The organism is Xanthobacter sp. 91 (assembly GCF_000702385.1).
GTDB lineage: Bacteria > Pseudomonadota > Alphaproteobacteria > Rhizobiales > Xanthobacteraceae > Xanthobacter > Xanthobacter aminoxidans.
This window is the reverse complement of the sequence record NZ_JNIB01000001.1, coordinates 671,157-1,118,056: the sequence shown is the minus strand read 5'-3', so window position 1 is coordinate 1,118,056 and position 446,900 is coordinate 671,157. Positions and strand designations below refer to the sequence as shown.

Sequence of the window (446,900 nt, the reverse complement as noted above, 5' to 3'; positions counted from 1 at the left end):
GCAGATGAAGGGCAAGGCGCGGATGATCCCTGCTGAGCCCGTGGCGGCGGTGGTGGCGCGCGGCGAAGCCGAGCTGGGCTTCCAGCAGATCAGCGAGCTTCTGCCCGTGGCGGGCGTGGACGTGGTCGGCCCCATTCCCGAGAGCGTGCAGAAGATCACGATCTTCTCTGCCGGCATCTCCTCGAAGGCCGGATCGCCCAAGGCCGGCGCGGAGCTCATTGCCTTCCTCGCCTCCCCGCAGGCCGCTCCCGTCATCAGCAAGACGGGCCTTGATCCCATCGCCCATCCGGCCGCGAAATAACGGCCCCCGCCGCAGGTTTCGCGGCGAATGCGAGAGCGGGACGGGCGCCTTTGGCGTCCGTCCGGCCTGCTGGCTTCGGCTCTTACCGGAAGCCGTAAAGCTCTGCGGGGTTTTCGATCAGGATGAGGTCGCGGATGCGATCGCTGCCGGCCCAGACCGCAAGCAGATCGAAAAGCTCCGCATCGTCCGGCTTGTGCGTCTCGGTGACATGAGGCCAGTCACTGCCCCACACGAGCCGCTCGGGCACCTGCGCCACATAGGCCCGGGCGATCCGGGTGGCATCGCCATAGGGCGGTCCCTGCATAGTGTTGAGATAGGCGCCCGCGAGCTTCACCCACGCCCGCCCCTTGCGCACGAGGTCGAGGATCACGGCAAACGCCGGGTGATCCGGGCCGCGGTCCGGCGGCAGCCGTCCCATATGGTCGAACACGATCGGGCAGGGCAGCCGGGCGAGCAGCGCCGCCGCCTCGACGATCTGATCCCCTGACAGGTGGAGTTGGACGTGCCAGCCGAGGTCGGCGATCCGCATCGCCAACGGTTCGATCATGTCGATTGTGACGACCGCATCGGCGGGCTTCCAGAGGCTGAAGCGAAGCCCGCGAATGCCGCCGGCGTCGAGCCGTTCCAGCTCGCTGTCGGTGACAGAGGGATGGACCACGCCGATGCCACGGGCGTTGCCATCGAGGCGCCTGATGGCATCAAGCAGACAGGCATGGTCGGTCCCGTGGGACTTCGCCTGCACGAAGACCGCGCGTGTGGTGCCGATCCGCATTTGGAGCTGCTGATAATCCTCGATGGCCATGCCGGCCGGTGCGTCGGCCACCACGCCGGTCCCGGACGGGGAAAAGCGGGGGGCGACGATATGGCAATGGGCATCGCAGGCGCCCGCCGGGGCGGCCGTGGACGGCCGCGCGGTTCCGGCGGAATGCGGCACGCCCGTCACGGGAGCAGCAGCAGCGCGGCACCGTAGATGATGCCCGCGAGGAAGAACGTCACCACCGTGAAGCCGAGCACCCGCTGAATGCCGATGCCGGCCATCGCCACGACGGGCAGGGCCCAGAACGGCTGCATCATGTTGGACACCTGCTCGCCCATGGCGACAGACATGGTCACCGCCGGAATGGAGGCGTGAAGTTCAACCGCCGCCGGTATGGCGAAAGGTCCCTGCACGGCCCAGTGTCCGCCGCCGCTGGGGACGAGAAACGTGATGAACAGCGAGGCGATGTAGGTCCAGAACGGCAAGGTGTGGGCGGTCGACACCACGACGAAGAACTTCGAGATCATCGCGGCAAGCCCGGTGGCGTCGATCATGCCCATGATGCCGCCATAGATGGGATACTGCAGGATCATCGATCCGGTCTGCTTCGCCGCGTTCTTCATGGCGTCGGAATAAGCAACCGGGGTGCCGTGGAGGGCGACACCCAGGATCAGGAAGATGAGGATGACGGTATTGACGTCAAACTTGGCGCCCTTCGTCGTCCAGGACACGCCGAGATAGGCCACGCCGAGCAGAACCAGGAAGAGGCTGACCATCCGCGAGCGGTTGGCCTTGTCGGCAAAGGTGCCGGCCGATTTCGCCGAAGCGGGCGCCGCCTGCTCGTCGGGCCCGGGAACGAAAGCGACGATCTCATCCTCGCGGGGCTTGAGAAGAATGAAGGCGATGGGCACCAGGATGACCACCAGAACGGTCGGGACCAGATTGAAGGTCGTGAAGACGGTGTCACCGAACGGAAGCAACTTGCCCGTGAGCTTTTCGACGATATTCAGGGCGTTGCCATGCGTGGCCTGCGACAGAGCGATGGAGCTCGACGGGCCGCTGGCCCAGATGACCCATCCCGAATAGGCGGCCGCGACAAGCCATCCGAAATCGAGATGGATGCGCTTGGCAACCTCCCGCGCCAGGATCGCGCCGACGACCAGGCCAAATCCCCAGTTGAGCCAGGATGCCGCGGCCGCGACCAGGAATGTCAGGACGACGGCCTGATTGGGCGTGGAAACCGTCGCCACCAGCGTCTTGAGGCCGCGCTGGACGACGGGGGCGTGCGCGACGGCATGGCCCGTCACGAGGATCATGACCATCTGGAACGCGAAGCCGACAATGCCGAAGACGCCCGTGTACCAGGACGTCACCACCGTTACGAGGTCGCCTTTCGGGGCGAATAGCAGCGCCGCCCCCGCCACCGCGAACGTCAGGCCGATGGCGATGACGAAGGGATCGGGGAGGAGGCGCTCGAACAGATAGACCGATCCGGCCACAAAGCTTCGGCGAGGGCGCGGGGGAGCGGCGGCGTCTTGGGTGGTCATACGTTTCTTCCCTGGTTTCTCGAATTCTTGGAGGGCACACACGCAGTCGGCGACGCCGCTGTCGAGCGGTCAGCGCCCCGTCACGGCCGACGCAGCGCGCGGGTCTTCTCACCGGGCGGAGACGTATGTCCCGCCTTCTATTCCGCCTGTCTCAGCCCTGGTCTCCATGTGAGCTGGCTTCGGCGTAGACCCCCTTGGCGATCTTGTAGGCGCGGTTGGCCGCCGGCACGCCGGCATAGACCGCCACATGCATCAGGGCCTCGGACACATCTTCGGCGCTGGCCCCGGTATTGCGCGTCGCCCGGACGTGCATCTCCAGTTCCTCGTCGTGGCCGAGGGCGGCGAGCAGCGCGATGGTGATGATCGAGCGCTCGCGCCGGCTTAGGCCGGGACGCGACCATACGGACCCCCAGGCCCCTTCGGTGATGAAGGTCTGGAACGCCTCGTCCAGCGGGGTGGCGCGGGCCGTTGCCGCTTCCACATGGGCGTCCCCGAGCACCGCGCGACGGGTCGCCATGCCTGTGGTCCAACGTTGCGATCGGCCGGCGGGGGATGACATGGCGCCTCTTGCGGGTGAGTGGGCGGAAACCAGGATGCGCCATGCCTCTGCATGGCTTCGGAGCGGCGTGCCGCAACGGTCGCTGCGGTACACCCTAGGTCACGCTCTCATGTTCATTTCGATATGGAAAATGATAGTTTCGTATCCTCCCATGCGTTTTTGATATGTAACGCGCCATGATCGACGGCCGAATCAAGCTTCGCCACATTTCCTGCTTCCTTGAGGTGGCGGCCCGCGCCGGCTTCGGGCGTGCGGCCGAGGCGCTGAACCTCACGCAGCCGGCCGTCTCGCGGGCAATCGCGGAGCTGGAGGACATCCTCGGCGCGGCGCTGTTCGATCGCGGCCGCAGCGGGGCCTCGCTCACGGCCGAGGGCCGGGCCTTCCGGATCCACGCCGGCGCGGCCTTCGTGGAGCTCAACCGCGGCATCGACACCCTGCGTCATCCCCAGTCCGGCATGGTGGCCACCCTCAGCGTCGGCGCCCTGCCCACGGTGGCGGCGCGCATCATGCCCCGCGCGGTGCAACGGGCGAGGGCGGCGGGCCTTGCCGGTGCCATCGCCATCGAAGCCGGCCCCAACGGATGGCTGCTGGAGGAACTCAAGCAGGGGCGGCTGGACCTGGTGGTCGGCCGCCTTGCCGGCCCTACGGTGATGATGGGGCTGGCGTTCGAGCACCTCTATTCGGAGCCCATCGTCTTCGTCGCCCGGCCGCACCACCCGGCGCAAACCGGCCATCCGGTGGCTCTCGCCGAGATCATCCGCCACCCCCTCATCCTGCCGGGGACGGGTTCCATCATCCGCCCGGAGATCGATCGCCTGTTTCTGCTGGAAGGCATCAGGACCCCGGCCGAACGGATCGAGACCACCGACCCGAGCTTTTCACGCGCCCACGTTCTGGCCAGCGATGCTGTCTGGGTCATCTCCCAAGGCGTGGTGGCGAGCGATCTGGAAGACGGCACCCTCGTGCGGCTGCCTCTGTCCACCTCCATTTCCGGCGGTCCGGTCGGCCTCACGACCCGGGCCGGGCATGGACCCACGCCGGAGGTGGAGCTGTTCTTCAATGCCGTGCGGGAGGTCGCCCGGGCGCTGTGACGCGGCGTCGGGTCGCTATGCGCGTCCTGCCGGCGTCTTTGTGCGGGCGTGCGAGAGTTCGTTCCTGATCACCGCGTAGAGCGCGCTGGCGGCAGGGGAAAGCGTCTCGTTCTTCCGTTTCACCAAGGCGATCAGACGGAACACGACCGGCTCGACCAGCGGCACCTCCACGAGGCCGGCCGCCAGCGTCTTGGTCATGGCGGCCGGAAGGATCGCCGCGCCGACATTCTCCCGGGCCAGCGCGATGGCGCTGGGCGTGCTCTCCACCACGAACCGGCCACGGGTGTTCAGACCGGCCTTGGCCAACTGGGCTTCGACGCTGCGACGATTGCCGCTCGCGCCGCCGAGCGTGATGAGGTCGATGCCCTTCAGATCCGACCAGGCCATGCCCTTTGCCTTGGCCACGGGATGTGACCGGCTGCACACGAGCACGAACGGGTCGCGCATCAGCATGTCTTCGGTCAGGTCCGGGTGAGGATCCTGCTGAATGTGAATGCCGAAATCCGCATGCCCCTGCAGCACCGCCTCGGTGACGAGAGCCCCCGAACGCTCCAGCACCTGGACGCGATTGTCCGGGTGCGCGCGGGCATAGGTGCGCAGCGCCGACGGCAGGTGTCGAAAGGCAACGGACTGCAGGGTCGCCACGGTGACATCCCCCACCCCGAGCCGGGACGAGGTGCGCAGCCGGTCAAGACCATCGACGAGATCATCGATGATGCGGCGCGCCATGGGCAGGAACTCCTTTCCCATGGGACTCAAGGTGGTCGAGCGCGTCGTCCGGTCCAGCAGCCGCAATCCGACAAAAGCCTCGAGGCGCTGGATACGGCGGGTGAGCGCGGTCTGGGTGATGAAGAGATGCTCTGCGGCGCGATGGAAGCTCCCGAGCTCGGCGACATGCACGAAAGCCTGAACGCCGTCGATGGGGATTTTCATGCAAAAAACTCATGAAAAATTGCGATTAATGCATTTTACGCGGCATCGACCGACCCGCAAGATCGGCCGCATCCGGAACGCCCAGCGGCACGGGGAGGACGAGGGCCGTGTTGATGCGAAGCAAGCTGTTTGTCCCCGCCTCCCGCCCCGAACTGTTCGAGAAGGCATTCGCGTCAGAGGCCGACGCCGTGGCGTTCGACATCGAGGATGCGGTGGCCCAGGACCAGAAACCGCAGGCCCGCGCCAATCTCGCCGCTTTCCTTCAACGCCGGCCGGCCACGGCCAAGACCATCGTGATGCGGGTCAATGCCTTTGGCACCGAGGCGTTCGACGCGGACATGGCGGTTCTGGGCGGTCTCCACGTCGACGTGGTCAACCTGCCCATGGCGGAGGAGGCGGGCGCCGTGGGTGAGGCCATCGCCCGGATCGCAGGTTGCCGGTCACGCGCCGCGCCGGACCGCAGCCTGAAGATCCTGCTCAACATCGAGACGCCCAGGGGGCTGCGCAAGGCGGCCGAACTCGCCGCGGCGCATCCGTGGGTGATAGGCTTGCAGGTCGGCTACGCGGATCTGCTCGAACCCTGCGGCATCCCACGTCGTGACGGGGCTGCGCTCGCGCATGTGCGGCTCGCGGTCCGGCTTGCCGCGGCGGAAGCCGGCATCGCCGCCTATGATGGCGCCTTCGCCGCCGTCAGCGACCGCGACGGCTACCGTACCGAATGCATCGCCGCCAGGCATCACGGCTTTTCCGGCAAGAGCTGCATCCATCCCAGCCAGATCGCCACGGCCAACGAAATCTTCGCGCCGGACGCCGACGAGATCGCCTGGGCGCGAAAGGTGGTTGCCGCCGCCTCCGATGCCGAGGCGCGCGGCATCGGCGCCTATCTGGTCGACGGTCACATGATCGACAAGCCCTTCGTCGAGCGCGCCCGCGCGGTCATGCGCATGGCGGACAGTCGCATGGCGGACAGTGATCCGCTCGAAAGGACCCTATGAGCACGCTTCGGACCCTCGACTATCAGCCAGAGGCACGCGGAACGCTGGACGGCATTCGTGTCCTCGACATGTCGCGCCTGTTTGCGGGAAACGTGCTGACGCAGATTCTGGGCGACTTCGGCGCCGAGGTCATCAAGATCGAGCCGCCCGAAGGCGACACGTTGCGGGCCTGGAAGGCGGAAGGGATCGAGACGCACTGGAAGATCTACGGGCGCAACAAGAAGAGCCTGGCGCTTTGCCTGCGCGACCCGCGCGCCATCGAGATCATCCGCAAGCTGGTGCCGTCGGCGCAGATCTTCGTGGAGAGCTTTCGCCCCGGCGTGCTGGAGCAGATGGGACTGTCGCCGCTTGAGCTGCACGCGATCAATCCCGCGCTGGTCATCATCCGCATCTCGGGATGGGGACAGGACGGACCCTACGCGCAGCGGCCGGGCTTCGGCACCGTTATCGAAGGCCTGTCCGGCTTTGCCGCCATCAACGGCTTTGCCGATCGCGAGCCGGTCCTGCCGCCCATGTATCTCGCCGACGGCGTTGCCGGGATCTATGGCGCCTCCGCCGCAATGATCGCCCTGCGTGAGGTGGAGATGAAGGCCGGCCGGGGCCAGGTGATCGACCTGCCGCTGTTGGACCCTTTGTTCGCCATCCTCGGCCCGCAGGCGGCAAACTACCGCCTGACGGGCAAGGTGAAGCCGCGCACCGGCAGCCGATCGACGAATTCCGCGCCCCGCAACGCCTATCGGTGCAGCGACGGGGGCTATGTCAGCCTGTCCGGCTCCACCCAGAAGATGACCGAGCGGCTGTTCCGGGCCATCGGGCGTCCTGAACTCGTCGGCGATCCCCGCTTTCGCACCAATGCAGACAGGCTGCAGCATGCCGATGAGCTGGACCGCATCATCGGGGCCTTCATCGGGGCCCGCACGCAGGCGGAAAACGTCGCCTTCTTCGAGCAGGCCGAGGTCACCATCGGGCCGATCTACGACACGCCGCAGATCATGGCTGATCCCCACGTCACCGAACGCGAACTGCTTACCGACTATCCCGACGCCGAGATGGGCCTCCTGCCAATGCACCATGTGGTGCCGCGGCTCGACCAGACGCCCGGGTCGATCCGGCTGGCGGCGCCCCAGCTGGGACAGCACAATCGCGAGCTGCTTGATGAGATCGGGATGAGCCCCGGAGAGTATCAGGATCTGAAAAAAGCGGGTGTCATCTGCGGCGGGGCGGCGTGACCGCCGTCCGCGCCGAGGCCGTCTGGACCGCCGTCGCCGGCGGCGGCTGAGGGCACCGGCGCGACACGCGGACGGCGGGGCTGGCCTCTGCGTGCGCGAACCTCTAGCCTTGGAGGCAATAACAAGGTGAGAACGCGTTGGAAACGCCCGAACTGCCCGCTTTGCGGTCCTATCACTCCTGGATCGCCAACGAGACACTGGAGGACTATTCGCTGCGCTACACGGCGCGGTCCTTCCGTCGCTGGTCGCCCTTCGTCATCGCCAACACCGCGCTCGGCGGCATCTCCTTTCTGGCGCTGGAGACCATCGGCGGCTCGATCACGCTGAACTACGGCTTCACCAATGCGAGCCTCGCCATCCTCGCGGTGTCCGTGTTCATCTTCGTCACCAGCCTGCCCATCGCCTATTACTCCAGCAAATACGGCATCGACCTCGATCTGCTCACTCGCGGGGCGGGGTTCGGCTATATCGGCTCGACGGTCACGTCGCTGATCTATGCGAGCTTCACCTTCATCTTCTTCGCCCTGGAAGGCGCCATCATGGCGCAGGCCTTGAAGCTCTACTTCGACCTGCCGCTGGTGCTCGGCTATATCCTGTCGTCCGTCGTCATCATCCCCGTCACGCTCATGGGCATCACCATGATCTCGCGGCTGCAGATGGTGACGCAGCCGCTCTGGCTCGCGATGATGGTGCTGCCCTTCGTGATGATCTGGCTGAAGGCACCGGACGAGGTCGCGGCGTGGACCCGCTTCGTCGGCCGCGACACCGGATCATCCGGGTTCGATGCGCTGGCCTTCGGCGCGGCGGTGAGCGTCATGTGCTCGCTGGTGGTGCAGATCGGCGAGCAGGCGGACTATCTGCGCTTCCTGCCCGAGAAGAAGGCGTCGAACCGGCTCGCCTGGTGGGGCGCAGTGGTGATGGCGGGGCCGGGCTGGATCGTCATTGGCGGGCTGAAGATCCTCGCCGGCGGCCTGCTCGCGGTGCTCGTCCTCGGCGCCGGCCTGCCGCACCAGACGGCGCTCGAGCCCATCTACATGTACCTCGTCGCCTACCAGCACGTCTTCGACAACCCGGCGCTGGCCCTGTTCTGCGCCACGCTGTTCGTGCTGGTGTCGCAGGTGAAGATCAACGTGACCAACGCCTATGCCGGCTCGCTGGCGTGGTCGAACTTCTTCTCCCGCGTCACCCACTACCATCCCGGGCGGGTGGTGTGGCTGGTGTTCAACATCCTCATCTCGCTGCTGCTGATGCTGCTCGGCATCTTCGAGACGCTGGACGTGGTGCTGGCGGTCTATTCCAACATCGCCATGGCCTGGGTCGGCGCCATCATCGCCGATCTTCTGGTGCTCAAGCCGCTGAAGGTCAGCCCCGGCTTCATCGAGTTCAAGCGCGCCCACCTGCACCATTTCAACCCGGTGGGTTGCGGCGGCATGGCGGCGGGCTCTCTCGTCTCCCTCCTCGCCTTCACCGGGGTCTTCGGTCCGGCCGTCGAGGCCTATGCGGCGCCGCTCTCCTTCCTCGTCGCCTTCCTCACCGCCATCGCGATCGGCTTCGCCACGCGCGGGCGCTACTACCTCGCCCGGCCACCCGTCGACGCCTCGCTGGCGCAGGGCACCGGACCCGTCCTGCGCTGCGAGATTTGCGATCACGGCTATGAGCGGGACGACATGGCCTATTGCAGCTTCTACGAGCGCCCCATCTGCTCGCTCTGCTGCAGCCTCGACGCGCACTGCCACGATGCCTGCAAGAAGTCGCATCAGGATCTCGAAAGCTCGCGCTCGCGCTATTTCGGCGAGGGGTTCCGGCGGCGCATCGCGCCGCACATGCCGCAGCGCCTCCTCAAGGTCGGCGGCGTGCTCGTCGCCCTCACGGTGGTCACCGCGGCGCTGTTCCTGCTCACCTACCGGCTGATCGATCCGGGGGCGGAGACGCCCCATCTGGACAATGGCGGGCTGCTGCTGCGCGTGTTCCTCGCCATGCTGCCGCTGCTCGCCATCAGCGCGTGGTGGATCGTGCTCGCCAACGAGAGCCGGGAACTCGCCGAGCGCAACCTCGTCGGCTCGCTGGAGAAGCTGAACGAGACGCGGGAGGAGCTGACGCGCAGCGAGCGTCTCGCCGCCATCGGCCAGTTGACCGCGACGGTGAGCCACGAGCTGCGCAACCCGCTGGGAACGCTCACGACCTCAGTGGCGGTGCTGCAGCGGGCGGGCACCCTCGCCGGCGAGCGCGAGCGGGGGGAACTGGACCGCATCCAGCGAAACGTGCGGCGCTGCGTGCGCATCATCGAGGATCTGCTGGAGTTTTCCCGCCGGCCAGACGTCAGCATGGTGCCGCTGGCGCTTGATGCCTGGATCACCGAGCAGGCTTCGGATCTGCGTGCCCTGTCCAGTGTCGAGCTGGCGCTGGACCTCGACTGCGACCGGATCATCGAGGCGGACGGCGAGCGGCTGCGGCAGGTGCTCGTCAATCTGGTGCAGAACGCCATGCAGGCGGTGCTGGAGCGGCCCGCCGGGTCGCCGCCGGGCCGGGTCGCCATCGTCACCGCGGCGGAGGGCGAGCGGGTGCGCATCACCGTCACCGACAATGGCGTGGGCATGGATGATGAGGTGCGCCGGCGCCTGTTCGAGCCGCTGTTCAGCACCAAGCCGTTCGGGCTTGGCCTCGGGCTCGCGCTGGTCAAGCGCATCACCGAGCGCCACGGCGGCAGCGTCTCCATCAGCTCCGAGCCGGGCCGGGGCACGCGCGTCGACATCACGCTGCCGGCTGCCGGGGAGCATGCCGATGCCGCGTAGGGCGGAACGACGCGTCCTGATCGTGGACGACGACCAGGACTTCGCCGGCAGCCTTGCCGCGCTGCTGGAGATGGAAGGCTATGTGATAGCAGTCGCCCATGACGGCGCCGGTGCCAGAGCGCGGGTGGAAGCCATGGCGGCGGAGGCGCCGGGCGTCGCGCTGGTGGACATTCGCCTCGGACGGGAGGACGGCGTGGCCCTCGCCACGGAACTCGGCCGCATCCGGCCGGACCTTCTGGTGGTGATGGTGACGGCCTATGCCTCCGTGCCCACTGCCATCCGGGCGTTGCAGGCCGGCGCCTATGACTATGTCTGCAAGCCGTTTGATCCCGACGATCTTCTCGCCACCCTCGGCCGCTGCTTCGATCGCCACGCGCTGGCCCACGAGCGGGCGCAGGCGGAGGAACTGCTGCGCCGCAGCCGGCGGCTGGAGGCCATCGGCCGGCTCTCGGCGGGCATCGCCCACGATTTCAACAACCTCCTCGCGGTGGTCGGCGGTAATCTCAAGCTGCTTCAGGAGGAGGTGCTGCGCGATCCGCCGGGCGATCGCGCGGTGATGCGCGAGCTGGTGGCGGATGCGCTCAGCGCGGTGGAGGAAGGCATCGCCGCCAGCCGCCAGTTGCTCGCCGTGGGCCGGGCGCAGCCGCTGCTGCCGCGCCTGGTGGACCTCGACCATGTGCTCGACCAGGTGATCCACCAGGCGAACGCCGCGCTGGGTGCCGGCATCGCACTGGATCGGCTGGTTGCGCGTGAGCCGTGTGCCGCCATTGTTGACGCGCGCCAGCTGGAGGCGAGCCTGCTCAACCTGATGCTCAACGCGCGCGATGCCCTCGACGGGCGCGGCACCATCCGCCTCGGCGCCGAACTGCGTGACCTTGCCCCCGGCGCGCCCGTGCTTCTGGATGACATGCCGCCCGGCGCCTACGTGGCGCTGGTGGTGGAGGATGCCGGCTGCGGCATGGCGCCGGACGTGGTGGAGCGGGCGTTCCATCCCTTCTTCTCCACCAAGCCGGCGGAGAGCGGCAGCGGCCTCGGCCTCGCGACGGTCTACGGCTTCGCGCGGCAGTCCGGCGGCAACCTGATCATCGAGAGCGAGCCGGGCGCGGGCACCCGCGTCACGCTGCTGCTGCCGGCCGCCCCGCGCGATGATTGAGACGACGCCTCAGTGGGGCGCCGGCGGGGTGAAGACATAGCCTTCCCCGCGCACGGTCTTGATGATCTCCCCGCCGCCACCATCCTCCAGTTTGCGCCGGAGCTTGCCGACCAGCACGTCGATGCTACGGTCGAATGGCGCCCATTGCCGGTTGGCCACGAGGTCCAGCATCTGGTCGCGGGTGAGCACCCGGCCCGGCCGCTCGGCGAGGGCGGCGAGCAGGCGGAATTCGTGGCTGGTCAGCGCCACGCGGGTGCCGTCCTGCCGGGTCAGCTCGCGGCGGTCGAGGTCGAGCCGAAAGACGCCGAACGCCAGATGATGGCCGGCGGACACGGCCGGGGCAGGGGAGAGGGGCGTGGTGCGGATGGCGCCATTGGCGCGTCGCAACAGCGCCCGCACACGTGCAAGCAGCTCGCGCGGCTCGAACGGCTTGGTCACGTAATCGTCCGCGCCGAGTTCCAGGCACACGATCTTGTCCACGGTCTCGCACTTGGCCGAGAGAACGAGCAGCGGCATGTCCCAGCCGGCGCGCACCGCGCGGGCGAGGGAGAGCCCGTCTTCGCCGCGGGGAAAGGTGAGGTCGAGGATGATGAGGTCGAAGCGCGTCGCCGCCAGCGCGTCGCGCATGGCGCTGCCGTCCAGCGCGAAATCGGCGCAGAAACCTTCCCGCGCCAGGAATTTGGTGACGAATCCGCACATCCGGCGGTCGTCGTCCACCATCAGGATTTTCGGACTGCGCGCAGCCTCGTTCATCATCCCGCCGTGCACCCTCGCGCTGAGCTTCTGCTTCGTCCCAAGATTGCTTCGCCTCGCGATCATAGCGCGACCGGCAGGCGATGCGCGCCCGAGCCACGGCCGCTTACAAAATTTTACATGCGCGGCCCGCGAAGCGCCTAAGCCGCTTACATGGGCTTCCTAGCTTTCCTGGGCAGGGTGCGGGCGTGGCGGCTTCAAGGCTGCCCGTAGAGCGGCGCGAAAGCCGCGGCACCCTCCAAGGAGGAAGCCCCATGGCAAAGACCGTCTTCAAGATCGACCTCAACAAGAAGCCCGAGCAGCAGACCATCAAGACGCACAATCGCTGGCATCCGGACCTGCCCATGGTCGAGATGTTCAAGCCGGGCGACGAGTTCCGGGTCGAATGCTACGACTGGACCGGCGGGCAGATCGGCAACAACGACAGCGCCAACGACGTGCGCGACGTGGACCTCACCAAGGTGCACTATCTGAGCGGTCCGTTCGGCGTGGAAGGCGCCGAGCCGGGCGACCTGATGGTGGTGGACATCCTCGACATCGGCCCCATCGAAGGCTCCGAATGGGGCTTCAACGGCCTGTTCGACAAGCAGAACGGTGGCGGCTTCCTCACCGAGCACTATCCCGAGGCGGTGAAGTCCTGCTGGGACTTCCACGGCATCTACACCACCTCCCGCCACGTGCCGCGGGTGCGCTATCCCGGCCTCATCCATCCCGGCCTGATCGGCTGCCTGCCCGACCACAAGCTGATGGCCGAGGCGAACCGCCGCGAGGCCGCCCTCGTCGCCACCGATCCGCAGCGGGTGCCGCCGCTTGCGGCGCTGCCCTATGCCGACACCGCCCTGATGGGCCAGATGACCGGAGCGATGCGCGACAAGGCGGCGGCGGAAGGCTGGCGCACCGTGCCGCCGCGCGAGCACGGTGGCAATTGCGACATCAAGAACCTGTCGCGTGGCTCGCGTTGCTACTTCCCGGTCTATGTGAAGGGCGGCGGCCTCTCCATGGGCGACATCCACTTCTCCCAGGGCGACGGCGAGATCACCTTCTGCGGCGCCATCGAGATGGCCGGGTGGATCGACATCGGCGTGGGCCTCATCAAGGGCGGCATGGCCAAATACGGGGTCATCAACCCCATCTTCAAGCCGAGCCCCATCGACCCGCACTTCGACGACTACCTCATCTTCGAAGGCATCTCGGTGGATGAGCACACCGGCGAGCAATACTATCTCGATGCCCATGTCGCTTATCGCCGGGCCTGCCTCAACGCCATCGAATACCTGAAGAAGTTCGGCTATTCCGGCGAGCAGGCCTACACCATCCTCGGCACCGCGCCGGTGGAGGGGCGCATCGCCGGCATCGTGGACATCCCGAACGTGTGCGCGACGGTGGCGATCCCCACCAAGATCTTCGACTTCGACATCAACCCGAACTCCACCGGGCCCACCCGGCAGGTCTCGGGCGTCGACGTCGCCCGCGCGAGCTGAAGTCCAGGCACCTTCGGAACAACCCCTGTCGCTCCGGCCGAGCCATCGGCCGGGGCTGAGGAGATCCATCATGCTGCTTGGACTTGGCCTGCTCTATGTGGGCGCCGTGCTCGTGCTCAACGGCCTCTGGCTGCTGGGCAAGATCGAGGACCGCGAGATCATCGTGGTGAACGTGGTGTCGGGCGTGGTGACGCTCGCCATCTCGCTGTTCTGGGCCTTCAACCCGGCAGCGGATGCGGCCTCCATCAAGGGCGCCGCGCTGACGCTCTTGTTCACCGCCACCTATTTCTGGGTGGCCTACAACCGCGTGACCAAGGTGGACGGGCGGGGGCTCGGCTGGTTCAGCCTGTTCGTGGCCATCACCGTGGCGCCGGTGGCGATCCAGTCGCTGCGTGGGGCGGACAGCCCCATCGGGCTCTGGATGGGGTGGAACTGGGTGGGCTGGGGCCTGCTCTGGTTCTGCTACTTCCTGCTGCTGACCATGAAGCAGCCGATCCTGAAGTTCACCGGCGCCTTCACCGTACTCATCGGCATTCTCACCGGCTGGGTGCCCGGCCTCTCGCTGCTGCAGGGCTGGCTCAACCCCTGACACTCCATCCGGGCGGCCGGTGGGCCGCCCGTTTTCCCCCGGGAGACAGACGATGCCCCTCTATACCTACTCCTGCGAGGCCTGCGGCCCCTTCGACGACTGGGGCTCCATGAGCGCGGCCGAACAGCCCGCCTGCTGCCCCAATTGCAGCGGCGAGGCGCCGCGCGAGATGGCGATGCCCCGCCTCAGCACCATGAACGGCAAGCTGCGCCGGGCCATCGACCGCTCTGAGAAGACCTCCGCCGAGCCCAAGGTGGTCAAGCGCGAGCATCTGGCCGGCTGCGGCTGCTCGCTCTGCGCCACCCGCAAGAAGCAGCCCGCTCCCATCGAGCGGCGCTGGTCTCTCGGCCACTGAGCCGCTCCGCCCCGCCGGCCCGGTCGGCGGGGCTTTTCGTCCGCCTTGCAAAGACGCCCGTGCCTGGAGGATGGTGGGCGCGGGAGAGCTGGCAGGGGGCTCCGGCGGAATGGCGCGGGTGACATTGGCGGATGTGGCGCGGGCGGCGGGCGTCGACATGTCGACGGCCTCACGCGTCCTCAGGGGGGAGGCGAGCCAGCGGGTGCGCGAAGAGACGCGCGTCCGCATCCTGAAGATCGCCGAGGAGATGCAGTACCTCGCCAATCCGCTGGCGCGTGGGCTCAGGACCCAGCGCACGGATACGCTCGGCATCGTGGTGCCCCAGCTCGACAACCCGGTCTTCGCCTCGGCCATCCGCGGGGCCGAGCTGGAGGCGGCCGAGCGCGGCTATTCGCTGCTCATCTCCCATCGCGAGCCGGGGGAGACGGCCACCACGATCGCCAAGATTTCCCGCACCAACCGCGTGGACGGCCTTCTGGTCGCGAGCCTCGACGATGACGAGGTGCTGCGCACGGATCTCGCCGCCGCGCGGGTGCCCTTCGTGCTCATGAACCGCATCCTGCCCGGCGCGCCGCTCTCCGTGGTGCTGGACAGCCGCGCCGCCGCGCGCAAGGGCGTGGAGCATCTCACCGCGCTGGGGCACCGCCGCATCGCCCACCTCGCCGGTCGCGAGGGCGGCTTCAATGCCCGCGAGCGCCTGCAGGGCTATCGCGACGGGCTCGCGGCAGCCGGCATCGCCTTCGATGAAGCGCTCGTAGGCGTGGCGGGCTACACGGCCGAAGGCGGCACGCAGGCCATGCGGGCGCTGCTGCCGCAACACCCCACAGCGGTACTGGCGGCGACGCTTGTTTCCGCCGCCGGCGCCATGGCGACGCTGCACGAAGCGGGCCTGCGCATTCCCGAGGATATCTCCGTCATCGGCCTGCACGACGCGCCGGTGGCGCGCATGCTCTATCCCGCCCTCACCAGCGTGGCCATGCCCACCGAGGAGATGGGCCGCGTCGCCGCCGACTTGCTCATCCGGGCGCTCGGCGGGGAAGACCCGACCCCGGTCGCGCCGCTGCCGCCCGGCACCCTCGTGGTCCGCGGCTCCACCGGTCCCGCCCCCATCTGAATATCCCCGCTTGACGCCTCCGGCTTTCTCTGACAGCTTTGAACAAACGATTGTTCAAGATCGAAAACGACGATGGGAGGACGTCAGCATGGGAGCCCGCAAGGGATCGCATCGCCGTGCCTCTCGCGCAAAGAGGTGCCTATGACCGGTCCGGCCGCAGTCCAAACCAACATCAACGAAGCCGCGCGATCCGAAGCGTCCGCCGATGCGGCGCTGGTGGACGCCTTCGCCGCGCTGGTCGGCCGCGACAACGTGCTGACCGGCGACGAAGACCGGCGCGCCTATGCCCATGACCGCCTGCCCTTCGCCAATTTCCGCGCCCGCACCGGCAAGCTCGCCGGCGTCATGCCGAGGCTCGCGGTGCGGCCGGGCTCGGCGCACGAGGTGGCCGCCATCGTGCGCCACGCCCGGCAGAACGGCATCCAGCTCATCCCGTTCGGGAACGGCTCCGGCGTGCTGGGCGGTGCCATCCCGCTCGCCCGCGAGGTGATGGTGGACCTGCGCCGGCTGGACAAGATCATCTCGGTCGATCCGCAGAACGCCATGGTCACCGTCGAGGCCGGCATGAACGGCGCGGAGTTCGAGGCGGCGCTGAATGCCGAGGGCTTCACCTGCGGCCATCTTCCCCAGTCCATCGAGATTTCGACGGTGGGCGGCTGGGTCGCCTGCCGGGGCGGCGGTCAGGCCTCCAGCCGCTATGGCAAGATCGAGGACATCGTGCTCGGCCTCAAGGCCGTGCTGCCGGACGGCCGCCTGCTGGAGGTGCGCCCGCTCGCCCGCCGTTCGGTGGGGCCGTCCATCCGCGACCTGATGGTGGGCGGGGAGGGTGCGTTCGGCATCATCACCGAGGTCACGCTGCGCATCTGGAAGAAGCCCGAGATAGAGCGCGGCGTGGTGCTGGCCTTCCCCTCGCTGGAAGCGGCATGGGAAACCGCCCGACAGATCATGCAGGCCGAACTGCGCCCGACCATCGCCCGCCTCTACGACGCGGCGGAGAGCGCGGAGCGCACGCAGGGGCTGGAGGCATTCGCCACGCGGCCCATCCTCGGCATCTTCGCCTTCTCCGGTACCGAGCCGATGGTGAGCGCGGAACAGGAGATGAGCCTCGCCATCGCCATGGGGCAGGGCGCGGTGATCGCGTCGGAGGGGCCGTACCACCACTGGAAAGAAAACCGCTACGTCGCCTATTCGCAGAAATGGCAAGCGGCGGGCTATTACAATGACACCATCGAGGTGACGGGCAACTGGTCCGCGCTTCCCGGCATGTATGCCGCCATGGAAGCGGCGGTGCGGGCCATCTACCCGAACATCCATTTCGGCGCGCACTGGTCGCACATCTATCCCGAGGGCGCCTGCCAGTACATGACCATCCGCCTGCCGCCCATGCCGGAAGCCGAAGCGCTGCCGCTCCATGCGCGCCTGTGGGAGACCATCCAGTCCCTGACGCTGGACCATGGCGGCTCCATCGCCCACCATCACGGCGTCGGCGTGTTCCGCAACCCGTGGCTGGCGCGGGAGCTGGGCGTCGGCCTCGACATCCTGCAGGCCATCAAGGACACGCTGGATCCGGGCAACCTCATGAACCCCGGCAAGCTGGGCCTGCGCCCGGCCGCCGGAGCGGTGGACGTGCGCCGTGGCGGCTGATCTCCTCATCGGTATCGATCTCGGCGCGGGGGCGCTGAAGACCAGCGTGATCCGCATCGACGGCACGCTGGCGGGCGAGGCGTCCGCGCCCATCGCCACCTCCGCGCCCTATCCCGGCTGGAGCGAGCAGGACCCGCATGACTGGTGGCGCGCGGTGTGCGAGACCGTGCCGCGCGCACTCGCTGCCGCCGGTGCGCGGCCGCAGGATGTGCTCGGCATCTCCTTCTCCGCCGGCGCCCATACCCAGGTGCTGGAAGATACGGACGGCGCGGTGATCCGCCCCGCCATCCTGTGGAACGACCAGCGTTCCGGCCCCGAGACGGCGGACCTGCGCCGGCAATGGGATGCGCGCATCCTGGAGATCGGCGCCAACCGCGCCAATCCCACCTGGACCCTGCCGCAGATGCTGTGGCTGCGCCGGCACGAGCCGCAAGCCTTCGCACGCGTGCGCCGGCTCTACGTGGCCAAGGACTGGCTGCGCTCGCGCCTCACCGGCACCTGGGAGACGGATACCATCGACGCCGTCGGCACGCTGATGGCGGATGCCACAACCGGCGGCTGGTCGCCCGAATTGTGCGCCATGATCGGCTGGCCCTTGGAGACGCTGCCGCCCATCGTGGCGCCGAAGACCGTGGTGGGCACCGTGACGGCGGAAGCCGCGCGGCAGACCGGCCTTGCCGAGGGCACGCCCGTGGTGTGCGGCACCTCCGACACCGCCGCCGAGACCTATGGCGCGGGCATGACCGGCGAGGGGCTCGGCGTGGTGAAGCTCGCCACGGCGGCGACGGTGAGCGTGCTCTCGCGCAATCCCCGGCCGGACTTCACCGTCATCAACTACCCCCACATCATGCCGGACCACTGGTATGTGATCGCGGCGACCAATTCTTGCGCCTCTGCTCACAAATGGCTGCGCGACACCTTCTTCAAGCGCGGGGGCGAGGATGGGGGCGCGGTGTTCACCGAAATGGACCGCCTTGCCGCCGCTGTGCGGCCGGGGGCGGAGGGCCTGTTCTTCCATCCCTATCTCAACGGCGAGCGCAGCCCCCATTGGGATCCGCTGCTGCGCGCGGATTTCGTGGGCATCGGCTTCAACCACGGGCCGGGCCACTTCGTGCGGGCGCTGTATGAAGGTATCGCCTATTCGCTGAAGGACTGCCTCGTCGCCCTGCGCGCCAAGGGGCTCGACTTCTCCACCGCGCGCCTCACCGGCGGCGGGGCGAAGAGCGCCTTGTGGCGGCAGATCGTGGCCGATGTGCTGGATGTGAAGGTGGAGCTGCCGGCGGTGGCGGAAGCCTCCTTCGGTGCGGCGCTGCTGGCTGGCGTGGGCGTCGGCGCGTATGCCGACGAAGCGGATGCGGCGCGTCGCGTCGCCATCGTCTCCACTGCCACGCCCGATCCCGAGCGCGCGGCGCTCTATGCGCGGGGACACGGGCTCTATTGCGAGACCCAGGCGGCGCTCGCCCCGATTAACCATCGCATTCACGCCTTCGTCGAGGACGAGCGGGCCAACGCCACGGCCCGCCGGGATGAGGTCACCCATGGCTGAAGTCAGGCTCAACACCGTCCGCAAGGCCTATGGTGGCCAGGTGGCCGTGCATGGGGTGGACCTCCACATCCGCGACGGCGAGTTCGTGGTCTTCCTTGGCCCTTCCGGCTGCGGCAAGTCCACGACGCTGCGGATGATCGCGGGGCTGGAGGAGATCACCACCGGCACCATCGAGATCGGCGGGCGCGACGTGACCCGCCTTGAGCCCAAGGACCGGAACATCGCCATGGTGTTCCAGAACTATGCGCTCTACCCGCACAAGACCATCTACGAGAACCTCGCCTTCGGCCTGCGCATGCGCAAGATGGACAAGGCGGAGATCGACCGGCGGGTGAAGTCCGCCTCCGCCATGCTGGGGCTCGACCCTTATCTGGAGCGCAAGCCCAAGCAGCTGTCCGGCGGGCAGATGCAGCGCGTGGCGCTGGGCCGGGCGCTGGTACGCGACCCCGACGTGTTCCTGCTCGACGAGCCGCTCTCCAATCTCGATGCGAAACTGCGCGTGCGGATGCGGGAGGAGATCGCCCGCCTGCATCAGGAGGTGGGCACCTCCATGGTCTACGTCACCCACGACCAGGTGGAGGCGATGACGCTCGCCAACCGCATCCTCATCATGCGCGACGGCCACGTGCAGCAGGTGGGCGCGCCGCTGGAAGTCTATGACCGGCCGGCCAATTTGTTCGTCGCGGGGTTCATCGGCTCGCCCGAAATGAACCTCATCGAGGGGCATCTGGAGCGCGGCGCGCTCAAGGCCGGCGGCCTCTCCATCGAGCTGCCGCCGGGCATCGCCGCCGCAGAGGGGACGCCGCTGGTTCTGGGCGTCCGCCCCGAGCACATCGGCGTCGGCGATGGGCCGGGTGCGCACACCTTCCAGGTGGCGGTGATCGAGCAGCTCGGCGCGCAGACGCTCTGCATCGGCGAGGTCGCGGGCGTGCGCCTGCGCGTGCTCATGGACCGCACCGACGCCGTGCGCAACGGCACGACCCTGCCCATCCAGTTCCGGCCCGGCCGGCTGCATGTCTTCTCCAAGGAAACCGGAGCGCGGATCAACCGCGCCGACGCGGACGTGGGGCGGCGCCCCGCCGCCTGAATTTGCCGAGTGAAAACAAGAACGCAGAACAAGACGATCGGGAGAACGCCATGGACGAGATCAAGAAGGACGGGCTGTCACGCCGGACCCTATTGAAGGGTGCCGGAGCACTGAGCGTTGGAGCCCTCGGTGCCGGCATCGCCGCGGGTGGGCTCGCGGCCCCCGCCGTGGTGCGCGCGCAGGGCACCAAGACCATCCGCTTCCTCAATGCCGAGACCTCCATCGACAGCATCCGCGCGCTGAAGGTGGCGGCGGCCGAATACGAGAAGCAGTTCGGCACCAAGGTGGTGGTGGATTCCGTGCCGCTGGACGGCATCTTCACCAAGGTGACCACATCGCTGCGCGGCGGCACGCCCTACGACATCGCCACCTTCGCCTTCGTCGGCCACGTGCTGATCCTCGCCTCCGAGGGGCAGCTGATGCCGCTCAACGAGCTGACGGACAAGTACAAGTGGGGGCCAAATATCCTGTTCCCGGTGGACGGAAAGGTCTACTGGTATCCATACGACTACAATCTCGCGTGGATCTATTACCGCAAGGATCTCTACGAGAAGAACAAGCTTGATGTGCCGAAGACGTGGGACGGCTTCCTGAAAAACAGTCAGGCGCTCAACGGCGACGGCACGTCCGGCTCCCTGTTCCCCATCGGCTCTAACGGCGCCACCAACTGGCTCTCCCCCGGCTTCATGTGGGCCGAGGGCGTGCAGCTGTTCGACGACAAGTGGAACATCATCTTCGACAATGCGGACATGGCGCCGCGCGCGAGCCGCTATCTCGATTTCTTCGGCGATCTCTACAAGACCATGCCGTCCGGCACCAGCCAGGCGAGCTTCGGCGAGGTCTTGTCGAACTTCACTTCGGGCAAAGTGGCGCACACCGCCTATGCGGGCCGCATCATCGAGACCATCGAGCGCAACAATCCCGCGCTCGCCGACAAGTACGGCATCATGCCCTACATGGATTCCGCCGGTAAGCACCAGGCGGTGAACCATGGCTATGACGGCTGGGTGGTGCTGAAGACGCCCCAGTCCGACGAGGCCATGAAGTTCATGAAGTGGTTCACGGAGAACCAGTACATCAACTTCCTGCACACCGCCCCGCTGCACTTCCAGCCGCCGCGCCTCGATGTCTATGACGATGCGCGCTGGCGGGCCCATCCGCTCATCGAGAAGCACAATGCGGCGGTGGAGATGATGAAGTCGTTCCTCACCGACAAGAACATGATCCTCACCTCCATCGACACCCAGGGCCCGTCGCCGAGCCTGAAGCCCGGCAAGATCTTCGAGGCCTTCGTGTTCCCGGAGATGCTCCAGAACAAGGTGCTGAAGGGCATGTCCTCCGCCGAGTGCGTGAAGACCGCGGCCGACCGCATGCGGCAGGTCATCGCTTCGTGAGCGGTCATCGCCACATGATTGCGTCCTGAGGGTTTCGTCCGAAGACGCAAGGCCGGCAGGCTCTGCCCTGATCTTGGCCTGCCGGCCATTCCTTCCTCATCGCTCCGGCCCTCAGGCCGGGCGTTTCCGTGCTGGCCCTGAAGGGTCACAAGCCGCTCCAGCGAGGCGCCGCAGGTGAGCTCCAAAGCGACGATTTATTCCTTTCTCATCCTGGGCCTCGCCGTGACCGCGCTGCTCATCGTGGCGCCGGTGGTCTATGCGGTGTCGCTGAGCTTCTACCAGATGGATTCCTTCGTCGGCGCCCCCAAATGGGCCGGGCTCGACAATTACACGCGCATGCTGTCGCAGTGGGTGTTCTGGCGCGCGCTCATCAACGGTTTCATCTATTCGTTCGGCACCATCATCTTCCAGGTGGTGCTGGGCATCGGCTTCGCGCTGGTGCTCAACCAGGTCTTCCCCGGCCGCAATATCGTGCGCGGCCTCTCCATCCTGCCCTATCTGCTGCCGACCGTGGTGGTGGTGCTGACCTTCAAATGGATGGTGGACGGCTCCATCGGCGTCCTCACCACCATGATGTCCGCCGTCGGCCTGCCGCAGGTGCAGTGGTTCGAGAGCCCGGGCGCGGCCATGGCGTCGGTGATCCTGGTGAGCGTGTGGATGTGGACGCCCTTCGTCACCACCACCTTCCTTGCCGCGCTGCAGACGGTGCCGTCCTCGCTCTACGAGGCGGCGAAGGTGGACGGCACGAACGCCGTGCAGCGCTTCTTCCACATCACCCTGCCCATGCTGAAGCCGATCCTGACCGTGATCGTGCTGCTGCGCGCGGTGTGGATGTTCAACAAGTTCGACGTCATCTGGCTGCTCACACAGGGCGGCCCTGTGGGCGCTACGGAGCACCTCGCCATCCTCTCCTATCGCCAGGCCTTCGGGCAGTTCGACATCGGCGGCGGCGCGGCGGTGGCGACCATCTCCTTCGCCATCCTGTCGCTGGTGGTGTTCATCTATTTCCGCCTGTTCCCGCTCGACACGGAGTGATGCCGGAATGTCTCGCTCCTCCCCCCGCTCGCTCGCCGGCCGCGTGGCGCTCTATGTCGCCGCGACGCTCATCGCGGTCTATTCGGCCTTCCCCATCTACTGGATGGTGGTGTCCTCCACCCGCGCGCCGCAGGCGCTGATCAATTCCACGTCGCTGCTGCCGGGTCCGTTCACCTGGGAATACTATACCAACCTTCTGGAGCTGACGGATTATCCCACCCAGTTCCTGAACTCGCTGATCGTCGCGGCGGTGACGGTGGCGGTGACCATGGTGTTCTCGATCATGATCGCCTATGCGGTCACGCGTCACCGCATCCGCGGCAAGGGGCTCATCGTGGGGGCGATGCTCTACGCCTACATGTTCCCGCCGCTGCTCATCGCCATTCCCATGTTCTCCATCTTCGCCAAGCTGGGGTTGGGCGACACGCTGGCGAGCGTCATCGTCTCCCACCTCACCCTCACGCTGCCGCTCGGCGTGTGGTTCCTGTGGGGCTTCTTCAAGAGCATGCCGTTCGAGCTGGAGGAGGCCGCCATGGTGGATGGCTGCACGCGGCTCGGCGCCTTCCTGCGCGTGGTGCTGCCGCTGTCGCTGCCGGGGCTCATCACGGTGGCCATCTTCTCCTTCCTCCTGTCGTGGACGGACTACACCTATGCGCTGATCATGATCGGCTCCGATGCCAACAAGACCGTGCCGGTGGGGCTGGCCTCCATGGTCGGTTCGTTCGATCTGCGCTGGGGGGAGATCATGGCCGGCTCCACCCTCATCGCTTTGCCGCTGTTCGGCGCCTTCGCCTTGCTGAGCCAATACTTCATTCAGGGGCTCGGCGCGGGCGCGGTGAAGGGCTGATCGGAGACCAAGATGGATCTGGGATTGAAAGGGCGGGTCGCCCTTGTCACCGGCGCGGCGCGCGGCATCGGCCGGGCGGAGGCGTTGGGGCTCGCCGCCGAGGGCGCGCGCATCGTCATCAACGACATCGACGCGGAGGGCGCCGCCCACTGCGCCAAGGAGCTGCGGCAGGCTGGGTACGAGGCGGCGGCAGCGCCGGGCGACGTGGCCGACGAGGCGGGCGCGGCTGGCGTCGTGAGTGCTGCTGCGGACGCCTTCGGGCGCCTCGACATTCTCGTGAACAATGCCGGGGCGGGTGGGCGCCATCTCGGGCGGCGTGTGGCGGAGATGGAGATCGACGACTTCGACATCATCGTCTCCACCCACCTGCGCAGCACCTTCCTGTGCAGCAAGCACGCCATTCCACTGATGCGCGCAAATGGCTTCGGCCGCATCGTCAACACCTCGTCCATGAACGTCACCGGCGGCGGCCGGCCAGGCGTCGCGAATTATTCGGCGGCCAAGGCCGGCGTGCTCGGCTTCACCCGCACGGTGGCGAAGGAGGTGGGGGCGGACGGCATCACCGTGAACGCCATCGCGCCCGGCTATGTGGCCACCGATTTCATCGCCACCTTCTCGCCGGAGAAGCGGGCGGTGATCACCGGACAGAATCCCGTCGGCCGCTTCTGCCAGCCGGAGGAGGTGGGGGCGCTCGTCGCCTTCCTCTGCTCCACGCAGGCGGCTTTCATCAACGGCGCCTTGATCTGCATGGATGGCGGCAAGCGCGATTTCCACTGGGGTGACGCATGAGCGTGCGCGCGTTCGGGTCTCCGGCCCGCTACATCCAGGGCCCCGAGGCACTTGGTGAGCTGGGCGCGCTCGTGCGCCTGCACGGCCGCCGGCCCTTCGTGGTGGCCGACGCCATCGTGATGGATCTGCTCGGGGCGCGCCTGAAGGCTGAGCTGGCGGAGGCCGAGGCGGTCACCTTCGCCACCTTCGGCGGGGAATGCACGGCGGCGGAGATGGACAAGCTGGCCGCGGCGGCGCGGGCGGCGGGCGCTGACGTGGTGATCGGTGTCGGCGGCGGCAAGGCCATCGACACCGCCAAGGGCGTGCGCATCGCGCTGCGCACGCCGCTCGTGATCGTGCCGACCATCGCCTCCAACGACAGCCCCACCTCCCGCCTCGTGGTGGTCTACACCGCCGAGCACGTGCTGAGCGAAGTGCGGCTGATGGATGCCAACCCCGATGCGGTGCTGGTGGATACATCCGTCATCGTCCAGGCGCCGGCGCGCTTCTTCGTGGCGGGCATCGGCGATGCGCTGTCCAAGAAGTTTGAAGTAGAGCAGTGCGCCGCCGCCGGCGGGCTGAATTTCTTCAAGGGTCGCCCCACCACGCTCGCCGTCACTATCGCCGATGCCTGCTACCGTGCCATCCGCGCGGATGGCGAGGCGGCGGTGGCCGCCGTCGCCCGCAAGACGGCGGACGAGGCGGTGGAGCGCGTGGTGGAGGCGACCATCCTCCTCTCCGGCCTCGCCTTCGAAAGCGGGGGCCTGTCCATCGCCCATTCTCTCACGCGCGGCTTCTCCACGGTGCCGGAGGTGGCGCGGGCGCTGCATGGCGAACAGGTGGCCCTCGGGCTTCTGGTGCAATTGCTGGCGGAAGGCCGGGACGCCGATTTCATGGCGGACATGCTGGCCTTCTACGCCCGCCTCGGCCTGCCGCGCGCGCTGGAGGATTTCGGCGTCGAGACCGAGGCCGTGGTGGACGGCATCGTTTCCGTGTCCTGGGAGACAGCGCCCTATATTCGCAACTTCGTGCAGCCGCTGTCCAAGGAGGGGCTCGCAGATGCCTTCCGCACGCTCGCGGGCTTGAGGCGCGCGAAATGAACTGATGGGATAGCATCGCCGTTATGGTGGGGGCACCACCACCGACGGAGGCATGATGAACGACGCCAGCCAAGATGCTCGCCAAGAGATTCAGCGCGAGGAGGGGCCGGGCGGAGGCCGTTATGTCATTCGCCTCGGCGGGGGTGCGGAAGCGGAACTGAGCTACCAGCGCCGCGGCGACGGCCCGTTCGTCGTCACCCATACGGGCGTGCCGCCGGCCTTCGAAGGGCGCGGCATCGCTGCGCGTCTGGTGGATGCCCTCATCGCCGATGCCCGCGCGGAGGGCTTCAAGATCACCCCGCTGTGTTCATACGTTGCCACGCAGTTCCGCCGCCATCCCGAGTGGCAGGATCTGCGGGCGTAGGTGGCTCGACCGGAGGCTGCCGGCGATCGTGCGATCGCCGGAGCCATTGCCAGGCGTGCGTAGCTCAGGCCGCGCCGAGAAGCGTCTTGTCGACGGAGGCGCCGAGCGTGTACTTCGGGTCCACCATGTTGCCGACCCTGAGGTGCCCGGCCTGCGTCAGCAGCATGTAGGCTTCCAGCTCGTCATACCCGTAGTCGGCGGCCATCCAGCGCACCAGTTCTCGATAGGCGATGCGGGCGGCGTCCTCCATGGGGCGGCCGGAGCCGATGGTCATGATGCGGTCGTGGGTCTCCAGCCGCGGCCAGCGGAAGTTCCACCCCTTGATGAGGTCGATCTGCACCGTGGTCACGGTGGGATGCTCGATGGCGAATCCACACAGCTCCCCATCGCCCTGCGCGGCGTGGCAATCGCCGAGATAGAGCAGGGCGCCGGGCGCATGCACCGGCAGGTAGATGACGGCGCCGGGAGCCACGTCCGGCAGGTCCATGTTGCCGCCGTAATAGTCGGGGACGAGGGAGGAAATGGCCTCGATCTCCGGCGCGGTGCCGATGGTGCCGATGAAGGGCTGGTAGGGCAGGCTGATTCGCTCGTTCCAGCGCACGCCAGTCGCCGGATCCACGTGCAGCTTCTTCACGATCTCCGGCAAAGGCGCGTTGAGGATCGCGGTGTCGCCTGTGCCGACGAGGCCGCCGAACTCCGGCATGATGCAGGTGGTGCCGATGGGCTGCGGCCCGCGCGGCACGATGTCGTGGATATAGACGGCGAGGCAGTCGCCCTTCTCCGCGCCGTTGACGAAGATCGGCCCATTCTGCGGGTTGAGGAAGGGAAAGTTGAGGATTTCCGACGGCTTGTCGCTCTCGCTTTTGATCTGCCCTTCCATGGCGTCGTGGGTCTCGGCGCTCACCACCGCGCCCGGATCCACGCGCAGCACGGGCGTGGCATACGGGCCGTAGACGTAGTGATACTTGCCCTGGCTCGCCTCGGTGATCTCGTAGCGTTCGCCGGCGCGCCCTTTGGCTTCGCCGCGTGCGGCCATGATGGAGCCTTCGAGCCAGGCCGGATCGGGAGGGGAATAGGGGGGCGGCGTCAGGGGCCGTGATGCGTGCTGCCGGGACATGGGATGCCGGGACATGGGCCTTCTCCTTGCGGGCGGGCTGGCGTCGCTGGCAGCTGCCACGTGCGCGGAGCCGTGCGGCTCCGTCGTGATGTGGGTCTGTAAGGTCAGCGCCGGGCCGCGGTGCGCGGCTCGGCTTCGGGCGAGGACGCGGTCAGCTTCGACCGGCCGGAGATGTAGTCCTCGCAATAATCCTCAAGGCTCTGGCGCCGGCGCATGCTGTCGCGGCGGAGCATGACATAGGCCTCGTCGTCATCCACCTGGTGCTCTTCCATCAGCAGCAGGATGGTCTTGATGACCGCCTTGCGGCGGCGGCGGCGATCCTGCTGGGCGTTCAGCTCGCTCGCCATCTCCTTGCGCAGCAGATACTGATTCACGCCGAGGAACAGCGTGGTGTAGACGGCGCCGGCATAGACCGGCTTGCGCAGGAAGGCCGTGGCCCCCTGGTTCATCAACGCCTTCAGCCGGCCCGGCGCCTCGATGCCGACCAGCCCGATCACCGGCACCGGCGGGGTGCGGGCCGCGCCGAGGTCGCAGGGCAGCACGCTGTCGAGGTCGCCGTCGATGAAGAGCAGGTCCGCGCGCTCCTCCACCGAGGCGAGGTCGAGATGGCGGCCCGCCTCCGGCGCCTCCGAGCGGGCGACCAAGAGGCCGAGCTTGCCGAGCACGCTCTCAAGCGTGTCGATGCCGCCTTCGCCGGAGGCGATGATGAGCGCGCGGGCGCCGCGGAAGTTCTGGAGGAGGTTGCGGGACATGGCTCGCCCGCTCCTTACTTGGCGACCCGCAGCCGCGGCGCGGATGCGAACCAGCTGTCGGTGGGCGAGGACCGCACCAGATAGGGATCCGGCCGGATGGGCGCCGGTTCCTCGCGGATGATATCGAATTCCGTCCCGCGCGAGCGGCCGATGCGCGGCGTGAGATGGAGATGCATAGTCTCCGCATCCACCCACACGTCGCCCTGGGGCGCGGCGAGCCGCTGGCGCGCCACCGCCGCCTTCACCGCGAGGATTTCATCGGTGCCGGCTTCGGCCAGCGCGCCGGCCAGCAGCTTCACCGCGATGTAAGAAGCTTCCGCATCCGCCGAGGTCAAAGGCGCTGAGGGATAGGCTGCGGCGTGGCGGGAGACGAAGGCATCGTTCACCGGGTTGCGCAGGGCCGAGAAATAGACGCTGGAGGAGATGTGGCCGTCGCGGGCCTCCGGCTCCAGCTCGTCCAGATCGGGCTCGGACAGGTTGCAGCTCGCCACCGGCATCGTCCCCGGCTGGTCGATGCCGCGCGCAAGGCAGGCGTGGCGGAGCGCGCTGAGGAAGGCGAGGCCGCTGACCCCGATGAGCGACGAAAAGACGAAGCTGGGCCGCGCCTCGATCACCGCATCCACGAGCTTGCGCAGGTCCGTCTCGCCCACCGGGAGATAGCGCTCCGCCACCACGGTGCCGCCGCGCGCCGTCACCGTCTCGCGCAGGATGCGGCTGTTTTCCCACGCCCAGATGTAGTTCGAGCCGACGCAGAAGGCGCGGTCGCCGAAGGTGGACATGAGGTAGTCGATCAGCGGCAGGATATGCTGGTTCGGCGCCGCGCCGGTGTAGACGACATTGTCGGCGCTCTCGAAGCCCTCGTAATGGGAGGGATACCAGAGCATTCCGTCATGCTTTTCGAAGCAGGGGATAACCTCCTTGCGGCTCGACGAGGTGTAGCAGCCGACCACATGGCGCACCCCTTCGGCGAGAAGCTGGCCGCTCAGCGCCGTATAGCGCGCGAGGTCGCCGCCCGGATCGACGACGATGGGCACCAGCTCGACCGGTCCCGCCTCACCGATCTCCGACACGGCGAGCAGCGCGCCGTTGAGCATGGCGCCGGCAACCGTGCTGTAGGGCCCCGTGGTGGAGAACATCAGGCCGATCCGATAGCTGGGTCTCGCCATTTCCCTCACCGCAGGTGTCCGTTGCCGGTTGCCCCGGTCGATGCCCGCCCGCCGCAAGTGGCCTTGTTTGAACTGGCCTTGCCGCAAACAAAAACGCCCTCGGGCCGTTCGGCCTGAGGGCTGCATCGCCACGGGGTCTGTCCCGAATGTCTGTTCGCAAATGGCGACTTAATAGGCATCCTTGCCTATCGCCTACGAATTAGCCTGACTGTGCGCCGGCGATGTGTCAAGCGCAAATGTGGCTGGCCCGCATTCAAGCGGGGAATAAATGGCGGGAGCAGCGGGGCGCGGTGCGTCAGTGCCTGTATCTCCGATTGAAATCGTGGCTTCCGCGCTAAAGCCGGCACCTGAAAATTCGCGCTTGACAGTTCTTTTGTTGCGTCGCACTGTTTTCACGGTCGTCGAGCAAGGACGCTCATCAAGACGCCGCCAGCATGATTTATGGATCAGTGGCAAAGCCGCCCGCAGCGAGGTGCTGACGGGCTTTTTTGCGTTGGCGATCATCTTCGTCGGCCTTGAAAGCCTGGCTCCTCGTGTTCCGCCGCTCCGCGGGCCGCCCGTCGCGGCGGCAGGGGCGGATCAACCGAGGCTGGCGATCCGCCTGGGATCGCAGGCATGGCAAAGAGAGGCGTCGGCATGAAAGTTCAGCATTTCCTCGGGGGCATCGAGAATCTCGGCCCCGTGGCCGTCGAGAAGCGCGTGTTCGTGGAGCCGTGGGAGGCCCAGCTCTTCGCGGTCCACACCACCATGATGGGCACCGGCATCTGGGCCTGGCCGGATCTTCGGGTGCTCGCCGAAGGCATGAGCCCGCTCGATTACTTCAAGTATCGCTACTACATCAAATGGCTCGGCGGCATGTGCCATTTCCTTGTGGCGAAAAACTATATTTCCGAAAAAGAGCTTGAGGAACGCACCAAGCACTTTCTGGAACACCCCGACGCGCCGCTCCCCAATTCCGGGGACAATGCCGTCACCGAGCGGGTGATCGAGTATTTCTACACCGGTGCCAACCCCTATCGGGACGTGGCGGTCGATCCCTTGTTCAAGGTCGGCGACAAGGTGCGCGTGAAGGACATGCCGCCCGCGGTCCACACCCGGTTGCCTGGCTATCTGCGCAACAAGGTCGGCGTGATCGATACCGTCTACAAGGGCGCCTATCTCTACGCCGACAACGTGCCCACCGACGGCATCTCCACAACCCAGCCGGTCTATCTCGTCAAGTTCAAGACGCGGGACCTGTGGTCCGACATCCCGGACAAGGGCGACGTTCTCTACAACGACTGCTTCGAAGTCTATCTCGAAGCCGCCTGATCTCATTCTTCATCACAACAACCGGCCTCGCGCCCAATAGCCAGAGCGGAAAATCATGAGCGACGATCACGATCACGAACATCATCACCACCTGCGGGAGAGCGAGAGCTACTACGCCGCCCGCACCAAGGCCCTCGAATCCCTGTTCCGCGAGAAGGGCATGATCGGCATCGACACGGTCGATCGCGTCATCCGCTTCTTCGAGCACGAGATGGGGCCGTTCAACGGCGCCAAAGTGGTGGCCAAGGCCTGGACCGATCCGGCCTTCAAGGCGCGCCTGCTCGCCGACGCCAACAAGGCCATCGCCGAACTCGGCCTCAAGGACGGTATCGAGGGCGAGAACCTGCGCGTGGTGGAGAACACCTCGGCCGCGCACAACGTGGTCTGCTGCACCCTGTGCTCCTGCTGGCCCTGGCCGCTGCTCGGCCTGCCGCCCTACTGGTTCAAGGACCCGGTCTTCCGCGCCCGCATCGTGCGCGAGCCGCGCGGCGTGCTCGCCGATTTCGGCGTGAGCCTGCCCGAGGACAAAAGGATCGACATCTGGGATTCGAGCGCGCAGGTGCGCTACTTCGTGATCCCTGAGCGGCCCGCCGGCACCGAGGGCTGGCCCGAGGAAAAGCTCGCCGCCCTCGTTTCCACCGAGGCCATGCAGGGCCTCGGCCTCGTCTCCGCCTGAAGGGATCGCCGCCATGGACATCTATGTGGAATCGCTCGACGGGCGCGGCGCCATCCCGCGCAATTGCGAGAGCCTCCAGTTCGAGGAGCCCTGGCAGGGCCGCGCGTTCGGCATGGCCCTCGCCCTCGCCGAGGCCAAGGCCTACCAGTGGGAGGATTTCCGCCAGAGCCTGATCGGCACCATCGGCACCTGGGACAAGTCCCACGCCCCCGATGACGAGACCTGGAACTACTACCAGCAGTGGCTGGCGGCGTTCGAGAAGCTCGCTCTGGAGCGCGGCCTCGTCAGCGCTGAGGAGCTGGATCGCAGGACGGAGGAATTCCTCCACCGGACCCGCGAAGAGGTGATCTGAGCCGGGCGGCGGGCCGCATCGGGTCCGCCGCCACGCCAGCCATCAATCGCCGTCAACCTACCGTCGTCTCTTGCCCCCGGCGCGCCACCCGCGCGCCGGAACGGGAGAGGCTTGTCTCACCGCCTCAGCGGAGGCTTCGACATGATCATTTCCCTGGCCCTGAGCGTCGGCGTGCTGGGAGGCCTGTGCACCTGGCTGTTCCTGACCACGCAGGCGTTCCTCATCTGGGCGGCGTTCATCGCCTGGGCGTGCTTCTTCCACTCGGGCGGCGACGCCGCGGCGTTCCGGACCACCATCGTCTCGAACGTGTTCGGCGTCGTGGTGGCGTGGGCGACGGGGCTCGTCCTCGCCACCCTCGTGCCTGGGCCGACGGTGGGCGCCGTCATCGTCGGGCTGTCCATCGCCCTCTACATCCTCGCCGCCTACATCCCGGCCTTCTCCTCTATCCCGGCCGTGACCTACGGCTACGCAGCGACCTTCGCGTTCCTCACCCAGAACGCGGATGCCTTCACGCCGGTCGCGATGCTGTCCCTCACGGGCCGCAACGCGCTCCTGCTGGTGCCTTTCTCCATGATCCTCGGCGCCTGCTTCGCCTACGCCTCCGCCTTGTGCGCGGCGCGCATCCGGCAGGCGCTGCTCCAGCCGGAGCGCAGCCCCGTCTGAGACCCGTATCCCCCGTTTTCAACCCATCCAGAGCAAGGAAGAACATCATGTCCCGTCTCGTCAGCAGGATCGCGCTCCTGTCCCTCGTCCCCCTCCTCGCAGCCACCAATGCGGAAGCGCACCACGCCATGGGCGGGCGGCTGCCCGCGACCTTCGGCGAAGGCTTCATCTCCGGCCTTGCCCATCCGGTGATCGGGCTCGACCATCTGGGCTTCATCGTCGCCGCCGGCCTGATCGCCGGAGTGATGGGGCTCGGCGCCTTCGTGCCGGTGGCCTTCGTGGTGGCCTCCATTGCCGGCGTCATGCTGCATGTGCAGCTCGTGAACCTGCCGTTCGCCGAGACGGTGATCGCGCTGAGCGTGGTGGCCATCGGCGGCCTGCTCGCCGCCGGCCGGGAAAAGCCTGCGCGCGGGGTTTGGATCGGCCTGTTCACCATCGCCGGCCTGTTCCATGGCTACGCCTATGGCGAGTCCATCGTCGGTGCCGAGCCCACCCAGCTCGTCGCCTATCTCGCCGGCCTCGCGGTGGTGCAGTCGGTGATCGGCGCGGGTGTCGCCCTCGTCGCGTCGGGCCGCGCCTGGACCCCCACGTCTCTGGCCCCGCGGCTCGCCGGCGCCGCCGCCTTCGGCATCGGCCTGTCGGCGGTGGTGACCCAGCTGATCCCGGGCTGAACGGTCGGAAGCCGGCGCCCGCCTACGGGCGCCGGCTTTAAACCTTTGTCTATAGCCTAAGTCAGCGCCGCTTCATTTTACCCGTCCCGCTTCTGGTGTAGGTTCGCGCACCAGCAAGCCAGCCCCGAGGCTTCAGATGGCCCGTTTAGACACGGCGGCACCCGGCGGAATCACGCGACGCGACAGCCTCGGCTGTTCCGTCGCCGCGCTGGAGGACGAGAGGGAGCTGGTCGGCACCGGCTTCGTCGTCTACCGCAAGCAGCATGATGGCGCGGCCACGAGCCGGGTCGAAACCCCGCCGAGCGGACGTGGCCTGCTGATGGGTGTTGCCCTCTCCGGCGGGCACCGCCGCCGCATCTTCGGCGACGGCGCGGCGACCGCCTACGATTTCGAGCCGGACAGCTGTTATGTCCGCTCTTTCTCCGACACCTACCGCGCCGACATCGAGACGGGGTTCGACTTCTTCCTGCTGGAGATCTCCCACGCGGCGCTGCACCAGACCTTCAGCGAGATGGGGCTGCCGCTGGCGGAGTGCGTCTCCTGCATTCCCGGCACGCAAGATCCTGTGCTGGCGCACCTCTCGCGGGCCCTTCTGCCCATGCTCGATGCGCCGGAGCGGCAGGTGCCGCTGTTCCTGGATCAGGTGGTCTCGGCCATCCAGACTCATCTCGCCACGCGCTATCACGGCGCTGCGGTGCGCATTCCCGGCGGTCTCTCGCCGCGCCAGTTCGCCATCGCCAAGGAGCGGCTCGCCGCGGGGCTCGATGGCAACGTGCTGATCTCCGACATCGCTGCCGCCTGCGGCGTCTCGCGCGGCCATTTCATCAAGTGCTTCAGGGATGAAACGGGGCTCACGCCCTACCAGTGGATGCTTCACCTGCGGGTGGAGCGGGCGCGGGACCTCATCGTCGGCTCCCGGTTGCCGCTGGCGGATATCGCCATCATCTGCGGATTTTCCGACCAGAGCCACATGACGCGTACCTTCACGCGCCTCACCGGGTCGGCGCCGGGGCTGTGGCGGCGCGGCCATTGAGCGAGCGGGGGCGCCTTCGGGAAATCCCATCGTTCAAGGATGCGGGCTTTTCGGCAAGACGGGCTCCAGCTGCAACGCCATAGTCCGCCCCATCAGCCCCGCTTCGGGCCTTCCGGCAAGGGATCGAACCGATGAGCACTGCCTCGCTCAAGTTCTCCACATGCTGCGATCCACCAGCGAAGGTGGGTGCGGTCAGCGCTCGTTAGTCAGCGCGCCCACCGTGCCTTCCAGGTACAGCGCAGATTCCGCCTGCACCAGAAGAAGGTCGATGGCGCGACCCGAGTCCGTCAGCCTGTATTCCACCTGACGGACCCGCCCCTCGATCTCCCGCCGCGTCACATATCCCCCGGCCTCAAGCGCCTTGAGCCGGGCAGAGAGAACGCGCGCCGAAATCGGCCCCGGCAAGCTTCGCCGGAGCTGCCCGAACCGCAACGTGCCGTGGCGCGACAGTGCCGCGACCACATGAGCCATCCACTCCTGAGCGAAGAACTTCAGGAGGGGCTCGGCCATGCACGCCTTGTCTGCCTGAGGATCGATCTTGTCTTGGAAATTCATGGATGTGCCCGGTATCCCGCCAGTAACTAATGGTCTCAGCCCGTAACGGGCGCTAGCTTCGCCCCGGCTTTCACACAGGAGATGCAACCGTGCCCCACGCTGTCGCCGCCCCCGGCGGTATGCTTCTTTCACCGAAGGATCATACGCTCATCATGATCGACTTTCAGTCGCAAATGTCCTTCGCGACCAAGTCCATCGACGCCGTGAATCTGCGCAACAACTCGGCTCTGGTCGCCCGCGCCGCCGCCGGCTTCGGGGTGTCCACCATCCTGACCACGGTGGCCGAGAAGAGCTTCTCCGGCCCCATGTTCTCCGAGATCACCGAGGCGTTTCCGGGCGAGAAGCTGCTCGACCGCACCTCCATGAACACCTGGGAGGATGAAGCCGTCATCGCCCGTGTCAACGAGATCGGCAAGGGCCGCATCGTGCTCTCCGGCCTGTGGACCGGCGTGTGCATCGTCGGTCCCGCTTTGTCGGCCCTCGAGCAGGGATTTGAAGTCTATGTGATCGCCGACGCCTGCGGCGATGTCTCCGACGAGGCGCACGAGCGCGCCATGCAGCGGATGATCCAGGCCGGCGCGCGTCCCATGACCTCGCTGCAATATCTGCTGGAGCTCCAGCGCGACTGGGCCCGCACCGCCACCTACGACATGACCACCGGCATCGCCAAGACCTACGGCGGCGCCTACGGCCTCGGCATCATCTACGCCAAGACCATGTTCGGCGCCTCCGAAGGGCACTGAAGGACCAAATCCCATGACTGACAATGACGCACCGGGCGGCGAGCGCCTCCCGGAACAGTTCCCCCTTGTCTCCCGCCGGACCGTGCTTGGTGCCGGCGCCACCGCGGCGCTCGCCGCCGCACTCGGCCTCGACTTTCCCGCCGCGGCCTTCGCAGCCTCCCACCCCGATGGAGTTCAACCCATGCCCAGCGTGACCACCAAGGACGGCGTCGAGATCTTCTACAAGGACTGGGGTCCGAAGACCGCCCAGCCCATCGTCTTCCACCATGGCTGGCCCCTGTCCTCGGACGACTGGGACGCGCAGCTCCTCTTCTTCGTGAACAACGGCTATCGCGTGGTCGCCCACGACCGCCGCGGCCACGGCCGCTCCACCCAGGTGAGCGACGGTCACGACATGGACCACTACGCTGCCGACGCCGCGGCCGTGATGGACCATCTCGACCTCAAGAACGCCGTGCACATCGGCCATTCCACCGGCGGCGGCGAGGCGCTGCACTACACCGTGAAGCACGGGAAGGCGCGTGTCGCGAAGCTGGTGCTGATCGGCGCGGTGCCGCCCATCATGCTGAAGACCGAGTCCAACCCCGGCGGCCTGCCCATGGAGGTCTTCGACGGCTTCCGCAAGGCGCTCGCCGCCAACCGCGCCCAGTTCTTCCTCGATGTGCCCACCGGCCCGTTCTACGGCTTCAACCGTCCCGGCGCGCAGGTCTCCCAGGGCGCCATCTGGAACTGGTGGCGGCAGGGCATGACCGGCGGCGCCAAGGCCCATTACGACGGCATCAAGGCCTTCTCCGAGACCGACTTCACCGCCGACCTGAAGGCGTGCGAGGTGCCCACCCTCGTGATGCACGGCGATGACGACCAGATCGTCCCCATCGCTGACAGCGCGCTGCTCTCCGCCAAGCTGCTGAAGCACGGCACGCTGAAGGTCTATCCCGGCTATCCTCACGGCATGTGCACCACCCATGCGGACGTGATCAACGCCGACCTCCTCGCCTTCATCAAGGCGTGATCTCCTTCCGGCGCCGGCCTCCCCCCGGCCGGCGCCGGATGTTCGAACCTCCAGAGGGCCGATGAAGCTCTATCTCGCCTCGCTGGGCGCCGGCCTGCTGGTCGGTGTCGTCTACAGCCTGATCAACGTGCGCTCCCCGGCCCCGCCGGTGGTGGCGCTGCTGGGGCTGCTCGGCATTCTGGTCGGCGAGCAGATCCTGCCCGTCGCGCGTCACCTGGCGAATGGCGACGGCCTCGCCCGGGCCATCGGCCTTGCCGATTGCAAGGACCATGTGCTGGGCCAGCTTCCGGGCCGGCGCGATGCGGCGGATGCGCCTGCCTCGGGCGACACGACCCCTCCCAAATCCTGAGCTTTTATTCTCGTCGCCCCCAGCAGAAGGCGCGCACCATGAGCGAGATCGCCGACCTCATCCTGTTCAACGGCAAGATGACCACCCTCGACCGCACCAATCCCACGGCGGAGGCGGTGGCGGTGCGCGACGGCGTGATCGTGTTCGCCGGCCCAACCAACGATGCCATGCGCCTCGCCGGCACGACGACGAAGATCATCGACGTGGGCGGCCGGCGGGTCATCCCCGGTCTCATCGACAGTCACATGCATATCATCCGCGGCGGGCTGAACTACAACATGGAGCTGCGCTGGGACGGCGTGCGCTCGCTTAGCCAGGCCATGGACATGCTGAAGCGGCAGGTGGCCGTGACGCCCGCCCCGCAATGGGTGCGCGTGGTGGGCGGCTTCACCGAGCACCAGTTCGCCGAGAAGCGCCTGCCGACGCTGGAGGAGATCAACGCTGTCTCCCCGGACACGCCGGTCTTCATCCTGCACCTCTACGACCGCGCCTTGCTGAACGCCGCCGCCTTGCGCGTGGTGGGCTACACCAAGGACACGCCCGATCCGCCCGCCGGCGAGATCATCCGAGACGCCAACGGCAACCCCACCGGCCTGCTGGTGGCCAAGCCCAACGCCACCATCCTCTATGCGACGCTGGCCAAGGGGCCGAAGCTGCCGCCCGAGTACCAGAAGAACTCCACCCGCCATTTCATGCGCGAGGTGAACCGCCTCGGTGTCACCTCGGTGATCGATGCGGGCGGCGGCTTCCAGAACTATCCGGAAGACTATTCGGTCATCGAGGATCTGCACCGGGAGGGAAACCTCACCGTGCGCATCGCCTACAACCTCTTCACCCAGAAGCCGAAGGCGGAGCTGGCCGATTTCGCCGGCTGGTCCAAGTCCGTCACGCCGGGGCAGGGGGACGACCTCTATCGTCACAATGGCGCCGGCGAGATGCTGGTCTATTCCGCGGCCGACTTCGAGGACTTCCAGGTGGCGCGGCCGGACCTTCCCGGCGCCATGGAGGGCGACCTCGAGCCGGTGGTGCGGCTGCTCGCCGAAAACCGCTGGCCGTTCCGCCTGCACGCCACCTACGACGAGACCATCTCGCGCGCGCTCGACGTGTTCGAGAAGGTCGATTCCGACGTCCCGCTCAGGGGCCTCAACTGGTTCTTCGACCATGCGGAGACCATCACCGACCGCAACATCGACCGCATCGCGGCGCTGGGCGGCGGCATCGCCGTGCAGCACCGCATGGCCTATCAGGGCGAATATTTCGTCGATCGCTACGGCGCCAAGGCGGCCGAGCGCACCCCGCCCATCCGCCGCATGCTGGAGGCCGGCATTCCGGTGGGCGCGGGGACGGATGCCACCCGCGTGGCCTCCTACAATCCCTGGGTCTCGCTGTCCTGGCTGGTGACGGGCCGCACGCTCGGCGGGCTCTCCCTCTATCCGCCGGCGAACCGGCTGGACCGGGAAGATGCGCTGAGATTGTGGACGGAGGCCAACACCTGGTTCTCCAGCGAGCCGGGCAAGAAGGGGCAGATCAAGGACGGCCAGCTCGCCGATCTGGTGGTGCTTTCGGATGATTATTTCTCGGTGTCCGAGGACAGCATCCAGGACATCACCTCCGTCCTCACCTTGCTCGGCGGCACGCCGGTGCATGGGGATGGCGCGTTCCGCGATCTCGCGCCGCCGCTGCCACCGGCCATGCCGGACTGGTCGCCGGTGCGCACCTTCGGCGGCTACCAGCCCCGCAAGGCGGACAGTACGCAGAAATACGCCTTCGCCGCCGCCTGCGGCTGCGCCAAGGCCTGCGGCGTCCACGGTCATGCCCATGCCGGGGCGTGGGGCGCGAGCGTGCCTGTGGGAGACCAGCAGGGCTTCTTCGGCGCGCTGGGTTGCGCCTGCTGGGGCTTCTGAGGGATGGGACCGGACCTTCCCGACCGCCTCGCAGCGTCCATGAGGCCGTTTCTATCGCCGCGCCCGGTGCGGGCGTTCGCGCTGCTCGCGCTCACCTCTGCCTATCTGCAGGGCGGCCTCACGAAGGTGCTGGATTTTCCGAGCGCCGTCGCTGAGATGACCCATTTCGGCCTCGCCCCGGCGGCCCCGCTCGCCGCCGCCGTCATCGCGCTGGAGATCATCGCGCCGGTCATGGTGCTCTCCGGCCTGCTGCGCTGGGCCGGGGCGATGGCGCTCGCCGCATTCACGGTCGCGGCGAGCCTGCTCGCCAACCGTTTCTGGGGCATGGCGGGAGCCGAACGCTTCGCCGCCGCCAACGCCTTCTTCGAGCATCTCGGCCTCGCCGGGGCCTTCGTGCTGGTGGCGTGGTACGATCTTGCGGGCAAAACGGAGGGACAGCGAGCATGAGCGAAAATCCCCCATCCCCGCCGTCCACCCCCGGTGCCTTCGCGCCCCTGAAGCGGCCGGTCTTCGCCGTGCTGTGGGTGGCGACCGTGCTCGGCAACACGGGCAGCTTCATGCGCGACGTGGCGAGCGCGTGGATCGTCACGGACCTGTCCGCCTCGCCCGCCGCCGTGGCGACCATCCAGGCGGCGGCCATGCTGCCCGTGTTCCTCCTCGCCATGCCGGCGGGGGTGCTCTCCGACATCCTCGACCGGCGACGCTTCCTCATCGCCATCCAGATCGGGCTGGCGTGCGTCAGCGGCGCCCTGATGCTGCTGTCGCTGACCGGGCTGATGACGGTCTCCTCGCTGATCGCGCTCACCTTTCTCGGCGGCATCGGCGCGGCGCTGATGGCACCCACCTGGCAGTCCATCGTGCCGGAGCTGGTGCCGCGTTCGGACCTGAAAAGCGCGGTGGCGCTCAACTCGCTTGGCATCAACATCTCCCGCTCCATCGGGCCGGCGCTGGGCGGCGTGCTGCTCGCCGCCTTCGGTGCGGCGGTGACCTATGGGGCGGACGTGGCGAGCTATGTCTTCGTCATCGCCGCCCTCGTCTGGTGGCGGCGACCCGCGACGCCGCAGGATGAACTGGGCGAGCGTTTCCCCGGCGCGTTCCGGGCGGGGCTGCGCTATGCGCGGTCGAGCAAGGAGATGCATGTCGTCCTGCTGCGCTCGGCCTTTTTCTTCGCCTTCGCCAGCGCGGTCTGGGCCCTGTTGCCGCTGGTCGCGCGCGGGCTGCTCAAGGGGGATGCGGCTTATTACGGCCTGCTGCTCGGGTCGGTGGGCGTCGGCGCCATCGGCGGGGCGCTGCTGATGCCGCGTCTGCGCGGACGCCTCTCGGCGGACGGGCTCATCCTCGCCGCCTCGCTCGTCACCGCCGTGGCAACGGTGGCCCTCGCGCTCGCCCCGCCGCGCTGGCTGGCGGTGCCGATCCTGCTCGCCATGGGCGCGGCGTGGATCACCGCGCTGACGACGCTGAACGCAACCGCCCAGTCCATCCTGCCCAACTGGGTGCGGGGGCGGGCGCTCGCCGTCTATCTCACGGTCTTCAACGGCGCGATGGCGGGCGGCAGCATCGCCTGGGGTCTTGTGGCGCAGGCGGTAGGGCTGCAGGCGGCGCTGGTTATCGCGGCCGGCGGTCTCGCGGTGGTGGGCCTCATCATGCACCGGGTGCCGCTGCCCGCGGGCGAGGCCGATCTGACGCCCTCCATGCACTGGCCCGAGCCGGCGATGGCCGAGCCCATCCCCAATGACCGGGGGCCGGTGCTGATCCTGATCGAGTACCGGGTGGCGCGTGCGGACCGGGAGGCGTTCCTGAAGGCGCTGGAGCGCCTTTCGGCGGCGCGGCGCCGGGACGGGGCCTACGCCTGGGGTGTCAGCGAGGATTCCGCCGATCCCGAGCAAATGCTGGAGTGGTTCATGGTGGAATCCTGGGCCGAGCACCGGCGCCAGCATCGCCGGGTCTCCCGTGCCGATGCCGACGTGCAGGCGGAGGTGCTCTCGTTCCACCAGGGCGATGCGCCGCCGGTGGTGCGCCACTGGATCGGGGTCGATCCGCCGCGATAGCGCGGGATCAGGACGCCCTGGCTAAGAGGCTTGAGCCTCCGCAGGGCGGCTGCCCCCCGTGCTCTCGCGCAGCACGATCCGGTAGCCCATCTCGCAGGTGCCGCCCTGCGCGGCGGTGCCGGCGATACGGCCGATCAGCATCTCAGCGGCTTTCTGCCCCATCTCGTAGCGCGGGATGTCCACGGTGGAGAGCGACGGGTTGAGGTGGCTCGAGAAATCCAGTCCGCCGAAGCCGGCGACCGCGATGTCGCCGGGAACGGCGAGGCCCATGCGCTGGAACGCCAGCAGCGCGCCGGCCGCGAGCACGTCGTTGAGGCACAGCAGGGCGTCGGGGCGGGGATGCAGCGCTGCGACCCGCTCGGCGACGACGCGGCCGGACTCCATGCTGGTGAGATCGTCCGCATTGAGGATGAGCGGCGCGCCGAGCCCGGCCTCGGCGATGCTGGCCTCGTAGCCCTTGGCGCGCATCTGGGCGCGGCGGTCGCGGGTGGCGGTGCCGACGAAGGCGATGCGGCGGAAGCCCTGCGCCACCAGCGCCTCGGTCATGGCCTTCATGGCATCGAAGTTGGAGAGGCCCACGAGGCTGTCGATGGGCGTGGGCGTGCTGTCCCACGTCTCCACCACGGGCACGCCGGATTTTTCCAACAGCGCCCGCGTGGCGCGGGTGTGGGAGACGCCGACGATGACGAAGCCGTCCGGCCGGCGCCGCAGCAGCGCCTCGATGACCTTTTCCTCCTCCGCCGGGGAATAGTTGGTCTCCGCCATGATCATCTGCACCGCGTGGGTGCGGGCCACGTCCGAGACCCCTTTCACGCTGTCGGTGAAGATGGAGGACGCCACCGTCGGCAGGATCAGCGCGATGATGCCGCTGCGCTGGGAGGCGAGGGAGGAGGCGACCAGATTGTAGATGTAGCCGGTCTCGCGGATCGCCGCTTCCACCTTGGCCTTGAGGTCGGCGTTCACCAGCGTCGGCTGGCGCAGCACGCGCGAGACCGTCATGGCGGAGACGCCCGCCACCCGCGCGACATCCTCCATGGTGACGCCCGCCGCCCGTCCCCCCCTTTTCTGCCGCATCGCCGATTCCGTCACCACTGGCCCCGGCTCACCATATGGCCTGCCGGCCGCTTGACAATAGAGGCTGGTTAGCGCTAACAAATGATAGCGCTAACAATTAAAAACAAGGATGGGTGGAAATGCCCGACGTCAGGTCCGCGGAGGTTCTGGAGACGGACGTGCTGGTGGTCGGCGGCGGCGCGGCGGGTCTTGCCTGCGCGGTCGCGGCAGCGCGGCAGGGGCGGCGTGTCATCCTGCTGGAGCGCTACGGCTTCAGCGGCGGTGCCGCGGTGGCTGGCCTCTCCGGCACCATCTGCGGCCTCTATGCCGCCTCCGACCGCCGCAACGCCGAGCCGGAGCAGGTGGTGCACGGCTTCGTGGACGAGTTCATCGCCGCCATGGAAGCGCGCGGCGGGCTCACCGGCCCGGTCCAGTACGGCAAGACCTACGTGCGGGTCCACGATCCTTTGGTCTGGCGCGAGGCGAGCGACGCGCTGCTCGGCGCCGAGGGCAAGATTCGCGTATTCTACCACGTCACCGTCACCGGCGTTCTCGCCGAGGGCGACCATGTGAGGGGCGTCACCGCCTTCACCAAGCAGGGGCCGCTGGAGGTCCGCGCGAAGATCACCGTGGACGCCTCGGGCGATGCGGACGTGGCGGCCATGGCGGGCCGCGCCCTCACCAAGGGCCGCGACGGCGCCATCCAGAACCCGACCATGATCTTCCGCATCCTCGGCGTGGACATGGCGCGCTTCCTTGCCGCGCACGGGCCGGATTCCATCCTCGACGAGCGGGTGATGACGCTCATCCAGGAGCTGAACGCCTCCGGCGCCTACCGCCTGCCGCGCGCCAAGATCTTCCTCTTCCCCACGCCCCGCCCCGGCGAGCTGATCTGCAACGCCACCCGCATCGTGGGTGCCGATGGACGCGAGCTGGACGCCACCCGCATGGCCGACCTCAGCGAGGCGGAGATCGAGGGGCGCAAGCAGGTGCGCGAATACGCCCGCTTCATCCGCGACCATATCACTGGCTGCGAGGCCTCCTTCGTCAACGACACCGGCGTGCAGGTGGGCATCCGCCAGACCTGGCAGATCGTCGGCCGCGACCTGCTGAAGAACGAGGACGTGACCTCCGCCCGCAAGTGCGCGGACGGCATCTGCCGCTCGCCCTGGCCCATCGAGCTGCATTCCGGCGAGAAGCCGAAGCTGCACTGGATTCTCGACGACTATTACGAGATCCCCCTCGGCTGCTTCCTGCCCGCCACCGGCTCGGGACTCGTGATGGCCGGGCGCTGCCTCTCGGCCGAGCACGAGGCCATGGCCTCGGCCCGCGTCACTGCCCAGTGCTTCGGCTACGGGCAGGCCATGGGCCTCGTCGCCGACCAGCTCTGCGACGATCCGGCGGCGCTGCCGTCCGGCTCCGACATCCGCGCCGCGCTGAACGCGCTCGGCGCCCAGCTCAACTGACGAGACAGGGACGTTTCATGTCCGACGCCGAACAGAAAAAGCCCACGCTGCGCAGCAATTTCGAGCCCGGCACCACCCGCTGGGCGGTGCGCCGCGCCCAGTGGCTCGCCATGGGCTACAGCGAGGAAGACCTGCTGAAGCCGAAGATCGCCATCGTCAACAGCTCCAGCAAGCTGTCGGTCTGCTACGCCCATCTCGACGATGTCTGCCGCGTGGTGGAGCAGGCGATCCGCGACGCCGGTGGCCTGCCGTTCGAGATCCGCACCGTGGCGCCGTCCGATTTCGTCACCAGCGCGGGCCGGCAGGCGCGCTACCTGATGCCGAGCCGCGACCTGCTGGTGAACGACATCGAGGTACAGGTGGAAGGCGCGGAGCTGGACGGCATGGTGCTGCTCGCCTCCTGCGACAAGACCACCCCCGGCCAGCTCATGGCCGCCGCGCGGCTGAATGTGCCCTCCGTGGTGCTGCCCTGCGGCTACCAGCTCGGCGGCCATTGCGCGGGCAAGGAAGTGGACATCGAGGAGGTCTACAAGAGCGTCGGCTCGCTGAAGGCGGGGTCCATCTCGCTGGCCGATCTCAAGGCGATGACCTGCAGCGCCATCACCGGCCCCGGCGTGTGCGCGGGCCTCGCCACCGCCAACACCATGCATGTGCTCTCCGAAGCGCTCGGCATGGCCCTGCCGCGCAGCGCGCCCATCCGCGCCGGCTCGCAGGCGCTGATGGAGAACGCCGCCCGTGCGGGTGCGGCCATCGTGGACCTCATCCTCAAGGACATCCGGCCCCGGCAGATTCTCACCCCCGCCGCCTTCCGCAATGCGCTGCGCGTGGCGGTGGCGACGGGGTGCTCGGTGAACTGCGTGCGCCACCTCGCGGCCACCGCCTCGGAAGCCGAAATGGACATCGACATCGTGGCCGAGCTGGAGGCGCTGAACGACACGCCCCAGATCACCACCGTGCGGCCCAACGGCCCCCATCGCATCGAGGATCTCGACAAGGCCGGCGGCTGCCGGGGCGTGATGCGCGAGCTCTCCGACGTGCTCGACCTCTCGGTGATGACCGTCACCGGCAAGACGCTGGGCGAGAACCTCGCCGACGTGCCGGAGCCCGACCGCACCTTCATCCGCCCGCTGGCGGACCCCTTCCGGCACGAGCCGGGCCTTACCATCCTGCGCGGCAGCCTCGCGCCGGACGGGGCGGTGGTGAAGGTTTCCGCCGTGCCCGCCGAAGTGCGCACCTTCTCCGGCAAGGCGCGAGTGTTCGAGGACGAGGCGGTCGCCATCAAGGCGCTGGAGACCCACTCCATCAAGCCCGGCGACGTGGTGGTGCTGCGCGGCCTCGGGCCGAAGGGCGGACCGGGCACCGTGTTCGCCGCGAGCTTCATGGCCGCTCTCATCGGGGCCGGCTTGGGAGCCGGCGTTGCGGTGGTGACCGACGGCGAGCTCTCTGGCCTCAACAGCGGCATCACCATCGGCCAGGTGATGCCCGAGGCGGCGGAAGGCGGGCCTTTGGGCCTTGTCGCCGAGGGCGATGTCATCTCCATCGAGATCGGCGCCCGCCGGGTCGATCTCGAAGTCTCCGAGAGCGAGCTGGCCGCCCGCCGCGCCGTGTGGCGCGCGCCCGACCATAGCCAGATCCGCGGCTGGCTCGGCCAGTATGCGGCCATGGTGCAGCCGCTCTCCAAGGGTGCCGTGCTGAAGCCCATGCGGCCCTGAGGGCCGACGACAAACAAGGCGGCCCTGAACGAAGACGACAACAAGAACGAACAGACAGGATCGGGAGGTTTGAAATGCCCAAGAAGACTGAAAGGTCCGGGAAGACTGCAAAGTCCGGGACGCTGAGGGCCGCTCTGGCCTCCACCGCGCTCGCAGCCCTCGTCTGCGCCACCTTTGCCGGCGGCGCGAGCGCCGAGAGCGTGAAGGTGGGCGTGCTCAACGACCAGGCCGGCGTGCAGGCGGACTTCGCCGGAGCCGGATCTGTGGTGGCGGCGAAGATGGCCATCGCAGATTTCGGCGGCAAGGTCGCCGGAATGCCCATCGAGCTGGTCGCCGCCGACCACCAGAACAAGGCCGACATCGGCGTCAACGTCACCCGCCAGTGGTTCGACACGGACGGCGTGGACGCGGTGCTGGACGTGCCGAATTCCGCCGTGGCGCTGGGCGTCAGCGGCATCGCCAGGCAGAAGAACAAGGTGGCGATCATCTCCGGCGGCGGCACCTCCGACCTCACCGGCAAGGACTGCTCGCCCAACACCGTCCACTGGACCTACGACACCTGGGCGCAGGCCAACACGGTCGGCACCGCCGTGACCAAGGCCGGCGGCAATACCTGGTACTTCATCTCGGTGGACTATGCCTTCGGCCATGCGCTGGAGCGCGACGCGGGTGAGGCCATCAAGGCGGCCGGCGGCAAGATCCTCGGCACCGTGCGGCACCCGCTCGGCACCTCCGACCTCTCTTCCTTCCTGCTCCAGGGGCAGGCCTCCGGCGCCAAGGTCATCGGCCTCGGCAGCGCCGGGGCGGATACCATCAACGCGGTGAAGCAGGCGTCCGAGTTCGGCATCGTCAAGGCCGGGCAGAAGCTCGTCGCCATGCTGATGGTGTTGAACGACATCAGCGCGCTGGGGCTGGAGACGGCGCAGGGCCTGTTCCTGTCGGAAGCCTTCTACTGGGACCTCAACGACCAGACCCGCTCCTTCGCCAAGCGCTTCGCCGAGGCCAATGGCGGGCGCTATCCCAACATGGTCCATGCCGGCGTCTATGCCGGGCTGCTGCACTATCTGAAGGCGGTGGAGAAGGTGGGCAGTGCCAAGGACGGTGCCAAGGTGGTGGAGGCCATGAAGGCCATTCCCACGGACGATCCCCTGTTCGGCAAGGGCGCGGTGCGTCCGGACGGCCGCGCGATCCACGACATGTACCTGTTCGAGGTGAAGAGCCCGGCGGAATCCAAGGGGCCCTACGACTTCTACAAGCTCATCGCCACCGTTCCCGCCGACAAGGCCTTCCGCCCCATCGCGGCCGGCAACTGCCCGCTGGTGAAGTAAGACCAAGCCCGCGCGGCGCCTGAGCGAGGCCCGCTTAGCATCGGCCGCAGGCCGATGCCGACGGCATGCCGCGCGTCGTCAGCGCTCCTCCTCCTGCTCCGGCAGGAGGAGGATGATAAGCACGGCGGAGATCCAGCCGATGAAGGCGAAGGCGGTGGATTGTCCGTTCCATGTCTTCGATTGCCACATGGCGAACCATTCGCCGCCGATGACAACGAAGCCGGCCCCGTAGAGCAGGAGGCCCAGCGTGAGGCCGAGCACGGCCGTCGTCCGCGCGCGGCGGAAGCCGGGTGTGCGGAGCGCAGCCAGCATCCGCACGACGCCGGTCCACAGCACAAGGGCGATGGCGGCCTGCGTGGCGATGATCACCACATAAGCGGCGGTCTGGAGCCGTTCGTCGGTGATCGCCCGCCACCGCAGCGTGGAATCCGGGAAGATCGTATCCATCGCCAGCACGTGCTGGACGAAGGCCCAGTTCGTCCCGTAGTCCGTGATGTTGCCGAAGGCGACCAGCGAGAAGAAGACGGCGATCGTCGCCACGAGGGCGATCTTGCACAGCCGGATCAGAACCATCGTTCCTGCCCCCGCCTGGCCGCGTTGATGCGGCACCCGCGGCGATTCTAGAAGCGGCAGCCCGTGATGCAAGGCACGCCGCGCAGCAGGGCGACGCCGGGTTTTGACGGACTTTCCGGGCCATCCCTGCCTGTGGCATGGTCCCGCCAGCCCGGCGGAGTTCATGCCGGCGGACGGAGATTGACCGGTGGCAGCGGACGGTGCGTCCTCCCAAGAAGCCCCACGGACGCTGCTGGCGAGTTTCGCCGGATATCGGCCGAGCTGGATCAAGACGGACGTTGCGGCAGGACTCGCCATCGCGGCGGTGGGCTTGCCGAGCGCCATCGCCTATCCCGCGATCGCAGGCCTGCCGCCGCAGACCGGGCTCTATGCCTCCATCGCGCCGCTGATCGCCTATGCGGTGTTCGGCCCGTCCCGGCAACTGGTGGTGGGGCCGGATGCGGCGACCATCACCGTGCTCGCGGCCGTGCTCGCCGGCATGCCGGACCTTGCGGCCGTGGACAAGCCGGGGGTGGCCGCCCTCATCGCCCTCGTGGTGGGCGGCTATTATTTCGCGGCGCGGCTGGTGGGGCTCGGGGTGCTCTCCACCTTCCTGTCGCGGCCGATTCTGGTGGGCTTCTTCGCTGGTATCTCGCTGTCCATCCTCGTCGGGCAGCTCAAGCGCGTCACAGGCATACCCATCGTCGGGGACGGGCTGATCGCGCCGGTCATCGAGCTGTTGCGCAAGGCCCATGAAGTGCACTGGCCTTCGCTGCTGCTGGCGCTCGGCATGTTCGCCGTGCTCCATCTCGTGCGCCGCGCGCGTCTTCCCGTGCCGGGGCAGGTGGTGGTGGTGGTGCTGTCGGTGGCGCTCTCCGCTCTGTTCGATTTCGCGGGGCACGGTATCGCCGTGGTGGGGGCGATCCCCTCCAGCCTCCCGGCGCTGGCGCTGCCGGCCGGGGGCGGCGCGGCGATCGACCAGTTGCTGATCGGCGCGGCGGCGATCTTCCTCGTCAGCTTCGCGGCGGGCATTGTCACGGCGCGCAGCTTCGGCGAGCGCGGAGGCTATCCGGTGGATGCCAACCGCGAGATGGTGGGCTTCGGCGCCGCCAACATCGCGGCCGGCCTGTTCGCCGCCTTCCCCATCACCGCCTCGGATTCCCGCACGGCGGTGAATGCCAGCGTCGGCGGACGCTCGCAGCTGGCCAGCGTGGTGGCGGCGCTGGCGCTGCTCGCCATCGTGCTGTTCCTGCAGCCGGCGCTCGCCATCCTGCCCATTCCGGCGCTGGGCGCGATCCTGATCTCGGCAGCCCTGAGTCTCGTGGATTTGCCGGCCCTGCGCCAGTTATGGCGCATCAGCCGCATGGAGTTCGCCTTCGCCATGATCGCGCTGTTCGCGCCCATCAGCCTGGGTGTGCTGAACGGCGTGCTGATCGCCATCGGTGCGACCTTCGCCTACCTCCTGCACAAGATGATGTATCCGCGCGACGCGCTGCTCGGGCGGGTGCCGGGCCACGAGGGCTTCTACAAGCTGCACCGGCGGGCCGATGCGCGGCAGGTGCCGGGGCTCGCCATCGTGCTCATCCAGGGCGACCTTCTGTTCTTCAACGCCGACCGCATGCAGGGCCGCATCGACGCCATCGCCGACACCCTGGTCGACGGCACCCGCTGGCTGGTGCTGGACGCCAGCGCCATCACGCAGGTGGACTCCACCGCCGCCGCGGCGCTGGAAGAGGTGCGGGCGGAACTGGAGCGGCGCGGCCTCAAGTTCGGCATCGCCGAAATGCACGACGAGGTGCGCACCCTCCTCGACCGCGCGGGGCTGCTCGATAAAATCGGCCCGGACATGATCTTCGACGATCTGGACGACGCCTATCGCGCCTTCGAGGCGAGCGGGGAGGCCCCAAGCCCGCGCGGCGCCTGAGCGAAGGCAGCGAGGAAAGCCCGCGCGGCGCCTGAGCGGAAGCAACGCAACAGCCTGCGCGGCGCTTGAGCGAAGGCTGCGCTCAGCCCGCAGCCGTCTCCGCCGCGCGCATGCCGAGATAGGCGGCGATCACGCGCGGGTCGCGGGCGAGCGCGTCGGCGGTGTCGGCGAACAGGATGCGGCCGTGCTCCATCACATAGCCATAGCTCGCCACCGAGAGCGCCTTGCGGGCGTTCTGCTCCACGAGGAGCACGGTGGTGCCCTTGGCGTTGATGTCGGCGACGGTGGCGAAGATGTCGTTCACCACATGGGGCGCGAGGCCCATGGAGGGCTCGTCCAGCAGCAGCAATTTGGGCCGCGCCATCAGCGCCCGGCCCATGGCCAGCATCTGCTGCTCGCCGCCGGAGAGGGAGCCGGCATACTGGAAACGCCGCTCCTTCAGGCGCGGGAAGCGGGTGTAGATCAGCTCCATGTCGTCGGCGATGGCGGAGTCGTTGCCGCGCACGTAGGCGCCGACCTTCAGATTGTCCTCCACCGACATGGAGGCCACCACCCGCCGCCCCTCGGGCACCAGCGAGACGCCGGCGCGGACGATCTTGTCGGCGGGGCGGGCGGTCATGTCCCGGCCCTCGATGCGCACGGTGCCGGAGAAGGCGCGCACGAGGCCGCAGATGGTGAGCAGCGTCGTCGTCTTGCCCGCGCCGTTGGCGCCGATGAGGCAGACGCAGGCTCCGGCCGGGACGGTGATGTCGATGTCCTCGACGGCCGCGACGGACCCGTAGCCGGAGGTGACCTTGACGAGCTCAAGCATCCTCGGTCCCCAGATAGGCCTCGATCACGCTCGGCATGCGGCGCACCTCCTCCGGCGTGCCGGCGGCGATCTCGCGGCCGAAATTGAGCACCACGATATGGTCGCTCACCCGCGCCACGAACTCGATGTCGTGCTCGATGAGGAGCACGGTGATGCCCATGTCCCGGATGGCGAGCACAAGGTCGGCGAGCGCCCGCTTCTCCGCGAAGTTCATGCCCGCCGCCGGCTCGTCCAGTAGCAGCAGGCGCGGCTTCGTGGCGAGGGCGCGGGCGATCTCCACCCGCCGCCGGTCGCCGTAGGAGAGGCCGCCCACGGCCACGTCCCTGAGAGGGGCGATGCCCACAAGATCGAGCAGCGCCTCGCAGCGCGCCTTTTCGCGCGTCTCGCTGTGCTTCACCGCCGGCAGGCCGAAGAGCACGTCGAGGAGGCTCGCCGACTGGTGGCGGTGGGCGCCCAGGAGCACGTTGGCGAGGGTCGTCTCGCTCGCCAGCAGGCGGATGTTCTGGAAGGTGCGGGCCACCCCCAGCGCGGCCACCTTGTGCGGGGCGAGGCGGGCGATGTCCACGCCGTCGAGGCGGATATGGCCGGCGTCCGTGGGATAGAGGCCGGTGATCATATTCATGGTGGTGGTCTTGCCGGAGCCGTTCGGGCCGATGAGGGCCGTCACCTGTCCGGCGGTCGCGGTCAGCGACACGCTGTCCACCGCCACCACGCCCTGGAAGCGCTTGGCCACCTGCCAGAGTTCGAGCTGCGCCGCCGCCATCATTCGGCTCCCTGGGTGGAGGGCCGGCGGGCCGCCGCCTTGCGCGGCCGCCAGCGCAGCAGCGACATGGCCCCGCCGGGCAGGAACAGCACCACCGCGAGAATGAGCAGGCCCATCAGGATCTCGCGCCACTGGCTGGAGAAGCGCAGCAGCTCCGGCAGCAGGGTGGTGAAGATGGCGCCCACCAGCGGCCCCAGCAGCGCATTCACGCCGCCGAGGATGGGATAGGCAAGGGCATCCACGCTCCTGAGCAGGCCGAAGTCGGAGGGGCCGACGAAGAAGTTGAGATGTGCCGCAAGGCCCCCCACGCCGCCGCTGACGAAACCGGAGGCGACGAATAGAGAGAGGCGCTGGCCGAACACGTTCACGCCCATGGCCTCGCTCATCACGTCATCCTGCCGGATGGCGAGAATGGAGCGGCCGAAATAGGAGCGGCGCAAGGCGAAGACGAAGTAGAGCGCGATGAGAACCAGCAGCACCAGCTGCCACGTCTCGGTGTAGCGCGGGATGCCGTAGATGCCGATGGCGCCGCCGGTGACGGCATCCCAGTTCAGCGCGATCACCCGCACCACCTCGGTGAAGGCGAAGGTGGCGAGCATGAAATAGTCGCCCCTGAGCCGCAGCACCGGCGCGCCGATGACGAGCGCCACTGCCGCCGCCAAGAGCCCGCCCGCTACCACCGCCACGGCGAAGGGCGCGCCGAGCTGCATGGTGAGATAGACGCTGCAATAGGCGCCTACCGCCATGAAGCCGCCGGTACCCAAGGTGAACATGTTGGCCGCCAGCGCCAGCCACACCCCGTAGGCGAGCAGGGTGTTGAGCAGGCACAGATTCACGAGGTTGCCGTAGCTGGCGAGAAAGGCATCGAGGGCGGCCATCATGCGCGGCGCTCCTCGAAGCCGGAGAACAGGCCCGTGGGCTTCACCAGGAGGATCAGGAAGATCAGCCCGAAGCCGATGGCGTCGCGGAAGGCGGAGGAGACATAGGCGACGGAGAACACCTCCACGAGGCCCAGGAGAAAGCCCCCCGCCACTGCGCCGGGAATGTTGCCGAGGCCGCCGAGGATCATCACGGTGAGGCCCTTCACCAGCATGTGCTCGCCCATGAAAGGGGAGACCACGTTGAAGAGGAGGCCGAGCAGCACGCCCGCCGCCCCCGCCAGCGCGCCGGCGATGAAGAAGGTGATGAGGATGGTGCGTCCCACCTCCACGCCGACGATGCGCGCGACGTCCTCGGAGAAGGCGACCGTGCGGATGGCGCGGCCCACGGAGGTCTTCTGCAGGGTGAAGCCGAGAATGCCCATGATGATCACGGCCGTGATCACCACGATGACCTGAAGCAGTTGCACGCGCACGCCGCCGATCTCCCACACGATGGCGGTGAAGGGGTTGGGCGGATAGCCGTGCACGGCGGTGCCGAACACCTCCTGCGCGATGCCCACCAGCAGGCGGGCCAGCGCAAGGCTCGCGACAAGGCCCATCCATTTGTGCCCGCCGCGCAGCCGGAGCACGCGGAACACGAGCAGCTCCGAGGCCATGCCAAGCACGCCGCCGCCCACCAGTGCGACGACGAGCGCCAGCGGCAGCGGCAGGCCGAGGAGCGCGATCTCCAGCCCGAGATAGGCGCCCACCATGAAGAAGGCGCCCTGCGCCAGGTTCACGATATTCAGCACGCCGAAGATCAGCGTGCAGCCGATGGCGAAGACGGCATAGATCGAGCCGAGCGAAAGCCCGTTCACGACCTGCTGCAAAAATGTGGTCATGCACTGATCCCCCGGACGTGCCTGCGGATCATGCCAGAGGCCCGTGAGTTTGGCTCATGGGCTTTCGTCTGGCCCGCGCGGCGCCCGGTTCCGGCTGGTGCCCGAACCGGTCCAAGCACCGTGCCGCCGCGGATGCCCGGGCTGCATGGCGCGCCAATCCATCCGCCCCGGCCAGTGACCGGGGCGGGCGGAGGATCACTGGGCGAGCTGGAACTTGCCGTCCTTCAGCTCCAGCACCTTGGCGACCAGCACCGGCTCGCGGTCCTTGTCGAAGGAGAAGGGGCCGAGGACGGTCTGGAGGTCCTTGGTGTCGGCGATGGCCGCGCGCAGCTTCGCGGGATCGGACACGCCGCCCGCACGCTTCACCGCATCGGCGAAGATGGTGACGGCGGCATGGGCCTGGGCGGCGAAGGTGTCCGGGGCCGAGCCGTACTTGGCCTTGTAGGCCTCGACGAACGCCTTGTTGGCGGGCGTGTCGAAATCGATGAACCAGCCCGAGCCCACGAGGAAGCCCTGCGCGGCGGGGCCGGCGAGGTCGTTGAGCTTGGTGGAGATGGCCGCGTTGGCGCCGAGGAAGACGGTGGACTGCGGAATGCCCAGCTGGCGCGCCTGCCGCACGATGTTGGCGGTTTCTTCCGCGAGGCCGCCGACCACGATGATGTCGGGGTTCGCCGCCTTGATCTTGGTGAGCTGGGCGGAATAGTCCACGTCGCCCTTCTGGAAGGTCTCGGTGGCCACCACCTTGATGCCGGCCTTGTCGAGGGCCGCCTTGTGCACGCCGTAGGCGGCCTTCATCAGCACGTCGTCGATGCCGTAAATCTGCGCCGCCGTCTTCGGCTGGTAGCGCTTGACCGCATAGGCGAGCACGCCGGGGAACACCGCCGCCTCGGGGGCGCTGGTGCGGAAGATGTATTCGCCGATGGCCGGCACGCCGGGGGCGGTGTTGGACGAGGCGATCACCGGCACCTTGGCGGCGTTGGCGATGGGGTCGGCGGCGAAGGCCGAGGTGGTCAGGGTCGGTCCGAAGATGACCGTCACCTTGTCCTGATTGATCAGCCGCTGGAAAATGTTGACGGTCTGGCCGCGATCGCCGGCGTCGTCCTGATGGACGGGCACGAGCTTGAGGTCGCCGAGCTTGCCGGAGGCGTTGATCTCGGCGGCAGCCAGCTCCGCGCCGTTCTTCTGCATGGTGCCGTAGAGTGCGGCCGAGCCGCCCGAGGTGGACTGCACGATGCCGAGCTTCACATCCGCCGCGAGGGCAGGCGCGGCGGCGAGCGAGATGGCGGTGGCGGCGATGAGTAGGCGCGTGAGACGGGCGTGCATCATCATGGCTCCTGAGGAAGGTCGGTCGTTGATGAGCCCTTATTTTGCGGGCCCTTATGGAGGCTTTGTGCGGCCTTTGGCGTTGGTCTCGGGGGCGTGCGCGGCTCGATCTGGGCGAGCACGGGCGCGAGCGCCAGGGAATGGAAATGGACGTGCGCGGCGTCCGGCGTCTCGGGGAGGCCGTGGTCGCCGATCAGCACTGTCTGCATGCCGAGCGTGTGGGGCACGGCGAGGTTCACCGCGCGGTCGTCGAACATGATGGCCCGCTCGGGCGCGACGCCGTGGCGGGCGAGCATGGTGTCATAGGCGGCGCGCTCGGGCTTGCCGACGTAATCGCAGGCGGCGATGTCGCACACGCCCTCGAACAGGTCGGCGATGCCGAGCCGCTCCAGCACCCGCTCGGCATGGGCGCGCGAGCCGTTGGTGAAGACGAGGCGGCGGCCGGGCAGGGAGGCGAGCGCGGCACGCAATTCGCTGCTTTCGTCCAGCACCGAGAGGTCGATCTCGTGGACGAAGGCGAGGAAATCCTGCGGCTTCACCGCATGGTGGCGCTGGAGGCCGACGAGGGACGTGCCGTAGGTTTCATAGTAATGCGCGTGCAGCGCCGCCGCTTCTTCCGGCGTGGAGCCGGTGAGCTGCTGGATGAACAGCCAGACGCGGGCGAGCATCTGGCCGTGCAGGCCGGCGGAGCGCGGGTACAAGGTATCGTCGAGGTCGAAGACGAAGGTCTCCGTTCCCGGCCTCAGACGAAAGGGCAAATCGCCTTGCAAGTCCCCGCGCATCGTCCGCCTGTGCTCAGTTCGAGAGCTGCTTGAGGCGGTCGATGGTCCGCTGAGCGCTCGGCTTGATGTCCCGCACATCGAGGCTGATGTCGAGAGCCTTAACCGTGTGGGTGAGGTCGCCGATGGAGATCACGTCCACCCCCAGCTCCGCGATGGGTACGATGGTGGTCTCGTTGATGCCGCCGGACGCCTCGGTCATGGCACGGCCCTTGGTCAGCTTCAGGCCCTCACGCATCTCGTCGAGGTCCATGTTGTCGAACATGATGATCTCGACGCCGGCGTCCAGCGCCTCCTGCACCATCTCCAGGCTCTCGCACTCCACCTCGAACTTGAAGGTGTGCTGCGCGCTCGCCCTGAGGATCTTCACCGCCTCGGTGATGGAGCCGGCGATCTTGATGTGATTGTCCTTCACCAGCACGCAGTTGGCGAGGTTGAAGATGTGGTTGTGGGCGCCGCCCACGCGCACGGCGTATTTCTGCACCATGCGCAGGCCGGGCCAGCCCTTGCGGGTGTCGGTGATGCGCACGCCGGTGTGCTTCACCAGCTCGGCGTAGCGGCGCGTCTTGGTGGCGATGCCGCTCATCTGCTGGAGCCAGTCGAGGGCCGAGCGCTCGATGACGAAGAAGGTGGAGGCGCGCGCCTGCACCCGCATCAGCACGGTGCCGGGCTCCACCGCAGCGCCGTCCTCCACCAGCCATTCGATGCGCGCATCGGGCTCGATGGAGCGGATGGTCTCGTCGGCGAACAGCATGCCGCAGACGATCCCGTTCGCCTTAGCGTAGATATTGGCCGTCTGCACCGGATCGTCGCCGACGAGAAAGCCTCCGGTTGTATCGCCGGAGCTTAATTCCTCGCGCAGGCCCAGCTCCACGAGAGGCCGGATCATAAAGCGGTTCAACTTCATTACACGGCTCCTGGGGCGTTCCCCGCCCGGCTCTGTGATGCTGCCTAGCAGCTGTTCTCTACTATATCAATTGACAAAATCATTTATCGACAGCGCTCAGCCGTCCAGGCGGTTGGTGAAGGCCTTTCCGCCCTTCATCACCAAATGCAGGCGGTCGCGCTGCTCAAGGATGCGGATGTCGGCGAGCGGATCGCCGTCCAGCACCAGCACGTCGGCCATGCAGCCGGCCCTCAGCGCGCCGAGGTTCGGCTGCTCGATGCATTCCGCCGCCTTGGTGGTAGAGGCGACGATCACCTCCATGGGCGACATGCCGAGCCAGTCCACCATGAAAGCCAGTTCGGCCATGTTCTCGCCCACCAGCAGGCGGTGCGACTGGTCGGTGCCCATGGCCACCTTCACGCCGCGCTTCACCGCCTCCTTCCAGAGGGGGATCTGCGTCTGCATGAGGGAATAGATCTGCGCGTCCTTCACGTCCTCCTGGCCCAATTGGTGGCTGGCCCAGGCGGTGTTTTTGCGGCGATGCTCGATGGAGAGCGGCACCAGCGCCAGCGTCGGCACCCACCAGATGCCGCCCGCGATCATGCGGTCCACGCTCTCCTCGTCCATGAACCAGCCGTGTTCCAGCGAGTGGATGCCAGCCTTCACCGCGTTCTTGATGCCGGCGAGGCCCTCGGCGTGGACGGCCACGCGCTTGCCCTTGGCGGCGGCCTCGGAGACGGCGGTGGAGATTTCCTCGATGGTGAATTGCGGCTCGTCCCAGCTGTCGGTCACCGAGGTGATGCCGCCGGTGGCGCAGATCTTGATGAAGTCGGCGCCACGCATGAGCAGCTCGCGCACCAGCCGGCGGATCTCCTCCACCCCGTCCGCCACCGTGTGGGGCAGCCAGGCGCGCTTCTGGATGCGCATGCCGGCAGGCAGCCAGTAGTCGCCATGGCCGCCGGTCTGCGAGACCATGCCCAGCGAGATGAACAGGCGCGGCCCGTCGATGATGCCTTCCTCGATGGCTTGCCGGAAGCCGGCATCGGCACCGCCCATGTCGCGGGCGGTGGTGATGCCGCAGGCGATGGTCTCGCGGAACACTTCGATGGATTTCAGCACGTTGTAGGTGGGCGTGTTGAGCAGGTGCTGGCGCATGTCCCGGGCGCGGTAGGTGCCGTGGACATGGGTATCGATGAAGCCGGGCAGCACGGTGCGCCCCGCCGCGTCGAGCTTCTGGGCGCCCGCTGGCACGCTCACCCGGCTCTCGGGACCGGCGGCGACGATGCGCCCTTCCTCGATCACCACGACCGCGTTCGGCACCGGGTCCGCCCCCGTGCCGTCGATCATGGTTCCGCCGACGATTGCGATGGCCATACGCGCCTTGCCTTTCGCTCTGTTCAAAAAGTTAGCAACGCCATTTGTTGAGCCTTGAGAGCCAGCCCCCGACACAACGATGGGTCCAGACGGCCAGTGGTGGCTCCTTGCTTGTCCCGTTACGTGAGGTCCACCGTCACGTTCTTGATCTCGCAGTAGAAATCCAGCGCCTGCAGGCCAAGCTCGCGGCCGATGCCGGAGCGCTTGTAGCCGCCGAACGGCGCGAACACGCTGGTCTTCGAGGCGCTGGGCAGGCCGTTTACCGCCACCATGCCGGTGCGCATGGCCCGCGCCACCCGGAGCGCGCGGCCGATGTCGCGGCACCAGACCGAGCCATTGAGACCATACTCGCTGTCATTGGCCAGTGCGATGGCCTCGGCCTCGCTGTCGAACGGCGTGAGGGAGCAGACCGGGCCGAAGATCTCTCGGCTGAAGGCCGGATTGTCCGGCCCGACGCCGGAGAGGATGGTGGCGGGATAGAAGAAGCCGTCGCCCTCGGGCATCGCGCCGCCGGTCACCAGCGTCGCGCCCGCCTCGCGCGCCTGCGCCACGGTGCGGTCTACCGCATCCCGGTGCGACGCGGAGATGAGCGGGCCGAGACTGGTCGCCGGGTCCAGCGCCATGCCGGTTTTCAGCCGGGCCGCCGCGGCAGCGAAGGCACGGGCGAAGGGCTCCAACGCGCTGCGCTCCACCAGAAGGCGTGAGCGGGCGGAGCAGGACTGGCCGGCATTGCCGAAACCGGAGCCCACCGCGCTCGCCGCCGCTTTCTCCATGTCGGCGTCGGCGAAGACCAAAGCGGCATTCTTGCCGCCCAGCTCCAGCGCCACGCGCTTGATGGAGGCCGAGGCCAGCCGCATCACTTCCGCCCCAACAATGGTGGAGCCGGTGAAGGAGATGCCGTCGATGCGCGGGTCTTCCGCCAGCCGCCGCCCCACATCCGCGCCGCCGGGCAGCACGGAGAGGAAGCCGTCAGGCACGCCCGCCTCGCGGCACACCTCGGCGAGCAGCAGGGCGCTGAGCGGCGTGAGCGGCGCGGGCTTGAGAATTGCGGCGCAGCCGGAAGCGAGCGCGGGGGCGAGCTTCCAGGAGGCGCCGAGCAGCGGGAAGTTCCACGGCACGATCTGCGCCACCACCCCGAGAGGTTCGCGCAGGGTGAAATCGAGCAGATCCTTGCCGAGGGGGATGGTGTCGCCGAACACCTTGTCCATGGCGCCGGCATAATAAGTGAAGACGCGGATCGCCCCTTCCACCTCGCGCAGGGCGCCGGAGATGGGCTTGCCGGCGTTCACCGCCTCGATCTGTGCGAACTGGTCCTGCCGGGCCTTGATCCCGGCGGCGATGCGGTGGAGCACCGCGCCGCGGTCCACCGGCGGCAGATGGGGCCAGTCGCAGGCATCGAAGGCACGGCGTGCCGTGCGGATAGCCGCCTCCACCTCCACCGGCCCGGCCAGCGCGACCTCGGCGAGGGGCGTGCCCGTCCAGGGATCGACCAGCGCCTCGACGCCGCCGCCCATGGCAGGCACGAAGCGCCCGCCGACGAAGGGCTCGCGGTGGAGGGCCGGCAGGAGGGCGTTCATGGTGCCGTCGCCTCCAGCGCCTGCATCTTCTCATAGAGGGCGGTGGCGGCGGCGGCCGGGTCCTTCGCATCGGTGATGAGGCGGCCGACGATGGCGAAGCGGCGCGGGCAGGCCTCGGCGGCGGCGAACGCCCCTTCGATGGTGCCGCCCAGCGAGCCGAAGCCGGTGAGGAACACCAGCGGGTTCTTCACGTTCGCCGCGATCCAGCGCGACCAGCGCGTGACCTTCGCGGCATCGTGCGCCGGCAGCACGAAATGATCGGCGCCGCCCTGGACCGAGCGCTCCAGGATGAGGTCCAGCGCATTGTCGAGGAGGTAGCCGCCACCGGAGACGCCGTAATCGGCGACCGGGATTTCGCCGCCCACCACCGGCGCGATGCCGGCCTTCAGCGCCTCGCCGACGAAGCCGTCCACGGCGGTCGGGCCGGCGACGGGGAAGAGGATGAGCCCATCCACCTCGGCCTCGGCGCACAGGGCAGTGAACTTCTTCGCCATGTCCGGCATGTCCGGGCCGGCCTTCTGGTGGTCGTAGAGAATGGGCAGATCGGTGAGGTCACGCACGCGCCGCATGGACTCTTTCAGGCCATGGCGCAGCACGCTGGTGAGGCCGAGCTTGTAGCCGGCGACGCCGGGGACGCCGCTCGTCGCCTTCACCACCGCATCGAACTTCTCCTGCGTCTCGATGTCGAGGGCGGGGACGATGCCCACGGTGCCGGAAAAGGTCTTCGCCGAAAAAGTGCTGGCCATCACGGTCTCGCTCGTTTCCATCTGTCGCTGAACGCTAGGGCCGGGGAGGGGGCCACGGTAGCGCCGGCTCGTGGCGGGCTCATGGGGCCAGTCTGGAGCATGGGGCCAGTGGCGGCGGTCCGCGCGGTCGCCCGCGTTCCGCCGGCGTCGCGCCCGCCTTCGGCCACGCTTGGTTCAGCTTGCATTCACTCGATGTTTCATACACATGGCCCTGCTGTAGCTTGACCGGGGGGCAAGCCGGCAGGGCGCGACGCCCACATGCACCCCTCATCTTCGACCCAAGAGGGCCGCCCATGAAGACGGGTATTCTCGCCGCGCTCGCCGTCGCCGCCACGCTCGCCACCACCGGCGGAGCGCTGGCACAGGTCAAGCCCTATGGAGCGGGCTTCGATGGCTGGACCTTCACCGCCACCACGGAGAAATCCGGCATCATCAATTGCCGCGCCGTCCGAAAAGTCGGCAACCGCGACGACCTCATCGCGCGGCGCACCGATGGCCACGTCTACATGAGCGTCAAGGCCGAGGGCCGCAAGGGCGACTTCAAGGGCACCATCATCAACGTCCCCGGCAAGCCGCGCGGCATGCTGGAATGGACGGTGCCGGGCGGCGCCGATGGCAACCGCATGTGGTTCATCATGCCCTTCGTCGCCATCGACCATATCGTGGCCGCCGGCGCCTACCAGTTCTCGCTGCCGGATTCCGAGGATATGGGGACGGTCAATCTTGGCAAGAGCGCCCAGCAGGCTTGGGCGCGCGTGAACCAGTGCGTCCAGGCCAACGGCGGGTGAGCGATGTCATCGGCCTCGGTCTTCGATCGAGGCCGATCGGGCCAGTCCCAGGCGCCTTGGGGTATCAGTCCGGGCGTGCCATTCCGGCGAGCAGGGTCAGCGCGTCGGCGAGGTCCTGCTCCTCGATGCCGCGGGCGATGAGCACCATGCGGTTCTCGCCGCCCGCCGCGTTGGCGAGCAGACCGGGGGAGTAGACCAGCCCCTGCACCCCATGCAGCACCACCGGCTGCGGCACCTCTTCCAGATGCAGGATGCCCTTGAGGCGCAGCAAGGCGGCGCCGAACAGGTCGCTCACCCGGTCGAGCCAGGCATCCACCTGGTCCTGGGTGAGACGTCCGGGAAAGGCGAGGGAGGCGGTGGTCACGGCATGGCCGACGCCGGTGGCCGAGAAGCGGCGGCTGAGGGGGCGCGGCGTCTCGCGCGGGTCGATCCACAGCAGCGTGCCGTCGCGCGCCGATGCCGGCAGCACATGGCATTCCGCCAGCGGATTGAGCATGGCCACCTCGCGCTCGGCGGCGGCGAGCTGGTCCGCGGTCGCAAGGTCCGCCTTGCTGATGAGGATGCGGTCGGCGAGGGCCACCTGCGTCATTCCCTCGGGATGGTGGGCGAGGGTGGTGGCGAAGTTCGCGGCATCCACGACAGTAGTCACGCCGGCGATGGAGAAATGCCGGTTGAACAGCGGATCGGCGATCAGCGCATGGAGCACCGGCGCGGGATCGGCGAGGCCGCTCGTCTCTACCACCACCCGGCGGAAGGCGAAGTCGTCCATGGCGCGGCGGCGCAGCAGGCCGTTGAGCGTGGCGTTCAGCGAGCCCTTCATGCGGCAGCAGATGCAGCCGCCTTCCAGCAGCATCACTTCGTCGCTGCCGGTCTCGATGAGCGCATGATCGATGCCCGCGTCCCCCGCCTCGTTGATGACGACGGCAGTGTCGCGGAAGGCCGGGCGCTTCAGCAGATCGTTGAGCAGGGTCGTCTTGCCCGCGCCGAGAAAGCCGGTGACGAGGACGACCGGAATGTCGCTCATGCGCGGGGCGTCAGCCGAGCTGGGATTTGAGCAGCGCGAGGGCGGCCTGCACGGCGCACAGGCGCACATTGTCCCGGCTGCCAGGGAAGACGTGGCGCTCTTCCGCGAGGCCGCCGTCGCGGGTGGCGACTGCGATGAAGATGGTGCCCACGGGGTTCACCGCATTGCCCCCGCCCGGCCCGGCATAGCCGGTGATGGCGACGGTGGCGCCGGCCTCGGAATGGTCGAGCAGGCCCTGGGCGAGGCCGCGCGTGACCTCGGCGCTCACCGCCCCATGGGCGGCCGAGACGGCGGCCGGCACGTCGAGCCCGGTGGCCTTGGCGGAGGAGTGATACAGCACATAGCCCCGCTCGAAGATCTCCGAAGCGCCGGACACCGAGGTGAGGCAGGCGGCAACCAGGCCGGACGTGACCGTCTCGGCGGCGGCGAGCCGGATGTTTCGCGCCCGCGCGGCCGCCAGCACGTCGGCGGCAAGTGTGAGGAGGGGCGCGGGAAACAGGGTTTCGTCCGCCTGGAGCAAAGCGGTGTCGGGCATAAGTGTCGCCTCAGATGCGGGCGCGGCCGCAATTCATTAAAGCACGCGTGTCGACGGTGAAAATGGTTGTCCCCCCTCGGTCAAGTCAAGCAAGCGGCCGGGGTGGCCCCAAAACGCCGACAGCGACTGGCCCTCTCGCCACTGGCCCCAACAGGTGCCAACATGGGGCGCTGCCCGGACCAATGGGATGCGACGCCGTGCTGATCTCCCTCGACCGCGCCTCCGCTTTGAGTCTCCAGGAACAGCTTTTCGAACAGATCCGTCAGCAGATCCTCGACGGGCGTTTGAAGGCAGAGTCGGCGGTGCCGTCCTCCCGCCATCTCGCCCAGCAACTGGGCGTCTCGCGCAACTCGGTGACGTTCGCCTATGAACGGCTCATCAACGAGGGCTACCTCGTCACCCGCCCCATGGTCGGCACCTATGTGGCTGCGGTGGTGCCGGAAGCCGCCATGAGCGCGGTGAGCGCGTCCGCCTCGGCCGCCTCGGTGCGCGCGGAGGCGCCGGCCCCGGCGGAGCGGCGCTCGCCGGAGAAGCTCGCCCCCGCCGCCTTCACCGGCCGGCCCCATTCCATCCTCAACACCAGCCGCATCCCCATCGATTTCTGGCCCCAGCGCACCGATCCGCGCGCCTTCCCGCTGAAGACATGGCGCCGCCTCGTGCTGCACGCCCTCGCCGTGGCCGGGCACAATCTCACCGAATATGGCGAGCCCTGCGGCCTGATGGCGCTGCGCACCGCCATCGCCGACCATGTGGCGGTGATGCGCGACATCCACGTGCGCCCCGAGCAGGTGGTGATCGTCGCCGGCGCGCAGCTCGCGCTCAACCTCGCGCTCCGGGTGCTGGCGCGGGAGGGCGACGCGGTGGTGGTGGAAAATCCGTGCAGCCAGGGCGCCGCCTATCTGTTCGAAAGCGTCAATATGCGCCCCCACCCTTTGCCCGTGGACGAACACGGCATCGACACGTCGCGCCTGGCGGGAGTGGCGGCGCAGCTCGCCTATGTGATGCCCTCCCACCAATACCCCATGGGCGGCGTGCTCTCGCTGGAGCGGCGCCAGCACTTGCTCGCCTGGGCCGATCGAACTGGCGCCTATCTGATCGAGGACGATTACGACAGCGAGTTCCACTATGGCGGCATGCTGCTGCCGGCGCTCAAGGCCATGAGCCCGGAAAACGTGATCTATCTCGGCACCTTCTCCAAATCGCTGGGCGCGGGGCTGCGCACGGGCTTCGCCATCTTCCCCGATCACCTCGCCCCGGCAGCGGGGGCGGCGAAGGCGCTGCTCGACAACGGCCATGTCTGGCTGGAGCAAGCGGCGCTCGCGGAATTCCTCCACACCGGCGGCTTCGTGCGCCACCTGCGGCGGGTGCGGCTGCGCTACCAGCAGCGCCGCAACGTGCTAGTCTCCGCGCTGCGCGACGCCTTCGGGCGGGTGGAGCTGCGCGGCACGGAGGCCGGCACTCATCTCGCCTGGAAGCTGCCGCCCGGCATGCCTCGCGCGCATCAGATGGCGGCGCTGGCGAAGAGCCGCAATGTCGGCCTCTACACCATCCAGAACGGCGGCGGACATGAATACGGCAGCGCCGATGTGAGCAACGACTGGCTCCTCCTCGGCTATGCCTCCCTCGCCGAGGAGCAGATCGAAGCCGGCATTCACCGCCTGCGCGGCGCGCTGTAGGCGGCAGGGAGAAAGCGGAATGAGCGGGCAGCAGGCAGAGGCGGCGGGGCGGCCGCAGGGCACGGCGCTGGCGGTGATCGAGGACTGGCTGGGGCCGCTGGCCGGTCGGTCCATCCTCGACATCGGCTGCGGCCATGGCGCGCTGGCGCGGGCTCTGACGGCGCAGGGCGCCCGCGTCCACGGCATCGATCCCGGGCCGGAGGCCATCGCGTCGGCCCGTGCGGCGGTGCCGGAGGCGACGTTCACCGAGGCGGGGGCCGAGGCGCTGCCCTTCGCGGACGGAAGTTTCGATGCCGCGATCTTCCTCAACAGCCTGCATCATGTGCCGGCGGGCCTGATGGCCGCGGCGCTCGGCGAGGCGCTCCGGGTCAGCCGTGGGCCGGTGCTGGTGGTGGAGCCGCTGGCGGAGGGCAGCTACTTCGAAGCGCTGCGGCCGGTGGAGGACGAAACCGCCATCCGCGCCCTCGCCCAGAAGGCCCTCTCGGCCTGCCTCGCAAGCGGCGCGGCACAGGCGGTGCGTCGGCTCGATTACGACGACGTGCGTCGTGTCGCCGGGGTGGATGGCTTTCTCGCGCGTGCGGTTGCGGTCGATCCCGCGCGGGCCGCAGCGGCGGAGCAGCATCGCGGCACAGTGGAGGCGCTGCTGGCCCGATGGGGTGTCGCGGAGGTCGGCGGCATCCGGCTGGAGCAACCCCACCGGGCACTTCTGCTGGCGCGGGCGTGAGACGCCCTGCGATGGTGAAGGACCGTCCTCGCCGCCGTGACGGCGATGGGGCTGCTCTCCGTGGTGCTGCTCCGGCGGGCGGATGGAACGACGCGGCGGACGTCCGGCCCCATGCGTCCGGTTGGTGGACCAGCTGAACCTCTGCAATCGCGCTGGCGCGGGCGGGGCGCGCCAGCCATGATCGCACCATGACCGAGACCGGGAATCAGGCCGCCGCGCATCCCTTCAACCTCGCCCGCTTCTGCCTCACCGGGGCGGGCGCGGCGGCGGACAAGCCGGCCTTGCTGGTGGCCGAGGGACCGAAGGGACGCATCATCGAGCGGTGGAGCTACGGTGAATTGCGGGAGGCCGTGCTGCGCGTGGCCGGCGGCTTCGCGGAATACGGTTTGCCGCGCGGGTCGCGGGTGCTGCTGCGGGTGGGCAACTCTTCGCAATTCCCGCTGATGTTCTTTGGTGCCATCGCCGCCGGGCTCGCGCCCATTCCCACCTCCACCATGCTCACGGCGCATGAGGTGGAGATGATCCTTGACGATTCCGGCGCGGCGCTGGTGGTGGGTGACGGTTCGGGCGTGATGCCCATGCCGCGCGCGGGCGTTTCCATCATCGATGCCGCCGACATGTCGCGGCTCGGCGCGGCCTCCGCCATCGATTTCGCCGATACGGCCACGGACGACCTTGCCTTCCTGGTCTTCACCTCCGGCACCAGCGGCCGGCCCAAGGGCGTCGCCCACGCCCAGAGGGTGGGGCTCGGACGCATTCCCATGCGCGCCGGCTGGCACGACCTGAAGGGCGACGACCTGCTGTTCCACGCCGGGGCTTTCAACTGGACCTATACGTTGGGCGTCGGCCTCATGGACCCGTGGGCGGTGGGGGCGACCAGCATCGTCCATCTGGGCGATCGCCCGCCGGGTGCATGGCCCGATTTGCTGGAGGAGACCGGCGCCACCCAGTTCGCCGCCGTGCCCGGCCTCTACCGGCGCATCCTGAAATACGCCCGCATCACGCCCGACCGCTTCCCCGCCCTGCGCCACGGCCTCACCGCCGGTGAGGCGCTCAAAGCGGCGTTGCACGGCGAATGGGTGGAGGCAACCGGGCGCCCGCTCTACGAGGCGCTGGGGATGAGCGAGATTTCCACCTACGTCTCCTCCGGCCCCGCCGTGCCGACCCGGCCGGGCAGTCCCGGCAAGCCGCAGGCGGGGCGGCGCGTGGTCGTGCTGCCGCCGGAGGGCGAGGCGCCGGACGCGCTCCACCCGCTTCCGGTGGGCGATACCGGCGTGCTCGCCGTGCATCGCTCCGATCCCGGCCTGATGCTCGGCTATTGGGGCCTGGCCGAAGAGACGGCGGCCGCGATGCGCGGCGCGTGGTTCCTCACCGGCGACCTCGCCCGCTTCGATGCGGATGGCTACCTCTGGTACGAGGGCCGCGCGGACGACCAGATGAACGCCTTCGGCTATCGCGTGGCGCCGGAAGAGGTGGAGCGGGCGTTGGCCGCCCATCCGGACGTAGCGGAAGTGGCGGTGGCGGAGACGCTATCGGGCGACGTCTCCCTCGTTACCGCGTTCGTGGTGCTGCAGGCGGGGGGCGAGGCCGATGCGGCTGCGCTCGAAGCCTGGGCCGCAGAGCACCTCGCCGAATACAAGCGCCCCCGCGCTTATGTCTTCATCGACGAACTGCCCCGCACCGGCTCCGGCAAGGTAATGCGCCGCGCGCTCAGGGGGTAGGGGCGGCATCCGCCCCCGCCCTCACGCCGCCGCCGAAGAGGCCCCGGCCCGCGCATCCTCCAGCGCCAGCCGTGCGCCCTTCTCCGCGATCATGGCGGTCGGCGTGTTGGTGTTGCCCGAGGTGATGGTGGGCATGATGGAGGCGTCGATCACGCGCAGCCCGCCGAGGCCGATGAAGCGCAGGCGTTCGTCCACCACTGCCATGGGATCGTCCACCCGGCCCATCTTCGCCGTACCCACGGGATGGAAGATGGTGGTGCCGATGTCGCCCGCCGCCTTGGCGAGGGACGCATCGTCGTCGCCCACGGACGGGCCGGGCAGATATTCCTCCGGCCGATAGGGCGCGAGGGCCTGCTGGCGCATGAGGCGGCGGGTGACGCGGATGGCGTCGGCCGCCACCTGCCGGTCTTCTTCGGTGGTGAGATAGTGCGGCGCGATCTGCGGCTTTGCCTCGGGATCGGCCCCCGTGATGCGCACGATGCCGCGCGAGGTGGGGCGCAGGTTGCACGCCGCCACCGTGATGGCCGGGAAGCGGTGCAGCGGCTCGCCGAACTTGTCCAGCGACAGCGGCTGCACGTGGAACTGGATGTTCGCCCGCTCCTGATGGGGATCGGACCTGGTGAAGATGCCGAGCTGCGAGGGCGCCATGGTAAGCGGCCCGCGCCGGCGCAGGGCATAGTCCACGCCCATCAGGGCGCGGCGTGGCAGGGAATAATAGGTCTCGTTCAGGGTGCGGATGCCGGAGACCTTGTAGATGGCCCGCTGCTGGAGATGATCCTGCAGATTGCGCCCCACCCCCTGCCGATCCAGCACCGTCTCGACGCCGCGTTCGGCGAGCCACTCGCCCGGCCCGACGCCCGAGCGCTGGAGGATCTGTACCGAGCCGATGGAGCCGGCGGTGAGGATGACCTCGCCGCGCGTGCGCGCCTCGATCCAGCGCCCGTTCTGGCGATAGCGTACGCCCACGGCGCGGCCGTGCTCGATGATGAGGCGATCGGCCAGCACCTCGGTTTCCAGCCGGAGGTTCGGACGGCCGAGGGCGGGCTTGAGGAAGCCGCGCGCGGAGGACCAGCGTCGGCCGAACTTCTGGTTCACATGGAAATAGCCGACGCCTTCGTTGTCGCCGGTGTTGAAGTCCGGCACCTTGCGGATGCCCAGCTCCGTGGCGGCATCGGCCACCGCGTTCAGCACCGGCCACTCGATGCGCGGCGGCTCGATGCGCCAGCCGCCGCCGGCCCCGTGGATGTCGCTGGCGCCGAGGAAATGGTCCTCCAGCGATTTGAAGGCCGTCAGCACGTCCGACCAGCCCCAGCCGGAGAGGCCGAGCTGACGCCAGTGGTCATAGTCCGCCGCCTGGCCGCGCATGGAGATCATGGCATTGATGGCCGAGCAGCCGCCGATGACCTTGCCGCGGGGATAGTTCAGCGCGCGGCCGTTCAGCCCCGGCTCGGCGTCGGTCTTGAACATCCAGTCGGCGCGCGGATTGCCGATGGCGAAGAGATAGCCGACGGGGATGTGAAACCAGATCCAGTTGTCCCGCCCGCCGGCTTCCAGCAGCAGCACGCGGGTGCGCGGATCGGCCGAGAGGCGGTTGGCGACGATGCAGCCGGCCGTGCCGGCGCCGACGACGATATAGTCGTAATCCCCTTCGAGCCGTTCCACCGGCGCCTCCCGCTTGTTTGTCTCCGCTGGTGATCCCAGCTTGGATTTCTGCACGCAAGAACGATAGGTTCCGATCCATCCTGCAATTTTGCAGGAACGGCCTCAACACGCGCACGGACTTCACCGCATCATGGATTGGGACGACCTGCGCATCTTCCTCCAGCTTGTCCGCACCGGGCGCATGGCCGGCGCCGGGCGGGCGCTGGGGCTGGACGATACCACGGTGGGCCGGCGCGTCGCGCGGCTGGAAAAGCAGGTTGGCGCGCCCCTCGTCACCCGCGCCGGGCGGCGCACCCTCATCACCGAGGAGGGGCAGAAGCTGGCGCAGGCGGCTGAGGAGATGGAATCCCTCGTGCTGCGCAAGATCACCGGCCTCGGCGAGGGCGAGCGCCAGCCCACCGGGCGGGTGCGCGTGGGCGCGCCGGAGGGACTGGGCGTGGGCTATCTCGCGGCGCGGCTCGCGGCCCTCTCCGCCGACAATCCCAGGCTGGAGACGGAGCTGGTGGCCCTGCCGCGCTCCTATTCGCTGGCGAGCCGGGAGGTGGATATCGCCATCACGCTGGACCGGCCCATCGCCGGGCAGGTGAAGGTGCGCAAGCTCACGGACTACACATTGCAGCTCTATGGCACGCCGGCCTATCTCGACCGGCGCGGGCGGCCAGCGACGGCGGACGATCTCAAGGACCATGTGCTCGCCGGCTATATCCCCGAACTCCTCTTCACCCGCGCCCTCGATTTCTCGCAGCTCGGGCCGGGTGTGGAGCTGAAGCCGGTCATCCGCTCCACCAGCGTCATCGCGCAGGTGAATGCGGTGCTCTCCGGCGCGGCCATCGGCGTGCTGCCGGCCTTCCTCGCGGCGCCCCAAATGGCGCTCCATGACGCGCTCGTGCCGCTGCTGGAGGACGAGGTGCGCCTCACCCGCAGCTACTGGCTCTCCGTGCATGACGATCTCAGCCATCTCGCCCGCGTGCGGGCAGTGCTGGACACAATCACGGCGGTGGTGCGGGTGGACCGGGCCGCGTTCATTCGCAGATGAAGCGGGCGCGCTCCTCGCGGAAGCGGCGGGCGAGGAAGGCGCGCACGGTGGCGATGCGGCGCACCTCCACCGTGTCGGGATGGGCGAGCAGGAAATAGCTGCGGCGGAAGGTGATGCGGGGCAGGATGCGCACCAGCGCGTCGCCATAATAAGCGGCGGCGAAATCATGCAGCACGCCGATGCCGGCGCCGGAGCGCACCGCCTCCATCTGGCCGGTGACGCTGGCGCAGCGGAAGGGCTGGCCGCCGTGCTTCTCCAGCACGCCGGAGTAGTCGAGCGCCGAGGCGTAGGCGAGGTCTTCCACCCCGGTCACCACCCGCCGGCCGGCAAGGTCCGCCTCGCTCTCCGGTGCGCCGAAAGCCGCGATGTAGCTGGCGGCGGCATAGGCGCCCAGCGTGTAGTCGGTGAGGCGCGAAACCGTCAGGCGGCCCTCGGTGGGCCGGTCGAGCACGATGGCGAGGTCCGCCTCGCGCCGGGAGAGGGAGAAGGTGCGCGGCAGCGGCACAAGCTCCACCACCAGATGGGGATGGAGCAGCGCGAGCCGCCCCAGCTCCGCCGCGAGGAAATAATTGCCCAGCCCGTCCGGCGCGCCGATGCGCACGGTGCCGGAGACCTCCGCCTCTTCCTTGCGGAAGCGCTCGGCGATGCCCAGCATTTCCGCCTCCACCCGCTCCGCCGCCGGCAGCAGCCGCTCGCCCGCCTGGGTGAGCACGCAGCCGGTGGGGCGGCGGTCGAACAGGGGGCTGCCCAGCGCCGCCTCCAGCGCATCGAGCCGGCGGGCGATGGTGGCGTGGTTCAGCGCCAGCTGCTTTGCGGCGGCGAGCAATTGCCCGCGCCGGGCGACGGCGAGGAAGACGCGCAGGTGATCCCAGTCGAGGGGGAGATCCATGGACTACAATTTTCGCACAACAGATGCTCGGACTATAGCATTGCTGCGCGTCGTTTGAAGCGCCATCACGGAGGCAATTCAAACGGGAGGCGCATCATGCCCACGCAGATTTCCCACTTCATCGGCGGCAAGCTCGTCGCCGGCACCAGCGGCCGCACGGCGCCGGTCTACAATCCCGCCACCGGCGCGCAGACCGGCGAGGTTCCGCTCGCGTCCGCCGCCGAAGTGCGCGCGGCGGTGGAGATCGCCAACAAGGCTGCGCCCGGCTGGGCCGCGACCACGCCGCTGCGCCGCGCGCGCATCCTCAACGCTTTCCTGCGCATCCTGGAAGAGCGCGTGGACCAGATCGCCGAGGTGGTGAGCGCCGAGCACGGCAAGGTGTTTTCCGACGCCAAGGGCGAGGTGCAGCGCGGCATGGAGGTGGTGGAGTTCGCCACCGCCGCCCCGCAGCTGCTGAAGGGCGAGATCACCGAGGACGTGGGCACCCGCATCGACAGCCATGCGGTGCGCCAGCCCCTCGGCGTGGTCGCCGGCATCACGCCGTTCAACTTCCCGGCCATGGTGCCCATGTGGATGTTCCCGGTGGCGCTGGCCTGCGGCAACTGCTTCGTCCTCAAGCCCTCCGAGCGCGATCCCTCCGCCTCCCTGCTGCTGGCCCAGTGGCTGAAGGAAGCCGGCCTGCCGGACGGCGTGTTCACCGTCATCCACGGCGACAAGACCGCCGTTGACGCGTTGCTCGACGATCCGGACATCCAGGCAGTGAGCTTCGTGGGCTCCACCCCCATCGCCCGCTACATCTACGAGACCGCCGCGCGCACCGGAAAGCGCTGCCAGGCGCTGGGCGGCGCCAAGAACCACATGATCGTCATGCCCGATGCGGACATGGACCAGGCCGTGGACGCCCTGATGGGCGCTGCCTACGGTTCGGCCGGCGAGCGCTGCATGGCCATCTCGGTGGCCGTGCCGGTGGGCGAGGCCACCGCCGAGGCGCTGATGGCGAAGCTGGAGCCGCGGGTGCGCGCGCTCAAGGTCGGCCCCGGCACGGACCCCGAGTCCGAGATGGGCCCGCTGGTGACGCAGCAGCACCTCGACAAGGTGTCGGGCTATGTGGACCAGGGCGTCGCGGAAGGCGCCAAGCTGGTGGTGGACGGCCGTGGCCTCAAGCTTCAGGGCTATGAGGACGGCTATTACATCGGCGGCACCCTGTTCGACCACGTGACGCCGGACATGCGCATCTACAAGGAGGAGATCTTCGGACCCGTCCTCTCCGTGGTGCGCGCCGACAGCTACGACACCGCCGCCGACCTCATCAACAAGCACGAGTTCGGCAACGGCACCGCGATCTTCACCCGCGACGGCGATGCCGCCCGCGAGTTCGCGCACCGCATCAAGGTGGGCATGATCGGCATCAACGTGCCGATCCCGGTACCCATGGCGTTCCACTCCTTCGGCGGCTGGAAGGCCTCGCTGTTCGGCGACCACCACATGCACGGGCCGGAGGGCGTGCGCTTCTACACGCGCCTCAAGACCATCACCACCCGCTGGCCCACCGGCATCCGCGCCGGCGCCGAGTTTGTGATGCCCACCATGAAGTGACGCCAAAGGGAGGGGCCGCGCGCCCCGCCCGTCCTTGCATGACGTGAGCCGAGGGGAGGGGTCTCAGGCCCCTCCCTTTCTCTTTTGGCTCAGGCCGGCACCGCTTCCCAGTTGGGGAAGGGGTCCGGCAAATTCTTGAAGGCGCTGGCGTCGAACCTCTTGGGGTCCGCCGGGCCGACGAGGCAGGCGTCGAGGGCCGCGCGCATGGCGCCCTCGTCCAGCCCCATGCCGATGAACACCAGTTCCTGCCGCCGGTCGCCATAGCCCGGCACCCAGTGGGAGCGCAGCCAGGAGCGCCAGTCCGGCTGGGTCGGCCAGTGCTCTTTCGGCACGCTCGCCCACCAGCGCCCGGCGGTGCCGGTCTGGCAGATCGAGCCGGCAAGGCTCATCTCGCCCACGCGCTTCGGCCGCGTCGCCAGCCAGAACAGCCCCTTCGCCCGCACCAGCCCCGGCCAGGTCTGTGCCAGGAAGGCCTGGAAGCGCTCGGGATGGAACGGCCGCCGCGCGCGATAGACGAAGCTCGACACGCCGTATTCCTGCGTCTCCGGCACATGGTCCTTGAAGCCGTTCAGCTCCTTGAACCAGACGGGATGCGTGCTCGCCTTCTCGAAATCGAAGCGCCCGGTGCCCAGCACCTCGGCGAGCGGCACGCGGGACTGGTCGGTCTCGATGAGGCGGGCATCGGGATTGAGCGACTTCACCACCCCTCGTACGATCTTCAGCCGCTCTTCATCGATGCTCGACACCTTGTTGAGGATGATGACATCGGCGAACTCGATCTGGTCGGTGAGAAGGTCCACCAGCGTGCGCTGATCCTCCTCGCCGGCCACCTCGCCCCGGTCGCGCAGGAAGTCGCGGGAGCCGAAGTCCTTCAGCAGGTTCGCCGCGTCCACCACCGTCACCATGGTGTCGAGCCGCGCCACGTCGGAGAGGGACTGGCCGTCCTCGTCGCGGAAATCGAAGGTGGCGGCCACCGGCAAGGGCTCGGCGATGCCGGTGGATTCGATGAGGAGATAGTCGAACCGCCCATCCTGGGCGAGGCGGCGCACCTCGGTGAGGAGGTCGTCGCGCAGCGTGCAGCAGATGCAGCCGTTGGTCATCTCCACCAGCTTCTCCTCGGTATGGGAGAGGTTGGCGCCGCCGGAGCGCACCAGTTCGGCGTCGATGTTCACCTCGCTCATGTCGTTGACGATGACGGCAACGCGCAGCCCCTCGCGATTGGCGAGGATGTGGTTGAGCAGCGTCGTCTTGCCGGCGCCGAGGAAGCCGGAAAGCACGGTGGTGGGCAGTCGGGCATCGGTGCGGGCGTCGGTGACGTCGCGGCGGATTGGGATCATGGGCAGGCTCCGGACGAGCGCGCGCAGGTGCGGCGCATGAACTGATATAATGTATCAATAGAATGATTGGGGCGTGCGTCAAGGCGCGCAGCAAGATGCCGTAACGACGGCGCTTTTCGTCGGCCGCAGGCGGTGGCAAGCTTGATGGGCGCGCGAGTTCGTTGCGCGCGATCAGCGCCGCCTGAGGCCTCCATCATGGCTGCCCCGCGTCCCGCCGCGCGCGAGACGATTGCGATCCTGAGCGCCTATGTGCTGGTCCTTCAGCTTCTGCTGGCGGGGCTGGCGGGCGGCGCATTCGCCGGCACGGGGGATGGTGCGCTGTGCGCTGTCTCGGCCGCCGGCGCGGGCAGCGGCGCGGCGTCTGGCCACGCGGTTTCCGGCGATGATTGCTGCATCGGCGCCTGCCTCGTCCTCGATGCGCTGGAAGGCCCGCTGCCGCCTGTGCCGCACCTGCCTGAAGGGCAGGCTGCACCGGTCCGCCGGAGCGCCGATGGCGTCGCCGTTCGTCTGGCTCCGGGGCGACCGCTCCCGCCCGCGCGTGCGCCCCCGGTCTGATGCGTCCACCGCTCGGTCGCTGACCAGACGCAAACGTCCGCCCAGGCGGATCGCATCTCCGGAGGAAACATGCCCCAACGTCCGCACCCGCGGCGCAGCCGCCCTATTGGCCGTTTCTATGGCGAGGAAATCCTTGCCGCGACGCTCTTCGCGCTCTGCCTGCTGCTCGTCTCGGCGCAGCAGCTTCTGGCCCATGAATACAAGGTCGGCGACCTGCTCATCGACCATCCCTGGGCGCGGGCGACCCCGCTCGGATCGGACATGGGCGCCGGCTATGTCGCCATCCACAATTCAGGCGCGACGCCCGACCGCCTGGTCTCCGCCTTCGCGCCCTTCGCCCGGCGCGTCGAACTTCAGGAGATGACCATGAAGGATGGCCTGATGCGCATGATGCCCATCAAGGGCGGGCTGGAGATCCCTGCCGGCGGCACCCTCGTGCTCGAGCCGAGCAGCCATCACCTCGTCTTCGTCGACCTGAAGGAGCAGCTCAAGGAGGGCGAGATGATGGACGCCACGCTGACCTTCGAGAAGGCCGGCAAGGTCAAGATCCAGTACAGGATCGAGGCCATCGGCGCGACCGCCATCGACAAGATGCACCACCCGCTGGGGCAGTGAGGTGCGCGCCCGCCGTTAGCGGCGGGCGAGCCACGCCGAAAGGCGCGGCAGCACGATATAGCGGGCGGAGGAGACCCCGATCAGCGCCCCGAGCGTGCTCGCGAACCAGTTGTCGAACCCGGCGGAGCGGCCGGGTATCCAGATCTGGCAGATCTCGAAGAAAGCGGAGGCGGCCGAGAAGGCGATCACCAGCACCGCCACGGGCCGCCGCAGCAGCGCCAGCGCGACGAAGCAGGCTGTTCCGGCATAGGCGACCACATGCTCGATATTGCCGGAGAAGCCGGTGTGCGGCCGCTCGTTCCCCGGCAGCAGTGACAGCACGGTGATGACGAGGCAGCAGGCGGCGGCGAGCGCTTTCAGCAGCGGGCCTTCCGGCCGGAGCCGGTCGAGGACCGCGCGGGGAGGAACGAAGGACATGGAGCAACCCTGCGGCGCGGCGATGGGCCTGTTTGGCCGATCGCCGCGGCGAAGGAAAGGCATTCGTCTGCCTGCCGTTCAGAAGTTCGGGTTGACCGGCCGTTCCAGCCCCAGAAGGTGCCGCAGGGTCGGCCCCTCATAGGCGGTACGGAACAGGCCGCGCTCCTGCAGGATCGGGATGACGAGATCGACGAAATCGTCGAACGCGCCGGGGAAATAGGGCGGCATCACGTTGAAGCCGTCCGCCGCGCCGCTCTCGAACCAGAGCTGGAGCGTGTCGGCGACTTCCTCCGCCGAGCCCACCAGCACCCAGTGGCCACGGGCGGCGGCGACCATGTTGTAGACGTCGCGCAGGGTGCCGCCCTCGCGCTTCGCCTTGGCCAGCATGACGCCAGTGAACGACTTGTAGGTGTCGGCCTCGGGCAGGTCTGGAATGGGGCCGTCGAGGTCGTAGGCGCTCATGTCCGTGCCGAAACGCTCGGAGAGCATGCCCAGCGCGTTCTTCGCATCCACGAAGCGCATCAGCTCGGCGAGCTTCTCCCGCGCCTCCTGCGCCGTGCGGCCCACCACCGGCATCACGCCCGGCAGCACGCAGACGTCCTCGGGCTTGCGGCCGAGGGCGGGCAGGCGATCCTTCAGCGACTTGTAGCCGGCCTGCGCCTCCGCCATGTCCTGCACCACGGCGAACACGATGTCCGCGGTGCGCGCGGCGAGCTGCTGGCCCGGCTCCGAGCCGCCGGCCTGCGAGATGATGGGGTGCCCCTGCGGGGACCGGGAGATGTTGAGCGGCCCCTTCACCTTGAAGAACTCGCCCTCATGGTCGAGCGCCTTCACCTTGGCGGGGTCGATGTAGAGGCCGGTCTCCCGGTTGGCGACGATGGCGTCGTCTGCCCAGCAGTCCCACAGGCCCTTCACCACATCGAGGAATTCACCGGCGATCTCGTAGCGCTTGGAGTGGTCGGGGTGCTGGGTGCCGAAGTTCGCGGCGGCGGCCGGGGCGGCGGTGGTCACCGCGTTCCACACGGCGCGCCCGCCGGAGATGTGGTCCAGCGAGGCGAAGGCGCGGGCGACCGTGTAGGGGTCGGAATAGGTGGTGGAGACGGTGCCGCCGAGGCCGATGTGCTTCGTCGCGCCGGCGACGGCGGAGAGCAGCGTCAGCGGCTCGAGGCGCGCCGTGTAGGAGGGGTGCGCGGACGGGTCGGCATTGAGGTTGTCGCCCATGAAAATGAGGTCGAAGAGCCCGCGCTCGGCGGTGGCCGCGATCTGCCGCACCGCCTCGATGTCCTCGAAGGTGTCGACGGCCCCCGGCACGCGCCAGCCGGCGATGTGGCTCCCCGTTCCGAGCAGGAACAGTCCGAAATGCATCTTGCGGGTCATGGGCGGTCCGTTGTGAAAGGTCGTGGAAGCGCTCGGGGCAGACATCTGGAGGCTGTCATGGCCGGGCTTGTCCCGGCCATCCATGTGGCGCGGCCGGGCGCTCCGTACGCCGACGGTGGCGCGATCGGCACGACGTGGATGCCCGGGACAAGCCCGGGCATGACGGTTAGGGCGGTGAAGTGGAGGCGGTCACCGCGACCGCTCTACTTCCAGAACACCAGCCGTCGCTCGGCGAGGCCGACAAGGCCGAAGAAGGCGAGGCTTGCGGCCGAGGCGATGAAGATGGCCGACCACACCTTCACGAAATCCACCTGCAGCACCGCTTGGTAGATCACCCAGCCGAGGCCGTCATAGGCGCCGAGCATCTCGGTGACGATGGCGACGATGACCGCGCGCACGGTGGAGACGCGAAGTCCCGCGGCGATCAGCGGCAGCGCGGTGGGAAGGCGCAGGCGGAACAGGATGGCGAGCCGTCCCGCCCCGAACGAGCGCATGAGGTCCACCGAGCGGCGATCCACCCGGTCGAGGCCGGCGAGGGCCGAGAGAAAGACGGTGAAGGAGACGGCAAGCGCCACCATCACCACCTTCGACGGCATGCCGATGCCGAACCATAGAAGGATCAGCGGCGACCACGCCACAACCGGCACCGAATTGATGGAGGTGGCCACCGGCACGATGGCGTTGCGCGTCATCGGGATGAGGGTGATGACCACCGCCAGCGCGATGCCGATGACGGCGCCGATGACATAGCCGGAGAAGGCTTCCGCGAAGGTGTAGGCCCCGGCGAGGAACAGCGTCGTGCGGTGGTCGAAGATGCTGCCGAGGATGGCGCTGACCGAGGGCAGCGTATAGGCCGGCAGGTTGAAGCCGCGGGCGACGCCTTCCCAGGCGAGGACCAGCAGCACCATGCCAAGGGCGCCGCGCTGGAGCGCGCGGGAGGATTGAGGCGCGCTCATTGCTCGGCCCCCCAGAATACGAGGGCGCGCTCGGCGGCGGCCACCACGGCATAGAAGCCGGTGCCGAGCAGCGCGCACATGGCGATGGCGGCCCAGATGGCGGTGACGTTCTCGTTGTACATGCCTTGCAGCAGCAGCACGCCGAGGCCCACCGTGTCGCCGAACCATTCGCCGACGATGGCGCCCACCAGCGACAGCGCCGAGGCGAGGCGCAGCGCCACGAAGATCTGCGGCAGCGCCGCCGGAAGCTGGAGCCGGGTGAGGATCTGGAAGCGGCTGGCGCCGAAGGAGCGCATCAGCGCTTCCTGGCGCGGGTCCACGCTTTCAAGGCCCAGCAGAGCATTCACCGTCACCGGGAAGAAGGTGAGGTAGAAGGAGATGGCGGCCTTGGCGATGAGCGTGTTGCCGAACCACAGCACCACCAGCGCGCCGAAGGCGATGACCGGGATGGTCTGCGAGACCACGAACACCGGGAAGATCAGCTCGCGCAGCACCCGCGCGCGGAAGAAGACGATGGCGATGCCCACGCCGAAAATGGCACCCGAGGTGAAGCCCATCAGCGTCTCGGTGAGGGTGCGCAGGAAGCCCTGCACATAGGGCTCTGGGGTGGCGAGGATGGCGTTCAGCACCAGGGTCGGCCGCGGCACGTACCAGGGCTTCACATTGAGGACGATGACGAGTCCCTCCACCGCCGCCAGCACGGCGAGGAGGATGGCGAGCCCGCGCACGGCGCGGAAGAGCGCCGTGACGAGCGGGGAAGTCCCCGGCCGTGTGGCCGGGGACTGGAGGGTTGTTGCGCTCACGGACGGCGGTCCGCCACCGGGATGGCTTCAAGGAAGGAGCGGTTGAAGGTGGCGGCGAGGTCGACGGGCTTGGAAATGACCTTGGCGTCGAGGAAGAGCTGCTGGGTGATCTTCACCGCGTCCATGTCGATCCAGAACAGGCCGTCCTCCTTCACCTTGCCGGCCGTCATCAGCTTCTGCACCTCGGCGAGCTGGAATTCCTGATGGGCGCGGTCCAGCGTGGGGGCGGCCTTCATGATGGTGTCCACCGCGCCCTTGGGATCGGAGAAGGCATCCTTCCAGCCCTTGATGGAGGCGCGCAGGAAGGCCTTCACCAGCTCCGGCTTCTCCTTGGCGGTCGTCTCCGAGACGATCAGCGTGTCACGCGGGAAGGTGATGCCGGAATCCTCCGCCACGAAGGTGCGGAGCTTCTCTTCGCCCATGCGGGTCTTGATCGTGTAGTATTCGTTGTAGCGCGTGGCGGTGATGACATCGACCTGCCCGTCCACGAACGGCGTCACGCTGACCTGCTGGGGCTGGATGTCCACCAGCGCCGGGTCGATGCCGTTCTTGGTCAGCATGGCCTTGAGCACGTGGTTCGCGCCGGTGAACCAGGTGGTGACCTTCTTGCCCTTGAAGTCCTGGAGGGTCTTGATGGGGCCGTCCGCGCGCGCCACGAAGACGAAGGGCGTCAGCTGGTGGGAGATGCCGACGCACACCACCGGCAGGCCCTTGTCGCGGGCGGCGAACACGCTGTCGAGGCCGCCCGAGAGGCCGAACGTGTCGGCACCGGTGGCGACGAGGTTTTCCGCCAGGATGTTTGGTCCGCCCGGATTGATGGTGAGGTCGATGCCTTCGGCCTTGTAGTAGCCCTTGGCCACCGCGACGTAGAAGCCGGCGAACTGCGCCTGCGGCAGCCACTTGAGCCGCAGCGTGGCGGGGACCGGGTCAGCCGCGAGGGCCGGCAGGGCGCCGACGGCGGTGGAGAGAAGCGCGGCGCCGGCCGCGAGGGTGGAGAGGAAGGTTCGGCGAGGGATCATCAGGTGGTCTCCGCTGGAAGGGTGCGTTCTTGGTGTTTTTGTAAGGGTCATCGGGCTCTATCCGCTCGTCATCCCCCGGCTTGTCCGGGGGGGGCCACGGAACGGCCGGGCCGGCTCCGGGGCGCCCGCCAGCCGACGGGCGGCGGGGGTGCCCCGGACGAGCCGGGGCATGACAGCGCGGCGGGAACCGGCCATGCCGCTCAGCTCCGGTAGCTCGGGTCGGCGCGGTCGAGCTGGCGCATGAGGGCCGGCCATTCGCGCTCGCCGGGGACAAGGATGTCGCCCTGCATCTCCCAGAACTGGCGCGCGGCCTTCTCGCACACCTCGGGAGGCGGCATCACCAGCTTCACGCCGGAGGCGCAGGCCGCCTGCATGGCGAGCTGGATGCGCGCGGCGCGCTCGAAATAATAGAGCAGCATGAAGGCTTCGCCCGGCGTGCGGCCCACGGTGAGGATGCCGTGGTTGCGCATCAGCATCACCTTGTTCGTGCCGAGGTCCGCCACGAGGCGGGCCTGCTCGTCCATGTCGATGGCGACGCCCTCGTAATCGTGGAACGCCTGCCGGTTGTAAAAGCGCATGGCGAACTGGGAGAGCGGCAGAAGGCCCTCTTCCTGCCCCGAGACGGCGACGCTCGCGTCCGAATGGGTGTGCAGCACGCAGGCGGCATCCGAGCCGGTCTTGTGGATCGCCGCATGGATGACGAAGGCGGCGAGATTGATCTCGTAGGGCGTGTTGTCGATCTTGCGCCCGTCGATGTCGATCTTCACCAGGCTCGATGCGGTGATCTCGTCGAAGAGAAGGCCGTAGGGGTTGAGCAGGAACTGCTCTTCATGCCCCGGCACCCGCATGGAGATGTGATTGTAGATCAGGTCATCCATGCCGAGCTTCGCCACCATGCGGTAGCACGCGGCGAGGGCGACGCGGGCCTCCCACTCGGAGGCCTCCATGGACGCGGGCTTCTCAGCAAGAGCAGCCATCACTTGAGTGGTCATCACTTGCCCTCCGCGGTGAAGGACTTCATGGCTTCCTCCTCGATGGCCTCCAGAAGCGTGCGCTTGAGGCGGATGAATTCGGGGGAGATGACGATCTCCGCCGGGCGCGGGCGGGGCAGGTCCACCTTCTGCTCCAGCTTCACCTTGCCCGGACGGGCGCTCATCACCAGCACGCGGTCGCCGAGGAACAGGGCCTCGTCCACGTCGTGGGTGATGAACAGGATGGTGCGCTGGTGCTTCTGCCACACGTCCAGCAGCCAGCGCTGCATCATGGTGCGGGTGAGGGCGTCCAGCGCGCCGAACGGCTCGTCCAGCAGCATCAGGTCGCGCTTGAACAGGAAGGTGCGCATCAGCGCCACGCGCTGGCGCATGCCGCCGGAGAGCTGGTGCGGATACTGCTGGCCGAAGCCGGTGAGGCCGAACTCCGGCAGCATCTTTTCCGCGAGGGCGCGGGCCTCCTTGCGGGGGGCGCCTTCCACCTCCAACGCCAGGATGGCGTTGTCGATCACCGTGCGCCACGGCAGCAGCAGGTCGCGCTGGGGCATGAAGGAGACGCGGCCGAGCAGGTCGGCGGCGATCACGCTGTTGCCCTCGAAGCGCATGGCGCAGCCGGGGTCCGGCTCCTCGAGGCCGGCGACGATGTTGAAGAGCGTGCTCTTTCCGCAGCCGGAGGGGCCGACCACGGTGACGAACTCGCCCTTGTCGATGGTCGCCGTGAAGCCGTCGAGGGCGCGGGTGGCCCCGAACGTCTTGGTGACGCCGGTGAGGGAGAGAATCTGCGCGGCGTCGGACGCGCCCGCCGCCTTGGCGGCGAGGGCGGCCTCGCCGGAACCTTGGATGGAAACCGGCAAGCCTGCCTCTTTCTTCTTTGTATAATGAGCGCCCATCGGCGCATGCGAAAGAACGGTGGTCATGCCTTCCCTGCTAGCAATCGACATGCCACACTTCTTGCAAGGACACTCTATGGACCGCACGCCGGGCGTCAACCACTGAAGGTAACGGGACATTGCGCGTTCCGGAGGCCCTTGGATGGATGCCGCGGTTGCGTTGATGTATACTGAACTGCAATTTTGAGAATGCAAATGGCTATCATGAGTGCACAAGAAGGCAGCACCTGCCTGCCGCTTGATCAGAATGGTCGCTCCGGCCTGCCCGGCGAGACCCTGGCTGATCGCATCCGCCGCACCCTGGAGGCGGATATTTCCTCCGGCCGGCTGGAGCCGGGCTCGAAGCTGGACGAACAAGAGCTTGCCGAGCAGTTCGGCGTGTCCCGCACCCCCGTGCGCGAGGCCTTCCGGCTGCTTGCCGCCAGCCATCTGGTGGAATTGCGCGGCCGGCAGGGCGCCGTCGTGCGCACCATTTCCGCGCAGATCCTGATCGAGATGTTCCAGGTGATGGCCGAGCTGGAAGGCCTGTGCGCGCGCCTGGCGGCGCGGCGCGCCAACCCCGCGCAGCTCGGCCGTATCGAGGCAATTCACAAGCGCTTAGAGGAGGTTAGCGCGTCAGGCGACGTGGATCTCTTCTATGATGTGAATCAGGAGTTCCACGAGGCGGTCTATGAGGCCTCCTGCAACGGCTTCCTCGCCGACCAGACGCGCCGTCTGCGCAATCAGGTGGCCGCCTATCGCCGCCGCGTGACCCACCGCCCGAGTCGGATTCCCAAGACATTGAAAGAACATGGCGAGGTCATCGCGGCCATTCGCGTGCACGATGACGAGGCCGCCCAGCGCGCCATGCGGGACCATGTGAACCTGCTGGGGGATGATCTTCTGGACTTCCTCGCCGCCTATGGGTGACCCGCTTCTGAGCGTTTTTTGAATTTCTTGGTATGCATATTGCTAGAGTTTGTATATCCAATTTGGCGACCCCTTCGGCGCCACCTGCCCATCGGAGATGCAAACTTGAAGCTCGACCTCACCGACAAGACCGCCCTCATCACCGGCGCGTCCAAGGGCATCGGCCTTGCGACGGCCCGCGTGTTCGCGGCTGAAGGCTGCCATCTCCATCTCGCCGCCCGCAACGGCGAGGCCCTCGCCGAGGCCAAGGCCGAGATCGAGGCCGCCCACGGCGTGAAGGTGTGGATCTATCCGGTGGACCTCGGCTCCACGGAAGCCATGGAGAAGCTGGCGGCGGACGTGGGTGACGTGGACATCCTCGTCAACAATGCCGGCGACATCCCGGCCGGCTCGCTGGACGTGGTGGACGATGCGTCCTGGCGGCGCGGCTTCGACCTCAAGGTGTTCGGCTACATCACCCTCTCGCGCGCCTATTACGCCCGCATGCGCGGCAAGGATGGCGTCATCGTCAACGTCATCGGCAATTCCGGCGAGAACTGGGATGCGAGCTACATCGCCGGCTCCACCGGCAATGCCGCGCTCATGAGCTTCACCAAGGCGCTCGGCGGCGCGAGCCTGAATGACGGCGTACGCGTGGTGGGCGTGAACCCCGGCCCCGTCGCCACCGACCGCATGCTCAAGATCATGAAGCGCAAGGCCATCGACATGCTCGGCGCCGAGGAGCGCTGGGAGGAGCTGTTCGACAAGTATCCCGGCAAGCGCCCCGCAACCGCCGAGGAAGTGGCCGATCTCGTCGCCTTCCTCGCCTCCCCGCGCGCCGGCTACATCACCGGCACCAACGTGACCATCGACGGCGGCATCTCCGCCCGCGGCTCGGTCATCTGACGCACCCGTTCGCCGGCGCCGCCGCAAGGGCGCGCCGGCCTCCCCTTCGAGGAAACCGCCTTCATGTCCTCCGCCCGGCTGCGCAACCGCTATTTCGATACCCTGTTCTCCACCCCCGGCCTCATGTGGATGGGCCAGAACACCAACCACATCGCCGCCCATCCCGCCGTGGAAGAGGCCATGATCGCCTCCATCCGCGCGCAGGAATACAATGCCTACGCGCCCCCGCTGGGCTTCGAGGCGCTGCGCGCCGCCATCGTGGACGACCTCGGCACGCCGGGCGCCGAAGCCCTCATCACCGAGGGCGGGGTGAATGCGCTGGCCCTCGTGTGCCGCGCCCACTGCCGGCCGGGCACCACCTTCGTCACCACCGATCCCACCTGGAAGTGGCCCTGCCTGTTCGCCACCCAGATGGGCGCCGAGGTGATCGAGATCCCGATCTACGATCCGGCTGTGAACTACAAGCTCACCCCCGAGGCGCTGCGCGCCAACGTGGATGAGCGCACCGCCATCATCTATCTGGTGGACCCGAACAATCCGCTGGGCATCCGCTACACCCGCGAGGAGATCGAGGCGTTCTGCGAGATCGCCAAGGAGTGCGGCGCGCTGCTGGTGCACGACTGCACCTATCGCGATTTCGCCGATGGCCATTATCCCGCGCTGCTGGCAGCGCCGGATCGCGCGCTGGTCTCGCTCTCCTTCTCCAAGTGGCTGGGTCTAGCCGGCATGCGCATCGGCGCGCTGGTGGGCGCGCCGGAGCTGCTCGACGCCTGCTCGGCCCGCACCACGTCCGTGCTCGGCGCGAGCGTCCTCGCCCAGCGCGCGGCGGAGGCGGGGCTGAAGGTGAAGGGCGAGTGGATGCAGACCGTGCGCCGCATCGACCGCGCCAACAAGGCGAAGATCCACGACGCCGCCCTCGCCATCGAGGGCCTGAGCGTGCCGGTCTATCCCTCCCACGGCAACTTCCTCGTCATCGAGACCGAGGCGGCGGGCATCCGACCCGAGGCGCTGGTGGAGGCCGCCCGCCGCAAGGATCTGATGATCCGCCAGGGCACCTACCACACCGCCCGCTTCGGCGACCGCTTCATCAAGGTGTCCACCTCGGTGCCGGAAGACTGGGCCGACCGCTTCGTGGAGCTGCTGCCGTCGCTGGTGGCCGAGGCCCGCACGTTGAATGACGTGCCGGCGCAGTTCTGAGGACGGGTTTCCTGTCACGCCGTCATGCCCGGCCTCGTGCCGGGCATCCACGTCGGGCCGACGGGACACATGCCAGGTAGGTGTTCCCCGCGCTACGACGTGGATGGCCGGGACAAGCCCGGCCATGACGGTGCGCTAGAATTGAACATTCCCCCTCAAGGGACCATTGCCATGACCTACGCAGACCTCACCGCGACCCACAAAATCCCCGCCAAGGACGGCGTGAAGCTCCATGTGGAGGAGGCGGGGCAGGGCACGCCCATCCTCTTCATCCACGAATTCGGCGGCAATCACATGAGCTGGGAGCCGCAGATGCGGTTCTTCGCCCGCCGCCACCGCTGCATCACCTACGCCGCGCGCGGCTATGCCCCCTCCGACATCCCCACCGATGTGGAGGCCTATTCGCAGGCCATTGCGGCGGATGACGCCGTGGCGGTGCTGGATGGCCTCGGCATCGAGAAGGCGCACATCGTCGGCCTCTCCATGGGCGGCTTCTGCACCGTGCATTTCGGCCTGCGCACGCCCGAGCGCGCGCTCTCCCTCACCGTCGCCGGCGCGGGATACGGCTGCGAGAAGGCGCATGAGGAATATTTCCGCGGCGTCTCCCTCGCGGTCGCGGAAAACTTCGAGAAGCTGGGCGCGAAGGAATTCTCCAAGATCTACGCGCTGGGCGCGAGCCGCGTGCAGTTCGAGGTGAAGGACCCGCGCGGCTGGCGCGAGTTCGCCGACCGCCTCGCCACCCATTCGGACATCGGCGCGGCGCTCACCATGCGCGGTGTGCAGGCGCGCCGACCCTCCTTCTGGGATCTGGAAGAGGGGCTGAAGACGATGATGGTGCCCACCCTCGTCATGGTGGGCGACGAGGACGACCACTGCCTCCAGCCGGGCATCTATCTCAAGAAGATGATCCCCGCCTGCGGTCTCAGCGTTTTCCCCAAGGCCGGGCACACGCTGAATCTCGAGGAGCCGGCGCTATTCAACGCCCAGCTTGCCGAGTTCATCGCGCAGGTGGAAGCCGGCAAATGGCTGCCGCGCGACCCGCGCGCCATCCCCGGCCAGATCATGCGCACCGCGTGAGGGGATGATGGACGGTGCGCGCACACGCCTCCCGGACCAGCGACGGCATAGCCGGAGCGCCGAGCCGGGACCCAGGAGAGACGTCCGCGCAGCGGTCAAGACCCCTGCGGCGGCAGGGGTGTCGCGCCTTCGGCACGTTCTTGCGCTGGGTCCCGGCTCTCCTTGCGCTCCGCTCCAGTCGGCCGGGACACGAGGCATGGCATGACGACACCATCCATCTCCCCCGAACGCCTCATGTCCCGCCTGATGGGGCTCGCCGAGATCGGCGCGCTGCCCAGGGGAGGGGTAGACCGGCAGGCGCTCACCGAAGGTGAGATCGAAGCGTGGCGGCTCATCCTGACATGGGCCGGGGAGGAAGGACTGGAGGCGGCGTGCGACGCTGCCGGCAGCCTCTTCCTCACTTTGCCCGGCACGGACCGGGCGCTGGCCCCCATCCTCGCCGGCAGCCACATCGACACCCAGCCCACCGGCGGCAAATATGACGGTGCGGCCGGTGTGATGGCGGCGCTGGAAGCGGTGGTGACGCTGAAGCGCGCGGGTGTGACGCCCCGCCGCGACCTCACCGTCGTCGCCTGGATGAATGAGGAAGGCTCCCGCTTCGCCCCCGGCATGATGGGCTCGGAAGCCTTCGCCGGCGTGCGCAGCCTCGCCGAGATCCGCGCCGTGACGGATGCGGAGGGCGTCAGCGTCGCGACCGCGCTCGATGCGCTCCACGCCGCCTTCCCCGATCTGCCGCGCCGGCCCCTCGGCTTTCCCGTCGCCGGCTATCTGGAACTGCATATCGAGCAGGGGCCGGTGCTGGAGGCGCAAGGCAAGGTGGTGGGCGTCGTCACCGGCATCCAGGGCAAGAAGACGTGGGAAGCCGTCATCGAAGGCGCCCCCGGCCATGCCGGCACGCTGGCCATGGCCGAGCGGCGCGATGCGCTTGCCGCCTTCGCCCGCATGGCCCACCGGCTCTATCCCGAGGTCGGCGGCCACGACGATCAGGTGATGTTCACCATCGGCCGGCTGGTGATGGAGCCCAACGCCCCTTCCGTGGTGCCCGCCCGCGTGACCTTCCGGGTGGACCTGCGCCATCCCGATGGCGTGGCGCTGGACCTGCTCGGCGCGCGCTTCGAGGCCATCTGCGCGGCGGAGGCGGCGCCCTGCGGCCTCACTTTGACGCGCCTCGTCGATGCGCCGCCCAACGGCTTCGATGCCGGCCTGATGGCGAAGATCACGGCGGCGGCCGCGCGTCACGCCATTCCCGCCATGCCCATCCTCTCGGCTGCCGGGCACGATGCGCGTCACCTCGCCAAGGTGTGCCCCAGTGCCATGATCTTCATTCCCTGCCGCGATGGCGTGTCCCACGCCGAGCATGAATTCGCCGAGCCCGCCCACCTCGCCGCCGGCACGCAGGTGCTGGCCGACGTGCTGGGTGCGCTGGTTTCCGAGGAGACCGCATCATGAGCCAGCAAGCCGCCGTGCGTGAAAAACCCGATATGGCCGATCTGCCGGCCCAGATGCCCGCCGCGCCCCACAGCCCGGCCGAGGCGCGGGCGCGCTACTTCAATTCCGGCAACGCCTTCAACATCAAGCTGCCGCCGGTGCCGAGCCGCCTGTTCACCGACGAGCCGGCGCGCGCGCTGGCGGATGGCGCGACCACCGGCTTCATCCCCTGCGACCAGTCGGACGCCATGGCCTGCGCCTTCCCCGCCACCACGCCGTTGATGCTGGCGCGCTATGCGGTGGTGGCGGCGGGCGCGCGCTTCACCGTCGACCTCAGGGCCACCGGCTCCATCTGGTACGTGATCGCGGGGCGGGGGCAGGTGGACTGCCTCGGCGAGAGCCTCGCCGTCGCGCCGGGCGACGTGTTCCTGCTGCCGGGCTCGCCCGCGCGCATCACCGCCGGGGCGGAAAAGCTCGTGCTGTGGGTGGTCTCCAACGAGCCGCAGCTCGCCCTCAATGGCGACCTGCCGCCGGACGAGGCGCGCCGCCCCGTGGCTGTGGTGCATTATCCGGCCGCGGAGATCGCCCGGCAGGTCGACATCATCTACGACCACGCCCAGAACAATCAGACTTCAGGCATCGCCCTCATCTTCTCGTCGGAGCCGCAGGCCGCGGCGCGCAACATCCTGCCGAGCCTCACCTTGTCGCTGAACACGCTGCCGCCCGGCGAGCACCAGCGGGCACACCGGCACAATTCCGCGGCCATCACCCTCGTGCTGCAGGGCGAGACCTGCCATTCCATGGTGGACGGCGCGCGCTGCCCGTGGCGCCAATGGGCGACGCTGGTGACGCCGCCCGGCGCCCCGCACTCGCACCACAATGACGGCAGCGAACGCGCGCTGTTCCTCATCGTGCAGGATGGCGGGCTGCACTATCACGCCCGCACCATGGGCTTCAGCTTCCTGGAGTGAGATCAGGCCGGGATGAGCTCGGGCGCCTTGCCGGTCTCGGGCAGCAGCACGCGGGGGCGCAGCACGTGGATGTGGCGGCGGCCGATGCGGGCGACGAGGCGGCGCTCGGCCTTGGACCCCTGGGGATGGCCGCCGAGCCTGTCGTAGTAGCGGCGGGAGATCAGCAGGCCCTGTCCCGGCGCCGGAAGGCCGATGACGGCGAGGCGGGCGGCGGCCATGGCTTCTCCGAGGCGGGGACGCAGGCCGTAGCCATCCACGGCGAGGCGGAAGGTGGCGGCGAGCCGGTCCGCCTGTCCGCGCCGCTGGGCGGTCTCGATGAAGGCCAGCACCTCGCGCGGCCAGCCTTCCTCCAGCATGGAGCCGTCGGTGAGGAAGAGGAGCCAAGAGCCCCGGCCCTGCGCCGCGCCCTGCTTCAGCCGGAGGCCGAGATCCTGCGCGCCCTTGAAGAAATTGCAGCCGGCGGCATCGGCGATGGTGGCCGTGCCATCGGTGGAGCCGGAATCCGCCAGCGTCACGTCGCTCAGCACGCCGGCCGTCACGCCCTGCACGAGCGCGGACAGCACCGGGACGAGCCGGCGCTCGGAATTGTGCGTTGCGATGACGGCGGACAGCACGGGAAACGTTCTCACAGGGCGTTTCCCAGCTATACCTCTACCGACGTGCCGCGTCGATGCCGCAATGCAACATTCCTGACGGATGCGTCATCCGAACCCGGCGGCTACGCTATTTCGGACAGGGCACTTCCTTGTAGACCGCATCGGCGAACTGCTTCACGCCCACGTTGATGCGCAAAGGCGAGGTCCAGGTCTGGTAGGTGACGATGCCCCGGGTCATGGAGATGACCTTGTAATTGTCGAGGCCCTTCGTCTTGTAGCACTTGCCGGGCTGAATATCCTCTTCCTTCAAAGGCATGGCAAAAATCCGCTGGCGATGGCAATGCCGCCAGTATGGGTTCGCCCGCCCGCCGAATCAAGAATGGCCCCGCCCGAGCTGGGGCTTCGCCCGATCGGCGTGTCCCTGCGGGCGGCGCTCCGCCGGCGCGCCGGCGTTTGCCTCGGCCTCCTGAATCTGCTCTTGGAGGGCGGTTGCCTCTGAGACGGCCGGAGAGACGGACCCATGCCCCGCATCGAGATCGATCTTCCGCTCTCCCTCAAGACCGCGCTGGAACAGGAGGCGGCCCGGTCGGGCAAGGACCTCGGCGCGCATATCCGCGCCATCCTCGCCGATCACCTCAAGGCCGAGGTGCACACGGTGTTCCAGATCTCCACATCAGGCGCGCTGGTGGCGGGGGTCTACGACCGGGAGGTCAGCGTCGGCGCGCTCTTGGAGCATGGGGACTTCGGCCTCGGCACCTTCGCCGGGCTCGATGGCGAGATGGTGGTGCTGGACGGCAAGGCCTTCCAGGCGCGGGCCGGCGGCGAGGTGCATGAGGCGCCGGCGGAGGCGGGCTCGCCCTTCGCCGTGGTGACGCGCTTTTCCGCTGATCAGGTGGGGGAGACGGAGGGCGTCACCAGCTTCGACGGCCTCGGTGCCGCCTGCGACTGCTTCCGCTCCTCCAACAACATCTTCCACGCCGTGCGGCTCGACGGCCGCTTCAAGCGCGTGAAGGCCCGCGCCGTGTGCCCGCCCAAGCCCGGCACCTTGCTGGCCGATGCGGCGAAGACCCAGAGCGAATTCACCTTCGAGGATGTGGACGGCACGCTGGTGGGCATCTGGTCGCCGGCTTATTCCGCCGAGTTCAGCGTGGAAGGCTATCACTTCCACTTCCTCTCCGACGACCGCAGCCAGGGCGGCCACGTGCTGGAGGTGGAGGCGGGGCCCTTGAGGATCGCGGTGGAGAACCTCACCGACTTCCACCTCATCCTGCCCGAGACCGAGCACTTCCTGAAGGCGAACCTCGACCAGGACGTGGCGGCGACCCTCAGCAGCGTGGAGCGCTCGCACAGCTAGGCGGCGCCCGCCGCCTCAGTCGGCGGCGGCGTGGCGGCTGAACAGGATGTGCCGCATCCGGTCGGCGCCGATGGCCCGCGTGACGTTCTTGAAGGCGAAGAAGGGCAGCAGCGACACGAACAGGATGACGGACACGATCAGCGCGCCCACCAGCCCGCCGCCACCGATCTCGATCTCGTTGGCAGTGATGGCATGGCCGCTGAACTTGGCGATCACCGAGCGTTCGATGACGTGGAAGACGAGAAAGAACAGCGTGCAGATCGCCGCCTCGTAGAAGATGACGAGGATGAGCGGCCGGCCCCTGAGCCAGCGGGCGACCTCCAACTCCTCGATCACCAGCATCACCTTGGCGAGCACCAGCGCGTTGAGGAAGGCGAAGCCCTGGAAGGTGACGGTATCGCCGTGCGCGCGCTCCACCAGCGCCTGATTGAGCACGAACAGGCCGAGCAAAACCCACAGATACAGGAACAGCACCACGAAGCTGCGGGCCTGCCGGATGGCCATCCCCTTCAGCGCCGCGGCCCGGCTGGCGGTCCCCTCGGCCTTCGGATTCCGCTCGCTCATGCCCGCTCTCCCCCTGTTGCGGCCCGCCCGATGTCGTCGCCGGGCCGCGACCTCCTCCGCGTGACGCATGTGGCGCGGCGTGGCGGGGGCGTACATGCGCGGGAAGGCGAAGGCAACACGGAGACGCTCAAGCTCCCTCTCGTCGCGGCGCCATCGGCGATGCCGTTGCGGCAGGTAATCGGCCTGCGCTCCGCGCTGCGGATGATGGTTCGCAATGGTATAGTCGCCTGTTTTCGCGATTCCGCCGCTGCCCTCCTCACGTTTCCGCGCAGTCGAATTGCGGTTGTCGCTGCGTCACGGTTGCGTCGGGGGAGACATGTTGCAGGGCGGCGGTATGGAAATGCTGGGGCGAGTGCCGGTGACGGTGGAGGAAATCGCCGATCATCCCGATTATCTGCGGGCGCGGAAGCTCTATTGCGACAGCTTCCTCGCTTTGTTCGACCGCAACCCGTTCCTCATCCGCCTGCTGACCGATTCCAGCCGCTACCTTCTGTTCACCCTCTCGGTGATCCTCAACGCCAATCACGATGGGGACCGGCGGGAGACCTGGTTCTCGGTGGGGCGGCTGAAGCAGCAGATGGCCGCCTTCGGCATGACGAGCCCGCGCCATGTGGACCACCTCATCGAGCGGATGCAGGCGGTGGGCTTCGTCGAGATCAGCCATGCCCCGCGGGATCGCCGGGTGAAGCTGCTCCGCCTCACGGACAGGATGCTGGCCCACGACCGGGAGTGGATGGCCACGGACTACATCATCCTCGACACCCTGTGCCCCAGGAATGGCTATGCCGGCGTGCGGAACCGGGACCCGGCGGTCCACGCCGCCATCCGGCGCCAGTCCCTCGCCTTGCTGCCCGAGGGGGCGCGCCTGCTCTGCGAGCAGACGGATTTCCTCCTTTTCTTCAGCCGGCCCGGCGGGCTCATGGTGCTGGAGGCCTTGTTCGAGGCCGCCTTGTCCTCCCCCGATGGCCGGGAGTGCCCGTTCGTCTTCGGCGACGTGGCCCATCGCTTCGGCCTGTCGCGCTCCCACGTGCGCGGGGTGATGCAGGATGCGGAGGCGGCCGGGTTCATCCGCCTGCATGGCCGTGGCGGGCGGGCGGTGGAGATCCTGCCCCGGCTCTGGCGCAGCGATGCCATCGGCCACGGCGTCGGCGCCCGGCTCCGCGACATCGCCTTTCTGCGCGCCTCGGCAGAGCTGGCCGCACAGCCACGCGACCCGGCGGAACCTGCCGATACGGTATGGGTGAAGCAGGCGTGATCGTGCGCGCCGGGCGGACGCATCCGCCCGTCAATAGACGCAAACTTTGCCGTCCATCACGCCCGCGGCCCCGATAATAATCTGCGCGGCGCCGCATCAGGGGGTGGCTGCCGATCTCGCACTCATCGGGGCCGCAGATGTTTTTTCCGTGCCGGCTGGCGCGGGGCGTTATCGTCGCCGCAGCCTGCCTCCTCGCCTCGGCCGCCGGGGCCGACGAGGCGCCGCCCGTCTGGGCCTATCCCATCGCGCCGCCGGACACTGTGCCGCCGAAGGACGACGGCACGGTGCGCCATGTGCCGGGCAGCAGCCGGGGCTATACGCTGACCGAGATCCGCGATCTCTTCGTGGCCCGCGACTGGTTTCCCGACGCCCATCCGCCCATGCCCGCGGTGGTGGCGGAGGGGCGCCACCCCGATACCCGGCCCTGCGGCGTGTGCCACCGGCCCGAGGGCGTCGGCGGGCCGGAGAATGCGAGCCTCGCGGGCCTGCCGGCCGACTACATGCTGCGGCAGATCGATGACTTCCGCAGTGGCGCCCGCTCCACCGGGGTCAAGGCGCGAACCCACGTTTTCCGCATGATCGCCGCCCTCAGGAGCCTGAGCGAGCAGGAGATCGCCGAGGCCGTCACCTATTACGCCGCGCTGAAGCTGCCGCCGCGCATCCATGTGGTGGAGACCGACACGGTTCCCGCGAGCACTGTCCCCTCCTGGTACTACACGCCGAAAAGGGACGGGACATCCGAGCCCCTCGCCGGCCGCATCATCGAGATGCCGGACGACGAGGAGAATTTCGTCAACCGCGATTACCACGTGACCTTCACCGCCTATGTCCCGCGCGGCAGCGTCGCGCTGGGCGAGCGCATTGCGAATGAGGGGCGCGGCGCGCGCATCCCGGCCTGCGTCGCCTGCCATGGCGAGGGACTAAAGGGCATCGGCGACATCCCGCCGCTCGCCGGCCGCTCGCCGTCCTATCTCGTGCGCCAGCTCTACGAGTTCAAGCACGGCCTGCGGAACGGCCCCTTGGCCGCGCCCATGCGCGCGAACACCGAAGAGATGAGTGAGCCGGAGATGGTGGCGCTTGCCGCCTATGCGGCGTCCCTGAAACCCTGATTGCCCCGAAGGACTGGAGAACAGCCATGCGCATGAGGACCTTCATTCCCGCTGTCGTTGTGGCGCTCGCTGCGTGCAACGCCGGCGTGGCCCTGGCCGCGGATACGCTCGGCGCCCGGCTCGTGGGCGCGTGGAAGATCGTGAGCGTGTACGACGCGTTCACCGACGGGTCGCGGCGCGACACCTGGGGACCCGGCGCGCAGGGCCTCGTCGTCTTCACGCCCGGCGGCCAGTTCAGCGCCATCATCGTCGGCCGGGACCGGACGCCACGGACCGGCGGCGTGCCCTCCGAGCCGGTGGGGCCTGCCATGGCCTATGCCGGCGCCTACAGCGTCGACGAAGTGGCGCGCACCTTCTCCACTACGGTCTGGCAATCGACCTTTCCCCAATGGCAGGGCCAGACCCTGCTGCGCGCCATCGAGGCGCTCGACGGGGACCACCTGAAGGTGAGGGCGGCGCCCATCACCGATGCCACCGGCCGGCAGTTCGTGCCGCATCTGGAGCTCGATCGCGTGAAATGACGCGGGCCTCTGGCCCATGCCGGGCGCCTGTCCGGTTTTCAACGGAATCCCACCAGCTAGGCGATGGCGCGACCACGCCGGGCAATCCTCCGATGGATGGTGGGCAACTGGCGCGGCCCGCCGGCGCTCCTCCCCGCAGGGGAGCGTGAAGATCCCGGCGTGACGACCTCCCGCCATCCGGCGGCCGCGCCCTTTTCCCGATCCCCGCGGGTGGTATCATGAGGGGTATTCGGCAAGCTTAGACTTGTCATTCCGCACCGCCGGAGCCCCGCGTGGCTGACCATAGGCGATTTCGATCTTTCCCTTTAAGGTGATTGCGCGGAGGAAAAGATTCGCGTCGAAGCTCAGGGGCGGCTCGATCCGTCATGAGCTCCAGCGGAGTGTTGCGGTGACCGGCCGGCATTATGATTTCTTCGCCGACCTGCTCGACGGCATGGACATGGGGCTGTGCCTCTTCGATGCGGACGACCGCTGCCTGTTGTGGAACAACACATTCCTGAAATTTTTTCCGGAGCATGACGGCCACGTCCATGTGGGCGAGCCCTATGAGGCGAACCTCCGGCGCTTCTACGCCGCCCGGCTCGACGCTTCGGAGCTGGCCAACATCGAGCGCTACATTCGCGACGGGGTCCTGCGGCATCGGACGCAATCGCGCGCCTTCGTCTTCGACCATCGCGGCCGGCGCCTGCGCGTGAATGCCTTGACGGACTCCGATGGTAATCGCGTCCGCATCTGGCAGGCGCTCGTGCAGGAGCCGGCGGAGTCCGAACGGAGCGACGCGCAGCGCGGCTTCTCCATCGACCTGCTCGACCATATTCCCGACGGGGCCATGGTGCTCGACCAGAACGACCTCATCATCGCCGCCAACGACGAATTCCGCCGGCTCTATGGCGTGCGCCCGAGCGAGACCGTGGTCGGCCAGCCGTTCGCCGCCGTGGTCCGCCGGGCCTGGGCGGCGGCCGGCCGGCCCGACGAGCAGCTGGAGCCCGGGCTTCTCGACAACATGCGCTTCGCCGGATCACCGTTCGAGATCGAGCTGCCGCGCGATCAATGGCGCCGTGTCATCGCCCGTCGCACCAGCGACGGCATCGGCTATTTCACCCATTCGGACATTTCCCTCCTCAAGCGCCAGCAGGCGGACCTGCTGGTGGCGGAACGCCGGGCGTGGGAGGGGGAGCGGCGCTATCGCCTGCTGGCGGAGAACTCGACCGACGTGATCGCCGCGATCTCCGGCGACCGGACGATCCGCTTTATGTCGCCGGCCTGCAGCCGCATTCTCGGCTGGGGGCCTTCGGAGATGCTCGATCGCGACGTGATCGATTTTCTCCATCCCGATGAGCAGCCCATGTTCCTGGCGGCGCTCTGCGCCGGCGAGGGAAGCGGTCTTGGCCGCAGCGCCGCTTTCGTGTGCCGGGTCCGTGCCCGCCATGACGACTGGGTGTGGATGGAAGCCTCCATCGGAGCGGTTCAGGAGACGACGCTCGACGGAGCCGACATCGCCTTCATCTGCTCGCTGCGCGATGCCCGCGAGCGGGTGCTCGCGGAGCGGGCGCTCAAGCGGGCGCACGAGGAGCTGGCGCTCATCGCCGGCAGCGATCCGTTGACCGGCCTTGCGAACCGGCGCCGCTTCGAGGCCATCTTCGATGAGGAATGGCACCGGGCGGGACGCGAGCGGCTGGGGCTGTGCCTGGCGATGGTGGATATCGATCGCTTCAAGGCGGTCAACGACACCTTCGGGCATCTCGCCGGGGACGAATGTCTCAAGCGGGTGGCGATGGTCATCAAGGCCAATCTCCCACCCGGAGCCGGGCTGGCGGCCCGCTATGGCGGGGAAGAGTTCGTGCTTCTGCTTCCCAATGCCTCCGGAGGGCAGGGGCAGGCGCTTTGCGAGCGCATCCACAACGATCTCAAGCGGGAGCCGTGGTCGGCGGTGGCGCCGGGCCTCGACGCGGTGACCGTCAGCATCGGCCTCTGCATCGCGCGGGCCCCGCAGGGGGCCAGCATGGCCGGGCTGATCCGCATCGCCGACGAGGCGCTCTACAGGGCCAAAAGCTCGGGGCGGAACTGCACGGAGGTACAGCATGCCGTCTGAGGGTGGCTGCTTCGCCGGAAGGTCACGCGGGCGTCATCCCCCCTTGGCAAGGTCGCGCGCCTTTCTCCACAATTGAACCGCGCCGAGCCGCGCTTGCGCCCGTCCGCGTCCAGGAGGTGTCGATGAATCGCCGCGAACTGCTCGCCGGAACCGCCGCTTCTGCCGGCCTCGCGCTTCTGCCGGGCCTCGCCCTTGCGCAAGGCGCACCCGTGCAGATCACGTTCTGGCACGCCATGGCCGGCCCCCTCGGCGACGAACTGAAGCGGCTCTGCGACGCCTTCAACGCCGCCCAGAAGGCGGTGGTGGTGGAACCGGTGTTCAAGGGCACCTATCCCGAGACCATGACCGCTGCCATCGCCGCCTTTCGCGCCGGCAAGGCGCCGCATCTGGTGCAGATGTACGAGGTCGGCACCGGCTCCATGCTGGCCGCCGGCGCGGCGGTGAAGCAGGTCTGGCAGCTCGCCGACGAGACCGGCGTCCGGCTCGATCCGGCCATCTACATGCCGGCGGTGCGCAGCTATTACAGCCTGCCGGATGGCCGCATGGCCTCCATGCCGTTCAATTCGTCGACCCCCATCATGTGGTGCAACAAGGACCTGTTCGAGCGCGCCGGTCTTGATCCCGAGCGGCCGCCGGAGACCTGGGAGCAGGTGGTGACGGCGGCCGAGGCGCTGCGGTCCAAGGGCGGCGCCAAGGTGGGCATGACCACCGCGTGGCCGACCTGGGTGCATCTGGAATGCTTCGGCGCCATCCATGATGTGCCCTTCGCCACCAAGGCCAACGGCTTCGAGGGGCTCGACGCCGAGCTGGTGTTCAATTCCCCGCCCATGCGCAGCCACATCACCCGCCTTCTGGAAATGGCGAAGGCGGGCACCTTCACCTATGCCGGCCGCGGCGCCGCCGGCGACAGCCTCTACCCGGCCGGCGACACGGGCATCTCCTTCAACTCGTCCGGGATCCGCGCTGCCGTGGTGCGCGACGCCCGCTTCCGCCCCATGGCGGCGCAACTGCCCTATGACCCGGCGGTGCGGGCCACACCGAACAATTCGATCATCGGCGGCGCGAGCCTGTGGACCATGACGGCGCCCGACCGGTCGGCGGCGGAATACAAGGCCGTCGCCAGCTTCCTCGCCTTCCTCGCCCGGCCGGACACCGATGCGTCCTGGCACCAGCGCACGGGTTATGTCCCGGTCACGCTGGGCGGCGCGGGCCTCTCGCTTGCCCAGGGCTACTATGCCCGCAATCCGGGCGCGGACATCCCCATCCGCCAGCTCAACCGCGGCGAGGTCACGGTCAATTCCAAGGGCTTGCGCCTCGGGCGGCTGACCGAGATCCGGGCCATCGTCGAGGAAGAGTTCGAGACGGCCCTGCAGGGCAAGCAGGACGCCGGCGCCGCCCTCGACACGGCCGTGGCACGCGGCAACAAGGTGTTGCGCGAGTTCGAGAAGTCCGTATCCAGATAGGTCCTGCGGAGCACGGCCCGGACATGGAGCGGCGAACGATCTTTCCGGGCTGGACGACGCCCGCGCTGCTGCTGGTGCCGCAGATGGCGCTGACCGTGTTGCTGTTCCTGTGGCCGACGGCGGTGGCGGTGCGCGCGAGCGTCATGCGCGCCGATCCGTTCGGCCTCAGCGAGACCTTCGCGGGCCTCGACAATTTCACCGCGCTCTTCACCGATCCGCTCTATCTCGCCGCCATCGGGCGCACATTGGTGTTCTGCGGGGCGGTGACGGGGCTGGCGCTCGGCCTCGCGGTCCTGCTGGCGGTGTTCGCCGACGCGGACATCCGCGGGCGGGGCGCCTACCGGGCGGCGCTGGTCTGGCCCTATGCGGTCGCGCCGGCGGCCGCGGGCGTGATCTGGGCGCTGCTGCTCCATCCGCAGATCGGCGGCGTCGCCGGCCTCCTGAAGCATCTCGGCATCGCCTGGAACTACAAGCTGAACGACACGCAGGCCATGATCGCCGTGGTCGGCGCCTCCGCGTGGCGGCAGGTGAGCTACAATTTCATCTTCGTCCTCGCGGGCCTCCAATCCATCCCGCGTACCATCATCGATGCCGCGCGGATGGACGGGGCGCGCGGGTGGCGGCGGTTCCGCACCATCCTTCTGCCCATGCTCGCGCCGACGCTCGCGTTCCTGGTGGTGGTGAACCTCGTCTATTCCGCCTTCGAGACCTTCGGCACCATCGAGGCCCTGACGCAGGGCGGACCGGGCCGGGCGACGCAGACCCTGATGGTGAAGGTCTATCGCGACGGCGTGGTCAATCTGGACCTCGGGGCCTCCGCAGCCCAGTCAGTGGTGCTGATGGCCCTCGTCATGGGGCTGACGGCGCTGCAGTTCCACTTCCTTCGGCGGCGGGGCGGGCGATGACGGGGGCATCGGATCTGCGCGCCCGGCTGCGGGGAAATCTGCTGGCCGGAAATCTGGGGGCCGGGAATCTCTTGGCGCACGCGGTGCTGCTCATGGGCACGGCCCTGTTCCTGCTGCCCATCTGGCTGGTGTTCGTGGGGTCGACGCTGGACAGCGGCGCCATCAACCGGGGCGATATCGGCCTCATGCCGCGCCTCGAAGGCCTCGCGATCTATCCGCGCCTGCTTTCGCCCGCGCCGGGCGGGGTGCCCGTGTGGCGCATGCTGGCGCTTTCCTTCGCCATGGCGCTCGCCATCGCCGCCGGCAAGATCGCGGTCTCGCTGCTCTCGGCCTATGCGGTGGCCTTCTTCCGCTTCCCGGGCCGCATGCTGTGCTTCTGGCTGCTGTTCATCACCCTCATGCTGCCGGTGGAGGTGCGCATCATCCCCACCTTCGCGGTGGTGGCGGATTTCGGCATGGTGAACACCTTCGCCGGCCTCGTCCTGCCGCTCACCGCCTCGGCGACGGCGACCCTGCTGTTCCGGCAGGCTTTCGTGCTGGTGCCCGACGAACTCGTGGAGGCTGCCCGCATGGATGGGGCCGGTCCCTGGCGGTTCCTGCGGGACGTGCTGATCCCGCTGTCGCGCACCAACATGGCGGCGCTGTTCGTGATCCTGTTCGTCTACGGCTGGAACCAGTATCTGTGGCCGCTGGTGGTGGCCACCGACCCGCGGCTCGACACCATCACGGTGGGCATTGTGCGCATGATCGGCCCGGAATCCCGCACCGCCTGGAACGAGGTGATGGCGACCGCCATCCTCGCCATGCTGCCGCCCACGCTGGTGGTTCTGGCCATGCTCAGATGGTTCGTGAAGGGCCTTACGGAGAGCGAACGCTGATGGCCGGGCTGGTCCTCGATCAGGTGCGCAAGAGCTTCGGCCGCACCGAGGTGCTGCGGGGCATCGACCTCGATGTGGCGCCGGGCGAAATGGTGGTGGTCGTCGGGGCGTCGGGCTGCGGCAAGTCCACGCTTCTGCGGCTCGTCGCCGGTCTGGAGCAGCCGAGTTCCGGCCGGATTATGCTGGATGGCGAGGACATCACCGCGCGCGATCCCGCCGCGCGGGACATCGCCATGGTGTTCCAGCACTATGCGCTCTATCCGCACATGAGCGTGTTCGACAACATGGCCTATGGGCTGAAGGTGCGCCGCCTGCCGCGCGCCGAGATCGCCGCGCGCGTGGAGGAGGCCGCCCAGATGCTGCACATTTCGCCGCTGCTGGGCCGCAAGCCGCGCGAGCTGTCCGGTGGCCAGCGCCAGCGCGTGGCCATCGGCCGGGCGGTGGTGCGCAAGCCGCGCCTGTTCCTGTTCGACGAGCCCCTGTCCAGCCTCGACGCGCGGCTGCGCACCTCCATGCGTGCCGAGATCAAGCGCCTGCAACGCCGCCTTGGCGTCACCAGCCTCTATGTGACCCACGACCAGCATGAGGCGATGAGCCTCGGCGATCGCATTCTGGTGCTGAACGAGGGCCGTCCGGCCCAGCTCGGACCGCCCATGGAGATCTACGCCCGCCCGGCCGACACCGCTGTCGCGGAGCTGATCGGCGATCCGCCCATGAACCTGCTTCCCGGATGGCTCGACGCCGATGGACGGGTGCGACTGGAGACTGGCGACACGGGGAACGGACGGCCGGTGCTCGTGGGCATCCGTCCCGAGGATGCGGCGGGCGGGCGCCCCGACGGCGACGGGCTGGCCCTGGGCTTCACCCCGGACACGGTGGAGCCGATGGGCGCCGAGGTGCTTCTGGTGGGGCGCCTCGAGACCGGCGCCGCATTCTCGGTGCGCACGCTGCCGGCGAGTTTCGCGCTGGGGTCCCGCCTCGATTTCCATTGCCCGGCGCAGCGGCTGCACCTGTTCGATCCGGGTTCGGGGCAACGCATCGGGCCGGCCGGTCCGGTGGCCCGATGATGCGCCGCCCCCCGGCTCACCCGGTGTGCGCGCCGGTCGCGTCGGGGTCTTGCGAGCCATCCCCGGCCTTCGGTGCGGGAATGCGGAACCAGGCCACATAGAGCGCCGGCAGGAACAGGAGCGTCAGCACCGTTCCCACGATGATGCCGCCCATCATGGCGTAGGCCATGGGCCCCCAGAACACCTCGCGGGCGATGGGAATGAGGCCGAGGCTCGCCGCCGCCGCCGTGAGCATGATGGGCCGCATGCGGTGCTCCGTCGCCTCCCGCACCGCCTCCCACGGCGGGTGGCCCTCGGCCCGCAGATGCTCGATCTGGACGATCAGGATCACCGAGTTACGGATGAGGATGCCGATGAGCGCCAGCACGCCGAGGATGGCGACGAAGCCCAGCGGCGCGCCGCTCGGCACCAGCGCGGCGACCACGCCGATGAGCGCCAGCGGGGCCACGGCGAACACCAGCACCAGCCGCTGGAAGCTCTGGAGCTGGATCATCAGGATGGTGGCCATGATGAACAGCATCAGCGGCATCACCGCGAGGATGGGGGCCTGGCTCTTCTGGCTCTCCTCCACCGCGCCGCCGATGACGACACTATAGCCGGGCGGCAGCTTCGTGTTGAAGGCCGCGACGGCGGGCGTGAGCTGCTCCACCACCGTGTTCGGCTGGACCGCATCGATGATGCCGGCCTTCGCCGTGATGGTCGGCAGCCGCGAGCGCCGCCAGATGGTGGGCTGCTCGATCTCGTAGCGCAGGGTCGCCACCGCCGCGAGGGGCACGGAGCGCCCGCCCGAGCCGGGCAGCTGAAGGTCGCGCAGGGTCTCGATGGACTGGCGCTCCTGCGCATTGGCGCGGCCGAGCACGGTCACGAGATAGATGTCGTCCCGCACCTGGGTGATGGCCGTGCCGTCCAGCACGCCGTTGAGCGCGCCGGCGATGTCCTCGGAGGTCACGCCCAGCTGGCGCGCCTTGTCCTGGAGCACGTCCACCTTGATGACGCGGGCGGGCTCCATCCAGTCGAACACCACATTGCCGAGGTGCGGATTGCTGCGCATGACGCTGGCGAAGTCGAGGGCGATGGTGCGCACCTTCTGGATGTCCGGCCCGCTCACCCGATACTGCACCGGGCGGCCGACCGGCGGGCCGATGTCGAGGAAGTGCACGAAGGCGTCGGTGCCCGGCATGGTCTTGTCGAGATAGGCCTGGAACTGCCCCCTCAGCCGGTCGCGCTCCTCCAGCCCCTTGGTGACGATGATGGTCTGGCCGAACGCCACGTCCGCCGGCTGCACGTCCACCGGCAGCACGAAGCGCGGGGCGCCCGTGCCCACATAGGTGGACCAGTGGTCGATGTCGGGATTGCCCTTCAGCGCCTCCTGCTCGAAGCGCGCCATCTGGGCGTTGGTCTCGGCGATGGAGGCGTTCTGCGGCAGGTTCCAGTCGACGATCAGCTCGCGGCGGTCGGACGACGGGAAGAACTGCTGCTGGACGAGGCCCATGCCGGCGATGGAGAGGATGAAGACGAGCAGTGTCACGCCGATGGTGGTCCAGCGCCACAGCATGGCGCGCTTCAGGATCCAGGCGAACGCACGGGCGAAGCGGCCGCCGCCTTCCTGATGATGCGGCAGGCTCTTCGGCAGGATGGCGACGCCGAGCAGCGGGGTGAACAGCACCGCCACCAGCCACGACACCAGCAGCGACACGGCGATGACGACGAACAGGGTGAAGGTGAATTCGCCGGCGTTGGAGCTGTTGAGGCCGATGGGGATGAAGCCGGCCACCGTCACCAGCGTGCCCGACAGCATGGGGAACGCCGTCGAGGTGTAGACGTGGGTGGCGGCCTTCCTGAGCGTGTCGCCGGCCTCCAGCCGCGCCACCATCATCTCCACCGCGATCATGGCGTCGTCCACCAAGAGGCCGAGGGCGATGATGAGCGCGCCGAGCGAGATGCGCTGGAGCGAGATGCCGGAATAGGCCATCACCATGAAGGTGATGGCGAGCACCAGCGGGATCGAGATCGCCACCACCAGCCCCGCCCGAAACCCGAGGCTGACGAAGCTGATGGCGAGCACGATCACCACCGCCTCCACCAGGGCGCGGGTGAAGCCGCCCACGGCCTCCTCCACGATCTGCGGCTGGTCGGAGACGAGATGCACGCCGACGCCCACCGGCAAGTCGGCCTCGATGCGCGCCATCTCCGCCTTCAGCGCCTCGCCGAACTCAAGCAGGTTGGCGCCGGCCTTCATGCCGATGGCGAGGCCGATGGCCGGCTCGCCGTTGAAGCGGAACAGCGCCTGCGGCGGGTCCACATAGCCGCGCCGGATGGTGGCGACGTCGGTCAAGGGGAAGAAGCGGCCGTTGATCCGGAGGTTGATGGCCTTGAGGCTCTCCTCGGAGGTGAATTGCCCGTTGACGCGCACGGCGATGCGTTCCGGCCCGGCCTGCAGCACGCCGGAGGGTACCAGCGCGTTCTGCGCCTGGAGCGAGGTGAGGACGGCGCGCTGGTCGATGCCGAGGGCGGCCATCTTGCGGGTGGAGAATTCGAGGAAGATCACCTCGTCCTGCGCACCGATGATGTCCACGCGGCCCACATTGGGCACCGTGAGCACCTGCGCGCGCACCTCCTCCACCCGGTCGCGCAGCTGGCGCTGGGTCAGCCCGTCACTGGTGAAGGCGTAGATGTTGCCGTAGACGTCGCCGAACCGGTCGTTGAACTGCGGCCCCGTCACCCCCTGCGGGAAGGTGCCGCGGATGTCGTTGACCATGTTGCGCACCTGCAGCCAGGTGGGCACCACATCGCGGGCCTTGGTGGTGTCGCGCAGGTTGACGAAGATCGTCGTCTCGCCTGGCACGGTGAGGCTGCGGGTGTAGTCCAGCGCCTCCAGCTCCTCGAGCTTCTTCTCGATGCGGTCCGTGACCTGCCGCGTCATCTCCTGAGCCGAGGCGCCGGGCCATTGCGCCTGGATCACCATGGTCTTGATGGTGAAGGCGGGGTCCTCCTCGCGGCCGAGCTGCAGGTAGGACAGGAAGCCCGCGAGGACGAAGGCGAGCATGAAGTACCAGACGAGCGAGCGATGCTCGAGCGCCCAGTCGGACAGGTTGAACGACTTCACGGCTGGACATCCTGCTCTAGACGGATCTTCTGGCCCTCGGACAGGCTGTGCACGCCCGCTGTCACGAGGCGCGTTCCTGCTGCCAATCCCGAGGTCACGCGCGCCTTGTCGCCGGAGGCGGCGGACACGGTGACCTGCTGCGCGTGCACCGTCCGGCCGTCCGCCGCGACGCACCAGACGAAGGACTTGCCGTCGCGGGTGAACACCGCAGAGCCCGGAATCAACAGGTCGGCCGCAAGAGTGTCGGCGGGACGCGCCGCGACGGTTGAGCCGAGCCGGTACACCGCGGGCGGATGGTCGAGGGTGATGCGCACGCGGCGGGTGCGGGTCACGCTGTCGGCCTGGGGCGCGATCTCCCGCACCCGGCCGGTCACGACGGGCGCCCCGTCGAGCTGGAGGCTGACCTGGAACGGCGATCCGATCCTGATATCGCCGATGAAGTCCTCGCCGATATCCACCACCGCCTCGCGGATGTCGGGCCGCGCGATGGTGACGACGCTGCGCCCGGGGGAAACCACCTGTCCCAGCTCCGCGCCGACCGCCGTGACGACCCCGGCGAACTCGGCCTTGAGCTGCGCGTAGCCCAGCTGCTCGCGCGCCTTGACGAGGTTCGCCTGGGCGCGAGCCAGCGACGCCTCGGCCGCCGAGCGGCCCTGCTCGGCGGTCTCGAACGTCGCCCGGCTGGTGGCCGCGGTCTCCAGAAGGGTCCGCTGGCGGTCCTCCGTGCCGGAGGCGTTGGTGAGCTGGGCCTGGGCGTTGGCGACCTCCGCGAGGGCGGACCGCACCGAGAGCTTCAGGGCGGTGTCGTCGATGGCGGCGACGACCTGGTCCTTCGCGACCACATCGCCCACGTTCACCGACCGCACGAGCAGCCGCCCCAGCACCCGGAAGCTGAGGTCCGTCTGCACCTGCGGCTCGATGGTGCCCGCCACTTCGAGCACCTCGCGGGACATGGGCTGCACCACCGCCGTCAGCACCGGACGCGGCGGAACGGCGGGAGCGGCCGCCTGCTCGCCGCAGCCGGCGAGGGCGGCCGTCGCGGCGAGCACCAGCATCAGATGGGCATGTCTCACGAGCCGCTCTCCAGTGTGTAGTCGACGGTCTGGCCGGTGCTGAGGCGTTTGGCGCCGTCCACGACCACGAGGTCGCCCGGCGCGAGGCCGGAGGAGATCACGATGGAGCCGGTCTCGAAGGCGTCCACGACGACCTTGGCGAGGGATACCGCATGGGTCTTCGGATCGATCCGCCAGACCGCTGGGTCTCCGCCATCGGAGGCCAGCGCGCTCCAGGGCAGGACGATGCGCGGCTTCGCCTTCCACATCACGGTTCCGGTCACCGGACTGCCGAGGGGCATGGCTTCGGGCGGCGCGTCGATGGCCACCTTCACCCGCACGGTGCCGGTGGTCGCATCGATGACCGGCGACACTTCCCGCACGCGCCCGTCCGCGACGACCTTGGGATCGGAGACGAGCGAGACCCTGATGCGGTCGGTGTCGCTGTTGTGGAAGAAGGTCTCGTAGACGTCGAACACCGCGTCGCGCGTGTCGTCCTCGGCCAGCGTGAACGCCGGCTGGGCGGGCTGCACCACCTGCCCCACCTCGATGGTGCGGGCGGTGATGACGCCGGCCGCGCGGGCCCGCAGCTCGGCGTAGCCCAGCGCATCCCGCGCCGTTCCCAGCTGGGCGCGCGCGGTCTCCAGCGCGCTTTCCGCCGCGCCGGCCGTCTCCGTCGCCTGATCGTAGGCGGCGCGGGTGGTGTAGCCCTTGGCGAGCAGCGTCGACTGCCGCTGGAAATTGGCATTGGCGACGCGCAGCCGGGATTCGGCGGCGGAGACGGCGGCCGTGGCGGCGTCGAGTTCGGCCTGCTGCTCGGTGGGATCGATCCGCGCCAGCAGATCGCCGGCGGCGACGTGCGCGCCCACGTCCACCAGGCGTTCCGTGACCCGCCCGCCGACCCGGAAGGACAGCTGGGTGAGCACCTTGGCCTCGACATCCCCCGTCAGCGAGACGGAGGTGGTGCGGTTCGTGACCGCGACGGCCGTGGCCCGGACCACGAACGCGGGCCGCCCTGCCTCGGGTGTCGGGTGGGACGCGTCCTTCGGGGTTCCCTGTCCGTCGCAGGCGGCGAGCAGGCCCGAGAGGGCGAAGATGCAGATCAGCGCGGCCATCGGCCGTCGCGCAGGCGAACGAACGCCCGCTCCGGTGTTCGCCGCCGGCGCGCGATACGGGAATTGCATGAGAAATCAGGCCGTTCTGTTCAAGACCCGGCGCACCGCGCCGCCGCCGCGCCCTGCGGCGCAATCGGGTGGCAAGTGTCCAGGGTGCGGATCTCCAAGGGACCGATGTCCTGGGGGCTCATCTCGAGGGGACGCATGTCCGGGGCGCGCGCGCCGGTGCACAGGCATGAAAATCTCCGCTCCGGAACCTTGCGCCCCTCGGTTCTGCTATCCCTGTAGCGCGAGCCGCGGGTGAAAGTCAACGGGTGTTGACCAGATGCCCGCGACCTCCTACGCCTTGAGGCCGGATGAGGACGGATGTGATGACCAAGACCCGTGACAGCTCGGCGCCCGCCTCCGGGCGGGAGCGCATTCTGGCGGCGGCTGTCGCGCGCTTCTCGCGGCAGTCCTACGACGAGACCGGACTGCGCGAGATCGCCGCCGACGCGGGCGTGGACGTCGCCTACGTGCACCGCGCCTTCGGCTCCAAGGAGCAGCTGTTTCACGAAGCGCTGAAGTGCGCCGTGCAGATGGACAAGATTTTCGACGCGCTCGGTGCCGACCCGGCCCGGATGCTGGCGGCCCATCTGCTGGCTGAAGACGAGCCGGACGCGACCGTCCGGCCCATGGACATCCTGATCCGGTCCCTGACCAGCCCGAAGGCGGCGGCGGTGCTGCGCACGGCGGTGATGGAGGAGTTCGTGACGCCGCTGGGCGCGCATCTCGACACCAACGCCACCCAGCGTGCGGCGCTGGCGGCGGCGCTGCTGATGGGCGTCGGGATCCTGCGCGACGTGCTGGAGCTTCCGGCCCTCTCGGAAGGACCGGGCGGCACCCTCGAGCGCAGCGTCGCCGATACGCTGGCGATGGTGCTGGGGCAGGCCGGTCCGAAAATTTGATCCGGGTAATATTGACTATAATTTCGTCCGGGTATTAATGGCGGGCCCTCTCCCGGACGTCGCCATGCCCCTCGTGAAAGCCAACGGTCTCGACATCGCCTTCGACAGCTTCGGCCCGCAGGATGGCGAGGCGATCCTGCTGGTCGCCGGTCTCGGCGTTCAGAGGATCCGCTGGGCCGAGCCGTTCTGTGCCGCCCTCGCGGGGCAGGGCTTTCGCGTGATCCGCTTCGACAATCGCGATGCCGGCGGCTCGACCCATCTTGGCCAGCACACGCCGCCGGACCTCGGCGCCCTCGTCGCCGCGCTGATGGCGGGGCGGCGGCCGGACGTTCCCTATACCCTCGCCGATATGGCGGCCGACGCGATGGGCCTGCTCGATGCCCTGGCCATTCCGCGGGCGCATGTGGTCGGCCAGTCCATGGGCGGCATGATCGCGCAGATCATGGCGAGCGAGCACCCCGGACGGGTGCTGTCCCTCACCTCGATCATGTCGGGCACCGGCAATCCGGCGCTGCCCCAAGCCGCGCCGGACGTTCTGGCCATGATGATGCGCCCCGCGCCCGATCCCGCCCGCGACGAAGCCGGCTTTCTGGCCCACAGCCTCGCCTTCGCCCGCCGCATCGCCGGTCCGGCGCATCCGGTGGACGAAGGCGCGCATGGCCGCCTTGTGCTGGAGGAGGCGCGCCGCGCCCATGATCCCGGCGGCACGGGCCGGCAGCTCGCCGCCATGGCCGTGGCGGGGGACCGCCGCGCCCGGCTCGCGACCATCGCCGTGCCCGCGCTGGTCATCCACGGCGCGTGCGATCCCCTGATCCCGCCGGCCTGCGGCGCCGACACCGCGGCTTCGATCCCTAGCGCTGAATTCCTGCTGGTCGACGGCATGGGCCACCATGTGCCGGCGAGCCTCCACCGCGTGGTGGCGGAGGCCATCGTTCGTGTGGCGAAAGCGGCCGGCAGCGATCAGGCCGGAACCTGCCACTGAGCGCGGCTCCGACCGCGCACGGGCTCCGTTATGGCTCAGCGTGCCGCGCTGGCGGCGTGCTGCTCCACGAAGGCGCGAATCTGCCCGCCGGAAAGGGCGCCGCTCTGGCGGGCGATTTCCCGGCCGCCGCGGAACAGGATCAGCGTCGGGATCGAGCGGATCTGGAAGCGGGCGGCAAGCTGCGGTTCGGCCTCCGTGTCCACCTTGGCCAGCCGCACGCGGGGCTCCAGCGCCGCTGCGGCGGCCTCGAATGCCGGGGCCATGGCGCGGCAGGGGCCGCACCAGCCGGCCCAGAAGTCCACCAGCACCGGCAGGTCGTCCGAGCCGATCTGCCGGTCGAACGCCGCCGTGGTGAGCGCCACGGGATGGCCCGTGAACAGGGCCTGCCCGCAGGAACCGCACCGTCCGCCGCCGCGCCGCTCGGCGGGCAGGCGGTTGAGCTGCCCGCAATGGGGGCAGGGGATGATGATCTTGTCGGACATGATGTTGATGACGGCCGCCGGGCGCCGGATCCGGTTCGCCTGCGGCCGCTCCTTTCTCCCGTCCAGATAGGCGGCCGTGGCGGCGCCGCAAGGCAAGGGCGGGAATTTCACAGTTGCGGTGCGTCAATGCCCTGTTGCGGTGCGGCTGTAGTGTCGTCGCGCGGGACTTGGAAGGCGGTGCGAAAGCAGCCGCGAATCGCCGGAGGGACGGGATGCCGTTTCTCCGGAGGGGTTCGTGCGCGCGTTCGGGGCGCCGGCCATGACAGGAGGTCGTTCCATGAACGACGAAGGGACAATCCGGCGCAGGCCGCGATTGAAGAAAATCGCGGCGGCCGCAGCCGGCGTCGCGGTGGTTGGCGCGGCCGTGTTCTGGTGGGTCGTCACCCCGCCGCGCATTGAGGATGGCGGCCGCGCGCTGCCGCAGGCGGCGGACGCGGAGCTGGTCGCGCGCGGCAAGTACATCGCAGAGCTGGGCGACTGCGTCGCCTGCCACACCACGGCGGACGGCAAGCCCATGGCCGGCGGGCGCGGGCTGGAGACGCCGTTCGGCATGCTCTATTCCACCAACATCACGCCCGATCCCAAGACCGGCATCGGCCGCTACAGCTTCGGCGCCTTCGACCGCGCCATGCGCAAGGGCGTGACCGCCGACGGCACCCACGTGTACCCGGCCATGCCGTACCCGTCCTACGCGAAGATGTCGCCGGACGACATGTATGCGCTCTACGTCTACCTCATGAAGGGCGTGACCCCGGTGGACAGCCTCAACAGGCCGTCCGGCATCGGCTTCCCCTTCAACCAGCGCTGGACGCTGGCGTTCTGGAACCAGATGTTCCTCGACAGCCATCCCTTCGTCGCCGATGCGGGCAAGGGTGAGGTGTGGAACCGCGGCGCCTATCTGGTGCAGGGCCTCGGCCATTGCGGCGCCTGCCACACGCCGCGCGGCATCGGCTTCCAGGAACTCGCCATGGGCGATGCCGGCGGCGGCGGCGACAAGTTCCTCTCCGGCTCCAAGGTGGAGGAGTGGAACGCGGTCAATCTGCGCGGCCTCGGCGACGTGGATGACACGGTGGAGCTGCTGAAGACCGGCCAGAACCGCTTCGGCACCGTCTCCGGCTCCATGACCGAGGTGATCCACAACTCCACCCAGAACTTCACCGACCCGGATCTTGTGGCCATCGCCACCTATCTCGGCGGTCTGCCCACCGACCAGCCGCGCGCACCGCGCCCGGCGACGCCGGACACGGGCGTGGCTTCGGCGGTTCCCGCGGCCATGTTCACCAGCCGGGGCGGGCTTGCCTATGCCCAGTTCTGCGCCGATTGCCATCGCCTCAACGGCGCTGGCGTCGCCAAGGTGTTCCCGCCCCTCGCCGGCAATCCGACCGTCGCGGCCAAGGACCCCTCGACGCTGGTTCACATCACCCTGACCGGCTGGGCGACGGCGCAGACGCAGGCCCATGCCCGCGTCTTCACCATGCCCGGCTTCGCCCGGCTGGGCGACGACGAGATCGCCGACATCCTCTCCTTCGTCCGCACCAGCTGGGGCGGCGGGGCGGCACCGGTGACGGCCGGCGAGGTGAAGGCGGCGCGCGCCACCCTCGACCCGAAGGTGGACACCCGGCCCTTCGACACCCCGCGCATCGCCGACGTGCTCAACGAGCCCAACGCCACCCAGCTGGTGCGCGGCATGCGCCTCAACACCGAGACGCACACCCTGCTGCCGAAGAATGTCGGCAACGTGCTGAACTGCTCCAGCTGCCACCTCAATGCCGGCACGGTGGCCGACGGCTCGCCCTATGTGGGTGTCTCCGCCTTCTTCCCGAGCTATGCGCCGCGGGCCGGGCGGGAGATCACGCTGGAGGACCGCATCAACGGCTGCTTCCTGCGCTCCATGAACGGCAAGCCGCTCGCCAAGGACGGCGACGACATGAAGGCCATGGTCGCCTATTTCGACTGGATGAAGCGGGAGACCAAGCCCGAGGACAAGGTGGAGGGCCGCGGCGTCGGCAAGATCAGCCAGCAGATCAAGCCGGACACCGAGAACGGCGCCAAGGTCTACGCCGCCCAGTGCGCCGTCTGCCACGGCGGCAACGGGGAGGGCATCAAGGACGCCGCCGGCGCCTTCGTCTATCCCCCGCTGTGGGGCGACCAGTCCTTCAACATCGGCGCGGGTATGGCGCGCACGTACACGGCAGCGGCGTTCGTGAAGCGCAACATGCCCATCGGCTTCCACGGCGGCTTCCCGCTGGGCCAGGGCGGCCTCACCGATCAGGAGGCGGTGGATGTGGCCGAATACTTCAGCCACATGCCTCGGCCGGACTTCGCCCCCAAGGTGAACGACTGGCCGAAGGACAAGAAGCCGGCGGACGCCCGCTACTGACCCCCTGAAACAACGAGCGCCCGGACCGTGCAGGGTCCGGGCGCTCGCGCATCCCCCCGTCGCGGGACAATGGACGGGTGGAAAGGGGATGGGTTGGAAAAGCTCAGACGGGAAGCACCACCACCTTCGTGCCGTTGGGCACGCGGCGGTACAGGTCGATCACGTCCTGGTTCATCATGCGGATGCAGCCGGAGGAGACCGCCTCGCCGATGGTCCAGGGCTCGTTGGTGCCGTGGATGCGGTAGAGCGTGTCCTTGCCGTCCTTGAAGAGATAAAGCGCACGGGCGCCGAGCGGATTGGTCTCGCCGCCGGCCATGCCGCCGGCCCAGGGGCGATACTTGGCGGGCTCGCGCGCGATCATGGCGTCGGTGGGCCGCCAGCTCGGCCATTCGCGCTTGTTGCCCACGTTCGCGGTGCCGGAGAATTCCAGCCCTTCGCGGCCGACACCCACGCCGTAGCGCAGCGCCTTGCCGTTCTCCTGCACGAGGTAAAGGAAGCGGTTCCGGGGATCGACCACCAGCGTGCCCGGCTCCTGTCCGGTGGGGTTGCTCACCAGCTGGCGGACGTTGCGCGGCTTGATGTCGTCCGGATCGGCGGCGGGAATGCGGAAGCCGCCGTCCTCAAGCGCGCCATAGCGCGCGGCATCGGCCGGGGCGACGCGCGGTGCCTTCACCGGCATCTCGTCCTGCGTGGTCACGCAGGCCCCGAGGGCCAGCGGCAGGAGGAGGGTGGTGAAGAGACCGCGGCGGGACAGCAGGGGGGACGCGGGAAGGGAATCCAAGGCCGGCTCACTCCCCTGCGGTCTGGCGGCGGCGGGCTTCGGCCACGGCGCGCTTGAAGCTTGAGTAGTCAAGGGTGGAGGCGAGCAGCGGGCCGACCAGATAGGTGGGCGTGCCGCTGAGGCCGAGGGAATCCGCCTGTGCGGCGTTGCGCTTCAGGAGCGCGCCGATGTCGGCGATGTGGGCTTTGAGATCCGCCATCAGCCGGTCCAGGTCGACGCCCGAGCCGGCCACCGCCTTCAGCATGGTCGGCTCGTCGATGCGGCGGCCGGGGATGGCCATCAGCGCGTTGTGGACGGCCTCGTAGCGGTCCTGATAGGTGGCCGCCAGCGCCAGCTGCGCGCCGTAGACCGAGGCCTCGGTGAGCACCGGCCAGTCCTTGTAGACGAGGCGGATGTGCCCGTCCTCCTTCACCACGCGGGCAAGGTCCGGCGCCGATTTCTTGCAGAAGGGGCAATTGTAGTCGAGGAAGGCGACGATGGTGACGTCGCCCTCCACATTGCCGAAGGTCGGCGCGGCCGGGTCGCGGAGGATGGCATTGACGTCCACCCCGTCCGCCCAGGCGGTGCCTGCGCGCGCCAGCACGGCCGGTACAAGCGCCGTGAGTGCGGCGATGCGGATGAAGTCCCTGCGTTGCATGGGGTGTCCTTCGGTCATGGGGTCAGAGCCCTGCCTCAAGGGCGAGGCGGTCGATGTCGGCAAGGGTGAGCGCGCCCACGCGGCGCGAGCCCGGCACCTCGCGTCCGGTGGGATCGAGGAGGAACAGGGTCGGCGGGCCGATCACCGCGTAGCGGCCCATGAGGGCCTGCGCGCCGTCGCCATACCGGGTCACGTCCACGGCGATGCGATCAAGCCCCGACAGGCGCGCGGCGGCGGCCGGTGCGGCCATCGCCGCCTCGTTGGACTTGCAGACCGTGCACCAGTCGGCGGTGAAGGAGACGAGGGTGGGCCGGCCGTCCTGACCGGCGGCGGCAAGCGCCTGCGTCAACGCCGCGGGGGACGACACCCGCACCTCCCGTGCCTCCGCAGTGGCCGGGCGGGCCGGTGCGGCGAGGAAGGCGAGGGGGCGCAGCGGATCGCTGGCCCCGCCGGCCGCGCCGACCAGCAGCAGGAGCCCGCACGCCACGGCGGCGATGCCGGCCGTCTTGCCGATCCGGTGGCCGGGGCCGGCGTCGGAGGTCAGCGTATCGAAGCCGCCGGCGAATACGCCGAGGCCGATGGCGAGCAGGCCGTAGAGGGCAAGGCCGGCGGCATCGGGCAGCACGCGCGTCGCGAGCCAGACGGCGATGGCGAGGAAGAGCACGCCGCAGCCCTGCTTGATGGCGACAAGCCAGCGTCCCGAGCGCGGCAGGATCTGCGCGCCGAACGCACCCACCGCCACCAGCGGCGCCGCCATGCCGAGGCCGAGCATGAACAAGGCGGAGGCGCCGCGCGCGGCATCGCCCGTCTGCGCCGCATAAAGCATGGCGGCGGCGAGCGGCGGGGTCACGCACGGCCCCACCACCAGCGCCGACGCGAAGCCGAGCCCCGCCGCCCCTGCAATGGAACCGCGCCCGCCCGACGGCAGCCGCGCCGCCAGCCCGGAGGGGACGGCGAGATCGAACAGGCCGAACATGGCGCCGGCCAGCCCGACGAACACGGCGGCCATCAGGCCGATGGCCCATGGCGTCTGCAACGCCGCCTGAAGGTTCGCGCCGGTCCAGGCTGCGCCCATGCCGAGCACGCCATAGGCGGCGGCCATGGCCACCCCATAGGCCCCGGACAAGGCGAGGCCGCGGGCTGGCGTCGGCTTTGCTCCGCCGCCCGCGAGGATGCCGGAGAGGATCGGCAGCATGGGGAAGACGCAGGGCGTGAAGGCGAGCAGCAGGCCGAGGCCGAAGAAGGCGCCGAGGAGGGGCAGCAGGCCCCTGTGGAACAGCGCATCCATGGCGCCGGGCTGCGCTGGGGTCTCGGGCGCTGCGGCCGGGGAGGCCGGTTGCTCCACGGGCGCGGCTTCGACGCGCGGAGGGGCGGCGGTGATGGCGAGGGTCGCCAGATCCACCCGCCGTGTCACGGCTGGGTAGCAGACCCCCTGCTCGGCGCAGCCCTGGAAGGAGATGTCCAGCGCCCCCGTCGCCGGCAGGCCGGTGGCCTGCGCGGTGACGGACCGGTGATAGATCTCCACCGGCCCGAAATTCGGATCATCCTTCTCCTCGCCCGGCGGCAAGGCGAGGGGCACGGCGGCGCCGTCCTTCCCGGCCTTCAGGCTCTCGCGATAGAGATAGGTGCCCGGCGCGATGCGCCAGTTCAGGGAGAGGTTGCCGTCCGTCCCCCGTGTTGCCGAAACGGTGAAGGCCTCGTCGGCCTTCAGGATGCGGCCCTGCGCCAGCGCGGGGGCGGCGCCGGTGGCCGCCAGCACGGCCAGCGCCAGCACGGCGAGCGCGCGGCGGAGGGGGGAGAGGGGGGAGCGGGGCGTGTTCGCGACCATGACCGCTCCCTCGGATGCCCACCTTAAGCGGGCCTTAAGGTCGGGGTAGAAGGGAAGGGGCAAGGAGAGCGGTGTGATGCGCATACTGGTCGTCGAGGACGATCCGATCCTGATGGACGGCCTCAAGGTGGGGCTCGGCCTCGCCGGGGCGACGGTGGACGATGCGACGACCTGCGCCGATGCGCGGGCGGCGCTCGCGGCCGCGCGCTTCGATGCGGTGGTGCTCGACGTGATGCTCCCGGACGGCTCCGGCCTCGACGTGCTCGCCGCCCTGCGCGCGCAGGGCGATGCGACGCCCGTGCTGCTGCTCACCGCCCTCGATGAGGCGCCGGACCGGGTGCGCGGGCTCGATGGCGGCGCCGACGACTATCTCGGCAAGCCGTTCGACCTCGACGAACTGAACGCCCGCGTGCGCGCCATCGCCCGCCGCGGCCACGGCCGGGCCGGCCCGCTGCTCAAGGTGGGCGCGCTGGTGCTCGATCCCGCCACCCTCGCGGCGACGCTGGACGGGCAGTCCATCGCCCTGTCGCGCCGGGAGTTCGCGGTGCTCTCCACGCTCATGGAGCGGCCCGGCGTGATCCGCTCCCGCATGGAGATCGAGGAGCGGCTCTACGGCTGGCAGGAGGAGGTGGAGAGCAACGCGGTCGAGGTGCACATCCACAATCTGAGGGCCAAGGTCGGCCGCGAGACCATCGAGACCGTGCGCGGCCTCGGCTATCGCGTCAGGGGGCCGGCATGAGCTCGCTCAAGCGCAGGCTGGTGCTGATCCTGCTGGCGGCAACCGGCGTCATCTGGCTGTGCGCCACCGGCTGGATCTACGCCTCCAGCCGCAGCGAGCTGGAGCATGTGCTGGACACCCGCCTGCAGGAGGCGGCGCGCATGGTCCATTCGCTGGTGGCCGGCGGCAACATCGCGGCCGCCGAGGCCGTGGCGCAGGCGACAGTTCCGCCGGAGGCCGGCTACGAGCGCCAGCTCTCGTGCCAGATCTGGTCGCTGGACGGGCGCCTCGTCGCGAAATCCGGCGGCGCGCCGGAGGAGGCGCTGGCGGGGCCGGCGGAAGGCTTCTCCGAGCGCACGGTGAATAGCGAGCCCTGGCGGGTCTACACCATCCTCGATCCGGACAAGGGCGTGCGGGTGATGGTGGGCGACCGCATCGGCCTGCGCGACCGGCTGGTGCGCGATCTGGTGGCGGGACTGCTGGCGCCGGTGATCTTCATCGTGCCCTTGCTGGGCCTGCTGATCTGGATCAGCGTCGGCCGGGGGCTCGCGCCGCTTCATGCGGTGGCCGGCGACATCGCCGCCCGCGACGGCGAGGACATGCGCCCCGTGGCGCCCGCCGCGGCCCCGGCCGAGATTCGCCCGCTGTTGGAGGCCATCAACGGCCTGTTCGCCAAGGTGGAGGCCGCGCGCCGGCAGGAGCGCGACGTGACCGCCTTCGCCGCCCACGAATTGCGTACGCCCCTCGCCGGCCTGAAGACGCAGGCCCAGATCGCGCTGGCGGCGCACGACGCGCCGACGCGGGAAGGCGCGCTGCGGCAGATCCTCGTCTCGGTGGACCGCACCACCCGCCTCGTGCGGCAGTTGCTGGCGCTGGCCAAGCTGGAAGGCACACCGTCCCCGCCGCTGGAAGCCTCCGGTGAGACGGAGGCCGGGGCGCTGCTGCGCGACATTGTGCGCCAGACGGCGAAGCCCGGGACGGCGCATGTGGTGGTGGATGACGCCCTCGACACCGTGAAGCTGAAGGGCGACCGCGAGGCGCTGCATCTGATGCTGCGGAACCTGCACGAGAACGCGGTGGAGCACACCGTCGAACATGCGGCCGGCGGCGCCATCGCGTGGCGTCCCTGCGCCGGCGGGCTGTGCGTGGAGGATGAGGGGCCGGGCATTCCCGAGGACGAACTGCCGCTGGTGACGCGCCGCTTCTACCGGGGCCGCAGCCGCAGCGGGGCAGGAAGCGGCCTCGGGCTCACCATCGCCACCATGGCCGCCGCCCGCGCCGGTGCCCGGCTCACGCTGGAGAACCGCCGCGATGGCGCCGGCCTGAGGGCGACCATCGTGTGGCCGCGCGCCGCCGCCTGAGGCGCGTCCTCAGGGCTTGTTGTGGAAGCCGAAGCGGCCGGCCACGCTCTGGCGCACAAAGCCGGTGAGCGAGCCTTCCATCAGCAGCGCGATGCCGAGCCGCGCGCCGACCGCCATCCCCGCCACCGCGAGCGGCCAGGACAAGGCGAAGAGGGAGCCGGCCGTCAGCCCCTGCCCGATGGTGCAGCCGCCGCAGAGGATGCCGCCGGAGCCCATGAGCACCGCGCCGAGCAGATGGCGCTTCATTTCGCGCGGGTCGTCGAAGGCTTCCCAGCGGAATTCGTCCGCGAGGCGGGCGGCGGCGAAGGCGCCGAGGGCGACGCCGAAGACGCTGCCGGCGCCGAACTCGGCGAGGCTCGTGGGCTCGAACAGCACGCCGAACAAAGCGCGGGCCACCGGCGAGACGAAGGTGAGGCTCTGGGGCGCCATGGGGTGGGCGAATTCATCCACCAGCCAGGTGGTGGCGAGCCAGCCGGCGACCACGCCGAGGCCCAGCATCACCCCCGCTGTCATCAGCCGTCCGGCGCGACGCAGCCTGCGGTCGGCGAAGGCCGGCGCCACCAGCGCGACGCCCGCGACGGCGGTGAGGATGCCCCTGAAATCGTGCCCGGTGAGCCGCCCCATGATGGAGGGCAGGTCGCTGGCGGTACCGGCCGGCAGCAGAAGGGCGACGCGCTCCAGCCCGTCCACCCGGATGCCGGCGAAGATGCCGCGCAAGGTCGCGTAGGCAACCGCGCCGAACACCAGCAGCACCACGAGGCTGCGCAGGTCGCCCGAGCCCAGGCGCACCAGCGAGCCGAAGGCGCAGGTGCCCACCAGCGCCATGCCAAGGCCGAACAGCACGCCGCCGGTGAGGATGCCGAGCCAGGGTAGGGCGGTGGTGACGTAGTTCGTGCGGTCGGGGCTGAGAATGCCGGCCATGGTGAGGGCCTGCGTGCCCAGCACGGCGAGGCCGAGGGCGAGCGCGAACACCTTCATGCGGCGCCAGTCGTGGCCCACCATGGCGTCTTCCAGCGCGCCGAAGGTGCACAGGCGGGCGCGGAACACGGCGAAGCCGACCACCCCGCCCACGGCGAGACCGGCCAGCGCGGTCCACCAGGGGCTTGAAACATCCATTGCGCGCCTTCCTCCCTGAGATGGCCGGAGCGGGACTTATGGAGCGTCCCGTCGCCGGCCCGGCGCATTTTTACTGAGCTTACTTTGCGTCCGATGCGGGCGTGCCGCAATACATGTCGTAGATGACCGAGATCACCCGGCGGACATCATCGTTGGCGAGGCTGTAATAGATGGTCTTGCCGTCGCGCCGCGTGGTGACGAGATCGTCGAGGCGCAGGCGCGCCAGCTGCTGGGAGACCGTGGGCTGGCGCAGGGACAGGATGTTCTCCAGCTCCGTCACCGAGCGCTCGCCCTCCGCCAGCAGGCACAGCAGCAGCAGGCGGTTCTCGTGGGAGAGCGCCTTGAGGAAGTCGCTCGCCTTGCGGGCGTTGCGCATGAGGCGGTCGAGCTCGGGCGAAATCTCCGGGCCTTCCCGCAGCTCGTCCTCAAGGCGCCTGGAAACGATCGACATGTGCCTGCCTTCTCAATCCTGGCGGGGCGGCCTCACGGCCGCGCGCCTGCCATCCTGTCCTGTATCGTGTTCTGCATCGAGCCGAGCAGGCCCCAGAATGCTTCATCTGAAGCATAGCCGGTAATGCGCCCGACTTCGCGCCCCTCGTCCACCAGCACGAAGGTGGGCGTGAAGCGCACCGGCGCGGCCAGCACCACGTCGCCCGGCGCACCGCTGGAGAGGTCCACCCGGCGGAGCGGCGCGCGCTGCCCCTCGTCGGTCTTCTCGTAGATGGGCGCCACGTCATGGTCGAACTTCAGGCAATAGGCGCAGCCCTTGCGCTCGAACATCAGCAGCTCCCGCGCCGAGGCAGCAGGCGCGAGAAACACCGAAAGACCGGCCGTGATGAGGCCGGCCGCGAGCATCAGGACCGCTGAAGGGCGCATGAATTCACAATCCAGACGTGGATTTCACAAGACATATTATCGCATTCGCATATATCTTGGGCAAGGACCAATCCGCGCACCTTGAACCGACGCGGTTTCCAACGATCGGGGAGGAGCATGTCTCTCGATGTCAGCCTCGCAGGGGCGTTCCTTGCCGGTCTCCTCTCGTTCGCCTCGCCCTGCGTGCTGCCGCTGGTGCCGGCCTATCTCGGCTTCCTCGCGGGCGCGGCGGCGGAGGACGGGGAGGGCACCACGCCCGTACGGCGCAGTATCCTCGGCGCGGCCTTGCTGTTCGTCCTCGGCTTCGCCTCCGTCTTCATCCTGCTCGGGGCCACCGCCTCTTCGCTGGGGCGGGTGCTGATGGATCATATCGAGACCCTGACGCTGCTCTCCGGCGCCTTGTTGGTGGTGTTCGGGCTGCACATGACGGGGCTCATCCGCATCCCGCTGCTCTATAGGCAGGCGCGGCTGGAGCCCATGGCGCGGCCGGCGGGGCTCATCGGACCTTACGTGGTGGGGCTCGCCTTCGGCTTCGGCTGGTCGCCCTGCGTCGGGCCGGTGCTGGCGGCGATCCTGCTCGTCGCCGGGGCCGAGGCATCGGTGGGGCGGGGCATGCTGCTGCTCGCCATCTATGCTGCCGGCATCGGCATTCCCTTTCTCATCGCCGCGGCCTTCACCGAGCGGTTCCTCGCCTGGACGCGGGCGGCGCGCAGCCGGCTCGGCCTCGTGGAGAAGATCGCCGGCGGGCTGCTCATCCTCACCGGCATCGCCTTCATGACCGGCTTCATGCCCGAGATCGCCCAATGGCTGCTGGACGCCGCGCCCGGCCTCGGCACCATCGGATAGGACAGGAGGACCTCCCCATGGCAGACCTCACGCTTAGCCGCCGGCGCCTCCTGAAGGCTTCGGCGGGGCTTGCGGCGCTCGTACCCGCCGCCGCGCAGGCCAAGGCGCACCTCGGCGACGACGGGCTCTATACCGAAGACTGGTATGTGGACAGCTTCCTCGACCTGCCGGAAGACTTCGCCGCCGCGCGCGGGAAGGGGCGCGGCTTCGCGCTGCAGTGGAGCCAGCGCGGCTGCATCTATTGCAAGGAATTGCACACCGTCTATTTCGCCGATCCGGCCATCGAGACGCCCATCAGGGAGGCGTTCGACATCGTGCATCTCGATCTGTTCGGCGCGCGGGAGGTGACGTTTCTCGATGGCGCGAAGCTCAGCGAGAAGGCGCTCGGCCAGCGCGAGCGCATCCGCGCCACGCCCACCTTCCAGTTCTTCGCCGAGGTGGACGGAAAGCCCAGGGAAGTCGCGCGCATGCCGGGCCTGCTGCCGCGCCCGGAATTCTCCGCGCTGTTCCGCTATGTGGCCGAAGGCGCCTATGCGCGCGAGCCGTTCGATGCGTGGCTCGGCCGGCAGGGCAAGGGCTGAAAAGGGAAAGGCGGGGGCATCGGAGCGCCCCCGCCTTTCCCGTCACTTGGCCGATCACTTGGCCGGCTTGTTCACCGGCGAGTTCGGATCGAACAGATAGGCCACCACGTCCTTCATCTGCTCCTCGCTGAGCACGCCGTTATGCCCGAAGCGCGGCATGGGCGAGCAGGCGAACACGGCCTGCGCGTTGTAGACCTTGGCATAGGCGGCCTTGGCGTCCTCGGCGGAGAATTTCCGCTCCGCGCCGTAGTTGACGAGGCTCGGGCCGAGAGTGCCGTAGCTGACTTCCTTCGGGTCCATCTGGTGGCAGGCGTAGCAATTGCCGCCGCTCACCGTGCCGGGCGGGTCGGAGAACTGGCCGCCGCGTCCGTTCTGCGCGACTTCCGCGCCCTTCTTCCAGTCGCCGAGCACGCTGCCTTGCGGATATTTCACGGTCTTGGCCTCGCGGGCCATGATGGCCTCGGCCTGCTTGGCGGAGGGCTGGTTGCGCGTGACCGAGCAGATTTCCATGGTCTCGTCGGGCACGAGCCGGGCGGCCCAGCCGTCGGGCAGCTTGGTGAAGCTCTCCTTCACCACCTTGTCCACCACGGCGGGCGGGGCAGGGGGGATCTGCTGGGCGAACGCGATTCCGGCGGCGACCTGCGGAAGAAGAAGCGCCGCGGCGATGATGATTTTATTCATGGCTCTTCCTCCCCTCAGCGCTTGATGGACGGCACGTTCAGCTCGCCCCCGGCCGCCTGCGCCTGCAGGAAGACGGTGAGCGCGGTGACGGCTTCCGAGGCATAGTCCGGCGGGGGCATCCGCATCTGGCGATAGCAGTCCCACAGCCGGTGCTGCATGGTTCGCAGCGAGCTTTGGGAGACGCGGTAGGTGGGCCAGGAGGCCATGGTGAGCTGGGCGTCCTTGCCCGGCTTGTCGAGCTGCGGCAGGCCCTGGAGCCGGATGCGCTTGCCGGGGTCGCCGTGGCAGGTGGAGCAGGAGAAGTCGTTGATGGACGAGCGCCGGTAGAACAGCGCCTCGCCGATGGCATAGGCCTCCTTCTCCTTGGCATGGGCAAGCGGGATGTCGATCTTCATGCCGTTGGACTTGTTGGCGATGAAGGCGACGAGATCCTCCATGTCCGAGCCGCGGCCGGGGCCGGAGAAGGGCTTGGCCATGATGGGCTTGATGTCCACGCCCTGGATCTTGTCCATGCACCACAAGAGGCGCTGTTCGAGGTCCATGACCTTGCCGGCGTCGGCGAAATAGCGCGGCAAAGCGGCGTAAGCGCCTTCCAGCTTGCCCGGCCCCTGGCCGAGGTCGCAGGCCTCCAGCGAGACGTTCTTGGTGCCGCGCGGATCGGCCCAGATGGCCTCGCCGCGGTCCACGGCGAGATAGCCGGGATTGGCCATGGGATCGTTGATCATGGCGCGGTAGCGCTCGATCTCCTTTTCGCTCGCGTCCTCCTGCGCGCGGGCCGTGACGAAGGGCAAGAGCGCCAGAGCGAGGGCGCACAGGCATGTGAGAATCGTGGCTTTGGGTCGCATGTATCCTCCCCAGCGAGACGTCCGGGGCCTGGGGCCTTCTCGTTGAAGCCCTTGAGCCGCGGCGATCCACCTGCGACGCTCCATCCCTCATAGATGGATGCGATCGGCGGATAGGAGCTACTTTACATTCAAAAAATTCGATATCACAATATGTGAAATTGATCCGCCGAGACCACCGCCGTCACGGGGACGAGATTCAACAAGAACAACGCCAAAAGCCGGCCCTCAAGCGCCGGTCGTGCCAGGAGGAAAACGCATGCCGCCCCGTCTCGACGTCACCCTTGTCTCTACGCGACGCCGCGCGCTGAAGCTCGCCGGCCTCGCCGCATTCGCGGCCGTGCTGGCACCGCGCATGGCGCTCGCCACCGAGGCGCAGGTGGCGGACGAAATGAAGAAGCTGTTCGCCGGCAAGACCATGGGCGAGGGTAAGATCAAGCTCGACATGCCCGAGATCGCCGAGAACGGCCTCGTCGTGCCGATCAACATCGATGTGGAAAGCCCGATGACCGAGGCGGATTTCGTGAAGTCCGTCCATGTCTTCGCCGACGGCAATCCGCTGCCGCAGGTGGTGACCTATCACTTCACCCCCGAGAGCGGAAAAGCCTCCGCCTCCACCCGCATGCGCCTCGCGCAGACGCAGAACGTCATCGCCGTGGCGGAGATGTCCAACGGACAGCTCTATTCGGCCAAGGTGCAGGTGAAAGTCACCATCGGCGGCTGCGGCGGCTGATACGACAGTCGAATCACGGCCCGAACACACAAAAGAACAGAACAGGCGCGCGCCGGAGCGCCGCCGAGCAGAAACCGGAGGAAACCCATGGCCCTCAAGTCCCAGCCGCGCGTGCGCGTGCCTGCCCAGGCCAAGGCGGGCGAGATCATCGAGATCAAGACCCTGATTTCGCACGAGATGGAAAGCGGCCAGCGCAAGGATGCCGCCGGCAAGACCGTGCCGCGCGACATCATCAACGCCTTCCAGGCCGCCTTCAACGGCAAGCCCTTCTTCACCGCGGAGTGGTTCACCTCCATTTCGGCGAACCCCTACCAGTCCTTCTTCTTCAAGGCGAAGGAGAGCGGCGAGTTCACCTTCACCTGGAAGGATGACGGCGGCGCCGAGCAGAAGGCCACCGCGAAGCTCACCGTCGCCTGAGGCGACGCCCCTCGCATTGTTCCGTTGTTGTCGGTGGACGTGCCATCGGATCTCGCGATCCGGTGGGCGCTCCCGCCATGACCTGAGAAAGCGTGGCCCTCATGATCTCAAGGCGCGATTTTCTGTCCGCCGGAACGGCCCTCGCCGGCCTGCTCGCCGCCTCCGGCACCGGGCTGGCGCAGGCGGTCGGCGCGCAGGCGCTGAGCCAGGCGGATTTGCTGAAGTTCGGCAATGCCGGCACCTTCACCATCCTGCACATCACCGACATCCACGCCCAGCTCGTGCCGCTCTATTTCCGCGAGCCCTCCATCAATCTCGGCGTGGGCGAGGCCCGGGGCGTGCCGCCGCACCTCACCGATGCAGCCTTCCTCAAGTATTTCGGACTGAAGGGCGGCACCCGCGACGCCTATTCCCTCACCTCCGAAGACTTCACCCAGCTTGCCCACACCTATGGGCGCATGGGCGGCGTGGACCGCATCGCCACTCTGGTGAAGGCCATCCGGGCCGAGCGCGGCGCGGACAAGGTGCTGCTGCTGGACGGCGGCGACGGGCTCCAGGGCTCCTGGTCCTCCCTGAAGACGCAGGGCGAGGACATGGTGAAGGTGTTCTCCGCCCTCGGCACGGACGCCATGGTCGGCCACTGGGAATTCACCTACGGCGCCGACCGCGTGACCGAGATCAAGGAGAAGGCGCCCTTCGCCTTCCTCGCCCAGAACGTGCGCTCCGCCGAGTGGCAGGAGCCGGTGTTCGACGCAGCGAAGACCTTCGAGAAGGGCGGCGCGAAGGTGGCGGTCATCGGCCAGGCCTTCCCCCGCACCCCCATCTCCAACCCGCGCTGGATGATCCCGGACTGGGAGTTCGGCATCCGCGAGGAGGACATGCAGAAGCAGGTGGACGCCGCCCGCGCCGGCGGGGCCGATGCGGTGGTGGTGCTCTCCCACAACGGCTTCGACGTGGACCGCAAGATGGCGTCCCGCGTCTCCGGCATCGACGTGATCCTCACCGCCCATACCCATGATGCCATGCCGCGCGCGGTGGAGGTGGGCAAGACGCTGCTGGTGGCCACCGGCTCCCACGGCAAGTTCGTATCCCGCCTCGATCTCGACGTGAAGGACAAGAAGGTCACCGGCTATCGCTTCCAGCTCATCCCGGTGTTCTCGGACGTCATCGCGCCGGACCCGGAGATGGCGAAGCTCGTGACGGACATCCGCGCGCCCTATGCGAAGGATCTCGCCCGCGAACTCGGCCGCGCCGACAGCCTTCTCTACCGTCGCGGCAATTTCAACGGCACGTTCGACGACATGATCTGCGATGCGATCATGAAGGAGCGCGACGCGGAGATCGCCCTCTCCCCCGGCTTCCGCTGGGGTGGCACGCTGCTGCCGGGCGATCCCATCACCTTCGATGCCGTGGCCAACGCCACCGCCATCACCTATCCCGCCTGCTACCGCAACACCATGACCGGCAAGCAGCTGAAGGATGTGCTGGAGGATGTGGCCGACAACATCTTCAATCCCGATCCTTACTTTCAGGGCGGCGGCGACATGGTGCGCGTCGGCGGGGTGGGCTACGCCATCGACGTGTCGAAGGGCTCGGGCCAACGCATCTCCGACCTCACCTTCCTCAAGACCGGCAAGCCGCTGGAGGCCGACAAGGCCTATACGGTCGCCGGCTGGGCCTCCATCGCCCAGAATGTGGAAGGCCCGCCGGTGTGGGAGCTGGTGGAGCGCTACGTGACCGACACGAAGGCCGTGAAGATCGCCCCCAACGCCTCGGTGAAGGTGACGGGCGCGTGAGGCGCAACGCCCTTCCGGCACATGATTCCAATCAAAATATTCAAATCTACGAATAAAAGAATATCAGGGAGGACGCCCATGTCCGACACCAGTCTGCCCCCGCCGGAGCGCGCGACCGGCGCGAAACCGTCGCTCTCCCGCAGGCGCTTCCTCAACCTCGCCGGGATCGGCGCGGGTGCCGTTGCCGCCGGCGGAGGTTCCGCCCTTGCCGCCCCGGCCGCCGGCACGCCCGATCCCAACATCGTGCCGGTGCCCGACTGGACCAAGACGCTGGGCGCGCCGGTCAACGAGAACCCGTATGGCAAGCCCTCCGTGTTCGAGAAGGACGTGGTGCGCCGGGAGGTGACGTGGCTCACCGCCAGCTCGCAAAGCTCGGTCAGCTTCACGCCGCTCTATGCCCTCGACAGCGTCATCACGCCCAACGGCCTGTGCTTCGTGCGGCACCATGGCGGGCAGGCGGAGATCGACCCGGACAAGTATCGGCTGATGATCCACGGCCTCGTGGACAAGCCCCTCGTCTTCACGCTGGAAGATCTGAAGCGGATGCCCGGCCGGGTGAACCGCCCCTATTTCCTCGAATGCGCGGCCAATTCCGGCATGGAGTGGCGCGGCGCGCAGCTCAACGGCTGCCAGTTCACCCACGGCATGATCCACAATCTCTTCTACACTGGCGTGCCGCTGAAGACGCTGCTGGACATGGCAGGCGTCAATCCCAAGGGCAAATGGGTGCTCGCCGAGGGGGCCGACGCGGCGGTGATGACGCGCTCCATCCCGCTCGAAAAGGCCATGAACGACTGCCTCGTCGCCTTCGGCATGAACGGCGAGGCGCTCCGGCCCGAGCAGGGCTATCCGGTGCGGCTCGTGGTGCCGGGTTGGGAAGGCAACATGTGGGTCAAGTGGCTGCGCCGCCTCAAGATCGGCGACCAGCCCTGGCAGCAGCGCGAGGAGACGTCGAAATACACCGACCTCCTCGCCGACGGCCGCTCGCGCCGCTTCACCTTCGTGATGGATGCGAAATCCGTGGTGACGAGCCCGAGCCCGCAGGCGCCCCTGAAGCACAAGGGGCCGAACGTGCTCTCCGGCATCGCCTGGTCCGGGCGCGGTACCATCGCGCGGGTGGACGTGTCGCTGGACGGCGGGCGCAACTGGACTACGGCGCGCCTCGACGGACCCGCCACGCCCATGTCTATGACGCGCTTCTATCTCGATTTCGACTGGGCCGGACAGGAGCTGATGGTGCAGTCCCGCGCCATGGACGACACCGGCTATGTCCAGCCCACCAAGCAGGAGCTGCGGGCCATCCGCGGCACCAATTCCATCTATCACAACAACGGCATCCAGACGTGGCTGGTGCGCTCCAACGGGGAGACGGAAAATGTGGAAGTCGGCTGAGACGCTCCTCGCTTCCGCCCTGCTCGCCGGCGCTCTGGCCGTCTCCGGCATGGCCGTGGCCGATCCCCAGCCCGCAAAGCCCGCGGCAAAGGCTGAGAACGGCAAGGCGGGTACAGACAAGGCCCGGCAGGCGGTGAACGTGGCGGCTCCCGCCGCGACCGCGCCGGCCGCCGCCAAGACCATCGCCCTCGGCCGCCCCGCGCTGCCCGAGGAGATCGCCGCCTGGAACATCGACGTGCGCGCCGATGGCGAGGGCCTGCCGCCGGGCAAGGGCTCGGTGAAGGAGGGCGAGGAGCTGTTCCTGCAGAACTGTGCCCAGTGCCACGGCGAGTTCGGCGAGGGTGCTGGCCGCTGGCCGGTGCTGGCCGGCGGGCGCGGCACCCTGAAGTCCGAGCGGCCGGAAAAGACCATCGGCTCCTTCTGGCCCTATGCCTCCACGGTCTATGACTACGTGCACCGGGCCATGCCCTTCGGCAGCAATCTGTCGCTCTCGCCGGACCAGACCTACGCCATCGTCGCGTATCTTCTGAACCTCAACGATCTCGTTGCCGAGGACTACGTGCTCTCGAAGGAGAACTTCCCCAAGGTGGATTTGCCCAACGAGGCCAACTTCTACGACGACGACCGGGAGACCTCGGAAAAGGCCTTCTGGAAGAAGAACCCCTGCATGAAGGATTGCAGCGGCGAAGTTCATGTCACCGCCCGCGCCCAGATCCTCAACGTGACGCCGGACGGCGATCCGCCCAAGGGGAATCTGGAGTGAGCCGTCCGTCGTGACACCAAGGAAGGGTCCCGGCCGCGTCCGGGACACCACACAGCCCCTCCAACGGAAAGGACGAGGATCGTGCGCATCCCCGTGATGGTCGCCCTCCTGCTCGGCGTCGCCGCTGCCCCGGCGCACGCGGACCCGGACATCGCCAAGGGCGAGACCGTGTTCAAGAAGTGCATGGCGTGCCATGCCATCGGCCCTGACGCGAAGGTGAAGGTCGGCCCGCCGCTGAATGGCATCGTCGGCGCCAAATGGGCGCATTTCGAGGGCTATTCCTATTCCCAGGACATCAAGGACGGCGCCGCCGCCGGCAAGGTCTGGGACGAGGCCAACCTCAACGATTACATCGAGAATCCCAAGCACCTCGCGCCCAAGGGCAAGATGGCCTTCGCTGGCGTCAAGAACGAGCAGGAGCGCGCCGATCTCATCGCCTTCCTCGCCCAGTTCAAGCCGGACGGTTCGAAGAAGTAGTTCGCGCGCCGGCCCGCCGCGCCGTTGCGGAGCGGGGGCGGCGGGTGGCACAGTCCGAAGCACACGGCGCGCCAGACGCCAATGACGGGAGAGGAAACCATGCCCCAGTTCGACCGCCGGGCCTTCCTCGGCACCATGGCGCTTGCGGGCGCCGCGCCGATCGCGGCCTCAACGTCGGCCCACGCCGCCGTTCAGTCGCTCCAGCTCGCCGACATCAAGAAGGAAGCGGACACCGCCTGCGTCTATCACGTGGACTATGGCGACCATGCCCGCTTCGCCCAGACGCTGAACAACATCAACAACCACTATGCCTCCTACGGCGCCGATCCCTTCGCGCTGCAGATCGTGATGGTGGCCCATGCGGGCGGCATCAAATTCTTCCTCGACAATCTCAACGGCACCATGTGGGAGAAGGAAACCCTCGATCCCACGCTCAACGAGAAGATCGCCGCCCTCGCCAAGAACGGGCTCAAGGTCTACCTGTGCGCCTACACCTTCGAGCGCAACCATGTGCCCAAGGAGAAGGCGCGCGATGAGGCCTTTATCGCCTTCGTGCCCTCCGGCATCGCCACCGCCGGCGCATTGCAGGGCAAGGGGTTCGGCTACCTCAAGGTCGGCTGACGGCATGACACGCGCGGGCGTCTCGCGGCGGGCGCTGCTGGGCGGTTCGGCGCTGGCGGCGGCGCTGCTCTGCGCGCCGCACGTCGCCGCGCAGGGGAAGCCGCGCGTGGTGATCGTGGGCTGCGGTGCCGGCGGGGCGAATGCCGCACGGGCGCTGCTGCGCGACGGCCGGGTGGAGGTCACACTGGTGGAGCCGGAGCCGCGTTACGTGGCGGTGTTCCACTCCAACCTCTGGCTCGGCGGCCTCATCGATTTCGCCGCGCTGGAATTCGGCTATGAGGGCCTCGCGCGGGCCGGCGTCCGCGTGGTGCCGCAACGGGCCGACGCCATCGACCGGGAGCGGCGCGAGGTGCGGCTCGCCGATGGCGGCCGCCTTCCCTACGACCGCCTCATCCTCTCCCCCGGCATCGATCTTGATTACGACAGCGTGCCCGGCTGGAGCCGTGCCGCCGAGACGGCGATGCCCCACGCCTGGAAGGGCGGCGCGCAACTGCGCCTCCTGAAGGAGCGGCTGGATCAGGTGCCCGACGGCGGCCTCATCGTCATCACCGCCCCGCCCAACCCCTTCCGCTGCCCCCCGGCGCCCTATGAGCGCGCGTCCATGATGGCCCATCGCCTGAAGAGCACCGGGCGCGGCGGGGCGCGCATCGTCATTGTCGATCCGAAGCCGAAATTCTCCATGCAGGGCCTCTTTCAGGAAGGCTGGGAGGGGCACTATCCCGGCATGGTGGAATGGATGGCGCCTGATATCTCCGACGGCCTTGTCTCGGTGGACCCGGCGACGGGCACCGTCGTCACCGGTTTCGAGACCTACAAAGAGGCGGCGTTGGTGAACGTGATCCCGGCGCAGAAGGCCGGCGCCATCGCGCGGCAGGCGGGGCTCGCGGACGCCTCGGGCTGGTGCCCGGTGGATGCCGGCTCCATGGCCTCGGCGCTGGACCCGGCCGTCTTCGTCATCGGCGACGCGGCCATCGGCGGCGACATCCCGAAATCCGCGTTCGCCGCAGGCAGCCAGGCGCAGGTGGCGGCGCGCGCGCTGCTCGCCGGCCTGTTCGGCGAGGCAGCCCCATCGGCCAGCTATGCCAGCACCTGCTGGAGCCTCATCACGGCCGACGATGCGGTGAAGGTGAGCGGGCTCTACCGGCCCGAGGACGGCCGCATCCGCGAGGTGGAGGGCACCGTCTCAGCCGCCCGCGAGCCGCCGGCCCTGCGCCGTCGCCAGCTTGAGGAAAATGCCGACTGGTACCGCGCCATGGTCGCCGGCATGTTCGGCTGAGCGGCGCCTGCGCTATTCGTAGAGATAGCCCACCGGGCTGCCGGCGAGGCGGTCGCTGCGCAGGTCCGCACGGGTGATGATCCGGCCGGCGAGGGCGTCGATCTCGTCCCGCTGACCGGGCGTCCACATCTTCAGGGCATCGAAGCCGTTGAGGAGGCCGAGCCGCAGGATTTGCGTGTCCTCGCCGATCTCCACGAGCCGGATGGCGCCCGCGCCGGCGGTCACGGTATCGCCGGTGGCCAGTTCGATGAGCTTGCCCGCGCCGTCCGCGAAACCGGCGGTGCCGCGAATGATGCGGTAGACCACGACCTCACCCTTCGCCAGCCCCTCCGCGTCCGCCGCCATCGCCGACTTGGGCAGCACCGCGCCGCCGCGCGGATCGGTGGCGATGATGTGGCCGGTGACGAGATGGCCGCTCGGCGCCTCGATGCCGAGGTCACGCACATGCACCGGCACGGGGGAGGCCAGCGGCCCCAGCGCATCGGGATAGGGACGGAAGAGGGCGTCGAGGGCGAGCGGGTCCTGAACCCAGAAGCCCGCGCCCTTTGGCCGGTTGTGCAGCGGATGCTTCCAGGCGGTGCGGGGTGTCTCGTCCTCGCGGATCTTGTCCGGCCCGACCACGGTGGGGTTCGGAAAGGTGGAGGGATCGGTGATGAAGGCTTCGAGGAACTTGCCGGAATAGCCCATGCACAGCGGGTCGGGCACCACGGTCTGCGGCGTCTTCAGATTCTCTTCGGTGGAGAGGCCGGACCATGTGTAGAACAGCTGGCGGTGGACGATGGCGCTCTGGAGCATCGCCGCGCCCGGTCCCACGTAATGGACCTTGCCGTCATAGTCGAAGGTGAACATGCCGGAGGTGACAAGCACCAGCTGGAAGCCGCCGGGCGGCAGGTGCAGGTGGAAGTCGGTGGGTCCCGTGTCGTCGCGGTAGATGGGCAGGTTGGTCGCCACCTCCTGTAGCAGGAAGGCGCCGTTATTGGCGTGGAGGCCTTCCAGCGCACGGTGATAGAGCGCCTGCGGCCGGTACACCGGATCGTAGCTGATGTCCTTGTAGCGATCGATGGCGATGAAGGCGTCGCGATTGAGGGCGATGCGCGCCCCATCCGGCTGCATGAGGCCGGGCCATTTGAAATCGCCCATGGACTGAAGACCCATAGCAATCTCCCGGGTGCGAAGCGGATGCGGGGCCGTGAATGCCTCGGGATATATTCGGGCGGCCGTGCGCGGCGTCAATCGAATAGTTCGGATCGCGGCGGAATGATTGGAGCGTGATCCTACATTCCGCCTAATCGTGCGCAGTATTTGTACTTTTGATGATATTTTGACTTTCACGCTGCTCAAGCCGCGTGCAGATGCTCCCGCGCGGCGCAACGCCGCCGGGAGCGGATCGATGCTGTGAGCCGTGCGCGGGCCTGCTATGAGAGCGCCGGAGCCAGCCCAGGCAAGGACGCCCCCGTGACCGACGACACCCTCCCCAACGTAACCGAGGCCCTGTTTCACGTCCCGAGCCTCGACCGGCTGCTCCCGGCCGCGCCGTCGCGCCATCCGCCGCGCATCCTGCTGCTCTACGGCTCGCTGCGTGAACGCTCCTATTCCCGCCTGCTGACGCTGGAGGCGGAGCGGCTGCTGAAGCGGCTCGGCGCGGAAACGCGGGTCTACCACGCGGACGGCCTGCCTTTGCCCGATGGTGCCCCGGTGGAGCACCCCAAGGTGGCGGAGCTGCGCGAACTCACCTTGTGGTCCGAAGGGCAGGTGTGGTGCAGCCCGGAGCGGCACGGCGCCATGAGCGCGGTGATGAAGGCGCAGATCGACTGGATCCCCCTCGCGCTGGGCGCCATCCGCCCCACGCAGGGGCGCACGCTGGCGGTGATGCAGGTGTGTGGCGGCTCGCAATCCTTCAACGCCGTGAACCAGATGCGCATCCTCGGCCGCTGGATGCGCATGCTCACCATCCCCAACCAGTCGTCCGTCGCCAAGGCCTATCAGGAGTTCGACGAGGCGGGCCGGATGAAGCCCTCGGCCTTTTACGACCGGGTGGTGGACGTGATGGAGGAGCTGGTGAAGTTCACGCTGCTGACGCGCGACATCTCCCCCTATCTCACCGACCGCTACAGCGAGCGCAAGGAAGCGGCCGAGGCGCTGGAGGCGCGGCTCGCCCTCGACGCGGCCGTGCGGTGAGCGCCGCCGCATCGTCGGCCGAAACAGGCGGTGCCGGCCGTTCGGTCATCGCCGCGCTCGGCGTGGTGCAGATCCTCACCTGGGGCTCGTCCTTCTATCTGCTCACGGTGCTGGCCGGGCCGATTTCCAGGGATACCGGCTGGCCGCTGCAATGGATCGTCGGCAGCCTCTCCGTCGGGCTTCTGGTGGCCGGGTTGGTCTCGCCGAAGGTGGGCGCGCTGATCGATGCCCGCGGCGGGCGCCCCGTGCTGGCGGGCGGATGCGCGCTGCTGGCCTGCGGCCTCGCCTTGCTGGCGCTGGCGCCGGGGCCGGCGATGTTCATGCTGGGCTGGTGCATCGCCGGGGCGGGCATGGCGGCGAGCCTCTATGACGCGGCCTTCGCCGCCCTCGGCCGGCTCTATGGCGCGGGGGCGCGGCGGGCGATCACCATGCTCACCCTGTGGGGCGGCTTCGCCAGCACGGTGTGCTGGCCCATCACCGCCTTCCTCGATGCGCATCTGGGCTGGCGGGCGACCTGCCTCGTCTATGCCGGCCTCCATCTCTTCGTGTCGATCCCGCTGGTGCTGGCCTTCATGCCGGCGATCGCGCCGCGGGCGGAGACTGGCCGGCCGGCGCGGGGCGGGCCGGTGGTGCTGGGCGGGCCGGAGCGCATCTCCTTCCTGCTCATGGCCGGCATCGTCACCCTCATCGGCACCATCGCCTCCGCCATGTCGGTGCAGGTGCTGGCGCTGCTCCAGTCGCGCGGCCTGAGCCTCGCCGAGGCGGTGGCCGCCGGGGCCTTCATCGGCCCGGCGCAGGTTTTCGCGCGCATCATCGAGCAGGCGTCCGGCGGGCGTCACCATCCGCTCTGGACGATGATCTGGGCGGTGGCGCTCATGGGGCTGGGGCTGGTGCTGCTGGCAGCGGGCTTTCCCATCGTCGCGGTGGCGCTGGTGGCCTACGGCGCCGGCAACGGCATCTTCTCCATTTCCAAGGGCACGGTGCCTTTGGCCGTGCTGGGGGCGGAGCGCTATCCCATCCTCGCCGGCCGCCTCGCCCGGCCGGCCTTGCTGGCGCAGGCGCTGGCGCCGCTCGGTGCAGCGCAATTGCTGACGGCCGGCGGGGCGGGCGCGGTGCTCTCGGCGCTGATCGCCTTGTGGCTCGGCGCGGCGGTGCTGCTCGCGTTGCTGTGGCGGCAGGTGTAGCCCTCAGGCGTGTAGCCCTCAGGGCGCGAAGAATGCCAGCGAGAGCTTCGGGAAGACCTTGCGAGCATTTGTTGCGTTACGTAACTCTAGGTTAACCATGATGGGAAATTCTGTCCCCACCCGAACCGGCTGCTTCGCTGTCGCCGACCGGCGCCCTTCAGGCGGGCCGGTCGCATGCGCGGACGTGCGCCGGAAACCTGGTGATGCGCCAAAGGGGGCGCGTCCGGGACCGGGAGGGAGGACCAGCGCATGTTCGGCGCCAGGGAAAGGCTCAAGTCCGGCCGGGTGATCACCGCGACCCATCGGCGTGCGCGCCTCATGCGGGCGCTTCTCTCGGGATCGGCGCTCGCCACCGTGCTCGCGGGACTGATGCCGGCGACGGTCGCCTACGGCGCCTGCGTGACCTCCGGGCCGGTCGGCAACCCCACGGCGCTGGACTGCTCCGGCGCGAGCACGGCCGCGGCGGTGCTGACAGACAACACCATCACCGTCACCACTGCGGACGACACGACCATCACGGCGGCGTTGCCCATCTCCGTCATCGTCGGCTCCGGCCTCGGCGGCGGCGACATCGTGCTGAACAACATCGGCGGCAGCTTCACGGCGACCACCGACGGCATCTCGCTGATTTCGAGCGGCGCCATCTCGCAGGCGGCCGGCACCGGCATCGGCGCCACGGTGACGGCGGACAGCTATGCCCTCACGCTTCTGCCCGCCACCGACGCCAGCGTGCGGGTGCTGGCGGGCGCGAGCCTCAGCGGCGGGGCGAGCGGCGTGCTCGCTTCCACCACCGGCAATATCGACATCGCGGCCGAAGGCGGCACTTTCAAGGGCACGACTTCGGACGGCCTCACCCTCATCGCCGTCGGCAACATCACGGTGAACGATTTCGCCGGCAGCGCCACCGGCGGCCAGAATGGCCTGTTCGCCCAGTCGGTCAACGGCACCATCGCCATCGACCGCTTCACCGGCAGTGCCGATGGCACCGGCGCCAACGGCGTGTTCGCACAGGTGACCGGAACGGGCGACATCAACATCCGCAACTTCAGCGGCAGCGCGACGGCGGGCCAGAACGCCATCTTCGCCCAGGCCAATGCCGGCACCGTCGATCTCTCGGGTTTCAGCGGCACGGCGGACAGCACCAGCGCCAACGGCATCTTCGCCCAGGTGGTCACCACCGGGGACATCTCGCTGAAGACCTTCAGCGGCAGCGCGACGGGCAGCCAGAATGGCATTGTCGCCTTCGCCACCACCGGTGCCATCGATGCCTCCGGCTTCAGCGGCACGGTCAAGGGCACGGCTGGCAGCGGCCTTCTGCTCTCGACCACGACAGGCGCCATCACCGCCGACAATTTCGCGGCCGGCGCGGGCAGCGGGCCGTTCCTCACCGGCGGCGCAGCCGGCCTTCAGGCGCTGTCCACGTCGGGCGCCATCAGCATCCAGAATTTCGGCTCCAGCGCCCAAGGCGGGCAATACGGCATCTTCGCCCAGACCGGGGCGGGGAGCGTCAATTTCTCCGGCTTCTCCGGAACCGCGACGGGCACCAGCGACTACGGCATCTATGGCCGCACCACCAGCGGCGCCATCACCGCCGACAATTTCACCGGTGGCTCCGCCGGGTCGCCCAACATCGTCGGCGGCGCCAACGGCGTGATGCTGCTCACCGACACCGGCGGCATCAGCGTGAAGAATTTCGCCGCCAGCGCCTCGGGCGGGCAGTACGGCATCTTCGCGCAGGCGGGCACCAGCGGGGACATCACCGTCTCCGGCTTCTCCGGCACGGCGACGGGCGGCACCGGGGCGGGCGTGTTCGCGCGCACGCTGGGCGGCAGCGTCACCGCCGACAATTTCAGCGGCACCGCTTCGGGCGGGCAATACGGCGCCTTCTTCAACGCCACCGGCGGCGACCTCTCCATCCAGAATTTCTCCGGCACGGCGAAGTCCACGGCGGCGGGCGGGTTCGGCCTCTATGGCGAGGCCACCGGCACCATCACGCTTACCACGTCCGGCAGCGCGGCCATCGAAGGCGCGGCGGACGGCGTGTTCCTGAAGCAGATGGGCGGCAAGGTGGCGGTGAATTTCGGCGGCACCACCGAGGTGAAGGGATCAAGCGTCGGCCTCAGGGTGTCGTCGGATGCGGGCAGTACCGGCGACATCGTGGTGGAGACGGCGGCCGGCACCTCGGTGTCCGGCGCGGTGGGCGGCATCCGCATCGACAAGACCGGCATCTCCGGCAATGTGGATGTGACGACGGCCGGCACCGTCTCCAGCAGCGGCGGCGCGGCCATCGCGGCCGTCTCCTCGGTGGAGGGGACGACCCAGACCAAAATCGGCGTCTCCGGCGCCGTGACGGGCAATGTCGGCGGCATCGTCGCCGACGCCACCAGCACCAAGGGCAACGCCACCACGCTCATCACCACCGACGCCACCGTGAAGGGCGGCACCGGCACGGCGGTGAAGGGGCTCGCCACCTCGACCACGGGCGACGCCGTGAGCCGCTTCACCCTGCGCGGCGCCATCACCGACAGCGCCAGCGGCGCCGACGCTTCGGCCACCGCGGCCGGCACGGCGACCACCGAGGTGAAGGTGGAGAATGCCATCACCGTCTCGGGCTTCGGCGTGCGCGCCGTCTCCACCGGCGCCGGCGGCTCCGCCACGGTGACGACGACGGCGAACGGCGCCATCACCTCCGGCGCGCAGGGCATCGACGCCAGCGCCACCGGCACCGGCATGAGCGTCACCGTCACCACGGACGGCATCGTGACGGCGGGCGGCGCCGGCATCCTCGCCGCGCTCACGGGCGATGGCGGCACGGTCAACGTCACCACCAACGCCAAGGTCACGGCGGGCGGCACCGCCATCGATGCCGGCCTCTCCGGCGCCGGGGGCACGGTGACGGTCAAGAACACGGCGGAGATCGACGCGACGGGCTCCGGTATCCTCGCCCTCAACACCGGCGGCGCGACCACGGTCACGGTGGCCGGCAAGATCACGGCGGGCGGCAGCTTCGGCGTGGGCGCGACCTCCGGCGGCACGGGGGCGGCGCGGGTCGACGTGGGCGCGGACATCACCAGTGCCGGCGCCGGCGTCGCGGCACAGACGGGCGGCACCGGCGACGTGACGGTGACGCTCGCGGACGGCGTCCGCATCCTCTCCGGGGGCACCGGCATCCGCACGCTGGCGGGCGGTGGCGGCGCCACCGTCGTCACCCTCGGCACCGGCGCGCGCGTCTATGCGGATGCGGGGCAGGGGGGCACGGGCAACGGCATCCGCGCCGACGGAACGGGCACCGTCGCGGTGGGCATCGGCGCCTTCAGCGTGGTGTCCGGCTCGGGCTCCTCCGAGGACGAGGCGGTGATCCGCGTGTCGAGCGGCACCGGCACCACCATCGATGTCGGCACGGGTTCGCTGGTCAGCTCCTGGACCTACGCGGCTAACGGCGACCTCGCCAGCGCCGCCGGGCGCGTGGCGATGCGGGCCGATGCGGGCTCCACCACCGTCACCAACAACGGCACGGTGGTGGGCCGGGTGAGCTTCTCCGACGGCAACGACACCTTCAACAATCGCAGCTCCAACACCTGGGTCACGGTGGGCGCCAACAGCTTCGGCGGCGGCATCGACCAGGTGAACAATGTCGGCCTCACCGTCACCGCCCTCAACGGCGCGCAGGGGGAGACCACCACGTTCACGGGTCTCGAAACCTTCGTCAACGGCAGCCTCGTTTCGACCGACGCCGGCCTCCTCACCATGATCGACGAGACGCCCGGCCAGACCGCCTACAACGGCGCCCGCGACGTGACCTATGTGAGCGGCGTGTTCGTGGGGCAGGGCAACAGCCGCCTCGGCATCGACGCCTGGCTGGGCGGGCCCGGCTCCACCGCCGACAAGCTTGTGGTGGGCGGCCTCGATGCCAACGGCAACCTGTTGCCCGCCGGCACGGTGGCGACGCAGGGGCAGACGGCCATCGTCATCAACGACGTGAGCGGCAGTGCCGGCGGCTACAACCCCAAGGGCATGATGGTGGTGGAGGTGGTGAACCCCGATGCCGTCTCCTACGGCAAGTACGGCACGCAGGAGGCGAGCTTCGTCATCTCCTCCCAGTCGGCCGGCTACGATCCGCGCTTCGGCGGCGTCATCGACAAGGGCGTGTTCTTCTACGACCTCGTGACCCGCGGCAACGACACCTACCTCGTGGGCGTGCCCGACCGGGAGGCCTACGAGCTGCCGCGCCTCGTCACCGGCGCGCAGAGCATCTGGTACGAGACCAGCGGCGGCTGGCTGGACCGGCAGGCGGACCTGCGGACCTATCTCGACGGGGGCAATGGCGGCGTCGTCGGCAAGGCCCCCAGCGCCGGATCGCAGAGCGTGACGCCGGGCGTGTGGGCCAAGGCCGTGGGTAGCTGGGGCCTGCGCGACTCGAACGCCACCGCCACGGTGCCGGGCGCGGCCTACACCTACGACATGGGCTATGCGCAGGACACCTACGGCTTCATCGCCGGCGCCGACTTCGGCAAGACCAATGTCTCGGCGTCCGGCAAGGATGCGGTGATGTTCGGCGTCATGGGCGGCTACGTCACCTCCCAGCTCGGCTTCGATGCCTCGCCGACCTCCGCCAATTATTCCGGCGGCACGGTGGGGGCCTATGCCACCTACCTCAACCGCAACTGGTTCGTGGACGGCCTGTTCAAGGCCGACATCCTCTCCATGGACTATACCGCGCCGACGCTCGGCGGCCCGGCCGCCTACGGGCAGAGCGTGCGGGCGACCAGCCTCGGCTTCACGCTGGACACCGGATACCGGGCGAAGCTCGGCGCCACCGGCTTCTTCGAGCCCATTGCAACGCTGAGTTATGTCTCCACCCGCATCAACAACCTGCCGCTCCTCGCCGGCACGGCGGCGGACTTCGGCAGCAATGACAGCCTGAGGGTGGGCCTCGGCGCCCGCGTGGGCGGGCCGGTCTACGACAACGCGTCGCTGCGCATCGAGGCCAATCTGAATGCGCGACTCTGGTACGAGTTCCTTGGGGACAATACGGTGACCATCTACAACCCCGGGTTGCCGCTGACCGTCGCCGACGACTTCAACGGCGCCTTCGGCGAGATCGGCGGCGGCTTCAACGTGTTCGCCAAGGGCAACGGCTGGAACGGCTTCACCACCGCCAGTCTCAAGTTCGGCGAAGGCTACGCGGCGGCGAACGCGCGGGGCGGGGTGCGCTATCAGTGGTAGGGACATGGCAGGTGTGTCCCACGTCCTGACGGTTGATTGTGCAGCCGCATGGTGAGGCCTAAGCTGGCGCGCCCAATCTGAAAGGAAACGTCATGCGCGCCGCCACAGCGGTCCTGGTGCTGGGTTGTCTCGTCGCGCCGCTCTCGTCGGCGCGGGCCGATGACTGCCAAAGCGTGGCGGACGCCTATGATCGGCTCAGCAAGGTTCCGGCCTACCGGCAGGTGGCCGCGATGGCCGGCGCGCCCTTGATGGAGGCCGTGATCGTCGGCGATGTCATGTACGTCAAGCATGGGGCCAAGTGGACCAAGATGCCGCTTGGACCGGGCGGGCGCGTGGAGATGCAGAAGAAGGTCATTCCCGGCGCCTCCAGTCTCAAGGACTGCCGGCGCGTCGGCCCGGAGACGGTGCAGGGCAAGAATGCGGTGGCCTACGACTACACGCCGCCGCCCATGCCGGGAGCCCCCGCGTTCGATCCCCAGCGGGTGTGGATCGCGGTGGACAGCGGCCTGCCGATCCGCATGACCTCCAAGCAGCAGCAGACCGACGTCGTCATCAGCTTCGACAACGTGGTCGCGCCCATCCCCTGAGCCGGTCCGCCCCAACGCGCTGTGGGGCTCGACCGTATGGATGGTTTGCCGTACCCCCTTGCGGGGGCGTATTTTTTTGCTGGGCGGACACCCAATCCCGAGCCCGGCCGCACTTTCAGCTCCGGATATGTGCTATGGACGGATGCTGGCTTCGGAAAGAAGCGCGCCGATGAAACGCCGCTCGTACATCGCGTCCGTGACGATCGCCTACGCGGTCGGCGCGCTGTTGTGGGTCTACTTGTCCGACCGCTTCATCGAGAGCGTCGGCGGCTCCATCGGCTTCGGCGTTTTCTCCACCCTCAAGGGGTTCGTGTTCGTCGCGGTCACGACCGCCCTTCTCTATTTCGCGCTGCATGCTGCCGCCCAGGGCACGGACGAGGCCCGGCCGGTCCTCGCGTTCCGGAGCTGGGTGCTGTTCGCGCTCCTCGCGCTGCTCACGCTGCCGGTGGGGCTCATCAGCTATGCGGTCTTCCGGTCGGCCTCCGACACGCTGCTCGGCGAGCGCAGGGGGCAGCTCGAATTCATGACCGAGGCGGTGGCCCGGTCCATCGATGCGGACGTAGCGCGGGGAATGCTGGATGCGACGCCGCAAGCGCCGCAACAGCCGCAGGCGGCCCTCCTCGCCATCGTCACCGACGGCAGCGCCGGCTTCAGCCGCCTGCAGGAATTCGCCGGCCTGATGGGCGACAGCGGCCGGGTGCTCCTCGCCAGCAAGACCGGCAGCGACGGGCGATGGATGATCGCCGGGGCCCAGCAGGCGCTGCCCGACGCCCTGGTGCCCCTCGCTGCCGCCGGCGCGGCCGGCCTCGCCGCCGACGTCATCACCCCGCCGGACGACGTGCCACTGCTGGTGGCGGCGGCGATGGTGCCCGCGGCCAATGCGGTGCTCATCGCGACCGTCGCCACGGCCGACGTGGTGGACGACGTGCGCGGCGTCGCCTTCCTCTCCGCCATCACCGCCGCCGCCTGCCTCGTGGTGGCGGGCGCGCTGACGCTGCTCTTCGTCCAGCGCCAGAGGCTGCGCGTCGCGCTGGCCGAAGCCGACCAGAAGGCCGCGCTCCATGCGGCGGAGGAGCGCTTCCGGGCGACCTTCGAACAGGCCGCCGAGGGCATCGCCCATCTTGACCTCGACGGGCGCTTCCTCAGGGTCAACGAAACCCTCTGCGCCCTCCTGGGCTATGGCCGGGCGGACCTGCTCGGGCGCAGCTATGCCGACGTGCGGCCGAACATCCGGGCCGGGGCGGTCGGCAGCACCAGCCGCGAGGCCGTCTCGTCGCTGCCCTCGGGGACGGTCGTCGAGGCGCGCAGCGACCAGCCCCACCTCACCCGTGCCGGCAAGGAGATCTGGCTGTCGTGCGTCCAGTCCATCGCGCGCGACACGCCGGAAGGCGAGGGCTACATCATCCTGATGGCCTCCGATGCCACCGCTCGCATCGTCGCGGAGCATCACCTGACGCTGGCGGAGGCCGTCTTCACCAACACCCAGGAGGGGCTGGTGGTGACGGACCTCGCCGGACGGATCACGGCGGTCAATCCGGCCTTCGTCGCCATCACCGGCCACGGGGAGGCCGAGGTGCTCGGCCAGACCATGCGGTTCCTCAACTCCGGGCGGCACGACCGGCTGTTCTACCAGCTGCTGTGGGCCGCCCTGAAGGACAACGGCGTCTGGCGCGGCGAGATCTGGAACCGCCGCAAGGACGGCGCGCTCTACCTGCAGCAGACGGTCATCAGCACGGTCTACGGCCGCACCGGCGCGCCGGAAAGCTATGTGGGCGCCTTCAACGACATCACCCAGGCGCGCAAGTCCGAGCTCGAGGTGGACCGCCTGACGCGCTACGATCCACTCACCGGCCTGCCCAACCGCACCCTCATCTTCTCCCTGATCGAGCACGAGCTGACCCGCCCGGACACCCAGTGCGCGGTGCTCTACATCGACATCGACCATCTCAAGACCATCAACGACAGCCTCGGCTTCGCCGCCGGCGACGAGGTGCTGCGGGCGGCCGCGCAGCACCTGCGCAAGGCGGTGCCCGAGGATGCCACCATCGGCCGCTACGGCGCCGACGAGTTCGTGGTGCTGATCGACGGCTGCGAGGGGCCGAAGGAGGCCATCCGCTTCGCCGACCGGCTCATCGACGCCCTCGGCGAGCCGTTCACGGCCGAGGGCGTGAGCAATCTCTTCATCAATGCCAGCATCGGCATCAGCCTCTACCCCGAGGACGCGAGCGACGCCGAGACCCTGCTCCAGCACGCCCATTCCGCGCTCTACCAGGCCAAGAGCCGGGGCGGACGGACCTATGCCTTCTACACCGACGCCCTGACCCGCGATGCGCGGGCGCGCGTGGAACTGGTGGCGAACCTGCGCCGGGCGCTGGCGGAGCACGAATTCACCGTCCACTACCAGCCCATCGTCCGCCTCGAAGACCAGACCATCGTCGGCGCCGAGGCGCTGGTGCGCTGGATCACCCCCGAGGGTGAGATGATCGGCCCCGACCGCTTCATCCCGGTGGCCGAGGAAACCGGCCTCATCGTCCCCCTCGGCGACTTCGTGCTGGCCACCGCCTGCACCCAGATGGCGCGCTGGCGGACGGCTAGGCTGCCGTGCGCGTTCGTCGCCGTCAACATCTCCGCCGGGCAGCTCAACGCCACCGACATCTGCGCGAAGACCGAGGCGGCGCTCGCCGCCGCCGGGGTGCCGGCTGACAGCATCGAATTCGAAATCACCGAAAGCATGCTTTTCGGCGCCGATTCCGGTGCTGAATCGAAGCTGAAACGCATCGCGGAACTGGGTGTCAGGATCGCCATCGACGATTTCGGCACCGGCTATTCCTCCCTCGCCTACCTCAAGCGCTTCCCCATCTCCCGGCTGAAGATCGACCAGAGTTTCGTGCGCGACCTGCCCGCCTCCGCGGTCGACGGCGAACTGGTCCGGGCCATGATCGCCATGGCCCGGGCGCTCGACATCGAGATCCTGGCGGAGGGGGTCGAGGAGGCCGCGCAGATGGCCTTCCTCATCGCCAACGGCTGCACCTTCGGGCAGGGCTATTTTTGGAGCCGGCCGCTGCCTCCGGAGCGCTTCGAGGCCTTGTTTTCCAACGCTTTTGGTGCCGCCGGCGCGAAGTCCGCATCGCGCTGAACGAGGCCCTTCGGGGCGGTCCCCGCCTCCACGCGCGGGGCTCCGGCTGTCCGTTTGTCTGTGCAGATTATTGTCGTACAATCAGTTTACATTCCTCGGCCGCGGTGCCACACTCCCTCCCGATGAAAAAACAAGGCGGCCCGCCAGATGGCCGCGCAGGGAGCCCCGGGAATGGCCGTTCGCGTCGAGGAAAAAGGCAATGGCGTCATCGTGTTGACGCTGGTGGGACAAGGCGAGCCGAACCATCTGGACACCGAGGCCCTGCTGGACCTCGCCGAGGCGGCCAAAACCCTTGCAAATCAACCCGGTATGCGGGCTCTGGTGGTCGCCGGGCAGGGCGCCAACTTCTGCGGCGGCCGTGTCGGCAAGAAGGGCCTGACCCGGGCATCAGACGTCGCGGAAGACCTCAACGCCATCCTCAAGGTGAATGCCGCCTTCGCCGCCTTGCCGGTGCCGACAATCCTTGCAGTGGAAGGCCTTGCGCTCGGCTGGGGCTTCGGCATGTCGGCCCAGGCGGACTATGTGGTCGCGGCCGAGAATGCCCGCTTCGCCTTGCCGGAAATGTCCCACGGCATGCCGCCGCTGATCGTGCTGTCCTACCTGTTCCGCTTCGTCTCCTACAAACGGGGCTTCGAGCTGTCCCTGTCCAGCCGGGAAATTTCCGCTGCGGACGCAGAGGGTTATGGCATCGTCACATCGGTGGTTCCGCCCGGCGCCGCGCTCGCCGAAGCGCTGCGTGTCGCCGATTTCGTCGCCGCCCAGGACCCCATGTCCATCACCCTGCTGCGCAAATTCGGTCGCGAGGCCGCCGGGCTCTCCGACCCGCAGCGCAGCGAATACGCGGTCTCACTCATGAGCGTCCTGCTCGCCGAGCGGGCGCAGAAGGCCCATGGCTGAGGCCGGTTCGGGAGGTAGCCCCATGCGCGTGCTGGTGACGGGCGGGTCCGGCTTTCTCGGAAGCCATGTAGCGGCGGCGCTGGCTCAGGCCGGCCATGGTGTGGTGAGCTACGACATGGCCGCGCCGGGGCCCGAAGCCCTCGTCACGCTCGCTGCCACGGAGGCGGGCGACGTCGTCCATGCCACGGGCCAGACCACGGACCTTGCGCGTCTCATGGACGTGTGCCGGACAGAACGGATCGAGGCCATCGTCCACAGCGCCGGCATCGTGGGGCTGGAGACCTCCCTCGCCCAGCCGGCGGCGACCTACCACACCAACATCACCGGCATGGTGAATGTGTGCGAGGCGGCACGGCAGCTCGGCATGGCGCGGCTCGTCTACCTGTCCAGCAACGCCGCATACCATGGCGGCGACGGCTCGCCGCTGAAGGAGACGGACCCGGTCTTCTCAGTGGTTCAGGGCAACCCCGCCGGTCATTACGGCACCACCAAGATGGCCTGCGAGGCCATCGGCCTCGCCTATGCCTCCTTCCACGCACTCGACGTGCTGGCGCTGCGCGTGACCGCCGTCTACGGCCTCGGCATGCGCACGCCGATGTTCATCAAGCCCATGGTGGAAGGGGCGGTGCTGGGCCGGCCCGTGCGGTTCGTGACTGGCGGGCCTATGAAGCGCGACTACACCTACGTCCCGGACTGCGCCAGGGCGGTCGTGTGCGCTCTCGCCGTTCCGGCCCCGGCCGAGGGCGCCCAGCGCGTCTTCAACGTGGCGGCTGGACAGGCGACGCCGGCCGCGGAGGTGGCGCGGATCGTCCGGCAGGTCGTGCCGGGCGCCGATATCGAGATCGGTGACGCGCTGTCGCCCCTGGAGGAGGTGAATGCGCGCATGCGCGCCTCCCTCGACATTTCCGCAGCCCGCGCGGTGCTCGGCTGGGCGCCGGAATTCACGCTGGAACAGGGCATCCGCGACTATGCGGAGCGCTACCGCGCCTTCGCCGGCGCGAGCGGGTCTCACCCGAAGGGGCAGGCGGCATGAGCGCACAGGCGATCCCCACCTACGAGGTCTTCGCCATCCGCTACGCCACGCGAGATGCGAAACGGGCGGACAATTTCATCGGCGGCGATCCCCACGATGCGTCCATGCCGCTTGACTATTACGTCTGGGCCATTGTCGGCGAAGCGCGCAGCTTCGTGGTGGATACGGGCTTCAACGCCGAGGTCGCGGCGCGCCGCAAGCGCGATTTCCTGCGCTGCCCGGCCGAGGCGTTGAAGCTGGTGGGGCTTGATCCCGCGACCGTGCAGGATGTGATTCTCACCCACCTGCACTACGACCACGTGGGCAATTTCGACCTCTTTCCCGCCGCGACCTTCCACCTGCAGGAGGCGGAGATGCACTTTGCGGTGGGGCGCTACATGCGCTACCGCCGCCTGCGCCATTCCTTCGAAGTGGAGGATGTGGTGGGCATGGTCCGCGCCAATTATGCCGGTCGCGTCAACTTCTATGACGGCGGTGCGGAACTCGCGCCGGGCGTGACGCTGCACCCCGCGCCCGGGCATTCCGCCGGGCTCCAGTTCGTGCGGGTCAACACCCGTCGCGGACCGGTGGTGCTGGCGTCGGACGTGACGCACTTCTACGAGAACATGGACACCGAGCGCCCGTTCGTTACCGCCTTCCACGTGGGATGCATGCTGGAGGGCTTCGACCGGCTGAAGGCCGCCGCGCCCTCGCCGGACCACATCATCCCCGGGCACGATCCGCTGGTGATGAAGCGCTACCGGCCGCCGAAGCCGGAACTGGACGGCATCGTCGTGCGGCTCGACGAGCCGCCCGTCATCTGATTTCGTCAGTGGACACAGCGCATCGAATCCATCGGGACCGCGAGCCAAGGAAGCCAGCAATGACCACGCCAGCCAGCCTTGCGGCCATGCACCAGGCGGCATCGCTCAAGAAGCAGGTAATCGAGGCCCTGCGCACCGCCATCCTCGAAGGGCGCTTCCAGCCGGGCGACCGACTGGTGGAGCGCGAGATCTGCGAGATGTTCCAGGTGAGCCGAACCCTGCTGCGGGAGGCCCTGAGCCAACTCGCCGCGGAAGGCATCCTGCAGATCATCCCCCATCGCGGTCCCATCGTTGCCATCTACACCGCCGAAGACGCGCGCTCGATCTATGAATTGCGCGCGACGCTGGAGGAGATGGCCGGGCGTTGCTTTGCCGAGCGGGCCACGGAGGCCGAGCACAAGGCGCTGGAGAGCGCCTTCGCCGCTTTCAGGAAAGCCAGCCGCGGCAAGCCGGGCAGTGATCTGTTGCTGGTCAAGACGGCCTTTTATGCCGCGCTCACGGCCGGCGCACACAATCCGATGCTGGAGGACATGCTGCGCATGATCCACTGGCGGGTCACCATGCTGCGCGCTCATACGCTCTCCCAGCCGGGCCGGCTGGCGAAGAGCCTCGGTGAGATCGGCGACATCATGGAGGCCATCGCCCGGCGCGATCCCGAGGCGGCCGGACAGGCCTGCCGCCGCCATGTGATGAACGCCGCCGCCATCGCCGATGCGGTGCTCACCGCCAAGGAGGCGGAGCGCGATCGCCCGGTCCGCAAGCGGGTCACGAAGGACGCATCCGCCAGGGACAAGGGGGCCGCCGCTCCGGCGGTGGGCGAGCCGCGCCTCGCCCGCATGTAGTCCGCTTTCAGGCGCGGTGGCCGCGCCTGTTCCGTTGAAAACACCCGTGCAGCCGCCTTGAGCGCGCGATTGATGGCGCACGCCCAGCGTGGGCCGCCGAAGGAGCTTGCGTGATGCCCCATACCGATCCGTCAAGTCCGCCGCTTTCGGGGACCACCCCGGCGCTTCACCAGGTGCGCGCCGGACGCCGCGGTGCCCCGCTGGTGGTGCTCATCCACGCCGTCGCGCTCGACCTCACCTATTGGGACCGGCAGATCGGCGCGCTCGCCGAAAGCTTCGACGTGATCGCCTACGACCTTGCCGGCCACGGCGCCTCGCCCGCGCCTCGCCTGCCCTTGGGGTTCGACGATGCAGCCGCCGATCTCGCCGGGGTCATCGAAACGGCAGGGGCGGGGCCGGCCTGCGTGGTGGGGCTGTCCGTTGGCGGCATGATCGCCCAGACGCTGGCGCTCGCGCGCCCCGATCTAGTCCGCGCGCTGTGCCTCATGGACACGGTCAGCACCTTTGCCGATGCGGGGCGGACGGCCGTGCGCGGGCGTGCGGCGCAGGTGCGGGCGGGCGGCATGGAGGCGATCGTCGCGCCAACGCTGGGGCGCTGGTTCACGCCCGGCTTCGCCGCCCGGCGGCCCGACGTGCTCGACCGGGTCGCGAAGACCTTGCGCGCGGCCGATCCCCATGTTCATGCCGCCATGTGGGACATGATATCGACCCTCGACGTCGCGCCGCGCCTCGGCGAAATCGCGAAGCCAACACTTGTGATGGTGGGCGAGCAGGACCCGACGACGCCCGTCGCGGCATCCGAGGGCATCGCGCGCGGCATCCCCGGCGCGCGGTTGGAGATCATTCCCGACGCCTCGCACATGGCGCCGCTGGAAGCCCCGGACGAGGTGAACCGGCGGCTTCTCGCCTTCCTCAACGCTCTCTGACACCGCGCAACAGGAGGTGATGCCCGTGCCCATCGGTTTCATCGGCCTCGGCGCCATGGGCGCTCCGCTGGCGACGCGGCTCCTCGAAGCCGGCCAGGAACTCGTCATCCATACGCGCCGGCGCGAGGCCGCGGCACCCTTCGAGGCGCTGGGTGCGCTCTGGGTGCCGACGCCGCGCGATGTCGCGGCAAGGGCACGCGTGATCTTCACCATGCTGCCCGGTCCGGCCGAGGTCGAGGCGGTGGTGTTCGGCAACGACGGCCTCGCCGAGGGGCTCTCGGCCGGCGCGACGCTCATCGACATGACTACCAGCGCGCCGGCAGCGGTGCGTGCCCTGGGCGAGCGCCTCGCGGCCCGTGGCGTCGCCCTGCTGGACGCGCCGGTGAGCGGCGGCCCCAAGGGCGCGCGCACGCGCCGGCTGGCCATCTGGGTGAGCGGCAGCGAGGATGCTTTCGAGGCCTGCCGGCCACATCTCGACCTGCTGGGCGACCGGGTGATGTTTCTCGGCGCGCTCGGCGCGGCCACCACGGCGAAGCTGGTCCACAACAGCGCGAACTACGGCATCCAGATGGTTCTGGCGGAGGTCATCACCATCGGCGTCAAGGCGGGTGTGGACCCCGCCACCCTGTTCGCCGCGATCCGGGAAGGATCGCTCGGGCGCCAGAATGTGGTGGACCGTCTCGCCGACCAGTTCCTGCCGGCGGCCTTCGACGAGGTGTCCTTCGCCCTCGATCTCGCGTTCAAGGACGTGTCGCTGGCCGCGGCCCTCGCGCAGGAGGTCGGCGTCCCGGCACGGTTCACCGAGATGACGCTGGCCGACATGACGGAAGCCCGTAACCGGGGCTGGGGAAAGAGGGATTCCCGCGTCGCCATGCTGGTGCAGGAAGAGCGCGCCGGTGTCGCGATCAAGGTCGACCGCGAGACGCTGGACGGGATTTTGAGCAGGGGAAAGTAGCGGCGACTTTCTGCGGGAGGGCCGGATGACGGAAAGTCAGTCGGACATGGTTGACATCCATCTCATTGGCCATATTGTCATACAATAAGTCAGAAAATGAAGAGGGCGCCAAGCGCCCCTCAAGCGACGCCGCCAAGCAAATGTCGCATCCGTGGAGGAAGCTAATGTCCATCGTCAGAAGCATCATCGCCGCCGGATGGATGGGCCTCGCCCTCCTGCCGGGAGCGGCTGGAGCCGCCGGCCTCGAGAAGCCGAAGATCTCGATCGCGGTCGGCGGTTCCATCAGCCAGATGAACAAGATCGCGTATTTCGTCGCGCTGAATAAGAAATACTTCGAGGACGAAGGCCTTACGGTGGATTCCACGGCCTTCAGCTCGGGCACCGCAGCCCTCCAGGCCGTGGTCGCCGGCGGCGCCGACATCGGCGAAGGGGCGTACGAGCACATGCTCCGCCTGCAGTCCAAGGGGCAGGATCTCACCTGCATCACCGTCTTCGGTCGCTATCCAGGCAATGTACTCGCCGTGCGCGCGACGAAGGCGGACAGCATCAAGGGCGTCAAGGATCTCAAAGGCAAGAAGATTGGCATCTCGGCGCCGGGCGCCTCCACGCAGAATTTCGTCGCCCAGCTGCTGGAGCGGGCCGGCGTGAACTGGAAGGATGCGAGCTTCATCTCCATCGGCACCGGCCCGAGCGCGGTCGCCGCCATCCGCTCTGGCACCGAGCTTGATGCCATCGTCAATCTGGATCCCGCCATCACCTCGCTCACCGATGCGAAGGAAGTTGTGGTGCTGGTGGACGGCCGGAATGCGGAAGGCTCGCAGATCGCCTTCGGCGGCCCTTACCTCGCCGATTGCCTCTACGCCCGCACCGACTTCATCAAGGCCAATCCGAACACGTCGCAGGCCGTGTCCAATGCCCTGGTCCGGGCCATGCAATGGCTGAAGACCGCGAGCATCGACGACATCATCGCCTCAGTTCCGGCCGAATATTACAAGGCCGACGAAGCGCTCTACCGCAAATCGCTGCAGCAGAACCTTTCCGCCTTCCAGTGGGACGGCATCGTGACGCCGGAGGCGGCGAAGAACGTGCTCGCCACCATCTCGGTGATGGAGCCGGCGCTGAAGTCGGCCAGCCTCGACATCCCGCGCACCTATGACAACAGCCTCGTGGAACGTGCGCTGAAGAAATACGGCCCGGCCGCGAAGCACTGACGTGTCGCCGAGGGGCCGTTGCTGGCCCCTCCGTCCCGCGCCCCCCCAGTTCCCGCGCCCTCAGGGAGACGTTTCATGACCTTCGGCCTTCAACCGGAAGCCGGCCCCGTCCGCATGCCAGCGCCCGTCGGTGACCTCTCCGCTCACGCCGGCCCGCCGCCGGCCCTCCTGTTCGACCACGTCTCAGTGCGCTTCGGTGCCTATACGGCGGTGAACGACGCCAGCCTTCATGTGGGGGATGGCGAGTTCGTTTCCATCGTCGGTCCCACCGGCTGCGGCAAGTCCACCCTGCTGAATGTCGCCGCGGGTCTGCTCGAACCCTCCGAGGGCGACATCTGCGTCTATGGCCGGTCGCTGGAGGGCATCAATGCGGATGCCGGCTATCTCTTCCAGGCGGACGCGCTGATGCCGTGGCGAACCGCGCTGTCAAACGTCATCACCGGCCTCGAATATGCGGGGACGGAGCGCAAGGCGGCCGAGCGGCTCGGCAACGAGTGGCTCGCCCGCGTCGGGCTTTCCGGACATGGCGAGCGCTTCCCGCACGAAATGTCCGGCGGCATGCGCAAGCGCGTCGCGCTGGCGCAGACGCTCATTCGCGATCCCAAGATCGTGCTCATGGACGAACCGTTCAGCGCACTGGACGTGCAGACGCGCGTGCTGATGGAGAACGAGCTGCTCCAGCTCTGGACCACCTATCGCAAGTCGGTGCTGTTCATCACCCATGACCTGGAAGAGGCGATCTCCCTGTCGGACCGGGTCATCATCCTGTCCGCCGGCCCCTCCACGCACCCCATCGCCGAGTTCCGCATCGACCTGCCGCGGCCGCGCGACGTCGCCGAGATCCGCATGACGCCGCGCTTCGTCGAGCTCTACCACCAGATCTGGGACGCCATGAAGGAAGAGGTCCTGAAAGCCTATGAGCGAAATCAGCGCAAACTTGCGGACTGACGCCGTGATCGCCGATCCCAGCGCCTCCGGCCGCACTGCTCCCGGCCGCCCCGCCGCCCGCCCGCAACGACGGTCCCGCCGGCGCGCGATGCCGGGTCCCATCGTCCTCACCGCGCTCCAGGCGGCGCTGTTCGCGGCCCTCATCATCGCCTGGTATGCGCTGGTGCGATCCAAGGCCCTGCCGGTCTTCTTCTTCGGCGATCCGGTGCTGGTGTTCCAGCAGATCGTCAGCTGGTTCGTGACGGGCGAGATCTTCGTCCATCTCGCGACCACGCTGATCGAAACGCTGCTCGCCTTCCTGCTCGGCGTGGCGTCGGGCATCGGCATCGGCCTGTGGCTTGGCCTCTCGCCGCTCACGGCAGCCCTGTTCGATCCTTACATCAAGGCGCTCAACGCCATGCCGCGGGTCATCCTCGGCCCCATCTTCATCGTCTGGTTCGGCCTCGGCATCGGCTCCAAGGTGGCGCTGGGCGTGACGCTGGTGTTCTTCGTCGTCTTCTTCAACGTCTTCCAGGGCGTAAGAGAGGTGAACCCGGTCATCCTCGCCAATTCGCGGATGCTGGGCGCGAACCGGCGCCAGCTCCTCACCACGGTCTATATCCCCTCGGCATTGAGCTGGGTGTTCTCCAGCCTGCACATGTCGGTGGGCATGGCCTTCGTCGGCGCGGTGGTGGGCGAATATCTCGGCTCGGCCCGGGGCGTCGGCTACCTGATCCTCCAGGCGGAGGCGACGTTCGATGTGAATGCCGTCTTCGCCGGCATCATCGTCCTCACCGTCTTCGCGCTGGTGCTCGACCTTGCCGTGACCCTCGTCGAGAAGCGCCTCATCGTCGGCAAGCCCAAATCCTGACCTGCCCCCCTTCACGTCACGCCCATTCATCCAGGAACAGTCAGATGACCGAAACGACCGAAGCCGCCAGCCTGCTGCACAAGGGCATGGAGATCCGCAAGGCGGTGCTGGGCGCCGCCCATGTGGAGCGCTCCATGGCCAATGTGGACGAGTTCGCCCGCCCCCTGCAGGAACTGGTCACCGAATATTGCTGGGGCGCGATCTGGGGCCGGCCGGGGCTGGAGCGCAAGACGCGCAGCATGCTCAACATCGTCATGCTGTCGGCGCTGAATCGTCCGCACGAGCTGAAGCTTCACGTCAAGGGGGCGCTGACCAACGGCGTCACCCGCGACGAGATCCGCGAAGTGGTGCTCCAGATCGCGATCTATTGCGGCGTCCCGGTGGCGCTGGAGACCTCGCGCATCGCGCAGGAGGTGTTCCGCGAGGTCGACGCCGCCGCGGCCGGCTGAGGATCGCGGCCGCAATCGCTAGTCCGGCGGGGAGGAGCCGACAGGCGCCACCTTCCCGCCGGGGCGATGCAGCAGGGTCAGCGACAGGAAGGCGCCGACCCACGAGCCCGCTGCCGCGAACACCACATAGACCCAGTTCTCCGTGTAGCTGATGACGGCGAACGAGGAGAGCATGTACCAGACGCTCGACCAGTTGGCCGCCGAGAGGCGTCGGCGCGCCACCACGGCCGAGGTGAAGGCCACGTAGCAGGCGTCGGTGGCGGCCGTGGCGATGAACACCCCCAGCGCAATGAGCGGATCGAGGGCTGAAAAGGCACCGAGGATGTGCTGCATGGGCCGCCCGGAAGGCAAGGGGTGTCGGATCACCCCATCATGGCGAAACCCCGCGCCCCGGCAACACGCGCCGGATCACGCCGACCAGATGCCGCTGCTCGAAACCTGCCGCACGTAATTGACGAGATAGTCGGTGAACACGCGGATCTTCGCCGGCAGACGCTCGCGGTTCTGGTAGGCGATGTTCATGGTCAGCGTGGGCAATTGCCAATCCTGCATCACCGCCACGAGGCGCCCGGAGGCGAGGTCGTCCTGCACGATGTAGAGCGGCTGGATAAGGATGCCGAGGCCCGACAGGGCCGCCTGCCGGATCACCTGCCCGTCGTTGCAGTCCAGCGCGCCGGTGATGCGCACGGTGCGCTCCGCGTCGCCCTTGGTGAGGCGCAGGGAGAACGGGTCCTGCGCAAGATTGTAGACCAGCATGTCGTGCCGCGTGAGGTCGGCCGGCTCGCGCGGGCGGCCGTGCTCCTCCAGATAAGCTGGTGAGGCGGCCAGCACGCGCCGCATCCGGCCGAGGCGGCGCACGATGATGTTGGTGTCCGGCTCGTGCAGGCGGGTGCGGATGGCGACGTCGATGCCCGCCTCGATGAAGTCGAGGTAGCGGTTGGCGACCGCGATATGCACGTTGAGCTTGGGATAGAGCTTGCGGAATTCCGGCAGCATGGGCGCGAGATAGATGGTGGCGAAGGAGAGCGAGCTCGTCACCCGCAGCAGGCCCTGCGGGGCGAGGGTGTGCTCGTTCACCGCCTCTTCGGCCTCCGCCAGCTCTGTGAGGAGCGTGCCGCTGCGCTGGTAGAATTCCTGCCCCGCCTCTGTCAGCCAGAGGCGGCGGGTGTTGCGCTCCACGAGGCGTGCGGCGAGGCGCTCCTCCAGCGCCGCGAGATGCCGGCTGACCGCCGCGTTGGACATGCCCAGCGCCTCCGCCGCCCGCGAGAGGCTGCGCAGCTCGGCGGTCTTCACGAACACCTCGATCTGGGTCAGGCGATCCATATTTCCACTTTGCGCAAAAGACCGTTCCGGAAAATCCCGTTTATTTCCGCTGCGCGCAAGTCAAAACTCACATCCAACGAAAGACCAATAGGTCGAGGAAACGCCAATGATGGGACCCATCCGCCACATCGTGATGTGGCGCGTGAGCGGAGAGACGCGCGAGGAGCGCGCTGCCGCCCGGCAGAAGGTCAAGGCCGCATTCGAGGGCCTGCGCGGCCGCGTCGCCGGCATGACCCGCGTCGAGATCGGCCTCGACATTTCCGATGTCGATTATGCCTGCGACGTGGTGCTGGTGTCCGAATTCGCCACCGCCGCCGATCTCGCCGCCTACGCCTCCCATCCCGAGCATCTGCGTGTGCGCCAGGAACTGGCGGACCTGCGCATCGCGCGCTTTCAGGTGGACTATGTGGTCGAGGACGCCGCGTTCGGCGCCATCGAGACCCGTCATCCCGCTGCTGCCCCGATCCCGCATCCCCGCGGCGCCCTCCTTGCGGGCGAGTGACCTCAGGGCGCGCCTCCGGTGCGTCGCGAACGGATCTGAACCATGATCGAGACCTTCACCTACGAGGCCCTGCCCATCCGCGTCCGCTTCGGCCGCGGCGCCGTCGCCGAGGTCGGCGCCGAGGTGGCGCGGCTCGGCGCGCGGCGGGCGCTGGTGCTCACCACGCCGCAGCAGGCGGGGGAGGGTGAGCGCATCGGCAAGCTCATCGGCGAAAACTGCGCGGGGGTCTTCCCCGGCGCCACCATGCACACGCCGGTGGAGGTGACGGACAAGGCGCTCGACGCCCTGAAGGCGGCTGATGCGGATTGTGTCGTAGCGCTGGGCGGCGGCTCCACCACGGGCCTCGGCAAGGCACTGGCCCTGCGCACCGGCGTGCCGCAGCTGGTCATCCCCACCACCTATGCCGGTTCGGAGATGACGCCCATCCTCGGCGAGACGCAGGACGGGCGGAAGACCACCATCCGCTCCCTCGACGTGCTGCCCGAGGCGGTCATCTACGACGTGGACCTCACGCTGACCCTGCCGGCCGGCCTTTCCGCCACCTCCGGCGTCAACGCCATCGCCCATGCGGTGGAGGCGCTCTACGCCCGTGATCGCAATCCGGTGATCTCGCTGATGGCGGAGGACGGCATCCGCACCCTCTCCTCCGCGCTGCCCATCCTCATCCACGAGCCGGCGAACATCGAGGCCCGCACCATGGCGCTCTACGGCGCGTGGCTGTGCGGCTGCTGCCTCGGCGCGGTGGGCATGGCGCTGCACCACAAGCTCTGCCACACGCTGGGCGGCACCTTCAACCTGCCGCACGCGGAGACGCACACCATCGTTCTCCCCCACGCGGTGGCCTACAACGCCCCCGCCGCGCCGGAGGCCATGGCCGCCATCACCCGTGCGCTCGGTGCGCCGGATGCGGCGCAGGGGCTGTTCGATCTGGTGCGGGCGCTGGGCGTGCCGCGCGCGCTCTCGGACATCGGCATGCCGGCGGACGGCATCGAGACTGCCGCCGACATCGCGGTGGAGAACCCCTACTGGAACCCGCGCCCGGTGACGCGCGACGGCATCCGCGACCTCATCGCCCGCGCCTATTCCGGCGAGCGGCCGGTGGCGGCGGCGCCGGCGGAGGAGGCGGCCTGATGGGCGCCCGCATCCTCATATCCGGCGCCACCATCCTGTCGATGGAGCCCGCCATCGGCGATCTGCCGAAGGGCGACATCCTGATCGAGGACGGCCGCATCGCCGCCATCGGGCCTGAGATTGCGGCGGCGGATGCGGAGCGGGTGGATGGGGCAGGGCGCATCTGCGTGCCCGGCTTCGTCAACGCTCATATGCACACCTGGCAGACGGGCCTCAGGAGCCTCGCCGCCGACTGGACGCTGCTGGAATATTTCCGCTGGGTGCACGCCGGCCTCGCGACGCGTTTTCGCCCCGACGACATCGGCATCGCGACGCTGGTGGGCGCGCTCGGGCAGATCGACGCCGGCACCACCACGCTGGTGGACTGGTGCCACAACAACCCCACGCCGGACCACACGGACGCGGCGGTGGACGCGCTCGCGGAGAGCGGCATTCGCGCCGCCTTCTTCCACGGTTCGCCCAAGCCCGATCCGAAGCCCGGCGAGCCGCATTTCTCCGAAGTGCCGCACCCGCGCGCCGAGATCGAGCGCCTGCGGCGGGGACCGTTCGCCGGCACGGATGGGCTGCTGACGCTGGGCCTCGCCATCCTGGGCCCGCATTATTCCACCATGGAGGTCGCCCGCGCCGATTTCCGGCTCGCCCGCGAGTTCGGCCTCGTCGCCTCCATGCATCAGGGTGGCGGCGCGGCGAAGACGCCGGGCGGCTGGGAGACGCTGATCGCCGAGGGGCTGGTCGGCCCGGCCATCAACGTCGTCCACGGCAACGATCTCTCCGACGAACTCTTCTCCCGCCTCGTGGACCTCGGCGCCTCCTTCACCGTGACGCCGGAAAACGAGATGACGCAGGGCCACGGCTTCCCTGTCACCGGCCGCCTGCTGAAGCGCGGCGCGGCGCCCTCCCTCGGGGTGGATCTGGAAAGCGTGCTGGCCGGCGACATGATGGGCGTCGCGCGCATCGCGCTGGGCATGCAGCGGGTGCTGGACAATACGGACAGCCGCCGCGAGACCGGCGCCATTCCGCCTACCTCCACCGTTCGCGTGCGGCAGGCGCTGGAATGGATCACCATCGAGGGCGCGCGGATGCTCGGGCTCAACCATCGCATCGGCTCCCTCGCCCCCGGCAAGCAGGCCGACCTCGTGCTGATCGACGCCCGCGCGCTGCACCTCCAGCCGGTGCATGATCCCGTGGCCACGGTGGTGATGCAGGCCGGGCGGGGCGACGTGGAAGCGGTGATGATCGCCGGTCGTTTCATGAAGAAGAACAAGACGCTGCTCGCCACCGGCATCGACGAGAAGCTCGCCCGGCTCACCGCCTCGGGCGCGCGCATCGTCGATGAGCTCGGCCTCGGCAAAAAGGCGGCGTGAGGAGAGGATGATGGCTGACACTTTGACCCTCGGCTGGATCGGGCTCGGCAAGATGGGCCTGCCCATCTCCACCCGCCTCGCCGGCGCCGGCCGTGACATCGCCGGCTTCGACCGGGACCAGGAGCGGATCGCCGAGGCCGCCGCCGGCGGCGTCACCCCCGCTGCGACGCTGGCGGATGCGGCTGGCCGCGATATCGTCTTCACCTCGCTGCCCGACGACAAGGCGCTTCGCGCCGTGGCGCTGGACGGGCCGCTGCTCTCCGCCATGCGCAAGGGCGCGATCCTGGTGGAGACCTCCACCGTGAGCCCCGGCATCTCGGTCGAGCTGGGCGCCGCGGCTGAGCGGGCGGGCATCCTCTATCTGCGCGCGCCGGTGTCCGGCAATGCCGCCATCGCCCACACCGGCAACCTCACCTGCTTCGTCTCCGGCCCGCGCGCCGCCTTCGACACCTTCCTGCCGGTGGCGCAGGACTTCACCCGGGCCCAGAAGTATCTCGGCACACAGGAGGAGGCGCGCTACGCCAAGCTCTCCGTGAACCTGATGATCGCCGTCTCGGCGGCCATGATGGGCGAGAGCATCGTGCTCGCCCGCAAGGGCAATCTCGCCTGGCAGGATATCCTCGACGTGCTCACCAACAGCGCGGTGGGCTCGCCCATGGTCCACTACAAGGCCAAGAGCCTTGAGACGCGCGACTTCAATTCCACTTTCTCCTGCCGGCAGATGGCCAAGGACCTCGACCTCATCGTCGGGGCCGGCCATGCCGCCGAGATGGCCATGCCCCTCGCCACGCTCACGCGGGAGATCTACGGCGCGCTCATCGGGCGCGGCGACGGGGAGGCGGACTTCATCGCACCGGTCCGCCTCGCCGAATGGCTTGCCGGACTGGGCGAGCCGGATCTCGACAAGAATGACGGGAGGCTCGCATGAGGAATTTCGACCAGTTTTCCATCACCGAGGCGGTGCTGGAGCGCGTCACCAACGCGCCTGACGCCCGTGTCCGCGAGATCAGCGAGGCGCTCGTCCGCCACCTGCACAATTTCGTTCGTGAGGTGCGCCCCACCCAGGCGGAATGGGAAAAGGGCATCGCCTTCCTCACCGACACCGGCCACATGTGCACCGGCACGCGGCAGGAGTTCATCCTGCTGTCGGACACGCTCGGTGTCTCCATGCTGGTGGACGCCATCAACCACGACCACCAGACGGCGGTCACCGAGAGCACCGTGCTCGGCCCCTTCTATGTGGAAGAGCCGCCGGAGGTGGCGAACGGCACCGATATTTCCAGGCACCTCGAGGGCGAGCCCATGTTCGTCTCCGGCTCGGTGGCGACCCTCGACGGCACGCCGCTGGTGAACGCCATCGTCGATGTCTGGCACTCGGACGTGGACGGCTATTACGACGTGCAGCATGAGGACAACGGCCTTGTGGCCCGCGCCCGCCTGCGCACGGACGATGCGGGCCGCTTCGCCTTCTGGTCCATCAAGCCCGCCGCCTATCCCATCCCGCACGACGGGCCGGTGGGCAAGATGCTGGAGGCGCAGGGCCGCCATCCGTGGCGACCGGCCCATGTGCATTTCATGATCGAGGCGCCCGGACACGAGAAGCTCGTGACCCATGTGTTCGTCGCCGGCGACGCCTATCTCGACAGCGATGCGGTGTTCGGCGTGAAGGACTCGCTCATCCGCGAGTTTGCCGCCCACGCATCGGGTGTCGCGCCGGACGGCCGGACGATGGATCAGCCCTGGTGCGCGCTGACCTACGATTTCAAGCTCAACCCCGTCTCCGCCGCGGCTTCGCAGGCGGCGTGAAGGGACGGACGGACGCGCAGCAAGCCCGGCCAACGGGACGCGCGAAGGGAGGAACGCATGTCTGCCCATATGCCCATCGCAGCGCATCCCATGGATGGCGTGCTGGCGCGGCTCGCGGAGATCGTCGGCGACCGGGCAACCCGCGCGCCCGGCGTGCTCGCCGACCACGGCCGCAGCGAGGCCTACCACGCGGCGACCCCGCCGGACGTGGTGGTGTTTCCCGAGACGACAGCCGAGGTGCAGGCCGTCGTGCGCCTGTGCTGTGAGCTGAAGGTGCCGGTCGTCGCGTTCGGAGCCGGCACCTCGCTGGAGGGCAATGCGACGGCGCTGCATGGCGGCGTCTGCCTCGACATGGGGCGGATGAATGCGGTGCTGAAGGTGAACGCCGAGGACATGGACGTGACCGTCCAGCCCGGCATCACCCGCAAGCAGCTCAACGCCCAGCTGCGCGACACGGGCCTGTTCTTCCCCATCGATCCCGGCGCCGATGCGTCCATCGGCGGCATGACCTCCACGCGCGCCTCCGGCACCATGGCGGTGCGCTACGGCACCATGAAGGACAATGTGCTGGCGCTGGAAGTGGTACTGGCCGACGGCCGCGTCATTCGCACCGCCCAGCGCGCGCGCAAGTCCGCCGCCGGCTATGACCTCACCCGCCTGTTCGTGGGGGCCGAGGGCACGCTCGGCGTCATCACGCAGGTGACGCTGAAGCTGCATCCCCAGCCAGAGGCCATCTCCTCCGCCGTCTGCGCTTTTCCTGATCTCAAGGCGGCGGTGGACACGGCCATCGCCGTCATCCAGGCCGGCGTGCCGGTGGCGCGGGTGGAACTGCTCGACGCGGTGATGATGCGCGGCATGAACCTGCACGCCAAGCTCGGCCTGCCCGAGGTGCCGCACCTGTTCTTCGAGTTCCACGGTTCCAAGGCCTATGTGGCCGAGCAGGCGGAGACCACCGAGGCGCTGGCGACCGAGTTCGGCGGCGAGGGCTTCCAGTGGGCGACGACGCCGGAGGAGCGCAGCCGCCTCTGGCACGCCCGCGACAACACGCTCTATGCCGGCCTCGCGCTGCGCCCCGGCGCGAAGGCGATGATTACCGATGTCTGCGTGCCCATCTCGCGCCTCGCCGAATGCCTGGTGGAGACGGCGGCGGATATCGAGCAGACGGGCCTCACCGCCCCGGTGGTCGGCCATGTGGGCGACGGCAACTTCCACCTGCTGGTGCTGATCGATCCCGCCAGCCCCGAGGAATTGGCCCGTGCCAAAGCCTTCTGCGATCGCCTCGCCCGCCGCGCCATCGCGCTGGAGGGCACCTGCACCGGCGAGCACGGCGTCGGTGTCGGCAAGATGGACTTCCTGCCGCTGGAACTGGGCGATGCGGTGGATGTCATGCGCCTCGTGAAGGGCGCGCTCGACCCCGACGGCATCCTCAATCCGGGCAAGATCTTCCGGCCCCGCGACAGACAGCAAGGAGACGCACCATGAGGGCGGTCATGGCAACGACGCCTCGCCTCGAGCTGGCCGCGCCCCCGGCCGTGCCCGGCACCCCCATTCTGGAGCTGAAGGGCATCTCCAAGACATTTCCGGGCGTGAAGGCGCTGGACGATGTGTCCTTCGCCGTGTGGCCGGGCGAGGTGCACATGCTCCTCGGCGAGAACGGCGCCGGCAAGTCCTCGCTCATGAAGGTGCTGTGCGGCGCCTATCAGGCGGATGCCGGCGAATACTTCCACAATGGTGAAAAAGTAGAGATCCGCTCCCCCGCCGACGCGCGGCGCTTCGGCATCGCGGTGATCTTCCAGGAGTTTTCCCTCGTCCCCTATCTCGACGTGGCGCAGAACATCTTTCTCGGCCGTGAATTTTCCTCGCGCATCCCCGGCCTGACGGACCGCCGCCGCCTCTATCGCGAAGCGCAGAAGGTGCTCGATCTGATCGGCCTGGAGGTGGACCCGCGCACCAAGGTGCATCAGCTCGGCGTCGCCCAGCAGCAGATGGTCGAGATCGGCAAGGCGCTGTCGCAGGATGCCCGCATTCTCGTGATGGACGAGCCCACTGCCGCGCTCTCCGACCGCGAGACCGAGCGCCTGTTCGAGGTCATGCGCCAGTTGCAGGCGAAGGGCGTCGCCCTCGTCTACATCTCGCACCGCATGGCCGAGGTGTTCGCCCTCGGCGACCGCATCACCGTGCTGCGCGACGGCAAGCTCGTGGGCCGCGCGCTTCCGGGCGAGACCTCGCCGGACGAACTGGTGCGGATGATGGTCGGCCGCAACGTGGACATGTCCTATCCCCGCCGCTTCGCCACCGAGCCGGGCGAGGTGGTGCTGGAAACCAAGGGCCTGTCCTCCACCAACGGCATCCGCGACATCGACCTGAAGGTCCGCGCCGGCGAGATCGTCGGCCTGTGCGGCCTCGTCGGCTCCGGCCGCACGGAGGTGGCCCGCGCCATCTTCGGGGCGGACGCAGTGACGGCGGGCGAGGTCCGCATCTTCGGCAAGCCGAGGACCGGCGGGCCGGACGCCGCGGCCTTTGCCGGCGTGGGCCTCATCCCGGAGAGCCGGAAGGCGGAGGGCTTGGCCCTCATCCGCACGGTTAGCGACAACCTCGCCGTGGCCGGCCTGCCCAAGCTGTTCCCCAACATGATGTTCTCGCCCGGCAAGGCCCGGCGCTCGGCGCAGGAGCTGATCCAGCGTCTGCGCATCGCCACCCCCTCGCCGAACCAGAGTGTCGCCGTCCTCTCCGGCGGCAACCAGCAGAAGGTGGTGATCGGCAAGTGGCTCGCCGCGGGCACGCGCCTCTTCATCTTCGACGAGCCCACCCGCGGCATCGACGTGGGCGCGAAATCCGAGATCTTCGCCCTCATCGATCAGCTCGTCGCCGAAGGGGCGGCGGTGCTCATGATCTCTTCCGAGCAGGCGGAGATCGTCCATGTCTGTGACCGCGCCTACGTCATGCGCGGCAAGCGCATCGTCGGCGAGCTTGGCCGCGCCGACCTCTCCGAAGAGAACATCGTCCGAATGGGGATGCACGATGAGTGACCACGCCCTCTCCCCCTCTGCCCCCGCGCGGCCGCGCATCCCCGCCGTGCCCGGCGTCGCCGTGGCGCTCGTCGGCCTCAGTGTGCTGTTGGCGGTGGCGAGCCCCGGCTTCCTCACCGCCGGCAACCTCTCCAACATCCTGGTGCAGTCGGTGATCCTGCTGCTCCTCGCGCTGCCCATGACGCTCATCATCATGACGGAGGGGCTGGACCTCTCCATGGGCGCGGTGCTCACCCTCGCCTCGCTGGTGCTGGCGCTGATCGTGGTGGCCACCCAGTCGCTGATGCTCGGTCTCGCCGGGGCGCTCGGCGTGGGCCTCGCCTTCGGCCTCGCCAACGGCTGGCTGGTGGCGTCGCTGGGCATCCCGCCCTTCGTCGCCACCCTCGGCACGCTGGGCGCGGCGCAGGGGCTCGCGCTCATCGTCTCGGACGGGCAGAGCGTGGTGGGCATCCCGCGCTTCGTGCGGCTGGTCTATTCCGGCGAGGTGGCGGGCATCCCCAACCCCATCCTCATCGGCGCGGGTTTCTACGCCCTGTTCCATGTGCTGCTCTACCACACCCGCTTCGGCACCTATGTGTGCGCGCTGGGCGGCAACCGCGAGGCGCTGACGCTGGCCGGCGTCAAGTGGAAGCGCCTGCTCATCTCCGTCTACATGCTGGGCGGAGCCATGGCCGGCGTCGCGGCCCTGCTGATGACGGCGCGCATGAATGCCGGCCATCCCACCGCCGCCATCGGCATGGAGTTCGACGCCATCGCCGCCGTGGCGCTGGGCGGCACCTCCTTCGAGAAGGGCAACGGCTGGATCTTCGGCACCCTCATGGGCGTGCTCACCGTGGGCGTGCTGCGCAACGGGCTGAACCTCATGGCCGTGCCTTCCTCGGTGCAGGTGGCCTGCATCGGCGTCCTCGTCATCTTCGCCCTCTTCCTCGACGGCATGCGGAGCAAGAAGTCATGAGCCTCGCCGGCGACGTCTCCGCGGGCACGCCCCGCATCCATCTGTCCAAGGACATGCAGCAGCTCCTCTACCGGCTGCTGGCAGCGGGCCTCCTGTGCGTGGCGCTGAGCATCGCGACGGATGCCTTCTTCACCACCAACAACATCCTCAACGTGCTCAGGCAGGCGAGCCTCCTGTTCTTCCTCGCCTCCGGGCTCACGCTGGTGATCCTCACCGGGGGGCTCGATCTCTCTGTGGGCGCGAACATCGGGCTTTCCGCCTGCCTTGCCGCCACCGTCATCAAGGCAACCGGCTCGCCGGCGCTGGGCACGCTCACCGGGCTGGCCAGCGGCTGCGCCATCGGCATCTGCAACGGGCTGATGGTGGCGAAGCTGCGCATCCCCTCCTTCATCGCCACCTACGGCATGCTGTGGGTGCTGCACGGCGTCACCTATTACTACATGGCCGGCGAGACCATTCACGGCTTCCCGCCCGGCTTCCGCCATATCGGTTCGGGCTATTTCCTCGGCATCCCGATCCCGGTCTACTTGATGATCGGCTTTCTCATCGCCGGCACCGTCTTCGCCCAGCGCACCGTGTGGGGTCAGCAGATCTATGCCATCGGCGCGAACCCCATGGCGGCACGGCTCTCGGGCATCCCGGTCGATCGCCGCCTGATCCTCGTCTACGCCTTCTCGGGCGCCATGGCGGGCGTCGCGTCCATCGTCTTCCTCGCCCGGCTGAACTCGGCCGAAGGGGACATCGGCGAGGCGATGACGCTGCCGGCCATCGCGGCGGTGCTCATCGGCGGCGCATCGCTCTTCGGCGGGGTGGGCAGCGTGTTCGGCACCTTCGTCGGCGCGCTCATCCTTACGCTGGTGCTGAACGGCATGAACCTGCTCGCCGTGAACGCCAGCTGGCAGCCTTTGGTGACGGGCGTGATCGTCATCTTCGCCGTCTGGCTCGACATGGTCGGGCGCAAACGGTCCTGAAGCGTAATCCAAGTCAAACGCCAAACAGTCAAACGCCAAATATCAAGAATCGGAGGAAGACCCCATGAATAAATTGAAGTCGAACTTCAGGCTCATCGCCGCGGCGCTGCCGGTGGCGCTCCTGTCCACCGGCGCGCTGGCCGCGGACGAGACCATCGCGGTCTTCACCAAGAACCAGACCAACCCCTATTTCCAGACGGTGCGCGTGGGCGCCGAGGTGGCGGCCAGGTCCATGGGCGCCAAGGTGGTGCACTACATTCCCACCAAGCCGGACTCGATCCCCGAGCAGCTCAGCCAGATCGAGGACGTGATCGTGAAGAAGCCGAGCGCCATCGTCTTCGTGCCGGTGGACTACAAGGCCATGGTGCCGGGCGTGGAGCAGATCAACGACGCCAAGATCCCGGTGGTGAACGTCACCGACCGCTCGGCCGGCGGCAAGTTCCTCGCCTTCGTCGGCGCCGACGACTACAGCCTCGGCCTGGAGACCGGCCGCTACCTGCTCAAGGAGATGGGCGGCAAGGGCAATGTGGTGATCCTGGAGGGCGTGAAGGGCTCGCTCACCAACATCGACCGGGTGCGCGGCTTCAATGACGCCATCAAGGAAAACAAGGACGTGAAGCTGCTGGCGAGCCAGCCCGCCAACTACCAGCGCCTGCAGGGCCTGCAGGTGATGGAAAACCTGATGCAGTCCCATCCGCAGATCGATGGCGTGCTCGCCGCCAACGACGCCATGGCCATCGGCGCCATCGAGGCGCTCGATGGCGCCAACCGCAAGGCCAAGGTCATCGGCATCAATGGCACCAAGGAGGCGATCGACGCCATCAAGGCCGGCAAGCTGCTCGCCTCGGGCGACTACAACGGCTTCGTCCAGGGCTGCATCGGCACCATGGTGGCCATCCGCTCCCTGCGCAACGAGGCCATCGTGAACGAAGTGGTGCTGAAGCCGACCGTGGTCAACGCCTCCAACTATCAGCCCTACGACGTGCCGCTGGAGGCCCGCACCTGCCCGAGCTGGGCGGACGCCGCCGCCATGGCCACCAAGGCGCCCACCAAGACCAACTGATCACCTGACGCCGTTCTGAGAAGACGGCGTGTTATCACCCGGACGGGGCGACACCGGCTTGAGGTCGCGTGCCGCCCCGCTCGCGAAGGAGCCTCTCTCATGCTGTTCGCCATCCACGGTGTCGATCGCCAAGGCGCGCTCGACACCCGCCTCGCCCACTATGAGGCGCACAAGGCCTTCCTGTCCGACACCTCGGCGTTCGGGGTGGAGATCGTCATGTCCGGCCCGCTGGTGGCGGATGACGGAACCACGATGATCGGCAGTCTGTTCCTCATCGAGGCGCCGGACCGCGCCGCCGTCGAGGCGTTCAACGCGGCCGATCCCTTCAGAAAGGCGGACATCTGGGAGCGCGTGACGATCACCGGCTTCCTGCGTCGCCAGGGTTGAGCGCCCAATCTCATTTCAAGGAGACGACACATGTCCAGTGATGCCCGCCCGATCCGGGTGGTGGGAATTTCCGGCAGCCTGCGCAAGGGCTCCTACAACACGATGGCCCTCAAGGCGGCCATGGATCTCGCGCCCGAAGGCATGACCATCGAGGCGGCCGAGATCGGCGATCTGCCGCACTACAATGACGACGTGCGCCTCGCCGGCTATCCGCCGGAGGTGGAGCGCTTCCGTGCCCAGCTGACGGCAGCGGACGCCATCCTGTTCGTGACACCGGAGTACAATTACTCCATCCCCGGCGTGCTGAAGAACGCCATCGACTGGGCCTCCCGCCCGCCGAGCCAGCCGTTCGACAACAAGCCCGTGGCCATCATGGGCGCCAGCATGGGCGTTCTCGGCACCGCGCGGGCGCAGTATCAGCTGCGGCAGATGCTGGTGTTCCTCAACGCCTTCCCGCTGAACAAGCCGGAAGTGATGATCGGCGCCGCCCAGACCAAGTTCGACGCCTCAGGCGCCCTCACGGACGAGGCGACGGCGGACTTCATCCGCCAGCTGCTCACCGCGCTTGCGGCCTGGACCGAGCGCCTGCGCTGACCTGAAGCTGACGTGCTCCTGAAGCTGGCATGCCCCTGAAACGGCAGCGGCGAGAGGCTTGGCCCCTCGCCGCTGCTTTTTTGTTGCCTGCCGGAAGGGCCGATCACACCCGCTCCAGCGCCACCGCGATGCCCTGGCCGACGCCGATGCACATGGTGCTGAGCGAGCGCTTGCCGCCGGTCAGGGAGAGTTCGATGGCCGCCGTGCCGGTGATGCGGGCGCCGGACATGCCGAGGGGATGGCCGAGCGCGATGGCGCCGCCGTTGGGGTTCACCCGCGCATCGTCGTCGGCAATGCCCAGGTCGCGCAGGGTGGCGAGGCCCTGGGAGGCGAAGGCCTCGTTCAGCTCGATCACGTCGAAATCGGCCGGGGTGAGGCCGAGGCGCGCCATCAGCTTCTTGGAGGCCGGCGCCGGGCCGATGCCCATGATGCGCGGCGGCACACCGGCCGCAGCCCCGCCCAGCACGCGGGCGATGGGGGTGAGGCCATACTTCGCGGCCGTCTCCGCGTCGGCGAGGATCAGCGCGGCGGCACCGTCATTGACGCCCGAGGCATTGCCGGCCGTCACCGTGCCGCCCTTGCGGAACGGGGTGGAGAGCTTCGCCAGCGCCTCGATGGTGGTGGCGCGCGGATGCTCGTCGCGCTCCACGAGGATGGGGTCGCCCTTGCGCCGGGGGATGGCCACCGGAACGATCTCCCGCGCCAGCCGCCCGTTCGCCTGCGCGGCGGCAGCCTTGGCCTGCGAGCGCAAGGCGAAAGCGTCCTGATCGGCGCGGTTGATGGCGAAGTCCTCGGCCACGTTCTCGCCGGTCTCCGGCATGGAATCCACGCCGTACTGCGCCTTCATCAGCGGGTTCACGAAGCGCCAGCCGATGGTGGTGTCGTGGATCTCCGCATGGCGGGAGAAGGCCGTGTCCGCCTTGGGCATGACGAACGGGGCGCGGGACATGGATTCCACGCCGCCGGCGATCATCAGCGACGCCTCGCCCGCCTTGATGGCGCGGGCGGCAGCGATGATGGCATCCATGCCCGAGCCGCACAGGCGGTTGATGGTGGTGCCCGGCACGCCGACCGGCAGGCCGGCGAGCAGCAGCGACATGCGCGCCACGTTGCGATTGTCCTCGCCCGCCTGGTTGGCGCAGCCGAAGATCACATCGTCTACGGCGGCGAAGTCCACGCCGGGATTGCGCGCCATGAGCGCCTTGAGCGGCACCGCGCCGAGATCGTCCGCCCGCACCGAGGCGAGTGCGCCGCCGAAGCGGCCGATGGGCGTGCGGACATAGTCGCAGATGAAGACGTCCTTCATTGCGTGCTCCTAGAGCTCGGGGACGATGAGATCGGCCACGGGGCCGGCGATGACCAGCTCGGCCCCGGTGAGGGACTGGAGCTTTTGGAGCGTGATGGTGGGCAGTTTCTCGCGCAGCACGAAGCGGCCGCCCTTGATATCCACCACGGCAAGGCTGGTATAGACCCGCGTGACGCAGCCGACGCCGGTGAGGGGCAGGGTGCAGCGGTCCAGCAGCTTCGGCTCGCCGGACTTGGTGACGTGCTCGGTGATGACGGCGACGCGCTTGGCGCCATGCACGAGGTCCATGGCCCCGCCCACCGCCGGAACGCCCTTGGCGCCGACGCTCCAATTGGCGAGGTCGCCGTTCTGCGCCACCTGGTAGGCGCCGAGGATGGCGACATCCAGATGCCCGCCGCGCACCATGGCGAAGCTGTCCGCATGGTGGAAGAAGGCCGAGCCGGGCTTCAGCGTCACCGCCTTCTTGCCGGCATTGATGAGGTCCCAGTCTTCCTCGCCCGCGGGCGGCTCCTGGCCGAAGTCGAGGATGCCGTTCTCGGTGTGGTAGATCACTTCCCGGCCGGCCGGCTGATAGCGCGCGACCATCTCGGGAAAGCCGATGCCGAGGTTCACATAGGCCCCGTCGGCGATGTCCTGCGCGGCGCGCCAGGCGATCTGGGCGTTGGAGAGCTTGGTATCGTCGCTGGCGGTCATGGATAGGTTGCTCCGGCGCGGTTCAGCAGCTCTTCCTGGGCGGGGTTGGTCACTTCCACCACGCGCGAGACGAAGATGCCGGGGGTGACGACGTGTTCCGGGTCGATGGTGCCGGGCGGCACCAACTGCGACACCTGCACGATGGCGTGCCGCGCGGCCGTGCACATGAGCGGGCCGAAATTGCGGGCCGCCTTGTTGTAGGTAAGGTTGCCGAGGCGATCGCCGAGATGCGCCTTCACCAGCGCGAAATCGGCCTTCAGCCAGCGCTCCTGCACATAGGGGCGGCCGTCGAACTCGGCGGTCGGCTTTCCGTTGGCGAGTTCGGTGCCGTAGGAGGTGGGCGTGTAGAAGGCCGGAATGCCGGCGCCGCCCGCGCGGATGCGCTCGGCGAGCGTGCCCTGCGGCACCAGCTCCAGTGCGATGTCCCCGGCGAGATACTTCTGTGTGAAGACACGCGGGTCCGCCGAGCGGGGGAAGGAGCAGATGAGCTTGCCCACCATCCCCACCTCGATCATGGCGGCGAGGCCCACATGGCCGTTTCCGGCATTGTTGTTGACCACCGTGAGGTTGCGCGGCGAGCCGGTCTTCACGAAGCGGTCGATGAGAGCGTGGATCAGCTCGATGGGCGCGCCGGAGCCGCCGAAGCCTCCGATCATCACCGTGGCGTTGTCGCCGATGTCGGCCACCGCCTCCGCGGGTGTGGCGATCGTCTTGTCCATGGACATCCCTGTTGCGCCTGGGGCGGCGCCCCTTTCGATACCCGACGAATAAAAAACACCGCCCTCGACTTCAATCCGTTTTGTGCGATATAGGAAGTTTGTTGACATATCGCACAAACGAGAGGCCGCCGTGACCGGTATTTCCCAGCGCGACACCATGGGCGGCCTCGCCAAGGGGCTTTCGGTGATCGAGACCTTCACCGCCGAGCGCCCACGCCAGTCCATCGCCGAGGTGTCGGCGGCAAGCGGCCTTGACCGGGCGACGGCGCGGCGCTGCCTGCTCACCCTCGCTCATCTCGGGTATGCGGACTACGACGGCAAGTTCTTCACCCTGACGCCCCGCGTGCTCAGGCTCGGCACCGCGTGCCTTGCGGCCATGCCGCTGCCGCAGATGGTGCAGCCCTGGCTTGACCGGCTGTCCGAGGAGCTGGGGGAGAGTTCATCCGTCTCCGTCCTCGATGAGGATGAGATCGTCTATGTGGCGCGCGCGGCGCAGCGCAAGGTGATGTCCATCGCGCTCATGCCCGGCTCGCGCCTGCCGGCCTATTGCACCTCGATGGGGCGCGTGCTGCTCGCTGCCTTGCCGGAGGCCGAGGCCCTACGCCGCCTGCGTCTGCGGCCGCTGGTCGCGCGCACGCCGCTGACGCTGACCGATCCCGATGCGGTTATGGCCGAGCTGAAGGGCGCGCGGGAGCGGGGATATGCCGTGATCGACCAGGAGGTTGAACTCGGCCTGCGCTCCATCGCGGTGCCGCTCCTCAATGCGCGGGGCGTCGCCGTGGCGGCGCTCAACCTCGGCCTGCCCGCCCTCGCGGGGGACGTGGAAACGCTGTCGGCCCGCTATCTTCCGGCGCTCGTTCGCGTGCAGGGGGAAATCCGCAAGATCCTGCGATAGGGGCCTGAGAGCGCAGGCGCCGCAGCGCGCCGTGCCTCTTCCGGCTGAGGCACGAGAGGGCCTTGCTCGACCTCTCTGGCGGGAGAAGATGTCATTCTGGCGGCTGCTGAAAGTGCTGCCGCGGTCGGGGAGGTCTGATCACGATCGATCTCGGCGAGCAGCTGTTCAACACCTTCGCTTTGTGCCGCGACCTGATCCGCCAGGCGCCGGTGCGGGTGGACAGCCGCGAGGAACTGCAAACCGAGCTGCAACGCGCCTCTGGTGGCGTGATCTTCACCACGATCCAGAAGTTCGCGCCCGGCATCGGCGAGACGCGCTACCCAAGCCTCGCATCGACGCCGAGATTGAGGTGCTGACTGAGGATCAGGGCGTCACCGAGCAGGAGGCCATCAAGCGCAAGTGGGAAACCATCGAAGCTCTCGTCGGCTCTCGCAAGCGGCTGAAGATGATCGCCGAGGATCTGGTGCAGCACTTGGAAAACCGCCTCGCCGCCCTCGTCGGCAAGGCCATGGCGGTGTGCATGAGCCGGCGCATCTGCGTCTCGCTCTATGACGAGATCATCGCGCTTCGCCCGAGGCCTCTGCAGTCAGCAATTAATTGCTTCTAAAGCGCGGCCAGGACGCGCTCGATGGGGGGCATCCGTGCACAGCAGCAAAGAGACCGGGCCATGCAGCATTTCAAGTTCTGCAGCATCATCGCCGCTGCAATTCTCCTGGGCCCCGTATCGAGCGCCGGAGCGGCAGAGCTTGTGAAGGCCCGCCTCGCACAGAACCTCGCCCCCATCTCGGCGCTGACCATCGTCGCCAAGGCGCAGGGCCTGTTCGAGAAGGAAGGCCTCGATGTCTCGGTGAGCAACTTCACCAGTGGCAAGCAGGCCCTCGACACGGTGATCGGGGGCGGCGCCGACATTGCCACCACGGCAGAAGCGCCGGTCACGGCGGCCGCCATGGCCGGCCAGCCCATCGCCTTCGTGGCGGGCATGGAATATTCGGACATCAAAACGCTGACAGCGAAAAAGGCGGCCATCAAGTCGTTCGCCGATCTCAAGGGCAAGAAGATCGCCTACACCGCCGGGACTGGCAGCGAGGTCTACACAACCGAGCTGCTGAAGAAGGCGGGCCTTACCAGCAAGGATGTCACGCTGGTCAATCTGAAGCCCCAGGAGATGCTGCCCGCGCTGGCGGCCGGGAGCATCGATGCCTACGACACCTGGGAGCCGCACATTGCCAACGGCCGGAAGGCGCTCGGTGACGATGTCGCGCTGCTCGATACCAAGGGCGTCTATTCCGAGACCTTCAACATCGTGGTGATGCAGGATTACCTGAAGGCCAATCCGCAGATCGTCTCGAAATTCCTCGCCGCGCTCATCGCCGCCGAAGCGTGGGTGAAGGCGCATCCCGAAGAGGCGATCGAGGTCGTTTCGAATGCCGTGGGCATGAAGCCGGAGGATCTGAAGCCGATCTGGAGCGACTATGTCTATCAGGTCGGCATCGGGGCGAAGCAGATCGATGCCCTCAAGGCCCATGCCCAGTGGCGTCTCGATACGAAGAACCACCCGCCCGGCGTGACCGGCGTCCCGGACTTCGCGGTGGTTCTCTTTCCCGACCCCCTGCGTGCGCTGGACGCCGCCCGCGTCACCTACAAGCTAAACTGAAGCGCCGGCATCATGGCTGATATCTCCACCTCCGCGGCGCTCTCCCCACGCGGGGGTGGCGCGCTCCCCGCCGCGGGGGCGAAACGGCGGCGCAATGCGCGGCTGAGCCAGCGGATCAACATGGCGGTGGGGCTCGTCTCCATCCCCCTTTTCCTGATGGTCTGGCAACTGATCGCGCAGGCGAGGATCGTCAATCCCATCCTCTTTCCCGCGCCCACCGAAGTTGCACGCGCGGCGATGGAATGGGTCACGAGCGGCCTGTTCGTCGAGGACGCGGTGGCGAGCCTGAAGCGCGTGGCCACCGGCTATCTCGTCGGGTCCGTCGTCGGCGTGGGATGCGGCCTGCTCACCGGTCGCTCTGCCTTCTTCTCCGGGCTGCTCGGCCCGCTGTTCCAGGTGCTGCGGCCCATCCCGCCCATCGCCTTCGTCTCCATCGTCATCCTGTGGTTCGGGCTGTCGGAGGGCGGGAAGGTCTTCCTGATCGTCTGGGGTGTGTTCTTCACCGTCTGGCTGTCCACCCATCTCGGCGTCCAGAAGGTGGATCAGGGACTGGTGCGCGCCGCCCAGATGCTGGGCACGCCACGCCGCCGGCTGGTGGGCGAGGTGGTGTTGCTGAGCGCGCTGCCCTTCATCGTCGTGGGCCTGCGCACGGCGGTGGGCATTTCCTTCTACACGCTGGTGGCGGCGGAGCTGGCGGGCGCGTTCGCCGGCATCTTCTATCGCATCCAGCTCGCCCAGCAGAACATGCAGACGGGTCTCGTCTTCGCCGGCCTCGCGGCGCTGGGCCTGATCTCCTTCATCGCCGATCGCTGCTTCGCGATGCTGGCGCAGCGCCTGGTGTGGTGGCGATGAGCATCATTTCCATGATCCGAAAGCCCGTGCCCGTCCCGGTGAGGGAGGCCGGCGAGGTGGAAATCGACGTGCGTGATGTCACCATCGCGTTCGAGCGGGACGGCGGCGAACTTGTGCCCGCCGTCGACCGGGTGTCATTCCAGGTGCGCCGGGGCGAGTTCATCTGCCTGCTGGGGCCGTCCGGCTGCGGAAAGTCCACCCTGCTCAATGCCGTTGCCGGCTTCGAGACGCCCTATGAGGGCGAGGTGGTGGTGGGCACGAAGGTCGTCACGGGACCGGGACCGGATCGCGGTGTCGTGTTCCAGCAGCCCCGGCTGTTTCCCTGGAAGTCGGTGCGGGCGAACGTGGCGCATGGCCCGCGCATGGCCGGCAAATCACGGGCCGACGCCGGGGCCATCGCCGACGAGCTGATCGAGATGGTCGGTCTTTCGCGGTACGCCAAGGCCCTTCCGCACACCCTCTCGGGCGGCATGCAGCAGCGCGTCGCCATCGCCCGGGCGCTCGCCAACCGGCCGAACATCCTGTTGATGGACGAGCCGTTCGGCGCGCTGGATGCCCAGACCCGCACGGTCATGCAGGAGGGCCTGCTCCGGCTGTGGGCGCAGCTGGACACCACGATCCTCTTCGTCACGCACGACATTGACGAAGCTGTGCTGCTGGCGGACCGCGTGCTCGTCATGTCGGCGGGGCCGGGGCGCATCGTCCGCGACGTTGCCGTGGACCTGCCGCGGCCGCGCGCCATCGAGACCACGCTGGGGGCCCGCTTCCAGGCGCTTCGCCGGGAGTGTCTCGATCTCATCCGACAGCAGAGCCAGAAGGCCTTCGAAGGGACCCACGATGCTTGACAAGGTTGCCCCTACGGTCCGCCCTCCGCGAAGCGGCTTCGCAACCGCCCGTGCCGCTCTCGCCGACGGCGCCGATCCGGTGGCGCTGGCGCTTGATGCGGCGGATCGCGCCCAGGCGGCGGCAGGGGATGGCATCTTCACCGCGCTGGTCCCCCGCGCAGAGGTGGAGCGGAAGGCCGCTGCCGCCGCCGCCCGCGCGCGGGCCGGCGAGGCGCTCCCGCTGCTCGGCCTCACCTTCTCGGTGAAGGACAATCTGCACGTGGCGGGGATGGCGACGACGCTCAATTGCCCGGTCGTTGCCATGGCGCCGCAGGAAAGCGCGCTGGCCATCACCCGCCTGGAGGCGGCCGGGGCCGTGCTGATCGGCAAGAACACCCTGGACCAGTTTGCGACGGGCCTGAACGGCACGCGCAGCCCCGAGCCTCTGTGTCGCAACGCGCTCGACCCCGCCTTCATCCCCGGCGGGTCAAGCTCCGGCTCCGGCGTGGCCGTGGCGGCCGGCATCGTTTCCTTCTCGCTGGGGAGCGACACGGGCGGGTCGGGACGCGTTCCAGCAGCCTGCAATGGCATCGTGGGGCTGAGGCCATCCCTCGGGCTCGTGAGCACGCGCGGTGCCGTCTACAACAGCCGCCTGCTCGATTGCATCCCCATCTTCGCGACCAATGTGGACGACGCGAGCGAGATTCTCGGCCTGATCGCCGGCTATGACCCGCTCGACCCGTGGAGCCGCCGCGATGCGGACGCCATCGGAACCGCGCCGGTGCCGGCGTCGTCCGCGCGCCTCGCCATTCCGCGCCGGGACCAGATGCGCTTCTTCGGCGATGCTGATGCCGAGGCTGCCTTCGCCGCCAATCTCGACCGCCTGCGCGGGCTCGGCTTCACGCTGGAGGAGATCGATTTCGCGCCGTTCGAGGAGGCGGGGCGGCTGGTGTTCCAGTCCGCGCTGGTGGCCGAGCGCCTCGTCGAGTACGAGGAGATCATCACGACCCACCGCGATGCCATCCACCCGGCCGCGCTCGCCGCCATTGAGCCGGGGCGCGGCTATTCCGCCAAGCAGGCGTTCGAGACGCTGTACCGGATGCGCGAGCTGAAGCGAGTGGCCGAAATCGCGCTCGCCGATTTTGCCGCCTTCGTGGTGCCGACGGTGCCGACCATCTACACCATCGATGAGATGCTGGCCGACCCGATGGTGCGCAATGGGGTGATGGGCACCTACACCTATTTCGTCGGGCCCATGGACCTGTGCGCCATTGCGGCGCCGGGCGTTCCGGCGCGCGCAGGCCTGCCGTCATCGCTCAGCTTCATCGGGCTCGCCGGGCAGGATGGTGTCGTTTCGGGGCTCGCCCGGCAGTTTCAGCGGCAGGTGTAACCCTGCCCCTCCCGCGCCGAAGGCTCACGCCGCCGGCACGGCCGCGTTCTGCTGGTGGGCGAAGGCCTTCAGCGTTTCCGACCGGATATGGGCGAAGCATTCCCGCTTGATGGCGACGAACGCCTCCGAGAACTGCACTTCCGGCGTGCGCGGGCGTGGAATGTCCACGCGGATGTCGGCGACGATGCGCCCGGGATTGGCGCTCATCACCACCACACGGTCGCCGAGGAAGATGGCCTCCTCGATGTCATGGGTGATGAACAGCACCGTGGTGCGGAACTCCGCCCAGATGTTCAGGAGCGCTTCCTGCATCATCGCCCGTGTCTGGGCATCCAGCGCGCCGAACGGCTCGTCCATAAGAAGCACGCGCGGATAGTTGGCGAGCGCCCGCGCGATGCCCACGCGCTGCTGCATGCCGCCCGACAGCTCGGACGGATAGTGCTTCTCGAACGCGGCAAGGCCCACGAGGGACAGGAAGGTCCGTGCCGTCTGCTCCGCCGTCGAGGTGCTCCCGGTGGACATGAGCGGGCCGAAGGCCACATTGTCCAGCACACTCTTCCAGGGGAACAAAGTCGCCTGCTGGAACACCATGCCCCGATCCGCGCCGGGGCCGCGGATGGTCTCGCCATCCACTTCCAGAAGCCCGCGCGTGGCGGGCACGAAGCCCGCCACCGCATTGAGCACCGTCGACTTGCCGCAGCCGGACGGACCGAGCACGCAGACGAATTCGCCCGGCTCTACGTCGAGGTCGAAGCGCTCCACTACTGTCCGCCGCGCGGCGCCCTCGCCATAGGCGATGGAGAGGTCTTTCAGCTGCAGCCGGCCTCGCCCCGGTGCGGGGGCGAGGTGCGTGGGCAGGGGAGGGGGCGGGGCCATGGAGATGGCCTCCCGGCTGCCGCTCATTTGCCGAGCGCCTTCATGAGGTAGGACGGATCGATGAAGGCCGCGTAGCCGGCCCGGTCCATCACGGAGGGGAGCCGCCCCTGGTCCTTCAGGAAGGTCGCGGTGGCGAGCATGGTGTCGGCGAACTGGCCGATCTGGCCGGGCGTGCCGAGATAGTCCTTCGTGATCTGCTCGGGGCAGGGCACCATGGTGGTGCCCTTCATCATGCGCTCGGCATCTTCGGGCGGCAGGGACAATTCCTTGGCGATGATGTCCACCGTCTCTTTCGGGTGCTTCAGCCAGTAGTCGATGCCCTGGCATTCCGCCTTCACGTAGGCGACCACCTGATCGGGATACTTGGCGGCGAAGTCGTTCATCACCACGCCCACGTCCCATGTGGGATAGCCGCGCTTCGCCATTTCCCCGCTGGTGAGGAAGATCTCGCCGCCGTTCTTCACGATCTTGTCGAGGTTGGGCTCCCAGATCCATGCCGCGTCGATGTCCTTGCGCAGCCAGGCGGCGACGGCATCGGAGGGCGACAGATCGATGAGCTTCACGTCGGTGGGGTTCACCCCCGCCTCTTTCAGCGCCGCGATGAACAGATAATGGGTGGTGGAGCCGAAGGGGGCGGCCGCCGTCTTGCCGGCGAGGTCCTTCAGGGACTTGATGTTCTTGTCCGAGCGCACGGCCAGGGATTCCACCGGGCCGAGCATGTTGAGCACGAAGATGCCCTTGTAGGGCAAAGCGCGGGTGGCGCCGAGGGTGAAGGGCGGATTGCCGACGCCGCCGAAATCCACCTGGTTCGCGGCCACGGCGCGGTTCATGTCGCCGCCCGAGCCGAATTTGACCCACTTGATGGGCACGCCGGTTTTCTCATGTAGGCCCAGCGCCTTGGTGACGAGCTGGGCATTGACGAGGTTGAGATAGCCGATGGTGATCCCCTCCGGCTTCTGCTGCGCCTGCGCGCCAGCCGAAAGGCCGAGGGAGAGGGCGGCGGCGGCAAGCAGAAGGGAAGCCGTGCGTCGAAGCGATGTCATCTCAGTCTCCAGTCGGCGAAGGGGATCAGCGGAAGCGCCAGGGGGTGAGGGCGCGCTCGGTGAGGCGGATGAGAAAATCGAGCGCCATGCCGGTGAAGGCGAGGACGAACAGGCCCATGATCACGATGTCGCCGAGCAGGAACTTGCTCGCGTCCCAGATCATCCAGCCGAGGCCGGCGGTGGCGGCGACGATCTCGGCGGCCACCAGCACCGTGTAGGTGAAGCCGAGGGAAATGCGCATGCCGGTGCAGATGCCGGGCAGGCAGGCGGGCAGGAAGACGTGCCGGAACAGCTGGCGCGAGTTGGCGCCGAGGCTTTTCGCCGCCTTCACGTAGCGCGGATCGACGCTCGCCGCCGCGTGCATGGAGCTGATGGTCAGGGGCGGCAGCGCGGCCAGGAACAGGATGGCGACCTTGGAGGCGTCGCCGATGCCGAGCCACATGACGATGAGCGTGTAGAGCGCGAGCGGCGGCAGGGGCCGGTAGAATTCGATCACCGGATCGAACACCGCCTTCACGTCGCGGCTGAGGCCCATGACGATGCCGAGCGGGATGCCCACGAGGCATGCGAGAGTGTATCCCGCCAGCACCCGGTAGAGGCTGGCGATGAGATGCTCGTGCAGGAGGCTGCCCTGGTAGCCCACGGTCGCGGTGCGAACGAAAGCGTCCCACACCGCCTTCGGCGAGGGCAGGAAGAGCGGGTTCACCCACGCATAGTGGGCCGCGAGCCACCACAGCGCGAAGAGCGTGGCGGCGGTCAGCGCCGTGAGAAGCCGTGTGCGGGGGAGGGCCGCCCGCAGCCGAGCCACCAGCAGCCTGGGCCGGGCGGCCCTCTGCGCGGGCTCGCGTGCCGTTTCCACGACGCTCATTCCTCCACTCCGAGAAGGTCCATGACGGTGAGCGCGAGGATGCGGGTCGCCGCGACCGCCTTGCCGATGTGGATGCTCTCGTTCACCGGCGCCCAGCCATCTTCGCCGGGGCCGAAGGTGACAGCCTTGAAGCCGCGCTCGGAGAAGCGGATGGTGTCGTTGAAGGCGTTCTTGCGGTAGAGCTTCGGCTCGCCCGAAAGGACCTCGCCGTAAGCCTTGCGCAGGGCGCGGACGGGCTCGGCATCCGCCTCCTGCTCGCCGGTGCCGTCCACGAACAGGGCGCCGGGGAAAGGCCGGGCCTCGGCCTTCAGGGTCGGGTCCGCGGCAAGCGCGCCGGCGATCACGCGGTTGATATCCGCCATCACGCTGTCCCGCGTCATGCCCGGCAGGATGCCCACCACGCCCAGTACCGCCTTGCAGCTGTCCGGCGTGAACTGCATCTCGCGCGGCACGCCCCCGGCGATACGCAGCACCGTGACCATGGGCGGCGTACCGCCCGCGTGCGGGGCAGCGGTGTGGGCGAAGCTCATCTTTTCGAGCTGCGGCAGCATCTCCATCATCTTGGTGATGGCGTTGATGCCGGTATCGGGCCGCCACAGATGGGTCTTGATGCCTGTTGTCTCCACCTCCACGAGGAAGTTGCCGCAATTGGCGATGGCGATGCCCATGCCCCAGCTGCCATCGGGCGCTGTCCAGGCCGTGGGCTCGCAGACGATGGTGTAGTCGGCGGCAAGCCCGCATTCGTCGAGCAGGAAGATGGAGCCGTCCGGCCCGTTCTTCTCCTCGTCCGCCGTGTAGACGCATTTCAGCGTGCCCTTGAGGCGCACGCCTGCTGCCCGGATGGCTTCAACCGCCAGCAGCGTGCAGGCGAGGTTGCCGCGTGTATCGGAGGTTCCCCGGGCATAGAGCAGGTCGCCGTGGCGCGTGGGCCGGAAGGGATGGCCGCCGGTCATGGTCCACGCCGCCCAGTCGCCGGCGGGATAGGTGTCGAGGTGATCGTTGAGGATGAGGGATGGCCCCTCCTGGGCGCCGGGAAGGTCGGCGATGACGTTGAGCCGGTGGGGCGTGCGCGCCTTCAGGTCCACTCCGAAGCCGAGCGCTGTGAGCTTGTCGGCGAGCAGGAGGGCGATGCCCTCTTCCTTGCCGCCGGGCAGATCGGGATCTAGCGGATTTTCCGCCTCCGGCTGACCGGCCGGGATCAATTCGCAGGCGAGATCGAGCCACGCCTTTTCGGTGATGAAGGACAGAACCGCATCGCGCGGGGTGGCTGCGGCGGGCTGGGAAGACAGTGCGACGGTCATGGCATCCTCGAAAGCACAACAGAGCTGAGCAAGCGGGATGCCAATTGCCGGGATGCGCGATATCGCTTTGACGGGACTGGCGGTTTCGCCATTGCAAAGGAATTGCCTTTGAGCGGCGCCCGCTCATTTTCGCGCCCGAATTCCGGAGCGCGCTCAATCAGGCGGCCATTAATTTATCAAATCGACATTCTTTATATGACGGCAATTTGTTGCTTGTGTTTTCTTGGGTTCCAGAAGCCATCCTTCTGAAGCAGGCTGTCACCGACCCTCGGCGTGTTCCAGCTGCGAGGTGAGCGCCTCGGGCTTCAGGATGACCATCAGGCCGCGCCGGTTGGTGAGGATGCCCTCCTGCTGCATTCGGCCGAGCTGTACCGTGACCCACTGCCGTGTGGCGCCAATGAGCGCGGCGAGATCTGCGTGGGTGAAGGCGGCGGCGATGAGGATGCCACGCTCGTCCTTTACGCCATAGGTCTGGGCGAGGTGCTGGAGCAGTTGCATGAGCCGCTGCGCGACGGACCGCGTCCCCAACATCTGCGCGAAGGCGGAGTAGCAGCGGGCCTTGAAGACAAGGGCGTCGATGATGCCGATGGCGAGATCCGGCACTTGCCGCGCCAGCTGTCGCAGGCCCGCGCCGGGCAGGAACAGCAGCCGGCTCGGCCGCATGGCGGTCGCGGCCCACATATGCGTGCCGCCGCCGAACACGTCGGGTCCACCCACGAAATGGCCCTTGGACCAATAGGCCAGCGTGATCTCGCGTCCCGAGGGCGCCACATAGAAACTGCGGATCTGCCCATCCTCGATCACCACGATGCCGTCGTGGTGCTCGCCCTGACGAAACAGGGGCTCGCCGGCTGACAGGAGCATCTCCCGCCCATGCATCCGTACGATGGCCTGATCCATCTCCGAGAGCCGTTCGATCAGGCTCGCCTCGCGGTGCAGGGGCATCTCCCATTCCGCCAGCAGAATAGGGGCGTCGAGAGCATCTCCCTTGACGTCATCTTTCGCCATTTGCCCTCGCCAGATGCTCTTTGCGCTTGTGGAGGTCATCAAGGTACTGTGAAGGCTGGCGGATGACAGCATGGAGATCGAGAAAAATTTGGCAGAGTCTCTGCTCTGATAATTCCAGATAAAACGGGGCTGTAAATGCCTCTCTTGGGTGACTCGCAGGCGAGAATTCTAGATATAAAACAAATTACATTCCATTTAATATTTGAATAAATTATCAGTATCACAATGGTGTCTCAGAATCATTTATTATTATAGCATTGGGGGCGTCACCATTTCTGACTCAGGTTGCTTCATCTGGGGCGCATCTCAACCGAAGGGCCCAGCAGGGGACATGTATCGCAAGCCGAGGGGCGCCCCACCTCACGCTTCTCCAGCGCATCCCACCTGCGGTAGGCACGATCGGTGGCGTCGCCCAACACATGAGCAAGGGCCGCCCCGGAGATCGCGCGTGGGAAGCTCGCCACCTCGGCAGCCCAATCGCAGAATGAAGATCGGAAGCCATGCATGGCGATCTCCCTGCAAGCGCGGCCGAACACCGACTCAAGAGACAGGGCTCATCCACCACCGGTGAACTGGGCCACGATCAGAGCATGGGAGAGGCTGGCTTCGGTTCAGCGGCGTCGGCCATTTCGCCCCCACGCGCACGCCTGCGGACGCACCGGGACGGTGGCGGCTTTTCCGCATTTTCTCCGTACCGAACGTCTATCGAGAGGAGATTTTGCGCTAAGCCATTGAAAACAATGGCGCTCCCAAGGGGAGACGCTGGCGCCATTGTCGAAAGCGATAGCAAGGTCTTGATATTTCGATGAAATCAGCCAGCCGATTGCGACGGTCCTGAGACTCCCATGTAGCATGTTGGTGTGCCGCCCAGCAACCTTGGACGGCACACAAATCGAAAAAGGAGGGACTGCCAATTTGGGCGTCAGTCCCGGTTGACCACAAGCTGAAGCTTGGGCTTAGATTTGCCTGCGGCAGAGGTCGAGGGGGCTAGGAGACCGTGCATCTCCGCAAACTCTTCCGGCTCTGTCCTGAGCGCTGCGGCCAACTCCTCTAACGAGTAGCCGAGGTCGCTCAGATGAAGAGCAACCAACTGAGAAGCGAGCTTGCCGGCATCTGGAGCAATGTCAAATTCGATCGGCTCCCGCTTCCGGTATCCATGCATATTCATGATTTTGTACAGGTTCGTCGCCGCCTCATCGGAGATAGTTCCGAGCGTTTTAGCGCGATATATGAGGGCGGACATTGCTACTCGCCGGTGCCCATGGCCTGTTCGTCACGATCGCGCCTGCCGCCAACCGGGAAGCTTGGTACGCCGTGGAGCTTTATCGTTCTATGCTTGACCGCCGGCCGGACGGGGTGCCCTTCGTGACGCTGGCTCTGGAGGATGTGATCGCGGCGATTGGCGCAGCGGGCGACGCTGACCTCGCTGCACGCCTGCATGCGCGCTACACGGACTTTTCGCCTGTCCACCGTCTCATCGACGAGTGGGAGCCCTTCACCGAGGACTGATTGGGCTGAGGCAGATCCGCTCCCCTCCCAGTTGGCGGGGGAGCGGACTGGCCTTGACGTTCCGGTGTAAGTTCATACATCTGTACATACGGAAGGAGCCATTGCCATGGTCGCACTCAAGCTTGGGAAAATCGGCAACTCGGTCGGCGCCGTGCTGCCCAAGGAGGTGCTGGCCCGCCTCAAGGTGGAGCAGGGCGACACGCTCTATCTGACCGAGACGCCGGATGGCTATCACCTCACGCCCTACGAACCGGAGTTCGAGGCGGAGATGGAGGCAGCCCGCAAGATCATGAAGAAGCGGCGCAACGTGCTGCGTGAGCTGGCGAAGTGAACGAGCCGGCCGCCCGGCAGGAGCCGCGGTGGGTGACAAAGGCCGTTGTGCTCGCCGTTCATGACGCCCAGCTCGCGGAGCATGGCGGCGGCAGAGGCGTGCGCGACGAGGGGTTGCTGGAAACGGCACTCGATCGCCCGAAGAATCGCTACCACTACATGCAGCAGGACGAAGCCAGCCAAGAGCAGATCTCTGCCTCCGACGTGGCGGCCCTGGCTGCTGCCTACGCCTACGGGATCGCCAAGAACCATCCCTTCGTGGACGGCAACAAGCGTACCTCCTTCGTGGTGTGCGAGCTGTTCCTCGCCCTCAACGGCTATGAGCTGACTTTGGACGATGCCGCAGCGGTGACGACATGGTTGGCGCTGGCGGCGAGTGAGTTGACCGAAGACGAACTCGCAACAAAAATAGAGGCCGCGCTGAGTGTGGTATGAAGTCCTGTTCATGTGAAAATGAGGCTTCTACGCTGAACAGGTGCCCTGTGTTTTGAGGCAGACGATATTTTTATATGAGTTGAGCCGACGCGTTTCTGCCCGGCAGTGTCTCATGTCCGGCCTGGGTCCCTCTGTCTCAAGACCAAAAACAGTCCTCTCTCTTCCCTTTTACGTTCGTCCAGCGAATATATCGTTGGGTCTTCTCTCGACCTTCTCCATAAAGCCACCTAGGCCGGGGTGAGGCGCTCTTCTCATGCGAGAGGTCGCCTCATGTTCCCCCACGTTTCCTCAGCCTACCCGCATCCGCTGCTCGTCCGGCACCGCCGCCTTATCCATGCGTCGTCGGAAGCAATCATCGGAGCGTGGTGTGATCCGGCTCTCTTCACCTCGCTCGAAACGACCGAGCTCTGCGTGGGCGTGACGTTCAGCATCGATCCCGTGGCCACGCACCGCGCCAGCATCACGCTCGGCACCCCCCACGGCGACACCCAGGAACGCCTGCCCCTCTGCATCAGCTGTCAACCTGCGGGCTCGGGCCCCGCACAATATGTCGTCGGTCCCTTTGGCGACGCGTATGCGATGCGCCTCAGCCTGAAGCTGTCGCCAACCCTTCATCTCGTTGCAAGCACCGACAGTGGCGGTAGTCGGCATCGAGCGAGGCCTCCTCTGCGTTCACCAACGACATGACCGCCGATGATGCTGGGCTCTTTCCCGACGACGGATCGCCCACGAGCGCGGCCCACAGGGCGGGCGTCTCTTCCCACCCCGCCCCCGCAACCGGACGGCGGCGGTTGCCGAGAAGGCCACCTACCAACGCCAAAAGCGAGACTGACACGTAGTCGATAGGAGCGCACGTGGCGAGAGCCTGCGCTTCAGCCCAGCGTGCCAAATGCGGGCCGAGCCACTCTGGATCGAACTTCGGCGGCGCGCGCCGGCTTTCGGCGAGGATGCTGAGATCGGGTGCCTCCCACGACGCGCCACCGGGGGCTGGCGGATGGGGCGCCCCATCCACCACGCCCACGAGGTGGGCGTTGATGGCAACGGCGTCGGCATCGTCGGTCCACTCCGTCGGCCATCGCGGCTCCTTCCGCGCACCTGCGATGAGGCCGGACTTGATCGTCTTCATGATCTCATTGCCGACGAGCCCGGCTTCATGAGCAGCAGCGGTGAGGGCTTCGATCACCACACCTTCGTCGAGGACGCCGGCGCCGACGAAATTGCCGATCGCGTGGGCAGCCTCGTTCAGCCGCGCATTCCGTCCGCCTTCCGGCGCGGTGGCCACCGCTGCCGCCTCGCGGTCGAGGGCGGCGAGGGCATAGGCGCGGCGGCGGGGATCGAGGTCGGTGGGCTGGTGACGGGCGACGGGAGCGGCAGGTGCGGGTGCTGCTTTCGGCCGGTCGAGGAGGTCGAGAAGCCAGCCGGGGGCCTCGGGGAAATCGATGTCGCAGAAAGGCGGCGCGATCCACGCGTACACCGCGCCATCAGCGCGAAGTGACGGAGCAAGCACAACGAACCCGCCATCGGCGCGAACGTCGATGCCCTGGGCGATCTTGCCGGTCGAGCATCGGAGCGGCCTCTCGGGATCGTGGCGAAAAAAGAGGTGAGCGCCACCGCGCGGCGTGGTCGCGGCCGGACCGTCAGGCAGTCGGCCGCGGAGGGCCTCCAGGCGCTCGATCTCGGCGATGCCGTTGAGGCCTTTCCCGTCGTCCACATCAAGGTCCACCACGACCACGCCCGAGGCCGCGCCGGTGGGCAAGCCGATCATCGCCCCGGGCCAGCGCGCCCACCACTCCCGGATGGCGACCGGGTCGGCGCTGGCGTCGCGGAAACCACGTGGCGTCAGCGGCGCTTTCGTCGCGGGGTTGCACGGAAATACAGGCCAGCCGTGCGCAGCGTATTGGAGCGCGGCATCCAATATAGATGACGACGATGGAACGCCGGGAGCCTTGGCGGGCGGGATATTGTTTTGTGTGATCGTCGCGCTCATCGTGCACCGTTGCGAAATTTGATGGGCAAGCTTTCATAATGGCGACCCCAATTCTTGTGTGGGGTACAGGCTTGGCTAGCGCCCGCGATCGATCTCTTCAGCGATCTGGCCATGACTTTTGTTAGTCCAGTCCGGCAGCGGCCGTGCCGTTGGGTCGAGCGACCAACAACTGCACCAGTCATACCGGGACCGGACTTGGGGCCAGCGGCGCTCGCCTCGCGTAGGAAGTGAGGCACGGCACTCGCCGTCCGGCCATGCATCCTGTGGACGAAAGGGGAAAAAGTGGATGCATGTGGCGCACGATTCGCCCGTGGGCGACAGGTTCCAGCGGCGGCCATCATATTTGTCTGAGCGGGGCATGGCTCAGCCCTCCAGCCCGACGAGGGCATCGAGGTCACTCTTCAGGATGACGCGCCGGCCCCCGACTTTCCGGTCCCGAATCTTCCCGTCCTTCAGCAGCACGTAAAGTGTCGACCGGCTGATGGCGTAGGCTTCCGCCGCGTCCTTCACTGAATAGGCGCATGGTGCAACCTTCTTTTCAGAAGGGCTGCGTTGAGAATTGCCCTGGCTCATCGGGATCACCATCGGTTCGAGGTGTCCCTAATTACTTGCTGGCGTCCTATAGTGTCGAAAACAACAATTCCGCCAAGCTGCTTTTCTCGGCGCAATTTTGGTGGCGTAATTCTCGGGCCGCTGTCTCGTCTTTGGGCAGGCGTCCGCTGCCGCTCCGACCGGGGAACGCCTTCTCATGAGCCGGTCGAAGAGTTTTGCGAGTCAGGTGGGCGCGACGACCTTTCAGCGCATGGTTGATTGCGGTGAGCAAGCGAGGAACGTCCACCGGATGCTCAGCCGTGCCGCCGAGCCATTCGTTCGCCCTGCGAACCATGTCCAACAATTCAGCGTCCGACACCCTCGGCAGAACCGCGCGGGACGCGACCTCCAGCCCCTCGGTCGTAGCCGCGCCGAGGCGATCCCGCAGAAATGCAACAAACCCCTTTCGCTCGACGATGACGAATCGCCATTCGTCGGCCGTGCCCGCCACGGGCTGGGTGCGGCGACGAACGAGTCGGTTGTAGCTATCCTCGCCGTCGGCTTCGAACGAAAATGGCAGGATGGAGCCGTCCTCATAGTCGAAGCCGCGAGCGCCATGGACCATGAAGTATGTGGATGGTATCGTCTGGCGGGCGGCGGGCTCTTCCTCAATCTCGTCTTCACAGAATTGCTTCGGGACACCCTGCAGAACAAACGCCCTATCTCTCGCTGCTTCATTCAGCGCAAGTTGAAGAGCCGCTACACGTTTATCCCACTCCCCATCGCGCTCCGAAAGCACGAACTGCATTGCCTCTTCGAGCCGCAGCCATTCGCCTCCTGGCACGCGGCTGATGTCCAAAGCTATTTTCTGATCCATCGTTGCACCTCGCGCGTCCACCGGCGTCCACCATCATCCGGGACCGATGTTTCAGCGGCCTTTCAAAACGAAATACGTCAGCCTGAAGTGCAGCCGTGTCGTCATTAGATGCCCGACACGTCTGGGACCGTCCACGGACCAAAGCAGCCTTCGAGGCGCTTCCAGATAAAGAGACCGCTGAAAGCCTGTTTCCATCCCTGCGCTTGATAAGACGTAGGCCAGACGAGTTGGACCCTACCGGCGTTGACCCCAATCGGCCCTCCCGGTACGTCATTGCGAACGTCCGCTTTGCGCCCCTAACCAGCCGGTTAGCGGGTCGCGCTTCCACTTTGAAACCAGCGTTCACGAGAGCCGCTGGGACGGGGCAGCCTCGTTTGAGGCATTATTTATTCCTCGCGAACCCCTGGTCGGCTCGCAACCTCCCCGTTATCTTGCACCCAACCAGGGGGTGATTATGGCTAAGGACGCGGATACCGAAATTGAAGTCGAGGAAGAATCAGAAGACGAAGAACTTGGAACGCATGTTGAATTTGACATCGCGACCTACCCGTCCGACCTGACGCTTTCTGTGCTCCACAATATGTGGAGAGACAAAGACATCACAATTCCATCGTTTCAGCGCAATTTTGTCTGGAACATCAAGCAGTCGAGCCTGCTAATTGAGAGTTTTCTGCTCGGACTGCCTGTGCCTCAGGTTTTTTTTTACATCGATAGCGATAACAACAACCTCGTGATCGACGGCCAGCAGCGCATCATGAGCGTAGTCTACTTCTTTGAGGGCTATTTCGGCCCGGAGAACATGCAGAGCCGTCGCGCGGTGTTTCGCCTGTCTGGCCTATCGGAAGCTAGCCCATACGCGGGCAAGAAGTTCACCGATCTTAGCAATCAGGAGCAGCGCAAACTAAAGGGCGCGGTCCTCCGCGCGGTGAACATCAAACAGCTAGCGCCGGCAAACCAAACGACCAGCATGTTTCATATATTCGAGCGCTTGAACACGGGCGGCACACCGCTCAAGGCTCAGGAAATTCGCAACTGCGTGTTTCACGGAGCGCTGGTGGATTCCCTCCATCAAGCCAATGAGGACCCCGATTGGCGAACAATCTTGGCGAGGAAACCACTCGATAAGCATCAGCGCGATGTTGAGATGATCCTCCGCATATTCGCCATGTCGGAACGTGGCAGCGAATACGAGAAGCCCATGAAGGAGTTTCTCAATCGGCAGATGCGTAGCCATGCCAAAGGCAAAGGCGCTGCTAAGGCGGAGAGATTCGTGGAGAGGTTTGCCGAAGTGACAGCCGCGATCGTGGCACAGTTAGACCCCAAGCCCTTCCATATTCGTGGCCCATTAAACCTCGCTGCAATGGACAGTGTGATGGCAGTCCTAACCCGCAATCCAACGAAGATACCGAAAAACCTCAAAGCCAGATACGCGAGGCTGCTCGCAGACGACGACTATCGAATGGCAATTTTCTTCAACACAAGTGACCCGAAAGAGGTCGAGAGGCGCCTGACGTTAGCAAATAAGTATTTGATGCCATGAGCTCATACGCAGAACGATTTTTGCTCGTCGAAGACTATCTCGCGCATGTTGATCCTGTTATGGGTGGCATAACGGATCCGTTTGTGGAGGCTCGTTATACTGGGTTTATTGCGACATCAGCTGTAACTGCATACGAGTTGGCTATTAAAGACATATTTTACACGTTCGCGGATAAAAAGCATTTTGTATTAGGTGAGGTAACTAGGGCGCGCTTCGGTAGATTAAATGGCAAAATCAAGCTAGATGATTTGAAGAGGGAGCACATCAAGATGTTTGGCGTGAAATATCTCGCTAGATTTACAAAAAATTTAGAAAAGGCTGAGGATGAGTACGTAGTAAATCATGGAAAGAGTCCGAAGTCTGCTTACAATAACGTAATCGTGTGGCGAAATCAGTTTGTACACGAAGGCACTTTGCCGAACACTACGAACTACGCAGAGATAAAAGATCAATACAGGGCTGGAAAGGAGGTAATTCATTGTCTTTTCAAAAGCATGGTGCGGTGAAAATAAGATTTATTATTAACGGTTTGTTGCTCTGCAGCGATAGTCATCGCATTTTTAGTATTAATGCGCGGAGCTATGTATCCCGCCGACGGGCGACGTCAAGCCATTCGGGCAGAAATACTTGCGGCGTCCGCTTTTTTGGCAACCTGAAAGCCACCATTCCGCGATCGGTCCCGATCGGACGTTCAGACACGCACTTGGCAAGGTCTTCTCCTGGCGCATGGCGCCCCATTTTTCGTCCCCGCCGGAGGTTGCTCGCGCTGTCTGGTCAAGTCGGCAGGCACGAGACATAGTGCGGCGACGTCTCTGTATGTCGCGGAGGTTGCATGTTCAGGGTGGCGGACAGCGACAACGTTCAGGGTGAGCCTGGCGATGTCATACTGATCATGGACGGTTGGAATGACTGGTTCGTATGGGTTACCCAGTTTTATGCCATCGCCGTTCTGCCGGACGGCCGGCGCGAAAAGATCGGACACGTAAAGGTTGGGCGGGAAGGGATGACCCGCGCTGACGCGTCGAGCCGACTGCCGGCGCAATTTCCTTCGCTCGCTGCCGGCTGGTTCTCCATCGGCCAAAGCGAGAACTATTACGAGACGCTGACCGCGCTCGGCCCCGAATTCCGCCGGTGGTTTCTTGAATCGCTGCAGGACTGCGCCTGGGACCTTTCCATCCTGGATCGCCACGCCACTGAGCCCGTTATGAACGAATCGCTACTGCGGGACATCGACATTGCACGTGTCCGCAACCGTTTCCATCGGCTCGCGCACGGCAACGCTGCGCTGACGCCGTTCGCTTTCAAGTACAGAATTCCCGTTGAAACGCCGGACGAGGCTGCGTTGGAGTTGACCTTCGAGGTTCGGCCGGAGTCTCTGCCGCCAAGCAACGTGCACGTCCTGATTGGGCGTAACGGCGTGGGAAAGACCCGATGTTTCGATCTTTTGGGCCGCGCGTTTCTGAACTTGCCGCTGGCTGGAGGCGTCGCGCCGGGAATGATCGAGCCGCTTGAGGGGTCCATCTATGGGCAGAAGGAAGAGTATGACTTCGCTGGTCTCGTCACCGTGTCGTTCAGCGCATTCGACAAATATGGGCCGCTTTTGCCTAACCCGGCGACGCTGTCCAAAAGATACGCGTATGTCGGGCTGACAAAACGCCCTGCCTCGGGCCTGCTCCCAACCGGCGGCGGTGTCGCGCCAGCGGCAGTCGCGCAGATCAACGTCAAGACGTACGGGGACCTGTTGGCTGAGTTCGTCCAAGGCGTGGAGGAATGCCGCAAGGGCGCCCGTCGCGACCGATGGGCTGCAGCGTTGCGAACCCTGGAATCCGATCCGCTATTCGAGGAGGTCAACACTTCCGCGATTGCGGATTTGGACAACGCGAACTGGAAAGAAGACGCAGCCAAGCTTTTCGGCGACCTCAGCTCGGGTCACAGCGTTGTGCTCCTGACCATCACGAAGCTTGTCGAACTGGTCGAGGAGAAGACGCTCGTTCTCATCGATGAGCCAGAAGGTCATCTCCATCCACCGCTGCTATCGGCTTTCGTGCGAGCGCTGTCGGATCTGCTTATCGACCGCAACGGCGTCGCTGTCGTGGCGACCCATTCGCCGGTCGTCCTGCAGGAAGTTCCAAAAGATTGTGTCTGGATCCTGAGCCGGTCAGGACGGTCGTCCCGCCTTGATCGACCTGAGACCGAGACCTTCGGAGAAAACGTAGGATCGCTGACTCGGGAGGTTTTCGGCCTTGAGGTCGTGCAGACCGGCTTCCACCGCATGATTTCGGAGGCCGCGGTTGGCCGTGACTACGAGGCTGTCCTTGCGATGTTCGATGGCAAATTAGGGGGGGAGGCGAAGGCCTTGGCCAGAACCCTTACATTGCCGCGCCGCGTCCCATCAGGCACCGGGCAAGGCGAATGAGGTCACTTTCCTTACCGCTGCAAGGCCTCGGCGCGGTCTTGTCGGCATGCCTGTCCGGGATCAACGATTCCGATCTGCACGCCAGAGTTACCAGCGTTATACCGGTGTTGGACGCCGCCGCCGAGAACTACAAACTCAAGGCCGCGATAGCGGAACTCCACCTCATACCTCGGGTGACGACGGTCGGGCTCGTCTCTAAGGACGAACTGGTCGCGCTATACGCAGACCATCTCAGTGCCACCAGAGGCGCCGCGCGGGATTTCTACGACAAGATCAAGTCGGCTGCGCCATTCGCAAAATGTCCACTCTGCGGGGTCGGCAGGGTCGCTGTGCTCGACCACCATCTGCCAAAGCGGCGCTATCCCGACCTGACCGTGCTTCCGTCCAACCTCGTCCCGGCCTGTCACGCTTGTAACGATACCAAGGGCGTACGTTTCCCCCGGACCGCCGGCGAGCAGACCCTACATCCTTATTTCGACAACGACCTGATCTCCACGCGCTGGATGAAAGGCATCGTTCAGCATGGCGAGCCGGTCGTGGTCGAGTTCGTCGCCGATCCTCCGTCCCCGATGACGCCGGTCAACCTGGAGCGGGTCCGCAGGCACATTCGCGTCTGCGGTCTGGATCTGACATTTGCTGCCAACGCCGTCGACGAGCTCGACACGCTCAAGATGCGGCTCACCGAGTTAGGCGCGAAAGGGGGGGCAGATGCCGTCAGGGAATATCTGCTCGACAGGGCGAAGGATTTCGTCGACAGGCCTAACTCCTGGCAGCTGTCGTTGTACGAGGCGCTGGCGGCGGACGACTGGTTTGTTGAAGGGGGCTACGCCTCGATCGCGTGACGTGGAAACTGTCCTTGGCGAGCTGGGCCGGCCCCTATCCGCCAAGTCGTCGTGGAGGTTGCGATAGCCATAGACCTTGCCGCTCTCGCGCCATGCGGCGCGGATCAGCTCGGTCTGTCATTGGTCTTCCTGCGCGCGCTCGCTCACCGGTCCTCAGCTAGGCGTAGAAGCCGCTGGGCTGGACACGCAGGCACCGACACATGGCGCGGATCGAAAACAGCGAGCGATGCTCGGTGATGAACGCGCACTTCACTTTGCATCCTTGGCTGCACCTGCAGGGTCCGTGAACCGCTCAAACGCCCGAGCGCGGCGGGCGAATGCCAGCCAATCGAAGGAGACAGGCTCAGCGCTGAGGAAAGGCGCGTCGCGGCGCATCTTGCGCTCCATCAGCAAGAGAGAAAGAGGCCCGTGCGCTAGAGCCGCGACCGGCGCGGTGCTCGATCTTCATGTCCTCGGGCGCGATGATGCCCAGGCGGGCATGAAAGCCCGCTCGTCGGGTGGACGATCCACGAACACGATCTCCGCATTGCCGATGCGGGTGCTTTCGCCGGGATGAAGCTTGATGAGCAATATGGCCCCAAAGGCTTTGCCAGTGAAGAGCGCTGGAGAGACGCTCAACGTGCGGCGTTGTGGATCTTGCGCCAATCGGGAATTATCGTCCGATATGTCTCGATCGATCCTCAAGGTCGGTAGGCTACGGCGGCCTCGCCACGTCCACTTTTCCTGCGGCGGATCGCTATCCATACGGCGGAATTTGCTAATGGAATGGTCATGTCGGACATCGTAGCCTCCGACGTTCGCAGCCGGATGATGTCCCGCATCCGAAGTTGCAATACGCGCCCCGAGATGGCCGTGCGTCGGGTTCTCCGCGACCTCGGCATCGGTTACAGGCTGCACGTCAAGGACCTTCCAGGTCGGCCTGACATCGTCATGAAAGGCCGGCGCAGAATCGTGGAAGTCGTGGGGTGCTTCTGGCACCGCCATCCTGGGTGTCCCAAAGCCGCGACCCCGAGCAGCAACATTGAGTTCTGGAACCGGAAGTTCGCATCCAATATTGCTCGGGACGCGCGCAACCTCGCCGAGCTTGAGGCTAGTGGATGGTCCGTCTTGCGAGTATGGGAATGTGAGACGGGCGACGCTACGCTTCTCAAGCAGCGAATCGCGCAGTTTCTGGCATTGGGTGAGTACGGTGGACGAAGCGAAGGCGATCAAGGCCAAGGTAGCCCGTCTCGCGAAGGGGCTGCCGCCGCGCGTTCTTGACCTGTTTGCTGGGTGCGGTGGCATTTCGCTGGGCTTCCAGGGAGCGGGCTTCCGCATCGATGCCGCGGTGGAGCTTGATCCCCTCGCGGCATTGACCCATGCGACCAACTTCCACAGGGACCTTGAGCCGGGCCAGTTCGCCAAGCACGCGCAGGCGAGGGACATCACCAAGCTCGAACCCGATGAGCTTGTCGAAGATTTGGGTCTGGGCTCCATCGAGTCGTCGTTCGATGTCGTCGTGGGTGGGCCGCCTTGTCAAGCGTATGCGCGCGTTGGGCGCGCCAAGCTCCGCGAAGTTGCGGACCATCCGTCCGCCTACAAGGTGGACCCGCGCGGCAACCTCTATCTCCGGTACCTTCATTTCGTGCGTGCGGCGAAGCCGCTCGCCATCCTGATGGAAAACGTGCCCGACGTGCTCAACTACGGCGGCCACAATGTCATGGGCGAGGTGGCGGAAGCCTTGCAGGCTCTGGGTTATAGAGCGCGCTACAGCCTCATCAACTCGGCCTTCCACGGTGTGCCACAGATGCGGGATCGCGTCTTCCTTATCGCACTCCATGAGTCGCTCGGGTCCGATGTCCACTTCCCGAAGGCCATCCGCCACATGGTCCTCCCTCCTGGATATGGCGGCACTCGGTCTGTCGCCCTGCGTTTGGTCGATCTATTCGGTGGCGACGGCTTCGCGGAGGCGGATCACGGATCGCCTGACCTTCCTGGGCCGGTTGAGGCCAGGGAAGCGATCGGTGACCTACCTCCCATCACTTCGCACCTGAAGGGCCTCCTCAAGAGGGGAGCGAGGCGGCTCGACGAGACCATCCCCTATCCGAAAAACGCGAAGCTCGGCGAGTACGCCACTCTTATGCGCACTTGGCCGGGCTTCGAGGCCTCCCCCGGGGGGCTGAGCGATCATGTGATCCGCTATCTTCCTCGGGACTCAGCTATATTCCGCGAAATGCCAAACGGCGGCGAGTACCCGGCTGCGCACGCGACTGCGGTGAGGCTCTGGCAGGACCGGATCGCGCAGCTTAAGACCGAGACTGGCCGTCCGATTGCGCAGAGCGATAGGGATCAGCTGTACAGGGCCATGGTGCCGCCCTATCCGGTTGGCACCTTCCCGAACCGCTGGTGGAAGCTTCGCCCCGATTTTCCAGTACGGACGCTGATGGCCCATATCGGCAAGGATACCTATTCCCACATCCACTACGACAGTGCCCAGGCCAGGGTCATCAGCGTGCGGGAGGCGGCCCGCCTTCAGAGCTTCCCCGACGGATTCCGCTTCAGCGGTACGATGAATCCCGCCTATCGCCAGATCGGAAATGCGGTGCCTCCGCTGATGGCCCGACGACTCGCCGAGGCCATCATGAACGCACTCCAGAAGGCGGCGGCCTCTCGTCGAACCCGGTACGGGGCTTTGGCCGCGGAATAGCGTCGGCTCTACTCCTCCTCTTCCGGCTCGGTCGCCAAGAGGTTCTGCTCTTCCTCCCACGGTCCGAAGCGGTCCGGCCTAACCGTGTAGGCGTCCGGCACGATGCCATCACCCAGTTCTGCTGCCTTCTCGCAAACCCTTCGAGCTGTCTCGGCGATCCCGCGGGTGATGCGCAAGCGGCCCCCATACGGCGCTAGGTCGTAGATGCGGTAGAGGTCTGTTCTGGGCGCTCCAGGCTCGCAGGCCGCCTCCAGTTCGGCTTGCGAAATATGGAACTCGCGATCGAACGGCCCCCTCGTAGTCTTCACCTCGATGCGGACCAAGGTGCCGTCCGCATCCTCCGCCTCGAAGTCCCAGGGGCAAACGGCGTTTTGCTCGGAAATCCAGGTTGCGGATCGCAGCTTACCAGCCTGGACCTCACCCTCAAGCCATTCGCTGAGAAGCACCTCGCCCTCTCTCCCTAGGTCCTGCGCTGCCCTCCGGGCCAATTCCAGCGCTTCCGCCGACATCCGACGAAGCGAGCCCGAAGCGCGCAGGCGGCGAATGCCTTCGGCTGATCCCTCAGCCGCCTCGGCCAAAGCCTCATCGCTTGCATGGTCCAGCAACTCGCGAATTGGATGCTGGGCCGAAGCAAATCGCTCGATGATAGACAGCAGCATCCCGGGTTCAACTGCAGCCATCGGTCGGCCACTGAGCTGAGCCATCGCGGCAGTTCGCAGCGCCTCATCCGCCTCCTCCGACTGGCTTAGGAGCACGATCGTCACGGCGGTCGGGTAGGCTTCTCCATCGAAAGCCAGCACCGCGACATCATCGGGCTGCAAGCGATGGTACCGCTCTCGGTCGAAATCGGGATCGGGGACGAACTCGCCGTTGAGCCGCCAATTCTTCTGGGACCGCGTCTTGGGCAGTACGCTGCGCGACAGCCGTTGCGGGGTGGACCTTTCGCCAGGACCATAGATTGTCAGGGGAAGGTGGAAGGCTTTCGGGGCGCCGCCCGCGCCATTGGCCTGCGCGATGCCGGGAGCAGACGGGAAAAGGACATCAATAAAGACCTTCCTGCTCAGGTTAAGCGACTTTTGGTTCCCGGCATTCTGCCGTCTGAACTGATACTCGAAAAATGTCAGATCCGAGCGTCTCAGCAATTTGAAGGCGAACCGCAATTGGACCTCCCTGTTCCCGATCGTCTTCGGTCAGAGACGGATGGAGCGCCATTGGGCAATCACTCCCCCGCTCCTGCGTTGTATTTACCCGCTCCGGGGCTGTGGAGCTTGGAACGCCCCTCCGAACATCCTGCGAAGAACCCGTCTAACTAGGGTCTGGGTTATCGAAAGTTGGGCCGCCCGGCCAGGACGAAATCGCGAAGCAGAGAGGAGAAACAGTATGCCCGACCAAGGCACCCCAGCGAGGGCACTGGATGAGAATGACGTGTCCCAAGCGGTTCAGCGGTGGCTGGAAGCCCGCGGCTACAACGCTCGCTCATTGGTTGCCGGTAAGCAGGGGATCGATGTAGCTGCTTGGCATCCGCAGACGCACCACCGCTGGGCAATCGAGGCCAAGGGCGCGACGAGTTCGAGGCGGGGGACGCGCGCCTTTGGCGCGGCTTCCTCGGAGCCGCGAGCCTACAACGCCGTTTCCAAGGCGTTGCTGAATGCCGTCTTTTGGTCGGGGATCGAGGCTTTGAAGGATACCAGCCTCGGGATCGCGTGCCCGAGCGACCGGCATTTCGATATGTGGCTCAATCGGATCGAGCCGGCTTGTTCGATCCTCGGCATAGCCATCTTTCGCGTCGCCCTGGATCGGCGGGTGACCTGCTCGCGTGAGAATATGCCGACTCGCCCCACCGCTCTTCAGGCGAGCAAGTGGCCAATGCCGAAATCCCTGACGCGGAACTTTGAACCGCTTCCACCCTATGAATGATGTGGGCGCAGCCACTTGGTTGAGGGGCAAACTGCGCCATTCCGAACTCGGGAACTGTCTGCGCCAGCGCCATGGCCCAAGTTCGCTGTCGCCATATCAACCCATCACCGCTCGGATCGACCGACCCACTGGCTCCTCATCCCGTAGCGCATCATCCACTCCTCCGGAATTTCGAGGGAGCGCAACATGCTTCGCACCTTCTTGGCGACCTCAGCGCCGGCCGTTGGCAGCGGAACGGAGGCGCTGATCGCAGCGGCTACGAACTCGCTTTCCATCCGCCAATCATCCGGAGAGTGCCCCTCCGCCTGTCGGGCTTTCCATTCCGACTCCGCCAGCAGGTCGACTTGGTTGTATTCCTCTTCGGGCAGTTGGCCGTTGCAGACATAATGATGCGCGAAATTGGGGTGGTCGGCGATCGCGTTCGTAAGGGCGCGGAACTGCTCGGTAAGTTCGTCCCGATCGACCAGCATATCGATCATGCCCCCGTGGCCCTCTGGCATGAAGGCATGGGGCCGACTGATGAGGTGGAAACGGCATACACCCGTGCCGTGATGATTGACCACGAAGGTCGCACGTCCGTTCTCGGCCAATGGCGCATGCGGCTCTCCGCCAGACACCATGATCTGCACGAAACGAGCAAGGAGGACCATGGAGTCGCCCACGTCGTCGAAGGAAAGATCGAACGCCGCTTCACCGGCATTGACCGCGACATGTATCCACCCGTTGGTGATCGACACGAGCCGCAAGGCGAGATGGCCACGCTGGGGTTCTCCGGCGAGCAACGGCAACCGCTCATCGATCGGCACCCAACCTTCGAGAACTTGGCTCCGGTTCCAGCCACGATGCAGTGCGGCCTCCTCGGCCACCGCGTCCCTGACCACGCGCATGCAATCGCCTGAACCGATCTGGCGATACTCCGCGCCTTCCAGGCCCAGGCCAAGCAGCGCACCGTCAACGCCTTCCGGAGCGCAATCGAGCGAAAGCAGCCGCCAGCTCACACCGCCCTCATTGCGGAGCGCGACAACCACATAGGGTTCAAGGGGCGGACAGGATTGCGAACTGGTCATGGCGATGGTTCCGGACGAAGTAGCTTTGCCTGAGGTGGGGGCACCAAACGCTGGCTCCCCATCTCACCGGCTCGGTCAATTTTGGCATTTCTGGCATTTCGTCCATGCCGAAATGGCCGCTATCAAGCTACTGAAATCACACTGATTTTTATTTCGTCGATTTTGGCATTTTTGGCATAGAGACACACGGTTTATATATAGTAGTATTATAGTAGTTATTAACCCTCCTTCCCTTCCTCCACCGGCCGGGTGCAATGGGACGCCCAGGCGGCCATCAGTTCCCGGCGTTTCTCCCGCGCATCCCCACGGCGGTAGGCACGCTCCGTCGTGTCGCCTGCCACATGGGCAAGGGCCGCCTCGGCGATCTCCGGTGAAAGCCCGTCTCCTCGGCAGCCCAGTCGCGAAAGGACGAGCGGAAGCCAGGACGGCAATCTCCCTCAAAGCGCGGCCGAGCACCAACCCAACAGACAGAGCAAATACGCCACCGGCGAAGCCGCGGTCAGGACACGGCGCAGGAAGAGGCTGGCTTCGGTTCAGCGGCCGTCGGCCATCTCAACACCACGCGCACGCCTGCGGACGCACCGGGACGGTGACGGCTTTTCCGTATTTTTTCCGTACGGAACCGCGATCGAGAGGGGATTTCGCGCTAAGCCATTGAAAAATATGGCGCTCCCAAGGGGACTCGAACCCCTGTTTTCGCCGTGAGAGGGCGACGTCCTAGACCGCTAGACGATGGGAGCATCTCGCGAGGAGGAGGGCTCTATAGCGGCGAATGCGGGGGACTTCAAGCCTCCTTCGGGCTCGGGCGGTGGCCGAAGATGGCGCTGCCGATCCGGACGTGGGTGGCGCCCTGGCGGATGGCGGCGGAAAAGTCGGCGCTCATGCCCATGGAAAGGCCCGAAAGACCGTTGCGCGCCGCGATTTCGGCGAGCAGGGCGAAGTGCGGGTCGGGCACGTCCTCGGCCGGCGGAATGCACATGAGGCCGGCGATCTCCAGCCTGTGGATATCGCGGCATTGGGCAATGAAAGCGTCGGCGTCCTCGGGCAGCACGCCCGCCTTCTGCGGTTCGGCGCCGGTGTTGATCTGCACGAACAACCGCGGCCGGCGCTCCTGCCGGGCCATCTCTTCGGCGAGGGCGGCGGCGATCTTCGGCCGGTCGACGGTGTGGATCACGTCGAACAGGGCCACGGCCTCCCGCGCCTTGTTGGACTGGAGCGGGCCGATGAGGTGGAGCTCCACATCGCCGTAGCGCTCCCTGAGGCCGGGCCATTTGTCGCGCGCCTCCTGCACCCGGTTCTCGCCGAACACGCGCTGGCCGGCCTCAAGCACGGGCAGGATGTCCTCGGCCGGGAAGGTCTTGGAAACCGCAATCAGCGTCACCTGATCGGCCGAACGGCCGCATTCCGCACAGCTCTCGGCGATGTCGCGGCGTACCGCCGCGAGCCGTGCCGTGCTTTCGGGCGCCGTTCCGCCGTCGTTCATGATCCTGCTCCCGCCGTTGCGCCGGGTCCGTGCCCGCGCCGAGGACATGAACCGATCTCCCTTTCCAATCAAGAAGCAGGTAGAAGAAGCGAGCGGCTCGGGTGAAGCTACCGAGCGGCAGGGGGGCTGGCCGGTATGGTCGAGCGTAACGGGGGAGGCGGGGCGGCAGCTCCCGGGCGGCGCTCGAGCTTGCGCCTGCGCGTCCTGTTCCTGGTCTGCCTGGTGGCCGTGCCCCTGTCGGTGGAGCGGATGCTTGCGCTCGTGGCCGAGCGGCAGGAGCAGGTCTCCGCGCTCGAGGAGGATGTGCGGAATTTCGCCCGCAGCGCCAAGCTCGCCCAGATGGAAGGCATGTCGCGGGCGTTGACGGTGCTCGAAGTGTTGTCCCGCATGGCCGACCGCATGCTGGCGGACCCCGTCGCCTGCAGCCGACAATTGTCGCGCCTCGCCGACGAGGTGGCCGGCATCCAGGGCGCGTTCGTCGCGGATGCGGCCGGCCTCGTCCGCTGCGCCCATGCGCCGCTCGCTCTTGGCGTGAACATCTCCGAGCGGGACTACTTCCGCGATGCCCTCGCCGCCGACGAGGTTGTGATGACCGAGATGTTCGTCTCGCGGGTCAGCGGGCGCAATTCGGTGTTCCTGATGCGGGCGGAGCGCGGCCCGGGCGATGCGGTGCGGGCCGTGACCGGCGTCGTGCTCGACCTGCAATGGCTGTCGCGGATCGCGGCCGGCAGCGCGGTGGAACTGGGCGTGGTGGTGGATCTCATCGGGCGGAACGGTACCGTGCTGGTGCGTTACCCCACGATGCCGGACATTGTGGAACACAGCTTCCCCGATCATCCCCTCACGCGGGCCGTGCGGGCGAAGGAGTCCGGCATCGTCAGGGTTCCGGGTTTCGACGGCACGGAGCGCATCTTCGCGTTCGAGGGCTTCGGCCACCTGCCCATCAGCATCGCCGTGGGCATCGAGACGTCGAAAGCGGTGGGACCCATCGACAGCAAGGTGCGCTCGACGGCGCTGGCCTATTTCATCGCGCTCGCCTGTTTCCTGCTGCTCGCCTGGATTGCCGAGGAGCGGATCGTGATCGCGCCCATCGCCCGTCTCACCCGGGCCGTGGCGGCGGTGGGGCGGGGCGAGGCGGACCATGTGAACGACATGGGCGTCGCGGAATTTTCTCCTTTGGTCAACGCCTTCAACGAGATGGCGCGGCGCCTCTCCCAGCGCAACAACGAACTGCGGACCATGAACGGCCGCCTCGCCTCACTGGCGCGGACCGATGGGCTCACCGGCCTCGCCAACCGGCGGACCTTCGACGTGCAATTCTCGCAGGACTGGGTGCGGGCGCGCGGCGAGGGCATGCCGCTCACGCTGGTAATGCTGGATGTGGACCACTTCAAGGCCTTCAACGACACGCGCGGCCACCTCCAGGGTGACGAGGCGCTGCGGGCGGTGTCGCGGATGCTGTCGGCGGCGGCGGCCGGCACGTCGCACCTTGTGGCACGCTACGGCGGCGAGGAATTCGTGGTGCTCATGTCGGGCGCCGACGTCGACGCCGGCGTCGCCTTCGCGGAGGACGTGCGGCGCCTGCTCACCGAAATCGCCATCGAGCATCCCGCCGCGCCGCGCCGTCGGGTGACGGCGAGCTTCGGCGTCGCGTCCGTTGTGCCGACGGCGGAGGGCAGCCCGGACGCCCTCATCGCCGCCGCGGATGCCGCGCTCTACGAAGCCAAGCGCGCCGGCCGTGACCGGGTGATCGCGCATAGCTGATGCGTGGATGGCTGATGCGGGAGCGCTTCAGCCCGGTCGGCGGATCGTCCTGAGGTCGAGGCCCGCGGCCGCGATGCGCTCCAGCGCGCCGGCGATGGGCTCGCGCGCCACCGCCATATGGAAGGCGTTGGCATGGAGGAGCGTCTCCGCGTCCTCCGCGATGCCCACATGCCCCGGCCAGAACAGCAGATCGCCCCGCTTGATGGGGGCATCGAGCGGGATCGCTGTACCGATGGCCTTCTCCTGCATGTCGCTGTCACGCGGCGCGCGGACGCCGGTGGCGGCAAGCGCGGTCTGCACCAGTCCCGAGCAGTCGATGCCGAGGCTGGAGCGCCCGCCCCACAGATAGGGCACGCCGAGGAAGCGGGCGGCGACGGCGACGAAATCACCCTCGCGCTCGTCCGCAGGCACCACATGGACGGCCGGCAGGCAGCCGTCCGTCGTCAGGGCGAAGCCGCCCGAGATGGAGCGCACCACGACGCGGCTGCCGAACACCAGCGCGTCGCGGGGCGGCAGCTTGATGTCCGGGCCCGGAAACAGGAAGGTCCGCAGCGCCGATACCTTGTGCGCGGGCGCGGGACCCTCCGGGGCGAGGGCTTCGGCGGGCATGTAGCCCACGTAATTGTCCGCCTCCAGCTGCACCCAGGCCCAGCCTTCCGCATCCTCCTCGAACAGGCGCACCCGCTCGCCGAACAGCGCTTCGGTCTCGAGCGGCGCGTCGCTGGCGGGGCGGCGGCGCAGGGGGGCGACGGGCACGGCCACGCGCCGCATCTCGCCTTCCACGAAGCGGGGCACGTCCACCAGCCCCTTGAGGCTTGTTGCAGCGAGGTCGGCGCGGGCAGGGGTCAGCCGGGCGTCGAGGCCCGGCGGGAGTGAGAAGGCCATGGCTCAGCCCTAATCCTCAGCCGAACCGCTCGGCGATGAGGGCGTCCAGCGCCCGGATGGTCTGCGCCTCGCCGCCTTCGGGCCGGCCCGGCCGGCTGCTGGGGTTCCAGGCGAACAGGTCGAGGTGGAGATAAGAGCGTGCCTGCGCGACGAACTTGGCGAGGAACAAGGCGGCAGTGATGGCGCCAGCGAAGCCGCCGGAGGAGACGTTGTTGATGTCGGCCACCTTCGAATCGAGCATGCCCGCATAGGGCGCCCACAGGGGCAGGCGCCACAGCGGGTCCGCCTCCACCATGGCGTGGCGGGAGAGGTCGGCGGCGAAGTCCTCGTCGTCGGTGAAGGCGGCCGGAAGCTGCGGACCGAGGGCGACGCGGGCGGCGCCGGTGAGGGTGGCGAAATCGATCACGAGGTCGGGCGCCTCCTCGTCCGCGAGGGCGAGGGCATCGGCCAGCACCAGCCGTCCCTCGGCGTCGGTATTGCCGATCTCCACTGAAATGCCCTTGCGGCTGCGCAAAACATCGCCGGGACGGAAGGCGGCGCCGGAGACGGAATTCTCCACCGCCGGGATCAGCACGCGCAAATTCACCTTCGCGCCGCGCGACAGCAGCATGTGGGTGAGGCCCAGCGCATTGGCGGCGCCGCCCATGTCCTTCTTCATCAGCAGCATGGCCGAGGAGGGCTTGAGATCCAGGCCGCCGGTGTCGAAGCACACGCCCTTGCCCACCAGCGTCACCTTCGGGTGGCTGGGATCTCCGGCGCGGATCTCGATGAGGCGCGGGGCGCGGGCGGCGGCAAGGCCCACCGCGTGGATCAAGGGGAAATTCTGCGCCAGCAGCGCGTCACCGACGATGGAGCGGAAGCGCGCGCCATGGCGGGCGGCGAGGCTGCGGGCCGCATCCTCCAGCTCGGCCGGGCCGAGGTCATTGGCCGGGGTGTTGACGAGATCGCGGGTGAGCATCACCGCCTCCACCGTGCGGCGGAGCTGGGCGGCGTCCACCCCCTCCGGCACCACGAGCTTTATCTTGAGGGCCTTGGCAGCGCGATAGGTGGAGAAGCGGTAGCAGCCCAGCGCAAAGGCGAGGGCGGCGAGGCGGGGGCTTGGCACCTCGCCTTCCAGCCGCCAGGTGCCCTCGGGCAGCAGGCCGGGCAGGGCGCCGGTGGCGAAGGCGTCGGCCTTGGGCGCGGGGGCGATGCCGAACAGGGCACCGGCCAGCCCGCCGTCGGCGTTCGGGAGCAGCAGCAGCTTGCCGGCGGCGCCGGAGAAGCCGGCCGCCTCGGCAAAGCGGCGCGCGGCCTCGGGAATGGGAGCGGAGGCGAAGGTGTCCTTGGTGACGCACCAGACGGGCAGGCTGACGGCGGACGACGGGGCAAAGCAATCGATCATCAACGGAACTCCTCGCGCCGCGCCGGGGGGACAGGCAATGGTTCCGCCATCCGGCACCGCGCAGCCGGCGCATGGTGGTCCGCGCCGCGATCGCCTGCAAGATGCCCCGCCGCGCCGCCGCCCAAGGCGGAGCCGGTCAGGGATGCAGCAGGCTGGACAGGGGATGGATGAGGAGGCCGGCGCCCGCCAGCGCCACGCCATAGGGCAGGCTGGTCCGGTGCCGGTCGGGAAGTTCTGCGCCGGCCGGGCCCGCGAGGCGATGGCGCGCGGCGGCGGCGATGCCGAGCAGGGCGCCGATGGTTCCGGTGGCGAGCACGAACAGGGGCAGGTGCAGCGGGTCCACCCACAGCACGATGGCGCCGGCCAGTTTGGCATCGCCCGCGCCGATGATGTCCTCCGCAAACAGGGAGAAGCCCAGCGCCGTGACCGCGCCGGCGGCGGCGAGGCGGAAGATGAGGTCCGGCACGGGCGTGAACTGGGTGACGGCGGCGAAGGCGGCGATCAGGCACACGACCACGGCATTGGGGATGATCCGGCGGGCGAGGTCCGCGCCGATCGACGCGCACAGCAATGCCGGATAGAGGCCGAGCAGCAGAAGCTCGGCGATCCTGATGTGGCCCATCCCCATCGTGCGGTCAGTTCCCGGCGGCGGCCGAGGAGGCCTGAAGCCGGGCGAAGGTGGAGGCGATCTGCACCAGCACCGTGACGATGGCGATGGAGAGGCCGGCGGCGATGAGGCCGTATTCGAGGGCGGTGGAGCCGTCCTCTTCCTTGATGAAGCGCGAGAAAAGAAGCTTCATGGCTCAAATCCGGTCAATGGCGGCGCGTGACCGCCACAACGGCGGGCCGCAACTTGGATGCCGCGACGGGGTTGCCGTGGCAGAGCCGACGCTAGGGCGGCCCCCTTGCGGGGAAGTAAAAAACCGCGGCCGGGAACGTCCACTGTGCGTGCCGGTTGCTTGAAAGGTTAACGGTTCCGCTCGCGCGTCTTTGACGCCGGGGGCGCGGATCGCCCTTTGACGGCGGCGCCGGAGGCCGGCAAGCTCCCGCCATGAGCTTCTCCCCGACCCCCGATCCCGTCCCCGGTGATGCCGCGAGTTGCGCGGCCGTCGAGACCGTGATTGTCCCCCGCGCCCACGACATCGGCGGCATGGAGGTGGCCCGAGTGCTGCCCTCCGTACAGGGCCAGATGATCGGCCCCTTCATCTTCTTCGACCGGATGGGGCCGGTGCGATTCTCTGCGGCGCAGGCGCAGGATGTGCGCCCGCACCCGCACATCGGCCTCGCCACCGTGACCTATTTGTTCGAAGGCAGCATGATCCACCGCGACAGCCTCGGCTCCGAGCGGGTGATCGAGCCGGGCGCGGTGAATTTGATGACCGCCGGGCGCGGCATCGTCCATTCCGAGCGGCACGACGCCTCCGTGAAGGCGCGCGGGGGGCCGCTGTTCGGCATTCAGAGCTGGATCGCGCTGCCCAAGGCGCTGGAAGAGACCAGCCCGGACTTCCTCCACGCGGACAGCGAGGCGCTGCCGGTGGTGGCGGACGGCGGGGTCAAGGCACGGGTGATTCTCGGCAGCGCCTTCGGGGCGACGTCGCCCGTCGCGCTCGCCTCGCCCGCGACCTATGTGGAAATCCAGTTGGCTGCGGGCGCCCATGTGCCTGTTGATCCCACCCACGAGGACCGCGCGCTGTTCACGCTGGAGGGTGAGGTGGAGGTGGACGGCACCGCCTTTCCCGTCGGCCAGATGCTGGTGATCCGGCGTGGCGTTGCCACCTCCGTCCGGGCACGGACCCAGGCGCGGCTCATGCTGGTGGGCGGTGAGCCGCTGGAGGGGCCGCGCTACATCTGGTGGAATTTCGTGTCGTCGAGCCTCGATCGGCTGGACGCGGCCAAGGCCTCATGGCGGGAGGGGCGGTTCGACCTCATCCCCATGGACCACGACGAATTCATCCCCGCGCCGGAAGATGGTGCCGGCCGCCCCCGCCCCCAGAGCCCACGGGGCTGAGGGGCCGGGGACGGCGCGCCCTTGTGGGCTTGCTCACGCCTTGCCGGGCTGGAGCTGCGCCGGGGTGTCGCTGGCGGGAAAGCTCTCCTTCAACGCTTCGTCCAGGCGGTCTGAGGCCTTCCTTTTCTCGTGCGCACCGTCTTCCGTATCCGCCGCCGGGTCGCCTTCGGGCTTCGACGCGCGGGTGAGGGAGGGCGGGTCGCTGGCGGGGAAGGAATCCTCCAGCGCCTCGTCCAGTTCGTCGGAGACGCGCTCCTTTTCGCGGGTGGCGGCGTCCCGCGGCTCGCCGTCCGCCTTTGGGGCGCGGGTGACGGACGGGGGATCGCTGGCCGGGAAGGACTCTTCCAGCGCCTCGTCCAGTCGCTGGTCGAGCGTGGCGGTGCGGGGGGACGCGGTGGAGGCAGCGGGGGTCATGGCATCAATCTCCTCTGCACCATCAACGAACGGCAGAGCCGCCCGTTCCCCGCAGGCATGCCGCCTCACGCATCAAGTGCAGCCTCCTGCCGTGCGAGCCGGGCGGCGACACGCTCAAGGCCGGCGGCGATCTCCCGACGCTCGCCCGGACGCAGGTCCGATCCTGTCCGCAGGCGGCGCGCGAGCGCTTCCATGAGGAAGAGATCGAGCAGGGGCCGGCCTCGGCCGCCGTCCGGCGCTCCCTCCGCATAGGCGGCGAGCACCGCGCGCTCGGCGCGGGAGCGGAAGGCGGAGAGCAGCTCCGCCCGCAGTTCCGACGCGTCGCGGGCGACGCCAGCTTCGCCGGCGGTGACGCGCGCCAGGGTGTACACAAGGGAGGCGAGCAGTTCGGCGACATCGCGCCAGCCGTTCGCCCGCTCGCCCTGAGCGCCGGTGATGACCGCATCGCTCCCGGACACTAGCAGATGGTCGAGGTCGAAACGGCCGTGGGTGCGGATCACCGGCACGTCCGTGCCCGCGAGCGGGCCGGCGATGCGCTCCCGCATTTGTGCCCCGAGCCAATCCCGATCGACACCGAAAAGGGCGTCCGGCGCGGCACGCACGGCGTCGATGGTCTGGCGAAGCCAGCTATCGATCTCATCGGCAGAGGCGACGCCCGGCGCGAAGGCCGGATCGGCGGCGGGGGCCGAGAGAACAGTATGCAGCTCGGCCAGCCGCCGGGCGCTGGCGCGCAGCAGCCGGAGCACGCCCGCCACCTCCTCCTCGAAATGCTGGTGGCCGCCATCGGGCAGGGCTGCGGCATCGAGCGCACGCTGCACCTGCGCCAGGGTCCAGCCGGCAGCATTGCCCTGGTTGCGCACGAAGCCGTACGCGAGCGCCACCTGGGCCGATCCGCCTTCCGGCCGGGTGCGGGTGATGGCGCCGATCAGCGGCGGCACGTGGGGGAAGTCGAGCGCGGTGAGGTGGCGCGCCATCTCCATCTCGCCGGTACGGCCGAACTCCATGTGGCGGAACAGCTTCACCGCGACCTTGTCGGTGACGACGAGGCTCGCTGCCGGCTCGTCGGCGTCGGCGAGCTCGCACAGCGCCCCACGCTCCACGTCGAGCCCGTCCAGCCGGTCGGTGGGCGAGAAGACGAGGGCGCCGCCATCGGGCAGGGGCACGGGCTCGGCCTGCCGCAGCGCGCGCAGCACGCCGGCGGGCAGCCCGTCCAGCACCATGGCGTCGGTGAGAAAGCCCACGCGCCGGCCCTGCCGCACGCGGGTCAGGGCCAGCTGCTCGGCGATGGCGGGGGGATGCTGGTCCTCCCACGCCACGCAGAATGACATGAGGAAGCGCTCAGTGCGCCCGGCGAGATCGGCCTCGATCTCTGCCATGGCCACGTCCCGCTCGGTGCCCGGCAGGCGCATGACCCAGCCGATGCGCACCGCGCCGATGTCCTTGGCCGTGCCGGGAAACCAGCGCCGCCGCGCCAGATATTGCGGCAGCGCCTCGGTCTCGATGATCGCGCGATGGGCGTCGGAGAGGGCGCCCATCAACCCGTCGCGGACCACGAGGGTGGCAAATTCCGGCAGCATCTCCGGCGCCGGATCGCGCCAGGCGGGTTCCGCCGCCATGGTGGAGAGGCGGAAGGCGTAGAAGCCGTAAGGCGGCAGCGTGAGCACGAGGGGGGCACGGTCCAGCGCGGGCAAGCTTGTGCCGCTCACGAGATCCACCGGCACCCGCCGCTCGAACTCGGCGAGGTCCAGCTCCACCCCCTGCAAGGTGTGGGCGAGGTTGGCGACGCACAGCACCGCCTCGCCCTCAAATTCGCGCAGATAGGCAAGGATGCGCCGGTTGCGCGGGAACACCAGGCGGAAAGTGCCGCGCCCGAATGCCGGCTGCTCCTTGCGCACGGCGAGGAAGCGCCGTGTCCAGTTCAGCATGGAATGAGCATCACGCGACTGCGCTTCCACATTCACCGCCGGGAAGCCGTAGAGCGGATCCTGGATCACCGGCAGCACCAGTTTCTCAGGATCGGCCCTGGAGAAGCCGCCGTTGCGGTCCGGCGACCACTGCATGGGCGTGCGTACGCCGTCGCGGTCGCCGAGATGGATGTTGTCGCCCATGCCGATCTCGTCGCCATAATAGATGACGGGCGTTCCGGGCAATGTGAGCAGCAGGGAATTCATCAGCTCGATGCGCCGCCGGTCCCGCTCCAGCAGCGGGGCAAGGCGGCGGCGGATGCCGAGGTTGATGCGGGCGCGCCGGTCCGAGGCGTAGATGCTCCAGAGATAGTCCCGTTCCGCGTCAGTGACGGTCTCCAGCGTCAGCTCGTCGTGGTTGCGCAGGAAGATGGCCCACTGGCAGGTCGCCGGGATGGCCGGCGTTTGGCGCAGGATGTCGGTGACCGGGAAGCGGTCCTCCTTGGCGATGGCCATGTACATGCGCGGCATCAGCGGGAAGTGGAATGCCATGTGGCATTCGTCCGCGTTCGGGCCGAAATATTGCTGGGTGTCCTCCGGCCAGAGATTGGCCTCGGCGAGCAGCATCCGGCCCTTGTAGTGGGCATCGAGATGGGCGCGGATCTTCTTCAGGATGGCGTGGGTCTCGGGCAGGTTGGCGCAGTCGGTACCCTCGCGCTCTACCAGATAGGGCACGGCGTCGAGCCGCAGGCCGTCCACCCCCATGTCCAGCCAGAAGCTCATGACGGAGAGGACGCGCTCCAGCACCTCGGGATTGTCGAAGTTGAGGTCCGGTTGGTGGGCATAGAAGCGGTGCCAGTAGAACTGGCCAGCCACCTCGTCCCAGCTCCAGTTGGATTTCTCCACGTCGCAGAACACGATAGGCACGCCGGGATAGCCCTTGTCGTCGTCTGCCCAGACATAGAGGTTGCGCTCCGGGCTGCCCTTGGGCGCGCGCCGCGCGGCCTGGAACCAGGGGTGCTGGTCGCTCGTGTGGTTGATGACCAGCTCGGTGATGACGCGCAGTCCGCGCGCATGCGCCTCGGCAATGAAGCGCCGCGCTTCGTCCATGGTGCCGTAATCCGGCGACACGCCCTCATAGAGCGCGATGTCGTAGCCGTCGTCGCGCCGGGGCGAGGGATAGAAGGGCAGGAGCCAGACGGCGGTGGCGCCGAGGTCGGCGATGTAGTCGAGCTTGGAGATCAGCCCGCGGAAGTCGCCGATGCCGTCGCCATTGGCGTCGAAGAACGACTTCACATGCAGCTGATAGACGATGGCGTCCTTGTACCACAGAGGGTTGTCGCCGGCGGTGACGGGCTCAGGCATGGCCGAGGCTCCCGGTTCCGGAGGGCTTTGGGCCACGCGGGGCGGCCGGGGCGGACGAGATCGGGGCGGGGCAGAAAGGCACGGTGCTCCCTTGAACCGTCGTGGAGTGACAGGCGACCCGGCCGGCGCATCGCATTTGCAGCGGACGCGCCGAGTGAGTGGCCACGCTTGCCTAACGCGGCTGGAGCGTGGCGGTTCCGGTCTGTCAGGGAGAGTTCAGGGGACAATTGGGGCAGCCGGACGGCATGCGGGGGAATGCCGTCCGGCTGGCGCGTCAGTTTGCCGTGGCAATATCGGCGCCCGTCCTGTTTCGCGCGAAGGGGCGCTGCCGGCATCCCGAAAATGAAGGATGCCGACAGAGAATTTTTTTCTCGCGAGGGATGGAACCTTTGGGGCCGAACCGCGTTTTGACGGTCGTGTGGGCTCATACGAGTCCGCCCCCGATCCGGTCATGCGTCGCGCGTTTGCCGCTCTCCCCAATATGCGGGAGGCGCCAAGCGCCGTTGGCCGGCAGAACCTGACGCGAAGCCCCAGCTGCCCCACAGCCGATACGGAGGACCGCCCATGTTCGATGCCGCCCGCCACCCGCTGAAGATCTGCATCGATGGCTCCTGCATCGTCCTGCGCTCGCTGGACGACGCCATCGGTTTGATGCGCTCCCACCCCGTGGGGGAGCACGCCGAGATGCTGGTGGACCAGATGGAGGCCGCCCGCCTGCCCGAGCTTCAGCGCCGGGCCTGGGTGGCGTTCGAGACTTTCGCCGATGCCATGCGCCTGTCTCCCGACGCCCAGCGCCGGATGATGTGACACGGACGGCAGGGCGGTCGCGAAAAGCGCCGCCCTGAGTATCCTCCCGATTGAGCGGCTGCGCCCTCAGAACCTTTCCGGCACGCGATGGCGGGCATAGTCCGCCTCCACGTAATCGGGGTCCTTCTGGCGCTTGGGCAGCTTGATCTTCTCCCGCGGCACATCCTCGTAGGGGATGCGGGACAGGAGATGGGAGATGATGTTGAGGCGCGCGCGCTTCTTGTCGTCGGAGAAGGCCACGAACCATGGCGCCCACATGGTGTCTGACGCCTCGAACATGGCGTCCCGGGCGCGGGAATAATCGAACCAGCGCGCGTAGGATTCCAGATCCATCGGCGAGAGCTTCCAGATCTTGCGCGGGTCGTCGATGCGGCTTTCCATCCGCCGGGTCTGCTCTTCCTCTGATACTTCGAGCCAGTATTTGAGCAAGATCACGCCCGATTCGACGATGGACTGCTCCACGTAGGGCACGCTTTCCAGAAACTTCTTCGACTGCTCCTCGGTGCAGAAGCCCATCACGCGGTCGACGCCGGCCCGATTGTACCAGGAGCGGTCGAAGATGATGATTTCCCCGCCAGCCGGCAGGTGCGTGACGTAGCGCTGGATGAACATCTGCGATTTCTCGCGCTCCGTGGGCGGCGGCAGCGCCACCACGCGGAAGATGCGCGGGCTCACCCGCTCCATGATGGCCTTGATGACGCCGCCCTTGCCGGCCCCGTCGCGGCCCTCGAAGACGATGCAGATCTTCGCGCCCGTGTGCTTCACCCAGAGCTGGAGCTTCACCAGCTCGGCATGCAAGTGCTTCAGCTCCGCCTCATATTCCTTGCGCGAGAGCGGGGCGGCAGGGCTGCCGCCGTCCGTGCCGGACGGAGGCAGGATCGCCTGGGTCTTGTGCTTCTTCTTGTGCTTGTGCGCCATGGCGGCGTCCTCCCTTGAAACCGCTCCGTTGAGACGGGGCGGGTCAGGCCCAGCTGAGGAAGAAGCCCACGTCGCCGGGCATGCCGTTCGGCCAGTCCACGATCATGGCCTTGAGCTTGTAGTGGCCCTGCCGGAGGTAGTCGCGCCACAGCTCGTAGGCCTGGCGCGGGCGGCCGGTGAGGGTGTCGGGCCAGCCCTCTTCTGCATTGTTGATGGCGCGGCCCTTGTCGCTGCACAGCACGTTGGGAAAGCGCATCACCATGATCTCGGTCTCGCCGCGTTGGGCGGCAAGGCGGATCTTCGTGAGGAGATTCTGGGAGATCTCGTGCAGCGTCTCCGGCGTGAGATCGAGCGGCTGGGACAGCGTCTTGATGAGCTCCTCGCGGGCCTTGTCGGCCCGGTCCATGGCGGAGAATTCCTTGGACAGCTTGGCCTTTTCGATCTCTTGCATGTACGCGCGCAGGTCGTCCGCGCTCATGAAGCTCTCGTCGCCCAGCGTGGTATTCTGCTGCGCTGCCTGGGGCATGGGTCTCTCCGTTTGGAAATGCGGTCCGGCCGCAGTTTCTCCATGAGCTAAGCGGCGTCGTTGTCCGATATCAACTCTTTCCGGCCCCGCTCGCGTTCACACCCCCACGAGACGCGCAGAACGGCGCACAAGGCAAACAAAAAGGCCGGCGCCGGAGAGCTGGCGCCGGCCTCTCGTTTCGACCCGAAGGTCGAACCCGGAGGATTCTGGTCTTGAGGGGCGCGCTCAGAGCGTCGCGAAGACGGAAGCCGGAATGCGGAAGAATCCGCGGCCGTTGGCAAAGGCCCGGTAGTAGGACGATGCGTTGAGATAGAGATGCTCGAACCAAGCCTTGCCGCTCTGGCCTTCGGGCAGGCGGTCAATGGTGAAGATGTCGGCGTTGGGCGCGAAGCGGACGTGGATCAGCACGTCATCGGTGGCGGAAGCTTCGACGGCCGCCGCGATGGGCTGGGCAAGGGCATTCATCACAAGGTCTCCTCTGGAAGGGATCAAGAAAAGCGCTGCAGGCACCTTCCCGAAGGCCTGCCCTGAAACGCCGGACACGCCCCGATGCCGCTGCCGGAGGAACCGCCGGATTGTCTCTCGCAACCCGGCCGGCCCCGGAAAGCCCCCGCAATCCCGAAACGCTAAGCAGGGGCCGGCGCCCATTCCTTGATCGCGATCAAATTTTGTGCGTCGGTATCGAAAGACCGAATGCCGCAGCCGATGTCACGCGGCGGTCCGGCCGGCAGAACGGCGCGCGCCGTCGCGGGCGGGCGACACAGCACGTTGTTGTGAAGGGGCTCGGATGCGCCCGGATTCGTCGCTGTCCGAGGGCACGGATCTTGCCAGCCTGAGGGCAAATGCGCCGTCTTCCGGCGTAGAATTGTCGCTAACCATCCGGCCGGGCCAGCGACCCCCTCGGCCGGCGGCGTGGGGTGCAAGGCCATGCGCATTCTGATTCTCGGCAGCGGCGTCGTCGGCACGACATCCGCCTATTATCTCTCCAGGGCCGGACATGAGGTGACGGTGCTCGACCGCCAGCCGGCGGCCGGCATGGAGACCTCCTTCGCCAATGCGGGGCAGGTCTCGCCGGGCTATTCCTCGCCTTGGGCCGGGCCGGGCATTCCGGTGAAGGCCGTCAAGTGGCTGCTCATGCACCATCGCCCGCTGGTGGTGTGGCCCGGCCTCGACCCCAAGCTCTATTTCTGGCTGGCGCGGATGCTCGCCAACTGCACCGAGGCCGCCTATCGCCGCAACAAGGCGCGCATGGTGCGCCTCGCCGAATTCAGCCGGGACGCGCTGGACGAGCTGCGCAAGGACACCGGCATCACCTATGACGAACGCACGCTCGGCACGCTCCAGCTGTTCCGCACCCAGAAGCAGCTCGACCACGTGCACACCGACACCGAGGTGCTGGATGTCCACGGCGTCCCCTACGATTTGCTCGATCCCGCAGGCTGCATCCGCGCCGAGCCGGCGCTGGCGCGCGTCCGCGGCAAGTTCGTGGGCGGCCTGAGGCTGCCCGGGGACGAGACGGGCGACGCGCACCTCTTCACCCAGCGCCTCGCCGAGATCTGCGCGCGCCAGGGTGTCACCTTTCGCTATGGCGTCACCGTCGATGCGCTGCGGGAGGACGGCGGGCGCATCACCGGCGTCGCCCTGTCGTGCGGCGAGGTGCTCACGGCCGATGCCTATGTGGCCGCCATGGGCAGCTACACGCCGGCCTTGCTCGCGCCGCTGGGCATCCGCCTGCCGGTCTATCCGGTAAAGGGCTATTCCCTGACCCTGCCCATCGTGGACCCGGAGGCGGCGCCGCGCTCGACCGTGATGGACGAGACCTACAAGGTGGCGATCACCCGCCTCGGCGACCGCATCCGCGTGGGCGGTACGGCGGAACTCGCCGGCTTTGACCTTGCTTTGCGCGCGCCGCGCCGGGCGACGCTGGCCTATTCGGTGGGCGATCTCTTCCCGGCCGGCGGCGACATCGAGAAGGCGACCTTCTGGACCGGCCTGCGCCCCATGACGCCGGACGGCACGCCCATCGTCGGCGCCACGCGCTTCGCCAATCTCTTCACCAACACCGGCCACGGGACTTTGGGCTGGACCATGGCTTGCGGCTCGGGCCGCGTGCTCGCCGACATCATCGGCGGCCGCGCGCCGGAGATCGACACGTCGGACCTCTCCGTCGCCCGCTACGCCGAGGCCGCCTGAAGCTTCCGCTCACGCCGGACCTTGCGCCGCCGCCGCGCCTGCGCCAAACCAGCGCGCGGAGGCGGGCATGCGTTTCATTCACACGTCTGACTGGCAATTGGGCAAGCCGTTCGGCCGCGTGCCGGAGGAGGCGCGCACCGTTCTGAGGGAGGCGCGGCTCGACGCCATCGACCGCCTCGCCGCTGCCGCGCGCGCCAACGGAGCGCCGCTGGTGCTGGTGGTCGGCGACGTGTTCGACAGCCCGGAGCCGGGGGATCGGGTCTATCGGCAGGCGCTCAACCGCATGAAGGCGCAGGCCGACGTGCGTTTCCTGCTGCTGCCCGGCAACCATGATCCGTTGCGCGCCGACGGCCTGTGGAGCCGGCTTGCCGCCGACACGCCGGCCAATGTTTCCGCCCTCACCGAGGCGCTGCCCGTGGACCTCGGCAGCGGAGATGGCGAACAGGCCGTGCTGCTGCCGGCCCCGCTCTCCCACAAGCGCAGCGTGGCTGACCCCACCCAATGGTTCGATGGAGTGGAGACGCCTCCGGGCGCCCTGCGCATCGGCCTCGCCCACGGCTCGGTGCAGACCTTCGGCGGCGATGCCGACCCCAACCTCGTCGCGGTCGACCGCGCCCGCCGCGCCGGTCTTGCCTATCTCGCGCTGGGCGACTGGCACGGCCGCATCAGGATCGACGAGCGCACCTATTACAGCGGCACGCCCGAGCCGGACGATTTCGGCCGCGAGGTCACGGGCATCGCGCTGCTGGTGGACGTGTCCGGCAGCGCTCCGCCTGAGGTGACGGAGCTGCCCATCGGCCGCCACCACTGGCTGGAGGAGGGCTGGTCCCTTTCCGGCGCGGATGACCTCGACGCGCGCATCGCCGGCCTCGCGCCGGGCGTGGCGCGGCAGGATCTCGTCTGCCGGCTCCGGCTCTCCGGCCTCGTCACGCTGGCTGAGCGGGTGGCGGTGCGCCGCCGTCTGGAGGACGAGCTGGCGCACGAAGTGCGTTGGCTGGACCTCATCGCCGACGACCTCGTGACGCGGCCCACCGACACCGACCTCTCCGAAATCGACGCCCAGGGCGAGTTGCATGCCGCCGCCGTGCGCCTGCGGGCGATGATGGGCGATGGCGGGGCCGAGGGGCGGCTCGCCGCCCAGGCGCTGGAACGCCTCTATGTGGAGCAGATGCGCGCCCAAAGGGCGGGGGAAGCGTGATGCGGGTTCGTCGCCTCAGGATCGAGAATTTCCGTAAGTTCCGTGCCCCCGTGGTGGTGGACGGCTTCACCGACGGCCTGAACCTCGTCTGCGAGCCCAACGAGACCGGCAAGTCCACCGTGCTGGACGCCCTGCGCGCGGCCCTGTTCGAGCGCCACAGCGCCAAGAGCGACCGCATCCGCTCCTTCCGCCCGCAAGGCGACGAGGTGGCGCCGAGCGTGGAACTGGCCTTCGACGTGAATGGCGAGGAATGGCGCCTCACCAAGCGCTTCCTGCTCTCCCCCTCCGTGACCCTGGAGGGGCCGGAGGGGCGGTTCGCCTCCGATGCGGCCGAGGAGAAGCTGCAGGGCCTGCTCGGCTTCGCCCGCGCCGGAAACCGCGGCGCAGATGACGACAGCCGCGGCGCGCTCGGTCTGCTCTGGGTGGAGCAGGGCCAGTCCTTCCTCCTTGGCAGTCCGGGAGAAACCGCCCGCCGCACGCTGGAGGAGGCTCTGGCCGGCGAGATCGGCGCCGTCACCGGCGGCCGTCGCGCCAAGGCGGTGGTGGCGCAGGTGGAGAAGGCGCTGGAGGATTTCCTCACTCCCGGTGGCAAGCCAACCAAGCGGCTGAAGCAGGCGATGGAGGCGGCCGAGGCTGCGCGCCTTGCCGCCACCGAGCGGGCGCGGGAGCTGGAGCAGTTCGAGGGCGTGCTGGAGCAGCTCGAATACAAGCGCAACGAGCGCCGCCGGCTCGTGCGCGACATCGAGGACCCGCAGACCGACGCCGATCTGAAGAAGCTGGACGAGGACATCGCCCGCGCCCGCGCCGCCGGACAGGCACTGGAGATCGCCACCCTCGCCGTGCGCGAGCAGTCCGCCCGCCGCAGCGCGCTGGAGGAGCGCCGCGCCGGGCGCGAGAAGCTCGCGACCCAGCTTCAGGCCGCTGAGGCAAAGGTGGCGGGTGCCACGGAGGCCGTGAGCACCCATGCCGAGGTGATCAGTCGCGTCCGCTCCAGCGAAAGGGCGGCGGCCCTGGCGCTGGAGGCGGCCCGAACAGCCCTGCGCGAGGCGGAGACCCGGCGCGACCAGTCCGTCGCCGAGCGCGCCGCCGCCGAGCGCCGCTTTGCGCTGGCCGCTGCCTTCGCCCGGCTCGACCGTGCCGAGGCCCATGCCGCGAACATTCGCGAGCGGGAAACGCGCATCGCGGCCTCGCGCATGGATGCCGCTGCCGTGGATCGCCTGCGCCAATTGGAAGATGCGGAGAGCGCCGCGCGGGCCCAGGCGGAGGCCGGCGCCGCCACGCTGACCGTGACCCTGGAGCCCGGCGCACCGCAGATCCTCCTCGATGGCACGCCGCTGACCGAGGGCGCCATCCGCCTCAGCCGGCCGCGCACCCTTGCCATTCCCGGCGTCGGCACCATCGCCTTCGCCCCGCCGCCTTCGGGCGAGCCGGCGCTGGCGCGGCTGCGGGCGGCGCGGCGCGATCTCGCCGATTTCCTCGCGGGCGTGGGCCACGATACGCCGCAGGCCGCCCGCACCGCGGGCCGGGCGCGGGCCATTGATGAGGCCGAGCTTCTGGGGCTTCGCACACGGCTCAAGGCCGAATGCCCGGCCGATGCCGCCCTCGGCATTCCCGCTGGCCTCGATCCCCTGCGCGGCGCGCTCGCCGGCGTGGAGCGGCCGTTTCCGGAAGCCAAGGATGCCGCATTCCCCGCCGCCGACGTGGAGACGCCCTATCGCGCCGCCCGCGCCGCCGAGACGGAGGCCGCTGCGCGCCGCGAGGCGGCGCTGGAGAGCCTGAAGGCGGGCGAACTCAAGGAAGTCGCCCTCGCCGCCGCGCTGGAGCGGGCCGAGGCCGAGCGGGCGCGGCTCGCCGCCGACCTTGCGGCCGACCGCGCCGCGCTCGCGGACGAAGATCTCGCCGCCGCCCTGGAGGACGCGCGGGCCGCCGAGGCCCGCGCGCTGGTGGATTGCGACACCGCCCGCCGCGCCGCCGAAGGGCTGGACGCGGACGGCTTCATCCGCCGCCGCGACACGCTGCGCAAGAAGCGCGACACGCTGCAATCCCAGCTGCCGGAGCTGGCCGGCGCGGTGGCGCGGCTGGAGGAGCAGGCGCGCACGCTGGGAGGGGAAGGTCCCGCCAGCCGCAAGGCCGCCGCCGACGAGGAGGCCGAGGCCGCCGCCGCCGCCCACGCCCGGCTGAAAAGCGAGGCGGACACGCTGGCGCTGCTGCTGAAGGTGCTCAAGGAGGCGCAGCAGGATGCGGCGCGGCGCTATCTCGCCCCCGTCACCCGGCGCATCGAGCCCTATGTGCGGCGCCTCCTGCCCTCCGCCAGCCTCTCCTTCGGCGAGGACCTCAAGCCCCAGCTCCTCACCCGCGCCGGCCGCGAGGAGGCGGCGGAGATGCTCAGCAAGGGCACGCAGGAGCAGATCGCCATCCTGACCCGCCTCGCCTTCGCCGATCTCCTCATCGACAAGGGCCAGCCCGCCTCGCTGGTGCTGGACGATGCCCTCGTCTTCGCCGACGACGACCGCTTCGACACCATGATGGAAATCCTCTCCGAAGCCTCCGGCCGCATGCAGGTGCTGGTGCTGAGCTGCCGCGCCTCGGCCTACCGGGCCATGGCGGCGACGCGCCTCTCCATCCGTCCTGCGTGATACTCCCGCACCTCTCGCGACCATTGTAGGATGGGGGCGGGAAGGGCACAGGAATGGGCGGGATCGTCACAGCGCGCGCGGGTGCGGGCCGTCCGCGGGAGCCGCGCGGCGACACATGGGGGCGCCGGTGAGCGGCCCCGTCGAGAGACTGCGCCTGTGGCTGGCGCAGGAGCTTCATCTCGGCGCCATCGTGCGGGCGCTGGTGGTGATCGGTCCGCTGGTGATCGCCTATCTCCTCTCCGGCGAACCCGCGCTGGTCAATCTCTGCCTGCTCACCGTCTCCCTGCTGATCCCGGCGCTGAAGCTGCGGCTCAGCCCGGCGGCGGTGATCGTGCAATATCTCGTCATCGTCGCCACCTTCGCGCTGCTGTTCCTGGCGGCGCCGATCCCACCCTTGTTCGTGGTGCTGGCGGCCGTCACCGGCTTCATGGCCGCGGCCGTGACGCGCTTCGGCACGCTGATGCGAACGCTGGGCAACTGGGTGTTCATCCCCGCCGTCTACCTGGCGCTGGACATCCGCGAGGGGGCGCTGGGCGAGGCGGCGCTGTGGCAGGCGGGCGTGCTGCTCGGGCTCTCCCCGGTGGGGCTCGCCCTCGTCTGCGCCGTACAGGCGCTAGACGGGCGGCGGCGGACGCTGGAGCGATCCGAGATCTTCGGGCCACCCTCCGGCGACTGGCTGGTGCCGGCGGTGGCGACGGCGGCCGCGGTGTTCGCGGCGGCGCTGCTGGTGGAGATGTTCGACATCCGCGAGGGCCAGTGGCTCATCTGGTCGGCGGCGAGCGTGGTGGTGGGCGATCTTTCCGCCTCCACTGGCAAGCTCAAGCTGCGGGCCATGGGCGCGCTGGTGGGGGCGCCGCTCGGGCTGCTGATCGGGCTGGTGCTGCCGGTGAGCGACGTGTGCTACTCCTTCTGCGTGCTCGGAGCCATGCTCACGCTGATCGCGTTTTCGCGCTACGTGATCGGCTTCGGCGCGCGCTGCTTCTTCATCGCGCTCGCGGCTGCGTTTGCAGGGACGGGCAGCGGCATCGCCACCGAGCGGGTGGAGAACGTGCTCATCGGCGGTGCGTTCGGTCTCGTCGCCGTGGCCCTCGCCGAAATCGCGCGGCCGCCGCGCCGTCCGCGACCGGAGCGGCCGGCGGCGCTCTGAGGCTGGTCAAGCCCGCGCAGCGCCTGAGCGTGGCCTGTTCTGCCTCGGTCCAATCAGCCGGCCACGTCGACCGGATCGAGCACGAAGGGAGTGCGCTCGGCGAGGTCGTTGATGTGCGCGAAGTAATTCTCGAAGTGCGGCGTCTCGCGATGGGCGGTGACGGCCGCGGCGTCCACATAAAGCTCGTCGATGACGAACCGCGTGGGCTCGGCCTGATCGCGCCAGAAGTCCCAGCGCCGGTTGCCCGGCTCGGCGCGGGTGGCGCGCGCCATGCCCGTGAGCAGCGCCTGCAACGCTTCCGCCTTGCCCGGGCGGGCGGAGAGAAGGACCACGATCTTGACCGGCGCGCTCATCTTTGGAGGTTCCTTCAGGGGGAAGAGGCCGGAAATGGGCCTCCTTCCGGCCTGAAGGTCAAGGGGGCTCCGCTACTCCGCCGCCTCGTCGAGATGCGGCACTGGGGCGAGGCGCACCGGGGCGGCGGGCTTGTCGCGCTTGCGGGTGAGCCAGCGCTGGAGCCGGACCATGTAGAGATAGACCACCGGCGTCGTGTAGAGCGTGAGCACCTGGCTCACCATGAGCCCGCCCACGATGGCGAAGCCGAGCGGACGGCGCAGCTCCGAGCCGGTGCCCGTCCCCAGCATCAGCGGCAGGGCGCCGAGCAGCGCGGCCATGGTGGTCATCATGATGGGTCGGAAGCGGATGAGGCACGCTTCATAGATGGATTCCTCCGGCGTCTTGCCCTCGCGCTCCCGCACCAGCGCGAAGTCGATCATCATGATCGCGTTCTTCTTCACGATGCCGATGAGCAGCAGGATGCCGATGAGGGCGATGACCGAGAGGTCATAGCCCGCCACATAGAGCACCAGCAGCGCCCCGACGCCGGCCGACGGAAGGCTGGAAAGAATGGTCAGCGGGTGGATGAAGCTCTCATAGAGCACGCCGAGGATGATGTAGACGGCGACGATGGCGGCAAGGATCAGGTAGGGCTGGCTGCGGAGCGAGTTCTGGAACGCCTGCGCGGTGCCCTGGAAGGTGCCGATCAGCGTCTGCGGCATCCCCGCTTCCAGCTCCGCCTGTTTGATGGCGTCCACCGCCTGCCCCAGCGCGACGCCCGGCGCGAGGTTGAAGGAGAGCGTCACCGCCGGGAACTGGCCCTGGTGGGAGATGGAGAGATAGGCGGTCTTCGAGTTGTCCACCTTCACGAAGGCGGAGAGCGGGATCTCCTCGCCCGTGCGCGGGGAGCGAACATAGACCTTGTCCAGCGCGCCGGGGTCGGTCTGGAGCTTGGGATCGACCTCTAGGATCACATGGTATTGCGAGAGCTGGGTGAAGTATTGCGCCACCTGCCGCTGGCCGAAGGCGTCATAGAGCGTGTCGTCGATCACCATCGGCAGGATACCGAAGCGGGCGGCGGTGTCGCGATCGATGGTGAGGGAGACGGTGGGCGCGTTGGTCTGCTGGTCGGTGGCGACGTCGGTCAGTTCCGGCAGCGATTTCAGCTTGGCCAGCATGCGCGGGCCCCAGGCGTTCAGCTCGTCGAGATTGGCGTCCTGCAATGTGTATTGATACTGGGTGCGGGAGGCGCGCCCACCTACGTTGATGTCCTGCGAGGCCTGGAGGAACAGGGCGATGCCCTCCACCTTCGCGAGCTGGGGCCTGAGGCGGTGGATCACCTCGTCGGCGGTCACGTCGCGCTCGCTCCGCGGCTTCAGGGTGATCCAGACGCGGCCGGTGTTGATGGTCTGCGAGCCGCCGGTGGCGCCCACCGAGCCGGAGACGTTTTCGATGGCGGGGTCGCGCGCCACGATGTCGAGCAGCGCCATCTGCTTGCTTGTCATGGCCGAGAAGGAGATGTCCTGCGCCGCCTCGGAGAAGCCTTGGATGAAGCCGGTGTCCTGCTGCGGGAAGAAGCCTTTGGGAATGGCCACATAGAGCCAGCCGGTGGCGGCGATGGTGGCGAGGAGGCTCATCAGGGTGAGGAACTGGTGCTTCAGCACCCACTTCAGGCCGGTGTCATAGACCTTCAGCATCCCGTCGAAGAAGGCTTCCGCCGCCATGTAGGCCCGCCCGTGCTTCACATTGTGCTCGTTTTTGAGGAACAGGGAGCACATCATGGGCGTCAGCGTCAGCGACACCACCACCGAGACGAGGATGGTGATGGTGACGGTGACGGCGAACTCGCGCAAAAGGCGTCCGACGATGCCGCCCATGAGCAGCACGGGGATGAACACCGCCACCAGCGACAGGCTGATGGAGATGATGGTGAAGCCGATCTCGCCCGCCCCCTTCAGCGCCGCATCGAACGGGCGCATGCCCTCCTCGATGTAGCGATAGATGTTCTCCAGCATCACGATGGCATCGTCCACGACGAAGCCCACCGCGATGGTGAGGGCCATGAGGGAGAGGTTGTCGAGGCTGTAGCCCACCACATACATCACCGCGAAGGTGCCGATGAGCGCCATGGGCACGGTGACGCTGGGGATGATGGTGGCCCAGAGGCTGCGCAGGAAGGCGAAGATCACCGCCACCACCAGCGCGATGGTGATGAGCATGGTGAGCTGCACGTCGTCCACCGAGGCGCGGATGGTCTCGGTGCGGTCGCCGATGATCTTCACCGTGATGCCAGGGGGGAGCGACGCCTCCAGCCGCGGGATGGCCGCCTTCACCCGGTCCACCGCATCAATGACGTTGGCGCCGGGCTGCTTGAACACGATGAGCTGGATGCCGCGCTTGCCGTTCTGCCAGGAGGCGAGGCGGGCATTCTCCGGACCGTCCACCGCGCGGCCGATGTCGCGGATGCGCACCGGCGCGCCGTTCTTGTAGGCGACCACCACCTCGTTCCAGGGCAGGGCAGTGAGCAACTGGTCGTCGGCATAGATGGTGAAGCCCTGCGCCGGCCCGTCGAAGCTGCCCTTGGGCTGGTCCACGGTCGCGGCGGCGAGCACCGCGCGCACGTCTTCCAGGCTCATGCCCAGCGCCGCGATCTTGGCGGGGTCCACCTGCACCCGCACCGCCGGCTTCTGCTCGCCGGTGATCGCCACCTGCGCGATGCCGGGAATCTGGCTCATCTGCTGGGCGAGGATGGTGTCGGCCGCGTCGTCGAGCTTGGTGAGGGGATGAAGGTCCGACTGGACGGACAGGATGAGGATGGGCGCGTCCGCCGGATTGACCTTTCGGAAGGTGGGCGGGCTCGGCAGGTTCTTGGGCAACTGGCCGGACGCCGCGTTGATGGCGGATTGCACGTCCTGTGCGGCGGCATCGATGCTGCGGCCGAGATCGAACTGGATGGTGATGGAGGCGACGCCCAGCGCGCTGGTGGAGGTCATCTGCGTCACGCCGGCGATCTGGCTGAACTGCCGCTCCAGCGGCGTCGCGACCGAGGATGCCATGGTCTCGGGGCTGGCGCCCGGAAGGCTTGCGGAGACCTGGATGGTGGGGAAGTCCACCTGCGGCAGGGGTGCCACGGGCAGCAGCGGATAGGCCACGAGGCCGACCAGCAGCAGTGCCGCCATCAGCAGCGTGGTGGCGATGGGCCGCCGGATGAAGGGCGCGGAAACGTTCATGCCGGCGCTCCCACCGACACGCTCTTCGCAGGCGGCGCGGCCGGCGGCGGACGCACGGTGATGCGGGCGCCGGGGGTGAGCTTGTACTGGCCGTCGATCACCACCTGATCGCCCGCTGCCAGCCCCGTGGCGATGGAGGCGGTACCGGCGCTGATCCCGCTCGTGGTGACGGCACGCTTCTCCACCGTGTCGTCCGGCTTCACCACATAGACATAGAAGCCGTCCGGCCCGCGCTGGATCGCCTGCGCGGGAATGGTGACGACGTCGTGGTGGGTGTCGAGCAGCACCTTCACGTTCACGAAAGCGCCGGGCCAGAGCTTGAGGTCGTCGTTCGGGAACATGGCCTTGATGCGCAGCGTGCCGGTGTCGGAGCTGATCTGGTTGTCGATCAGCGCCACCGTGCCTTCGCCCACCTTCGTCACGCCGTCGCGGCGGAAGGCGATGGCCGAGACCGGGCCGCGCGCCAGCGCCGCCTGCATGTCGTCGAAGCGGTCCTGCGGCAGGGTGAAGACCACCGCCACCGGCTTCAGCTGGGTGATGACTACGAGCCCGCCCTCGTCGTTGGCATGGACGATGTTGCCCTCGTCCACCAGCCGCACGCCGGTGCGGCCGGAGATGGGCGCGCGGATCGTGGTGTAGTCGAGCTGGATCTGGGCATTGTCGATGGCGGCCTCGTCGCCCGCGATCTGCGCCTGATACTGGGCGACCAGCGCGCTCTGGGTATCGAGCTGCTGCTGGGACGCCGCCTGCTTGGGCACCAGAACCTTGTAGCGGTCGTAGTCCGCCTTGGCGTTGGCGAGGAGGGCCTCGTCCTTGGCCCGCGCCGCCTTGGCCTGGGCGAGGGCGGCGGCGAAGGGGCGCTGGTCGATCTGGGCGAGGATGTCGCCCGCCTTCACCTCCTGCCCTTCCTTGAACACCACCTTGGTCAGCTCGCCGTCGACGCGGACCTTCACGGTGATGGTGTTGGAGGCCTGCACCGTGCCGATGCCCTCGCCATAGACCGGTACGTCCTCCACCTTCACCGCCGTGGCGATGACCGGGATGGGCGGGGGTGGTGCCTTGGGCTTCGGCGCCTGCGCTGCGGCTCCGACCAGTCCCTGCTGCCAGGCGACGGCGCCGGCGACGACGATCAATGAAATGACGAAGGGGAAGACACGCATCAGGCCGTCCTGCGGCAATAGTCGATGCCCCCTTCAACACCCCCACGGCCGGAACCCTGCGCGCATTGCAGCAAAGCTCACGTCTCTGTGATGAGCCGGTCGGAGCGCAGGGTTTGCCGGCCTTGGGTGTTCAAATGCCAGCGTCCGGGCAGCGAGGAACGGCGGCCGAGGCTGCCGCGACAGACAATCTGGCGGCGATGGACTTGAAGGGAGTTCGCATCATGGTGCCATGTTGCGGGCGGAACGGGCCGGGACACAGGCGGGCAGTTGGACGCGCATGCGCGAGCCGAGCGACGAGGAACTCATGTCGGCCATCGCCGCCGGCGATGAAGCCGCGTTCCGCGCGCTCTGCCAGCGCTATGCGGTGCGGGCTGTCGCCTTCGCCCGGCGCTTCGTGGGCAACGGCAGCGACGCGGAAGACATCGCCCAGGAGGCACTGCTGCGGGTCTGGCGGGCGGCGCCCCGCTGGCGGCCGGATGCGGCCTTCGGCACCTGGTTCTACCGCATCGTCATCAATCTGTGCCTCAATGTCCGCCGCCGCCTGCCGTTCTTCGGCCTCGACGTGGCCGGCGAGCGGGCTGATCCGGCGCCCGACGCGCTCGCCATCATGGAGCGGCAGGAGGAGGACCGGGCCTTGCTCGCCGCGGTCGCTGCGCTTCCCGAACGGCAGCGGGTGGCCATATTGCTTACCTATTGGGAGGGGTTCTCCAACGCTCACGCTGCGGAGATTCTCGGCACCTCGGTTTCCGGCGTGGAGACACTGCTCGTCCGCGCCCGGCGCAGCTTGCGCCTGAGCCTCGGTGCCGCACAAAAAGAAGGACAGGGCGATGACACGTGAGGAATTCGAGCACCTCTTGATCCGCCACGGCACGGATATCGCGCTGTGGCCGCCTGCGTCCCGCATTGCCGCCGAGGCATTGCTCGCGACGGACGTAGCGGCGCGGGGGGTGTTGGCCGGCGAGATCGCGCTGGAGCGGCGGCTCGCCGGCGCAGCGCGGCTTGCGAGCGAGGCGGACATGCGGCCGGCGCGGCGTGTCACGCTCGCGCTCGCCAACGCGCCGCTGCCGCGCCAGTCCCGCCGCCACCCGGTGCTCTGGCTGCCGGACTGGCTCATCGCACTCGATCTGCGGCCGGCCTGGCCGAGCATCGCCGCGCTCGCCGGCATGGCGCTGCTCGGCTTCATGGTCGGATCGAGCGACACGCTCGTCAGCATCGGCCCGGCCGCGCGGGCGGGCGCGACCACCGATGTCAGCGCGGTGGTGTTCGAGCCGGGACCCATCGGTGAGGGCGTGCTGTGAGCCCCTTGTCGCGCCCGCTATCCGGCTTTTCGGGCCTCGCCTCCGCGCCGCGGCGCCTGCTGATCGCCTCCCTCGCGCTCAACCTGTTCTTCGCGGGCGTGGCGCTGGCAGTGGTGATGCGCGCGCCGCACAAGCCCGTCTTCCTGCCCGCCCCCAATGTGGAGGACCGCAGTCCGCGGGTGCGCATCGACCGGCTGGCGGCGACCCTCCCCATGGCCGACGCCCGCCTTCTGCTGGCCCGCTTCGCCGCCGCCAACGGACGGCTGGTGGACGCCGAGGCGGCCTCCCGCGCGGCGCAGGAGCGCGCCCGCGAGACTTTCCTTGCGAGGCCCTTCGATCCGGCAGCGGCGCGGGCCGCATTGTCCGGCCTGCGCGATGCCCGCAGGGAAGTCTGGTCCATCGTTCACGACGTCATCATCGACGCGGCCGGGCAGATGTCGCCCGAAGGCAGCGCCCGCATCGCCGCCTGGGTACCACCCTTGCCGCCCGACGAGCCTGCGCGGTAGGGCAGACACGGGAGCCGAGCCGGCCCCGGGAGCGCCACGAAGCATTGAGCCGGCAACGTTTTCCGCCTGTCGCCCCGACAGACGGGGACGCGACCAAGCGCCGCTTGGCCTGCGCGTCGCAACAGATTAGATCAACTCCAATCTGTGGCCCACGCCCCTGCGTCGCAGCCTGTCCCGCGCCGATCCGTTCCTTCCAGAAGGTATCGCCATGAAGCCTCTGCACCGCGAAAACCACCTGATCGAACGGATCGGCTGGCTGCGCGCCGCCGTCCTCGGTGCCAATGACGGCATCATCTCGACCGCCAGTCTCATGGTGGGCGTCGCGGCGGCCTCGACCAATTCGTCGGAAATCCTCGTCGCGGGCGTGGCGAGCCTTGTCGCCGGCGCCATGTCCATGGCGGCGGGCGAATACGTCTCGGTGAGCTCGCAGGCCGATACCGAGAATGCCGACCTGCAGAAGGAGCGGCGCGAACTCGCCGAGGATCCCGAAAGCGAGCTGGCCGAGCTGACGCAGATCTATGTGCGGCGCGGCGTCGAGCCGGCGCTGGCGCGGCAGGTGGCCGAGCAGATGACGGCGAAGGATGCCTTCACCGCCCACGCCCGTGACGAACTGGGGCTGGCCGAGCATGTGGTCGCCCGTCCCATCCAGGCGGCACTGACATCGGCGGTGACCTTCGCGCTGGGCGCGGCGATCCCGCTCATCATCTCGCTGGTGGCGCCCACCGCCCAGATCGCGCCGATCGTCTCGGGTGGATCGCTGGTCTGCCTTGCGGTGCTCGGCGCGCTGGGTGCGCGGGCAGGCGGCGCGGACATCTGGAAGCCGACCATCCGCGTGACCTTCTGGGGCGCCATCGCCATGGCCGCGACGGCGGCCATCGGCACGCTGGTGGGTCACGCGGTCTGACCGGACCGACCTCGCACAAGTGCCGCTGCCGGGCCTATTCGCCCGCCAGCGGCCTGTTCCTGTGATGCCATGCGGCGGGCAGCCTACGGGGAGAGCTCCTCCAGAACCCGGCCCTTCGTCTCGATGGCGAAGAACATGGTGACGAGTGCGCCCACCACGAGGACACCGGCGAAGGTGGCAAACACATACTGGATGCCCGCCGCGCCCATGATGGTGCCCACCACGATGGGGCCGGCCGACGAGCCGAGCCGCAGCCACGCGCTGCCGAGGCCGGTGCCGATCGCCCTGAGGCGCGTCGGGTAGAGTTCCGCCGAGTAGAGGTAGAGCGAGAAGGTGATGGTCTGCACGATCGCATAGGCGAGGCCAGCGAGGACCAGAACCTCGGTCGGGGAGGTCGCCCCCATCCACGCCAGGGCCAGCAGCGGGATCGGTGCCGCGAGGAAGGCGAAGGTATACCAGCGCTTGCGGCCGACCTTGTCGATCAGCAGTGCGCAGGCGATGGACGCCACCACGCCGGCCACCGAGGTCAGGAGGCCGTAGAGCAGCGCCGTTTCCAGCGGCAGGTTGAAGGTCTGCCGGTAGAGGGTGGGCAGCCAGGCGATCATGCCGTTGGCCACGAGGTAGGAGCAGAACCACATGGACCAGATGGTGAGCGTGCGCCGGCGATAGATGCCGGAGAACAGCTCCCGGATGCCCGAACGCTCGACCGGCTTCATGGCCACCGGCTTCGGCTCCGCCAGCACATGGCCTTGGGCGGTGGCGCTGTGTTCCAGGTTCGACACGATCCTGTCGGCCTCCGCATAGCGGCCCTTGGCGGCGAGCCAGCGCGGTGATTCCTTCATGAAGAAGCGCAGGGGGATGAGGATGGCGGCGGGCACGATCCCGACGAGGAACATGGCCTGCCAGCCATAGACCGGCACGAGGGCGCGGGCGATGAGGCCGGCCCCGACAAGGCCGAACAGGAACATCACCTCATAGAGCAGGAAGAAGCGGCCGCGCCCCTTCGAGCCGATATATTCATTGATGTAGGCGCTCGCCACCGGCACCTCGCCGCCGGTACCGATGCCCTGGATGAAGCGGAAGGCCATCATGGAGGCCGCGCCCCAGGCGAACAGGCAGGCAATGTCCATGCTGACGAACAGCAGGATGGTGAAGAGCAGCACGGAGAGGCGGCCGATGCGCTCGGCCAGCCAGCCGAAGAAGACCGCGCCGATCAGCTGCCCGAGGTAGCCCATGGAAAGGATCATGCCCGTCTGTTCGGGCTTGAGACCCCACTCGCGCACCAGCACCGGCATGGCATAGGCGATGGCGATGACGGTGTAGCCATCGAAGAAGGTGGCGGCGCCGATGATGTTGCGGGTCCAGAACACGCGTCGGGTGATCGGGAGCCGTTCGAGGCGGGCGCTGATGTCGGCTTGGCGCTCGGCATCTCTGCGCAAGTCGGTTGCCCCGCTAGCACCGAGGTGCCGCGGCGTCTGCATGAGCATTGGGTTTCCTCCAGGGATGATCTTGGTTTTTCTTTTTGCCGGTGGCCAGAGGCGCCCGGATTTGGCGCGTCCCGGCCTGGAGCCGGGACGCCCTTGTCACCCGCTAGGGGCGGAGGCGGCGTGGGCCGCCTCCGGGGATGTGAGACTCAGGCCGCGAGGGCGTCGGCGACCACGGTGAGGCCGGAGGCCTTCACAGCCGCGCGGATCTCGGCGTCGGCCGCCTCGCCGAGGGGCTTCAGGGGCTCGCGGATATTCACGTTGTCGATGAGGCCGCGGGCGCGCAGCGCATGCTTGAGGGCGACGGTGCCCTCCATGTGCGAGCCGCGATGGTAGACGGCGCGGGTCACGGGCAGGAGCTGCTCGTGATACTTGCGGGCGAGGGTGTAGTCCTGCGCCTTGCCGGCCTTGAGGTATTCGATGAGCAGCTCGGGTGCCATGTTGCCGTAGCCGACCAGAAGGCCGTCCACGTCGAACATGGTGGGCAGCAGCCACTCGTCGTGGCAGGACATGACGGCGAGGTTCGGGAATGCCTTCTTGAGGGCGGGAATTTCATCGTACCAGCGCTTCATGTCGCGCACGCCGTTCTTGGTGGCGGTCACGCCCGGAATGGCGGCGATCTCGAGCTGGGTATCGAGGTCGTAATTGGCCTTCGTCACGGCCGGGTACTGGAACAGGATGCACTCGAGGCCGGACTGGGCGATGGCCTTGTAGCGGTCCTGCGGGGCGCCCTTCTGGTAGCCGAAGCGCAGCCAGCCGTGGTTCGGATACACGAGCGCGCCGCTCGCGCCGGCGTCGAACTTCTTCTTCGCCTCGATCTCGGCGACCTTGGTGCCTTCACCGGTGATGCCGGCGATGACCGGGAGCGGGGTCGCGTCCTTGTAGACGCGGATCAGCTCGATCTGCTCGTCGAAGGTCAGGAAGGTGCCCTCGCCGGCATGGCCGAGGATGACGAGGCTCTTCACGCCGGGAATGGCGGCCAGCCACTTGGCGAGGCGGGCGTTGCCGTCGAAGTCGACGTCGCCGTTGGCCTTGAAAAGGGTGACGGGGGCGGGGTTCAGGCCCTTCCAGTCGATAGCCATGGTTCGAGTTCCTTCCTTGGGATCGTTCAGACCGAAAATCCGGTCCCGCTTCCTCCGACCCGCAGCTTTTGTTGGATCGTTAGCGGGAACGTTCCCATAATTGCCCTTGTGTCCGTCTCCTGTCAATCGCTAACCTGTCGCCAGATGCCGGATCGAAGGACACAAGCCGTTGAACGATGACGAACCGCACGAGCGGCAGGGACGCGTCACCATCCTTGACGTGGCGGCTGCAGCGGGTGTGTCCAAGTCGACCGTCTCGCGCATCCTCGACGAGCGCCTGCCGCGCTCGGAGAATGCGACCGCCCGGCGGGTGAGGCAGGTGGCGGAAAGCCTCGGTTATGTCCGCGACGTCTCCGCCGCGAGCCTCAGGCGTGGCCAGACCAACACCATCGGCGTCATCGTTCCCCGGCTGACGGACACGGTGATGGCCATGCTCTACGAGGCGCTGGCCCGTGCCTGCACCCGCACCGGCCAGTTCGCCATCGTCGCCACCACCGACGACGAGCCGCGCGCTGACCGCAAGGCGGCGCAGACGCTGCTCCAGCGGGGCGTCGACGGCCTCGTCCTGTCCACCGCCCGCGAAGGCGACGATTTCGCCCAGGAACTCGCCGACCGTGGCGTGCCCTATGTGCTCGCGCTGCGGAGCGACGGGCGCAGCCTCGCCTCGGTGGGCGACGACCGGCTGGGGGGATATCTCGCCACGCGGCACCTGATCGATCTCGGCCATCGCCGCATCGGTCTCATCGCCGGCCCCGCCTATGCGTCCAGCAGCCGGGGACGCGTGGAGGGATACAGGCAGGCGCTCGCGGAGGCCCGCATCGCCGATGATCCGGCGCTCGTGGTCGAATCCACCTTCGGCATCGATTCGGGGGCGGATGCGGCCGAGCGGCTGATGAGCGCGGCCGAGCCGCCCACGGCGCTCTTCGCGGTCAACGACAACACCGCCATCGGCGCCCTCTCGACGCTCGCCCGGCTCGGTCTCTCGGTGCCCGGCGACGTCTCGGTCGTGGGCTACAACGATATTCCCATCGTCAGCCGCCTGCCCACACCGCTCACCTCCGTGCGCGTGCCGTTCGACCAGATCGCTGCTGACGCGCTGGACCTGCTGATGCGAGGCCCCGTGACGCGCGCCGATCGCCTGCGCATCGCCGCCCCCACCCTGATCCCCCGCCAGTCGACGGCCACCCCGGCCCAGACTCGCTCCGGCACTTCCGGCCGCCGCGGTCCGGAAAGCCGACCATCGGCGCGGTAGCGCGCCGGTCCCGACCTGATGCGGGGCGGCCCCGGGATGTGCCTCCGCGAAGCAAGGGGATGCGACGGCCAATTCCTCTTGCCGCTGCGGCACATATCGCGGGCGCGAATTCCCCGGCATCATCGCGGCATGGCCGATTCCTCCGTTCCACCCCGTCCGCCCCGCCCGCGCAATCCGTTGCGGGTCGCCCTGCGCTTTGCTTTCCGGGTGGTGGTCGGGATCGTCATCCTGCTCGACGAGCTGGTCCGTCCGCTCTATCGACCGCTGCTGGACTGGCTCGCCGCGCTGAAGCTGGTGCAGCGGTTCGAGGCGTGGGTTGGCGGCCTGCCGGCCTATGCCGTGTTGGTGCTCATCGCCGTGCCCTACGGCGTGGTGGAGCCGGTGAAGTTCCTGGCGCTCATCCACATCGCCAACGGCCATGTGCGCACCGGCACGTTCCTATTCCTGCTGGCGCATCTGGTGAGTTTCGTCCTCATCGAACGCATCTTCACCGCCGGCAAGGCCCAGCTGATGACGGTCCGGTGGACGGCCTATGTCATCGAGACGGCGGCTTCCGTGCATCGCTCGGTGTCGGAATGGTTGAGGCTCGCCGAGCTGAAGCGGCGGGTGCGGGCGCTGTGGCGCTGGGCGCGGCTGCGCTTGCGCTAGACACGGGCGCATCCGCGGCCATGATGGCCGCCAGATGTATTCACAGGAGACGCGATGACGAGCGACGCGATTCCCGCCGAAATGCTGGAGGAGGCTTACGCCGCCATCGACGCGGCCAACGCCGCCGATCCCGCACAGGTGGAGGTGGACGGCCGGAGCGTGCCGGCGGCGGTGCTCTACGGGCAACGGATGACGCAGGTGCTCGCCCGTTTCAGGCCCGATGCCTCCGACGCGCTGAAGATCGCCGCGCGTGGCCAGCACATCGAGCGCTTCACCATCCCGCGCGAGACCTATCCGGCGGGCAAGGCGGGCTATTTCCGCTGGCGCACGGAGCTGAAAAACATCCACGAGCGGCGCATCTCCGAGATCCTGCGCGGCCTCGGCCTCGCGCCGGACTTCGCCGAGCGCGTGGGCAAGATCGTCCGCAAGGACCGGCTGAAGCAGGATGCCGATATGCAGGTGCTGGAGGACGTGGCCGTGCTCGTCTTCCTCACCTACGAGCTGGACGCCTTCCTCGTGAAGCACCGCCCCGAGCCGGAGAAGGTGGCCGGCATCCTCGCCAAGACCTGGGGCAAGATGTCCGAGGAGGGCCACGCCGCCGCCCTCGCCCTGAACCTGCCGCAGGAGGTGGTGGACCTGCTCCATCAAGGCCTCGCCGCGCGGGCGAATGCGGAAGACTGAAGGTCTGCCGCCCGCTTAGGGTCTTCACCAACCGGCGCCCCGCCTGAGCGCCTTCATCGCAGTGTGGGCGGCGGGCGCGTGTGGTATCTCCCTCTGCCTCGGCGGGATTGCCGCCCGGCCACGAACGAGGGGAGGGGACGCAATCGCCACGGATCGCAAGCGCCTCTCCGCCTTCCTGTCGGGTTTTCGCGGCACGGCGCGGGCGGACCTCGGCCGATCCCTCGCGGCATCGGCGGCGACTGGCCTCCTGGTCATCGCGCAGGCCTTTCTCGTGGCCCGCATCATCGATGCCGTGCTGTTCCGCCACGAGGCGCTCTCCGCGCACGCTTTCGAGCTTACCGCCCTTGTCGGCGCCATCCTGCTGCGCTTCGGCGCCGTATGGGCAAGCGAGCATTTCGGCTTCGCCGCCGCCGCGAAGGTGATGCGCGCCTTGCGCACCCGGCTCCTCGACCGGGTGGAGGCCATCGGCCCCGTGGGCCTCGCCGAGGCCCGCACCGGAGAGCTGGTGGCGGCGCTGGCGGAGGGCGTGCGGGCGGTCGAGCCCTATTATTCGCGCTACATTCCGGCTTCCGTGCTGGCGGTGATGCTGCCTGTCGCGGTGCTGGTGGCGGTGTTCCCGTTCGACTGGGTGTCCGGCCTCATCCTCTTGGCAACCGCGCCCTTCATCCCGGTCTTCATGATCCTCATCGGCAAGGGCACGGAGGCGCTGAACCAGAAGCAGTGGCGCCGGCTCGCCCGCATGTCAGGTCACCTGCTCGATGCGGTGCAGGGGCTCGCGACGTTGAAGGCGTTCAATGCGGCCGGCCGCATGGTCGCAGAGGTGGCCGCCGTCGCCGATGATTACCGGCGCGACACCATGGGCGTGCTGCGCGTCGCCTTCCTCTCCTCGGCGGTGTTGGAATTCTTCGCGACTGTCTCTATCGCCCTCATCGCCATCTTCATCGGCTTCCGGCTGCTGTGGGGCGAGATGGCCTTCTTCCCCGGCCTGTTCGTGCTGCTGCTGGCGCCGGAATTCTATGCGCCGTTGCGCGCCATGGGCACGGCCTACCACGCCCGCATGGAGGCCATCGGCGCCGCCGAGCGCCTCGTCGCGCTGGAGGAGATGCCGGCCCTCGCCGAGAGTGGCGGTACGGCACCGCTGCCCGTCCCGGACGCGATCTCCATCCGCTTCGAGGATGTGCGCCTCGCTTTCCCGGACGGGCGCGTCGCGCTGGATGGTGTGAGCTTCACCATTGGTGCGGGGGAAACGGTGGCGCTGGTCGGGCCGTCCGGCGCTGGCAAGTCCTCCATCCTCAGCCTCGCGCTCGGCTTCGTGCGCCCCACCTCCGGCCGGGTGCTGGTGAATGGGGTGCCGCTGTCGGAGCTGGACCTTGCCGACGTGCGGCGCCGCATCGCCTACGTGCCCCAGCGTCCCCGCCTGTTCGCCGGCACTCTCGCCGCCAACATCGCCCCCGGCGAGGCGGCACCGGACGCGGCACGTCTGGCCCGGGCGGTGGCCGATGCCGGCCTTTCCGACGTGGTGGCGGGCCTGTCCGGCGGCGTCGCTGCGGATGTGGGTGAAGGCGGCGCTGGCCTCTCCGGCGGTCAGGCCCATCGCCTCGCGGTGGCCCGTGCCTTCTACCGCGCCGCCCCCTTCGTTGTGCTCGACGAGCCCACCGCCCATCTCGACCGGAAGAGCGAGGCCGAGGTGCAGGCCGCCCTCTCCCGTCTTCTCGTCGGCCGCACCGGCCTCGTGGCCGCCCACCGCATGGCGAGCGTCGCCGGTGCTGACCGCATCATCGTGCTCGCGCGCGGGCGGATCGTCGCCGAGGGCACGCCCGCAGACCTCCTGCGCCATGGGAGGCTGGATGGCTGGCTCGATGGCGACCTGGTGCCCGATCTGGCCCCGGCTCCCGGAAGCGCGGAGGCGGTGCGATGAAGGACGCGCTGCGCCTCCTGCGCCTGATGGCGCCCCATGCCGGCTGGATGGCGCTGGCCGTGCTCGTCTCGGCGCTGGCGACCCTCGCCCATATCGCCTTGATGGCCACCTCCGGTTGGTTCATCGCGGCCATGGCGCTGGCCGGCGCGGCCGGGGCGAGCGTGAACTATTTCACGCCCTCGGCGGCGATCCGCGCCTATGCCGTCGTCCGCACCGTCGGGCGCTATGGCGAGCGCATCGTTGGGCATGAAGCGACGCTGAAGTTCGTGGCGGCGCTGCGGCCGTGGTTCTTCGCGCGGCTGATCCCGCTCGCTCCGGCGGCGCTGGAGGACCAGCGCTCCGGCGACCTCCTCGCCCGGCTCAAGGGCGACATCGACCGGCTGGAATTCGCCTTCCTGCGTATCCTCTCGCCCGGTCTTGCCGCGGTGCTGGTGCTGGCGGTCGGGCTCACCGTCCTCGCGCTCCACGATGGTGGAATGGCGGTGGGCATCGGCCTCGCCGCGCTGCTTGCCGGGCTCGCCCTGCCGCTTCTCGTCCATCGCCTCGGGGCACGGGCGTCGCGGGAGGTGACGGCCGGCACGGCGCAGCTCAACGCGCTGCTGGTGGACCATCTGGAAGGGCGGGCGGAGCTCGACATCTACGATCCCGACCGCCGCCACCGCGCCGCGCTGGATGAGACCAGCGACGCGCTCATCGCCTGCGAACACCGGCTCGCCGGCATCCTCGGCTTTGCCAGCGCGGGCGTGGGCCTGTTCGCGCAAGCCTCGCTCGTGCTGGTGCTGCTCATCGGCGCGCCACGGGTGCTGGCGGGCACGCTGCCGGGCGCCGACCTGCCCATGCTGGCGCTGCTCGCGCTCTCCTTGTTCGAGGCGGTGGCGCCGCTGCCGCTCGCCTTTCAGACCCTGCCGGCGACGCTCGCCTCGGCCCGCCGCATCTTCAACCTCATCGACCGTCCGCCGCCGGTGGAGGAGCCTGCCGCGCCGAAGCCGGTGCCGGAGGCCGGCACGCTGGCGTTCGCCCATGCGGGGCTGACCTATCCCGGTGCGGCGAGCGTGGCCCTCACCGACATCGATCTCGCGCTGGCCCCGGGCCGGCGCATCGGCGTGGTCGGGTCGAGCGGCTCGGGCAAGTCGAGCCTCGTCGCCCTGGCGCTCCGGTTCCGCTCCCCTGCGCCGGGGGAGGTGACGTTCGCCGGTTCGAGCATCGCTGACTTCAGCTCGGATGACCTGCGGCGGCGCATGGCGGTGCTGGCGCAGCACGATCATCTCTTCGCCGCCACCATCCGCGAAAATCTGCTTGTCGCCGATCCCGAGGCGCCGCCGGCAAAGCTGGAAGCGGCTCTGGAGCGGGCCGGCGTCCTCGCCTTCGTCGCGGCGCAGCCGGACGGGCTGGATACCTTCCTCGGCGCGAATGGGGCGAAAGTCTCCGGCGGCGAGGCGCGGCGGCTCGGGCTAGCGCGCGCCCTTCTGAAGGAGGCGCCGATCCTGATCCTCGATGAGCCCACAGAAGGGCTCGACGGCGAGACCGAGCGCCGCGTGCTGGAGGCGCTTCTGGGCGCGCCCCGCGATCAGGCGCTTCTGTTCATCACCCACCGCCGCGCCGGGCTTGAGGCGATGGACGAGATCATCGTGATGGATGGCGGCCGCATCGTCGCGCGCGGGGCGCCTGCCGACATGCTGGCCATCGTCGGGTCAGGAACGATCGGTCCCGGAACGATTTCGGGCGGCGTCCAGGAGGACACCGCCCGATCAGCCGGCTCCGGTCAGGGCTTGGAGCAAGCCCCACCATGATTATCTGGAGTTGCACAACCACCTAGAGCCAGTTCGTGTTGGCTCTGTCGATCCAGCTTCGTTACGGAAGTACCCCTACAGGCCGAGATAGGCCGCGCGCACCTTCGGATCGTCGAGCAGGGCCGCGCCCGTGCCTTCCATGGCGATGTAGCCGGTCTCCAGCACATAGCCGCGGTCGGCGATGGCCAGCGCCGCGGAGGCGTTCTGCTCCACCAGCAGGGTGGTGATGCCCTCGGCGCGCAATGACGTGACCGCGGCGAGGATCTGGTCCACCAGCAAAGGCGCGAGGCCGAGGGAGGGCTCGTCCAGCAACAGCAGCTTCGGCCCCGCCATCAGCGCGCGACCGATGGCGAGCATCTGCTGCTGTCCGCCGGAGAGGCTCATGGCCGGCGTCCAGCGCCGCTCGGCGAGCACGGGGAACAGGCCGTAGACGTGATCGAGCCGTGCCTGCCGCTTCGCATCCTGCCGCCGGTAGGCACCGAGCTTCAGATTGTCCTCGATGCTCAGCGGGCCGAACACCTGCCGGCCCTCGGGCGATTGCGAGATGCCGCGCACCACCCGCAGATGCGGCTCCATCCGCTCGATGGCCTCGCCCTCGAAGACGATGCGCCCGCCGCGTACTGGCTGCACGCCGGAGATGGCGCGCAGGAGCGTAGTCTTGCCGGCGCCGTTGGAGCCGACCAGCGCGACGATCTCGCCGGCCTTCACCTCCAGCGACACCTCGCGCAGGGCCATGATGCGGCCGTAGGAGGAGGAGAGGGCTTCAACCGTGAGCACGATCCGCCTCCCGCGATCCGATATCCCCGAGATAGGCGGCGATGACCTGTGGGTTCTCCCGCACCGCGCGCGGCGGCCCCTCCGCCAGCGGGCGGCCCTGGGCGAGCACCAGCACGCGGTCGGAAATCTTCATCACCAGCTTCATGTCGTGCTCAATCAGCACCACCGCCACGCCGCTCTTCGCGACGGCGGCGATCAGGTGGTCGATGGCCTCGGTCTCCACCGCGTTGCAGCCGGCCGCCGGCTCGTCCAGCAGCAGGATCTTCGGATCGGCGGCGAGGGCACGGGCGATCTCCAGGCGCTTCAGCGCGCCATAGGGCAGGGCGCCGGCGGGCGCGTCGGCGATGTCGGCGAGACCCACCCGCTCGAGCAGCGCCAGCGCCTTTTCCCGCGTGACGCGGTTCTGCCGGAAGACAGAGGGCAAGCCGAGCATGTCGGCGAGGAAGGAGGTGCGCTCGGAGAGGGCACACCCCACCATCACATTCTCCACCGCGGTCATGCGGAAGAAGATCTGCAGGTTCTGGAAGGTCCGCGCCATGCCGCTTCTGACGCGCCGGTGGGGCGGCACGGAGGTGATGTCCGCGCCGTCGAGCCGAACCGAGCCGCGCGAGGGGCGGTAGATGCCGGTGACGAGGTTGAACAGGGTGGTCTTGCCTGCCCCGTTCGGCCCGATGATGGAGAAGACCTCGCCGGCTCCGACCTTGAAGCTCACCTCGTCCACGGCCCTGAGGCCGCCGAAGGAGATGCCGATGCCGTTCACGTCGAGAAGGGGCGTCTTGCTGGTCACGGCAGGCGCTCCTCGATCAGCGCGCGCAGCGACGGCACGATGCCCTGGGGCAGGAAGATCATGAACACCATGATGAGGAGGCCCAGCACCGCCTGCTCGTATTCCTGGAAGGCTGTCAGCGTCTGTGGCAGCACCACCAGGAAGGCGGCGCCGAGCACGGTGCCGAACACCGAGCCGAGCCCGCCAATGATGACCATGGCCACCAGTTCCACCGAGTGGGAAAAGCTCGCCGCCTCCGGCGTGATGAGGCCGTTCATGGCCGCCAGCAGCCCGCCCGCCACCGCCGCATAGACCGCCGCCACCACAAAGGCGGCGAGCTTCTTGGCGGAAACGTCGATGCCCGCGCCGGCCGCCGCCACCTCGCTGTCGTGCAGCGCGCGCAGCGCCCGCCCGGTGGGGCTCGCGGCGATGTTGAGGGCGATGAGCGCGCCGACGAGCAGCGCCCCGGCCGAGACCCAGTACCAGTTCAGCGCCCCCGTCACCCGCCAGCCGAACAGGGTGATGCGCGACACGGACATGCCGTCCGGCCCGCCGGTCAGCTCGGTCTCGCTGTGCAGGATCAGGGCGACGATAACGCCGAAGCCGAGCGTCGCGATGGCGAGGTAATAGCCCTTCAGCTTCAGGATAGGCCGGCCCACCAGCCAGGCGATGACGCCGGAGAGCGCCGCCCCGAGGACGATGCACAGCAGAGGATCGAGCCCGAGCCGCGCCGGCCCGATGGCCACCGCATAGGCGCCGATGCCGAGGAAGCCGGCGTGGCCGAGGCTCACCTGACCCGCGTAGCCCATGAGGATGGTGAGGCCGAGGGCGGCGAGGGAGAAGATCCACACCAGCGCCGCCACCCGCAGGTGGAAGGAGGTGGGGGCGATTGTCGGCACCAGCGCCATGATGAGCGCGAGGGCGATGAGCGGGGTGAGGCGCGAGCGCAGGATGGCCTTCATCACACGCGCTCCACGGTCCGGCTGCCGAACAGGCCGCGCGGCATGAACAGCAGGACGACGAGGATCATCAGGAACGCCACCGCGTCCTTGTAGGTGGAGGAGAGGTAGCCGGCCGCGAAGGTCTCGATGAGGCCGATGAGGAGGCCACCCACCACCGCGCCCAAGGGATTGCCCATGCCGCCCAGCATGGCGGCGGCGAAGCCCTTCAGGGTGAAGAGGGTGCCGATGTCGTAGCGGGTCAGCGTGATGGGCGTCGCCACCACGCCGGCGAGCGCGCCCATGGCGGCCGAGAGGCCGAAGGCGAGGGCGAGCACGAGGGCGACATTGATGCCCACCAGCTTCGCCGCCAGCCGGTTGGCGGCGGTGGCCAGCACCGCCTTGCCCACCAGCGTGTGCTCCAGGAACAGGTAGAGCGCCACCACGAGGGCGAGGGCGGTGCCCATCACCCACAGGCTCTGCGGCAGGATGGTGGCGCCGCCGACCGGGATGGGGGTGTCGCCCGAGAAGGCGGGCAGGGAGTGGAACTGCTTGTCGAATATGATCTGTGACACGCCCTTGATGAAGATGGACGCGCCGATGGTGATCATGATGAGCGTCACCGGCGAGGCGCCGCGCGCCGGCTCGATGGCGAGGCGGTGCAGCAGCAGGCCCACCAGCACGGCGGCGACCACCGCGATCAGCGCCGCAACAGGCAGCGCGAGGCCGGCTGCCATGAGGAAGACGGTGCCCATGCCGCCGATCATGACGAAATCGCCCTGGGCGAAATTGATCACGTCGGAGGCGTTGTAGATCAGCGTGAATCCGAGGGCGATGAGCGCGTAGATGGCGCCCACCGTCAGCCCCGAAAAGGCGAGCTGGAGAAATTCGGACATGTCCTCACGCCGTCTGTGTGGCGGCGCCGGTGTGGCGCCGCCGCGGTGGGGATCGGGTGTGCGAAACGATCAGCGGGCGGGCGCTTCGATCGCCCAGTCGCCGTTGCGGATCACCAGCATGCGGAACGAGTCCGTGCCGAGGCCGAGATGGTCGGCGGGGGCGAAGGTGTAGATGCCGGTGACGCCCACATAGCCCTTGGTCGCCTCCAGCGCGTCGCGGATCTTCTTCGGGTCCGCGGACTTGGCGCTCTCGATGGCACGGGCGACGAGCTGGATGCCGTCATAGCCGTAGCCCCCGAAGGTGGAGACCGGCTGGCCGGTGGTCTTCTCGTAGGACGATTTGTACTGCGCCACCACCGGCTTCTGCGGGTCGTTGTCCGCCAGCTTGTCGCCGATCAGGATGGCCGGGGCGGGCAGGCGCACGCCCTCGGCGGCCGGGCCGGCGAGCTCGATGAAGCTCTTCGAGGCGACGCCGTGGCTTTGGTAGAGCGGCAGCTTGATGCCGAGCTGCGCATAGTTGCGCGTGACGATGGCCGGGCCCTGGCCGAAGCCGGGATTCAGCACCGCCTCGACGCCCGCCGTGTTCTTGATCTTGTTGAGCTGGGGCGTCATGTCGGAATCGGTGGCGCCGTAGCTCTCGTCGACGACGACGGTGATGCCGTACTGGCCGATCACCTTCAGGCACTGGTTGCGCATGGACTTGCCGAAGCCGTCCGTGCCCGAGATCATGCCGATCTTGGTGATGCCGCGCGCCTTCATGTCCTCGAAGATCTTCTGGCAGGCCGTCTTGTCGGTATGCGGCGTCTTGAAGACGAAGGCGCGCACCGGCTCGATGATCTCGATGCCGCCGGCGAGCGAAACGAAGGGGATGCCGGCTTCCTCGAACACCGGGATCATGGCCATGGTGGCGCCGGTGGAGGTGCCGCCGACCATGGCGACGACCTTGTCGTCTTCCACGAGGCGGGTGGCGAAGGTGCGCGCCTTGTTGGCATCGCCGCCGTCGTCATACAGCACCAGCTCGACGGGCCGGCCGAGGAGGCCGCCCTTCTTGTTCAGCTCGTCCACATAGAGCTTGAGCGTCTTGGCTTCGGGATCGCCGAGGAAGGCGGCGGGGCCGGTGGCCGAGACCACCGAACCGATCTTGATGGGATCGGCGGCAAGGGCGGGGCTGGTGAGCGCCGGGCCGGCGACCGCGGTCGCGAGCATGATGGCAGCCGCGCGCAGCATCGGCCGCAGGCGTGCGGGCGTATCCATGAAGCGTTCCTCCTAAAGGTCCATTTCGGGCCGAGGAGCGGGTTGTCCCGCCTCCATTCGCTGGCCATTCGACCGGCGAGACCCGAACCATATAATTAACCGGCCGGATGGTCAATTGATCGCGTGCGGCTTCGTTGCACGCTTGCCGAGGGCGCGCTTGCGCGGGATGATTGATCGACCGGGCGGACAATATTTGATATCCCAACCTCCTTCCCGATGATGACGGATGATCGCAGCAGGCCCGTGTCGGGTGGCGGTCGAGATGGACAGGCAAGATGGCTCGCACGCGTGCACAGGATTACGAGGCCAAACGGGAGGCCATCCTCCACAAATCGGCGGAGCTGTTTGCGCAATACGGCTATTCCGGCACCTCGATCACCATGATCGCGGACGCCTGCGGTGCCTCCAAGGCCTTGCTCTACCATTACTATCCGGACAAGGAGGCGGTGCTCTTCGACATCCTGTCCTCGCATCTGGAGCAGCTGATCGCCGGCGCGGAGAAGGCGATCGCCGACGCGCCGGACGGCGGGCGCATCTACGCCATGTCGGCCTCGCTCCTCGACGCCTACAAGGATGCCGACGCCGAGCATCAGGTGCAGATCGCCAATCTCAAGCTGCTGAACAGTGACCGGCAGGAGGCCCTGCGCGCGCTGGAGCGAAAGCTCGTCACGCTGCTCGCCGACGCCATCGCCGAGGAGGTGCCGTCGGTCGGGCGGGGCCCCATGCTAAAGCCCGTCACCATGTCGGCCTTCGGCATGCTCAACTGGCAGTATCTCTGGTTTCGCGACGGCAAGGGCCTGACCCGCGCCGACTATGCCCGCCTCGTCACCGGCCTCATCAAGGCGGGGGCGGAGGAGGCGGTGCGGGGCATGTTCGCGCCCGAGGCCAAGGCCGCCGATGCCCGGCCGCCGGAGGGCAAGCCCGCGCAGCCCCGTTCCGCCCCGCGCCGCCGCGCTCCGTCTCCCGCAGCCGACGCACCGCGCGCGGCGAAGGCGCGGCGACCGGCGGAATAGGATCGCGGCCGAAAACGCTTTAAGGAACGGCCATGTCGCGCCGCGCCCTCGACCTCATCCTCGACCATGTCCGCGCCGAGCCTTCGCGCACCTGGTCCATCATCGTCACCATCTATGGTGACGCCATCGTGCCACGGGGCGGCTCGGTGTGGCTCGGCACGTTGCTCGCCTTCTTCCGCGGGCTCGACGTAGCGGACGGTGTGGTGCGCACGGCCATGTCGCGTCTCGCGGCAGATGGCTGGCTGACGCGGACGCGGGTAGGCCGCAACAGCTTCTACCGCCTCGCCGACAAGGGCCGCGAGACCTTCGCCCGCGCCACCGAGCACATCTACCGCCATCGTCCGCCCGAGTGGCATGGGCATTTCGACATGCTGCTCATCGAGACCGGCGCCCGCGAAGGGGCGCGGGCGGCCCTGGAGGCGGCTGGTTTCGGCATGCCGTTGCCCGGGGTGTTCGTGGCCCCGGCCGGAACGGGCGTGCCCGAGGAGGCGGCCTCCGCGCTCCGGCTCGATGTCTCCGGCAGCGCGGAGGAGCAGCGCGCCCTCGCCGCCCGCGCGTGGCCGCTGGAGCAGACGGCGGAGGCCTACCGGCGCTTCATCGCCACCTTCGAGCCGCTGGCGGCGGAGCTTCAGGCCGGCGCCGCGTTGACCGACCTCGAGGCGATGGTCGCGCGCGTGCTGCTCATCCACGATTACCGCCGTATCGTGCTGCGCGATCCCATCCTGCCCTCCGCCATCCTACCGGAAGACTGGCCGGGCCTTGCCGCCCGCGCCGTGTGCGCCGACATCTATGGCCGCCTGGTGGAGGCGTCCGAGCGCTGGCTGGACGAAAATGCCGTGGGCGAGGACGGCGCGCCATTGCCGGGGCATCCTAAAATCACGAGCAGATTCAAGGCTTAGAGGATCTGGAGATGGTCCGGCCGGAGCCTCTGGCTTTTAAATGTTACGAAAATAACTTGAAACTCGTTTTTCTGTAATATATAAACGTTCGCAAGGTGCCGGACAGTGGGCAGCATGCTGCTTGCGAGGACCGGCGGCAGCGGCCGGAGCACCGACTTCACCCGCCGCCCGAAGCCGCGCATGAGACGGCCGATCCAACAGGTCTTACGGGGAGGACACAGCATGTACGCACAGCTCGTGAAGTCCGAGGGCATGAAGTCCGCCGCCGAGCTTTCGCCGGAGGAGCGCGCCTTCCAGGAGCGCATCGACCGCGGCGAGAAGATCGAGCCGAAGGAGTGGATGCCGGAGGGCTACCGCAAGACGCTGATCCGCCAGGTCGGCCAGCACGCCCATTCCGAGATTGTCGGCCAGCTGCCCGAAGGCAACTGGATCACCCGCGCACCCACGCTGGAGCGCAAGGCCATCCTGCTCGCCAAGGTGCAGGACGAGGCCGGACACGGCCTCTACCTCTATTGCGCCGCCGAGACGCTGGGTGTCAGCCGCGACCAGCTGCTCGCCAAGCTGCACGACGGCAGCATGAAGTATTCGTCCATCTTCAACTATCCCACCCTCAACTGGGCCGACATCGGCGCGGTGGGCTGGCTGGTGGATGGCGCGGCCATCATGAATCAGGTTCAGCTGCAGAAGACCTCCTACGGCCCCTACAGCCGCGCGATGATCCGCATCTGCAAGGAGGAGAGCTTCCACCAGCGGCAGGGCTACGACATCATGATGAAGATGGCGCAGGGCACGGCCGAACAGAAGGCCATGGCGCAGGATGCCCTCGACCGCTTCTGGTATCCCGCCCTCATGATGTTCGGGCCCTCCGACAAGGATTCGGTGCATTCTGCCCAGTCCATGGCGTGGAAGATCAAGATCAACACCAATGATGAACTGCGCCAGAAGTTCGTCGATCAGACGGTGCCGCAGGCGGAATATCTCGGCCTCAGGATTCCCGATCCGAACCTGAAATGGAATGAGGAGAAGAAGGGCTACGACTTCTCCGAGCCGGATTGGTCGGAATTCTTCGAGGTGATCGCCGGCAACGGCCCCTGCAACAAGGAGCGCCTCGGCGCCCGCGTGAAGGCCTGGGAAGACGGAGCCTGGTTCCGCGATGGCCTCCTCGCCCACGCCGAAAAGGCCGAGGCGCGCCGCGCCGCCGCCCGTGTGGCCGCGGAATAGCCGCGCCAAAGTGATCGCCGGTCAGGGCGTACCATAACAACAGCGCATCTTCCGGACGGCACTGCCGTCCGGCCCGGAACGGGAGGAACAACCATGTCCAGCGAATGGCCTTTGTGGGAAGTCTTCATCCGTGGCCAGCACGGCCTCAACCATCGCCATGTGGGCAGCCTGCACGCGCCCGACGCGGAGCTCGCCGTCAAGAACGCGCGGGATGTCTATACCCGCCGCAACGAGGGGGTTTCCATCTGGGTGGTGAAGTCGGTGGACATCACCGCCTCCAGCCCCTCGGACAAGGGGCCGCTGTTCGAGCCGTCCAACTCCAAGGTCTACCGCCACCCCACCTTCTTCCAGATTCCCGAAGAAGTGGGGCACATGTGATGGCCAGCGCCGAAATCGCGGTCGATCGCGCCGCCCTGTTCGAATTCCTCACCCGGATGGGGGACAACACCCTCATCCTCGGCCATCGCGTATCCGAATGGTGCGGCCACGCCCCGGTGCTGGAAGAGGACATCGCCCTCGCCAACACGGCGCTGGACCTCATCGGCCAGACCCAGCTCTGGCTCGGCCTCGCCGGCGAGGTGGAGGGCAAGGGCCGCAATGCGGACGCGCTCGCCTTCCTGCGTGACGCGGCGGCCTTCCGCAACTGCCTGCTGGTGGAGCGCCCCAATGGCGACTTCGGCCAGACCCTGATGCGGCAGTTTTTGTTCGACGCCTGGCACCACGTGATGCTCACGGCGCTGACCAAGTCCGCCGATCCGCGCGTCGCCGAGATCGCCGCCAAGGCGGTGAAGGAGGCGGCCTATCACCTGGAGCGTTCCAGCGACCTGGTGATCCGCCTGGGCGATGGCACCGATGAGAGCCACGCGCGGATGCAGCGCGCGCTCGACGACATGTGGTCCTACGTGGGCGAACTCTTCATTGCCGACGATGCGGATCGTGTCGTGGCGGAGGCGGGCATCGCGCCCGATCCGGCGAGCCTCAAGCCGGAATGGGAGGCCATCGTCTCCGAGGTCCTGCGCGAGGCGACGCTGAAGGCACCGACCTCGGCCTATGTCCACAAGGGAGGCCGGCGCGGCGTGCATACCGAGCATCTCGGCTACATCCTCGCCGACATGCAGTTCCTGCAGCGCGCCTATCCCGGCGCGACCTGGTAGGGGGCGAGAATGGCGACCGCCATCCTGCCGTCCCTTGACGAGGTCTGGCACTGGCTGTCGCAGGTGCCGGACCCGGAAATCCCGGTGCTCTCGCTGGTCGATCTCGGCATCGTCCGCGAGGTGGCGTGGGACGACGACACCCTCGTCGTCACCGTCACGCCCACCTATTCCGGCTGTCCGGCGACGGGCATCATCAATCTCGACATCGAGCGCGAACTGAACGCGCGCGGCGTCGCCAAGGTGCGGCTGGAGCGTCGGCTTTCGCCGCCCTGGACCACCGACTGGATGAGCGCCGAGGGCCGCGAGAAGCTGCGGGCCTACGGCATCGCACCGCCGGTGGACGACACCGCCTCCGACGGCCGCTCGCTGGCGCTCGCGCGCCGGCTCGCCTCCGGCTCCAACCTCACGGTGGCCTGCCCGCGCTGCGGCTCGGCGCAGACTGAGAAGGTGAGCCAGTTCGGCTCCACCGCCTGCAAGGCCAACTATCGCTGCCTCTCGTGCCTGGAGCCGTTCGACTACTTCAAGTGCATCTGAAAATTAAAGAAATCCCGAGGAGCGCCGCATGGCACGGTTTCATTCCCTGGAGGTGGTCGACGTGCGGCGCGAGACGCGCGATGCCGTCGTCGTCACCCTCAAGCCCCGCCCCGAGGACGCCGCGGCGTTCGACTTCATGCAGGGCCAGTACCTCACCTTCCGCCGCGACTTCGACGGCGAGGAACTGCGCCGCAGCTATTCCATCTGCGCCGGCAAGGATGAGGGCTGCCTGAAGGTGGGCATCAAGAAGGTGGAAGGCGGCGCGTTCTCCACCTGGGCCAACGAGAACCTTTCGCCGGGCGACACGCTCGAAGCCATGCCGCCCATGGGCAAGTTTTTCGTGCCGATCGCCCCGGAGCTGGACCGCCACTATCTCGGCTTTGCTGGCGGCTCGGGCATCACGCCGCTCCTGTCCATCATCAAGACGGTGCTGGCGCGCGAGCCCAGGTCCCGCTTCACCCTTGTCTATGCCAACCGGCAGATCAGCTCCATCATGTTCCGCGAGGAGCTGGAGGACCTGAAGAACATCTATCTCGGCCGCCTCTCGGTGCTGCATGTGCTGGAGAGCGAGGCGCAGGAGATCGACCTGTTCACCGGCCGCGTCGATGCGGAGAAGATGGAAGGTCTCTTCAAGCACTGGATCGACGCGACGTCGGTGGACACCGCCTTTATCTGCGGCCCCGAGCCCATGATGCTGGCCATCGCCGCCGCATTGCGCGCACACGGTCTCAGCGACGCGCAGATCAAGTTCGAATTGTTCGCCTCGGGCCAGCCCGGCCGGGCGAAGGCCAAGGCGGTTTCGGCGAACGTCGCCGCCAACGGCGCCGGCACCACCGCGACCGTGACGCTGGATGGCGCCACCCGCACCTTCCACATGCCGCGCGAGGGCCAGAGCCTGCTGGACGCCGCGCTCGCCGCCAATCTCGATGCGCCCTACGCCTGCAAGGCGGGCGTGTGCTCGACCTGCCGCGCCAAGGTGGTCGAGGGCGAGGTGGAAATGGCGGTCAACCATGCGCTGGAGGATTACGAGGTGCGCGCCGGCTACGTGCTCACCTGCCAGTGCTTCCCGCTCACCGAAAAACTCGTCGTCACCTACGACGAGTAAGGGGAAGACACATGTCCGACGTGATCGCCATCGACGACTATCTCGCCCAGGGCGGCGTGCTCTCTTCGCCCGACAACGTGCCGCCGCGCTATCGCGGCGAGCTTCTGCGGCTCATGTCCTCCTTCGTGGACAGCCAGCTCGCCGGCTCGGCCGGCTTTGCCGCCTCCATCAATTTCGCGCCCGGCATCAAGGCGCGCATAGCGGCGAGCCGCATCACACTTGAAAAGGCGGACCATGCCGAGCGGGTGCTCGGCCTGATGGGCGCTTTCGGCACCGATACCGACCGCTACGAGGCGCAGCACGACTGGGCGGCGCGGGTGGCGCGCGATGCCGACCTGGGCGCCGTGCGGCACGGCAACGACATGCGGCTCTCCGTCTTCCACTATCCCATCACGGGATGGACCGACGCGGTGGCGATGAACGTGCTCATGGGTCTTGCCACCGGCGTGCAGCTCGCCGAGCTGTCGCGGGTGTCCTACGCGCCGCTCGCCGAGGTCTTCCGCGAGATCGCCCCGCGCGAGGCGCGCCATGCGGAGCTGGGGCTCGAAGGGCTGGAACGCATCGCCGCCACCGAGGTCGGACGGGTCGGCGCGCGGGCGAGCCTTGCCTATTGGCGGCCGCGGGTTGCAGCGACGTTCGGCGTGGCCGGTTCCGCCCGCTACGATACGCTGCGCCGCCTCGGCCTGCGCCACACGCCCAACGAGGTGTTGCTGGCGGAGTGGGAGAGCCTCGTCACCGACCGCCTCGCGCCGCTCGGGCTCGACTGAGATCGGCAACAGACACGAAAAAGGCCCGGCATCGCGCCGGGCCTTTTTTGTTGGGCAGGGGAGGGCGTGTGGCCCTCCCGCTCACTCCTTGGGCCGGCGGTCCACGATGCGCTTGGCCTTGCCGGTGGCGGTGCGCTCGATGCCGCCCGGCTCGTGCAGGGAGATGCGCGTGGTGATGCCGATGGTGTCCTTGATGCGCTTCAGGATGCGCCTGCCGGTGGCGTCCACGTCCACCTCGCCATAGACCTCCTCGCGGATCTCGGCGTGTACGGTCATCTCGTCCATGCGGCCGTCGCGGGTCAGCTCGATCTGGTAGTGGCCGGAGCAGGCATCCACCGCCAGCAGGATTTCCTCGATCTGGGTCGGGAAGACGTTGACGCCGCGCAGGATGATCATGTCGTCCGAGCGGCCCGTCACCTTCTCCATGCGCCGCATGCCCGGCCGCGCCGTGCCGGGCAGCAGGCGGGTGAGGTCGCGGGTGCGGTAGCGGATGATGGGGAAGGCTTCCTTGGTCAGCGAGGTGAAAACGAGTTCGCCCTTCGAGCCATCGGGCAGCACTTCGCCGGTGAGGGGGTCGATCACCTCCGGGTAGAAATGATCCTCCCAGATGTGCAGGCCGTCCTTGGTCTCCACGCACTCCTGCGCGACGCCGGGGCCGATGACCTCGGAGAGGCCGTAGATGTCGGTGGCGTCGAGGTTGAAGTCGCGCTCGATCTCCTGGCGCATGGCGTTGGTCCAGGGCTCGGCGCCGAAGATGCCGTACTTGAGCGAGGTCTCGCGCGGGTCGAGCCCGGCCTTGGCGAAGCCGTCCATGAGGGCGAGCATGTAGCTCGGCGTCACCATGATGGCGTCGGGCTTGAAGTCATGAATCAACTGCACCTGGCGCTCGGTCATGCCGCCGGACATGGGCACCACGGTGCAGCCCAGCCGTTCGACGCCGTAATGGGCGCCGAGGCCGCCGGTGAACAGGCCGTAGCCATAGGCCACATGTACCATCATGCCCGGCCGCACGCCCGCGGCGCGGATGGAGCGGGCCATCACGTCGGCCCACATGTCGATGTCGGCCTTGGTGTAGCCCACCACGATGGGTTTGCCCGTAGTGCCGGACGAGCCGTGCACGCGGATCAGCTTTTCCTTCGGCACCGCGAACAGGCCGAAGGGGTAGTTGTCGCGCAGGTCGGTCTTCACCGTGAAGGGGAATTTGGCGAGGTCCGAGAGGTCGCGCAGGTCGGAGGGGTGCACCCCGGCGGCGTCGAACGCCTGACGGTAGAACGGCACGTTCTCGTAGGCGTGGCGCAGCGACCAGGCGAGACGCTCGCGCTGCAGCGACATGATCTCGTCGCGCGAGGCGCGCTCGGCGGGATCGAGGCCACCCTCGAAGGAACGGCCCGGGGACAGTGCCGGCAGAGCCATGTTCATCATCTCCTCCAGATGGATCTTCTGCGAGATCAGGATTTCTTGCTGGCAAGGGCGTCCGCGCCCCCGGCGTCTGTCTGCGTGATGCGCCCGCCGATGGTGCGGGAATGGCCGCGGAACTGGGCGATCACCACATCGTCCTGCGAAACCTCGACATCGTAAATGCCGGAGCGCCCGCTGCGGCTCACCTCGCGCGCCCGCGCCACGAGGCGCTTGCCGCGGGTACCGGGGCGCAGATACGTCACCGAGCAGTGCTGGGCGACGGTGCGCTCGTCATAGGTATTGCAGGCGAAAGCGAAGGCGCTGTCGGCCAGGGCGAAGATGAAGCCGCCATGGCCCATGCCGAACCCGTTGCACATGCGCTCGGTGAGCGTCATGGCGAGGGTCGCGCTGCCGGGGCTGATGCTGACGATCTCCATGCCGAGCCCCTGGCTCGCATGGTCGGTCGCCCACATGGCATCGGCGGAGCGGCGGGCGATCTCCTCCGGAGAGAGCGACGCCACGGTTTCTGCGGCGGCGGTCACGAGCGGCGTCCCGTGAAGTTCGGGGTGCGCTTCTCCATGAAGGCCTTCACGCCCTCGCGATAATCCGGCGTGCGGCCGGCCTCGCGCTGCAGATCGCGCTCGAGATCGAGCTGGTCGTTGAGGCTGTTGCCGCCGGAGGCATTGAGCGCCGCCTTGGTGAGGGCGAGGCCCTGCGTCGGCTGGGTGGCGAGGCGGGCGGTGAGCGCGCGGGCCTCGTCCATGAGCGCGGCGTCGTCGATCACCTTCCAGATGAGGCCCCATTCGGCCGCGGTCTCGGCCGCGAGCGGTTCGGCCAGCAGCATCAGCGCCCGCGCCCGCGCGTCGCCGATGAGACGCGGCAGGAAATAGGTGCCGCCCGAATCGGGCACGAGGCCGATCTTCGAGAACGCCTGGATGAACTTGGCGGAACGCGCAGCCAGAACGATATCGCACGCAAGCGCGATGTTGGCCCCGGCCCCGGCGGCCACGCCGTTCACAGCACAAATGACGGGCTTGTTGAGCCCTCGGATGCGGCGGATGAGCGGGTTGTAGAAGGCCTCGATGGTCGAGCCGAGGTCCAGCGGACCTTCCGCGTTGGCGCGGGCGGAGAGATCCTGCCCGGCGCAGAAGCCGCGGCCGGCGCCGGTCAGCAGCACGGCGCGGCAGCTCTCATCGGCGGCGTCGTCCAGTGCGGCCGCAAGCGCGCCGTGCATCTCCTCGTTGAAGGAATTGAGGCGGTCGGGACGATTGAGCGTCAGCTCCGTCCAGCCGCCATGGTCCGTGACGGTCAGCACGGCTTCGTTCACATGCGCCTCCACTTGGTCCTCCCACTTCAGGGCTCTTTCGGAGCCTCTTGAATTAACCGGACGATCGGTTAATCATTAGCGCAAGGGATGGGCTTGTCAACATCATCGCACAGCGTCCCGGCATAGGGAGAGGACCATGGCTGACCTGTTCGCGGCCCACGCCGCGCTGCTCGAATCCGCCGTTGCCGCAGCGCGCGGGCGGGGCTTCTGGGCGGCCTTCCCGGAAAATCCCAAGGCCTATCCCGAAGGTGCCGCGGCCGAAGCCAAGGCGGCGTTCGCGGCCCTCAAGGATCATCCGTTCGAGCTTGCCGCGGGCGATGCCGCGCCCCTGATCGGCACCGAGGTCTCCCCCTTCGGACCCGCACTCGGCATCACCTATCGCGCCCGTGCCGTGGACGACCTGATCGCTCGCGCGGAGGGCGCCGGCGCCGCATGGGCCGCCGCCTCCATCGCCCGGCGCACGGGCATCGCGCTGGAAATCCTCGTCCGCCTCAACACGGCGAGCTTCCTCATCGCGGAAACGGTGGAGCACACCACCGGGCAGGCCGGGCCCATGGCTTTCCAGGCCGGCGGCCCGCACGCGCAGGATCGCGGGCTGGAGGCGGTCGCCTATGCCTATGAGGAGATGTCCCGTGTGCCCGGCGCGGTGCTGTGGGAGAAGCCCATGGGCCGCTCCGCCATCCGTCTCGACAAGGATTTCCACGTGGTGCCGCGCGGCATCGGCCTCGTCATCGGCTGCGCCACCTTCCCCACCTGGAACAGCTATCCCGCGTTGTTCGCCGATCTCGTCACCGGCAACGCGGTGATCGTGAAGCCCCATCCCGCCGCCATCCTGCCGCTGGCCCTCACCGTGCGCATCGCTCGCGAAGTGTTGGCGGAGGAGGGCTTCGATCCGGACATGATCCAGCTCGCCCCCGACACTTCAGAGGCGCCCATCGCCAAGGAACTGGCGACCGACCCGGCCATCGGCATCGTGGACTTTACCGGCTCCTCCCAGTTCGGCGGCTGGCTGCGGGAGAACGTGAAGGACAAGCTGGTGTTCACTGAGGAGGCGGGGGTCAACACCATCGTCATCGCCTCCACCGCCGCGTTCGGCCCCATGTGCCAGAACATCGCCTTTTCGCTCTCGCTTTACAGCGGCCAGATGTGCACGGCGCCGCAGGTCATCTTCGTGCCGGCGGGCGGCATCGAGACCGAGGCGGGACATAAGAGCTTCGACGAGGTGGCCGGCGGCATCGCCTCGGCCATCGATGCGCTCCTGTCCGAGCCTGCCCGCGCGGCCGCAGTACTGGGCGCCATTCAGAATCCGGCGACCCTCGCCCGTATCGAGGAGGCCCGCAGCCTCGGCCGCATCGTACGTGACAGCGCGGCCTTGCAAGTGGAGGGCGCGCGGACAGCGACGCCGCTGCTGCTGGCGGTCGATGCCACAGATGAGGCGGCCTATCTCGAAGAGCGGTTCGGCCCCATCGCCTTCGTCGTCGCGGTGGCCGATGCGGCGGATGGGGTGGCCCGCGCCGCCCGTGCCGCGCGCGAGAAGGGCGCCATCACCGCTGCTCTCTATTCCACCGACGATACCGAAATCGCCCGCGCGGTGCCGGCCTATGCCCGCGCCGGCGTGGCGCTCTCCGTGAATCTCACGGGCGGCATCTATGTGAACCAGAGCGCAGCCTTCAGCGACTACCACGTCTCCGGCGCCAACCCCGCCGGCAATGCCTGCCTCACCGATGCGGCCTTCGTGGCGGGCCGCTTCCGCGTCGTGTGCGTGCGCCGCCGGGCCGCCGCCTGAGCCCATTCTCCGGAGATCACCATGGCTGACGCCTTCATCTGCGATTTCGCGCGCACCCCCATCGGCCGCTATGCCGGCGCCCTCAAGGACGTGCGGGCGGACGACCTCGCCGCCCATCCCATCCGTGTGCTCAAGGCGCGCAATCCCGGCGTGGACTGGGAGGCGGTGGACGACGTGATCCTCGGCTGTGCCAATCAGGCGGGCGAGGACAATCGCGACGTGGCCCGCATGGCCGCGCTCCTCGCCGGCCTGCCGGTGAGCGCGCCGGGCACCACCGTCAACCGCCTGTGCGGCTCCGGCCTTGATGCGGTGGGCATCGGCGCCCGTGCCATCATGACCGGCGACGCGGACCTCGTCATCGCCGGCGGCGTGGAGAGCATGACCCGCGCGCCCTTCGTGCAGGGCAAGGCCACGGAGGCCTTCTCGCGTCAGGCGGAGATCTACGACACCACCATCGGCTGGCGCTTCATCAACCCGCTGATGAAGGCCCAGTACGGCGTCGATTCCATGCCGGAGACCGGCGAGAACGTCGCCGCCGATTTCGCCATCTCCCGCGCCGATCAGGACCTCTTCGCGTATCGCTCCCAGCAGCGGGCGAAAGCGGCGCAGGAGGCGGGCTTCTTCGCCCGCGAGATCGCTCCCATCGAGGTGAAGGGCAGGAAGTCCTCGGTGCTGGTGGATCGCGACGAGCACCCGCGCGGCGACACCACGCTCGAGCAGCTCGCAGCGCTCAAGACACCCTTCCGCAAGGAGGGCGGCTCTGTGACGGCGGGCAATGCCTCCGGCGTCAATGACGGCGCCGGTGCCCTCATCCTGGCCTCGGAAGCCGCGGCGAAAAAGTATGGCCTCACGCCCCGCGCCCGCGTGGTCAGCGTGGTGCAGGCCGGCGTGCCGCCGCGCATCATGGGCATTGGGCCGGCCCCGGCCACGCAGAAGCTGCTGGCGAAGAACGGCCTCTCCCTCTCCGACATCGACCTGATCGAACTCAATGAAGCCTTCGCCTCGCAGGCGCTGGCGGTGCTGCGCCAGCTTGGCCTGCCGGATGATGCGGCGCATGTGAACCCGCATGGCGGCGCCATCGCTCTGGGCCATCCCCTCGGCATGTCCGGCGCGCGGCTCGCCATGACGGCGGTGAGCGCGCTGGAACTGCGCGGGGGCAAGCGCGCGGTTGCCACCATGTGCATCGGCGTCGGCCAGGGCATCGCCGCCCTCATCGAACGGGTCTGAGCGGTGGACGCGCAGGTTTCCCCCATCTCGATCACGCGCCATGGCACCGTCGCGGTTGTTCACATCGATCATGCGCCTGTGAACGCGCTGTCGCGTGGCGTGCGTCAGGGGTTGGTCGATGCGGTGCGGGCGCTGGATGCGGATGCGTCGGTCTCGGCGCTGGTGCTGAGCGGTGGGCCGGGGCGGTTCATCGCGGGGGCGGACCTCAAGGAGATGGCGCTGCCGCCGGATGCGCCTTTCCTGCCCGAGGTGGTGGGGGCGATCGATGCCTGCTCCAAGCCCGTGGTCGCCGCGCTGGATGGCGCGGCGCTGGGCGGTGGCTGCGAGATCGCGCTGGCGTGCGATCTCAGGCTCGGGTCAGCGAAGGCGCTGGTGGGGCTGACCGAGACGCGGCTCGGCATCATCCCCGGCGCGGGGGGAACCCAGCGGCTGGTGCGACTGGTGGGCGTGGCGCAGGCCATCGCCCTGGTCTGCGAGGGCCGGGTGCTGAAGGCCGGCGAGGCGCTGGCGCTGGGCCTCATGGATGCGGTGGTGGAGGGCGATCTCCTCACTGAGGCCATCGCCCGCGCACCGGCGGTGGCCAAGCGCCGGCTTGCGGCCCTGCCGGTGCCCGTGGGCGATCCGGCCGGGGAGGCGACGGCTGCGGCCAAGGCCCTCAAGGGCGCCAAGGGCGTGCCCGCCATCGCCGAGGCCATCCGCGTCATCCGGGCCTCGAAGGACGCCGACTTCGCCTCCGGCCTCGCCCTTGAGCGGGCCGCCTTTCTCGCCCTGCGCGAGAGCCCGGAAGCCAAAGCCCTGCGCCACCTCTTCCTCGCCGAGCGCGAGGCGGTGAAGGTGCCGGGGCTGGAGGGCGCCAAGGCGCGCTCCATCTCGTCCACCGCCGTCATCGGCGCCGGCACCATGGGCGCGGGCATTGCCGTGGCGCTGCTGGACGCGGGCTATCCCGTGATCCTCGTGGAGCGCGATGTGGAGGCCGCGCAGGCCGGTGTCGCGCGCATCGATGCCCTCTACAGCAGGCAGGTGAAGAGCGCCCGTATCGACGAGGCCCACAAGGCCGAGCGCCTCGCCCGCCTCCTCCCGGCGTCCGACTATGCGGCGCTGGCGCAGGCCGACCTCATCGTCGAGGCTGCGTTCGAGGACATGGCCGTGAAGATCGACATCTTCCGCCGCCTCGACAAGGTGGCCAAGCAAGGCGCGGTGCTGGCCACCAACACCTCCTATCTCGACCTCGACGCCATCGCTGCCGCGACCTCCCGACCTGAGGACGTGGTGGGCTTGCACTTCTTCGCCCCGGCCAACATCATGAAGCTGCTGGAGGTGGTCAAAGCCACCCACACCGCGCCGGATGTGCTGGCGACCGCCCTCGCTTTGGCGAAGCGCATGGGCAAGCAGCCGGTGGTGGCGGGCAATTGCGACGGCTTCATCGGCAACCGCATCTATGCGGTCTACCGCCGCCATGCGGAATATCTGGTGGAGGACGGTGCCGCGCCTGAACAGGTGGATGCGGCGCTGGAGGCGTTCGGCTTCGCCATGGGCATCTTCGCGGTGTCGGACATGTCCGGCCTCGACATCGCCTATGCCATGCGCAAGCGCCGGGCGGCGACGCGCGACCCCAACGAGCGCTACGTTTCCATCGCCGATACGCTGGTGGAGGCGGGGCGGCTGGGCCGCAAGACCAATGGCGGCTGGTACGCCTACGACGCAAACGGCACCCGCACGAGCGATCCGGCTGTCACGCAGATCATCGCGGAGGCCCGCGCCGCCAAGGGCATTCAGCCGCGATCCTTCACACCGGAAGAGATCCAGCTTCGGCTGCTCGCGGTGATGGCGAACGAAGGCGCGAAGGAACTCGCCGAGGGCATCGCGCTGCGGGCGTCCGACATCGACCTCGCCTTCGTCAACGGCTACGGCTTCCCGCGCCTCAAAGGCGGCCCCATGCACGCCGCCGAGGCCCTCGGCCTTGCCACCGTCCTCGCCGAGATCAAAGCCGCCCACACCACCGGCGGCGCCGGCTCCGAACCCGCAGAACTCCTCGCCCAGCTCGCGGCCGAGGGGAAGACTTTCGCAGACTGGCAAAAGGCCAGCGCTCCCAAGGGAGGGAACACGTGACCCATATCCTCTACAGCTACGCCCTCGACCGCTGGTTCACCCCCGAGGCTGGGCTGGTGGACATTCCGAGCGCCATCGATGGGCGCGTGGTGGCGCGTGCCTCCACCCGCGGGCTCGATTTCGCGGCCATGGTGCGCCATGCGCGCGAGGTGGGTGGGCCGGCGCTGCGGCGCCTCACCTTCCATCAGCGCGCCGACATGCTGAAGGCGCTCGGCGCCCATCTCACCGCCCACAAGGATGCGCTCTACGCGCTGGCCGCCGACACCGGCGCGACCAAAAGGGACAATTTCTTCGACATCGACGGCGGCATCGGCACCCTCTACGCCTACGCCTCCCGCGGGCGGCGCGAACTGCCGGGCGAGCGCTTCGTGGTGGAAGGCGCGCCGGAGGCCCTGTCCAAGAACGGCACCTTCATCGGCCTCCATGTGCTCACCCCGCTCCACGGCGTCGCGGTGCACGTGAACGCCTTCAACTTCCCCTGCTGGGGCATGCTGGAAAAGCTGGCCCCGGCCATCCTCGCGGGCATGCCGGTCATCACCAAGCCCGCCACCGCCACCGCATATGTGGCCGAGGCCGTGGTGAAGCTCATCGTCGAGGCGAACATCCTGCCCGCCGGGGCGCTGCAGTTCGTCGCCGGATCGGCGGGCGACCTGCTCGATCATCTCACCGGGCAGGATGTGCTCTCCTTCACCGGCTCGGCCGCGACCTCGCAGGCGCTGCGCGACCATCCGGCGGTCTCGCGCAATGCGGTGCGTTTCATCGCCGAGCGGGATTCGCTCAATGCAGCCGTGCTCGGCCCGGACGCCGTGGAGGGCACGCCGGAGTTCGACCTCTTCATCGCCGAGGTGGTGCGCGAGATGACGGTGAAGGCGGGCCAGAAGTGCACCGCCATCCGCCGCATCATCGTGCCGAAGGCGCAGGAAGGCGCGGTGATCGCTGCGGTCTCCGCCCGCCTCGCCGCCATCGCCGTGGGCGATCCCCGCCGCGAGGACGTGCGCATGGGTCCGCTTGCCAGCCGTGCCCAGCGCATTGCCACGCAGGAGGCGGTGAGGGAGATCGCGGCCGAGGCGGAGATCGTGTTCGGCGATCCGGACAAGGTCGAGCCCGTGGGGGCGGATGCCGCCACCGGCGCCTTCATGGCCCCGGTGCTGCTGCGCTGTGCCGAACCGCTCAAGGCCACGGCACCGCACGCGGTGGAAGCCTTCGGTCCAGTCGCGACAGTGATGGGTTATGAAGCCATCGCCGATGCGCTGGCGCTGGTGGCCAAGGGCGAGGGCAGCCTCGTCGCCTCGGTCTATACCTACGACCCGGCGGTGGCGGAGGAACTGGTGTTCGGCATCGCTGCCCATCACGGCCGCCTCGTGCTGATCGACCGCGATTGCGCGAAGGAATCCACCGGCCACGGTTCGCCGCTTCCCGGTCTCGTCCATGGCGGCCCCGGCCGGGCCGGTGGCGGCGAGGAGATGGGTGGCCTGCGCGGCGTGTTCCACTACATGCAGCGCACCGCCATCGAGGGTTCGCCCGCCCGCCTCTCGGCCCTGACGCGCACCTGGCTTTCCGGCGCGCCCGCGCCGGTCACGCCGGAGCATCCCTTCAAGCGCAAGTTCGATGCGCTCAGCGTGGGCGACACGGTGGAGACGGCGTCGCGCGCCATCACGCTGGAGGACATCGAGCATTTCGCCCATTTCACCGGCGACACTTTCTACGCGCACATGGACGAGGAAGCGGCGAAGGCGAACCCCTTCTTCCCCGGCCGCGTGGCGCACGGCTACCTCATCCTGTCGTTCGCGGCTGGTCTGTTCGTCGATCCCGCGCCGGGGCCGCTGCTCGCCAATTACGGGCTGGATTCCCTGCGCTTCCTGAAGCCCGTGTCGCCGGGGGACGCCATCCGCGTGCGGCTGACGGTCAAGAACAAGCAGCCCGCCCGCAAGCCGGAATACGGCGAGGTGCGCTGGGATGCGGAGGTGTTCAACCAGGATGGTGACACCGTGGCCCGCTACGAGTTGCTGACTATGAGCAGCCGCATCTGAGCAGGGGCAGCCTCGAAAGGGGGCGCCTCGGCGCCCCCGACAAGCGAAATCTGCGGCAAGTTTGCAACAGTGTTAACGGACCATGCGTCTTGGCGGCCTTCCGTCGGCTTGGCCGCCCATTCCGCCGTTACACATTCCCGTGAGGAATGGTACTCCTGTGGCGGGAGCGGCACATGGCTGGACGAAGGGGCATCAACGCATTCGCGCGACGCGCGGCCGAAAGGGCCGCGGGCCGGGTCGCGGCGCCTGTTGCTGGCTGGGCTCTCGCCTATGTCCTCCTTCTCCAGGTGGTCCTTTCGGGCTTCGCGCTCGGATCCGTCCCCATCGGGATGGATCCGGACCTGTGCCTGAGTGCGGTTTCCGCCGGCACGACAGGTTCGGATGGCGGGCATGACGGCGCCCCGGCGCAGCATCGCCAGTGCCAAGCCTGTCTCGCGCGGGCCGATCTGCCCGCTCTGCCGCCACCTCCGCCGGTGCCGGACCTCGCGCCGCTCACCGGCGCGCTCCGGCTCGATTTCGGTGCGCCCTCCGCGCCACTTCACACCCATGTCCTGAGCGCCTTCCGGGCGCGTGCACCTCCCGCGGCGGCTTGAAGTCGTCCGGTCTCGCCGCTGACGCGGTGCGGGCCGGGCGCGCCGTCCCACGGCCCGTGCGTTCTCCCGTTTCACGACTGGGGATGCTTCGACCCGTCGCCTTGCAGGGCAAGCAGCCGGGTGCGCGTCGGCGCGGCCAAGGTCTACCGCACCAAAAACAATTCCGCTCTGCCGCGCCTCATCCCGCCGGCCTTTGAGCGCGAGGACACGCAAATGCCATCCCCCCTTCTCTCCGCCGGGACCCTGTTTCGGCTGCGCGGCACCTTCGCGCGCAGCACCGCCCTCTTTGCGCCGTCCGCGCTCGCGCTTGTCCTGATGCCGGCGTTCATCGCGCCCGCCATGGCGCAGACCAGCCCGCAGCCGGCCACCGAACTGCCCCCCGTGACCGTGCGGGCCGCCACGCCGGCCGCGACGGCCTCCGGCGCACCGGCGACGGATTCGGGCAACTTCTCCCCGGCGGACATCGCGCTCATCTCCGGCAGCGAGGCGCAGGCCGCAACGCTGTGGACCAGCGATTCGGGCTCGCTCCTCAGCCGCATCCCCGGCGGCGCGGCGTGGGGCGCGGGCGGGGTTTCCAGCCTGCCGGCGGTGAACGGCATGGGGGCGGACCGGGTCCAGGTCGCGGTCAACGGGATGCTGTTCGGCATCGCCTGCCCGAACCAGATGAATCCGCCCTTTTCCTTCGTCAATCCCGCGATGATCGCCAACGTGAAGGTCTATACGGCCACCGCGCCGGTGAGCGTCGGCGGCGACTATACGGGCGCGCGGGTGAACGTGACGGTGGCGCCCCCGAAGTTCACCGAGGGCGAGCAGCTCACCGTCTCGGGCAGCGTCTCCGGCTATTATCGGAGCAACAACAACAGCTACGGCGTCGACGCCACGGCCACCGTCTCCAATGCCGACACCAGCGTGACCTATACCGGCGGCTGGGCCAAGGCGAGCGACTATGTGGCGGGCGATGGCACCACCATCAAGTCCACCATGTATGAGACGCAGAACCACGCGCTGACCATCTCGAAGAAGATCGCCGACCAGCTGTTCACGGTGGGCATCGGCGGACAGTTCATCCCTTACGAGGGCTATCCCAACCAGTATATGGACCTCGTCGAGAACAAGAGTATCAACGCCTTCGGCCGCTATCTCGGCGAGTTCGACTGGGGCCAGCTGGAAGGCAACGTCTTCGCCAACCAGATCCGCCACACCATGGGCTTCATCGCGCCGGACAAGACCGGCGACATGCCCATGGACACGAAGGCGACCGACATCGGCTATTCGCTGAAGGGCACGGTGGCGCTCTCTGCCCGCGACACGCTGCGGATCGGCAATGAACTCTACTACAACAACCTCGACGACTGGTGGCCGCCCGTCGCCGGCTCCATGATGATGGGACCGGATACCTTCCAGAGCATCAACAACGGCCAGAAGCTGCGCGCCGGCATCTATGGCGAGTGGGAGCGGCGCATCGACGACCGCTGGACCGCCGTGCTGGGCGTGCGCAACGACGTGGTGTGGATGAACACCGGCGACGTGCATGGCTACAACGACATGATGTACGGCCTCGACGCCGCGATCTTCAACGCCCAGAGCCACGCCCGCACCGACTTCAACGTCGATGCCTCGGCCATCCTGCGTTACGACGCCAACGCCGCCAGCACCTACGAGTTCGGCCTTGCCCGGAAGACCCGCTCGCCGAACTTCTACGAGCGCTATGCCTGGTCCACCAACCCCATGGCCATGGACATGATCGGGTGGTTCGGCGACGGCAACGGCTATGTGGGCAACCTGAACCTGGAGCCGGAGGCGGCCCACACGGCAAGCTTCACCGCCAGCTGGCACGATCCGGTGCGCAATGCGTGGGAGCTGCGCGTCTCGCCCTATTACAGCTATGTGGTGAACTATATTGACGCCGACCGCTGCCTGCTGGCGGGCTGCCTCGCGTCGAAGCCCAACAACCCCTACGTGACCAACGACTTCGTCTTCCTGCAGTTCGCCAACCACGATGCGTGGCTCTATGGCGTGAACATCGACGGCAAGATGGAGCTGTGGAACGACCTCGCCTGGGGCCAGGGCGTGTTCCGCGGCAACCTCAATTTCGTGCAGGGCCAGCGCACCGACGGCGTGAACCTCTACCACATGATGCCGCTCAACGGCGTCATCGCGGTGGACCACACGCTCGGCAACTGGACCAACAGCCTCGAATTGCAGATGGTCGCGGCCAAGGTGCTGGTGAGCCAGGTGCGCAACGAACTTGAGACCTCGGCCTACGCCCTGCTCAACTTCCGCACCAGCTATCAGCTGCAGCAGTTCCGCTTCGACTTCGGCGTCGAGAACATCCTGGGCACCAACTACAACCTGCCCCTCGGCGGCGCCAACCTCGTGAACTACCAGGTGTCGTCGATGATGGGCACGTCGGCGGCATGGGGCTTCCCCGTGGCCGGCATGGGCCGCTCGTTCAACACGCGGGTGACGTACCAGTTCTGACGGGGACGCACGCCCAGCCGCGGCCGGTTTCCGGCCGCGGCTGATGTTTCCGCCCCGGCGTCGTGCGCCGGGGCCGCTTTCTGCGCCTTACCGGCCCCGCGCCAGCCGCGCGGCCTTGCGCTTGGCCATGGTGGCGAGGAGATCGGACGCGGTGAGGATGACGAGCGCGGTCAGTGCGAGCGCGGTCGCCGTCAGCGCGTAGATGATGATGAAGGCATAACCGAAGAAATAGGTGAGATAGCCGAAGGCGAAAATCAGGTTCGCGATGAAGAAATACTTGGCGTCGGGCAGCCCGTAGATGGCATCGCGGAGAAGCCAGCCGAAGAAGGGGACGTGAAGCACGGCGCGCGCGGCGGTTCGCATGGGGCAGGGTCCGGTGACATGTATCGAGGTTCATCCCGCAGTGCGGGACAGGCCGAACCTTCACCGGACATTTGATCTGGATCAATAATCCCATTCGCCGCAGGCGGGCCATTCCGGTGCGGCCTCGCGCCGCTCCGGCGGACGGCTAACGTCCACCGGCGCCGGGCGCCGGGCGCCTTTCAGGCCGCTGCGGAGCGGGAGGCGGGGGCGGCGAACTGGCGCTCCATCTCCCGGCGCAGACGTACGGTGTCGCTGTCGCCGATCTCCACGTCCGCCCAGCCGACCACTTCGCCGCGGGCGATGGGCCGGGTGAGGCGCACCTTGTGGGCGAGGCCGATGGGCAGGGCGCCGCGGGCAAGGGACTCCTCCGCCCGCATGATGCGGCCCCACACGGTATAGCCACCCTCGCCATCCAGCATCTCGCCGGGCATGAGATCCTTCTTCGCCACCGCCACGGCGTCGGAGAAGAAGCCGATGGGCGCGCCCGTCGCCTCGTTCCTGAGCGCCGCTGCGGCGACGCTGATGCCAAGTTCCAGCCCGATCATGTGGTAGGGGCGATAGAGCGCCGTGTAACGACCGCTCGGGTCGGTGGCCATGCCGTATTCGCGGAAGCAGCGGCGCGCATAGTCGCCGCGCGCCGAGGGATCGGCCTCGATCACCACATAGACGCCCCAGCGCAGATCCCGGAACACGGGCCGTCCGTCCCGCTCCAGGCTGGAGACGACCTCCACCTGCCCGGCTTCCTCCAGCAGCCCGCCGGCGTCGCGGGGGCGCAGGATGGTGGGCAGGTCGTCCACGCCGCAGGGCGGGAAGAGAAGCCCGTCGCGCGGCGCCTTGAGGCCGGTGGCGTTGGAGATGGCGGCCATCTCGATGGAGGATTTCGTGCCGTCCACGAAAGAGTTGAACATCTGCGGGTTCATCCCGCCGATGGCCGCCTGCTCGGGCGTGAGGCCGATGTTGCGCCACACGTCCTCCGGCGTGGAGGCGTGGTAGGCGGGTAGGTATTTCGTACCCTTGCCGGCGGCCACGACGTTGAAGCCGCAGGTCTGCGCCCAGTCCACCATCTCGCACACCAGTGCCGGCTGGTCGCCATAGGCGGCGGCATAGACGACGCCCGCCTCCGCCGCCTTGCGGGCAACGAGGGGACCGGCCAGCACGTCCGCCTCCACCGTCACCATCACGATGTGGCGCCGCTCGGCGATGGCGAGGAGCGCGTGCCTGAGGCCCGCCGCGGGGCTGCCGGTGGCGTCCACGATCACCTCGATGCCATCGGCCTTGATGAGTGCCTCGGCATCCTCGGTGATGACGGTGCGACCGGTGCGGCGCGCATCGTCGAAATCGGTCGCAAGGGCCTCGTCCACCGGCCAGCCGGTGTTGGCGAGGGCATCCTTCGCCCGGGCGGCGGAGAGATCGGCGATGCCCATCAGGTGCATGCCCACGGTGGTGCGCACCTGCGACAGGAACATGGAGCCGAACTTGCCGGCACCGATGAGGCCGACGCGCACCGGCCGCCCCTCGGCCGCGCGGGCCCGGAGCTTGGCTGCGAGATTCATGGGGTCGCTCTCCTTCCTTGCGGAAGCCGGGCGAAGACGTGCGCACGCGCGTGCCCGTCGGGCGGGCCGATGCGCTGGAGCGTTCCTCCGTCCGGCCATCGCCGGTTGTCTCCGGCCGGATCGTTGCTGTCCGGCCGTGGCGGGTGGGGCCCGCGGGAGAACGGTAATGCGCTCTTCAGCCGGAGGGAAGCGCTCCCCTACGTCAGGGCGGGCGTCTTTCAGCCGATGATGCTGTAGCCGCCGTCGATCTGGTGGACGCCACCGGTGACGTTGGCGGCCTCGCGGCTCGCGAGGAAGGCGGCGAAGGCGCCCACATCCTCGATGGAGGCGAGGAGGTGAGTCGGTGCGCGCGCGGCGGCCTCGTTCAGGAGTTCGTCGAAATCGGCGATGCCGGAGGCCGCGCGGGTCTTCAGCGGGCCGGGCGAGAGGGCGTGGACGGAGATGCGCTTCTCGCCGAGTTCCGCAGCGGCATAGCGCACCACCGATTCGAGCGCCGATTTCACCGGCCCCATGATGTTGTAGTGCTCGACCACCTTCTCCGCGCCGTAGAAGGACACGGTCATGCAGGTGCCGCCCGCGCCCATCAGCGGCTCGGCAAGGCGGATCATCCGCAGGAAGGAGTGGACGGAGACGTCCATGGCCTTGGCGAAGCCTTCCGCCGAGCAGTCGACGACGCGGCCGTGCAGATCCTCCCTCGGGCAGAAGGCTATGGAGTGGAGCAGGGTATCGAGCCGGCCCCAGCGTGCGGTGATCTCGGCGAATACGGCTTCGAGCTGGCCGGGAATGCTCACGTCCAGTGGCAGGATGATCTCGGCGCCGATGGATTCGGCGAGCGGCCGCACATGCGCCTCGGCCCGCTCGTTGAGATAGGTGACGGCGACGTCGGCACCCTGCTCGCGAAATGCCTTCGCGCAGCCCCAGGCGATGGACTGATCATTGGCGACGCCCACCACCAGCGCCTTCTGGCCCTTCAGCGAAAACATGCGCGCGCCCTCGTGCGTTGCGGTTCTCCACCCTCTTTGCACCCGGTCGCCGACGTCAACATGACGAAAGTCAAACGGCGCAAGGGTCTGCCGGGCCCGCGGGCAGTTGACGCCCGTGCCGCCCGCCGCCACAAACCGCGCAAAGACGGGGGAGGGGCGCGTGGTGGCGCAGAGGCAGACGGTGGAGGCGCGCGCCTTCGCCAAGGCGGTCCGGCGGCTGATCCCGCTGATGATGGTGCTCTATGTGGTCAGCTTCCTCGATCGCGTGAATGTGGGCTTCGCGGCGCTGACCATGAATGCGGACCTGGGTTTCTCGCCCGAGGTCTATGGCTGGGGCGCCGGCATCTTCTTCCTCGGCTATTTCCTGTTCGAGGTGCCGAGCAATCTGGTGCTGCAGAAGGTGGGTGCGCGGCTGTGGATCTGCCGCATCATGGTGACGTGGGGCCTGATCTCGGCGGCGACCGCATTCGTGACGGGCGCGACCGGCTTCTTCATCGCCCGCTTCCTGCTCGGCGCTGCCGAGGCGGGCTTCCTGCCGGGGATGATCCTCTATCTCGGCTACTGGTTCCCGCTGTCGGTGCGGGCGCGCTACGTGGCGCTGTTCATGGCGGCGGTGCCCATCTCCAGCGCGCTCGGGGCGCCCTTGTCCGCCTGGATCCTCGACACCCACGGCCTCTTCGGCCTCGCCGGCTGGCAATGGCTGTTCATCATCGAGGGGCTGCCGGCGGTGGTGCTCGGCTTCGTGGTGCTCGCCTTGCTGCCGGATGGTCCGGAGCAGGCCCGCTGGCTGACGGCCGAGGAGAAGGCTGCCATCGCCGCGCGGCTCGATGCCGACCACCTCACACATGATGCGGCGCATCAGGCCGCCCATCCCTCCGGAACGCACGAGGCCTGGCTGCCGGCGCTGAAGGATGCGCGGGTCGTCGTGCTCTGTCTCGTCTATCTCGGCCTCGTGGTGGGGCTCTACGGGATCGGCCTGTGGCTGCCGCAGATCGTGCGTGCCATGGGCTATTCCACCCACGAGGTGGGGCTGATCCTCATCATCCCTTATGCGCTGAGCGCCCTCGCCATGCTCGCCGTGGGCCGCCACAGCGACCGGCGCGGTGAACGGGTGCTGCATGTGGCGGTTCCGGCGGTCGCCGGAGCGGCGGGGCTGGCCGCCAGCGTGGTCGCGCCCACGCATATGGCGGCCATCGCCGCCATCTCCCTCGCATCCATGGGCATCTATGCGGCGCTCGGGCCGTTCTGGTCGGTGCCGCCGCAATTCCTGCGCGGCACGGCGGCCGCGGCCGGAATCGCGCTCATCAATTCGGTCGGCAATCTCGGCGGCTTCGCCGGCCCCTATCTCGTCGGCTTCGTGCGGGAGGCGACCGGCCGCTTCGATGTCGGCTTCATGGCGCTGGCGGCCATCGTGCTCGCCGCCGGTTTGCTCATGCTCGCTTTTCGGGCACAACTCGGGCCTTCGCTGCAGTGCAATGACGCTGCGGCAAGAAAAATTTAGCCAGCACCGTCTCAGCCTGATGAAGAGGTCAAGCTTTTCTGCTTTACTCTCACTCCAAATGACCGCCGGACAGTCGGCGGCGCGGGAGGAACATCGTGGCACTTCAAGCGAAGGGTCGGTCGCGCCCGCCCTCTGCGGGCCCTGCGGGGGGCCCTCTGGGGCAGTTCACAGCACACAGCCAGCTGGCCGCGCAAAGCATGGCGGCGCGGGACGCGGGCGCGCGGGAGCGTGCCTCGGTCATGATCGTGGCCATGGCCTGCTCGTTCTCGGGCCTGCTGGTAGGGCTCTGCCTCGCCGCAGCGCACTGGCCCGGTCTGGCCTTCATGGCCGGCGCCGCGATCGCCGGCACCGGCGCCTGGTTCGCCCGTGGCCTCTCCCTCGATCTGTCGAATGAGAGCGGGGACGGCGCGCAATAGCGCGTCCCGCGGTCAGTCTACAGCCAAGGGGTGACGCGCCGTTTCCCGGCGCGTCATGGCCTCCGCCGGGCTCGGCGTTCCGCTGATGGCCCGCGATATGGCAAGGCGTGTGGCCTCGTGGTTGAAGGCCTGGATGCGCGCATCGTCGCTGGCGTCCCAGTGGATGAACACCCCCACGCAGATGAAAATGTCGTCGGCCTCCTCGATGGGGATGAGGCCGTCCGCCACACAATCCGCCACCGCCTTCGCCACCGCATATTGCGCCGGCCCGAACATCTGCACCGCCTGGCGGGCATCCTTGATCGTCACCTTGTTGAAGAGGACGGTGGCGGGCTTCACCATCAGATTCGGCTCGACCACGGCGAGCAAAGCGGTGAAGCCGTCCTTGTTGTTGGTGAGGGCGTTGACGAAGGCGATCTCGGCGGACGAGCCGCGCGGACCCATGATGAGGTCGATGTGCGCGACCTCGTTGCCGTCGCCCACCAGGGCCTCTCCCACCAGAAGACGGTCGATCCTGGGCATGAAATCCTCCGCAAAATGCTGTGCTGAAAAGGCGTGCTGAAAAGCGCTACTGGATCTCGAAAGGGATGTTGCCGGTGGCCGCCGCGCCGCGCCCGTCGCGCAGGGTGACGAACACGCGGTAGCGGCCTGGCGGCAGGCCGAAGATGCGCACGCCTGTCGGAGCGGGATCGTGCAGGCCCTCGGGAAAGCTCGGCGGCACCGGCTCGGGATCGCCGCCGACGCTGCGGGCGGTGGTCTCGGCCATGATCTGCCATTCGGCCTTCAGCGGGTCGCCGTCGGGATCGGTGGCGGAGAGGCGCACCAGGGTCTGCCCGTCGGTGGAGAATCGGGCCGGTCCGACGAGGGAGAGGGCGAGGATGCGCGGCGCCCGGTTGGGGCCGCCGGGCACCTTCCCGCCCCACAGATCGGCCATGACCTCCACCGTCTCGGTCCATTCGCCGGTGGGCAGCAGCAGCGAATACCAGGAGGGCGTCACCTCCTGCTTCTGTCCCCACAGGAATGGCATGGCGCCGACGCCCGCCTGCTTCGCCCCCATCAGATAGCGCCGCACGCGGGCAGCCTTGTCCGAGGAGGTCGGCTCCATGGGCGCGCCCCACGGTGCCTTGGGCGCATCCCAATGGCCCTGCGCGCCGAGCTCGGTGAGGATGATGGGGCCGGTCCAGCCCTGCGCTCGCGCGCGGCCGGCGGCGGTGAGCAGGCCGTCGCCATAGCCGTTGATGCCGAGCACGTCGATGTCCGGCGCATTGCGCTTCAGGATGGCAGCCTTGTCCTGCCCCACTTCGGCGAGCACCGCCATGGTGGGGTGCTGGCTGTCCAGTGTCTTCACCAGCCGCGCGGCCTCCTCGATGGCCGGCCACACGGCCTGCGCCTCCTCCGGGGAAAGCTCGACCTCCACCTCGTTGCCGATGCCCCACATGAGCAGAGCCGGATGGGTGCGATAGCGCTCCACCATGTGGCGCAGCGCCTCCAGCTGGGCCGTCACCGCCGCACGGTCGGCATAATTGAAGCCGAGGCGGGGATGGCCGAGCCAGAAGCCCACGATCACCTTCAACCCCGCCCGCTGCGCCGCGTCGAGGATCTCCCCCGGCTCCTGCCCATAGGTGCGGATGGTGTTGGCGCCCAGCACCTTCAGATCGGGAAAGCGCGTCTCGCCGCTGGCACCGAGGGGAACAAAGGGTTTGCCGTCCACCAGGATCTCGGTTCCGCGCACCGCCACCTGGGAGGCATGAGCCTGTCGCACGAGGACAGGGGAAAGCGCGAGCGCAAGCAGCAGGAGGACGAAAACGTGACGCACGGACTTCACTCGCGATTGGCCTGAGGACATCGATGCATTGCAGCATGCAGCGTGGGGGATGGCTTCGGCAACATCAACCCGGCCTGCCCCGCGCGCCTTGCCGCATCGCAAACGGGGAACCGGAGCGGACGCGGCGCGATCTGCTATAAGCGCCGCGTTCCTGTCGCATTCCTTGCCGCACGTCCTGCCGCATCAAGGTCCGCTCCATGCCCGTGATCGCTCATCTCTCCGACCCGCACCTCGGCCCGATCCCGGAGGCGCGCATCTCCGAGCTTCTGGGCAAGCGCTTCTTCGGAATGATGAACTGGATCGGCGCGCGGCGGCGCAATTTCGGCGCATCGACGCTGGCGCCGCTCACGGAAGACCTCCTCGCCCAGCAGCCGGACCATATCTGCGTCACCGGCGACCTCGTGAATGTGAGCCTGCCGGCCGAGTTCGACACCGGCGCCACCTTCCTCGCCTCCCTCGGGGAGCCGGGCATGGTGAGCGTCGTGCCCGGCAACCATGACGCCTATGTGCGCTCCGCCATGCATTACCATCTGGAGCATTGGGCGCCCTTCCTCGCCGGAGACGACAGCCATCCCCATACGCCGGTGGACGTGGATTCCTTCCCTTACGTCCGGCGGCGGGGCGAGGTGGCGATCGTGGGCGTCTCGACGGCGATTCCCACGGCGGTGTTCCTCGCCAGCGGCAAGGCGGGGCGGGCGCAGCTCGGCCGGCTCTCGGCGCTGCTGGAGCGGCTGAAGGCGGAAGGGCTGTTCCGGGTGGTGATGATCCATCATCCCCCCGTGGGCGAGCGCCCCTTCCACCGCGACCTGCGCGATGCGGAGGAGGTGCGGGGGGTGCTCGCGCAGGCGGGGGCGGAACTGGTGCTGCACGGGCACGACCATCGCGCCTCCCTCGGCTACATCCCGTCGGCAGCCGGCCGCATCCCGGTGGTGGGCGTGCCCTCCGCCTCGGCCGGGCCGCAGGATGAGCGCGGCGCCGGCGGCTATTGCCTCTACCGGATCTCCGGCGGACCCGGTGCATGGCGCTGCGAGATGGAGCGACGCGGATATTCCCGGGATAGGCAGGGAGTTTCGAGCCTGGAGATGAAAGTACTTGTCGGTTCGGAAGGTGTTGCCTGAAAGTCGTGGCGAAATGGTGGTATTGTTGCGCGCGAGGTCGCGCGAAAAATCTATTTGCAACAAATTGTATCAAGATGTCTATTACCGAAGTTTAAGTTGCCGGACGTGGGTTTGGGGACGATGCTTCCTTCGTCCCTGAAGGAGGACCCACGACATGAAACGCGCTCTTTTCGCCGCAACCGCCGCTGCGCTGATCGCCGGTTCCGCGGCCACCTATGCCGCGAACACCCCCGCCGCGGGGGATGCGCCGCACCGCTGGCAGCCGACCGCCGAGGATCGCGCCATCCTCACCGATGCCCGCATCGTCGCGCTCAAGACCGCGCTGAAGCTCACGCCTGATCAGGAGAAGCTGTGGCCGGGCGTGGAGCAGACGCTGAAGTCCGTCGCCAAGGATGCGGCCCAGCGCCGCGAGCAGATGGCCGCCGACCGCAAGGCCGCCCGCGAGGCGCGGCAGGCCGGCACGCCGGCTGATCCCATCGCCCGCATGCGCACCGCCGCCGACCGCATGGACGCCCGCGCCAACGACCTGCGCAAGATCGCCGATGCGGCGGACCCGCTCTACAAGACCCTCGACACGGCGCAGAAGCAGCGCCTCAACATGGTGCTGCACCAGCAGTTCCGCGGCATGGGTGGCGGAATGGGCGGTTGGCATCACGGCCCGCACGGCGGGCCGAATGGGGATGGCCCGCGTCGCGGCTGACGCTGGGGACCTCCGGCAGACACGGCGGGGCGGCCTTGGCCGCCCCGCTTTGCGATTGCGTTGAGGTAATATGTGACCGATCCATGAGAGTTGCTCATGGAGCCGTTGACGATTATTGATTTTCCAAAGGACGTGGGCTGCTCGTAGAATGGGTTCAACATGCACCCGTGGGTGCATCTCCCAACGCGAGACGACCCTCATGTCCGCCCCATCCTCACCGACGGCCAATCCTGGCCGGAGCGGCACCGTTCCGGCCATCCTCATTCTCATTGCCGGCTCGGCGGTGGCGCTGCTGACCTTCGGTCCGCGCTCCGTCTTCGGCCTGTTCCTGCTGCCCATGTCGCAGGAGTTCGGCTGGGGCCGTGACGTGTTCGGCTTCGCCGTGGCCATCCAGAACCTTCTGTGGGGCGTGGGTTCGCCGTTTGCCGGCGCGCTGGCCGATCGCTTCGGCACGGTACGGGTGCTGTGCTGCGGCGCGCTCATCTATGCCGCCGGCCTCGCGCTGATGGCCTATGCGACGACGCCCGGCCTGCTGCACCTGTCCGCCGGCGTGCTCATCGGCTTCGGTCTGTCCGCCGCGTCGTTCAATCTCGTGCTCGCGGCCTTCGGCAAGCTCCTGCCGAACGAGTGGAAGTCCATCGGCTTCGGCCTCGCCACCGCGGCCGGATCGTTCGGCCAGTTCCTGTTCCCGCCGCTCACCCGCGGGCTGATGGACACCATCGGCTGGCACCAGACCCTGCTGGTGTTCGGCGCCTCGCTGCTCATCGTGCTGCCGTTCTCGCTGGCGCTCGCCACCCGCGCGTCCGCACCGTCCGCCACCGGTGCCGCACAGGCGCCGCAGCAGACCATCGGCGCGGCGCTGAGCGAGGCGCTCCGGCATCCGAGCTACGTGATGCTGGTGCTCGGCTTCTTCACCTGCGGCTTCCAGCTCGCCTTCGTCACCGTCCACATGCCGGCCTTCCTGGTGGACAAGGGCATGAGCCTGTCGGTGGGCGCCTATACGCTGGCGCTGATCGGCCTGTTCAACATCCTCGGCTCGCTGACCGCCGGCTATCTCTCCAACCGCATGCCGCGCAAGGTGCTGCTGTCGGTCATCTACGCCGCGCGCGGCGTCGTCATCGCGCTGTTCGTGATGACCCCGATCACGGCCACGAGCTGCTACATGTTCGGCGCCGCCATGGGCTTCCTGTGGCTCTCCACCGTGCCGCCGACCTCGGGCCTCGTGATGCTCATGTTCGGCACGCGCTACATGGCCATGCTCTATGGGTTCGCCTTCTTCTCCCATCAGGTGGGCGGCTTCCTCGGCGTCTATCTCGGCGGCGAGATCTATGAGGCGACCAAGAGCTACGACTGGCTGTGGTGGCTGTCCGTCGCGCTGTCTTTTGCCTCCGCGGCCATCAATCTGCCCATAAGGGAACGTCCTGTTCATCGGCCGGTAACCGTATGAGCGCGACTCTCAGAGCACGGTGCCGGAAGATTCGGCATCGTGCGCACGGCGCCGGTGTTCCCTAGCTGTTCCTGCTCTTGACAATGGCCGGTGGTGTCTGCGCAACGTGAACGAAGATCAGATGGATAATCGCGAACAAGCCATGCGCAGCATTCTCGTCGCGGCCTTGGGCTTTGCCGCACTCATCCCGGCCGCTCTGGCGCCGGCGCCCGCAGCCGCCCAGCAGCTCTCGGCCGACCAGGCGCGCGAGTTCGTGGTCGGACGCACCTTCTCGTTCACCTGCTTTGAAGGTTCCAAGGGCGCCGGGCGCGTCTATGCCGATGGCTCGGTCGCCGGCATGATCACCCTGCGCGACGCGCCGCCGCGCTTCGTGCGCCTGCCGCCGAACACCCTGCGCGTGCGCGGCGAGAATGTGTGCGGCTTCGTGAAGGGCATGACCTTCGAGCCCTGCTTCGATCTGGTGAAGACCGGGCAGAACTCCTTCCGCGGCTCGCTGGCCGGCATTCAGACCATGTGGTGCGAATTCGTCGGCGCCAGCGGCGAAGGCCAGCAGGTGGCCTCGCGCCGCTCCAAGTCCAAGCGCACCACGGAAGCCTCCGCGGACTGAGCCTTTTCCCGTCAGCCCGCCGTCGCGGGCTGATCCTCCATCCCCTCGATCCGTCCTCTGAGCTTGCCGATCTCCCGGCCCGCGTGCTCCATGAAGGTGCGCACCCGCGCCGTGGCCTTGATGTCGGGATGGGTGAGCAGCCACAGCCCGGATTCCAGCTCTCCCTGCCGGCCCATGAGCTGGACCAGACCCGGCGTGACCGCCGCGATGAAGCAGGGTAGTAGCGCCAGCCCCATGCCCGTCGCCGCCGCCTCGGCAAGGCCGAGCACCGTATTCACCCGATAGATGATCTTCTCCTCGCCCACGCGCTCGCGCAGCCATTTGGCGGGCTTGATGGCGCCGAGATTGTCGGAGAAGCCGATCCAGTCGTAGCGCCGCAGGTCCGCCGGATCGAGCGGGCCGGCTATGCCTTGGGCTGCGCTGCCATAGATGCCCCAGGCGATGGAGGCCATGCGCCGCCCCACCAGCGTGTCGCCCGGCCGGTCGCTGGCGCGGATGGCCACGTCCGCGTCGCGCTTGGAAAGGCTGAGCGACTGGTTGGAGATCACCACGTCGAGGCGAATCTCCGGATAGGCCGCGCGGAACGAGGCGAAGATGGGCGTGAGCATGTGCACCAGCAGCGTGTCGTTGGTGGTCACGCGCAATTCGCCGGAGGGGCGCAGATCCTGGCCCGTGATGCGGCGCTCCACCGCCAGCACCTCGTCCGCCATGTGCTCGGCGAGGCGCACCATCTCCTCGCCCATGGGGGTGGGCACGTAGCCTGCGCGCGCGCGCTCGAACAGCCGGGCGCCCAATTGCTGCTCCAGCGTGCCGAGGCGGCGGAAGACGGTGGAGTGGTTGACCGCCAGTTGCTCGGCGGCACCCGCCAGAGAGCCGGTTTCAGCGATGGCCCGGACCAGCCGGAAATCGTCCCACGGTATCATGGAGAGGCGACCCTCGGGAAAGTGATTTGCGCAGATGCAAACTCGATCTGGATTTGATGAGTATGGCCGTGCATGAGCGCGAAAGCTAGATGTGGCGTCACCTCAAACCGGAGTTCACTCCCATGGTTGACACCCGCACCGCTCCCTACGGCCTCTTCATCCTGCGCCTCGCGCTTGGCATCATGTGGCTGTCGCACGGCCTGATGAAGATCTTCATCTTCACCGTTCCGGGCTTCGCCGGCTTCCTGTCCAGTAAGATGGGCCTGCCCGGCGCCCTCGCCATCCCCTTCATCGCCGTGGAAATCGTCGGCGGCCTGCTGCTCATCGGCGGCGTCTATGCCCGGCAGGTCGCCATCCTGCTCATCCCCATGATGCTCGGCGCGCTCAGCTATCACCTGCCCAACGGCTGGGTGTTCTCCGCGCCCGGCGGCGGCTGGGAATATCCCGCCTTCCTCGTGGTCGGTCAGGTCGTGCTGGCGCTGGCCGGTGAAGGCGCCTTCGCGGTGAAGCCCGCCGCGCTCCTGCCCACCCGCCGTGCCGTGGTGGCCTGACATTCCAGGTCCAACAAAAAGGCCGGCTCCGCGAGGGGCCGGCCTTTTTGCGTGAATGGTGCCGCTCTCAGTGGGCGCGGGAGAGACAGAAGTCCACTGCCTCCATCAGCGCCGCCTTGGCGGGGCCGGCGGGGAAGAGCGCGAGGGCATCCTTGGCGATGGCGCCATAGTGGCGGGCGCGCTCCACCGTGTCGGCAATGGCGCGATGCTTGGTCATCAGGCCGATGGCCTGGTCGAGGTCCGCGGCGCTCGCCTCGCTGTTTTCCAGGCAACGCTGCCAGAAGGCCCGCTCCTTCTCGTCGCCGCGGCGGAAGGCGAGCAGCACCGGCAGGGTGATCTTCCCCTCCCGGAAATCGTCGCCCACGTTCTTGCCGAGCTTGGCCTGCGAGCCGCCATAGTCGAGGGCGTCGTCCACCAGCTGGAAGGCGATGCCGAGATTCATGCCGTAGGAGCGGCAGGCCGCCTGCTCGGCCTTCGGGCGCTGGGCGAGGACGGCGCCGACCTCGCAGGCGGCGGCGAACAGTTCGGCCGTCTTGCCGCGGATGACGGCGAGATAGTCGTCCTCGGAGGTGGCCGTGTTCTTGGCCGCGGCGAGCTGCATCACCTCGCCCTCGGCGATGACGCAGGCGGCGGTGGAGAGGATGTCGAGGCAGGTCATGGAGCCCACCTCCACCATCATCTTGAACGCCTGGCCGAGCAGGAAGTCGCCCACCAGCACGCTCGCTTCGTTGCCCCAGAGCTTGCGCGCGGCGAGCTTGCCCCGGCGCATGTCGCTCTCGTCCACCACGTCGTCATGGAGGAGGGTGGCTGTGTGCATGAACTCCACGGAGGCGGCGAGCTTCACGTGGCCGTCGCCCCGGTAGCCCGCGAGCGCGGCGCAGGCGAGCGTCAGCATCGGCCGCAGACGCTTGCCGCCGGACGAGATGAGGTGGTTCGCCACCTCGGGAATCATGGCCACGTCGGAGCCGGTCCGCGCCAGGATGACGGCGTTGACCCGCTCCATGTCCGTCTTCACCAAGGCGACCAGTGCCTCGAGCGACGGCTCGTTGGGCTCGAACGGAAGGACGACGGCCAAGAAACGCTCCCGCTTGTCAATCTTTGGGGCGCACCATAGGGATGCGGATGGGTTCCGTGCAAGCTCTGGCAGATCGCCTTTGGTTGCACCGGGCGCGCCAGTCGCCGCGATCGGAGGTCTGTACGATGCAGGAGATGGTGCGGACCAACGATCTGGTGCTGCTCGGCGCCATAGAGGCGCTGCTCACGTCGGCCGATATCGGTCACATGGTCGCGGATGCCCATATGAGCGTCCTGGAAGGCTCCATCGGCGTCTTTCCCCGTCGCCTGCTGGTTGTGGACGAGGACGTGCCGCGCGCACGCCGCCTGCTGGTGGAGGCGGGATTCGGCGCGGCCCTGCGTGATGCCGGCTGAAGCCGCCGCCCTGTCCACCGACAGCGTGCTCGGTGGGAGATTGACGCTGCGGCAAATGGTTTCGGGCCACCGCGTCGGACACGACGCGCTGCTGCTCGCCGCCTTCGCGCCGGCGGATCGGCGCACCGCGGTGGACCTCGGGACGGGAGTGGGCAGTGCCGGCCTCGCCTTCCTCGCCCGTGTTCCCGAAGCGCGCGCCACGCTGGTGGAGATCGATCCCGCCCTTGCTGCGCTGGCGGCGGAGAATGCGGCGCTCAACGGCCTGGACGGGCGGGCGCAGGTGGTGACGGCGGATGTGGCCACCCTCGGGCGGCCTGCGGGGCCGGATGCGCCGGGGAAGGGCGCGGCGGACCTGGTGCTCGCCAACCCGCCCTTCAATGCCGACACCCGCCACCGCACCTCTCCCGATGAGGCCCGCGCCCGTGCCCACATGGCGGATGCCGACCTTCTCGCCGAATGGGTGCGCGCCGCCGACCGCTGCCTTGGCGCGAAGGGCGTGCTCTGCCTGATCCATCGCCCCGAGGCGCTGGCGGACATTCTCGCCGCGCTGGCGAAAGGATTCGGGGCCATCGAGATCCTGCCCGTTCATCCGCGTGCCGATCGGCCGGCGGTGCGGCTGCTGGTGCGGGCGGTGAAGGGGCGGCGTACGCCGCCCGCGCTCCTGCCCGGCCTCGTGCTGGCCGGGGCGGACGGCGTACCGACGCCGCAGGCCGAGGCGGTTCTGCGCGACGGCGGCGCGCTGCGCTGACGCGCGATCAGGGCGCTGCCCTTGGCGTCGGGGGCGCCTAGAGGGCGCGGTCCTTCCGTGGAATGGCGCCTTGAGGGCGCGGTCTCGACAAGGAATGGCGCCTTGAGGGCGCCATGGGGAGGCCCTACATCTCGGGCATGGCCGAATTTCTTTCCTCCCTGTCGCGCCGCGCCCGCGGTCTCCTTCCCAGAAAATGGCGCACCGATGCGCCCCTCGTGCCGGTGGTGCGGCTGTCCGGCCCCATCGGCATGACCTCGCCCTTCTCGCGCAGCATGTCGCTCGCCAGCACGGCGCAGGCGCTGGAGAAAGCCTTCGGCATGAAGGAGGCGCCCGCCGTGGCGCTGCTCATCAATTCGCCGGGCGGCTCGCCGGTGCAGTCCCACCTCATCTTCCGCCGCATCCGCGCGCTGGCGGAGGAGAAGGAGAAGCACGTCTTTGCCTTCGTGGAGGATGCGGCGGCCTCCGGCGGTTACATGATCGCCTGCGCGGCCGACGAGATATTCGCCGATCCCTGTTCCATCGTCGGCTCCATCGGCGTTGTCACGGCGGGCTTCGGCTTCGACCGGGCCATCGAGAAGCTGGGCATCGAGCGGCGCGTCTACACCGCCGGCGAGCGCAAGGTGACGCTGGACCCCTTCCGCCCCACCCAGCCGGAAGACGTGGAGCGGCTCGACCAGTTGCTGAAGGAGCTGCACACCGTATTCGCCGATCTCGTGAAGTCGCGTCGCGGCGATGCGCTGATGGGCGATGACGAGACGCTGTTCTCCGGCGAGTTCTGGCTGGGCACGCAGGCCGTGGGCCTCGGCCTCGTGGATGGCCTCGGCGACGTGCGCGGCATCCTGAAAGCCCGCTACGGCACGGACACGACGCTGAAGCTGGTGCAGGGGTCCACGGGCTTCCTGCCCAAGCGCCCCACTGGCTTTGCCGGCGCGCTCGCCCGCGAAGCGGCGCTGGGCGCCGCAGCTGCGGTGGAGGAACGCGCGCTGTGGAGCCGGCTCGGGCTTTAGCTGTCGTCTGTCCGGCGGCCGGGGCGAGGGGCTGGTTGCCGATTGATCAGGCAGAACGGGCGCATGCCCGTTTCTTGCCCTTTCGCCTTGTGCGGGGCGGGGTTACATCCGAAGCATGACCGAGCCCGCCGATACCCTTCTCATTGCCATCGCCCAGCTCAACCCGACGGTCGGCGATGTCTCCGGCAATCTCGCCATCGCCCGCCGCGCCCGGCAGACAGCGGGCGAGGCGGGGGCGGACCTCGTGGTGTTTCCCGAGCTCTTCATCGCCGGCTATCCGGCCGAGGATCTGGTGCTGAAACCGGCCTTCCTCGCGGCCTGCCAGGAGGCGGTGGAGGCGCTCGCCGCCGAGACCGCCACCGGCCCGGCCGTGCTCATCGGCGCGCCGTGGGTGGAGGAAGGGCGGCTCTTCAACTCCGTGCTGCTGCTGGAGGAGGGGAAAATCTCCGCCGTGCGGCACAAGGTGGATCTGCCCAATTACGGCGTGTTCGACGAGAAGCGCGTGTTCGCCGCAGGCCCTCTGCCGGGACCGATCCCGTTCAAGGGCGTGCGGCTCGGCGTGCCCATCTGCGAGGACATCTGGGGGGCGGACGTGGTGGAATGCCTCGCCGAGACGGGCGCGGAAATCCTCATCGTTCCCAACGGCTCGCCCTATCGCCGCTCGGTCTATGCGGAGCGCGAGAACATCGCCGTCGCCCGTGTGGTGGAGAGCCGCCTGCCGCTGCTCTACGTGAACCAGGTGGGCGGGCAGGACGAACTGGTGTTCGACGGCGCCTCCTTCGTCCTCAACGCCGACCGCTTCCCTGCCTTGCAGTTCCCCGGCTTCGTCGAGCGCGTCCGCCTCTCCCGCTGGCAGCGCTTCGAGGACACCTGGCGCTGCCTCGGCGGCAATCTCGTGGAGGCCATGGAGGGCGACGAGGCTGATTACGCCGCCTGCGTCGTCGGCCTCAGGGACTATGTGAACAAGAATGGCTTCCCCAGCGTGGTGCTGGGCCTGTCGGGCGGCATCGATTCCGCTCTGTGCGCGGCCGTGGCGGTGGATGCGCTGGGGCCGGAGCGGGTGCGCTGCCTGATGCTGCCCTACCGCTTCACGTCGGAAGACAGCCTCAAGGACGCCGCAGCCGTGGCCGAAGCGCTGGGCGTCAGCTACGAGGTCGTGCCCATTGGGCCTGCGGTGGAGGGGCTGGAAGCGGTGCTGGCGCCGCTGTTCGCGGGCACCGAACGCGACGTGACGGAGGAGAATTTGCAGGCCCGCGTGCGCGGCACGCTGCTCATGTCCGTCTCCAACAAGTTCGGCGCCATGGTGCTGACCACCGGCAACAAGTCGGAGATGTCCACCGGCTATGCCACGCTCTATGGCGACATGAACGGCGGCTTCAATCCCATCAAGGATCTGTACAAGATCGAGGTCGTGCGCCTCGCCCGCCTGCGCAACCGCTGGAAGCCGGCCGAGGCGCTGGGGCCGGACGGCATCGTCATCCCCGATCACCTCATCGACAAGCCTCCGAGCGCGGAACTGCGCGAGGGCCAGACGGACGCGGACGCGCTGCCGCCCTATCCGATGCTCGACACCATCCTCGCCCGGCTGGTGGAGGGCGAGAGTTCGGTGGACGAGATCGTCGCCGACGGCTTCGATGCCGCCATCGTGGCCCGCGTGTCGCGCCTGCTCACCGGTGCCGAATACAAGCGCCGTCAGGCCGCGCCGGGGGTGAAGGTGACGGGGCGCAACTTCGGCCGCGACCGCCGCTATCCCATCACCAACCGTTTCCGTGAGGAATAGCCCGACCGGCGCTTGACGGGTGTAGGTCAGTCGTCCAAATTCTGGAAATAGGACAATTGACCTAGGCGGTTCCCATGCCTGCGAGCGACACCCGCGCCGCCATCGTCGAGGCGGCGGACCGGCTGTTCTACGAGACCGGCTTCGCCTCCACTTCGTTCGCCGACATTGCCGCAGCAGTGAAGCTCTCGCGCGGCAATTTCTATTATCATTTCAAGAGCAAGGACGAGATCCTCGCGGCCGTTATCGCGCTGCGGCTGGAGCGTACCCGGAAGCTCCTCGCGCAGTGGGAAGACGAGGGAGACGATGCGGAGGCGCGCATCCTCAGCTTCGTCGGCATCCTCATCACCAATCGCGCCAAGATCATGCGTTTCGGCTGCCCGGTGGGCACGCTCTGCAACGAGCTGGCGAAGCTCGATCATGCCGCCGGCGCCGACGCCGCGCGGCTCTTCGAGCTTTTCCGCGACTGGCTCGCGCGCCAGTTCCGCGCTCTCGGGCACGGGGAAGACGAGGCCGCCCGCCTCGCCATGCACCTCCTCGCCCGCAGCCAGGGGGTGGCGACGCTCGCCAGTTCCATCGGCGACGAGGCGTTCATCGACGCCGAGGTTGCCGAGATGCGCGGCTTCGTCGCCGCCCATCGCCATCCCGCCGTCCACGCCTGAAGAGGGGAAACCATGTTCGTCGTCCTGCTGCGCTTTGCCGCCAACCGTGCTGCCGCTCCGCGCCTGATGGACGGGCACAATGTCTGGCTCCGGAAGGGCTTCGACGAGGGAAGCTTCCTGCTCGCGGGCGGCATCGAGCCCAAGGCCGGCGGCGCCATCCTCGCCACCGCCGCCTCCCGCGCCGAGGTCGAGGCCCGGATCGCGGAAGACCCGTTCGTCGCCGAGGGCGTGGTCGCGGCCGAGATCATCGAGATCGCACCCGGCCGCACGGACCCGCGGCTCGCCTTCCTCGCCGCCTGAGCCGCGACAGGAGGCGCAATCCTACCGCCCTCATGGTCTTTCAGATTTTTCTTTTCCTTGTGCGGACTTAGCCGGAGGTGTCTAGCCACGGGGCGGCGCTGACGTTACGGTTGCGCCGGATACAACCGGGCTGGTCGCGATGGATGAGTGGGCGCTTCTTGTTCTGGTGGTTCTCGCCTTTCCGGTGATGGCCCTGGTGGGTTTCATCATGGCGCTGAAGAGCCGGGGCCGCATTCGCGTGCTGGAGGCGCGGGTCGCGGCGCTGGAGGCTCAAGCAGGGCTGGCGCCGGCCGCTGCGTCCGCTCCTGCCTGGACCCATACGCCACCGGCCGCCGTGCCGCAGGCGAAGGAAAGTCCGCTGGCGCGCCTCGCACGGCCGCCCGAGCCGATCGATGCGGGAAGCGAGCCGCCCGCTGCGCCGTCGCCTCTGTTTCCCGCGCCCGAGGCGGAAGCCCCGGCCGCGCCCCCCGCGCCGCCCCCGCCTGCCATCGATGCCGCCAGGCTCAAGGAGCGGCTGGCCGGCTTCGAGGAGAAGGTCGGCGCACGTTGGGCGGTGTGGGTCGGCGGCCTCGCCTTGGCGCTGGGCGGCGTGTTCCTCGTGCGTTTCGCAGTGGAGCAGGATCTGATCGGGCCGGGCTTGCGGGTCAGCCTTGGCCTGCTGCTGGCTCTTTTCCTGCTCGGTGCCGGCGAATGGCTGCGCCGTCGCGAGGGCAAGGACCCCGCCGCGCCCATCACCAGCCTGCGTGAGCTGGTGCCGGATGTGCCGAGCATCCTCACCGCCGCCGGCACCATGACCGCCTTCGGCAGCATCTTCGCCGCCTATGAGCTCTACCATCTCATTCCGCCGCAGGCCGCCTTCCTGCTGCTCGCCGCCACCGGTGTCGCCACTTTGCTGGCGGCCCTGCTGCATGGGCCGGCGCTGGGCGCGCTCGGTTTCGTCGGCGCGGCGCTGACGCCCTTCCTCGTCACCACCAGTTCGCCCAACGCCTGGGGCGTGGCTCTGCTCATCGCCGTGGTCGGGGCGAGTGCGCTGGGCGTCGCGCGCATCCGCCGCTGGAAGGGGCTCGCGCTCCTCGCCATCGCTGGCATGGTGGCCTGGGGGCTCACCCTCATCGCCTTCGAGGTGCCGCAGGCGGTGACGGCTTCCGGCGCGCTCGGCCTCGTGCTGCTGGCGCTCACCGCCGCGCTTCTGGCGCCGGGCTTCCTGTGGGGGCCGGAGGCGGGGGAGCGGCCGGAGCCGGTCTCCATTCTCGGCGCGGTGGGTGCGCTTGCCGTCATGGCCGCCGCAGCGGTGGACGGGAATGTCGCCGCCGGGCCGCTGGCCGTGTTCGTCGTTGGCGCCGTGGGCGTGCTCGCGCTGGCGTGGCGGGTGCGGCCGATGACGTTCGCGACCTTCGCGGTGGCGCTGCTGGCCCCGGCCATCCTCACCCAATGGGTGTTCCCGCCCGATGCCGGCTCCACCCTCGCGCCGGCCGGCCCCATGGCCGGTGCGGTGGCCGAGCCGGAGCGTCTCTCCATCGGCCATTTCATGGTCTTCGCCTTCGCCATGGGCGCACTGATGCTATCCGCCGGTGCGCTGGGCGCCGGGCGGGGCGGGCGCAGCCGCACCGTGCTCGGCTGGGCGGTGACGGGAACGGTCGGCCCGGTGCTGATGCTGATCGCCGCCTATGCGCGACTCACGGAGCTGGAACGCAGCCTGCCGTTTGCGGCGCTGGCGCTGGCGCTTGCCTTCCTCTTCACCCTTGGTGCCGAGCGGCTCTTGAAGGGGGCGCGCACCCATGCGGCCACCGTGTTCGCCGCGGCCGGTGTGGTGAGCCTGTCGCTGGCGCTGACCTTCGCGCTCGAAAAGGGCTGGCTCACGGTGAGCCTCGCGCTCGCCGCCTGCGGCGTCGCTTGGGTTTCCACCATCCGCCCACTGCCGGGGCTGCGGCAGTTCTCGGCGGCGCTGGGCGTCGTGGTGCTCTCCCGCATCGTCTGGCTGCCCACCATTGCCGTTGATCCGGGCGCGACGCCCATCTTCAACTGGCTGCTGTGGGGCTATGGCGTGCCGGCGCTGGCATTCGCCGCGGCCGCCTTCTTCCTCGCCAGGAGCAGGGACGACTGGGCGCGGCGGGTGCATGAATGCCTCGCCCTGATCTTCGCCATGCTGCTGGCGGCGACCGAAGTGCGCCACCTCGCCCATGGCGGCGACATCTATGCGGTCGGCACCCGGCTGTTCGAGACCGGACTGCTGGCAGTGGTCTATGGCGCCTATGCGGTGGGCCTCTCGCGCCTCGCCAATGTCACCGGGCGTGGCTTCTACCGGCTGTTCTCGGACATCGTGGCTGCGGCGGCGACCGTCTGCGCGCTCAACGGCCTCATCGAGACCAACCCGTTCGCCACCGGCGAGGCCGTGGGTGGGCCGGTCTTCAACGATCTCCTCATCGCCTATGCCCTGCCGGCCGGGCTCGCCGTGGCTTTCGCGGCCGGCCAGCCCGTGACGCGGCCGCGCGTGCGGACGGCGGGATGGGTGATCGCCGGGGTGCTTGCGCTCGCCTATGTCACGCTGGAGGTGAGCCGCCTGTTCCAGGGGCCTGTGCTGGCGGGCGACGCCATCTCCTCCGCCGAATGGTATGCGTGGTCGGCGGCGTGGCTGGTGTTCGGCATGGTGCTGCTGGCGCTGGGCCTGTGGCGCGGCTCGCGCACGTTGCGCCTCGCCTCGGCCGCGGTGATGGTGGCGACCGTGCTGAAGGTCTTCCTCTCCGACATGGCGGATCTGGAAGGCGTGCTGCGCGCCGTCTCCTTCATCGGCCTCGGGCTGGTGCTGGTGGCCATGGGATGGGTCTACCAGCGCCTGCTGGCGCGGGAGAAGGTGGCGCCGGCGCCGGGGGGACCGCCTTCGGCGTGATGGGCTGCTTCGGCGCGGTGCTTCACTCAAACGCCGCGCGGGCTTCAACCGGCGCCCGTGCCGCGCAGCCTCACCCGCGCGGGCCGAACACGATCACCGCCGCCCCCGCGAGGCAGATGAGCGCGCCGGCGGCATCCCAGCGGTCCGGCCGCACGCCCTCGACGCTCCACAGCCACGCCAGAGAGGCGATGATGTAGATGCCGCCATACGCGGCGAACGCGCGCCCGGCGGCCTCCGAATCCACGAAAGTGAGGGCCCAGGCGAAGGCCGCGAGGCTCACGAGCCCCGCCAGCAGCCAGAGCGGCGTCACGCCATGGCGCACCACCTGCCAGAAGGCGAAGCACCCGGCGATCTCGCAGAAGGCGGCGACCACGAAGGCGATGAGCGTCGACAGCGGCAGCGCCATGGTTTTCACCCTCTCCGAACCGTCATCGCAGGATGGTGGGCTTCACCCACCAGTCCGGCTGTGCGGCAAGCACCCGCCGTGCCAGCGCCGCGGCCGCGCGGCAATCGTCCGTCAGGGCGAAGACCGTGGCGCCCGAGCCGGACATGCGCACCAGCCGCGCCTCCGGTTGGGCCGCAAGGCGGTCGATGACCTCGGCGATCTTCGGCGCGACGGCCACGGCCGGTGGCTCCAGATCGTTGGGCACGGCGGCGATGGCGGCCATCAGCTCCGCCCGGCCAGAGGGCAAAACGGCAGGCAGGGACGGCCCGTCGAATGCCGCGCCGGGCGAAAGCCCGAGCTGGCGGAACACGGCGGCCGTGGGCACCGCCACGCCGCAATTCACCAGCACTCCGGCGAGCGGCGGCAAGGCGAGGGGCGGGGAGAGCACATCGCCGACCCCTTCCATCAGCCGCGCGCGCGGATCGAGGCACACCGGGACGTCGGACCCCGTGGCGCGGGCTGCGGCGAACAGGCGCGGGTCATCGGGGGCGAGGCCGTTGAGGCGGCCCAGCAAGCGTAGTGCCGCAGCGGCATCGGACGAGCCGCCGCCGAGCCCCGCCGCCACCGGCAGCCGCTTTTCCAGAAGGAAGGCACCGAGCCGCGCCCCCGGCACCTCGGCGGCGAAGGCGCGCGCCGCGCGCAGCACCAGATTGTCCGCATCCGGTCCTGCTGCCGCGGCGGTACGCCCCTTCACGGCAAGCGATAGCGCAGCGTCAGGCGTGAGCGAGAGGAGATCTGCCGCGCCGGAAAAGACCACGAGACTCGCGAGATCGTGAAACCCATCCGTGCGCCGCCGGACGATGCGCAAGGTCAGGTTGATCTTCGCCGGAGCGCGCGTCCGCAAGGTTTCCATACGGCGGCTTATGCCGCGCCGCACACGTCGCCGCAACCGGCCCTCGCGAACACCGGTGATTCATGACTCCCACGTAACTTGCGGTGCCACAGGAAAGCCGCCATCCTCACGCCATCTCGCCCCGTTTGGATTTCGCGTTACCACGCCCGCAGGGCCCGGCTTTCAGGACAGATCATCGGTGACGACACGACGCCCCACCTTCTCCGCGGCCCTGGCGGCCGGCCTTGCTGCGGTGCTCACTCTGTCGCCGGGCCTCGCCCGGGCCGAGGCCGTGCCTGACTTCGATACCTCGCTCGCGGGTAACTACCTCGCCGCCCGGCTGGCGAGCACCGAGCGCGACCAGGACGCGGCCGTCGTCTATCTGCGCAACCTGATGAAGCTCGATGCGCGCAACGAGGAGATCCTGGAACGGACCTTCTTCGCCATGCTCATGGACGGCCAGATCGACGACGCGATGAAGCTCGCCGATCGTCTGGTGAAGATCGACCGCACCCATCGCGTCGCCCGCCTCGCGCTCGCCGTGCGCTCCATCAAGAAGGCCCATTATCAGACGGCGCGCACCAACCTCGCGCTTTCGGTGCGCGGTCCCATCGGCGATCTCACGGCCACGCTGCTCGCCGCCTGGACCTTCTTCGGCTCCGGCAACACCAAGGGCGCGGTGGAACTGATCGACCGGCTTGAGGGGCCGGACTGGTACGCGCCCATGAAGGAGCTGCACGCCGGCCTCATCCTCGACGCCGCCGGGCAGAAGAAGGAGGCCGGGCGCCGTCTTGAGGCGGCCATGAAGGCCGATCCCGGCTCCCTGCGCGCCATCGATGCCTATGCCCGCTGGGCCTCGCGCAACGACAATACCGAGGCGGCGCTCGCCGCTTACGCTGCGTTCGACAAGCAACTGCCGAACCACCCCATCGTGCTTGCGGCCATCAAGGAGCTGAAGGCCGGAAAGCAGCTGCCGCCGCTGGTGAAGACCGCACAGGAGGGCTCCTCCGAGGTGCTCTATGGCCTCGGCGCGACACTCGGACGGCAGGGCGGGGAAGACCTCGCCCTCGTCTATCTCCAGCTCGCCATCTGGCTCTATCCCGAGCACCCCTTCGCCAGCCTGACGCTGGCCGACCTCTACGAGCAGCTGAAGCAGCCGGCGAAGGCCATCGAGGTCTACGAGACCGTGCCGGACTCCTCTCCGCTGAAGCGCAACGCGCAGGTGCAGCTGGCCGTCAACCTCGACGCCACGGACCATTACAATGAGGCCCGCAAGCAGCTCGAGAAGATGATCGCCGCCGATCCCAAGGACATCGAGGCGATCATCGCGCTGGGCAAGATCCAGCAGACGCGCAAGATGTTCTCCGAGTGCGCGGGTACCTATTCCAAGGCGATTGCCCTCATCCCGCAGCCCACGCGTGGCAACTGGGCCCTGTTCTACTTCCGCGGCGTGTGCAACGAGCGCTCGAAAAACTGGCCGGCCGCCGAGGCGGACCTGAAGAAGGCGCTGGAGCTCAACCCCGACCAGCCCCATGTGCTGAACTATCTCGGCTATTCGTGGGTGGACCAGGGCACCAACCTGGACCAGGGCCTCGACATGATCCGCAAGGCGGCCAAGCTGCGGCCCGACGACGGGCCCATCGTGGACAGCCTCGGCTGGGCCTACTATCGCACCGGGCGCTACGAGGACGCCGTGGTGCAGCTTGAGCGCGCCATCGAACTGATGCCACAGGACCCGGTCATCAACGACCACCTGGGCGATGCCTACTGGAAGGTGGGCCGCAAGCTCGAGGCGGGGTTCCAGTGGAACCACGCGCGCGACCTGAAGCCCGAGCCGGACGACCTCGCCAAGATCGTGCAGAAGATCGACAAGGGTCTTGATTCGGTCGATCAGCCGCCGCCGGTCAGCAAGGCCGAGGAGCAGCAGAAAGGCGGCTGAGGCCGCCTGAATCTCCCCGAAATGGCGCTTCGGCACCTTCTGAAGCGTCGAAGCAAGGCAATTTTGCCCCGGCCCGCGCTTTTCAGCCGCGGGCCGAGCAGCTAGGGTCGGCGCCCGTTCGGGAACCAATCCATGCATGACAGAAGCGCTCGACCGCTCGATCCCACATCCGATGCGGCCATCGCCGCGAGCGTCACGCCGCGCCCCATAGAGGATGTGGCGGCGGACCTCGGCATTCCGGCGGACGCGCTCTATCGCTACGGTCCGCACAAGGGGAAGATCAGCCTCGATTTCGTGGCCGAGGCCGAATCGCGGCCGCGCGGCCAGTTGGTCCTGGTCACCGCCATCAATCCCACCCCGGCGGGGGAGGGGAAGACCACCACCACCATCGGCCTCGGCGACGCCCTCTCGCGGCTCGGCACCAGGACGGCGGTCTGCCTGCGCGAGCCCTCTCTCGGTCCGGTGTTCGGCGCCAAGGGCGGCGCCACCGGCGGCGGGCGGGCGCAGATCATCCCCATGCAGGACATCAACCTGCATTTCACCGGCGACCTGCACGCCATCACCGCCGCCCACAACCTGCTGTCGGCGCTGATCGACAATCACATCCACTGGGGCAATGCCCTCGACCTCGACGCCCGGCGCATCAGCTGGCGGCGGGTGATGGACCTGAACGACCGCGCCCTGCGCCAGATCACCATCGGCCTCGGCGGCCCGGCCAACGGCTATCCGCGCGAGGACGGCTTCGACATCACGGTGGCGAGCGAGGTGATGGCCATCCTGTGCCTCGCCGACAGCCTTTCCGATCTGGAGGCGCGCCTGTCCCGCATGGTGATCGGCCAGACCCGCGGCCGCCGCATGGTGCGCGCGGAGGAGCTCGGCGGCATCGGCGCCATGGTGGCGCTGCTCAAGGACGCGTTCCAGCCGAACCTGGTGCAGACGCTGGAGGGCACGCCCGCCCTCGTGCACGGCGGCCCGTTCGCCAACATCGCCCACGGCTGCAATTCGGTAATGGCGACGCGCACCGCCCTTGGCCTTGCCGACGTGGTGGTGACGGAGGCCGGCTTCGGCGCGGACCTCGGGGCCGAGAAATTCCTCGACATCAAGTGCCGGCAGGCCGGGCTCGTGCCCTCGGCTGCGGTGGTGGTGGCGACGGTGCGCGCGCTGAAGATGCATGGCGGCGTCCCGCTCAAGGAACTCGGCACGCCGGATGCGGCGGCCGTGGCGCTCGGCTGCGGCAACCTCAAGCGGCACGTGGAGAATTTGAAGAAGTTCGGTCTGCCGGTGGTGGTGGCGCTGAACCATTTCACCGGCGACACGCCGGAGGAACTGGAAGCGGTGCGTGCGGCTCTGGCGCCCGAGGGCGTCGATGTCTTCCCCTGCGGCCACTGGGCCCGGGGCGGGGAGGGGGCGATGGACCTCGCCCGCGCCGTCCTCGACCTCGTCGCCCGCCGTCCGAAGTTCGAATATCTCTACCCCTCCGAACTGCCGCTCAGGGAGAAGATCGAGACTATCGCCCGCGAGATCTACCGCGCGGAGCGGGTCGATTTCTCCTCCGCCGCGACCGCGAAGCTCAAGGAATACGAACTGGCGGGCTTCGGTGACCTGCCGGTGTGCATGGCGAAGACGCAGTATTCCTTCTCCGCCGATCCCACCGCGCGCAACGCGCCCACGGGCCACACCCTGCCCATCCGCGAGGTGCGCCTGTCCGCCGGAGCGGGCTTCGTGGTGGCGCTCGCCGGCGACATCATGACCATGCCGGGCCTGCCCTCAGCGCCGGCCGCCCAGGACATTTTCGTCATGCCGGACGGTTTCATCGCCGGCTTGTCCTGATACACGCGGCGGTGGCACAAGGCGCCGCGCATTCCCATCTGAACGCCATCAAAACCAGAGCGGTGTCACGCCGCGGGAGACGAACATGGACAGCAAGGCCGCCATCGTAGGCTGGGCGCACTCGCCATTCGGCAAGCTCGAGGATGCGGACACCGAGGCCCTGATGAGCCGGGTGGCCGGCGCTGCCATCGAGCATGCGGGCCTCTCCCCGCAGGATGTGGATTCGATCCACGTGGGCGTGTTCAACGCCGGCTTCCAGAAGCAGGATTTCCAGGGCGCCATGCCGGCCCTCTCCGTGCCTGAACTGGCCCATGTACCGGCGGTGCGCGTGGAGAACGCCTGCGCCACCGGCTCCGCCGCCATCCATTCCGCGCTCAATTACATCGAGAGCGGGCAGGGCCGCATCGCCCTCGTGGTCGGCGCCGAGAAGATGACGGCCAAGCCCACCGCTGAGGTCGGCGACATCCTGCTCAATGCCTCCTACCGCAAGGAAGAGGCGGACATCGAAGGCGGCTTTGCCGGCGTGTTCGGCCGCATCGCGCAGACCTATTTCCAGCGTTACGGCGACCGCTCGGAAGAGCTCGCCCGCATCGCCGCCAAGAACCACAAGAACGGCGTTTCCAATCCCTATGCGCAGATGCGCAAGGATTTCGGCTTCGAGTTCTGCAACACCATTTCGGAGAAGAACCCCTACGTGGCCGGCCCCCTGCGCCGCACGGACTGCTCGCTGGTCTCCGACGGCGCCGCGGCGCTGGTGATCGCCTCGGCGGACGTGGCGGAGACGCTCGGCCGCGCCATCACCTTCCGCGCGCGCGCCCACGTCAACGACATCCTGCCGCTGTCGCGCCGCGATCCCATCGCCTTCGAGGGCGCCCGCCGCGCCTGGGCCAAGGCGCTGGAGAAGGCCGGCCTGACGCTGGACGATCTCAGCCTCGTCGAGACCCACGACTGCTTCACCGTGGCCGAGCTGATCGAGTACGAGGCCATGGGCCTCGCCAAGCCCGGGGAAGCCTACAAGGTGGTGCGCGAAGGCATCACCGAGAAGACCGGCAAGCTGCCGGTGAACGCCTCCGGCGGCCTGAAGTCCAAGGGCCACCCCATCGGCGCCACCGGCGTCTCCATGCACGTCCTCTCGGCCATGCAGCTCATGGGCGAGGCCGGCGACATGCAGATCGACGGGGCCAAGGTGGCCGGCGTCTTCAACATGGGCGGCGCCGCCGTGGCCAACTATGTCTCCATCCTCGAACGGGTGAAGTGAGGCGCGGTTTTACGGTCTGAACGATGCAGCGGGCGGCCTTGGGGCCGCCCGTTTTCATTCGGTGGCGGCGGCGAGGATGGGTCCGCCGGCCGGCGCCTGTACGAGGATGGCGGTGCGCAGGCCCGGCGCGGCTTCCGGCCGGGGGTAATGGGCGCGCGTGCCGGTCCAGCCGCCGAGCCGCTCCAGGCGTCGCACCACGCGGGCGTGGGGCAGGGTGCGGCCGGCATTCTCGCCGCGTCGGACGGGCACCTCGATGACGCCCGGCTCGTATTCCGCGAGCCACACGTCCGCGGCTGCGGCGGGGGCGGTCCCCGACCCGATCGCCACCTCGTGCGCGCCGATCACGACTTCGGGGCCGACGACGGGACCGGCGGCGGAGATCGCGTGCTCGATGTCCGACAGGCTGTAGCCCACGCGGCTGAGGCGGCCATTCACCACCATCTGCGGCGTGAACGGCCCGCGCTCGCCCAGCATGGGTTCGTAGGTGTACTGGCGCTGGGTGAATTCCGGCTTGCCGAAGGTGTCGCGCCAGCCGAGGCGATCCCAGTAGGTCACGCTGAAGCTCAGGGCGAGCACGTCCGGGCGGCGGGTGAGGGCGATCAGGTTGGCGTCCGCCGGCGGACAGGAGGAGCAGCCCTGGCTGGTGAACAGCTCCACCACCGTGAGCTTCTGGCGCGGCTCGGCGGCGGCGGGGCCGCCCGCAAGGAGCGCCAGAACGGCCGCGCCTGCGGCGAGGGCAGTCCATTTCGTGTGCGGTGAACGGCGCGGCTCGCGCGGGGACGGCGAGGAGGCGGACGGGGTTTCGGCCATGGCGCGGGGCTCCTGCGGGACGCCGCCCGCATGAGGCTTCCATCGGGCGCTCCCGGTCCTCCTTCGTCCTGCGGCGCCCGCGGGTTACGCCCTCACGGCATCGTGCAGGCGCCCGTCACCCCCGCGAGAGCCCCTGTGCCTCCAAAGCCTTGAGATAGGCGCTGAACTTCTGCTCCTGGTTCACGCCGTAGCTGTAGAGCAGGTCCCAGGTGTAGAGGCCGGTGCCGTGACCGTCGTCGAAAATGAGGCGGACGGCGTAATTGCCCACCGGCTCCACCTGCGCGATGCGCACCTGCCGCTTGCCGGGCACCGTGATCTTCTCCTCGGGCTGGTGGCCCTGCACCTCGGCGGAAGGGCTTTCCACCCTCAGATACTCGGCGGGGAGGGTGAATTTCGCCCCGTCCTCGAAGGTCACGGAGAGCGTGTGCCGGTCGTCGATGACGCGCAGCTCGGTGGGCCAGGGGGCGGCGGCGGGGGCAGACGCGGGAGCCATTTCGTGATGTCCTTTTTCGATCGGGCGAAAGGCCGAGCCATTTGATTTCACACGGCATCGTGTTCGGGCGGCGGCCCTATCCATCTTCCTCTTGCATACGATATATAGGGCAAGCGTCGAAGCCCGCCGTCTGCCGCATCCGGGGCGCTGGGCTTGCCTCAAGACCGGCCCAAGCCGGCGGACGGGGAAAGGCGCGGGAGACGCAAGGCTGCTGCGGGAGTGGTGTGGTGAGTGATCTTCCCAGGGATCTGATCGACCGGCCGGGTGTCGCCGCCGCGCAGCAGGCCGGCCCGCTCGTGGATACGTTCGGCCGCGCCGTCACCTATCTGCGCGTCTCCGTCACCGACCGCTGCGACTTCCGCTGCGTCTATTGCATGTCCGAGCACATGACCTTCCTGCCCAAGCAGGATCTCCTGTCGCTCGAGGAGCTGGACCGCCTGTGCAGCGCCTTCGTGCTGCGCGGTGTGCGCAAGCTCCGCCTCACAGGCGGCGAGCCTCTGGTGCGGCGGGACGTGATGACCCTGTTCCGCAGCCTCTCCCGCCACATGGAAAGCGGCCGGCTGGACGAACTGACTGTCACCACCAACGGCTCCCAGCTCGCCCGCCACGCGGCGGACCTCGCCGCTTGCGGGGTGAAGCGCATCAACGTTTCCATCGACACGCTGGACCCGGCGAAGTTCCGCGCCATCACCCGCTGGGGCGATCTCGCCCGCGTGCTGGAGGGCGTGAAGGCCGCGCAGGCGGCCGGCATCCGGGTGAAGATCAATGCCGTCGCGCTCAAGGACGTGAACGAGCACGAAATCGCCTCCATGATGGAGTGGGCCCACGGCGAGGGCCACGACCTCTCCCTCATCGAGGTGATGCCCCTTGGCGAGGTGGGCGAGGAGCGGGTGGACCAGTATCTGCCGCTCTCCGCCGTGCGCGAGCAGCTCGCCGAGCGTTTCACCCTCACCGACATCGCCTATCGCACCGGCGGCCCCGCCCGCTATGTGGAGGTGAAGGAGACCGGCGGACGGCTGGGCTTCATCACGCCGCTGACGCACAATTTCTGCGAGGGCTGCAACCGGGTGCGCGTGACCTGCACCGGCACGCTCTACATGTGCCTCGGCCAGGAGGACGCGGCGGACCTGCGGGCGCCGCTGCGCGCCTCCTCCGACGATGCCCTGCTGCACCGGGCCATCGACGACGCCATTTTCCGCAAGCCCAAGGGCCATGACTTCGTGATCGACCGCAAGACCCGCCAGCCGGCGGTTGGGCGGCACATGAGCACCACCGGCGGCTGAAGCGGGGCGGCGCGCGGCCCGGAGATTGAGGCGAAGGCGTGGCCGGGCCATGCCGCAGGCGGGGGGCTCGCGCGCGAGAGCCGGCGCAAAGCGCAGGGCGTCTTTACCCGAAATCAGCTACATCTGGCCCAGAAGATCAATCAACGGCCTGAAGCCGGTTTTGGCGCGCACCGCGACGCCCGACATCTACGAGGTTTGACGTGACACTGCCCCGGGATTGCGCCGGCGCCATCGTTCGTTCCCTTCGCTTTTCCGGCGCAGGAGCAACGGCATGAGCATCCAGGCTGCCGCGCAGCGCCCTGTTGCCCATGTGCCGGTCTCGGCGGTCAAGGGCCTCGTCGCCATGGTTGGCTCCATGGCCCTGTTCATCACCAACGACACCTTCATGAAGCTTGCGCTGCGGGAGGTGCCCCTCAGCGAGGGCCTCGGCCTGCGCACCGTGATGGTGAGCTTCCTGTTCCTCGGCCTCATCGTGGCGTCCGGCGATCTCCTCGCGCTGCGCCACATGTTCCGCCGCAGCGTGCTGGTGCGCTCTTCGCTCGATACCGTCACCACCTTCGTCTACGTCGCCGCGCTGGCGGCCATGCCCATCGCGTCCACCACCACCATCTACATGGCGACGCCGCTCATCACGACCGCGCTGGCCGTGCCGCTCCTGGGCGAGAAGGTGGGCTGGCGCAGCTGGTCAGCCATCATCATCGGCTTCTGCGGCGCGGTGATCGTGACGCGGCCGGATCCGGCCACCTTCAGTCTCATCGCCCTGCTGCCGCTCATGGCCGCCTTCACCGGCGCGGCGCGGGACATTTCCACTCGCAGCATCGGGCCGGAGATTCCCGGCGCGGTGGTGGGCCTCACCGGCTCGGTCGTCTTCTGCCTCGCCGCGACTCTGATCGCGCCCTTCGAGAGCTGGAAGGTGCCTTCGACCACGGTGCTCGCCTATGTGGTCGCGTCCGCCGTGTCGTTCGGCGGCGGCACGCTGCTACTGGTGTTCGCCTTCCGCAACGCGCCCATCGCCTCGCTCTCGCCCATGCGCTACCTCTTGGTGTTCGGGGCGCTCATCTCCGGCTACTTCGTGTTCGGAGATCTGCCGGATGCCTGGACCAGCGTCGGCATGGCGCTGGTGGTGGGGGCGGGCCTCTATGCCATCCAGCGTGAGCACGCGAAGAGCCGGGCGGCGCGTCGCGCGGCGCGGGACGACCGGAAGACCGGCGTCGTCGGACTCGCCACGGGCTCGCGCGCCACCGGGACTTGCCAGCCGGCCGCGGCCTGCGCGCCCTCGCGGGATTGACCTCAGATCAAGACAGATGACGGCGCGGCGCGTCAGCCGCGCGGGCGGTATTCGCCGGTGGCGGGGTCGCGCTCCAGCCGCACCGTCTTCAGGTCGCCGGCTTCCGCCTTGCGGCGGCGGTCCAGTGCCTCGTTGACGCGTCGCGTCTCCGACGAGATCAGCTTTGCAAGCGCCACGGCGCCGAGGGCGCCCAGGGCAACGACGACGAACGGCGGCACGGCGGCAAACTCCGGTCAGCGGGGCGCGATTGCGCGCCCCATGCACGGTACGTCACCACGCGGTGATGGCGAAAACGTGCCACGGCCGCCTGCTCAGGCGGCGAACACCTTGTAGCGGCGCGGCTTGAGGCCGACCTCCGTGCCCGGCGCGAGATCCTGGCCGTGGGGCACGGCGGCTTCCACCACCACCGGGCCGGAGCTGCCGTTGAGCTGCACGTCGGCGCGGCGGGTGGGGCCGAAGGTGCGCACCGAGAGCACCTTGCCGGAGATGGCGCTCGCCGACGGATCTGCGAGGTCCACGTCGTGGGGCCGGGCGAGGATGCGGGCCGGCCCGTCTGCCACGCCTTGCGGATCGAGCCCCAGCGCACGGCCGCCGAGATAGAGGGCGCCGCCCTTCACCTCGCCGGGCAGCGCGATGGTCTCGCCGATGAAGTCGTGCACGAAGGCGGTGGCCGGATTGTCATAGACCTCGCCGGGCGAACCCACCTGCTCGATCTTGCCATGCCCCATCACCACCACCCGGTCGGCCAGCTCCAGCGCCTCTTCCTGGTCGTGGGTGACGAGCACGGAGGTGACGGGCAGTTCCTCGTGCAGGTGGCGCAGCCAGCGGCGCAGCTCCTTGCGAACCTTCGCATCGAGCGCGCCGAACGGCTCGTCCAGCAGCAGCACCTTGGGGGAGATGGCGAGCGCGCGGGCGAGCGCCACGCGCTGGCGCTGGCCGCCGGAAAGCTGGGCGGGATAGCGCTCGGCCAGCCAGTCGATCTGCACGAGGTGCAGCAGCTCGTTGACCTTCGCGCGGATGGCGGCCTCGGGCAGCTTGTCCGCGCCCCGGCGCACGCGCAGGCCGAAGGCCACATTCTCGAACACGTTCATGTGCCGGAACAATGCATAGTGCTGGAACACAAAGCCCACATTGCGCTCGCGCACGGAGCGGGAGAGCGCATCCTCGCCGTCGAACCGGACCTCGCCGGAATCCGGCCATTCGAGGCCGGCGATGATGCGCAGGAGCGTGGTCTTGCCCGAGCCCGAGGGGCCGAGCAGGGCAACCAGCTCGCCGGTGCGGATGGTGAGGCTCACATTGTCGAGCGCGGCAAAGGTCTTGAAGCGCTTGGTGACGCCGACGACGTCGATGGTCATCTGTCTTCCTCGGCGAGGCGGTGTTCGAGAATGGTCTTGGCGATGAGCGTCACGAGCGCCAGCAGCGCCAGCAGGGACGCCACCGCGAAGGAGGCGACGAACTGGTACTCGTTATAGAGAATTTCGATGTGCAGCGGCATGGTGTTGGTGAGCCCGCGCACATGGCCGGACACCACCGAGACCGCGCCGAATTCACCCATGGCGCGCGCATTGCACAGCAGCACGCCGTAGAGCAGCGCCCATTTCACGTTGGGCAGCGTCACCCGGAAGAAGGTGGAGAGGCCCGAGGCGCCGAGCGAGATGGCCGCTTCTTCCTCCGCCGTGCCCTGCTCCTGCATCAGGGGGATCAGTTCGCGCGCCACGAAGGGGAAGGTGACGAAGATGGTGGCGAGCACGATGCCCGGCAGCGCGAAGATGATCTTGATGTCCCACGCCTGCAGGTATGCGGCGAACAGGCCCTGCGAGCCGAACAGCAGCACATAGACGAGGCCCGCCACGACAGGCGAGACCGAGAAGGGCAGGTCGATGAGGGTGATGAGGAAGGTCTTGCCGGGAAACTCGAACTTGGCGATGGACCATGCCGCCACGAGCCCGAACAGCAGGTTCGCCACCACCGAGATGGCCGCGACGATGAGGGTGAGCTGGATCGCGGCCAGCGCATCGGGGGCCACCAACGCCGCAACATAGGCCTGCCAGCCGCGCTTGAAGGCTTCGTAGAACACCGTCACCAGCGGCAGGCCGATGAACAGGCCGACGAAGGCGAGGGCGATTACCGTCAGGACGATGCGCACGGCCCGCGGCTCGGTGCGCACCGGCCGGCCGCGGTGCGTCGCATAGGTGTGGGACTGCTCCAGCGCGGAGGGCAGGCCCTCACTGGCGCCGTGGGCGACGGTATGACCCGACGTCTGGTCGAGGGCGTTCATCCGTGCTTGCTCCCGCGCAGCTCCGCCCAGCGCTGGAGGCGGTTGATGATGAGCAGCAGGACGAAGGAGGCGACCAGCATTACCGTGGCGATGGCGGTCGCGTCCGCATAGCGGAACTCCTCCAGCCGGATGACGATGAGCAGCGGCGCGATCTCGGAAATGCCGGGCAGGTTGCCGGCGATGAAGATGACGGAGCCGTATTCGCCCACCGCCCGCGCGAAGGCGAGGGCGAAGCCGGTGAGCAGCGCCGGCCATACCGAGGGCAGCACCACCCGCACGAGGGTCTGGCCACGCGTGGCGCCGAGGCTCGCGGCGGCGTCCTCCAACTCCTGGTCGAGGTCCGCCAGCACCGGCTGCACGGTCCGCACCACGAACGGCAGGCCGATGAAGACGAGGGCGACGAGGATGCCGAGCGGCGTGAACGACACCTGGATGCCCAGCGGCGCGAGCAGCGAGCCGACCCAGCCGTTCTCCGCATAGAGCGAGGTCAGCGCGATGCCGGCCACGGCCGTGGGCAGCGCGAAGGGGATGTCGATGAGCGCGTCGACGATCTTCTTGCCGGGGAAGTCGTAGCGCACCAGCACCCACACCACGATGGCGCCGAACACCATGTTGACCAGCGCGGCGGCAAAGGCGAGGCCGAACGACACCTGCAGCGCATGGAGCGTGCGCGTCGCCGTGACGATGGCGATGAAGCGCTCCAGCGACAGCTCGCTCGTCTTGATGAACAGCGCCGACAGCGGCAGCAGGACGATGAGCCCCAGCCACGTCAGGGTAAGGCCCAGCGTGAGGCCGAAGCCGGGGATCACGCTCGGCTGCCGGAATCTGAGGCGGGACGATGAGGCGCTCATGGAAGGTTTATAGTCCGGCGACGCTTCTGCGTCGCTCGCTCTAAAGGCCGCGGCCACCGCCGTCAGGAAGGCTCCCGAGGGCGGCGGCCGCAGGGTGGATTGAGGGGCGGATCAGTTGCCGGTGATCTGGTCGAACACGCCGCCGTCGGAAAAGTGGGTCTTCTGCGCCTTCTGCCAGCCGCCGAACACCTGATCGATGGTAAAGAGGTCCACCTTGGCGAACTTGTCCTTGTACTTGGCGGCCACCTGCTCGTCGCGGGGGCGGTAATAGTTCTTCGCCGCGATCTCCTGGCCGGCCGGGGTGTAGAGGAACTTCAGGTAGGCTTCCGAGATGGCGCGGGTGCCCTTCTTGTCCACCACCTTGTCCACCACCGCCACGGGCGGCTCGGCGAGGATGGAGACGGAGGGGGTGATGATGTCGAACTTGTCGGGGCCGAGTTCGTTCACCGAGAGATAGGCCTCGTTCTCCCAGGCGATGAGCACGTCGCCGATGTTGCGCTCCACAAAGGTAACGGTGGAGCCGCGGGCGCCGGTGTCGAGCACGGGGGCGTTCTTGTAGAGCGCCTTCACGAAGTCCTTGGCCTTGGCCTCGTCGCCGCCGTTCTTCTTCAGGGCATAGCCCCAGGCGCCGAGATAGTTCCAGCGGGCGCCGCCGGAGGTCTTCGGGTTGGGGGTGACGACCTTGATGCCGGGCTTCACCAGATCGTCCCAATCCTTGATGCCCTTCGGGTTCCCCTTGCGGACGAGGAAGACGATGGTGGAGGTGTAGGGCGAGGCGTTATCCGGGAGGCGCTTCTGCCAGTCCTTGGCGAGGTAGCCCCTCTCGGCGATGGCGTCGATGTCGTAGGCGAGGGCCAGCGTCACCACATCCGCCTCGAGGCCGTCGATGACGGAGCGCGCCTGCTTGCCGGAGCCGCCGTGCGACTGGTTGATCTTCACCGTGTCGCCGGGGTGCGCCTTCGCCCACTCGGCCGCGAACGCCTTGTTCACGTCCACATACAGCTCGCGGGTGGGGTCGTAGGAGACGTTCAGCAGCGTGATGTCGGCTGCGGCGACGGCGCCGGCCGAAAGCACGAGCGCGGTGGCGGCGGCAAGGCCGGCGCGCAGGAACGTGCGGCGAGACGACATGGGAAGACCTCCGGCGAGTTCGTTCGTCAATCAGATCAATCGTTCGATATAGCGAACAATCGCAGCCGCCTGACGACTGGTCAACCCATATATCACAAGTTCTATGGAATTAAATTCAAATGCCCTCGCCAAAATGGATACCGCATTCGGTCTTGGCCTTGCCCCGCCAGCGGCCGGCGCGCGGGTCCTCGCCCGGCTGGACGCGGGAGGTGCAGGGCATGCAGCCGATGGAGGCGAAGCCGTGCTTTTCCAGCGGGTGCCGCGGCAGGCCGTGGGCGTCCATGTAGCCGACGAGTTCCTCCCGGCCCATGGCGGCGAGGGGATTGAACTTCACCCGCTCCCCGTCCTGTTCCACCAGGCCGATCGCCGTGCGGGTGGACGCCTGGTAGCGCTTGCGGCCATTGAACCACGCGCCATAGGGCGCGAGGGCGCGGGCCAGCGGCTCCACCTTGCGCAGGGCGCAGCAGGCGTCCGCATTGTCGGACCACAGTCCCCGCTCCGGATCGCGCGCGGCGAGCGCTGCGGGATCGGGCGAGAAGGTCTGCACGTTGGTGAGGCCGAGATGGCCGGCCAGCGTGTCGCGATAGGCCAGCGTTTCCTCGAACAGGTGGCCGGTGTCGAGAAAGAGGATAGGCGTCGCCTGATCCACCTGCGCGATCATGTGCAGCAGCACGGCCGATTCGGTGCCGAAGGAGGACACGGCGGCGATGCGGCCGGGAAAGGCAGCGAGGCCGGCGGCGATGACGTCCAGCGGCGAGGCGTTTTCCAGCCGCGCATTCAGCGCGTCGATGTCGAGGCGGGGAGCGGCCCGCTCAAGGGCGTTCATCTCGGGTCATCCCTCCACGGGCGAAACGCCCGCATGCGCGACCCGCACGTCCCGGGCCGTGGCCCGCCCGTCGCCGGTCGGCTGGTAGAAATGGGAATAGGTGGCGAGCGCCGTGTTGAAGGCCTCGGCATCCGCCGCCTTCTCGAAGGCGAAGGCATCGAAGCCGGCGCGGGCCATCATCAGCGCCTGGTCACGCAGCACGTTGCCCACCGCCCGCAGCTCGCCCTTGAAGCCGTAACGCTCGCGCAGCAGGCGCGCCTGGCTGTAGGCGCGGCCGTCGCGGAACTTTGGGAAGTTCAGCGCCACCACGGAGAGGCGGGAAAGGTAGGGCTTCAGCTCCGCCACGTCCCGGGCGTTTGGCCACAGCACGCCGATCTCGCCGTTGCGCGCGACGAGGGTGTCTGCCTCCTTCAGGAAGCGCTCGGCGGAGACCAGCACCGGCCCGTCGGGCAGGGCCGCGTCGTCGGCGATGGCGGTGAACAGGTCCTCGGTGGGCGCGCCGTTCTTAACGAGGGGCATAGGCGCGCTCCTTGAAGGGGTCGGTGCCGAGCCGCTGGACCGCGGCGATGAAGGTTTCGGCTGGCGAGGTGCGCAGGTCGAGATAGGTCTCGACGAGCCGCTCCACCACGTCCACCACCTCGCCCTCGGACACGGCGGGGCCGATCAGCTCGCCGATGCGGGCCTTGGAATTGCCCTTGCCGCCGAGGGTGATCTGGAAGAACTCCTCGTCCTTCTTCTCCACCCCGAGGATGCCGATGTGACCCACATGGTGGTGGCCGCAGGCATTGATGCAGCCGGAAATGTTGAGGTGCAGCCGGCCGATGTCGGCAATGCGCGCATCGTCCGCGAACCGCTCGGTGAGCTTCTGCGCCACGGGAATGGAGCGCGCATTGGCCAGCGAGCAGTAATCAAGGCCGGGGCAGGCGATGATGTCGGAGATGAGCCCGACATTGGGGGTGGCGACGCCAATGGCCTTCAGCTTCGCCCACAGGGCCGGAAGATCCTTCTGGCGCACATAGGGCAGGGTGAGGTTCTGCTCGTGGGCGACGCGGATCTCGCCATAGGCGTACTGGTCCGCGAGGTCGGCGATCGCGTCCATCTGGTCCGCCGTCGCGTCGCCGGGCGGGGCGCCCACGGGCTTCAGCGACAGGGTGACGATGGCATGACCCTTCGCCTTATGCGGGGCGACGGAATTGGCGTGCCAGACGGCGAAGTCCGGGTCCGCCAGCGCCGCGGCGAGCACGGCGGGGGCGTCTTCCAGTTCTTCCAGCGCCGGATTGAGGAAGCGGTCGCGGATGGCGTCGAGCGCCGCCTTGTCCAGCTTCAGTGCGCCGTCGCGGATCTCGGCCCATTCGGCCTCGACCTTCTGCGCGAAGGCCTCGGCGCCCATCTCATGCACCTGGATCTTGATGCGCGCCTTGTAGATGTTGTCGCGCCGGCCGCCGAGATTGTAGGTGCGCAGGATTGCCTCCAGATAGGAGAGCAGATCCTCCTCCGGCAGGAAGTCGCGGATGGTCTTGCCGATATAGGGCGAACGGCCGAGCCCGCCGCCCACGCTCACCTCGAAGCCGGTCTTGCCGTCGCGCTTGTAGAGGCGCAGGCCCACGTCATGCACGCGGATCGCCGCGCGGTCATGCTTGGCGGCGGTGATGGCGATCTTGAACTTGCGCGGCAGGTAGGTGAATTCCGGGTGCAGCGTGGACCACTGGCGGATCACCTCGGCATAGAGGCGCGGGTCCTCCACCTCGTCGGCGGCGGCGCCGGCCCACGGGTCGGTGGTGGTGTTGCGGATGCAGTTGCCAGAGGTCTGGATGCCGTGGATGCCCACCTCGGCGAGGTCGGCCATGGCATCCGGCAGCTCGGCGAGCTTGATCCAGTTGAACTGGATGTTCTGCCGCGTGGTGAAATGGCCGTAGCCCCGGTCATACTTGCGCGCCACCGCCGCCATGGCGCGCAACTGGCGCGCGGAGAGGGTGCCGTAGGGAATGCACACCCTGAGCATGTAGGCGTGGAGCTGGAGATAGACGCCGTTCATGAGGCGGAGCGGCTTGAACTCCTCCTCGTTCAGCTCACCCGCGAGGCGGCGTGCCACCTGATCGCGGAACTCGGCGACGCGCTCCTGAAGAAAGGCGCGATCGAACTCGTCATAGACATACATGATAGGGCTCGGGGCTCGATATCGGCAGGCGCGGGGAACGGGCGTCAGGCGGCTTTGGCAGCCGCCGCCGGGAGGACACCGGTGGGCAGCGCCACGGTGGGGCCGCCCGCGCGGATGCGCTCGCGCAGGTTCGCCGGCTCGATCCTGCCGTCCGCACCGATGCGGACCGGGGCCGGGTAGGCGCCCACGGCGGTGTTCTCGTCGCCATGGGCGATGTCGAGCAGGCGCAGCACTTCATCGCTGGTGGCGCCCACGGCCGCAGTGCCGATGCGGTCGGTCCAGCCGCCCGTGGCGCTCAGCCAAACGACTGCGCCATCGGCGAGCCGGTTGGCGGTGACGACGGTGGGGCCGGCGATCTTCAGCTTGCGCTGCAAAGGCGAGGTCATGGCGATCTCCGTGCGCCCCTATTCCCAACTCACAGCGGGAGAGCGCTAATTATCCAGAAAACTTATGTCTTAATCTAAATTACCGCGTTTTGATGCGCAATAGGGAAATAACCCACACACGACATTGTAAATTCGACTGAATTAGTAGACTTAAAAGGTGCCCCATTCCGGGGCGCCGGCCTGGCTTGCTGCGCGTTGATACCTTTGGCAGCTTGGCGGCACGGCTCGCGTCCCCCGCGGCCGCTCAAGAATCGCGCGAGGAACGCCCATGACCCCCGAGAACAGCCCTGTCCGCCTCGACATCGCGGACGGGATCGCCCGCATCCGGTTCAACCGTCCGCACGTGTTGAATGCGCTGGACGAGGCATCGGTGCTGGCCCTCGCGGCGGCCGTGGACAAGGTGAGTCGGGACGAGACCGTGCGCGTCGTGGTCCTCTCGGGGGAGGGGCGGGCCTTCCTCGCGGGTGGCGATGTGGCGCGATTCCACGCTGCCGGGCCGGATGCGCCCAAGGTGGTGAGTGCCATCATCGATCCATTTCACCACGCCATCCTGGCTTTGGCCGCCATGCCGGCGCCCGTTATCGCCAGCCTGCACGGCGCGGTGGCGGGGGCGGGCGTCTCGGTGGCGCTGGCGGCGGACCTCGCCATTGCCGCCGACGACATGAAGATGACTCTCGCCTACACCCGCATCGGCACGTCGCCGGACGGCTCCTCCACCTTCTCGCTGCCGCGCGTGGTGGGGCTGCGCAAGGCCATGGAGATCGCGCTTCTCTCCGATACCGTGGAGGCGGACGAGGCGCTGCGGCTCGGGCTCGTGAACAAGGTGGTGCCGGCGGCCGAACTCGCGGCGGAGACGGACAAGCTGGCGAAGCGCCTCGTGGAGGGGCCGACGCTGGCCTATGGCCGCATCAAGCACCTTCTGCGCTCCTCTTTCGGCCACAGCCTCTCCGAGCAGCTCAATGCCGAGCGCGACGCCTTCATCGCCAGCGCCCGCACCGAGGATTTCGCCGCCGGCGCGAAGGCCTTCGTGCAGAAGACGCCGCCGCGCTTCGAGGGCAAATGAGCCCACGACGGCAATGCCGGCGCCGGCTTTTGCCCGCGCCGGCTTTGTGGGCTAGATAGAGGCGGATAGCTTCGGACCTCCCGTGCGCCTACTGCCGCTCGCCTTCACGCTTCTCATCGCCACCATCCTCGGGTTGGGCGTCACCTGGCTTTCCGTGACCCACTCGCGGGGGCTCGACAGCGTGCGCGTGGGCGCCTGGGAAGGCTGGCCGCGGTCCGGCACCGCAAAGGCCGACCCCTATGCCCGTGCCTTCGTCGCGCGTTCGGGAGAATTGCCGCTGGAGCTGGCGGACGGGCTTGTCTTCCTCGCCACTACCGACGATGCCGGAAAGCCGCTGGACGGGCGCTGCGAGACGCGCATCGTCGGCGTGCTGCCGCAGGCGCGGCTGTGGACGCTCACCGTCACCGACCAGGATGGCAACCTGATCCCCAACGACGCCGGACGCTTCGGCTTTACCAGCGCCGAGGTGGTCTATCGCGACAATGGCGCCATCGACGTGCGCCTTTCGCCCCGCGCGCGCACCGGAAACTGGCTCCCCACCGGGGCTCGGCCGCGGCTGAAGGTGGCGCTCCGGCTCTATGACGCGCCCTTCTCGTTCACCTCGGGCGCGGATGCCGCCGTGCTGCCCCGCATCACGCGGGAGGCCTGCCTGTGACCACCCTCGACGATCTGCGCGGGGAGGCATCCGAGGTCGCGGCGCGCGGCGGGCGGCTGTTGGGCCGGTTCTTCTCGCGGCTGCCGCGCCCCCATGTCGCGCGCCCCCGCTTCGTGCGTCCGCGCCTCGGCACGCCGGGGCAACTGCTGCTGTTCATCGCTTTTTCGGTGGTGCTGGGGGCCATCGCCCACATCGTGTCCATTCTGGCCATGCCGGCGCTCGCCGAGCGCAATGCCTATGCGCGGCTCTCGGAGCTGATGGATTCCAATGTCCTGACCCTGCTGCCGGACCCGACCCCGCAGGAGCAGACGCTGCCCATGACGGACCCGGCCTTCATCTCGGCCATCTGCCTCTATGATCTGTCGGGGGCGCCGCTGAAGGTGCGTGTGCCGGCCACCGCCGACTACACCTCCGTCTCCTTCTACACCTCGGAAGCGCTCGCCTTCTACGCGCTGAGCGATCAGGCGGCGGGCAAGGTGATCGAGCTGGATCTGATGACCAGCAAGCAGAAGGCGGCCCTGCCGGAAGACGAGGAAATCACCGCCGCCGACCGGCTGGTGATCGAATCTCCCTCGCGGGAAGGCATCGTGGCGGTGCGCGCCTTCGTGCGCGAGCGCGGGATGCGGGAACTCGTGCGCCGTCAACTCGAGGCGGCGACCTGCACGCCCTCGAACTGAACGCGCGTTCGCCTGACGTCAGTGGCTACGGCGCGGCCGGAATACGGGCTCGACCTCGGGTGTCGGGCCGGGCAGGGCCGAGACGTGTCGCTCGATCCGCACCACCGGCAGGATGACGATCTCCGCCCCCTCCGGCCGGCTTCCGCCGCGATCCGCACGGGACGATCCGCGCCGCGCCGGCTGGCGGGCCGTATCGGGAAACGCAATGACCGTGTTCATGCCCCTGATCCTCCATCGAGAGCCGTGATCACAACGTCACTGTGGTCCTTATGGTTGCGTGAAGCTTAACGTTTGGTGAACCGGGCGTTAATGGCGCGGGCGGACAGGTCTCCCGCGAGGGCGCCGCCCGGCGCTGGCGCGCTCTCAGTTTCCCGCCCAGCGCCAGCGCATGTAGTCCACCGCGAAGGGGGCCATGGCGGGCGTGAGGTCGGCTTCGCCCCGCACCACCGCAACATCGGCCAGCTCCGGGTGCGTCTCGGAGGCGAGGGAGGCACGGATGCGGGCGGCGAGGTCTTCGGCCGGCGCGTCGAACACGAGGCGGCCCATGAGCGCGACGCGCGGCCCGTCGAACAGGCCGGTGAAGCCCTCGTCGCGCAGGATGTCGGCGGGCAGGAGCCCGGTCTCCTCGGTCAGCTCGCGCAGCATGGAGGCGTGGAGGTCCACGCGGTTGTCAGCCGTGATGTCGGACGGGTCGGGTGTGCCGCCGGGAAAGTAGATGCGACCGGCCGAGGCCGTATGCGGCCCCATGACACCCAGCACGAAGCCGCCATCCGAGCCTTCGATGGCGGCGAGGGCGAAGGCATTGACCATGCCCTCATCCTTCCAGCCCTCGTCGCGCCAGAAGGTGAAGGCGGCGAAATCGGTCTGGCGGAAGGCGCCGGAGAGCACGCCGTCCGCGAAGCCGTGGCGGGCGAGGAGCAGGATCGGCCCGTTCCACAGATGCGGATTGTCGGCCGCCCGGCGGGCGAAATACGCCTCGATCTCGGCGCGGCGGGGGGCCATCTCGGTCCAGCCGCCGGGCTCGAAGGCAAGATCAAGCCGATGGACCGGCGCGATGCGCCGGTCCACGGTCCAGTCCTGACCCCAGCCGCCGCTCACGCGGCGGCGTCCTTCAGGGTCGGGTAGTCCACATAGCCCTTGGCGCCGCCGCCATAGAGCGTGTTCTGGTCCAGTTCGTTCAGCGGCGCATCGCGGCGCAGGCGCTCCACCAGGTCGGGATTGGAGATGAACGGCTTGCCGAAGGCCACGAGGTCGGCCTTGCCCTGCGCCAGCACGGTATTGGCGAGGGCCAGGTTGTAGCCGTTGTTCACCATCCAGGCGCCGCTGTAGCGCTTGCGCAGCTCCTCGAACGAGAAGTCCGGCGCCACGTCGCGCGGGCCGCCGGTGGCGCCCTCGACCACATGGATATAGACCGGGTGGCGCTTTTCCAGCTCGTCGATCACGTGGTTGAAAAGCGCCTGCGGGTTGCTCTCCGAGATGCCGTTGGCCGGCGAGACCGGCGAGAGGCGCAGGCCCGTGCGGGCGGCGCCGATCTCGGCGATCACTGCGTCCATCACCTCCAGCAGGAAGCGGGCGCGGTTCTCGATGGAGCCGCCATAGGCGTCGGTGCGCTGGTTCGAACCGTCCTTCAGGAACTGGTCGATGAGGTAGCCGTTGGCGCCATGCACCTCGACGCCGTCAAAGCCGGCCTTGATGGCGTTGGCGGCCGCTCGACGATAATCCGCGACGATGCCGGGGATCTCGGACAGTTCCAGCGCGCGCGGGGCGGAGGTTTCGGCGAAGCCGTTGTTCACGAAGGTCTTGGAGGCCGCGGTGAGGGCGGAAGGGGCCACCGGCGCGCCGCCGTTGGGCTGCAGCGAGGTGTGGGAGACGCGGCCCACATGCCAGAGCTGGATGAAGATGCGCCCGCCCTTGGCGTGCACGGCGTCCGTGACCTTCTTCCAGCCCGCGACCTGGGCGTCGGAATAGATGCCGGGGGTGTCCTGATAGCCCTGGCCTTGCTGGGAGATCTGCGAGGCCTCGGTGATGAGCAGGCCGGCGTCGGCGCGCTGGGCGTAATATTGCGGCGCGAGGTCGCCGGGCACGAAGCCAGCGGCGGCGCGGTTGCGCGTGAGGGGGGCCATGACGATGCGGTTCGGCAGCGTCAGGTTGCCGAGGCGGAAGGGTTCGAACAGGGACGTCGCGCTCATGAAGGGTGTCCTCTGGCGTGGGGCCGGGAGTGCTGCGATGCGGCAGACATAGGCGCGATCAAGCCACTGCCAAGCCCGGCCGCACGCGAAAGCAGGCTCAAATCCGGCCCACGAGCGTGAGTTGTTTCAATGCCACCTATTGGCCGCGCTCAAGTATGGCACCTTACCCATTGGCGTCTTTCAGATATGCAGCACGCCCTCGGCGATCACCACCGCACCGCCGCCGATGGTGGCGCCCGTGACCTGCCCGCCCTTCACCGTGAAGCCGAGGTCGACCCGGCTCGGCCGGCCCATCTCGAAGCCCTGGTCGATGCGCACCTTATGGTGGCCGTCCACCCGGTTCTCGGCATCGAGCAGCACCCAGGGGAAGGCGGCGGCGGCGGAGCCGGTGGCCGGGTCCTCCTCCGTGCCGAGGCCGGGGGAGAACATGCGGGCGCGGAAGTCCGCGTCGCCTTCCTCGTCCAGCGTGTAGAGGTAAAGCGCCTCGCCGAAGCCGCCGAGGGAGGCGATGAAGGCCGCCTCGTCCGGCCGCGCGCGGGCGAGCGCCGTCAGGTCGGCCAGCGGCACGAACAGGAAGGGCACGCCGGCATTGGCGACGATGGGCCGGTGGGCGTCGAAGCCGATGTCGCTCTCGTCGAGGCTCAGCGCCTCGGCGCAGGCGGCGCGGGAGATGTTCACCTCCTCGATCTCGCCCTTGCGCGGCGCGGTGAACACGGCCGAGCCCTTGCGCGCGCCGGCCGGCGTGGCGCCCTGCGCCGCCACCTCGCAGGTGATGGTGCCGATGGTCTCCTCGATGCGCAGGGTGCCCGTGGCGAGCTTGTCCTCCAGCGCGAGGAGCACGGCGGCGCCGACGGTGGGATGACCGGCGAACGGCATCTCATGGGCGACGGTGAAGATGCGGATGCGGGCGCGGTTCGCCTTGTTCTTCGGCGGCAGCACGAACACCGTCTCGGAGACGTTGAACTCCCGCGCGATCTGCTGCATGGCCGCGTCGTCGAGCCCCTGGGCATCCAGCACCACGGCGAGCGGGTTTCCGCCGAAGGGGCGGGTGGTGAACACGTCCAGGGTCACGTACCGGCGCGGCATCTCAGCTCTCGAACGCTACAAGAGCACCCGCGCCCCCACGCCGGCCTCTTACCTCTGCTTGCCACAATTTAGCCTCAGATCGCCGAGGCCGGGAAGAGCCGCGAGGGGGTCACGAACTCGTCCTGCGCTTCCACCAGCAGCAATTCCCGAGACTGTGCTTTTTCGGTCCGGGTCAGCACCCCGTAAATGGAGGATGCGGCAAGGGAAACCGCCTGCGCGGTGGAGCCGGTGCGCAGCACGTGGAAGAAGAACAAGGCGGCGATGGCATCGCCCGCGCCATTGAGCGAAACCGCGAGGCGCGGCGTCCGCACCAGGAAGCGCCCGTCCGGCCCGGAGGCGAGGAGGTCGATCGAATCGGAGGGTGTTTCGCTGACATGCAGGCTGGTGACGAGGATCACCTTCGGCCCCAGCGCGTGCAGGGCGTCGCAGGCGGCGATGGCCTCCGGGAGTGTCGTGCAGGTGCGGCGGGTGAGAAGCTCCAGCTCGAACTGGTTGGGGGTGATGACATCCGCCGCCGGCACCGCCTGCTCGCGCATGAATTCCGGGATGCCCTGCCGCACGAAGATGCCGCGGCCCACATCGCCGATCACGGGATCGCAGCAATAGGCGGCGTTGCGGTTCGCCGCGCGCACCCGCGCCACTGCATCGAGGATGGCGGCGCCGATGTCGGCGGAGCCCATGTAGCCGGAGAGCACGCCGTCGCAGCGCGCCAGCACGCCGCGCTCGGCGATGCCCTCCACCAGATCGCCGATGACGGAGGCCTCGAACACCTGCCCGCGCCACGCGCCGTAGCCGGTGTGGTTGGAGAACTGCACGGTGTTGATGGGCCACACCTCCACTCCCAGCCGCTGCAGCGGGAACACGGCGGAGGCGTTGCCCACATGGCCGTAGGCGACGTGCGACTGGATGGAGAGGATGTTCATGGGGCCATTTCCGGGGGGCGCTGAACAGCCGGTTAACCCCATGCAGCCTCCGCCGACAAATGGAATCTGTTGATGCGGCGTCACGGCCCCGCTGATGTTTCCCAGCGCAACAGCAAGTGACCGGAGCCGGACCTTTCGGCCACTGGAAATGCGCCGCGCAGGGGACTAAGCCGGAGCGCCGCCGCCCGATGGCGACGCTTTGTGCCGGTGACGCCTTGCCCTCGATCCGACCGCCGCTCCGTTTCCTTCTTGCCGTGCTGATGCTCGGCGGCCTTGTCGCGCCTGCGCACTCAGCCGGCCCGGCCTGTTACCCGCCCCAGGCGCTGGCGGCGAAGCCGGGGGAGGAGATCGTGCGGCCGCACACGGGCGGCCCGGGGCAATTGCCTGACATCTCGGTGCCGGCCTCGGCGCCGGTGCCGGCCGCGCTGCGCGGCTCCATCCGCCGGGTGGAGCTGCCGCCGGGTGTGAAGATGGTGGCCCTCACCTTCGACCTCTGCGAGGCCTCCAGCGAGACCTCGGGCTATGACGGCGCGCTCGTGGATTACCTGCGCAGCGAGGGCATCGCCGCCACCTTCTTCGCCGGCGGCAAGTGGATGGTGAGCCATCCCGAGCGCGGCGGCCAGCTCACCGCAGATCCCGGCTTCGAGATGGGCAACCACACCTGGTCTCACGCCAATCTCACCGTGAAGACCGGCGAAGCCATGCGCCGGCAGGTGGACGATGCCGATATCGGCCTCGCCCTCGGCCGCAAGCAGGCGGAGGCGAAGGGCTGCATGCTGCCGAAGCCGCAGGCCATCAGCCTGTTTCGCTTTCCCTATGGCTCGTGCAGCGCCGAGTCGCTGAACTATGTGAACGACACCGGCCACCTCGCCATCCAGTGGGATGTTGATTCCGGCGATCCCGCCTTCATCGGCGCCAAGGGCATGGCCGACGACATGCTCCGCGGCATCAAGCCCGGCTCCATCGTGCTCATGCACGCCAACGGCCGCGGCAAGCACACCGCCGAGGCGCTGAAGATCCTCATCCCCGCGCTGCGCGCCAAGGGCTACCGCTTCGCCACCGTGGGCCAGCTGCTCGCCGCCGGCACGCCGGTGATCGCCCAGACCTGCTATTCCCTGAAGCCGGGCGATACCCGCATCTATGACGAGGCTGCGCGGACCGGAAAGCGCATCCTGCCGGTGCAGTAGGAGAAGGGGGAGCCGGCGGGAGGCATCCCACCTCACTCCACACCCCCTTGCTTCAGCCGTTCCGTTCGGCTATGAGCAGCCTCCCGTACTCGTGAGCGAAGAGCAGAGCGCCCCGTGTCGTCCCGCACGACCAAGACCGCCGCCTCTCAGCCCCGGACCATCAAGGTTCCGGGCAACGCTCTTATTCTGCGCGCGCTTCTTCTCCTTAGCCGCCCCTGAGGGCCGGCCGGGCTTGCGCCTGGGCACTCAGGGGAACCGCCGCCGCCGGGCCTGAAGACCCGGCGCCTGTTTTCGGCTTATGATCCGGACAACATGCCCCCAGACGGGCCGCGCCGGATGCGAGAAGGACCGCTCCCATGACTGCCAGCACCACCGTCGGCGCCAACGACCGCGTCATCATCTTCGACACCACCCTGCGCGACGGCGAACAGTGCCCCGGCGCCTCCATGACCTTCGAGGAGAAGCTCGAGGTGGCCGAGGTGCTGGACGAGATGGGCGTCGACGTGATCGAGGCCGGCTTCCCCATCGCCTCCATCGGTGATTTCGAGAGCGTGGCGGAGATCGCCCGCCGCACCAAGAACGCCACCATCGCCGGCCTCTCCCGCGCCGCCCTGAACGACATCGACCGCTGCGCCGAGGCGGTGAAGCACGCCCGCCGCGGGCGCATCCACACCTTCCTGTCCACCTCGCCCGTGCACATGAAGTACAAGCTCCAGAAGGAGCCGCACGAGGTGCTGGAGATGGTGGTGGCTTCCGTCACCCGCGCCCGCAACCACGTGGAGGACGTGGAGTGGTCGTCCGAGGACGGCACCCGCACCGAGATCGATTTCCTCTGCCGGTGCGTGGAGGCGGCGATCAAGGCCGGCGCCACCACCATCAACATCCCCGACACGGTGGGCTACACCACCCCGGCCGAGTATGAGGCGCTGTTCCGCACCGTGCGCGAGCGCGTGCCCAATTCGGACAAGGCCATCTTCTCCGTCCATTGCCACAATGACCTCGGCATGGCGGTCGCCAATTCGCTGGCTGGCCTCGCCGGCGGCGCGCGCCAGATCGAATGCACCATCAACGGCATCGGCGAGCGGGCGGGCAACGCCGCGCTCGAAGAGATTGTGATGGCCATCGACACCCGCTCGGACGTATTGCCCTATCGCACCGGCATCAATTCCAAGATGCTCACCCGCGTGTCCAAGCTGGTCTCGGCGGTGACGTCCTTCCCGGTGCAGTACAACAAGGCCATCGTCGGCCGGAACGCCTTCGCCCATGAGAGCGGCATCCATCAGGATGGAATGCTGAAGCACACCCAGACCTACGAGATCATGACGCCGGAGAGCGTGGGCGTCTCCAAGACCTCGCTGGTGATGGGCAAGCATTCCGGCCGCGCCGCCTTCCGCGACAAGCTCAAGGCCATGGGCTACGAGCTGGGCGAGAACGCGCTCAACGATGCGTTCACCCGCTTCAAGGACCTCGCCGACCGCAAGAAGGTGGTCTACGACGAGGACATCGAGGCGCTGGTGGATCAGGAGATCGCGGTCTCCCACGATCGCATCAAGCTCCTGTCCCTGTCGGTCATCGCCGGCACCCACGGCCCGCAGCGCGCTACCATGCGCGTCGAAGTGGATGGCCGCGTCATCACCGAGGAAGCCGAGGGCAACGGCCCGGTGGATGCCACCTTCAATGCCATCAAGGCCTTGGTGCCGCATCAGGCCAAGCTCGACCTCTATCAGGTCCATGCCGTCACCGAGGGCACCGATGCGCAGGCCGAGGTGTCCGTGCGCCTCGAGGAGAACGGCAAGGTGGTGACCGCCCGCGCCGCCAATCCCGATACGCTGGTGGCCTCCGCGCAGGCCTACATCACGGCGCTGAACAAGCTGCAGATGAAGCGCCAGAGCATGAACGCCCAGAGCGCTGCCGGCTGAGGCTTCCGACTAGTCATAAAATGAAGGCCGCCCCATGGGGCGGCCTTTTTCGTTGCGGGATCAGTTGCGGCCCGGTCCGTCGCCGGGAGCCCCCCCGGCCCCACCGGGACCACCTGCGCCGCCCGGCCGGGCGGCCGGCGTCGCGGGACCGGGGCGCGCAGCACCTGCGGCGGCTCCGCCCGGCGTCGGGCCGGGCTGGGCGCGCTCGCGGGCCGCCGGGGCGGCAGGCTCGCGCGCCGGTCCATCGCCCTGCACCCGGTTGGCCGGCCGCTCTGCCGGCGCGGCGCGCTGGGGCGCGGGACGCTCGGGGGCAGCGCGTTCGGGGGCCGCACGGTCGGGCGTGACGGCCCGATCCACCGGGCGGGGCTGATCGCGGCTGGGGCGTTCCGGCCGCTCCCGGTCGGCGCGCGGGGAGGGGGCGTTCTTCGGCTGGTCCATCTGGCCGGGAGACGGCCGCTCCTCGCGGCCCCGATCCGGATTGGTGGGCACGGCAGGGCGGTTCGGCGCACCGTTCTGCTCCGGACGCGCGTTGCCGTCCGGCCTCGGCTGTGCCGGGGTGGCCGGCCGGTTGGGCGGCGTTTCCGGCTGGCGGCCCTGATCGGGCTGCGCCTGCCTGTCCTGACGCTCGGCAGGGCTCGCCGGCGACGGAGAGTCCGGCTGGCGGGCGCGATCCGGCTCGGCCTGCCGCTCGCTGCGCTCCGGCTGGCCGCTGCGCGGTGTGTCCGGGCGCGCCGCATTGGGCGGCGTGCGGTCCGGCGGCGTGGTCGGCGCATCGGGATTGCGCTGCGGGGTGCCCGGCGGGGTACCGGGCGCGCCGGGACGGGCGGCATCGCCGGCGCCGGGCGGCGGCATGTTCGGCGTGCCGGGGCGAGCGCCGGGGGCGCCCGGCCGGTTGTCGTCCGTCGCGCGGGCGGGCAGGGCGTTCGGCCGCTCCTGCCGGATCTTGTCGATCACCTGTTGCGCCCGCTCCTGGCGCTGCTCCACGCGTTGCTGCAGCTTCTCGTTCCGCGCCTTGATGGCTTCCAGGCGCTTCTCCTGAATCTCGCTCGCGTTGCGGTTGGCCTCCTCCACGGTCTTCTGGATGCGATCGCGCTGGCGCTCGCGCAGCTGGTCGATCTCCCGTTCATAGGCGCGGTTGTTGCCCGACCAGCGCTGCTCGCGCAGCTGGCGCCGCTGGCTGTCGTCGATGACCGAGAGCAGCGCGGCCGAAGGCGCGGCAAGCCCCGGCACCCGCTCGCCCACATAGTTGCGCACCAGGATGCGCCGGTCCTGCGGCAGCTCGCGCTCGAAGCGCGGCGGCGGGGGAACGCGGTTCGCGCGGGCGACACGCGGGCCGTAGATGCCCACATAGCCGCCGCGATCGACGAACTCGTCCCGGTAGTTGTCCACGAAGACAACCCGGCGGGAGGGGATGCCGCCTTCGATCACGCTCGCATAGTCGCGCCGGTCGACGAAGCGGGTCGTCACCACCCCGTCGCGATAGACCGGCTGATAGATGCGCGGATTGTCCCGCGACAGCCACACGGCGATCTGCGCGATGGGCGCCACATGCAGCGCCAGCTCCGGCGCGGCGAGGTAGCGGTTGTCCACGAACACCCAGCTTTCCGCCACCGGAGGGTCCATCACCCGCGGCGCGCCATAGGCATAGCCGCGGGAATCGGGGGCGATGGGCGCCCAGCCGGTCTTGCCGCCGCCGCTGCGCCACGTCACCCAGGCCGGCGCCCAGGTGTCGCCGGGCACCCAATACCAGCCATAGGCGGGCTCATACCCCCAGCGGCCGTAATGGTAGGTGGCCCAGGCGAACGGCTCGGCCGAATCCCAGTACCAGCCGTAATCGTCCGTCCAAAGCCAGCGCCCCTCCTGATAGGGCCGCCAAGACGCGTCGAGCCCGGAGGGCACGAAGACGTAGTCATAGTCGGGATGGCGCACCCAGCTCCCGTGCTCGGCCAGCGGCTCGTAGAAAATGTTGATGTCCACCCGCTCACGGCCGGCCTGCTGCGGCTGGCCCTGGCTCCGTTTCTGCGCCTGCTGCGCGGTTGCCGGCGTCGCAACGGCGAGCGAAGCGACGGCGGGAACCGCGAGCGCGAGCGCCGCCGTGGAGAGCAGGGCTCGGGTGAGGGGCGAGCGCGAGATTCTCATGGCGTCTCCTTTCAAGAGTCGTCTCAAGAGAACCGGCCCGGCCCGCGCTTGTTCCTCGCGGAAATCGCCTGAAAAAATCGCGCTTTGCCAGATGCTTGGGTGGCCCAGCGTGGCCGTGGTGCGGCCAGAAGGTGGCGAGGCGGGCGCAGGTGAGGTGCCATGCTGCCGACAACCCTACGGAAGTTCGGGCTTGACGCAGCGGCCGCCGCGACCTTCAAAAGGGTTCAGAAGGGGACGCCAAAGGATCCCTCAAGGAGGAGAATGCCCATGCGAATGCTCTCGGCCGCCCTCGCGCTCGCCGCGGCGATCGGATTGTCTGCGACGGCGACGGCGCAGGACTATCCTACGCGGCCGATCACCATGGTGGTTCCCTTCGCGGCCGGTGGCCCGACCGACACGGTGGCGCGTCTCGTCGCCGAATCCATGTCGAAGACGCTGGGCCAGCAGGTGGTCGTGGAGAACGTGGGCGGCGCCGGCGGCACCCGCGGCGCGGGCCAGGTGGCGAAGGCCGCGCCCGACGGCTACACCATCCTGCTCCACCATATCGGCCAGGCCACCGCGGCGACGCTCTATCGCAAGCTGCCCTACAATCCCGCGACCGACTTCGAGGCGGTGGGCCTCGTCACCGCCGTGCCCATGACCATGATCGCCAAGCCCGGCTTCGCCCCCAAGACCATGGCCGAGGCCGTGGACTATGTGAAGGCGAACAAGGACAAGGTGACCTACGGCAATGCCGGCGTCGGCTCCGCCTCGCACCTGTGCGGCATGCTGTTCATGTCGTCGATCGGCACCCAGATGACCACCGTTCCCTATCAGGGCACGGGTCCGGCCATGAACGACCTCGTCGGCGGCCAGATCGACCTCATGTGCGACCAGACCACCAACACCACCGGCCAGATCAAGGGCGGCAAGGTGAAGGCCTATGCCGTCACCACCAAGAGCCACGTGAAGTCGCTGCCCGACCTGCCCACCATGCAGGAGAGCGGCCTCAAGGACTTCGAAGTGGCGGTGTGGCACGGCATCTATGCCCCCAAGGGCACGCCCAAGGCCATCGTCGACAAGCTGAACGCCGCCCTCGACGTCGCCCTCAACGATCCCAAGGTGATCGCCCGCTTCGCCGACCTCGGCACCGAGCCGGAGCCGAAGGACCGCCGCAGCCCGGCCTTCCACAAGGATTTCGTTATCGCCGAGATCGCCAAGTGGAAGCCGGTGATCCAGGGCGCCGGCGTCTACGCCGACTGACCACCCACCGCGGCATCCAGCGTCGTGGCCGCAGCATGCCGGCCCGACGCCCCAACTGATATCGGCGGGGTTCACGACCGCGTCGGCGAGCCTTCAGGAACGCATCCCGCGCGGCCGGCGCCAGCCGCGCGGGCCTTCCCACAGCAGGCCACCTGTCAGAGCGCAACCAAAACGCGCCGGCACCGAGGGGGACATGAACATCATCCGCAATCCGAAGGACGTCCTCTCGGGCCTCCTCTTCATCGCCCTCGGGCTCTTGTTCGGCTGGCAGACCCAGGACCTGCCCATGGGCACGGCGGTGCGCATGGGGCCGGGCTATTTCCCGCTGGTGCTCTCGGGCCTGCTCGGGCTGCTCGGGCTCATCATCCTCATCAACGGCCTGCGCTTCCCCGGCGAGATGCCGAGCGGCATCGCCTGGCGGGCGGTGCTCATCATCACCGGCGCGGTGGTGTTCTTCGGCTTCGGCGTGCGGCCCCTCGGCTTCCTGCCCGCCCTCGGCATCTCGGTGTTCGTCTCGGCGCTGGCCTCGCGCCTGTTCACCTTCCGGACGGCGCTGCTGAACACCGCCGTGATGGTGGTGTTCGCCTGGGCCGTCTTCATCAAGGGGCTCGGCCTGCCGCTGCCGCTGCTCGGCCCGTGGCTCGGCGGATACTGAGGAGGCGCCCGTGGACCTTCTCGACAACCTCGCCCTCGGTTTCTCCGTCGCGCTGTCGCTGCAGAACGTCTTCTACTGCTTCGTCGGCGCGCTGCTCGGCACGCTGATCGGCGTTTTGCCCGGCCTCGGCCCGGTGGCGACCATCGCCATGCTGCTGCCGCTCACCTTCGGCCTGCCGCCGGTTTCCGCCCTCATCATGCTCGCCGGCATCTATTACGGCGCGCAATATGGCGGCTCCACCACCGCCATCCTCATCAACCTGCCGGGCGAATCCTCGTCCGTGGTCACCGCCATCGACGGCCACCAGATGGCCCGCAAGGGCCGGGCGGGCGCGGCACTCGCCACCGCGGCGCTGGGCTCCTTCTTCGCCGGCTCGGTGGCGACCCTGCTGCTCGCCCTGTTCGCGCCGCCGCTCGCCAACCTCGCGCTGCAGTTCGGGCCGCCGGAATATTTCTCGCTGATGGTGCTCGGCCTCATCGCCTCGGTGACGCTGGCTTCGGGCTCGGTGGTCAAGGCCATCGCCATGATCGTGCTGGGGCTGATCCTCGGCCTCTCCGGCCAGGACATCTACACCGGCACGCCGCGCTTCACCTTCGACATGCAGGAACTCTCCGACGGCTTCGACTTCGTGGCGCTGGCCATGGGCATGTTCGGCATCAGCGAGATCATCCGCAACCTGGAGGATGAACACCAGCGCTCGCTCGTGGCAGCCAAGGTGAAGAGCCTGATGCTCACGAAGGAGGAGTTCAAGCGCATCATCGCGCCCGTCCTGCGTGGCACGGTGATCGGCTCCTTCCTCGGCATCCTGCCGGGCGGCGGCGCCATGCTGTCCTCCTTCGCCTCCTATTCCATCGAGAAGAAGATCTCGAAGTACCCGCGCGAATTCGGGCGTGGCGCCATCGAGGGCGTGGCGGGGCCGGAGAGCGCCAACAACGCCGGCGCGCAGACCTCCTTCATCCCCATGCTGACGCTGGGCATCCCCTCCAACCCGGTGATGGCGCTGATGATCGGCGCCCTCATCATCCAGGGCATCACGCCCGGTCCCAACGTGGTGACGGAGAAGCCCGACCTGTTCTGGGGCGTCATCGCCTCCATGTGGGTGGGCAACTTCATGCTGGTGCTGCTTAACCTGCCGCTCATCGGCATGTGGGTGCGCCTGCTCACCGTGCCCTACCACGTGATGTTCCCGGCCATCATCGCGTTCTGCTGCATCGGCGTGTACAGCGTGAACAACAACACGTTCGACGTGTACACCATGGCCCTGTTCGGCCTGCTCGGCTACGCGCTGGTGAAGCTCGATTGCGAGCCCGCCCCGCTGCTGCTCGGCTTCGTCATCGGCCCCATGCTGGAAGAGTATCTGCGCCGGGCCATGCTGATCTCGCGCGGCGACCCCACCGTGTTCGTCACCCGCCCCATCTCGGCCGTGCTGCTGCTGCTCGCCGTGGCCGCTCTGGTGGTGGTGCTGCTGCCCTCCGTGCAGAAGGGCCGCGAGGAGGCGTTCAAGGAGTAAATCCACAAGCGACGACGCGGCGGCGGAAAGGACCTGTGGAAATCTTCCCCGCCGCGCCGACCGAGGCCCTTGCCAGCCCGGAACTCATTTGCTACACGAACGCCTCCTTCGGGGGCCACCCCGGACGGGCGCATAGCTCAGTTGGTAGAGCAGCTGACTCTTAATCAGCGGGTCCTAGGTTCGAGCCCTAGTGCGCCCACCATTAAAATCAAAACTTACGGCGGTTTCACCGTTTCGGATTCCGGATCTGAAACGGCTTTTGAAACGGTTTTCGCCGTAGCCGGCGGGCGAGCGCTATCTCTCTGTATCTGAACTGTAGAGCGCGGTGCGCTTGAAGTCCTCGGTGAAGTTCGCTTTGCCCATCGGGGCCTCCATGCCTCGAATTTAGGGAAGAAGGCGTCCGGGAACCTAGGGGCGATCCAGCCTCGTCCAAATCCAACACCCCGCCATGACGCAGTGAGGTCGGGAACGGGTCGGAGGGATCACGACTTCAGCCACTCGTTCAGTCAGGATCACCGACAAAAGCCCGGGGAACGCCGTTCAGATCTTCTCGGCGATGTCGTCGAGCGCGCTCCATTGGGGCACGTCGCCGAACCCGGTGGGGATGCGCAGGGCCTTCACATAGGTGAATTCGTTCAGCGTCATGGCCGCCCGCTCGCGCCCGTAGCCGCTGGACTTGGTGCCGCCGAAGGGGGTGCCGTTGCCGCCGCGGTTGTAGTTGTTGATGAAGACGATTCCCGCCTCCACCCCCCGGGCCACCCGGTTCGCCCGGGCCTGATCGCGTGAATAGACGCCAGCCACCAGCGCGAAGTTGGTGGAGTTGGCGATGGCGATGGCCTCCTCCTCGGTGCGGAAACTCATCAGCGCGGTGACGGGGCCGAAGATCTCCTCCTGCGCGATGCGCATATGCGGCGCGACGCCGGTGAAGACGGTGGGCTGGACGAAATAGCCGTTCCGCAGCCGCTCTTCCTGCGGCAGCGGGGCCTGCGCGAGGATGGTGGCGCCTTCCTCCAGGCCGATGCGGATATAGTCCAGGACCTTTTGCTGCTGGGGCTTCGAGATCAGCGGACCCACATGGACCTTCGGGTCCGTTCCCTCGCCCAGCCGGAGCCGACGGACGAAGGCGGCGAGCCGCGCGGCGAAGGCATCGTGGATGTCGGCGTGAACGAGGATGCGCGAGCCCGCGGTGCAGGCCTCGCCTTTGTTGAAGAAGGCCGCATCGACCGCATCGCGCACAGCCCGGTCGAGATCCGCGTCCTCGAACACGATGAAGGGGTTCTTGCCCCCGAGTTCCAGCAGCACCGGGACGTGCCGCTCCGCCGCCGCCTTGAGCACCGCCGTGCCGGTGGAGGGGGCGCCGGTGAAGGAGATCTTGCGGATCAAAGGATGCGCGGTGAGCGCCCGGCCGGTCGCGCCGGGGCCGGGCACCACATGGACGAGATCGGGCGGCAGCACCGTGTTGATGATCTCGACGATGCGCATGATGGTGAGCGGCGCCTGCTCGCCCGGCTTCAGCACGATGGTGTTTCCGGCTGCCAGCGCCGGCGCGATCTTCGCGCCGGTGTGGATGGGCGGCCAGTTGAAGGGAATGATGCCCGCGACCACGCCATAGGGCTCGCGCACCGTGACCGAATAGACGTTGCCCATGTCCAGCGTCTCGCCGCTCATCTTGTCGGCGAGGCTGCCGAAATAGGCGAAGGCGTGGATCAGGGCGGAGACGTCGAAGGCCTTGGCGTCACGGACCGGCTTGCCGTTCTCGCGGCAGAGCAGTTCGGAAAGTTCGTCGGCATGTTCGGAGAGCTTGCGGCTGGCCTGGAGAAGGGCGAGCCCGCGCTCGCGCGCAGGGACGCGTCGCCAGCCGAGAAAGGCTGCGTGGGCCGACCGCACCGCCGCGTCCACTTCCGCCACTCCGCCGCCCTGGACCACGGCGAAGATCTCGCCGGTGGCGGGATTGTCGACGGGAAAGCGGTCCTCGGCGTTCGTCGAGGACCAGCGGCAGGTGACGAGATCGAGCGGTGCTGTTCCCATGGCGGGTCTTCCTCATCGGTGGCCATGCCCGAAGGAAGCCGGACACGGCAGTGCACCGGCCAGCCCCATCACGGGCTGGCCGGTGCCGGTTTCAGCGGGAGATGTCTTCCAGCGACCGGTTGGTGGTCTCGATGGCCAGAGCCGAGACGACGATGCCGGCGACGATCGCGGCCGATGCGAAGACGAGGAACACCATGCCGATGCCGTCGGCCACGAAGAAACCCACGATCAGCGGGCCGACCATGGAGGCCAGCCGCAGCCAGGCGGTGCCGAGGGCGGTGCCGATGGCCCGGGCGCGGGTCGGGTAGATCTCCGGCGTGTAGAGATAGATGCCGAGAACCGACAGGCCGGCGAAGTAGTAGGCGATGCCGCTGAGCACCACGAACTGGGGCACCGACGTGAGGCCGACGTACCAGATGGAGAGGAGCGCCGCCGCGGCCCCGAACAGGGCGACCATGAACAGTCTGCGCCGGCCGATCCGGTCGATGACGAAGCCCGCCGTCAATCCTCCGGCCAGCTGCATCAGGCTGCCGATGGTGCCGAAGCGCAGCGCGGTTTCGAGCGGCAGGTTGAACACGCTCCGGTACAGGGTCGGCAGCCAGGTGCCGAGGCCGTAGGTGATGAGGAAGGTGGAGAACCAGATCACCCACACCACCACCGTGCGCTTGATGTAGTCGGGGCCGACCAGGTCACGCCAGGACGACCTGCGCGGGTCCGCGGGGACCCATTCGGTGGGCGGGGCGAGCTTCTGGCCGGTGGAGGCCTCGATCTCGCTCTCGATGCGCGCCATGGCGGCCGTCGCGTCGGCCACGCGGTTGCGGCTCGCGAGCCAGCGGGGCGATTCCGGCAGCAGGAAGCCGAGGCTCACGCCGATGATGATCGGCAGGACGCCGATGAAGAACATGGCCTGCCAGCCCAGGTGCGGCACCACGAAGGAGCCGATCAGGCCGGAGGCGAACAGCCCGAAGGTGAAGACGCATTCGTAGAGGATGAAGAAACGTCCGCGCTTGTGCGCCTTGGCGATCTCGCTGATGTACACCGCCGCGATCGGCACCTGCGCGCCGAGGCCCAGGCCCTGGATGGTGCGGAAGACAAGGAGCGTCTCGTAGTCGGAGGCAAACGCGCAGGCGAGGCTCATCGCCGACATGATGCAGATGGCGCCGATCATGGTCGGCAGGCGGCCGAAGCGCTCGGCGCACATGCCGGCCACGAGCGCGCCGACAAGCTGGCCGAGATAGCCGGTCGAGATGAGAAAGCCGACCTGCGGCCCGCTGAGCTTCCAGAGGGGCCGCAGCACCGGCAGCACCTGGGCGATGGTGAGCGCGTCGAACGCATCGAAGAAGGTGGCCGTACCGATCAGGATGCGGGCCTTCAGGTGCCAGCGCGAGAACGGCAGGCGCTCGATGCGCGCGGCGACGTCGCGGATCACCTCCGCATGCGCGCTGTCGGACTTGCCCATACTGATGTTCGTCATCCAATCACCTCCCCGGCATTGCTTTGATCTGTGTTCTTGATGAGGGAGCGTACCGATCACCGGCACGCGTCCTCGCCGCGGCCGGTCTCACGCCAGCTTCAGCAGCCTCTTGGCGTTGCCGCCGAAAATCTTTGCCTTGTCGGCGTCGCCCAGCTCGAACGTCCGCAGCCAGTCCACGCCCGGCGCGTTCTCCACGAAGGGCCAGTCGATGGAGAACAGGATGCGGTCCACGCCCATCTCCGCGATGCAGCAGGCAAGCGCGGGGTCGGAGAAGAAGCCGCTCGTCGTCACGTGGAAATGGTCGGTGAACAGCTTGCGGAAGGTCTTCGTCGGCGTGTCGCGGCTCAGGGCCTCGTCGATGCGGGCCATGAGGAACGGGATCCCCTCGCCGAGGTGCCCGAGAATGAGCTGGAGACGGGGAAACGCCTCCAGCGCCCCCGACAGAACGAGGCGCATGGCATGGGTGCCAGTCTCGATGGTGAAGCCCCACGCGGCCGTGGCGAAGGTCGGGTGGGTTTCGGCGTATTTCCCCATGTAGGCCTGCCGCACCGCAGCCATCGGCAAGGCGGGATGGATGTAGAGCGGCACATCCAGCGCCTCGGCGCGTTCCAGGATCGGCCAGAAGCGGGCGTCGTCCAGAAACAGCCCGTCCGTCGTCCCGTGGATCATGGCGCCCTTGAAGCCCAGCTCCCGCACGGCGCGTTCCAGTTCCCCCGCTGCATGGTCGGGCACGGACGTGGGCAGCGAGGCGAAGGCGGCGAAGCGGGTCGGGTGCGCCGCCACCACCTCGGCGAGCCGGTCATTGGCGCGCCGGGCAACGTCGGCCGCCGATGCCGCCGGAACCCTTTGAAGCCCGGGCGGCGCATGGGAGAGCACCTGGATATCGACGCCCGCCTCGTCCATTTCACGCAGGCGCTGGGCACCGAGATCGCGCATGCGGGTGGCGAGGCTCCCGCCGGCACCGCCGGCGATGGCGTACACCTCCGCATCGAGATAGTGCTCCTCGATGGCAACGACCGGCCCTGGCGCCGCCATGGCGCGCCTCCTGCTGCTCGGGTGCGTGTCAAAAGCTCTGGCCCGCCATCCCCTGCGCCGGCGGTGCCGGCGCAGGGGCGTGGCTCAGGCACACAGAGCGGCGAGTTCGGCGTGGGTGGTCAGACGCGCCAGCGCCTCGTAGCGGCGGGCGAGGCGCAGCGACTCGATCAGCTCGATGATCCCGTAGGGCCGGCCGAACACGTGCGCGTGCACGGTGATGTCCAGGCAGCAGGGGCGCTTGGGGGCGTCCGGCCAGTTCGCGAGCAGGCGCTCCAGGATCTGGGTGAAGGCGCGCGGCTCGTTGCCGTAGCGGATGTAGAGGGGCATGTCGTTCACCTCCATGGTGAACGGGACGCCGACGACGCTGCCCCGCGGCGTTTCCAGCTTGTAGGGCACGTCCGTGTCGAAGATGTCCGAATGCCAGGCAAAGCCCTGCTCCGCCAGCAAAGCGGAGGTGACGGCGCTGGGGGTGCAGCGTGGGCTGATCCAGCCCGCCGGGCGGCGGCCCGAGGTCGCCTCGATGGTGGAGATGCAGCGCAGGAGGTCGGCGCGCTCCTCGGCCTCGGTCTGGTAGGCCGGCACGATGTTCTGCGCCCAGGCATGGGCGGCTATGTCGTGCCCGGCCGTGACGATGGCCTTCATCAGGTCCGGATAGCGCTCGGCGAGGATGCCGCTGACGTAGAACACCGCCTTCACGTCGGCGGCTGCGAGCGCGTCGAGGATGCGCCAGGTGCCCACCTTGGGGCCGTAGTCCGCCCAGGAGCGGCCCTGCAGGTCGAGCACGCCGGCCTTGAGCGGGTTGCCCATGGGGCCGATGCCCGGCGCGGAATCGTCGCTCCAGGCTTCGAGCATCACGCTGACCGAAAGGGCAAGCGGACGGTCCAGGGGCCAGGCGACGGGGGTGGAGGTTGCTGCGGTCATGCGGCGCGCCCTTTCAAGTGTCGCGGTTCGTTCAGCCGATACGGTTCTGGAGCGTGCCGATGCCCTCGATGTGGCAGGTCACGAGGTCGCCGCGCTGAAGCGGGTGGGGCGGCGTCATGGCATAGCCGACACCGGAGGGCGTGCCGGTGGCGATGATGTCGCCCGCTTCCAGCGTCATCCCGCGCGAGAGGTCCTCGATGATGCGGGGCAGGTCGAAGATCATCTGCGAGGTGTTGGCGGCCTGACGGCGCTCACCGTTCACCTCCAGCCACAGGTCGAGCTTCTGCGGATCGGCGATGGCGTCGTCGGTGACGATGCAGGGGCCGATGGGGCAGCTGCCGTCGAGGCCCTTGCCCTTGAACCACTGATCGTGGCGTCGCTGCAGGTCGCGGCCGGTGATGTCGTTGAGCACCGTGTAGCCGAACACGTACTTGCGCCAGTCGGCGGCCGGAATATCGCGGCCGTCGCGGCCGATCACGATGGCAAGCTCGATCTCGTAGTCGAGCAGGTTGGTGATGCCCTCGTGCAGCGGAATGGTGTCGCCGGTGGCGATGACGGTCGTCGGCGGCTTGGAGAAGAACTGGGGAAATTCCGGCAGCTTCAGGTCCAGCCCACGCGCCTTGTAGCCCTCGGTGACGTGATCGATGTAGTTGCGGCCGACGCAGAAGATGTTCTTGGCCGGGCGCGGGATCGGCGCCAGCAGCGTGACGTCTTCCAGCGGCACGAGACCAGGCCCGCCGCGACCCGCCCCCCGGGCGGCCTCGGCCAGAGCCTTCGCGGCATCGACGGCGCCGGCGCGGATCAGCGAGAGCATGCTCTCGAATTCAGGCTTGCCGGTCGCCGTGAGGTCGAACACGGCGTCATCGAGCACCACACCCAGGTGCTGATCGGCGGACGGCTTGCGAACAAAGGTGACCAGTTTCATCGGCAGTTCTCCTGCCGTCAAAAAATATCGATTTTCCGAGTCGGTCAACTTAAATATCGATTTTTTGATTGTGCATCGCAATATTATCGATCATTCAGGCTTTACGAAGCGGCTATGATCATCCAAGGTTCGTGGGCGAAGAACGGAGCGCGGCACTGTTGATGACGAAGAGCGCAACCCTGGCCAGCGAGGCCTATGGACGGCTGCGGAGCGACATCATCGATGGGGCGATCAAGCCGGGCGCCAAGCTCAAGATTCGTACCATCTGCGATCAGTATGGCATCGGTGCCAGCCCGGTCCGCGAGGCGCTGAACCGGCTCGCCAGCGAAGGGCTGCTCGATCATCGCGACCAGCGCGGGTTCCGGGTCCACTCGGTCACCCTCCAGGACCTCGACGAGCTGATCCTTGCGCGATGCTGGGCCAACGAGGTCGGGCTGCGCAATTCGATCCGCAGCGGGGGGCTCGCCTGGGAAGAGGGCGTGACCGCGGCGCTCCAGCGGCTGGAGGCCATCCCGCGCTATCTCTCCGACGACACCACCGAGCGCAATCCTGCATGGGAGCAGGCCCACGGCGCCTTCCATGCGGCGCTGGTGGCGGCGTCGGGATCGTCCTGGATCAACGATTTCTGCACGCAGCTGTATGTCGCGGCGCAACGCTACCGCCATGCGGCGCGGACCGTCCCGCGCGCCGGCCGCAACGAGCAGGACGAGCATCGGGCCATCGCGCAGGCCGCCATCGCCCGGCGCGAGAACGAGGCCGTCGAACTGCTGATGGAGCATTTCCGGCTGACCGCGCGGCTGGTCCGCGCGGCCCTTCGCCAGGATGGCATGTAGACGTCTGTGACGTCGGGCCCTAGCGGGCGGGGCCGGTCCACACCGTCTTGGTGTTGGTGAACTCGCGGATGCCGTAGGATCCCAGTTCCCGGCCGTATCCCGAACGCTTGATGCCGCCGAACGGCAGGCGCGGGTCCGAGGCGACCATGCCGTTGATGAAGACCGCGCCGGCATCGATCTGGCTGGCATAGACGGCCGCCTTGGCCACGTCCCGCGTCCAGATCGCCGCGCCGAGGCCAAACTCAGTGTCGTTGGCGTGGGCGATCGCATCCTCGGCCGACGCGACGCGGACGATCGCCGCTGCATTCATCATTCTGTTCGTGATGAAGCCCATGCGGATCCGGGCGACGTCGGGAGGCTGATCCGGCACGCGATGAAACCTGAGACCATCCGGCGGGGGCCTCGCCCCGCCGGATGGTTTGCCTGAACGGAAGGGGCCGGGATCAGCGTGGCTGCGTCGGCCAAACCTGAAACGCCAGTCGGTGCCGGGCACGTCTTTGCCGGACACGTCCGATTGACATGATCTGCCATTGTCAATGAATGGCCTGGGCTCCCGAAGGATCCGGCGGGCCACCCACTGCTGCAAAGCGGTACACCGGGGCGCGAGGCGGCCGCAGGTGGAAGAGGCCTGCGGCTTCGCCTGCTAGTAGGTCGCCGCCAGATAGTCGACGATGGCCTTGGCGTCCTTCTCGTCGATCGGGGCGCCGTAGACGGAAATCATCTTGTGAACCTCGGCATCCCAGAACGGCCGCCCCATCTTGGGTGGCTGCGTGAGGATGTAGTCGGCCGAATGGCACGCGGCACAATTGTTCTCCGCGGCCTCGACCCCCGGCCCCGGCTTGAAGACGGCGGTCTCCGGCGGAAGCACATAGGACATGGGCTGCGCCACGGCGAAGCCGGCGAAGGTGCCGGCACAGGCCAGGGCGGCGGTGGTGACGAGGGCGGCGGCGAGGGTCTTGGGATGGCTGGTCATCGGAATCTCCCTCACGCGGCCACGATACGGGTGGTTTCGACGACGTTGCGCATATAGCCGGAGGGGTTCCAGGTCGCCTCCATGGGCTGGCTCTTGCCGAGCACATTGGTGGCCCGCACCAGGATCGCGTGGTCTCCCGGCGGCACGGTCACGCTCGTCCGCCATTCACGGAACGAGTACTTGCCGAGATCCTCGCCCAGCGTCGCCGGCGCGAAGGACTTGCCGCCATCGGCGGAGACTTCGACGCGCGCGATGCCCGAGCCGCCATCGAAGGCGATGCCGCGCAAGGGCAGGGGCTTGCCCGCCGCGACCTTCGCGCCGTCGAGAACGTTCGTGAGAAAGGACCGCACGACGAAGCGGCCGATCGGCACGGTCTTTTCCGGCTTCCCGCCGGGGGGCACGCAGGCGCATTCGTTGTCGGGAATGCGATAGGCCGTGGCCATCCAGAAATTGTCGAGCGGCTTGTCGAGCACGGTGATCTGGTTGAGGTGCTTCACCCAGTAGGTTCCGAAGTAGCCGGGCACGACGAGGCGCAGGGGAAAGCCGTTCAGCCAGGGCAGGTCGGTGCCGTTCATCTGGTAGGCGAGGATGACCTCGCCATCGAGCGCATGATCGAGCTTCAGGGACTTGGCGAAGGCCGGCGTCTGCGGCATGGCGGGACGGTCGAGCCCGCTGAAGGCGACCTCGACGGCGCCGCTTGCGATGCCCGCCTTTTCCAGCACGGCCTTCAGCGGCACGCCCTTCCAGCGGGCATTTCCCATCAGCCCGTTGCCCGCCTGTCCTCCGCCCACGCGCGGCTGGAAGAAGCCCCGGCTGTTGCCCGAGCATTGATGCACGGCGACGAATTCCACCGGCTCGAACTTGGTCTTCAAATCATCGAGAGAAAGCGAAAGGGGCGTCGCGACCTTGCCCTTGACCTCCACGCGGAAGGCTGTGGGGTCGATGTCGAGCGGAATGTCGGCAAGGTGATAGCGCACGAAGAAGGCGTCGTTCGGCGTCAGGATGCCGTCGTTGAACACGGAGAACGGGGTTTCGAGCTGCGGGGGGCGCGCGGTCAGGCCAATCAGGGCGCGTTTGCCGGGATAGACCACGAGCGGGCGCTCGCCATTGCCAAAGGGAAGCGTGATCGTTTCCGCAGCCAGTGCCGCGAAACGGGACCCCGCCATGAGCCCGGCCCCGGCCCCGAGGGCCATGCCTCCGACCGAACGCAACGCCTGCCGCCTTGTGATCATTCCCCGTTTCCCTTCCCTTGCAGCCCGGTTGGTCCGGGATCTGCTTTCGTCCGGCGTTATCCGAGCTTTTCCGTCCAGCCCGAAGGGCGGCAGGTCGCTCCTGGCACCGATACGGGCCGCCACCCTTGCGCCGGCGACCTGACTCAAACTTCACCGAACCGCCGAAGTGGTCAACATCTGTCTTGTCGATCTCGGCACCGGCACGCGCGGTGCCCTCATTGATCCCCTTCGCTGTCCCTGAAGTCGGTTTCTCCCCGCTTCCAGTACCCGGACATCACGAGCCTGCCGCGCGGGAAGGCGCGGTCGAGCTGGAAGTGCCGGCGGACCGTGCGGACGATCGAGGCTTCCGCGGCGAACCAGACCGCACCTGTATCCGGCGGCAGTTCCGCCCCCATCATCGCCTCGGCGAGCCGGGTGCCGGCGTTCCGGCCATTGCGGGGGAGCCAGGTGATTTCCACGTCGGCTGTCGAGGTGAGGATCTGGGCGTCGTCATCCCAGGGAACTTCCACGAAGGCATCGACGGGAAGTCCGGCCGGCAGGGATTCGAGGATGGAAGCGATGGCCGGAAGCGCAGTCTCGTCGCCTCCGATCAGCAGATGCGAGACGTCTGGATCGAGCCGGAAGCCGCCGCGCGGGCCGGCGATCTGCACGACATCGCCGGGGGCCGCGTTCTGTGCCCAGGTGGAGCAGGGGCCGTCTCCGTGCAGAACGAAATCGATGTCCATCTCGCACAGCGCCTCGCGAAAATGGCGGATGGTGTAGGCGCGTCCGCTCGGCTTCTCGCCGTCGACCGTCGGCACGAAAACCTTGACCCATTGCGCGGGGCGGCGGAAGGGAAAGTCCATGAGCGCCGTCGAGGCGAGGGTGATGCGCCGCATGTGCGGGCTCACCTCGATGATCTTGCGGACCTCGGCGATCCTCAGGCGGCGTTCGGGCGGGACCGGGCGTTCGGCGCCCGCGAGGGGTGCGTTGTGCTGTTTCATCGGAAGGATCCTTGGCAGCCGGGTCAGGCGCGACGCCGGCGCAGCGTGGTGAGGGAGAGGAGGAAGGCGGCGGCGGCCATGGACGCCGCGATGCGGAAGGCGAAGCGCATGGCCTCCGTCACGAGGTCCGGGGTGGCGGTGGCCGTATCGCCGGCGACGCTGGCGAAGAGCGCGCCCATGAGGGAGGCGCCGGTGATGAGACCGAGATTGCGGGCAAGGGCCAGCAGGCCGGAAACGAGGCCGCGCTGTTCGGGGCGCGCATCGGTCATGACGGCGGTGTTGTTCGGCGTCTGGAAGAAGGCGAGGCCGACGCTGATGAACAGGATGGCGACGATGTAGATGGCGACACCGCCATCACGCGACACCCAGGACATCACGAACGCCCCGATGGTGAACAGCGCCAGCCCGATGACCATGGCGAGCCGTGCACCGATGCGGTCGGCAAGGGTGCCGGCCGGCACGCCCATGATGGCTGCGGCGAGGGGACCGACCGTCATCACAAGGCCGACCATGCGGGTGTCGAGGCCGAGCGCCTTCGAGAGGAAGAACGGCCCCAGGACCAGGGTTGCCATCATCACCGCATAGACCAGCACGCTCATGACCATGCTGGTGGAGAGCAGTGCGTTGCCGAACATGGAGAGCTTCAGCAGCGGCGCCCGCGCCTTCACCTGCACCGCGAGGAACAAAGCGAGGCCGACGAGCGCGCCGAGCCCGAGCTGCAGCACGAGCGGGGCATCGAAGCCCTGCTTGCCGGCCAACGTCATGGCCAGTGCATAGGCGCCGAGCGTCAGGGCAAGGAGGATGGTGCCGAGCCAGTCGAACCGCGCCGCGGGGCCGGGATGCTTCGGTGCATCGACGGCATTGGGCAGATAGCGCGAGACCAGGAGGAAGGCCAGAAGCCCGAACGGCAGGTTGACCCAGAACACCGCCTGCCAGCCGAAGGCGGCCAGCGCCAGCGAGCCGAGGGACGGGCCGAGGGCGATGCCGAAGGACACCATGGTGGAGAGCACGCCCATGGCGAAGCCGGTGCGCTCCTTCGGGAACACCTCGCCGACGAAGGCGAAGGAGAGCGCCATCAGGATGGCGCCGCCCAGCCCCTGGCCGGCGCGGCCGGCGATCAGCAGCGGCAGGCTGTTGGAGAGGGCGCACAGCACCGAGGCCGCCATGAAGACGGCGAGCCCCCACAGATAAAGCCGCTTCTTGCCGAGCTGGTCGCCGAAACGGCCGACGCCGACGATGAGGGCGGTGACGACAAGCAGATAGCTCACCACCACCCATTGGACGGCCCCGAAGTCCACGCCGAGGCTCTTCACCAAGGTGGGCAGGGCGACGTTGATGATGTTGGTGCCGAGCTGCGACAGCAGGATGGCAAGGGAAAGCCCGGTGAGCACCATGCCGGACCGGATGGGCCGGTGTGCGGCCGCGGCGTGCGGCTGGGCGGTGGGGGAAGAGGTTTGTCGTGTCATGTGGGGTCCTGTCGAAAGCGGCGCGCAGGCGCGTTGAACTGGTCTTTCGATAGGGGGTGGCGTTGTTTGCATACAGTGCAATGTCGCTATTATATGATTGCATCGGATGCACTGATGCGGAGGCGCCTCCCTTGCCTGCCAAACCGACGCGACGCCAAGTTACGCGCCACTTGCCGCGCCACGTGCCGCCGCTCGACATGAACCTGCTGGTGACGCTCGACGCGCTTCTTTCGGAGGGCAGCGTCGTGGGGGCCGCGCAGCGGCTGAACCTCTCCGCGCCGGCCATGAGCCGCCAGCTCGCGCGCATCCGTCACCTCCTGGGCGATCCGGTGCTGGTGCGGGCGGGACGCGGGCTCGTGCCGACCCCGCGTGCCGAGGGCCTGCGCGAGCGGCTGCGCGGTCTCGTGGTCGAGGCCGAGGCGCTGGTGCGCGGCGACGACGAGATCGATCTTCTCAGGCTGGAGCGCACCTTCGTCATCCGCGCCAATGACGGGTTCGTCGGCACCTTCGGCGCGGCACTGGCCTCATTGGCCGCCCAGGAGGCGCCCCTGGTCCGGCTGCGCTTCGCCCATCAGGACAAGGAGGATGTGGAGGCCCTGCGCGAGGGGCGGATCGATGCCGATGTGGGCGTCATCGGCGCCATGGGGCCGGAGATCCGTTTGCAGGCGCTGTTCCACGATCGTTTCGTGGGGGTGGTGCGGCCCGGCCATCCGCTCGCCGGGGAGGTGACGCCGGAGCGGTTCGCCGCCTTTCCCCATGTCTCCGTTTCGCGCCGGGGCCGGTTCTCGGGCCCCATCGACGTGGCGCTGGCAGCGCTGGGATTGAAGCGCTTCGTGGCCATTGCGGTGGCCAATTTCAGTGATGCGCTCGCTATCGTGCGCACCTCGGATCACGTTGCCGCGGTGCCGGCGCGGCTGACGGAGCCGGGGCGTGCCGGCCTCCACACCTTCGACCTGCCGGTGAAGACGGATGCGCTCGCCGTGTCCCTTGCCTGGCATCCCCGCTTCGATGCCGACCCCGCCCACCGGTGGCTGCGCGCGGCACTGCGGGCCGCATGTTCGTCCCGCGCGCCGGGAGAGACCGAACCGGCCGGTTAGGCGCGCGGACCGCCGGCTGGCTCTATGACGGTTCCCGGGCGAGAGCCGGGCTTATGGCCGGCGCCGTGGCCGAACGGCGGATCACCAGCTCGATGGGCAGCTCCACGCGCTGCGGCTGCGCTTCGCCGCGAAGGCGGGCGAGCAGATGGCGCGCCACCGTGCGTCCCAGCTCGGTGGTGGGCAGATGCACCGTGGTCAGCGGCGGCGCGAGGTGGGCGGCGATTTCCAGATTGTCGATGCCTACGACCGACAGCGCGCCGGGCACGGCGATGCCGCTCGCCTGGGCCTCGAACAACGCGCCGGCCGCCAGAAGATCGTTGCCGCAGACCACGGCCGTCGGCGGCGTCGCCCGCGCCATCAGCTCGGCCAGCCCCGCGCGGCCGCCGGCAAGGGTGAAGGGGGCCTCCACCACGCAGGACGAGGGCAGCTCGATTCCGCGCGCGGCGAGGGCGGCGCGCACCCCCGCGACGCGGGAGCGGGCGCGGTCGTTGGCGTGGGTGAAGCCGGAGATCATCCCGAAGCGGCGGTGGCCGAGGTCGAGCAGGTGATCGGCGATGAGCCGCCCCGCCTTCTCGTTGTCGAAGCCGATGGCGGGCAGGCGCGCATCGAAAGACCAGGACAGCACGACCGGCACGGAAGCCGTGGTGAGCAGCGCCCAGGTCTCCTCCAGATGGTCGGCGCCCACCACCATCAGCGCGTCGACGCCCCGCGCCAGCATGGCCCGCACCGCCGCCGCCTCCTGCGCAGGGGCATAATCGTGCGCGGCGACGAGGAGCTGATAGCCGTTGCCCGCAAGCTCGGTCTGCATGGCCTGGATGGCGCGGGCGAAGATGGCGTGATCGAGGGTGGGTACCACCGCGCCGATGGTCAGCGTCTTGCCCGAGGCGAGGGCGCGCGCCGCGCCGCCCGGCACATAGTTCAGCCGCGCGATGGCGTCGCTCACGCGCGCCAGGGTTTCCTCCTGCACCAGGTCCGGGCGCGAGAGGGCGCGCGAGACCGTGGCCGTGGAGACCCCGGCCAGCTGAGCCACATCCTGAAGCGTCGCCCGCGCCTTGCGATTCATGGTTGTCATCATGCCAGCAGGCGGTCGTGATGAACAGGGATGAATGCGCTTGCAGCCTGTGCGCGCAAGACAGCCACCGCAGTGCAGCAGTGAAAGTCCAGATCTTGGCCGATCGCTGCTTGACACTCGACCGCTCGATGATAGCTTTCATGCAAGCGCTTGCATAAGCCGCCGACGAGGCGGACCGGCAGCGTGCCGATGCTCCCGCAGATGGAGCACGCAATGACGGGAGGAGACGAATGCCGCTCGGGCGCAGGTCCGCCATCGGCGTGACGACGCTCGGCTTGCTGGTGCTCGCGTGGTTCATGGCCACCGGCGCCAACGGGCTGATCTCACCGGGACGCTTCCCGACGCCGGCCGATACGTGGGCCGCCGGCCTCCAGGCCATGGGGCGGGGCTACGGCGACGCGACGCTGGTCGTGCATGTGCTGCAATCGCTGAAGCTGGTGGCGCTGGGCTTCGTAGTGTCGGTGGCGGTGGGGGTGCCGCTGGGCCTCCTGATGGGCACGAGCGCCACGGCCGAGGCAGTGCTGAACCCGGTGTTCATGCTGCTGCGCCCCATTCCACCTTTGGCCTGGATCCCCCTCGCCATCCTGTGGTTCGGGCTCGGGGACACGGCCAAGATCATGGTCATCTTCTTCGCCGCCTTCGTCCCTTCGGTCATCAATACCCAGGCCGGCGTGCGCACCATCGAGCGCCCCCTCATCGAGGCGGCGCGGATGCTCGGCACGCCGCACGGACGCTTTATCCGCGAGGTGGTGGTGCCCGGCGCGGCGCCGATGATTTTCACCGGCCTGCGCCTGTCCCTGCAGGCGAGCTGGACCACGCTGGTGGCGGCCGAGCTGGTGGGCGCCCTCGCCGGGCTCGGGCACCTGCTCAACCTCGCCCAGCAGGACCTTTATCCCGGCATGATCCTCGTGGGCATGATCTGCGTCGCCATCTTCGGCGCGCTCACCACCGCTCTCTTGGGCCTTGTCGAGCGCCGCACCCTGACCTGGGTCCGCATCAAGGGAGAGACGGCATGACCGGCGCGCTGGATCCTGCCCGGCGCATGGTGCTGGGCCTCGCCGGTCTCGTCGGCTTCTTCGGCCTGTGGGCGCTGGTTGCGGCGAGCGGGCTGATCGGCAAGGCCTTCCTTCCCGGCCCGCTGGAGGTGGCCGAGCGGCTCGTGACGTTGCTCCACACCTCGTTCGCGGGAGGCACGCTGCCGCAGCATCTCGCCTCCAGCCTCCAGCGCTTTTCCGCCGGCTACCTTCTGGCGGCGGCGGTGGGCGTGCCGCTGGGCCTGCTGATGGGGCGCTTCCGGCTGCTCGACGACATCGTCTCGCCGCTGTTCGACGCCCTGCGCTTCATCGCGCCCATCGCGTGGGTGCCGTTCGCTGCTTTGTGGTTTGGCACCGGCTTCGGCGGGCCCGTCCTCATCATCTTCTCCGGCGCCTTTCCGCCCTGCCTGCTCAACGCCTATCGCGGCGCCCGCCAGGTGGACCCGCGCTACATCGAGGCGGCCGAGATGCTGGGCACGCCGACCCATCGCCTGATCCTGGAAGTGCTGCTGCCGGCGGCCACCCCCTCCATCGTGGCGGGCCTCAGGATCGGCGCCGGCCTCGGCTGGCAGTCTCTGGTGGGCGCCGAGTTGATCGTGGCCTCCACCGGCGTCGGCTACATGATGGTGCAGGCCCAGAGCGGCGTCGCCACCGCGACGGTGATGGTCGGCATGGCCGCCATCGGCCTCGTCGGCGTCCTCATCGACATCGCCCTTCGTGCCCTCGAGGCGCGCATCCACAACCGCCTCGCGCGAGCCTGAGAGGACAAGATGAGCTCCATCCGCTTCGATGCCGTGAGCAAGAGTTTCGGCGCCGGCCAGGTGAAGGCGCTGGACGACGTGGACCTTGCCATCGCCGACAAGGAATTCCTCGCCATCGTCGGCCCCTCCGGCTGCGGCAAGACCACCTGCCTGAGGCTGGCCGCGGGCTTCGAGTTTCCCACCTCCGGCCGCGTGCTGGTGGGCAATGCCGAGGTGCGCGAGCCGGGGCCGGACCGGGCGGTGGTGTTCCAGCAGTTCGCCCTGTTCCCGTGGAAGACGGTGGTCGAGAACATCGAGCTGGGCCTGCGCAACCGGAACATGCCGCGCGAGGAGCGGCGCATCCGCGTCATGGAGGCGGTCGAGCTGATCGGCCTCAATGGCTATGAGGGCGCCTATCCGCACCAGCTCTCGGGCGGCATGCAGCAGCGCGTGGCCATTGCCCGTGCCTATGTGCTCGATCCCCAGGTGCTGCTGATGGACGAGCCCTTCGGCGCCCTCGACGCCCAGACCCGCGTGGTGATGCAGGAAGAGCTGGTGCGCCTCGCCCGCCGCAATCCGCGCACGGTGCTGTTCATCACCCACGGCGTGGAAGAGGCGGTCTATCTCGCCGACCGGGTGGCGATCATGACCCGCCGCCCGGGCCGGTTGAAGGAGATCGTGGACGTGAAGTCGATCCGCGAGGCCGAGGGCTGGGAGCGCTACAGCCGCATCGAGGACGTGATGGACCTCGAATCCTTCGTCCACTTGCGCACCCACATCTGGCGATCGCTCCGCGAGGAAAAGACCGGCGCCGCGCACTGACGGCGTCAAAAAAGGGAGCAGGGCGCCCCGGCGCGCGCTCCAGAACAGGCCGGACCACCGGCAGCACCAGGGAGAGACACGCATGACCAAGGTCAAGGACACGCCGTTCAAACGCCCCGCGCGCAGGCACGCCTTCCTCGCGGCGGCGCTCGCCGCCCTCTCGGCAACCCTGGTCGCTCCGGCCGCACCGGCACGGGCCGAGGGGCTGACCAAGATCAGCATCTCCTACCAGCCCTCGCTGTACTGGGCTCTGCCCTTCTACATCGCCACCGAGAAGGGCTGGTGGAAGGAGGTGGGGCTCGACGCGACCTTCGTCACCTTCCCGGCGGGTGCGCCGCAGGTGGCGGCGGCGCAGGCGGGCTCGTGGGACGTGGGCGGCACCGGCTCGGTTCCGGCGGTGCTGGGCGCGGCGCGTTTCGGGCTCGTCACGGTGGGCATCACCAATGACGAATCCAAGACCAACGCGCTGATGACCCGCGCCGACAAGGTGGCGGCGCTGCAGAAGGATCCGTCCGCCCTGAAGGGCCAGAAGTTGCTGCTCACCACCAATTCCACGGCGGACTATGCGGCGCGCAATTGCCTCGCCAAATGGGGGCTGAAATCCTCCGACATGCAGTTCGTCAATCTCGGACAGGCGCAGATCATCTCCGCTGCCATGGCCAACACTTCCGAGGTGGTGGGAGTATGGGCGCCCTACACCTACACGCTGGAAGAAAAGGCCGGCGCCAAGGTGCTGTGCTCCGGTGCGGATGCCGGCGCCATCGTGCCCGGCGCGCTGGTGGTGCGTCCCGCCTTCGCCAAGGAGCACCCGGACCTCGTGGCCAAGGTGGCCGCCGTCTATCTGCGGGCCTGGGGCTGGGCCAAGGCGCATCCGAAGGAGGCGCACGCCATGACCAAGGCCTTCTATGCCATCGGCGGCGTCGAGGCCTCGGATTCCGCCATCGACCAGGAATTCGCCCTGCGGCCGACCTTCGCGCTCACAGAACAGCTCCGCCTCATGGATCGCGCCAAGGGACCGTCCGCCCTCGACGGCTGGCTCGGCCGGATCGGCGCCTTCATGGCGGAAGTCGGCACCATTCCCGCGGCGCCCGAGGCCAAGTCCTACGTGGACGACAGCTTCATGCGGAGGGTCGCGGCCGACCCCAAGCTCAAGGCCTTCGCCACCGAATTCGACACGACCAACTAGAGCCCGGACGGCAGGACGTCTCCACCCCCGGCGCCATGGAGCATTGAAATGGCCATCGAATACCTGAAGCGCGCGAGCAAGACCCCCGAGACCGAGACGGGAACGGCCCGCGAGGTCGTCACCGCCATGCTGGGCGAGATCGAGCGCCGGGGCGAGGAGGCGGTCCGCGAGTATGCCCTCAAGCTGGACAAGTGGGACGGCCCCATCCTCGTCACCCGCGAGGAGATGGAGCGCCGCGCCCGCGAGGTGCCCGATCAGGTGCGCCGCGACATCGCCTTCGCCGCCGATCAAGTCCGCCGCTTCGCCGACGCCCAGCGCGAGAGCGTGAAGGACTTCTCGGTGGAGCTTCTGCCCGGCCTCACCGCGGGACAGAAGCTGGTGCCCTGCAATGTCGCCGGCTGCTACGTGCCCACCGGGCGCTATGCTCACATCGCGTCCGCCTACATGTCCGTCGCCACGGCGAAGGCAGCGGGCGTCGGCACCGTGGTCGCCTGCTCCACGCCCTACCGGGGCGGCGGCATCCACCCTTACGTGCTCTATGCCATGATGGTGGCCGGGGCGGATGTGGTGATGACGCTGGGCGGCGTGCAGGCCATCGCCGCCATGGCCTACGGCCTGTTCACCGGCAAGCCGGCGGACATCATCGTCGGCCCCGGCAACAAGTTCGTCGCCGAGGCGAAGCGCATGCTGTTCGGCAAGGTGGGCATCGACGTGTTCGCCGGCCCCTCCGAGGTGGCGGTGATCGCCGACGAGACCGCCGATCCCCTGATGGTGGCGGTGGACCTCGTGGGCCAGGCCGAGCACGGTCACGAGAGCCCCGCATGGCTCTTCACCTCGTCCCGCGCGCTGGCGGATGAGGTGATGCGCAGCGTGCCCGGCCTCATCGCCGATTTGCCGCCCACCGCGCGTGATGCAGCCGCCGCCGCTTGGCGGGACTATGGCGAGGTGATCGTCTGCGACACCCGCGAGGAGCTGGTGGAGGTGTCCGACCGCTACGCCTCCGAGCATCTGGAGGTCCACGCCGCCGACCTCGGCTGGTGGCGCGAGGCCCTCACCAATTACGGCTCGCTCTTCCTCGGCGAGGAGACCACGGTGGCGTTCGGCGACAAGACATCCGGCCCCAACCACATCCTGCCCACCAAGTTCGCGGCCCGCTATTCGGCCGGGCTGTCGGTGCACAAATTCCTGAAGCCGCTCACCTGGCAGCAGATGAGCCGGGACGCCTGCAAGACCATCGCCCAGGTCACGGCCCGCATCTCGCGGCTGGAAGGCATGGAGGCGCACGCCCGCACCGGGGATTACCGTCTCGCCAAATACTTCCCCGGGCACAATTTCGACATGGGCGTGCCGGTGGACGCCTGAGCCATGTTCAATCTGTCTTCCCTGTTCGACCTTTCCGGCCGCACCGCGCTGGTGACGGGCGGAAGCTCCGGCATCGGCCTCGCCATCGCTGCGGGGCTGGGGCAGGCGGGGGCCGGCGTGGTCCTCGCCGCCCGCCGCGCGGCGGAGCTGGATGCCGCCTGCGCCGACCTCGCCCGCAACGGCATCGCCGCCCGGGCCATCGTCGCCGACCTTGCGGCGGACGACGGGGCCGAGCGTCTGGCTGAAGCGGCCGGCGACGGCATCGACATCCTCGTCAATGCCGCCGGCATGAACCTGCGCCAGCCCTTTGGCGCCGTGACGCGCGAGGCCTTCGATCTGCACATGGCGGTGCATGTGCGCGCGCCGTTCATGCTGGTGCAGAAGCTCGCGCCGGCCATGGCGGGGCGGGGGTGGGGACGCGTTCTCAACATCGCGTCGCTGCAATCCTTCCGTGCCTTTCCCAATTCCGCGCCCTATGGCGCGGCGAAGGGGGCCGTCGCCCAGCTCACGCGGGCCATGGCGGAGGAATGGTCCCGGCATGGCATCACCGCCAATGCCATCGCTCCGGGCTTCTTCCCCACCGCCCTCACCCAGGCGGTGTTCGAGGATGAGGCGCGCGCCGCCCACAATGCGGCCCAGACCGCCATTGGCCGCAATGGGCGGCTGGAGGATCTGGTGGGTCCCGCCGTTTTCCTCGCTTCCGACGCCGGGGCCTACGTCACCGGCCAGGTGCTGGCGGTGGACGGCGGCTTCACCGCCAAGTAGCGCGCCGCAAGATGAAAGCCCCATCCATGAAAGCTCTGGTCTATACCGGCCCGCACCGGCTGGAGTTCCGCAGCGAGCCCGAGCCCCTTCCTGCCAACGACGAAGTGCTGGTGCGGGTGGAGGCGGTGGGAATCTGTGGCTCGGACATGCACGCCTATCACGGGCACGACACGCGGCGCCCGGCGCCGCTGGTGCTGGGCCACGAGGCGGCGGGGCGCATCGCCTCCGGGCCACGGGCGGGACAGCGTGTCACCGTCAATCCGCTTGTCACCTGCGGCACCTGCCCGGCCTGCGAGGCGGGGCGCGCGCATTTGTGCCCCGACCGGCAGATCCTCTCCATGCCGCCGCGCCCCGGCGCTTTCGCCGAGCTGGTGCGGGTGCCGGAGCGCAATCTGGTGCCCATCCCGGACGATTTCCCCGTCGCCCATGCCGCGCTCGCCGAGCCGGTGGCGGTGAGCTACCACGCGGTGAACCAGGGCGCGCGCCTTCTGGGCATGCCCCTGTCCGCCGCCCGCTGCCTCGTGCTCGGGGGTGGGGCCATCGGCCTTGCTGCGGCGCTAGTGATGGCCATGCAGGGAGCCGCCGAGATCTTCGTCGCCGAGCCCAACGCGGCGCGGCGGGCCACGGTGGAGCGCGCCGGCCGTTTCCGCTGCTACGCGCCGGAGGAGGGCGGAGAGCCGAAGGACGGCAGCATCGATCTTGTGATCGACGCAGTGGGCGCGGTCGCGACCCGCGCCGCGGCCTGCCGGCTCGTGCGGCCGGGGGGCGTCATCGTCCATGCCGGACTTCTGCCCGGCACGGAGGGGCTCGACATCCGCCGCATCACGCTTCAGGAGATCATCGTCTCCGGCACCTATTGCTACACGCCCGCCGACTTCCGGGCGACGGTGGACGCGCTCGCCTCTGGGCGCCTCGGTTCCCTCGGCTGGATCGAGGAGCGCGGATTCGCGGAGGCCATTTCCGCCTTCGCCGACATCGATGCCGGCCGCACCGGCGCGGCGAAGATCGTCCTGCGGCTCTGACCGCCGACGCGCCCCGGCCGGTCCGGGGCGCTTTCCTCATCCCTCGATGCTGTCCCCGTCTGCGGCTCCGGTGCAGGCGTCGGTGCCGCGCGGCCAAGCCCCGCCCTTCATTCAGGCCCGCTCTTCATTCGAAAAACCAGAAAGAACGCCGGGACCCGACGGGCCGCTTGACAGGGTTTTGTTCGCAGTTTTATGTACTATATCTTATATAAGACTTGGCCGACACAAGCCGGCCGAGACGACAAGGAGGAGGCAAGCGTGAGTGCGCCGCAACTGTTGGTTCACGAGAAGAAGGACACCGTGGGTGTCGTCGTGGTGGAAGGCCTGAAGGCCGGCACCGACATGCTGTGCGTGGTGACGCACGACAATTCGGCGTTCCACCTCACTTCCAAGATGGACGTGCCCATCGGCCACAAGGTCGCCCTCACGGACATCAAGGCCGGGGACACCATCTGGAAGTACGGCCAGGACATCGGCATCGCCAAGGCCGACATCGCCAAGGGCGAGCACGTCCACATCCACAATGCCAAGACCAAGCGCTGGTGAGGGAAGAAATGTCCAACATCGCCATGTTCCACGCCCAGACCGCGCCCAACCCCTTCCGCGGCGGCGCGCCCGACCAGCTCATCACCAAGGCGACTCCCAAGGCGCTCGCCTCGGCCGACTATGCCAACGCCACCGTCCGCGGCTGGCGCCGCGAGAACGGCCGGGTGGGCGTGCGCAATCACGTCGTCATCCTGCCCCTCGACGACCTCTCCAACGCCGCCTGCGAGGCGGTGGCCGCCCATGTGAAGGGCACCATGGCGCTGCCCCATGCCTATGGCCGCCTGCAGTTCGGTGAGGATCTGGAAATCCACTTCCGCACCCTCATCGGCATCGGCTCCAACCCGAACGTCGCCGCCGTGGTGGTGATCGGCATCGAGGACCAGTGGACCAACCGCGTGGTCGAGGGCATCGCCAAGACCGGCAAGCCGGTGGTGGGCTTCGGCATCGAGCTCAACGGCGACATCGCCACCGTGGCCAAGGCCTCCTACGAAGCCAAGCGCTTCGTGCAGTGGGCCAACGAGCTGCCGCAGGAGGATTGTCCCATCTCCGACCTGTGGATCTCCACCAAGTGCGGTGAGAGCGACACCACCACGGGCCTGTCCTCCTGCCCCACCGTGGGCAACATGTACGACAAGCTGATCCCGCACGGCATCTACGGCGTGTTCGGCGAAACCTCGGAAATCACCGGCGCCGAGCACCTGTGCAAGGAGCGCGCGGCCACGCCGGAAGTGGCCGAGAAGTGGTTCAAGATGTGGAAGTCCTACCAGGACGACGTGATCGAGGCCCACAAGACCGACGATCTCTCGGACAGCCAGCCCACCAAGGGCAACATCGCCGGCGGCCTCACCACCATCGAGGAGAAGGCGCTGGGCAATCTCGAGAAGATCGGCCGCGAGTGCCGCTACATCGACGCCCTCGAGCCGGCCGAGGCTCCGGCCAAGGGCCCCGGCCTCTACTACATGGACACCTCCTCCGCGGCGGCCGAATGCGTGACGCTGATGGCGGCGGCGGGCTATGTGATCCACACCTTCCCCACCGGGCAGGGCAACGTGATCGGCAATCCCATCGTCCCGGTCATCAAGATCTCGGGCAACCCGCGCACGATCCGCACCATGGGCGAGCATATCGACGTGGACGTGTCGGGCGTGCTGCGCCGGGAGATGACCATTCCGGAGGCCGGCGACGCGCTCATCGACATGATCGTGCGCACCGCCAACGGACGCCTCACGGCGGCTGAATCCCTCGGCCACCGCGAGTTCGTGATGACCAAGCTCTACCGCAGCGCGTGAGGGCAGGGCGGCCGGGAGCGGCCGCCTTCTCCGCTCACAAAAAGGGCCGCCGGCAGGATTTGCCGGCGGCCCTTTTCTGTTTCCGGTCTCAAGCGGCGGAACGGCGCTGCAGGTCTTCCAGCAGGTCGGCGGGGATGGTGATGCCCTCGGCCTCGCTCACCGCTCGCGCCTTCAGCCGCCGCTCGCCGGGCAGGCGCGTGCCGTCCTGCCCCAGGATGGCACCGAGCAGCCGTTCGAGCCGGACGAGATAGTCCGGCCCGCCCAACCGCACCGGGTCCATCACCAGGAACAGGTGGCCGATGGCGGGGGAGGGGCCCTCCGCGGTGAAGAAGGACGCCGCCTCGAAGCCGAACTGGCCGCCGGTGAGGGCGGCGGCGAGGATCTCCACCATCAGCACCAGCGCCGCGCCCTTGGCATCGCCGATGGGCAGCATGGTGCCGGCCAGCGCCGCCTTGGGATCGGTGGTGGGGTTGCCCTGCGCATCGAGCGCCCAGTCGTCGGGAATGGGGTTGCCGCGCTGGGCGGCCACCATGATCTTGCCCCGCGCCACCTTGCTCAGGGAGGCGTCGATGACGAGGGGCGCGGCATCCTTGCGCGGGGTGGCGAAGGCGATGGGATTGGTGCCGAACACCCCGGCCTGCCCGCCCCACGGGGCGATGGCCTGCGGTGAGTTGGAGAAGGCGAGGGCGGCCAGCCCCCGTTCCGCCATCTGCTCCACATGATGACCCATGACGCCCGCATGGTGCGAGGCGAACACCGAAACCGCGACGATGCCGCTTTCGGCGATGCGGCCTGCGGCGGCATCGAGCCCGGCGGCGATGGCGGGAAAGGCGAGGCCCTCGCGCGCATCCACCCGCAGGGTGGAGACGGAGGTCCATTCGAGCGTCGGCTCCGCCTGTCCCTTCACCTTGCCGGAGCGGATCTGGTCCGCATAGGCCGGCAGGCGGGAGAGGCCGTGGCTGGCGATGCCGTCCGCGTCTGCCGCGACCAGGGCCTCGGCGGTGGCCTCGGCCGCCGCTCGACTGGCGCCGGCCGCGATCAGCACCGCGCGGGCGAGGGCGCGGGCCGCGTGGAGGGAAAGTTGCTCGCTCATGCCGCCTTCTCCTGAAGCACCTGCGCCACCGCGATGGCCACCGCCTCGCTGACACGCACGTTGGATTCCACGGTGACGCCCGCAATGTGCGGCGTGAGGATGAGGTTCGGCACCCCCTCGAGCGGGCCGCCGCCGGGCAGGGGCTCCGTCTCGAACACGTCCAGCATGGCGCCGGCGAGCCGGCCCGCCTTCAGCGCCTCGGCCAAAGCCGCCTCGTCGACCACGCCGCCGCGCGCGGCATTGATGAGCACCGCGTCTGGCCGCATGCGGGCGAGGGCGTCGGCGCCGATGAGGCCGCGCGTTTCGGCGGTCAGCGGCACGTGAAGGCTCACCGCATCGGCGTCCCGCAGCACTGCGTCGAGCGAAGCGGGGCGCGCGCCGTTCGCGGCGAAGGCGGGATTGTCGGCATCGAGGAAGGGATCGTTCGCGATCACGTCCATGCCCAGGGCCACGGCGCGCCGCGCCGTCTCCCGCGCGATGGCGCCGAAGCCGACGAGCCCGAGGATGCGGCCGGACGTTTCCCGCCCCATGAGGCGCGTGCGCGGCCAGGCGCCGCCCGCCACCTCGGCGGAGGCATGGTAGGCGCCGCGCAGCAGCATCATCGCGCCGCAGATGACATATTCGGCCACTGCCAGATCGTTGGCGCCAGTGGCCGGACGCACGGCGATGCCGCGGGCGCGGCAGGCCTCCACGTCGATATTGTCGAGGCCGACACCGAGCCGCCCCACCACCTCCAGCCGGGGCGCCGCCGTGAGCAGCGCCCCGCGCACCTGCGTGCGGTTGCGGACGATGAGGGCGCGCGCGTCCTTGAGAAGGGCGTGGAGGGCATCCGGCTGGTCCACCAGTGCCGGGTCGTAATGGACCTTGTGACGGCCGCGCAGCGCGGCGAGCGCCGCCTCGTCCATGAACTCGGTGACGACGATGTCGGGCATGGGCGTTTCCGGTTGTCGTTTTCGGATATTGTCGTTCTGGGCGCGGAACGAGGGCATTGCGTGCGCTTCTATTCCGTTATCATATATAAGATATGAGACTGACGGGCGTTGCAAGCTCCACGGGGAGAGATGCAAGCCAGGCCAGCCGCACCTATAAGCGTCGGAGACGGACGCGCCGGACCAGGGGGCAAGACCATCGTGAGCAAGCCAAGCATTGCCGCCGGGGCCGAGCCCCGCAGGGCGCAGGAGAGAAGCCCGGCCGGCGCCGCCCATCGCGGCGAGGGCGAAGGACTCGAATCCAAGCCGCTCTACCGGCAGGTCCGCGAGACCCTGATCCGCCGCATGGTGGATGGCGTGTGGGCCCCCGGAGAGCCCCTGCCCAGCGAGATCCAGCTCGCCGCGGAACTTGGGGTCAGCCAGGGCACGGTGCGCAAGGCGCTGGACGAGATGGCGGCGGAGAACATCGTGGTGCGCCGGCAGGGCCGGGGCACCTTCGTCGCCCGCCACGACGAGGAGCGCATCCTGTTCCAGTTCTTCAAGCTGGTGGGGGATGACGGGGAGCGCCACTTTCCCGAAAGCCGTGTGCTCGGCATCGAGAGGGCCAAGGGCACGGCCGCCGAATGCGGCGCCCTTGCCTTGCCGCGCAACGGGCGCGTCCTGCGCATCCGCCGCCTGCGCACGTTCGACGGCGCGCCGCTCATCATCGAGAGCCTGATCCTGCCCGACCAGATGTTCCCAGGCCTCGCCGATGCGCCCGTGCCGAACAATCTCTACGGCCTCTACGCGCAGCGCTACGGCATCACCGTGGCGCGGGCGCGGGAGCAGCTGAAGGCCGTCGGCGCGGATTCCGACACTGCGGCGATGCTCAATGTGGAGCCCGGCGCGCCGGTGCTGCTGATCGACCGCCTCGCCTATTCGCTCGACGGCACGCCGGTGGAATGGCGCATCAGCTTCTGCCTGACAGCCGGTTTCCACTATCTCTCCGACCTGACCTGATTTTCACAAATCATTGATCCTGTTGAATCTTGCGGCGTGAGGCGGCCGTGGGCGTGGCGCGACAAAACTTATGTCTTATATATGATAGTAGATGACCTTTACAGGCCTACCGGCCTTGTCTATCGTCATCACACCTGAGGCGGCGCGACAGGCGTCCGCGGCCAGCAGGAAGAGCCGAAGAACGGCGGGGCGGATGCGCCATTTCGCTCGCCCCGACCGCGGGATCCCAACAGACACGACAAGGCCTGCCGCCCCGCCAAGGGTGGTCAGGCCCCATGAAGACCGGGAGCAGAAACGACGCCTCGCCAGAACGGCCAATAAAGGCCGCGGCGACAGGTCCCAAGGGAGGGATGCATGGGTTCGCAGAAACCTCTTCTGGAGGTGAGTGGCGTAACGCTGCAGTACAAGACGCCGAATCTACTCGTCACCGCCACCTACAGGGTGGATTTCAACGTTCTCGAGGGCGACCGCTTCATCCTCTTGGGGCCGTCCGGCTGCGGGAAATCCACCCTGCAGAAGGCCGTCGGCGGCTACATCACGCCCACGGAGGGCGAGATGCGCCTCAAGGGGCAGGTGATCCGCGCCCCCGGGCCGGACCGCATGATGGTGTTCCAGGAATTCGACCAGCTGCTGCCCTGGAAGACCGTGCGCCAGAACGTGGCCTTCGCCCTCACCGCCGCCCGCAAGCTGAAGGGCAAGGAGGCGGACGAGCGGGCCATGCACTACATCGAGAAGGTCAACCTCACCAAGTTCGCGGACACCTATCCGCACATGCTCTCCGGCGGCATGAAGCAGCGCGTGGCCATCGCCCGCGGCATGGCCATGGAACCGGACATCCTCTTGATGGACGAGCCCTTCGCTGCGCTGGATGCGCTGACGCGCCGGAAGATGCAGGACGAGCTGCTGCAATTGTGGGCGGACACGCGCTTCACCGTGCTGTTCGTCACCCATTCCATTGCCGAGGCCATCAAGATCGGCAACCGCATCCTCCTGCTCTCGCCCCATCCCGGCCGGGTGAAGGCCGAGATCAACAGCACCACCGATCCCAAGGACGCCGCGCTCCTCGAGCAGCGCATCCAGCACATGCTGTTCGCCGACGAGGCGAAGGAGATCATCGATGCCTGAGGTCGCCACCCTGAAGGTCATTCCCATCACCGAGCCGCGTCCGGAAATCTATCGCGAGGACATGCCGGCCGACGCCATGACGGTGGTGGAAAAGCCGCTTTCCACCTGGGAGCTGCTCTACAACTGGAGCTTCTTCCGCAAGCTCATCATTCTCGCCGCGCTGGCATTGGCCTGGGAAATCTACGGGCGCGTCCTCAACAACGACCTGCTCTTTCCCACCTTCAGCGCCACAGTCTCCGCCTTCTTCGCCAACGTGATGAACGGCGTGCTGCCGGAACGCGCGTGGGGATCGCTCCGGGTGCTGCTGATGGGCTACGCCATCGGCATCACGCTGGCGGCGGTGCTGACCGCGCTCGCCATCGCCTCGCGCATCGGCACGGACTTCCTGGAGACGATGACCTCCATGTTCAATCCGCTGCCGGCCATCGCGCTGCTGCCGCTGGCGTTGATCTGGTTCGGGCTCGGCACTGCCAGCCTCGTCTTCGTTCTGGTGCATTCGGTGACATGGGCCATCGCCCTCAACACCCATTCCGGCTTTCTCTCGGTGAGCCGGACGCTGAAGATGGTGGGCCGGAACTACGGGCTGAGGGGGCCGCGCTTCATCGCCACCATCCTCATCCCGGCGGCGTTTCCCTCCATCCTCACCGGGTTGAAGATCGGCTGGGCGTTTGCATGGCGCACGCTGATCGCGGCGGAACTGGTGTTCGGCGTGTCGTCGGGGTCCGGCGGTCTCGGCTGGTTCATCTTCGAGAACAAGAACATGCTGGATATCGCCAACGTGTTCGCCGGTCTGCTCACAGTCATCCTCATCGGCCTCGTGGTGGAAAACCTGATTTTCCAGACCATCGAGCGCCACACCATCCAGCGCTGGGGCATGCAGGCCTGAGCGGTTTCGGTAGGTGTGAAGCTTGGACCGCCCTTACTCAAGGGCGGTCCTGTACTTGAGGTGGGCGGTGAAGCTCTCGCGATATTCCACGCGCCGCCCATCGAGGGCGTGGGCGACGCGCCGCACCTCCAGAACCGGGGCGCCCGTCGCGATGCCGAGATGCTGCGCCATGGTGGCATCCGCCACCGCCATGCCCACCTCGTCCTCGGTGCGCATGATGGTGACGCCGCAGCGCTCCTGATAGAAGACGTAGACCTCCTCCACGATATCCTCGCCAGTCTCCAGCCCCAGCGCGGCGAAGGTCTGCGCCGGCAGCGCCAGGCGCTCGTAGACCAGCGGCTGGTCCTTCTCGCTGCGGATGCGCGTGAGCGCCAGCACCTTGCCGTTGGCATCGAGATCGAGCTGCCGGCGCTCTTCGGCGCTGGCCGCGCGCACGGTCTGGGTGAGGAGATGCGCCACCGGATCCAGCGGGCGTCCATCCCCATGCACGAAGCGCAGGAAGCGGAAGCGCGACTTGGCGCTGGAGTGGGGCACCACCCGCGTGCCGCGTCCGTGCTGGCGTTCCAGAAGCCCGTGGATCACCAGTTCCTCGGTGGCCTTGCGGATGGTGCCGATGGACACGCCCAGCTCGCCGCAGAGCTGCTGCTCGCTCGGCAGGTAGCCGCCGGGCTTCCACACGCCGTCGATGATGCGCTTCAGCAGCAGGTCGCGCGTCTGCTGGTAAAGCGGCCGCGCCTCGATGGCCGCGGAACGGGCGCTGGTGGGGGTGACGGATTCCGATGTCATATATATGACCTAAGACTATTGACACCTGTCTTGCCGAGGGTACTCTGCCCCTGCCGACACTCAATCGGAAAATGGTCGCGCGCCGGATCGAAGCCGAGCGGACATGTCCATCGGCCTTTGATCCCGAAACGAAAACAAGACCGCACGCCTTGAGCGCGCGGCAAAGGCAGCCCCAGGCGTGCCGGCTGCGAGGCGCCAGGGAGCTTGCCACCAGGGAGAACGCAATGGGTCTCTTCTTCAAACGCGCGGCTGTGTTCGCCGCCGCAGCGCTTGCCCTCGTTCCGCTGTCGCTCGCCGCAGGGACGGCGCGCGCGGAAACCGGAACGGTCCGCCTCGCCAAGCAGTTCGGCATCTCCTATCTGCCAATGACGGTGATGGAGGAGCTGAACCTCATCGAGAAGCAGGCGAGCGCCAAGGGCTTCGCGCTGAAGACCGAATGGCTGCGCTTCACCGGCGGCTCGGGCATGAACGAGGCCCTCATCTCCGGCAACCTCGATATCGCCGCCGGCGGCGTCGGGCCGATGCTCACCATCTGGGCCCGCACCCGCGGCAATCTCAAGGTCAAGGGCATCGCGGCGCTGAACGCCATGCCGCTCTACCTCGTCTCGGTGAACCCGAACGTGAAGACCATCAAGGACTTCACCTCCGCCGACAAGATCGCCCTGCCGGCGGTGAAGACCTCCATCCAGGCGGTGACGCTGCAGATGGCCGCCGAGCAGGCCTTCGGCGCGGGCCAGCAGAACAAGCTGGATTCCCTGACCGTCTCGATGGGCCACCCGGATGCCCAGCTCACCATGATGGGCGGCAAGTCCGAGGTGACCGCGCATTTCGGCTCTTCCCCCTTCCAGGAGCTGGAGCTGAAGGACCCGCGCGCCCACAAGGTTCTGGACAGCTATCAGGTGCTCGGCGGGCCGCACACCTTCAACGTCATCTGGGCCACCGAGAAGTTCGCCACCGAGAACCCCAAGGCCCTCGCCGCCGTCCTCGCCGCGCTGGAGGAGGCCAATGCGCTGATCCGCAAGGATCCTGCCGCCATGGCCGCGCTGTGGATCAAGGCCGAGGGCTCCAAGATGAGCGTCGACGAGGCGGTGGCCATCATCAAGTCGCCGGAGAACGAGTGGACCACCACCCCGAAGAAGGTGCTGTCCTATCTCGATTACATGCACCGGGCCGGCCTCGTCGGGGCCACCACCAAGGACTGGAAGGACATCTTCTTCCCCGCCATCCACGGTGCGCCGGGGGGCTGAAGATCTCTTTGGCCGGCGCGCGGCCATCGCGTGCCTTCCCGTCGCGGGCGGCAGCCTGCGGCGTCTCAAGAAGCCTTCAGGACGAACGACATGACGAGCACGAGCCAGAACGGGCGGCCGGCGGCAGCGCCGGCCGAGGAGACCCTGCGCGTCCGCGTGTGGCGCGGCCAGGCCGACGGCGCCTTCGAGGACTTTGCGGTGCTGCGCCGCGCCAGCCAGACCGTTCTCGACGTGGTGACGGAGATCCAGCGCGCGCAGGACCCGACGCTCTCCTATCGCTTCGCCTGCCGGGTCGGCATGTGCGGCTCCTGCGCGATGGTGGTGAACGGGCGGCCGCGCTGGACCTGCCGCACCCGGGTTTCCGAGGCTCTGGACGGCGACATTCTGGTGCTGGAGCCCCTGCGTAACCTGCCGATCGTGAAGGATCTGACCGTCGACATGGTCCCCTTCTTCGAGAAATGGCGCGACGCCAACGGCGCCTTCGAGCCGGGCGAGGCCCCGCCGGCGGATTTCGCGCCGGTGCGGCCCGACAGCCCGAAGCGGAGAGCCGCCGATGCCGGCGTCGAATGCATCAATTGCGGCGTGTGCTATTCCGCCTGCGACGTGGTGGCCTGGAACAAGGACTATCTCGGCCCCGCCGCCCTCAATCGCGCCTGGACGCTAGTGAATGACGAGCGCGACCGGGGCAATGCGGCGCGGCTCGCCGCCGTGTCCGGGGACGTGGGCTGTCACTCCTGCCACAGCCACATGAGCTGCACCGAGTTCTGCCCCAAGGATCTGGCGCCCACCTACGCCATCGCCGGCCTCAAGCGCGCCACCGCGCCCTCGCCCCTCGGCCGGCTCCTCGCGCTGCTGGTGAAGTCATGAATCCCCTTCTCTACATGGCCCAGCGCGGCACGGCCGCGGTGCTGGCGCTCGCGGTGGCGGTGCACCTCGCCACCATGGTGCACGCCGTTCGCGGCGGGCTCAGCGCGGCGGAAATCCTGTCGCGCACGGCCGGCAACGGCTGGTTCCTCGCGTTCTACTGTGTGTTCGTCTGCGCCGCCGCCATTCACGCCCCCATCGGCCTGCGCAGCGTGATCCGCGAATGGACCGGCTGGCGTTCCCGCTCCCTCGACATGGCCATGCTCGCCTTCTCGGCCGTCATCGTCGTGCTGGGGCTGCGTGCTGCGCTGGCCGTCTACCAGCCGGGAGGAATGGTGCCGTGAAGCCGTCCACCCTCACCTCCACGACCCGCCCCGGCCTGCGTGAGGCCGCCCACCTGAAGCCGGGCTTCATCGCGGCGCTGCTCCATCGCCTGTCGGGCGTGGCGTTGGCAGTGTTCCTGCCCATGCACTTCATCGCGCTGGGCACCGCACTCTCGGGCGCCAACGCGCTCGAGAGCTTCCTGACCGTCACCCACAGCCCGCTGGTGAAGATCGCCGAATGGGGCCTCGTGAGCGCCCTTGCCGTGCACATGGCCCTCGGCCTCCGGGTGCTGGCCATCGAGTGGTTCTCCTTCCGTGGCCACACCGCCGGGGTGGTGGCGGGTGCCATCGCGACAGGGCTCGCCGTGGGGCTGCTCTTCCTGCTGAGCGGGTGGTGAGCATGCTCGGCATTCCGCTCGCGACCCTTTCCATTCTCTGGGCCGGCGCCTTTCTGGGTGCGCTGGCGGCGGGCGGGGCAGGGTTTGCCTTCGCCCTCGCCGCCTCCGCCATCTGGCTGCACGCGCTCGATCCGATCCAGACCACCGCTCTGATCGTCGCCTGCGGCAGCATCCTGCATCTCACGCTGGTCTGGCCCATCCGCCGGTCCATCGACGGTGTGCGTCTTGCGCCCTTCCTCGTCGGTGCGCTGGTGGGGGTGCCGCTCGGGGTGCTGGTGCTCACGGCGGTGAACCCCGCCCCGCTGAAGCTCGCCTTGGGCCTCGGTATGGCGGCCTATGCCCTCTACGCGCTCCTCGCCCCGCGCCTTCCGGTGATCGGCGGAGGCGGCCGGTGGGCCAATGCGGGCATCGGCTTCGTGGGCGGCATCCTCGGCGGCCTCGGCGGCTATTCGGGGGTCGTTCCCACCATCTGGACCCAGCTGCGCGGCTGGCCGAAGGAGGTGGCGCGCGGGGTGTACCAGCCCTTCATCCTGTTCGCGCATGTGGTGACGCTGGCAGCCGTGGGGGTGGTGGGCATCGACGGGCGCTCCTGGCTGCTCATCATCCTCGCCTTGCCGCCGCTCGCCATCGGCGCCGTGCTCGGCCTCCAGATCTACGGCCGACTGAACGAGAAGGCATTCAAGCAGATGCTGTCGCTGATGATCCTGCTCTCGGGTCTGGCGCTGGTCTTCTAGGAGCACCCCATGGACCTCAACCTCGACGAAGTCGAAAAGATCTGCGCCGACCTCTATCTGCGCGCGCTCCAATTGCTGCCGCCAGACATCAAGGCCGGCTTCTCGGAACTCCAGCGCACGGAGACGGACGCGACCGGCCAGGCCATCCTCGGCACCATGGTGGAGAACATCAAGGTCGCCGAGCGCACCCGCAACATCCTGTGCCAGGACACGGGCATTCCCATCTACAACATCACCATCGGCCGCAACGTGGCCTTCGACGGGGCCGGGCTGAAGGCGGCGGTGCGTCGCGGCGCGGCGCGCTCGACCAAGGAAAACTCCCTGCGCTCGTCGGTGGTGCATCCCATCACCCGCAAGAACGACCAGAATTCCTGCGGCATCCGCGTGCCGGTGATCCATATCGACTTCGACGACCGGGAGGAGACCGTCTCCATCGAGATGATCCCCAAGGGCTCGGGCTCGGAAAACGGCTCGTTCCTCAAGATGCTGCTGCCCTCGGACGGCATCACAGCCGTGAAGCGCTTCGTGGTGGACCGGGTGATCGAGCTGGGCGGCCGGGTGTGCCCGCCCACCATCGTCGGCGTCGGCATCGGCGGCACCTCGGACCTGTGCATGCACCTCGCGAAGATCGCCGCCACGCGGCCCCTGCGCACGGTGTGCGAGGATGCCGAAGGCGCGAAGATCGAGGCCGAGCTGTCCCGCGCGGTGAACGAGCTGGGCATCGGGCCGCAGGGCCTCGGCGGGCGGTCTACGGCCTTCGCCGTTCATGTGGAAGTGGCCGCCACCCACATCACCCAGAACCCGGTGGCGGTGAACATCCAGTGCCATTCCGCCCGCCGCGCGCGGGCCACCTTCACCCCCGGCGGCATCGCCTTCAGCTGATCCGGAGCGCCCCGATGGCCCACCATGTCCTTGAAATGCCGGTTGATGCCGATCAGGTCCGCGCCCTGAAGGTCGGCGATACGGTGACGCTCCAGCGCACCCTGTTCGGCATCCGCGACGCCACGCAGATCCACATGTTCGACCGCGGCCGCACCACGCGGCTCGATCTCAAGGGCCATGCGGTGATCCACACCGCGCCCAACGTGCACCGGGTGGAGAAATCCCCCGCCGCGCCCGCCGGCTACACCCCCTTCTGCATCGGCACCACCACCTCCATGCGCATGGAGCGCTTCACCCGCCCGCTCATGGAGCGCGAAGGGGTGCGCCTCATCGTCGGAAAGGGCGGCATGGGTCCGGCGACGCTGGAGGCCTTCCGCGATCTGGGCGGCGCCTATCTCGCCATCGTCGGCGGCGCGGCAGCGCTGGAGACCACGTGGATCGAGGAGATCGAGGACGTGGACATGGACGATCTCCACCCCGAGAGCCTCTGGAAATTCCGCATCCGTGATTTCGGGCCACTGCTGGTGGGTATGGACGCCCACGGCGGCTCGCTCTTCGCCCAAGTGCAGGCGGATGTCGCCAGTCGCCGCGACGCTGTGCTCGCCGGCATCGGAGCCTCCGAATGACTCCCTCGGTCGCGGTCCGCGAGACGGACGTCCTCATCCTCGGCTCGGGTGGAGCCGGCCTGTTCGCCGCGCTCCACACCAAGAAGGCGGCGCCCGACCTCGACGTGACGGTGGCGGTGAAGGGCCTCATTGGCAAATGCGGCTGCACGCGCATGGTGCAGGGCGGCTACAACGTGGCTCTTGCCCCCGGCGACAGTGTCGAGCGCCATTTCATGGACACGGTGGAAGGCGGCAAGTGGCTCAACGACCAGGACCTCGCCTGGACGCTGGTGACCGAGGCGCAGGTGCGCATCCGCGAGCTGGAGACGGAACTCGGCTGCTTCTTCGACCGCAACCCGGATGGCAGCGTCCACCAGAAGGCCTTCGCCGGCCAGACCTTCGACCGCACGGTGCACAAGGGCGACCTCACCGGCATCGAGATCATCAACCGCCTCATGGAACAGGTGTGGCGGCGTGACGTGAACCGCATGGAGGACCATCGCGCCCTCGACCTCATCCCCGCCGCGGACGGCTCCGGCCTCGCCGGGGTGCTCATGCTGGACATGCGCACCGGCGTTCCGGTGCTGGTCAAGGCGCGCGCGGTGCTGCTCGCCACCGGCGGCGGCCCGACCATGTACAAGTACCACACCCCTTCCGGCGACAAGTCCTGCGACGGGCTCGCCATGGCCCTGCGTGCCGGCCTCGCCCTGCGCGACATGGAGATGGTGCAGTTTCACCCCACCGGCCTCCTCGCCGGCCCCGGCACGCGCATGACGGGCACCGTGCTGGAGGAGGGGCTGCGCGGCGCCGGCGGCTGGCTCACCGACCGCACCGGTTCGCGGTTCATGCACCTTTATGACCCGCGCGGCGAGCGGGCCACCCGCGACATCGTCAGCCGCTCCATCATGCGCCGCATCCGCGACGGCTATGCCACCGCCCATGGCGGCGTGCACATCGAGATGGGGCATCTCGGCCCCGATCATGTGCGCAAGACCTTCAAGGGCATGGTGGAGCGCTGCGCCGATTGCGGCTTCGACCTCGCCGGAGGGCGGGTGGAGGTGATCCCGACCGCCCACTACATGATGGGCGGCGTGGTGTTCGGCGGCAATTGCGGCACCGCCATGCCCCGTCTCTACGCGGCCGGCGAGGATACGGGCGGCGTGCACGGCGCCAACCGCCTCGGCGGCAACGGCGTCGCCAACTCCACCGTGTTCGGCGGCATTGCGGGTGATGCCATGGCGCGGGAGGTGGAGCGCGGGCGTACCTTGGCCGATCCTGACCCGGCGGCCATGGAACACGCGCTGGAGCGCGCCTTTTCTCCGCTGGGCCGCGACGCGCGGGACCTGCCCGCCATCCGCGAGGCGCTCTACGAAGCCATGTGGAACGACGTGGGCATCCTGCGCACGGCGCAGGGGCTGAAGCGCGCCCAGGAGACGCTGGGTGCCCTCGGCGATGCCGTCTCCCGCGCCGGCGCGCCGGATGGCGACCGCCGCTACAACCTCACCTGGATGGACCGGCTGAATCTCGAAAATCTGGTGCTGGTCAGCCAGGCCATCACTGCCGCAGCGCTTGCCCGCGAGGACAGCCGGGGCGCCCATTTCCGCGAGGACTTCCCCGAGACGTCGGACCTTGATACCTCGCGCTACACGCTGGTGCGGCAGGCGGCGGGCCGCCTCGACATCTCCACGGCCGCGGTGGCCTTCACCCGCGTCGCGCCCGGCCAGAGCCTGCTGAAGGACGTCGCATGAGCCCCGCACCCAATGCCGCCGTGCCCCCCAACGTGCAGCGGGACCTCGCCCCGCGCGGTGCGGACCTCGTTGTCCGCGCGCTTGAGGCGCATGGGGTTAAGCGGATCTTTTCCCTGTCCGGCAACCACATCATGCCCATCTATGATGCGCTGCTGGAGACCGACATCGCCCTTGTGCACGTGCGCCAGGAAGCGGCGGCGGTGCACATGGCGGATGCCCATGCGCGCCTGACCGGTGAGATCGGCGTGGCGCTCGTCACCGGCGGGCAGGGCCTATCCAACGGCGCGGCCGCCTTGTTCACGGCCCTCGGGGCGGAATCCCCGGTGCTTCTGCTGTCCGGCCAGGCGGGCATCGGCGAATTGGGCCGCGGCGCCTTTCAGGAGATGGATCAGGCGGCCGTCGCGCGGCCCATGACCAAGGCCTCGTGGATGGTGGAGAGCGCCGAAGCGCTCGGCACCGACATCGCCCGGGCCATTCGCATCGCGCGGGAGGGGCGGCCCGGCCCCGTTCATCTCGCGCTGCCGGTGGATCTTCTGGAGCAGCGGCTGATCGCGCCGGAGCCGGCCGTGACGATTGGAGAGCCGACCGCCACGCCGGACGCGCAGGTCATCGCAGGGCGCCTCGCGGCGCTGCTTGAGAGCGCGGACCGGCCGCTCATCCTGTGCGGTCCCGCCTTGTGCACGCCGCGCGGGCGGGGCGCCATGGCGCGGCTGGAAGCCGCCACGGGCGTTCCGGTGATCGGTATGGAGAGCCCGCGCGGGGTGAACGATCCCGGCCTTGGCGCTTTTGCCGAGCTTCTGGCCGAGGCGGATCTCGTGGTGCTGCTTGGCAAGGCGCTGGATTTCACCCTCAAGTTCGGCGCGCCGCCCGCGGTGGCGACGTCCTGCCGTTTCGCGGTGGTGGACCCGGACCCGGACCTTCTGGCGCGTGCCGCCAAGGCGAAAGGTCCGCTCCTTGTGGAGCGCGTGGAACGAGAGGCCGGCAGGGTGCTCGCCGCCCTCGCCGTATCCCCGCCCGCCGCCACAGCGGCCCGTGCATCCTGGCTGGCGCGGGCGCGGGAGGCGCTGGCCTTTCTGCCGGCGGCCTGGGCGAATGCGCGGGCTGCCTCGGGTCGTATCCATCCGGTGGAGCTGTGCGTCGCGGTGCGCGATTTCCTCGCCGGCCATCCCGACGGGACGCTGGTGTGCGACGGCGGCGAGATCGGCCAGTGGCCGCAAGCCATCGTCAAGACGCAGAACCGCATCATCAACGGCGTGTCCGGCACCATCGGCGCCTCCATTCCCTTCGCCATCGCGGCCCGGCTCGCGCGGCCGGAGGCGCCGGTGGTGGCGGTGATGGGGGACGGCACCTTCGGCTTCCACATGGCGGAGTTCGACACCGCCCTACGCGTTGGGGCGCCCTTCATCGCGGTCATCGGAAACGACGCCCGCTGGAACGCCGAGCACCAGATCCAGCTGCGCACCTATGGCGCCGGGCGGACCCGCTACTGCGACCTGCTCCCCACTCGCTATGACGAGGTGGTGCGGGCGCTGGGCGGATATGGCGCCCTCGTCACCGACGCCGCCGACCTGCCGGATGCCCTCGCCGAGGCCCACGCGAGCGGGCTTCCCGCAGCGATCAACGTGATGATCGAGGGCGTCCCCGCTCCGGTGATCCGTCGCGGCTGAACTTGAAGCCGCCCAAGACCCAATCCGGGCATCAGACCCGGCGACGCCCTTAAGACGGGTGAGGAAACGCAGACGGAGGGCTCAAGGATGATCGCATTCAAACGGAAGCTGGCGGGCGCGCTCGTGATGCTCGCCGCAATGACGTCAGCTGCGGTGGCGGAAGTGGACAACGTGACCATCGCCCGCCAGCCGAGCCTCGGCCATCTGCCGCTGATGATCATGGAAGACCGTGGCCTGCTGGAAAAGGAGGCGGCGGCGCGTGGCGTGCCGAACCTGAAAACCCGCTACATCAAGCTCGCCGGTGGCGCGGCGATGAATGATGCCCTGCTGTCCGGCGCCATCCAGTTCGCCGCCGGCGGCGTGCCGCCTCTGGTGCTGCTGTGGGCCAAGACCAAGGATAGCGCGAATCCGATCAAGGCGGCGGCGGCCATGAATTCCATGCCGCTGCTGCTCAATACGTCCAATCCCAATGTGCGCTCGCTGAAGGACTTCACCGCGAAGGACAAGATTGCCCTGCCGGCGGTGAAGGTGTCGGTGCAGGCCATGTTCCTGCAGATGGCGGCGGAGAAGGAGCTGGGTCCGGACCACCGCAACGACCTCGACAAGTTGACCGTCACGCTCTCCCATCCCGATGGCATGGCGGCGCTCTTGGCCGGCAATGAGGTGACGGCCCATTTCACCGCCGCGCCGATCCAGGAACTGGAACTCAGGAAGCCCGGCGTGCACACGGTGCTCAACACCTTCGATGTGCTGGGCCAGCCTTCCACCTTCAACGTGGTGTGGACCACCACCCGCTTCGCCAATGACAATCCGAAAATCTATGCCGCCTTCTTCGCAGCGCTCGAAGAGGCCATCGCCATCATCAACCGCGACAAGTCGGCTGCCGCACGGGACTATGTTCGCCTCGCCGCCGACGGCAGCGAAGTGGCGCTTATCGAGGGCATCCTGAACGACCCGCAGGTGACCTTCACCACCACGCCGCAGGCGATCCAGAAATATGCGGATTTCATGACCCGCACCGGCATGATCGCCGCCACGGCGCAGAGCTGGAAGGACCTGTTCCTGCCCAACGTGCACGGCAAGCCCGGAAGCTGACGTGGCGTCAAGTGGAAGGGGTGGCGCCACCTTACGGCTTGGCGCCGCTCGATTTTTTCCGCCATTGTGCGATGCAGCAGAGCGCGATGTTGCGCCGCATTTGGCGAGGGATGCAGCTGGGGATATACTGGGCGCTTGAAACCACGCTCGTGACCCAGATGAACACCCAAGACGAACTGCGAAAGGTCTTCCTGCCGCTCGTGCTGGTGGCAGCGCTTTTCGCGGCTGCGGCACCGCGCGCGGCCGGGCAGCCGATCTCGCTGTCGGCCGTCTCCAAGACGCTCGCCCAGTGGGGCGAGGCCTATGCGGCGTCCGAGTCCATGCTCCAGATGGGCAACTGATCCACCCTTTCAGCCGGCCCGCGTCTCACCGAGGCTGGCTGCGGCGGGCCGTGAGTTCTGCCAGACGCCCTCAATCTTTCCAGACATCGCGACCGGGAGCGTGCGTCCGGCCTGGGCGCAGGTGAGCGCGATCATGTGGAACACGTCGTCCTGCGAGCAGCCGCGCGAGAGATCGTTGGCGGGTTTCGCCAGCCCCTGAAGCACCGGCCCGATGGCCTTCGCCCCGCCGATGCGCTGGGCGATCTTGTAGCCGATATTGGCGGCATCAAGATTGGGGAAGACGAACACGTTCGCATCCCCCCGGATCTTCGATCCCGGCGCCGTCTTGGCCGCGCCGACCGTGGCGACGAAGGCGGCGTCGAACTGCAATTCCCCCTCGATCACCAGATCCGGCTCCGCCTGCCGCACGAGGCGCACCGCCTCCACCACCTTGTCCACCCGCTGGTGCCGGGCGCTGCCGTTGGTGGAGAAAGAGAGCATGGCCACGCGGGGCGCCTCGCCGGTCATGGCGGTGTAGGAATGGGCGGCGGCACGGGCGATGTCCGCGAGTTCCGCCGCGTCGGGATCGATGACGAGGCCGCAGTCGGAGAACACATAGGCCCCCTTCTGCTCGTGATAGTCCTCGCACAGGATCATGAGGAAGAAGCTGGAGACGATCTTCGCCCCCGGCGCGAGGCCGATGATCTGGAGCGCGGCGCGCACCGTTTCAGCGGTGGTGGCCACCGCGCCGCCGACCGTGCCGTCGGCATCCCCCTGATGCACCATCATGGCGGCGAAGGCGAGCGGCTCGCGCATGCGCCGGCGGGCGGCGGCGAGGTCCATGCCCTTGGCGTGGCGCAGGAGGTGCAGCGCCTCTGCATAGGCCTGGAAACGCGGCGATGTGGCGGGATCCTCGATGGCGATGCCCCGCACATCACCATCGAGGGCCGCCATCACCTCCTCGCGGGCACCGAGGAGGATCGGCCGGGCGATCCCTTCCCGCGCGGCGCGACGGGCGCCGGCGGCAATGCGCGGGTCGCTCCCCTCGGGCAGGACGATGCTGCGGGGGGCGGCACGCGCGGCGTCGATGATCCGGTCGAGGGCGAGCATGGCCTGCATCTCGGGCTAGAGCACGCGCCGATCTGATTGCATCGCAATCAGATCGGATAACGCGTTCTCGTTCCAAACGTCAGAGAGCGATCCGCTTGGATCGCGCTCTGGGGCAGAAATGGCCGGGCGGGACCTGCTGACGAGCCGTCCCCGCCCGGATCTCGGTCAGCGCGCGATCTGCTCGCGCATGTCGGCGCGGGCGATACCGGCCACCGGCACCGGCTTCTTCATGGCATCCCGGCGGAAGGGCTCGCCGAGCTCCTGGTTCAGCACCACCTCGATGAAGGTGGTGATGCCCTTCTTCTGCTCCTCGGCGGCGGTGTGGATGGCCTCCCTGAGGCTCTCCGGCGTGTCCACGCGCACCCCCTTGAAGCCGCAGCCCTCGGCGATCTTCGCGTAGGAGAGCTTGGGGTCCAGCTCGGTGCCGACGAAGTTGTTGTCGTACCAGAGCGTCGTGTTGCGCTTCTCGGCGCCCCACTGGAAATTGCGGAACACCACCATGGTCACCGGCGGCCATTCCTCGCGGCCGATGGAGGTCATCTCGTTGATGGAGATGCCGAAGGCGCCGTCGCCGGCAAAGCCGAACACCGGCACGTCCGGGCAGCCGATCTTCGCGCCGATGATGGCCGGGAAGGCGTAGCCGCACGGACCGAACATGCCGGGCGCGAGATATTTCCGCCCGATCTCGAAGCTCGGATAGGCATTGCCGATGGCGCAGTTGTTGCCGATGTCCGTGGACATGATGACGTCCTTCGGCAGCGCCGACTGGATCGCCCGCCACGCCTGACGGGGCGACATACGGCCGGCGTCGCGGGCGCGGGCGTCTTCGTTCCAGCGGGTGCCGGGATCGTCGTCCTCGTGGTCCATGGAGGCGAGCTGCTGGAGCCAGCGCGAGCGCGTCTGGTGGATCAGCGCGCGGCGCTCCGCCCGTCCGGCATCGCCGGCGCCGGGGGCGAGCTGGCCGAGCAGCTGGCCGGCCACTTCCTTGGCGTCGCCGCAGATGCCCACGGTGATCTTCTTGGTGAGGCCGATGCGGTCCGGGTTGATGTCCACCTGGATGATCTTCGCCTGCTTCGGCCAGTAGTCGATGCCGTAGCCGGGCAAAGTGGAGAAGGGGTTGAGCCGGGTGCCGAGCGCCAGCACCACGTCAGCCTGTGCGATCAGCTCCATGGCGGCCTTGGAGCCGTTGTAGCCGAGCGGGCCGACGGCGAGGGGATGGCTGCCGGGGGCGGCGTCGTTGTGCTGGTAGCCGGCGCACACGGGCGCATCGAGCCGCTCGGCCAGTGTCATGGCCTCGCCGATGGCATTGCCGATGACGACGCCCGCGCCGTTGAGGATCACCGGGAACTTCGCCTCGGACAGGATTTGCGCGGCCTCGGCGATGGCGTTGCGGCCGCCGGCGGGACGCTCGAGGCGCACGATCTGCGGCAGCTCGATGTCGATCACCTGGGTCCAGAAATCACGGGGCACGTTGATCTGCGCCGGGGCGCAGGCGCGCCAGGCCTTCTCGATCACGCGGTTGAGCACTTCGGCCACGCGGGAGGGGTCGCGCACCTCCTCCTGGTAGCAGACCATGTCCTGGAACATGGCCATCTGGGAGACTTCCTGGAACCCGCCCTGCCCGATGGTCTTGTTGGCCGCCTGCGGCGTCACCAGCAGCATGGGGGTGTGGTTCCAGTAGGCGGTCTTCATGGCGGTGACGAAGCCCGTCACGCCCGGTCCGTTCTGGGCGATGGCCATGGCCATGCGGCCGGTGGCGCGGGTGTAGCCGTCGCAGATCAGGCCCGCATTGGTCTCGTGGGCGCAATCCCAGAAGCGGATGCCGGCCTTGGGGAAGAGGTCGGACACCGGCATCATGGCCGAGCCGATGATGCCGAACGCCTCGTTGATGCCGTGCGCCTGCAGGACTTTGATGAACGCCTCTTCGGTGGTCATCTTCATGACGAAAAAATCCTCTTGGAACCTTGGAGATCTTGCAATTCGGGGGGAGGGAGGCGGCGGCCGCGCGCCGCCTCCGGATCGGAAACCCGTCAGCGCGCTGGCTGGCGTACCGTTTCGGTCGAGGCGCGCGTGGCCTTCGATAACTGGGTGCCGGGGGCCGGTACCCGGATCGCCAGCGCCGAGAGCATGGAGACCAGCGCCGCGAACACCACGTAGGCGCACACCTGCCAGGGCTGTCCGTCGCCGCGGGCGAGCAGATAGGTGGCGATGATGGGGGTGATGCCGCTCGCGACGATGCCGGAGAACTGGTAGACGAACGATATGCCGGTGTAGCGCACCCGGGCGTCGAACAGGTCCGAGAACAGCGCGGCTTCAGGCCCGTAGCACATGGCGTAGAGCACGCCGAACGGGAACACGATGCCGAGGGCGATCAGCGGCAGGGAGCCGGTGGAGAACAGCCAGAAGGCCGGATATGCCACCAGCGCCAGCAGCGCCGAGCCGATCGCATAGGTGCGCGGGCGGCCCCACTTGTCGGACAGCTTGCCGAACATGGGGATGGTGAACACCATCACGAACGCCGCGAGCGTCACCAGCCAGAGCGCGGTCGTGCGGGGCACCTTCACGTAGTTCGCGAGATAGACGATTGAGAACACCGCGAAGACGTTGAAGAACACGCCGTCGATATAGCGCACGCCCATGCCCAGCAGCACGTTGCGCGGATACTCCCTGAGCATGGTGAAGAAGGGGATGGCCTCCGCCTTGTTGGCCGCCTTCACCTGCTCGAATTCCGGCGTCTCCTGCACCTTCAGCCGGATGTACATGCCGACGATGATGAGCACGATGGAGCCGATGAAGCCCACGCGCCAGCCCCAGGCCATGAACTGCTCGTCCGGCAGCATGGAGACGATGGCGGTGACGCCCGAAGCGAGGCACAGGCCGAGCGCAAGGCCGATCTGCGGGATGGAGGCGAAGAAGCCGCGCTTGTCCTCCGGCGCGTATTCATACGCCATCAGCACCGCGCCGCCCCACTCGCCGCCGATACCGATGCCCTGGGCGATGCGCAGGAGCAGCAGCAGGATGGGCGCGGCGACGCCGATCTGCGCATAGGTGGGCAAAAGGCCGATGGCCACCGTCGCCACGCCCATGATCATCAGCGTGATGATGAGCATGCTCTTGCGGCCCAGCTTGTCGCCGAAATGGCCGAAGATGAGCCCGCCCACCGGCCGCGCCACGAAGCCCACCGCGAAGGTGGTATAGGCGAGCAGGATGGAGACGACCGGGTCGTCGCCCGGAAAGAACAGCTTGTTGAATACGATGCCGGCGACGATGCCGTACAGGAAGAAGTCATACCACTCGATGGTCGCGCCGATGACGCTGGCGCCGACCACGCGCCTCAGCTCGCGACTTGAAGCTCCTGCTTGCCCAGCCATTGTTGTGTCCTCCCGTCATTGATTTGATTTGGGGCGTTGTCTCGCCCATTCCTGTTGTTCATCACGTCCTCGCGGATCATGTCGGCGGCTTTTTCTCCGATCATGATCGCGGGAATATTGGTGTTGCCGGACACGAGGCTCGGCATCACGGAGCAATCCACCACCCACAGGCCGTCGACGCCACGGACCCGTAGGCGCGGGTCCACCACCGCATCGCGGTCGGCGTCGGGGCCCATCCGGCAGGTGCCGGCGGGGTGGAAGATGGTGGCGCCATATTCGCGGGCGAAGGCGAGCAGGCCCTCGTCGTCGGTGACGCCCGGGCCGGGCATCTTCTCTTCCGCTACATAGCTCTTCAGCGGCTCGGTGGCGGCGAGCTTGCGGGCGAATGTCATGGCGGCGACGGCGCAGCGCCGGTCGGTGTCGGTGGCCAGATAATTGGCGGTGATCTTTGGCGGCTGGAGCGGATCGCCCGAGCCGAGCCGCACCCAGCCCGTGCTTTCCGGCCTGAGCTGGCACACCGAGAGGGTGAAGCCGGAATAGTCATGCACCTTGCCGCCGGCCATGTCCGCCGAGAGGGTGCCGATGTGGAACTGGATGTCCGGGGTTTTCGATTCCGGCAGCACCCGCGTGAACAGGCCGCCCTGGTTGATGCCGATGGCCAGCGGGCCGCCGCGGAACAGGAGATATTCCAGCCCCATCCTGAGGCGACCGAACAGGGAGTTCAGCGCATCGTTGGTGGTGATGGGCTTGGTGCAGCGATAGAGCAGGCGCAGCTGGAGGTGGTCCTGCAGATTGCCGCCGACGCCGGGACTGTCCACATGTACGCCGATGCCGTTGGCCTTGAGGTGCTCCGCCGGCCCGATGCCCGAGAGCATGAGGAGGTGCGGCGATTGCACCGCGCCCGCCGACAGCACCACCCCCCGCCGCGCCCGGATGACCTTCACCCGGCCGGCGACGCTCACCTCCACGCCCACGGCGCGGCCGTTCTCGAACAGCACCCGGCGGGCCTGCGTCTCGGTGAGGATGGAGAGATTGGCGCGGCCCTTGGCAGGGGCAAGATAGGCCTTTGCCGCGCTCATGCGGAAGCCGCTGCGGGTGGTCAGCTGGTAGTAGCCGACGCCTTCCTGCCGGGCGCCGTTGAAATCCGCCGTCTCCGGCACGCCGAGCTTGCGTCCGGTCTCCTTGATGACCTCGATCAGCTCGTGCTTGCGCGGGATGGAGCTGATGCGCACAGGGCCATCGGTGCCGTGGAGCGGATCACCGGCGAAGGCAGGGTTGTCCTCCAGCTTGCGGAAATAGGGCAGCACATCCTCGAAGCCCCAGCCGGTGGCGCCGCGCGCCGCCCAGCCGTCGTAATCCTCCTGCTGACCGCGGATGACGATGAGGCCGTTGATGGAAGAGCACCCGCCGAGCACGCGGCCGCGGGGCCAGTAGATGCGCCGGTCGCCCATGGTGGGTTCCGGCTCGGTGTGGAAGCGCCAGTTGAGGCGATCATTCCACATGGTCTTCCCGTAGCCGATGGGCACGTGAATCCAGGGGTTCGTGTCCTTCGGTCCGGCTTCCAGCAGGGCGACGCGGCTCTTGCCGTCTTCGCTCAGCCGATTGGCCAGAACACACCCCGACGACCCGGCGCCGATGACGACGAAGTCGAAGTTTTCCTCGCCTTGCATTGGCAGTTTCCTCTCTGCGAAACGGACGATGCGACGAAGGGATGAGATGAGTCAATGCATTTTTTGAACTGAAACGTCTCATTTAATGAGATTTATGTTGTGCAGTGCGAGGGGCGCTGTGTGCACCTGCGTTCCGTTTGACACCCCGCCGCCAGCCGCTAAGGCTGCACGCAGCGAGAGGCTGGCGATTCAGATGGCCAAGGCAGCGAAGCAGCAGCTGGAGAGCGTGGAGAAGCCGGAGAAGCCCGAGGAGCGGGACAACGCCTCGGCCATGCTCCGCGCGCTCGATCTTCTGGGCGAGATCGCCCGCTCCGAAACGCCCCTCGGCGTGCCCGAGCTGTGCGTGCGGCTCTCGCTGCCCAAGCCCACCGTCCATCGCCTGTGCCAGAAGCTGGAGGCGGAATCCTATCTGCTGCGCGAGCCGGACGGCCGGCGCTTTGCGGTGGGTCCGCGCTTCCTGCGCATGGGCTTCGACATGCTGCGCAATTCGGTGAGCACCGAGCGGCGCGGCATCCTCGAAGCGCTGGTGGACGTGGCGGGCGAGACCTGCAATTTCGTCACCCGCGTGGGCTCGGAAGCGATCTATCTCGACCGCGTGGAAGCGGCCTGGCCGCTGCGCCTGCATCTGGAGGTGGGCTCGCGGGTGCCCATGCATTGCACCGCCTCCGGCAAGCTGTTCCTCTCCGCCATGCGCCCCGTGCAGCGCCGGCGCATTCTGGAAACGCTGCACCTGAAGGCGCAGACGCCGAACACCATCACCACCGTCGAGGCGCTCGACGCCGAGCTGGAGCGCATCGCGAAGAATGGCTACAGCACGGACGATCAGGAGTTTCTGGAGGGCCTCGTCGCCATTGCCGTCCCGGTGAAGGACCGGCGCGGCACGGTGGTGGCAGCGGTGGCCTGCCATGGGCCTTTGCCGCGCTTCTCGCTGGAGAAGGCGCGGGCTCTGGTGCCGAACCTCAAGGAAGCGGCGGAACGGCTGCAAGCCACCCTTCCCGATTCCGGCGACGTCGCGGACGACTGACGCACGGCTGGCCTGCGGGATCGCCCGGACCGAACGATGGGAAACGAACCCGCGACATCCAGATTGGGAATTCGGTGCAAGCTGTTGAATTGAAACATGCGGTCAACGGCTGAGATCAAGGCGCCAGGCCGAATGTCCGCTATCGGCAGATCTGCCTTGCCCTCAACTTGAGACACGAGCCTTCTCATCGCGCGGGGGCACGTGGTCGTCTGCTGGCCGGTAGCGAGGGGACGGAGGTTTGGCCTATATAAGGCCGCTCGCAAAATGCGATCCTCAACCGAAGAGTGACCCGTGATCCCCTGGTCGCAGCTCGACACCGCGGACGTGCCCGATGGCGGCGGCCGCCTCCGCCTGATGCAGCGCGGCGCGGAATTCTCGATCATGGCCGGGTCCATCGAGCTGATGAACAGCCGTCTCAGCGGGTCTGAAGAGGCGCTCGCCACGATGGTCTGCGCTAGACTTCGGGACCGCCCCAGGCCGCATGTGCTGATCGGTGGGCTGGGAATGGGTTTCACCCTTCGCGCGGCGCTCGCCGAACTCGGGCCCGATGCCCGTGTCACCGTGGCGGAACTGGTGCCGGCGGTGGTCGCATGGGCGCGGGGGCCCATGGCCGGGATTTTCGCGGGTTGCCTGACCGATCCGCGTGTCAGCATCCGCGAAGAGGATGTGGTCGGCCTGATCCGTGCCGGCCGGGCGACTTTCGACGCGATCCTGCTTGATGTCGACAACGGACCCGAGGGGCTGACACGCGCGGCCAACGACCAGCTTTACGATAGTGCCGGCCTCAACATGGCCAGGGCCGCGCTGCGGCCCGGCGGCGTGCTGGCCGTCTGGTCGTCGAGGCCGGACCGGAATTTCACCCAGCGGGTTCGCAAGGCCGGGTTCGGCGTCGAAGAGGCGCGCGTGAGGGCCAATGGCGGGCGCGGAGGGGCGCGCCACATCATCTGGATCGCCACCAATCCGGAGGTCCGCCCTCCCGGCCCCGCCCGGCACAGGCCGGCCTGACGGAGGCGGATCCTGGAGACATCCCTTTATCTGCCCGTGAAGGCGTTTCTGGAAGGCCTCGGCTTTGCCGTCAAAGGCGAGGTCGGCGGCTGCGACCTGGTTGCGCTCGCGGGAGACGGAATCCCGATCGTGGTCATTGGGGAATTGAAGCTCAGCTTCAATCTGGAGCTCGTCCTTCAGGCCGTGGACCGTGCCTCCGCCTGTGACGAGGTCTGGCTCGCAGCGCGCACATCGGTGCGCGGAAACGGACGGGAAAGCGACGCGCGCTTCCGCAACCTGTGTCGGCGCCTCGGCTTCGGCATGCTCGGCGTTTCGTCTGGGGGCGAGGTGACGGTCCTCGTCAGCCCCACGTCTCCCATGCCGCGCAAGGATCCGCGCCGCAGGTCGCGGCTCGTGGAGGAGCACCGGCGCCGGCTGGGCGATCCGGCGGTGGGGGGCGGCTCTCGTACACCCATCATGACCGCCTATCGACAGCAGGCGCTCGCCTGTGCCCTGGCCATGGCGGAGACCCCCAAACGCCCGCGCGATCTGCGTGCGTTCGCGCCCAACGCCGGAAAAATCCTTCTGGACAATGTCTATGGCTGGTTTGCCCGCGTGGATCGCGGCATCTACGGCCTCACGCTGGCGGGGCGCGAGGCCCTGATCCGCTGGCAGGCGGTTCCCGGTTCCGCGATTGCGGCCGGCATGGTGGTGCCGACGGGCTCCAGCACAGCCGGCGATGCTTGAACCAGCTGGTCCGGGAGAACGTCGCGAATGCGATGGTCTCGAAAGATCACCATGGACTACGCAGAAGCTCGGGGCGATGTCGGGGACGTTCCCTCCGTCGTTACACGCCATTGACCGGCCGGTCGCCCGATGACCCGAAAAGGTGTGACCCAGTCGATCGGATCGAAGAGCATGCGGGAGGAGCGATCGGCCGCACCGTGGAGAGAGACCTCCACTGCGATAGAACAGCGTTGATGACATGACTGCGGAAGATGCGCCCGTGGCAGAATCAGCGCCCGACCTGACAGCGCCGAAGCGTCCGCAAGGCGCGACGGCGAACCGCGCCCTCGCGAGAGTGGCCGGCGCGGTCGTCCTTCTGTTCGCCCACGCCATAACCGCCGTTCGCGCCAAATGGGAAGGCGTGGCGCCCATCGACGAACAGCGGATCTATTTCGCCAACCACGCCAGTCATGGAGACTTCGTGCTCATCTGGGCGGTTCTGCCGACCCGGATGCGGGCGCGGACGCGACCGGTCGCGGGTGCCGACTACTGGCTCAAATCCGCCATCCGGCGTTTCATCGGCTGCGACGTGTTCAATGCCGTTCTCATTGCCCGCGACCGGCTCACGCAATCGGAAAATCCCATCACGCAGATGGTGCAGGCCCTCGACGACGGCAGTTCGCTCATTCTTTTCCCGGAAGGCACACGCAATCTGAGCGACGCGCCTCTTTTGCCGTTCAAGAGCGGGCTCTATCATCTCGCCCGAGCGCGCCCCGACGTCAGCCTCGTTCCCACCTGGATCGACAACCTCAACCGTGTTCTGCCGAAAGGCGAGGTCATTCCCATCCCACTCATCTGCACCGTCACGTTCGGGCCTCCGCTGCGAATTGGCGACGGCGAGACCAAGACGGCCTTCCTTGCCCGGGCCGAAGCCGCCCTGTTGGCCCTGTCCGCGAAAGCACCCCTGACGTGACAATGCCTCCCTCAGAACTCGTGACGGTCCTTGCCGGGCTCCTCGGTTGTCTCGGCGTCGCGTCAGTCATCGGCTATGCGCTGAAACGGCGTTTTTCCGCCGACGGGTCCAACAGTGTCATTGAAAACCTGAATGACCGCGTCCGTTCCTGGTGGATGATGGTCATCCTGATGGGGATCGCTCTGGCCACCGGAAGAGCCGGCGTAATCGTGTTCTTCGCCCTCTGCTCCTTCGCTGCGTTGCGCGAATTCATCACGCTGACCGACACCCGCCGGGCCGATCACTGGGCTCTTGCGATCGCCTTCTTCATCATCCTGCCGGTTCAATACTATCTGATCTGGATCGACTGGTACGGCCTCTACGCCATCTTCATTCCGGTCTATGCCTTCCTGTTGATGCCCATCGTTGCCGCATGGCGTGGCGACACAGACCATTTTCTCGCGCGCATCGCGGAGACCCAGTGGGCACTGATGATCTGCGTCTTCTGTACCTCCCACGTGCCGGCCCTGCTCAGCCTCGACATTGCCGGCTTCGGCGGACGCAATGTGATGCTCATCGCCTTCCTGGTTATCGTCGTCCAGTCGAGCGACGTGCTGCAATATGTCTGGGGCAAGCTGATCGGCCGCAGGAAGATCGCTCCGAAGCTCTCACCATCAAAGACGCTGGAGGGGTTCCTTGGGGGCGCGCTGAGCGCAACCGCGGTCGGTGCAGCCCTCTTCTGGATAACGCCGTTCTCCCCGATCGAAGCCGCGGGAATCTCGTTCGTGATTGTCGTCATGGGCTTCTTCGGCGGCCTCGTCATGTCGGCGATCAAGCGCGACCGCGGCGTCAAGGATTGGGGTCACCTCATCGCGGGTCACGGCGGTTTTCTCGACCGGCTTGATTCCGTGCTTTTCTCCGCCCCGATCTTCTTTCACATCACGCGCTTCTGGTGGTCGGTTTCATAAATCTGCACGCGGTACTCTCTGCGTGGGGCGACCCCGACACCTGAGCGACGGAAACGCGAGCCATGACGACTGGAAGCGATCGCCGTCCCCTTGCAAGCCGCAACACGGGCTGGGCACGTGCCGCCGCACGCCGGCTGACCTCCGCCGGCATCACCCCGAACCAGATCTCCATCGCGAGCATCGCGATGGGTGTGCTTGCCGGAGCGTCGTTCTGGGGGGCGGGCCTCGCGGATGGCTGGCTGCGCATTCCCCTGTTAATTGCAGCGGCGCTCTTTTGCCAATTGCGGCTGCTCTGCAATCTTTTCGACGGGATGGTGGCGATCGAGGGCGGCAAGCAATCGCGCGATGGCGCCTTCTGGAATGAGTTTCCCGATCGCATTGCGGATCTCGCGATCTTCGTGGGTGCGGGATACGGCATTGGCATGCCCGGGCTCGGCTGGGCAGCGGCAGCTCTTGCCATTCTGACCGCCTATACGCGGGAACTTGGTCGTGCTTGCGGCGCGGCCGCCGACTTTTCCGGACCATTGGCCAAGCAGCATCGCATGGCGACAATCACGGCGGCGGGCCTCCTCAGTCTGTTGGAGCCCCTCTGGAAAGGCCGAGATGACGTGCTGACAGCGGCGCTCTGGATCATTGCGATCGGTTCGGCCATCACGGTATTCCGACGCGCCATGCGCCTGGTTGAGGCGCTTCGATCACCGCCGGGGCTGCCTCCGCAATGAACACGGGGGAGCATCTCGTGCTCCTGTCGGCTCTATCCAGGTGAATGTCCGCCCTTGGCAGCATTTCTACGCCTGGTTCTGGTGTGCGTTGGGCGCCATGTTGATGCCATGTCAGGCCATGTGGACCTTCTCCGGCCTTCTGCCTTTCAAATGCCCTAGGGCTCCTCGTCGAAGGCATCGTGGGCTGCCTCGATCGCGGCCATGCGGCGCCGGCCTTCGCGGCCGCTGAGTTCGAGGACGCGGGTCGCCAGAAAATGCGAAAGCCCGATCACCGCCACATGGTTGTCCAGCGGGCCGGCCGCCCGCGCCTGGCAGGTGATGAGCCATGTGGCCGGGCCCGGGTTCTCCGTGGCCGAGTCCACCACGCACAGGACCTGCGCGCCGGCCTCCACTGCCCGGGTGATCAGGTGGGAGGAGGCGGGCGTCGAACGCCGCAGGGCGAAGACGATGAGGACGTCGCCCTTGTTCAGGGTTACCGCATATTCGGCGATGGTCTCCCCCGCAACCGGCAGCAGGATGCTGGTCTCGATGACGCGGAAGACCTGCCAGCGCAGATAGGCCGCGAAGGACTGATTGTTGCGGAAGCCCACGAACCAGACCCGCTTTGCCGCGAGCATGGCTCGCGCGATCCGGTCGATCATCTCGTCGGACAATCCGCCGTAGGTCTCGGACAGGTTCTGGACGCTGAGTTCGAGGTGGGCGCGCAGCGTGTCGCTGGCATGGCTCTCGCCGCTCAGCAGCATCAGCGGCGAGCCGGCCTTCTGCTCCAGCCGCACCTGCCGCCGCGCGTCGTTATAGCTGTCATACCCGAGCCGGTGAAAAAAACGGGTCACCGCCGCATTGGAGACCCGTGCGGCATCGGCAAGCTCGGTTGCCGTATAAGCAGGCAGATTGCCCGGGAAATCGATCAAGAATTCGGCGAGCCGCCTCTCGGTCGGAGACAGATCATCCCTGTGGCGGGTGATGCGCGCCACCAGCGAGTCCTTGGCCGAAATCGTCGTGCTCACCGCGCCTCACCTGTTCCTATCATCTTGTGCCGTCAGCCGAACCGCGGTTCGGCCCGCCTGCCGCGGGCATGCGATCCAGCTCCTGTATGACCCAAAGCGCCGCGCGGCACCATGCGGATCGTTGCGCTGGCATGGAAGTTGCTGAAAAAAATTTTGCAGAACGGGTATATTGAAAATTCAATCGCAGCCGTCCTGCGGGTTTGGGGACCAACGAAGGGACTGACCATGGCTGGGGAAAACGTGCAGCTTTCCGCCCCCGCGTCCGAGGCGGCGGTGCAGGTCGAGACGGCGCTCGACAAGATCGGCGTGACCACCGCGCACAAGCTCATCGTGCTGCTGGTGCTGTTCGGGGTGATGTTCGACGTCTTCGAGCAGAATACCGTGGGGCTGATCGCCCCGTTCCTACGGGAACAGTGGCATCTCTCCGCGGCCGACATCGGGTTTCTCAACACGATGACCTTCGTCGCGGCCGCCATGGGGCGGCTCGGCTCCGGCGTCCTGGCCGACAGGGTGGGCCGCCGCTTCATGCTGAACGTCAACCTGCTGTTGTTCACGGTCGGCGCCGCGATCTGCGCGCTGGCGCCGGGCTATACCACGATGGCCATCGGCCGTTTCATCGTCGGCCTCGGGCTCGGCGGCGAGATCGTGACGGCAGTCACCCTGCTCGCCGAGTTCTGCTCCTCCAAGTTCCGAGGCACGGCGGTCGGGCTCATCAATGTGGGAGGTGGCGGCCTCGGCAACATGCTGGCCCCGGCCTTCGCCCTCCTGATCTTCACCCTGTTCCCGGGCGGGGACGGCTGGAGGTGGCTGTTCGGCGCGCTCGTGCTGCCGGCGGTCCTCGTCGTGTTCTATCGGCGCTTCGTGCCGGAGACGCCACGCTTCCTGGTCACACGAGGCCGGGTGGCAGAAGCCAATCGCGTGTTGTCGCAGCTTGCGACCGGGTCCTTCTCGACCAAGAACGTCAAGGTGACCGATCACGTCACCTCGCAGCCGGTGATCGAGACGCCCAGGCTCGGCGCGATCGTGGCCGACATCTTCCGCCGCGGCCTTCTTCGCCGCACCCTTGCCGTGGGGATCGCGTCCTGGATGACGTTCGGCGCGCAGCTCACCGTGCTGACCCTTATGCCGACGATCCTCGTCTCGCAGGGCCATACGATCACGCGGAGCTTCCTGTACACGATCATCCTGCAGAGCGGCAGCCTGTTCGGCGCGCTCACGGCGGCGGTGCTGGCAGCGCGCGTCCCGCGCAAGATCGTGCTGACGACGGGCGCTCTGTGCGCCGTGGCGGCGGGGCTCGGCTTCGGCTTCCTGGCCACCACCGACGCGCTGATCCTCGCGTTCGGCGCCGCATTTCAGTTTTTCGTGCTGCTCCTGAACACGACCATCTGGATCTTCGCGCCGGAAAACTACCCCACCCGGGTTCGCGGCTTCGGGACGGCGTTCATCCTCGCGCTCGGGACCATGGCGGGCGCGTGGATGCCGCTGCTTGCCGGCCGGGTGTTCGACATGGCCGGTGTCGCCGGCATGTTCACCATGATGGCGGGCATGTACGCGATCTTCGCCATCGCCGTGCAGTTCGCACCGGAGACCTTCGGAAAGTCCATGGAAGCCGTGCCGGAGACGGCGCCGGCCGAACGTCCGCTTCAGACCGCCTGACGCCTCTCCCCTGGGCCGAAGTCCGGCCCGGGTATCAGGAACTTGCCGTGACAACGATCCTCCTCATCAATCCCAATACCTCGACCCGCTCGACCGAGATGATGCTCTCGGTCGCGGGGCCCCTCCTGCCCGATGCCGTCACCCTGCGAGGGGTGACGGCCAAGAGCGGGGCCGCCATGATCGTGGACGAGGCCGCCCTTGCCGAGGCCGCCGATGAGGTCGTCCGCATCGGGCTCGCGGAGGCATCGCGCGTAGATGCCATCATCGTATCGGCCTTCGGCAATCCGGGAGTGGGGGCGCTGCGTGCGCTCCTGCAGGTTCCCGTGGTTGGTATCGGTGAAGCGGCCATCCTCAAGGCCGCGGCGAAAGGATCCCGCTTCGGGATCGCCACAACGACGTCGGACCTCGTGCGCTCCATCGAGGCCGGCGTCCGCGACCTTGGCCTTCAGGGCCAGTTTACGGGCGTTCGCGTGCCGGATGGCGATCCCCTCTCGCTCGCGGCGGATCCTCCCGCGCAGGACCAGGCCCTGGCCGCGGCGGCGACCGCCTGCATCGAGCAGGACGGCGCGGACACCGTGGTGATCGGAGGTGGCCCGCTCAGCGACGCAGCCGCAAGGCTGCGCCTGCGCTTTCCCGACCGGATCGTCGAGCCCGTCCCGGCCGCGATCCAGAAAATCCTGGGGTCGATTTTCATGACCAGTCGCTGATGGTCGCAGCGATGCAAATGGCGGCGAGAAAGCTGAAGGCGTTGCGGTCTTATCGTGTGGTGACGCGTCGGACGTCCTTGAGGCGCCCGGCGAATACGAGATGTTGCCGCTGTCACACGCGACCAGTATCCCGCATGGCGTCGCTGGTGGCCGCGAATTCACCGGGTTCCACGCTTTCTCGGAGCGCGCGCATCATGTCGGGCGTCGCCAAATTCGCGCGCTGCAGCAAAAAGCCCCGGCGTTGAAGCCGGGGCTTGGCAGTGCTGGATTTTATTGTTGCAGCTCGATTTCTCCGGGACGCCATGTTTTGTCGAACCATGGCTCCAACGGTCCATAGAGGCGAAGGATCATAAACCAGCCTTTGCCAGGAAGCGTCTGCACCCAGTTTTGTTCAAAGCCAGCGGGAGCTTTTGGCCCAAAATAGACATCCACGGAGCCATCATCATTGACCTTGACGCCTTTGTTCTGACTGCTCACGCTGGGGAACTGCTGGTCGCTCTGCACCATGGAGCGCGTCTGATTGTCGTAGACGATGACCGACCAGAAATCCTTGACCGGAATGTTTGGAGGCAGGTGCAGTTTGTATGTTTTGGCGCCGTCGAACGGGTTGCCTTTCGAGTCCTGGGCTGCCCACGGGTACTGCGACCCCTGGCCGACCATCTTCAATGCCATCGCCGGTGTCACGCCTGTGGCGATATAGTAGAAGAAGGCGGCCCCATCCAGGTTGGCAACCCCCGGTGCGACTTCGAATTTGTAGCCACCGAAGAAGGGCAGCCGCCAGGAACTGTTCGGATAGAAGTAGGCGTCTTCGCTGCGAATCTTAAAGGCGATCGTGCGCGCGGTCACGGCGCCGATATTCGCAGCGTCCTCCAGAATCCTCTTCATCCGCGCATCGGGATCAAACGGCTTTCCCTTAACGATCCCGATGGAAGCAAAAAGGCCCAGCGTGGTTGGATCACTTCCTTCGCTCGGTTCTTCCTGGATCGCTTGGTTCAGCAGACTCCAGAAAGAATAGTCACCAGGGGCAACAAAATTGGACGGAACGCCTGATACATTGACAAAATTCATTGCGGGCGGATTGGCGGCGTCTGCGAGCTGATAAATCTTCAGATGTTTCTTCACGGATTCGACCCCGGGCTGGGGTGAGCCGTCGACAAGGAACGATCGGAACGGCATCCAGTTGCCGTATGTGCTGGGCCGTACGACAAAATAGCCGGGTGGAATTTCGCCCTGATATCCCGGCGGCAATACAAGGTACTTGCCACCCTTGCCTTTGTCGTCACCGGTGATGCCGACGTCGGCAACCCAGCGATACCAAAAGTCATCGATAGCCCCCAAGACCTTGGGTGGAATTTCGACGACTAACGGGCCATTGTGTGTGTCAAGCCAAATGAAACTGTAGACGGTGTTGTCGTTTGCCGTCAGTTCCACGGTCCGAGAGTCGACCAAATTCTCCCAGATGACGTTCGTCTGGTTGACCGGCCCAAATCTGCGCAGCGCATCTCTCATTCCGACTTGATTTACTATGGGTAGGCCAAGCAGATAGGCTTGCAGGGCGCGCGAGCGGTCCAAATTGTCGTAGATCGTCTGAATGGTTGGCGCATCGGGGTAGCCATGCGACAAGTTGAGTTCGCCGATTGATGTGTCGACCTTATCGGGTACAGAAACGCCGGGCGCAATCGGGGTTTCATATTTGTACTGCTGGGCAGCGCCGGGCATCACCGAAAGCGCAATCAACGTCAGCGAAGACAGGGCTAGCTTCAGTTTTTGTCTCATGGTTACGATCTCATCGATTCAGTAACGGTCAAACTTGGTGAAGCTCGGCAAGCATTCGGGCTGATTTGGTCCAAGGTCTGCACCAAATTTCGAGAATCGATGATTCTTGAAATCACCTCGTACCGCCCGAGGTGGCGCGCCCAATCGCAGCGAATTTTTATTTAAGTTGATACAACGGAACCCAAATCAACAGGCTTGATTCACGTCAACTTGCGCTAAACATCCGAGATGGAGTCAGCGCTTTGCCGTTCAGGTCTCTGAGTTGCCCCGAGTTTCCAGACGCCTTCAGCTTTGGCATTGTACCGCCGTTCGAACTCGATTGGCGACAGCATACGCCACGAGCGTGCTTCCGGGGGGTACGATAAGGCGAATAGACTGAAGAAGGCCGGGGGTACGAAAAGAGTCCGAAAGGCGCAGGGCATCGTCTCGATGATGCGCCGGCTACCGGGATATGGCGTCATGGCCGATCCCCCAGAGTGCGGACGGCTGACCCGCATCCTCGATGAGATCCGATTCAAGCGACCTGGTCGGCGCAGGTCGAAGCTGGAGCTGCACCCTGCGGCCGATGCTGGACCGTGGGTCTCAGGTGGGCGCACATCTCGGACGACCTTCTTATGGTGAAGGAGACCGCCAGGACGGGTACCGATCCAAATGCGGGCGGCTCACCGGGACAGGCGGTAGACCCCCACGGGGAACGCCGAGTTCAACGGTAGGCCGACAAGCTCTTGTCACAGCTCGCGAAACTGGAGCGGGCGATGGGAATCGAACCCACGACATACAGCTTGGGAAGCTGTCGTTCTACCACTGAACTACGCCCGCGCAGGCGCCGACCATAATCGGATGCGGGGTTGCCCATCAAGGGCGTTTCGCGAAATACCCACTGCGTTGCCGTCGCCCGGCGGGGCTCCTATGGTCGGCGGGATTTCAACGATTGCCCGGCGCCCCGCCCATGACGTCCCCTTCTTCCGCCCATTCCCCGGTTCATCCGGCCTCCCACGGCCATCCCCCGTTCAAGGCGCACTTCCAGACCTTCGACGATCTCGCTGACGGCGCCGAGGGGCCGGCGCGGCTGGCGGCGCTGCGGGCGGAACTCGCCCGCCTCGGCTTCGACGGCTATGTGATCCCGCGCGCGGATGCGCACCAGAACGAATATGTGCCGGCCTGCGAGGAGCGGCTTGCGTACCTTACCGGCTTCACCGGCTCGGCCGGCACCTGTGTGTTGCTGCCGACGGAGGCGGCGTTGTTCGTGGACGGGCGCTACACCCTCCAGGCCCCGGCGCAGGTGGACGAGGCGGCCTTCACCGTGGTGCCCCTGTCGCAGACGCGGCCGGACAAGTGGATCGAGGACCATCTGCCCCGTGGCGCCCGGCTCGGGTTCGATCCATGGCGCACCACCATCGATGGTCGCGAGCGGCTGGTGAAGGCGGTGGCGGCGGCGGGCGGCATCCTCGCGCCGCTGGATGCCGACCCGTTCGATCCCATCTGGCCCGATCGGCCCGCACCGCCCCGTGAACCGGTGCGCCTGCTCGACCTCTCCGTCGCCGGCGAGGACACCGCCACCAAGCTCCGGCGGGTGCAGGAGAAGCTCGCCGAGGAGAAGCTCGACGGCGTGCTCGTCTCCGATCCGCACGGGGCCGCGTGGCTGTTCAACATGCGCGGCGGGGACGTGGCGCACACGCCGCTGCCGCTCGCCTGGTGCATCATCCCGCGCGAGGGACTGCCCGACCTTTTCCTTGAGGCGCTGAAGCTCTCCCACGAGGTGCGCGCCGCCCTCGCGGGGCATGCCCGTCTGCACGGCGTGGGCGACCTCGACCGCGTGCTCGCCGCCTTCGCCAAAGGCGAGGGCAAGGGCGACGGGAAGGGCCGGCGCATCCGCGTCGATCAGGCCACCGCGCCCGTGCGCCTCGCCACCCTCATCGAGACGGCAGGCGGCATCGCCGACAAGGGTGCCGACCCCATCTCCCTCATCAAGGCCTCGAAGAACCCGGCCGAGATCGCGGGGATGCGTGCGGCGCATGTGCGTGACGGCGCGGCATTGGTGCGCTTCCTCGCCTGGTTCGACCGGGAGGCGCCGACCGGCAAACTGACCGAGATCGACGCGGTGGAGGCGCTGGAGACGTTCCGCCGTGCCACCGGCTGTCTTACCGACATCTCCTTCCCGACCATCGCTGGGGCAGGGGAGAACGGCGCCATCGTGCATTATCGGGTCACGCGCAAGACCAACCGGGCGATCCATCCGGGCGAGCTGTTCCTGCTCGATTCCGGCGCGCAATATCCTGACGGCACCACGGACATCACCCGTACCCTCGCCGTCGGCACGCCGACGGAAGACATGTGCCGCCACTACACGCTGGTGCTGAAGGGCCATCTGGCCCTCACCCGCGCGGTATTTCCCAAGGGGATCACGGGGGCCCAGCTCGATCCGCTGGCGCGGCAGTTCCTGTGGGAGAACGGGCTCGATTTCGATCACGGCACGGGCCACGGCGTCGGCGCGGGGCTTTCCGTGCATGAGGGGCCGGCGCGCATCTCCCAGCTCGGCCACCTGCCGCTGGCCGCGGGGATGATCCTCTCCAACGAACCGGGCTTCTACCGCACCGGCGCCTACGGCATCCGCATCGAGAACCTGATCCTGGTGGAGGACCGCCCGGTGGAGGCCGGCGAGCGGCCGTGCTTCGGCTTCTCGACCCTCACGCTGGTCCCCTACGACCGGCGGCTGATCGATCTTCGTCTCCTCACCGGTGCCGAGCGGGCGCAGGTGGATGCCTATCATGCCGAGGTCCGCGCGACCCTCGCGCCGCTGGTGGACGAGGGCAGTGTCGACTGGCTCGCCGGAGCCACGGCGCCGCTCTAGAGCACGCGCCCATCAGATTGCATCGCAGTTTGATCGGGTCACGCGTTCTCTTGCCAAGAGTGAGAGGGCGATTCACCGAGCGGATTGATCCAATCCGCTCGGATCGCGCTTTGGAAGTCGGCCGGATCGCCCGCAGAGCGTTGGGCGATCCTCCACAAGCCAAGGAACTGCAAGGCCTCGTGGGCGTTACCAGATGCGCGAGGCGGAGCGTGGCTCCGCCCGACAGACTGGGAGGCCGCTGATGTCCACGATCCTCATCATCATTCTCGTGCTGCTGCTCATCGGCGCGCTGCCGAGGTGGGGCTACAGCTCCGGGTGGGGGTATGGACCCGGCGGCATCGTGGGTGTGCTGCTGATCATCGTGATCGTGCTGGCACTCACGGGACGGCTCTAGCGGCCTCGCGGCTGGCGCCGGCTGGCTGGGCCGGTCGGTGCCGGCCGCGTGAGGCGCGCGCAAATCTCCACGTCCAGTCGCTTCCATATCGAGACCGCGAACGTGCGGCCCGCGAGCTTGACGCCCCTGCTTCGCGGCCCGCACGTCCTGGCCGTCGGCCGCACCCCGCTGCGGACCGGCGGCCAGGGTGTGTGCGTTGCCCGTCGGCGTCCGCCGCTCACCAGGGGGCGGCGGACGCGCGCGGCGTTCTTCAGGCGGTCTTTTCGATCACCCGTCCGAGCTTCTCCACCAGCTCGCCCACCTGATCCTTCGAGATGATGAGGGGCGGGGTGATGACGAGCGTGTCGCCGGCGATGCGCATCATGAATCCTTCCTCGTGGAAGGCCTTCTCCAACGCCTCGTAGCCGCGCAGGCCGGGCGAGCCGGCGCGCGGGGCGAGGTCCACCGCACCGGTGATGCCCACGGTGCGGATGTCGAGCACGCCGGGCTTGTCCTTCAGCGACATGACCGCATCGGCGAAGAAGGGCTCCAGCGCCAAGGCGTGCGTGAAGGTGTTCTCCTTCGCGTAGAGGTCGAGCGTCGCGAGGCCGGCGGCGCAGGCCAGCGGATGCGCCGAGTAGGTGTAGCCGTGGAACAGCTCCACCATGTGCTCCGGCCCCTTCATGAAGGCGTCGTGGATGGGCTTGCGGGCGATGACGCCGCCCATGGGCACGGCGCCGGCCGTGATGCCCTTGGCGAAGCAGATCATGTCCGGGATGACGCCGTAGCGCTCGGCGGCGAAGGCGTAGCCGAGGCGGCCGTAGCCGGTGATGACCTCATCGAAGATCAGCAGGATGCCGTACTTGTCGCAGATCTCGCGCAGGCGCTTGAGATAGCCCTTCGGCGCCGGCAGCACGCCGGTGGAGCCGCCCATGGGCTCGACGATGACGGCGGCGATGGTGGAGGCGTCATGCAGGCCGACGATGCGCTCCAGCTCGTCGGCGAAATGCGCGCCATATTCCGGCTCGCCCTTGGAGAATGCCTGATTCTCCCGGTCGTAAGTGGTGCGCAGGTGGTCGACGCCGGCCAGCATGGTGCCGAAGGTGCGACGGTTCGCCACCATGCCGCCCACGGAAATGCCGCCGAAGCCGACGCCGTGATAGCCGCGCTCGCGGCCGATGAGGCGGGTCCGGGTGCCCTGGCCGATGGTCTGCTGGTAGGCGAGGGCGATCTTCAGCGCCGTGTCCACCGCCTCGGAGCCCGAGTTGCAGAAGAACACATGGTCGAGGTCGCCGGGCGCGAGGTCGGCGATCTTGGTGGCGAGGCGGAACGCGCTCGGGTGGCCGTACTGGAAGGTCGGGCCGAAATCCATCTCGGCGGCGCCGTCGCGGATGGCCTCGACGATGGGCTCGCGGTTGTGGCCGGGGTTGACGCACCACAGGCCGGCGCAGCCGTCGAGGATGGGGCGGCCCTCCGGCGTGTAATAGTGCATGTCCTTGGCGCGGGACACGAGCCGCGGTCGCTTCTTGAACGACCGGTTGGAGGTAAACGGCATCCAGAAGGCTTCGAGGTCGTTCGGAACACTGTCCGCGCGCATGCCGTCCGTCACCAGATCGTCCAGAGCCATGATGGTTCCTCTCCCGCGCGCCTTGTCTTTGGCGCCGATTTGCAACGCGCCAGCGCGCACAGTGCGGGTCGCGCGCCGCCGGCACATGCCGGCCGGCGGCCTCGGGTGCGGTCGCGTCGCGGCAAGGCTAGCAGTCCGCATTGCCGGTGGGAACCGTCGCGGGAAGCTTACCGCAGGGAGCGCGCTCACCTTGATCCCGCCCTCTTGCTTGTGCATGGGTTCTGATCGACAAAGGTCGTGACCGTAGGTTAGGACGGTATCGTGGTAAGCAGCGCTGCAGACGCAGGCGAAGAGAGCGCGGTGGAAGCCGGCGTGGAAGGTGTGGCCGAGACGGTCGATGCCTCTGCCAGCGTGCGCGCCGCCCTCGATCGCGTGCTTGCCTCGGCCGATTTCGCCTCCTCGCCCCGCCTCGCCGCCTTTCTGCGGTTCGTGGTCGAATCAACGCTGGATGGGCGCGCAGACGCGCTGAAGGGCTACACCATCGCGGTCGAGGCCCTGGGCCGCCCGCCATCGTTCGATCCCCAGTCCGATCCCATCGTCCGGGTGGAGGCGACCCGGCTTCGGCGCGCGCTTGACCGGTATTATGCGACCGTTGGTGCCGATGATCCCGTCATCATCGATGTTCCGAAGGGCGGCTATGTGCCTCAGTTCCGCGCCCGTGGGCCGGACGATGCGGCGCTGGCCGATCCCGACACATCCGCCGTGCCGCCGGGATCGACCGAGGTCCCCGCCGAGATCACCCGCCCCCGCCGGCTGCTGCCGGCCCTGGCGGCAGGGCTCGCGGTGGTGGTGACGGCCGGCCTAGGCTTCGCCCTGTGGGACGCCGACATCAAGGCGCCGCGCGATGCGGCAACCGCCGCCGCGACAGCGGACCGCATCCGGCTTCCGCTGGTCGAGGTCCGCACCTTCGAGGCGTCCGGCGACGGTGCGCCGCCGATGACCGAGCTGCGCGCCATCGAGGAGCGGATGCGCGACGCCTTCGCCCGCTTCGATTTCACCCAGGTGCGCGCCGCCGGCGCCGATATCCATGAGAGTGCTGTCGCCGAAGCGTGCGCGGCCAAGGTGCCGCGCTCGGTCTTCTCCCTCGCCGGCCTCGCCGAAGGCCGGCCGGATGGCACCTTCTCCCTCGCCGTTCGCCTCACCGACCGCTGCGACGGCTCCATCGTCTGGTCCACCATGATGGACGGCCTGTCCGGCGCCGGAAAGCTCGCGGAGAGCGAGCAGCGGGTGATCCATGACGTGGCCGTCGCGGTGATGGAAGGCTATGGCGTGGTGCAGGTCCGCGCACGGGCGCAGGCCCTCGCCCGTGCTCCGGCCTCCGGCTACGGCTGCGTCGCCGCCGCGGCCGCCCAGCGACGCAGCGACAGCCAGGAGACGCGGCCGGAAATGAAGGCCGAGACCCGGCAGGAGACGCGCGGCATCAATGTGGACGAGTGCCTCGCCGAACTCACCCGCCGCGACCCCGCCTTCGCTCTCGGCCACGCGGTGCGCGCCGAGACCCAGCTCCAGCGCACGCTGCATGACGACACGCCGGCCCCGTCCGAGGCCGAACTCGAGGTGATGCTGGACGAGGCCGAGCGCGCCGTGGAACTGGCCCCCGCCAGCGCCTATGCCGCCCGCGCGCTCGCTTTGGTGCAGCTTTTCGCCGGGGAGCCGGACGAGGCGGTAACCACCGCGGAGCGCGCCTTGCGCCTCAATCCGCTCGATTTCGACGTGGCGGCCACGGTGGGCGTGGTGTTCATCGGCGCCGGGCGGATCGCGGAGGGCGAGGCCCTGCTCGCCAACGCCCGCCGCGAGGGGGCGGTGGCGACCCCGTTCCGGGATTCCTATCTGGCGCTCGCCGCCTTCCTGCGCGGCGACCTGATCGCGGCGCAGGCCATGCTGCCCCAGCTGACGTTGCATCCGACGGTGGAAAACCGCATCGCGCTCGCCCTCAGCCTTCACGCCCTCGGGCGCCACAGCGAGGAGCGGGAGGTGGTCAACCTCATGGTTCATCAGGCCTCCGACGGAGCCGATGGCGTGCGCCGGCTGGTGACGCGCCTGCTGCCGTCCAAGGATCACGCCTCGCGTGCACTCGCGGCGCTGGAAAGCGCGGGCCTCTCCGCCGATGCTGGTGCGGGCAAACCGCCGCGGGGCTGACCGGCGAGCCTGCCTGATCGGGTGGGCGGAAGTGACACCGTGAGAATGGGTTGTGCGGGCGGCAAGGCTTCCTTTACGCTGCCGGGCGTCTACTTCCAGGGATGTTCTTTTCCCGCGATCCGCAGTCCATGTCCCAGTTTTCCATCGCCCGGCGTACCGGCGGGCCGGCCCGCCTTCTGATCTGCGATCCTGACCCGACCGCACGTGCGGCCGTGCGTGCGGCGCTTGCCCGACGTGATTCCCTCGATCTGATCGAGGCGACCGACATCGCCTCGGCGCTGACCCTGCTGCCCCGCTGCACCTCCGTCCTCCTCGGGACGGAGGATCCGGAAGATGTGGTGCGGCGGGTGCGCGCCAGCGGATATGCCGGCACGCTCGTGGTGGCGCTGAGCGAAAGTTCGGTGACAGACGCTGTCGCCGCCATGCGGGCGGGGGCGGACGACGTGGTGCAGAAGCCGCTCGTGATCGAGGAGGTGATGGACCGCCTGCTCGCCGCGACACCGGCGCGCCGCCCCGAGCGCCGCCGCCGGGCGGCCCGCCCCCTGCCGCGCGGGGGCGATTTCTGCGGTCTCTCCGGGCGTTCGCCGGCCATGCAGGCGGTTTACGCCCAGATCGAGCGCCTTGCCGCCTCGCGCGCGGCGGTGTTCGTGACCGGCGAGAGCGGAACCGGCAAGGATCTGGTGGCGGCGGCGGTCCATGCCGCGTCCTCGCGGCGCGATGCGCCTTTCGTCGCTCTCAACTGCGCCGTCATTCCCCCCGAACTGATGGAAATCGCCCTGTTCGGCCGCGAGGACGCCGGCGCCATGGACCGCGCCCAGAGCGGCACGCTCCACCTGGACGAGATCACCCAGATGGACCCGGCCTGCCAGGCCCGGCTGATGCACTTCGTCGAGACGGGCCGGTTCAGCCCCGTGGGCGAGGTGGCGGAGCGGGAGGCCGACGTGCGCCTCGTCTGCGCCACCAGCCGCGATCCGCTGGAGGAGGTGCGCGCCGGCCGCCTGCGGGAAGATCTCTATTACCGGCTGGCGGTGCTGCCGCTGGCGCTGCCCCCGCTCAGGGCGCGCGGCGACGACGTTCTGCTTCTGGCCGAGACGTTCCTGGCCCGCTTCGCCGGAGAGGAGGGCCGGCCCATGCCGCGCTTCACCCCCGAGGTAGTGGAGGCGCTGCGTGCCCGCCGTTTCCCCGGCAATGTGCGCGAATTGCAGAACCTGATGCGGCAGATGGTGATCCTGAGCGAAGGCGGCACCATTCCGCCCGGTTTCCTCGCCGAGCCTGCCGCGCCCGAGGCGGACACCCCCGGCCGGAGCCCCGAGGTGTTCATCCAGGGCTGGTCCGATAGCCTTGCGTGGCACGGCCGGGTGGAGCCGCTGGCGGTGATCGAGCGGCGCGCCATCGAGGCCGCCATCGCCGCCTTCGACGGCAACATCTCCCTTGCCGCCGCCGCCCTCGACCTCAGCCCCTCGACCCTCTACCGCAAGAAACTGGCCTGGGGCGAGCGCACCCGCCTGTCGTGAGCCGCCTTTAGAGGATGAAGCGGCTGAGGTCGGCGTTCTTCGCGAGGTCGGCGACGCGCGAGCGCACATACTCCGCGTCCACCACCACCGTCTCGCCGGAGCGGTCGGGTGCGGAGAAGGAGAGGTCGTCGAGCACGCGCTCGATCACCGTCTGCAGGCGACGGGCGCCGATGTTCTCGACATTGGAATTCACCTCCACCGCGGCATCGGCGATGGCCTCCACCGCGTCCGCCGTGACGTCGAGCGTGACCCCTTCCGTGCCCATGAGCGCCACCGACTGCTTGACGAGGCTTGCCTCGGTCTCGGTGAGGATGCGCACGAAATCGGCGCGGGTCAGTGCCTCCAGCTCCACGCGGATGGGCAGGCGGCCCTGAAGCTCCGGGAGCAGGTCGGACGGCTTGGAGACGTGGAAGGCGCCGGAGGCGATGAACAGGATGTGGTCGGTCTTCACCGATCCGTGCTTGGTGGAGACCGTGGTGCCCTCGATGAGCGGCAGCAGGTCGCGCTGAACGCCCTCGCGGGAGACATCAGCCCCGGACCGGCCCTCGCGCCCGGCGATCTTGTCGATCTCGTCGAGGAAGACGATGCCGTTGTTCTCCACCGCGTGGATGGCTTCCTGCGTGATGGCGTCCTGGTCGAGCAGCTTGTCCGCCTCCTCGGTGAGGAGGAGGGGGTGAGCCTCCTTCACCGTGACGCGGCGCGGCTTGGCGCGGCCGCCGAAGGCCTTGCCCAGCATGTCGCCCAGCGAGATGGCACCCATCTGCGCACCGGGCATGCCGGGAATCTCGAACATGGGCATGCCCTGCGCGCCCTGCTGCACCTCGATCTCGACTTCCTTGTCGTCCAGCTCGCCGGCACGGAGCTTCTTGCGGAAGGCGTCGCGGGTCGCCTGCGAGGCGGTGGCGCCGACGAGGGCGTCCAGCACGCGGTTCTCGGCATTGAGGTGGGCTTTCGCCTGCACGTCCTTGCGCTTGGCCTCACGGGTCAGGCCGATGCCGACCTCCACGAGATCGCGCACGATCTGCTCCACGTCGCGGCCGACATAGCCGACCTCGGTGAACTTGGTGGCCTCCACCTTCAGGAAGGGCGCACCGGCAAGGCGGGCGAGGCGGCGGGAGATCTCGGTCTTGCCGACGCCGGTGGGGCCGATCATCAGGATGTTCTTGGGCAGAACCTCCTCGCGCAGCTTCTCGTCCAGCTGCTGCCGGCGCCAGCGGTTGCGCAGGGCGATGGCCACCGCGCGCTTGGCCTTGGCCTGGCCGACGATGTGGCGGTCCAGCTCGGAAACGATCTCGCGGGGGGAAAAGTCGCTCATGGAATCAGCAGTCCTTATCGCGGGGGCCGGGGGCGCTCAGGACCCGATGGTTTCCACGACGATGTTCCGGTTGGTGTAGACACAGATGTCCGCCGCGATCTCCAGCGAGCGGCGCACGATCGCTTCCGGGTCTTCCTCGCGGTCGAGGAGGGCGCGGGCGGCGGCGAGGGCATACATGCCCCCCGAACCGATGCCGGCCACGCCCGCATCCGGCTCCAGCACGTCGCCCGTGCCGGTGAGGACGAGGGACACCGAGGCGTCGGCCACGATCATCATGGCCTCCAGCCGGCGCAGGTAGCGGTCGGTCCGCCAGTCCTTGGCGAGTTCCACGGCGGCGCGCTGCAGCTGGCCGGGATACTGCTCCAGCTTCGCTTCCAGCCGCTCGAATAGCGTGAAGGCGTCGGCTGTGGCGCCGGCGAAGCCGCCGATCACGTCACCCCGGCCCAGCCGGCGCACCTTGCGCGCATTGGCCTTGAGGACGGTCTGGCCGAGCGTGACCTGCCCGTCGCCGGCGATGGCGACGCGGTTGCCCTTGCGGACGGTGACGATGGTGGTGCCGTAAATGGTATCAGGGGAATGCATGAAGTGCTCCGCTTGGGGCTTACTTATGCGCTTCCGCGGCTGACGCAACTCGCTTCCCGCTCAGTTTCCGTCAAGGAAGGCGCGCACGGTGGTGCAGAAGTTCTCCGGCGCCTCCACCATGGGGCAGTGGCCGCTGTCGATGATCTCGTCGAGCTTCGCGCCGGGAATGCCGTTCGCCACCTCGCGCACCATGGCCGGGGAGAACAGGCGGTCGTCGTCGCAATAGATGGCGAGGGTGGGCGCGGTGATCGTGCCGATGCGGGCAAGGCTGTCGAAGCCGACGCAGACTCCCACCTGGCGGATGAAGGCGTCCTTCTCCTGGTAGAGGCCGGCGTCCAGCGACTGCTGGACCGCCGCAAAAAGCGGGATCTTGTTCAGCGTGCGCATGCCGAGCACGAAGGTCGTGAGCGCCGCGCCGAACGTCAGCTCGTTGTCGAGCTGGAGCCGCAGCTCCTTGAACAGCCGCATGATTTCGGTGGTGTAGAGATCGTTGCGGGCGATGGTGTTGGAGAGCACCAGCCGGTTCACCCGCTGCGGCGCGGCGATGGCGAGTTCCTGCGCGATCATGCCGCCCATGGAATGGCCGATGACATGGGCCTTCTCGAAGCCCGAGGCATCGAGCACGGCGAGGGCGTCGCGGGCCATGTCGGCTGCGGTGTAGGCCGCCTTGGCCCGCTGGCTCTTGCCGATGTCGCGGTTGTCGAACTCGATGAGGGTGAAGCCCTTCAGCAGCGGGCGCGACAGGGCCCAGAAGGAGCGCTCGGCCGAAAGGCCGGAGATGATGAGCAGGGGCGGGCCTTCGCCGCTGACCTGATACGCAAGCTCCAGCCCGTCATTGTGCGTCGTCGGCATCGGCGATCCCCGTCGGGTTGACGGGTGCGCTATGCCATAGTTGGCGCGTCGGCGCGAGGCGGGTGACGCTGGGAAAGGCGTAGCATTCCGTCGCGCGCGCCGTCATCTCATCGCCATATGGCGTTGCAGCGAGGTTGCTGATAGAAGCCGCAGCCTTGGAGGAGTTCCATGCGCAAGGCCGAAATCGTCCGCGAGACCAAGGAGACCAGCGTCACGCTCGCCGTCGACCTCGACGGGACGGGGCGGACGTCTGTCGCCACCGGTGTCGGTTTCCTCGACCACATGCTGGACCTGCTCGGCCGCCACGCCCGTTTCGATCTCGATATCAAGGCGGTGGGCGACCTCCACATCGATTTCCACCACACCACCGAGGACGTGGGCATCGTGCTCGGCCAGGCGGTCAAGAAGGCGCTCGGCGACATGCGCGGCATCACGCGCTATGCCGACGTGCTCCTGCCCATGGACGAGACGCTGACCCGCGTCGCCATCGACATTTCCGGCCGGCCGTTCCTTGTCTTCCGCACCGAGTTCGCGGTGCCGAAGATCGGCGAGTTCGACACCGAGCTGGTGCGGGAGTTCTTCCAGGCCTTCGCCTCCAATGCCGGCGTCACCCTGCATGTGGAGACGCTGTACGGGGTGAACGCGCACCACATCGCGGAAAGCTGCTTCAAGGGCCTCGCCCGGGTGCTGCGCGCGGCTGTGGCGGTGGACCCGGCGGCGGCGGGGGAGATCCCTTCCACCAAGGGCGCGCTGGGCACCTGAGGCGGGCTGAGACGAGGCAGGAACCGAGGCAGGAGACGAGGCAGCCATGGCCAGCTGGACCGTTCTGACCCGCACCGTCCCCGGCGACACCGCCGAGCAGGCGGCGGGGCGCACCGTGTTCGTGCGCGAGAAATTCTCCTGGGTGACGCTGTTCTTCGCCCCCATTGTGCTGCTGCGCTTCCGCCTGTGGCTGGTGTTCGCCGCCTATGTGGCGGTGATGGTCCTCATGGGCCTCGCGGAAGTTTGGGTCGGCGTCGCCGATGGGGTCGGCAACGCGGTGATGATCGGCTTCCATGTCCTCCTCGCCCTGGAATTGCCGCGCCTGCGGCAGCGCAAGCTGGAGCGCCTCGGCTATGAGGAGACCGCCGTGGTGGTCGCCGCCGACCGGGACGAGGCGGAACATCGCTTCTTTGCCGAGTGGGACGGCCTGTTTCCCGCGGCCCGCGCCGCCTCCGCCCTTCCGGCCATTCGCCCGTCCTTCCCGGTTCCGGGCGGCTCATCCGGCGTCATCGGCGCCTTTCCGGGAGCCTGAGGCGTGACCGTCGCCATCATCGACTACAATTCCGGCAACCTGCATTCCGCCGCCAAGGCCATGGAGCGTGCGGCGCAGAGCCTCGCCCATGATGCCGGCCAGAGCGTCGTCGTCACCAGCGACCCCGAGGTAGTGCGCACCGCCGATCGCGTCGTGCTGCCGGGCGTCGGCGCCTTCGCCGACTGCCGGGCGGGCCTGGATGCCGTGCCGGGCATGGTGGAGGCGATGACCGAGGCGGTGAAGGGCAGGGGCCGTCCCTTCCTCGGCATCTGCGTGGGCCTCCAGCTTCTCGCCGAGCGCGGGCTGGAGCACGGCGTCACCGAGGGCCTCGGCTGGATCCGCGGCGAGGTGGACCGCATCACCCCCAACGATCCGACCCTCAAGATCCCGCACATGGGCTGGAACACGCTGGAAATCGCGCGCGAGCACCCTTTGCTCGCCGGCATTCCCACCGGCGCGTCCGGGCTCCATGCCTATTTCGTCCACTCCTACCACCTCAAGCCGGCGGACGGCATCGACCTCCTCGCCACCACCGATTATGGCGGCACCATCACCGCCGCGGTGGCGCGGGACAATGTCGCCGGCACCCAGTTCCATCCCGAGAAGAGCCAGACCCTCGGCCTCGCGCTCCTCGCCAATTTCCTGAAGTGGCATCCGTGATCCTCTTTCCGGCCATCGACCTCAAGGACGGCCTCGCCGTGCGCCTCGAACAGGGCGACATGGCGCGGGCCACCGTGTTCAACCGCGACCCTGCCGCCCAGGCGGAGGAGTTCGAGAGCCTCGGCTTCCGCTACCTGCATCTCGTCGACCTCGACGGCGCCTTCGCCGGCAAGCCGGTGAACGCGGCGGCGGTGGACCGAATCCTCGAGACGGTCTCCATCCCGGTGCAGCTCGGCGGCGGCATCCGCGACATGCGCACGGTGGAAGGCTGGCTGGAGAAGGGCGTCACCCGCGTCATCCTCGGCACCGCCGCAGTGCGCGACCCGGACTTCGTGAAGGCAGCTGCGAAAGCCCATCCCGGCCGCATCGTGGTGGGCCTCGACGCCCGCGACGGGCACGTCGCGGTGGAAGGCTGGGCGGAGACGTCCGAGCTTGCCGCCGTGGACATCGCCCGGCGCTTCGAGGATGCGGGCGTCGCCGCCATCATCTACACCGACATCGCCCGCGACGGCCTGCTGAAGGGCCTCAACCTCGAAGCCACCATCGCGCTGGCCGAGGCCATCTCGCTGCCGGTGATCGCCTCCGGCGGCCTCGCCTCCCTGGCGGATATCGAGGGACTGCTCGCGCCGGGCGCGAAGAAGCTCGAAGGCGCCATCACCGGCCGGGCCCTCTATGACGGGCGACTGGACCCGCGCGAGGCCCTCGCGCTGGTGGCGGGACGATAGGTGCGCCATGCTGAAGGTCCGCGTCATCCCCTGTCTCGACGTGAAGGACGGCCGCGTGGTCAAGGGCGTCCAGTTCGTGGATCTGCGCGACGCCGGTGATCCGGTGGAGGCCGCGCGCGCCTATGACGCCGCCGGGGCCGACGAACTCACCTTCCTCGACATCACCGCCAGCCACGAGAACCGGGGCACCATCCTCGACGTGGTGCGCCGCACCGCCGAGCAGTGCTTCATGCCGCTCACGGTGGGTGGCGGCGTGCGCACGGTGGACGATGTGCGCACCCTGCTCCATGCCGGGGCGGACAAGGTCTCCATCAACACCGCTGCCGTGAACCGCCGCGCCTTCGTGGGCGAGGCGGCGGAGAAGTTCGGCGAGCAGTGCATCGTCGTCGCCATCGACGCCAAGAAGGTGTCGCTGCCGGGCGAGACGGACCGCTGGGAGATTTTCACCCATGGCGGCCGCAATCCCACCGGCATCGACGCCATCCAGTATGCCCGTGAGGTGGTGGACCTCGGTGCCGGGGAGATCCTGCTCACCTCCATGGATCGCGACGGCACCGGACAGGGCTTCGACTGCGCGCTGACCCGGGCGGTGGCGGATGCGGTGCATGTGCCGGTCATCGCCTCCGGCGGCGTCGGCATCCTCGACCATCTGGTGGAGGGCATCCGGGATGGCGGCGCCTCGGCGGTGCTCGCTGCCTCGATCTTCCACTTCGGCACCTTCACGGTGCGCGAGGCCAAGGACCGGCTGGCCGAGGCCGGTCTTCCGGTACGGCTCGATTGAGCCGCGCCGGGAACGGCGGTGCCGCAGCGCTTCCGGTTAACCCGTTTCTCGCATTTTCTTGATGCGAACCGCTCCCCAAGTCGCTGAAAATGCTTCAGTGCCTTCGTTCCTGACCCTTTTTGTGGGGCCGACCCGATGAGCGACAGCTTCTCCCTCGCCGACCTCGAAGCCATCGTCGCGGCGCGGGCCTCGGCGGACGCCGGCTCCTCCTACACCCGCTCCCTGCTCGACAAGGGCGTCGCCAAATGCGCCCAGAAGCTGGGTGAGGAGGCGGTGGAGACCGTGATCGCCGCCGTCTCTGGCAGCGAGAAGGACCTCGTCGGAGAGGCGAGCGACCTGCTTTACCACCTGATGGTGGTGCTCAAGGCCCGTGGCGTGAGCCTCGCCGACATTCATGCCGAGCTTGCGCGGAGGACCGCCCAGTCCGGTCTCGCCGAAAAAGCCGCCCGTCCCACCGCCTGACAGAGACATCGCGATCATGGACCGGCCCATCGACCCCGGCCTCTCCCCGTATCGCTCCTTCTCCCGCGAGGAGTGGGCGAAGCTGCGCCGCGACACGCCCATGACGTTGCGGCCGGACGAGATCGCACGGCTGGAAGGCCTCGGCGTCCGCCTCTCCATGAAGGAGGTGGAGGAGATCTACCTCCCGCTCTCGCGCCTGCTCTCGCTCTATGTGGCGGCGACGCAGAAGCTCTATCGCGCCATGAGCCACTTCCTCGACCACCGCGAGGGCGAGGCGGCGGGCGAACAGAAGATGCCCTACATCATCGGCGTCGCCGGCTCGGTGGCGGTGGGCAAGTCCACCACAGCGCGCGTGCTGCAGGCGCTGCTCGCCCGCTGGCCCAACACGCCCAAGGTGGACCTCGTGACCACCGACGGCTTTCTTTTGCCCAACGCCATCCTCGAGCGCGAGGGGCTGATGGAGAAGAAGGGCTTTCCCGAGAGCTACGACGTCGCTTTGCTGCTGCGCTTCCTCACCGACATCAAGGCCGGCCGCCGGCCGGTGCGCGCGCCGCTCTATTCGCACTTCTTCTACGACGTGATGCCGGACCAGTACGTGGAGATCGACCGGCCGGACATCCTGATCGTGGAGGGGCTGAACGTGCTCCAGACCACGCGCCCGCCCAAGGATGGCAAGGCGATTCCCTTCGTCTCCGACTTCTTCGACTTCTCGGTCTATATCGACGGCGACGAGGACGTGATCGAGCGCTGGTACGTGGAGCGCTTCATGCGCCTGCGCGAGACCGCCTTCACCGACCCGCTCTCCTACTTCCACCGCTACTCGCAGCTCTCCGACGACGAAGCCCAGGCGACCGCACTCTCCATCTGGCGGCGGATCAACCTCGTCAACCTGCAGGACAACATCCTGCCCACCCGCCAGCGCGCCGACCTCATCCTGCGCAAGGCCGGCCGCCACGAAGTGGCCGAGGTGAGCCTCAGGCGGCTGTGAAACGATGTCCCCGGACGGGCGCGTGACGGACCGTTCGCCGTGATTTTGGCGGCATGAACCCGCGGTCGACCATCGAAGCTTGGCCGGAGTGGTAACGGAGCGGCGACTTCGTTGGTATTTAGCTCTTCTTTTCGTTCAGACAGGTCCGACAGGCGCGGAAACGTGCATTCTACGCAGGCGATTCTGCGTTTTCTGTAGGCTCTCTGGATGGGAATAGGGCGGATGAGGCGATCTGACGATCGAGGTCGCCGTGCCTGCGGCCGGACGGCGCAGACACGGCTCGCGCTCATTCCCGCGCTTTTGGTATCCGCCGCGGCTCCGGCTCTCGCGGGCGATCTTGCGGCGGCCGGCACAGCGGCACCGTCCTCTGTCGCGTCGGACGATTTCCTGACCCGGCCCTATCTGTTCGGGGATCTGGGGCGGAGCCGGCTGAAGGAGCAGGGAATCGATATCTCCGGCGGGCTGGTCAACGAGACGGTCGGAAACCTGTCGGGCGGTACGCAGCAGACGGGCGCCAATGCGGGCCAGGCCTCCATCCAGGCCCTCTTCGACATGGAGAAGCTGGCCAACATCACCGGCGGCACCTTCGGCATCACGCTCGTGGGCCGCTGGGGCGACAACCTCGCGGAAGTCGCCAACATTCCGGCGCTGATGCTGATGAACGAGGTCTATGGCCGCGGCAACATCGTCCGCCTCGTGGACTTCCACTATAATCAGGCCTTGTTCGACGGCGCCGTAGACATCAAGGTCGGCCGTCTCGCCGTCGGCGCCGATTTCGGCTTCGAGCGCTGCGATTTCATCAATCTGACCTTCTGCGGCTCGGTTCCGGGAAATATCGCCGGAAACTATATTTTCAACTGGCCGGTCAGCCAGTGGGGCGGCGTCCTGAAGGTCCATCTCACCGATGACCTGACCTTTTCAGCCGCCGTCTACGACGAAAACCAGACCTATTTGTCGGTTCAGGCGAAGTGGGCGCTGCTGCCCAGCTGGCCGTCCGGTTCCGAGGGGGCGCTGGTGCCCCTGGAGCTGAAATGGACGCCGACGCTCTGGAATCTGTCGGGCACCTACAAGATCGGCGGATGGTTCGATACCGCGACCGCGGATAACGCCGTCACGAGCATCAACGGACAGCCCCAGCTCATCTCGGGGCTGCCCTATGCCCAGGATTATGGGCGTTACGGCTTCTATGTTTCCTTCATCCAGCAGCTGACCGGCAATGCCCAGGGGCCGAACCCGAAGCAGGGATTGTGGAGCTTCTTCAACTTCACCTATGCCGACCCGCGGACCTCCACGCAGCTCTATCAGGTGGCGTGGGGCATTCAGCAGCACGGCACGTTCGCAAGCCGCCCCGATGACGACATCGGCTTCGCCATCGGAACGACCGGCATCAATCCGCGGCTCGCAACCGCGCAGGCCGAGGCCAACTGGCTGGGGCTCGGCCCGGGCTATGTGCAGCACAACGAATACGTGCTGGAAGCCTATTACGGGTTTCAGGCAACGGGCTGGCTGAACCTGAAGGCCTCGCTGCAATACGTCATCGATCCCGGCGGCTACACCTCGCCCGTCAATGAAAACGCCTGGGTGGTGGGCCTGCGCACGACGGTCGCCTTCTGAGGGGGCGACCGGTCGTCAGTTCACGGCTGGGGGAACGGCCCCGACGGCCGGTCATGCGGAGTCACGATCATTCTCGGGTTAGAGAGCTGACACCCGCCGACCGCCGCCAGCACCACGGCCATGATCACCACGCGCCCGATCCTGCCCATTCTCGCCCCCAACCTTGCCTCTGCAACCATAGCGTTATGCGCGTTGCGAACTATGCGACCAAGTAGCCATGACGCAAGGGCGCAGATCGTCAGCTGGATGCGCCGCGCCAGGTTGGCCCGGAAGGCGTTGACCGTCACGCTGTCTGCGAACTGGCCGACATAGGCCATGCCGAGGCGGGCCTGTTCGCTGATGCGCAGAACGTGATTAAATCATTGAAAACTATGGTGTCCCGGAAGGGATTCGAACCCCTGACCTGCGGTTTAGGAAACCGCTGCTCTATCCTGCTGAGCTACCGGGACACGCCCTCCTTCTAAATCGCGGCACGCCGGGAGGGAAGGGGCCGGATGGCGGCTTCCCCCGTCCGAGGCGGGAGCCGGACGCTGGCGTAAGGCGGCGTAAGGACAGTTGATCGGGTCGGCCTTCAATCCGGAGGGCGGTTGCCGCTATCGTTGCTGCATGACGCTAGGCCATTCATCGGTGCGCGCAGGGAGGCGCAGCCACACGCATTCATTGCGGGCGCTGGCGCGTCTTCTGGCGGTGGGCGGTCTGGCCCTTTCCGGTGGGCTGATCCTCGAAACCATCTCTCCTGCCGCCGCCCGCCCGGCGCAGAGGGCTGCCGTTCCGGTGGCCACCGATTGCGCAGGCGGCGGGACGGAGGCGGCCGGGGGCGCCGCGCGCTGGAGCGATGCGGGGGCGCTCGCTCTCGCCGACGGCCGGAGCCCCGCCCCGGAAGGCATCGCCTTGCCGACCCGGCTCTCGCCCGACCCGCAGCTGCTCGCGGTCGCCGCGGATGCGGCGGCTTCGGTGCTCGACGGCTGCGCGGTTGCGCCAGTCACGACCACGCTCGATCGTCACGGCCGGCTTGCCGGGACGGCGCGGCTCGTCTGTCCGGCGGCGGCAGACGCCCGGCGGGAGGATCTTGCCACGGCGCTGGTTCGGGCCGGGGCAGGCTATGCCACCGCGGACGGTGATACCGTCTGTGCCGCACAGCGCCTTTCTGCCGAAGCGGAGGCGCGCATCGCCCGCCGGGGCATCTGGAGCCTGGCCACGGCGGTCGCCCCGGCCGGCGATGAAAAGGCCATGGCGGAACGGCGCGGCCTTTTTTCCGTTACAGAAGGAAGGGTGCTGGCCGTCGGCGGACGCGACCGGATTTTTCTGAATTTCGGGGCAAGCTGGAAGCAAGATTTCACTGTCATGCTGACGAGGGAGGATTTCGCCACAATCTTGGGCGATAGGCTCGATCCTGCCATCTTGCGCGGAGCCCTTATCCAGGTAAGGGGCGTCGTCCGCGAGGAAGGTGGACCGGCCATGGCGCCGCGGCGGCGGGGCGAGGTGCTGCGCATCGAGGGCAAGGTCGAATCCCTGCCCGATGCCCAGGCGCTGCCGTCGAGGCGCCGGGAGCGGTGAACGGAAGCATGAGGTGCTGGGTGCGTGAGGCGCTGAGAGGGCAGGGTGCGGCGAGGCGGGTTCGGGCGGAAGCGCCTGCGCGCGCGCTTGCCCGGCGCTCCGGCCTGCGCGCGCTGTTCGCCTGTGCCGCCGTCGCGCTCCCTCTGTGGCTTACCGGGTGCGCTGGCATCGACCTCGATCAGGTGAGCGTCCCGCTCGCCTCCACCGGCGCGGCGTCCGAATTCGCCGATATGTCGCCCAGCCAGCGGCGCGAGCATGAAAAGCTCGTGGCGAGCTATGGCGGGGCCTATGACGATCCCGAGCTCAAGGCGCTGATCCAAAAGGTGGTGGAGCGCCTCGTCGCGGCCTCCGAGCGGCCGGACCTGAAATACCGCGTTACCGTGCTGAACTCGCCGGCCATCAACGCCTTTGCCCTGCCGGACGGCTCGCTCTACGTGACGCGGGGTCTGCTGGCGCTGGCCAACGACACGTCCGAGCTGTCTTCGGTGCTCGCCCACGAGATGGCCCACGTCATCGCCCGCCACGCCACCATCCGCGAGGACCAGGTGAAGCAGGCGGTGCTGGTGAGCCGCGTCATCTCGGACGTGGTGAACGATCCCGATCTCGGCGCGCTCGCCATGCAGAAGAGCCGGCGCACGCTCGCCTCGTTCAATCGCGGGCAGGAGCTGGAGGCGGACGCCATCGGCGTCGGCATCGCCGCGCGCGCGGGCTTTGATCCCTATGGCGCCTCGCGCTTCCTGACCGACATGGGTCGCTTCTCGGAGATGAAGAGCACGGCCTTCTCCGGCTCGTCCTCCACCACGCCGGACATGGACTTCCTCTCGTCCCACCCGGCGACGCCGGAGCGTATCTCCATCGCCATCGCCAATGCCCGCCAATATGCCCCCGCGGCGGGGCCGTCGGACGGTGAGCGGGACCGCAGCGCCTATTTCAGCGTCATCAACGGCATGGTCTACGGCGACGATCCCAAGGAAGGCTTCGTCCGCGGCCGCAAGTTCCTGCACCCCAAGCTCGGCTTCACTTTCATGGCGCCGGAGGGCTTCTCGCTGGAGAACACCTCCCAGGCGGTGCTCGGCGCCACCCAGACCGGGCGCGAGGCGCTGCGGCTCGATGCGGTGCGCATCCCCGCCGACCAGTCCCTGGGGCAATATCTCTCCTCCGGCTGGATCGACGGGGTGGAGATCAACACGGTCGAATCGCTCACCGTGAACGGCTTCAGCGCGGCGACGGCGGTGGCGCGCGGCGACCAGTGGTCGTTCCGCATGTTCGCCATCCGCTTCGGCTCGGACGTCTACCGCCTCATCTTCGCCGCCCGCGAGTTGACGCCGGAGCTGGACAAGCAGTTCCGCGCCGCCGCCGACACCTTCCGCCGCGTCTCCTCGGGAGAGGCGGACACGGTGAAGCCGCTGCGCGTGCGCATCGTCCAGGTGGGGCTCGGCGACAATGTGGAGAAGATCGCCGGCAAGATGCAGGTGCCCGACCGCCCGGTGGAGCGCTTCCTCATCCTCAACGGGCTCGATGCCAATGCCCGGCTGAAGTATGGCGAGAAGGTCAAGATCATCGCCGACTGAGGGGCGGGTGCCCCATTTGCCGCTCCCGGCGATTTGATGGCGCGCAAGCCGCTATGCCGCCCCCCGCTGCTATGATCTCGGCTCTCGTTGCGGGAGGGAGCCATGTACAAGAAGATTCTCGTCGCCACCGACGGCTCGGCGCTGTCGGACCTTGCGGTCTCCCACGCCGTCGCGCTCGCCGCGGCGCTCCACGCGGCGCTTGTGATCGTCACCGCCAGCGAGCGCTTCCATCTCTTCAGCACCGAAGCCGACCAGATCGCCGACACGGAAGCCGAATATCGGCGCCAGACCGGGCGCAAGGCCGAGGCGATGCTCTCCCGGGCCGCCGCCACCGCCGCCGCGGCGGGCGTCGAGGCGAAGCAGGTGCATGTGGAGGACGACCAGCCCTTCCACGGCATCATCACCACCGCCGAGGCCGAGGGCTGCGACCTGATCGTGATGGCTTCCCACGGCCGCCGGGGCCTGTCGGCTGTCGTGCTGGGCAGCGAGACCACCAAAGTGCTCACCCACTCGGGCCTCCCCGTGCTGGTGGTGCGGGAGGAGGTCGCCCCCGCCGTCCAGGCCAAGCCCGCGGGCAGCGTGGAGTGGCCCGAGCCCAGCCCTGCCTTCCTCGCCCCTGGACGCTGAGCGCGCCTTCCGGACGGCCAGCTTTGCGCGAGCAGGCTTGCGCGAGCCCTTGCGCCAGCGGGGTTTTTGCCCTATGTGAGCCCGGTTCGTGGCCGCGCTCCCTCAAGCGGGGAGCCGCCCGGGTGGGCAGGGACCGGCGGTATACGCGGTCCTGATCGTCGGAGGCAGCCCGCCCTGGCTTTCTGTGAGCGCGCATCGACACTCAATTCATCGCCTGTGCCGCCCGGCCTTCGCGCCGGCCCGCCGCTTTTGCGGCGGCCGTTCGTCATTCCCTCGGAATGGCGGACATCCGAGCGGTTCGGGCCTCGCAACACGAGATGCCGGCGCAGCAAGTCTGGAGCGTGAATGTCCGCCGTAGAAACCACCCGTGAGGATTTTGCCGCCCTGCTCGACGAGAGCTTCGGCCGCGCCGACACCAATGAAGGTTCGGTGGTCAAGGGCATCGTGGTCGCCATCGAGAAGGATCTGGCGATCATCGATATCGGCCTGAAGACGGAAGGGCGTGTCGCCCTGCGCGAGTTCGCCGGCCCCGGCCGCGAGAACGCCATCAAGGTGGGTGACGAGGTCGAGGTCTATCTCGAGCGCGTCGAGAACGCCATGGGCGAAGCCGTCCTCTCGCGCGACAAGGCGCGCCGCGAGGAGAGCTGGGTCAAGCTCGAGAAGGCCTTCACGGCCAACGAGAAGGTCTTCGGCGTGATCTTCAACCAGGTGAAGGGCGGCTTCACCGTCGACCTCGATGGCGCCGTGGCCTTCCTGCCGCGCTCCCAGGTGGACATCCGCCCGATCCGCGACGTCGGCCCGCTGATGCACAACCAGCAGCCCTTCCAGATCCTCAAGATGGATCGCCGTCGCGGCAACATCGTCGTCTCCCGCCGTACCGTGCTGGAAGAGACCCGCGCCGAGCAGCGCCACGAGCTGGTGCAGAACCTCGAAGAGGGTCAGGCCATCGACGGCGTGGTCAAGAACATCACCGATTACGGTGCGTTCGTTGACCTCGGCGGCATCGACGGCCTGCTGCACGTCACCGACATCGCCTGGCGCCGCGTGAACCACCCGACCGAGGTGCTCAACATCGGCCAGACGGTCAAGGTCAAGATCATCAAGATCAACCACGAGACCCACCGCATCTCGCTCGGCATGAAGCAGCTTCTGGGCGATCCCTGGGAGGGCATCGAGGCCAAGTATCCGGTGGAGGCCCGCTTCAAGGGTCGCGTCACCAACATCACCGACTACGGCGCGTTCGTGGAGCTGGAGCCCGGCATCGAGGGCCTCATCCACGTCTCCGAGATGTCGTGGACCAAGAAGAACGTCCACCCCGGCAAGATCGTCTCCACCTCCCAGGAGGTCGAGGTTCAGGTGCTGGAAGTGGATTCGGCCAAGCGCCGCATCTCCCTCGGCCTCAAGCAGACCCTCCAGAACCCCTGGGAGGCCTTCGCCGAGAAGTATGCGCCCGGCGCCGTGGTGGAAGGCGAGGTCAAGAACAAGACCGAGTTCGGCCTGTTCCTCGGCCTCGATGGCGATGTGGACGGCATGGTCCACCTCTCCGACCTCGACTGGAACCGTCCGGGCGAGCAGGTGATCGACGAATACCGCAAGGGCGACATGGTGAAGGCCGTGGTGCTCGACGTGGACGTCGAGAAGGAGCGCATCTCCCTCGGCATCAAGCAGCTGGCCGGCGATCCCTTCGCCGACGCGGGCGAGGTGAAGAAGGGCGCTGTCGTGACCTGCGAAGTCACCGACGTGAAGGACGGCGGCATCGAGGTGAAGCTCACCGGCACCGACCTCTCCGCCTTCATCAAGCGCTCCGAGCTCGCTCGCGACCGCAACGACCAGCGCCCCGAGCGCTTCTCGGTCGGCGACAAGCTCGACGCCCGCGTCACCCTGTTCGACCGCAAGGCGCGCAAGGTGCAGGTCTCCATCAAGGCGATGGAGATCGCGGAAGAGCGTGAGGCCGTGGCCCAGTTCGGCTCGCAGGATTCGGGCGCTTCGCTCGGCGATATCCTGGGTGCCGCGCTGAAGCAGCGCGCCGCCGACACGGCTGACACCGCCGAGGAGGCGGACAAGGAAGACTGATCGCTCCACGCGATCGGATTTCTCTGAAGAACGAAGGGCCGGTGCATTGCACCGGCCCTTTTTTTCAACCCATGCGCCATTCAGACGCCGACTGGCATCCTTGTGCTGGGATCAGCGCAGAAGTATCCAAGTCTGGTTGTCAATGGGAGGTTTGCCATGAAGCGCAGGATGATTTCCCTCGGCGTCGTCGCCGCGGTCTCGCTCGCCGCCACGGGTTCGGCCTTCGCCCTCACCGGCAAGGAGTTCCTTCGCAAGTACAACAAGGACAAGGACAGCACCGTCGAGATCGTCGAGGCCATCGACCTCGGCACCAAGGTCTTCAAGGCCATCAATCCGGACAAGGACAAGACCCTTGAGGCCGCCGAGACCAAGGGCCGGCTGACCGACGAGGATTGGGCCGCCGTGAACAAGGACGGCGACAAGACCCTGGAGCTGGACGAGTGGCTCATCATCGTGCGCAAGCGCTTCAACGATGCCGATGCCAACAAGGACGGCAAGCTGACCGAGGCCGAGCTGGATTCCCCCGCCGGCCAGCAGCTTCTCCTGCTCATCGCCAAGTGAAGCTGACGGCACGCCGCGCCTGATGCGGCTGGGGAGGGCGTGGCGTCCTCCCCCCGTGAAAAGCGCGTAGGCGCGCCGCTGTGGCGGCGCCCCTTGTCCCAGCCCCTGCTTCAGTTGAGACGCAGCAGGAAGCGCCGGTTCACCGCCTGCAGCGGGCGGGCGTTCATGGGGAAGATGGCGCGGAAGGCGTCGATGTCCGCCTGCGCCACTTCGATGGGCGCCCCGAACACGTTCCAGTCCACGATTTCCGAGCAGGGCGGCGTGGTCAGCGACCCCTCGTAGCGATAGGTGCCGCGCGCCGACGGCAGGAAGCCGGCCGGATCAAGCGGCGCAGCCAGCGTCTTGTCCCCGGCCTTGCGCGGCGCGGCAGCCATGATCGAGGAGAAGCCGGCATTGGCCGCGCCGGGCACCATGAACACACCGGCCACCAGCAGCCCGCCTTCAGGCGCCGCATGGACGAAATGGGCCTCCATGGCGGTGCGCTTGCCGTCGATCGCGTGCTCGCTCGGTGCGTGGAAGTGGAACTGCTTGAGCGCGTAGGTCTTGCCGCCCATGGTGGCGGTGCCCCCGTCGCCGGTCACGTCGGCCTGGATGGTATGGCCGTTGTTCACGACCTTGTAGGCGAACGGCTTCCAGGCAAGCACCGGGCCGGCACTCTCCGCCTTGACGGCGCCTTCGAGATTGATCGGCGATTGCTGGCTGCCCACCGAGCAGGCCGAAAATCCCTTTTCGAGCGAACCCCATTCCTGCGGTCCGCCGTGCCCTTCATAGGTCCAGTGCGCTCCCTCGGAAGCGCGGGCGGCGTTGGCGCAGACCGGGCAGGCGACAAGGCCCGCAAGCAGCGTGCGGCGATTGATGGTCATTGAATTGCCCCTTGTATGGCGGTTCCTCCGCTGCGGCCAAGCTTACCAGCGCTGGGGATACTCGCAAAAGCCGATACTGTTCCGGGATGGATCAGATTGCGGCTGACGCGGCTGCAGCCAGGGCGGCGAAGGCGGCTCGCGGATCGCCCGCGCGCATGATTCCCCCCATGACCGCGACGCCCTTGGCCCCGGCGGTGAGGCAGGCCGGCGCCGACTCTGCGTCGACGCCGGCGAGAGCGACCACCGGCACGGCGCTCGTGCGGGCGAAGGCCGAAAGCCCTTCAAGCCCCAGCGCCGGCCCGTGTCCCGGCTTGGATCTTGTGAGAAAGACCGGGCTCGCCGTGATGTAGTCGAGCGCACCCGGATCGGCGGCGGTGGCCTCCGCCAGGGTGTGGGTAGACAGGCCGATCAGGGCCCCTGGCCCAAGGAGCGCCCGTGCGACCTTCGCATCCCCGCCGCCGGAAAGGTGCACGCCGTCCGCGCCCGCGGCCTGCGCCAGCTCGGGCGGGCCATGCAACGTCAGGCGGGCGTGGAAGGGGGCTGTCGCGGCGCGCAGGCGGGCGAAGAGGGCGATCTGCTCGGCCGCCAGCAGGTCTTTCTCCCGCAGGCTCACCCATCTGCATCCGCCGGCGCAGGCTGCGGCTACCACATCCACCAGATCGCCCCGCGCCAGCGTGCGGTCGGTGATGAGGAGCAGCGGCGGCGTCGGCAGAGGGGGCAGGGGGGTCAGCTCCCGACCAGACCGAACTCGGGGCTGGAAGCCTCCGCGTGCAGCTTGCGCGGAATGCGGCCGGCGAGGCGCGCGAGGCGGCCGGCGTCCACCGCGTGGCGGAAGGCGGTCGCCATGCGCACCGGGTCGAGCGCCTTGGAGACGGCGGTGTTGAGCAGCACCGCCGAGCAGCCCAGCTCCATGGCGAGGGCCGCGTCGGACGCCGTGCCGATGCCGGCGTCCAGCACCACCGGCACGGGGGAGCGGGAGCAGATCAGCTCGATCATGTGCGGATTGGCGATGCCGAGGCCAGTGCCGATCATGGAGCCGAGCGGCATGACAGTCGCTGCGCCGAGGTCCGCGAGCTTCTGGCAGGTGACGGGATCGTCGTTGCAATAGGGCAGGACGACGAAGCCGCGCGAGACCAGCTCCTCGGTGGCCTTCAGCAGCTCCTCCACATTGGGATAGAGCAGCTCGCGGTCGCCGATGACCTCCAGCTTCACCCAGTCCGTCTCCAGCGCCTCGCGGGCGAGTTCGGCGGTGAGCACCGCATCCTTGGCGGTCTGGCAGCCGGCGGTGTTGGGCAGGATGTGGACGCGGCCGGTGAGGAGGTCCGTCAGGCTCTCCTCGTAGCCGGCGAGGCTGATGCGGCGGATGGAGGCCGTGGCCATCTCGCTGCCCGAGGCGGCGAGGGCATCGAGGAAGACCTTCTGGTTGGGATAGCCCGCCGTGCCCAGGAACAGCCGCGACGAGAAGGTGCGGCCGGCGATGACGAGGGGATCGGCGTTGGGATTTTCGAACGCGCTCATGGTGCTTCTTCCCGGCGCCCGCGCACGAGCGCTCTGTTCTGTTCGGCCGGGGCTCAGCCGCCCTGCTTGGCCTCGATGATTTCCACGGCGTCGCCTGCGGAAAGGCGCGCGTCGGTCCAGGTGCGGCGAGGTACCACCGCGCCGTTCACCGCCACCGCGATGCCCTTGCGCTCCGGCTCAAGCCCCTTGGCGACGAGCAAGTCGGCAACGGTGGCGACGGAATGCGCCTCCTCGGCACCGTTCACCTTCAGGGCCAGCATGGCGTTCACTCCGCCGCCGCGCGTGGCGGGCCGAAGCGCTCCGCGCCGAAGGGCCGGGCCACGTCCGCAATGGTACCACCGAGGATGTGGTCGGCGATCACCTGCGTCGTCACGGGCAGAAGGAGGATGCCGTTGCGGTGATGGCCGGTGGCGTAGACGAGGCCGTCCACCTCCGGGCTCGGGCCGAGGATGGGCGCATCGTCCCGGCTGCCGGGGCGGAAGCCGACCCATTGCTCGACGATGCTCAGCTCTTCCAGCGTCGGCAGTGCCCGCCACGCTTGGGTGAGCAAAGCGAGCTGGCCGCCGGCCGTGAGGTCGGTGTCGAACCCCTTCTCCTCGGTGGTGGCACCGAGGATCAGCCGCCCGTCGCGCCGCGGCACGAGATAGGAGCCCGGCGCCCACAGCACGTGGGAGAGGATGGGCGCCGCCGGGTCCATGCGCAGGGACAGCATCTGCCCCTTGATGGGGCGCACCGGCAGCGGCGTCGCCGGGGTAATGTCCACGCCCCGGCTCCAGGCGCCGGCGGCGAGCACCACCACATCGGCAGCATGGTGCGTCTCGCCGGTGACGACGCCGGTGGCGCGGCCGCCAGCGGTCTCAACCCGGCTCACCGGGGTGTGTTCGTGGAGCCTTGCGCCGGCCTTCAGCGCGGCGATCTTCAGCGCGGCGGCAACCTTGCGATTGTCGACCTGATGATCCTCCGGGCTCAGCACGCCGCCGGCGAGGCGGGGGGCGAGATAGGGCTCGCGTCGGCGCACTTCGGCGGCGGTGAGCCACTGGACGGGCAGGCCGAGGCCCTGCTGAAAGGCGAACAGGTGGCGCAGCTTCGCCAGATCGTCCGCCGTGAGGGCGATGGTGATGGTGCCCTCGGTGCGCAGGTCCACCTCTTGTCCGGAGGCATGCTCCAGCTCCGCCGCGAAGGCGGGCCACAGGGTCTGGCTGGCGCGGTTGAGGGTGAGCAGGCCTTCCTCGCCGGGCTCGGCCTCGGCGCAGGCGGCCAGCATGCCGGCGGCGGCGCGGCTCGCGCCTTGCCCGGTCTCACCGGCGTCGAACAGGTCCACCGGGCAACCCGCTTCAGCGAGGCGCCACGCGAGGGCGAGGCCGATGACGCCGCCGCCGACGATGGCCACATGGGGACGGGCGACGCGCGGTTTCGCCTTGCCCGCCGGTGCCGAGCCGGCTTGCGATGAAGGTGCGGATATCAACTGCGACAAGCTCTCGCTCATCGGCATCTCCCTACGCTGGCATGATCCAGACAGGTTCGATGGGTGTGATCTCAGCCGCGCATGATGCGCGGCACCCCAGGCCGTATCTGTTATTTACTCATGCCGGCCGCAGAACTGCAAGAGGCGGGGCGCCCGGGACGAGGCGGACCTCAGCGGTTGAGTTCGCTTTCGTCCAACTGGCGCGCCTCGTCGGCGAGCATGATCGGGATGCCGTCGCGGATGGGATAGGCGAGGCGGGCGGCACGGGAGATCAGCTCCTGGCGCTCGCGATCATATTCCAGCGGCCCCTTGGTGAGGGGGCAGACCAGGATTTCGAGCAGCTTGGGGTCGACGTCGTGGCCGGGACGCTGGGACTGGATCATGTTCTCGCTCATTGGTGCCGCGCGTTTCGAGGGCAAGGGTTTCGCGGCGCGCCACCATAGCGGCGGCGGGGTGGCCTTTCACCAGTGATTTTCGCGACATCACGGCCGCTGATGGGCATATCACGCGGTTTCGCTGTCTTTCCGCCCCCGCAGCCCCTAATGAAGCGGCCTTGGAATCGCGCCCTCGGGAGCCCAATGGATCGACGCTTGGCCCTCGGGCTTCTTCTCGGCTTCGTCGCGGTCGTGATGTTCGGCGCGACGCTGCCGCTCACCCGCTTCGCGCTGCACGATTTCAGCCCCTGGTTCATCAGCTTCGGCCGCGCCGCTTTGGCGGGCTTTGCGGCGCTCGGGCTGGTGCTGGCGCTGCGCCGGCCGTGGCCGTTCGGCCAGCCCAAGGTGCTGTGGCGCCTCGCCGTGTCCTCCGCCTGCCTGATCTTCGTGTTCCCGCTGGCCATCGGCGTCGCCACCCAGACGGTGCCGGCGGCCCATGGCGGCATCGTGCTCGGCCTTCTGCCCCTGTGCACCGCCATCGCGGCCATGCTGCTGGCCGGCGAGCGGCCGGGCCTCGGTTTGTTCGCCGCGAGCGCGGTGGGGGCCGGGCTTGTGGTGGCCTTCGCCTTGCGCAACGGCGCGGGCGGCGCGCTGGGAATGGGCGACAGCCTGCTGTTCCTCGGCGTCATCGCCTGCGCCATCGGCTACGCCGTCTCCGGCGGCCTCGCGCGCACCATGTCGGGCTGGGAGGTGATCGCGTTCATGCTGATCCTCTGCCTGCCGGTGACGCTGCCGCTCGCGCTCCTCACCTTTCCATGGGGTGGGGCGGGTACTGTGGCAGGAGCCTCCTGGGCGGCACTGGTCTATCTCGGCCTCTTCAGCCAGCTCATCGGCTTTTTCTTCTGGAATGCCGGGCTCGCCATGGGCGGCATCGCCCGCGTCGGCCAGATGCAGCTCCTGCAGACCTTCGTGACGGTGGGACTCGCCTGGCCCATCAATGGCGAGGTGCCGGACGCAGAAACCGTGGCCTTCGCCGCGGGCGTGGCGCTGGTGGTCGCGGTGGCGCAGCGGACCCGCTCCCGGCCGCGCTGATCCCGCAAACGAAAACGGCCCGCCGAAGCGGGCCGTTCTTTACGTCTCGGATTACCAGAAGGCTCAGGCCGCCTTGGAACGGGCGGTGATGAGCTTGCGGTTCACCAGCACCTCGGCGATCTGCACCGCATTCAGCGCGGCGCCCTTGCGCAGATTGTCCGACACGCACCAGAAGGCGATGCCGTTGTCCACGGTCGGGTCGTCGCGCAGGCGCGAGATGTAGGTCGCGTCCTCGCCGGCCGCCTCGTGGGGGGTGGCGTAGCCGCCCGGCTCACGGGTGTCGATGACGAGGATGCCGGGCGCCTCGCGCAGGATCTTGCGCGCGTCGTCGGCGGACAGCTCCTTCTCGAACTCCACGTTCACCGCCTCGGAGTGGGAGATGAAGACCGGCACGCGGACGCAGGTGGCCGTGAGCTTGATCTTGGGGTCGAGAATCTTCTTGGTCTCGGCCACCATCTTCCACTCTTCCTTGGTGAAACCGTCGTCCATGAAGACGTCGATCTGCGGGATGAGATTGAAGGCGATGCGCTTCGGGAACTTCTTCGGCTCCACCGGATCGGAGACGAAGACGGCGCGCGTCTGCGAGAACAGCTCGTCCATGGCGTCCTTGCCGGCGCCGGAGACGGACTGGTAGGTGGAGACCACCACGCGCTTGATGGTCGCGGCATCATGCAGCGGCTTCAGCGCGACCACGAGCTGCGCCGTGGAGCAGTTCGGATTGGCGATGATGTTCTTCTTGGTGAAGCCGACGATGGCGTCCGCATTCACCTCGGGAACGATCAGCGGCACGTCCGGGTCCATGCGCCACTGGGAGGAATTGTCGATGACGACGCAGCCCTGCGCGCCGATCTTCGGCGACCACTCCTTGGACACGGCTCCGCCGGCCGACATCAGGCAGATGTCGGTGTCGGAGAAGTCGTAGGTCTCGAGCGCCTTCACCTTCAGGGTTTTATCGCCGTAGGAGACTTCCACGCCCTGCGACTTTCGCGAGGCGAGCGCGACAACCTCGTCCGCGGGGAAACCCCGCTCGTCGAGGATCGAGAGAATCTCCCGGCCCACGTTGCCCGTGGCGCCGACGACGGCGACCTTGTAACCCATGATGTTCCTCGGATGTCTCGGCCCATGCGGCCGAAGACCGTGCTTTTAGGCCGAACCCCCTGGCCTTGCAAATCGAAGATTCGCGATCAGGCACGGCATCCGCGCATTCAACTGTTGCGTCAACGCAACGCGCCGGCGTCGAGAAGGCGGGAACATGGCACCAAGGAGGCGGGTTTCCTTGCGCAGGGGACAAACGTCTATTAATCCAGTCAAGGTCGGCCCTGCGCCGATCTGGGAGGATGCCATGGGTTTCGCGTCGTTCACCACCTTCGCTGCTTTCGCCCGTTCGGGCCTGAAGACGGCGCTCTCGGTGTCGCTGGCGGCGGCAGCCATTGCGGCGACCACCGGTGCCTTTTCCATCGCGTCCGCCGACAGCGCCGAGGCGCAGACGGTGAAGAAGCGCAACCGCATCGTGGTGGAGCGCCGCTCCTATCTCGATGCCGGCACGGTGGTGAAGCCCGGCTCCAAGTCGTACCTCGATTACGCGCTGCCGCCCGGCTATTTCTACCCGACCTATGGGCCCACCGCCGCCGGCCCCGGCCCCATCACCGGCCTGCGCTGGCCGCTGCCGGGCGCCTTCGACCTGCCGGGCTTCTGAGCCTCGGCCGAAGGAGAAGACGGAAGGGGCCGCCTCGCGGCCCTTTTTTGTGCGGCGAAATCACAGCGATTTCGCGGTGTTTAATTTTTATCCCGGCCAAGCATGACATTTCCGCTTGTGCGCGCCATAACGGCCCTATGCCGCGCCGTCGGCCCGACCTTCCAGCGCAAGATGCCCCTTAAGAGCCCATGCCCCGCCCCCGCTTCGCGCTGCCGATGCTGAGCCGCCAGCCCCGCCGCAGCGTCATTCCGGGCTTTCGGCTCTCGCTCGGCCTCGCACTGCTCTATCTCGGCCTGATCGTGCTCCTGCCCATCGGCGCGCTGCTGCTGAAGGCGGCGGACGTGGGCTTCGAGCGCTACATCGCCATCATCACCTCGCCGCGCACGCTCGCCTCCTTCCAGGTGACGCTGACCACGGCAGCGCTGGCGGCGCTGTTCAATGCCATCTATGGCCTCGCCCTCGCCTGGGTGCTGGTGCGCTACGAGTTTCCCGGCAAGCGCCTGCTGGATGCCATGGTGGACGTGCCTTTCGCCCTGCCCACGGCAGTGGCGGGCCTCGCGCTGACGGCACTGTTCGCCAAGAACGGCTGGTTCGGCGCGCCGCTGGCGCAGTGGGGGATACAGGTGGCCTACGCCCCGGCCGGCATCGTCTGCGCCATGGCCTTCACCTCCATCCCCTTCGTGGTGCGCACGGTGCAGCCGGTGCTGGAGGATATGGAGCCGGAACTGGAGGAGGCGGGCGCGACGCTGGGCGCGAGCGACCTCACCATCTTCCGCCGCATCATTTTCCCGACCATCTTTCCGGCCTTCCTCGCCGGCACGTCTCTGGCCTTCGCCCGCTCGCTCGGGGAGTTCGGCGCGGTGGTGTTCATCGCCGGCAACCAGCCGTTCCGCACCGAGATCGTGGCGCTGCTCACCTTCATCCGGCTGGAAGAATATGACTACGCCGCCGCCGCGGCGATCGCCGTCACCATGCTGGGCCTCGCCTTCATCATGCTTCTGATCGTGAACGCCGTGCAGGCGTGGCATCAGAAGTTTGCGATGGGGGATGCCTGATGGCCCGTCCCGTGAACCGCCACCGCCTGCGCGTCGGCGACGGCGTGGTGACGCGCTCGGTGATTCTCACGCTGGTGCTGGCGACCACCGGTCTGGCGCTCATCGCGCCGCTGGCCGTCATCTTCGCCGAGGCGTTCGCGCGCGGCCTGCCCACCTATCTCGAAGCGCTCGCCCGGCCGGATACGCTGCATGCGGTGGGGCTGACGCTGCTGACGGCCCTCATCTGCGTGCCGCTCAACACCGCCTTCGGCATCGCCGCCGCCTGGGCGGTGACGAAATTCTCCTTCCGCGGGCGCAACCTGCTGCTGGCGGTGGCGGAGCTGCCCTTCTCCATCTCGCCCATCGTGGCGGGCGTCGCCTATCTCTTCGTCTATGGGGCGCAGGGGCTGTTCGGGCCGTTTCTGCAGGCGCACGACATCAAGATCATGTTCGCCGTGCCGGCCATCATCCTGGCCAGCCTGTTCGTCACCGCGCCCTTCGTGCTGCGCGAACTGGTGCCGCTGATGATGGCGCAGGGGCGGGACGAGGAGGAGGCGGCGGTCAGTCTCGGCGCCTCGGGCTTCGACGTGCTGCGGCTCGTCACTTTGCCCAACGTGAAGTTCGCGCTGCTCTACGGTGCCGCTTTGTGCAATGCGCGGGTGATGGGCGAGTTCGGCGCCGTCTCCATCGTCTCCGGCAACATCCGCGGGCAGACCTCGACCCTGCCGTTGCAGATCGAGCTGCTCTATCAGGACAGCCACGCGGTCGCGGCCTTCGCCGCGGCGACGGTGCTGGCGGGCGTCGCCCTGTTCACGCTGGTGGCGAAGTATCTGATCGAGCGGGCAGAGCGGGCGCGGGGCGAGATCGTCGCGCCGCGCCGGCCGGGGCACTGATACCGACGGTCCCGGTCTTGGACCGGTGCCGATTGCTTCGCTCAGGCGCCGCGCGGGCTTGAGCCAGCCTCAGGCCGCAGCGGCGGTGCCCGTGGCGGCGGCGATTTCGCGCTTCATGGCGGCGATGGTCGCGGCATAGTCCTTGGCGCCGTAGATGGCGCTGCCGGCGACGAAGGTGTCCGCCCCCGCCGCGGCGATGGCGCCGATATTGTCCACCTTCACCCCGCCGTCGATCTCAAGCCGGATGTCCTTACCCGAGGCGTCGATGCGCTCGCGGATGGCCTTCAGCTTGTCCAGCGCTGAGGGAATGAAGGCCTGCCCGCCGAAGCCGGGGTTCACCGACATGACGAGAACCAGATCCAGCGCATCCAGCGTGTAGTCCAGCACCGAGAGGGGAGTGGCCGGGTTCAGCACCAGGCCGGCCTTCACACCCTTGGAGCGGATGAGCTGGAGGGAGCGGTCCACATGCTCGGAAGCTTCAGGATGGAAGGAGATGAGGTCGGCGCCGGCGGCGGCGAACGCCTCGATCATGCCGTCCACCGGCTTCACCATCAGATGCACGTCCACGAACGCCTTGGTCGCCTTGCGCAGCGACTGGAGGATCAGCGGGCCGATGGTGAGGTTGGGGACGTAATGGTTGTCCATCACGTCGAAATGGATCCACTCGGCGCCGCCCTCGAGCACCGCATCCACCTCGGCGCCGAGGCGGGTGAAGTCCGCCGAGAGGATGGAGGGGGCGATGATGGGATAGGCGCGGGCCATGGGGATCTCTCCTTAACGACTGGATAGGCGGGGCGCGGTCTCGTGCCCCGGCCGACTGGAGCGTCAGTGGAAGGAGAGCCGGGGCCCAGCGCAATAGTGCGCCGAAGGCGGCTCCCTTCATGACCCTCGCAGACATGAGCCTGCTGCGCAGGACCTTTCCCTGGACCCCGGATCAGCGCTCCAGCTGCGCTGTCGCTTGTCCGGGGGAACGAGGCAGCCGTGGCTGCCTCAGGCACTTCTATAGGCACGGCACCGGGTGGGCGCCAGCCGTCCCCTCAGTGCACCACCTGCGCCAGCTCGCCGGACGCATAGCGCTTGGCCATCTCGTCCAGTTCGATGGCCCGGATCTTCTCGGCCTTGCCGGCGGAGCCGAAGGCCTCGAAGCGGGCGATGCAGACCTTCTTCGCCTCTTCCATGGCGGCGGCCATGAACTTGCGCGGGTCGAACTCGCTCTTGTTCTTGGCGCCGACGCGGCGGATGGCGGCGGTCATGGCGAGGCGGATGTCGGTGTCGATGTTCACCTTGCGCACGCCGTAGCGGATGCCTTCCTGGATCTCCTCCACCGGCACGCCGTAGGTCTCCTTGATGTCGCCGCCATAGGTGCGGATTTCCTCAAGCAGCTCCTGCGGCACCGAGGACGAGCCGTGCATCACCAGGTGGGTGGTGGGGATGCGCTGGTGGATCGCCTTGATGCGGTCGATGGCGAGGATGTCGCCGGTGGGCTTGCGGGTGAACTTGTAGGCGCCGTGGGAGGTACCGATGGCGATGGCCAGCGCATCGCACTGGGTCGCCTTCACGAACTGGGCCGCCTCGTCCGGATCGGTGAGCAGCTTGGAATGGTCGAGGGCCTCCTCGGCGCCATGGCCGTCCTCGGCCTCGCCCTTGCCGGTCTCCAGCGAGCCGAGGCAGCCGAGTTCGCCTTCCACCGACACGCCCACCGCATGGGCCAGTTCCACCACCTTGGCGGTGACGGAGACGTTGTAGTCATAGTCCGCCGGGGTCTTACCGTCTTCCTTCAGGGAGCCGTCCATCATCACCGAGGAGAAGCCGGATTTGATGGCGCCCATGCAGACGGCCGGGGAGGCGCCATGGTCCTGGTGCATCACCACCGGAATCTCGGGATAGGCCTCCACGGCAGCGGCGATGAGGTGGCGCAGGAAGGCTTCGCCGGCATATTTGCGGGCGCCGGCCGAGCCCTGGAGGATGACGGGCGACGAGGTGGCGCGGGCGGCGTCCATGATCGCCTTCACCTGCTCCATGTTGTTCACGTTGAAGGCCGGCAGTCCGTAGGAATGCTCCGCCGCATGGTCGAGCAGCTGGCGCATGGAAACGAGGGCCATAGTCCTCTCCTCTTCAAAGTTCAGGTCGGCGCCGCGATGCGCGCGCCATGGTTCCGTCCGCTCCGTTAGCCCCGGCCTGTGCCGGGCTTACGGTGCTGCTTGGCTGCTGTCCGTTACCCTTCACCGCTCCGGCTGACCCGGCGCGGGCCGGGTCGATCGCTTCGTCCGGTGGCGCCCCCGCCCAGCCGTCCCCCGCAGGGGAGAGGCCTTCATTGGCGCTCACCCTACTGCGCGGCGCACCGCGTCGGCCACAGCTTCCGGTGTAAAGCCGAACAGCGGCCACAGGTCCTTTTCCGGCGCCGATTCGCCGAAGCGGTCGATGCCGATGGCGATGATGCCGTCGGCGCGGGTGCCGGAGAGGCCGCGCCAGCCGCGGGTGACGCCCGCTTCCACCGCCACCACCGGAACGCCCTTGGGGAAGAGGACCGCGCGCTCGGTCTCGGTCAGCGCCTCGAAGCGCTCGCGGCAGGGCATGGAGACGATGCGGGTGGGAATGCCCGCGGTATCGAGCAGGTCTGCCGCTGCCGCTGCCAGCTTCACTTCCGAGCCGGTGGCGACGAGCACGGCACGGGCGAGGCCCTCGCTCTCGCGCAGCACGTAGGCACCGGCCTCGATACCTTCGATCTGCGCCGCGTCACGCGGCCAGCAGGGAAGGTTCTGCCGCGACAGGATGAAGGCGCTCGGGCCATTCGTGCGCGTCAGGGCGGCGTGCCAGGCGGCGAGCGTCTCCACGGTGTCGGCGGGGCGCCACACGTCGAGGTTGGGGATGAGGCGCAGGCTCTCCACATGCTCCACCGGCTGGTGGGTGGGGCCGTCCTCGCCGAGGCCGATGGAATCGTGGGTGAGGATGTAGATGACCCGCTGGCCCATGAGCGCGCTCATGCGCATGGCGTTGCGGGCATAGTCCGAGAACACGAGGAAGGTGGCGACGAAGGGGATGAACCCGCCGTGCAGCGCGATGCCGTTGGCGATCGCCGACATGCCAAACTCGCGCACGCCGTAGAAGATCTGGTTGCCGGCGGGATCGCGGGTGATCGGCACGGCGCCGGGGAAGGTGGTGAGGTTGGAATGGGCGAGGTCCGCCGAGCCGCCCAGGAATTCCGGCACCGCCGGGGCGAGGGCGGCAAGGGCCAGCTGGCTCGCCTTGCGGGTCGCCACCGTCTCGGCCTTCTCCACGGTGGCCTTCAGGGCCGTCGCGTAGGTCGCGGCGAAGGCGGGGGAGAGGTCGCCTTTGAGCCGGCGGCGGAATTCGGCCGCTTCCGCCGGATAGGCGCGCTCATAGGCTTCCATGCGCGCGTCCCAGGCCGACTGGCGGGCCGCGCCGGAGCGGCGGGCATCCCACAAAGCGTAGATGTCCTCGGGCACCTCGAAGGGCGCGTGGTCCCAGCCCATGGCGGCGCGGGTGCGGGCGATCTCCTCGGCGCCGAGCGGGGCGCCGTGGGTGTCCTGGTGGCCTTCCTTGGTGGGCGCGCCGCGGCCGATGGTGGTCTTGCAGCAGATCAGTGTCGGCTTGCCGGTCTCGGACAGAGCCGCCTCGACCGCATCGCGCAGCATGGCGGGGTCGTGGCCGTCCACGTTGCGGATCACCTGCCAGCCATAGGCGGCGAAGCGAGCCGGGGTGTCGTCCGGGAACCACTCTTCCACCTTGCCGTCGATGGAAATGCCGTTGTCGTCATAGAAGGCGACGAGCTTGCCGAGGCCGAGGCGCCCGGCCAGCGAGCACGCCTCGTGGCTCACGCCCTCCATCAGGCAGCCGTCGCCGAGGAAGACGAAGGTGCGGTGATCGACGATGGAGAGGCCCGGCCGGTTGAACTGGGCAGCCAGTGTCTTCTCGGCGATGGCCATGCCCACCGCATTGGCAAGGCCCTGGCCGAGCGGGCCGGTGGTGGTTTCCACGCCCGGCGTCATGCCGAGTTCGGGGTGGCCGGGGGTGCGCGAATGCAGCTGGCGGAAGCGCTTCAGCTCGGCGATGGGCAGATCGTAGCCGGTGAGATGAAGCAGCGCATAGATCAGCATGGAGCCGTGCCCATTGGAGAGCACGAAGCGGTCGCGGTCGGGCCAGGAGGGGTCTGCCGGATTATGCCGCAGATGCTCGCGCCAGAGCACGGCGGCGATCTCGGCCATGCCCATGGGCGCGCCGGGGTGGCCTGACTTCGCCTGCTCCACGCCGTCCATGGCGAGGGCGCGCAGGGCCGCCGTCACCGGCCAGCCGAGCGCGCCGGGAGAACGGTCAACGGGCGCCGGAGCGTCGGCAGCGGCGAGTGCAGCGGCGTGGGCGGTCATTGTTTTCTCCCTCCGGCTCGTGACCCCGCGCAACACCCCGGGCGTCGCCGGGTGGTCGGAAGGGCCTGCCAATTGTCAGTTACGCAAAACGCGCGCCATCTCGTGCCGGAAGAAGCGCTCGGCTCCGGTCCGGAAAGGGTGGGGGGAGGGCAGCAGCCACGCGTCCAAGGTCGCCCGGGCTTCGGGGCTCAAGAACGTGCCGCCCTCCCCCCTCACCCTCCCCCCGGCGCGGGGGAGGGGAGCTTCGCGCCCGGCTCAGCCGGCGCGGCGCTTCCTGTCCATCAGCTTCATGATGAGCGGGGTCAGCAGGAGCTGCATGGCGAGATCCTGCTTGTTGCCGGGGATGACGATGGAATTCGCCCGCGACATGAAGCTGTTGTGGATCATCGACAGCAGATAGGGGAAATCGATGCCGTGCGGGTCGCGGAAGCGGATCACGACCATGGATTCGTCCGGCGTCGGGATCCAGCGGGCGACGAACGGGTTGGAGGTGTCCACCGTCGGCACGCGCTGGAAGTTGATGTCGGTCTCGGTGAACTGCGGGCAGATATAGCGCACGTAATCGGGCATGCGCCGCATGATGGTGTCGGTCACGTCCTCGGTGGTGTAGCCGCGGGTGGCCTTGTCGCGGTGGATCTTCTGGATCCACTCCAGGTTGATCACGGGCACCACGCCGATCTTCAGGTCGGCATGCTGGGCAAGGTTCAGTTCGTCGGTGACGACCGCCCCGTGCAGCCCCTCGTAGAAGAGGATGTCGGTGCCCTGCTCCAGATCTTCCCAGTCGGTGAAGCGGCCGGGCTCGGTATTGTACAGCTTGGCTTCGCCGGCATCGTGGACATAGTGCCGGAAGCGGCCGGAGCCGGTCGCCCCATAGTCCTTGAACAGCTGGGCCAGATCGTCGAGCCGGTTGGTCTCGGGCGAGAAGTGGCTGAAGTGCTTGTTGCCCTTGGCCGCCTCGGCAGCCATCAGCTCGCGCATTTCATAGCGGTCGTAGCGGTGGAAGCTGTCGCCTTCCACGAAGGCCGCCTTGACCTTCTCGCGATAGAAGATCTGCTCGAAGGTCCGCTTCACGGAGGTCGTTCCCGCGCCCGACGAACCGGTGACGACAATGATGGGGTGCTTGATGGACATGGTGTGCTCGAATCTCGGAGATCAGGGGGCGCGGTTCAGATGAACAGTCCGCGCCGCGCGAACAGCGGCGAGCGCTCGCCATGGCCGTTCGGCTCCAGGTGATAGCGGGAGACCCGGGCCACCTCGTCGCGGGAGCCGAAGATGAACGGCACGCGCTGGTGCAGGCCGGTGGCGGAAAGGTCCAGGATCGCGCCCCGGCCGTCGGTGGCCGAACCGCTCGCCTGCTCCATCAGGAAGGCGACCGGGAAAGCCTCGTAGAGAAGGCGCAGGCGGCCGTGGGTGTAGCCCTTCCGGCCATCGCCCGGATAAAGATAGATACCGCCGCGCTGGAAGATGCGATGCGCGTCCGCCACCATGGAGGCCACCCAGCGCATGTTGAAGTCGCGCTCCCGCGGCCCCTTCTTGCCGGCGAGGCAGTCATCCACATAGTCACGCACCGGCACGTCCCAGTGGTGGTAGTTGGACATGTTGATGGCGAACTCGGCCGCGCCCTCCTTCACCTTCACCTCTGCATTGACCAGGCGGAAGAGGCCGGCGCGGTCGAGGGCGAAGTGCCAGGTGCCGGCGCCGAGCGTCAGCATCATCGCTGTGTGGGGGCCGTAGATCACATAGCCGGCGGCCAGCATGTCCCGCCCGTTCTGCAGGAAGGCAGAGGGTTCGGACGCGTCGGCGCCTTCGGCACGCGGGAAGACGGCGAAGATGGTGCCGACCGAGATGTCGGTATCGATGTTGGACGAGCCGTCCAGCGGATCGATGGCGACAAGCAGCGGCGCGGTGGGGTCGAGCAGGACCGGGGCGTCGTTCTCCTCGGATGCCACCGCCGCGACCGGCGCCGCCTTCAGTGCGCCGATGACGATGTCGTTGGAGATGACGTCCAGCGCCTTCTGGCCTTCGCCGGCCTCGCCGGAGGAGAGGGTGCGGGCGAGATCGCCGGCGAGCGGCCCCTCGGCGATGGCTGCGGCCAGCGACGCGCAACCGGTGGCGAGGGCGCAGACGGTATCAGCGACGGCACGGCGGCGGGCATCCGCACCCGCCCACTCGTCGAGCATGACGGTGAGCGTGATACGCGAGGCTGCGACACCTGCAGCCTGGGCAACTGCGGCCCGATGGTCTGCGTTCGGCTCCAACATGGCAGATCTCCCTGAGGGCTCCTCCGCGCGGCCCGTTCGGCGGGCCGTCACAGGTTTTATTTTTGGTCGTCTTCCGGTCCCGAAGCGGATTATTCCGTCTGGGGTTTGTAGTCCGGGGCGTCGATGCCGCCGGCAAACACCCGGCTGGCGCGAACATCCCCCTCGGAAATGGTCGACAGGGCAGCGCGGTCGGCGAGCCCGCCGCTCTCGAACAGCCGCAGCGACTGGCGCAGCCGCATGCGGTCCAAAGCGTTGCGGATCGAGCGCGCGTTGGCGAAGTTCGGCTGGAGCCGGCGCTTGGCCACATATTCCTCGATCGCGACCTCGGCCTCCGGGCTGAAGGTGTAGTCGGCATCGGCCGCCATGGTCTTGGCGATCTCCACCAGCTCGGCGTCCTCATAGTCCGGGAAGTCGATGTGGTGGGCGATGCGGGAGCGGAAGCCGGGATTGCTCTCGAAGAAGCGGTCCATGCGGTCCTTGTAGCCCGCGAGGATCACCACGAGATCGTCCCGCTGGTTTTCCATCACCTGGAGCAGAATCTCGATGGCTTCCTGACCGTAATCCCGCTCGTTCTCGGGCCGGTACAGATAATAAGCCTCGTCTATGAACAGGACGCCGCCCATGGCCTTCTTAAGAATCTCTTTGGTCTTCGGTGCCGTGTGGCCGATATATTGGCCCACGAGATCGTCCCGCGTCACCGAGACAAGATGACCCCGCCGCACATATCCAAGGCGGTGGAGGATCTGCGCCATTTTCAGCGCGACCGTGGTCTTGCCGGTGCCGGGATTGCCGGTGAACGCCATGTGCAGCGTCGGCGCGCCGGAGGTGAGGCCCAGCTTTTCGCGGGCCCGGCCGATGACGAGGTGGGCGGCGATCTCGCGGATGCGCCGCTTGACGGGCTTGAGCCCGATCAGGCCCTCGTCCAGCTCGGCGAGAAATTCGGGGACTTCGCTCTCGGTGAAGAGAGCGCCGAGGTCGAGCCTGCCCTCGGCAGCCTCAGCCGGCAACGCGGCGGACGGTGCGGATGTGGCAACATCGAGCATGACTCGAACCTCGGCGTTAAGTGGCGCGGTGGGAACGGCCGCGCTGGTGAAGCTCGAAATGGGTGGTCAGATCAGCCGGCCGCGTAGGACCGGTGCTGGAGTGCGTAGCGCTGGGTGCGGCCCGGCCCTTCGGTGCGGTCGAGGCGGAAGCCGTCTTCCTTCTCCGGACGCTGGACGATGAAGGAGAGGCGCACCGTCTCCCACCCGCGATTGGAGTCGAAGGCGTTCACCCGCACATACTTGCCGGGATGGGCGGTGCGGCAGGCCTCGACCTCGCCATAGACGCCGGCGGCATCGCGCAGGTCGAACATGGGCAGGCCCCACATCTCCCAATAGGTGTTCCGGGGATGGGGATCGTCCGTGTACTCGACCGAGACCGCCCAGTTCTGGTCCAGCGCATACTGGATCTGGGCCTTGACCTGGGCCGCCGTGAGGTCGGGCAGGAAGGAGAAGGTGCCTTGGGTGATGCGCATGTCTCTTCTCCTCAGGCGACGGACGCGGTGGGCACGAAGTCGGACGTGTCGGTGGAGGCGTAGTTGAAGGTCACCTCGCCCCAGGTATCGAGGGCGGCGCGCAGCGGCTGGCACCACTTGGCGGCCTCGACCAGGATTTCCGGGCCTTCGTTCTTGATGTCCCGGCCCTCGTTGCGGGCAAGGATCATGGTTTCCAGCGCGACGCGGTTGGCGATGGCGCCGGCCTGGATGCCGTCGGGATGGCCGATGGTGCCGCCGCCGAACTGAAGCACCACGTCCTCGCCGAACAGGTCGATGAGCTGGTGCATCTGGCCGGCATGGATGCCGCCCGAGGCCACCGGCATGACCTTGCGCAGGCCCGCCCAGTCCTGATCGAAGAAGATGCCGCGGGTGTAGTCGGTCTTGGTCACGTCCTCGCGGCAGACGTTGTAGTAGCCCTGCACGGTCATGGGGTCGCCTTCCAGCTTGCCCACCGCGGTGCCGGTGTGGAGGTGGTCGACGCCGGCGAGGCGCAGCCACTTGGCGATGACGCGGAACGAGATGCCGTGGCCCTTCTGGCGCGTATAGGTGCCATGGCCCGCACGGTGCATGTGCAGCAGCATGTCGTTTTCGCGGCACCAGTTGGAGATGGACTGGATGGCGGTCCAGCCGACGATGAGGTCCACCATCACCACCACGGAGCCCAGCTCCTTGGCGAAGTCGGCGCGGCGGTACATCTCTTCCATGGTGCCGGCGGTGATGTTGAGGTAGTGCCCCTTCACCTCGCCGGTCTCGGCCTGCGCCTTGTTGACGGCTTCCATGCAGTAAAGGAAGCGGTCACGCCAGTGCATGAAGGGCTGAGAATTGATGTTCTCGTCATCCTTCACGAAATCGAGGCCGCCCTTGAGGCCTTCGTAGACCACGCGGCCGTAGTTCTTGCCAGAAAGACCCAGCTTCGGCTTGGTGGTGGCGCCCAGAAGGGGGCGGCCGAACTTGTCGAGGCGCTCGCGCTCCACGACGATACCGGTGGGCGGGCCGCGGAAGGTCTTCACATAGGCGACGGGGAGGCGCATGTCCTCTAGGCGGCAGGCCTTCAGCGGCTTGAAGGAGAAGACGTTGCCGATGATCGAGGCGGTGAGGTTGGCGATGGAGCCTTCCTCGAACAGGTCGAGCTCATAGGCGACCCAGCAGAAATACTGACCCGGCTGCCCCGGCACCGGCTCCACCTTGTAGGCCTTGGCGCGGTACATGTCGGCGGCGGTGAGGCGGTCGGTCCACACCACGGTCCAGGTGGCGGTGGAGCTTTCGCCGGCAACGGCCGCGGCGGCCTCGACCGGGTCCACGCCGTCCTGGGGGGTGACGCGGAACAGCGCGAGGATGTCGGTGTCCTTGGGCTGGTAGTCGCCATCCCAATAGCCCATCTGGGCATATTTCAGCACGCCTGCGGCGTACCTCTTCTTGGCGTCCTTGATCTGCCCGATGGCGGCGTCGGCACCCATGATGGCGGCCCTCCTGTTTGTTGAGGTGACCTTGCCCCCGCGCCGATTTCAGGTAAATTTAAATGATATGAAGTAGGCATTCAGGAAATCTGAAGTGGCGCCCCACTGGACCCTTCGACAGCTCCGCCTCGTGGCTCTCGCCGCGGCCTCCGGCTCCTATGCCAAAGCCGCGCAGGACATGGGTTTGAGCCCGCCCGCCGTCACCGCTCAGATGAAGGCTCTGGAGGAGGACATCGGCGTTCCGGTATTCGAGCGGGTGGACGGGCGTCTGCGACCGACCGCCGCTGGACAGGAGCTTCTTTCCGCTCAGGAGCGCATCGCGCGTGCCTTGTCGGAGGCGGAGCGGGCCATTGCGGCGCTGAAGAGCCCCGAGCGCGGTTCGGTGGTGGTGGGGGTGGTCTCCACGGCCAAATACTTCGCCCCCATGGCCCTCGCCGCCTTCCGCCGACGTCGGCCGGAAATCGAGCTGCGGCTTATCATCGGCAACCGCGAAGACATCATCCGGGGCATTGTGAGCCTTGATTTCGACGTGGCCATCATGGGCCGTCCGCCGCCGTCGCTGGAGGCGGAGACGCGGCTGATCGGCGACCATCCGCACATCGTCGTGGCGCCCGTCGACCATCCCCTGTTCAAGCGGCGCAAGCGAATCACCGCGGCCGATCTCACCCGCGAATCGCTGCTGGTGCGCGAGCCGGGATCGGGCACGCGCATCCTAATGGAGCGGGTGTTCGAGGAGGCGGGGGCGCCCAACCCGCCCATCGCCATGGAGATCGGCTCCAACGAGACCATCAAGCAGTCGGTGATGGCCGGCCTCGGCCTCGCATTCATCTCCGCCCACACGGTGGCGGCGGAGGTGGCGGACGGCCGGCTGCGGGTGCTGGAGGTGGAGGGGCTGCCGGTGGTGCGCCAGTGGCTGGCGGTGCGCGCCCGCGACAAGCGCCTGCTGCCGGCCGGACAGGCGCTGATGGATTTCCTCGAGCGCGAAGGGGCGAGCTTCCTGCCGCAGATGCCGGGCGGGGAGGGCGGGCGCTGCTATCTGCCGGACCATGTCTCCGGCAGCACCCCTGCGAAGGCTGTAGCCCGCGATCCGGTTTGAGAGCGCCCCGAAACGAAAGACGCCGCGCTCCTTGGGGGGGCGCGGCGTCCTGACGTCGGGGTGGTGACGGGAGGCTATCCCTTGGCCGCCGATTTCTTGCCGAAGCCGAGGGCGCCCTTGATGTTGTCCCACAGCTCGATCTTCACCCCGTTGCGCCGCATGATGACGGCCTGCTGGGTGACGGAGAGCGTGTTGTTCCAGGCCCAGTAGATCACCAGGCCGGCGGCGAAGTGCGCCAGCATGAAGGTGAAGATGATGGGCATCCAGTTGAAGATCATCTGCTGGGTCGGGTCCGGCGGGGCCGGGTTCAGCTTCATCTGCACCCACATGGTCACGCCCATGATGAGCGGCCAGGCGCCGAGCAGGAGATAGCTGCCGATGACCGGCACGGAGCCCGGATCCCACGGGATGAGGCCGAACAGGTTGAACACCGTGGTCGGGTCGGGCGCCGAGAGGTCGCGGATCCAGCCGAAGAACGGCGCATGCCGCATCTCGATGGTGACGAACAGCACCTTGTAGAGGGCGAAGAACACCGGGATCTGGATCAGGATGGGCAGGCACCCCGCCACCGGATTGATCTTCTCCTTCTTGTACAGCTCCATCATCGCCTGCTGCTGCTTCACCTTGTCGTCGGCGTAGCGCTCGCGGATGGAGGTGAGTTCCGGCTGCACCGCCTTCATCTTCGCCATGGAGGCGTAGGACTTGTTGGCCAGCGGGAAGAAGATGCCCTTGAGCAGCACCGTCACCACCAGGATGGCGACGCCGAAATTGCCGACGACGCGATAGATCCAGTCGATGACGAGGAACAGCGGCTTGGTGATGAAATAGAACCAGCCCCAGTCGATCAGCCGGTCGAAGCGGTCGATCTTGTAGGACTCGGCGTAGCCGTCCACCACCTGAACCACCTTGGCGCCAGCGAAGAGCTGGCCGGAGGAGGCGATCTTGCTGCCCGGCTCCACCGTGAGGGGCTGGGCGAGATAGTCGGTCTGGAAGGTCTGAACGCCGTTGATCATGGCGGAGGAGAACTTGGCGTCCACCTTCACGCTCTGGTCGGGAATGACGGTCGCCGCCCAGTATTTGTCGGTGATGCCGAGCCAGCCGCCGGTGGCGGAGAAGGCGAGCGGCTTCTCCTTGTCCATCTTGGCGTAGGTGACTTCCTGCAGGCCGTTGTCGCCGAGGACACCGATCAGGCCCTCATGCAGGATGTAGAAGCCGGCCACGTGCGGCACGCCGTGCCGCGAGACGAGGGCATAGGGATAGAGGGTGGCCGAGGCGGAACCCTTGTTCTCCACCTCGTCCTTCACCGCGAACATGTAGTGGTCGTCGATGGTGAAGGTACGGCGGAAGGTCAGGCCCTGCCCGTTGTCCCAGGTGAGGACGAGGGGGGTCTTCTCGGTCAGGGTGGCGCCGGGCTGGGCGGTCCAGAGCGTGTCCGGGCCGGGCACCGCGACGCCGGCGCCGGCGGCCGAGGTCCAGCCGAATTCCGCATAGAAGGGATTGGGACCGCCGGACGGCGACAGGAGCACGATGTTCGGGCTCTTGGGGTCCACCGTCTCGTGATACTCGGTCAGGAGCAGGTCGTCCGCGCGAGCGCCGCGCAGCGAGATCGAACCGCTGAGGCGCTGGGTGGCGATGGGCGCGCGGGGAGAGGCAGCGATGGCCTCGGCCCGGGTCAGCGCCCGGCCGGCGCCCGGCGCGCCCGTCTGGGGCAGGCCCGCGGGGGTCGTTCCCGGAGCGGCACCCGGTGCCGGCGTGGTGTCGGACTGGGCCTGCTGCTGCGCCTGCTGGACGATTCGCTGCTGCTCGGCGGCCTGCCGCTGCTTTTCCGCCTGCGGAATGCCGAAGAAGAACTGCCAGCCGATGAGGATCGCCATCGACAGGCCGATGGCGATGAACATGTTGCGGTTTTCACTCATGCCGGAGGGTCTCCGTCGGCGGCATCGTCAAATCGGGAGTGTGCAAGCCGGCATCGCCAGCGGAGCGTGCCGCGTCCTTAGACGCCGGCAGCGACTCTTTTAAGACCCGCGGTGCGCCCTGTCGGGACCGCGCCTTGTCTTTCGGGAGGGTATCCTTGGAAGCCCGGTCCTTGGGAGCCCTCTCTTTGGGGGCCTTGGGCGCGTGCAGCTTGCGCACGGCGCGCTCCATCTCGGACACGAGGCTGTCGAAGGGGGTGCGCAGCGAGGCCTCGCGGGCCACCAGCACATAGTCGAAGCCGGGTCGCCCGGCTTCCGGCAGCACCTGCCGCACGGCCTCGCGGAGGCGGCGGCGGATGCGATTTCGCACGACGGAATTGCCGGTCTTCTTGGTCACGGTGAAGCCGACGCGCACACCTGCCCCATCGCCGCGATCGCAGCCCTGCATGAGGAAGGAGGCGACGCCGGCACGCTCGGCCTTGGCCGCAGCGAGGAAATCACGGCGTTTCTTGAGACGGTCCAGCCGGCGGAGACGATCCGGATTGAAGTCCGAGGGGCGTTCCACGTTGGACGGCTCCCGAAGTCGGGCAGCTCCGCGAGGGTCCACCCTCAGGCGGACAGGCGCTTGCGGCCGTGGGCGCGGCGGGCGGCAATGATCTTGCGGCCGTTGCGGGTCTCCATGCGCGCACGGAAGCCGTGGCGGCGCTTGCGCACGAGCTTGCTGGGTTGATAGGTGCGCTTCACGGTCAAATCTCCAGATGTCTTGAGGCCGTCTTGCGGATCGGACCCCAGCAGCGGCGCTGCGACGGCGATGGTTCGCTGCTGCCCGGCTTGCGGCCCGATCCCTAAGGATCACGCGGCAATGAAGGCTGGGCTCCGGCCGCCGCAGCCGCCTGAGTTCGGGCTCGGCTTATAGGGGCAGCGGCGGCGCGCGTCAATCCAAAGCATGGGGACAACACGCGCCGCCGGCGCTTCTCGTCAGGCGCGCAGCGTGGCGCCCGTCTTCTTCGCCACTTCCGCGACGATCCGGCCGGCGACTTCCTCGATCTCCTTGTCGGTGAGCGTGCGCTCGCGCGGCTGGAGCGTGACTTCCACGGCCACCGACTTCTTGTCGGGATCGATTCCCTTGCCCTCGTAGAGGTCGAACACGCCGACGCCGGTGACGAGCTTCTTGTCCGCGCCCTGTGCGGCCTTGAGGATGTCAGCGGCGGCAACGTCCCGGCCCACGAGGAAGGCGAAGTCGCGCTTCACCGCCTGGAAGGGCGAGAGGTCGAGATTCGGCTTCACCCGCGTCGCCTTGGCCTTGGGCTCCGGGATCTTGTCGAGCACGATCTCGAAGGCGACCAGCGGCCCGGTCACGTCCAGGGCCTCCAGCACGGCGGGATGGATCTCGCCGAAATGGGCCATGGCGTTGGAGCCGAGGCGCAGCGTGCCGGACCGGCCGGGGTGGTACCAGCCGGGGGCATCGGTGGTGACCTGCAGATTCGCCACCGGCGCCCCGCAGGCTGCAAGCGCGGCAAGCGCATCCGCCTTGGCGTCGAAGGCATCCACCGCCGCCGCATTGCCCGCCCAGTGGCGTCCGCCACCCGAGGGCTTGGCCGTGCCTCGGCGCACGCCGGAGGCAGCCTGGCGCTGGTCGCCGGGACCATCGCCGAGGAAGACCTGTCCCACCTCGAACAGGGCCACGTCGCCCGCCCCACGCGCCGCATTGGCGCCGGCTGACCGGATGAGGCCGGGCAGGAGGCTCGGGCGCATGTCCGAGAGGTCGGAGGCGATGGGATTCGACAAGGCGAGGGCGTCCGCGCCGCCGCCGAACAGCTTTGCAGCCTCCTTGGACACGAAGGACCAGGTGACCGCTTCCACCATGCCCCGCGCCGCCAGCGAGCGGCGGGCCTTGCGGCTCCTCAGCTGGAGGGTGGTCAGCACCGCCTTGCGGGCATCCGCCCCGCGCGGCAGCTCGGTGGAGGGCACGCGCTCGAGGCCGAGGATGCGCACCACCTCTTCCACGAGGTCCGCCTTGCCCTCGATGTCGCCGCGCCAGGACGGCGGCACCACCTCAAGCACCGGCGCCGCGCCGGAGACGGCGAAGCCGAGCTTCTCCAGCACGCCGCGAATCTCGTCCTCGGAGGCTTCCAGCCCGGTCAGCCGCTTCACCTCGGTGAGCGGGAAGGCGATGGTACGGGCGGTGTCGGGGATGGTGCCGGCCAGCACCATCTCGGACGGCTCGCCGCCGCACAGCTCAAGGATGAGGTGGGTGGCGAGGTCGAGGCCGGGCAGGGTGAATGCGGGGTCGACACCACGCTCGAAGCGGAAGCGGGCATCGGAATTGATGCCGAGCTTGCGCCCGGTCTGGGCGATGTTGATGGCGTCCCAGAGCGCCGATTCGACCACCACGTCCGTGGTGCTCTCGTCGCAGCCCGAGTCTTCGCCGCCCATGATGCCGGCGAGGCTCTCCACGCCCCTGTCGTCGGCGATGACGCACATGCTCTCGTCGAGCGTGTAGGTCTTGCCGTCGAGCGCCAGCAGCGTCTCGCCGCCCTTGGCCCGGCGCACCACGAGGTTGCCCGTCACCTTCTTCAGGTCGAACACGTGGAGCGGGCGGTTGCGGTCGAACGTCATGAAATTGGTGACGTCCACCAGCGCGTTGATGGGGCGCAGGCCGATGGCGCGCAGGCGGTCCTGCAGCCACTGGGGGGAGGGGCCGTTCTTCACCCCCTTCACCACCCGAAGGGCAAAGGCCGGGCAGAGCGGCGAGGTCTCGCCGAACTCCAGCGTCACCTTCAGCGGGGCGGGGAACGTGCCCTCGACGGGCTTCACCCGCGGCGCCATCAGCTCGCCGAGATCGGCGGCGGCGAGGTCGCGGGCAACGCCGGAGACACCAAGGCAGTCGGCGCGGTTGGGCGTCACGGCGATCTCGATCACCGGGTCGTTCAGCCCCAGCACCTCCGCGAAGGGCGCACCCACGGGGGCGTCCTCCGGCAGCTCCAGGATGCCGTCATGCTCCTCCGAAAGCCCCATCTCGCGGGCCGAGCAGAGCATGCCGCGGCTTTCCACATCGCGGATCTTGCCGATCTTCAGTTCCAGCCCCGACGTGGGGATGACCGTGCCCGGCGCGGCGAAGACGGTCTTCAGCCCCGCCCGCGCATTCGGCGCGCCGCACACCACCTGGATGGGGTCGCCCGGTCCCCCCTTTCCATCGCCGATGGAAACGGTGCAGACGCGCAGCTTGTCCGCGTTCGGGTGCTTCTCGGCGGTGAGCACCTCGCCCACCACGAAGGGCGCGAGCTGCTTCGCCTTGTCCTCAACGCCCTCGACCTCAAGGCCGATGAGGGAGAGGCGCTCCACGATCTGGTCGAAGCTGGCGGTGGGCTCGAGGTGATCCTTGAGCCAGGAGTAGGTGAATTTCATGGGTCCTGCTCCTTACGCGCTCAGGCCGCCGGCGAGGGTGGGGAAGTCCAGCGGGCGGAAGCCGTAGTGGGAGAGCCAGCGCACGTCGGCCTCGAAGAAGGCGCGAAGGTCGCTCATGCCGTACTTGAGCATGGCGATGCGATCGATGCCCATGCCCCAGGCGAAGCCCTGGTACTCGTCCGGGTCGATGCCGCAGTTGCGCAGCACGTTGGGATGCACCATCCCGCAGCCGAGGATTTCCAGCCAGTCCGAGCCCTCGCCGAAGCGGATCTCGCCGGGGCGGGAGCGGTCGCACTGGATGTCCACTTCCATGCTGGGCTCGGTGAAGGGGAAGAAGGAGGGGCGGAAGCGCATCTTCACGCCTTCAACCTCGAAGAAGGACTTGCAGAACTCCTCCAGCACCCACTTGAGGTGGCCGAGGTGCGCGCCCTTGTCGATCACCAGCCCCTCCACCTGATGGAACATGGGCGTGTGGGTCTGGTCCGAATCGCAGCGATAGGTGCGGCCGGGGCAGATGACGCGGATGGGCGGCTTCTTCGCCTGCATGGTCCGCACCTGCACGGGCGAGGTGTGGGTGCGCAGCACCTTGCGCTCGCCGTCCGCGCCGGGGGGCAGGAAGAAGGTGTCGTGCATCTCGCGGGCCGGATGGCCGGCGGGGAAGTTCAGCGCGGTGAAGTTGTGGAAGTCGTCCTCGATGTCCGGCCCTTCGGCCACCGAGAAGCCCATGTCGGCGAAGATAGCGACCAGCTCTTCCGTCACCTGGGCGATGGGGTGGACGCGGCCGGTCTCGGCCGCCGCCTCGCGCACGGGAAGGGTCACGTCCACCCGCTCGGTGGCGAGGCGCGCCTCCAGAGCGGCGCTCTTCAGGGCCGCGCGGCGGTGGGAGAGGAGGCCCTGCACCGCGTCGCGCAGGCCGTTGATGGCGGGACCCATCACCTTGCGCTCGTCCGGGCTCATGCCGCCCAGCGACTTCAGCAGTTCGGAGACCGATCCCTTCTTGCCGAGGGCGGCGATGCGCACCTCCTCAAGGCCGGCCTCGTCCTGCGCGCGCAGGATGGCGGCGGAGAGGCTCTCCTGAAGGTCTTCGAGGGCGCTCGGATCGGTGGCGGATGGTGTCGCGGACATGGGCCTATCCCGGAAAACGAAAAGGCCGGCGGAGGGGCCGGCGTCGGGTCGCGCCGCTTATAGACGGGCCGCGCCCAATGGCAAAAGCCCCGGACGGATGATCCGCACGGGGCTCTTGAAGGTCTCGGAAAAGACGGGAGGAGAAAGCGCTGCGCTGTCGCCGATCCGGCGAGGGCAGCGTTTCGGGCGAGGGCCGCCTCTCAGACGAGAGCGGCCTTGGCCTTCTCCACCAGGGCCTTGAACGCGTCGGGCTCGTGGATGGCGATATCCGAGAGCACCTTGCGATCGACCTCGATCCCGGCCTTGCCGAGACCATCGATAAATCGCGAATAGGTCAGGTCGAGATCAAGCGCGCGCACACCCGCGTTGATGCGCTGGATCCAGAGCGCGCGGAAGTTGCGCTTCTTCACCTTGCGATCGCGGTAGGCATACTGCATCGACCGTTCGACGGCCGACTTCGCAGCGCGGATGGTATTCTTGCGGCGGCCGTAAAAGCCCTTTGCGGCTTTGTAGACCTTCTTGTGCTTGGCGTGTGAGGTAACGCCACGTTTCACGCGGGCCATGGAAAAGCTCCTTCAGATCGCAGTGGCGTCAGCCGTTCGGCAGGAACGACTTGCGGATGACCTTGCCGTCGCACTCGGCGAGGATGGTCGTGCCGCGCTGGTTGCGGATCTGGTTGTTGGTCCGCTTGATCATGCCATGGCGCTTGCCGGCCTGACCCGCGATCACTTTTCCCGTACCCGTCAGACGGAAGCGTTTCTTCGCTCCCGACTTGGTCTTCATCTTGGGCATTTGGCTCTCCGTGGCATGGGTCCTCGCCCGCGAGGGCGGTGGACGCTCAGCCTCTTGTTGCTGTTGAGCGGTATGAACCCGCGCGGCAGCCCTTAATCGCCGGCGAGTTCGAAGGCGGCAGTCGTTACAGGAGCGGGAGCATAAAGGCAAGGGCCGGGCCGCCGAAGCGGGGGGAAGGAAGCCCTGAAAGGCCGGCCGCGCATGAAAAAAGGCCGCCGCGCTGGGCGGCGACCTTCTCTTATCACATGCCGACCGTCTCAGGGGCAGGGGTGCTGAAGCCCGTCATAGCCGGTGTAGGTGCCGGTGGCCGGGTTGTAGGAGCGGAATCGCTGGGCGCAGTAGGACACCGCGTCATTTCCACCGGAATTCGCCGCTGCCGCGCCGGCCGCCGCGCCGATGGCGAGGCCTGCGATGCCGGCCGCGATCCACGCGCCGTTGTTGTTGCGATAGTACCAGCCGCCGTTGCGCCAATAGGGCCGTCCCCAGCGGGCGTGATAGCCGTGCCGGGGGCCATGCCAGCCGGGCCGACCGTAACCGGGCCGACCATAGCCCGGCCCCCGAACCGGGCCGCGCACGGCGTGTCCCGGACCGCGCCCGGGGCCACGCACAACCGGGCCCCGGTGGGGTCCGCCACGTCGCGCCTGCACTTCGTCCGGTGCGGCGGCCTGAACGTTCATCGATGCGGCACCGGCCCGCAACGCCTGGGCGGAAGCGGCCGGTGCCGTCGCCACGGCGGCCACACCGACGCTGGAAGCGACGAGGGCCGCGGAGGTGAGGCCGACGGTGATCCGCCGGAAGGTCTTGCGTAACAGATGGGGCATACCGAACTCCTTGTGATGTCAGGTCAACGCCCCAGAGGACGGAGGGATGCCTTCCGTCACGCATGCGTGATCGTCGACGGCAGATGTGCGTGGAAATGCACCAGTTCGCCGCTTTCCAGCCGCAAGTTCCGCTACGTCCGCGAAACATTCGACACAAAGGCCGCTGAAGATAGAAAGTGTTGAGGGAGTGAAGATCATGTTCGGCACAAGAAGGGTGGCATTGTTTGCCGCGGCGGCTGTCGCGGGAGGCATGCTTTCGCTTTCGGTTCCCGTCGCGAATGCACAAGCGCTGCGCCTTGGCCTTGCCAATCCCGCGATGGCCAATGTGGGCACCGTGGAGCAGGTGGCTTGGCGCGGCGGCGGCGGCCCGCGCGTGGGCGCCGTGCGCATGGGCGGGCCTCGCGTCGGCTATGGTGGTCGAGGTTATGTCGGCCGCCCCGGCTTCGTGGGCCGCCCCGGTTACGTCGGTCGTCCCGGTTACGTGGGTCGTCCCGGCTACGTGGGGCGCCCGGGTTACGTGGGCCGTCCCGGCTATGTCGGTCGTCCCGCTTACGCCGGCGGTTGGGGACCGGGCCGTCCCGGCTGGGGTCCTGGCCGTCCCGGTTGGGGTCCCGGTGGGCCGGGCTGGGGTCATCCGGGCTGGCGCCCGCCGCCGGGCGCGTGGGGTCCGGGGCCGTGGCGTCCGGGCTGGGGCTGGTATCGTCCCGGCTGGGGCTGGGGCTACTACAACAATACCGGCGCGTGGATCGCACTCGGCGTCGCCAGCGGTCTGGCCCTGGGCGCCGTGGCGGCGGCCAATGCGGAGCCGGTCTACACCAACGATGCGGTGGCCTACTGCATGTCGCGGTTCCGCTCGTACAACCCGGCGACTGGCACCTACACGGGCTACGACGGGTACCAGCACCCCTGTCCCTGAGGGACGCGCGACCGCACTGTCGGCCGCGATCCCGACGGCCCAAGGGTCGCAAACCCGGTGCCTGAACGAGAAAAGCCCGGCGCGCTGCGCCGGGCTTTTTCTTTAATGCCCCCGATCCCGCATCAACGCGGGGCGAGAATCATAATCATCTGCCGGCCTTCGAGCATGGGCTCGGCCTCGACCTTGGCGACGGTCGAAACTTCTTCCTTGAGCTTCTGCAGCAGCTTGTAGCCGATGTCCTGGTGCGCCATCTCGCGACCGCGGAAGCGCAGGGTGACCTTCACCTTGTCGCCTTCCTCGAAGAAGCGCTGCATCGCCCGCATCTTCACGTCGTAATCGTGATCGTCGATGCCGGGACGGAGCTTGATCTCCTTGACCTCGACCACCTTCTGCTTCTTGCGCGCCTCGCTGGCCTTCTTCTGGTTCTGGTACTTGAAGCGGCCGTAATCGAGGATCTTGCAGACGGGGGGCGCGGAATTGGGGGAGATCTCCACGAGATCAAGCCCGGCTTCCTGCGCCAATGTCAGCGCATCGCGGATTGCTACCACGCCGCGGTTCTGACCGTCCTGGTCGATCAGCTGGACTTCGCGGATGCGGATTTCCTCATTGACGCGCGGTCCATCCTTCTCCGGCGCGACGGGTCTCATAGGGCGGCGAATGGCTTCAGCTCCTTGGCAATCAACACGATCCCCCGAGGTAGACAGGCCGCGGCGCCGGTCCTTGCCGTCGTCTGCGCAACCCGCCTCTCAGGGTAGGCTGGAAAGATCGTGACAAACCGCCGTAAAGTCAATGACCCATGCGGATTCGCGCGGCATTGCCGAGGCGGCTGCCGGCGGGTTCCGCCCGCGGGCGGTCCGGCGGGGCTGCCAGCCGGTCCGGCGATGGGCCACAGTTCAGCCGCCTTCCCTGTGCATGCCTCTGGGACACGGGTCCGCCGGCCCCCCGGACGTCTCCTTCCGGATTCTGCAATGACGACGCCCCCGATGACCGCTCCTTTGCTCCGTTTCCGGCGCCGCGCCGGTGCCGCCATGGCCGGCCTGCTCCTTGCCGCTGGCCTTGCCGGTCCCGCCCGTGCGGACGGACAGTTCAATGCCAAATATGTGCTCTCCGTGGGCGGGGTCGAGCTTGGCCGCGGGTCCATCAAGGTCGAGGCCGGGGACCAGACCTACGAGATTTCCGGCTCCGCCCGTGTCACGGGCGTGCTGCGTGCCGTGTCGTCCGGCAAGGGCGTTGCCGCCTCGCGCGGCACCATCTCCGGCGGCAAGCTGGTGCCGAAGGTCTACGCGCTCAACGCCGAGGCCGATGGCAAGGCGGAGACCGCGCGCCTCGCCATGGCCTCCGGGGCGGTGAAGGAGATGGAGGTGGAGCCGCCGTTCAAGCCGGCCGCCGACCGCGTCCCCATCGAGCAGGCGGTGCTGCAGAACATTCTCGACCCCATGAGCGGCGCCTTCGTCTATGTGCCCGGAACCGGCGACATGGTGTCCGCCGCGGCCTGCGCCCGCTCCGTCCCCGTGTTCGATGGCCGCCAGCGCTACGATCTCGTCCTCACCTATCAGCGCACCGAGACGGTGAAGGTGGCGGGATATGCCGGCTCGGCCGTCGTGTGTTCGGTGCGCTACCAGCCGGTCGCCGGCCACCGGCCCACCCGCTACACCGTCAAGTACATGGCAGAGAACAAGGATATCTACGTCTGGCTGGTGCCCATCGCCGGCACGCGCCTGATGGCGCCGTTCAGGGTGTCCGTCGCGACCATGATCGGCACCGCCCTGCTGGAAGCCACCTCGCTGGAGACCGAGGCGAAGGCCGGCACGGTGCCGGTGAACGCGCCGCGCTGAGCGGTTCCCCGAATCCGCTACCACTGAGGCCGAGGCCCAACATCTCGTAGGGGGAGAAGCGGGAACACGGCCGGCGCTGCGATTCGATCGTGATTCGTTCGATGGCTGTTCCGAGGCGGCCCGCGTGCCTGTCCCGGACCGGAACATCGCCGCCGCACTGCATCTTTCCCGAACGTGAGCCTTGCCGCTACCGCGTCGCGTTGACACTGACGGCGGCGCAGGTGTTCCCTGATCGGGCGTGAGCGGTTCACGCCCGAGGACATCATGTCGAAACGCAGCAAGGGTGCGCAGAAGGCTCAGGCAACGGCCCCGCGGGGTGTGACATCGCTGACGGAAGCCAAGGCCTGGATGGCCAGCCGGGGCATCACCGAGATCGAATGCACCGTTCCCGATCTGGCCGGCGTCGCCCGCGGCAAGATCATGCCTGCCTCCAAGTTCTTCTCCTCGCCCGTGATGAACCTGCCGCTATCGGTCTTCTTCCAGACCATTTCCGGCGAGTATCCCGATTACGAAGGGCTGGTCGATTCGGTGATCGCCGACAGCGACCTCGTGCTGGAGCCGGACCTCGCCACCTTGTGCTCGGTGCCGTGGGCGCAGGACCCCACCGCCCAGGTGATCCACGATGCCTATCACCGCGACGGGCGCCCGGTGGAGCTCGCCCCCCGGCAGGTGCTGCGGCACGTCATCTCGCTCTACGAGAAGAAGGGCTGGAAGCCGGTGGTGGCGCCGGAGATCGAGTTCTATCTCGTCGAGCCCAACACCGATCCCGATTACCCCCTGAAGCCGCCGGTGGGCCGCTCGGGCCGGCCGGAGATCGGCCGCCAGTCCTATTCCATCCAGGCGGTCAACGAGTTCGATGCCCTGTTCGAGGACATCTACGACTATTCCGAGGCCCAGGGGCTGGAGATCGACACGCTGATCCACGAGGACGGCGCGGCGCAGATGGAAATCAACCTGCGCCATGGCGATCCGCTGGTGCTGGCGGACCAGGTGTTCCTGTTCAAGCGCACCATCCGCGAGGCGGCGCTCGCGCACAAGATCTATGCGACCTTCATGGCCAAGCCCATCGCCAACGAGCCGGGCAGCGCCATGCACATCCACCAGTCGATCCTCAACACCGCCACCGGGGGCAATTTGTTCTCGGACGAGGACGGCGACCCGACGCCGGAATTCTTCTCCTTCATCGCCGGCCACCAGAAGTACCTGCCGGCGGTCATGTGCATCATGGCGCCCTATGTGAACTCCTATCGCCGGCTGACGCGCGACTCCATGGCGCCCATCAACCTGCAATGGGGCTACGACAACCGCACCGCCGGGCTGCGCGTGCCGCCGTCCACCCCCGAGGCGCGGCGGCTGGAGAACCGGGTGCCGTCGTCGGACGCCAATCCCTACCTTGCCATCGCCGCCTCCCTCGCCTGCGGCTATCTCGGCCTGACCGAGAACCTGCGCGCCACGGACCCGATCGAGGGCGACGCGAAGAATCTCGATTTCGATCTGCCCCGCGGACTGCTCGAGGCGGTTGCAGCGTTCCAGGACAACGAGGCCCTGGCCGAGGTGCTGGGGGCGCGGTTCGTCTCCGCCTTCGCGGCGGTGAAGCAGGCCGAGTTCGAAACCTTCATGAGGGTGATCTCGCCCTGGGAGCGGGAGTACCTTCTGCTCAACGTGTGAGGCCGTCCCGGTGCACCAAGAGAACAAGAAGAAGGAAAGCGCCATGCACCGGGTCGCCGCACCACTCAATCCGGCCGGCCACGCCCGGTCCTGGTATACCGCGACGGCCACCGCGTTCCCCGCCTTCTCGCCCTTGAAGGGCGCGGTGCGGGCCGACGTGTGCATCATCGGTGCCGGCTATACGGGCCTGTCCGCCGCACTGCATCTGGCTGAGTCGGGGTTCAAGGTGGTGGTGCTGGAGGCCGCGCGGGTGGGCTCCGGCGCCTCGGGGCGCAACGGCGGGCAGCTCCACAGCGGCCAGCGCCGCGGGCAGGACTTCCTGGAAAAGGCCGTCGGGCTTGAGGACGCCCGCAAGCTGTGGGACCTCGCAGAGGAGGGCAAGGCGCTGGTGCGCAACCTCATCGCCCGGCACGACATCCCCTGCGACCTGCGCGACGGCCTGATCCTCGCCGACCACAAGGCACGCTACGTCCCGGACAGCTACGACTATGCCCGCTCGCTCGCGGCGGACTACGGCTACGACGCCCTCGTGCCGCTCTCGCGCGACGAAATCCGGGCGCTGGTCGGCACCTCGGCCTACTATGGCGGCCTGCTGGACAAGGGCGCGGGCCACCTGCACCCGCTCAACTTCGCCCTCGGCCTCGGCTCCGCCGCTATCGCGGCGGGGGTCGAGATTCACGAGGGGACGCGGGTGGTCAAGGTGAGGGACGAGGCCGGCGTGACCGTCTCCACCGACGGCGGCGGCAGCGTGGTCGCCGATTTCCTGCTGGAATGCGGCAACGGACTGATGGACGGGCTCGACCGGCGGGTGGACGCCCATGTCATGCCCATCTGCAACTATATCGCCGCCACAGAGCCCCTCGGAGAGTTGGCGCAGGAGATCATCGCCAACGACGCGGCCGTGGCGGACAGCCGGTTCGTCATCAACTATTTCCGCCTCTCCGCCGACGGCCGGCTGCTGTTCGGCGGCGGCGAAAGCTATCGCCGCGGGCTGCGGCCGGACGTGGCGGACTTCGTGCGGCCCTTCATGCTGCGCATCTTCCCGCAGCTCGGCGAAGCGCGCATCGACTATGCCTGGGGCGGCGTGCTGGCCATCACCATGACGCGCCTGCCCTTCGTGCGGCGGGTTTCCCCGAACGTCCTCGTCTCGGCCGGCTACAGCGGCCAGGGCGTGGCGCTGGCGCCGCTGTTCGGCAAGATCCTCGCCGAGGCGGTGCAGGGCCAGCTCTCGCGGTTCGATCTGCTCGGCCGCCTGCCGGTGCCGCCCTTTCCCGGCGGCACCCTGCTGCGCACCCCGCTGATGATGGCGGGTCTTAGCTACTACGCCCTGCGCGACCGGCTCTGAGCCCGCCCGGCCTCAGTTCAGGCCACCCAGCCGCTTGGCCTCGGCGAGCGCCTTGAGGCAGCCGGCCTCGTCGCCCGCCGCCTGCAGGTTGATGGCCTGGTTGAGCGCGCCGAGGGCGCCGGAGTCCGGCTGGGTCAGGCCCGCCGCGGCGAGCGAGCCCGGCGTGGCCTGGCGGTCGGTCTGCGCCGCAATGGACTGGTCCTGCTCCGGCGGCTTCTTGGGGTGGGGCAGGCGCTCCTTGAGCGCTGCCTGAACCGTAACGATCTGCTCCAGGCAGGCCTGCGCGCGCGCCGGGGCGGCAGACGCGATCAGCACCAGCGCCGGCACCAGCGCGACGGCGAAACGGGACGCGGAAAAATGAGCCATTCTCGACCTCGGCCACAGGATGCGGGGCGGCGGACTGCCGGCGACGCCCCTTTGAGTCGCGGGCCGATCCGCCCGCCCCGCGAGCATAACCATGCCCGCGGTGCGTTGGAATGCGGCGGCGCGACCGGATGGCGCGGCGCGCGCCGCGTCTTGCATGGGGCCTTCCCGTCTCAATGCCTCGCACCCGCCGTGCGGCGGCGGCGGACCAGCATGTTCAGGCCTTCGATGGCCGTGGAGAAGCCCATGGCGGCGTAGACGTAGCCCTTGGGGACGTGGGCGCCGAAGCCTTCGGCGATCAGCGTCATGCCGATCATGATGAGGAAGCCCAGCGCCAGCATCACCACGGTGGGGTTCGCCTCGATGAAGCGGGCCAGCGGGTCCGCGGCGAGCAGCATGCAGGTCACGGCGGCGATCACGGCGATGACCATGATCGGGATGTGCTCGGTCATGCCCACGGCGGTGACGATGCTGTCGATGGAGAACACGATGTCGAGCATCAGGATCTGCACGATGGCGGCGGTGAAGCCGATGGTGATCTTGCTGTCCTTGACGTCCTCCGCATGGGTCTGCGGGTCCACGTTGTGATGGATCTCGGTGGTGGCCTTCCACACCAGGAACAGGCCGCCGGCGATGAGGATGAGGTCGCGCCACGAGAAGCCATGGCCGAACACCTCGAAGATGGGCGCCGTCAGCCGCACGATGATGGCGATGGTGCCGAGCAGGGCGAGGCGCATGATGAGCGCGAGGCTGATGCCGATGCGCCGCGCCTTGCTGCGGTATTGCTCCGGCAGCTTGTTGGTGAGGATGGAGATGAAGATCAGGTTGTCGATGCCGAGCACGACTTCCATGGCCACCAGCGTCACCAGGGCGACCCACGCGGCGGGATCGGCTGCGAGTTGGAGGAGGTAGTCCATCTAGGGGGTGCCTTCAGCGAGGGGTTGCGAGGAATTCTGGACGCCGCCGGTCTGGGGCCAGGTCTGGGGCGGGATCTGCGGCGGCGCGTGGACACGGATGGCGGCAGGGCGGATGCTGAAATGCGCCGGGGTGAAGGTGACGAGTTCGCCGTCGGTATTCACAGGGCGCGGACGGCTGGTGCGCACAACGACCTTCTTCGTCCGGAAGGCGCGCACGTCGTCCCACTGGCCCTGCGTGCCGTCGCGGAGCGAGGGCAGGAGGGCCAGAAGGCGCCACCAGTGGTCCACCTCCAGGCTGTAGAAATCGAGCTGCCCGTCGTCGGCCGTGGCGCTCGCCTCCACCGTCAGGCCGCCGCCGTAGTGGCGGCCGTTTCCCACCGATACCTGAAGGGTGCGCACGGCTTCGGCCGTCCCGTCGTGCTCGATGTAGGCGGTGAACAGGCGCGATTGCATGAGGAGGCGGGCGGCGACGATGCCGTAGCCCACCACGCCGAAATAGCGCTTGGCCTCCCGCGTGAGCGCGCGGGCAAGATCGGCGGAAAAGCCGATGCTTGCCACGTTCAGGAAGGGATGACCGTTCACGTCGCCCAGGTCGATGAAGCGGGGCGCGTGGTCGAGGATGACCCGCGCCGCCGCCAGCGGATCAGTGGGAATGGAGAGGGTGAGGGCGAAGTCGTTCGCCGTGCCGAGCGGCAGCACCCCTAGGGGAAGCTGGGTGTCGTAGAGGCCGGACGCCGCCGCATTGAGCGTGCCGTCGCCACCGCCGAGGATGACGAGATCGACCTCGGGCGCACGGGTGCGCAGCACATCCGAGACTTCGCCTGACGGCGGCAGCGGGGCTTCGAGAAGATCGATGCCGGTCTCAAGGACGGCGCGCACGGCATCGAGCGGCAGAGCGCCGTTGCGGGCGTGCGGATTGACCATGAACAGCGCACGCCGTCGGCTCTTTGGGCCTTGTGCGGTCATGCTCAAGCGGGTCTCGGCGATGCGGAGGGAACCATGGGGCCTCTGGACGGAGCGCGGATATCACGCCTGATCCGACATCACGCAGGAGACCTGCGCCAGAGGGGCCCGGACCGGTGAGCGAGGAAATAGGGGCTTTAGCCCGTTCACCAAAGGGGATGTGGCGGAATGTCGCGGCGGGGCGGCTGCGGCTCGGGCGGAAGGGCGGCCGGCGGGACATTCGGGGGGAGGGGCCGATGGAAACAGAGGGAGGAGAGCGGGGGCGTTGCTCTCCTCCCTCTCGCATCAGTCAGGACCAGGGTTGCGGCACCGGGTCATGACCGAACCGATCGGCGGGAAAGGAAGGGAGGAGAGCGGGGGCGTTGCTCTCCTCCCTCGGTTCGTTCAGCGCGTGGGTTGCGGTTCCAAGCGATGACCGAACGGTTTGGTTCGATGAATATTGACATAGCGCACCGCTTTCGGTCATGCAAGAACGAACTGAACGGTTCGGTCAGAAAAGTTGTGTCCCGCCCCTCCCCAAGGGAAGGCGGGGCCTTCGCGGAGGGCAGCGTGTGTCATCGTTGCCATGGCCGCGGCTGAAGGCGCCGGGAAGGCGTCAACGTGCTTGCGCAGAGCCCGCGCGATCGCGGAGAACGAAGACAAGAGGAAGAGATCGGCGGAATGACGGACAGCGAAGGCGATATCGCACTCAAGCCGCAACAGGCGGCCGGCCGGGAGGATTGCGGCCCGTGTGATGCGCATGAAGCCGGCTCCGGCGCGGGCCAGGACCCCGAGAAGCGTAGCCAGATCCTCTCCGGCGCGCGGCAGGTGTTCTTCGATCGCGGCTTCGATGCCGCCAGCATGGGCGACATCGCCCGCGCGGCCGGCGTCTCCAAGGGCACGCTCTACGTCTATTTCGAGAACAAGGAAGACCTGTTCGCCGAGCTCGTCTCCAGCGAATGCGGCGAGACCGCCGAGCGCATGTTCGTGGTGAATCCCGACGAAGCGGACATCGAGGCGGCGCTCACCGAGATCGGCCGCTCCTTTGTCACCGCCATCCTGCGGCCCAGCAGCATCGCCCTTCTGCGGACCGTCATCTCCATCTCCGGAAAGTTTCCGGACGTGGGCCGCCGCTTCTTCGAAGCGGGGCCGTGCGAGGGGATTACCCGTCTCTCGGTGTTCCTGAAGGCCAAGGTGGAGCAGGGGCTGCTGGATATCGAGGATGTGAACCAGGCGGCGAGCCAGTTTCTCACCCTCTGCAAGGATGGCGTGACCATTCCCGTCCTCGTCGGCGCACCGGATGCGCCCGATCCGGCGGTGGTGGAGAAGTCGGTGCGCGGTGCCGTCCGCGTGTTCCTGCGCGCCTATGGCAGCGACCGCCGCACGGCGCCCTGAAGGTCACGCGCCGGGCAGCATCAGCCGGCCCTCGGCATCGAACGGAAAGAAGGGATTGTGGGCGACCTCCCACAGATGCCCGTCGGGGTCGGCGAAATAGCCGCTCGTTCCGCCCCAGAACACCTTCTGCGCCGGCTTCACCACGCGCCCGCCCGCCGCCTCCGCCCGCGCGATCAGGGCCTCGGCCTCCTCCGGCGATCCCACATTGCAGGCGAGCGTGAGGCCGGCGAAGGGCTGCGGCGGGGTATCCGCCAGCGTCGCATCCTCGGCGAGGCGCCCGCGCGGAAAAAGGCTCAGCACTACATTGCCCGCATGGAAGAAGGCGACATTGCCGGCTTCTCCTTCTCCGGCCTTGCTCTCCACAAGGCCGAGGGCGCGATAGAAGGCGGCGGCGCGCGACAGGTCGGACACGCCGAGCGTGACGAGGTGGAGCCTGAGATCGGGTGCGGTCATGCTGGGCTCTTCAAGCGAACAGGTCGAGCTGCTCGCCCGCCTGCTTGGGGTGGCGGAAGTGTGCGGTGGTCAGCTTCAGTCCCCGCCCAGCGAGGCCGAGGCGGCGGGCGGCGATCTCGAACCTGCGGCCCACCGTCCAGGCATAGGGGCCTTCCCCCCGCCCCCTCTTGCCGAAGGTGGAGTCGTAATCCTTGCCGCCGTGCATCTGGCGGATGAGGTTCAGCACGTGGCGGGCCTTGTCCGGGAAATTGGCCACCAGCCATTCCCGGAACAGGTCGGCGATCTCCAGCGGCAGGCGCAGCATCACATATCCGGCCTCGGATGCCCCGGCGGCCTTTGCAGCGTCGAGGATGCGCTCGATCTCCATGTCGTTCAGCGCCGGGATCAGCGGCGCGGTGAGGACCGCGGTGGGAATGCCGGCGTCGGCGAGCCGGCGGATGGTGCCGAGGCGCACATGGGGACTGGCGGCGCGCGGCTCCATGGTGCGGGACAGGTGCGGGTCGAGCGTAGTCATGGAGATGGCGACCTTGGCGAGGCCCTTTTCCGCCATCGGCCCGAGGATATCGATGTCGCGCACCACCAGCGCCGATTTGGTGACGATGCCCACCGGATGGCCGAAGTCCGCCAGCACCTCCAGGATGCGCCGCGTCAGCTCATAGCGCCGCTCGATGGGCTGGTAGGGATCGGTATTGGTCCCCATGGCGATGACGCGCGGCTTGTAGGAGGGGTGCGACAGCTCCCGCGCCAGCAGTTCCGGCGCGTCCGGTTTCACGAACAGCTTGGTCTCGAAGTCGAGGCCGGCGGAGAGGCCCTGATAGGCGTGGGTGGGCCGCGCGAAGCAATAGATGCAGCCGTGCTCGCAGCCCCGATAGGCGTTGATCGAGCGGTCGAAGGCGATGTCGGGGGACTGGTTGCGGGTGATGATGGTGCGCGCCCGCTCCTCCGTCACCTCGGTGCGGAAGGGCGGCAGGTCTTCCAGCGTCTGCCAGCCGTCGTCGAACAGCACGCGGGCGGCGGGCTCGAAGCGCCCGGCGGCGTTGGAGACCGCGCCCCGGCCGCGCCGCCGTTCCGCCTCGACGCCGGTCCCGACCTCGCCGTCCAGCGCCGGCGGCAGGGCAGGAGGCGGCGCTCGGCGCTCCTCGGCGAGCCGGCCCATGATCCGATCGTTCCGGGTCTTCACCGGCGGCGAGGCGATGCGCGCCTCGCCGGAAACTGCCTTGGGCTGTGCCGCCTTGGCGGAAGCCGTCTTGGCAGGAACAGCCTTGGCAGGAACGGCCTTGGGCGATGCCGTCCTGGCGGCCTTCAGGGCGGGAGCGATCGGCGCGGCAATTGGTCCCCCCGGAACGGGCGGGGCGGCTGTGCGCGGGCCGTGGGAATCGGATGCGGGGCTCATGCTTAAAAAGCTAGCACCGAAGACGGAACATAACAAGAACATGTGGCGCGACGCGAGGGGCTCGCGGGCCACGCCGTTCAATCTGGCATACTGTACACCAGAAGGCAGTTGCCAGACATTCCCATCTCCGGTAAAGGCGTCAGAAGACGCTTAGGAGCAGGGGGATAAGATGGCTGAACACGCCACGATCGAATACGCCACGGCAGACGGTAACGATTATCCCGAGCACGAGCGCACCTACGCCATGTTCACCGCCCTCGCCAAGTGGGGCACCATCGGCGTTGCAGCCATCCTCGTCCTGATGTGGATTTTCCTCCTCTGACCCGCTGAGCGGCCGGAGCACCGGAGACATCAAGAAATGAAAATCGCTGTTCCCGCCGAGATCGATCTCGGCGAGCCGAGGGTTGGCGCGACCCCGGATACGGTGAAGCGTCTCGTCGCACTGGGCGCATCCGTGACCGTGGAGAGCGGCGCGGGCGTGAAGTCCGGCATTCTCGATTCCGACTTCGTGGCGGCAGGGGCCACCATCGCCCTGTCGGCGGCGGATGCGCTGAACGGCGCCGAAGTCGTACTGAAGGTTCGCCGGCCGACGGAAGCCGAACTTTCGTCGTACAAGCCCGGCGCGCTCGTCCTCGCCATCATGGATCCCTATGGCAATGATGCGGCGCTCGCCGCCATGGCCAATGCCGGGATCGCCTCCTTCGCCATGGAGCTGATGCCCCGCATCACCCGTGCGCAGGTGATGGACGTGCTCTCCTCGCAGGCGAACCTCGCCGGCTATCGCGCGGTGATCGACGCGGCCGCCGAGTTCACCCGCGCTCTGCCGCAGATGATGACCGCCGCCGGCACCGTTCCGGCCGCGCGCGTCTTCGTCATGGGCGCCGGCGTCGCGGGCCTCCAGGCCATCGCGACGGCCCGCCGCCTCGGCGCCATCGTGACCGCCACCGACGTGCGGCCCGCCGCCAAGGAACAGGTCGCCTCGCTGGGCGCCAAGTTCGTCGCGGTGGAGGACGAGGAGTTCAAGCAGGCCGAGACCGCCGCCGGATACGCCAAGCCCATGTCGGCGGAGTATCAGGCCAAGCAGGCTGCCCTCGTCGCCGAGCACATCAAGAAGCAGGACATCGTCATCACCACCGCCCTGATCCCGGGCCGGCCTGCGCCGCGCCTCGTGACAGCGGAGATGGTGGCCTCCATGAAGCCGGGTTCCGTGCTGGTCGACCTCGCGGTCGAGCGCGGCGGCAACGTCGCCGGTGCGGTGGCGGGGCAGGTGGTCGAGGTGAACGGCGTCAAGATCGTCGGTCATCTCAACGTGCCGGGCCGCATCGCCGCCTCGGCCTCGCCGCTCTACGCCAAGAACCTGTTCAACTTCTTCGAGACGATGGTGGACAAGGCGTCGAAGGCGCTGGCCGTCAAGTGGGACGACGAGCTGGTGAAGGCCACGCTCCTCACCCGTGACGGCGCCGTCGTGCATCCGAACTTCGCACCCAAGAATCCCGCAGCGACCAGCGAGGGAGCGGCCTGATGAACCCCGCCACAGCCCAGACCGCGGCGGATGCCGCAATGCAGGCCCGCACCGCCGCCGAGATCGCGCGGCAGGCGGCGGAAGCCGCGCAGCTCTATGCCGACCAGGCGGCCTCTGCCCTCGGCGCGGCGGCCCATGCGGCGACCGGAGGGGCCATCGACCCCTTCGTGTTCCGCCTCTCCATCTTCGTGCTCGCGGTGTTCGTGGGCTATTACGTGGTGTGGTCGGTGACCCCGGCGCTGCACACCCCGCTCATGAGCGTCACCAACGCCATCTCGTCGGTGATCGTCGTGGGCGCGCTGCTCGCTGTCGGCGTGACCACGGTGGGCGATTCCAGCCACGCCTGGGGCGCGCGCATCTTCGGCTTCGTGGCGCTCGTCTTTGCCTCGGTGAACATCTTCGGCGGGTTCATGGTGACCAGCCGTATGCTCGCCATGTACTCCAAGAAGAAGTGAGGCGAGGCACATGACCGCGAACCTCGCCGCCCTGCTCTATCTGGTTGCAGGCATTCTCTTCGTGCTGGCCCTCCGGGGCCTCTCCCATCCCACCACCTCGCGGCAGGGCAACCTGTTCGGCATGGTGGGCATGGGCATCGCCATTCTCACCACGCTCGCCCTCTCCCCGCCGTCCGACGGGATCGGCTGGGTGCTGGTGCTCGCCGGCATCGGCATCGGTGGTGGCGTCGGTGCCGTGGTGGCCAAGCGCATCGCCATGACGGCGATGCCGCAGCTGGTCGCCGCCTTCCACTCGCTCGTCGGCCTCGCCGCCGTGCTTGTGGCCGCGGCCGCGCTCTATGCGCCGCGCGCCTTCGGCATCGGCGATCCCGGCCACCTGCACGGGGCGAGCCTCGTGGAGATGTCGCTGGGCGTGGCCATCGGCGCGATCACCTTCACCGGCTCGATCATCGCCTTCGCCAAGCTCAACGGCAACATGAGCGGCAAGCCGATCATGCTGCCGGCGCGCCACCTCATCAATGGCGGCCTGGCCCTGCTGCTGCTGATCCTCATCGTCGCGTTCGTGCTGACCGGCTCGATCACGCTATTCTGGATCATCACGCTGCTGTCGCTGATCCTCGGCGGCCTGCTCATCATCCCCATCGGCGGCGCGGACATGCCCGTCGTGGTGTCGATGCTGAACTCCTACTCGGGCTGGGCGGCGGCCGGCATCGGCTTCACCCTGGGCAACACCGCTCTGATCATCACCGGCGCGCTGGTGGGCTCCTCGGGCGCCATCCTGTCCTACATCATGTGCAAGGGCATGAACCGGTCCTTCATCTCGGTCATCCTCGGCGGCTTCGGCGGTGACGCCGCGGCGGCCGGCGCGGCCGGCCAGGCGGAAGCCCGCCCGGTGAAGCAGGGTTCGGCGGATGACGCCGCCTACATCATGAAGAACGCCGAGAAGGTCATCATCGTGCCCGGCTACGGCATGGCGGTGGCGCAGGCCCAGCACGCGCTCCGCGAGATGGCGGACCTGCTCAAGGAGGAGGGCGTCGAGGTCAAGTACGCCATCCACCCGGTGGCGGGCCGCATGCCGGGCCACATGAACGTGCTGCTCGCCGAGGCCCAGGTGCCCTACGACGAGGTGTTCGAGCTCGAGGACATCAACTCCGAGTTCGCCCAGGCGGACGTGGCCTTCGTGATCGGCGCCAACGACGTGACCAACCCGGCGGCCAAGACCGATCCGCAGTCGCCGATCTACGGCATGCCCATCCTCGACGTGGAGAAGGCCAAGACCGTTCTCTTCATCAAGCGCGGCATGTCGGCAGGCTACGCGGGCGTGGAGAACGAGCTGTTCTTCAAGGACAACACCATGATGCTCTTCGGCGATGCCAAGAAGGTCACCGAGGACGTGGTGAAGGCCTTCGGCCACTGAAGACACCTCCATTCTGAACGAGATCGAAGCCGCCGGATCGCAAGGTCCGGCGGCTTCTTTGGTACAGAGCCGGGCGGCCGCCCGATCGGAAGGCGTCTAACAGGTTCATGCCGCCACAATTTGCGCCATTTCCTTGACTGCCCACCACTTCTTAACCAGAAGCACATACCGTGGAGTCTGGGATTCGGACGGCGGCTGCGGGGATCGGGGGACGATGACACGCTGGACCCATGGACTGGTCAATCGGCTCGTCCTGTCGTGCGACGTCGTCATGGCGGCGCTCGGGGCGATCATTGCGCACCTGCGCTGGGAATTCCTGTCCTGGAGCCAGCTCGCCATCCTCTGGGCGTTCGGCATCTTCGTCTATGTGCAGGTGCTTCAGATCGGCCGCGGCTACCGGGTCGAGCACTATGTCCGCCCGCTGCGGCAGATCGGCCATATCGGCGTCGGCGTGGTGCCCGCGGGCGCGGTCATCGCCGTCTGCTATTACGCGCTGATCCCCATCGGCCAGACCAATCTCTGGGCGCTGCTCGGCTGGGGCGTCGTCACCACGCTCATGCTCATCTTCGGCCGCCTGGTTCTCGTGCGCATCGGCATGGCGCTGGTGCAGACCCACGAGGTGCTCCGTCGCAACGTCGTGCTCATCGGCGATCTCGGCCGCGCCCGCGATCTGGTGCGGCGCTATGGGGAGGAAGAGGGCAACACTGGCCTCCTCAGTTTCGTCGCCCTGTTCGATGACAGCCACGTGGAGGGCGCGCCCCTCCCGCCGCCCGGTCCGGATGGCCTGCCGGTGCTCGGCGGCATGAAGGACCTTCTGGAATATGTGAAGCACAATCCGGTGGACATCGTGGTCGTCGCCAAGAGCTGGAACGACCCGGCCGCCATCAGCGCCATCGCCAACCAGATGTACCAGATCGCCGCCGACGTCATCGTCGAGCTCGATCCGGACCGCTTCACGCTCAATTACGCCAACCTCACCCGCATTGCCGGCGAGCCGGCCCTCCAGGTGCAGCAGCAGCCGCTGAAAGGCTCGCTCGGGCTCCTTAAGGGGGTGGAGGACTATGTGGTGGCCTCCATCGGCCTCATGCTCACGGCACCGATCCTCATCGGCGCGGCCATCGCCATCAAGCTGGATTCCCCGGGGCCCATCCTGTTCCGCCAGCCGCGCGTCGGCCTGAACAACCGCGTGTTCCAGTGCTACAAGCTGCGCACCATGCGGGTCGATCCCACCGATGACGGCTCCAAGGGCACCAGCAAGAACGACCCGCGCATCACCAAGGTCGGCAACTTCCTGCGCTCCACCTCCATCGACGAGCTGCCGCAGCTTATCAACGTGCTGCGCGGCGAGATGAGCGTCGTCGGCCCGCGCCCCCATGTGCCGAACATGAAGGTGGCCACCAACGTCCGCTATGAGGCCATCAGCCAGTATGTGGCGCGCTATCGCATGAAGCCGGGCATCACCGGCTGGGCGCAGATCAACGGCATGCGCGGGGGCATCAACACCCTGGAGAAGGCCGAGCGCGGCGTCGAGCTCGACCTCTTCTACATCGAGCACTGGTCCATATGGTTCGACATCAGAATCATGCTGCTCACCGTCACCAAGGGCATGGCCGGTCCGTCGGTCTTCTGAGCGCTGCGCTTCTCGCCTTGGTTCTGACCGCCGCGTCGGCAGCGCGGGCGAAGGAGAGCGACCGGCCATTCCTCGCCTATCTCGCCTCGTGGTCGGAGGTGACCACGCAAGCGCCCGCCGAGACGCTGCTCGCGCGCCTGCCCGGCTATTTCACCCACGTGGCGCTGGGCTTCGTGAAGCCCGATCTCGCCTATTCCGGCAATCTCGACCTCGCCGGCACCGGGCTGGCCTTCCCCTATTCAGGCGCTGTGCTGAAGGGCGCCATCGCCGAACTCAAGGCGCGCCATCCCTCGGTGCGCGTCCTGCTCGCCGTGGGCGGCTGGGGCTATTTCGGCTGGGACGCGCGCGATTTCCGGGCACTGGCCCAGCTCGTCCGTGACCTCGGCGCTGACGGCGTGGATCTCGACTACGAGACCGCCGATGCCGGCTGCGTGCGCAAGCCCGAGGGCGGCATCGCCTGCGCCGACGACCCCCGCTCCATCGCCGTGCTCGCCGACCTGCGGGCTGCGCTGCCGCGGCCCTTCGTGGTCAGCGTCGCCGCCTGGAGCGTGGGCGCCTACGGCGAAGGCCGCTTCGCCTCCGCCGAGCCGCGGTTCGGGCCGTTCGTGGGCATGATGCGGGCGATGCTCAAGGCACCGGAGGCGCAGGGCATCGACCTCGTCTCCATCATGTCCTACGACGCCGGGCCGACCTACAGCCCTGAGGAGGCGTTCCGCGCCTATCGCAGCCTGTGGCGGGGGCCGCTCGCCCTCGGCATCGCCGTCATGCCGTCCGAGGCGGGAGGGCCGCGCTTCACCATCGACCGGACGGCCCGGCTGCTAACCCAGGTGATGGCGGATCCCAAGGCGGGCGCGATGCTCTATGGCCTCGGCCTCGTGCCGCCCGGACCGACCAGCCCGGACAATCCCGACTATCGCAGCCTCTCTCTCGCCATCTGCGTCACGCTGGAGCGTCCGGGCTGCGACCAGCCGGTGCCCTGATCATCCGGCCGGCGGCGGATCGAGGGCCACGACGAAATCGAGCAGGTTGCCGCCCGGGAACAGGTGCCCGGCGATGCCCGCCGCCGCCGCCGCCGCCATGTCGGAGGGCTGATCGCCGATCAGCAGGCTCTCGGCCGCCGCCACCGGCCAGTGGGCCATGAGGTCGAGGATCATGCCCGGCGCCGGCTTGCGCCAGGGATGGACGGCGCGATAGGCCGCCACGGTCGCTTCGGGATGGAAGGGGCAATAGCGCCAGTCATCGATCCGTGCGCCGTCCCGGGCGAGGTCCTCGGCCATGAAGCGGTGCAGAGCCTCAACGTCGGCCTCGCCGTAGAAGCCGCGCGCGACACCCGACTGGTTGGTCACCACGAACACCAGGTAGCCGAGATCATTGAACCGGCGCACCGTCTCGCGCGCGCCCGGCGTCCACTCCAGATCCGCAGCCCGGTGAGCATAGCCGGTGTCGAGGTTGAGCACGCCGTCGCGATCAAAGAATACCGCGGGACGGCGATGGGGCTGGCTGGTCAAGTCGTGTCGCCTTCTGTCCGACCAAGGAAAGTGTCCGTGCGGTTTTGCAGCACGCGGCCTGCAACCTGCGGGCTGTTCATGCGAATCTGAAAATATCCGAAGTATCTTCAATGTAAATTCACGCGCGCCATGTCATTCTCAACCTTGGCACGCGCTCCGGTGGGAGCGATGTCTGGCGGGTTTCCACCTCGTTTCCGGAGCCGTGGGGAGCACCGGGAAGGGAGTGAGTTCTGACGACGTTCAAGTCCATTCTTGAAAGCCGCATGCCGCGGCTTTTCGCGTTCGCCTGCCCGTGGATCGACGAGCGGGTCGCGCGCGATCCCGCAAGCGAGGTCGGGCTGCTGAAAATCCTGGTGTCGCCGGGGGAAACGGTGTGCGACATCGGGGCCAATCGCGGCCTGTTCACCTATTGGCTGCTGAAGGGCGGCGCCCATGTGCTTGCCTTCGAGCCGAACCCGCGCCTTGCGCGGATACTGCGCCTGCGCTTTCCCGACGAACTGGCCGACGGTCGCCTGCGCCTGTTCGAGACCGCGCTCGGCAGCGCCAGCGGCGAGGCGGTGCTGCACATCCCGGAGGGGATGTCGCCGCTCGCCACCATCGACGGCAATCTCGCCAGCGGCCTGCCGGGGACGGTGGACGACGTGCGGGTGGCCCTGAACCGGCTTGATGCGTGTGTGGATGCGCCGGTGAGCTTCATCAAGCTCGACGTCGAAGGCTATGAGAGTGCCGTCCTTCAGGGCGCGACCCGCGTTCTGGCGGAGAGCCGGCCGACCTTGCTGGTCGAGGCCGAGGAGCGGCATAGGGCCGGCGCGGTCGCCGACGTGGCGCGGATGCTGGCGCAGTTCGGCTATGAGGGGTTCTTCCGCTTCGGCGGGGCCATGAGGCCGCTGGCCACTTTCGACCCGGCCGTCCACCAGGCCCGCGAGGCGCTGGTTCCCGACGGGTCCCGCACGCGGCGCGACGCCGTTTATGTGAACAATTTCATTTTCGCCGCGCGGCCGGAGATCATCGCGCGGCTGAAAGACTGGTCGGCCTGACGCCCCGGCATCGCCGGGGCGCGCAACCTTCGCCGAATGCCGCCGGGCATCGCCTCAGGCGGCCGGCACGCCGCCTTCGGAGAGCACGCGGCCCTGCGGATGCAGCGCCACGTAGTTGCCGAAAGCGCTGGGGCAGGTCGCGAGCGGCTTCAGGACGCCGTCATCCTGCATGTGGAAGAAGCGGTAGCCGTGCGCGGCCAGCGCATTCCAGGCCGCTTTGGTATCGCCGCCGTCCGCAACGAGGGTGGGGCAGTTCATCTCGAAGATGACCGTCGGATGGAAGGCATCCAGCGTCTTCGCCGCGCCGCCGATCACCCGGTCCTCGGCGCCTTCCACGTCGATCTTGATGCAGTCGACGCGGGCCACGCCGGCATCCGCCACCAGATTGTCGAGGGTGGTGATCTCCACTTCCTCGCTCTCGGTGCTGGTCCCGTCATTGATGAGCGAGAAGGCCTGCGGGTCGTCGCCGAGCGGGTTGTGGAACAGTACCGCCTTGCCCACCGCGTCCGAAATCGCCTTGGGTACGATGGTGACGTTGGTGAAGGCATTGAGCGCCAGGTTCTGCTTCAGCTGCTGGCCGGCATCGGCACCGGGCTCGGCCGCCACCACGCGGCTCGCGATGGTCGCCGCCTTCAGGGTGAACAGGCCGATATTGGCGCCCACGTCCACGAACACGTCGCCGCGCCGCAGGAACTTGTCGAGATAGCGCACCTCGGGCTCCACATTGTCGCGGAGCAGATAGATGGAGGTGGTGGTGAAGCGCAGGTCGGCGGGCAGCTTCAGCCGGGCGCCGGGGGTGATCTCGGCGATCGGGCTGCGGCCGAGGGCCACATGCAGGGCGAGGGAAATCGCGCGTCCCGTCACCGTCAGAGGGGCCTCGCGGAATGCCGGTTCGTTCACGAGCTTCTTCACTCGTCTCAACATCTTCAAACCCCCTCACGCTTTTCGCCGGTCGCGGACTGGAACGTCTGCCGGACACCGGGCCGCCCGGCCCCCCGTTGGGCGGTGCAGCATCGATCACGAATGTAGGAATAGACAGACCTTGCCGGGGTTCGGCAAGGCGGTAAAGGCGACTTCCGGCGAAAAAGCCGGCTGCCGCGTGCTCCTTTCATCCCGGCCGTTCGGCCGTGACCTTGCCGGGCGTTGCGCGCCGGCCGCTCATGACCCGCAACAGCGGCCGCTCGACCGCCAGATGGACCAGCACGGAAATCACCATGGCCGCGCCCACGGCGGCGACCCCGCAGGCGATGTAAAGGGCGGGACCGGAAAGCGGCAGAGACGGCGCCAGGCGCACGAACACCTGCCCCACGGCGGAAAGCACCATGCCGTGAACGAGATACAGCGAATAGGAGGCGTCGCCCAAAAGCGCCAGGACGGCCACCCGGGGCACCGGGCGTGCCCGTTCCAGAACCAGCGCGCCCGCCACCACCATCGCCGCCGGCACGCCCCAGCGCAGCATCCGCGTCTCCGGCGGCACATCCCCCTGCGACAGGAGCGAAATGAAGCCGCAGCCGATCAGGACAAAGCCCCAGCCGCGCGGGATCGGCGCGCCGTTCAGATACCAGAGCCCGAGGCCCAGGCCGAACACGAACTCCAGCATGATGGACGACGTGTAGAAGGCGAAGAAGGGATTGCCGCTCGGCGCGGCGAATCCGAGGACGGCGAGGGCCGCGATGACCACGCCGACCCCGACCACCCGTCGCTCCTGCGGGAGCAGGAGGGCGATGCCCCACAGCAGGTAGAAGAACATCTCGTAGTTCAGCGTCCAGCCGGGCACCACGAGGGGCTCGAGCGTGCCCAGCACCGGGTGTCGAGCCGGCAGGAACAGGTAGGAGGCGATGATGTGCCAGGCTTCGGCCTTGCCGCTCTTCACGAGCTGCGGCGCGAGGAGGAGCAGCGCGAGGCTCGCGGTGGTCACGATCCAGTAGAGCGGCACAATGCGCACGAGGCGCTTGTGGTAGAAGCTGCCGGTATAGCCGTCCCGCTTGTAGGTGGTGACCAGCATCAGGAAGCCCGACAGCACGAAGAAGATGTCCACGCCCGCCGCGCCCGATTGCGGCCATGGTGCTTCGAGACCCAGCCGCTGAAGCGGCGCGCCGAGATGGAACACCACCACCATGAGGGCGGCTATGGCGCGCAGGACCTGCAGCGACTCAAGCATTCCGGCCTCCCGACCGCTCAACGTGCACCCGGGCTGCGCCCAAGCGTGACATGACGCGCACCGCGCCCGCCGACACGCGGACCCTCACGCGAGACAAGATGGGCCTCCGCGCTCCGGCTGAAGCGGGATAGGACCGTCACCGGCGCGGCCGGCGCGGCGCGTCGCTGACGGTCGAGATACACGATGAGCGCCATGACGACGCCCAGCTCACCGGGGGTGAAGACCACCGAATACACGGCCGAGCTGACGATCAGGTAAAGCACGTAGTCGGCGAGGGCGAGGGTGAAGGCGTCGGTGAGGTCCCGCGTCAGGCGGAACACATAGACGAAGCACCAGCCGTAGAGCACCGCGAGCAGCGCCGCGCCGATCACCCCATACTCGAAGATCACGCCGATCCAGCCAAGGTCGGCGATGAAGAACTGCCCGTTCCCGAAGATGTCGTTGAGGGTGGTGGTGCTGAAGCGGGTGGTGGCGCCGACGCCAAAGGTCCAGCGCATGGGGTCGTCGCCGAGGAAGCCGAACGCCAGCGCCGACGAATTCTGCCGCACCGAGAGCGAGGCGCCGAGCGCGTTGGTCGCCCCGTCGAGGGAGCCCGAGAACAGGCCGAGTTTATAGGCGAGAAGGCCGGTGCCCGCGGCCGCGCCGACCAGCGCAGCGCCGATGACGAGGCGGCGGAGCATCGGCGGCAGGGACATGGTCATGCCGAAGGCCACCACCACCACCGCCGCACCGATGGCGGCGCGCTGTTTGAAGATGAACAGCATGGGCAGGAAGGACACCGCAACGCCCAGCGCGAACAGCACGTTGCGCCGCAGGATGAAGGAGCGGGCCAGGAAGAACACCAGGATCATGCCGAAGAACATGGGCATGTAGACGCGATAGCCGCGCTCGAGATCGAAGAGCAGCAGCTTGCTGTCCGCCGGATTGTTGGAATACCAGGAGGTCGGCGCCGCGAGATAGATCAGCACCATGAGGATGAAGGTGCCCGCGCCGAACGCCAGCACGATTTTGCGGATGCTGGAGGGGTTGACGGCAAGCAGGGCGAGCAGGGCGGAAAGGCTGAAATAGTAGGTAAAGGGCCAGGCCTTGATGGTGGTGGTCAGCGCATCGAGGAAGCCGTTGCCGAGCTGGATCATCGACACCATCGGCGTGAAGCCGAGCGCATAGGCGAGCACGGTGAGGAAGGCCCCGCTCACCGGCAGCTTGAGCCGGGCCACGGCATAGAAGGCGAGCGGCAACGTGAGGAAGGGCCAGGCCTTCGAGAGAAGGTAGGGCGGCGGATACTCGTTGAGATAGTAGAAGACCTGCGCAAACAGCGGCAGGGTGCCGGCGAGCACGAATTTGGCGAGGAGCGCTGCGTCATGGTCGAGCCGGGCATCGCCGGGGGAAAAGGCGGCCACGTCCCGCCGCAGGGGCATCACCACGCGCGGGCGAGCGGCGGGGCTTTTGCCGGGTGCGCCGGTGCCACCTGGGCCGGGAATGTCCGCCGCCCCGCCCGCCATCAGGGGCGGTCCGCCGCGGCCGGCTTCATGCCATAGGCCGCGGGATTGACCTTCGCCTTCGCCGCCACCCGGAAGATGGGCAGCGAATCCACGAACACCCGTTCGATATGGGTGCTGGGGCTCTGGATCAGCCGGTAAAGCCACTCCAGGCCGAGTTTGCGGAAGGCTGGGCTCGCCCGCTGCACCAGACCGGTGAGGAAGTTCAGCGCGCTGCCGACGCATAGGCCGGTGCCCACCGCGTTGCCGCGCGCGCGGATCATGTGGGCGAGGTATTCCGACCGCGGCGCGCCCACCACGAGGAAGACATAGCGCGCCGGGTGCTCCTCCACGAAGCGGATGGTCGCCTCCACCGCCTGCGGGTCGTCGATGAAGCCCATGGGCGGCACGTGCATGTGGAGGGTGCGCAGACCGTAGCGCGCAATCAGGCGGCGCTTCATCTCGTCATTGCCGCCGATCACCGTCACCGCGTCGTCGGGCGTGATGACATGCTCGAACAGGTAGGTGGAGAGATCGCTGCCGGGGCACAGCGGGATGTCGAGGCCGAAGAGGTTGCGGGCGAGCCAATGGGGCGCCGAGCCATCGAGGGTGTGCAGGCCGGCGTCCTCGAGCGCGGCGGCGAAACGCGCATCGCCACGCTCGTTGAGCCGCACCAGATGGGAGGCGTTGGACGTCACCACATAGGCGAACGGCGATCCCGGCGGGCGGGCGGCGATGGCCCGCGCCGCGCCGGCCACGTCCAGGCAGTCGAATGGCACCTTCAGGAAGGTCTGCGTCCGGACGGAACCGGCGGCCTCACTCTCCGCGAACATGATGGTCCAGCCTTTTGCGGTGCCGCTCCGCTTGCGGCACGGATGATGCGCGACCGCGGTCCGCCCGCGCAGGTCTACTGCAGGAGCGAGCTTGCGCCGCCGGTCTGGGTGTAGGAACCGATCGTATAGCTGAACTGACGCTGGAACGGCACCACCTTGGTGATGAACTGGTCGATCCAGAGATTGACTTCGGCGATCGAGGAGCGCGGCACATAGATGATGTCGCCGGTCACGAGCGGCACATCGTTGGCGTCGAACCCGGTCTGGATCACGTCACGCACGTTGATGAGGCGCAGCATGGGCTCGTTGTTGGGCCCGCGGCGGATGAGCGCGACCTGTCCGGTGCGCGCCTCTTCGGTGAAGCCGCCGGCCTGGAGGATGCCCTGCAGAACGCTGGTGCCCATGTCCGCGAGCTTGAAGGCGCCGGGATGGGCCACCATGCCGCCCACATAGACGCGTGCCGAGACCGCTTCCTCCAGCGAGACCACCACCTTCTGGTCGACGAGCTCCTTGCGGGACTCGCGGCGGATGTAGTCCTGCACGCTGGAGAGGTTGCTGCCTTCCACCCGGATTTGGCCGATGGCCCGCGGCGCGATGGAGCCGTCGGGACCGACGGTGAGATCCTCGTCCATTTCGCGGGTGATGAAATACTTGACCTTGATCTTGTCGCCCGGCCCAAGCCGATAGCTCGGCACCTGGTCCGTCCACGGCTTGAAGCGGTCGGAATTCACTTCGGTGAAGCGCAGTTCGTGCCCCGTGGTGAAGGGCTCAGTGCCCGTGTTCTGCGATGTCGCGATGGCGGCGCAACCGTTGAGAATGCAGAGGCTGACGAGGGCGAGCCCGATGCGGGAGAGGGCGGCGGCACGGCGGCGGGACGCGGCGCCGATCATCTCCGGTGCCGTTCCGCGCGCGGTGTGTCTCCCGTCGCACTGTGGCAAGACCATCGACAACCCCCGGAACGAATCATAAGCGAATGGTTAACGCGCAAACAAACCGTGTGTCGGCCGCCATCGGCAAACCGTCAACAGAAGAGCCAGCAGCGAGAACCGTCGAACGTGGTAAAGGCACCCTAAAGGGCCATGGTTAACGTTCGCTTATTGGCGGGGCGGCGATTGCTGCGATGCAGAAAACCCGTGGCTGCCCAAACGCATAAGGGGCGCTGACGCGCCCCTTTGCCATTAGGTCTTGCAGCTTCAGGATGCAGTTTAGGCGCGTCTATACAGCCAGTTGGGAAGATAATAGCGGCGCCCGAGGAAGATGAAGCCGAACAAGAGACCGCCGCTCTCGATCACCGAATCACGCAGGTGGAGCGCGGCCGGCTTGCGGGTGCGCTCGGCCTGCACGGCCATCACGTTGCCGTCCACCAGCTGGGAGAAGCGCTGGGTGACGAGGGAGGCGCGCGGCAGGTTCGAGCAAACGACGATGCAGTCGAACGCCTGCTTCAGCTCTGCCATCATCATCTCGGCCTCGGCGATGGGCAGGCGCAGGTCGAGGAGCGGCGAGCGGTCGGCCTCCGCCGCCACCCACAGGAGAGGCACCGGTGTCGCCACCACCGCGACGCCCCCGCGCACCGCGCTGTCCCCCCCGACCAGCGGATAGGGCGTCGCCGAGCACAGATCCACGAAGAGGGTGCGCTTCTGGCGCTGGCGCGCGAATTCCTCGGCGAGGGAGCGCGCGAACCACGGCAGGGCATCATCGTCCTCGGGCGAGAGGAAATGGATGGCGCGCAGCGGCTGGTCGTCGATTCGGGTGTCGAGGAGAAGGGTGGCGCAACTGCTGATGGCACGCTCGGTGGCAAGGGAGTCCGGCTGCTCCCCGGTGTCGTCCAGCACCGCGATGGCCGGCATCCCGAGCGCGCGCTCGGCCTCGCCCGGCATGATGAACGAGGTGCGCAGGGTGGAGGCGATGGCGCCCGCAGCTCCGCCGAACAAGAGGCCGGCGAACAGGCCGGCCGCAACCAGTGGCAGCGCCAGCGACCGCTTGGTGACGGCCGAGCCGGCATCCTGCACCACCCGCACCGACGACTGGCGCGACTGGGCCGCGGCCTCCTCGATGGACGCGGCCACCGCACGGCGCTGATATTCGCGGAAGCCCTCGCTCAGAGAATCGCGCCGGCGGTTCAGCTCGATGAGGGGAGTCTCGGCGGCGCGCAGGGCGGCGAGGCGCTCCTCGGCCACCCGCTGCTGCTGCACCAGCTCGCCCTTCTGACGGGCGAGCGAGTCCTGTTCCACCCGCAGGCTCAGGATCATGTTCTGGATGTAGTTGACCTGCGGATTGCGTATCGCGCGATCGGTGTTGTAGCGCCGCTCCGAGCGGCTCTTGATACGCGCGCGGATGGTCACGATCTGCCGGTCGAGATCACGCAGGAGCTGGCTGCCGGGGGCATATTGGGAGGACACCCGGTCGCGCTCGAGCAGGAGCTTGGTGAGGGTGTTGTTGTCCTCGTCGCCGGGCAGCGCATCGGTCTTCTCGGAGAAGTCGAACACCGAGTCCGGCAAGGCGGCGAGCTGCTTCTCCGCCTCGGTGAGCTGCGCGGTGACGGCGACTTCACGCTCGGCGACCTGGCGGCGGCGCTGGAGGATGCCGTCCACCTGGTTGGACGCGAGGATCGCATCCTGACTGAACTCGATGATGCCGACCTTGGCCTTGAGCTTCTCGATCTGGGCGTCCACGGAGCTGAGGTCCTGGCGGAAGCGCTCCACCTCCAGCTTGAGGATCTTGGCGGTGGGATTCTCGAACAGCCGGCGCCGGACCGACAGATAGTTCTTCACCAGGGCGTCGGCGGCCTCCACCGCCACGTCACGGTCGGGATTGGTGAAGCTGACGCGGATGACGTTGGAATCCGCCAGAACGGAGGCCCGCAGGCTCGCCTGGAACCGCTCCACCGCCTTGTCCACGGCGTCCTTGTCAGAGCTGAACATGCGGGTGATGGCGGAGAAGCGGCCGGGCGGGAACAGGCGATCCATGCCCACCTGCTCCACCGTGGCGCGGACCACGTCCGCGCTCTCGATGATCTGCACTTCGGATTCGACCTGCTTGAGGCCCTCGATACTCAGCACCGAGGGACCCGAATCGGTCACGTTCTGGGCGTTGGAGACCTCGCGGCTCACGATGACCATGAGCAGGCTTGAGGCGGTGTATTCGGTGCGGCTCGTCACCGCCGCGCCGATCGCGATGGCGAACGGAAGCGCGGCCGCGAGCAGCACGATACGGATGTGGTAGAAGGTGGCGATCAGGAAGTCGCGGACCGTGAAACCAAGGGATCCGGATGCGACGGCGGGGGATGAATCCGTGGCGTCCGGCTGCGCCGCGTGCGGCATCAACATGCTTCCCCCTGAATGCTCCGCGGCGCCGGCCAGCTCTCTGGTCATCACTTCGCACCTCGGTTGAGGCGCGGCAGCACGGTCGAAATCTCGCCGTGAGACTGCCGGAGCGCCATTACTTTAGCGTTAACCACCTGTTGCGAAAAGCGATGCACCGGGCGCGCGGATCCTCGTCTCAGAATGCACGCGGCATGGTGCGCAGGACTGCCAGCGCGGAGCCGATGGCGAGCTGGGAGGCGAACACGGCCGTGGCGATGGCCGCGCCGATCATGCCGAAGGACGGGATGAGCAGCACACACAGGATCAGGCAGACCACCGTCTGCGCCACCGTGAGCCAGCGCAGCAGTCCGCCGTGACCCGCCATGGCCAGCACGATCTCCTGGCAGGGCAGCAGGGCATAGACCAACTGGCCCACCGCAAGGATGACCAGAGCGGTGGCGGCAATCTCGAAGCCCGGGCCCACGAGGTGCAGGATCATCGCCGGAAAGAAGAACATGCCGACCAGCAGCGGCGCGCTGAACACCGCGATGGCGAGGCGGACCTTGCGGTTCAGCTGGCGCAGGGCGTCCCATTGGCCCTGCCGGTGGCGGGCGGCGAAGGAGGGCGCCGCCACGCTGCCGATGGAGGCGCTCACCACCCAGGTCAGCATGGAGATGCGGCTCGCCACGCTGAAGGCGCCGACCTGGGCCGGCTGGCCGAAGGTGGCAAGCAGAAGCACCGGCAGGGAGGGCAGAAGGATCTGCACCGTCTCCACCACCGCCAGGGGCATGGCCGTGCGCCACAGCGCGGGCAACTGCTCCGCCGTGCCGTCCATATCCGAGGGGGTGTCCACGAAGCGGTGGCGATCCCGCCACACCAGCACCAGGCCGATGAGCGCGGCCGCGACGTTGGCCACCGCCAGCGCGATCAGGACACCGTCGAGGGACTGCACCCCGGCGAGCAGCGCCGCAAGGGTGAAGCAGGGCCAGAGCCCGTTCTGCACGAGCTGCCCCCAGGCGCTCTTGTGCAGGCCCATGAGGGCATTGCCGACGAAATAGCACATGGCCTGGGGCAGGATGATGAAGGCGGCGAGGAACAGGGGGCGGGCCGCCTCGGGATCACGGAAAAGGCGAGTGGCGATCAGCTCCGACAATGCGCCGGTGATCAGGGAGACGACCAGCCCGATGACGAGCACGGCCACTCCGCCGGTCAGCAAGGCGTGCCGCGCGGCGCGCCCCTTGCCGATGGCGAGTTCTGCGGCCACGTGGCGCACCACGGCCCGCTCGAAGCCGCCGCGCGAGACAGTGGCGAAAACGCCGACCCAGGTGAGGCAGAGGAAGAAATAGCCGGAATCATGCACGCCCAGGATGCGCGCGCCGAGCACGTAGAGGCCGAGCTTGCCGACCAGTTCGAGCCCGCGCGCCATCATGGCCGCGAGATAGATGCCGTAGGTGTTGATGAGCCCCATGGCGGAGCGGAGCTGGGCGGCGCTCACGGGCGGAACGATCCGGTCCGGGCCGCCGGTAGGCCGAGGATCGATCCCCGCGCGGCAGGTGCCCGCAACCTGCCTGCGCCTTTCTCGTCCGTTCTCGCCACCCGAGCCCCCGTCGCCGCTATCCTGCCTCGGCGGGGTCATGGCCCCCGCCGGTGCCGGACCGGTTCCGCAAAGCAGCATCCGGCCCTATGAGGGAGCATTAGTGCGCACGCGCGGCCAAGGGAAGCGGTAGCACAGGGGTTGCCGCTTTTTGGGGCGGGAGCGGGCGGCGCGGGAAACGGGAGGCGGCCTATGGCGGGACGAACCGGAGGCAGGCGAAGCGGGCACTCCCCGGCGGGGCGCAGCTTCACGAGCCTCTTCGTGGGGGTACTCATCCTCGGGCTTATGGCAGGTCCGGGGCGCGCGCAGGCCCCCATGCAGAGCTTCGGCGACATGCCGGCGCGGCCGCGCATCGATCCGGATGTGGACCCCTATCCCTTCGATCCGTTCCTCTCGCTGCGCATCTACCTGCGCCAGCGCCTTCCGGCCGGATGGTGGGCGCGCGACCCGGTTTACGACGCCGGCGCCTTTACCGTTGTGGTCAACATTCCCGAGAACTGGCGGGGCAATCCCACCTCCGCCATGCTCCAGCTATGCCCGCAGCCGACGAGCGCCCTGTGGCAGGGCATCACGCTGATCGAACTGAAACCGTTCTTCCACAAGAGCCCGTGGCCGTCGGTCTCATGCCGCAAGTGACGCTGCCTCAGGCGCGGCGCAGTCTCAGAGGTTGATCTCGCTGCGGAGCGACCGGTGCACGTGGACCGGGGAGGCCGGCGCCATGTGACGGCCGGACGTGCGCTCGAAGCCGAAGACGACCGCCATCGCGACGAAGGCGAAGAAGATGATGCTGCTCGCCGTGCTCAGCGTCAGAACGAGGCTGCCCAGCGCGACGAACATCTCCGACGGGTGGGTCACCACCGCGAACAGCAGCGCGAAGGCGAGAAAGGCCGGGAAAACGGCGCGAATGATCCACATGGCGAGGCCTCCGAGTTTGACGCTGTCCAGTGCCAAAATGTCACAGATAATCTTAACGTTAACATATAATTTACCATTTTGAGAAGGGCATGAAGGTGCCGCGCGCGCTCGCATAACGAGGCGATGAACGGAGCGGTTCCTGCGGGGGAGGTCGGGGCGGGGGCGGGATCCGCCCGGTCAGACGGGGTGTGGCGGCGGGCTGGCGTCAGGCCGCAACCCGCGCCTCAAGCCTTCGCTGCGAAAGCCCCAAAATGAAAGGACCGCCGCGCCGATCAGGCGGGCGGTCCCGGAAATGGCCGGAGACGCGGTCAGCGTCAGATCTGGCGCTCGACCATCATCTTCTTGATCTCGGCGATGGCCTTGGCCGGGTTGAGGCTCTTCGGGCACGCCTGGGCGCAGTTCATGATGGTGTGGCAGCGATAGAGCCGGAAGGGGTCTTCCAGATAGTCGAGCCGCTCGCCGGTGCGCTCGTCGCGGCTGTCCTTCAGCCAGCGGGTGGCCTGGAGGAGGGCGGCGGGGCCGAGATAGCGGTCGCCGTTCCACCAGTAGCTCGGGCAGGAGGTGGAGCAGCACGCGCACAGGATGCACTCGTAAAGGCCATCCAGCTTCTCGCGGTCGTCCTTGGACTGGCGCCACTCCTTCTCGGGGGCGGCGGTGTCCGTCTGGAGCCAGGGCTCGATGGAGGCGTGCTGGGCGTAGAAATTGGTGAGGTCGGGCACCAGATCCTTCACCACCGGCATGTGCGGCAGGGGATAGATGTTGACCACGCCCTTCACCAGCACCTCGTCCATGCCCTTGGTGCAGGCGAGGGTGTTGGTGCCGCCGATGTTCATGGCGCACGAGCCACACACGCCTTCGCGGCAGGAGCGGCGGAAGGTGAGGGTCGGGTCGATCTTGTTCTTGATGTAGATCAGGCCGTCCAGCACCATCGGGCCGCAATCCTCGCGATCGACGTAATAAGTGTCGATGCGCGGATTTTTCCCGTCGTCCGGATTCCAGCGATAGATGCGGAACTCGGTCAGCTTCTTGGCGCCGGCGGGCTTCGGCCAGGTCTTGCCGGTCGTGACCTGCGAGTTCTTCGGAAGAGTGAGCTCAACCATGGGACGTCCTGAAGCGCTGGAGCGGTGACCGCCCGCAGGAATTCTTGCCATGGCCGCGCGCGGCGGGCGTTTCCCCCGGCGCGCGCGGTCGAGTGGGGCGTCAGTACACGCGCTTCTTCGGCTCGATGTACTGGATGTCGTTGGACAGCGTGTAGGTGTGCACGGGGCGGTCGTCGAGCCGGACGGCACCGGAGGCCGGGTCGAAATAGGCCAGCGTGTGCTTCATCCAGTTCACGTCGTCGCGGTCCGGGAAGTCCTCGCGGGCGTGGGCGCCACGGCTTTCTTGACGGTTCGCCGCGCTCTCCATGGTGACGATGGCCTGCGAGAGGAGGTTCTCGTATTCCAGCGTCTCGATGAGGTCGGAGTTCCACACCAGCGAGCGATCGGTGACGCCGATATCGCTGGAGTCCTTGAACACGTCGTGGATGAGCTTCTTGCCCTCTTCGAGCACCTCGCCCGTGCGGAAGACGGCGCAGTTGTTCTGCATCACCTTCTGCATGGAGAGGCGCAGCTCGGCGGTGGGGGTGCCGCCGGAGGCGTAGCGGTACTTGTCAAGGCGGCCCAGTGCCAGCTCGGCGCTGTTTTCCGGCAGGGGCCGGTGCTTCTCGCCGGGCTTCACCAGCTCGGCGGCGCGCAGGCCGGCGGCGCGGCCGAACACCACGAGGTCGATCAGCGAGTTGGAGCCGAGGCGGTTGGCGCCGTGCACCGAGACGCAGGCGGCCTCGCCGATGGCCATCAGGCCCGGCACCACCTTGTCCGGGTCACCCTGGCGCTTGTCCAGCACCTCGCCGTAATAGTTCGTGGGGATGCCGCCCATGTTGTAGTGCACGGTCGGCAGGATCGGGATCGGCTCACGCGTCAGGTCCACGCCGGCGAAGATCTTCGCGCTCTCCGAAATGCCGGGCAGGCGCTCGTGGAGGATCGCGGGATCGAGATGGTCGAGGTGGAGGAAGGCGTGGTCCTTGTTCTTGCCGACGCCGCGGCCCTCGCGGATTTCCATGGTGATGGAACGCGAGACCACGTCACGCGAGGCAAGGTCCTTGGCCGAGGGGGCATAGCGCTCCATGAAGCGCTCGCCCTCGGAATTGGTCAGGTAGCCACCCTCGCCGCGGGCGCCTTCGGTGATCAGGCAGCCCGAGCCGTAGATGCCGGTCGGGTGGAACTGCACGAATTCCATGTCCTGCAGGGGCAGGCCGGCGCGCAGCACCATGCCGCCGCCGTCGCCGGTGCAGGTATGGGCCGAGGTGGCGGAGAAGTAGGCGCGGCCATAGCCGCCGGTGGCGAGCACGGTGAGGTGCGCGCGGAAGCGGTGGATGCTGCCGTCGTCGAGCTTGATGGCCACCACGCCGCGGCAGCGGCCTTCCTCATCCATGATGAGGTCGATGGCGAAATATTCGACGAAGAACTCGGCCTGGTGCTTCAGCGCCGCGCCGTAGAGCGTGTGCAGCATGGCATGGCCGGTGCGGTCCGCCGCGGCGCAGGTGCGCTGGGCGGTGCCCTTGCCGAAATGGGTGGTCATGCCGCCGAAGGGGCGCTGGTAGATCTTGCCGTCCTCGGTGCGAGAGAAGGGCACGCCCCAGTGCTCCAGCTCGTAGACGGCCGCCGGCGCGTTGCGCACGAGGTATTCGATGGCGTCCTGGTCGCCCAGCCAGTCCGACCCCTTGACGGTGTCGTACATGTGCCATTCCCACTTGTCGTCGCCCATGTTGCCGAGCGAGGCGGCGACGCCGCCCTGGGCGGCGACGGTGTGGGAGCGGGTGGGGAACACCTTGGTGATGCAGGCGGTGCGCAGGCCCGCCTCGGAGCAGCCCACCACGGCGCGCAGGCCCGCGCCGCCGGCGCCGACCACGAGCACGTCGTAGGTGTGATCCTCAATGGGGTAGGCGGCGCCGTTGATGCCGGGCGCGGCGGCCCCGTTCGTTGCGGTATCGGCCATGTGTCAGCCTCCCAGGCTGATCTTGAGCACGGCGAAGGCGCCGGCGAGGGCAACGGCAATGCTGAAGAAGGTGTTGGCCACGATGAGCAGCACCTTGAGGCCTTCCGTATGCACGTAGTCCTCGATGACCACCTGCATGCCGATGCGCATGTGCGTCGTAACGGAAAGCAGCGTCAGAAGGATGATCACCGCCACCAGCGGATGACCGAGCGTCGCGCGGGCCGCGGCGTAGCTCTGGCCGGCCACCGAGATCACGATGATGATGAAGGCGATGGAGAGCAGGAGGTTCGCGGCGCCGGTGACGCGCTGCGTGAAGAAGTGCTCGGTGCCCGACTTCGCAGCGCCGAGGCCGCGGACGCGGCCGAGGGGCGTGCGCATGGTGGTGCGTGCGGGCGCGGGGCCGGAATGGGGGGTGCTCATGGCGTTCTCCTCAGCCCTTCAGCGCGAGGCCGATGATCCAGACGACCACGGTGAGCACCACCGAGCCGGCCAGGGTGGCCTTGGCGAGCAGAACGCGCTCCGGACCGAAGCCGTGGATGAAGTCCCAGATGAAGTGCCGGATGCCGCCGAGCGCATGGTGCAGCAGCGCCCAGGTGAAGCCGAAGAGGACGAGGAGGCCGATGGGCGAACCCGCAACCGCGGCGAAGGTGGCGTAGGCCGAGGGGGACGTCGCGGCCGCGAGCAGCCACCATACGAGGATCGCCATGCCGAAATACAGGCCGACGCCCGTGATGCGATGCACAATGGACATCATCATCGTGAACAGCGGACGGTAGATCTGTAGGTGTGGCGATAGGGGGCGATCAATGCGCTGAGGGCTGTCGGCCATGGGGCCTCCTCCTGAAAAATCGATCGATCAGGTATCTCAATCGTCGTCTCTTCGCAACGATTCCAAAGCACCTTGGGCGGCTTTAAAGACCGTTACGCAGTGGCCGGCAATTGGATGATCGTCCTATGTCCGCGCTTGTAGCGGCCGATTGCTGCGGTGCCAACGCCCCACCGGCGGCCGGATCGCCCCGCCCGCAAGGGAATGTGATGCCTTCGCGGATCGGCGCGACGCAGAACTGTTGCGGGCGTGCGGGCTGGCGGGCGAAAAAAAACGCCGGGCAAGCCCGGCGTTTTCTTTTGGTCGCGACTGGATCGGTCGATCAGAAGCGGTAGGTCACGCCCGTACCGAAGATCCAGGGATTGAGGTCCGCACCGCCCTGCAGATAGGCGCCGCCGACGGTCTGCAGCATGAAGTCGGGCTGCAGGAAGATCTTCTTCACGTCGACGTTGAAGCCCCAGTGACGGTCGATCATCCAGTCGAAGCCGACCTGGAGGGCAAGGCCCCACGCGTCGTTGACCTTCAGCGAGGAGAAGGCAGGGTTGGTCGACTCCTGGCTGAAGAAGGCGGTGTAGTTCACGCCGGCGCCGATATAGGGCTTGAACGGGCCGAAGTCGGTGAAGTGGTACTGCAGGGTGAGGGTGGGGGGCAGCAGCCACACCTTGCCGACCTGACCGAGACCGGCAATGGTGCCGGCGCCGTAGATGTTGTGCGGCGTCACGCCGAGGATAAGCTCGGCGGCGATGTTCTTGGTGAAGAAGTAGGAGATGTCGAGCTCGGGAACGACGGAGCTCGAATAGGTCAGGTCCGACCCCAGGATGCCGGTCACGGAGCCGCCGTTCTCGGGCAGCACGTAGAGGGCGCGCACGCGGATCTGCCAGGGGCTCAGCGGCTCTTCAACCGCGGGGGCCTTGTAGACCGGGGTGGAAAGATCGGCGGCCGTCGCGCTGCCGGCAACGAGGGCGCTGAGCCCCGCCGCGAAAATGATACCAAGTCCGAGCTTCGACATGCCCCGCTCCCACAAGCCCTTTGAGATAACTGATGGGAAACACTTCCTCCTGCGAGGCGATGTTCAGTTTGATCTAGATCAAATTGGCGGCGGAGCTGCCGCGTGTGTGGCCGCAATGACACACCGCCGCCCCGCCGCCGCCGTATTCGCAGGGCAAGCCTGGATGCGATGGCAGGGGCGGCCGCCGCGCTAAATTCTATTTGTTTCAAGAGGCTTATTGCGCTCATGACGGTCCTTGCCGCCCTTGTCCGCCTCCGACCGGCCCCCGATGCTTCGACTTTAGACGTGTGGCAATCGTGGCTGCGGCGGGGCGCCGCTGGCAGCGGGATGTTCCTTGCGAGTCTCTTTTTGTTCCTGTTTTGGTCGGTTTTTGCTCCGGCCCATGCGGAATCGGTCAAGGACCTCAGGCTTTCGGTCAACGGGGAGACCCGCCGTTATGTGGTGGTGACACCCGACGGCGTCACCACGCCGGCGCCCACGGTGATCGCGCTGCACGGCGCGGCGCAGACGCCGGAGAGCTTCCGCGCCTATTTCGGGCTCGACGCCGCGGCAGCAAAGCACGGATTCGTTGCCGTCTATCCGGAAGGGGAGGGGCGGACGTGGAACGATGGCCGCCCGGCGGCCATGCGGCTCAAGATGATGCTCCGGCCGGGCGACGACGTGGCGTTCCTCGTGGCTCTGGCGCGGCGTCTGGCGGCGGACGGCATCGCCGATCCGAACCGCATCTATCTCACCGGCATCTCCAACGGCGGCTTCATGGTGCAGCGCATGGCCTGCGAATACAGCGAGCTGTTCGCCGCCTACTCGGCCATCATGTCCACCGCCCCGGCCAACTATAAGGAGGAGTGCCAGCCGTCGAAGCCGGTCTCCATCCAGTTCATCCACGGCACGGCAGATTCGGTGATCGGCTATAACGGATTCTGGACGCCGCTGGGCTCGACTCTTTCGGCGCCCGACAGCGCCCGTCTCTATGCCGCATTGGACGGATGCGGGCCGGCCACCAGCACCAAGCTGCCCGACCTGGCTCCGGACGACGGCACCACCGCCGAGCTGCGCCGCTGGGAGGGGTGCCGGGATGGCAGCGCGGTGGAGCTCATCACCATCGAGCGCGGCGGCCACCAGTCGCCGGCCATGGTTGAGACCAAGCCGGATCTCGCCACGCCATTTCTCGGCCTGCGCAGCCACGATATCGATGCCGGCGAGGAGGTTTGGCGCTTCATGTCGGTCTTTGGCGGGCTTCCGGCCCCGGCGGCGCCGGCCGCGCCGCCGCGCAAGCCGAAGCCCAAGCCGGCCACCTCAGGCGCCGCGGCAAAGCCGCCGGCGCCGACCTCGGGGCTAGCGGACGGGAGCAAGCCGTCGGAAGCGAAGTCGCCGGCTGCCAAGCCCCAGGGGGCGAGCGCCGCACCGCCCGCGACCTCTGCCGGGGCGGCGGCGTCCGGCGCGACCGGTCAGCGCGGGATCAGCGCCCAGTAGTCGAGATCGAGGATGACGCTCGGGTCGTAATCGCCGTTCTCCGCCTTGAAGGGGAAATCGGCGGTCGGCCGGTCCTTGGTGGCGACGGTGCGCAGGCGCAGCGCGCCCACGTCGTCACGGCCTGGCAGTTCCTGCGCGTCCAGCACCTCGCTCCAGGCATGGACGGTGAGGCCGGCGAACAGCGGCGCCACGTGCCGGCCGCCGTTGATGGCGGCGATGTGGAAGGCGTTGGCGAGGCCGTTGAACGAGAGCGCGCGGGCGATGGAGATCACATGCCCGCCGTAGATGAGACGGCGGCCGAAGCGGCCCTGGCCCTCGGTGAACTGGTTGAAGTGCACCTTCGCCGTGTTCTGGTAGAGGCGGGTGGCGATCATGTGCTCCGCCTCCTCCACCGTCATGCCGTCCACATGGTCGATGCGCTCGCCCACCGCATAGTCGCTGAAGCGGGCGGCGGAGCCGGACAGGTCGTCGCGCCAGCCGGCGAGGTCGAGCACGGGCACGGCGCCGCCGAGGGCATCGGGCGCGAGCGCCGCCGGAAGGGTCGGCACCACGGGCTCCGGCGCGGGCAGGGAGGGGTCGGCCTTGCGCACCATCACCCAGCGCACGTAGTCCAGCACCTCGGTGCCGTCCTGGTTGAAGCCCACGGAGCGGACATAGACGACACCGCTCTGGCCGTTGGAATTCTCCCTCAGGCCGATGACCTCGGAGACGGCCGTGAGCGTGTCGCCGGGATAGACCGGGGCGAGAAAGCGCCCGCCGGCGTAGCCGAGGTTCGCGACTGCGTTGAGCGAGATGTCCGGGACCGTCTTGCCGAACACGGTATGGAACACGAGCAGATCGTCCACCGGAGCGGCGGGATAGCCGATGTCCTGGGCGAAGGTGTCGGCCGACTGGACCGCGAAGCGGGTGCCATACAGGG

General features: G+C 68.0%; 424 protein-coding genes, 4 tRNA genes, 4 pseudogenes and 1 riboswitch (2 of these 433 cut by a window edge). Of the genes and pseudogenes, 244 read left to right on the top strand and 188 right to left on the bottom strand.

Annotated features, from left to right (window positions below; genetic code table 11):
* On the top strand, positions 1-301 hold the 3' end of the coding sequence (locus A37E_RS0105425) for a substrate-binding domain-containing protein (protein WP_029555682.1). Its footprint begins 491 nt before the window's first position; 301 of the gene's 792 nt are visible here — the last part of the coding sequence; its start codon lies beyond the left edge, outside the window; it ends in the stop codon at positions 299-301.
* Between the two features lie 82 nt (positions 302-383).
* Here A37E_RS0105425 and A37E_RS0105420 read toward each other — a convergent pair whose 3' ends face one another.
* The 3 genes from A37E_RS0105420 to pcaC all read right to left on the bottom strand — a co-directional run bounded on the left by A37E_RS0105420 (position 384) and on the right by pcaC (position 3,164).
* On the bottom strand, positions 384-1,235 hold the full coding sequence (locus A37E_RS0105420) for an amidohydrolase family protein (RefSeq protein ID WP_038193963.1): 852 nt from the start codon (positions 1,233-1,235) through the stop codon (positions 384-386).
* A 5-nt stretch (positions 1,236-1,240) separates the two neighbouring features.
* A complete protein-coding gene (locus tag A37E_RS0105415; protein ID WP_029555680.1) occupies positions 1,241-2,605 on the bottom strand; it encodes a TIGR00366 family protein in 1,365 nt (454 codons plus the stop codon).
* A gap of 151 nt (positions 2,606-2,756) precedes the next feature.
* Positions 2,757-3,164, bottom strand: coding sequence for a 4-carboxymuconolactone decarboxylase (pcaC, locus tag A37E_RS0105410; RefSeq protein ID WP_029555679.1), 408 nt, complete (start codon positions 3,162-3,164; stop codon positions 2,757-2,759).
* Between the two features lie 176 nt (positions 3,165-3,340).
* Here pcaC and pcaQ point away from each other — a divergent pair, with 176 nt between their 5' ends.
* A complete protein-coding gene (gene pcaQ / locus A37E_RS0105405) occupies positions 3,341-4,255 on the top strand; it encodes a pca operon transcription factor PcaQ (RefSeq protein WP_029555678.1) in 915 nt (304 codons plus the stop codon).
* 15 nt (positions 4,256-4,270) lie between these two features.
* Here the strand turns inward: pcaQ and A37E_RS0105400 are convergent, their stop codons facing one another.
* Entirely contained in the window at positions 4,271-5,188 is a 918-nt protein-coding gene (locus tag A37E_RS0105400; protein ID WP_029555677.1) for a LysR family transcriptional regulator, read from the bottom strand.
* A 113-nt stretch (positions 5,189-5,301) separates the two neighbouring features.
* On the opposite strand from A37E_RS0105400, the gene A37E_RS0105395 reads away from it, so the two are divergent.
* The 4 genes from A37E_RS0105395 (at position 5,302) to A37E_RS0105380 (ending at position 11,357) form a co-directional block, all read left to right on the top strand.
* Positions 5,302-6,183, top strand: coding sequence for a CoA ester lyase (locus A37E_RS0105395; RefSeq protein ID WP_029555676.1), 882 nt, complete (start codon positions 5,302-5,304; stop codon positions 6,181-6,183).
* On the top strand, positions 6,180-7,412 hold the full coding sequence (locus tag A37E_RS0105390) for a CoA transferase (RefSeq protein ID WP_029555675.1): 1,233 nt from the start codon (positions 6,180-6,182) through the stop codon (positions 7,410-7,412). The genes A37E_RS0105395 and A37E_RS0105390 overlap by 4 nt, the downstream gene beginning before the upstream one ends.
* Before the next feature lie 137 nt (positions 7,413-7,549).
* The gene (locus tag A37E_RS0105385) at positions 7,550-10,204 is read left to right on the top strand and encodes an ATP-binding protein (protein ID WP_029555674.1); all 2,655 of its coding nucleotides are present in this window, start codon (positions 7,550-7,552) and stop codon (positions 10,202-10,204) included.
* Between the two features lie 22 nt (positions 10,205-10,226).
* Complete coding sequence (locus A37E_RS0105380) at positions 10,227-11,357, top strand: response regulator (RefSeq protein ID WP_245279276.1); 1,131 nt, start codon at positions 10,227-10,229, stop codon at positions 11,355-11,357.
* Positions 11,358-11,366: 9 nt separating this feature from the next.
* Here A37E_RS0105380 and A37E_RS0105375 read toward each other — a convergent pair whose 3' ends face one another.
* Positions 11,367-12,113 carry a response regulator transcription factor gene (locus tag A37E_RS0105375; protein WP_197022934.1) on the bottom strand — a complete coding sequence of 249 codons (747 nt, stop codon included), beginning with the start codon at positions 12,111-12,113 and terminating at the stop codon, positions 11,367-11,369.
* A 251-nt stretch (positions 12,114-12,364) separates the two neighbouring features.
* Here A37E_RS0105375 and fmdA point away from each other — a divergent pair, with 251 nt between their 5' ends.
* The 13 genes from fmdA to A37E_RS0105310 all read left to right on the top strand — a co-directional run bounded on the left by fmdA (position 12,365) and on the right by A37E_RS0105310 (position 25,434).
* Positions 12,365-13,591 (top strand): formamidase, encoded by a 1,227-nt coding sequence (fmdA, locus tag A37E_RS0105370; protein WP_024280766.1) that lies wholly within the window; start codon positions 12,365-12,367, stop codon positions 13,589-13,591.
* Positions 13,592-13,661: 70 nt separating this feature from the next.
* On the top strand, positions 13,662-14,180 hold the full coding sequence (locus A37E_RS0105365) for an AmiS/UreI family transporter (RefSeq protein ID WP_029555671.1): 519 nt from the start codon (positions 13,662-13,664) through the stop codon (positions 14,178-14,180).
* A gap of 52 nt (positions 14,181-14,232) precedes the next feature.
* Positions 14,233-14,535 (top strand): FmdB family zinc ribbon protein, encoded by a 303-nt coding sequence (locus A37E_RS0105360; protein ID WP_024280764.1) that lies wholly within the window; start codon positions 14,233-14,235, stop codon positions 14,533-14,535.
* 70 nt (positions 14,536-14,605) lie between these two features.
* Positions 14,606-15,649, top strand: coding sequence for a LacI family DNA-binding transcriptional regulator (locus tag A37E_RS0105355; protein ID WP_348550875.1), 1,044 nt, complete (start codon positions 14,606-14,608; stop codon positions 15,647-15,649).
* 141 nt (positions 15,650-15,790) lie between these two features.
* The gene (locus A37E_RS0105350; RefSeq protein ID WP_081837464.1) at positions 15,791-17,293 is read left to right on the top strand and encodes an FAD-binding oxidoreductase; all 1,503 of its coding nucleotides are present in this window, start codon (positions 15,791-15,793) and stop codon (positions 17,291-17,293) included.
* Positions 17,283-18,839, top strand: a complete 1,557-nt coding sequence (gene xylB, locus A37E_RS0105345) for a xylulokinase (protein ID WP_051678806.1) — start codon at positions 17,283-17,285, stop codon at positions 18,837-18,839. Before A37E_RS0105350 ends, xylB begins: the two co-directional genes overlap by 11 nt.
* The gene (gene ugpC / locus A37E_RS0105340) at positions 18,832-19,926 is read left to right on the top strand and encodes a sn-glycerol-3-phosphate ABC transporter ATP-binding protein UgpC (protein WP_029555667.1); all 1,095 of its coding nucleotides are present in this window, start codon (positions 18,832-18,834) and stop codon (positions 19,924-19,926) included. The genes xylB and ugpC (A37E_RS0105340) overlap by 8 nt, the downstream gene beginning before the upstream one ends.
* A gap of 50 nt (positions 19,927-19,976) precedes the next feature.
* On the top strand, positions 19,977-21,320 hold the full coding sequence (locus A37E_RS0105335) for an extracellular solute-binding protein (protein WP_029555666.1): 1,344 nt from the start codon (positions 19,977-19,979) through the stop codon (positions 21,318-21,320).
* A 174-nt stretch (positions 21,321-21,494) separates the two neighbouring features.
* Positions 21,495-22,355, top strand: coding sequence for a sugar ABC transporter permease (locus tag A37E_RS0105330; protein WP_029555665.1), 861 nt, complete (start codon positions 21,495-21,497; stop codon positions 22,353-22,355).
* Between the two features lie 7 nt (positions 22,356-22,362).
* Positions 22,363-23,202 (top strand): carbohydrate ABC transporter permease, encoded by an 840-nt coding sequence (locus A37E_RS0105325; RefSeq protein ID WP_029555664.1) that lies wholly within the window; start codon positions 22,363-22,365, stop codon positions 23,200-23,202.
* A 12-nt stretch (positions 23,203-23,214) separates the two neighbouring features.
* Entirely contained in the window at positions 23,215-23,991 is a 777-nt protein-coding gene (locus A37E_RS0105320; protein WP_029555663.1) for an SDR family NAD(P)-dependent oxidoreductase, read from the top strand.
* Positions 23,988-25,070, top strand: a complete 1,083-nt coding sequence (locus tag A37E_RS0105315; RefSeq protein ID WP_029555662.1) for a glycerol dehydrogenase — start codon at positions 23,988-23,990, stop codon at positions 25,068-25,070. The genes A37E_RS0105320 and A37E_RS0105315 overlap by 4 nt, the downstream gene beginning before the upstream one ends.
* Before the next feature lie 52 nt (positions 25,071-25,122).
* Positions 25,123-25,434, top strand: coding sequence for a GNAT family N-acetyltransferase (locus A37E_RS0105310; protein WP_348550874.1), 312 nt, complete (start codon positions 25,123-25,125; stop codon positions 25,432-25,434).
* Between the two features lie 64 nt (positions 25,435-25,498).
* Here A37E_RS0105310 and A37E_RS0105305 read toward each other — a convergent pair whose 3' ends face one another.
* From A37E_RS0105305 to A37E_RS0105295, 3 genes are all read right to left on the bottom strand, one after another.
* Complete coding sequence (locus tag A37E_RS0105305) at positions 25,499-26,470, bottom strand: acetamidase/formamidase family protein (protein ID WP_029555660.1); 972 nt, start codon at positions 26,468-26,470, stop codon at positions 25,499-25,501.
* Positions 26,471-26,655: 185 nt separating this feature from the next.
* Positions 26,656-27,303 (bottom strand): ANTAR domain-containing protein, encoded by a 648-nt coding sequence (locus A37E_RS0105300; RefSeq protein ID WP_029555659.1) that lies wholly within the window; start codon positions 27,301-27,303, stop codon positions 26,656-26,658.
* A 14-nt stretch (positions 27,304-27,317) separates the two neighbouring features.
* Positions 27,318-28,469, bottom strand: coding sequence for a transporter substrate-binding domain-containing protein (locus tag A37E_RS0105295; RefSeq protein WP_029555658.1), 1,152 nt, complete (start codon positions 28,467-28,469; stop codon positions 27,318-27,320).
* Positions 28,470-28,830: 361 nt separating this feature from the next.
* On the opposite strand from A37E_RS0105295, the gene A37E_RS26810 reads away from it, so the two are divergent.
* The 7 genes from A37E_RS26810 to A37E_RS0105265 all read left to right on the top strand — a co-directional run bounded on the left by A37E_RS26810 (position 28,831) and on the right by A37E_RS0105265 (position 33,175).
* Positions 28,831-29,109, top strand: coding sequence for a hypothetical protein (locus A37E_RS26810; RefSeq protein WP_156026243.1), 279 nt, complete (start codon positions 28,831-28,833; stop codon positions 29,107-29,109).
* The gene (nthB, locus tag A37E_RS0105290; protein ID WP_029555657.1) at positions 29,106-29,780 is read left to right on the top strand and encodes a nitrile hydratase subunit beta; all 675 of its coding nucleotides are present in this window, start codon (positions 29,106-29,108) and stop codon (positions 29,778-29,780) included. Before A37E_RS26810 ends, nthB begins: the two co-directional genes overlap by 4 nt.
* A 55-nt stretch (positions 29,781-29,835) precedes the next feature.
* Entirely contained in the window at positions 29,836-30,456 is a 621-nt protein-coding gene (gene nthA, locus A37E_RS0105285; RefSeq protein WP_029555656.1) for a nitrile hydratase subunit alpha, read from the top strand.
* Positions 30,457-30,469: 13 nt separating this feature from the next.
* Positions 30,470-30,808 (top strand): nitrile hydratase accessory protein, encoded by a 339-nt coding sequence (locus A37E_RS0105280; RefSeq protein WP_051678805.1) that lies wholly within the window; start codon positions 30,470-30,472, stop codon positions 30,806-30,808.
* 141 nt (positions 30,809-30,949) lie between these two features.
* Complete coding sequence (locus tag A37E_RS0105275) at positions 30,950-31,471, top strand: DUF1097 domain-containing protein (protein WP_051678804.1); 522 nt, start codon at positions 30,950-30,952, stop codon at positions 31,469-31,471.
* Between the two features lie 47 nt (positions 31,472-31,518).
* A complete protein-coding gene (locus A37E_RS0105270) occupies positions 31,519-32,142 on the top strand; it encodes a HupE/UreJ family protein (RefSeq protein ID WP_029555653.1) in 624 nt (207 codons plus the stop codon).
* A 136-nt stretch (positions 32,143-32,278) separates the two neighbouring features.
* On the top strand, positions 32,279-33,175 hold the full coding sequence (locus tag A37E_RS0105265; RefSeq protein ID WP_029555652.1) for an AraC family transcriptional regulator: 897 nt from the start codon (positions 32,279-32,281) through the stop codon (positions 33,173-33,175).
* Positions 33,176-33,367: 192 nt separating this feature from the next.
* Here the strand turns inward: A37E_RS0105265 and A37E_RS25830 are convergent, their stop codons facing one another.
* On the bottom strand, positions 33,368-33,730 hold the full coding sequence (locus A37E_RS25830; protein WP_051678803.1) for a helix-turn-helix domain-containing protein: 363 nt from the start codon (positions 33,728-33,730) through the stop codon (positions 33,368-33,370).
* Positions 33,731-33,849: 119 nt separating this feature from the next.
* Between A37E_RS25830 and A37E_RS0105255 the strand changes: the two genes are divergently transcribed.
* From A37E_RS0105255 to A37E_RS0105230, 6 genes are all read left to right on the top strand, one after another.
* Complete coding sequence (locus A37E_RS0105255) at positions 33,850-34,473, top strand: hydrolase (protein WP_029555650.1); 624 nt, start codon at positions 33,850-33,852, stop codon at positions 34,471-34,473.
* A gap of 181 nt (positions 34,474-34,654) precedes the next feature.
* Positions 34,655-35,485 (top strand): alpha/beta hydrolase, encoded by an 831-nt coding sequence (locus tag A37E_RS0105250; protein WP_305852723.1) that lies wholly within the window; start codon positions 34,655-34,657, stop codon positions 35,483-35,485.
* Positions 35,486-35,546: 61 nt separating this feature from the next.
* On the top strand, positions 35,547-35,834 hold the full coding sequence (locus tag A37E_RS0105245) for a XapX domain-containing protein (RefSeq protein WP_029555648.1): 288 nt from the start codon (positions 35,547-35,549) through the stop codon (positions 35,832-35,834).
* 38 nt (positions 35,835-35,872) lie between these two features.
* Positions 35,873-37,738 (top strand): amidohydrolase, encoded by a 1,866-nt coding sequence (locus tag A37E_RS0105240; RefSeq protein WP_029555647.1) that lies wholly within the window; start codon positions 35,873-35,875, stop codon positions 37,736-37,738.
* A 39-nt stretch (positions 37,739-37,777) separates the two neighbouring features.
* Entirely contained in the window at positions 37,778-38,185 is a 408-nt protein-coding gene (locus tag A37E_RS0105235; protein ID WP_156026242.1) for a DoxX family protein, read from the top strand.
* A complete protein-coding gene (locus A37E_RS0105230; RefSeq protein ID WP_029555645.1) occupies positions 38,182-39,786 on the top strand; it encodes an MFS transporter in 1,605 nt (534 codons plus the stop codon). The genes A37E_RS0105235 and A37E_RS0105230 overlap by 4 nt, the downstream gene beginning before the upstream one ends.
* A gap of 21 nt (positions 39,787-39,807) precedes the next feature.
* Here the strand turns inward: A37E_RS0105230 and A37E_RS0105225 are convergent, their stop codons facing one another.
* Positions 39,808-40,860 (bottom strand): LacI family DNA-binding transcriptional regulator, encoded by a 1,053-nt coding sequence (locus A37E_RS0105225; protein WP_038192636.1) that lies wholly within the window; start codon positions 40,858-40,860, stop codon positions 39,808-39,810.
* Between the two features lie 119 nt (positions 40,861-40,979).
* On the opposite strand from A37E_RS0105225, the gene A37E_RS0105220 reads away from it, so the two are divergent.
* The 3 genes from A37E_RS0105220 (at position 40,980) to A37E_RS0105210 (ending at position 45,345) form a co-directional block, all read left to right on the top strand.
* Entirely contained in the window at positions 40,980-42,305 is a 1,326-nt protein-coding gene (locus tag A37E_RS0105220; protein WP_029555643.1) for an FAD-dependent oxidoreductase, read from the top strand.
* A 17-nt stretch (positions 42,306-42,322) separates the two neighbouring features.
* Positions 42,323-44,017: a dihydroxy-acid dehydratase gene (gene ilvD, locus A37E_RS0105215; protein WP_029555642.1), complete on the top strand. Its 1,695-nt coding sequence runs from the start codon at positions 42,323-42,325 to the stop codon at positions 44,015-44,017.
* A 74-nt stretch (positions 44,018-44,091) separates the two neighbouring features.
* Positions 44,092-45,345, top strand: coding sequence for an ABC transporter substrate-binding protein (locus tag A37E_RS0105210; RefSeq protein WP_081837463.1), 1,254 nt, complete (start codon positions 44,092-44,094; stop codon positions 45,343-45,345).
* Between the two features lie 78 nt (positions 45,346-45,423).
* On the opposite strand, the gene A37E_RS0105205 is transcribed toward A37E_RS0105210, so the two are convergent.
* Positions 45,424-45,918, bottom strand: a complete 495-nt coding sequence (locus A37E_RS0105205; RefSeq protein WP_029555640.1) for a DUF2165 domain-containing protein — start codon at positions 45,916-45,918, stop codon at positions 45,424-45,426.
* Between the two features lie 187 nt (positions 45,919-46,105).
* Between A37E_RS0105205 and A37E_RS0105200 the strand changes: the two genes are divergently transcribed.
* A complete protein-coding gene (locus A37E_RS0105200) occupies positions 46,106-47,821 on the top strand; it encodes a SulP family inorganic anion transporter (RefSeq protein WP_245279274.1) in 1,716 nt (571 codons plus the stop codon).
* Between the two features lie 82 nt (positions 47,822-47,903).
* Here the strand turns inward: A37E_RS0105200 and A37E_RS0105195 are convergent, their stop codons facing one another.
* The 10 genes from A37E_RS0105195 to A37E_RS0105150 form a co-directional block, all read right to left on the bottom strand.
* Complete coding sequence (locus A37E_RS0105195) at positions 47,904-48,632, bottom strand: ABC transporter ATP-binding protein (protein ID WP_029555638.1); 729 nt, start codon at positions 48,630-48,632, stop codon at positions 47,904-47,906.
* Positions 48,625-49,395: an ABC transporter ATP-binding protein gene (locus A37E_RS0105190; protein ID WP_029555637.1), complete on the bottom strand. Its 771-nt coding sequence runs from the start codon at positions 49,393-49,395 to the stop codon at positions 48,625-48,627. Before A37E_RS0105190 ends, A37E_RS0105195 begins: the two co-directional genes overlap by 8 nt.
* The gene (locus tag A37E_RS0105185; RefSeq protein ID WP_051678802.1) at positions 49,395-50,276 is read right to left on the bottom strand and encodes a branched-chain amino acid ABC transporter permease; all 882 of its coding nucleotides are present in this window, start codon (positions 50,274-50,276) and stop codon (positions 49,395-49,397) included. Before A37E_RS0105185 ends, A37E_RS0105190 begins: the two co-directional genes overlap by 1 nt.
* Positions 50,273-51,157, bottom strand: coding sequence for a branched-chain amino acid ABC transporter permease (locus A37E_RS0105180; RefSeq protein WP_029555635.1), 885 nt, complete (start codon positions 51,155-51,157; stop codon positions 50,273-50,275). The genes A37E_RS0105185 and A37E_RS0105180 overlap by 4 nt, the downstream gene beginning before the upstream one ends.
* 195 nt (positions 51,158-51,352) lie before the next feature.
* Positions 51,353-52,480 carry an ABC transporter substrate-binding protein gene (locus A37E_RS0105175; protein WP_029555634.1) on the bottom strand — a complete coding sequence of 376 codons (1,128 nt, stop codon included), beginning with the start codon at positions 52,478-52,480 and terminating at the stop codon, positions 51,353-51,355.
* A gap of 2 nt (positions 52,481-52,482) precedes the next feature.
* Positions 52,483-53,238: a pyrimidine 5'-nucleotidase gene (locus A37E_RS0105170; RefSeq protein ID WP_197022932.1), complete on the bottom strand. Its 756-nt coding sequence runs from the start codon at positions 53,236-53,238 to the stop codon at positions 52,483-52,485.
* Positions 53,239-53,275: 37 nt separating this feature from the next.
* Positions 53,276-54,148, bottom strand: coding sequence for a carboxylating nicotinate-nucleotide diphosphorylase (gene nadC, locus A37E_RS0105165; RefSeq protein ID WP_197022931.1), 873 nt, complete (start codon positions 54,146-54,148; stop codon positions 53,276-53,278).
* Positions 54,149-54,262: 114 nt separating this feature from the next.
* Entirely contained in the window at positions 54,263-55,519 is a 1,257-nt protein-coding gene (locus A37E_RS0105160; RefSeq protein ID WP_024280732.1) for an amidohydrolase family protein, read from the bottom strand.
* 119 nt (positions 55,520-55,638) lie between these two features.
* On the bottom strand, positions 55,639-57,096 hold the full coding sequence (locus A37E_RS0105155) for an aldehyde dehydrogenase family protein (protein WP_029555631.1): 1,458 nt from the start codon (positions 57,094-57,096) through the stop codon (positions 55,639-55,641).
* Positions 57,093-57,842, bottom strand: coding sequence for an orotidine 5'-phosphate decarboxylase / HUMPS family protein (locus A37E_RS0105150; RefSeq protein ID WP_051678799.1), 750 nt, complete (start codon positions 57,840-57,842; stop codon positions 57,093-57,095). Before A37E_RS0105150 ends, A37E_RS0105155 begins: the two co-directional genes overlap by 4 nt.
* 293 nt (positions 57,843-58,135) lie before the next feature.
* On the opposite strand from A37E_RS0105150, the gene A37E_RS0105145 reads away from it, so the two are divergent.
* Positions 58,136-58,630 (top strand): hypothetical protein, encoded by a 495-nt coding sequence (locus A37E_RS0105145; RefSeq protein ID WP_029555629.1) that lies wholly within the window; start codon positions 58,136-58,138, stop codon positions 58,628-58,630.
* 64 nt (positions 58,631-58,694) lie between these two features.
* Here A37E_RS0105145 and A37E_RS0105140 read toward each other — a convergent pair whose 3' ends face one another.
* A complete protein-coding gene (locus A37E_RS0105140; RefSeq protein WP_051678798.1) occupies positions 58,695-59,654 on the bottom strand; it encodes a GTP-binding protein in 960 nt (319 codons plus the stop codon).
* Positions 59,655-59,664: 10 nt separating this feature from the next.
* Positions 59,665-60,189 (bottom strand): CinA family protein, encoded by a 525-nt coding sequence (locus tag A37E_RS0105135; RefSeq protein ID WP_081837459.1) that lies wholly within the window; start codon positions 60,187-60,189, stop codon positions 59,665-59,667.
* Between the two features lie 197 nt (positions 60,190-60,386).
* Here A37E_RS0105135 and A37E_RS0105130 point away from each other — a divergent pair, with 197 nt between their 5' ends.
* From A37E_RS0105130 to A37E_RS0105120, 3 genes are all read left to right on the top strand, one after another.
* Entirely contained in the window at positions 60,387-61,865 is a 1,479-nt protein-coding gene (locus A37E_RS0105130; RefSeq protein WP_197022930.1) for a PLP-dependent aminotransferase family protein, read from the top strand.
* A 19-nt stretch (positions 61,866-61,884) separates the two neighbouring features.
* A complete protein-coding gene (locus A37E_RS0105125; protein ID WP_038192635.1) occupies positions 61,885-62,589 on the top strand; it encodes a class I SAM-dependent methyltransferase in 705 nt (234 codons plus the stop codon).
* 188 nt (positions 62,590-62,777) lie between these two features.
* Complete coding sequence (locus A37E_RS0105120; protein WP_029555624.1) at positions 62,778-64,310, top strand: AMP-binding protein; 1,533 nt, start codon at positions 62,778-62,780, stop codon at positions 64,308-64,310.
* 21 nt (positions 64,311-64,331) lie between these two features.
* Here A37E_RS0105120 and A37E_RS0105115 read toward each other — a convergent pair whose 3' ends face one another.
* Positions 64,332-65,972: a GMC family oxidoreductase N-terminal domain-containing protein gene (locus A37E_RS0105115; protein ID WP_029555623.1), complete on the bottom strand. Its 1,641-nt coding sequence runs from the start codon at positions 65,970-65,972 to the stop codon at positions 64,332-64,334.
* A 130-nt stretch (positions 65,973-66,102) separates the two neighbouring features.
* On the opposite strand from A37E_RS0105115, the gene A37E_RS0105110 reads away from it, so the two are divergent.
* Positions 66,103-67,008, top strand: a complete 906-nt coding sequence (locus tag A37E_RS0105110; RefSeq protein WP_029555622.1) for a LysR family transcriptional regulator — start codon at positions 66,103-66,105, stop codon at positions 67,006-67,008.
* On the opposite strand, the gene A37E_RS0105105 is transcribed toward A37E_RS0105110, so the two are convergent.
* Entirely contained in the window at positions 66,995-67,897 is a 903-nt protein-coding gene (locus tag A37E_RS0105105; protein WP_029555621.1) for a LysR family transcriptional regulator, read from the bottom strand. The two genes, A37E_RS0105110 and A37E_RS0105105, sit on opposite strands and share 14 nt — an antisense overlap.
* A gap of 96 nt (positions 67,898-67,993) precedes the next feature.
* Between A37E_RS0105105 and A37E_RS0105100 the strand changes: the two genes are divergently transcribed.
* Positions 67,994-69,493, top strand: coding sequence for a CoA-acylating methylmalonate-semialdehyde dehydrogenase (locus A37E_RS0105100; RefSeq protein ID WP_029555620.1), 1,500 nt, complete (start codon positions 67,994-67,996; stop codon positions 69,491-69,493).
* A gap of 89 nt (positions 69,494-69,582) precedes the next feature.
* On the opposite strand, the gene zigA is transcribed toward A37E_RS0105100, so the two are convergent.
* A complete protein-coding gene (gene zigA / locus A37E_RS0105095; protein ID WP_051678796.1) occupies positions 69,583-70,830 on the bottom strand; it encodes a zinc metallochaperone GTPase ZigA in 1,248 nt (415 codons plus the stop codon).
* A 195-nt stretch (positions 70,831-71,025) separates the two neighbouring features.
* Between zigA and A37E_RS0105090 the strand changes: the two genes are divergently transcribed.
* Together A37E_RS0105090 and A37E_RS0105085 are read left to right on the top strand one after the other, a co-directional pair.
* A complete protein-coding gene (locus tag A37E_RS0105090; RefSeq protein ID WP_029555618.1) occupies positions 71,026-71,385 on the top strand; it encodes a hypothetical protein in 360 nt (119 codons plus the stop codon).
* A gap of 69 nt (positions 71,386-71,454) precedes the next feature.
* The gene (locus A37E_RS0105085) at positions 71,455-72,000 is read left to right on the top strand and encodes a copper chaperone PCu(A)C (protein ID WP_029555617.1); all 546 of its coding nucleotides are present in this window, start codon (positions 71,455-71,457) and stop codon (positions 71,998-72,000) included.
* 15 nt (positions 72,001-72,015) lie between these two features.
* On the opposite strand, the gene A37E_RS25825 is transcribed toward A37E_RS0105085, so the two are convergent.
* The 7 genes from A37E_RS25825 to A37E_RS0105050 all read right to left on the bottom strand — a co-directional run bounded on the left by A37E_RS25825 (position 72,016) and on the right by A37E_RS0105050 (position 78,415).
* The gene (locus tag A37E_RS25825; protein WP_197022929.1) at positions 72,016-72,417 is read right to left on the bottom strand and encodes a VanZ family protein; all 402 of its coding nucleotides are present in this window, start codon (positions 72,415-72,417) and stop codon (positions 72,016-72,018) included.
* Positions 72,418-72,495: 78 nt separating this feature from the next.
* Positions 72,496-73,794 carry an LLM class flavin-dependent oxidoreductase gene (locus A37E_RS0105075; protein WP_029555615.1) on the bottom strand — a complete coding sequence of 433 codons (1,299 nt, stop codon included), beginning with the start codon at positions 73,792-73,794 and terminating at the stop codon, positions 72,496-72,498.
* A 203-nt stretch (positions 73,795-73,997) separates the two neighbouring features.
* Positions 73,998-74,750 carry an ABC transporter permease gene (locus tag A37E_RS0105070; RefSeq protein WP_029555614.1) on the bottom strand — a complete coding sequence of 251 codons (753 nt, stop codon included), beginning with the start codon at positions 74,748-74,750 and terminating at the stop codon, positions 73,998-74,000.
* On the bottom strand, positions 74,747-75,553 hold the full coding sequence (locus A37E_RS0105065; protein ID WP_051678794.1) for an ABC transporter permease: 807 nt from the start codon (positions 75,551-75,553) through the stop codon (positions 74,747-74,749). The genes A37E_RS0105070 and A37E_RS0105065 overlap by 4 nt, the downstream gene beginning before the upstream one ends.
* Complete coding sequence (locus tag A37E_RS0105060) at positions 75,550-76,572, bottom strand: ABC transporter substrate-binding protein (protein ID WP_029555612.1); 1,023 nt, start codon at positions 76,570-76,572, stop codon at positions 75,550-75,552. Before A37E_RS0105060 ends, A37E_RS0105065 begins: the two co-directional genes overlap by 4 nt.
* 200 nt (positions 76,573-76,772) lie before the next feature.
* Positions 76,773-77,564, bottom strand: coding sequence for a class II aldolase/adducin family protein (locus A37E_RS0105055; protein WP_156026240.1), 792 nt, complete (start codon positions 77,562-77,564; stop codon positions 76,773-76,775).
* Entirely contained in the window at positions 77,564-78,415 is an 852-nt protein-coding gene (locus A37E_RS0105050; protein WP_245279273.1) for an ABC transporter ATP-binding protein, read from the bottom strand. The genes A37E_RS0105055 and A37E_RS0105050 overlap by 1 nt, the downstream gene beginning before the upstream one ends.
* 240 nt (positions 78,416-78,655) lie before the next feature.
* On the opposite strand from A37E_RS0105050, the gene A37E_RS0105045 reads away from it, so the two are divergent.
* The 6 genes from A37E_RS0105045 to A37E_RS0105020 all read left to right on the top strand — a co-directional run bounded on the left by A37E_RS0105045 (position 78,656) and on the right by A37E_RS0105020 (position 84,918).
* A complete protein-coding gene (locus tag A37E_RS0105045; protein WP_081837786.1) occupies positions 78,656-79,360 on the top strand; it encodes a GntR family transcriptional regulator in 705 nt (234 codons plus the stop codon).
* Between the two features lie 105 nt (positions 79,361-79,465).
* Entirely contained in the window at positions 79,466-80,245 is a 780-nt protein-coding gene (locus A37E_RS0105040) for an SDR family oxidoreductase (RefSeq protein WP_024280710.1), read from the top strand.
* Between the two features lie 63 nt (positions 80,246-80,308).
* A complete protein-coding gene (locus A37E_RS0105035; protein WP_029555608.1) occupies positions 80,309-81,442 on the top strand; it encodes a pyridoxal phosphate-dependent aminotransferase in 1,134 nt (377 codons plus the stop codon).
* 171 nt (positions 81,443-81,613) lie between these two features.
* Positions 81,614-82,519: an alpha/beta hydrolase gene (locus tag A37E_RS0105030; RefSeq protein ID WP_051678793.1), complete on the top strand. Its 906-nt coding sequence runs from the start codon at positions 81,614-81,616 to the stop codon at positions 82,517-82,519.
* A gap of 201 nt (positions 82,520-82,720) precedes the next feature.
* Positions 82,721-83,968 (top strand): Zn-dependent hydrolase, encoded by a 1,248-nt coding sequence (locus tag A37E_RS0105025; RefSeq protein ID WP_029555606.1) that lies wholly within the window; start codon positions 82,721-82,723, stop codon positions 83,966-83,968.
* On the top strand, positions 83,965-84,918 hold the full coding sequence (locus tag A37E_RS0105020; protein ID WP_038192632.1) for a cupin domain-containing protein: 954 nt from the start codon (positions 83,965-83,967) through the stop codon (positions 84,916-84,918). The genes A37E_RS0105025 and A37E_RS0105020 overlap by 4 nt, the downstream gene beginning before the upstream one ends.
* Before the next feature lie 2 nt (positions 84,919-84,920).
* Here A37E_RS0105020 and A37E_RS0105015 read toward each other — a convergent pair whose 3' ends face one another.
* Positions 84,921-85,547, bottom strand: a complete 627-nt coding sequence (locus A37E_RS0105015) for a glycosyltransferase (protein WP_245272312.1) — start codon at positions 85,545-85,547, stop codon at positions 84,921-84,923.
* Between the two features lie 94 nt (positions 85,548-85,641).
* Entirely contained in the window at positions 85,642-85,830 is a 189-nt protein-coding gene (locus A37E_RS0105010; protein ID WP_024280704.1) for a hypothetical protein, read from the bottom strand.
* 204 nt (positions 85,831-86,034) lie between these two features.
* Here A37E_RS0105010 and budA point away from each other — a divergent pair, with 204 nt between their 5' ends.
* Positions 86,035-86,868, top strand: a complete 834-nt coding sequence (budA, locus tag A37E_RS0105000; protein WP_038192622.1) for an acetolactate decarboxylase — start codon at positions 86,035-86,037, stop codon at positions 86,866-86,868.
* 15 nt (positions 86,869-86,883) lie between these two features.
* On the opposite strand, the gene A37E_RS0104995 is transcribed toward budA, so the two are convergent.
* A complete protein-coding gene (locus A37E_RS0104995; protein WP_051678792.1) occupies positions 86,884-87,432 on the bottom strand; it encodes a hypothetical protein in 549 nt (182 codons plus the stop codon).
* A 340-nt stretch (positions 87,433-87,772) separates the two neighbouring features.
* Here A37E_RS0104995 and A37E_RS0104990 point away from each other — a divergent pair, with 340 nt between their 5' ends.
* The 8 genes from A37E_RS0104990 to ugpC (A37E_RS0104950) all read left to right on the top strand — a co-directional run bounded on the left by A37E_RS0104990 (position 87,773) and on the right by ugpC (A37E_RS0104950) (position 96,722).
* Positions 87,773-88,687 carry a hypothetical protein gene (locus A37E_RS0104990; protein WP_156026238.1) on the top strand — a complete coding sequence of 305 codons (915 nt, stop codon included), beginning with the start codon at positions 87,773-87,775 and terminating at the stop codon, positions 88,685-88,687.
* Between the two features lie 137 nt (positions 88,688-88,824).
* Complete coding sequence (locus A37E_RS0104985) at positions 88,825-89,796, top strand: c-type cytochrome (RefSeq protein WP_029555601.1); 972 nt, start codon at positions 88,825-88,827, stop codon at positions 89,794-89,796.
* Between the two features lie 26 nt (positions 89,797-89,822).
* Positions 89,823-90,317 (top strand): lipocalin-like domain-containing protein, encoded by a 495-nt coding sequence (locus A37E_RS0104980; RefSeq protein ID WP_029555600.1) that lies wholly within the window; start codon positions 89,823-89,825, stop codon positions 90,315-90,317.
* Positions 90,318-90,705: 388 nt separating this feature from the next.
* On the top strand, positions 90,706-92,409 hold the full coding sequence (locus tag A37E_RS25820; protein ID WP_051678790.1) for a diguanylate cyclase: 1,704 nt from the start codon (positions 90,706-90,708) through the stop codon (positions 92,407-92,409).
* 122 nt (positions 92,410-92,531) lie between these two features.
* Positions 92,532-93,872, top strand: coding sequence for a sn-glycerol-3-phosphate ABC transporter substrate-binding protein UgpB (gene ugpB, locus A37E_RS0104965; RefSeq protein ID WP_029555598.1), 1,341 nt, complete (start codon positions 92,532-92,534; stop codon positions 93,870-93,872).
* Between the two features lie 23 nt (positions 93,873-93,895).
* Complete coding sequence (locus A37E_RS0104960) at positions 93,896-94,777, top strand: ABC transporter permease subunit (RefSeq protein WP_029555597.1); 882 nt, start codon at positions 93,896-93,898, stop codon at positions 94,775-94,777.
* The gene (ugpE, locus tag A37E_RS0104955) at positions 94,774-95,655 is read left to right on the top strand and encodes a sn-glycerol-3-phosphate ABC transporter permease UgpE (RefSeq protein ID WP_081837458.1); all 882 of its coding nucleotides are present in this window, start codon (positions 94,774-94,776) and stop codon (positions 95,653-95,655) included. Before A37E_RS0104960 ends, ugpE begins: the two co-directional genes overlap by 4 nt.
* On the top strand, positions 95,655-96,722 hold the full coding sequence (gene ugpC / locus A37E_RS0104950; protein WP_029555595.1) for a sn-glycerol-3-phosphate ABC transporter ATP-binding protein UgpC: 1,068 nt from the start codon (positions 95,655-95,657) through the stop codon (positions 96,720-96,722). The genes ugpE and ugpC (A37E_RS0104950) overlap by 1 nt, the downstream gene beginning before the upstream one ends.
* A 16-nt stretch (positions 96,723-96,738) precedes the next feature.
* On the opposite strand, the gene A37E_RS0104945 is transcribed toward ugpC (A37E_RS0104950), so the two are convergent.
* From A37E_RS0104945 to A37E_RS0104935, 3 genes are read right to left on the bottom strand one after another with little or no spacing between them, the layout of a single operon-like run.
* Complete coding sequence (locus A37E_RS0104945; protein ID WP_029555594.1) at positions 96,739-99,828, bottom strand: efflux RND transporter permease subunit; 3,090 nt, start codon at positions 99,826-99,828, stop codon at positions 96,739-96,741.
* A complete protein-coding gene (locus tag A37E_RS0104940; protein ID WP_029555593.1) occupies positions 99,825-100,883 on the bottom strand; it encodes an efflux RND transporter periplasmic adaptor subunit in 1,059 nt (352 codons plus the stop codon). The genes A37E_RS0104945 and A37E_RS0104940 overlap by 4 nt, the downstream gene beginning before the upstream one ends.
* Positions 100,884-100,897: 14 nt before the next feature.
* Positions 100,898-101,995: an efflux RND transporter periplasmic adaptor subunit gene (locus A37E_RS0104935; protein ID WP_156026237.1), complete on the bottom strand. Its 1,098-nt coding sequence runs from the start codon at positions 101,993-101,995 to the stop codon at positions 100,898-100,900.
* Positions 101,996-102,366: 371 nt separating this feature from the next.
* On the opposite strand from A37E_RS0104935, the gene A37E_RS0104930 reads away from it, so the two are divergent.
* Together A37E_RS0104930 and A37E_RS0104925 are read left to right on the top strand one after the other, a co-directional pair.
* The gene (locus A37E_RS0104930) at positions 102,367-102,942 is read left to right on the top strand and encodes a TetR/AcrR family transcriptional regulator (protein ID WP_038192618.1); all 576 of its coding nucleotides are present in this window, start codon (positions 102,367-102,369) and stop codon (positions 102,940-102,942) included.
* A 64-nt stretch (positions 102,943-103,006) separates the two neighbouring features.
* Positions 103,007-103,924, top strand: coding sequence for an alpha/beta hydrolase (locus tag A37E_RS0104925; RefSeq protein WP_029555590.1), 918 nt, complete (start codon positions 103,007-103,009; stop codon positions 103,922-103,924).
* A gap of 35 nt (positions 103,925-103,959) precedes the next feature.
* On the opposite strand, the gene trxC is transcribed toward A37E_RS0104925, so the two are convergent.
* Positions 103,960-104,406, bottom strand: coding sequence for a thioredoxin TrxC (gene trxC, locus A37E_RS0104920; RefSeq protein ID WP_029555589.1), 447 nt, complete (start codon positions 104,404-104,406; stop codon positions 103,960-103,962).
* Positions 104,407-104,683: 277 nt separating this feature from the next.
* Here trxC and A37E_RS0104915 point away from each other — a divergent pair, with 277 nt between their 5' ends.
* Positions 104,684-106,786, top strand: a complete 2,103-nt coding sequence (locus A37E_RS0104915; RefSeq protein ID WP_029555588.1) for a c-type cytochrome — start codon at positions 104,684-104,686, stop codon at positions 106,784-106,786.
* Positions 106,787-106,889: 103 nt separating this feature from the next.
* On the opposite strand, the gene A37E_RS0104910 is transcribed toward A37E_RS0104915, so the two are convergent.
* From A37E_RS0104910 to dsbD, 3 genes are all read right to left on the bottom strand, one after another.
* Positions 106,890-107,483: a L,D-transpeptidase gene (locus A37E_RS0104910; RefSeq protein WP_245279430.1), complete on the bottom strand. Its 594-nt coding sequence runs from the start codon at positions 107,481-107,483 to the stop codon at positions 106,890-106,892.
* 91 nt (positions 107,484-107,574) lie between these two features.
* On the bottom strand, positions 107,575-108,204 hold the full coding sequence (locus A37E_RS0104905) for a DsbA family protein (protein WP_029555586.1): 630 nt from the start codon (positions 108,202-108,204) through the stop codon (positions 107,575-107,577).
* 22 nt (positions 108,205-108,226) lie between these two features.
* Positions 108,227-110,032, bottom strand: coding sequence for a protein-disulfide reductase DsbD (gene dsbD, locus A37E_RS0104900; protein WP_051678787.1), 1,806 nt, complete (start codon positions 110,030-110,032; stop codon positions 108,227-108,229).
* Positions 110,033-110,108: 76 nt separating this feature from the next.
* Here dsbD and A37E_RS0104895 point away from each other — a divergent pair, with 76 nt between their 5' ends.
* Positions 110,109-110,771, top strand: a complete 663-nt coding sequence (locus A37E_RS0104895) for a response regulator (protein WP_029555584.1) — start codon at positions 110,109-110,111, stop codon at positions 110,769-110,771.
* Positions 110,768-112,111, top strand: a complete 1,344-nt coding sequence (locus tag A37E_RS0104890; RefSeq protein ID WP_029555583.1) for an ATP-binding protein — start codon at positions 110,768-110,770, stop codon at positions 112,109-112,111. Before A37E_RS0104895 ends, A37E_RS0104890 begins: the two co-directional genes overlap by 4 nt.
* A gap of 9 nt (positions 112,112-112,120) precedes the next feature.
* Here the strand turns inward: A37E_RS0104890 and A37E_RS0104885 are convergent, their stop codons facing one another.
* From A37E_RS0104885 to A37E_RS0104875, 3 genes are all read right to left on the bottom strand, one after another.
* Positions 112,121-113,227 carry a YeeE/YedE family protein gene (locus A37E_RS0104885; protein WP_024280681.1) on the bottom strand — a complete coding sequence of 369 codons (1,107 nt, stop codon included), beginning with the start codon at positions 113,225-113,227 and terminating at the stop codon, positions 112,121-112,123.
* 79 nt (positions 113,228-113,306) lie between these two features.
* Complete coding sequence (locus A37E_RS0104880) at positions 113,307-113,678, bottom strand: metalloregulator ArsR/SmtB family transcription factor (RefSeq protein ID WP_024280680.1); 372 nt, start codon at positions 113,676-113,678, stop codon at positions 113,307-113,309.
* A 32-nt stretch (positions 113,679-113,710) separates the two neighbouring features.
* Positions 113,711-114,103, bottom strand: coding sequence for a thioredoxin fold domain-containing protein (locus A37E_RS0104875; protein WP_038192615.1), 393 nt, complete (start codon positions 114,101-114,103; stop codon positions 113,711-113,713).
* A 117-nt stretch (positions 114,104-114,220) separates the two neighbouring features.
* On the opposite strand from A37E_RS0104875, the gene A37E_RS0104870 reads away from it, so the two are divergent.
* A complete protein-coding gene (locus tag A37E_RS0104870; protein WP_029555580.1) occupies positions 114,221-114,949 on the top strand; it encodes a cytochrome c biogenesis protein CcdA in 729 nt (242 codons plus the stop codon).
* 17 nt (positions 114,950-114,966) lie between these two features.
* Positions 114,967-115,530 (top strand): thioredoxin family protein, encoded by a 564-nt coding sequence (locus tag A37E_RS0104865; RefSeq protein WP_029555579.1) that lies wholly within the window; start codon positions 114,967-114,969, stop codon positions 115,528-115,530.
* 54 nt (positions 115,531-115,584) lie between these two features.
* Here the strand turns inward: A37E_RS0104865 and soxX are convergent, their stop codons facing one another.
* Both soxX and soxA read right to left on the bottom strand, forming a co-directional pair.
* Positions 115,585-116,211, bottom strand: a complete 627-nt coding sequence (gene soxX, locus A37E_RS0104860) for a sulfur oxidation c-type cytochrome SoxX (RefSeq protein ID WP_029555578.1) — start codon at positions 116,209-116,211, stop codon at positions 115,585-115,587.
* 14 nt (positions 116,212-116,225) lie between these two features.
* Positions 116,226-117,056, bottom strand: coding sequence for a sulfur oxidation c-type cytochrome SoxA (gene soxA / locus A37E_RS0104855; RefSeq protein WP_029555577.1), 831 nt, complete (start codon positions 117,054-117,056; stop codon positions 116,226-116,228).
* Between the two features lie 256 nt (positions 117,057-117,312).
* On the opposite strand from soxA, the gene soxY reads away from it, so the two are divergent.
* The 8 genes from soxY to A37E_RS0104815 all read left to right on the top strand — a co-directional run bounded on the left by soxY (position 117,313) and on the right by A37E_RS0104815 (position 124,528).
* Entirely contained in the window at positions 117,313-117,786 is a 474-nt protein-coding gene (gene soxY / locus A37E_RS0104850; RefSeq protein ID WP_029555576.1) for a thiosulfate oxidation carrier protein SoxY, read from the top strand.
* A gap of 87 nt (positions 117,787-117,873) precedes the next feature.
* Positions 117,874-118,203, top strand: coding sequence for a thiosulfate oxidation carrier complex protein SoxZ (gene soxZ, locus A37E_RS0104845; protein ID WP_029555575.1), 330 nt, complete (start codon positions 117,874-117,876; stop codon positions 118,201-118,203).
* Between the two features lie 101 nt (positions 118,204-118,304).
* Positions 118,305-119,999 carry a thiosulfohydrolase SoxB gene (gene soxB / locus A37E_RS0104840; RefSeq protein WP_029555574.1) on the top strand — a complete coding sequence of 565 codons (1,695 nt, stop codon included), beginning with the start codon at positions 118,305-118,307 and terminating at the stop codon, positions 119,997-119,999.
* 78 nt (positions 120,000-120,077) lie between these two features.
* Entirely contained in the window at positions 120,078-121,391 is a 1,314-nt protein-coding gene (gene soxC / locus A37E_RS0104835) for a sulfite dehydrogenase (RefSeq protein ID WP_029555573.1), read from the top strand.
* Positions 121,375-122,154, top strand: coding sequence for a cytochrome c (locus tag A37E_RS0104830; RefSeq protein ID WP_029555572.1), 780 nt, complete (start codon positions 121,375-121,377; stop codon positions 122,152-122,154). The genes soxC and A37E_RS0104830 overlap by 17 nt, the downstream gene beginning before the upstream one ends.
* A 96-nt stretch (positions 122,155-122,250) precedes the next feature.
* Positions 122,251-122,631: a cytochrome c family protein gene (locus A37E_RS0104825; protein ID WP_029555571.1), complete on the top strand. Its 381-nt coding sequence runs from the start codon at positions 122,251-122,253 to the stop codon at positions 122,629-122,631.
* A gap of 99 nt (positions 122,632-122,730) precedes the next feature.
* Positions 122,731-123,252 (top strand): DsrE family protein, encoded by a 522-nt coding sequence (locus A37E_RS0104820; protein WP_029555570.1) that lies wholly within the window; start codon positions 122,731-122,733, stop codon positions 123,250-123,252.
* A gap of 4 nt (positions 123,253-123,256) precedes the next feature.
* The gene (locus A37E_RS0104815) at positions 123,257-124,528 is read left to right on the top strand and encodes an NAD(P)/FAD-dependent oxidoreductase (protein WP_029555569.1); all 1,272 of its coding nucleotides are present in this window, start codon (positions 123,257-123,259) and stop codon (positions 124,526-124,528) included.
* A 12-nt stretch (positions 124,529-124,540) separates the two neighbouring features.
* On the opposite strand, the gene A37E_RS0104810 is transcribed toward A37E_RS0104815, so the two are convergent.
* Positions 124,541-125,683, bottom strand: a complete 1,143-nt coding sequence (locus A37E_RS0104810; protein ID WP_029555568.1) for a hypothetical protein — start codon at positions 125,681-125,683, stop codon at positions 124,541-124,543.
* A 300-nt stretch (positions 125,684-125,983) separates the two neighbouring features.
* On the opposite strand from A37E_RS0104810, the gene arsH reads away from it, so the two are divergent.
* The 15 genes from arsH to A37E_RS0104735 all read left to right on the top strand — a co-directional run bounded on the left by arsH (position 125,984) and on the right by A37E_RS0104735 (position 145,753).
* On the top strand, positions 125,984-126,706 hold the full coding sequence (arsH, locus tag A37E_RS0104805; protein WP_029555567.1) for an arsenical resistance protein ArsH: 723 nt from the start codon (positions 125,984-125,986) through the stop codon (positions 126,704-126,706).
* Positions 126,703-127,890, top strand: coding sequence for an MFS transporter (locus A37E_RS0104800; RefSeq protein WP_051678786.1), 1,188 nt, complete (start codon positions 126,703-126,705; stop codon positions 127,888-127,890). Before arsH ends, A37E_RS0104800 begins: the two co-directional genes overlap by 4 nt.
* A gap of 249 nt (positions 127,891-128,139) precedes the next feature.
* Entirely contained in the window at positions 128,140-133,116 is a 4,977-nt protein-coding gene (locus tag A37E_RS0104795; protein ID WP_029555565.1) for a hypothetical protein, read from the top strand.
* Between the two features lie 92 nt (positions 133,117-133,208).
* Positions 133,209-133,703: a hypothetical protein gene (locus A37E_RS0104790; RefSeq protein ID WP_029555564.1), complete on the top strand. Its 495-nt coding sequence runs from the start codon at positions 133,209-133,211 to the stop codon at positions 133,701-133,703.
* Positions 133,704-133,872: 169 nt separating this feature from the next.
* Complete coding sequence (locus tag A37E_RS25155) at positions 133,873-136,839, top strand: EAL domain-containing protein (RefSeq protein ID WP_051678785.1); 2,967 nt, start codon at positions 133,873-133,875, stop codon at positions 136,837-136,839.
* Positions 136,840-137,010: 171 nt separating this feature from the next.
* Positions 137,011-137,736: an enoyl-CoA hydratase/isomerase family protein gene (locus A37E_RS0104780; RefSeq protein WP_029555562.1), complete on the top strand. Its 726-nt coding sequence runs from the start codon at positions 137,011-137,013 to the stop codon at positions 137,734-137,736.
* On the top strand, positions 137,729-138,769 hold the full coding sequence (locus tag A37E_RS0104775; protein WP_081837455.1) for an NAD(P)-dependent oxidoreductase: 1,041 nt from the start codon (positions 137,729-137,731) through the stop codon (positions 138,767-138,769). Before A37E_RS0104780 ends, A37E_RS0104775 begins: the two co-directional genes overlap by 8 nt.
* A complete protein-coding gene (locus A37E_RS0104770) occupies positions 138,766-139,572 on the top strand; it encodes an N-acyl homoserine lactonase family protein (RefSeq protein WP_029555560.1) in 807 nt (268 codons plus the stop codon). Before A37E_RS0104775 ends, A37E_RS0104770 begins: the two co-directional genes overlap by 4 nt.
* A gap of 59 nt (positions 139,573-139,631) precedes the next feature.
* On the top strand, positions 139,632-140,414 hold the full coding sequence (locus tag A37E_RS0104765) for a GntR family transcriptional regulator (RefSeq protein ID WP_081837454.1): 783 nt from the start codon (positions 139,632-139,634) through the stop codon (positions 140,412-140,414).
* Between the two features lie 113 nt (positions 140,415-140,527).
* Complete coding sequence (locus tag A37E_RS0104760) at positions 140,528-141,340, top strand: alpha/beta fold hydrolase (RefSeq protein WP_051678784.1); 813 nt, start codon at positions 140,528-140,530, stop codon at positions 141,338-141,340.
* A gap of 25 nt (positions 141,341-141,365) precedes the next feature.
* Complete coding sequence (locus tag A37E_RS0104755; RefSeq protein WP_029555557.1) at positions 141,366-142,295, top strand: NAD(P)-dependent oxidoreductase; 930 nt, start codon at positions 141,366-141,368, stop codon at positions 142,293-142,295.
* Between the two features lie 164 nt (positions 142,296-142,459).
* Positions 142,460-143,506 (top strand): ABC transporter substrate-binding protein, encoded by a 1,047-nt coding sequence (locus tag A37E_RS0104750; RefSeq protein ID WP_038192611.1) that lies wholly within the window; start codon positions 142,460-142,462, stop codon positions 143,504-143,506.
* Between the two features lie 75 nt (positions 143,507-143,581).
* Entirely contained in the window at positions 143,582-144,454 is an 873-nt protein-coding gene (locus tag A37E_RS0104745; RefSeq protein WP_245279272.1) for an ABC transporter ATP-binding protein, read from the top strand.
* Positions 144,455-144,542: 88 nt separating this feature from the next.
* Complete coding sequence (locus A37E_RS0104740) at positions 144,543-145,304, top strand: ABC transporter permease (RefSeq protein ID WP_024280652.1); 762 nt, start codon at positions 144,543-144,545, stop codon at positions 145,302-145,304.
* A 44-nt stretch (positions 145,305-145,348) separates the two neighbouring features.
* Complete coding sequence (locus tag A37E_RS0104735; protein ID WP_024280651.1) at positions 145,349-145,753, top strand: carboxymuconolactone decarboxylase family protein; 405 nt, start codon at positions 145,349-145,351, stop codon at positions 145,751-145,753.
* 18 nt (positions 145,754-145,771) lie between these two features.
* Here A37E_RS0104735 and A37E_RS0104730 read toward each other — a convergent pair whose 3' ends face one another.
* Positions 145,772-146,086, bottom strand: coding sequence for a hypothetical protein (locus A37E_RS0104730; protein WP_029555553.1), 315 nt, complete (start codon positions 146,084-146,086; stop codon positions 145,772-145,774).
* A 75-nt stretch (positions 146,087-146,161) separates the two neighbouring features.
* Positions 146,162-147,076, bottom strand: a complete 915-nt coding sequence (locus A37E_RS0104725; protein ID WP_029555552.1) for a LysR family transcriptional regulator — start codon at positions 147,074-147,076, stop codon at positions 146,162-146,164.
* A 106-nt stretch (positions 147,077-147,182) separates the two neighbouring features.
* Here A37E_RS0104725 and A37E_RS0104720 point away from each other — a divergent pair.
* From A37E_RS0104720 to A37E_RS0104665, 12 genes and pseudogenes are all read left to right on the top strand, one after another.
* A pseudogene (locus tag A37E_RS0104720) lies at positions 147,183-147,494 on the top strand (Dabb family protein); the annotation flags it as partial.
* Positions 147,495-147,620: 126 nt separating this feature from the next.
* Positions 147,621-148,709: a maleylacetate reductase gene (locus tag A37E_RS0104715; protein ID WP_029555550.1), complete on the top strand. Its 1,089-nt coding sequence runs from the start codon at positions 147,621-147,623 to the stop codon at positions 148,707-148,709.
* Positions 148,709-150,073, top strand: coding sequence for an amidohydrolase family protein (locus A37E_RS0104710; RefSeq protein WP_029555549.1), 1,365 nt, complete (start codon positions 148,709-148,711; stop codon positions 150,071-150,073). Before A37E_RS0104715 ends, A37E_RS0104710 begins: the two co-directional genes overlap by 1 nt.
* A 10-nt stretch (positions 150,074-150,083) precedes the next feature.
* Positions 150,084-151,001 (top strand): NAD(P)-dependent oxidoreductase, encoded by a 918-nt coding sequence (locus A37E_RS0104705; protein ID WP_029555548.1) that lies wholly within the window; start codon positions 150,084-150,086, stop codon positions 150,999-151,001.
* Entirely contained in the window at positions 150,998-151,879 is an 882-nt protein-coding gene (locus A37E_RS0104700; protein ID WP_029555547.1) for an intradiol ring-cleavage dioxygenase, read from the top strand. Before A37E_RS0104705 ends, A37E_RS0104700 begins: the two co-directional genes overlap by 4 nt.
* Before the next feature lie 57 nt (positions 151,880-151,936).
* Complete coding sequence (locus tag A37E_RS0104695; protein WP_245279271.1) at positions 151,937-153,361, top strand: FAD-linked oxidase C-terminal domain-containing protein; 1,425 nt, start codon at positions 151,937-151,939, stop codon at positions 153,359-153,361.
* Between the two features lie 8 nt (positions 153,362-153,369).
* On the top strand, positions 153,370-154,908 hold the full coding sequence (locus tag A37E_RS0104690) for a sugar ABC transporter ATP-binding protein (RefSeq protein WP_029555545.1): 1,539 nt from the start codon (positions 153,370-153,372) through the stop codon (positions 154,906-154,908).
* On the top strand, positions 154,901-155,863 hold the full coding sequence (locus tag A37E_RS0104685) for an ABC transporter permease (protein WP_029555544.1): 963 nt from the start codon (positions 154,901-154,903) through the stop codon (positions 155,861-155,863). Before A37E_RS0104690 ends, A37E_RS0104685 begins: the two co-directional genes overlap by 8 nt.
* Positions 155,860-156,834: an ABC transporter permease gene (locus A37E_RS0104680; protein WP_029555543.1), complete on the top strand. Its 975-nt coding sequence runs from the start codon at positions 155,860-155,862 to the stop codon at positions 156,832-156,834. Before A37E_RS0104685 ends, A37E_RS0104680 begins: the two co-directional genes overlap by 4 nt.
* 64 nt (positions 156,835-156,898) lie before the next feature.
* Positions 156,899-157,897, top strand: a complete 999-nt coding sequence (locus tag A37E_RS0104675; RefSeq protein WP_029555542.1) for a sugar ABC transporter substrate-binding protein — start codon at positions 156,899-156,901, stop codon at positions 157,895-157,897.
* A 99-nt stretch (positions 157,898-157,996) separates the two neighbouring features.
* Positions 157,997-158,284, top strand: coding sequence for a YciI family protein (locus tag A37E_RS0104670; protein WP_029555541.1), 288 nt, complete (start codon positions 157,997-157,999; stop codon positions 158,282-158,284).
* A gap of 30 nt (positions 158,285-158,314) precedes the next feature.
* A complete protein-coding gene (locus A37E_RS0104665; protein WP_024280637.1) occupies positions 158,315-158,878 on the top strand; it encodes an NADPH-dependent FMN reductase in 564 nt (187 codons plus the stop codon).
* A 103-nt stretch (positions 158,879-158,981) separates the two neighbouring features.
* Here A37E_RS0104665 and pcaF (A37E_RS0104660) read toward each other — a convergent pair whose 3' ends face one another.
* From pcaF (A37E_RS0104660) to A37E_RS0104650, 3 genes are read right to left on the bottom strand one after another with little or no spacing between them, the layout of a single operon-like run.
* Positions 158,982-160,184: a 3-oxoadipyl-CoA thiolase gene (pcaF, locus tag A37E_RS0104660; RefSeq protein WP_029555540.1), complete on the bottom strand. Its 1,203-nt coding sequence runs from the start codon at positions 160,182-160,184 to the stop codon at positions 158,982-158,984.
* Positions 160,185-160,193: 9 nt separating this feature from the next.
* Complete coding sequence (locus A37E_RS0104655; RefSeq protein ID WP_029555539.1) at positions 160,194-160,877, bottom strand: 3-oxoacid CoA-transferase subunit B; 684 nt, start codon at positions 160,875-160,877, stop codon at positions 160,194-160,196.
* Positions 160,874-161,596: a 3-oxoacid CoA-transferase subunit A gene (locus tag A37E_RS0104650; RefSeq protein ID WP_029555538.1), complete on the bottom strand. Its 723-nt coding sequence runs from the start codon at positions 161,594-161,596 to the stop codon at positions 160,874-160,876. Before A37E_RS0104650 ends, A37E_RS0104655 begins: the two co-directional genes overlap by 4 nt.
* 157 nt (positions 161,597-161,753) lie before the next feature.
* On the opposite strand from A37E_RS0104650, the gene A37E_RS0104645 reads away from it, so the two are divergent.
* The 7 genes from A37E_RS0104645 (at position 161,754) to A37E_RS0104615 (ending at position 167,211) form a co-directional block, all read left to right on the top strand.
* Positions 161,754-162,491 carry an IclR family transcriptional regulator C-terminal domain-containing protein gene (locus A37E_RS0104645; protein WP_029555537.1) on the top strand — a complete coding sequence of 246 codons (738 nt, stop codon included), beginning with the start codon at positions 161,754-161,756 and terminating at the stop codon, positions 162,489-162,491.
* Positions 162,492-162,670: 179 nt separating this feature from the next.
* Positions 162,671-162,847: a hypothetical protein gene (locus A37E_RS27355; protein ID WP_245279270.1), complete on the top strand. Its 177-nt coding sequence runs from the start codon at positions 162,671-162,673 to the stop codon at positions 162,845-162,847.
* Complete coding sequence (locus A37E_RS27350) at positions 162,841-163,098, top strand: hypothetical protein (RefSeq protein ID WP_029555536.1); 258 nt, start codon at positions 162,841-162,843, stop codon at positions 163,096-163,098. The genes A37E_RS27355 and A37E_RS27350 overlap by 7 nt, the downstream gene beginning before the upstream one ends.
* A 60-nt stretch (positions 163,099-163,158) precedes the next feature.
* Entirely contained in the window at positions 163,159-164,145 is a 987-nt protein-coding gene (locus A37E_RS0104630) for an NrtA/SsuA/CpmA family ABC transporter substrate-binding protein (RefSeq protein WP_029555535.1), read from the top strand.
* Positions 164,146-164,157: 12 nt separating this feature from the next.
* Positions 164,158-164,997 carry an ABC transporter permease gene (locus A37E_RS0104625; protein WP_024280625.1) on the top strand — a complete coding sequence of 280 codons (840 nt, stop codon included), beginning with the start codon at positions 164,158-164,160 and terminating at the stop codon, positions 164,995-164,997.
* Entirely contained in the window at positions 164,994-165,842 is an 849-nt protein-coding gene (locus tag A37E_RS0104620) for an ABC transporter ATP-binding protein (RefSeq protein WP_081837453.1), read from the top strand. The genes A37E_RS0104625 and A37E_RS0104620 overlap by 4 nt, the downstream gene beginning before the upstream one ends.
* Entirely contained in the window at positions 165,835-167,211 is a 1,377-nt protein-coding gene (locus A37E_RS0104615; protein WP_051678783.1) for an amidase family protein, read from the top strand. The genes A37E_RS0104620 and A37E_RS0104615 overlap by 8 nt, the downstream gene beginning before the upstream one ends.
* A 24-nt stretch (positions 167,212-167,235) precedes the next feature.
* On the opposite strand, the gene A37E_RS0104610 is transcribed toward A37E_RS0104615, so the two are convergent.
* The 6 genes from A37E_RS0104610 to A37E_RS0104585 form a co-directional block, all read right to left on the bottom strand.
* The gene (locus A37E_RS0104610) at positions 167,236-168,114 is read right to left on the bottom strand and encodes an ABC transporter ATP-binding protein (RefSeq protein WP_081837452.1); all 879 of its coding nucleotides are present in this window, start codon (positions 168,112-168,114) and stop codon (positions 167,236-167,238) included.
* Complete coding sequence (locus A37E_RS0104605) at positions 168,111-169,130, bottom strand: aliphatic sulfonate ABC transporter substrate-binding protein (protein ID WP_029555530.1); 1,020 nt, start codon at positions 169,128-169,130, stop codon at positions 168,111-168,113. Before A37E_RS0104605 ends, A37E_RS0104610 begins: the two co-directional genes overlap by 4 nt.
* Before the next feature lie 25 nt (positions 169,131-169,155).
* The gene (locus A37E_RS0104600; protein ID WP_081837451.1) at positions 169,156-169,998 is read right to left on the bottom strand and encodes an ABC transporter permease; all 843 of its coding nucleotides are present in this window, start codon (positions 169,996-169,998) and stop codon (positions 169,156-169,158) included.
* Entirely contained in the window at positions 169,995-171,299 is a 1,305-nt protein-coding gene (locus A37E_RS0104595; protein WP_029555528.1) for a M20/M25/M40 family metallo-hydrolase, read from the bottom strand. Before A37E_RS0104595 ends, A37E_RS0104600 begins: the two co-directional genes overlap by 4 nt.
* Positions 171,300-171,557: 258 nt before the next feature.
* On the bottom strand, positions 171,558-172,307 hold the full coding sequence (locus tag A37E_RS0104590) for a Crp/Fnr family transcriptional regulator (protein ID WP_029555527.1): 750 nt from the start codon (positions 172,305-172,307) through the stop codon (positions 171,558-171,560).
* Between the two features lie 922 nt (positions 172,308-173,229).
* Positions 173,230-173,550 (bottom strand): hypothetical protein, encoded by a 321-nt coding sequence (locus A37E_RS0104585; protein WP_029555526.1) that lies wholly within the window; start codon positions 173,548-173,550, stop codon positions 173,230-173,232.
* Between A37E_RS0104585 and A37E_RS26805 the strand changes: the two genes are divergently transcribed.
* The 3 genes from A37E_RS26805 (at position 173,550) to A37E_RS0104570 (ending at position 174,581) form a co-directional block, all read left to right on the top strand.
* Complete coding sequence (locus tag A37E_RS26805) at positions 173,550-173,816, top strand: hypothetical protein (protein WP_029555525.1); 267 nt, start codon at positions 173,550-173,552, stop codon at positions 173,814-173,816. The two genes, A37E_RS0104585 and A37E_RS26805, sit on opposite strands and share 1 nt — an antisense overlap.
* Before the next feature lie 106 nt (positions 173,817-173,922).
* Positions 173,923-174,147, top strand: coding sequence for an AbrB/MazE/SpoVT family DNA-binding domain-containing protein (locus A37E_RS0104575; protein ID WP_029555524.1), 225 nt, complete (start codon positions 173,923-173,925; stop codon positions 174,145-174,147).
* A 32-nt stretch (positions 174,148-174,179) separates the two neighbouring features.
* Positions 174,180-174,581: a type II toxin-antitoxin system death-on-curing family toxin gene (locus tag A37E_RS0104570; RefSeq protein WP_245279269.1), complete on the top strand. Its 402-nt coding sequence runs from the start codon at positions 174,180-174,182 to the stop codon at positions 174,579-174,581.
* A 586-nt stretch (positions 174,582-175,167) separates the two neighbouring features.
* Here the strand turns inward: A37E_RS0104570 and A37E_RS25815 are convergent.
* The 3 genes from A37E_RS25815 to A37E_RS0104555 form a co-directional block, all read right to left on the bottom strand.
* Positions 175,168-176,568: a bifunctional DNA primase/polymerase gene (locus A37E_RS25815; RefSeq protein ID WP_081837450.1), complete on the bottom strand. Its 1,401-nt coding sequence runs from the start codon at positions 176,566-176,568 to the stop codon at positions 175,168-175,170.
* A gap of 363 nt (positions 176,569-176,931) precedes the next feature.
* Positions 176,932-177,141, bottom strand: a complete 210-nt coding sequence (locus A37E_RS26335) for a helix-turn-helix domain-containing protein (protein ID WP_081837784.1) — start codon at positions 177,139-177,141, stop codon at positions 176,932-176,934.
* 46 nt (positions 177,142-177,187) lie between these two features.
* A complete protein-coding gene (locus A37E_RS0104555; protein ID WP_156026236.1) occupies positions 177,188-177,976 on the bottom strand; it encodes a hypothetical protein in 789 nt (262 codons plus the stop codon).
* A gap of 454 nt (positions 177,977-178,430) precedes the next feature.
* On the opposite strand from A37E_RS0104555, the gene A37E_RS0104550 reads away from it, so the two are divergent.
* The 4 genes from A37E_RS0104550 to A37E_RS0104540 all read left to right on the top strand — a co-directional run bounded on the left by A37E_RS0104550 (position 178,431) and on the right by A37E_RS0104540 (position 182,774).
* Entirely contained in the window at positions 178,431-179,516 is a 1,086-nt protein-coding gene (locus A37E_RS0104550; protein WP_029555519.1) for a DUF262 domain-containing protein, read from the top strand.
* Positions 179,513-180,022: a HEPN domain-containing protein gene (locus A37E_RS26800; protein ID WP_156026235.1), complete on the top strand. Its 510-nt coding sequence runs from the start codon at positions 179,513-179,515 to the stop codon at positions 180,020-180,022. The genes A37E_RS0104550 and A37E_RS26800 overlap by 4 nt, the downstream gene beginning before the upstream one ends.
* 326 nt (positions 180,023-180,348) lie before the next feature.
* Entirely contained in the window at positions 180,349-181,932 is a 1,584-nt protein-coding gene (locus tag A37E_RS0104545; protein ID WP_029555518.1) for an AAA family ATPase, read from the top strand.
* Positions 181,929-182,774 (top strand): hypothetical protein, encoded by an 846-nt coding sequence (locus tag A37E_RS0104540; protein WP_029555517.1) that lies wholly within the window; start codon positions 181,929-181,931, stop codon positions 182,772-182,774. Before A37E_RS0104545 ends, A37E_RS0104540 begins: the two co-directional genes overlap by 4 nt.
* 36 nt (positions 182,775-182,810) lie before the next feature.
* Here the strand turns inward: A37E_RS0104540 and A37E_RS26795 are convergent.
* A pseudogene (locus tag A37E_RS26795) lies at positions 182,811-183,039 on the bottom strand (IS3 family transposase); the annotation flags it as partial.
* Between the two features lie 500 nt (positions 183,040-183,539).
* Between A37E_RS26795 and A37E_RS26330 the strand changes: the two are divergent.
* Both A37E_RS26330 and A37E_RS0104535 read left to right on the top strand, forming a co-directional pair.
* Positions 183,540-184,034, top strand: a complete 495-nt coding sequence (locus A37E_RS26330; protein WP_348550873.1) for a very short patch repair endonuclease — start codon at positions 183,540-183,542, stop codon at positions 184,032-184,034.
* Positions 183,964-185,460, top strand: a complete 1,497-nt coding sequence (locus tag A37E_RS0104535; RefSeq protein WP_029555516.1) for a DNA cytosine methyltransferase — start codon at positions 183,964-183,966, stop codon at positions 185,458-185,460. The genes A37E_RS26330 and A37E_RS0104535 overlap by 71 nt, the downstream gene beginning before the upstream one ends.
* Positions 185,461-185,468: 8 nt before the next feature.
* Here A37E_RS0104535 and A37E_RS0104530 read toward each other — a convergent pair whose 3' ends face one another.
* Positions 185,469-186,620, bottom strand: a complete 1,152-nt coding sequence (locus tag A37E_RS0104530) for a DUF3883 domain-containing protein (RefSeq protein ID WP_029555515.1) — start codon at positions 186,618-186,620, stop codon at positions 185,469-185,471.
* 220 nt (positions 186,621-186,840) lie between these two features.
* On the opposite strand from A37E_RS0104530, the gene A37E_RS0104525 reads away from it, so the two are divergent.
* The gene (locus A37E_RS0104525) at positions 186,841-187,377 is read left to right on the top strand and encodes a hypothetical protein (protein ID WP_029555514.1); all 537 of its coding nucleotides are present in this window, start codon (positions 186,841-186,843) and stop codon (positions 187,375-187,377) included.
* 104 nt (positions 187,378-187,481) lie between these two features.
* Here the strand turns inward: A37E_RS0104525 and A37E_RS0104520 are convergent, their stop codons facing one another.
* The 4 genes and pseudogenes from A37E_RS0104520 to A37E_RS0104510 all read right to left on the bottom strand — a co-directional run bounded on the left by A37E_RS0104520 (position 187,482) and on the right by A37E_RS0104510 (position 189,927).
* Positions 187,482-188,444: a hypothetical protein gene (locus tag A37E_RS0104520; RefSeq protein ID WP_038192595.1), complete on the bottom strand. Its 963-nt coding sequence runs from the start codon at positions 188,442-188,444 to the stop codon at positions 187,482-187,484.
* Positions 188,445-188,662: 218 nt separating this feature from the next.
* Positions 188,663-188,865: pseudogene (locus A37E_RS27340) on the bottom strand (integrase); the annotation flags it as partial.
* Positions 188,866-189,108: 243 nt separating this feature from the next.
* Positions 189,109-189,184 (bottom strand) — tRNA-Glu (locus tag A37E_RS0104515).
* Positions 189,185-189,228: 44 nt separating this feature from the next.
* Complete coding sequence (locus tag A37E_RS0104510) at positions 189,229-189,927, bottom strand: YggS family pyridoxal phosphate-dependent enzyme (RefSeq protein WP_029555512.1); 699 nt, start codon at positions 189,925-189,927, stop codon at positions 189,229-189,231.
* Positions 189,928-190,116: 189 nt separating this feature from the next.
* Between A37E_RS0104510 and A37E_RS0104505 the strand changes: the two genes are divergently transcribed.
* Positions 190,117-191,691 (top strand): diguanylate cyclase, encoded by a 1,575-nt coding sequence (locus A37E_RS0104505; protein ID WP_029555511.1) that lies wholly within the window; start codon positions 190,117-190,119, stop codon positions 191,689-191,691.
* A 27-nt stretch (positions 191,692-191,718) separates the two neighbouring features.
* Here A37E_RS0104505 and A37E_RS0104500 read toward each other — a convergent pair whose 3' ends face one another.
* The 4 genes from A37E_RS0104500 to A37E_RS26320 form a co-directional block, all read right to left on the bottom strand.
* Positions 191,719-192,576 (bottom strand): NlpC/P60 family protein, encoded by an 858-nt coding sequence (locus A37E_RS0104500; protein WP_029555510.1) that lies wholly within the window; start codon positions 192,574-192,576, stop codon positions 191,719-191,721.
* Between the two features lie 16 nt (positions 192,577-192,592).
* Entirely contained in the window at positions 192,593-193,960 is a 1,368-nt protein-coding gene (locus tag A37E_RS0104495; protein WP_029555509.1) for a leucyl aminopeptidase family protein, read from the bottom strand.
* A 136-nt stretch (positions 193,961-194,096) separates the two neighbouring features.
* Positions 194,097-194,582, bottom strand: a complete 486-nt coding sequence (locus A37E_RS0104490; RefSeq protein WP_029555508.1) for a prepilin peptidase — start codon at positions 194,580-194,582, stop codon at positions 194,097-194,099.
* Between the two features lie 13 nt (positions 194,583-194,595).
* The gene (locus tag A37E_RS26320) at positions 194,596-194,760 is read right to left on the bottom strand and encodes a Flp family type IVb pilin (protein WP_081762738.1); all 165 of its coding nucleotides are present in this window, start codon (positions 194,758-194,760) and stop codon (positions 194,596-194,598) included.
* 251 nt (positions 194,761-195,011) lie between these two features.
* Here A37E_RS26320 and A37E_RS0104480 point away from each other — a divergent pair, with 251 nt between their 5' ends.
* Positions 195,012-195,968 carry a pirin family protein gene (locus tag A37E_RS0104480; protein WP_029555507.1) on the top strand — a complete coding sequence of 319 codons (957 nt, stop codon included), beginning with the start codon at positions 195,012-195,014 and terminating at the stop codon, positions 195,966-195,968.
* 33 nt (positions 195,969-196,001) lie between these two features.
* Here A37E_RS0104480 and A37E_RS26790 read toward each other — a convergent pair whose 3' ends face one another.
* Together A37E_RS26790 and treS are read right to left on the bottom strand one after the other, a co-directional pair.
* Entirely contained in the window at positions 196,002-196,382 is a 381-nt protein-coding gene (locus A37E_RS26790; protein ID WP_051678781.1) for a hypothetical protein, read from the bottom strand.
* Between the two features lie 65 nt (positions 196,383-196,447).
* Positions 196,448-199,651, bottom strand: coding sequence for a maltose alpha-D-glucosyltransferase (treS, locus tag A37E_RS0104465; protein WP_029555505.1), 3,204 nt, complete (start codon positions 199,649-199,651; stop codon positions 196,448-196,450).
* A 564-nt stretch (positions 199,652-200,215) separates the two neighbouring features.
* On the opposite strand from treS, the gene A37E_RS0104460 reads away from it, so the two are divergent.
* Positions 200,216-200,458 carry a hypothetical protein gene (locus A37E_RS0104460; RefSeq protein ID WP_024280606.1) on the top strand — a complete coding sequence of 81 codons (243 nt, stop codon included), beginning with the start codon at positions 200,216-200,218 and terminating at the stop codon, positions 200,456-200,458.
* A gap of 66 nt (positions 200,459-200,524) precedes the next feature.
* Here A37E_RS0104460 and ppk2 read toward each other — a convergent pair whose 3' ends face one another.
* The 3 genes from ppk2 to A37E_RS0104445 all read right to left on the bottom strand — a co-directional run bounded on the left by ppk2 (position 200,525) and on the right by A37E_RS0104445 (position 202,367).
* Complete coding sequence (gene ppk2 / locus A37E_RS0104455; RefSeq protein WP_029555504.1) at positions 200,525-201,376, bottom strand: polyphosphate kinase 2; 852 nt, start codon at positions 201,374-201,376, stop codon at positions 200,525-200,527.
* A gap of 43 nt (positions 201,377-201,419) precedes the next feature.
* Positions 201,420-201,902: a hypothetical protein gene (locus tag A37E_RS0104450; protein WP_029555503.1), complete on the bottom strand. Its 483-nt coding sequence runs from the start codon at positions 201,900-201,902 to the stop codon at positions 201,420-201,422.
* A 225-nt stretch (positions 201,903-202,127) separates the two neighbouring features.
* Positions 202,128-202,367: a hypothetical protein gene (locus A37E_RS0104445; protein ID WP_024280603.1), complete on the bottom strand. Its 240-nt coding sequence runs from the start codon at positions 202,365-202,367 to the stop codon at positions 202,128-202,130.
* Positions 202,368-202,814: 447 nt separating this feature from the next.
* Between A37E_RS0104445 and A37E_RS0104440 the strand changes: the two genes are divergently transcribed.
* The 4 genes from A37E_RS0104440 to A37E_RS0104425 all read left to right on the top strand — a co-directional run bounded on the left by A37E_RS0104440 (position 202,815) and on the right by A37E_RS0104425 (position 209,076).
* The gene (locus A37E_RS0104440; RefSeq protein WP_280938440.1) at positions 202,815-204,095 is read left to right on the top strand and encodes a D-amino acid dehydrogenase; all 1,281 of its coding nucleotides are present in this window, start codon (positions 202,815-202,817) and stop codon (positions 204,093-204,095) included.
* Between the two features lie 67 nt (positions 204,096-204,162).
* A complete protein-coding gene (locus tag A37E_RS0104435) occupies positions 204,163-205,293 on the top strand; it encodes a metallophosphoesterase (protein WP_029555501.1) in 1,131 nt (376 codons plus the stop codon).
* Positions 205,293-207,929: an AAA family ATPase gene (locus A37E_RS0104430; RefSeq protein WP_029555500.1), complete on the top strand. Its 2,637-nt coding sequence runs from the start codon at positions 205,293-205,295 to the stop codon at positions 207,927-207,929. The genes A37E_RS0104435 and A37E_RS0104430 overlap by 1 nt, the downstream gene beginning before the upstream one ends.
* Before the next feature lie 127 nt (positions 207,930-208,056).
* Positions 208,057-209,076: an FUSC family protein gene (locus A37E_RS0104425; RefSeq protein ID WP_245279268.1), complete on the top strand. Its 1,020-nt coding sequence runs from the start codon at positions 208,057-208,059 to the stop codon at positions 209,074-209,076.
* A gap of 53 nt (positions 209,077-209,129) precedes the next feature.
* Here A37E_RS0104425 and A37E_RS0104420 read toward each other — a convergent pair whose 3' ends face one another.
* From A37E_RS0104420 to A37E_RS0104410, 3 genes are all read right to left on the bottom strand, one after another.
* A complete protein-coding gene (locus A37E_RS0104420; RefSeq protein ID WP_029555498.1) occupies positions 209,130-209,429 on the bottom strand; it encodes a putative quinol monooxygenase in 300 nt (99 codons plus the stop codon).
* 72 nt (positions 209,430-209,501) lie between these two features.
* Entirely contained in the window at positions 209,502-212,639 is a 3,138-nt protein-coding gene (locus A37E_RS0104415) for a multidrug efflux RND transporter permease subunit (protein WP_029555497.1), read from the bottom strand.
* A complete protein-coding gene (locus A37E_RS0104410; protein WP_051678780.1) occupies positions 212,636-213,799 on the bottom strand; it encodes an efflux RND transporter periplasmic adaptor subunit in 1,164 nt (387 codons plus the stop codon). Before A37E_RS0104410 ends, A37E_RS0104415 begins: the two co-directional genes overlap by 4 nt.
* Before the next feature lie 277 nt (positions 213,800-214,076).
* Here A37E_RS0104410 and A37E_RS0104405 point away from each other — a divergent pair, with 277 nt between their 5' ends.
* From A37E_RS0104405 to A37E_RS0104390, 4 genes are all read left to right on the top strand, one after another.
* Positions 214,077-214,637: a sigma-70 family RNA polymerase sigma factor gene (locus tag A37E_RS0104405; protein ID WP_029555495.1), complete on the top strand. Its 561-nt coding sequence runs from the start codon at positions 214,077-214,079 to the stop codon at positions 214,635-214,637.
* Positions 214,627-215,097 (top strand): hypothetical protein, encoded by a 471-nt coding sequence (locus A37E_RS0104400; RefSeq protein ID WP_029555494.1) that lies wholly within the window; start codon positions 214,627-214,629, stop codon positions 215,095-215,097. The genes A37E_RS0104405 and A37E_RS0104400 overlap by 11 nt, the downstream gene beginning before the upstream one ends.
* Positions 215,094-215,603 carry a periplasmic heavy metal sensor gene (locus A37E_RS0104395; RefSeq protein WP_051678779.1) on the top strand — a complete coding sequence of 170 codons (510 nt, stop codon included), beginning with the start codon at positions 215,094-215,096 and terminating at the stop codon, positions 215,601-215,603. Before A37E_RS0104400 ends, A37E_RS0104395 begins: the two co-directional genes overlap by 4 nt.
* Positions 215,604-215,811: 208 nt before the next feature.
* Entirely contained in the window at positions 215,812-216,507 is a 696-nt protein-coding gene (locus A37E_RS0104390) for a VIT family protein (RefSeq protein WP_024280592.1), read from the top strand.
* Between the two features lie 83 nt (positions 216,508-216,590).
* On the opposite strand, the gene A37E_RS0104385 is transcribed toward A37E_RS0104390, so the two are convergent.
* The gene (locus A37E_RS0104385; protein WP_029555492.1) at positions 216,591-217,946 is read right to left on the bottom strand and encodes an MFS transporter; all 1,356 of its coding nucleotides are present in this window, start codon (positions 217,944-217,946) and stop codon (positions 216,591-216,593) included.
* 194 nt (positions 217,947-218,140) lie between these two features.
* Positions 218,141-219,073 carry a dihydrodipicolinate synthase family protein gene (locus tag A37E_RS0104380; RefSeq protein WP_024280590.1) on the bottom strand — a complete coding sequence of 311 codons (933 nt, stop codon included), beginning with the start codon at positions 219,071-219,073 and terminating at the stop codon, positions 218,141-218,143.
* Positions 219,074-219,242: 169 nt separating this feature from the next.
* Between A37E_RS0104380 and A37E_RS0104375 the strand changes: the two genes are divergently transcribed.
* From A37E_RS0104375 to cydC, 5 genes are all read left to right on the top strand, one after another.
* Entirely contained in the window at positions 219,243-220,325 is a 1,083-nt protein-coding gene (locus A37E_RS0104375; protein WP_051678778.1) for a LacI family DNA-binding transcriptional regulator, read from the top strand.
* A gap of 129 nt (positions 220,326-220,454) precedes the next feature.
* Complete coding sequence (locus A37E_RS0104370; RefSeq protein ID WP_038192591.1) at positions 220,455-220,973, top strand: hypothetical protein; 519 nt, start codon at positions 220,455-220,457, stop codon at positions 220,971-220,973.
* Positions 220,974-221,027: 54 nt separating this feature from the next.
* The gene (locus A37E_RS0104365; protein ID WP_029555489.1) at positions 221,028-221,654 is read left to right on the top strand and encodes a DUF4202 domain-containing protein; all 627 of its coding nucleotides are present in this window, start codon (positions 221,028-221,030) and stop codon (positions 221,652-221,654) included.
* Positions 221,655-221,739: 85 nt separating this feature from the next.
* Positions 221,740-223,572: a thiol reductant ABC exporter subunit CydD gene (gene cydD / locus A37E_RS0104360; RefSeq protein ID WP_348550895.1), complete on the top strand. Its 1,833-nt coding sequence runs from the start codon at positions 221,740-221,742 to the stop codon at positions 223,570-223,572.
* Positions 223,569-225,362 (top strand): thiol reductant ABC exporter subunit CydC, encoded by a 1,794-nt coding sequence (gene cydC / locus A37E_RS0104355; RefSeq protein ID WP_081837446.1) that lies wholly within the window; start codon positions 223,569-223,571, stop codon positions 225,360-225,362. The genes cydD and cydC overlap by 4 nt, the downstream gene beginning before the upstream one ends.
* A 75-nt stretch (positions 225,363-225,437) precedes the next feature.
* Here the strand turns inward: cydC and A37E_RS0104350 are convergent, their stop codons facing one another.
* The 5 genes from A37E_RS0104350 to A37E_RS0104330 form a co-directional block, all read right to left on the bottom strand.
* The gene (locus A37E_RS0104350; protein ID WP_029555486.1) at positions 225,438-226,139 is read right to left on the bottom strand and encodes an ABC transporter ATP-binding protein; all 702 of its coding nucleotides are present in this window, start codon (positions 226,137-226,139) and stop codon (positions 225,438-225,440) included.
* The gene (locus tag A37E_RS0104345; RefSeq protein ID WP_051678777.1) at positions 226,126-226,926 is read right to left on the bottom strand and encodes an ABC transporter ATP-binding protein; all 801 of its coding nucleotides are present in this window, start codon (positions 226,924-226,926) and stop codon (positions 226,126-226,128) included. Before A37E_RS0104345 ends, A37E_RS0104350 begins: the two co-directional genes overlap by 14 nt.
* A complete protein-coding gene (locus tag A37E_RS0104340; RefSeq protein ID WP_029555484.1) occupies positions 226,923-227,867 on the bottom strand; it encodes a branched-chain amino acid ABC transporter permease in 945 nt (314 codons plus the stop codon). Before A37E_RS0104340 ends, A37E_RS0104345 begins: the two co-directional genes overlap by 4 nt.
* Positions 227,867-228,739, bottom strand: a complete 873-nt coding sequence (locus tag A37E_RS0104335) for a branched-chain amino acid ABC transporter permease (RefSeq protein ID WP_029555483.1) — start codon at positions 228,737-228,739, stop codon at positions 227,867-227,869. The genes A37E_RS0104340 and A37E_RS0104335 overlap by 1 nt, the downstream gene beginning before the upstream one ends.
* A 69-nt stretch (positions 228,740-228,808) precedes the next feature.
* The gene (locus A37E_RS0104330) at positions 228,809-229,945 is read right to left on the bottom strand and encodes an ABC transporter substrate-binding protein (protein ID WP_245279426.1); all 1,137 of its coding nucleotides are present in this window, start codon (positions 229,943-229,945) and stop codon (positions 228,809-228,811) included.
* 323 nt (positions 229,946-230,268) lie between these two features.
* On the opposite strand from A37E_RS0104330, the gene A37E_RS0104325 reads away from it, so the two are divergent.
* The 8 genes from A37E_RS0104325 (at position 230,269) to A37E_RS0104285 (ending at position 236,686) form a co-directional block, all read left to right on the top strand.
* On the top strand, positions 230,269-231,006 hold the full coding sequence (locus A37E_RS0104325; RefSeq protein WP_038192580.1) for a TetR/AcrR family transcriptional regulator: 738 nt from the start codon (positions 230,269-230,271) through the stop codon (positions 231,004-231,006).
* Positions 231,007-231,038: 32 nt separating this feature from the next.
* Entirely contained in the window at positions 231,039-231,905 is an 867-nt protein-coding gene (gene paaX / locus A37E_RS0104320) for a phenylacetic acid degradation operon negative regulatory protein PaaX (RefSeq protein ID WP_029555480.1), read from the top strand.
* 222 nt (positions 231,906-232,127) lie between these two features.
* Complete coding sequence (gene paaA, locus A37E_RS0104310) at positions 232,128-233,126, top strand: 1,2-phenylacetyl-CoA epoxidase subunit PaaA (protein ID WP_029555478.1); 999 nt, start codon at positions 232,128-232,130, stop codon at positions 233,124-233,126.
* Positions 233,127-233,219: 93 nt separating this feature from the next.
* Entirely contained in the window at positions 233,220-233,504 is a 285-nt protein-coding gene (paaB, locus tag A37E_RS0104305) for a 1,2-phenylacetyl-CoA epoxidase subunit PaaB (protein WP_029555477.1), read from the top strand.
* Positions 233,504-234,280, top strand: coding sequence for a 1,2-phenylacetyl-CoA epoxidase subunit PaaC (gene paaC, locus A37E_RS0104300; RefSeq protein ID WP_029555476.1), 777 nt, complete (start codon positions 233,504-233,506; stop codon positions 234,278-234,280). Before paaB ends, paaC begins: the two co-directional genes overlap by 1 nt.
* Positions 234,281-234,289: 9 nt before the next feature.
* Positions 234,290-234,814 carry a 1,2-phenylacetyl-CoA epoxidase subunit PaaD gene (gene paaD / locus A37E_RS0104295; protein WP_029555475.1) on the top strand — a complete coding sequence of 175 codons (525 nt, stop codon included), beginning with the start codon at positions 234,290-234,292 and terminating at the stop codon, positions 234,812-234,814.
* 28 nt (positions 234,815-234,842) lie between these two features.
* Entirely contained in the window at positions 234,843-235,919 is a 1,077-nt protein-coding gene (gene paaE / locus A37E_RS0104290; RefSeq protein ID WP_029555474.1) for a 1,2-phenylacetyl-CoA epoxidase subunit PaaE, read from the top strand.
* 11 nt (positions 235,920-235,930) lie between these two features.
* Positions 235,931-236,686 carry a Phenylacetic acid catabolic protein gene (locus A37E_RS0104285; protein WP_029555473.1) on the top strand — a complete coding sequence of 252 codons (756 nt, stop codon included), beginning with the start codon at positions 235,931-235,933 and terminating at the stop codon, positions 236,684-236,686.
* 81 nt (positions 236,687-236,767) lie between these two features.
* Here A37E_RS0104285 and paaK read toward each other — a convergent pair whose 3' ends face one another.
* The 3 genes from paaK to paaG all read right to left on the bottom strand — a co-directional run bounded on the left by paaK (position 236,768) and on the right by paaG (position 239,411).
* Positions 236,768-238,099, bottom strand: coding sequence for a phenylacetate--CoA ligase PaaK (paaK, locus tag A37E_RS0104280; protein ID WP_029555472.1), 1,332 nt, complete (start codon positions 238,097-238,099; stop codon positions 236,768-236,770).
* 35 nt (positions 238,100-238,134) lie between these two features.
* Positions 238,135-238,557, bottom strand: a complete 423-nt coding sequence (gene paaI, locus A37E_RS0104275; RefSeq protein ID WP_197023050.1) for a hydroxyphenylacetyl-CoA thioesterase PaaI — start codon at positions 238,555-238,557, stop codon at positions 238,135-238,137.
* A gap of 65 nt (positions 238,558-238,622) precedes the next feature.
* Entirely contained in the window at positions 238,623-239,411 is a 789-nt protein-coding gene (gene paaG, locus A37E_RS0104270) for a 2-(1,2-epoxy-1,2-dihydrophenyl)acetyl-CoA isomerase PaaG (RefSeq protein WP_029555470.1), read from the bottom strand.
* Between the two features lie 136 nt (positions 239,412-239,547).
* On the opposite strand from paaG, the gene paaN reads away from it, so the two are divergent.
* From paaN to A37E_RS0104245, 5 genes are all read left to right on the top strand, one after another.
* Positions 239,548-241,197: a phenylacetic acid degradation protein PaaN gene (paaN, locus tag A37E_RS0104265; protein ID WP_029555469.1), complete on the top strand. Its 1,650-nt coding sequence runs from the start codon at positions 239,548-239,550 to the stop codon at positions 241,195-241,197.
* Between the two features lie 21 nt (positions 241,198-241,218).
* Positions 241,219-242,424: a 3-oxoadipyl-CoA thiolase gene (gene pcaF, locus A37E_RS0104260; protein ID WP_029555468.1), complete on the top strand. Its 1,206-nt coding sequence runs from the start codon at positions 241,219-241,221 to the stop codon at positions 242,422-242,424.
* Positions 242,425-242,427: 3 nt separating this feature from the next.
* Entirely contained in the window at positions 242,428-244,533 is a 2,106-nt protein-coding gene (locus A37E_RS0104255; RefSeq protein WP_029555467.1) for a 3-hydroxyacyl-CoA dehydrogenase NAD-binding domain-containing protein, read from the top strand.
* Positions 244,530-246,563, top strand: a complete 2,034-nt coding sequence (gene paaZ / locus A37E_RS0104250) for a phenylacetic acid degradation bifunctional protein PaaZ (protein ID WP_029555466.1) — start codon at positions 244,530-244,532, stop codon at positions 246,561-246,563. Before A37E_RS0104255 ends, paaZ begins: the two co-directional genes overlap by 4 nt.
* A gap of 806 nt (positions 246,564-247,369) precedes the next feature.
* On the top strand, positions 247,370-249,637 hold the full coding sequence (locus A37E_RS0104245) for a TonB-dependent receptor plug domain-containing protein (protein ID WP_197022928.1): 2,268 nt from the start codon (positions 247,370-247,372) through the stop codon (positions 249,635-249,637).
* 87 nt (positions 249,638-249,724) lie between these two features.
* Here the strand turns inward: A37E_RS0104245 and A37E_RS0104240 are convergent, their stop codons facing one another.
* The 3 genes from A37E_RS0104240 to fabI form a co-directional block, all read right to left on the bottom strand.
* Positions 249,725-250,000, bottom strand: coding sequence for a hypothetical protein (locus tag A37E_RS0104240; protein WP_024280562.1), 276 nt, complete (start codon positions 249,998-250,000; stop codon positions 249,725-249,727).
* Positions 250,001-250,179: 179 nt separating this feature from the next.
* A complete protein-coding gene (locus A37E_RS0104235) occupies positions 250,180-251,553 on the bottom strand; it encodes a flagellar basal body P-ring biosynthesis protein FlgA (protein WP_029555463.1) in 1,374 nt (457 codons plus the stop codon).
* Between the two features lie 218 nt (positions 251,554-251,771).
* The gene (gene fabI, locus A37E_RS0104230; RefSeq protein ID WP_029555462.1) at positions 251,772-252,536 is read right to left on the bottom strand and encodes an enoyl-ACP reductase FabI; all 765 of its coding nucleotides are present in this window, start codon (positions 252,534-252,536) and stop codon (positions 251,772-251,774) included.
* A 160-nt stretch (positions 252,537-252,696) separates the two neighbouring features.
* Between fabI and A37E_RS0104225 the strand changes: the two genes are divergently transcribed.
* Both A37E_RS0104225 and A37E_RS0104220 read left to right on the top strand, forming a co-directional pair.
* Positions 252,697-254,037, top strand: coding sequence for an MFS transporter (locus tag A37E_RS0104225; protein ID WP_245279267.1), 1,341 nt, complete (start codon positions 252,697-252,699; stop codon positions 254,035-254,037).
* Between the two features lie 239 nt (positions 254,038-254,276).
* Complete coding sequence (locus tag A37E_RS0104220) at positions 254,277-254,453, top strand: hypothetical protein (protein ID WP_156026234.1); 177 nt, start codon at positions 254,277-254,279, stop codon at positions 254,451-254,453.
* Between the two features lie 12 nt (positions 254,454-254,465).
* On the opposite strand, the gene fae is transcribed toward A37E_RS0104220, so the two are convergent.
* Both fae and A37E_RS0104210 read right to left on the bottom strand, forming a co-directional pair.
* Positions 254,466-254,975, bottom strand: coding sequence for a formaldehyde-activating enzyme (gene fae, locus A37E_RS0104215; protein ID WP_029555460.1), 510 nt, complete (start codon positions 254,973-254,975; stop codon positions 254,466-254,468).
* A gap of 46 nt (positions 254,976-255,021) precedes the next feature.
* On the bottom strand, positions 255,022-256,269 hold the full coding sequence (locus A37E_RS0104210) for a glycoside hydrolase family 2 TIM barrel-domain containing protein (RefSeq protein ID WP_245279266.1): 1,248 nt from the start codon (positions 256,267-256,269) through the stop codon (positions 255,022-255,024).
* A 206-nt stretch (positions 256,270-256,475) separates the two neighbouring features.
* Between A37E_RS0104210 and A37E_RS0104205 the strand changes: the two genes are divergently transcribed.
* The 4 genes from A37E_RS0104205 (at position 256,476) to A37E_RS0104190 (ending at position 260,150) form a co-directional block, all read left to right on the top strand.
* Positions 256,476-257,396, top strand: coding sequence for a metallophosphoesterase (locus A37E_RS0104205; protein WP_029555458.1), 921 nt, complete (start codon positions 256,476-256,478; stop codon positions 257,394-257,396).
* 154 nt (positions 257,397-257,550) lie between these two features.
* A complete protein-coding gene (locus A37E_RS0104200; RefSeq protein ID WP_051678775.1) occupies positions 257,551-258,096 on the top strand; it encodes a Spy/CpxP family protein refolding chaperone in 546 nt (181 codons plus the stop codon).
* Between the two features lie 199 nt (positions 258,097-258,295).
* Positions 258,296-259,543, top strand: coding sequence for an MFS transporter (locus tag A37E_RS0104195; protein ID WP_029555456.1), 1,248 nt, complete (start codon positions 258,296-258,298; stop codon positions 259,541-259,543).
* Positions 259,544-259,685: 142 nt separating this feature from the next.
* The gene (locus tag A37E_RS0104190) at positions 259,686-260,150 is read left to right on the top strand and encodes a hypothetical protein (RefSeq protein ID WP_029555455.1); all 465 of its coding nucleotides are present in this window, start codon (positions 259,686-259,688) and stop codon (positions 260,148-260,150) included.
* An 11-nt stretch (positions 260,151-260,161) separates the two neighbouring features.
* Here A37E_RS0104190 and A37E_RS0104185 read toward each other — a convergent pair whose 3' ends face one another.
* Complete coding sequence (locus A37E_RS0104185; RefSeq protein WP_029555454.1) at positions 260,162-261,073, bottom strand: LysR family transcriptional regulator; 912 nt, start codon at positions 261,071-261,073, stop codon at positions 260,162-260,164.
* 122 nt (positions 261,074-261,195) lie between these two features.
* Here A37E_RS0104185 and A37E_RS0104180 point away from each other — a divergent pair, with 122 nt between their 5' ends.
* A complete protein-coding gene (locus A37E_RS0104180; RefSeq protein ID WP_051678774.1) occupies positions 261,196-261,624 on the top strand; it encodes a DoxX family protein in 429 nt (142 codons plus the stop codon).
* Positions 261,625-261,691: 67 nt separating this feature from the next.
* On the opposite strand, the gene A37E_RS0104175 is transcribed toward A37E_RS0104180, so the two are convergent.
* Positions 261,692-262,699, bottom strand: coding sequence for a polyprenyl synthetase family protein (locus A37E_RS0104175; RefSeq protein WP_024280549.1), 1,008 nt, complete (start codon positions 262,697-262,699; stop codon positions 261,692-261,694).
* A 125-nt stretch (positions 262,700-262,824) separates the two neighbouring features.
* On the opposite strand from A37E_RS0104175, the gene A37E_RS0104170 reads away from it, so the two are divergent.
* The 7 genes from A37E_RS0104170 (at position 262,825) to A37E_RS0104140 (ending at position 270,433) form a co-directional block, all read left to right on the top strand.
* Positions 262,825-263,052, top strand: a complete 228-nt coding sequence (locus A37E_RS0104170; RefSeq protein WP_029555452.1) for a DUF2007 domain-containing protein — start codon at positions 262,825-262,827, stop codon at positions 263,050-263,052.
* Complete coding sequence (locus tag A37E_RS0104165; protein WP_029555451.1) at positions 263,042-263,800, top strand: methyltransferase; 759 nt, start codon at positions 263,042-263,044, stop codon at positions 263,798-263,800. Before A37E_RS0104170 ends, A37E_RS0104165 begins: the two co-directional genes overlap by 11 nt.
* Positions 263,801-263,937: 137 nt before the next feature.
* Complete coding sequence (locus A37E_RS0104160) at positions 263,938-264,807, top strand: S49 family peptidase (RefSeq protein WP_029555450.1); 870 nt, start codon at positions 263,938-263,940, stop codon at positions 264,805-264,807.
* 115 nt (positions 264,808-264,922) lie between these two features.
* Positions 264,923-266,587, top strand: coding sequence for an NAD+ synthase (locus tag A37E_RS0104155; protein ID WP_029555449.1), 1,665 nt, complete (start codon positions 264,923-264,925; stop codon positions 266,585-266,587).
* Positions 266,588-266,661: 74 nt separating this feature from the next.
* A complete protein-coding gene (locus tag A37E_RS0104150) occupies positions 266,662-267,246 on the top strand; it encodes a TetR/AcrR family transcriptional regulator (protein ID WP_029555448.1) in 585 nt (194 codons plus the stop codon).
* A gap of 12 nt (positions 267,247-267,258) precedes the next feature.
* Entirely contained in the window at positions 267,259-267,546 is a 288-nt protein-coding gene (locus A37E_RS0104145) for a YciI family protein (RefSeq protein WP_029555447.1), read from the top strand.
* A gap of 139 nt (positions 267,547-267,685) precedes the next feature.
* Positions 267,686-270,433 (top strand): DUF2339 domain-containing protein, encoded by a 2,748-nt coding sequence (locus tag A37E_RS0104140; RefSeq protein ID WP_051678773.1) that lies wholly within the window; start codon positions 267,686-267,688, stop codon positions 270,431-270,433.
* A 70-nt stretch (positions 270,434-270,503) separates the two neighbouring features.
* Here A37E_RS0104140 and A37E_RS0104135 read toward each other — a convergent pair whose 3' ends face one another.
* Complete coding sequence (locus A37E_RS0104135) at positions 270,504-270,839, bottom strand: YnfA family protein (protein WP_029555445.1); 336 nt, start codon at positions 270,837-270,839, stop codon at positions 270,504-270,506.
* Positions 270,840-270,861: 22 nt separating this feature from the next.
* Positions 270,862-271,731 carry a 4-(cytidine 5'-diphospho)-2-C-methyl-D-erythritol kinase gene (locus A37E_RS0104130; protein ID WP_029555444.1) on the bottom strand — a complete coding sequence of 290 codons (870 nt, stop codon included), beginning with the start codon at positions 271,729-271,731 and terminating at the stop codon, positions 270,862-270,864.
* Positions 271,732-271,909: 178 nt separating this feature from the next.
* Between A37E_RS0104130 and A37E_RS0104125 the strand changes: the two genes are divergently transcribed.
* The 3 genes from A37E_RS0104125 (at position 271,910) to A37E_RS0104110 (ending at position 276,737) form a co-directional block, all read left to right on the top strand.
* A complete protein-coding gene (locus A37E_RS0104125; RefSeq protein WP_038192551.1) occupies positions 271,910-273,649 on the top strand; it encodes a tetratricopeptide repeat protein in 1,740 nt (579 codons plus the stop codon).
* 132 nt (positions 273,650-273,781) lie between these two features.
* On the top strand, positions 273,782-275,479 hold the full coding sequence (locus A37E_RS0104115; RefSeq protein WP_081837444.1) for a formate--tetrahydrofolate ligase: 1,698 nt from the start codon (positions 273,782-273,784) through the stop codon (positions 275,477-275,479).
* 85 nt (positions 275,480-275,564) lie between these two features.
* Complete coding sequence (locus tag A37E_RS0104110; protein WP_024280538.1) at positions 275,565-276,737, top strand: acetyl-CoA acetyltransferase; 1,173 nt, start codon at positions 275,565-275,567, stop codon at positions 276,735-276,737.
* A gap of 54 nt (positions 276,738-276,791) precedes the next feature.
* On the opposite strand, the gene A37E_RS0104105 is transcribed toward A37E_RS0104110, so the two are convergent.
* Together A37E_RS0104105 and A37E_RS0104100 are read right to left on the bottom strand one after the other, a co-directional pair.
* Positions 276,792-277,547: a DUF1223 domain-containing protein gene (locus tag A37E_RS0104105; protein WP_051678772.1), complete on the bottom strand. Its 756-nt coding sequence runs from the start codon at positions 277,545-277,547 to the stop codon at positions 276,792-276,794.
* Positions 277,548-277,662: 115 nt separating this feature from the next.
* Positions 277,663-278,040, bottom strand: a complete 378-nt coding sequence (locus A37E_RS0104100) for a DUF971 domain-containing protein (protein ID WP_029555440.1) — start codon at positions 278,038-278,040, stop codon at positions 277,663-277,665.
* Between the two features lie 248 nt (positions 278,041-278,288).
* Here A37E_RS0104100 and moaA point away from each other — a divergent pair, with 248 nt between their 5' ends.
* Both moaA and A37E_RS0104090 read left to right on the top strand, forming a co-directional pair.
* Positions 278,289-279,323 (top strand): GTP 3',8-cyclase MoaA, encoded by a 1,035-nt coding sequence (moaA, locus tag A37E_RS0104095; protein ID WP_029555439.1) that lies wholly within the window; start codon positions 278,289-278,291, stop codon positions 279,321-279,323.
* Positions 279,324-279,594: 271 nt separating this feature from the next.
* Positions 279,595-280,611, top strand: coding sequence for a DMT family transporter (locus tag A37E_RS0104090; protein WP_029555438.1), 1,017 nt, complete (start codon positions 279,595-279,597; stop codon positions 280,609-280,611).
* A 32-nt stretch (positions 280,612-280,643) separates the two neighbouring features.
* Here A37E_RS0104090 and A37E_RS0104085 read toward each other — a convergent pair whose 3' ends face one another.
* The 9 genes from A37E_RS0104085 to A37E_RS0104045 form a co-directional block, all read right to left on the bottom strand.
* A complete protein-coding gene (locus A37E_RS0104085) occupies positions 280,644-280,829 on the bottom strand; it encodes a hypothetical protein (RefSeq protein ID WP_029555437.1) in 186 nt (61 codons plus the stop codon).
* A gap of 93 nt (positions 280,830-280,922) precedes the next feature.
* Positions 280,923-281,966 carry a sulfate/molybdate ABC transporter ATP-binding protein gene (locus A37E_RS0104080; protein ID WP_029555436.1) on the bottom strand — a complete coding sequence of 348 codons (1,044 nt, stop codon included), beginning with the start codon at positions 281,964-281,966 and terminating at the stop codon, positions 280,923-280,925.
* Positions 281,963-282,889 carry a sulfate ABC transporter permease subunit CysW gene (gene cysW, locus A37E_RS0104075; protein WP_029555435.1) on the bottom strand — a complete coding sequence of 309 codons (927 nt, stop codon included), beginning with the start codon at positions 282,887-282,889 and terminating at the stop codon, positions 281,963-281,965. The genes A37E_RS0104080 and cysW (A37E_RS0104075) overlap by 4 nt, the downstream gene beginning before the upstream one ends.
* The gene (gene cysT, locus A37E_RS0104070; RefSeq protein WP_024280530.1) at positions 282,886-283,740 is read right to left on the bottom strand and encodes a sulfate ABC transporter permease subunit CysT; all 855 of its coding nucleotides are present in this window, start codon (positions 283,738-283,740) and stop codon (positions 282,886-282,888) included. The genes cysW (A37E_RS0104075) and cysT (A37E_RS0104070) overlap by 4 nt, the downstream gene beginning before the upstream one ends.
* A 111-nt stretch (positions 283,741-283,851) precedes the next feature.
* The gene (locus tag A37E_RS0104065) at positions 283,852-284,868 is read right to left on the bottom strand and encodes a sulfate ABC transporter substrate-binding protein (RefSeq protein ID WP_029555434.1); all 1,017 of its coding nucleotides are present in this window, start codon (positions 284,866-284,868) and stop codon (positions 283,852-283,854) included.
* Between the two features lie 115 nt (positions 284,869-284,983).
* Positions 284,984-285,694 (bottom strand): phosphoadenylyl-sulfate reductase, encoded by a 711-nt coding sequence (locus tag A37E_RS0104060; protein WP_029555433.1) that lies wholly within the window; start codon positions 285,692-285,694, stop codon positions 284,984-284,986.
* Positions 285,695-285,700: 6 nt separating this feature from the next.
* A complete protein-coding gene (locus A37E_RS0104055; RefSeq protein ID WP_029555432.1) occupies positions 285,701-286,213 on the bottom strand; it encodes a DUF934 domain-containing protein in 513 nt (170 codons plus the stop codon).
* Positions 286,200-287,852 (bottom strand): nitrite/sulfite reductase, encoded by a 1,653-nt coding sequence (locus tag A37E_RS0104050; protein ID WP_029555431.1) that lies wholly within the window; start codon positions 287,850-287,852, stop codon positions 286,200-286,202. Before A37E_RS0104050 ends, A37E_RS0104055 begins: the two co-directional genes overlap by 14 nt.
* A 44-nt stretch (positions 287,853-287,896) precedes the next feature.
* Positions 287,897-288,238: a DUF2849 domain-containing protein gene (locus A37E_RS0104045; protein WP_051678771.1), complete on the bottom strand. Its 342-nt coding sequence runs from the start codon at positions 288,236-288,238 to the stop codon at positions 287,897-287,899.
* Positions 288,239-288,506: 268 nt separating this feature from the next.
* Here A37E_RS0104045 and A37E_RS0104040 point away from each other — a divergent pair, with 268 nt between their 5' ends.
* From A37E_RS0104040 to A37E_RS0104030, 3 genes are all read left to right on the top strand, one after another.
* Positions 288,507-289,301, top strand: a complete 795-nt coding sequence (locus A37E_RS0104040; RefSeq protein ID WP_029555429.1) for an enoyl-CoA hydratase-related protein — start codon at positions 288,507-288,509, stop codon at positions 289,299-289,301.
* A gap of 82 nt (positions 289,302-289,383) precedes the next feature.
* Entirely contained in the window at positions 289,384-289,956 is a 573-nt protein-coding gene (locus tag A37E_RS0104035) for a DUF1214 domain-containing protein (protein WP_029555428.1), read from the top strand.
* Complete coding sequence (locus A37E_RS0104030; protein WP_245279265.1) at positions 289,953-290,633, top strand: DUF1254 domain-containing protein; 681 nt, start codon at positions 289,953-289,955, stop codon at positions 290,631-290,633. The genes A37E_RS0104035 and A37E_RS0104030 overlap by 4 nt, the downstream gene beginning before the upstream one ends.
* An 18-nt stretch (positions 290,634-290,651) precedes the next feature.
* Here A37E_RS0104030 and A37E_RS0104025 read toward each other — a convergent pair whose 3' ends face one another.
* From A37E_RS0104025 to pdxY, 5 genes are all read right to left on the bottom strand, one after another.
* Positions 290,652-290,852, bottom strand: coding sequence for a hypothetical protein (locus tag A37E_RS0104025; RefSeq protein ID WP_029555426.1), 201 nt, complete (start codon positions 290,850-290,852; stop codon positions 290,652-290,654).
* A 144-nt stretch (positions 290,853-290,996) separates the two neighbouring features.
* Positions 290,997-291,731 (bottom strand): hypothetical protein, encoded by a 735-nt coding sequence (locus A37E_RS0104020; protein ID WP_051678770.1) that lies wholly within the window; start codon positions 291,729-291,731, stop codon positions 290,997-290,999.
* A complete protein-coding gene (locus tag A37E_RS0104015) occupies positions 291,728-292,822 on the bottom strand; it encodes an alkene reductase (protein WP_029555424.1) in 1,095 nt (364 codons plus the stop codon). The genes A37E_RS0104020 and A37E_RS0104015 overlap by 4 nt, the downstream gene beginning before the upstream one ends.
* 180 nt (positions 292,823-293,002) lie before the next feature.
* Positions 293,003-293,908 (bottom strand): PhzF family phenazine biosynthesis protein, encoded by a 906-nt coding sequence (locus A37E_RS0104010; protein ID WP_029555423.1) that lies wholly within the window; start codon positions 293,906-293,908, stop codon positions 293,003-293,005.
* A gap of 74 nt (positions 293,909-293,982) precedes the next feature.
* Positions 293,983-294,831: a pyridoxal kinase PdxY gene (pdxY, locus tag A37E_RS0104005; RefSeq protein WP_029555422.1), complete on the bottom strand. Its 849-nt coding sequence runs from the start codon at positions 294,829-294,831 to the stop codon at positions 293,983-293,985.
* Between the two features lie 188 nt (positions 294,832-295,019).
* On the opposite strand from pdxY, the gene A37E_RS0104000 reads away from it, so the two are divergent.
* Together A37E_RS0104000 and A37E_RS0103995 are read left to right on the top strand one after the other, a co-directional pair.
* The gene (locus tag A37E_RS0104000; RefSeq protein ID WP_051678769.1) at positions 295,020-296,018 is read left to right on the top strand and encodes a polysaccharide deacetylase family protein; all 999 of its coding nucleotides are present in this window, start codon (positions 295,020-295,022) and stop codon (positions 296,016-296,018) included.
* Positions 296,019-296,374: 356 nt separating this feature from the next.
* Positions 296,375-297,937: a 2-isopropylmalate synthase gene (locus A37E_RS0103995; protein WP_029555420.1), complete on the top strand. Its 1,563-nt coding sequence runs from the start codon at positions 296,375-296,377 to the stop codon at positions 297,935-297,937.
* A 60-nt stretch (positions 297,938-297,997) separates the two neighbouring features.
* Here A37E_RS0103995 and A37E_RS0103990 read toward each other — a convergent pair whose 3' ends face one another.
* Positions 297,998-300,076, bottom strand: a complete 2,079-nt coding sequence (locus A37E_RS0103990) for a DUF6600 domain-containing protein (protein WP_029555419.1) — start codon at positions 300,074-300,076, stop codon at positions 297,998-298,000.
* Positions 300,077-300,343: 267 nt separating this feature from the next.
* Here A37E_RS0103990 and A37E_RS0103985 point away from each other — a divergent pair, with 267 nt between their 5' ends.
* The 4 genes from A37E_RS0103985 to A37E_RS0103970 all read left to right on the top strand — a co-directional run bounded on the left by A37E_RS0103985 (position 300,344) and on the right by A37E_RS0103970 (position 303,685).
* Positions 300,344-301,318 carry a tripartite tricarboxylate transporter substrate binding protein BugD gene (locus A37E_RS0103985; RefSeq protein WP_029555418.1) on the top strand — a complete coding sequence of 325 codons (975 nt, stop codon included), beginning with the start codon at positions 300,344-300,346 and terminating at the stop codon, positions 301,316-301,318.
* A gap of 193 nt (positions 301,319-301,511) precedes the next feature.
* Positions 301,512-301,973 (top strand): tripartite tricarboxylate transporter TctB family protein, encoded by a 462-nt coding sequence (locus tag A37E_RS0103980; RefSeq protein ID WP_029555417.1) that lies wholly within the window; start codon positions 301,512-301,514, stop codon positions 301,971-301,973.
* Positions 301,974-301,983: 10 nt separating this feature from the next.
* On the top strand, positions 301,984-303,483 hold the full coding sequence (locus tag A37E_RS0103975; RefSeq protein ID WP_029555416.1) for a tripartite tricarboxylate transporter permease: 1,500 nt from the start codon (positions 301,984-301,986) through the stop codon (positions 303,481-303,483).
* A 126-nt stretch (positions 303,484-303,609) separates the two neighbouring features.
* Positions 303,610-303,685 (top strand) — tRNA-Lys (locus A37E_RS0103970).
* Positions 303,686-304,023: 338 nt separating this feature from the next.
* Here A37E_RS0103970 and A37E_RS0103965 read toward each other — a convergent pair.
* The 5 genes from A37E_RS0103965 to A37E_RS0103945 all read right to left on the bottom strand — a co-directional run bounded on the left by A37E_RS0103965 (position 304,024) and on the right by A37E_RS0103945 (position 309,866).
* Positions 304,024-305,511, bottom strand: coding sequence for an aldehyde dehydrogenase family protein (locus A37E_RS0103965; protein WP_029555415.1), 1,488 nt, complete (start codon positions 305,509-305,511; stop codon positions 304,024-304,026).
* A gap of 91 nt (positions 305,512-305,602) precedes the next feature.
* A complete protein-coding gene (locus tag A37E_RS0103960) occupies positions 305,603-306,985 on the bottom strand; it encodes an MFS transporter (protein WP_029555414.1) in 1,383 nt (460 codons plus the stop codon).
* An 87-nt stretch (positions 306,986-307,072) separates the two neighbouring features.
* The gene (locus A37E_RS0103955; RefSeq protein WP_029555413.1) at positions 307,073-308,020 is read right to left on the bottom strand and encodes an amidohydrolase family protein; all 948 of its coding nucleotides are present in this window, start codon (positions 308,018-308,020) and stop codon (positions 307,073-307,075) included.
* 84 nt (positions 308,021-308,104) lie between these two features.
* Entirely contained in the window at positions 308,105-308,941 is an 837-nt protein-coding gene (locus A37E_RS0103950) for a polysaccharide deacetylase family protein (protein ID WP_051678767.1), read from the bottom strand.
* A 31-nt stretch (positions 308,942-308,972) separates the two neighbouring features.
* Positions 308,973-309,866, bottom strand: coding sequence for a fumarylacetoacetate hydrolase family protein (locus A37E_RS0103945; RefSeq protein WP_029555411.1), 894 nt, complete (start codon positions 309,864-309,866; stop codon positions 308,973-308,975).
* A gap of 131 nt (positions 309,867-309,997) precedes the next feature.
* Here A37E_RS0103945 and A37E_RS0103940 point away from each other — a divergent pair, with 131 nt between their 5' ends.
* Complete coding sequence (locus A37E_RS0103940; RefSeq protein ID WP_197022927.1) at positions 309,998-310,699, top strand: GntR family transcriptional regulator; 702 nt, start codon at positions 309,998-310,000, stop codon at positions 310,697-310,699.
* Positions 310,700-310,718: 19 nt separating this feature from the next.
* Here the strand turns inward: A37E_RS0103940 and A37E_RS0103935 are convergent.
* The 5 genes and pseudogenes from A37E_RS0103935 to A37E_RS0103915 form a co-directional block, all read right to left on the bottom strand.
* Positions 310,719-311,000, bottom strand: a pseudogene (locus A37E_RS0103935) (aldehyde dehydrogenase family protein); the annotation flags it as partial.
* Between the two features lie 342 nt (positions 311,001-311,342).
* Positions 311,343-311,672 (bottom strand): sulfite:cytochrome C oxidoreductase subunit B, encoded by a 330-nt coding sequence (locus A37E_RS0103930; protein WP_029555408.1) that lies wholly within the window; start codon positions 311,670-311,672, stop codon positions 311,343-311,345.
* 11 nt (positions 311,673-311,683) lie between these two features.
* Positions 311,684-312,904, bottom strand: a complete 1,221-nt coding sequence (locus tag A37E_RS0103925; protein ID WP_024280503.1) for a molybdopterin-dependent oxidoreductase — start codon at positions 312,902-312,904, stop codon at positions 311,684-311,686.
* Positions 312,905-313,119: 215 nt separating this feature from the next.
* Positions 313,120-313,887: a siderophore-interacting protein gene (locus A37E_RS0103920; protein ID WP_051678765.1), complete on the bottom strand. Its 768-nt coding sequence runs from the start codon at positions 313,885-313,887 to the stop codon at positions 313,120-313,122.
* A 23-nt stretch (positions 313,888-313,910) separates the two neighbouring features.
* Positions 313,911-315,353, bottom strand: coding sequence for an MFS transporter (locus tag A37E_RS0103915; RefSeq protein WP_029555406.1), 1,443 nt, complete (start codon positions 315,351-315,353; stop codon positions 313,911-313,913).
* Positions 315,354-315,535: 182 nt separating this feature from the next.
* Between A37E_RS0103915 and A37E_RS0103910 the strand changes: the two genes are divergently transcribed.
* On the top strand, positions 315,536-316,450 hold the full coding sequence (locus A37E_RS0103910; RefSeq protein ID WP_156026430.1) for a LysR family transcriptional regulator: 915 nt from the start codon (positions 315,536-315,538) through the stop codon (positions 316,448-316,450).
* Positions 316,451-316,472: 22 nt separating this feature from the next.
* Here the strand turns inward: A37E_RS0103910 and A37E_RS0103905 are convergent, their stop codons facing one another.
* Positions 316,473-317,513 (bottom strand): LacI family DNA-binding transcriptional regulator, encoded by a 1,041-nt coding sequence (locus A37E_RS0103905; RefSeq protein WP_029555404.1) that lies wholly within the window; start codon positions 317,511-317,513, stop codon positions 316,473-316,475.
* Between the two features lie 239 nt (positions 317,514-317,752).
* On the opposite strand from A37E_RS0103905, the gene A37E_RS0103900 reads away from it, so the two are divergent.
* The 9 genes from A37E_RS0103900 (at position 317,753) to A37E_RS0103860 (ending at position 326,288) form a co-directional block, all read left to right on the top strand.
* On the top strand, positions 317,753-318,538 hold the full coding sequence (locus A37E_RS0103900) for an ABC transporter permease (RefSeq protein ID WP_029555403.1): 786 nt from the start codon (positions 317,753-317,755) through the stop codon (positions 318,536-318,538).
* Positions 318,535-319,317, top strand: coding sequence for an ABC transporter permease (locus A37E_RS0103895; RefSeq protein ID WP_029555402.1), 783 nt, complete (start codon positions 318,535-318,537; stop codon positions 319,315-319,317). The genes A37E_RS0103900 and A37E_RS0103895 overlap by 4 nt, the downstream gene beginning before the upstream one ends.
* A 9-nt stretch (positions 319,318-319,326) precedes the next feature.
* On the top strand, positions 319,327-320,118 hold the full coding sequence (locus A37E_RS0103890; protein WP_029555401.1) for an ABC transporter ATP-binding protein: 792 nt from the start codon (positions 319,327-319,329) through the stop codon (positions 320,116-320,118).
* A gap of 82 nt (positions 320,119-320,200) precedes the next feature.
* Positions 320,201-321,304: an ABC transporter substrate-binding protein gene (locus tag A37E_RS0103885; protein ID WP_029555400.1), complete on the top strand. Its 1,104-nt coding sequence runs from the start codon at positions 320,201-320,203 to the stop codon at positions 321,302-321,304.
* 48 nt (positions 321,305-321,352) lie between these two features.
* A complete protein-coding gene (gene hisD, locus A37E_RS0103880; RefSeq protein ID WP_029555399.1) occupies positions 321,353-322,666 on the top strand; it encodes a histidinol dehydrogenase in 1,314 nt (437 codons plus the stop codon).
* A gap of 3 nt (positions 322,667-322,669) precedes the next feature.
* Positions 322,670-323,431: an SDR family oxidoreductase gene (locus A37E_RS0103875; protein ID WP_029555398.1), complete on the top strand. Its 762-nt coding sequence runs from the start codon at positions 322,670-322,672 to the stop codon at positions 323,429-323,431.
* Positions 323,432-323,457: 26 nt separating this feature from the next.
* Positions 323,458-324,453, top strand: a complete 996-nt coding sequence (locus A37E_RS0103870) for an alcohol dehydrogenase catalytic domain-containing protein (RefSeq protein WP_029555397.1) — start codon at positions 323,458-323,460, stop codon at positions 324,451-324,453.
* Between the two features lie 258 nt (positions 324,454-324,711).
* Entirely contained in the window at positions 324,712-324,999 is a 288-nt protein-coding gene (locus tag A37E_RS0103865) for a UxaA family hydrolase (protein ID WP_029555396.1), read from the top strand.
* A gap of 8 nt (positions 325,000-325,007) precedes the next feature.
* Positions 325,008-326,288, top strand: coding sequence for a UxaA family hydrolase (locus tag A37E_RS0103860; RefSeq protein WP_081837441.1), 1,281 nt, complete (start codon positions 325,008-325,010; stop codon positions 326,286-326,288).
* A gap of 88 nt (positions 326,289-326,376) precedes the next feature.
* On the opposite strand, the gene A37E_RS0103855 is transcribed toward A37E_RS0103860, so the two are convergent.
* On the bottom strand, positions 326,377-327,381 hold the full coding sequence (locus A37E_RS0103855) for an Ldh family oxidoreductase (RefSeq protein WP_029555394.1): 1,005 nt from the start codon (positions 327,379-327,381) through the stop codon (positions 326,377-326,379).
* Positions 327,378-328,313 carry a hydroxyacid dehydrogenase gene (locus A37E_RS0103850; protein ID WP_029555393.1) on the bottom strand — a complete coding sequence of 312 codons (936 nt, stop codon included), beginning with the start codon at positions 328,311-328,313 and terminating at the stop codon, positions 327,378-327,380. Before A37E_RS0103850 ends, A37E_RS0103855 begins: the two co-directional genes overlap by 4 nt.
* A 198-nt stretch (positions 328,314-328,511) precedes the next feature.
* On the opposite strand from A37E_RS0103850, the gene A37E_RS0103845 reads away from it, so the two are divergent.
* The 3 genes from A37E_RS0103845 to A37E_RS0103835 all read left to right on the top strand — a co-directional run bounded on the left by A37E_RS0103845 (position 328,512) and on the right by A37E_RS0103835 (position 331,320).
* Complete coding sequence (locus A37E_RS0103845; RefSeq protein WP_245279264.1) at positions 328,512-329,309, top strand: GntR family transcriptional regulator; 798 nt, start codon at positions 328,512-328,514, stop codon at positions 329,307-329,309.
* A gap of 354 nt (positions 329,310-329,663) precedes the next feature.
* Positions 329,664-330,434 carry an ABC transporter ATP-binding protein gene (locus tag A37E_RS0103840; RefSeq protein WP_024280486.1) on the top strand — a complete coding sequence of 257 codons (771 nt, stop codon included), beginning with the start codon at positions 329,664-329,666 and terminating at the stop codon, positions 330,432-330,434.
* A 61-nt stretch (positions 330,435-330,495) separates the two neighbouring features.
* A complete protein-coding gene (locus A37E_RS0103835; protein ID WP_245279425.1) occupies positions 330,496-331,320 on the top strand; it encodes an ABC transporter permease in 825 nt (274 codons plus the stop codon).
* Between the two features lie 33 nt (positions 331,321-331,353).
* Here the strand turns inward: A37E_RS0103835 and A37E_RS0103830 are convergent, their stop codons facing one another.
* Complete coding sequence (locus A37E_RS0103830) at positions 331,354-332,106, bottom strand: GntR family transcriptional regulator (protein ID WP_051678764.1); 753 nt, start codon at positions 332,104-332,106, stop codon at positions 331,354-331,356.
* A 224-nt stretch (positions 332,107-332,330) separates the two neighbouring features.
* Here A37E_RS0103830 and A37E_RS0103825 point away from each other — a divergent pair, with 224 nt between their 5' ends.
* From A37E_RS0103825 to A37E_RS0103775, 11 genes are all read left to right on the top strand, one after another.
* On the top strand, positions 332,331-333,353 hold the full coding sequence (locus A37E_RS0103825; RefSeq protein ID WP_051678763.1) for an ABC transporter substrate-binding protein: 1,023 nt from the start codon (positions 332,331-332,333) through the stop codon (positions 333,351-333,353).
* Positions 333,354-333,443: 90 nt separating this feature from the next.
* The gene (locus A37E_RS0103820) at positions 333,444-334,220 is read left to right on the top strand and encodes a succinate dehydrogenase/fumarate reductase iron-sulfur subunit (RefSeq protein ID WP_038192516.1); all 777 of its coding nucleotides are present in this window, start codon (positions 333,444-333,446) and stop codon (positions 334,218-334,220) included.
* Positions 334,217-334,561, top strand: a complete 345-nt coding sequence (locus A37E_RS0103815; protein WP_029555387.1) for a succinate dehydrogenase — start codon at positions 334,217-334,219, stop codon at positions 334,559-334,561. The genes A37E_RS0103820 and A37E_RS0103815 overlap by 4 nt, the downstream gene beginning before the upstream one ends.
* Positions 334,558-334,938: a succinate dehydrogenase gene (locus tag A37E_RS0103810; RefSeq protein WP_038192512.1), complete on the top strand. Its 381-nt coding sequence runs from the start codon at positions 334,558-334,560 to the stop codon at positions 334,936-334,938. Before A37E_RS0103815 ends, A37E_RS0103810 begins: the two co-directional genes overlap by 4 nt.
* A 2-nt stretch (positions 334,939-334,940) precedes the next feature.
* On the top strand, positions 334,941-335,672 hold the full coding sequence (locus A37E_RS0103805) for a TSUP family transporter (protein WP_029555385.1): 732 nt from the start codon (positions 334,941-334,943) through the stop codon (positions 335,670-335,672).
* A gap of 9 nt (positions 335,673-335,681) precedes the next feature.
* Positions 335,682-336,554, top strand: a complete 873-nt coding sequence (locus A37E_RS0103800) for a fumarate hydratase (RefSeq protein ID WP_029555384.1) — start codon at positions 335,682-335,684, stop codon at positions 336,552-336,554.
* A gap of 14 nt (positions 336,555-336,568) precedes the next feature.
* Complete coding sequence (locus A37E_RS0103795; protein ID WP_029555383.1) at positions 336,569-337,180, top strand: fumarate hydratase C-terminal domain-containing protein; 612 nt, start codon at positions 336,569-336,571, stop codon at positions 337,178-337,180.
* Positions 337,177-338,907 (top strand): FAD-binding protein, encoded by a 1,731-nt coding sequence (locus A37E_RS0103790; RefSeq protein WP_029555382.1) that lies wholly within the window; start codon positions 337,177-337,179, stop codon positions 338,905-338,907. The genes A37E_RS0103795 and A37E_RS0103790 overlap by 4 nt, the downstream gene beginning before the upstream one ends.
* Complete coding sequence (locus A37E_RS0103785; RefSeq protein WP_051678762.1) at positions 338,904-340,574, top strand: thiamine pyrophosphate-binding protein; 1,671 nt, start codon at positions 338,904-338,906, stop codon at positions 340,572-340,574. The genes A37E_RS0103790 and A37E_RS0103785 overlap by 4 nt, the downstream gene beginning before the upstream one ends.
* Positions 340,575-340,661: 87 nt before the next feature.
* Complete coding sequence (locus A37E_RS0103780) at positions 340,662-341,669, top strand: ABC transporter substrate-binding protein (protein WP_029555380.1); 1,008 nt, start codon at positions 340,662-340,664, stop codon at positions 341,667-341,669.
* Between the two features lie 38 nt (positions 341,670-341,707).
* Positions 341,708-342,010: a hypothetical protein gene (locus A37E_RS0103775; protein ID WP_156026233.1), complete on the top strand. Its 303-nt coding sequence runs from the start codon at positions 341,708-341,710 to the stop codon at positions 342,008-342,010.
* Positions 342,011-342,019: 9 nt separating this feature from the next.
* On the opposite strand, the gene pta is transcribed toward A37E_RS0103775, so the two are convergent.
* From pta to A37E_RS0103755, 4 genes are all read right to left on the bottom strand, one after another.
* Positions 342,020-343,099, bottom strand: a complete 1,080-nt coding sequence (pta, locus tag A37E_RS0103770) for a phosphate acetyltransferase (protein WP_081837780.1) — start codon at positions 343,097-343,099, stop codon at positions 342,020-342,022.
* A 165-nt stretch (positions 343,100-343,264) separates the two neighbouring features.
* The gene (gene xsc, locus A37E_RS0103765; protein ID WP_029555377.1) at positions 343,265-345,040 is read right to left on the bottom strand and encodes a sulfoacetaldehyde acetyltransferase; all 1,776 of its coding nucleotides are present in this window, start codon (positions 345,038-345,040) and stop codon (positions 343,265-343,267) included.
* Between the two features lie 89 nt (positions 345,041-345,129).
* Positions 345,130-346,470: an MFS transporter gene (locus A37E_RS0103760; RefSeq protein WP_029555376.1), complete on the bottom strand. Its 1,341-nt coding sequence runs from the start codon at positions 346,468-346,470 to the stop codon at positions 345,130-345,132.
* The gene (locus tag A37E_RS0103755; protein WP_081837438.1) at positions 346,434-348,140 is read right to left on the bottom strand and encodes a GMC family oxidoreductase N-terminal domain-containing protein; all 1,707 of its coding nucleotides are present in this window, start codon (positions 348,138-348,140) and stop codon (positions 346,434-346,436) included. The genes A37E_RS0103760 and A37E_RS0103755 overlap by 37 nt, the downstream gene beginning before the upstream one ends.
* 193 nt (positions 348,141-348,333) lie before the next feature.
* On the opposite strand from A37E_RS0103755, the gene A37E_RS0103750 reads away from it, so the two are divergent.
* From A37E_RS0103750 to A37E_RS0103725, 6 genes are all read left to right on the top strand, one after another.
* Positions 348,334-349,164: an IclR family transcriptional regulator gene (locus A37E_RS0103750; RefSeq protein WP_081837437.1), complete on the top strand. Its 831-nt coding sequence runs from the start codon at positions 348,334-348,336 to the stop codon at positions 349,162-349,164.
* Positions 349,165-349,455: 291 nt separating this feature from the next.
* The gene (locus A37E_RS0103745; RefSeq protein ID WP_029555373.1) at positions 349,456-350,169 is read left to right on the top strand and encodes a spermidine synthase; all 714 of its coding nucleotides are present in this window, start codon (positions 349,456-349,458) and stop codon (positions 350,167-350,169) included.
* Between the two features lie 12 nt (positions 350,170-350,181).
* Complete coding sequence (locus tag A37E_RS0103740; RefSeq protein ID WP_051678761.1) at positions 350,182-350,895, top strand: DUF2161 family putative PD-(D/E)XK-type phosphodiesterase; 714 nt, start codon at positions 350,182-350,184, stop codon at positions 350,893-350,895.
* Between the two features lie 238 nt (positions 350,896-351,133).
* Entirely contained in the window at positions 351,134-351,847 is a 714-nt protein-coding gene (locus tag A37E_RS0103735; protein ID WP_081837436.1) for a lysophospholipid acyltransferase family protein, read from the top strand.
* Positions 351,844-352,794 (top strand): phosphatidate cytidylyltransferase, encoded by a 951-nt coding sequence (locus A37E_RS0103730; protein WP_029555370.1) that lies wholly within the window; start codon positions 351,844-351,846, stop codon positions 352,792-352,794. The genes A37E_RS0103735 and A37E_RS0103730 overlap by 4 nt, the downstream gene beginning before the upstream one ends.
* Before the next feature lie 62 nt (positions 352,795-352,856).
* Complete coding sequence (locus A37E_RS0103725; protein ID WP_029555369.1) at positions 352,857-353,516, top strand: CDP-alcohol phosphatidyltransferase family protein; 660 nt, start codon at positions 352,857-352,859, stop codon at positions 353,514-353,516.
* A 155-nt stretch (positions 353,517-353,671) separates the two neighbouring features.
* Here A37E_RS0103725 and A37E_RS0103720 read toward each other — a convergent pair whose 3' ends face one another.
* Positions 353,672-354,490 (bottom strand): MurR/RpiR family transcriptional regulator, encoded by an 819-nt coding sequence (locus A37E_RS0103720; RefSeq protein ID WP_197022925.1) that lies wholly within the window; start codon positions 354,488-354,490, stop codon positions 353,672-353,674.
* A gap of 144 nt (positions 354,491-354,634) precedes the next feature.
* Here A37E_RS0103720 and A37E_RS0103715 point away from each other — a divergent pair, with 144 nt between their 5' ends.
* Together A37E_RS0103715 and A37E_RS0103710 are read left to right on the top strand one after the other, a co-directional pair.
* Positions 354,635-356,179, top strand: a complete 1,545-nt coding sequence (locus tag A37E_RS0103715; RefSeq protein WP_245279263.1) for an MFS transporter — start codon at positions 354,635-354,637, stop codon at positions 356,177-356,179.
* Positions 356,180-356,226: 47 nt separating this feature from the next.
* Complete coding sequence (locus A37E_RS0103710; protein ID WP_029555367.1) at positions 356,227-356,886, top strand: aspartate/glutamate racemase family protein; 660 nt, start codon at positions 356,227-356,229, stop codon at positions 356,884-356,886.
* 270 nt (positions 356,887-357,156) lie between these two features.
* Here A37E_RS0103710 and A37E_RS0103705 read toward each other — a convergent pair whose 3' ends face one another.
* Together A37E_RS0103705 and A37E_RS0103700 are read right to left on the bottom strand one after the other, a co-directional pair.
* Positions 357,157-358,662 (bottom strand): DUF1254 domain-containing protein, encoded by a 1,506-nt coding sequence (locus A37E_RS0103705; protein WP_029555366.1) that lies wholly within the window; start codon positions 358,660-358,662, stop codon positions 357,157-357,159.
* A gap of 744 nt (positions 358,663-359,406) precedes the next feature.
* Positions 359,407-359,481: transfer RNA gene (locus A37E_RS0103700), tRNA-Gly, on the bottom strand.
* Positions 359,482-359,611: 130 nt separating this feature from the next.
* On the opposite strand from A37E_RS0103700, the gene A37E_RS0103695 reads away from it, so the two are divergent.
* Positions 359,612-361,513, top strand: coding sequence for an aminopeptidase P family protein (locus tag A37E_RS0103695; protein ID WP_051678760.1), 1,902 nt, complete (start codon positions 359,612-359,614; stop codon positions 361,511-361,513).
* A gap of 238 nt (positions 361,514-361,751) precedes the next feature.
* A complete protein-coding gene (locus tag A37E_RS26310; RefSeq protein ID WP_197023048.1) occupies positions 361,752-361,907 on the top strand; it encodes a DUF3309 family protein in 156 nt (51 codons plus the stop codon).
* A gap of 250 nt (positions 361,908-362,157) precedes the next feature.
* Here the strand turns inward: A37E_RS26310 and A37E_RS0103685 are convergent, their stop codons facing one another.
* Positions 362,158-363,513 carry an aspartate aminotransferase family protein gene (locus A37E_RS0103685; protein ID WP_081837435.1) on the bottom strand — a complete coding sequence of 452 codons (1,356 nt, stop codon included), beginning with the start codon at positions 363,511-363,513 and terminating at the stop codon, positions 362,158-362,160.
* Between the two features lie 261 nt (positions 363,514-363,774).
* Between A37E_RS0103685 and A37E_RS0103680 the strand changes: the two genes are divergently transcribed.
* Both A37E_RS0103680 and A37E_RS0103675 read left to right on the top strand, forming a co-directional pair.
* Positions 363,775-365,652, top strand: coding sequence for a hypothetical protein (locus A37E_RS0103680; protein WP_156026232.1), 1,878 nt, complete (start codon positions 363,775-363,777; stop codon positions 365,650-365,652).
* A 128-nt stretch (positions 365,653-365,780) separates the two neighbouring features.
* Positions 365,781-367,166: a sigma-54 dependent transcriptional regulator gene (locus tag A37E_RS0103675; protein WP_197022924.1), complete on the top strand. Its 1,386-nt coding sequence runs from the start codon at positions 365,781-365,783 to the stop codon at positions 367,164-367,166.
* 7 nt (positions 367,167-367,173) lie between these two features.
* On the opposite strand, the gene hslU is transcribed toward A37E_RS0103675, so the two are convergent.
* The 3 genes from hslU to A37E_RS0103660 are packed head-to-tail and all read right to left on the bottom strand — an operon-like array spanning position 367,174 to position 369,915.
* A complete protein-coding gene (gene hslU / locus A37E_RS0103670; RefSeq protein WP_029555361.1) occupies positions 367,174-368,481 on the bottom strand; it encodes an ATP-dependent protease ATPase subunit HslU in 1,308 nt (435 codons plus the stop codon).
* Between the two features lie 36 nt (positions 368,482-368,517).
* Positions 368,518-369,063 carry an ATP-dependent protease subunit HslV gene (gene hslV / locus A37E_RS0103665; protein WP_024280452.1) on the bottom strand — a complete coding sequence of 182 codons (546 nt, stop codon included), beginning with the start codon at positions 369,061-369,063 and terminating at the stop codon, positions 368,518-368,520.
* A gap of 60 nt (positions 369,064-369,123) precedes the next feature.
* Entirely contained in the window at positions 369,124-369,915 is a 792-nt protein-coding gene (locus tag A37E_RS0103660; protein WP_029555360.1) for an alpha/beta fold hydrolase, read from the bottom strand.
* 168 nt (positions 369,916-370,083) lie between these two features.
* On the opposite strand from A37E_RS0103660, the gene hisB reads away from it, so the two are divergent.
* The 8 genes from hisB (at position 370,084) to A37E_RS0103620 (ending at position 376,439) form a co-directional block, all read left to right on the top strand.
* Positions 370,084-370,677: an imidazoleglycerol-phosphate dehydratase HisB gene (hisB, locus tag A37E_RS0103655; RefSeq protein ID WP_024280450.1), complete on the top strand. Its 594-nt coding sequence runs from the start codon at positions 370,084-370,086 to the stop codon at positions 370,675-370,677.
* 46 nt (positions 370,678-370,723) lie between these two features.
* Complete coding sequence (locus A37E_RS25805; RefSeq protein ID WP_051678757.1) at positions 370,724-371,209, top strand: DUF2628 domain-containing protein; 486 nt, start codon at positions 370,724-370,726, stop codon at positions 371,207-371,209.
* Positions 371,210-371,269: 60 nt separating this feature from the next.
* Complete coding sequence (hisH, locus tag A37E_RS0103645; protein ID WP_245279424.1) at positions 371,270-371,869, top strand: imidazole glycerol phosphate synthase subunit HisH; 600 nt, start codon at positions 371,270-371,272, stop codon at positions 371,867-371,869.
* Entirely contained in the window at positions 371,857-372,594 is a 738-nt protein-coding gene (gene hisA, locus A37E_RS0103640) for a 1-(5-phosphoribosyl)-5-[(5-phosphoribosylamino)methylideneamino]imidazole-4-carboxamide isomerase (protein WP_081762729.1), read from the top strand. Before hisH ends, hisA begins: the two co-directional genes overlap by 13 nt.
* Before the next feature lie 7 nt (positions 372,595-372,601).
* Positions 372,602-373,375 carry an imidazole glycerol phosphate synthase subunit HisF gene (hisF, locus tag A37E_RS0103635; protein ID WP_029555357.1) on the top strand — a complete coding sequence of 258 codons (774 nt, stop codon included), beginning with the start codon at positions 372,602-372,604 and terminating at the stop codon, positions 373,373-373,375.
* Between the two features lie 135 nt (positions 373,376-373,510).
* Entirely contained in the window at positions 373,511-373,837 is a 327-nt protein-coding gene (locus tag A37E_RS0103630) for a phosphoribosyl-ATP diphosphatase (RefSeq protein WP_029555356.1), read from the top strand.
* A gap of 16 nt (positions 373,838-373,853) precedes the next feature.
* Complete coding sequence (gene coaA, locus A37E_RS0103625; RefSeq protein WP_024280444.1) at positions 373,854-374,825, top strand: type I pantothenate kinase; 972 nt, start codon at positions 373,854-373,856, stop codon at positions 374,823-374,825.
* A 222-nt stretch (positions 374,826-375,047) separates the two neighbouring features.
* Positions 375,048-376,439: a carbohydrate porin gene (locus A37E_RS0103620; RefSeq protein WP_081837434.1), complete on the top strand. Its 1,392-nt coding sequence runs from the start codon at positions 375,048-375,050 to the stop codon at positions 376,437-376,439.
* Positions 376,440-376,459: 20 nt separating this feature from the next.
* On the opposite strand, the gene A37E_RS0103615 is transcribed toward A37E_RS0103620, so the two are convergent.
* Entirely contained in the window at positions 376,460-376,756 is a 297-nt protein-coding gene (locus A37E_RS0103615; protein ID WP_029555354.1) for a hypothetical protein, read from the bottom strand.
* A gap of 55 nt (positions 376,757-376,811) precedes the next feature.
* A tRNA-Arg gene (locus A37E_RS0103610) sits at positions 376,812-376,888 on the bottom strand.
* Positions 376,889-376,994: 106 nt separating this feature from the next.
* Here A37E_RS0103610 and A37E_RS25800 point away from each other — a divergent pair.
* From A37E_RS25800 to A37E_RS0103585, 5 genes are all read left to right on the top strand, one after another.
* Positions 376,995-377,996: a hypothetical protein gene (locus tag A37E_RS25800; RefSeq protein ID WP_156026231.1), complete on the top strand. Its 1,002-nt coding sequence runs from the start codon at positions 376,995-376,997 to the stop codon at positions 377,994-377,996.
* 8 nt (positions 377,997-378,004) lie between these two features.
* The gene (locus A37E_RS0103600; protein ID WP_081837433.1) at positions 378,005-379,567 is read left to right on the top strand and encodes a M48 family metalloprotease; all 1,563 of its coding nucleotides are present in this window, start codon (positions 378,005-378,007) and stop codon (positions 379,565-379,567) included.
* Between the two features lie 102 nt (positions 379,568-379,669).
* Entirely contained in the window at positions 379,670-380,194 is a 525-nt protein-coding gene (locus A37E_RS0103595) for a universal stress protein (protein WP_081837432.1), read from the top strand.
* Between the two features lie 345 nt (positions 380,195-380,539).
* On the top strand, positions 380,540-382,267 hold the full coding sequence (rpsA, locus tag A37E_RS0103590; RefSeq protein ID WP_024280439.1) for a 30S ribosomal protein S1: 1,728 nt from the start codon (positions 380,540-380,542) through the stop codon (positions 382,265-382,267).
* Between the two features lie 156 nt (positions 382,268-382,423).
* Positions 382,424-382,828: a hypothetical protein gene (locus A37E_RS0103585; protein WP_024280438.1), complete on the top strand. Its 405-nt coding sequence runs from the start codon at positions 382,424-382,426 to the stop codon at positions 382,826-382,828.
* A gap of 110 nt (positions 382,829-382,938) precedes the next feature.
* On the opposite strand, the gene A37E_RS0103580 is transcribed toward A37E_RS0103585, so the two are convergent.
* The 6 genes from A37E_RS0103580 to A37E_RS0103555 all read right to left on the bottom strand — a co-directional run bounded on the left by A37E_RS0103580 (position 382,939) and on the right by A37E_RS0103555 (position 387,057).
* Positions 382,939-383,691 carry a carbonic anhydrase gene (locus tag A37E_RS0103580; protein WP_029555350.1) on the bottom strand — a complete coding sequence of 251 codons (753 nt, stop codon included), beginning with the start codon at positions 383,689-383,691 and terminating at the stop codon, positions 382,939-382,941.
* A 91-nt stretch (positions 383,692-383,782) separates the two neighbouring features.
* Positions 383,783-384,379: a thiamine phosphate synthase gene (locus A37E_RS0103575; protein WP_280938455.1), complete on the bottom strand. Its 597-nt coding sequence runs from the start codon at positions 384,377-384,379 to the stop codon at positions 383,783-383,785.
* Positions 384,380-384,417: 38 nt separating this feature from the next.
* Entirely contained in the window at positions 384,418-385,209 is a 792-nt protein-coding gene (locus A37E_RS0103570; protein WP_029555349.1) for a thiazole synthase, read from the bottom strand.
* A gap of 53 nt (positions 385,210-385,262) precedes the next feature.
* The gene (thiS, locus tag A37E_RS0103565) at positions 385,263-385,469 is read right to left on the bottom strand and encodes a sulfur carrier protein ThiS (protein ID WP_029555348.1); all 207 of its coding nucleotides are present in this window, start codon (positions 385,467-385,469) and stop codon (positions 385,263-385,265) included.
* Positions 385,470-385,474: 5 nt separating this feature from the next.
* Positions 385,475-386,695 carry a glycine oxidase ThiO gene (gene thiO, locus A37E_RS0103560; RefSeq protein ID WP_081837431.1) on the bottom strand — a complete coding sequence of 407 codons (1,221 nt, stop codon included), beginning with the start codon at positions 386,693-386,695 and terminating at the stop codon, positions 385,475-385,477.
* A riboswitch (TPP riboswitch) is annotated at positions 386,684-386,783 on the bottom strand. Its footprint overlaps the gene before it by 12 nt.
* A 61-nt stretch (positions 386,784-386,844) precedes the next feature.
* On the bottom strand, positions 386,845-387,057 hold the full coding sequence (locus A37E_RS0103555) for a Trm112 family protein (protein ID WP_024280433.1): 213 nt from the start codon (positions 387,055-387,057) through the stop codon (positions 386,845-386,847).
* Positions 387,058-387,252: 195 nt separating this feature from the next.
* On the opposite strand from A37E_RS0103555, the gene A37E_RS0103550 reads away from it, so the two are divergent.
* Positions 387,253-388,140, top strand: a complete 888-nt coding sequence (locus tag A37E_RS0103550; protein WP_029555346.1) for a DMT family transporter — start codon at positions 387,253-387,255, stop codon at positions 388,138-388,140.
* Positions 388,141-388,203: 63 nt separating this feature from the next.
* Here A37E_RS0103550 and A37E_RS0103545 read toward each other — a convergent pair whose 3' ends face one another.
* On the bottom strand, positions 388,204-389,238 hold the full coding sequence (locus A37E_RS0103545; RefSeq protein WP_029555345.1) for an aspartate-semialdehyde dehydrogenase: 1,035 nt from the start codon (positions 389,236-389,238) through the stop codon (positions 388,204-388,206).
* A 244-nt stretch (positions 389,239-389,482) separates the two neighbouring features.
* Here A37E_RS0103545 and A37E_RS0103540 point away from each other — a divergent pair, with 244 nt between their 5' ends.
* The 3 genes from A37E_RS0103540 (at position 389,483) to cysW (A37E_RS0103530) (ending at position 391,763) form a co-directional block, all read left to right on the top strand.
* On the top strand, positions 389,483-389,836 hold the full coding sequence (locus A37E_RS0103540; RefSeq protein ID WP_024280430.1) for a hypothetical protein: 354 nt from the start codon (positions 389,483-389,485) through the stop codon (positions 389,834-389,836).
* Positions 389,837-390,024: 188 nt separating this feature from the next.
* Entirely contained in the window at positions 390,025-390,891 is an 867-nt protein-coding gene (gene cysT / locus A37E_RS0103535) for a sulfate ABC transporter permease subunit CysT (RefSeq protein WP_081837430.1), read from the top strand.
* Positions 390,891-391,763: a sulfate ABC transporter permease subunit CysW gene (cysW, locus tag A37E_RS0103530; RefSeq protein WP_029555342.1), complete on the top strand. Its 873-nt coding sequence runs from the start codon at positions 390,891-390,893 to the stop codon at positions 391,761-391,763. Before cysT (A37E_RS0103535) ends, cysW (A37E_RS0103530) begins: the two co-directional genes overlap by 1 nt.
* 69 nt (positions 391,764-391,832) lie before the next feature.
* Here cysW (A37E_RS0103530) and rpe read toward each other — a convergent pair whose 3' ends face one another.
* From rpe to A37E_RS0103490, 8 genes are all read right to left on the bottom strand, one after another.
* A complete protein-coding gene (gene rpe, locus A37E_RS0103525; RefSeq protein WP_029555341.1) occupies positions 391,833-392,525 on the bottom strand; it encodes a ribulose-phosphate 3-epimerase in 693 nt (230 codons plus the stop codon).
* 275 nt (positions 392,526-392,800) lie between these two features.
* Positions 392,801-393,865 carry a class II fructose-bisphosphate aldolase gene (fba, locus tag A37E_RS0103520; RefSeq protein WP_029555340.1) on the bottom strand — a complete coding sequence of 355 codons (1,065 nt, stop codon included), beginning with the start codon at positions 393,863-393,865 and terminating at the stop codon, positions 392,801-392,803.
* Positions 393,866-394,084: 219 nt separating this feature from the next.
* The gene (tkt, locus tag A37E_RS0103515) at positions 394,085-396,148 is read right to left on the bottom strand and encodes a transketolase (protein WP_029555339.1); all 2,064 of its coding nucleotides are present in this window, start codon (positions 396,146-396,148) and stop codon (positions 394,085-394,087) included.
* A 255-nt stretch (positions 396,149-396,403) separates the two neighbouring features.
* Entirely contained in the window at positions 396,404-397,279 is an 876-nt protein-coding gene (locus A37E_RS0103510) for a phosphoribulokinase (RefSeq protein WP_024280424.1), read from the bottom strand.
* Positions 397,280-397,314: 35 nt separating this feature from the next.
* Positions 397,315-398,409 (bottom strand): class 1 fructose-bisphosphatase, encoded by a 1,095-nt coding sequence (locus A37E_RS0103505; RefSeq protein ID WP_051678754.1) that lies wholly within the window; start codon positions 398,407-398,409, stop codon positions 397,315-397,317.
* A gap of 89 nt (positions 398,410-398,498) precedes the next feature.
* Positions 398,499-399,452 carry a CbbX protein gene (cbbX, locus tag A37E_RS0103500; protein ID WP_024280423.1) on the bottom strand — a complete coding sequence of 318 codons (954 nt, stop codon included), beginning with the start codon at positions 399,450-399,452 and terminating at the stop codon, positions 398,499-398,501.
* Positions 399,453-399,523: 71 nt separating this feature from the next.
* Positions 399,524-399,925: a ribulose bisphosphate carboxylase small subunit gene (locus A37E_RS0103495; protein WP_024280422.1), complete on the bottom strand. Its 402-nt coding sequence runs from the start codon at positions 399,923-399,925 to the stop codon at positions 399,524-399,526.
* 11 nt (positions 399,926-399,936) lie between these two features.
* The gene (locus tag A37E_RS0103490) at positions 399,937-401,403 is read right to left on the bottom strand and encodes a form I ribulose bisphosphate carboxylase large subunit (protein ID WP_029555337.1); all 1,467 of its coding nucleotides are present in this window, start codon (positions 401,401-401,403) and stop codon (positions 399,937-399,939) included.
* A 94-nt stretch (positions 401,404-401,497) separates the two neighbouring features.
* Between A37E_RS0103490 and A37E_RS0103485 the strand changes: the two genes are divergently transcribed.
* Positions 401,498-402,499 (top strand): LysR family transcriptional regulator, encoded by a 1,002-nt coding sequence (locus A37E_RS0103485; protein WP_029555336.1) that lies wholly within the window; start codon positions 401,498-401,500, stop codon positions 402,497-402,499.
* A gap of 74 nt (positions 402,500-402,573) precedes the next feature.
* Here the strand turns inward: A37E_RS0103485 and yidC are convergent, their stop codons facing one another.
* From yidC to A37E_RS0103445, 8 genes are all read right to left on the bottom strand, one after another.
* Positions 402,574-404,415 (bottom strand): membrane protein insertase YidC, encoded by a 1,842-nt coding sequence (gene yidC / locus A37E_RS0103480; protein ID WP_024280419.1) that lies wholly within the window; start codon positions 404,413-404,415, stop codon positions 402,574-402,576.
* Positions 404,408-404,977 carry a ribonuclease P protein component gene (rnpA, locus tag A37E_RS26305; protein WP_245279262.1) on the bottom strand — a complete coding sequence of 190 codons (570 nt, stop codon included), beginning with the start codon at positions 404,975-404,977 and terminating at the stop codon, positions 404,408-404,410. Before rnpA ends, yidC begins: the two co-directional genes overlap by 8 nt.
* Positions 404,978-405,021: 44 nt before the next feature.
* The gene (gene rpmH / locus A37E_RS0103470) at positions 405,022-405,156 is read right to left on the bottom strand and encodes a 50S ribosomal protein L34 (RefSeq protein ID WP_024280417.1); all 135 of its coding nucleotides are present in this window, start codon (positions 405,154-405,156) and stop codon (positions 405,022-405,024) included.
* Between the two features lie 234 nt (positions 405,157-405,390).
* Positions 405,391-407,820, bottom strand: coding sequence for a phenylalanine--tRNA ligase subunit beta (gene pheT / locus A37E_RS0103465; RefSeq protein ID WP_029555334.1), 2,430 nt, complete (start codon positions 407,818-407,820; stop codon positions 405,391-405,393).
* Between the two features lie 12 nt (positions 407,821-407,832).
* Entirely contained in the window at positions 407,833-408,945 is a 1,113-nt protein-coding gene (gene pheS / locus A37E_RS0103460; RefSeq protein ID WP_029555333.1) for a phenylalanine--tRNA ligase subunit alpha, read from the bottom strand.
* Between the two features lie 200 nt (positions 408,946-409,145).
* Positions 409,146-409,508 carry a 50S ribosomal protein L20 gene (gene rplT / locus A37E_RS0103455; RefSeq protein WP_024280414.1) on the bottom strand — a complete coding sequence of 121 codons (363 nt, stop codon included), beginning with the start codon at positions 409,506-409,508 and terminating at the stop codon, positions 409,146-409,148.
* Between the two features lie 28 nt (positions 409,509-409,536).
* Positions 409,537-409,737, bottom strand: coding sequence for a 50S ribosomal protein L35 (gene rpmI / locus A37E_RS0103450; protein WP_024280413.1), 201 nt, complete (start codon positions 409,735-409,737; stop codon positions 409,537-409,539).
* A 257-nt stretch (positions 409,738-409,994) separates the two neighbouring features.
* Entirely contained in the window at positions 409,995-410,558 is a 564-nt protein-coding gene (locus A37E_RS0103445) for a BA14K family protein (RefSeq protein WP_029555332.1), read from the bottom strand.
* Positions 410,559-410,754: 196 nt separating this feature from the next.
* Between A37E_RS0103445 and A37E_RS26785 the strand changes: the two genes are divergently transcribed.
* Positions 410,755-411,474: a BA14K family protein gene (locus A37E_RS26785; RefSeq protein WP_280938454.1), complete on the top strand. Its 720-nt coding sequence runs from the start codon at positions 410,755-410,757 to the stop codon at positions 411,472-411,474.
* 122 nt (positions 411,475-411,596) lie between these two features.
* Here the strand turns inward: A37E_RS26785 and infC are convergent, their stop codons facing one another.
* Positions 411,597-412,121, bottom strand: a complete 525-nt coding sequence (gene infC, locus A37E_RS0103440; RefSeq protein ID WP_024280411.1) for a translation initiation factor IF-3 — start codon at positions 412,119-412,121, stop codon at positions 411,597-411,599.
* Positions 412,122-412,442: 321 nt separating this feature from the next.
* Here infC and A37E_RS0103435 point away from each other — a divergent pair, with 321 nt between their 5' ends.
* The 3 genes from A37E_RS0103435 to A37E_RS0103425 all read left to right on the top strand — a co-directional run bounded on the left by A37E_RS0103435 (position 412,443) and on the right by A37E_RS0103425 (position 416,322).
* On the top strand, positions 412,443-413,309 hold the full coding sequence (locus A37E_RS0103435; protein WP_156026229.1) for a DUF3108 domain-containing protein: 867 nt from the start codon (positions 412,443-412,445) through the stop codon (positions 413,307-413,309).
* A 264-nt stretch (positions 413,310-413,573) separates the two neighbouring features.
* On the top strand, positions 413,574-414,977 hold the full coding sequence (locus tag A37E_RS0103430; RefSeq protein ID WP_029555330.1) for a glutamine synthetase family protein: 1,404 nt from the start codon (positions 413,574-413,576) through the stop codon (positions 414,975-414,977).
* 43 nt (positions 414,978-415,020) lie between these two features.
* Complete coding sequence (locus tag A37E_RS0103425; RefSeq protein WP_029555329.1) at positions 415,021-416,322, top strand: FAD-binding oxidoreductase; 1,302 nt, start codon at positions 415,021-415,023, stop codon at positions 416,320-416,322.
* 12 nt (positions 416,323-416,334) lie between these two features.
* On the opposite strand, the gene A37E_RS0103420 is transcribed toward A37E_RS0103425, so the two are convergent.
* From A37E_RS0103420 to A37E_RS0103410, 3 genes are all read right to left on the bottom strand, one after another.
* On the bottom strand, positions 416,335-416,688 hold the full coding sequence (locus A37E_RS0103420) for a hypothetical protein (protein ID WP_024280407.1): 354 nt from the start codon (positions 416,686-416,688) through the stop codon (positions 416,335-416,337).
* A 170-nt stretch (positions 416,689-416,858) separates the two neighbouring features.
* The gene (locus tag A37E_RS0103415; protein WP_029555328.1) at positions 416,859-417,602 is read right to left on the bottom strand and encodes a TerC family protein; all 744 of its coding nucleotides are present in this window, start codon (positions 417,600-417,602) and stop codon (positions 416,859-416,861) included.
* Positions 417,603-418,568: a lipid kinase gene (locus A37E_RS0103410; RefSeq protein ID WP_081837427.1), complete on the bottom strand. Its 966-nt coding sequence runs from the start codon at positions 418,566-418,568 to the stop codon at positions 417,603-417,605.
* A gap of 657 nt (positions 418,569-419,225) precedes the next feature.
* Here A37E_RS0103410 and A37E_RS0103405 point away from each other — a divergent pair.
* Positions 419,226-419,939, top strand: a complete 714-nt coding sequence (locus tag A37E_RS0103405) for a TetR/AcrR family transcriptional regulator (RefSeq protein ID WP_024280405.1) — start codon at positions 419,226-419,228, stop codon at positions 419,937-419,939.
* A 3-nt stretch (positions 419,940-419,942) separates the two neighbouring features.
* Here the strand turns inward: A37E_RS0103405 and A37E_RS0103400 are convergent, their stop codons facing one another.
* Positions 419,943-420,392 (bottom strand): VOC family protein, encoded by a 450-nt coding sequence (locus A37E_RS0103400; RefSeq protein WP_029555325.1) that lies wholly within the window; start codon positions 420,390-420,392, stop codon positions 419,943-419,945.
* Positions 420,393-420,402: 10 nt separating this feature from the next.
* On the bottom strand, positions 420,403-421,785 hold the full coding sequence (locus tag A37E_RS0103395) for a PA0069 family radical SAM protein (RefSeq protein WP_245279261.1): 1,383 nt from the start codon (positions 421,783-421,785) through the stop codon (positions 420,403-420,405).
* Positions 421,786-421,954: 169 nt separating this feature from the next.
* Here A37E_RS0103395 and A37E_RS0103390 point away from each other — a divergent pair, with 169 nt between their 5' ends.
* The 6 genes from A37E_RS0103390 to A37E_RS0103365 all read left to right on the top strand — a co-directional run bounded on the left by A37E_RS0103390 (position 421,955) and on the right by A37E_RS0103365 (position 427,789).
* Entirely contained in the window at positions 421,955-422,107 is a 153-nt protein-coding gene (locus tag A37E_RS0103390; protein ID WP_024280402.1) for an aa3-type cytochrome c oxidase subunit IV, read from the top strand.
* A gap of 36 nt (positions 422,108-422,143) precedes the next feature.
* Complete coding sequence (locus A37E_RS0103385) at positions 422,144-423,307, top strand: Re/Si-specific NAD(P)(+) transhydrogenase subunit alpha (protein ID WP_029555323.1); 1,164 nt, start codon at positions 422,144-422,146, stop codon at positions 423,305-423,307.
* Positions 423,307-423,762, top strand: coding sequence for a proton-translocating transhydrogenase family protein (locus A37E_RS0103380; RefSeq protein WP_024280400.1), 456 nt, complete (start codon positions 423,307-423,309; stop codon positions 423,760-423,762). Before A37E_RS0103385 ends, A37E_RS0103380 begins: the two co-directional genes overlap by 1 nt.
* Positions 423,763-423,772: 10 nt before the next feature.
* A complete protein-coding gene (locus A37E_RS0103375; RefSeq protein ID WP_029555322.1) occupies positions 423,773-425,179 on the top strand; it encodes an NAD(P)(+) transhydrogenase (Re/Si-specific) subunit beta in 1,407 nt (468 codons plus the stop codon).
* A 214-nt stretch (positions 425,180-425,393) separates the two neighbouring features.
* Entirely contained in the window at positions 425,394-426,809 is a 1,416-nt protein-coding gene (locus tag A37E_RS25135; RefSeq protein ID WP_038192497.1) for an exopolysaccharide biosynthesis polyprenyl glycosylphosphotransferase, read from the top strand.
* A 17-nt stretch (positions 426,810-426,826) separates the two neighbouring features.
* Entirely contained in the window at positions 426,827-427,789 is a 963-nt protein-coding gene (locus tag A37E_RS0103365) for a glycoside hydrolase family 18 protein (RefSeq protein ID WP_029555320.1), read from the top strand.
* On the opposite strand, the gene A37E_RS0103360 is transcribed toward A37E_RS0103365, so the two are convergent.
* Positions 427,790-428,317: an HAD family hydrolase gene (locus A37E_RS0103360; RefSeq protein ID WP_029555319.1), complete on the bottom strand. Its 528-nt coding sequence runs from the start codon at positions 428,315-428,317 to the stop codon at positions 427,790-427,792.
* A 263-nt stretch (positions 428,318-428,580) separates the two neighbouring features.
* Here A37E_RS0103360 and A37E_RS25130 point away from each other — a divergent pair, with 263 nt between their 5' ends.
* Complete coding sequence (locus A37E_RS25130; RefSeq protein ID WP_051678753.1) at positions 428,581-429,354, top strand: FkbM family methyltransferase; 774 nt, start codon at positions 428,581-428,583, stop codon at positions 429,352-429,354.
* Between the two features lie 54 nt (positions 429,355-429,408).
* Here A37E_RS25130 and A37E_RS0103350 read toward each other — a convergent pair whose 3' ends face one another.
* The 7 genes from A37E_RS0103350 to A37E_RS0103320 all read right to left on the bottom strand — a co-directional run bounded on the left by A37E_RS0103350 (position 429,409) and on the right by A37E_RS0103320 (position 438,623).
* Entirely contained in the window at positions 429,409-430,254 is an 846-nt protein-coding gene (locus tag A37E_RS0103350) for an FkbM family methyltransferase (RefSeq protein WP_245279260.1), read from the bottom strand.
* 208 nt (positions 430,255-430,462) lie between these two features.
* Complete coding sequence (locus A37E_RS0103345) at positions 430,463-431,515, bottom strand: acyltransferase (protein ID WP_051678752.1); 1,053 nt, start codon at positions 431,513-431,515, stop codon at positions 430,463-430,465.
* Positions 431,516-431,532: 17 nt separating this feature from the next.
* A complete protein-coding gene (locus A37E_RS0103340) occupies positions 431,533-433,017 on the bottom strand; it encodes a hypothetical protein (protein WP_197022923.1) in 1,485 nt (494 codons plus the stop codon).
* Positions 433,017-433,826, bottom strand: coding sequence for a WecB/TagA/CpsF family glycosyltransferase (locus A37E_RS0103335; protein WP_029555314.1), 810 nt, complete (start codon positions 433,824-433,826; stop codon positions 433,017-433,019). The genes A37E_RS0103340 and A37E_RS0103335 overlap by 1 nt, the downstream gene beginning before the upstream one ends.
* A 74-nt stretch (positions 433,827-433,900) precedes the next feature.
* Positions 433,901-434,716, bottom strand: coding sequence for a polysaccharide biosynthesis/export family protein (locus tag A37E_RS0103330; protein ID WP_245279259.1), 816 nt, complete (start codon positions 434,714-434,716; stop codon positions 433,901-433,903).
* A 315-nt stretch (positions 434,717-435,031) separates the two neighbouring features.
* Entirely contained in the window at positions 435,032-437,152 is a 2,121-nt protein-coding gene (locus A37E_RS0103325) for an LPS biosynthesis protein (protein WP_029555312.1), read from the bottom strand.
* 172 nt (positions 437,153-437,324) lie between these two features.
* Positions 437,325-438,623 carry an oligosaccharide flippase family protein gene (locus A37E_RS0103320; protein WP_029555311.1) on the bottom strand — a complete coding sequence of 433 codons (1,299 nt, stop codon included), beginning with the start codon at positions 438,621-438,623 and terminating at the stop codon, positions 437,325-437,327.
* 360 nt (positions 438,624-438,983) lie between these two features.
* Between A37E_RS0103320 and A37E_RS0103315 the strand changes: the two genes are divergently transcribed.
* On the top strand, positions 438,984-439,358 hold the full coding sequence (locus A37E_RS0103315) for a hypothetical protein (RefSeq protein ID WP_156026228.1): 375 nt from the start codon (positions 438,984-438,986) through the stop codon (positions 439,356-439,358).
* Positions 439,359-439,382: 24 nt separating this feature from the next.
* Here the strand turns inward: A37E_RS0103315 and A37E_RS0103310 are convergent, their stop codons facing one another.
* The 6 genes from A37E_RS0103310 to A37E_RS0103285 all read right to left on the bottom strand — a co-directional run bounded on the left by A37E_RS0103310 (position 439,383) and on the right by A37E_RS0103285 (position 444,508).
* Positions 439,383-439,637, bottom strand: coding sequence for a hypothetical protein (locus tag A37E_RS0103310; RefSeq protein WP_029555309.1), 255 nt, complete (start codon positions 439,635-439,637; stop codon positions 439,383-439,385).
* Between the two features lie 314 nt (positions 439,638-439,951).
* Positions 439,952-440,737, bottom strand: a complete 786-nt coding sequence (locus A37E_RS0103305; protein WP_029555308.1) for a succinate dehydrogenase iron-sulfur subunit — start codon at positions 440,735-440,737, stop codon at positions 439,952-439,954.
* 100 nt (positions 440,738-440,837) lie between these two features.
* Complete coding sequence (gene sdhA, locus A37E_RS0103300; protein ID WP_029555307.1) at positions 440,838-442,673, bottom strand: succinate dehydrogenase flavoprotein subunit; 1,836 nt, start codon at positions 442,671-442,673, stop codon at positions 440,838-440,840.
* Positions 442,674-442,676: 3 nt separating this feature from the next.
* Positions 442,677-443,093, bottom strand: coding sequence for a succinate dehydrogenase, hydrophobic membrane anchor protein (gene sdhD, locus A37E_RS0103295; RefSeq protein ID WP_029555306.1), 417 nt, complete (start codon positions 443,091-443,093; stop codon positions 442,677-442,679).
* A 10-nt stretch (positions 443,094-443,103) separates the two neighbouring features.
* Complete coding sequence (gene sdhC, locus A37E_RS0103290) at positions 443,104-443,502, bottom strand: succinate dehydrogenase, cytochrome b556 subunit (RefSeq protein ID WP_024280382.1); 399 nt, start codon at positions 443,500-443,502, stop codon at positions 443,104-443,106.
* 319 nt (positions 443,503-443,821) lie between these two features.
* Entirely contained in the window at positions 443,822-444,508 is a 687-nt protein-coding gene (locus A37E_RS0103285) for an OmpW family protein (protein ID WP_029555305.1), read from the bottom strand.
* A 102-nt stretch (positions 444,509-444,610) separates the two neighbouring features.
* Between A37E_RS0103285 and A37E_RS25795 the strand changes: the two genes are divergently transcribed.
* Positions 444,611-445,981, top strand: a complete 1,371-nt coding sequence (locus A37E_RS25795) for a PHB depolymerase family esterase (protein WP_197022922.1) — start codon at positions 444,611-444,613, stop codon at positions 445,979-445,981.
* On the opposite strand, the gene A37E_RS0103275 is transcribed toward A37E_RS25795, so the two are convergent.
* A protein-coding gene (locus A37E_RS0103275; protein ID WP_024280379.1) for a MaoC family dehydratase crosses the window boundary here: on the bottom strand, positions 445,957-446,900 show its 3' portion. 109 nt of this gene lie beyond the right edge of the window; only the last 944 of its 1,053 coding nucleotides appear in the window; its start codon lies beyond the right edge, outside the window; it ends in the stop codon at positions 445,957-445,959. The two genes, A37E_RS25795 and A37E_RS0103275, sit on opposite strands and share 25 nt — an antisense overlap.

Excerpts from the sequence above, each read along its gene's own strand:
- A37E_RS26800 (WP_156026235.1), top strand. The coding sequence starts at position 179,513 with ATGAGCTCATACGCAGAACGATTTTTGCTCGTCGAAGACTATCTCGCG.
- A37E_RS0104595 (WP_029555528.1), bottom strand. The coding sequence starts at position 171,299 with ATGACCGTCGCACTGTCTTCCCAGCCCGCCGCAGCCACCCCGCGCGAT.
- A37E_RS0104370 (WP_038192591.1), top strand. The coding sequence starts at position 220,455 with ATGGCCGATTCCTCCGTTCCACCCCGTCCGCCCCGCCCGCGCAATCCG.
- A37E_RS0103345 (WP_051678752.1), bottom strand. The coding sequence starts at position 431,515 with ATGCTTGAGTCGCTGCAGGTCCTGCGCGCCATAGCCGCCCTCATGGTG.
- sdhA (WP_029555307.1), bottom strand. The coding sequence starts at position 442,673 with ATGGCCGATACCGCAACGAACGGGGCCGCCGCGCCCGGCATCAACGGC.
- A37E_RS0105055 (WP_156026240.1), bottom strand. The coding sequence starts at position 77,564 with ATGACCACTCAAGTGATGGCTGCTCTTGCTGAGAAGCCCGCGTCCATG.
- dsbD (WP_051678787.1), bottom strand. The coding sequence starts at position 110,032 with ATGGTCGCGAACACGCCCCGCTCCCCCCTCTCCCCCCTCCGCCGCGCG.
- A37E_RS0104405 (WP_029555495.1), top strand. The coding sequence starts at position 214,077 with ATGCGCGAGCCGAGCGACGAGGAACTCATGTCGGCCATCGCCGCCGGC.
- A37E_RS0105210 (WP_081837463.1), top strand. The coding sequence starts at position 44,092 with ATGCCCAAGAAGACTGAAAGGTCCGGGAAGACTGCAAAGTCCGGGACG.
- pcaC (WP_029555679.1), bottom strand. The coding sequence starts at position 3,164 with ATGTCATCCCCCGCCGGCCGATCGCAACGTTGGACCACAGGCATGGCG.
- A37E_RS0105225 (WP_038192636.1), bottom strand. The coding sequence starts at position 40,860 with ATGCGGCAGAAAAGGGGGGGACGGGCGGCGGGCGTCACCATGGAGGAT.
- A37E_RS26790 (WP_051678781.1), bottom strand. The coding sequence starts at position 196,382 with ATGACCCCCGCTGCCTCCACCGCGTCCCCCCGCACCGCCACGCTCGAC.
- A37E_RS0103340 (WP_197022923.1), bottom strand. The coding sequence starts at position 433,017 with ATGGCGGGCGGGGCGGCGGACATTCCCGGCCCAGGTGGCACCGGCGCA.
- A37E_RS0105325 (WP_029555664.1), top strand. The coding sequence starts at position 22,363 with ATGTCTCGCTCCTCCCCCCGCTCGCTCGCCGGCCGCGTGGCGCTCTAT.
- A37E_RS0104160 (WP_029555450.1), top strand. The coding sequence starts at position 263,938 with ATGGCCGAATTTCTTTCCTCCCTGTCGCGCCGCGCCCGCGGTCTCCTT.
- nthA (WP_029555656.1), top strand. The coding sequence starts at position 29,836 with ATGAGCGACGATCACGATCACGAACATCATCACCACCTGCGGGAGAGC.
- A37E_RS0104670 (WP_029555541.1), top strand. The coding sequence starts at position 157,997 with ATGCTGTTCGCCATCCACGGTGTCGATCGCCAAGGCGCGCTCGACACC.
- A37E_RS0104545 (WP_029555518.1), top strand. The coding sequence starts at position 180,349 with ATGTTCAGGGTGGCGGACAGCGACAACGTTCAGGGTGAGCCTGGCGAT.
- A37E_RS0104600 (WP_081837451.1), bottom strand. The coding sequence starts at position 169,998 with ATGAGCGTCGTGGAAACGGCACGCGAGCCCGCGCAGAGGGCCGCCCGG.
- A37E_RS0103965 (WP_029555415.1), bottom strand. The coding sequence starts at position 305,511 with ATGGGAACAGCACCGCTCGATCTCGTCACCTGCCGCTGGTCCTCGACG.
- A37E_RS0104610 (WP_081837452.1), bottom strand. The coding sequence starts at position 168,114 with ATGAGCGGCAGCCGGGAGGCCATCTCCATGGCCCCGCCCCCTCCCCTG.
- A37E_RS0103990 (WP_029555419.1), bottom strand. The coding sequence starts at position 300,076 with ATGAGAATCTCGCGCTCGCCCCTCACCCGAGCCCTGCTCTCCACGGCG.
- A37E_RS0105220 (WP_029555643.1), top strand. The coding sequence starts at position 40,980 with ATGCCCGACGTCAGGTCCGCGGAGGTTCTGGAGACGGACGTGCTGGTG.
- A37E_RS0104400 (WP_029555494.1), top strand. The coding sequence starts at position 214,627 with ATGACACGTGAGGAATTCGAGCACCTCTTGATCCGCCACGGCACGGAT.
- hisH (WP_245279424.1), top strand. The coding sequence starts at position 371,270 with ATGGAGCGTGCGGCGCAGAGCCTCGCCCATGATGCCGGCCAGAGCGTC.
- A37E_RS0104875 (WP_038192615.1), bottom strand. The coding sequence starts at position 114,103 with ATGCGCCCTTCAGCGGTCCTGATGCTCGCGGCCGGCCTCATCACGGCC.
- paaD (WP_029555475.1), top strand. The coding sequence starts at position 234,290 with ATGGCGACCGCCATCCTGCCGTCCCTTGACGAGGTCTGGCACTGGCTG.
- A37E_RS0103790 (WP_029555382.1), top strand. The coding sequence starts at position 337,177 with ATGACTCCCTCGGTCGCGGTCCGCGAGACGGACGTCCTCATCCTCGGC.
- A37E_RS0104365 (WP_029555489.1), top strand. The coding sequence starts at position 221,028 with ATGACGAGCGACGCGATTCCCGCCGAAATGCTGGAGGAGGCTTACGCC.
- A37E_RS0103305 (WP_029555308.1), bottom strand. The coding sequence starts at position 440,737 with ATGGTTGAGCTCACTCTTCCGAAGAACTCGCAGGTCACGACCGGCAAG.
- A37E_RS0103335 (WP_029555314.1), bottom strand. The coding sequence starts at position 433,826 with ATGTTCGCGGAGAGTGAGGCCGCCGGTTCCGTCCGGACGCAGACCTTC.
- A37E_RS0104245 (WP_197022928.1), top strand. The coding sequence starts at position 247,370 with ATGCCATCCCCCCTTCTCTCCGCCGGGACCCTGTTTCGGCTGCGCGGC.
- A37E_RS0103285 (WP_029555305.1), bottom strand. The coding sequence starts at position 444,508 with ATGTCGAAGCTCGGACTTGGTATCATTTTCGCGGCGGGGCTCAGCGCC.
- A37E_RS0104065 (WP_029555434.1), bottom strand. The coding sequence starts at position 284,868 with ATGTCGTCTCGCCGCACGTTCCTGCGCGCCGGCCTTGCCGCCGCCACC.
- soxX (WP_029555578.1), bottom strand. The coding sequence starts at position 116,211 with ATGAATAAAATCATCATCGCCGCGGCGCTTCTTCTTCCGCAGGTCGCC.
- zigA (WP_051678796.1), bottom strand. The coding sequence starts at position 70,830 with ATGATCCCAATCCGCCGCGACGTCACCGACGCCCGCACCGATGCCCGA.
- A37E_RS0105190 (WP_029555637.1), bottom strand. The coding sequence starts at position 49,395 with ATGGCGGCGGCGCAGCTCGAACTCTGGCAGGTGGCCAAGCGCTTCCAG.
- pheS (WP_029555333.1), bottom strand. The coding sequence starts at position 408,945 with ATGTCCGCGACACCATCCGCCACCGATCCGAGCGCCCTCGAAGACCTT.
- A37E_RS0104680 (WP_029555543.1), top strand. The coding sequence starts at position 155,860 with ATGAGCCTCGCCGGCGACGTCTCCGCGGGCACGCCCCGCATCCATCTG.
- A37E_RS0105025 (WP_029555606.1), top strand. The coding sequence starts at position 82,721 with ATGACGACACCATCCATCTCCCCCGAACGCCTCATGTCCCGCCTGATG.
- A37E_RS0104915 (WP_029555588.1), top strand. The coding sequence starts at position 104,684 with ATGAACGACGAAGGGACAATCCGGCGCAGGCCGCGATTGAAGAAAATC.
- A37E_RS0104585 (WP_029555526.1), bottom strand. The coding sequence starts at position 173,550 with ATGTCCGCCCTCATATATCGCGCTAAAACGCTCGGAACTATCTCCGAT.
- cysT (WP_081837430.1), top strand. The coding sequence starts at position 390,025 with ATGCCCCGCCCCCGCTTCGCGCTGCCGATGCTGAGCCGCCAGCCCCGC.
- A37E_RS0103570 (WP_029555349.1), bottom strand. The coding sequence starts at position 385,209 with ATGAGCGCGTTCGAAAATCCCAACGCCGATCCCCTCGTCATCGCCGGC.
- A37E_RS0105085 (WP_029555617.1), top strand. The coding sequence starts at position 71,455 with ATGCCCCAACGTCCGCACCCGCGGCGCAGCCGCCCTATTGGCCGTTTC.
- A37E_RS0104925 (WP_029555590.1), top strand. The coding sequence starts at position 103,007 with ATGCCCCTCGTGAAAGCCAACGGTCTCGACATCGCCTTCGACAGCTTC.
- A37E_RS0105235 (WP_156026242.1), top strand. The coding sequence starts at position 37,778 with ATGAGGCCGTTTCTATCGCCGCGCCCGGTGCGGGCGTTCGCGCTGCTC.
- A37E_RS0105255 (WP_029555650.1), top strand. The coding sequence starts at position 33,850 with ATGCTTCTTTCACCGAAGGATCATACGCTCATCATGATCGACTTTCAG.
- A37E_RS0105010 (WP_024280704.1), bottom strand. The coding sequence starts at position 85,830 with ATGCCTTTGAAGGAAGAGGATATTCAGCCCGGCAAGTGCTACAAGACG.
- A37E_RS0105295 (WP_029555658.1), bottom strand. The coding sequence starts at position 28,469 with ATGGCGAGACCCAGCTATCGGATCGGCCTGATGTTCTCCACCACGGGG.
- A37E_RS0105245 (WP_029555648.1), top strand. The coding sequence starts at position 35,547 with ATGAAGCTCTATCTCGCCTCGCTGGGCGCCGGCCTGCTGGTCGGTGTC.
- A37E_RS0105035 (WP_029555608.1), top strand. The coding sequence starts at position 80,309 with ATGTCCTCCGCCCGGCTGCGCAACCGCTATTTCGATACCCTGTTCTCC.
- A37E_RS0103815 (WP_029555387.1), top strand. The coding sequence starts at position 334,217 with ATGAATCCCCTTCTCTACATGGCCCAGCGCGGCACGGCCGCGGTGCTG.
- A37E_RS0105320 (WP_029555663.1), top strand. The coding sequence starts at position 23,215 with ATGGATCTGGGATTGAAAGGGCGGGTCGCCCTTGTCACCGGCGCGGCG.
- A37E_RS0105150 (WP_051678799.1), bottom strand. The coding sequence starts at position 57,842 with ATGGCCAGCACTTTTTCGGCGAAGACCTTTTCCGGCACCGTGGGCATC.
- A37E_RS0103510 (WP_024280424.1), bottom strand. The coding sequence starts at position 397,279 with ATGTCCATCAAGCACCCCATCATTGTCGTCACCGGTTCGTCGGGCGCG.
- A37E_RS0103410 (WP_081837427.1), bottom strand. The coding sequence starts at position 418,568 with ATGACCGCACAAGGCCCAAAGAGCCGACGGCGTGCGCTGTTCATGGTC.
- A37E_RS0104435 (WP_029555501.1), top strand. The coding sequence starts at position 204,163 with ATGCGTTTCATTCACACGTCTGACTGGCAATTGGGCAAGCCGTTCGGC.
- A37E_RS25830 (WP_051678803.1), bottom strand. The coding sequence starts at position 33,730 with ATGAATTTCCAAGACAAGATCGATCCTCAGGCAGACAAGGCGTGCATG.
- A37E_RS0105265 (WP_029555652.1), top strand. The coding sequence starts at position 32,279 with ATGGCCCGTTTAGACACGGCGGCACCCGGCGGAATCACGCGACGCGAC.
- A37E_RS0103870 (WP_029555397.1), top strand. The coding sequence starts at position 323,458 with ATGAAAGCTCTGGTCTATACCGGCCCGCACCGGCTGGAGTTCCGCAGC.
- A37E_RS0105375 (WP_197022934.1), bottom strand. The coding sequence starts at position 12,113 with ATGATGAACGAGGCTGCGCGCAGTCCGAAAATCCTGATGGTGGACGAC.
- A37E_RS0104625 (WP_024280625.1), top strand. The coding sequence starts at position 164,158 with ATGGCTGATATCTCCACCTCCGCGGCGCTCTCCCCACGCGGGGGTGGC.
- A37E_RS0104960 (WP_029555597.1), top strand. The coding sequence starts at position 93,896 with ATGGAGCGGCGAACGATCTTTCCGGGCTGGACGACGCCCGCGCTGCTG.
- A37E_RS0104540 (WP_029555517.1), top strand. The coding sequence starts at position 181,929 with ATGAGGTCACTTTCCTTACCGCTGCAAGGCCTCGGCGCGGTCTTGTCG.
- A37E_RS0104430 (WP_029555500.1), top strand. The coding sequence starts at position 205,293 with ATGCGGGTTCGTCGCCTCAGGATCGAGAATTTCCGTAAGTTCCGTGCC.
- A37E_RS0104045 (WP_051678771.1), bottom strand. The coding sequence starts at position 288,238 with ATGACCTCGCCTTTGCAGCGCAAGCTGAAGATCGCCGGCCCCACCGTC.
- A37E_RS0104080 (WP_029555436.1), bottom strand. The coding sequence starts at position 281,966 with ATGACCATCGACGTCGTCGGCGTCACCAAGCGCTTCAAGACCTTTGCC.
- A37E_RS0104725 (WP_029555552.1), bottom strand. The coding sequence starts at position 147,076 with ATGGATCGCCTGACCCAGATCGAGGTGTTCGTGAAGACCGCCGAGCTG.
- A37E_RS0103325 (WP_029555312.1), bottom strand. The coding sequence starts at position 437,152 with ATGTTGATGCCGCACGCGGCGCAGCCGGACGCCACGGATTCATCCCCC.
- A37E_RS0105360 (WP_024280764.1), top strand. The coding sequence starts at position 14,233 with ATGCCCCTCTATACCTACTCCTGCGAGGCCTGCGGCCCCTTCGACGAC.
- soxA (WP_029555577.1), bottom strand. The coding sequence starts at position 117,056 with ATGCGACCCAAAGCCACGATTCTCACATGCCTGTGCGCCCTCGCTCTG.
- A37E_RS0103725 (WP_029555369.1), top strand. The coding sequence starts at position 352,857 with ATGACGACTGGAAGCGATCGCCGTCCCCTTGCAAGCCGCAACACGGGC.
- A37E_RS0103490 (WP_029555337.1), bottom strand. The coding sequence starts at position 401,403 with ATGGGTGCCGACGCCGCCATCGGGCAGATCAAGGACGCCAAGAAGAGG.
- A37E_RS0104605 (WP_029555530.1), bottom strand. The coding sequence starts at position 169,130 with ATGACATCGCTTCGACGCACGGCTTCCCTTCTGCTTGCCGCCGCCGCC.
- A37E_RS26320 (WP_081762738.1), bottom strand. The coding sequence starts at position 194,760 with ATGAAGCTTCTTTTCTCGCGCTTCATCAAGGAAGAGGACGGCTCCACC.
- sdhC (WP_024280382.1), bottom strand. The coding sequence starts at position 443,502 with ATGGCCGACAGCCCTCAGCGCATTGATCGCCCCCTATCGCCACACCTA.
- A37E_RS0104450 (WP_029555503.1), bottom strand. The coding sequence starts at position 201,902 with ATGCCCCAGGCAGCGCAGCAGAATACCACGCTGGGCGACGAGAGCTTC.
- A37E_RS0103750 (WP_081837437.1), top strand. The coding sequence starts at position 348,334 with ATGGCCAAGGCAGCGAAGCAGCAGCTGGAGAGCGTGGAGAAGCCGGAG.
- A37E_RS0104200 (WP_051678775.1), top strand. The coding sequence starts at position 257,551 with ATGAAACGCGCTCTTTTCGCCGCAACCGCCGCTGCGCTGATCGCCGGT.
- A37E_RS0103405 (WP_024280405.1), top strand. The coding sequence starts at position 419,226 with ATGACGGACAGCGAAGGCGATATCGCACTCAAGCCGCAACAGGCGGCC.
- A37E_RS0103825 (WP_051678763.1), top strand. The coding sequence starts at position 332,331 with ATGGGTCTCTTCTTCAAACGCGCGGCTGTGTTCGCCGCCGCAGCGCTT.
- A37E_RS0103925 (WP_024280503.1), bottom strand. The coding sequence starts at position 312,904 with ATGATCACAAGGCGGCAGGCGTTGCGTTCGGTCGGAGGCATGGCCCTC.
- A37E_RS0105075 (WP_029555615.1), bottom strand. The coding sequence starts at position 73,794 with ATGACCCGCAAGATGCATTTCGGACTGTTCCTGCTCGGAACGGGGAGC.
- paaE (WP_029555474.1), top strand. The coding sequence starts at position 234,843 with ATGGCACGGTTTCATTCCCTGGAGGTGGTCGACGTGCGGCGCGAGACG.
- A37E_RS26335 (WP_081837784.1), bottom strand. The coding sequence starts at position 177,141 with ATGAGCCAGGGCAATTCTCAACGCAGCCCTTCTGAAAAGAAGGTTGCA.
- A37E_RS0104685 (WP_029555544.1), top strand. The coding sequence starts at position 154,901 with ATGAGTGACCACGCCCTCTCCCCCTCTGCCCCCGCGCGGCCGCGCATC.
- A37E_RS0103580 (WP_029555350.1), bottom strand. The coding sequence starts at position 383,691 with ATGACCATCAATCGCCGCACGCTGCTTGCGGGCCTTGTCGCCTGCCCG.
- fabI (WP_029555462.1), bottom strand. The coding sequence starts at position 252,536 with ATGTTTTCGCTGAAGGGCCAGAAGGCGCTGGTGGTGGGCGTCGCCAAT.
- A37E_RS0104765 (WP_081837454.1), top strand. The coding sequence starts at position 139,632 with ATGACCACGCCAGCCAGCCTTGCGGCCATGCACCAGGCGGCATCGCTC.
- A37E_RS0104335 (WP_029555483.1), bottom strand. The coding sequence starts at position 228,739 with ATGTCCGAATTTCTCCAGCTCGCCTTTTCGGGGCTGACGGTGGGCGCC.
- A37E_RS0103505 (WP_051678754.1), bottom strand. The coding sequence starts at position 398,409 with ATGTTGGAGCCGAACGCAGACCATCGGGCCGCAGTTGCCCAGGCTGCA.
- pcaF (WP_029555468.1), top strand. The coding sequence starts at position 241,219 with ATGGCTGACGCCTTCATCTGCGATTTCGCGCGCACCCCCATCGGCCGC.
- A37E_RS0103705 (WP_029555366.1), bottom strand. The coding sequence starts at position 358,662 with ATGAGACAAAAACTGAAGCTAGCCCTGTCTTCGCTGACGTTGATTGCG.
- A37E_RS0105205 (WP_029555640.1), bottom strand. The coding sequence starts at position 45,918 with ATGGTTCTGATCCGGCTGTGCAAGATCGCCCTCGTGGCGACGATCGCC.
- A37E_RS0104830 (WP_029555572.1), top strand. The coding sequence starts at position 121,375 with ATGTGGAAGTCGGCTGAGACGCTCCTCGCTTCCGCCCTGCTCGCCGGC.
- treS (WP_029555505.1), bottom strand. The coding sequence starts at position 199,651 with ATGCCTGAGCCCGTCACCGCCGGCGACAACCCTCTGTGGTACAAGGAC.
- rpsA (WP_024280439.1), top strand. The coding sequence starts at position 380,540 with ATGTCCGCCGTAGAAACCACCCGTGAGGATTTTGCCGCCCTGCTCGAC.
- A37E_RS0105315 (WP_029555662.1), top strand. The coding sequence starts at position 23,988 with ATGAGCGTGCGCGCGTTCGGGTCTCCGGCCCGCTACATCCAGGGCCCC.
- A37E_RS0105275 (WP_051678804.1), top strand. The coding sequence starts at position 30,950 with ATGATCATTTCCCTGGCCCTGAGCGTCGGCGTGCTGGGAGGCCTGTGC.
- fmdA (WP_024280766.1), top strand. The coding sequence starts at position 12,365 with ATGGCAAAGACCGTCTTCAAGATCGACCTCAACAAGAAGCCCGAGCAG.
- hisF (WP_029555357.1), top strand. The coding sequence starts at position 372,602 with ATGCTGAAGGTCCGCGTCATCCCCTGTCTCGACGTGAAGGACGGCCGC.
- A37E_RS0104390 (WP_024280592.1), top strand. The coding sequence starts at position 215,812 with ATGAAGCCTCTGCACCGCGAAAACCACCTGATCGAACGGATCGGCTGG.
- A37E_RS0103920 (WP_051678765.1), bottom strand. The coding sequence starts at position 313,887 with ATGAAACAGCACAACGCACCCCTCGCGGGCGCCGAACGCCCGGTCCCG.
- A37E_RS0104410 (WP_051678780.1), bottom strand. The coding sequence starts at position 213,799 with ATGCGTGTCTTCCCCTTCGTCATTTCATTGATCGTCGTCGCCGGCGCC.
- fae (WP_029555460.1), bottom strand. The coding sequence starts at position 254,975 with ATGCCCAGGATCGACCGTCTTCTGGTGGGAGAGGCCCTGGTGGGCGAC.
- A37E_RS0104145 (WP_029555447.1), top strand. The coding sequence starts at position 267,259 with ATGTTCGTCGTCCTGCTGCGCTTTGCCGCCAACCGTGCTGCCGCTCCG.
- ugpC (WP_029555595.1), top strand. The coding sequence starts at position 95,655 with ATGGCCGGGCTGGTCCTCGATCAGGTGCGCAAGAGCTTCGGCCGCACC.
- A37E_RS0103795 (WP_029555383.1), top strand. The coding sequence starts at position 336,569 with ATGGCCCACCATGTCCTTGAAATGCCGGTTGATGCCGATCAGGTCCGC.
- A37E_RS0103900 (WP_029555403.1), top strand. The coding sequence starts at position 317,753 with ATGCCGCTCGGGCGCAGGTCCGCCATCGGCGTGACGACGCTCGGCTTG.
- A37E_RS0104700 (WP_029555547.1), top strand. The coding sequence starts at position 150,998 with ATGAGGAATTTCGACCAGTTTTCCATCACCGAGGCGGTGCTGGAGCGC.
- pta (WP_081837780.1), bottom strand. The coding sequence starts at position 343,099 with ATGCTCGCCCTCGACCGGATCATCGACGCCGCGCGTGCCGCCCCCCGC.
- A37E_RS0105195 (WP_029555638.1), bottom strand. The coding sequence starts at position 48,632 with ATGCTTGAGCTCGTCAAGGTCACCTCCGGCTACGGGTCCGTCGCGGCC.
- A37E_RS0105045 (WP_081837786.1), top strand. The coding sequence starts at position 78,656 with ATGAGTGCACAAGAAGGCAGCACCTGCCTGCCGCTTGATCAGAATGGT.
- A37E_RS0104675 (WP_029555542.1), top strand. The coding sequence starts at position 156,899 with ATGAATAAATTGAAGTCGAACTTCAGGCTCATCGCCGCGGCGCTGCCG.
- A37E_RS0104760 (WP_051678784.1), top strand. The coding sequence starts at position 140,528 with ATGCCCCATACCGATCCGTCAAGTCCGCCGCTTTCGGGGACCACCCCG.
- A37E_RS0105030 (WP_051678793.1), top strand. The coding sequence starts at position 81,614 with ATGACCTACGCAGACCTCACCGCGACCCACAAAATCCCCGCCAAGGAC.
- A37E_RS0105155 (WP_029555631.1), bottom strand. The coding sequence starts at position 57,096 with ATGAACGCCCTCCTGCCGGCCCTCCACCGCGAGCCCTTCGTCGGCGGG.
- A37E_RS0104380 (WP_024280590.1), bottom strand. The coding sequence starts at position 219,073 with ATGGCTATCGACTGGAAGGGCCTGAACCCCGCCCCCGTCACCCTTTTC.
- A37E_RS0104460 (WP_024280606.1), top strand. The coding sequence starts at position 200,216 with ATGTTCGATGCCGCCCGCCACCCGCTGAAGATCTGCATCGATGGCTCC.
- A37E_RS0103685 (WP_081837435.1), bottom strand. The coding sequence starts at position 363,513 with ATGGCTCTGGACGATCTGGTGACGGACGGCATGCGCGCGGACAGTGTT.
- A37E_RS0104890 (WP_029555583.1), top strand. The coding sequence starts at position 110,768 with ATGAGCTCGCTCAAGCGCAGGCTGGTGCTGATCCTGCTGGCGGCAACC.
- A37E_RS0104810 (WP_029555568.1), bottom strand. The coding sequence starts at position 125,683 with ATGGGTCTTCAGTCCATGGGCGATTTCAAATGGCCCGGCCTCATGCAG.
- A37E_RS0104715 (WP_029555550.1), top strand. The coding sequence starts at position 147,621 with ATGATCGAGACCTTCACCTACGAGGCCCTGCCCATCCGCGTCCGCTTC.
- A37E_RS0104815 (WP_029555569.1), top strand. The coding sequence starts at position 123,257 with ATGACACGCGCGGGCGTCTCGCGGCGGGCGCTGCTGGGCGGTTCGGCG.
- A37E_RS0105355 (WP_348550875.1), top strand. The coding sequence starts at position 14,606 with ATGGTGGGCGCGGGAGAGCTGGCAGGGGGCTCCGGCGGAATGGCGCGG.
- ugpB (WP_029555598.1), top strand. The coding sequence starts at position 92,532 with ATGAATCGCCGCGAACTGCTCGCCGGAACCGCCGCTTCTGCCGGCCTC.
- A37E_RS0105135 (WP_081837459.1), bottom strand. The coding sequence starts at position 60,189 with ATGCCCGACACCGCTTTGCTCCAGGCGGACGAAACCCTGTTTCCCGCG.
- A37E_RS0105400 (WP_029555677.1), bottom strand. The coding sequence starts at position 5,188 with ATGAAAATCCCCATCGACGGCGTTCAGGCTTTCGTGCATGTCGCCGAG.
- cysW (WP_029555435.1), bottom strand. The coding sequence starts at position 282,889 with ATGAACGCCCTCGACCAGACGTCGGGTCATACCGTCGCCCACGGCGCC.
- A37E_RS0103425 (WP_029555329.1), top strand. The coding sequence starts at position 415,021 with ATGCACCGGGTCGCCGCACCACTCAATCCGGCCGGCCACGCCCGGTCC.
- A37E_RS0104590 (WP_029555527.1), bottom strand. The coding sequence starts at position 172,307 with ATGGCGAAAGATGACGTCAAGGGAGATGCTCTCGACGCCCCTATTCTG.
- A37E_RS0103380 (WP_024280400.1), top strand. The coding sequence starts at position 423,307 with ATGAACCCCGCCACAGCCCAGACCGCGGCGGATGCCGCAATGCAGGCC.
- ugpC (WP_029555667.1), top strand. The coding sequence starts at position 18,832 with ATGGCTGAAGTCAGGCTCAACACCGTCCGCAAGGCCTATGGTGGCCAG.
- hisD (WP_029555399.1), top strand. The coding sequence starts at position 321,353 with ATGGCCATCGAATACCTGAAGCGCGCGAGCAAGACCCCCGAGACCGAG.
- A37E_RS0105125 (WP_038192635.1), top strand. The coding sequence starts at position 61,885 with ATGAGCGGGCAGCAGGCAGAGGCGGCGGGGCGGCCGCAGGGCACGGCG.
- A37E_RS0104895 (WP_029555584.1), top strand. The coding sequence starts at position 110,109 with ATGCGCATACTGGTCGTCGAGGACGATCCGATCCTGATGGACGGCCTC.
- A37E_RS0104790 (WP_029555564.1), top strand. The coding sequence starts at position 133,209 with ATGCGCGCCGCCACAGCGGTCCTGGTGCTGGGTTGTCTCGTCGCGCCG.
- A37E_RS0103375 (WP_029555322.1), top strand. The coding sequence starts at position 423,773 with ATGACCGCGAACCTCGCCGCCCTGCTCTATCTGGTTGCAGGCATTCTC.
- A37E_RS0104090 (WP_029555438.1), top strand. The coding sequence starts at position 279,595 with ATGAGCATCCAGGCTGCCGCGCAGCGCCCTGTTGCCCATGTGCCGGTC.
- A37E_RS0105300 (WP_029555659.1), bottom strand. The coding sequence starts at position 27,303 with ATGTCCCGCAACCTCCTCCAGAACTTCCGCGGCGCCCGCGCGCTCATC.
- A37E_RS0103430 (WP_029555330.1), top strand. The coding sequence starts at position 413,574 with ATGTCGAAACGCAGCAAGGGTGCGCAGAAGGCTCAGGCAACGGCCCCG.
- A37E_RS0103995 (WP_029555420.1), top strand. The coding sequence starts at position 296,375 with ATGACTGCCAGCACCACCGTCGGCGCCAACGACCGCGTCATCATCTTC.
- A37E_RS0104000 (WP_051678769.1), top strand. The coding sequence starts at position 295,020 with ATGGCGACGCTTTGTGCCGGTGACGCCTTGCCCTCGATCCGACCGCCG.
- ugpE (WP_081837458.1), top strand. The coding sequence starts at position 94,774 with ATGACGGGGGCATCGGATCTGCGCGCCCGGCTGCGGGGAAATCTGCTG.
- A37E_RS0105390 (WP_029555675.1), top strand. The coding sequence starts at position 6,180 with ATGAGCACGCTTCGGACCCTCGACTATCAGCCAGAGGCACGCGGAACG.
- A37E_RS0105240 (WP_029555647.1), top strand. The coding sequence starts at position 35,873 with ATGAGCGAGATCGCCGACCTCATCCTGTTCAACGGCAAGATGACCACC.
- A37E_RS0104745 (WP_245279272.1), top strand. The coding sequence starts at position 143,582 with ATGACCTTCGGCCTTCAACCGGAAGCCGGCCCCGTCCGCATGCCAGCG.
- A37E_RS0103850 (WP_029555393.1), bottom strand. The coding sequence starts at position 328,313 with ATGCCCGACATCGTCGTCACCGAGTTCATGGACGAGGCGGCGCTCGCC.
- A37E_RS0105140 (WP_051678798.1), bottom strand. The coding sequence starts at position 59,654 with ATGAGCGACATTCCGGTCGTCCTCGTCACCGGCTTTCTCGGCGCGGGC.
- A37E_RS0105310 (WP_348550874.1), top strand. The coding sequence starts at position 25,123 with ATGATGAACGACGCCAGCCAAGATGCTCGCCAAGAGATTCAGCGCGAG.
- A37E_RS0103755 (WP_081837438.1), bottom strand. The coding sequence starts at position 348,140 with ATGCAAGGCGAGGAAAACTTCGACTTCGTCGTCATCGGCGCCGGGTCG.
- A37E_RS0104055 (WP_029555432.1), bottom strand. The coding sequence starts at position 286,213 with ATGCCCCTCGTTAAGAACGGCGCGCCCACCGAGGACCTGTTCACCGCC.
- A37E_RS0105230 (WP_029555645.1), top strand. The coding sequence starts at position 38,182 with ATGAGCGAAAATCCCCCATCCCCGCCGTCCACCCCCGGTGCCTTCGCG.
- A37E_RS0103420 (WP_024280407.1), bottom strand. The coding sequence starts at position 416,688 with ATGGCTCATTTTTCCGCGTCCCGTTTCGCCGTCGCGCTGGTGCCGGCG.
- A37E_RS0104615 (WP_051678783.1), top strand. The coding sequence starts at position 165,835 with ATGCTTGACAAGGTTGCCCCTACGGTCCGCCCTCCGCGAAGCGGCTTC.
- A37E_RS0104050 (WP_029555431.1), bottom strand. The coding sequence starts at position 287,852 with ATGTATGTCTATGACGAGTTCGATCGCGCCTTTCTTCAGGAGCGCGTC.
- A37E_RS0104420 (WP_029555498.1), bottom strand. The coding sequence starts at position 209,429 with ATGAGCGCGCCGGTCAAGATCGTGGTCCTTCTCTCCGCCCGCCCGGGC.
- A37E_RS0104195 (WP_029555456.1), top strand. The coding sequence starts at position 258,296 with ATGTCCGCCCCATCCTCACCGACGGCCAATCCTGGCCGGAGCGGCACC.
- soxY (WP_029555576.1), top strand. The coding sequence starts at position 117,313 with ATGCCGCCCCGTCTCGACGTCACCCTTGTCTCTACGCGACGCCGCGCG.
- A37E_RS0105305 (WP_029555660.1), bottom strand. The coding sequence starts at position 26,470 with ATGGCCGCACGCGGCGAAGCCAAAGGGCGCGCCGGCGAACGCTACGAG.
- A37E_RS0103550 (WP_029555346.1), top strand. The coding sequence starts at position 387,253 with ATGGATCGACGCTTGGCCCTCGGGCTTCTTCTCGGCTTCGTCGCGGTC.
- A37E_RS0103555 (WP_024280433.1), bottom strand. The coding sequence starts at position 387,057 with ATGATCCAGTCCCAGCGTCCCGGCCACGACGTCGACCCCAAGCTGCTC.
- cbbX (WP_024280423.1), bottom strand. The coding sequence starts at position 399,452 with ATGCTCGATGTTGCCACATCCGCACCGTCCGCCGCGTTGCCGGCTGAG.
- A37E_RS0103820 (WP_038192516.1), top strand. The coding sequence starts at position 333,444 with ATGACGAGCACGAGCCAGAACGGGCGGCCGGCGGCAGCGCCGGCCGAG.
- A37E_RS0104695 (WP_245279271.1), top strand. The coding sequence starts at position 151,937 with ATGTCTGCCCATATGCCCATCGCAGCGCATCCCATGGATGGCGTGCTG.
- A37E_RS0104770 (WP_029555560.1), top strand. The coding sequence starts at position 138,766 with ATGAGCGCACAGGCGATCCCCACCTACGAGGTCTTCGCCATCCGCTAC.
- A37E_RS0105175 (WP_029555634.1), bottom strand. The coding sequence starts at position 52,480 with ATGCACGCCCGTCTCACGCGCCTACTCATCGCCGCCACCGCCATCTCG.
- A37E_RS0104110 (WP_024280538.1), top strand. The coding sequence starts at position 275,565 with ATGGACAGCAAGGCCGCCATCGTAGGCTGGGCGCACTCGCCATTCGGC.
- paaK (WP_029555472.1), bottom strand. The coding sequence starts at position 238,099 with ATGGCTCTGCCGGCACTGTCCCCGGGCCGTTCCTTCGAGGGTGGCCTC.
- A37E_RS0103735 (WP_081837436.1), top strand. The coding sequence starts at position 351,134 with ATGACTGCGGAAGATGCGCCCGTGGCAGAATCAGCGCCCGACCTGACA.
- A37E_RS0103800 (WP_029555384.1), top strand. The coding sequence starts at position 335,682 with ATGGACCTCAACCTCGACGAAGTCGAAAAGATCTGCGCCGACCTCTAT.
- thiS (WP_029555348.1), bottom strand. The coding sequence starts at position 385,469 with ATGCTGGCCCTGAAGGTGAACGGTGCCGAGGAGGCGCATTCCGTCGCC.
- A37E_RS0103445 (WP_029555332.1), bottom strand. The coding sequence starts at position 410,558 with ATGCCCCATCTGTTACGCAAGACCTTCCGGCGGATCACCGTCGGCCTC.
- A37E_RS0103955 (WP_029555413.1), bottom strand. The coding sequence starts at position 308,020 with ATGGCGGCGCCAGGGCCGGTCGTTGCCATCGAGGAGCACTATCTCGAT.
- A37E_RS25135 (WP_038192497.1), top strand. The coding sequence starts at position 425,394 with ATGACACGCTGGACCCATGGACTGGTCAATCGGCTCGTCCTGTCGTGC.
- A37E_RS0104140 (WP_051678773.1), top strand. The coding sequence starts at position 267,686 with ATGGATGAGTGGGCGCTTCTTGTTCTGGTGGTTCTCGCCTTTCCGGTG.
- A37E_RS0104495 (WP_029555509.1), bottom strand. The coding sequence starts at position 193,960 with ATGATCGATTGCTTTGCCCCGTCGTCCGCCGTCAGCCTGCCCGTCTGG.
- A37E_RS0103885 (WP_029555400.1), top strand. The coding sequence starts at position 320,201 with ATGACCAAGGTCAAGGACACGCCGTTCAAACGCCCCGCGCGCAGGCAC.
- A37E_RS0103875 (WP_029555398.1), top strand. The coding sequence starts at position 322,670 with ATGTTCAATCTGTCTTCCCTGTTCGACCTTTCCGGCCGCACCGCGCTG.
- A37E_RS0105415 (WP_029555680.1), bottom strand. The coding sequence starts at position 2,605 with ATGACCACCCAAGACGCCGCCGCTCCCCCGCGCCCTCGCCGAAGCTTT.
- A37E_RS0103915 (WP_029555406.1), bottom strand. The coding sequence starts at position 315,353 with ATGACACGACAAACCTCTTCCCCCACCGCCCAGCCGCACGCCGCGGCC.
- nadC (WP_197022931.1), bottom strand. The coding sequence starts at position 54,148 with ATGATCCGGCCTCTCGTGGAGCTGGGCCTGCGCGAGGAATTAAGCTCC.
- A37E_RS0104235 (WP_029555463.1), bottom strand. The coding sequence starts at position 251,553 with ATGAATCTCGCAGCCAAGCTCCGGGCCCGCGCGGCCGAGGGGCGGCCG.
- A37E_RS0104170 (WP_029555452.1), top strand. The coding sequence starts at position 262,825 with ATGCAGGAGATGGTGCGGACCAACGATCTGGTGCTGCTCGGCGCCATA.
- A37E_RS0103760 (WP_029555376.1), bottom strand. The coding sequence starts at position 346,470 with ATGGCTGGGCAAGCAGGAGCTTCAAGTCGCGAGCTGAGGCGCGTGGTC.
- A37E_RS0103855 (WP_029555394.1), bottom strand. The coding sequence starts at position 327,381 with ATGAGCGAGCAACTTTCCCTCCACGCGGCCCGCGCCCTCGCCCGCGCG.
- A37E_RS0104995 (WP_051678792.1), bottom strand. The coding sequence starts at position 87,432 with ATGAGCGAGCGGAATCCGAAGGCCGAGGGGACCGCCAGCCGGGCCGCG.
- A37E_RS0104555 (WP_156026236.1), bottom strand. The coding sequence starts at position 177,976 with ATGGATCAGAAAATAGCTTTGGACATCAGCCGCGTGCCAGGAGGCGAA.
- A37E_RS0104025 (WP_029555426.1), bottom strand. The coding sequence starts at position 290,852 with ATGAACACGGTCATTGCGTTTCCCGATACGGCCCGCCAGCCGGCGCGG.
- A37E_RS0103895 (WP_029555402.1), top strand. The coding sequence starts at position 318,535 with ATGACCGGCGCGCTGGATCCTGCCCGGCGCATGGTGCTGGGCCTCGCC.
- paaC (WP_029555476.1), top strand. The coding sequence starts at position 233,504 with ATGGCCAGCGCCGAAATCGCGGTCGATCGCGCCGCCCTGTTCGAATTC.
- A37E_RS0104655 (WP_029555539.1), bottom strand. The coding sequence starts at position 160,877 with ATGACCGCCAGCGACGATACCAAGCTCTCCAACGCCCAGATCGCCTGG.
- A37E_RS0103835 (WP_245279425.1), top strand. The coding sequence starts at position 330,496 with ATGCCGGCCGACGCCATGACGGTGGTGGAAAAGCCGCTTTCCACCTGG.
- A37E_RS0104010 (WP_029555423.1), bottom strand. The coding sequence starts at position 293,908 with ATGCCGCGCCGGTACGTGACCCTGGACGTGTTCACCACCCGCCCCTTC.
- A37E_RS0104205 (WP_029555458.1), top strand. The coding sequence starts at position 256,476 with ATGCCCGTGATCGCTCATCTCTCCGACCCGCACCTCGGCCCGATCCCG.
- yidC (WP_024280419.1), bottom strand. The coding sequence starts at position 404,415 with ATGAGTGAAAACCGCAACATGTTCATCGCCATCGGCCTGTCGATGGCG.
- A37E_RS0104340 (WP_029555484.1), bottom strand. The coding sequence starts at position 227,867 with ATGAAGGCCATCCTGCGCTCGCGCCTCACCCCGCTCATCGCCCTCGCG.
- A37E_RS0105090 (WP_029555618.1), top strand. The coding sequence starts at position 71,026 with ATGGCTGCCCCGCGTCCCGCCGCGCGCGAGACGATTGCGATCCTGAGC.
- A37E_RS0103390 (WP_024280402.1), top strand. The coding sequence starts at position 421,955 with ATGGCTGAACACGCCACGATCGAATACGCCACGGCAGACGGTAACGAT.
- A37E_RS0104240 (WP_024280562.1), bottom strand. The coding sequence starts at position 250,000 with ATGCGAACCGCCGCGCGCGCCGTGCTTCACGTCCCCTTCTTCGGCTGG.
- A37E_RS0103930 (WP_029555408.1), bottom strand. The coding sequence starts at position 311,672 with ATGACCAGCCATCCCAAGACCCTCGCCGCCGCCCTCGTCACCACCGCC.
- coaA (WP_024280444.1), top strand. The coding sequence starts at position 373,854 with ATGGACCGGCCCATCGACCCCGGCCTCTCCCCGTATCGCTCCTTCTCC.
- A37E_RS0104740 (WP_024280652.1), top strand. The coding sequence starts at position 144,543 with ATGCCGGGTCCCATCGTCCTCACCGCGCTCCAGGCGGCGCTGTTCGCG.
- A37E_RS0104220 (WP_156026234.1), top strand. The coding sequence starts at position 254,277 with ATGATCGTGGCCATGGCCTGCTCGTTCTCGGGCCTGCTGGTAGGGCTC.
- A37E_RS25130 (WP_051678753.1), top strand. The coding sequence starts at position 428,581 with ATGCCGCGGCTTTTCGCGTTCGCCTGCCCGTGGATCGACGAGCGGGTC.
- A37E_RS0103960 (WP_029555414.1), bottom strand. The coding sequence starts at position 306,985 with ATGACGAACATCAGTATGGGCAAGTCCGACAGCGCGCATGCGGAGGTG.
- A37E_RS0104935 (WP_156026237.1), bottom strand. The coding sequence starts at position 101,995 with ATGGCCGCGCTGATCTGCATCTTCGCCCTCTCGGGCCTGCTCGCCGCC.
- A37E_RS0103890 (WP_029555401.1), top strand. The coding sequence starts at position 319,327 with ATGAGCTCCATCCGCTTCGATGCCGTGAGCAAGAGTTTCGGCGCCGGC.
- A37E_RS0103945 (WP_029555411.1), bottom strand. The coding sequence starts at position 309,866 with ATGAAACTGGTCACCTTTGTTCGCAAGCCGTCCGCCGATCAGCACCTG.
- A37E_RS0104865 (WP_029555579.1), top strand. The coding sequence starts at position 114,967 with ATGGCAGACCTCACGCTTAGCCGCCGGCGCCTCCTGAAGGCTTCGGCG.
- A37E_RS0104705 (WP_029555548.1), top strand. The coding sequence starts at position 150,084 with ATGGCTGACACTTTGACCCTCGGCTGGATCGGGCTCGGCAAGATGGGC.
- cysW (WP_029555342.1), top strand. The coding sequence starts at position 390,891 with ATGGCCCGTCCCGTGAACCGCCACCGCCTGCGCGTCGGCGACGGCGTG.
- A37E_RS25155 (WP_051678785.1), top strand. The coding sequence starts at position 133,873 with ATGAAACGCCGCTCGTACATCGCGTCCGTGACGATCGCCTACGCGGTC.
- A37E_RS0104795 (WP_029555565.1), top strand. The coding sequence starts at position 128,140 with ATGTTCGGCGCCAGGGAAAGGCTCAAGTCCGGCCGGGTGATCACCGCG.
- A37E_RS0105395 (WP_029555676.1), top strand. The coding sequence starts at position 5,302 with ATGCGAAGCAAGCTGTTTGTCCCCGCCTCCCGCCCCGAACTGTTCGAG.
- A37E_RS0104415 (WP_029555497.1), bottom strand. The coding sequence starts at position 212,639 with ATGAACGTTTCCGCGCCCTTCATCCGGCGGCCCATCGCCACCACGCTG.
- A37E_RS0104285 (WP_029555473.1), top strand. The coding sequence starts at position 235,931 with ATGTCCGACGTGATCGCCATCGACGACTATCTCGCCCAGGGCGGCGTG.
- hslU (WP_029555361.1), bottom strand. The coding sequence starts at position 368,481 with ATGAGCGACTTTTCCCCCCGCGAGATCGTTTCCGAGCTGGACCGCCAC.
- A37E_RS0104620 (WP_081837453.1), top strand. The coding sequence starts at position 164,994 with ATGAGCATCATTTCCATGATCCGAAAGCCCGTGCCCGTCCCGGTGAGG.
- A37E_RS0103695 (WP_051678760.1), top strand. The coding sequence starts at position 359,612 with ATGACGTCCCCTTCTTCCGCCCATTCCCCGGTTCATCCGGCCTCCCAC.
- sdhD (WP_029555306.1), bottom strand. The coding sequence starts at position 443,093 with ATGAGCACCCCCCATTCCGGCCCCGCGCCCGCACGCACCACCATGCGC.
- A37E_RS0103395 (WP_245279261.1), bottom strand. The coding sequence starts at position 421,785 with ATGAGCCCCGCATCCGATTCCCACGGCCCGCGCACAGCCGCCCCGCCC.
- soxZ (WP_029555575.1), top strand. The coding sequence starts at position 117,874 with ATGGCCCTCAAGTCCCAGCCGCGCGTGCGCGTGCCTGCCCAGGCCAAG.
- A37E_RS0104825 (WP_029555571.1), top strand. The coding sequence starts at position 122,251 with ATGGTCGCCCTCCTGCTCGGCGTCGCCGCTGCCCCGGCGCACGCGGAC.
- A37E_RS0103950 (WP_051678767.1), bottom strand. The coding sequence starts at position 308,941 with ATGACCGCAGCAACCTCCACCCCCGTCGCCTGGCCCCTGGACCGTCCG.
- A37E_RS0103905 (WP_029555404.1), bottom strand. The coding sequence starts at position 317,513 with ATGAATCGCAAGGCGCGGGCGACGCTTCAGGATGTGGCTCAGCTGGCC.
- A37E_RS0104750 (WP_038192611.1), top strand. The coding sequence starts at position 142,460 with ATGTCCATCGTCAGAAGCATCATCGCCGCCGGATGGATGGGCCTCGCC.
- A37E_RS0103495 (WP_024280422.1), bottom strand. The coding sequence starts at position 399,925 with ATGCGCATCACCCAAGGCACCTTCTCCTTCCTGCCCGACCTCACGGCG.
- A37E_RS0104575 (WP_029555524.1), top strand. The coding sequence starts at position 173,923 with ATGGTCGCACTCAAGCTTGGGAAAATCGGCAACTCGGTCGGCGCCGTG.
- paaA (WP_029555478.1), top strand. The coding sequence starts at position 232,128 with ATGTACGCACAGCTCGTGAAGTCCGAGGGCATGAAGTCCGCCGCCGAG.
- A37E_RS0105020 (WP_038192632.1), top strand. The coding sequence starts at position 83,965 with ATGAGCCAGCAAGCCGCCGTGCGTGAAAAACCCGATATGGCCGATCTG.
- soxC (WP_029555573.1), top strand. The coding sequence starts at position 120,078 with ATGTCCGACACCAGTCTGCCCCCGCCGGAGCGCGCGACCGGCGCGAAA.
- A37E_RS0105120 (WP_029555624.1), top strand. The coding sequence starts at position 62,778 with ATGACCGAGACCGGGAATCAGGCCGCCGCGCATCCCTTCAACCTCGCC.
- A37E_RS0103985 (WP_029555418.1), top strand. The coding sequence starts at position 300,344 with ATGCGAATGCTCTCGGCCGCCCTCGCGCTCGCCGCGGCGATCGGATTG.
- A37E_RS0103780 (WP_029555380.1), top strand. The coding sequence starts at position 340,662 with ATGATCGCATTCAAACGGAAGCTGGCGGGCGCGCTCGTGATGCTCGCC.
- A37E_RS0103310 (WP_029555309.1), bottom strand. The coding sequence starts at position 439,637 with ATGTGGATCATTCGCGCCGTTTTCCCGGCCTTTCTCGCCTTCGCGCTG.
- A37E_RS0105280 (WP_051678805.1), top strand. The coding sequence starts at position 30,470 with ATGGACATCTATGTGGAATCGCTCGACGGGCGCGGCGCCATCCCGCGC.
- A37E_RS0104445 (WP_024280603.1), bottom strand. The coding sequence starts at position 202,367 with ATGAATGCCCTTGCCCAGCCCATCGCGGCGGCCGTCGAAGCTTCCGCC.
- A37E_RS0104180 (WP_051678774.1), top strand. The coding sequence starts at position 261,196 with ATGGTTGACACCCGCACCGCTCCCTACGGCCTCTTCATCCTGCGCCTC.
- A37E_RS0105100 (WP_029555620.1), top strand. The coding sequence starts at position 67,994 with ATGCCCACGCAGATTTCCCACTTCATCGGCGGCAAGCTCGTCGCCGGC.
- cydC (WP_081837446.1), top strand. The coding sequence starts at position 223,569 with ATGAAGGACGCGCTGCGCCTCCTGCGCCTGATGGCGCCCCATGCCGGC.
- A37E_RS0104500 (WP_029555510.1), bottom strand. The coding sequence starts at position 192,576 with ATGGCCTTCTCACTCCCGCCGGGCCTCGACGCCCGGCTGACCCCTGCC.
- rplT (WP_024280414.1), bottom strand. The coding sequence starts at position 409,508 with ATGGCCCGCGTGAAACGTGGCGTTACCTCACACGCCAAGCACAAGAAG.
- A37E_RS0105110 (WP_029555622.1), top strand. The coding sequence starts at position 66,103 with ATGGATTGGGACGACCTGCGCATCTTCCTCCAGCTTGTCCGCACCGGG.
- A37E_RS26785 (WP_280938454.1), top strand. The coding sequence starts at position 410,755 with ATGTTCGGCACAAGAAGGGTGGCATTGTTTGCCGCGGCGGCTGTCGCG.
- rpmI (WP_024280413.1), bottom strand. The coding sequence starts at position 409,737 with ATGCCCAAGATGAAGACCAAGTCGGGAGCGAAGAAACGCTTCCGTCTG.
- A37E_RS0103600 (WP_081837433.1), top strand. The coding sequence starts at position 378,005 with ATGAGGTGCTGGGTGCGTGAGGCGCTGAGAGGGCAGGGTGCGGCGAGG.
- A37E_RS0104730 (WP_029555553.1), bottom strand. The coding sequence starts at position 146,086 with ATGCAGCACATCCTCGGTGCCTTTTCAGCCCTCGATCCGCTCATTGCG.
- pheT (WP_029555334.1), bottom strand. The coding sequence starts at position 407,820 with ATGAAATTCACCTACTCCTGGCTCAAGGATCACCTCGAGCCCACCGCC.
- A37E_RS0104780 (WP_029555562.1), top strand. The coding sequence starts at position 137,011 with ATGGCCGTTCGCGTCGAGGAAAAAGGCAATGGCGTCATCGTGTTGACG.
- A37E_RS0104645 (WP_029555537.1), top strand. The coding sequence starts at position 161,754 with ATGGGCGGCCTCGCCAAGGGGCTTTCGGTGATCGAGACCTTCACCGCC.
- A37E_RS0103840 (WP_024280486.1), top strand. The coding sequence starts at position 329,664 with ATGGGTTCGCAGAAACCTCTTCTGGAGGTGAGTGGCGTAACGCTGCAG.
- A37E_RS0104040 (WP_029555429.1), top strand. The coding sequence starts at position 288,507 with ATGACCCCCGAGAACAGCCCTGTCCGCCTCGACATCGCGGACGGGATC.
- A37E_RS0103615 (WP_029555354.1), bottom strand. The coding sequence starts at position 376,756 with ATGGCCTATGTCGGCCAGTTCGCAGACAGCGTGACGGTCAACGCCTTC.
- A37E_RS0103540 (WP_024280430.1), top strand. The coding sequence starts at position 389,483 with ATGGGTTTCGCGTCGTTCACCACCTTCGCTGCTTTCGCCCGTTCGGGC.
- nthB (WP_029555657.1), top strand. The coding sequence starts at position 29,106 with ATGAAAGTTCAGCATTTCCTCGGGGGCATCGAGAATCTCGGCCCCGTG.
- cysT (WP_024280530.1), bottom strand. The coding sequence starts at position 283,740 with ATGAGCGCCTCATCGTCCCGCCTCAGATTCCGGCAGCCGAGCGTGATC.
- A37E_RS0105060 (WP_029555612.1), bottom strand. The coding sequence starts at position 76,572 with ATGATCCCTCGCCGAACCTTCCTCTCCACCCTCGCGGCCGGCGCCGCG.
- A37E_RS0103675 (WP_197022924.1), top strand. The coding sequence starts at position 365,781 with ATGTCCCAGTTTTCCATCGCCCGGCGTACCGGCGGGCCGGCCCGCCTT.
- paaI (WP_197023050.1), bottom strand. The coding sequence starts at position 238,557 with ATGTGGGCGACCGACCATGCGAGCCAGGGGCTCGGCATGGAGATCGTC.
- pdxY (WP_029555422.1), bottom strand. The coding sequence starts at position 294,831 with ATGAACATCCTCTCCATCCAGTCGCACGTCGCCTACGGCCATGTGGGC.
- xsc (WP_029555377.1), bottom strand. The coding sequence starts at position 345,040 with ATGAAGATGACCACCGAAGAGGCGTTCATCAAAGTCCTGCAGGCGCAC.
- A37E_RS0105105 (WP_029555621.1), bottom strand. The coding sequence starts at position 67,897 with ATGGATCTCCCCCTCGACTGGGATCACCTGCGCGTCTTCCTCGCCGTC.
- ilvD (WP_029555642.1), top strand. The coding sequence starts at position 42,323 with ATGTCCGACGCCGAACAGAAAAAGCCCACGCTGCGCAGCAATTTCGAG.
- A37E_RS26330 (WP_348550873.1), top strand. The coding sequence starts at position 183,540 with ATGGTCATGTCGGACATCGTAGCCTCCGACGTTCGCAGCCGGATGATG.
- A37E_RS0104525 (WP_029555514.1), top strand. The coding sequence starts at position 186,841 with ATGCCCGACCAAGGCACCCCAGCGAGGGCACTGGATGAGAATGACGTG.
- A37E_RS0104930 (WP_038192618.1), top strand. The coding sequence starts at position 102,367 with ATGACCAAGACCCGTGACAGCTCGGCGCCCGCCTCCGGGCGGGAGCGC.
- A37E_RS0105335 (WP_029555666.1), top strand. The coding sequence starts at position 19,977 with ATGGACGAGATCAAGAAGGACGGGCTGTCACGCCGGACCCTATTGAAG.
- A37E_RS0103595 (WP_081837432.1), top strand. The coding sequence starts at position 379,670 with ATGTACAAGAAGATTCTCGTCGCCACCGACGGCTCGGCGCTGTCGGAC.
- A37E_RS0105160 (WP_024280732.1), bottom strand. The coding sequence starts at position 55,519 with ATGGCCATCGCAATCGTCGGCGGAACCATGATCGACGGCACGGGGGCG.
- A37E_RS0104165 (WP_029555451.1), top strand. The coding sequence starts at position 263,042 with ATGCCGGCTGAAGCCGCCGCCCTGTCCACCGACAGCGTGCTCGGTGGG.
- A37E_RS0104150 (WP_029555448.1), top strand. The coding sequence starts at position 266,662 with ATGCCTGCGAGCGACACCCGCGCCGCCATCGTCGAGGCGGCGGACCGG.
- pcaQ (WP_029555678.1), top strand. The coding sequence starts at position 3,341 with ATGATCGACGGCCGAATCAAGCTTCGCCACATTTCCTGCTTCCTTGAG.
- rpe (WP_029555341.1), bottom strand. The coding sequence starts at position 392,525 with ATGGCCCGCGCCTATCCCATCATCGCCCCCTCCATCCTCTCGGCGGAC.
- A37E_RS0104155 (WP_029555449.1), top strand. The coding sequence starts at position 264,923 with ATGACCGAGCCCGCCGATACCCTTCTCATTGCCATCGCCCAGCTCAAC.
- A37E_RS0103330 (WP_245279259.1), bottom strand. The coding sequence starts at position 434,716 with ATGATCGGCGCCGCGTCCCGCCGCCGTGCCGCCGCCCTCTCCCGCATC.
- A37E_RS0104510 (WP_029555512.1), bottom strand. The coding sequence starts at position 189,927 with ATGAACGACGGCGGAACGGCGCCCGAAAGCACGGCACGGCTCGCGGCG.
- A37E_RS25815 (WP_081837450.1), bottom strand. The coding sequence starts at position 176,568 with ATGAGCGCGACGATCACACAAAACAATATCCCGCCCGCCAAGGCTCCC.
- A37E_RS0103415 (WP_029555328.1), bottom strand. The coding sequence starts at position 417,602 with ATGGACTACCTCCTCCAACTCGCAGCCGATCCCGCCGCGTGGGTCGCC.
- A37E_RS0103630 (WP_029555356.1), top strand. The coding sequence starts at position 373,511 with ATGAGCGACAGCTTCTCCCTCGCCGACCTCGAAGCCATCGTCGCGGCG.
- A37E_RS0104325 (WP_038192580.1), top strand. The coding sequence starts at position 230,269 with ATGGCTCGCACGCGTGCACAGGATTACGAGGCCAAACGGGAGGCCATC.
- A37E_RS0104060 (WP_029555433.1), bottom strand. The coding sequence starts at position 285,694 with ATGAACGCCCTTGAGCGGGCCGCTCCCCGCCTCGACATCGACGCGCTG.
- A37E_RS0103980 (WP_029555417.1), top strand. The coding sequence starts at position 301,512 with ATGAACATCATCCGCAATCCGAAGGACGTCCTCTCGGGCCTCCTCTTC.
- ppk2 (WP_029555504.1), bottom strand. The coding sequence starts at position 201,376 with ATGGCGCACAAGCACAAGAAGAAGCACAAGACCCAGGCGATCCTGCCT.
- A37E_RS0103400 (WP_029555325.1), bottom strand. The coding sequence starts at position 420,392 with ATGACCGCACCCGATCTCAGGCTCCACCTCGTCACGCTCGGCGTGTCC.
- A37E_RS25805 (WP_051678757.1), top strand. The coding sequence starts at position 370,724 with ATGGCCAGCTGGACCGTTCTGACCCGCACCGTCCCCGGCGACACCGCC.
- A37E_RS0104480 (WP_029555507.1), top strand. The coding sequence starts at position 195,012 with ATGAGCTTCTCCCCGACCCCCGATCCCGTCCCCGGTGATGCCGCGAGT.
- A37E_RS0104980 (WP_029555600.1), top strand. The coding sequence starts at position 89,823 with ATGCGCATGAGGACCTTCATTCCCGCTGTCGTTGTGGCGCTCGCTGCG.
- A37E_RS0104105 (WP_051678772.1), bottom strand. The coding sequence starts at position 277,547 with ATGGCCGAAACCCCGTCCGCCTCCTCGCCGTCCCCGCGCGAGCCGCGC.
- paaX (WP_029555480.1), top strand. The coding sequence starts at position 231,039 with ATGTCGCGCCGCGCCCTCGACCTCATCCTCGACCATGTCCGCGCCGAG.
- A37E_RS0104130 (WP_029555444.1), bottom strand. The coding sequence starts at position 271,731 with ATGGAAACCTTGCGGACGCGCGCTCCGGCGAAGATCAACCTGACCTTG.
- A37E_RS0104870 (WP_029555580.1), top strand. The coding sequence starts at position 114,221 with ATGTCTCTCGATGTCAGCCTCGCAGGGGCGTTCCTTGCCGGTCTCCTC.
- A37E_RS0105180 (WP_029555635.1), bottom strand. The coding sequence starts at position 51,157 with ATGACCACATTTTTGCAGCAGGTCGTGAACGGGCTTTCGCTCGGCTCG.
- A37E_RS0105270 (WP_029555653.1), top strand. The coding sequence starts at position 31,519 with ATGTCCCGTCTCGTCAGCAGGATCGCGCTCCTGTCCCTCGTCCCCCTC.
- pcaF (WP_029555540.1), bottom strand. The coding sequence starts at position 160,184 with ATGAAGGACGTCTTCATCTGCGACTATGTCCGCACGCCCATCGGCCGC.
- A37E_RS0103620 (WP_081837434.1), top strand. The coding sequence starts at position 375,048 with ATGAGGCGATCTGACGATCGAGGTCGCCGTGCCTGCGGCCGGACGGCG.
- A37E_RS0104820 (WP_029555570.1), top strand. The coding sequence starts at position 122,731 with ATGCCCCAGTTCGACCGCCGGGCCTTCCTCGGCACCATGGCGCTTGCG.
- fba (WP_029555340.1), bottom strand. The coding sequence starts at position 393,865 with ATGGCCCTCGTTTCCATGCGCCAGCTGCTCGACCATGCGGCGGAGCAT.
- A37E_RS0103545 (WP_029555345.1), bottom strand. The coding sequence starts at position 389,238 with ATGGGTTACAAGGTCGCCGTCGTCGGCGCCACGGGCAACGTGGGCCGG.
- A37E_RS0104940 (WP_029555593.1), bottom strand. The coding sequence starts at position 100,883 with ATGCTGGTGCTCGCCGCGACGGCCGCCCTCGCCGGCTGCGGCGAGCAG.
- budA (WP_038192622.1), top strand. The coding sequence starts at position 86,035 with ATGCCCCGCATCGAGATCGATCTTCCGCTCTCCCTCAAGACCGCGCTG.
- A37E_RS0104690 (WP_029555545.1), top strand. The coding sequence starts at position 153,370 with ATGGCAACGACGCCTCGCCTCGAGCTGGCCGCGCCCCCGGCCGTGCCC.
- A37E_RS0104665 (WP_024280637.1), top strand. The coding sequence starts at position 158,315 with ATGTCCAGTGATGCCCGCCCGATCCGGGTGGTGGGAATTTCCGGCAGC.
- A37E_RS0104135 (WP_029555445.1), bottom strand. The coding sequence starts at position 270,839 with ATGGCGCTGCCGCTGTCGACGCTCATCGCCTTCGTGGTCGCCGCCTTC.
- A37E_RS0104520 (WP_038192595.1), bottom strand. The coding sequence starts at position 188,444 with ATGACCAGTTCGCAATCCTGTCCGCCCCTTGAACCCTATGTGGTTGTC.
- A37E_RS0104550 (WP_029555519.1), top strand. The coding sequence starts at position 178,431 with ATGGCTAAGGACGCGGATACCGAAATTGAAGTCGAGGAAGAATCAGAA.
- soxB (WP_029555574.1), top strand. The coding sequence starts at position 118,305 with ATGATCTCAAGGCGCGATTTTCTGTCCGCCGGAACGGCCCTCGCCGGC.
- A37E_RS0103660 (WP_029555360.1), bottom strand. The coding sequence starts at position 369,915 with ATGCCGACGACGCACAATGACGGGCTGGAGCTTGCGTATCAGGTCAGC.
- A37E_RS0104630 (WP_029555535.1), top strand. The coding sequence starts at position 163,159 with ATGCAGCATTTCAAGTTCTGCAGCATCATCGCCGCTGCAATTCTCCTG.
- A37E_RS0103785 (WP_051678762.1), top strand. The coding sequence starts at position 338,904 with ATGAGCCCCGCACCCAATGCCGCCGTGCCCCCCAACGTGCAGCGGGAC.
- A37E_RS0104985 (WP_029555601.1), top strand. The coding sequence starts at position 88,825 with ATGTTTTTTCCGTGCCGGCTGGCGCGGGGCGTTATCGTCGCCGCAGCC.
- tkt (WP_029555339.1), bottom strand. The coding sequence starts at position 396,148 with ATGACCGCCCACGCCGCTGCACTCGCCGCTGCCGACGCTCCGGCGCCC.
- A37E_RS0104710 (WP_029555549.1), top strand. The coding sequence starts at position 148,709 with ATGGGCGCCCGCATCCTCATATCCGGCGCCACCATCCTGTCGATGGAG.
- A37E_RS0103585 (WP_024280438.1), top strand. The coding sequence starts at position 382,424 with ATGAAGCGCAGGATGATTTCCCTCGGCGTCGTCGCCGCGGTCTCGCTC.
- A37E_RS0103435 (WP_156026229.1), top strand. The coding sequence starts at position 412,443 with ATGACGACGCCCCCGATGACCGCTCCTTTGCTCCGTTTCCGGCGCCGC.
- A37E_RS0104100 (WP_029555440.1), bottom strand. The coding sequence starts at position 278,040 with ATGGCTCCCGCGTCTGCCCCCGCCGCCGCCCCCTGGCCCACCGAGCTG.
- A37E_RS0104015 (WP_029555424.1), bottom strand. The coding sequence starts at position 292,822 with ATGAGCGCGACGTCCCTGTTCGAACCCTTCCGCCTCGGCAACCTGACG.
- A37E_RS0104650 (WP_029555538.1), bottom strand. The coding sequence starts at position 161,596 with ATGGACAAGACGATCGCCACACCCGCGGAGGCGGTGGCCGACATCGGC.
- thiO (WP_081837431.1), bottom strand. The coding sequence starts at position 386,695 with ATGAGCGAGAGCTTGTCGCAGTTGATATCCGCACCTTCATCGCAAGCC.
- A37E_RS0104115 (WP_081837444.1), top strand. The coding sequence starts at position 273,782 with ATGCATGACAGAAGCGCTCGACCGCTCGATCCCACATCCGATGCGGCC.
- A37E_RS0105070 (WP_029555614.1), bottom strand. The coding sequence starts at position 74,750 with ATGAGCGCGCCTCAATCCTCCCGCGCGCTCCAGCGCGGCGCCCTTGGC.
- A37E_RS0103805 (WP_029555385.1), top strand. The coding sequence starts at position 334,941 with ATGCTCGGCATTCCGCTCGCGACCCTTTCCATTCTCTGGGCCGGCGCC.
- paaB (WP_029555477.1), top strand. The coding sequence starts at position 233,220 with ATGTCCAGCGAATGGCCTTTGTGGGAAGTCTTCATCCGTGGCCAGCAC.
- A37E_RS0105250 (WP_305852723.1), top strand. The coding sequence starts at position 34,655 with ATGCCCAGCGTGACCACCAAGGACGGCGTCGAGATCTTCTACAAGGAC.
- A37E_RS0104330 (WP_245279426.1), bottom strand. The coding sequence starts at position 229,945 with ATGCTCGCGACCGCGGTCGCCGGCCCGGCGCTCACCAGCCCCGCCCTT.
- A37E_RS0105365 (WP_029555671.1), top strand. The coding sequence starts at position 13,662 with ATGCTGCTTGGACTTGGCCTGCTCTATGTGGGCGCCGTGCTCGTGCTC.
- A37E_RS0103385 (WP_029555323.1), top strand. The coding sequence starts at position 422,144 with ATGAAAATCGCTGTTCCCGCCGAGATCGATCTCGGCGAGCCGAGGGTT.
- infC (WP_024280411.1), bottom strand. The coding sequence starts at position 412,121 with ATGAGACCCGTCGCGCCGGAGAAGGATGGACCGCGCGTCAATGAGGAA.
- A37E_RS0104775 (WP_081837455.1), top strand. The coding sequence starts at position 137,729 with ATGGCTGAGGCCGGTTCGGGAGGTAGCCCCATGCGCGTGCTGGTGACG.
- A37E_RS0104990 (WP_156026238.1), top strand. The coding sequence starts at position 87,773 with ATGCTGGGGCGAGTGCCGGTGACGGTGGAGGAAATCGCCGATCATCCC.
- A37E_RS0105350 (WP_081837464.1), top strand. The coding sequence starts at position 15,791 with ATGACCGGTCCGGCCGCAGTCCAAACCAACATCAACGAAGCCGCGCGA.
- A37E_RS0103715 (WP_245279263.1), top strand. The coding sequence starts at position 354,635 with ATGCGGATCGTTGCGCTGGCATGGAAGTTGCTGAAAAAAATTTTGCAG.
- A37E_RS0104735 (WP_024280651.1), top strand. The coding sequence starts at position 145,349 with ATGACCGAAACGACCGAAGCCGCCAGCCTGCTGCACAAGGGCATGGAG.
- A37E_RS0104885 (WP_024280681.1), bottom strand. The coding sequence starts at position 113,227 with ATGGATGTTTCAAGCCCCTGGTGGACCGCGCTGGCCGGTCTCGCCGTG.
- A37E_RS0105185 (WP_051678802.1), bottom strand. The coding sequence starts at position 50,276 with ATGATGGCCGCCCTCGATGCCTTTCTCGCCAGCTACGGCAACCTCGTG.
- A37E_RS0104190 (WP_029555455.1), top strand. The coding sequence starts at position 259,686 with ATGCGCAGCATTCTCGTCGCGGCCTTGGGCTTTGCCGCACTCATCCCG.
- hisB (WP_024280450.1), top strand. The coding sequence starts at position 370,084 with ATGCGCAAGGCCGAAATCGTCCGCGAGACCAAGGAGACCAGCGTCACG.
- A37E_RS0104880 (WP_024280680.1), bottom strand. The coding sequence starts at position 113,678 with ATGTCGATCGTTTCCAGGCGCCTTGAGGACGAGCTGCGGGAAGGCCCG.
- A37E_RS0105145 (WP_029555629.1), top strand. The coding sequence starts at position 58,136 with ATGAAGACGGGTATTCTCGCCGCGCTCGCCGTCGCCGCCACGCTCGCC.
- hslV (WP_024280452.1), bottom strand. The coding sequence starts at position 369,063 with ATGCATTCCCCTGATACCATTTACGGCACCACCATCGTCACCGTCCGC.
- paaN (WP_029555469.1), top strand. The coding sequence starts at position 239,548 with ATGGCTGACCTGTTCGCGGCCCACGCCGCGCTGCTCGAATCCGCCGTT.
- A37E_RS25825 (WP_197022929.1), bottom strand. The coding sequence starts at position 72,417 with ATGTCCTTCGTTCCTCCCCGCGCGGTCCTCGACCGGCTCCGGCCGGAA.
- A37E_RS0104905 (WP_029555586.1), bottom strand. The coding sequence starts at position 108,204 with ATGCAACGCAGGGACTTCATCCGCATCGCCGCACTCACGGCGCTTGTA.
- A37E_RS0103860 (WP_081837441.1), top strand. The coding sequence starts at position 325,008 with ATGTCCAACATCGCCATGTTCCACGCCCAGACCGCGCCCAACCCCTTC.
- A37E_RS0103830 (WP_051678764.1), bottom strand. The coding sequence starts at position 332,106 with ATGACATCGGAATCCGTCACCCCCACCAGCGCCCGTTCCGCGGCCATC.
- A37E_RS0104185 (WP_029555454.1), bottom strand. The coding sequence starts at position 261,073 with ATGATACCGTGGGACGATTTCCGGCTGGTCCGGGCCATCGCTGAAACC.
- trxC (WP_029555589.1), bottom strand. The coding sequence starts at position 104,406 with ATGTCCGACAAGATCATCATCCCCTGCCCCCATTGCGGGCAGCTCAAC.
- A37E_RS0104490 (WP_029555508.1), bottom strand. The coding sequence starts at position 194,582 with ATGGGCCACATCAGGATCGCCGAGCTTCTGCTGCTCGGCCTCTATCCG.